The sequence below is a fragment of the Actinacidiphila acididurans genome (genome assembly GCF_016918855.1).
In the GTDB taxonomy this organism is placed as follows: Bacteria; Actinomycetota; Actinomycetes; order Streptomycetales; family Streptomycetaceae; genus Actinacidiphila; species Actinacidiphila acididurans.
The window spans coordinates 1-461373 of record NZ_JADKYB010000001.1; the positions used below are offsets into that span (position 1 = coordinate 1).

The following is a 461373-nucleotide window of genomic DNA, read 5'->3' on the forward strand; positions in this document are numbered from 1 at the left end:
AGGCCTCGACGGACCCGGAACCCACAGGGGTCAGCCCGGCGCCCACGGGACCACCACGAACCCAGCTCATCTCGACAGTCCAGCAGCCCACTCCGGGCCGAGCTGGAACCGCCTACTCACGAATTAGGAACCGAGCATGGCAGAGCAGCCTTCCTGGTCACACGCCATCCATGTGGACGGCGGGTTCCGGCCGCCCGCCGCCGGCGGCACGATCCCTGTCCACGACAAGTTCTCCGGTGAGCTGCTGGGCGCCGCCGGCCGCGCCGAGGCCGCCGACGTGGACGCGGCGGCCGCCTCCGCGCTGACGGCGCAGCGGGCGTGGGCCGCCCTCCCGTACACCGAGCGCGCCGAGGTGCTGCGCCGGGCCGCGGCGGCACTGCGGGACCGGGCCGGCCTGTCCGAGCTGATCATGCGGGAGACCGGTGGCATCGCGGGCAAGGCCGACTACGAGATCGCCGCCGCGACCGGCGAACTGACCGAGGCCGCGGCACTGGCGTCCCGGCCGGTGGGCGAGGTGCTGCGGACCGGCCACCCGGGCCGTTTCTCGGTGTGCGAGCGGGTGCCGGTCGGGCTGGTCGCGGCGATCACGCCGTGGAACTTCCCGCTGGTGCTGGCGATGCGGGTGATCGCGCCCGCCCTCGCGCTGGGCAACGCCGTGCTGCTCAAGCCCTCCCCGGAGACGCCGCTGTCCGGCGGACTGGTCCTCGGCGAGGTCTTCGCGGCGGCGGGGGCGCCCCCCGGCGTCCTCCAGGTGCTGCCCGGGGGCGAGGACGTCGGCCGGCGGCTGGTGGAGCACCCGGACGTGGCGATGGTCCACTTCACCGGTTCCACGGCGGTCGGCCGGGAGATCGCCCGCACGGCCGGAGCCCTGCTGAAGAAGACCTCCCTCGAACTCGGCGGCAACAACGCCCTCGTGATCCTGGACGACGCGGACGTGACCCAGGCGGGGATGATCGGTGCCTGGTCGAGCTTCCACTACCAGGGGCAGACGTGCATCAGCGCCGGACGGCACATCGTCGACCGCGCGGTCGCCGACGCCTACCTGAGCGACTTGACCGCACGGGCCGCCGCCGTCACCGTCGGCGACCCGCTGCGCGAGGGGGCCGGGCTGGGACCGATCATCAACGACACCCAACTGGCCCGCGCCCGGCGGCTGCTGGACGAGGCGGTGGCCGGCGGGGCCAAGGTGCTCACCGGGGGAACGAACGAGGGCAGGTACTTCCGCCCGACCGTCGTGGTGGACGTCCCCCCGGACAGCGAGCTGTGGACCGAGGAGATCTTCGCACCCATCGCGCCGGTCGCGGTCGTGGACGGCGACGAGCAGGCCGTCGCGGTCGCCAATGCCACCGACTACGGCCTGGTCTCGTCGGTCGTCGGCACCGACGTGCACCGCGCCACCGAGGTGGCCCGCCGGCTGGACTGCGCGATGGTGCACGTCAACGACGCGACACCGCAGGACGAACCCCTCGCCCCCTTCGGCGGCATCGGCCGCTCCGGCCTCGGCGGCCGGTCCGGCGGCGACGCGAACCTGGAGGAGTTCACCGAACGCCGCTGGCGCACCGTTGCCGGCGGCCCGGCCCACTACCCGTACTGAGGCCGCCCGTGCCGCTGGGCCGGTGACGGCCGGCCCGGACCGATGACCGGCCCGGTGCGACGGCTGGCCCGGTGCGACGGCTGGGCCGGTGCGACGGCCGGGCCCGGCAGCCACCGCGCAGGGCGGCCGCCGGGTCCCGCCGCGGACCGGACGACATCGGCACCCCGGCACCCCGGCACCCCCGTCAACTCCTGCGACTTTCCTCGTACGACCAGCAGGCGCCGCCCGAGTCCGCGGGGGCGCCCCGGCGGTCCGCACCGCGGACCGCCGGTCCGACCGAAGGCGGTACCCGCGCGTGAACGCGACCACTGACGCCCCCGCGATCCTCGCCGCGCATCTGGGCTACGGGCTCGGCGCGTCCAAGGCGGTGCTCGCCGTCCTGCCCGACGGCCTGCCGCCGCGGTCCTGCGAACTCGTCGGCCCGGAAGGCGGCCGCCGTCCACTGACCGCCGGCCCGGTGGAGGCCGTGCCGGGCTGGCACGCCGGACCGTTCGCCCGGATCGCCCTCCCGGCGGACCTGGCCGCCGGCTCGTACACGGTCCTGCTGGTCGACGGAACCGGCCGCGAGGCGGTGTCGGAGCCTTTCGGCGTCTCCGCGGACCGCCTCCAGCGGCAGACGATGTCCGACGTGCTGGCGTACTTCCGCGCGATGCGCTCCAGCGGCGAGATCGACCGCAAGGACCGGCACGCCCGGCTGTGGGGCGACGAGAGCGGGCGGGAGGTGGACGCCCGGGGCGGCTGGCTCGACGCGAGCGGCGACCCGAGCAAGTTCCTCAGCCACCTGACCTACACCCGTACCATGAGCCCGCAGCAGATCCCGCTGTGCGCCTGGGCGCTGGCCGCGGCGCGGGACGTGCTCGCCGAGCGTCACCCGGCGCTGGTCCGCTCGCTCGGTGCCCGGCTGCGCGACGAGGCGCTGTGGGGGGCCGACTTCCTGGTCCGCTTCCGCGCTCCCGAGGGCTACTTCTACACGGGCATCTTCGACGCGCTGACCAAACGGCTCGACGAGCGGGTGGTGACCGCCCCGCTCGCGGAGTGCGTCCGCACCGACCGGTACCAGGCGGCGTACCGGCAGGGCGGTGGCCTGGCGATCGCCGCGCTGGCCCGCGCCGCCACCCTGGGCGACCGGGGCGACTTCACGGGGCCGCAGTACCTGGAGGCGGCGCTGGCCGGCTTCCACCACCTCGAGGCGTACAACCTCGACTACCTGGACGACGGCACCGAGTCGGTGACCGACGACTACGCGGCGCTGCTGGCGGCCAGTGAACTGGTCGCGGCCGGCGCCCCGGTGACCGCGGCGGCCCGGCGCCGGGCCCGGCGGCTGACCGACCGGTACGTGCGCCCCGACGGCGGCGGCCCCGGCTGGTTCCTGGCCGACGTGGAGGGGCGGCCGTTCTTCCACGCGGTCGAGGCCGGGCTGCCCGTGCTCGCGCTGCTCCGCTTCGCGACGGTCCTCCCCGACGCACCCGAGGCCGGCCCGGCCCGGGACGTGGCCGTCGAGGCGATGCTGGACGTGCTGGACCGCACCGCGGCCGTGCCGAATCCGTTCGGCTGTCCCCGGCAGCGGGTACGGCCGGCCGGCGGCGAGGACCGCGACGCGTTCTTCTTCCCGCACGCCAACGAGACCGGCTACTGGTGGCAGGGGGAGAACGCCACCCTCGCCTCCCTGGCGGCCGCGGCCTGCTGGTGCGCGGAAGCGGCCGGCGTGACCGGCGCCGACCGGGAGCGGCTGCTGGCCTTCGCCGACGACCAGCTGGCCTGGATCACCGGTCGCAACCCGTTCCAGGTCTGCATGCTCCAGGGCCGCGGGCGCAACAACGTGGACTACGAGTCCGACTTCCCCAACCTGCCCGGCGGCATCGTCAACGGCATCACCTCCGGCTGGGCGGACGAGGAGGACATCGCCTTCCTGCCGGCCGACGCCCCGCAGGGCGAGTCGTGGCGATGGGCCGAGCAGTGGATCCCGCACACCGGCTGGTTCCTGCTGGCGGTGGCCTCGGCCCGCTGATCCTTTCCGCACCGCGGCGGCCTGTGCGTGGCCATCGCCCCCGACAGCGACGGTCCGGGCAGCTTCCGACATCATTCTGAACATGTTCAAAAAACGGGCTACGCTGACCCCGAGGGATGCTGAGGGATGCCGAGGGGGGTTCGATGAAGGTAGTGCTGCCCGGGGGAACCGGACAGGTGGGCACGATTCTCGAGCGCGCGCTGACGGCGGCCGGCCACGAGGTCACGGTCGTGACGCGACGTCCCGCAGGGGCGAATCAGGTCGGCTGGGACGGGGTCACCCTGGGCCCCTGGGCCGCGGCGGTCGACGGGTGCGATGTGGTGATCAATCTGGCCGGGCGCAGCGTCTCCTGCCGTTACACCGCCGAAAACCTGCGGGCCATGATGGACTCCCGGGTGCATTCGGCGCGGGTGGTCGGCGAGGCGATCGCCGTGGCCGCGCGGCCACCGCGTGTCTGGCTCCAGATGAGTACGGCGACGGTCTACGCCCACTCCTTCGACACGGCACAGGACGAGGCGACCGGGGTGATCGGCGGCTCGGAGGCCGGGGTGCCGGACTACTGGGCGTACAGCGTCGACATCGCGAAGAACTGGGAGCGGGCGCAGGCCGAGGCGCCGACGCCCGCGACTCGTAAGGTGGCGCTGCGCTCGGCGATGGTCATGAGTCCGGACCGCGGCGGGGTGTTCGACGTCTTGTCGTGGCTGGCGCGGCTCGGACTGGGCGGTCCCGTGGCCGGCGGCGCGCAGTACGTCTCCTGGATCCATGACGAGGACTTCGTGCGAGCGGTGGAGTTCCTGATCGCCCGGGACGACATCGAGGGGCCGGTGAACCTCGCCTCGCCCGGTCCCCTTCCGCAGCGCTCCTTCATGCGGGCGCTGCGCAAGGCCTGGGGCGTCCCCGTGGGGCTGCCGGCGACGCGCTGGATGGCCGAGGTGGGGGCGTTCGCGCTGCGCTCGGACACGGAGTTGCTGTTCAAAAGCCGCCGGGTGGTGCCGGGCCGGCTGCGCGCGGCCGGGTTCGCCTTCACGCATCCCGAGTGGCAGGAGGCCGCCGCGTCCCTCGTCCAGCGGACCAGGCTGGTACACGGGGCGAGGGGCCGGGCCCGTGAAGCGCACAGCCACGCCGCGTAGCCGCCACAAGGAGACCTTCCACCTCGGCCCGGTACCTCAAGGCCACGAGCTGTCCCCGGCACGAGGACGCAGCGCGCGACACCGCGTGCCGTCGGCATCGGGCGATGTCACCGTGTCGGCACCCCCCTTCACGCCTCATCGGTTGCAGGTACGACGGGCACCCCCTCGCCGGCCGGGTGGCGAGGAGGTGGCACCACCTGGCGCCGGCGCGGGGACCACCCGAGCCGGCGCGACGCGGAAGGGCTGTGCAGGGCGGACCTGCCCGGAACGATGACCGCCATCAGGCAGGCCGCCGCCATCCCGATGAGTCCGGTCACCACGCCCAGCTTGGCCGCCAGGGACACGTTCGGCAGCACGAACACCGCAATGTCCAGGCCGAAGGACGCGGCGCTGACCACGGCCAGGGCCGCCGCCAGCCGGTTGAGCCGGGTGTCCAGCGCCTCGGCCCGCATCGACGAGGCAGCCACCAGCGAGTTGCTGACATAGCCGAGCAGCTTGTCCGCCCGCTCCTGGGTGTCGTCCAGGCCGATCACCTGACGCGCGGCCAGATAATTGGCCCGGTGTGCCTGGATGGATTCGATGCGATAGCCGTCGAGGTGGTGGAAGTCGGCCCACAGGCCGTCCAGGAACCGCCTGAAGGCCGGCACATCGGTGGTTTCCGGGTGGCCGTGCGCCAGGTGTGTCAGTACCCAGCGCCCCGCGATCAGCGCGCCGACCAGCAGCGATTGCTGCGCCACCGCGATGTCGGTGGGTTCGGTCATGGTCAGCAGGTCTTGCAGCGGTGTCGCCGGGTCGCGGTCCCAGGCGTAGGTGTACGGCAGCAGGATCCGGCAGTCCGGGCCGGAGATCAGCGTGGGCACCCGGGCGTCCGCCTGCCAGGGCGGGTCCTGGGTGACGAAGTGGCAGTTGTAACGCGCCGACTGGCGGTCGATCGGTGAGCGGTCTCCGTCCAGTGCCAGGTCGGGCCGCAGCGCCACGTTCCCCAACAGGCCGCTGCTCAGCGAGGCGGACAGCACCGCCGTCAGGACCGGGGCGTCCGCCTCGCGCAGCACGCGGTTGACCGCGGCGTCGAGTGCGTCGAGCTCCGGCAGGGCCAGCCGCCGCACGTCGGTCTCGTGCCTCAGCGCGTAGATCACCAGGACGGTGCCCGCGATCAGGATTCGCGCATGGCAGGCGACGATCTCCGCTCCTGGCACGGTGATCGCCGGACGCACGATCGAGGTCAGGTCCACCTCGATCGTGCTGTCGGGGTTGTACGCCAGCGACCGCAGGCCGCCGGCGAACGGCCGCAGTTCGCCGTGGCCCGGCACGGCGATGGACTCGAAAGCGGTGCCGGGGGCGCGGTGGTGGAGCGGATACGCCCTGGTCTGCAGGTGCAGGACGTCGCTCATACGGTGGCCCCGGGCCGGGAGACCGCCACGTACTCGGGGATCAGCTCGGCCTCCGGGACGGCGACCCGGCCGAGGTAGCGGCGCTGCAGGTCTGCGGGGCCGAGATCCTCCACCGGTGTGCCGAGCAGCTCCGTCAGCTGCTGGTGGGTCAGGTGACTGGCCTCGGCCGGCACCTCGCGGCGGCGGAACCAGTGCCGCTGCCTGGCCAGCACCCGGCTGCCGGCCGCGGCGTCCGGCCAGTAGCTGACCGCGGTGAGGACGGTCGTACCGAACCGGGCGCCCAAGGTCACGACCGCCCCCGCGTCGTCCGGCGGCAGGTAGAAGAGCACGCCCTCGGCCACGTACGCCACCGGCCGCCCGGCGGCCGTCTCCCGCACCGCCACGGCCAGCCGTTCGCGGTCGGTGGCGCTGCAGAGGTCCGCCGCCAGGTGCCGCACCTCGCGGTCCTCGGCCACTCCGGCGGCCACCAGCTCCGCCGCCCGCCGCCGCTTCGCCGCCACCATGTCCGGCAGGTCCACTTCGAGGGCCGCCGCGAAGGGCAGCAGCCACGGATACGACGAGAAGCCCGCGCCGCACACCACGAGTACGGTGTCCGGCTCCTTCCGCAGCACTTCGGCCAGCGTGTCCGCGATGAACCGGCCGCGCAGCGACACGACCAGGTCGTCGTGCGGGTAGACGGCGCCGGCGTACTCGTCCCACAGGTTCCGCACCGCACGGCGCTCCGCCTCGGGGATCCACTCGGCGGCCAGCTGGTCCTCGGCGAGATCGGGTTTGCGTGCCCGTGACTCATTGACCAGATAAGCGGTCAGCTCGACTCCATCCCGCACCACGCCCAACCCCCGTAAGTCCATGACGCCCCGTCAGTCACCTTGGTATCACCGCCGCACGGGTCCTCCGCAAGTGCGCCCGGGTGCACGCGCGGCCACGGGGACGTCACGAGTCCGCCCGGCCGAGTCCTTCGAGGAGCGCGACGTCCGCCGCCGGGCGGATCGGTGTCCGACTGCGTGCCGCGGACGGGGCGTACGCACTCTTGGTCCGGGGTGCGCGACCCGCTAGGGTCCGGTCGGACAGCGTTGTCAGACCGGTACGGTCCCGCGCCCACACCGTGCCCCCCACGCCCTTGTGGAGGTACCCCGATGCCAGGTCCGTACGTGAAGAACCACATCCCTGCCCGGCGGGCAGCGCGTTTACTGTGTGCCGTCGCGGCGACGCTTGCCGCAGTTGTGACCGCGCCCGCGACCGCCTGGGCACAGACGCCGGCGCAGGCACAACTCGAGCCCCGCGCCGCGGCCGTGGCCGCCTCCGGCCTCGACTACGTCGCGATGGGCAGCTCCTTCGCGGCCGGGCCGGGCATTCCGCCCGCGCAAACGGGCAGCGGGGCCGAGGCGTGCGCCCGGTCGGCCGGCAACTACGCCAGCATCGTGGCCCGCGAGACCGGGGCGAATCTCACGGACGCCTCGTGCAGCGGCGCGACCACCGCGAACGTGCTGACGGTCAGCCAGTCCGGCCAGCCGCCGCAGGTGCAGGCCGTGACCGCGGCGACCCGCGTGGTCACGGTCACCATCGGCGGTAACGACGTCGACTACCTGGGCAGCATCAACACCTACTCCTGCCAGACCGGCGGCGGCACCAACTGCGGCAGCGTGGACCAGAACGCGATCAACCAGACCTTCCCCGCGCTGGCCGGGCGGATCGAGGACGTCGTCAACGCCGTCCACGGCACGGCACCGCAGGCTCACGTCTACCTGGTCAACTACTTCACCATCCTGCCGGACTCCGGGGCGTGCACGAACGTCCCGCTGACCGCCGACCAGGCGGCATTCGAGCGCAGCATCGCCTCGCGCCTGGCGGACGCCACTGCCGGCGCGGCAACCGCCACAGGGGCGACCCTGGTCGATCTGGCCGCCGCCAGCCACGGACACGACGCGTGCGCCGCGAACCCGTGGGTGGAGACGTACCGTCCGGCCGCCGGCCGCTCTGCGTACCACCCGAACGAGGCGGGAATGAGGGCGGCGGCCTCACTGGTGGAATCCGCCCTCGAGTCCGGCGGCCAGGCACGGACCGCGGTGTTCCGTTCGGGGATCACGGGCAAGTGCGTCGACGTGCGCAGCTCCGGCACCGCCGACGGCACGCCGGTGCAGCTGTACGGCTGCGACGGCACCGACGCGCAGCGGTGGGCGTACGTTCCCGGCGCGGGCGGCACGCTGCGAGCCCTGGGAGGCTGCCTCGACGTCAGCAACAGCGGGACCGTGAACGGGACCAAGGTCCAGCTCTGGCAGTGCAACGGCACCGGCGCACAGCGCTGGGTGACCGGCCCCGGCTCCTCCCTGATCAACCCGCAGTCGGGCCGCTGCCTGGACGACCCGGGAAGCTCCACCGCCGACTGGACCCAGCTGCAGATCTACGACTGCAACGGCACGTCCGCCCAGCAGTGGACCCCCTCTGCCTGACCCCTGACGCCCGACGGCCGCCCGGTTCTCCGGCCGGGCACGGCGCCCACGCCCACGGCCGGAGATCACGCCAACCGCCGGGCGGCCACCGGGCAACGGAGAATGGCGTGGCAGTGCCGCGCGGCAGCAGTGGAAAGCGGCAGACGGCAAGGGGAGGGCGACGTGGTCCTGGCGGCGTGGTGCGCGATTGCGGTCGGCGGCCTTGTGCAGACCACGGCGGGGTTCGGCTTCGCGCTGGTGTGCTCGCCGGTCCTGGTCGCCGCACTGGGTCCCACGGCCGCCGTTCGGTCGGTCATCACCTTGTCCTCGCTCATCAGCGTGCTGATCCTGGCCCGCACCTGGCGACACACCAGGCTGCGTGAGGCCCTGCTGCTGGCCGTGCCCGCCGTCGTGCTGGCGGCACCTGTTGCCGTGCTGGTGCACCACATGGACACCCGGGTGCTGACCGCCGCGGCCGGTGCCGTCACGGTGACGGCCGCGGCTTCGATGGCGCGCCGGAACCTGCGCCTGCCCGTGCGCGGACCGGGCGGCATGGCCGCGACTGGCCTCGCCAGTACCTTGATGAACGCGCTCGGGGGACTGTCGGGGCCGGCCGCGGCGATCTACGCCGCGAACGAGGAGTGGCCGCCGCAGGAGATAGCTCCCACGCTCCAGGTCTTCGGTCTGATCCTCAACGCGGCTTCCCTCGCGACGCTCGGCGGCCCCGCGCTGGACCTCCGGCTCGCCTCCGCCCTGCCGGTCGGATGGCTGTGCGGAATATGGGCCGCCCGCCGGCTCTCGGCCGCCCAGCTCCACCGCGTCATCCTGGCCCTGGCCGCCGCGGGCGGCGCGGCGGCCGTGATGCGTGCCGCGATCGGCTGATCCCGTCGGGCTCTTATGACGGAACCGGCGCCCGGAGGGATCACTTCCATCGGGCTGGCGCTGACCGGCGGGGCGTTGCGCTGGTCGGCACGGCGCAAGGGGACGACCGTGGTCGACACCTCGGAGCTGGGGCTGAAACTGGCCGACGGCACAGAGCTGGGGACCGCGGGCACGGTGCTCACCGGCTTCGAGCACGGGAGGGTGGACGCCACCTGGCAACCGGCGTACGGCCGTAACGCGCGTGTGTCCGACCAGTTCACACCGGTGGGCTCGCGCACCTTCGACTCCCAGACCAGCTACGTCCTGCCGGTCGGCGGACGGCACGGCACCACGTACGTCTAGGGTCGCCTTCCCCACCGCCGGCGGAACCGGCGCCGTCAACACCGCCGTCGCCCGCATCCACCTGATGCCCGGCCGCAACGGCAACCAACTGCGCTTCGCCAACCCGACGGCCCCGCCCCCGTCATCGACACCATCGCCGTCCCCCGACCCGCCCCCGTGATTCCGCCCCTCGCCACCCTCGGCCCCGGCGGAACCCCGCCGGGGCCGAGCGGGGCAGGATCACTCCGCTACGGCCGCTGCTGGGGCAGCGGTCGAAGCGCGGGCCAGCGGGTGAGCATGCGGTGCCGCATCGCCGCGGCGAGTTGTCCCAGCCCGGTGAGGTCGCTGCCGCCGTCGGCCGTTATCTCGCCGACGACTCCGAGCCGGTGGACGAGTCGCTGCCGGGCCGTTGCCGTACCCCATGTCCAGTCGCGGTCCGGGAGTTCGGCCAGGTGGTCGGCGGTGCCGCGGTCGGCTCGCTGGACCAGGGCGTCGCCTCGCAGCAGCCAGCCGGCGCACGCGTCGGTGAGATCGCCCTGGAGCTCGGTGCCGGTCGCGTCGCGCCATGTCGTGCGGTACGCGGTCTCCGCCGCGTGCAGCAGGGGTCGGGGCGGAGCGGTGACGCACCAGCAGGTCGGGAAGCCGATGCGCAGGTAGGCGAGTTCCATCAGGCCGTTGCCGAGTGCGGCCTGTTCGAAGTCGATGAAGCGTACGCCGTCGCCGGTGTGCATGTCGTTCCCGGGGCAGGGGTCGCCGTGCAGCAGGGCGTGGCCGGGTGCGCCGGCCAGGCGGTTCACGAGATCGTCCAGCTCGTTCCGTACCGCGGCGGACACCGCGACGCCGAGTGTCCGGGCGAGTCCGAGGAAGGAGCCGACGTCGTCATGGCCCGGGCCGGACCAGGCAGGCAGCGCACCCGCGTCGTCGGCGCCGGTGGCCGCGTGGAGCCGGGCCAGCGCGCAGGCGTAGCCGACCACCCAGTCCTCGCCGGGCCGCCGGTCGTCCAGGTGCTCCAGCACCAGCACCCGTTCGTCCGGATCGGTGCCCAGGAGCGCCGGCACCACAGGTGGATCGACCCGGGCCGCGAGCTTCAGCGCGGCCACCTCGCGGCCGTACCTCTCGTCGGCCTCCGGCCCCTCCACCAACTGCTTGACCACCACCGGCGTACCGGACACCTCGGCCCGCCACACCCGCGACCGCGGACTGCTGCCCAGCCGGCGACCGCGACGAGGTGTGCCGAGCTCGGCCCGCAGCTTCTCCCCGAACGGGGGCCTCGACCACATGACGTCATCCTCGCACCGGCCGTCGCTCCGAATGCCTGACTTTGTCCGATGCTAGCCAGCGCGTACCCTCGGCGGCATGGTGGATCTCCGCAAGAACCGTGATGCGTGGTCGATGGCCAACTGCTCGGTGGCCCGCACTCTTGACGTGGTCGGCACACGGTCGACTCTGCTCGTCATGCGCGAGGCGTTCCTCGGCACCCGCAGATTCCACGACTTCGCCGAGCGCATCGGCAGCGGCGAGGCCGTCACCGCCGCGCGCCTGAGGGACCTGACGGCCGCCGGGCTCATGGAGAAGGTCCCGTACCAGGAACCCGGCCAGCGGACCCGGTACGAGTACCAGCTGACCCAGAAGGGCCGTGACCTCCTCCACGCCATCATGGCACTGCGCGAATGGGGCGACAGTTGGGCCGCCGACGAGCAGGGGCCCCCGTGGATCTCCACGCACACGGGCTGCGGGGCGGAGGTCCGCACGGTGATGCGCTGCGCCCACGGGCACGACGTCCACTTCGGTGAGACCACGGTCACCCCGGGCCCGGGCCTCATCCTCACGGACCCGGCGGCGCACTCCTGACCACTCCTGACCACGGCCGCGCACTCGTGACCATGGCCGCGGACCCGGGCCCGTGACCCCCGCCTGAGCTCGACCCGCGCATGCTGACTTTTAATCTCCATAGCCAGAGTGCTAGCGTCCTGGCTATGGAGATTAAAAGTCAGCTGGGCGTGCCCGCTTCCGCCGCGCCAACCGCCGGCACACCGGCCGCGGCCACCGCCTCCGGGGCCGGCGCTCCGGGCGACCGCGGCCGGTGGTTCGGCCTCCTGGTGGTGTGCCTGGGCGTGATGATGGCCTTCGTCGACGTGTCCGCCACGATCACGGCCCTTCGCCACATCCAGGACGACCTGCACGTTGCGTCCAGCACGCTGGTCTGGATCACCAGCGCGTACAGCCTCGCGGTGGTGAGCCTGGTGATGTCGGCGGGCACGCTCGGCGACCTGGTGGGTCGCCGGCTGGTGTTCGTCGGCGGCGCCGCCGTCTTCGTGGCCGGCAGCGTGGTCGCGTTCCTTTCCGGCAGCTCGGGGACGCTGATCACCGGCCAGATCGTCATGGGCGTGGGCGGAGCCGCACTGCTGCCGTCGAGCCTGGCGATCGTCAGCGCCACCTTCGCCGACCCGCAGGAGCGCACCACGGCCATCAGCATCTGGGCGGCGTGCTCCGGACTGGGGCTCGCCATCGGCCCCGTGCTCGCCGGCCTCCTGCTGGAGCACTTCTCCTGGCACGCCGTGTTCCTGATCAACCTGGTCATCGGCGCCCTCGCGCTCGTCCTCGCCCCGATCCTGGTCTCCGAGTCCAAGCACCCCACCCGGAAGCTGGACCCGGTCGGCCTCGTGCTGGGCACGGTCGCGACCGCCTCGGCGACGTACGCCATCATCCAGGGCGGCGCCACCGGCTACACGAAGGCGCCGATCATCGTGATGTACGTGGTCTTCGCCGTCTCGCTGCTCCTGTTCGTACGTGTCGAGCTGCGCCACCACGACCCCATGCTCGATCTGCGGCTCTTCCGCAGCGCTTCCTTCTCGGCCGTCATGGGCGTGTCCGCCACGACCATGTTCGGCTTCGTCGGCATATCGCTGCTGAGCGTGCTGTACATGCAGCGGGTGGGGCAGGTCGCACCGCTCGGCGTCGGGGTGCGGATGCTGTCGATGTTCGGCACGTACATCCTGATCAGCGCGGCGGCCTCGAGGCTGGTGCGCAAGGTCGGCTTCACCGCGATGCTCACCGCGGGCCTGGTCCTGATGGGCGCCGGGGCCCTCGCCCTGCTGGCCACGGGACCGTCCGGCGACTACGCGAGCATGTGGCCCGGGCTGCTCGTGGCCGGCGTCGGCGCCGCCCTGCTGACCGCCCCCTCGACCGCGGCGGCGGTCAACAGCGTGCCCGCGCTCCAGGCCGGCATGGCGGCGTCCTCCGTCAACATGGCCCGCCAGCTCGGGGCCGTGCTCGGTCCCAGCGTGCTCGGCACCATCGTCACGAGCCGCTTCCCCCGCAACCTGCACCACCGGCTCACCGACGCGGGCGTGCCGGGTCCCCAGGCGGACAAGGTCGTGGCGGGCGCCTCGCACGGCGGCAGCACGGCGGGCCTGCCCGCCGGCCTGGCCCGAGCGGTGGGCGCCGCCGTGCCCCGCGCCTTCACCGACGCCGTCCACCTGGGCCTCCTCGTCGGCGGCATCGTCCTGCTCGTCATGGCCGTCCCCACGGCACGGTTCGTACGTCACCGGCCGCCGGGCCAGTAGGCGCCCGAGCGCCGCCCCCGCGTACGGCCCGGAGCGAAGACCTCGTGCGTGCGACACGGGATGCGGCCCCGGCGGCCGCGTCCCCTTCGCGCCGGAAGCTCGTGCTAGTTTAAAGCGACCGGTCATATTGGTGACTCTGTGGTGGCCGACCAACGCACGGAAGAGGGCAACGACATGTCTCGGATGACACCCCGGCACGCCGTCGTGGACGGACTGCGCGTCCGGTACGCGCAGGGCGGCGGAACAGGGCCCGACGCCCTGCTGCTCAGTCCTTGGCCGGAGAGCGTGTACGCGTTCGACGGCGTGTGGGACGCGCTGTCCGCGCACGCCCGCCTCGTCGCGCTCGACCTGCCGGGATACGGCGATTCGCAGGTGTCCCAGGAGCTGCAGTCCCCTGAGGCGATGGCCGGGTTCATCCTGCGCGCCGTCGGGGCCCTGGGCCTGGAGCGGCCGCACGTCGTCGGCCCCGACATCGGCACCTCCGCGGTGCTGTTCGCGGGTGCCCGGGATCCGCAGGCGTTCCGGAGCATCGTCGTGGGGTCCGGCGGCGTGGCCGTACCCGTGAACGTGACCGGCATTCTGAAGACCTGGGTGGAGGAGCCCGGGACCGACCAGTACCGGGACCTCGACCCCGCTGCCCTCGTGGACACCGTCCTCGGCACCATCAAGGACTTCACCCCGGCCGCGCACATCCGCCAGGACTACGTGGACTCCTACCGGGACGGACGCTTCGCGGAATCGGTGAAGTACGTCCAGCAGTATCCGGTCCAGCTTCCCCGGCTGGCGGAGCTTCTGCCGACGATCACCGCACCCGTGCGGGTCGTCGCCGGAGCCGAGGACCCCGTGGTCCCGGCCGCGAACGCGCGCTTCATCGCCGACCGCGTTCCCGGCAGCCGTGTCGACCTGATCGACGGCGCGGGCCACTTCTGCTGGGAGGAACAGCCCGCGGCCTACGCCTCGCTCGTGGCCGACTGGTGGAACACCCACTGACCATGCGCGGCCACCGCAGCGTACGGCCGGGTTTTCACTGGCAGCCCCCGTGGGCGTTGTCCGAGGCTGTCGTGTACGCGCCCGCGCCGTGGGACGTACCCGCGACCGAAGCGGCGGTCAACCGGCCCGGCGGAGTCCACGGACCGCACGGGGTCGCCGAAGCGGGCTTCTCCGGCACGGGCGATCCGCTGTTCACGGAGACCGCCCGCAGGCTGGGCCGGGACGGCCGTACGCCCGTCGAGCATCTGGACGTCCTGCTGACACTGGACGCCCTTTCTCCCTCCACCGCCCCGCGGATCGGCCTGCCCTCGGGCGAACTCTTGGCGGGCGCGGGGGCCTACGGGAAGACCCCGCTCCTGTACGGCTGCACTGCGCACAGCGGAGGCCTGGCGCTCGACGACGACGGCGAGCGCATCACCTGGGAACCGGGTACGACCGTGCTGGTGGAGGATCTGCCGCGCACCTCGGTGGACGCGCTGCCGCGGGCCTCGTACGCCATGGTCCGCTCCAGCGACGCCGATCCGGCCGACGCACTGCGCCGGGAGGCCTTCGTCCTGCTGGGCACCAGGTATCACAGCGACGTCCCGCCGGTGCCCGAGGACGCGAGGCCGGCCGAATCCACCTGGCAGGACAGCCGCAGCCACGCGCGCGTGCCGACCGAGTACCCGGGTCTGGCGGACAACGCCGAGGTGTTCCTGGACGAGGCGCGGGCGACCCTGCTCGTCCGGCGGTTCGGCTTCGACGGCGGCGGGACGGAGTACGCGCTGCCTCTCACGCGCGAACGCTCCGTTCTCGTCGACGCGATGCGCCGGGAGTATCTGCACTCGGCCGCCGCGTACGCCAGCGTGGGCGCGGATCGGGAAGCCGCCGACACTCTCCGGGACACCCCGTGGAGTCCGGAGGCGCTGCGCCGGCTGCTCGCCGTGATGAGCGTGGCGACCGCCGCCGACGCCGCGCGCCTGATCGCCCGGTCACCCGACGAATGGCGCCGGGTGGGCTGGCCCGTCGACGCCGCCGTGGACGACGCCGCCTCGACGCTCCGGAACGCGGAGCCGCGGCAGAGCTGGCGGGTCTCGCAGGCCGCGGCCCTCGCCTCGGCGGGCATCGCGGCCGAACGTGCCTACGAACTGCGGTCGGCGGGGTTCACCTCGGTCCAGGCCGCGATCTCGGCGGACGCGACCCGGCCGACCGCGGCGGCCGGAAAGGCGAAAGCACTGATCGAGGCCTCCGAGACACCGGTCCCGGCCTCGATCGCCGCGGCTCTCGGCACGGCCCGGGAACACAGCGCCGAGGATGCGCGGACCTGGGGGCAGGACCACCGCAAGAGCTGCGCCCTGGAGGGCTGGGGGCTGTGGGTCACTCTGACCCGCCACACCTTCACGCTGCGCAACGGCTCGGTGCGCACGCTGTGGGACGTCACGAACGGCTGGTGGGCGATCAACGACGAGAGCGAGGGCGAGGACGGGCAGTCGAGCTGCGTCTTCACCGACGAGGACGAGGCGCTGGCCGCCTGGCGGGCGACCCGATCCGAACTGAAGGCCTACGAAGCACAGCTCCTCGAGTGACGCCCCCGTTGTCGGGCCACCCACAGCCGAGCCGGGGCGGCCCGCCGACGGCCGCCGCCCGCCGGAAGCGGGCGGCGGCACGGCTCATCGGTTGGCGCTTGCGGTGATGGTGAACTGCGAGCCCGGTTCGACCAGGACATCGCCGTTCGCCGAATTGGTGATCGTCACGTTCGTGAGAGTCGCGCTGCCCCGGGCGCCGCCCTGGGCGCGGATGCCGGCGCCGTTGTTGGACTTGTCGATCGTCACGTTGCTGATCACGACGCCCGGCATGTTGCCGCCGCCGGTCTTGAACTGGATGCCGTCGTAGGTCGAGTCGTGGATCTCGGTGTCCCGGATCGTGACACCGGTGATGTCGCGGTTGGCCGGGAAGAGCGTGATGGCGCCGAACTTCTGCTGCTCGCCCCAGAAGGCGCCACCGGTGCGGTAGAGGGCGTTGTTGGCGATCAGGGTCTGCCCGGAGAAGGGCAGCGGGTCGTGGTCGGTCGCCAGCATGATGCCCGGGTAGTTCATGGTGTCGTAGACGAGGTTGTTCTCGATGGTGTTGCCGTAACCGCCGTAGATCGCGATGCCGTTGGCCCGCCAGGGCAGCTGGATGGTGTTGTTGACGAAGTGGTTGTCGTGCCCGATGTCGACCGAGGTGTCCTTCACGTAGTGGCTGGCCCACACCGCGAGGGAGTCGTCGCCGGTGGTGCGGAAGGAGGAGTTGAAGACTTGTGAATTGCGGGTGCCGTTGGTGAAGTTGATGCCGTCGGCGTAGGTGTCGCGGATGCGCATGCCGCTGAACTGCAGGCCGTCGGCCGGGCCCCACAGGTCGGGGATGTTGTCGTAGTCGCGGCCGACCCACACGCCGACGTTGGAGTGCTCGATCCAGACGTTGCTGATCCTGGTGTTCTTGCCGAAGCGGCCGTTGAGGCCGACACCGCCCTCGGCGTTGCCGTCACCGCCGCGGATCCGGCCCGAGCCGAAGACGGCGATGTCGGAGATCTGCGTGTTGCCGTCGATGTCGAAGCCGAAGTTGCCCTCGTGCGGGTGGTTGATGCCGCCCGCGTCCTGCGGCTGGGTGAGGGTGTAGAGCTGCGAATACCACATGCCCGCGCCGCGGATCGTGACGTTGCTGATGCCGACCTGGTTGTACTGGCCGCGGTGCAGTGGGTCGGGGGTGAGGATCTTCTGCTCCTGCCGCCACTGGCCCGCCGGGATCCAGACGCAGTTGATGACGCCCTTCTCGTCGTCCATCACGGCCTTCTGGATCGCCGCGGTGTCGTCGATCCCGTCGTCGGGCACCGCGCCGTAGTCGGTGATCGAGGTGCACTCGTCGGGTTTGGCGGTCGGCGGCGCGACCTGTTCCAGGTCGACCGAGTCGACGATGTAGAAGGACGCGTTGTCGCCCGCGTCGCGCTGCAGCCGGAAGGTGGTGCCGGCCGGGTAGCTCTGGTTGAGCAGCGCGCTGGTCTCGTCGAACAGCCGCCGGGCGTCGCCGCCGGGACGGTTGGTCAGGCCCTCGGGGTCGTCGGTGGTGCCGTAGAGCCAGCTGTGCACGGAGGAGAGGGTGAGCTTGCGGACGTAGGTGCCGTTGACGTACAGGCTGAGGGTCGCCTCGATGCCGCCGCCGGAGGGCGCGTCCGGGATGGAGTTGCGCACCACGATGGAGTTGGTCGGCACGGTCGAGGTGAACTGCACGTACTGGCCGGTGGAGTCCAGCCGTACCGACTTGCGGCCGGAGGACTCGGTGGCGAAGTCGGTGTGGCCGAAGGTACGGGTCGGGTCGGCGGTCAGCAGCGTGCCGGTGTACGTGCCGGCCTCGGCCTCGTAGGAGGTGAACGGGACGGCGGCGCCGCGCCCGACGACGATCGCCTGCGCGAAGGCGTTGTTGCCCTCGTTGGTCTCGGTGACGGTGTTCGTCGCGTCGGCCGTGGCGGTGATGTTCGCGCCGCCGCCGGTCGCGGTCCAGGTACCGGAGACGTTCACGTTCACGGTGGCGCCGGCGGCGACCGAGGGGGTGCTGGTGTCGAGCGTCGTACCGCCCGCTGTGAGCCGGGTGACGGTGGTCGCGCCGGAGGCGGTGGTGCCGCGGTTGTGCACCGCGACGGTGAAGGTGACGGCTTGGCCGGGCGACGGGTTCGCCGGGTCGGCGGTGATGCCGAGCACCTGGAGGTCGGGGCCGGGGCTCTGGGCGACCACCAACGGGCCGGGCGCGGTCAGGGTGTTGTTGGCGTTGTCCAGCTCGATGACGGCGTCGGTCGGGTCCACGGCCGCGGTGACGGTGTAACTGCCCGTCGCCCGCTTGCCGATGCCGACCGCGACCGTCTGCGAGGCGCCCGCGGCCAGCGCGCCGACCGAGGCGGTGCCGGCGACGACGCCGCCGATGCTGACGTTGACGGTGGTGGCAGGCGAGGCCGCTGTGCCGGCGTTGCGCACGGTCGCGCTGACGGTGGTGCTGTCGGTCTCGACCGGGGCGGACGGTGTCCACGTCACGGACGTGACGGTGAGATCCGGGTTGGGCGCCGGGGCGCCGAAGACCTGGAGCTCGCCGACCTGGCCGCCGGGCGCGCCCGAGTTGCCCGCGAAGGCCAGCCGCACGTCCGCGGCCCTGCCCTGCACCGGGATCCGCACCGAGTTCTGATTGCCGGACGGGCTGAAGCTGTACGTGGCCGGGGCGGCCAGCGAGGTGAAGTCGCCGCCGGACTGGCCGCGGCCCAGCACCTGGATGTTCTGCGTCCGCGCGCCCCAGACCGGGTCCGGGTTGAGCTTGACCACGACCGAGGTGAGATCGGCGTCGGCTCCCAGCTTCGCGGTCAGCGTCGCGGGGAAACCGGCGGACTCCCAGTAGGTGCCGATCTGCCCGTCGGTGGCGTTGGCGGCGATGAAGTTCTGCGTCGCCGAGGACGCCTCGGCCGGCTTGCCGTGCGCGAGGTCGGTGCCGCCGCCGTCACCGGGGTCGCCCGGGTCGCCGGGGTCGGTGCTCACGGTGCCGTGGACCTCCAGCTCCGAGAGCTGGGCCGCGGGCCAGCCGGTGTTGGCCGTGACGGTGACCCGTATGTAGCGGGCGGTCGTGGCGCTGACGTCGAGGGTCACCGTGTTGTTCGCCGAGCCGGGGGCGAACTGCCGGGCCTGTACGGCGGCGAGCGAGGTGAAGGTGGTGCCGTCGGCGCTGCCCTCGACGCCGAGCGTCTCCGAGCGCGCCTCCCACGAGGCGGGCAGCCGGAGCACCACCTGGTCGACGGTCGCGCTCTGCCCGAGGTCGACCCGGACCGACTGCGGGAAGGCGTTCGACGGACCTTCCCAGTACGTCCCCTGGTTCCCGTCCGTGACGTTGGCGGCGGGGTAGCCGCCGAGGGCGCCGGTCGCCGAAACGGCCTTGCCCAGCGCCAGGTCGGTCGGGTCCGCGGCGTGCGCGGTGGCGGCGAGCGGGGTGAGGCCGAAGGCGACGAGCCCGGCCGTGACCACGCCGGTGATCACGCGTCTGAGCTGCTTGCGTTTCATGGACTCCTCTGTTCTGCCGGGAACGGGAGAGCGGGTGGGGGGAGAACGCGAGCCGCGTCGGCGGCGCCTTGCACAGCTCCGTGACCTGGCAAGCGCGGCCATGCCGTGAAGTTGCAGATGCGAGCGAGTAATTGAGACTGTTGTCATCGATTTTTTGCGAAACTCAGGGTGCAAGCGGGGCGTTGCTTTGTCAACGCTTTACGCAGGGTTGGCGGATCAGTGACGGTCGCGCCACCGGTGCGCTCCGGCAGGGCGTGAGCTACGGCGGTGCTCACCGGCGTCGGAGCCGCACGCAGACGATCAGGTCAGCCCTGGCCTGTGCCGCTCCGGCCGGCCCACAGGTCGATACGGGCGGTCACGTCCGCGAAGTGCTCGGCGATCCGGGCCGCGGCGGCGTCCGGGTCGTGCGACTCCAGGGCCGCCAGCACCTGCCGGTGCTGGCGGACCACTTGGGCGTGGTCGGTGCGCGGCTTGGCCATGTCCGCCTCTGTCGTCCGGTAGACGTCCCAGAACAGGGCGATGAGCTGCAGGGCCAGGGCGTTGCCAAGCGGCTCGTAGAGCAGTTCGTGGAAGCGGCGGTCGTGGCCGGCCCGGCCGCTGTCGCCGTCGGCCTCCAGGGCGTCGAGTTCGGTGTGCAGCCGGGCGATGTCCTCGGGGCCGAGTTCGACCGCGGCCCGCCGGATCAGCCCGCTCTCCATCAGGGCGCGCATCTCCACGATGTCGCGCAGGGCCTGCGGGTTCGAGCGGCGCACGGCGAGGCGGGAGTGGAAGAGCAGCCCGGGGGCCATGGAGCGCAGCGCGGCGGTGCCGACGTAGGTGCCGTAGCCGTGGCGGATGTCCACGATGCCGAGTGCCTGCAGGCCCTTGAGCGCCTCACGTACCGAATTCCTGCTGACGCCGAGCGCGCGCATCAACTCCGGCTCGGCGGGCAGCGGGTCGCCCGGGCCGAGGTCCGTGCCTATGACCAGGTCCACGATCCGGTCCTGCACGGTCGGACGCGCGGCCCGCCCCGGAGTCGGCGACACCGGGGCGAGGGGTTTGCGCTGTGCTGGCACGGGGCCTACGTTACCCCCGCGGTAGGACGTCCTACGTCCTGTGTCCTGCATCGCCGTTCACCCGCTCCCGAGGAGGCGAGCCCGCATGGACAACTCTCAGGCCTTACCGCTTCGTTGGCGCGCCGAACTGTCCCGGCAGGACTGGAAGGCGTTCACCGCGGCCTGGCTCGGCTACGCCATGGACGGCTTCGACTTCGTCCTGATCACCCTGGTGCTCACCGAGATCGCCAAGGACTTCCACCTCTCCACCGTGCGGGCCGCCACCCTGGTCTCCGCGGCCTTCGTGTCGCGCTGGTTCGGCGGTCTGGCCCTCGGCGCCCTGGCCGACCGGGTGGGTCGCCGCCCCGCGATGGTGTTCAGCATCGCCCTGTACGCGGTCGGTTCCGCGCTCTGCGGCTTCGCCTGGGGCTACTGGTCGCTGTTCGCCTTCCGCATGGTGGTCGGCCTCGGGATGGCCGGCGAGTACAGCGCGAGCGCCACGTACATCATCGAGAGCTGGCCCGAACGGATACGCAACACCGCCAGCGGCATGCTGCTCAGCGGCTACCCCCTGGGCAGTGTGCTCGCGGCCAAGACGTACGCCTGGGTGGTGCCGCACACCAGTTGGCGGGTGCTGTTCTGGATCGGCGTCGTGCCGGTGGTCGTGGCCATTTATCTGCGGCGGCGCCTGCCGGAGGCCGTGGAGTGGACCGCAGCCCGCGAGGCCGGGAAGTCGCGGGTCAGCGCCACCGCGCGGCTGTTCTCCGGCACCCGCAAGGCGTGGAACCTGCCGCTGTGCCTGGTCGCCGCGATCGCTGTGCTGGTGGTGCTGCGCGGCCGGTCCACGACCACCACCCTGCTGCTGGTCGCACTGGTCACCGCCTGCTTCGTGGCGATGGCGGTGCAGTTCGCCCGGCAGCTGTGGCCGGTGGTCGTCGCGCTCATGACCACCGTGTTCTGCGCGTTCATGTACTCCTGGCCGCTGCAGTCGCTGCTGCCCACGTACCTGAAGACCAACCTGCACTACGACCCCGGGCAGGTCTCCGACGCCCTGCTGTACGCCGGCTTCGGCTACTGCGCCGGCTCCGTGCTCGTCGGCCGGCTCGGCGACCGCTTCGGCACCCGGCAGGCGTACGTCGGGATGCTGGTGGTCTCCCTCGCCTTCGCCTATCCCGTCTTCGCGCTCGGCCGGGGCCACACCGTGTGGCTGTGGGTGCTGCTCTTCCTGCTGGTCGGCACCGGATCGGGCGCCTCGGGCGTCCTGCCGAAGTACGTCAGCGACCACTATCCGATCGAGATGCGCGCCGCCGCACTCGGCTTCAGCTACAACGTCGGCGCCCTCGGCGGCGCCGCCGCGCCCGTGCTCGGCGCCAAGCTCGCCGGGCCGCTGAGCCTGGGCACCTCCATCATGGTGCTCTCGCTCGGCATCACCGTGATCGTCGTGCTGCTGGTCGGCTTCGACGTGCCCGCGCGCGTGCAGCGGCTGGCCGGCGCCCGGCAGTCGCACCGCGACTACCCGCCCGTTCCCTCCGCGAGTGAGAAGGCATGATGTTCCACGGAGTCGTTCCGCCCCTGTGCACCCCGCTGACCGACGACGGGGAGGTGGACACGGCGTCGCTGGAGCGTTTGACCGCCTTCCAGCTCGACGCCGGTGTCCACGGCCTGTTCGTCCTGGGCTCCACCGGGGAGGTCGCCCAACTGACCGACACGGCACGGGACACCGCGCTGCGTACGGTCGTCGCCACCGCCGCGGGACAGGTGCCCGTGCTCGCCGGCGTGATCGACACCGGGACGTCGCGGGTGATCGAGCACGCCCGTCATGCCCGGGCGCTGGGCGCCGACGCGGTGGTGGCCACCGCCCCGTTCTACGTCGGCGTCGGCGAGGCCGAGATCCGCGCCCACTTCGAACGGCTGCACGCCGCTCTCGACCTGCCCGTCGTCGCCTACGACATCCCCTCCAACGTCCACAGCAAGCTGCCGCCCGCACTCCTCGGCGACCTCGCCCATGCCAAGGTGATCGCGGCCGTCAAGGACTCCTCGGGCGACCTCGAATCCTTCCAGCGGCTGCTGGACGCCACCGCGGGCAGCGGTGCCGGCTGCCTCACCGGCTCCGAGACCCTCGCCGACCTCGCCCTCGCCCGCGGCGCCGACGGCATCGTCCCCGGCCTCGGCAACATCGACCCGCACGGCTACGTCCGGCTCCACCGGGCCGCGCACACCGGCGACTTCACCACCGCCCGCGCCGAACAGCGGCGGCTCACCGCGCTCTACGGCATCACCGAGATCCCCGACCGCTCCCGCATCGGCCGCGTCTCAGCCGCGCTGGGTGCCTTCAAGTCCGCCCTCGCCGGCCGCGGTCTCATCGCCTGCGCCCGAACGGCCCCGCCGCTCCTGCCCCTGACCCTCGCCGAATCCCGTGCGATCGCCGCACACCTGGAAACCGCGGGCCTGGGCCGCGTCTCCTGACGCTCTCGCTCCCCCACGACGGTCCTGGCGCGCGGTGGCCCGTACGACCGCGCGCCGGGGTGCCCGTCCCCGCCGGGGGCAGACGCCCGGCAGCATGGGCACGGGCCGGTGACACGAGAGGGCCCGCGACTTCTCCGGAGGGAACATGGCGTTCGACCCCAGCAGCCCCACCGACCCGCAGGACAGCCGGCCGGCCCCCGCGGCGAGCACGAACGGCGAGGCGGTCGAGCAGTCCGTGCCGTACACCTCCGGCACCGAGGGCTACGACACCTACCGCATCCCCGCCGTCGTCCGCACCAAGGCCGGCACCCTGATCGCCTTCGCCGAGGCGCGGGCCGGCACCTCCGACACCGGCGAGATCGTGGTGGTCGCCAAGCGCTCGGGGGACGGCGGCCGAACGTGGGGGCCTTTGCGGCTCGTCGCCGGGGACGGAACCGGCACACAGGGGAACCCCTGCCCGGTGGCGGACCTGCACAGTGGCCGCGTCATCCTGCTGACCTGCACGAACGGTGCCGACGCCACGGAGACGGCGATCATGGCCGGTGAGGTCGAGCCGGCGGACGGGCGCCGGGTGTGGGTGCAGCACAGCGATGACGACGGCGCGACCTTCAGCCGCCCGCGGGAAATCACCGCCGATGTCAAACATCCCGACTGGCGGTGGTACGCCACCGGCCCGGGCCACGCGATCGCCCTGACCACCGGCCCGTACCGGGGCCGCCTGGTCGTCCCCGCCAACCACTCCACGGCCCCGCCCGCCGGCTCTGCCGACACCGGCACGGAGCCCAAGTACTACGGCGGCCACTGCCTGTTCAGCGACGACGGCGGAACCACCTGGCACATCGGCTTCCTCGACGACGCCCCCGACGGCGTGGTCAACGCCAACGAGACCACTGCCGCCCAACTCCCGGACGGCCGCGTCTACTTCAACACCCGCAACCAGAACGGCACCGCTCCCGGGGTGCGCGCGGACGCCCTCAGCGCGGACGGCGGCCGCACCCTGCTGCACCCCTACGCACCCCAACCGGGCCTGGCCGGCACCGTCGTCCAGGGCTCGGTGCTCCAACCCGCCCACGGCCCGCTGCTGTTCTCCGGCCCGGCCGATCCTGCCCGCCGCGCCGAGATGCAACTGCGCGCCAGCCACGACGGCGGCCGCACCTGGTCCACCGTGCTCACCCTGTCCGCGCAGCCCGCCGCCTACAGCGACCTGGTCGAGATCACCGCCGACCACGTCGGCCTGCTCTACGAAACCGGCCCCCGCACCCCCACCGACACCATCACCTTCGCCCGCATCCCCCTGCGCCCGAGCCGCTAGTGCTGTGATCATGATGCAGCACCTGCGGGTACGCCGCCGGAGGGTGAGCGGCTGGTACCGGTCCCGCAGCGCGTGGCGCGGCCGTTCGATCCGCCTGGCCGGGCCACGCGCTGCCGCCACCGAACTCGCTCAGTTGTAGTGGTGCTCAGGCGGTGGCGTGCTCGTGCACGTCAGCGGCCCGACCGCCGGTACGATCCGCTCCACGGAGCCGGGGTTCATATGGACCGATGCCAGCTGCGCGGCGTTGAGGTAGCCGATGAACAGCTGCTTCCCGGCCGGCATCGCGGCGGGAACGAAGGTGAGCGTCACCCTGCCGTCGTGGTCCTTCCCGCCCTTCATCACGCTCGTGACCCCGGGCCCGGACCCGCTGGGACTCAGCTTTCCGTCGTCGTGCGGCCCCTTGCAGAACACACCCTCCCTGATCAGGACCGGGAACCCTGCCTTGCGCAGCGCCTTCTCCAGCCCCGCGTGGTCGCTGAAGTACGCGGCCTTGTCCCAGGTGACGACGAGGGTGCCGTCCTTCTTTGTGTCGACGGTGTACGCGGCCGTCTGGATGTGCACCGACCCCGCGCCGGTGCTGTCGCCGGCCGACGGTGGAGCTGTGGGAGGGTTGCTCAGCGCGGGCACCCCGATCGCGAGGGCCGCGGCGGCCGCCACCCCGGCCGTGCCCACGAGGCGGCGCCGATTGCGACGGGTGCTGCCGGCCGCCTCGATCCGCTCCACCGGTGTGGACATGGTGATGTCGTCGAGGGAATCCCTCAATGCGTTGAGCACCTCGTGCTCGCTCATGGTCAGACCTCCTGGTCGTTGGCGGTGCCGTCATCAACGGCGACGAGTCGGCCGCGCAACGCCGATACGGCTCGCGACAAATGAGCGGTGACGGTGCCCTCCGCGATCCCCAGCACCTTGGCCGTAGCCCTGGTGTCCAGATCAAGGAAGACGCGTAGCGCGATCACTTCCCGCTGCCGCTGCGGCAGTTGACGCAACATGGCGAGCAGACCGGGGTCCATGCCGGGCTCGGCTTCCCGCGGATCGGGCACATCGGGCACGGCGTCCTCCAGCCCGACCTCCTTCCGTTTCCGCCTCCACCAGGACACCCGGGTGTTCAGCGCCGTACGCACGATCCACGCGCGCGGCGCCGGATGCCGGCTGACTTTCGGCCAGGACGCCCAGGCCCGGGCGAACGCCTCGGCCACCAGATCCTCGGCGAGATGCCGATCGCCCACACTCACCAGGACCGCCCGCAGGCAGACGTCCCGGCTGGCTTGGTAGAACTCCCTGAACTCCGACTGCTTCACACCCCCTACACGCGGCAGGGCCCCCACACACTTACTTCGATCCGGCCGCCGCGCTCCAGCCCAACTAGGCGTGGTGGGGGCAGGTGAGCGCGGTCGGGGGAGTGCGGTGGACGAAGGCGGGGCGGAGGTCGGGGTCCGGGGGGTCGTAGTAGCGGTGGAAGACGGCGGTCGCCGAGCCCGACAGCGGTGGGACGATCCAGCTCCAGTCGGTCGGGACGGGGCGTCCGTGCTTGCCCTCGCGCTCCACGTGGGCGAGGAACCGGGTGGATTCCGTGTGGTGGTCGGCGATGGTCACTCCCGCTTGGTCGTAGGAGTGCAGGACGGCCGCGTTGAGTTCGACCAGCGCCCGGTCCCGCCACAGGGTGCGGTCACTGCCGGTGTCGAGGCCGAACAGGGCGGCGACGGCGGGCAGCATGTCGTAGCGGTCGGTGTCGCCCAGGTTGCGCGAGCCTATCTCGGTGCCCATGTACCAGCCGTTGAAGGGCGCCGCCGGGTAGGTGATCCCGCCGATCTCCAGGGACATGTCGCAGACCGCCGGCACCGCGTACCAGCGCAGGCCCAAGGCGGCGAATCCCGGGTGCCGCGGATGCGTCAACGGCACCTCCAGCACGGCGTCCTCGGGAATCTCGTAGAACTCCGGGGACCGGCCGCCGGAGCCGGGCTGCACCAGCAGCGGCAGGACCTCGAACGGGGTCTCGCCGCCCTTCCAGCCCAACTCCTTGGCCAGTTCCACCCGATGCGCGCTGCGCGGGTCGTCGGCGTAGCGCACCAGTTGCTCGCCCAGCAGTGTGGGCGCCGGGCGGCCGGGGCGATCCGGCGCGAAGACGGTGATGACGGGCCGGACGCGGCCCCCGTTGGTCGCGAAGCGCAGATGCTCGAAGCACTGCTCGGCGATGCCGTCCGGGTCCTGAACGTGCCGCATGTCGCGCACCGTCAGGTTGTTCCAGTACAGGCGACCGATGCAGCGTGCCGCGTTGCGCCAGGCCACCCGCGCGCCGAAGGCCAGTTCCTCCGGGGTGTGTTCGTACGTGCCGTACCGCTGCACCTGCGCGGCGACCTCCGCGATTCTCCGCCGCGGGTCGCCGGTCCCCGGGTTCTCCGCGGCGAAGTTGCGGATGAAGGCCGTGGCGGCGTCCAGGACGGCGCCGGGCCCGGGCGGGCGGCGGCCGGGAAGGTCGGTCGGACCGGAGGAGTGCACAGGCTGTTCTCTCCTGCTAGGGGGGATTGTGCTCACGACGCCGTGCCGGGCGGGGCCGGAACGCTCACTCCGCGGCCTGACCCCGCATCCGCCGGGGCAGCAGCGCCGCCTCCAGCGCGGGGACGTCGAAGGGATCGAAGTGGATCCGATCCTGGGGGATGCCCTGCCGGGCCAGAGTGGTGACGGCCTGGGTGACCATGTCGACCGGACCCGACAGGAAGGCCTCGTGCTGGTACCACGGCCCGAACTCGCCCAGGACCTGCGGCAGCGTGCCCTCCAGCCCGGCGATGCGCTCGTGCGAGACCGCGGCCCGTACCGAGAGCCAGTGATGGCGCTGGGACATGCGGAGCATGTCGTCGAGCCCGTAGAGTTCCGCGGCCGTGCGCGCGCCGACGAAGACATCCACGTCGCGCCGGATCCCGTTGCGGGCGGCCTGTTCGACCAGGGCACGGATCGGGGCCATGCCGGTCCCGCCGGCGACGCACACCAGGCTCCGGTCGCTGTGCGGATCCAGCGTCATGTCGCCCTGCGTGGGCCCCAGCCGCACCACGTCGCCGGGCCGGGCGTTGTACACCAGAGCCCTGCTGACCTGGCCCCTGCTGAGCGCGCGCACGTGGAAGGTGAGGGTGTTGTCGGGACGCGGGGCGTGCGCGGGCGAGTAGTAGCGCCAGGCCCTCGGCTTCCAGGGCGTCTCCATGCTCACGTACTGCCCCGCCGCGTACGGGTAGGGGGCGTCGGGCCGCACGGTGATCTCGGCGATGCCGTGGCCGTGCCGCACATGGTGGATGACCTCCGCCAGCCAGACCGCGGGCCGCCTTCGGGCGTCCTCCTCGGCGGCGTGCATCATGACCTGGGCCACGACGCCGTAGCCGTGGCTCCACGCGGCAGCCAGTTCCGGGCTCCATGCCTGGCCGGCGTAGCGGGCCAGGGCGGCGAGCAGGCACTCGCCCACCGCGGGGTAATGGGCATGCAGCGCCCCGAACTTGCGGTGGTCCTGACCCAGACGTGTGCAGAACCGCACCAGATTGTCCGGGTCGTCGACCAGGTCGACGATCCGCAGCAGCCCGCGCAGCAGCCGGTCGCGCTGCACATCCATATTGGCCGGGAACAGATCGCGCACCTGCGGGTATCGCGTGAAAAGGATGGCGTAGAAGTACACCGTCATGTCCGCCGCGAACGGTCCGACCACGGACACACTGGCGCGCATCAGCGCGATTTCGTCGTCCGTCAGCGGGACGAGTTCCGGCAGTGGCCTCGGCGGCGCCGGCGGCTCTGCCGGAGCGGGAACGTGGGGTGCCGGCCTGTTCACCGCTCCCGGCGTCAGCCGGGTCGGATCGTTGGCCGCACTGCCCCGGTGTCCATCGCCTTCCTGCGGAGAACGTCGGGAGAATTTCACTGGGCACCGCTGTTCAGGGCTCGATTACAGAACGGGCTCACCCTAATACAAAACCTTCACGCGTCAACCGCATGATGTGCGTTGGTGCCACAAAAGTGTCCCGAATCGACCGGGAAAGCGCCGCACCGCGAGGGTTCGGTGGGCGAAAACCGTTTTCGGCGGCGATCGGTGCCGTCCGCTGTTTTCAGCGGAACAAGGTTGACACGCGGAATCGGTGAACGGTCGTGAAGACCGTAATGCGGAATTAGTTGGCCAATTTGTGGAAGTCGCACCGATCTCTCATGGTAAATCATGACAACTGGGGCGTTTCGCCGTGGAGATGTGTGAGCGAGCGGTTTGAGTGAGTGGCTTGAGTGAGCGCCGAACGGCGGACGCCGGAGCCCGGGCGGGGAGAAGGCCCGCCCGGGCTCCGGCGCTGTGATCGGCCCGGGAATCGGTCCGGGGCCGATCGGCTCAGGGGTTGAGCAGCTTGGCCGCGAGGGTCGCCGCGTTGTACGAGCCCCAGCCGGTGGTGAAGTCCCAGCCGGCCGCGGCCGAGTAGGCGCCGTTGCTGCCACTGGTGATGTCGTGGAAGCCGGTGCCGGACGCCGCGTACAGCGCGGGGTTGGCGGAGCCGAGCCGGGGCTTGCCCGCCGCGGTGGCCTGCTGGTTGTAGACCGTGGCGAAGGCGGCCCACTCGGGCGCGGCCGCGCTGGTGCCGCCGACCTGGCCCCAACTGCCCTGCGAGTAGATGGAAACGCCCGGGGTCGGAGCGGCCAGCGCCGAGACGTCCGGTACCTGCCGCTTGCCGCCGCCCTGGCTCTTCTGCACCGGCGTCTGCCAGCTCGGGATGGCGAACACCGACGACTTGCCGCCGCCACCGCCGGACCAGGCGGTCTCGCTGCTCCAGGCGTTCGACGAGGTGACGGTCAGCTTGGTGCCGCCCACGCCGGTGACGTACGGGTCGCTGGCCGGGTAGTCCACCGAGGTGCCGCCGGTGCCGGCGTCGTCGGAACCGCTGTCCCCGGAGGCGGCGAAGAAGCCCAGGCCCTGCGCCGCGCCCTGCTTGAAGACCGTGTCGACCGCGGTGATGTTGGAGCTGGTGCGCTGCGTCTCGGCCAGCCCCCAGCTGATGGAGGTCACCGGTATGCCGCTGTCCACGATCGCCTGGTAGGTGTCCACCTCACCCGCGTCGGAGTTGGGGCCCTCGAACACGGTGACGTTCGCGGCCGGGGCGATCGCGTGCAGCACTTCGATGTCCAGCTCGACCTCGACCTGCCCGCCGCCCAGCGGACCCGAACCGCCGTCCACCTTCTGCACGGTGGGGGCCGGGGCGCTCAGGCCGTAGTGGCTGTCGTACGCGCTGATGTTGGACTGCTGGAAACCGTCGAACTCCAGCAGGGCGACCTTCTGGCCGCTGCCGGTGTAGCTGCCGGAGACGTTGTAGCCGCCCTTGATCTGGGCCGGGGTGTAGCCGCCGCCGGGGCCGTTGTGGGGCGTGACGGCGGCGGGCGCCTGGTGGTGCAGCTTCGCGCGGCTGTTGAGGCCGGAGACGTCGCTGACCAGGGAAGCGACGGCGGACGGCAGCGAGGGAGCGGCGTCGTTGGCGTAGAACGACTGCCCCGAAGCGCTGTCCCGCCAGGTCGAGATGCTGGTACCGAAGGCCTTCTCCACCTGGGCGGCGGTTCCGGAGGCGTCGATCAGCAGGTTGCCGGAGTGCACGGTGCCGACCGTCAGGCCCTGGGCGCGCAGGTAGTCGGTGATCTGCTTGATCTCGGCGGTGCTGCGGCCGTACGTCGCCGCGAACTGGGCCTTGGTCAAGTAGTGTCCGTACAGCGCCGAGTGCGGGTCGCTGACGCGGGCGACGAACGTGTCGAGTGCCTTCTCGTTCCTGGGGCGCAGGCTCACCGCGAGCGAGACGCGGTGGTCGGCCGCCACGTGGCCGGTGCGCACGGCCCCGGTGCCGAGGCCGGCGACCACGTCCGCGGACAGTGGCGTGCGGGCCTGCTGCGGGTGCGCGGACGCGGCGTACGCGGCGGGGACGGCCGCGGCCAGCATCGCCGGGGCGACGGCGACAGCCAGCATTTTCAGACGGAGCGTCACGAAGGTCCTCCATGGGGGGAAGCGGGTCCCGGAAGCGGGACGACGACCACGCTAGGCAGCGCGGCGCGGCCGCATAAGCGTGAGAACCCTTGCGGTGCGTGTGAACGATGTGTGTCCTGTGACGGGGGAGTGACGTGGTGGGTCCGCAGGGAGACCCGGTGCGCCCCGGTGAGCGGAGCCGTGGCGGGAAGTGGCGGGAGGGCGCCGCGGAGGACGAGGCGTCAAGGCGTGGCGAGGGACGGGCGGCAAGGTGCCGGGGAGGACAGGGCGGCAAGGTGCCGGGGAGGACGGGAGCGGCAGGGCGGCGGTGTTGCCCCGGTGAGCGGAGCCGTGGCGGGCAGCGGCGGGAGGGCGCCGCGGATGACGAGGCGTCAAGGTGTGGCGAAGGACGGGCGGCAAAGTGCCGGGGAGGACGGGGCGGCAAATGTGCCGCGGAGGACGGGAGCGGCAGGGCGGCGCCGACGCATCCCGGCCCGCGCGGCGTCCAGGTGCTGCCCGTCTGGCGCCCGTCTGGCGCCCGTCTGGCGCCCGTCTGGCGCCCGTCTGGCGCCCGTCCGGCGCCCGTCCGGCGCCCGTGCGGCCCGTGCCGCGCCCCGGTGAGGGACACCAGTGCCCGCGGCGCTGCCCGATAGCCCCCCGCCCCGCGCCCGTCCGGGTCAGCCGGCGGCGGCGACCGCCATCGCGTGCGCCAGCGCCGTACGCGAACGCACACCGACCTTGCGGTAGATGCGCGACAGCGCGCCCTCCACCGTCTTGACGCTGATGAACAGTGCGTCGGCGACCTCGCGATTGGTGGCGCCGCCGGTGACCAGCGCGGCGATCCTGGCCTCGGTCGCCGTCAGACCGGCGGTGCCGCCGCGTTCGGCGGTCACCACACGGGCGAGTTCGTCCCGGGCCCGGGCCGCGAACGGTGCCGCGCCCGCGCCCTCGGCCACGCGCAGCGCCTCGGTGAGGGCCGCGCGCGCTCCCGCGCGGTGCCGGGCCCGGCGTTCCACCGCGCCGAGCGCGGTCAGGGCGCGGGCCAGTTCCACCGGCAGGCCGAGCGGGCGCAGCCGCTCCACCGAGGTCCGCAGCAGCGCCGCGCCCTCCTTCGCCCGGCCCTCCGCGGCCGCCCGGAGCCCCTGCGCCCGCTCGAGCGCCGCCAGGACGCTGCCGGGAGTGCCGTCCCGGACCGAGCGGTACGCCGTCGCCAGCACTTCGGCCGCCGCGGCCGTCTCGCCGAGCGTCACCAGTGCCTCGGCCAGATCGGCGTGCCAGGCCAGCAGCGGTGGGTCGGCGGCGCCGATCGCCGCGCCCGTCTCCAGCGCCCGGCGCAGCCACTCCACCGCCGTGGCCGCGCCCGCGCGATCGCCCGCGAACAGCCCGGCCTGGCCGGACACCGCCAGCGCCCGCAGCAGGAACAGCCGGTCGCCGTCCGCCTCGGAGGCGCGTACCGCCTGCTCGCCCAGCGCCCGGGCGCTTTCCGCCGTACCGCCGAAGGTCTGGGCGAGCGCCGCCGCGTACAGCGCGGGCGCCGACGTCGTGCCGGCCGCCGCGACCACCTCCGCGCAGCGCCGCGCCGTGCCCAGCGCCGCGCGGCACTCGCCGGCCCGTACCTGCACCCGGGTCAGCGCCACCAGGGAGGCGACGGTCTGCTCCCACCCCGCGCCCTGTCCGGCGGCGGCCAGCAGCCCGGTCAACTGCGCGCGGGCCTGGCCGACCCGGTCGGAGTCGAGCGCGAGGACCGCCCGCATCCGGACCAGCCCCCAACTGCGCGGTCCGCCGTCCGCCGCGGCCAGCGCCCGGTCCAGCGCCGCCTCCGCGTCGGCCGGTGCGCCGGCCAGCGACCGTACCCGGGCCAGCGTGGCCAGCGCCGCGATCCGCGTACCGTCGTCGCCGGCGCGCTCGGCGCACCGGGCCGACCGGCGTGCGTACCCGGCCGCCGCGTCCAGCGCGCCGCACAGCAGTTCGCGCTGCGCCGCCCAGTGGTGGAGCGCCGCCTCCAGCGCCGGGTCCCCGGCCGCGTCCCGCAGCCCGTCCTCGATCAGCCCGCCGCGGTCCCGCAGCGCCTGCCCGGCATTGCCCAGCAGCGTGAGCCTGGCCAGCACGCGCAGCCGCGCCGATCGGGAGCCGGCGAGCACGGTCCGGGCGGCCAGTTCCGCCTCCTCGCGCCGCCCCGCGTCGCAGGCGAAGCGGGCCGCGGCCAGCAGCCGCCGGTCGCGGTCGCCGGGGCGGTCGGCCGGGGTCCGGCGGGCGGCCAGCGCGGCCAGTTCCGCGGCGGCGCCCGGATCACCCTGCGCCCGGGCGGTGTCCGAGGCGGCCATCAGCCGGGCGGCGACGGCCTCGTCCTCGTACGGGTGGGCCAGGGCCAAGTGGCGGGCGCGCTCAACCGGTTCGGTGACCACGGCGGCCAGCAGCGCGTGCGCCCGGCGGCGAGCGTCGCCGGAGGCGTCGGCGTGGACGGCGGCGCGCAGCACGGGGTGGGTGAATCGTACGATCCGCGACGGATCCACTGTCAGCACGCCCAGCCGCTCGGCGTGCCCGAGGGCGCTCTCGGCATCCGCGGCCGACCCGACCGTGGCCTGGAGCAGGGTCAGGTGCGGCTGCTCGGCGGTCGCGGCGACGAGCAGGACCTGTCGTACGGCGGCGGGCAGCGCGCGTACCGGCCCCAGCAGCAGGTCCCGCAGGCCCTGCGGTACCGGGAGGAAGCCGCCGGACTCGGCGGACCCACCGGCTGCCGCGGCCTCGCGGCCCAGCGCGAGCGCGTAGAGCGGGTTCCCGGCGGCCGTGCGCAGGACGGCGCGCAGGTCCGGCGGGGACAGGGCGGCGCCGGACGCGAGCAGCAGCAGGGCCACGTCGTCGTCGCCGAGCGGGGGTACGGCGATCTCGGCGGTGTCGGGTGGGCAGCAGCGCGGCCAGCGGGGCCGCTCGCCCTGTCCGCCTTCCGGCACGCGCTCCGCGGCGACGAACCGGATGCCGGTGCCGGCGACCCGGCGGGCGGCGAACGCCAAGACATCGGCGCTGGGTTCGTCCAGCCATTGCAGACCGTCGACGACCAGCAGCACCGGTCCCCGGCGGGCCAGCCGGCGCAGTGTCTCCAGCACGGCGACGCGTACGGCGAGCGCGTCGCGGCTCGCGGCGGGCGACGCGCCGTGCAGCAGTGCGGCCCGAAGTGCCGTACGCGGTCCGGGTGGGAGCGCGGCCAGGACGTGCGCCGGCACCGGCGCGAGCAGGTCGATCAGCCCGAGGTAGGGCAGCCCGGCGTCCTCGGGCGCCGGGGCGCAGCGCAGAACCGTCACGTCACCGTCCACCGCGCCTGGCCCCGGGGCGTCCGGGGCCACGGCGGCGAGCAGTGTGGACTTGCCGATGCCCGCGGGCCCGGTCAGCACGACGCCCTGACCCTTCGCCAGCGCCTCACGCGCGGCCGCCAGCAGCTCCTCGCGCCCGGCCGGTGCGGTGACCGGCCGCCGTCGGGACCACCCGGGCCCGGCGACGGCGGCAGGCTCGGCCGGGATCTCACCGGCAACCCGGTCTGGCACGGTACGGGCCGCCCTTCTGGTCCGGAACCCTCGCGTCGAGGGCGGGCAGCGCGGATCGCCACTCATAAATGTCCATGACAATCATGGGAAAGCGGCTTGTCAATGCCACGATTCCGGCCGGGCCGGGAGGCTTCACACGAACGTCGCGAGCCCTTCAAACCACGGACATACGCGCGCGGCGCCGAGGAGTTGCGGCCCCTCGCGGGAGGGGCCGCAACCGGGGGCTCAGCGCTGGGCCATGGCGGGCGGGGCGGCGTTGACGCCCCAGTTCGTCGGCTCGGCGGAGAGGCCGATCTTGATGGTGTGCGAGCCGAGCAGATCCTGGTGGGAGAGCCAGCTCCGGTTCAGCGCACCGTCCTTCGTCTCCACGGAGGACACGTACTGCAGCTTCGACGCGTCGGCGCCCGGGGCCTCGATCCTGATCTTGTGCCCGTCCGCAGGCCGGATCTCGACCTTGTCGAACATGGGCGCGGTGATCACGTAGTCCGCGGAGCCGGGCTGGGCCTCGAAGATGCCGGCCATGGCGAAGACCAGCAGCGACGAGGTGGCGCCGAGGTCGTCGTTACCGGGCATGCCGTAGACGTTGTCGGTGAAGAGCGTCCGCATCGCGCGCAGCACGGCCGAGGTCTTCCACGGCGAGCCCGTCCAGGTGTACATCCACGGCGCGTGGAAGTCGGGCTCGTTGTTGGGGTTGAAGGCGAAGTTGTTCTGGTAGTCGTACGCGCCGGTCACCCACGAGTCGGAAGCGGCCTTCGCCGGGTCGGTGAGCACGGTGGGCATGTCGAAGAACGTGTCGAGCCGCTGCTCGGCCTGCGCCTGGCCGCCCATGAGCCCGAAGAGGGTCTTCGGGTCCTGCTGGGCGAGCCATTGGTACTGCCAGGCCGTGCCCTCGTGGAACGGCGCGGTCTGGGTGGGGTCGGGGTTTCCGGCCACGGAGCCGTCGGCGTTCTTGGCGACCGGGAAGCCGGTGAAGCCCTGCGAGGTGACGCTCGGGTCCCACAGCTTGGTGAAGTTGTCGCACCGCGCGGCGAGCGTCGCGGCCTTGTCCTGGTAGCCCAGTCCGCCGGCCATCGTGGACAGCGCGCAGTCGGCGAGCGCGTACTCGAGCGTGGCGGAGCCCGCCTGGCGGCTGTCGCCGTACTTGTAACCGGGCAGGTTCTGGTAGGCGACCCAGCCGTTCTTGACGTACGACGGGTTGCCGTCGCGGCCGCGGAAGATCGACTGGTCCGCGGGGACCTCGTTGACGTTCTTCCACAGCGCGTCGAAGAGCTGGTGCGCGGTGTCGCTGTCGAGCAGGCCGCGGTTGTAGATGTCGACGATCCACGGCGTGATGGGGTCGCCGCTCATCACGTTGGTCTCGCTGTTGGCCAGCGCCCAGCGCGGCAGCCAGCCACCGTCCTGGTAGATGTGCAGGACGGACTTGGCCATGTCAGCGGCCCTGCCGGGCTCCAGCAGGTCCACCAGCTGGTTCTGCGAGCGGTAGGTGTCCCACAGGGAGAACATCTGGTAATAGGTGGATTCGGCCTGGTGCACCTGGTCGTCGAAGCCGCGGTAGCGGTTGTCCACGTCGGACCCGATCGCCGGGTCCAGCAGCGAGTGGTAGAGCGCGGTGTAGTAGGTGCGCTGGTCGGCGGCGCTGCCGCCGGCCACCCGCATCCGGTTCAGCTCGTCCTGCCAGGACTTGTGCGCGTCGGCGCGGGCCTTGTCGAAGGACTGCGGCTGCTCGGCCCTGCGGTTGAGGCGCGCACCGTCGATCGAGGTGTAGGAAAGGCCGACCGAGGCACCGACCTGCTCTCCCTTGGCGGGGTCGAACGTCACCCAGGCGCCGGCGCGCCGGCTGCCGCGCGTCGCGTCGCGCTGGTTCGCGGTCAGCGTGCCGTCGGTCCAGGTGCCGAAGCTCGAGAACTTCCGGTCGAAGCGGGCGCTGAAGAAGATCCGGTAGCGCTCCTTGCCGGTCTCGCCGCAGAAGTTGCCCCCCTGGAGCCAGCCTTCCACGGTGTCGTCGCCGACCACGTGGACGTCGCCGGCGTAGGTGCTGCCGTTGCTCTGGCCGACTTCGATGAGGACGTTCTCCGGGCCCGATCCCGCGGGGTAGGTGTAGCGCTGCTGGCCGGTCCGCTGGGTCGCGGTGAGCTCGGCGCCGATGCCGTTGTCGAACTTCACGCCGTAGGAGCCCGGAGCGCGCGTTTCGTTGTCGTGGCTGAACTTCGCGCCGTACTGCGCCGGGTCCGATGACGTGACGGCACCGGTGGTCGGCATGAAGCGGAAGTTGCCCATCGTCTGGCAGCCGACGCCCGACAGGTGCGTCATGCTGAAGCCGAGGATGGTGTTCTGGCTGTAGTCGTACGAGGCGTACTGATTCAGCTGCGTGTCAGGGCTCAACTGCACCATGCCGAACGGGACCGCGGCCCCTGGGAAGGTGGTCCCGTCGCCGTTGTTGCCGATCGAGGTGTCGACCAGCGTGGTGGGGTCGGCGGCGAACTTCGGCCCCTGGTCAGCGGCGCTGGCCACGCCACCGGTGGTGGCGGATGCCATGGTCACGGTGGTGGCGACTGCCAGGGCGGCGAACACGTGTTTGAGCGCTCTCATCGCGATCCTTTCGAGCGACAACGTTGTCAGTCTCGCGGTGCTCGATCTTCGCCGGTTTGGCGTTGTCCCGTCAATCCCCGTCCCATGGGCCCCACCTGTCGCGGACCGCGTAGGACGGCACGGGCCGCGGCACCGTCTTGGCGCGCGAGTACGACGCGATCGCGCAGGTCACGACCACCGTGCCGCGCAGGTCGCGACCTCCGCGTTCGGCGCGGTGGGCGCTCCGGCCGGGGGCGCGTCCACGAGATGTCCGCGGACCGGTACGGTCAGCCCGCGCCGGGCGCCGACAGTCGCCGGGTGATCCGGTCGAACAGCTCCGTCAGCGGCTCGCCGACGTCCTGGCCGAACTCGGTCAGCCCGTAGGTGACCTGGGGCGGTGTCGTCGGCTCGACCGTCCGCCAGACCAGGCCGTCCTGGACCAGCGCGCGCAGGGTCTGGGCGAGCATCTTCTCGCTGATGCCCTGGATGCTCTCGCGCAGTTCGTAGAACCGGAGGCTGTTGCTCCGCAAGGAGATCAGCACCCAGATGCCCCACCTGCTGGTCACGTGGTCGACCACATCGCGCGCAAGGCAGTCGGTGTGAAACACGTCATACCGCTTCCCTGCCTCGGCCTGTCTGTGCTGCGAGCCTCCCGTCATGTCGTGAGCTTACCTTCAGGTACGTCCTTACGAAGAGTTAGCCCGTGCTCCTAGCGTGCAGACCGCAGAGGACATCCGACAAGGAGCTGATCATGATCGTGGTGACCGGGGCTACCGGGAACATCGGCCGGCCGTTGACGCGGGCGCTGGCCGAGACGGGCCATCAGGTGACGGCGGTGTCACGGCACACGGCGCAGGTGCCGGACGGCGTCCGCCACGTGGCGGCCGACCTGGCCGAGCCGGCCGGCCTCAAGCCCGCGCTGGCCGGGGCGAAGGCGCTGTTCCTGCTGCTGTCCGGCGACCTGCACGCCATTGGAGCCCGCCCTGCCGACATCATCGGCGAAGCCGCGGCCGCCGGGGTCCGCCGGGTCGTCCTGCTCTCCACGCTGGGCGTGGCGACCAGGCCCTTCGGCCGAACGCGGATCGAGATGCGCGCGCTGGAGGACACGCTGCGGGAATCCGGCCTGGAGTGGGTCGTCCTGCGGCCGGGCGGCTTCGCCTCCAACGCCCTGTGGTGGGCCGAGTCCGTCCGCACGCAACGGGTCGTCGCCGCGCCCTTCGGTGACATCGGGGTGCCGGTCATCGACCCGGCGGACATCGCCGCGGTCGCCGCGGCCTGCCTGCTGGAGGACCGGCACACCGGCGGCGTGTACGAGTTGACCGGCCCGGAAGTGATCACTCCGCGCCGGCAGACGGAGGCCATCGCCACCGCACTGGGCTCGCCGGTGAGGTTTCACGAGCTCACCCGCGACGAGGCCAAGGCCGCCATGATCCAGAGCATGCCGGCCGAACTCGCCGACGACACCCTGGACATCCTCGGTTCCCCGACCCCGGCCGAACTGCGCGTCAGCCCGGACGTCCAGCAGGTCCTCGGCCGCGCCCCGCGCCCCTTCGCCGACTGGGCCGCCCGCAACGTCGCCGCGTTCCGCTGACGGTCACCCCCGTCGGAGCCGGCCCTCGCGCCGGGCGAACCACCCGGAGGCCGGTACGGGTGGGCGGCACCCGTGAACGGGTGCCGCCCATGCGGAGGATCCGCAGAACCGGACTCGATCAGCCGTCGGACTCCGAGGAGGGGATGTACGCGCCCGGGACGTCATTGGGGGCGTAGATCGTGGGGTCGCCGGGGTACGGCTTGCTCCAGGCGTGGGTTTCGTACCAGGTGAGGCGGTTCATCTGCTCCGGGTTGGCGTAGTCCGGGACGGCATGCGGGCCGGTGAGCCGCTGGTGCGACTTCCAGGTGTCCCACTGGGCCGCGACCGTGGCCTCGGCCGCCGGAACCGCACTCGACGGCACCGGGGCCGCGGCCGGGTCGGCCGGAGCCGGGGTGTCCACGCCACAAGAAGGCGCGGTCGTCAGACCGTCGGTCAGCGAGGTCCGGTTGGGCACCGCGGTGAACGGGGTGTAGTCGGGGTGTCCGGTGAACGCACCGTGCATCGGGCTGGCCGCGGTGTCCTTCTGGTTCATCGGCTGGATCCCGAGGATCTGCTCGATGGTGCGGATCATGGTGATCTGCGAGTAGTAGTGGCTGTCCACGGTCCCGTGCTGGGCCCAGGGGCTGATGATCTGGATCGGCGCGCGGTGACCGTCGACGTGATCCGAGCCCGCCTGCGAGTCGTCCTCGGCCACGAAGATCGCCGAGTCCTTCCAGTACTCGCTGTGCGAGATCTCGTCCACCATGCGGCCGACCGCGAGGTCGTTGTCGGCGACCTGAGCGGCGGGATCGGTCGCACCGCCGGTGTGGTCGTTGGACAGCCAGAACATGTTGAGGTCGGCGGGACCGTTCTTCTCGAAGTCCTGCTGCCAGACCTGCTCCTTGTAGATGTCCGGCACGCTGGTGTCGAACTTCGGGAAGCCCTGGACGGACACGCTGTTGAGCGACGGGATCGCCGAGCCCACCTTGATGGGGTACGCGGTCGGCGCGCCGGTCGCCCGCATGTTCTGGGTGTCGCAGTACAGGTTCTGCCAGGTGGCACCGGTGGGCTTCGTCTCGGACGACTGGAACTCGCCGAAGTCCTTGACCGACTTGCCGGCCGCCTGCGCCCCGGTCCAGATGAAGCCGGACTTCTGGTGACCCAGAACGTCGCTCTCGGTGTCGTAACTGCGCTCGTACTCGCCCGCGGAGGACTCGGTGTACTCCGGGTCGTCGGACTGCATCAGCCAGTTGTGGCCCTCGGCGGAGTTGGTGCCGACGTCGTACGTGTTGTCGTACAGGCCGAACTGCGACGCCAGCGCGTGCTGGTTCGGCGTCACGTTCGCGCCGAACTGGGTCAGCGACGGGTCGCCGTTGCCCTGCGCCATGTCGCCGAAGACCTGGTCGTAGGTCCGGTTCTCCTTGACGATCAGGAAGACGTGCTTGATCGTCGACGGGTCGCCCAGCTTCACCGGGACCGGCACGGGTGCCGCGTCGCCGGTGCCCCGGGTGACCGAGGTGCCGTGCCAGCCGTTCTGGGTGAAGACCTTGCCGGTCTCGGCCTTGATGACGTCGTCGGACGGCAGCGTGAACCGGGTCAGGCTGGAGGTCGTGTCGTGGGTGCCGTGCTTGGTGCTGTTGCGGCGGGCGTCGATACCACGGGTGTTGGAGACGATCACCTCGTTGCCGACGGTGGTCACCTCCGCCGGGAAGTAGTCCGTCGGGAGCAGACCCACGTAGGAGACCGGCTCCTGCGCGGTCGTGTACCGGTAGACGGCGACCGCGTTGGCCCGGCCCAGCGTCACCAGCAGCCGGCCGTCGTCGGTCAGCGTCACCGCGTTCGGCTCGTAACCGACCGACGCCTCCGGCCACGGCTGCGTGGCGATGGTCTGCACGACCTGGTCGCCGGCGGTGTCGATGACCGACACGCTGTTGTCGGCGGTGTTGGTGACGAAGACGGTCCCGTTCTTGGCGTACACCGCGGTCGGGTGCAGACCGACGTCGATGCTCCCCGGGGCGGCGGTCGGGTTCGACACGTCGATCACGCTGACCGTACCCGTGGTGGACGCGCCGGTGTCCGGGTCGGCCGGCACCTTGGCACCGTACGAGCCCATCGTGGTCTCGCCGGGCTTGGCCAGGCGCCCGCCCTCGTTGCTGACGTACAGCTTGTCGCCCACCAGGGCCATACCGCGCGGCGCGTTGCCGACGGCCCAGGTCTGCTCGACGGCACCGGTCACCGCGTTGAGGGCGACCACGCGGTTCTCGCCGTTGGCCGCGGCGTAGACCGTGCTGCCGTCGGGGGAGAAGACCGCCTGGGCCACCACCGCGTGCCTCGACCCGACGTCCGGGATCCCCACGAAGGTCGGCGCACCGAGGGTGCCGTCGGCGTTGACCGGGAAGCGGTCGTAGCCGCGCAGCTGCGGCATCCACAGCGTCTTGCCGTCCGGAGAGTAGTTCGGCCCCTCCTGCCCCACATTGTTGCTGTTGATTTTCAGGTCCGCCGAGGCGGAGGTGCCGACGAGCTGCTGCACCTTCCAGCTGTTCACGTCCACGATGGCCAGCGCCATGCCGCCGTCGGTGACCGTGGCCGCGAGGTGGGTGCCGTCGGGGCTGACCGTGGACGACATGATCTTGCCGTCATTGATGAGGAGGCGGTCGCCGTACGGGGCGATGTACTGGTCGCTGGAGACGACCTGGCCGTCATCGGTGACCTGGCCGACCTGCTGGAAGCCGAACTGGTGGGTCTGGCCGTAAGCGATACCGGCGGTGGTGGCGAGGACGACCGTGGTGGCGATCGCGGTGAGGGTGCCCCGGCGGCCGAAACGTCGGCCGAGGGTGCCGGAAGGGTCCTTCGCGGCACTGCTGCGACGGCGTGTTACCTGCACTGAGATGTGTCCCTTCGGGGTGGAGGGGCGCGACTCCCCGCACCAACGCCCCGGCCCTTTCACTGGAAAGTCACAGGGAGCGTAGGTGTGCCATACAACGTTCGACAGGGGCAGGGAGTTGAACGTTCACAAAACGAGCGACGACCGTTGCCCGCCCTGCGGGAACGTCACGTCAAACGTCTGACCTCAGCCGGCCGGGGACGGTTCAGGGTCGGCGAGGCCGCCGTCGGCGATGCCTCCCGGCTTCGTGAACAGCGCGAACCGCCACCGATCAGGTGTCCTGTACAGCACGATCGTCTTCGGGGTTCCGTAATGACGCCTGTTCGACCTTGACTTGCGTCCCATGCCGGCACGGTAGCCGCGACCACCCCAGTGCCTCAGCTCCGTTTTCGGTGGGTGACGGGCGCCCGCCACGCGGTTCCGCAGGATGGCACAGCACGCAAGCGCTTGCAATATAGTTCGAACTTGTTTCTTTGACGCGCGCCTTGACGCTCATTCCAACACCACCCCACACTGTCGCGCAGCCTCTCCGGATACTGCAGCCCCACAGCTCCCTGCGGAGAGCGCTTTTCGGTGCCTGTCCTGCCTCCCCCACTGGCAAAGGACCATGCGATGCAACGACTGGTGAGACCTCTCCTGCCCTTATGGCTCCTCGCGCTCGTCGCGGCCGTGCTGACGGTCGCCACGAGTCCGGCACACGCGGCGACCACTACGACCGTGACCGTGGACGGCTCGCAGGGTGGCCGTACGTTCGACGGCATCGGCGCCATCAGTGGCGGTGGGGGCAATTCCCGCCTGTTGCGGGACTATCCGGCCGCCCAGCAGGCGCAGATCCTGGACTACCTGTTCAAGCCCGGTTACGGCGCGAACCTGCAACTGCTGAAGCTGGAGATCGGTGGCGACGCCAACTCCACCGACGGCTCCGAACCCTCGATCGAGCACACCAGGGGCACGATCAACTGCGACGCCGGATACGAGTTCTGGCTCGGTGAGCAGGCGAAGGCGCGCAACCCGGACATCAAGCTCTACGGCCTGGCCTGGGCCGCGCCCGGCTGGATCAACGGCGGCTTCTGGTCCACCGACACGATCAACTACCTGATCTCCTGGCTGGGCTGCGCCAAGCAGCACGGCCTGACCATCAGTTACCTCGGCGGCTGGAACGAACGCGGCCACGACGTCGACTGGTACATCCAACTGCGCTCGGCGCTGAACAACGCCGGCTACGGCAGCGTCCAGATCGTCGGCGACGACTCCGGCTGGAGCGTGGCGGACGACATGGCGAGCAACTCGGCGTTCAACAACGCCGTGTCGATCATCGGCGCGCACTACCCCTGCGAGGGCGGTGACGGCGGCAACGCCGACACCTGCTCCTCGACCACCACCGCGAGGAACAACGGCAAGCCGCTGTGGGCCTCGGAGAACGGTTCCCTCGACATGGACGCCGGGGCCCCCGCGCTGATCCGCTCCATCGTGCGCGGCTATGTCGACGCCCGCATGACGGCCTACCTCAACTGGCCGCTGGTCGCCGCGATCTACCCCAACCTGCCGTACAGCACCGTGGGCCTGGCCACCGCGAACTCCCCCTGGTCCGGGCACTACTCGATCGGCGAGGACACCTGGGCCACCGCGCAGGTCACCCAGTTCGCCCAGCCTGGGTGGCAGTTCATCGACTCCGCCTCCGGCTACCTCGGCGGCTTGGAGTCCAACGGCACCTACGCGACACTGAAGTCGCCAAACGGCACCGACTACTCCACCGTCCTGGAGACCACCACCGCCACCGCGGCGCAGACCGTCGACGTCCACGTCCAGGGCGGCCTGTCCACCGGCGCGGTGCACGTGTGGGCGACCCGCGTCAACAGCCCCAGCGCGGCCGCCGACTTCGTCCACACCCAGGACATCACCCCGCAGGGCGGCTCGTACTCCCTGACTCTGCAACCGGGCTGGATCTACACGGTGAGCACCACCACCGGCCAGGGCAAGGGCACCGCCACCGCCCCCGCCGCGCACGGCCTCGCACTGCCGTACACCGACTCGTTCGACAACGACTCCTCCGGCACCGAGGCCACCTACCTGTCCGACATGCAGGGCTCCTTCGAGGCCCGCCCGTGCGCCGACGGCCGCTCGGGGCAGTGCGTGCAGCAGGTGACGCCGGTCAAGCCGATCGAGTGGCAGGACGACTCCGACGCCTTCTCCCTGGTCGGCGACCCGGTCTGGAGCGACTACACGGTCAAGGCCGACGTCGACCTGCAGCAGGCCGGCGCCGTCGAGCTCCTGGGCCGCGCGGGCACGCAGAACCGCCCGCAGAGTCACCAGGCCGCCTACGAGCTGCGGATCGCCGACTCCGGTGCCTGGTCCATCGTGCGGACGTCCGCCGCGGGCGGTTCCACCATCCTCGCCTCCGGCGCGCACGCCGCGCTCGGCACCCGTGCCTGGCACACCCTGGGACTGGGCTTCTCCGGCGACCTGATCACCGCGACCGTGGACGGCGCCACGCTGGGCACCGCCACCGACAGCACGTACAGCGCGGGCCAGGTCGGCATCGGCGTGGTGGGCTACCGGACCGACCTGTTCGACAACCTGTCCGTCACCGCCAATCCGCCCGGCGACCACGGCGGCATCCTCAAGGGCGGCGCGTCGGGCCTGTGCGCGGACGTGCCCGGGGCCTCGCAGACCAACGGCACGCAGCTCGCGCTGTGGGACTGCAACGGAGCCGCCAACCAGTCCTGGACCCTCACCTCCGCGGGCCGGCTGACCGTCTACGGCGGCGCGAAGTGCCTGGACGTCAACGGCGGTGCCACCGCGGACGGCACGGCCGTGCAGATCTGGGACTGCAACAGCACCGCGGCCCAGCAGTGGACCGTCGGCGCGGACGGCGCCGTGGTCAACACCGGCTCCGGCAAGTGCCTGGACGCCACCGGCAACGGCACCGCCCCCGGCACCCTGCTGGAGATCTGGACCTGCAGCGGCGGCGCCAACCAGACCTGGTTCCGGGGCGGCACGACCGGTCCGGTCAAGGGGCGGGAATCCGGTCGGTGCGTCGACGTGCCCGGCCTCAGCCAGACCGACGGCACCCGGCCGGCGCTGTGGGACTGCAACGGCGGCAGCAACCAGACGTGGACCTCCACCACCACCAACCAGCTGACCGTCTACGACACCAAGTGCCTCGACGTCACCGGCGGGGCCACCGCCGACGGCAGCCCGGTGGAGATCTACGGCTGCAACGGCACCGCGGCCCAGCAGTGGCGGGTCCGCTCCGACGGCGCCGTGGTCAACGTCGGCTCCGGCAAGTGCCTGGACGCCACCGCGCACGGCACCGCGAACAGCACCTTGCTGGAGATCTGGACCTGCAACGGCGGGGCCAACCAGATCTGGCAGCGTTCCTGACCCCCAGCTCTGAGAGCGCTCTCCAACCTGGTCGGCGTCGACCCGGCCGGAGCGGCATCCGGGCGGGTCCGCGTCCCGCGTCACTGCCCAGCACGGCTCTTCCCCACAAGGAGCAATGTCATGATCACGGCATTACGTCCGTTGTCGGTGCTCGCACTCGTGGCGGCCGCCGTCGCCCTCGTCGGCACCGCGTCACCCGCCCACGCCGCGCAGGCCGCGGTCCCGTCGGCGGTGCGCCAGGCGGCGCTGCGGGTGATGCCGCTCGGCGACTCGATCACCTGGGGCGTCGGCAGCAGCACCGGCAACGGCTACCGCGGCCCGCTGTTCACCGCGCTCACGGGCGAGGGGTACGTCCCGGACTTCGTCGGCTCCGGCCGCGGCGGCACCATGACCGACCCCGACAACGAGGGCCACTCCGGCTGGCGCATCGACCAGATCGCCGGCATCACCGACTCGGTGCTGGCCACGTACAAGCCCGACGTCGTCACGCTGATGATCGGCACCAACGACCTGAACCAGAACTACCAGGTGTCCACGGCGCCGGACCGGCTGCGCGCCCTGGTCGACCGGATCACCGCCGACGCACCGGGTGCCACCGTCCTGCTGGCGGACCTGACCGTCTCCACGTCCGATCCCGTCGTGCAGGCCGCGCCCGCCTACGACGCCGCGGTGGGCCGGATCGTCCAGGCCGAGCAGACGGCGGGCAAGCACGTGGCCTACGTGGACATGGGCGCCCTGACCAGCGCCGACCTGTCGGATTCGCTGCACCCGAACGACTCCGGCTACCAGAAGATGGCCGCGGCCTGGAACCAGGGCATCCAGGGCGCCGACTCCGCCGGCTGGATCCAGCAGCCGCAGGCCGTCACCGGGCGGGTCGCCTCCGCCATCGCCGGCAAGTGCCTGGACGTCAACGGCGGTTCGTCGACCGCAGGCACCGCCGTGCAGATCTGGGGCTGCAACGGCACCGCGGCGCAGACCTGGACCGCCGGCACCGACGGCACCCTGCGCGCGGTCGGCAAGTGCCTGGACGCCACCGCGAACGGCACGGCCAACGGCACGCCCGTCGAGATCTGGGACTGCAACGGCGGCGCCAACCAGCAGTGGCAGCCCTACAACGGGGGCTTCCGCAACCCGGTCTCGGGCCGCTGCCTGGACGACCCGGCCCTGTCCACGACCGACGGCACCCAGCTCGAACTGTGGGACTGCAACGGCGGCGCCAACCAGCAGTGGACCCTTGGCTGAGCCCGCTCGCCGGCATCCCCCCACCACAGGTGAAGGAATCCCCATGCCCGTGGCCCGGCACAGAGATCTGCCGCACCGCGGCCGGCCGGCACCCACGCCGGCCGCGTCCGCGACGACCGTACGGCGCGCGCCCGCACGCACCTGGAAGCCCAACCGGAAATGGGCCAGAACCTGACGTCACCGTTTCGCTCAGGCGGCAGCGCCATGCGTTCGCCCGAGGCCGCGGGGGATTTCCCCGGGCCTTCCCCCACGTGAGATGTGAGGAGTGTCCGTGACATCTTCGATACGGCAATGGCTGCTCGTGACAGGCGGATCGAGACAGCGAGGCTGGTGGGGTCTGCTCGCCGTGACCGCGCTTCTGGCCTCGTTCCTGTACGGGGCCGGGGTGGCCGGCGCGCCCGTCGCGCGCGCCGAGTCCAACGGCGCCGCCCTCACCCCGCAGGCGGGGTGGAGCAGTTGGAGCTTCGTGCGGCAGAATCCGACGGAGGCCACCATCGAGGCGCAGGCCGCCGCGATGGCCTCGACCGGCCTGGTCTCCCATGGCTTCACCTACGTCAACATCGACGACTTCTATTACTACAACCCCGCCACCACCGTGGACTCCTACGGTCGCTGGGTGGTGGACACCGGCAAGTTCCCGCACGGCATGAAAGCCGTCGCGGACTACGTGCACGGGCAGGGCGAAAAATTCGGCATGTACCTGACGCCGGGGATCCCGGTGGCCGCGTACAACCAGAACACCCCGATCCAGGGCACCTCTTACCACGCCCGCGACATCGTCTCCGACACCACGCACTACGAGAACAACTACAACTTCGGCAACGGCGCGATGTACTTCATCGACTGGGCCAAGAACCCGTCCGCGGCGCAGGCTTATCTCAACTCGTGGGCGAATCTGCTCGCCTCCTACGGCGTCGACTACCTCAAGATCGACGGCGTCGGCACCTCGGACATGGCCGACGTGCAGCACTGGTCGCAGGCGCTCAACCAGAGCGGCCGCACCATCCACTTCGAACTGTCCAACTCCCTGGACATCAACAACGGCGCCAACTGGCGGAATTGGGCCAACGGCTGGCGCATCGACGGCGACGTGGAGTGCTACTGCAGCACCCTGACCAACTGGAACAACGTCTCCCAGCGCTTCAACGACCTGCCGGCCTGGGTCCGCTACGACAGCCCCGGCGGATGGGGCGACCCGGACTCCGTCGAGGTCGGCAACGGCTCCAGCGACGGCCTGACCCCCGACGAACGGCGCACCCAGCTCACGTTGTGGTCCATCTCGGCGGCCCCGCTGATCCTGGGCACCGACCTGACCCACATGGACTCCGGTGACCTGGCACTGCTCACCAACGACGAGGTGCTCGGCGTGGATCGCGCCGGCCGCCCGGCCCACCCCGTGGTGCAGGGCGCGCAGCAGCAGACCTGGTGGGCCTACAACACCGACGGCACCTACACCGTCGGCCTGTTCAACCTCGGCGGCTCCACCGTGAACGTCACGGCGAACTGGTTCGACCTCGGCTTCACCGGCAGCGCCGCGGTCCGTGACCTGTGGAGCCACACCGACCTCGGCTCCTCCAGCGGCTCGTTCACGGCCTCCGTGCCCAGCCACGGCTCCCGGCTGCTGCGCGTCACCCCGGCCGCCGGCCACGGCACGATCGGCACCCCGCTGGTCAGCAAGCTCTCCGGCCGCTGCGTCGACTCCCCGCAGGGCACCACCTACAACACGGTCCAACTGGAGGTGTGGGACTGCAACGGCGGCGCCAACCAGCGGGTCGTCCACAATTCCTCGGCCAGGACGCTCACCCTGGAAGGCAAGTGCTTCGACGCCTACGACAACCGGACGGCGGCGGGCACACCCGTGGAGATGTACGACTGCAACGGCGGCACCAACCAGCAGTGGAACATGAACAGCGACGGGACCATCACCGGCGTCCAGTCCGGACTGTGCCTCGACGTCACCGGTACCACCAACCCCAACGGGGACGGCCTGGAGCTGTGGGACTGCAACGGCGGCGCCAACCAGCAGTGGACCCTCGGCTGACCGATCCGACGCCGGCGCTCACCGCATGACAGCGTCCGGTCCAACGGACGTACCGGTAAGGACGTCCCGTCGCACGGCAAGGGCGAAGCGCCCGGCCGTACGGCGGATCCTGCCGGGGGCCGTTGGACCGGACGTCGGCCGCCCGTGCGGTCGGACGGGGTACGGGACTTCGGGGTCCCGGGAGGACGGGGGTGAATGGCCGCAGGGGCATCGTCCGGCACTTCACGGCCGCCGAGGTGATTCGTTCGCGCGGGAGCGGGAAGCCGAGCCGGGGTCCCCAGGGGCCCGTACTGCATCATATTGACGGGGGGTGACGCGCGTGCTCCCCGTCCGACAGCGGTTGCTGTCCGTGCCCACTGTGAGACCGGGTCCTTGGGAGGCGTGCCGTTGTGAGTGAGACGGTTGACAGAGCTGCGGCGGCCGGCGAAGTGGGCGAGCCCGAATTGCGGCAGCTGCTGGCGGGGCTGACGGCGGTCCGGGACGGTGATTTCGGTACGCGCCTGCCGGACGACGCGGAGGGCCTGCTCGGCGAGATCGCCGGGGTCTTCAACGGCATGGCGGACCAGTTGTCGCTGTTCACCTCTGAAGTGACTCGCGTGGCCCGTGAGGTCGGCACCGAGGGACGGCTCGGCGGCCAGGCCGAGGTGCCGGGGGTCTCGGGTACCTGGAAGGACCTCACCGACTCCGTCAACGCCATGGCGGGCAACCTGACGCGGCAGGTCCGCGACATCGCGCAGGTGGCCACGGCTGTGGCCAAGGGCGACCTGTCGCAGAAGATCGACGTCGACGCCCAGGGCGAGATTCTGGAGCTCAAGAGCACGGTCAACACGATGGTGGACCAGCTTTCGTCGTTCGCCGACGAGGTCACCCGCGTGGCCCGTGAGGTCGGCAGCGAGGGGCGTCTGGGCGGCCAGGCGGAGGTCAAGGGGGTCGCGGGCGTCTGGCGCGACCTGACAGATTCGGTCAACTTCATGGCCGGGAACCTCACCAGCCAGGTCCGCTACATCGCGCAGGTCACCACGGCCGTGGCCAAGGGCGACCTGTCGCAGAAGATCACCGTGGATGCCCGCGGTGAGATTCTGGAGCTGAAGTCCACCATCAACACGATGGTGGATCAGCTTTCGTCTTTCGCCGACGAGGTCACCCGCGTGGCCCGTGAGGTCGGCACCGAGGGGCGTCTGGGCGGCCAGGCGGACGTCAAGGGCATCTCGGGCACGTGGAAGAGCCTGACGGAGTCCGTCAACGTGATGGCGGACAATCTCACCGATCAGGTGCGGTCCATCGCCGAGGTGACGACCGCGGTCGCCAAGGGCGACCTCTCCCAGAAAATCCGTGTCGACGCCCGCGGCGAGATCCTGGAGCTGAAGGAAACCATCAACACGATGGTGGACCAGCTTTCCTCGTTCGCCGACGAGGTCACCCGCGTGGCCCGTGAGGTCGGCACCGAGGGCAACCTGGGCGGGCAGGCGACCGTGCGCGGCGTCTCGGGGACCTGGAAGGACCTCACGGACAACGTCAACGTGATGGCCTCGAACCTGACCGGCCAGGTGCGTTCCATCGCGCAGGTCGCGACCGCGGTGGCCCGCGGCGACCTGTCCCGCAAGATCACCGTGGAGGCCAAGGGCGAGGTCGCGGCCCTGGCGGAGGTCATCAACACGATGGTCGACACCTTGTCGGCCTTCGCCGACGAGGTCACCCGCGTGGCCCGCGAGGTCGGCACCGAAGGCATGCTGGGCGGCCAGGCCCGCGTCCCCAACGTCGCCGGCACCTGGAAGGACCTGACCGACAACGTCAACTCCATGGCCAACAACCTGACCGGTCAGGTCCGCAACATCGCGCAGGTCACCACGGCCGTGGCCAACGGCGACCTCACCCGCAAGATCGACGTCGACGCCCGCGGCGAGATCCTGGAGCTGAAGACGACCATCAACACGATGGTGGACCAGCTCTCCTCGTTCGCCGCCGAGGTCACCCGCGTGGCCCGCGAAGTCGGCAGCGAGGGCCGGCTCGGCGGCCAGGCCGAGGTCGAGGGCGTATCCGGGACCTGGAAGCGGCTGACGGAGAACGTCAACGAGCTGGCCGGCAACCTCACCCGCCAGGTGCGGGCGATCGCCGAGGTCACCAGTGCCGTCGCCGAGGGCGACCTGACCCGTTCCATCACCGTCGAGGCGTCCGGCGAGGTCGCCGACCTCAAGAACAACATCAACGCGATGGTCGGCTCGTTGCGCGCGTCCACCCGGGCCAACCAGGAGCAGGACTGGCTCAAGTCCAATCTCGCGCGCATCGCCGGCATGATGCAGGGCCACCGCGACCTGCCGCTCGTCGCAGGGCTGATAATGCAGGAACTCGCCCCTCTGGTCGGTGCCCAGTTCGGCACCTTCTACCTCGCCGAAGAGGGCGGCAGCCACCCGGAGCTGGTCCAGATCGGCGCCTACGGGGCGGTCGGCGGCCCCGCGGACGGCATTCGCCGATTCGCCTTCGGCCAGTCCCTCGTGGGCCAGGCGGCGGTGAACCGGCAGACGATCGCCGTCGAGAACGTGCCGCCCGGCTACGCGAGCATTTCCTCCGGCTTCGGGCACAGCGATCCGACCCACCTGATCGTGCTGCCCATCGTGGCCGAGGACCAAGTGCTGGCCGCCATCGAGCTGGCCTCCCTGCACCGGTTCACCGCGGTGCAGCGCGACTTCCTTGAGCAGCTGAAGGAGGCCATCGGCGTCAACGTCAACACGATCCTCGCCAACGCCAGGACCGATGAGCTGCTCGAGGAGTCCCAGCGCCTGACCGCGGAACTCCAGGCGCGGTCCCAGGAGCTCCAGGTACGCCAGGAGGAACTGCAGCGGTCGAACGCGGAGCTGGAGGAGAAGGCCGAACTGCTGGTCAGCCAGAACCGCGACATCGAGACGAAGAACCTCGAGATCGAGCAGGCCCGGCAGGAACTGGAAACGCGCGCGCAGGAGCTGGCGCTGGCCTCGAAGTACAAGTCGGAGTTCCTGGCCAACATGAGCCATGAGCTGCGGACCCCGCTGAACAGCATGCTGATCCTCGCGCAGCTCCTCGGGCAGAACCCCGGGCGCAACCTCACCGCCAAGCAGGTGGAGTACTCGGAGATCATCCATTCCGCGGGCTCGGATCTCATGCAGCTGATCAACGACATCCTCGACCTGTCCAAGGTCGAGGCGGGAAAGATGGACATCGCCCCGGAGGAGGTGCCGCTGCGCCGCCTGCTGGACTACGTCGAGGCGACGTTCCGGCCCATGACCAGCCAGAAGGGTCTGGCCTTCGAGATCGTCACCGCGGAGGGGATGCCCACGGACCTGGTCACGGACGATTCCCGGCTGCGGCAGATCCTGCGCAATCTGCTGTCGAACGCCGTGAAGTTCACCGAGGCCGGCCGTGTGGAGCTGAGGATCGAGCCGGCCGAGGACAGGGACACGCCCGCCTCGGTCCGCCGGCACGGACCGGCCATCGCCATCCGCGTCGTCGACACCGGTATCGGCATCCCCCGTGCGCAGCTGGAGGTCATCTTCGGGGCTTTCCAGCAGGCCGACGGCACCACGAGCCGCAAGTACGGCGGGACGGGACTGGGCCTGTCCATCAGCCGGGAGATCGCTTACCTCCTCGGCGGCGCGATCACCGTCGACAGCACTCCGGGCAGGGGCAGCACCTTCAGCCTGTATCTGCCCGTCGCCCGCCCGGACTTCCTGGCGCTGGCGAATGCGGCCCTGGCAGGTGAGGAAACGGAAGCCACGGCCGAGGCCCCCGCTCCTCAGCTCGTGGCGGCAACCGAGCAGATGCCGGGGCACCAGCGCAGGCTGCTGGTGTTCGAGGAGCAGCCGCGGGGCCTGCTGTCCATGGTCGCGGAAAGCGCCAGGGCCGATCTGTTCGACAACCGGAACGAGAGCGGTTCCACTCCGAATGTGGAGATACTGTCCGCGGTCAACACTGAGGAGGCCGCCGCGGCGCTGGCCGCCGGAGCGTGCCACTGCGTCGTACTCGATCTGGGCATGCCCGACGCCGTCACCGTGCGCTTCCTCGCGGCCATGGACGCCGACCCGGCGCTGAGGGCCGTGCCCATCCTCGCCCACAACGGCCGCCGACTCGACACCGCCCAGGAGCAGGTGCTGCGGGCGCGCAGCGCCGACCGGCCCCTGGAATTGCTGTCCAGCCTGGACGAACTGCGCGAACGGATCACGCTGCACCTGTCCGTGCAGCGGCCCGGCGACGTACCTTCCCTGCTCCCGGCCGAGCGCACCGGCGAGCCGGCCGCGCAGCCTGCGGCGAGCGACCTCGCGCTGACGGGCCGTACCGCGCTGGTGGTGGACGACGACGCGCGCAACCTCTACGCGCTCACCGGCATCCTGGAACTGCACGGCATGACCGTCCTGCACGCCGACAACGGCCGGTCGGGCATCGAGACACTCACCCGGCACCCCGGCATCGACATCGTGCTCATGGACGTCATGATGCCGGAGATGGACGGTTACGCGGCCACAGCGGCGATCCGGCAGATGCCGGTGTATGCCGATCTGCCCATCATCGCGGTCACGGCCAAGGCCATGCTCGGCGACCAGGAGAAGAGCATGGCCTCGGGAGCGAGTGACTACATCACCAAACCGCTCGACGCCGACGCCCTGATCGCACGCATCCGGCATTGGCTGGCGATCTGATGACCCTCACACCCGCGCGTCCGCACCCCTCCCACGGCGACCGGGGGCGCGACGATGTCTGAACCCGCGACACCTGAACCCGCAACGCCCGCCACCGCAGGCCGTGACGAGCCCGGGGAGACGGTCCACGCCAGGAACCTGGGCAGACTGGCCGCGACCGTGGAAAGGCTCCAGGAAGAGGTGCGGCGGGCCCACGCCACCGCCGACGGCCGCGCATTGGTGGAGATGGCCAAGGGCGTGCTGATCGAGCGGCTGCAGTGCGGTCCCGCCGAGGCGGCGCAGCAGCTCACCGTCCTGGCCGGGGCGGCGAACGTGTCCGAACTCGAACTGGCGGCGGACATCATCGACCAGGCCGCCCGCGACCGGCTCAGCGAAGTGGCCCGGGACTTCCTGGCGCGGGTGCGGGCCTCGGACGGCACCGGGGACGGCGCCGGGGACGTGGCCGTCGCCCGTTCCGCGGCCGGTCCGGTCTCCGTACGGCTTCGCACCGCCGAAAGCGGGGCACTGGCCGCGCCGGACAGCCAAACGGTGATCTCGGCGGTGTTCGAGCACGCCCTGACGCCTCTGGGTGCCAAGGCGGCGGCGGTCTGGACACCGGGCCCCGGCTCGTCCTTGCTGCTGGCCGGGCAGGCGGGATTCGCCGCGGCGGAGGCGGAGCACTGGCACCACGTGCCGCCCGGGGTCACGACCCCGGCCCGTCAGGCCCTCGACAGGAGGGAAGTCGTCTGGATCACGTCGCTGTCCGAAGTCGGTATGCCGTCGATCGGCCACCGCCGGCTCAGCGAGGGCGGGCGGGCGGCAGTACCGGCGGAAGTGAACGGCCGTATGCTCGGCGTCCTGGAGATCTGCTGGGCCACCCCGCTCCCCCCTCAGCCCCCGCAGATCGAGCGGCAGGTCCGCGCGCTCGGCGAACTGGTCGCGCGCACCCTCGACTCCCGCCCCTCGCGCGGCCCGGACGCGGGCCCGGGCGGCTCCGGTGCGCCCGAGGCGGCCGAATTGATCGAGCTGGCGGACGGCCTCCACGATCCGGCCCTGGTGCTGCTGCCCCACCTCGGCCCGGACGGGCAGCTCATCGACTTCCGCATCCACCACGTCAACGCCCGTTTCACCGACCCCGCGGGACGCTCACGCGACGCGCTCACCGGCAGCCTGCTGCTGGAGACGTACCCGATGGCGGCGGAGGAGGGAGGGCTGCACGAGAAGGTCGAACACGTGCACGCCACAGGTGAGCCCTTCCGCGCCGCCGGCATGGCACTGCCCGCTGTCGTCGGCCAGGTGCGGGTGCCGGCCAAGGCCGATGTGAGCATCACCCGGTTCGGCGTCTGCGTCCTGCTGGTGTGGCGACAGGAGGACGACACGGCGAGGCTGACGAGCCTGCTCAAGCACGCCCAGCGGCTGGGCCGGATCGGCGGCTTCGAGGAGAACTACGTCACCGGCACCGTCGCCTGGAACAGCCAGCTCTACGACCTGTACGGGCTCGCACCCGCCGCGTCGCCCGTCCCGCTGGAGGAGCTGCCCTCCCGGGTACACAGCGACGACGTCCTCGACAGCGGCCGCTTCCTGCGCACCCTCTACCACCACCGCCGAGCCGCCTCCGGCGTCTTCCGCCTCCTGCGGCCCGATCGCAGCGTGCGGCACGTGCGGATCGTAGCCGAGCCCGAACTCGAACAGGACCGCCGACTCGTCGCCGTACGCGGCGCCTACCAGGACATATCCGCGCAGCACTGGGCCGAAGTGGCACTGTCCGCCACCCGCGACCAACTGGCCCACAGCCAGGAGCAGACCGCGGCGCACAACCGCCTGGCCCGCCAGTTGCAGCAGGTCATCATGCCCACCGCGTACAACCCCGTCGACTCCTCCGACCTGCGCATCGCCGTCCGCTACCGGCCGGCGGAGGACGAGCACCTGGTCGGCGGCGACTGGTACGACGCCATCGTCCTGCCCTCGGACCGCGTGCTGGTGGCGGTCGGGGACGTCGCCGGGCACGGCATCGACGCCGCCACCGGCATGGTCGCCCTGCGCAACGCGCTGCGCGGACTGGCGGCCACCGGAGCGGGACCCGGACAGATACTGTCCTGGCTCAACCTCGTCACCTACCACTTCACCGAGCAGGTCACCGCGACGGCGGTGTGCGGCCTGTTCGATCCCGCCGAGCGCACGTTCCGGTGGGCCCGCGCCGGGCACCTGCCCCCCGTGGTCGTGCGGCGTGACCACGCACACCACGCGGAGATCATCAAGGGCCCATTGCTGGGTGCCGTCCAGGACGCCGAGTACGCGGAGGGCCAGTTGCGGCTCGAAGCCGACGACGTGCTGATCCTTTACACCGACGGGCTCATCGAACGCCGGGACCGTTCCCTGCAGGAGACCCTGGATCACCTGCTGACCCTCGCCCGCAAACCCGCCGGAACGCTCGACCAACGCCTCGACCACCTGCTCACCCACAGTGGTGCCGACACCGACGACGACACCTGTATCGTCGGCATCCACGTCAAATAGGCCCCGCTGGAGCGGACTTACCTCATGCCACCACAACCGAAAGGCGTCCGCCGAGCGGATGCGACGGGCGGATGGGCCGCAGGCTTCTCCCGGCCGGAGAGGTCGGCCTGAATTGTCGTGCCCGGACCTTCGCGACCAGGCGGCCTACGACGGACAGCCCGCGTCCATCGGCGCCGCCCGCTCGTTCCTCGACGCGTTCCTCACTCATGTCTCCTTGTGCCAGGTCCTGCCGCAGCGCCAGTGGGAAGCAGCCAGGCTCGTGGTCAGCGAACTGGTGACGAACGCCGTACGCCACACGCCCGGGCCGTGCGTCGTCACCCTCACGGTGAGCGGGACCGAGCTGATGATCGAGGTCACCGACCTGTCCACCAGCCCGCTCCTGCCGGAGGCCCACGGTCCCTCCCGTATCGGCAGGCACGGCCTGGAGATCGTCGTTGCCCTCTGTCAGAGCCTGACCACCCACCCGGCGCCGAGCGGTAAAACGGTCGCAGCCCGGCTGTCCATAGGCTGACCCCCTCAGACCCGAGGCGTTAAGGAATCACATGCGACACGATGACAGCCCTCTTCCGGACGAAAGCCGGCGGGTGAGCGTCGTCATCGCGGGGGAGACACTGGACTTCGTCACCGCCCCCGCGCTGTTCGAAGCCATCACCACGCGGCTGAGCCCGGCCACCCCGAACGTCGTCGTCGACTTCTCCCGCACGTCCTTCATGGACTCCAGCGGCATCAACGCCCTGCTGCGCGCCCACCGCCTCGTCCAGGCGGCCGGCGGGTGGATGCGGCTGAGCGCGGTGGCGGAACCGGTCCTCAGTCCCCTGCAGATCGTCGGCCTCGACGAGATCCTCTCCATCTACCCCACCGTCGAGGCCGCCTGCGCCGACGCGGTGTGACCGGCTGAGTTCACCGCACTACGCATCCGTGGTGAGCCAGCCGATGTCCCCGGATTCCGGCAAGCGGCCGAGCCCCTCCATGGCGGACTCGACCCGTGACAGCGTCGCTGCCCTGCCGACGGCCCAAGCCTTGAACGGGTGGTCGGGGTCATCGGTCAGATCACCCGCCGCGGCGCCTGTGTCGAGCAGATCACCGACGATGCGCAGGGTCAGCCGCTTCTGCTCCTCGAAGGTGTGCCCCTTGCCGAGTAGCTTTCCGACGGCTCCGGTGATCACGGAGAAGCCGAGCCAGTCGTCACGAGCGTAGTCGACCAGGTAGGAGAGCTCCTCCCGGTAATCCTCTTCAGTCGGCATACTCGAATCCTCAGTGCTGTGGAATGTGGAGGCGCTTGGCGTCGAGGCCGTCCACGTCGTTCATGTCGATCGTAGGGCCCCCGGATTTGCTGAACGGCCGATAGGTCACGGTGGACGGGGGGTCGTCGGACAGCCGCCAGACCTCGATGTTCCCCTTGGGGGTCGGCTTGACCTCCGGGTCACCCAGGCGTTCGAACAGCTCTGTACGCGTCTGCTGGAGTTGCTCCTCCGTCACCATACGCACGCCCTTGCTGTCTTCCTCGCCGATCAGGTCGCCGTTGTCATCCGACATGATGTCGCGAACGGCCTTCGATCTCTCCTCGTAGGTCTTCGGCAGCCCCTCGTCGTCCGAATCGGCGGGGGGTTCGTCGTCACCCCCGGTCGGAGGCTCGTCGCCGCCTCCGCCGGCGCCGCCCCGGCCGCCGACTCCGGCCGGCTCACGGGCCTCGGTTTCGGCCAGTTCGCGTTCGAGGGCCTGGCTGACCTCGGTGGTCTCGGCGTCGACGGCTTCGAGTTCGGGTGCGCTGTCGGCGGCCGCCTGGAGGTATGCCTCCAGGTCGGCGACCATCTCCGTGCTGATGGTGGTGACGGCCTCGTCGACCGCGACCTCGACCTCGCCCAGAATGGCCGCGGCCTCGCCGGCGTCGAGGGCACCGGCGGCGGCATCGGACCCACCGAAGGTGAACACGGTGAGTGCGACGCCAAGCGCGGTGGTGAAGCCGATGGCGATGCCGGCCTCGCCGAGTTTCTGCTCGACTTTGCTGTGGGCCGTGTCGATGGCCTGGGCGAAGGCGTCGCAGGCTTTGGCGAGCCGGTCGCAGGCGTATTTGGCGGTGGACAGCGGGGCCTTGCCGCCGTCGGGGTCGTCCTTCCAGATCCTGGCCCAGAAGTCGGCCATCGCCGTGATCGAGTCACCGGAGTTGTTGTCGGTGATGGCCGACACGTGCCCGTGCAGGCCGGTGCCCAGGGTGTCGATGGCGCCGGAGGCGGTACGGAACGCGGTGGCGGCGGTACGCAGACTGTCCTGGTGGCCGTTCGGCCAGTACTTGGCGATGGCGTGGGGTACGGAGGAGTGGCCGGGGCCGACCGCGGTGGGCGGGTCGGGGTAGAAGATGTCGGCGAAGACCACGGGCAGCGGGAACTGCTCCGGTGGGCTTCCCCCTGCCTTGGGGTTGGAGTGGTGGTCGGCCTTGAGGTAGTTGTTGGCGGTGGTCACCAGGCCGGTGGCGGCCTGGCCGATGGCGCGGTCCGCGGCCGACAGGGCGCCGAACAGGGCCTTGGCCGCGGGGTCGTACGTGGCGGCGAACCCGTGCCCGTAGCTGTCGTCGCCGGCCATGCCGGAGATGTTCTGCAGTGCCGTGTTCAGCGTGTCCGCGATCTTGTCGAGTGCGTCCTGGCCGGCGGCGAACCTCAGGGCGACGGAATAGAGGTCTTCCGGGTGGAGGTCCAGCGGCGCGGCGACGCCGCCTCCGTCGTCGGCGGGCCGGCTCACCGGCCGCCCCACATACGCAGGTTGGCGGTGTGCGCCGCCGCGTAGTTGCCGTGGGCGGTCGTCAGGACCTTGTGCAGGTCGCGCAGAGCGCCGTGCAGGTCGGCGGAGGCGGTACGCCACTGGTTGTAGTACGCGCTGAACGCGTCCTGGGCCTCGCCCTCCCACCCCTCGGTCACCCGTCGCACCGCCCCGTCCAACTGCGTCAGGTGCTTCTGCAACTGCGTCACCAGCGTGTCCAGGTCCTCGGCGGCCTGGGCCAGCTTCTCCAACCGGACCGATATCCGTCCCGACATCCAACCCCCTCCCCACCGACCGACGCCAAGTCTTCCAAGTCCGTCCGCCACGCGCTATGCCACTGAGCCCGCGTCAGTTCGACAGGCCGGTCGCCGAGCCGCGCCGCGAAGGAGCTGATCGGGTTCGCGCCGGTCGGCCGTGGTCGCTGCCTTGGACGACGTGGTGCTTTTCGCCCGCCACGCCACGACGAGTTTTCGCTCCGGGCGCAGCGTCGATTTCGTGATCAACAGTGCCGCGATCATGGCCTGCCCGCAGACCCGGGTCGGGCCCGGCTGGGAGGCGCGGTTCGCCACCAACCATCTGGGGCACTTCGCCCTCGTCAACCGGCTCCGGCAGGCTGTCGCGCCCGGCGGCGCGCGGGTTGTGTCCGTCTCCTCCCGCGGCCACCACTTCTCCGGCATCCCCTGGGACGATGTCCAGTGGGAGCGCGGCTGGATCGACGAGGACGGCAATCCGCTGAACCCCCAGGGCTTCAAGACCCCGGCGCAGGGCGCGGCCACGCAGGTGTGGGCGGCCACTTCGCCGCGGCTGGACGGCATGGGCGGGGTGTACCTGGAGGACTGCGACATCGTCGAGCCCGCTGTCGAGGGTGACGAACGCTCCGGCGTCGGCGACTGGGCGACCGACCCCGCGCAGGCGGCCCGGCTGTGGGAGCTGTCGGCGCGGCTCACGGGCGTGGACGCCTTCTCCGCCTAGGACTCGCCTCAACCGCGGCGGCCTGTCAGAAGGTCCAGCGCTGGTTGCTGCCGCCGTTGCAGGTCCACAGTTCGACCGGCGCGCCGTTGGCGGTGCTTCCTCCCGTCACGTCCAGGCAGAGGCCCGACAGGGCACTGGTGACAGTGCCGTCGGAATTGAGGTTCCACTGCTGGTTGGCCTGGTTGTTGCACGGCCAGACGATGACCTTGGTGCCGGGACTGGTGCCCTGGCTGTTCGCGTCGAGGCACATCTGGCTGCTGCCGCCGTAGACGGTCAACTGGTTCGACGAGGTGCGTGTGAAGATCTGGTTGGAGCCGCCCGAGCAGTCCCAGATCTGCACCTGTGTGCCCGCCGTGGTGGACGCGTTCGGTACGTCCAGGCACTTGCCCGCGCCCACCGCGTGCAGTTCGCCGCTGGTCCCGCCGCTGGTCGATCCGGTCGGGGTCACGTAGACCGCGAAGGCGTCGTGTGCGGCCTGGAAGGTGATGGGTACCGTGAGGGAACCGGCCGACGTGCTCAGGTTCTGGTTGTAGACCACCTGCGGGGCGCCCAGGGGCGCCTGGTCGGGGATGCGCTCCACGGTGACGTTGACGCTGCCGTTGCCGGCCAGCCACGGCACGGAAGACAATCCGGCGAAGGTGACGGAGGCAGCGCCGGTGTAGCCGTTGCTGTCACCGATGACGGCGACGGCGCGCTTGGCCGCGCTGTCCTCCGAGGCGGAGATCGCCGTGCTGTCGACCTGGCCGGAGGTGCCGACCAGGGTGCCGGTCAGGTCGGCGTAGGTGCGCAGGGCCCACCAGTTGCCGTTCGGCTGCCAGGTGCCGCCGGACTGGGTCAGCACGCCGGTCAGGTTGGGGGTCATGCAGCAGACCCAGTTGCCGCGCATCGCGTTGGTGTATCCGGACTGTGCGAAGCGCGCCAGGTACCAGGCGGTGACGCCGGCGGTCTGCCGGTCGGCGGGCTGGTATTCGTTGGCGGACAGCGGCCGCGCCGGGATGCCCGCCGCCGACAGCGCGTTGTTGATCGACTGGGACACGGTGACCGGGTCGTCGACGTCGCCCTCGTCGTGGTTGGTGATCATGTCGGGGACGGTTCCGGCGGCTTTGACGTGGGCCAGCCACGTGCTCCATTCGCCGGGATTGGACTGGGGGGTGAAGGCGAGGGACGGGCCGACGATCTTCGCGTTCGGGGCGATGCGGCGGATCTCCCGGTAGGCGGTGTCCCACATCTGGAAGTACTGGGGGCTGTTCATGCCCCGGGTCCAGAACACGGAGATGTCCGGTTCGTTGTAGATGTCGTAGGCGAAGGGCAGGCCGGAGGCCTGGAGGGCGCCGACGGTGGAGTCGATGAAGCTGATCCAGTTGGAGCAGTTCCCGTTGTCGCAGGGGTACGTCTCGTTCGAGGGCTGGCCGCCGTTGTTGCCCCACAGGTCGCTGACCAGGACCTGGTACTCGGCGTGGTAGGGCGGCTGGGTCAGCCGTCGGGCCTGCGCGACGATCGAGTCGATGTCGGCCTTGGTCGCCGAGCCGTAGCTGTAGTTGTCCTTGATCCAGCCGCCGGAGAACCATCCGCCGCCGCGGAAGGCGTTGATGCCCAGGGGCTGCAGGTACTGGTCGGCGGGCTGGGTGCCGTCCTGGCTGACACCGTAGAGGAACCCTTCGCCGACGCCGGTGGCCGGGCCTCGCGTCTGCGCCAGGTCGACGCTCAGCGTTTTGGTCGCGGCCGATGCGCCGTGCGCCGGTGCCACGAGCATGAACGCGGCCGTGAGCAGGGTGGCCGCCGCGGCGGTGAGCCGGCCGCGCTTGGATGTCGTCCTCATCGAATCTCCTGATGCCGGCGCAATGCGGCGCTCGGTGGGTGGGGGGAAGCAGGTGAAGCGATGACGTGCTACCTCCGTGTCTGCTCGGCCTCTCGACGGGCACGGTCGTCGGCGAGCAGGAGGTAGGCGCTCGCGGTCCAGGTGTACGCGCGGTCACGCAGTCCTTCACCGGTGAGGGCGTCGAAGTTCTCGGCGAAGCCGGACTTCTCGCACAGCGACAGGAAGCGTCGGCTGATGTCGTCGGCGAGGTCGGTGTGGCCGGCGCGGCGCAGGCCGTCCTCGATGAGCACCGTGGAGGGTGCCCAGATCGGGCCGCGCCAATAGCCGTCGGCCCGGTAGTGCGGCGAGTCGGGGTGCTCGGTGGCCAGGCCGTAGGGCGTGAGGTGGGAGGCGATCCGCTCGGCGAGCCGTTCGCCGATCTCGCGCGGCAGGCGCTCGCCCAGCACGATCGGCATCAGGTCCAGGAGACTGCGGCTCGCGGACAGCCCACCGCCGTAGGGCGAACCGCTGCGGAAGCGGCCGCCCGACCACAGGAGCTCGACAAGGGCCTCCTGAAGTGAGTCCGCGGCGCGAAGCCACCGCTCGGCCTCCTCGCGCTTGCCCAGCGCCCGGGCCAGCTCGGACAGTTCGGCCGACTGGAGTACGAGGAAGGCGGTCAGGTCCGCGGTGACCGCCACGCGCCCGGTGCGGAATGTGGTGGCGTTGTCCCAGCCGCTGTCGTTGCCGTGCTGGTAGTGGGGGAGCCGCCGGCCGGGGGCGGTGCGGGCGGTGAGCCAGAAGTCCGTCCAGCGCGCCAGGCTCCCGTAGACCTCGGTGAGGTGCTGTGCCGTCGGCGGCCGGGGCAGCCGTTCGCGCAGCCGGCGCAGCGCCCAGCCGTGGACGGGCGGTTTCACGAAGTTGTAGAGGACCTCGGAGTGGGTGACCGAATCCGGCAGGGCGCCGCTGTCGTCCTGGTGGTCGAACGGCAGTCGGAACTGGTGCCAGGCCAGGTCCGGCAGGCCGGGGGCCAGGGCGAGGGCGTTGAAGCAGTGGTCCCAGCTCCACACCTTGTCCATCCAGTGCTTCGACATCAGGACGGCGGGGCGCCGTACGAAGCCGGCCGGGCGTACGGTGGCCGACCACAGGACGTACGCGGCCAGTTCGGCGGCCGGGGCCACGTCCGCCGGGCCCGCGGTGACCGCTTCGGCGAAGGTGCGGAACGCCTCCTCGCCGCGAGCCGCGACGGCGGCGAACGCACCGTCGGGCAGGTACGGCCGCCGGGCGCTCTCGATCTCCTCGACGGCGGCTTCCCACTCGTCGGCGCCGGACAGGACGACGCTGCGGACCGCCGTGCCCAGAGCCTCGGCGCCCTCGGCGGCGGCGACCCCCTTCAGGAGGGTGATCCGGTAGCGACGGCCGGTCTCGTAGGAGGTGAAGTGGAAGGAGCCGTCGACGGGGTCGCGGTAGAAGTAGGTGCCGCTGAACGGCGTCAGTTCCGCGGCGGCGGCGCGGATCAGCAGGCCCAGCCCGCGGCCGAGCAGCCGGACGGTGTCGCAGCTCTCGTACGCCAGTTGGACCTGCCCGGTCTCTCCCTGCCAGGTCAGGCGAGCGGGCGTGGCGTGCCAGGTGCTCCGGGCGACGCCGCCGGTCCCGGGGTGGACCGGCGTCAGGCGCAGCACCGCGTGCATGCCGCCTTGGTGCGAGACCAGATGCAGGTCTTCGGCCTGCCTGTGCGGGGCGACGACCGGTGAGATGCCGAACCACGACCCGTGGTGGCTGAACGGTATCTCCTGAACGGGGAAGGCGGGGCCGGCGGGGAAGGCGGGGCCGGCGGGGGAGTCGGGGCCGGCAGGGGTGTCGGGGCTGTCGGCCGTCAACGGGGACTCGGTCCTTTCCGCGACGACCGGTTCCCGACCGGGGCCGGACCGGCGCCCGCGGTCTTCAGGAGGTACGTCGGGGGTGTCGCCCCGCTGTCCGACCGGCAGGGCCTCGCCGTTCATGGCACCCTCCCTTTCGCCGCCACCCGCCGCACGGGCAGGGGTGCCGGCACGGCGGCCGCTCCCGCCGCGACGGCGTTTCGTATCCGGAGTGCGAATCGGTTCGACCGCGAACGTAGAACCCGCACCCAGACCCGTCAAGACTGCGGGTGCCCCTGTCTGCCTGCCATGTGACGATGGCGGGTCCACGGGCGGGGCCCGGAGCAGGGCGTTCCTGGAGCCTCGGGCGCCGAACCGATTCGCGCGCAGTACCATGGCCATGCGCAAGTAGCGCTGAGGAGTCGCATGAACATCGGGGAGATCGCGCGGCGGGCGGGTGTGTCGCGCAGCACGGTGTCGTACGCCCTCAGTGGCAAGCGGCCCGTGGCGCCCGGCACGCGCAAGCGCATCCAGGACGTGATCGACGAATCGGGCTACCGGCCCAACGCGACCGCCAGGGCGCTCAAGGAGGGCCGCACCCGGACCATCGGCCTGGTGATCCCGCCTGCGGGCAATCGGCTGACGCACATGCAACTGGACTTCGTGGCCAGTGTGGTCGACGCCGCCGCCCGCGCGGACCTGGACGTCCTGCTCTCACCGTCCGGCGGCGACCACGACCGGTCCTTCGAGCGGCTGGTCTCAGAAGGCCGGGTCGACGGGGTCATCCTGATGGAGATCCGGCTGGAGGACGCCCGCGTGGGCAGGCTCCAGGAGGCACGACTGCCCTTCGTCGGCATCGGCCGCACCGCCGGCGACGAGCAGATGTGCTGGATCGACATCGACTACGCCGGCCTGATCCAGCACACCGTCCGGCACCTCGCAGACCTCGGGCACCGCAGGGTGGCCCTGGTCAACCGCTCGCCGGAACTCCTCGCCGCGGGCTACGGTCCGGCCCACAGGGCCCGGGAGGGTTTCGCCGCCGCCACCGCGGAACGCGGCCTCGACGGCGTGGAGGTGCCGTGCGGCGACGACGCCCGCTCCGGCCAGGAGTGCCTGGAGGAGCTTCTGCGCGCCCACCCGGACCTGACCGCCGTCACCACGATCAACGAGGCCGCGCTGCCCGGCATTCAACGGGCGCTGGACGACGCCGGCCTGACCGTGCCGTACGACTTCTCGGTGACCGGTGTGGCGGCCCTGCCCTGGGCCGAGGACTTCCGCCCGCCGCTCACCGCAGCCGACGTCCCCGCTCTGGACATGGGCGACAAGGCCGTGTCCCTGCTGGTCGAACGCATCGCTGTGCCTCTCACGCCGCCCCGGCACATCCTCCTCGCGCCACCCATCTCGCTGCGCTCCAGCACGGGCGCCGTGCCCTCGCACCGTCTCCCGGATGTCGTCGGGCGACGTGGATGACGCCGTTCCCGGGCCCCTGCGGTCCTCGGCGGTGGGCTCCGCGCCCCACCATGACATGGGATGAATTCATAGGGCCGGACTCGATTTCCCGCCCGGCGAAACGGCGCTCGCGGCGCGAAAACAGCTGACTGTCCCCTCGAAGCTGCGGGGATCGCGAGGAGTTGCCCGTTGGGACGCTCAATGCATCTCTTCTCGGACATGGGATGACCCTGTTACGCTCGTCGGGCGCCGGCAGGGGAGTGTGGGTCGATCGATGTCGCTGACCGACAAAGCCATCGCACGCATCAGGGAGCTCATCCGGTCCGGGGAGCTCCCGCCAGGGGCGAAACTGCCGCCGGAACAGCAGCTTGCCTCCGATCTGGGGCTTTCCCGCAACTTGATGCGCGAGGCGGTCAAAGCGCTGGTGATGGCACGCGTCCTGGAGATCCGGCGGGGGGACGGCACCTATGTCACGAGTCTTGAGCCGGAACTGCTGCTGGAAGGCCTCGGCTGGGCGGTGGAACTGCTGCGCGGCGACAAGCTCCTCGAACTGACCGAAGTCCGGCGGCTCTTCGAGCCGATCGCCACAGGGCTCGCCGCCGGCCGGATCTCCGAGGAGGACCTCGCGGGGGTCAAACACCACCTGGACGCCATGAGGCGGGCCCGCGACGACGTCGAACTGCTCAACAAGCATGACGCCGCATTTCACCGCGCGGTGCTCGCCTCCGCGGGAAACAGCACGCTGGCCACCCTGCTGGACGGTATTTCCAGCCGGACAGTGCGCGCCCGGGTGTGGCGCGGTCTGGTCGACGAGAGGGCCGGCGACCGGACCATCGCCGAACACCAGGCGATCTACAACGCCCTGGTCGCCCGGGACCGCGCGCTGGCCGAAGCCGCGGCGCTGATCCACGTGAGTACGACGGAGCAGTGGCTGCGCGAGCACTTCGACCAGTGACGCCCATCCGCCCGGGCGATCCTCGAAGGGACCGAACGCGGCGTCCTGACCCCGCTGCTGAGCGCGAGCCTGACCACGCAGCGGGTGCGCGGGCTCAGCAGGCACTGGTCGCTGCCGACGTGGGACAAGCCGGCCACCCAGTCCGAAACCTGTGAGCCGGTGAGGCGGCAGTAAGCATGCTCTGAAGAGCCGGTCCGCCAAGCCCGGAGGGCAGCGCCGTGGCGCTCCGCCATGCCTCACGGCCCGGACGCGGGGCTGTTGGCGGCCCGTCAGGGCGGGGTCGGCCGCCGGAACAGTCCCCGCAGTCTTGACAGCGTGGGCCGGCTGGTGCAGTTTATGTGTCTGATACATGGCGCGACTGACTCGTTGATATATGGCATTCACGAGGAAGTGCGAGGAGCGGCAGGCCGACAACCGGATGCAGCACCACCATCGGATTCTTCTCCGAGGCACGTCAGTGCCTCGTCCCCCCACGCGAGGAGAATGATCTTCCATGTCCTGGCTCTACGAGGAGTCTCTTCTCCGTGCGGAATGTGGGAGCGCTCCCACTGTTGCTCGCCGCCATCCCGGGCATACCGCCCGGGCATTCCCGGGTGGCTGAGCAGCGCACCGGCTCCACCAGCGGCGCGGCGAGTCCGCCGCGAGCCCACACGTCCACGGACGGTGGCCCCTTCCCGAGAAGACAAGGAAGTCGATGAAAACCGGACCCATGCAATGGCCACGCCTGCGACGCAGACTTGCGGCGGGCTCGGCACTCGTCCTCAGCGCGGCAGCGCTGACCGCGGCGGTCGGCGTCCATTCGGCGGCCGCCGCGACCCGGGTGGCCAACCCGTATTCGGGTGCCACGCCCTACCTCAACACGGACTACGTCTCCGAGGTGCAGGCCCAGGCGTCCGCGGACGGCAGCAGCGCCGAGGCGAAGGTGGCGAGCTACCAGACCGCCATCTGGATGGACCACATCGGGGCCATCGCGGGCGACAGCACCCACCTCGGACTCCAGGCCCAGTTGGACCAGGCGGAGGCACAGGCTGCCGCCAGCGCCAACCCGGTGCTCTTCGAGGTCGTCGTCTACGATCTGCCGGGCCGTGACTGCGCGGCGCTCGCCTCCAACGGTGAGATCCCGGCGACCGATGCCGGACTGACCGAATACGAAAGCCAGTACATCGACCCGATCGCCGCGCTGCTGGGCAACTCCAAGTACAGCAACCTGCGCATCTCCGCGATCATCGAGCCCGACTCGCTGCCCAACGCGGTCACCAACCAGAGCAAGACCGCGTGCGCGACGGCGACGCCGTACTACGAGAAGGGCGTCGCGTACGCGCTGAACAAGCTGCACGCGATTCCCAACGTCTACAACTACCTGGACATCGGCCACTCCGGGTGGCTCGGCTGGTCCAGCAACATGAGCCCGGCGGCCGCGGAGTTCGCCAAGGTGGCCAGGGCGACCACGGCGGGCGTCGCGAGCGTGGACGGCTTCATCAGCGACACCGCGAACACCACGCCGACCGACGAGCCGTTCCTGCCCAACAGCACGCTCCAGGTGGGCGGTCAGCCGCTGGACTCGGCCAACTTCTACCAGTACAACCCGTACTTCGACGAGCACAGCTACGACGAGGCCATGCACGCCGCCATGGTCTCCGCGGGCTTCCCCAGCTCGGTCGGCATGCTGATCGACACCTCCCGCAACGGCTGGGGTGGTGCCGCCCGGCCGACCTCGCTCAACTCCAGCCCCACCAACGTCAACGACTACGTCACCGCGAACAAGATCGACAAGCGTCCGTTCCGCGGCGACTGGTGCAATGTCAACGGCGCCGGCATCGGCAATCGGCCGACCGCGTACCCGTACGGGACGAGCGACCCCGTCATCGGGTTCGTGTGGATCAAGCCTCCGGGTGAGTCCGACGGCGACTACCCGACCAGCTCGCACACGCACGGCGACCCGCACTGCGACCCCAACGGCACCCAGACGGACGGCAACGGCGGCACGTACCCGACCGATGCCATCCCCGGTTACGACGTCCCGGCCGGCCAGTGGTTCGCCTACCAGTTCCAGCAGCTGGTCGCCAACGCCTACCCGGCGCTGGGCTCCGGCAGCGTCGACACCACCCCGCCGTCCACGCCCGCCAACCTGGCGGTGTCGGGGACGACGAGCAGCAGTGTGTCGCTGACGTGGTCGGCGTCGACGGACAACGTGGGTGTGACCGGGTACAACGTGTATCGGGGTTCGACGCTGGTGGGTTCGGCGACGACCACGTCGTTCACGGATACCGGGCTGTCGGCGTCGACGGCGTATTCGTACACGGTGAAGGCGAAGGATGCGGCCGGTAATCTGTCGGCGGCTTCGAGCGCGGTCAGCGCGACCACGCAGGCCGGCACCGGCGGCGACACCACGCCTCCGTCGGCTCCGGCGAACCTGGCGGTGTCGGGGACGACGAGCAGCAGTGTGTCGCTGACGTGGTCGGCGTCGACGGACAACGTGGGTGTGACCGGGTACAACGTGTATCGGGGTTCGACGCTGGTGGGGTCGGCGACGACCACGTCGTTCACGGACACGGGGCTGTCGGCGTCGACGGCGTATTCGTACACGGTGAAGGCGAAGGATGCGGCCGGTAACCTGTCGGCGGCTTCGAGCGCGGTCAGCGCGACCACGCAGGCCGGCACCGGCGGCACCGGGACGCTGAAGGTGCAGTACAAGAACAACGACTCCTCGCCGGGCGACAACCAGATCAAGCCCGGTCTGCAACTGGTGAACACCGGCACCGGCTCGGTGTCCTTGTCGACGGTGACGATCCGGTACTGGTTCACCAGCGACGGCGGCGCGTCGACCTTCACCGCGAACTGCGACTACGCGGCCGTCGGCTGCGGCAACGTCTCGCAGAGCGTCACGGCGATGTCGAGCCCGAAGACGGGTGCCGACCACTACCTCCAGGTCTCGTTCACCGGGGGCAGCCTGGCGGCCGGGGCGTCGTCCGGTGACATCCAGAGCCGGCTGAACAAGACGGACTGGTCGAACTTCACCGAGACCAACGACTACAGCTACGGCACGAACACCTCGTACGCCGACGCGTCCAAGATCACGGTGTACGTCAACGGCACCCTGGTCTACGGCACCGAGCCGTAGAGCCGACCGTCCTCCGGCGGAACGACCGCTCGTGAACACCGTGGTGGACAGGCGCCAACCTCCTGTCCACCACGGGACGAGCGGCCGCCCGCGCGGGGGAGTGCAGCTGTCGTTCGGCGCGATCGTCAGGCGGGTCGGGAGCGTACATGGCGGTGGGTGGACCGGGCCGCGTCGGACCGACGCTGGACGATGTCGCCGAACGGGCCGGGGTCGGGCGGGGCACGGTCTCGCGGGTGCTCAACGGCTCGACACATGTCAGCGACCAGGCGAAGGCCGCGGTGAGGGCAGCGGTCAGGGAGCTGGGATACCTGCCCAACAGTGCCGCCCGGGCGCTCGTGGGGAGCCGCACGGACGCGATCGCCCTGGTCATCCCCGAACCGGAGAGCAAGATCTTCGCCGAGCCGTTCTTCATGGACACCGTCCGCGGAGCGAGCGATCAACTCGCCGACTCCGGTGTGCAGTTGCTGATGATGTTCCTGCGCACACCCAAGGAGCGGCGGCGCCTGGTCCATTATCTCAGGGCACACCGGGTCGACGGCGCGCTGCTGGTGTCCGTGCACAAGGACGACTCCCTCCCGGACCTGCTCAGCCGGATCGGGTTGCCCGTCGTCCTCAGCGGCCGCCGGACCGACGCGGAGTCGATGTCGTACGTCGACGCCGACAACACCGGCGGTGCGCGATCCGCGGCCACGCTTCTGTTCCGGCAGGGGCGGCGGGCGGTCGCCACCATCACCGGGCCGCCGGACATGTACGTCGCGCGGTGCCGACTGGACGGCTACCGCCAGGCCGTGGCCGTCGCGGGGGCCGGTGTCGACGAATCGCTGATCGAGGCCGCCGACTTCACCGATGAGGGCGGGCGCGCCGCCATGCGTGCCCTGCTGGAGCGCCGTCCTGACGTGGACGCCGTCTTCGCCGCCTCGGACCTCATGGCGTTCGGGGCGCTCCAGGCCCTGCGGGAGACGGGCCGCCGGGTGCCGGACGACGTCGCCCTGATCGGCTTCGACGACTCCGCGATCGCACGGCACACGGACCCGCCTCTCACGAGTGTCCGCCAGCCCACCGCGGACATGGGCCGGAACATGGCCCGCATACTCCTGGACGCGATCTCGGGCAGCTCCACGGCGCCACAGCACCTCGTCCTGCCGACAGAGGTGGTACGCCGCCGGTCCGCGTAGGCACGCGAGGCCGTGTCGCTGTGCCGGCGGTGGGGGCGGTGGGGGCAGTGTCGGCCTGCCCGCTGTATCGGCTGCCGGTGAAGGCCGCCCGGGCCCGGAGAAGGCTTGTGTGACGCACCTCTTGAGGTCCGGCCCGGGGATGTGTCAGTCTCATTTCTGCATCCGCCGGAGCACCTCCCCGGCGGCCAGCCGCGCACGCCTGCACCCCCCACGCTGGATGTGAGCGCTCACATTTCTTGAGGGCGACCGCATTCCTCACCCCAGGAGTGTCCTGTGACCCGAGGTATCGCTCTGACCTGGCCGAACAACCCGTGCCCAGCACCGGGAACGCCGGGGGTCGGGCGCCGACGACCGGTCCTCGGGTGAAGCAGGTGCCACTCCCGCGCCTCCTGTGAGAGGTCGAGGCCGCCGTCGAGGGTCGTCTGCCCTGCTTATGAGACTGACTCATCGTCGCGCGATGTTCGTGCGCGACGGGCGCGGCCGGGCGAGCGCAGCAGGCTCCGTCACCCGCTCGTCGGGCGGTCGTGGGCCACGCATGCGTTTCTCCCTCGCCCACCGCTCCGCGGGAGAGCGCCGTTCCAGCTTGTCTCTCCTCGAAGGAGGCTCCGATGTATCACCGCACATCCTCCGGGCCCACCGGCCTGCGCCGCGTCAGACCGCTCGCCGTGCTCCTGCTGGCCCTCGCGATGGCGGCGGCCGTCTTCGGCGGCAGGGCCGCCGCGAGCGGCACGGTCGTACAGGCGAAGGCCGTGGCCCGTCCCGCGGCCGCGGCGGCGTCCTCGCTGCCGTGCGACATCTACGCGGCCGGCGGCACCCCGTGCATCGCCGCCCATTCCACCACCAGGGCGCTGTTCGCGGCGTACAACGGGCCGCTCTACCAGGTGCAGCGGGCCTCCGACCACACGTACCACGACGTGGGCCTGCTGTCCGCGGGCGGCTACGCCGACGCGTCGGCCCAGACGTCCTTCTGCGCCGGCACCTCGTGCACCATCACGAAGATCTACGACCAGACCAGCCGGCACAACGACATGCCCATCTCGTGGGGCGGCTACTGGAAGGGACCGGGCGCGAACGGCGCGGACGCCGGTGCCGACGCCTCGGCCCTGCCCGTCACCGCGGGGGGAAACCAGGTCTTCGGCGTCAAGGTCACTCCGGGCGTGGGATACCGGATCGACCACGCCAGTGGGGCACCCACCGGCTCCCAGCCCGAGGGCATCTACATGGTGACCTCGTCCAACTACACCAACCAATGGTGCTGCTTCGACTACGGCAGCGGTGAGAACACCCACACCGACACCGGCAACGCCACCATGAACTCCATCTACTGGGGCAACGCCTGCTGGTTCGGCAACTGCGTCGGCACCGGCCCCTGGGTCGAGGCCGACCTGGAGAACGGCATGTACCACACCGGCAGCGGCTCCAACAAGGACCCCAACAACCAGGGCGTGCACTACCCCTTCGTCAGCGCCTGGGAGAAGAACAACGGGACCAGCAACTTCACCCTGAAATACGGCAACGCCGCCAGCGGCGGGCTCACCACCACCTACTCCGGCGCACTGCCGGGCGGCTACTCGCCGATGAAGACCGACAGCTCCCTCCTGCTCGGGACCGGCGGCGACAACAGCGTCTCCGGCCAGGGCGAGTTCTTCGAGGGCGCCATCACCGCGGGCTTCCCCTCCGACGCCACCGAGAACGCGGTGCAGGCGAGCATCACAGCCGCCGGCTACGGCGGCTCCGGCTCCGGCGGGGGCACGGCCACCGCGCTGCGCAACACCAACGCCGGCCGCTGCCTGGACGTCCCCAACCTCAGCCAGACCAACGGCACCCAGACGGAGCTGTGGGACTGCAACGGCGGCACCAACCAGCAGTGGACCCCGACCGGCGCCAAGGAACTGCGGGTCTACGGCAACAAGTGCCTGGACGACGAGGCCAGCGGCACGGCGAACGGGACCCGGGCGATCATCTGGGACTGCAACGGCGGCACCAACCAGCAGTGGAACCTCAACGCGGACGGCAGCATCACCAACGTCCAGTCCGGCCTGTGCCTGGACGCCAGCGCCTACGGCACCGTCAACGGCACCCTCGTCCAGCTCTGGCAGTGCACGGGCGCCACCAACCAGAAGTGGACGCGCGGCTGAGCGTGTCCCCGGAACACGGCTGATCGTGCCCGCGCGCCGCGGATGAACCTCCGCCCCGGCGTGGCCCGCCGCCGGCGGCCGCTCGCCGCGCGGGCCGTCCCCGGTCCCCACCGGCCGGGGACGGCCCGTCGGCACGACATGCCGGCAGCCACCCCGCCCGAACCCCTCCATCACCCGAAGAGAGAGCGACCCCATGATGTTCACTCCACGCCGCAGACGCCCGGAACGCAGCCGAACCCTGAGCGGTGCCTTCGTCGCGGCCCTCGCCGCCGGCGTCGTCGTCGCCGCGCCGGCCGTGACATCGCACGCGGCGACCATGACCACCCTGTATGTGTCGCCGACCGGCAGTGGAACCTCGTGCTCGGCCACGGCACCCTGCTCCCTGGCACAGGCGAAGACGTCCGTGGAAGCCATCGACGCGAACATGACCGGCGACGTCGTGGTGCAGCTCGCGGGCGGCACGTACCGTCCGGCCGCTCCCCTCGTGCTCGGCGGCGCGGACTCGGGCAGCAACGGCCACAGCGTGATCTGGCAGGCCGCCCCCGGCGAGAGTCCGGTGATCTCGGGCGGACAGCAGGTGACCGGGTGGACGGTGAAGGACGCCGCGAACAACATCTACGCCGCCTCCGTACCGGCCGGCGCAGACTCCCGGCAACTGTACGTGGACGGCGCCCTCGCGCCGCGGGCGGCGATCACGATCTCGCGCAGCGATGTGAACATCACCGCCGGCGGCATGACCGTCGTCAATCCCGCGCTGAACTACCTGGCCACGCTGCCGGAGCAGAGCCGGATCGAGGTGGAGAGCCAGGACTCCTTCACCGACCGTTACGCCCCGGTGCAGTCGATCAGCGGTACCACGGTCACGATGCAGCAGCCGGCCTGGAACAACAACAACTGGGGCTACGACACCCTGGCAAAGCCCTTCGCCGGCGGGTCGCTGCAACTGGAGAACTCGTACTCTTTCCTGAAGAGCGCCGGACAGTGGTATCTGGACCCGCAGGCGGGGCAGCTGTACTACAAGGCCCCCGCCGGATGGTCGCCCACCGCCCACGACATCGAACTGCCCCGGCTCACCTCGCTGCTCCAGATCGGCGGCACCTACGCCAACCCGGCCCGCAACATCACCTTCCAGGGCATCGCCTTCGAGCACACCACCTGGTTGCAGCCCAGCACCTCCGTCGGCTACGCCGACCAGCAGAGCGGGACGTTCCTGGGACGTGCCTTCAGCCAGCCCTCGGACTTCCTGACGTCCTGCCAGTCGGGGTGCCCGCTGTTCGAGGCCGCCCGTAACAGCTGGAGCCAGGTACCGGCGGCGGTGCAGGTCTCCGCGGCCGACTCCATCACCTTCTCGGGTGACACGTTCGCGCACCTGGGCCAGGTGGGCCTGGGGATCGGCAACGACGCCGACGCCCACGCCTCCGGTGTCGGGCTGGGTGCCTCGAACATCACGGTCTCGGGCAGCACGTTCACCGACGACTCCGGCGCGGGCATCGTGGCCGGCGGTGTGCAGCCCGACGCCCACCACCCGTCCAACTCCGCGATGACCGACCAGAACATCACCGTCCAGGGCAACCGGATCAGCGGAGTCGCCAAGGACTACAAGGACATGGCCGGGATCCTGTCCACGTATGTCACACACGCCGTCATCACCCACAACGAGGTCTCGGACCTCGCCTACGACGGCATCGACGTCGGCTGGGGCTGGGGCGCCAACGACCCCGGCGGCAGCCAGGACTACCGGAACCGCGGCCTCTACAACTACCAGCCCGTCTACACCACGCCCACGACGCTGAAGAACACCGTCGTCAGCTACAACCTGGTGCACGGGACGAAGAAGGTGTTCCACGACGGCGGCAGCATCTACAACCTGTCTGCCAACCCCGGCGCGAGCATCGATCACAACTACATCTACGACAACCAGCACACCGTCGGCCTCTACCTCGACGAGGGTTCCCGCTACGTGACCCTCGGCAGCAACGTCGTCCAGGACACCGGCGTGTGGGCGTTCACCAACGCGAGCGGCACCAACAACACCAACGACAACACCTTCTCCGGCAACTGGTACAACGGCGGCGCCACCCAGGTCGCCACCGGAGCCCCGCACAACAACGTACTCACCGGAAACATCCAGGTCAGCGGCACCAACTGGCCCTCGGGGGCGCAGCAGGTGATGGCCCAGGCGGGTGCGACGAGCGGCGGAGGCGGCGGCACCACCACCGGGGCACTGCACGCCGTAGGCGCCGGCCGGTGCCTGGACGTGCCGAACGCGTCGACCACGCCCGGCACCCAGACCGAGATCTGGGACTGCAACGGCGGGGCCAACCAGACGTTCACCCACACGTCGAGCGGCCAGTTGACCGTCTACAGCGGCGCGAGCCAGCTCTGCCTGGACGCCGACGGACAAGGCACCGGCCCCGGCACCAAGGTCGACGTCTGGACCTGCAACGGCCAGGGCAACCAGCAGTGGACCTTCAACTCCGACGGCACCGTCACCGGAGTCCAGTCCGGTCTGTGCCTGGACGTGACCGGCGCCTCCACGAGCAACGGCGCCCTCGTCGAGCTGTGGTCGTGCACCGGCGGGTCCAACCAGAAATGGAACCTTTCCTGAGGACTTTCTCCGTGACGGATCCGTAGAGCGCCGTACGCCGGCAGCGGTTCCTCGGCGTGCCGGGACCGGACCCGGCACGCCCACGGCGAGATGAGGCCGTCGTGGCAGGTGTAGGCTCCGCCTCGAAGGTCGTGCAGTCGCGTACCGTCCGGCCTGCGACAGGAGACGGAGGAGGCGTGCTGTTGGACGGGGATGCCGACACCCCCGCGTCGGAGCAGGTCCCCGAGCAGGACGCGGCGGCCTACCGTCCGAGGTACGAACTCCTCGCGGAGGAGATCCTGCGGCTCATCGTGGAGCTGAAGCTCCAGCCCGGTGACCGGATGCCCACCGAGAACCAGTTGGCCTCGCGGCTGGGCACCAGCCGGACGGTGGTACGGGAAGCCGTCAAGATCCTCTCGGCCATCGGCCGGATCCGGGCCCAGAAGGGGCGCGGCCTGTTCGTGGCCAACGACGAGGGCATGCTGGGCTCGTCGCGCTGGGGGAGTTTCTTCCTGCCCACCGATCTCGACCACGTCTTCCGGCTGTTCGAGTTCCGCAGCGTCCAGGAGGTCGCGGCCAGTCGGCTGGCGGCCACCCGGGCCACTCCGGCGGACCTGCGCGCGATCGAAGCGGCTGCCGAGACCTGCGAGGAAGGGCACCTGACCGGCCGGCACGAGCTGTTCGACCAGGGGGACGAGGACTTCCATCTCAGCGTGGCCAAAGCCTCACAGAACCCGTTCCTCGTCGACGCCGTCCGCGAGGCCCGCCGTCTTCAGCGCCAGTCGAGCATCATCGGGCTGCACGGCACGGTCGGCGGGCACGCCGAGGAGGCCGTCGTGGAGCACTCGGCGATCCACCGGGCGATCAGCGCCGGCGACCCGGACGCCGCGGCGCTCGCGGCCACGGTCCACCTGGACAAGACGCTCGAGGACTACCGGCGCGAGATCCGGCGCCGGGTGTTCGGCTGAGCCACGGGGGCAGGACCGGCCACCGCCGGGTACGGGGGGCCGACGGCAGGGCGGTCCGGGGCCGCGCCCGGAACGGTGCCCGGCCCCGAAGCCGCTCAGCTGCGCAGGCTCCACTGCTGGTTCGATCCTCCGGTGCAGCCCCAGAGCTGGATCTTTGTTCCGTTGGCGGTACTCGCGCCGTTGGCGTCCAGGCACAGACCCGACTGCACACCGGTGATCGTGCCGTCGGAATTGACGTTCCACTGCTGGTTGGCCTGTCCGTTGCAGTCCCAGATCACCACCGCGGTGCCGTTGGCGGTGCCCTGACCCGAGGCGTCCAGGCACTTGGTGCCGTAGACGACGAGTTGCCTGCTCGCGGCGTACGTCCACCGCTGGTTGGCGCCGCCGTTGCAGTCCCACAGCGCGGCCTGGGTGCCGTTGGCCGTCGTGGAGTTGTTGATGTCGACGCAGCGGCCCGACTGCCGGCCCACGATCTCCTGGTTGCCGGGCGGCGGGGAGGTGGGCGGTGTGCTGGTCGGCGGTGTGCTGGTGGGCGGGGTCGTCGAGCCGAACTGGGTGAAGAAGTTCCACACCACTCCCGACGTCCAGGTGTGCCAGCCGTCACACGTGCATCCGTCGATGGGGCCCGGGTCGTGGCCGGCTCCGTCGAACGCCGCCCACACCACCGGGTACCCGGGCGTGCAGCCGGAGTAGGCGGTGACGATGTGCGTCAGGCTGCCGTACGCCGGCTCCGGCGGGTTCTGCGGGGTGCAGCCGTTGTTCCTGACGAACGTGTCCCGCAGCGCCCGCCCGCCGGCGATGGGAAGGACGTTGTCCCGGATCCCGTGCAGCCCGATGTAGCCGACGGGCTGGGTACCGCCGCTGCACCCGCTCAGGTTCGCCCCGGAGTAGACCGCGACCGCCCGGAAGACCGCGGGCCGGGCGCAGGCCAGTGCGTACGTCATCGCGCCGCCGTAGCTGAAGCCGGAGGAGAAGACCTGCGTCGTGTCGACGCACAGGCCGTCCTCGAGCTGCCTGAGCATGTCGTCGACGAAGGTCACGTCCTGGCCGTTGGTGTTGGCCCAGCCGTTGTCGATGCCTTGCGGCGCGACGAAGACGGTGCTGTTGTTCGCCTGGTCGGCCAGCCGCCTGAGCCCGTAGTAGGACCAGTTGTAGCCGTCGGTGCCGCCGGAGTCGACGTCGTTGGCGGTGCCGCCCACCCAGTGGAATCCGAAGACCAGCCGGTAGGGATGGTTCTGGTCGTAGTTGGCCGGGACTCTCAGGATGTAGCTGCGGTTCTGGCCGCTGCTGGTGATGGTGTGGGTGCCGCTGGACAGCGCGGGCGCCTTGCCGCAACCGCCGGTCGCGGCGGCGGCCGTGGCGGGCGCTGACCAGGCGGTCGTGCTGAAACCGGTGCCCAGCGCCGCGCCGACGGCGGCCGCGACCAGGGCGAGCGCCGCCAGAACCGGCATGAGCAGGGATGTGTGTTTCATCGGCTCTTCTTTCGCCGTGGGGGGATGGGTGCGCGGACCGGTCGCCCGCGCGGTGTCCGGGTTCACCCGGGCCGCACGCGGATCCACGGCAGTCGCACACCCGCCTGCTGTGGACCCTGCGACCAGGAGGCGACGATGACGTTCGTGCCCGGCGCGGTGGCGGCGTCCAGGGCCGCGGTGCGGCTGTTCCACCAACTCCCCGAGGCGGCTGATGCGTTGAATCCCCTGCGGACCGTGTCGGCTCCGGGGCCCTGGCAGCCCGTAAGGGTCGCCGTGGACTTGGTGACGCCGCCCGCCACCAGCCCTGTCAGCGTCAGGGCGGCGGTTGCCGGACCTGTGGTCAGGCGACGAACTGTGCTGTTCACTGCGGTCTCCTGGCGGTGGGGGGACAGCCAAGGGTGTCGCTGCGCGTCCGCATATGACTGTGAGCGCTAACAGTTAGGCTCGGTAAGGGCCTGTCTTCCTGAGAGGTGAGATGGGATGTCTTGCAAGGCAACGGCCGCAGCGTGCATCAGACTGCATGCGCTGTCAACCCTTGTCGCAAACGGCACGGTGATCACGTCTGCCCCACTCGCGGCGACGCGAAGCCGGTGCCCGTACGTGGACAGGGCGGCGAGGCTGCCGAGCCGTGCGGGCCCCGGGTGCCGTGCTGTCGTGGATGTCCAGGTCAGCGGTGCGGTCGCCGCTGGTGCGGCGCGGCAGGGCCGGCGTGGTGGGGCGCCGCCTTGCCGGGAAAACCGTCGCTGGAGTCCGGGTCCCGCTCGCCGCCGTGAGTGTGCCGAGCGAATCGATTCGGGCCGGTGCGACAGCGGGATCACGGGCCTATGTCGCGCCGATTCCCGCCCGGGTGTCGGCCCGCCACCGGGGGCTGGGGTGCCGCCTCCAGCGCCGCGCCCGGCCCGGCAGGCCCGTCGATCGAGCCCAGTCGTATGCGAACCGATTCCCCACCCCGGGGCGCGGCCGCATCGGGCGGGTCCCGGGCGGGCCCGCGCGAGCCCCTCTGGCCTCGGCATGGCTTCCGCACCCTTGACAGACCGGCGGAGTGGAGAGCACCGTCTCACCCCGAAACCTCTCAGCAATCCCACTTCAGAGCGGCCCCATCCAGCGTCCCCGTGGTGTGAACGCTAACACCACGCCCCAGCTGGATCGCGCCGACAGGTAGGGAGATCAGATGGGAAGCACACATACGAGAAGCCCCGTGCTCCTCGGGCGCCGTGGCGTCCAACGGCTGCTCGCAGCGCTGAAGCGCCGGGGCGGCCCGGACACCGTGCCGGACCGGGTACGGGTCGGTCCGCCGCCCGTGCGCCCACGCCGCTCGAAAGTCACCGTGCTCGCCCGGGCGGGAGCGGCGGCCGCCCTCGTCGCGGGCGCGCTGATCGGCGCCACGGCGACCGCCGGTACGGCGCGGGCGGCCACCTCCGAGCCGTGCGACATCTACGCGGCCGGCGGCACGCCCTGTGTGGCCGCGCACAGCACGACCCGTGCGTTGTACTCCTCCTACAGCGGGCCGCTGTACCAGGTGCGCCGTTCCTCGGACAACACGACGAAGGACATCGGCCTGCTGAGCGCCGGCGGTTACGCGGACGCGAGCGCGCAGGACTCCTTCTGCGCGGGCACCACCTGCCTGATCACGATCATCTACGACCAGTCAGGACGCGGCAACAACCTCACCCAGGCGCCCGCGGGCGGCGCGGCCGGCGGCCCGGACAACCTCGCCGTCGCCACCGCCGCGCCCACCACGGTGGGCGGCCACAAGGCGTACGGCGTCTACATCCCGCCGGGGACCGGCTACCGCAACAACCACACCAACGGGATCGCGACCGGGGACAACCCCGAGGGCATGTACGCGATCTTCGACGGCACGCACTACAACGGCGGCTGCTGCTTCGACTACGGCAACGCCGAGACGAACAGCAACGACGACGGCAACGGCACCATGGAGGCCATCTACTTCGGCAACATCAGGGTCTGGGGCTACGGCTCGGGCAACGGCCCCTGGATCATGGCCGACATGGAGAACGGCCTGTACTCCGGGGTCAACGCCGGCTACAACGCCAACGACCCGACCGTCAACTACCGGTACACCACCGCCATCATCAAGGGCGGCCCGAACCACTGGGCCATCCGCGGCGGCAACGCCCAGTCCGGCGGCCTGTCCACGTTCTACGACGGCGCCCGCCCGAACGTGTCCGGCTACAACCCGATGCGCAAGCAGGGCGCCATCATCCTGGGCACCGGCGGCGACAACAGCAAGGGCGCGCAGGGCACCTTCTACGAGGGTGTGATGACCTCCGGCTACCCGTCGGACGCCACCGAGAACTCCGTCCAGGCCAACATCACCTCGGTCGGCTACGCCAATTCCGCGTCCAGTGGCGGCACGACGGGTCCGCTGCACGCGGTGGGTGCCGGCAAGTGCCTGGACGTGCCGAATTCGTCGACGACCGCCGGTACGCAGGTGCAGATCTGGGACTGCAACGGTCAGGCCAACCAGACGTGGACGCGTGACTCCTCCAACGAGCTGACGGCGTACAGCGGCAGCAGCCAGGTGTGCCTGGACGCGTACAACAACCAGACCAGTGCGGGGACCAAGGTGGAGATCTGGCCGTGCAACGGCGGGGTCAACCAGCAGTGGCAGCTGAATTCCAACGGCACGATCACCGGTGTGCAGTCGGGGTTGTGCCTGGACGTGACGGGTGCATCGACGGCCAACGGCGCGCTGGCCGAGCTGTGGACCTGCAACGGCGGATCCAACCAGCAATGGACCCTCGGCTGATCTGACCTCCGGCTGATCTGAACTCCGGCTGATCCGAGCGGAGTCACCCCGTGACCGGATCAGGGCCGGTCACGGGGTGACCCGCAGGGCGACCGATGCGCCGCGGCACCAGTGGCCAGAGCGGCTTCGACGTGCCGGAGCAGTGGCCCGCCCCGGCCGTTCGCCGGCGGGACCCTCAGGGGCCGTGCGGTCCGGCGGCTCGTTCAGCACACAGCACTGTCCCCCACCAGTGAGGAAAGCTGATGAAGAAGCACTCGGCGCTCTTGGTCGCGGCGCTGGCGGCCGCGCTCGGCGTGGGCGGTGCGCTGCCCGCCGCAGCGGCCACCGCCACGCAGACACGGATCTCCGGCGCCGGCGCCGCAACGCCGGCCGCCTTGCGGCTGATGCCGTTGGGCGACTCGATCACCTGGGGCTACGCCAGCCCGACCGGGAACGGCTACCGGGGCTACCTGTACAACGACCTGGCGGCGGAGGGACACTCGGTCGACTTCGTCGGTTCCGTGCGCAACGGCACCATGTCCGACCCGGACAACGAGGGCCACTCCGGCTGGCGCATCGACCAGATCGCGGGCATCGCCGACTCCGTCCTGGCCACCTACCAGCCCAATGTGGTCACGCTGGAGATCGGCACCAACGACCTGAACGGGAACTACCAGGTGTCGACCGCCACCGACCGGCTGAAGTCGCTCATCGACCAGATCGCCAGGGACGTCCCGAACGCAACCGTCCTCGTCGGCACTCTGATCGTCTCCACCAGCGGTACGGAGGAGGCCAGTCGGCCCGGGTTCAACGCCAAACTGCCCGCGATCGTGCAGGGCGAGCAGGCGGCGGGCAAGCACGTGAGCCTGGTCGACATGAGCGCCCTGACCACCGCGGATCTGGCCGACTCTCTGCATCCCAACGACAACGGCTACCGCAAGATGGCGGACGCCTTCAACGCCGCGGTCCAGACCGCGGACGCGGCGGGCTGGATCAAGCCGCCGGGATCAGGCGGCGGGCAGGTGCGCTCCGGGATCGCGGGCAAGTGCCTGGACATCGGCGGTGGCAACAGCGCGAACGGGACCGCGGCGGACATCTGGACCTGCAACGGCTCCGCCGGGCAGACGTGGTCCGCGCGGTCCGACGGCACCTTGCAGGCGCTCGGGAAGTGCCTTGACGCCACCGCCCGCGGTACCGCCAACGGCACGAAGATCGAGCTCTGGGACTGCAACGGCGGCGCCAACCAGCAGTGGCAGTCGTACAACGGCGGGTACCGCAACCCGGTCTCGGGCCGCTGCCTGGACGACCCCAACCTCTCGGCCACGGACGGCACGCAGCTGGTCCTGTGGGACTGCAACGGCGGCGCCAACCAGCAGTGGACTGCCCTTCCGATCTCTTGAGCCGCGTGACGCGATCCCCCCGCAAGAAGCGGGATGTGCGGCAGGCCACGCGACTTCTGTCACCTTCGTCCCCCCACATTTCGAGGAACACGACAATGCAGCCTTCATCCGTTTCGCCCCGGAGCGCCGCGGCCCGCAGCCGCCGCTATCCGGCGGCGGCCGCATGCGTGATGGCGTTGCTGGCCACGATGCTGGCCACCGCTCTGACATGGTCGGTGCCGGCGTCGGCGTCGGCGGCGCCCTTGGTCGGCGCGGCATCGGGGCGGTGCCTGGACGTCAAGGGCAACACCGACACGCCGGGAACAGCCCTCCAGATCTGGGACTGCAACGGCCAGCCCAACCAGGCGTTCGAGTTCTCCTCCGCCGCCGAGCTGAGGACGATGGGCGGCACCAGGTGCGTGGACGCCTACAACAACCAGACCAGCCCGGGCACCCCGGTGATCATCTGGTCCTGCAACGGCGGCGCCAACCAGCAGTGGCGGCAGAACTCCGACGGCTCGATCACCGGGGTCCAGTCCGGCCTGTGCCTGGACGTCAACGGAGCGGCCACGGCCAACGGCACGGCCGTCATCCTGTGGACGTGCAACGGCCAGAGCAACCAGAAATGGAGCACGTCGACGACGCCTCCGCCGGCCGGGTCGCGCGCCTGTGACATCTACGCCGCGGGCGGTACGCCGTGCGTGGCCGCGCACAGCACGGTGCGCGCGCTCTACAGCTCGTACAGCGGCAAGCTGTACCAGGTCAGGCGCTCGTCGGACAACGCGACCAGGGACATCGGCGTGCTCGCGCCCGGCGGCTTCGCCGACGCCGCGGCGCAGGACTCCTTCTGCGCCGGCACCTCCTGCGTGATCACCGCGGTCTACGACCAGTCCGGACACGGCAACGACCTGTGGTACCAGGGCTCGGCCCAGGTCCCCGGATCCAGCCAGAGCAGCCCTGCCAAGGCGACCTCCGAGTCGTTGACGGCCGGGGGCAGCAAGGCGTACTCGCTCTACATCAACCCCGGGAACAGCTACTGGCGCGACGGCCACCTCACCGGCGTGCCCACCGGCAGCGCGCCGGAGGGCGCGTACATGGTGACCAGCGGCACCCACGTCAACGGCGGCTGCTGCTTCGACTACGGCAACAGCGAGACGGACCGCAAGGCCGACGCGGCCGGCGCCATGGACGCGATCAACTTCGGCACCCAGTGCTGGTTCGGCGGCTGCTCGGGAAGCGGCCCCTGGGTCCAGGCCGACCTGGAATGGGGCCTGTACTCCGGCGGAAGCCAGTCCTGGAACACCAACCAGCGCGCGTTCACGGCCAAGTTCGTCACCGCGATGCTGAAGAACAACGGGACGTCGAGATTCGCCCTCAAGGGCGGCGACGCGCAGAGCGGCAGCCTGACCACCGTGTGGGACGGCGGGCTGCCGAGCGGATACAGCCCCATGAAGAAACAGGGGGCCATCGTCCTGGGCAGCGGCGGCGACTGCTGCAAGCCCGGCGGCGGAGCCAACCTGAGCGCCGGAACCTTCTACGAGGGGGCCGTCGTCGCCGGATACCCCTCCGACGCCACCGACAACGCGGTCCAGGCCGACATCGTCGCGGCCGGCTATCGCTGACACCCATGACCGCACACGGGGGGAAAGGCGGCGGTCCCACGGCACCTACGCGGGACCGCCACCGCACCGGAGCGTTTCCGCACACCATTGCGGCGGGCGGATCCTCCGCGGCGGCCCGAGCCGCCGCCTGTGCGCCGCGCGGGAGCGCCGCTCTCCCGCCGCTCGCGCGGCGCTGTTCTGCGGGCAGTACCCGTAGATGACGACATGGGAGGTTCTACGATGCACCCGGGCATACGCCTGCCCCGCTCGCACCACAACCGGTGGGGCGCGCTCAGCGCCGCGGTGGCCGTGGCCACGGCGACGATCCTCGCCCTGCTCTCGGCCACTCCCGCCCAGGCCGCCGGCACGCTGCGCTCACTGGCAGAGGCCAAGGGCAAGTACTTCGGCACCGCCCTGACCACCGGCGACCTGAACGTCAGCCAGGAAATGGCGATCGCCGGAGCGCAGTTCGACATGGTGACCCCCGGCAACGAGATGAAGTGGGACACCACCGAGCCGTCCAACGGGTCGTACAACTTCGGCCCCGGCGACCAGATCGCGTCCTGGGCCCAGTCGCACAGCGACCGTGTTCGGGGCCACAACCTGGTCTGGCACTCCCAGCTGCCGGGCTGGGTCAGCAGCTTGCCGCTCAACCAGGTCCAAGGGGCGATGGAGTCCCACATCACCACCGAGGTCAACCACTACAAGGGGAAGATCTACGCCTGGGACGTGGTCAACGAGCCCTTCAACGAGGACGGCAGCCTGCGCCAGGACGTGTTCTACAACGCGATGGGCTCCGGTTACCTCGCCGACGCGATCCGCACCGCCCACAACGCGGACCCGAACGCCAAGCTGTACATCAACGACTACAACATCGAGGGCGAGAACGCGAAGAGCAACGCCCTCTACAGCCTGGCGCAGTCGATGCTCGCCCAGGGCGTGCCCCTGGGCGGCATAGGCCTCGAGAGCCACTTCATCGTCGGCCAGGTCCCCTCGACGATGCTGGCGAACATGCAGCGCTTCGCCAACCTCGGCCTGGACGTCGCGGTCACCGAACTGGACGACCGTATCCAGCTGCCGACCTCCAGCGGAAGCCTCCAGCAGCAGGCCACCGACTACGGCACGGTGGTCAACGACTGCCTGGCGGTCCCGCACTGCGTGGGAGTGAGCCAGTGGGGAGTGGACGACGGTCACTCCTGGATCCCCGGCACGTTCCCCGGTTACGGCGCGGCCACGATGTACGACAGCAACTACCAGCCGAAGCCGGCGTACAACGCCGCGGTCACCGCCCTCGGCGGTTCCTCCTCCGGCGGTGGCGGCGGCACGACGGGTCCGCTGCACGCCGTGGGTGCGGGCAAGTGCCTGGACGTGCCGAATTCGTCGACGACCGCCGGTACGCAGGTGCAGATCTGGGACTGCAGCGGTCAGGCCAACCAGACGTGGACACGTACCTCGTCCAATCAGCTCGCGGTCTACAGCGGCAGCAGCCAGATGTGCCTGGACGCCTACAACAACCAGACGAGCCCGGGGACCAAGGTGGAGATCTGGACCTGCAACGGCGGGGTCAACCAGCAGTGGCAGCTGAATTCCAACGGCACGATCACCGGTGTGCAGTCGGGGTTGTGCCTGGACGTGACGGGTGCATCGACGGCCAACGGCGCGCTGGCCGAGCTGTGGACCTGCAACGGCGGATCCAACCAGCACTGGACCCTCGGCTGACCGGGTGACGAACGCCAACGACCGGTGAGTACCGGTGAGTACCGGTGAGTACCGGTAACAACCGGTAACGACCCGTGGCGACACGAGCGCCGGGACGGCACACACCGCCGTCCCGGCGGTCGCCGCGGCCTGTCGCGCGGTACCGGCCGCACGACAAACCCGCGCCCCCTGCGAAAGGAAACCACTGTGTCAGCATTCAGCCGGCTGTTGCGGCGGCTGCGGACCTGGACGGCCGTGCTCGCGGGCCTCGTCCTGGCCGCCGGCGCGATCGTGGCCACGGTCGCCGAACCGGCCCACGCCGCGACCTCGATCACGATCAACGGCTCCTCCACCGGCCGTACCTTCGACGGCGTCGGCGCGATCAGCGGCGGAGGCGGCAACAGCAGACTCCTGATCGACTATCCGGAACCCGAGCGCAGCCAGATCCTCGACTACCTCTTCCGGCCCGACTACGGCGCCTCCCTCCAGATCCTCAAGGCCGAGATCGGCGGCGACACCAACTCCACCTCAGGAGCCGAACCGAGCCACGAGCACACCAGGTCCGACCTGAACTGCAACCGCGGCTACGAATGGTGGCTGATGGAGCAGGCCAAGGCGCGCAATCCGAACATCAAGCTGTACGGGCTGGCCTGGGGCGCCCCCGGCTGGATCGGCAACGGCAACTTCTGGTCCACCGACATGATCAACTACCTGGTCTCCTGGCTGGGCTGCGCCAAGGGCCACGGGCTGGCCATCGACTACCTCGGCGGCTGGAACGAGCGCGGCTACAACGTCTCCTGGTACGAGCAACTGCGCAGCGCGCTCAACAGCAACGGCTACGGCAGCGTCAAGATCGTCGCGGCCGACTCCGACTGGACCGTGGCCAACGACGTGGACTCCAACCCGGCGTTCGCCTCCTCGGTCGACATCCTCGGCACCCACTACCCGTGCGGGTACCGGTCCGCCCAGTCCAGCTGCACTGTGCCGGCGGCCGCCACCTCGTCCGGCAAGCAACTGTGGGCCAGCGAGAACGGTTCCGACGACTACAACGCGGGAGCGAACGCGATGGCCCGCGGCATCAACCGGGGATACATCGACGGACGGATGACCGCGTACATCAACTGGCCCGTGGTCGCCGCCATCACGCCGAACCTTCCGTATCCCACCATGGGCCTGGCCCTGGCCTCGCAGCCGTGGTCCGGGGCCTACTCGATCGGCAAGAACGCCTGGGTGATGGCCCAGACCAGCCAGTTCACCGCTCCGGGCTGGCAGTACCTGGACTCCTCCAGCGGCTACATCGGCGGCAACCGCGGCAACGGCAGCTATGTCTCGCTGAAGTCCACGAACAAGACCGACTACTCCACGGTCATCGAGACGATGGACGCGAGCAGCGCCCAGACCCTGAACTTCAACGTCACCGGGGGACTGTCCACCGGAACCGTGCACGTGTGGTCGACCAACGTCAACTCCAGCAACCCGGCGGACTACTTCGTGCACGCCGCGGACATCACTCCCTCCGGCGGCGCCTTCAGCCTGACCGTGCAGCCCGGCCGCGTCTACACCGTCACCACCACGACCGGGCAGGGCAAGGGAACCGCCGCCGGCCCGAGCCAGGCCCCGATGAGCCTGCCGTACAGCGACTCCTTCGACGGCTACACCCCCGGCACCGAGGCGAAGTACCTCATGGACTGGCAGGGCGCATTCGAGGAGGTGGCCTGCGGTGGCGGACGCGGCGGCAACTGCGTGCGCCAGATGAGCCCGCAGGCCCCGATCACCTGGGACACCCTCTCCGATCCGCACGCGCTGCTCGGTGACGTGAACTGGAGCAACTACACCGTCTCCTCCGACGTGCTGCTCGAAGAATCCGGATACGCCGAGCTGCTCGGCCGGGCCAACACCCAGGGCTACACCGGGTCGGCCGGCCTGAACGCCTACCACCTGCGGGTGAGCGACACCGGCGCCTGGTCGATCCTGAGCTCGAACACCAACGGCAACGTCTCCACCCTGGCCCACGGCACTACCGCGGCGCTGGGCACCAACCGCTGGCACACCCTGGCCCTGACCTTCTCCGGCAACACCGTCACCGCCGTGGTCGACGGCGCCACGGTCGGTTCCGCGACCGACTACACCTTCGCCGGCGGGCAGGTCGGCTACGCCACGAGCCAGGGCGAGACGGCGCAGTTCGACAACCTGTCCATCACTCCCGGCAGCGGCGGAACGGGCGGCGGCACGACGTCCACGATCGTCGGCGCCGCGTCCGGCAGGTGCGTGGACGTACCGAACCAGTCGCAGACGGCCGGCACCCAGGTGGAGCTGTGGGACTGCAACGGCGGCACCAACCAGCAGTGGACCAGCACCTCGGCCGGCGAGCTGCGGGTCTACGGCGGCGACTGCCTCGACGCCGCCGGCCAGGGCACCACCGCCGGTACCAAGGTGGACATCTGGACCTGCGACGGCGGCGCCAACCAGAAGTGGACGCTCAACGCCGACGGCACCGTCACCGGTGTCCAGTCCGGCCTGTGCCTGGACGCCACCGGCGGCGGAACGGCCAACGGCACCCTGCTGGAGCTGTGGACCTGCAACGGCGGCAGCAACCAGAAGTGGACGCGGGGGTGAGCCCGCGACCGGCCCGGCGGCTCCCGCTTCCCGAACCACCTCGTCAACCGACGGAGAGGACGCTCCGCATGTCTTCCTCATCGCTCCCCATCAGCCGGCGCCGCCTGCTGGCGGCGGCCGGCGCGGCCACGGCGTTCGGCATCCTGCGGTTCGCCCCCGAGGCCGCCGCGACCGACGGCCCGGGCAGCTACACCGCGAGCTGGTCCTCGGTGGACCAGCACCCGCCGGCCCCGGCCTGGTTCCAGGACGCCAAGTTCGGCATCTACTACCACTGGGGCGTCTTCAGCGTTCCCGCGTTCGGAAACGAGTGGTACCCGCGCAACATGTACATCAGCGGGTCGAACGAGAACAACCACCACATCGCTACGTACGGCGACCCGTCGGTGTGGCCGTACAACAACTTCATCGACGGCGCCCGCGACAAGGCGGGCAACTTCGTGCAGTTCGCGCCCAAGCTGACCTCCGCGGGCGGCAACTTCGACCCCAACGCCTGGGCGTCGCTGTTCAAGGCCGCGGGCGCGAAATTCGCCGGACCGGTCGCCGAGCACCACGACGGGTTCTCCATGTGGAACAGCGGCTCCAACCCGTGGAACTCGGTCCAGCGCGGCCCCCGGCTCGACCTGGTGAACCTGCACGCGCAGGCCATCCGAGGGCAGGGGCTGAAGTTCATGGCCTCGCTGCACCACGCCTACCACTTCAACGGCTACTACGACCACGTGCCGTACCAGTCGGACCCGACACTGCGCATCCTGTTCGGGCAACAGGGCACGACCGCGGAGAACCAGCTCTGGTACAACAAACTCATCGAGGTCATCGACGGCTACCAGCCGGACCTCATCTGGCAGGACTTCGACCTGAACCTGGTGCAGGAGTCCGACCGGCTGCAGTTCCTCGCGTACTACTACAACAAGGCTGTCTCCTGGAACAAGGACGTCGTCGCGACCTACAAGGACGGCCTGGACAACAAGGGCGAGGTCTTCGACTTCGAGCGCGGCGGACCGTCGGGGCTGATGACGCCGTACTGGCTGACCGACGACAGCATCTCGTCGTCCAGCTGGTGCTACACCGTGGGCATCGGCTACTACACCACCCAGGCCCTGCTGCACGCGCTGATCGACCGGACCGCCAAGGGCGGCACCATGCTGTTGAACATCGCCCCCATGGCCGACGGCACCATCCCGTCGGGACAGCAGACCATCCTGCGCGGGATGGGCGACTGGCTGGGCCGCTTCGGTGAGGCGATCTACGGCACTCGCTCGTGGTCCAGCTACGGCGAGGGCCCCACCGCCATGGGCGGCGGCTCGTTCAGCGGCCCCAAGGCCGGCGTCGCGCAGGACGTCCGGTTCACCCGCAGCCAGGACAACACCGTCCTCTACGCCACCTCGCTGGGCTGGCAGGGCGGCACCATGACCATCTCGACGCTGAACTCGAACCAGTTCAACATCAGCAGCCTGACCGGCGCACAGCTGCTGAACAACACCGCGGGCTCCTACACCACCCTGCCCAAGCCGACCCAGGACGCCTCCGGCCTGCACCTGGCCATGCCGTCCTCCAGCGCGCCGTTCAGCGCTCTGGCGTACACCGTCAAGCTCACCTTCTCGGGGCAGATCCCGGCACTGGGCAGCGGCGGTCCCGGCACCGGCTACGTGAAGATCGCCAATGTGACCACCGGCCTGGTGCTCGACAGCGGCGGCAGCGTCGCCTCCGGCTCCAACCTCAAGCAGTGGAGCTACGACGGCAGCACCAACCTGCAGTGGCAACTGGTCGACCTGGGCAGCGGCTACTACCGCATCGTCAACCGCACCAACGGCATGGTCGCCGACAGCTGGGGCAACACCGCCAACGGCGCACCCGCCCGCCAGGCGGCGTGGAACGGCGGCAACAACCAGCAGTGGTCCCTGAACAACCTCGGAAACGGCCGCTACCAGATCGTCAACCGCGGCACCGGCACCGCCCTCGACGGCGCCGGCAGCACCACGGCCGGCTCGACCACGGTGCTGTGGACGCCGAACTCCAGCACCAACAACGAGTGGACGATCACCGGAGTCTGACGGTCCCGGGGGCAGTGCACCAGCACTGCCCCCGGTTCCCCTGAGGGGCGTCGCCGGTTGGGGTCAGCCGATGGCCGTGGCGAAGATGTGCATGGCCACCTGGCCGGAGGACGCGTTCGGGCCGACGTCCGGCAGGGTCAGGTACTGGACCGTCTTTCCGGCCTGAAGCGGGACGGTGGCGCCGTACACGCTGACCTTCTGCTGGACCTTGCCGCCGCCGTTGTTGAAGTAGTCGGTGGTGGCGAGTATGTCGCTCCCGGTGGCGGGAGCGTTGTTCCACCAGTCGGAGAAGGAGAGGGTGTACGACTGAGTGGTGCCGTCGGTGTAGGTGATCAGGCCGGTGCCGGAGGCGTTGCCGTAGTCGGCGGTGCCGAGGAAGCCGAGCTTGCTGCCGCTTCCGGTGAAGGGGACGGTCTGGCCGCCGGCCACGATGTTGTCGGGCTTGCCGGTGCCGGTGGTCGGCCAGGTGAAGGCCAGGCCGTCATGGGTCACGGTCCCGCCGGAGGCCACGCCCTGGGCGGCGAGGGCCTGCTGGGACAGGCTCTGCCCGCCGCCGTCGAGGTTGCCGGCGCCGGGGGTCGCGTCGTCGCTGATGCCGGTGTTGGTGATGATGTCGCTGAGGGAGGAATACGGGACAGCGAGGCGGGCGGCCGCGTCGTCACTGGCCCGGGCACCCCCGTAGGTGGCAGAAGCGGCGAGCGCGTAGGAGCCGGGGTCGACGCCGGCCGGCGCCGTCACGGTCCACGCGGTCGTCACCGAGCCGCCGGCGGGAATGCTGGAGAACGTGGTCGGGGAGGTCGGGGTCGCGGTCCAGCCGTCCGGAACGGTCAGGGTGACCGAGGCGTCCGGGAGCGCGGTGGGGCCGGTGTTGGTGTAGGTGGCGGTCGCCGTGACCGCGGCGCCGGGCCTGAGGACCGGGGCGGCGGACAGGGACAGGGTGTGGTGGACGCGGATCACCGCGGAGCCGGTCACGCCGTGCACGGTCGCGCTGATGGTGGCCACACCGTTGCCCACCGCGGTGACGAGGCCCTTGCCGCTGACGGTGGCGACGGACGGGTCGCTGCTGGTGTAGCGGACCTTGGCGCCGGACAGGTCCAGGAAGGAGCCGTCGTCGTTGACGGCCTCGACGACGTGGTCGGCGGTGACGCCCAGGTTGCGGCCGGGCTGGGCGGTGGGGTCGGTGTCGTCCTTGATCCAGTGGTTGCGGGCGGTGAGGTCGATGGTGTCGCCGGCGTCGTAGACCACGGCCTCGGGCTGGACGGTCACGTACTTCACGTGCGGGGTGAGGCTGCCGTGCACGGTGACCCGGGCCGAGCCGGCCGTGGTGGTGGCGTCCGGTCCGACCTCGAAGCGGTAATTGCCGTCGTAGACGACCTGCTTGGCCTGCTGCCCGTCGTGGAAGGCGAGGTCGGGTACGCGCACCCGCAGGGTGATGTGCTGGGTGGCGCCGGGCCGCAGGGTCCCGGTCTTCTGGAATCCGACGAGCCGCTTCTTCGGCAGTTCCTTGTTCTGGACCGCGAAGTCGGTGGCCGCGTAGAGCTGGGCCACGGTGCTGCCCGGCACCGTGCCGGTGTTGGTCACGTCGAAGCCGACCTTGACGGTCCCGTCGGCGCCGACCGAGGCGCGGTCGGCCCGGACGTGGGAGTAGGCGAAGGTGGTGTAGCTCAGGCCGTAGCCGAACGGATAGGTCGGGGTGCCGGTGAAGTACTGGTAGGTGCGGCCGAGACCGTCGGTGCCGCTCGGGGCCAGGTTGTAGTCGGAGATGGCCGGGAGCTGGGAGTCGTCCTTGTACCAGGTGAAGTTCAGGTGGCCGCCCGGGTTCTGCTTGCCGAACAGGACGTCGGCGAGGGCGTCGCCCTGGCTCTCGCCGTTGTAGCCGGCGAAGACGATCGCGGCGACCTTGGCGCGGTAGGCCTCGATGGTGACAGGGCCGTCGGACTGGATGTCCAGCACGGTCCTCGGGTTGCCCAGGGCGGTGACCTGGTCGATGAGGCTGCCGTAGTTGCCGGGCAGGGCCAGGCCGCTGCGGTCCTTGCCCTCGCCCGCCGTCGCCTCGTCGGTGCCGACCGCGATGACCACCAGGTCGGCGCTCTGGATGTCCGCCCGTGTCGCGGCGCTGAGTACCGCGTCACCGGTGGCGGTGGTGGAGGTGCCGGCCGCGTCGTAGACCACCTGCGCACCGGGGTTGGCGGCCTTCACCTGGGCGGTGATGCCCTGGACGGCGTCCACCTTCTTCGTGGGGTCGCCGGAGTAGCCGCCGAGGGTGACCTTGCCCGCCTGGTCGCCCACGATGACGACCTTGCCCAGCTCGGCGGGGTCGGCCGGCAGCAGGGGCGCGCCGGAGCCGGCGACCTTGTCGTTCTGCAACAGGACGAGCGCGTTGTCGGCGACGGTCCGCGCGAGGTCCTGGTGGGCCGGGGACTGGATCACGTCCTTGGTGATCCTGGTGTACGGCTGCTGGTCGACCGGGTCGAACTCCCCGGTCTCCATCCGGACCGTGAACAGGTGGACCAGGGCGTTGTCGATGACGCCCTCGCTGAGGATGCCGGCCCTGATCGCCTGCTCCAGGTTCAGCGAGGTCGCCTCGGTGCCGGTGCAGTTGACGTCGGTGCCCGCCCGGAGTGCGTAGGCCTGACCGCCGGCCGCTCCCGCGACCTGCTGGCCCGTCGCGGTGTTCGTCCAGGTCGCGTTGCTCCCCTTGCGGTCGGTGGTCCAGCCGGGCGGAGCCCAGTCGTGGCCGGCCGGGAAGGTGTCGTACGTGGTGCCGACCGCGCCGCAGTCGGAGGTGATGTAGCCGCCGAAGCCGTAGGTGCGCTGGGCGATCTGGTCGGTGGTGTACGTGTTGGCCACCGACGGGGTGCCGTTGATGGCGTTGTAGGACGTCATCAGGCCGGCGACGTGCGCGTTCTCGATCAGGCTCTTGAACTGGGCGGTGTAGTAGTCGTAGAGGTCGTCGTCCGAGACGTTCGAACTGATGCCGGTCCGGTTCTGCTCGACATCGTTGAGCGCGTAGTGCTTGGCGGTCGAGGCGACCTTCAGGTACTTGCCCTGCGCAGTGCCGTCGGGCTTCTGGCCCTGGTAGCCGTTCACGAAGGCGCCGGCCATCTGCCCCGCGAAGTACGGGTCCTCGCCGAACGCCTCGTCCGTGCGGCCCCACCGGGGATCCCGGTCGAGGTTGACCGTCGGCGCCCAGTACGTGAGCATGCCGTAGTCGTCCTTCGACGGGCCGAGGTTGTTCTGCCCGGTGCCCCACAGCGACTTGTCGAGCAGGCCCCGGGCCTCGTCGGAGACGGCCGTCGTCTCCTTGTAGATCAGGTTCTTGTCCCAGCTCATGGACGCGGCGAAGTTCGTGGGGAAACTGGTGGCGTGGACGCCGCCCGTCGCCGAGCCCGGATTGGTGTCGGCGAACAGCGAGTTGATGCCGTGCTGCCCTTCGCTCCAGTACGTGTACTGCTGCACGCCGAGCCGCGGAATGGCCGGCGCGCTGTTGGTGTGCAACTGCTGGATCTTCTCGTCCAGCGACATCCGCGAGACCAGGTCCGCGGCACGCTCCTGGAAGGAATAGCCGGTGTTCAGATAGATCGGCACGGACGCCTGTACTGGTGCCGGCGGACGGGCCTGCGCTGCCGCTGCGACCGTTCCGAGCAGGCCGAGGGCGCACGCGGTCGCTGTGGCCGCGCGTCTTACGGGGGTACTCCAGCGCATCGCGCCTCCTTGCGCGTTGTGGATGACGAGCCGGGGGGGAGGACTGTGCGGCGGGCCGGCCGTCGGTGTCGACGGACGGCCCGCAGCTTGGGGGGAACCGGTCAGCCGAGCGTCCACTGCTGGTTGCTGCCGCCGTTGCAGGTCCACAGCTCGGCCAGGGCGCCGTTTGCGGTGGACGCGCCGGTGACGTCCAGGCACAGGCCGGACTGGACTCCGGTGATGCTGCCGTCGGAGTTGACCGTCCACTGCTGGTTGGGCTGGCCGTTGCAGGGCCAGGTCTCCACCTTGGTGCCCGCGGAGGTCTGGTTGTTGTAGGCGTCCAGGCACAGCTGCGAACTGCCGGAATAGACGGAGAGCTGGTTGGCCGCGGTGTGGGTCCAGATCTGGTTCGAGCCGCCGCCGCAGCTCCAGATGTCCACCTGGGTCCCCGCGGTCGTCGACGAGTTGGGCACGTCGAGGCACTTGCCGGCACCGACCGCGTGGATCTCGCCGGTGGCGCTCGTGCCGCCGCCGCTGCTTCCGCCCGCGACCCGGTACATGGCGGTGCCGTGCGCGGGGACGGAGGCACTGATCGTGCCGGCGGTGCTGGAGACGGCGCCGGACCACAGGTCGGTCAGGGTGTAGCCGGACGAGCCGGTCTTGCCGATCGCCGCGGCGGTGGTGCTGATGGTCGCGGCCGATCCCGTCTCATTGAACAGCGCCACGGACACGTCGCCGTTGGCGAGCGGCTTGGCCAGCACGTCGAGTCCGTTCGACGTGGACACCATCGTGCCCTGCTTGCCCAGCGAGTCCTGGTCCACGGCGATGACGCGGGAGTTGGTCAGGACGGACAGCGTCGCGGCACTGGCCGAGGCCACGTTCGTACCGGCGATGAGCGGGGCGGCCATTTCCGCCCACAGGCTGAACTCGCTTTGGCTCTCGGCGGCGGTGAGGGAGCCGTTGCCGACTTCCAGCATGTCCGGGTCGTTCCAGTGGCCGGGCCCCGCGTAGGAGGCCAGGCCCACGTTGCTGTGGAAGATGGACAGCATGCTGGAGAAACTGGCGTTGATGTCCCCGGTCGTGCGCCAGCTGTTGCCGACCCCGGCGCCCCAGGTCCAGACGTTCTCCTGGCCCCAGTTGCACAGGCTGAACAGGATCGGCCGGCCGGTGGACGCCAGCGCGTCGCGCATGGCGGTGTACCGGGTCTGCGCCGGAACCCCGGTGTTGTTGCAGTTGTCGTACTTCAGGTAGTCCACGCCCCACGACGCGAACGTCTGGGCGTCGGTGGTCTCGTGGCCGAGGCTGCCCGGGTAGCCGGCGCAGGTGGCGGTGCCGGCGTCCTCGTAGATGCCCAGCTTCAGGCCGAGCGAGTGGACGTACGAGGCGGTGCCGGAGATCCCGTCGGGGAACTTGGCGGGGTCCGGGACGAGTCGGCCGGCCGCGTCCCGGGAGTGGGTCATCCAGCAGTCGTCGATGTTGACGTAGCTGTAGCCGGCGGTCTGCATGCCGTTGTTGTGCATGGCCAGGGCCGTGGACTTGATCAACGACTCGGAGACGTTGCAGCCGTAGGCGTTCCAGTCGTTGAAGCCCATCTGCGGGGTCGGCGCGAGACCGTTGCCCAGGGCGGCGGCACGGGGCGCGGTACCGGGAACGAGCAACGGTATGAAGAGAGCGAGAAGGAGCCCAGCGAGAGTGAGCGCTAACATTCGTGGGCGAACAGATGCCGACACGAGAGCGTGTCCGGTTCCCTGGCTGCTGCTCATGGTCCATCGACCTCCTGGGCCGAATCGTGTGGGGGGATCCTCCGGGGTCAAGCACATCGCGCGGTTCAGCGGGATCGCCGAACCGCACGAAAACAATCGCGAGCCAACGTGCCCGCACAAGAGAAGCCGTCCGGCCGTGTCCGCGTCAACCCTTGTGCACGGAGTTCGTCGGCGCTGTCGCCGCGGCTTTCGTCGCCTCCGGTCCGGCACCGGTGGACTCCGCGCAGGCGCGCCACCGCTGGATGCCGCGTCGGCCACGGCATATCACCGATCGGTGTTAGCGTTACCAATCGCTGCCCTGCCGCAGCCCTGCCGCCGATGGGGCTGCGGCAGGGCCTGCATCGTCACAGCGGTTCAGTCCTTGACGGCTCCGGCGGTGACGCCTGCGGCGACGTAGCGCTGTGCGAGCACGAGGAGGACGGCCGCCGGAATCGAGGCGACCACGGCCGTGGCCATGATGGCGTTCCACTCCTGGTTGTTGTTGCCGATGTACTTGTAGATGCCGAGCGTGATGGGCTTCATCCCGCCCCCGCCGTCGAGCGTGGTGGCGAAGACGAAATCCGACCAGGCCCACAGGAAGCCGAACAGGGAGACGGTGACAATCGCGTTGCGGCTGACCGGCAGCACGATCAGGAGGAACGTCCGCCAGGTCGTCGCACCGTCGATCTTCGCCGCGGCCATCAGTTCGTCGGGGATGCCGGACATGAAGGCGGTGAAGATCATGACGCCGAAGGGCACGGCGATGGTCGAGTCGGCGACCACCAGGCCCCACCAGGTGTTCATGATCCCCAGGTTGAGGAAGATGCCGTAGAAGCCCATCGCCATCACGATGCCGGGGATCATCTGGGCGATCAGCAGGAGCAGGCCCACGGCGCCGGCGCCGCGCGGACGCAGCTTGGCCAGCGCGTACCCCGCGGGGGCGGAGAGCACGAGCGTGAGGGCGACCGTGCCGAGCCCGATGAGCAGGCTGGTGCCGAGATACGGCAGCTGGTCGTTCAGGACCGACCGGTAGCCGCTGAAGGTCGGGTGCAGCGGGAACAGGTCGGGCGGGTCCTTGCGCATCCGGCTCTGCGGGGTGAGGGACACGTTGATCATCCAGTACACCGGGAACAGCATGGCCGCCGTGAGCACCAGGCCGATCACGGTGTTGCGGCGGGAGCGCGGGGTCCGGGACCGGCGAACGGGGGTGGTCATGCCGCCTGCCTCCTTTGCACACGGATGTACAGCAGGCCGAAGAGCAGGGCGATGAGGATGAGGATGTTGCCGACCGCGGCGCCGGGGCCGAACTCCGGCAGGAGGGAGCCGAAGCCGAGGCGGTAGGACCAGGTGGCCAGCGTGGAGGAGGAGTCGCCCGGGCCGCCTCTGGTCATGATCCAGATGAGGTCGAAGACCTTGAGGGTGTAGATCAGGCCGAGCAGGAGGGTGATCGCGGAGACCGGCCGCAGCAGCGGGAAGGTGATCCGCCGGAACTGCTGCCAGGTGCTCGCGCCGTCCAGGGCGGCGGCCTCGTACAGCTCGGCGGGGATGTTCTGGAGGCCGCTGTAGAGGATGACCAGGTTGAAGGGGATGCCGATCCAGATGTTCGCGACGATCACCGAGGTCAGTGCCCACGACGGCGAGGTCAGCCAGTCCACCTTCCCGACCCCGATCAGGTGGAGAACGTAGTTGACGACGCCCGACTCGCTGTTGAGCATCCACGACCAGGTCGAGGCCGACACGATCAGTGGCAGCAGCCAGGGGATGAGGAACAGCGCCCGCAGGGTCGGGGCCAGCCGGAAGCCGCGGTTGAAGAAGACCGCGAGGGCCAGCCCGATCGCGTACTGGAAGACGATGGACACCACGGTGAACACCATCGTGTTGCGCAATGCGGTGGCGAATGTGGGGTCGTGCACGACCTGGCGGAAGTTGTCCCAGCCGGAGAAGGGCGCTCCGCCCTGCACGAAGGACCGGACGGTGTAGTGCCGTACCGACAGGTCCACATTCCGGTAGAGCGGGTAGGCGTAGAAGACGCCGAGATAGATCACCACCGGGGCCAGGAAGGCCCAGGCGGCGAGCCGCGTCCGTCGGTCGCGGCCGCGTCGGCCGCGCGGCGGGTCGCCCGGCGCGGGGCGCGAGTCCTCGTGGGTCGTCCCCGGTACGGCCGGCGGCCGCTGCAAGCCGTCGGCGTGGGCAGTGGTCATGCGTGCTCCTCGATCAGTGGGCTGCGCGAACGGACGCCGGTGTGTGCCGGCGCCGTCGCGGTACCGGGGAGGGAGGACAGCGACGGCGCCGGAGCCGCTGTGCCACCGGGACGGGCGGCGGCACAGCGGAGTACCTGCGAGGTGCCTCATCGGACACCGGCATCCGGCCGGTCTCCGGTGAGGCGGACACCCGGGATCAGTTCTGGTGGTTCTCGGCGGCCTTCTGTGCGGCTTCCAGCGCGGACCGGGGGCTCGTGCCGCCGGACAGCGCGCCCTGGACGGCAGTCCACAACTGCTGGGAGATCACCGGGTAGCGGGTGCCCAGGCCGTCGCTGGTCCGCCCGCGGGCGGTGGCCACGGCCGCGACCCACGGCTTGAGCTCGGGCGTCGCGGTCACCTGCTGGCTCTGCGCCGTACCGGTGGGCGCGACGTACGACAAGGTGGTGTCGGTGGCCAGCAGGCTGGAGTCGCTGGTGAGGCAGGACACGATCTGCGCCGATGCCTTGTAGCGGGCGCTGTCCTTCTGCACGGGTACGGTCACGAACTCCCCGCCCGTGGGCGCGGGAGCCGCACCGCCGTCCTGCCCCGGGATGGAGATCACGCCGTACGGGAAGCCGGCCTTCTTGGCGTTGCCCAACTGCCAGGTGCCGTTCTCCCCGAAGGCGTACTGGCCGGTGGCGAACTCCTGCCAGCTCGTGGTCTGGGTGTTGTTCAGCACGTCGTTGGGCGCCAGGCCCTGGGAGACCCAGTCCTTCCACAAGGACAGCGCGGCCTCACCGTTCCCGTTGTCCAGGTGCGTCAGGTCGCCCTTGGCTCCCCAGAACCACGGCAGGAACTGGAAACTGCCCTCCTCCGTGCCGATCGCGGAGAAGGTGATGCCCTTCTTGCCGGCCGCCTTGACCTTCTTCAGCGCCGCGGTCAGGGAGTTCCAGTCCTTGACCGAGGCCGGATCGACGTGAGCGGCGGCCAGCACGTTCTTGTTGTAGAACAGGGCGAGCGTGTTGGCGCCGATGGGTACTCCGTACGGAGACCCGTCGACGACGCCGGCACCGATGATGTTGGTCTGGATCGACGTGGTCGAGATGCCCACGTCGCTCATCCTGTTCAGGATCCCGGCCTGGACGAGCGTGGAGACCACCGGATTGTCCACCAGCATGACGTCCGGCGCATCCCCCTGCTGGGCGGCCAGCAGCGCCTTGTTGCCCAGGTCGGTCGTGTCGTACGCGGTGCGCTTGACGGTCACCCCGGCCTTGGTGCCGCAGGACGCGACGAGCTTGCCCCATGCCGAGGTGCCGTCGAACTGGGGATAGGGGTCCCAGAAGGTGTACGTCCCCGAAGCCGCGGACGAGGAGGAGCCGCTGCCGGAGCCGCCGCAGGCGGTGATGCCGGTCAGCGCGGCGCAGGCCGCAACGGCGGCGATGGCGGTGCGCGTGTGTCTCATGACGGTCCTTGCTGGGTGCGGGATGGGTGCGGGTGAGGAGCAGCGAGCCGCCCGGGCGGGCGGGGCCGAGTCGACCGGTTCCGGAACACGGCCTAGCGGGTGGGAAGCCACACCCGCATGGATCCGTCCTGCCGGTTGGCCCAGGAGTAGTAGGGGACGGCGGTCAGGTTCAGGCCGGTGTCCGGAAGAGATGCGGGCCGGCCGGGGTCGGTGGCGCCTCGGTACGGCCACCAGCCGGCGGCCGGCAGGGTGCGCCGGCGGCCGGTGGCCGTCACGGTAACGACGCCGCCGAGAAGTCCGGGGCGATGCACTTCGGTGAGGGGCCGGCCGGTGTCGATCACGACGTCGTCGAGGCCGCCGCCCGGATGGTCGACCCCCTCCAGGCAGTACACGAGTGGACCGCGTTCGATCGCGACGCAGCCGCGTACCGCGTCCACCCGGGGATCCGCCTCGACCAGCCGCGGGGTCAGGACCAGGTCGAGCGTCACCCGGTCCTCCGGCGCCCAGACCCGCTCCAGCCGCAGCCAGCCGTCGTCCGAGACGGTGGCCGCGGGGGTGCCGCCGTTCACCGACAGCCGGTGGTCGGTGCACCACTGCGGGATGCGCAAGGACAGGGTCCACGGTGTGTCCGCGGGGCATTCCTCGACGGTGATCCGGATGGTCCCGGACCACGGATAATCGGTGTGAGCGCTCACAACAAGGGGCGCGCCGTTGATCTCGGCCGTGTAGCGGCCGGTGGCGTACTGGTGGAGCTGCAGCCCGGTGCTGTCGGTGGAGGCGACGTAGTGCTCCAGGCTGGCCAGCAGTCGCATCACGTTGGGCGGGCAGCAGGCACAGCGGAACCAGCGGGTACGGCGGGCGGACTGGTCGCCGCCGGTATCGGTGTGCCCGTCCCTGACCTGCAGCGGGTTGACGTACAGCCAGCGCTCGCCGTCCAGCGAGATGCCGGCCAGCAGGCCGTTGAACAAGGTGCGCTCGATCAGGTCGCTGTAACGGGCCTTCCCGGTCAGCAGCGCCATCCGCCAGCTGAACTGCACCGACCCGATCGCCGCGCAGGTCTCGCAGTACGCCCTTTCGTTGGGCAGCTCGTACGGGTCACCGAAGTCCTCCTCGTCATGGTGCGCGCCGAGGCCCCCGGTGATGTGGGTCTTGGTGGCCACCATCGCCGCCCACAACCGCTCGCAGGCGGTGAGCAGTTCGCCGTCGCCGGTCTCGGTGGCGAGGTCGGCCGCGGCGGCCAGCAGGTAGAGCTGCCGCACCGCGTGCCCTTCGACGGTCTCCTGCTCCCGCAGCGGCACCCGGTCCTGGCAGTACGCCTCGCCGCCGAGCAGCCCGTGTCCGTGCCGGTCCACGAAGTACCCGGCCAGAGACAGGTACCGCCGCTCACCGGTTTCCCGGTAGAGCTCGACCAGGGCCGTCTCCACTTCCGGGTGGCCGTCGAAGCCGTCGATCGGCTTGTCCCGGCCGAAGACCGTGTCCAGGTGGTCGGCGAAGCGCACCGCCACCTTCAGCAGCTCCTTCTCACCGGTGGTCCGGCGGTGGGCGACCGCCGCCTGGATCAGATGGCCGGCGCAGTACAGCTCGTGGCCCCAGCGCAGGTCCTCGTAGCGTCGGCCGCCTTTGGCGACCTGGAACCAGGTGTTGAGATAGCCGTCCGGCTGCTGGGCGGCGGCCACCAGGCCGGTGATCCGGCGCACTTCGGCGGCCAGGTCCTCGTTCCCGGGCGTGGCGGACGAGCCGAGCTGCCAGGCCGCCGCTTCGAGCCACTTGTAGACGTCGGAGTCCATGAAGGGGAAGTCGCCCCGGAACGTGCCCTCGGCGGCGCCCGCCGCGGCACGCAGGTTGTCCAGATTTCCGGCCGACTCCAGCAGCCGTGGTCCCTGCGGAACTGCGACCCGTCCGTTGACCTCGCGGCGGTCGTGCCAGAAGCCGCCCAGGATGTCCGCCCCGGCGACCGGGCGCAGGGCGGTCCGGGCCTCGGGGCTCAGCCGGACGGGACCGGCCGGAGCGGGCGGTGGCGGATTGCTGTCGGCCATGGATCTCCCTGGAAAGTCCACTCGGCGTGAGGTGGGCAGCGGCGGTTGCCGGGGGACCGAGGAAGCAGGCCGACGGCATCGCCGCTGGGTGCGATGAAACGCGGAAACTTTGAGCAATGGTTTTCTTGCCGGTAACCTAGAAGCGCTGCTCCAGGAGAGTCAAGACGCGTGCACACCCGGGAATCGGGTCCTCGGCAACGCTTGGGATGCGAGCCGCGTCCTGGCAGGATGGACGCAACCGTAGGGTGAGCAAAGGATTGTCCGTGACTGAAACCGACCGGCGCCCGCCGCCGGGGCGCGTGACACTGACCGACGTGGCGACCCTGGCCGGCGTCAGCGTGGGTACCGCGTCCAAGGCCCTGAGCGGCAACGGACGCATGCGGCCCGAGACGCGCGACCGGGTTCTGGAGGCGGCGCGGCGCCTGGACTTCCAGCCCAACGAACAGGCCCGGGCGCTGCTGGCCGGACGGACCTGGACGGTCGGGCTCGTCACCACCGACGGGATCGGCCGGTTCAGCACCCCGGTGCTGCTCGGCGCCGAGGACGCGCTGGGCGCCGGCAAGATCTCCGTTCTGCTGTGCGACACGCGCGGCGACGCGATCCGCGAGCGCCACTACGTGGAGACCCTCCTGGCGCGCAGGGTGGACGGCATCATCGTCACGGGACGGCGTACCGACCCGCGGCCGCCGCTGGCCGGCCTGCGCGACGTCCCGACGGTGTACGCCCTGTCCCCGTCGGAGGATCCCGCGGACATGTCCGTCGCCTCCGACGACGAGGGGGGAGCCCGGCTCGCCACGGAACACCTGATCACCTCGGGGCGGCGGCACATCGCCCACGTGTCCGGTCCGGCTCATCACGCCGCGGCCCAGCACCGCGCCCGCCTGACCCACGACCTGCTGGGGCAGGCGGGGCTGGAACTGTCCGGCGGCAAGGTCCACTTCGGCGACTGGAGCGAGGCGTGGGGGAGACGCGCGGCCCGTACCGTCCTGCGGGCGGCGCCGGACACCGACGCGTTCTTCTGCGCGAACGACCAGATCGCTCGCGGCGTCACCGACACGCTGCGGGAGGAGGGTCGCCGCGTACCCGATGACATCGCTGTCATCGGGTACGACAACTGGGACGTCATGGCACTGGCGGCCCGGCCTCCCCTGACGACCGTCGACATGAACCTCAACGAGATCGGCAGGATCGCCGCCCTGCGGCTGCTCGACGCCATCGACGGGAGGACTGTCGGCGGTGTGCGGACCGTTGCCTGCCGGCTGGTCGTCCGCGAATCGGCGTGACCACGGCCGCTTCCGGATCCGGGGCGCGGGGGAGGGGGGACGGGGTCCGTCGTGGTGCGGCGGCCGGCCGCCGCCCCCGCAGGAACGGGGGAGGCGACCGGACCGCGGAACGGCCGACGATTCAGCGGGCACTGAGCTTCCACAGGTGGTCGGCGGTGCCGTTGTCGTCCCACTGCAGGACCTGGGCGCCGCTGCCGGTGCTCATGTTCTGCACGCCCAGCACCAGGTTGCTGTTGTAGTTGACGATCTTGTCGTAGCCGGTGCCGTCGGGCACGATCCGCCACAGGTGGTCGGGGGTGCCGTTGTCGCCCCAGATGAGAGCGGTGCCGCCGTCCGAGGTGCTCTCGTTGGTGATGCCGAGCAGCAGTCCGCTCGCCTGGTTGCGGATCTTGTACAGGCCGGAGCCGGCGGACACCACGGCCCAGGTCTGCGTGGCCGAGCCAGTCGGGGTGGCCTGGTCGACCAGGGTGCCCTGGGCGGTGCCCCCGTTGGCGGTGTCGAGCGCGAGGCCGCTGTTCTTGTTCGTGACCTGGTAGGTGCCGTCGAGTGCGGAGCCGCCGCTCGCCGGCGTGATCACGATGTGGTAGCCGTAGGCGCTGTTGGCGGTCACCGGAACCGTGATCGAGCCGTTGCTCACCGGGTAGTCGGACTCGGACAGGGTGGTGGGGCCGGAGACGGCGGTGGTGCGTCCGGGGGAGGGGGTGTACTCGACCTTGACGTGCACGCTCGATCCGAGCGCGGGCAGCGCGTTGAGCCCGTTGACGGTCACGGCCGAGTCGCCCGAGCTGCCGCCGAAGATGACGTCGACCTCGTTGCCGGCGCTGTTGCGGGAAGCCGCTCCGTCGATGCCGGTCTGGGCCGGCGGCGTGGTGCCGACCATGGAACCGCTCATGTCGGCGTACCACTTGTAGAGCCAGTAGGCGCCGTTGGGGCTGCCGCCCTGGCCCGTGAGCAGGTCGCCCAGCGCCCCGGACTGGTTCCAGAAGGCGAGTTCGGCGTCGTGCACGCCGTAGCGCTCGAATTTGGCGATGTATCCGACCAGGGCGCCGGGGACGCCGACTTCGGAGGGCGCGGCGTATTCCTCGATGGCGATCGGACGCGGGCTGATGCCGTACTTCTGTTCCAGGGAGGTGACGGTGGCGATGTCGCCCTGGATCTTGGACGACCGGATGAGTTCGTGCCAGGCGATGATGTCCGGCACGGTGTTGGTGGCGACCGCGTTCTTGAGGAAGTTGTCCATGTCGCCGATGTTGTCCGAGAAGCTCGGGCCCTGGATCGGCGTCGTGGTGTCCTTCGACCGGATCTCGCGGTAGGTCCTGGTCCAGAAGTCCTCGAACGTGCCGTTGGCGGAGAGCCAGGTGTTGTCGGACTCGTTCCAGGGGGCGTAGGCGGCCAGGTCGGTGATGCCCGACGCCTTGGTCTGGGCGATCTGGTCGTCGACCACGCTCAGCCAGTTGCTCCAGCTGAACTGGTAGGGCCAGCCGGCGTAGTAGTCGGAGAGGCGGTTGACGACCTTGGCACCGGCCCGGGCGGCTTTGGGCGCGACGGTGAGGATGTCGCCGGTGGGCTGCTGGTGGCCGCCCTGGGGTTTTTGCACGAAGGTGTTGGGCTTGATGGCCTGGACGAGGTTGTCGGCCGGGGTCGTGGCGTTCGCCAGACCGTACAGACTGCCGGTCGCCACATGGGTGACCGGCCGCAGGGTCTGGTTGGCGTTGACCACCAGGGTCGTGGACGGGGTGGGAGCGGCTTGGGCGGACGTGCCGATGAGCGCGGCGGAGGCCGCGGTCAGCGCTGCGGCTCCCAGTCCGACGGCGCGCCCGAGGGGGCGCCGGGACCGGAGATGCGCGAAACCACGCATGGGGAACATGCCCTTCTGATGAGTCGGCAGGTGTGTGCGGCAGCCGTCACTCCGGTGACCGGGTCCGTCCGTCCTACGGACCCGGCACCGAGGGGGTACCTGCGGCTGCGCAATTGAGAAAAGGATTTTCCGACGACAACGTAGAAGTGTTGCCATGGCTGGTCAAGTAAGCGGACAGAATCCCGCAACACCCGCCCTCCGGACTTCAACGGGTCGCGGGGAACGCCCGGACCTTTCCGAGAATCCCTTTTCCCACCCGTTGTCCCGCGCGATCGGTGCGGTTCACCGGCGGCCGGCCGCCCGGGCGTTTCACCCAGTGGCGCAACTGCTGCCGTTGAGGGCGAAGGAGGTGGGGTTGGCGTCGTTGCCGGTCCAGGTGCCCTGGAAGCCGAAGGACACGTTTCCGCCGGCCGGGATCGTGCTGTTGTAGGACACGTTCGTTGCCGTGACGGTGGACCCGCTCTGCGTGACCGTGGCGTTCCACGCGCTGGTCACCTTGGTGTCTCCGGGGAAGGAGAAGGTGAGGGTCCAGCCGTTGACCGGCGCACTGCCGGTGTCGGCGACGGTGACGCTCGCCGTCAGGCCGCCCTGCCATTCGTTCTTGGTGTACGTCACCGTGCAGCTTCCCGCTCCGGTGCCGCCCGTGGTGCCACCAGTGGTGGTGCCCCCGGTGGTCGTGCCGCCCGTTGTCGTGCCGCCCGTCGTCGTGCCGCCGGTTGTCGCGCCCCCCGTGGTGCTGCCGCCGGTTGTCGTGCCCCCGCTGCCGGGGTGCAGTTGCACCACCGCGATCGAGTACGCGGGTACGGACTGGGCGGTCGCGCTGCCGGCCGTGGCCGAGGTGATGGAGGTGCCGTTCTTCAGGTACGAGTAGACCGTCGGGGTGGCCGAGGAGGGCGTGAAGCCGTTGTAGGACAAGGAGACGGTGGCGGCGTTGCTCGGGTCCTTGTTGATGAGCATGACGTCCAGGTCGCCGTTCGCCCGCTTGACCGCGTGCGCGGTCAGCAGGGAGGTGGACGTGCCCGCCTTGACCAGGGTGTCACCGGGGGCGCCCAGCTCGGTGATCATCCGGGTGCCGTAGTACGGGGCGAACGGCGTGTTCAGCGGCGGTTCGCAGGAGGAGCCGCTGGACAGCACGCCGTAGTCGTTGTAATCGGTGGAGCCGTCGACGGTGGTCACCTTGCTGCAATCGGTGCCGTTGTGCAGGTTCCACCAGTCGACGGTGAAGGCGCCGTTCTCCATCCACGTCAGGTATTCGTCCGGGGCGAACAGGCCGCTGGGCGCGGTGTCGTAGAAGGAGTTGCCGTTCGCCTCGGTCACCGCGATGCCGACATTCGCCGCGTTGGCGCCGGCGTACTGGCTGATCAGCGAGTGCAGCGTGCTCGCCATGCCCGGGATCTCGGCCTGCGGCTTGCCGAGCATGTCGGCTTCGCCGGTGCTGGTCGGGTAGTGGTGCACGATCCCGAAGTCGATCTTCGAACCGGCGATGGACAGCACGGTGTGGTTCCAGTCCTGTGTGTCGCCCGACCCGGTGAGGCCGTCGGGCCAGGACCCGGGCGTGGTCAGGACGGCGCCGATCTTGATGGTGGGGTCGACGGCCTTCATCGCGGAGATGTACTGGAGCAGGTTGTTCGCGTACGTGGTCGCGCTGTGGCTGGAGTGGTGGTCGGTCTCCCAGCTGGAGCCGTACTCGCCGTTGCCGTAGACCTCGTTGCCGATCTCCCAGTACTTCACGCCGTACTTCTTGGTGACGTTGGCGTACTTCACCCAGTCCGCGGCTTCCTGTGCGGTGCCCGTGCCGTAGTTGGCGATGATGATCGGCTGGGCGCCTGCGGACTTCACGGTGCTCATGTAGGTGTCGAAGTCGGTGCCGGGCGCGACGTAGCCGCCGTCGGTGGTGTTGGTCTGCCAGTGGTAGATGTCGCCGTAACTGCCGCCCGGGTAGCGCACGCTGTCGATGCCGGCGGCGCCCAGCAGCCCTGGTACGGCCGACTGGTTCATGTTCCCGTCGTAGACCGCGACGTTCGTGCCGACGCCGGTGGACGGGATGGTGGCCAGGGACTTGCCGGCGTCGACTGACACCGACGCGGTGACGGCGGCCGACGCGCTGGTGGTTGTCGCCAGGCCGGCTCCGAGGATCGGGACGAGCAGGGCGACGGCCCACGCGAGTGGGCGGTGCCCGGGGGCGGCGCGGTAAAGGGCGCCGAATCCCGTGCGCGGGCGCGAAGTTACCGTGGTCACGCGGTTCTCCTTGCGGTGTGGGGGGCGAGCAGGCAAGGGTTCGTGAGGGTGGGAACTGTTAGCGCTAACATGCAAGGGTGTTCGTGAACGCCGGTCCCCGGTGGAGGGGGCAGGTCCCGACGGCGGCACTTTGCCCCTGCCTGTGCGCGATGTCAACCCCTGTCACATCCGGCAGCGGAGCCACGGAGGTCACGGCCCTCTCACCGTGGCACGCCACGCGCTCTCGCGGGCAGCCCGCGTCGCAGGGGCCCCGGTGAGGTCGCCTGCCTTCGCCGTACCTGCCTTCGCCGCGTGTGGCGCCGTACCGCCGGCGGCGTGGCCGGGCGCTACCGTACGACGTCCTCCGCGCCGGTCAGCGCGGCCAGCTCGGTCCGGCGGGGCAGCCCCTCGCAGTCACCGGGCACGCTGACGGCATACGCGCCGGCGGCGATCGCCGTCCGCAGCCGCTGCTCCGCGCACTCGCCGGCCAGGAGCTCGGCGAGGTATCCGGCGACGAAGGCGTCGCCCGCGCCGACCGGGTCCACCGCCGTGACGGGCAGCGCCGCCAACCGGTAGCCGGTGCCGTCGATCCGTGCCGTGCACCCCCGCGCCCCGTCCTTGATCACCGCCTGCGCCGGGCCGAGTTCCGACAGCGGACCGACCAGCTCGGCGGCCGTCCCGGCCCCGTCCGGTCCCAGTACCAGCCGGGCCTCCTCGACGCCGGCGAACACCGCGTCCGCGAGTGCGACCAGCCGGCGCAGCACCGGTCGTGCCTCGTCGGGGCTCCACAGTTTGCGGCGGTAGTTGACGTCCACGCTCACCGGCACGCCCGCCGCCCGGGCGCGCTCCACCGCGTGGAACACGGCGTCGTGTGCCGACCGCGACAGAGCGGGAGTGATCCCGGTGACGTGCAGGACGCCCGCCGTCTCCACGCAGCCGGCCGGGAGGTCGTCGGGGCTCAGCCGGGATCCGGCGCTGCCCGCGCGGTGGTAGTCCACGGACAGCGTGGAGCCGAAGCGCCGGTGTTTGACCATCAGGCCGGTGAAGCCCGGATCGCGCACCACCACGGTACGCACGCCTTCCGCCCGCAGGCGGCGTTCGATCATGTCGCCCGTCGCGTCGCTGCCCACGCGGCCGATCCAGGTGACGGGCGCTCCCAGCCGCGCCGCTCCGATGGCGACGTTGCTCTCCGCGCCGCCGATCCCGTATCCGAAAGCGCGGGCGAACTCCAGCGGGCCGGTTTCGGCGGCGGCCACCAGCCCCATCGTCTCGCCGAGGGTGACCAGGCCCCCTGTCCCGTCCGGCGCCGTCACGCCGGCCGCCCTTCCCGCCGTGCGGCGGCGATCCGCGCGGCTGCGGCACACAGCTCGCGGATCTCCTGCCACCTCCCGCCGGCCAGCGCGTCGCGCGGGACCATCCAGCTGCCGCCGACGGCGAGGACGGAGGGCTCGCGCAGGTACTGCCCGGCCTCCTCGGGCCCGATGCCTCCGGTGGGCACGAACCGTACGCCGGGCAGGGCGGCGGACAGGGCCCTGAGCGCCGGAAGGCCGCCGATCTGCTGGGCGGGGAAGAACTTGACGGTCGCCAGGCCGTGTTCGCGGGCGCGCAGCACCTCGCCCGCGGTGGCGGCGCCGGGCAGGACGGTGACCCCCAGTTCCCGGCAGCGGGCGACGACCCGCGGCGACAGGCCCGGGGAGACGATGAACTGGGCTCCTGCCTCGACCGCCCGGTCGACCTGCTCGGGGTCCAGGACGGTGCCCGCCCCGACCAGCAGTCCGGACCTGGCCGAGAACTCGCCGAGCGCGGCCAGGCCGGCCGGCGTGCGCAGCGTCACCTCCACGCAGCGCAGGCCGCTTTCCTGCATCGCGTCGGCCAGCGGTGGAACCGTCCGGGGGTCGTCGACGACGAGCACCGGGACGATTCCGGCGGTGCTCAGCCCGGCGAGCGGGTCGTCGCCGGCACGGGGCGGGGCGTCCTGCATGGGCGCATCGTCTCCTTGGCAGCCAGGCGCGCTCCGGGCGCCTGTCGGGTGGTGGGTCACGGGCGAGCCGGGAGCGGACGGACCGGCGGCCCTGGGTGAAGGCCCGGCGGACCCGTGTGCTCGAGGGGGAGGTCCGGGCGGTCCCGCAGGCCCTGGCCGAGGGACCCGGCCCTCGCGCCCTTCAGTCGAAGACCTGGCGATCTCGCGGCCTCGGCCCAAAGAGCCGGGCCCCGCGGGCCTCAGCCGAAGACGCGGCGCTGGATCTCGCGCCGGTAGTCCTCGAGTGTCTTGTCCAGGTGGACCGCTGCCGCCTGCGCCGCGGCCTCCGGGTCGCCGTCCCGGACGGCACGGTAGATCGCGGCGTGTTCGGCGATGGCCTCCTGCGCGTGGCCGCCGACGGTGCCGTGCAGTCCGATCGTGCTCGACTGGCGCTGGAGCCGGCGGGCTTCGCGTACCGCGTCCACGAGGAAGGGGTTGTGCGAGGCGATGGCGATGCTGGTGTGGAAGTCGTCGTCGCCGCGGTCGAACAGTTCGCGCCGGCCGGTCAGATGGCCCTCCTCGCAGGTCTCGGCGGCGGTCTCGATGGCGCGCAACTCCGCCGGTGTCGCCCGGGTCGCGGCCAGGCGACTGGAGGCGACCTCTTGCACACGCCGGAATTCGAAGAGGGTGTAGACGTGTTCGAGGTCGGTCGGCAGGAAGAACCTCCCCCACCGTGACGACCCCAGCATCCCTTCGTCGTCCGCCACATACAGCCCACGGCCCTTCTGGGCGCGGACCCGGCCGAGCGCCGAAAGGATCTTGACCGCCTCGCGCACCACGGTCCTGCTGGTGCCGAGCCGCGAGGCCAACTCGTTCTCGGTGGGCAGACGATCGCCGGGCTGGAGCTGCAACTCGGCGATGAGCTGGAGGATCTGCTCGGCGATGAGCTCATAACCCGGCCGGTAGCCGCTCGCGGACCGTTCGGTGTTCCCGTTCGGTGTCTCGGTTGCGCCCGCCGCCAGCACGGGATTGCCGTCCAACGGCCTGCCTCCTCGATCGTGGGCCACGTCCCCGCGCAGCCGGTCTCACGGTAGCTGAAGCATACACCTGGCGCCAGGTGTCGGAATATGTGTCGTACTCATTCCCGCCTCTTCGGTGGGTAAATCGCCTCAAGTCAGACATAGGTGAGGCGGCAATGCGTCAGCTCGGGGAAAAGATCTCGAAAATAGGCACGCTCATCGTCTTGACGCCGACCGCTGGCGAAGCTTCTTATGTGTGACCAAAGCACGGCGGTCGCCCCGACTGGGAAGTCCGGGCAACGCGCCGCCGCCTCTCGTCGCAGTCGCCGGCCCCGGCCGGCGCGGGCGGGCGGCCCCATCTGCTGCCCGTATCCCCCGGGTTGACGGGCCCCACGACGTAGTGGAGTAGTTCATGACAGTCAAGTGGCGCGTGGTCGGCGCGAAGACGACGGGGAGGACCCGCAGACGCGCCGGGTTCCTGGCCGCGGGCGGCGCCCTGCTCCTGGCGGCCACCGCGGCGTGCGGCGGCGGCACGGGAGGGGGCAGCTCGCAGGGCGGGTTCCACCCGGTCAAGCAAACCGGCGGCAGCCTGACGGTCTGGGTGGACTCCACCCGCCTGGCGGCGGCGAAGCTGTACCAGAAGCAGAACCCCTCGGTGAAGATGGACATCGTCACCTACGACGGGGACGCGAACGGCTCCAACTACCTGCGGACCAAGGTCAGCCTGTTCAACCGCACCCGCAAGGGCTGGCCGGACGTCGTCTTCAGCTCGCAGAACAACGAGGCGACGTGGGCCGTGCAGGACGGCTTCACCGCCCCCTTGAACAAGGGCCTGATCCCGTCGTCGACACTGGCCGGGTGGGCGAAGGGGGCCAACGACCCCTGCACGGTGAACGGAACGCTCTACTGCCTGCGCAACGACCTGTCCCAGACCGTCCTGTGGTACGACGCGCCGCTGATGAAGCAGTGGGGCTACCAGGTCCCGAAGACCTGGGAGGAGTACCAGGCCATCGGGCGGAAGGTGGCGAGCGAGCACCCGGGCTACCTGGTCGGCTCCGCCGGTGACCCGTGGACGCCCGAGGTCTACATGTGGGCCGGCAAGTGCGGGGCCAACCAGATCACCGGGCCCAAGGCGGCCAAGGTGGACACCGCCGGCCCGAACTGCACGCGCATGGCGTCGCTGCTCGACGGGCTGATCAAGAACAAGACGATGTCGCTCAGCAGCGTGTTCAGTTCCGACTTCGACAAGAACGAGGCGGACAAGGTCCTCATGATGCCCGGTCCGTCCTGGTTCGGCGGCTCGGTCTTCCAGGGCACCTTCAAGACGCCCGCGCACCGGATCGCGGCCGCCCCCATGCCCCAGTGGTCCGGCGACACGGCCGCCTCCACCGGAAACGTCGGCGGCGGCACCTGGCTGCTGTCCGCGCACAGCACCAATCTCAAGGCCGCGGCCGCCTTCCTGACGTGGGCGACCACGGCGGACGACTACCAGGGCAAGCTGGCGCCCGGGTACCCGGCCTACGCCCCGGCCGCGAAGACGTGGCTGGCCCAGCAGGCGTCCTCCGGCTACTACTCCGGAGACATCACCGGCACACTCCAGGCCGCGGCCGACCAGATCTGGCCGGGCTGGGGCTACGGGCAGTTCAGCCAGGAGGCCGTCTGGGCGGCCACCGTGACCCCGAAGCTCACGGCCGGCAAGACCGTCACGTCGCTCCTGCCGGCCTGGAAGGACGCGATCGTGAACTACGCCCGCGCCGACGGCTACCAGGTGACGCAGTGAGCTCACAGGCAACCCATGCGCGCCGGTCGCAGGCACCGGCGCGCAGGGCACTGGGCCCGGCCCGGGCCGGGCACGGCTTCGTCGCCGCCTACACGGTGCTGCTGATCGCGTTCGGCATCGTCCCCACCGGATACGCCGTGTACTTCGCCTTCACCAATGCCGGCGGCAGGTTCACCGGGCTGTCGAACTTCAGCACCGCCCTCGACGACTTCCGGTTCGGTCCCGCGGTCGGCCACGTGGCCTTCTACCTGCTGTGCTGGCTGGTCTCCCTGGTCGTCTTCGTCGTCGGGCTCGCCCTGCTGCTGCACCGTATGGCGGCCGGGGGAGTGAGCAGGGTGCTGCGGTTCCTCTACTACGTGCCCGGCGCCCTGGCCGGGGCGGCGAGCGTCATGGTGTGGCTGTTCGTGCTGGACCCGACGGTCAGCCCCGCCGCCTTCCTGCTGCGGGGACTCGGCTATCACACCTTCGGCCAGGTGATCGCCCCCGGCCACTTGCCCATCCTTTTCACCCTCGTGGCCTTCTGGACCGGTGCGGGCGGCTGGATCGTCGTCATGTACGGGGCGCTGAACAACATCTCGCCCGACGTGCTCGAAGCGGCCCGTATCGACGGGGCGGGCGCCTGGCAGACCGCCTGGCGGATCCAGATCCCCCTGCTGCGCAAGTGGATCGTCTACATGGTGATCCTCGCCTTCGCCGGCGGCACCCAGCTGTTCGTCGAGCCGCAACTGCTGTCGCAGGCCAGCGTCGGCGTGGCCGGCCGCGACTACTCGCTCAACCAGCTCGCCTACGACTTCGCCTTCCAGAACAACGACGTCAACACCGCGGCGGCCATTTCGGTGGAACTGCTGCTGGTGGGCCTGGTCGTGGCGGGCGTCTTCGTCGCCAGATCGGGGTTCTTCGATGCAGACTGACGTCCTGCGGTCCGCCGCGGCCGCCGCACCCCGCCTCGGGTTGCGTCCGGGGGCCGGCGGCGCGGCCCGGCCGCGCCGAACCGGCCGGCTGCGCCGCAATCCGCTGCCGGCCCTGGTCCTCGCACTGTTCGCGGTCTTCTTCGTGCTGCCCGTGCTCTGGCTCCTGCTGGCCGCCACCAAGACCGACGACCAACTCGTCCACGCCAACCCGCTGTCCTTCGGCTCCTGGCACGCCCTGCGGGTCAACTGGGACGCGCTCACCGCCTACCAGGGCGACGCCATCTTCCAGTGGCTCGGCAATTCCGCGGTGTACGCGTCCATCGCCCTCGCGATCACGCTGTGCGTGGCTGTCCCCGCGGGCTACGCACTGGCGATGACGGAGTTCCGCGGCCGCCGCACACTGCTGGTGGCCACGCTCGTCGTCATGCTGATGCCGAACGCGACGCTGGTGGTGCCGCTGTTCCTGGAGATCAACGCGGTCCACCTGATCGGCTCGATGTGGTCGATCATCCTGCCGTACGCGTTCTACCCCTTCGGGGTCTACCTCACATACATCTACTTCAGCACCGCGCTGCCCAGGGAACTGCTGGACGCGGCCCGGCTCGACGGGTGCTCGGAGTTCGGCGTCTTCCGCCGCGTGGCCCTGCCGCTGGCGGCCCCGGTCGTCGCGCTCGTCGGCTTCTTCAGCTTCGTGGCCAACTGGACGAACTACTACCTGCCCTACGTCATGCTGCCGCAGAGCAACCAGTTCCCGGTCCAGGTGGGCCTGGGCACCTTGCTGGACTCCGTCCCGCAGTTCAATCCGACGGCCGGCTCCCTGGAGGTCCAGCGCCCCGAACTGGCCCTGGCCACACTGCTGGCGATCACTCCGGTGCTGATCGTCTTCCTGTTCGCACAACGCTTCCTGGTCAGCGGAATGCTCGCCGGCGCCACCAAGGACTGACCCGCACACCCCGCAGCACAGGCGCGCATTCGCGGCAACCCCTGCGCCGTCGCACGCCTGACGGTGCCGCCATGCCTGAAATGGAGATCCCCTCATGCATCCCGTCATCACGGCCTCGGTGCCGCTGCTGGAGCCGCCGGGCTGGGCGACAGCGCAACGCGAGCTGTTCGACCTGCTCGACCGCGCGTGGCGCCGGTTCGCCCGTGACTTCACCGGCCCGGACGGGCGCCTTCGGTACGACGCGGCGCTGACGTCCCGGGACGGCGTGGACGACTTCTACGAAGTCTTCTTCAACTGGCCCCAGCTCTACCTGCTCGGCGGCGCCGACGACCTGCTGGACCGGGCCGAACGGCACTGGGAGGGCGTCACCGGCCAGCTCACGGAGCTGGGGATGCTCAAGGACGAGTACGAGCGCGGCTACGACTGGTTCCACCAGGGCGAGAGCCTGCTGCTGCTGTACTTCCTGTGCATGGCGGCTCCCGAGCGGTGGCAGGAGCGGGCGCTGCGCTTCGCGGAGCTGTACGTCGACCCGGAGCACGGCAACTACGACCCGGAACACCGCATCATCCGCCGCCCGCACAACGGCAGCGACCCGGAACGCGAGGGCCTCTTCGACGGCGCCGCCTACCCGTGGCTGCCCAAGGAGGCCCGGATGTACGGCTTCCCCCTCGACTGGATCCGGCCGGCCGGCGCCGACGACCCGTCGCTCGACGAGGACCCCCGCCTGGGCGCGGAGATGCGCCGCCGGATGGGCGACGGCGACACGGCGGTCAACCTCGCCGCGTCCGGACTGGTCATGAACGCCTGGCTGCTGTCCGGCGACCGGCGTTACCAGGAGTGGATAGCCGAGTACGTCGGCGCGTGGCGCGAACGCGCCGCCGCCAACGGCGGCATCCTGCCGGACAACGTCGCGCCGGACGGCACCGTGGGCGGACTGCTGGAGGGCCGCTGGTACGGCGGACACTACGGCTGGTCCTGGCCGCACGGCTGGTACAGCGTCGGGCACGCCGCGATCGTCGCGGCCCTGGCCGGGGTGGCGGCCACGGGCGACGAGTCGTTCCTGGACATGGTGCGGCCCGCGCTGGACGAGATCATCTCCCACGGCCGGACGATGCCGTACACCGAGGCGGACTCCAGCCTGGAGTCCAAGTGGACGGTGCAGCTGGCGGAGGACGTCCGGACGCCGACCCTGCACGTCCCCTTCCGGTACAAGGACGGGGGCTGGTTCGACTACAACCCGCCGCTGATGGCCGTCCCGACCGCGCTGTGGCACCACAGCGCCTCGGCGGCCGACCGGGAGCGCCTGGAGCGGCTCCGCGCGGCCGCCGGATACGACTGGCGCACCGTGCGCTCGTTCCGCAGCAAGGAGGAGGCCGGACACGAGGAGCCCTGGCTCGCCTTCCTGGCCGGCGACCATCCCGAGTACCCGGAGAAGATCCTCGCGGCGGCCCAGGCCCAGGTGCGGCACCGCATGGCGCGCATGGAGCGCTACCGCGACATGGACGTCCCCGAGGCGGACATCCACGTGTGGCAGCAGTCCAACCCCGTGGTGACGGAGGCGCTGGTCCAGCTCACCTGGGGCGGACCGCAGGTGGTCTACAACGGCGGCCTCCAGCAGGCCCGGGTCCGCTACTACGACGCCGCCGCCCGCCGGCCGGGCCTTCCGCCCTCCGTGGCAGCCCTGGTGTCGGCCGTCGACCCGGAGGGCACCGTGGTCGACCTGGTGAACCTGGACCCCGAGGCGGACCGTTCGGTGATCGTGCAGGCCGGGGCCTTCGCCGAGCACACCATCCGTACCGTGGAGTACTCGGTGTGCTCCGATCCGTCCTGGATCGGCGACCTCTACGACTACGGCCACCGCGCACCCGTCGTGGAGTGCGCCTGCGCGGACGTCGGCGGCCCGTGGCTGCGCGTCGAGCTGCCCCGCTCCACCCGGGTCCGTCTGACCCTGCGCCTGGACCTGCGCACCCGGCCGCCGTCCTACCGCACTCCGTTCGACCAGCCGTCCGAGCGGAGCACGCCGTGAAGCGCCGCACGCTCGGCGGAACCGGCCTGGAGGTCTCCGAACTGGGATTCGGCGCGTCCCCGCTGGGCGCGGTCTACGGGGCGTTCGCCGAACGCGACGGCATCGACGCCGTGCACACTGCCCTGGACCTGGACATCTGCTTCTTCGACGTCTCGCCGTACTACGGGGCCACCCTCGCCGAGACGGTCCTGGGCAAGGCGCTGCGCGGTGTCGACCGGTCGGCCTACGTCCTGGCCACCAAGGTCGGCCGGTACGGCGACGACGACTTCGACTTCGGCGCCGAACGGGTCGAGCGCAGTGTGCACGAGAGCCTGAGGCGCCTGCGAACCGATCACCTCGACCTGGTCCAGTGCCACGACATCGAGTTCGGCGACCTCGACCTGATCGTCGAGGAGACGATCCCCGCCCTGCGCGCGATGCAGGCCGCCGGCCTGGTGCGCGCGGTGGGCGTCACCGGGTATCCGCTGGACGCCCTGGAGTACGTGACGACCCGGATCCCGGCGGACACGGTCATGTCCTACTGCCAGTACACCGTGCAGGACCGCCGCCTCGCGCAGTACGCCCGGCGGTTCGCCCGGGGCGGTACGGCGGTGATCAACGCCTCGCCCCTGGCGATGGGAGCGCTCACCGAGCGGGGACCGGCCGCCTGGCATCCGGCGCCCGCGGCCGTGCTCGAACGCTGCGCCGCGGCGGCGGCGCTGTGCCGGGCCCGCGGCACCGACATCGCGCGGATCGCCCTCCAGTTCGCCGTCACCACCGGCGGGTTCACGTCCACGGTCTTCGGCACCTCCAGCGCGCAGAAGGTGCGCGACACCGTCGCATGGCTCAACCGGCCCATGGACGAAGACCTCCTGCACGCCGTCGAGGAGTGCCTGGCTCCGGTACGCGACCAGGGCTGGACCAACGGCCGTCCCGAGAACCAGCACCCGGAGCGGCGACCATGACCACGTCTTCCGCAGCGTCTTCCGCAGCGTCCTCCGAGACGTCCCCCGCGGCGGCCGCCGGCGCCGCGCGGCCCGCGCCGCCGGTCGACGCCCACGTCCACTTCTGGAACCCGGGCCCGCTGTCCTACCCGTGGCTCGACGCGGTTCCCCCGCTCAACCGTGCCTTCACCGCGGACGACTTCGCCGACGCCGTCCCCGAACCGCTCGAAGCGGTGTTCGTGGAGGCGGGACGCGTCGGCGGCCAGGCGGGCGACGAACTGGAGTGGGTCCGCGGCATGGCCAGGACCCGGCCGTGGATCCGCGGAGCGGTGGCCCATGTCCCGCTCGACGACCCGACTGCGGCGCCGGCCGTGATCCGCGCGTACGCCGACGACCCCTTCGTCGTCGGTGTGCGGCACAACATCCAGGACGAGATCGCCGGATTCACCCGCGGCGCCGACTTCCGCGCCGGGCTCGACCTGCTGGGACGAGCGGGACTGCCCTTCGACGCGTGCGTACGCGAGCACCAGTTGACGGAGCTGGCCGAACTGGCCGAGGGCTACCCGCGGGTCCGCATCGTCCTGGACCACCTGGGCAAGCCGTCCCCGGCCGGGTCCCGTGCCGAATGGAGCCGCGCCCTGCGCAGACTGGCGCACGCCCCCAACACGGTGTGCAAGCTCTCGGGCCTGGCCACCGAGGCCGATCCCGGCACCCCGGCGGAGGACCTGCTCGCGCTGCTGGGCGAGGCCCTGGAGGTCTTCGGCCCCGGCCGCTGCCTCTACGGGGGCGACTGGCCGGTGATGACGCTCGCCACGTCGTACGGGCAGTGGCTCGATCTGGTGCGTACGGCGCTGGCCGGCCTGCCGGACAGCGACGCCGAGGCGGTCCTGCGCACCAACGCCGTACGCATCTACGGGCTCGACCGGGCCGGCGGAACCGGGACCGTCCCGTCCGCCACAGGAGAGGAACCGGCATGAAGCGTGTCGCCCAGACCATCCGGCTGCGGCCGGAACACCGCGAGGAGTACCTGTCCCTGCATCGGGAGGTGTGGCCCGGGGTCGAGGCGGCACTGCGCGCCGCGAACATCCGCAATTACACCATTTTTCTGCGCGAGGACGTTCTTTTCAGCTACTTCGAGTACCACGGCGAGGACTTCGCCGCCGACCTCGCGTCCATTGCCGCCGACCCGGACACCCAGCGCTGGTGGGAGCTGACCGACCCCTGCCAGCAGCCGTGGCCCGATTCCGGCGCCGGCGGGCAGTGGTCCGATCTCCAGGAAATCTGGCACCTGACCGAGGAGTTGCCCGCGTGAACGCACGACGCGTCTCGTATGTCGCAGCCGGAACGCTGACGGTGGAAGACGTGAAGACCGCGCCACCGCCCGCGGGCCACGTCCGCATCGACGTGGCGTACACCGGAATCTGCGGCACCGACCTGCACGTCTACCACGGCGCCATGGACGCGCGGGTGGATCCGCCGGGCGTGATAGGACATGAGATGTCCGGACGCGTCGCTCAGACCGGCCCGGGCGTGACCGGATGGCAGCCGGGCGACCACGTCACCGTCATGCCGCTCGCCGCCTGCGGGCAGTGCCCGGCGTGCCGGGCCGGCCACTCCCACATCTGCCACCGGCTGGTGTTCATCGGCATCGACGCCGACGGATCCCTGCAAAGCAGCTGGACGGTCCCGGCCGACACGCTGGTCCGCCTTCCCGACGACCTGCGACTGGACCACGCCGCCCTGGTCGAGCCCACCGCGGTCGCCGTCCACGACGTCCGCCGGGCGGCTCTGGAGCCGGGGGAGAAGGCCCTGGTCGTCGGCGGCGGACCGATCGGCCTGCTCATCGCCGTTGTCGCCCGGCGATCCGGGGCCGATGTGCTGCTCGTCGAGCCGGACCCCTACCGCCGGTCCGTCGCCGAGAGCCTCGGCCTGACCGCCCTCCCGCCCGGGACCGACGACTTCACGGACGCCCTCGCCCGCTGGAGCGACGGCGCGGGCGCCGCGGTGGCCTTCGAGGTCTCCGGCGCGGCGGCCGGAGTGACCACCGCGGTGGACTCCCTGGCCACCCGCGGACGCCTGGTGCAGGTCGCCATCCATCCCCAGCCGAGGGAGATCAGCCTGCACCGGTTCTTCTGGCGGGAGCTCACCCTGATCGGCGCGCGCCTGTACGAGCGCGGCGACTTCGAGACCGCGGTGGCGCTGATCGCCGGCGGCGACATCCCCGCCGAGACCCTGATCTCCCGGATCGAGCCGCTCGACCGCGTGGTGCGGGCCTTCGAGGCGCTGGAGTCGGGCGACGGCGTCATGAAGGTCCTGATCGACTGCCGGTCGGCCGAAGCCGGGGGCGCCCGATGACGTACATCGGCACGCCCTTCGATCTGTCCGGACAACTCGCCGTCGTCACCGGTGCCCGCCGCGGCATCGGCCTGGCGATCGCCGAGGCGCTGGCCGCGGCCGGCGCCGACATCGTCGCCGTCAGCGCCGCCATGGAAGCCTCCGGCAGCGAGGTGGAGAAGCGGGTCACCGCGCTGGGCCGCACCTGCACGCCACTGCGCGCCGACTTCGCCGACCGGGCCGAGGTCTCCGCTCTGGCCACCGCGCTGGGGGACTTGGACCGGCCGGTCGACATCCTGGTCAACAACGCCGGCACCATCCGCCGCGCCCCCGCCGCGGAGCACTCCGACAGCGACTGGGACCACGTACTGACCGTCAACCTCGGCAGCCAGTTCAGCCTCACCCGTGAGGTGGGGCGCCGGATGCTGGACCGGGGCCGCGGGAAGATCGTATTCACCGCTTCGCTGCTCAGTTTCCAGGGCGGGATCACCGTCCCGGGCTACACCGCGGCCAAGTCCGGGATCGCCGGCCTGACCCGTGCGCTGGCCAACGAGTGGGCCGGGCGCGGTGTCAACGTCAACGCGATCGTCCCCGGCTACGTGGCGACCGACAACACCCGGGCACTGCGCGACGACCCCGCCCGGCACGCGGCCATCCTCGACCGCATCCCCGCCGGCCGCTGGGGCACGCCGCAGGACATCGGGGGAGCGGCCGTCTTCCTCGCCTCCTCCGCCTCGGACTACGTCCACGGGGCGCTGCTGCCGGTGGACGGAGGCTGGCTCGGCCGGTAACCCCTCCCCGCCGGTGCCCCGCGCGCCCCGCCCGTGACGCATTGCCGTACCGGCACGGGCGCCCGGGCACCGGTGCCGGCCGCGGCCATGCCGCACCAACACGGCGCCTGCACAGCCGGTGCCGCTCCGTCGAAGAGGAAAGCGGACGACGATGTCTGGTTTCTGCCCGGGCCGGGAACGCGGCCCTCCCGCGACCCGAGGCCGGGCCGCCCGACGCCACTGCCGAGCGCATGCCGTCGCGGCCCGTTCCCCCAGGAACGGCCCGAGCCGCCGGCCGTCGACCGCACCGCCGTATCCCGGTGGTGACGGGGTCGGTTCCACCCCGGAGGTCCCCCGCGCGGTGACTTCCGTCCCCGCCACCGCGGCGAATCCCGTGGCGGTGCGGTAGAGGACGGCGCCCCGCAGGCGTGCCGTCATGTCACGGCTTGCTCCAGTTCCGGCCGGCGAGGACGACCGCCGGCCGTCACCGAGACCGGTACGCGCACCCCGCATGGGCCCGGCGGCCACGGCGCCGCCCGCTCCGGCGAGGACGGCGCGGTCTCCGTCATGTTCCCGTGCTCTCCCACCCTCGAATCCAGGATGTCTCATGCACCGTTATCCACGGGCGGCGACGGCTGCCCTTGCGGCGGCGCTCGCCGCCCTGGCCGGGACCGCGCTCACCGCGGCGCCCGCCCATGCCACCACCGGCCCGGTGGCCAGGATCATCGTCTCTCCCAACGGCGACCACGAGTCCAGAGCCGCCGGCCGTCACGTCACCACCATCGCGGAGGCCCAGCAGCTCGCCCGCACGCTGTCGGGCAAGGCCGACGTGATCGTCTCGCTGGCGGGCGGCACCTACCGCCTGACCGAGCCCTGGAAGCTCACTGCCGCGGACTCCGGATCGAACGGCCACAGCGTGACCTGGCAGGCGTTGCCCGGGCAGCACCCGGTGATCTCGGGCGGGCGGCAGGTGACCGGGTGGACGGTGAAGGACGCCGCGAACAACATCTACGCTGCCTCCGTACCGGCCGGCGCAGACTCCCGGCAGCTGTACGTGGACGGCGCACTGGCACCGCGGGCGGCGATCACGATCTCGCGCAGCGATGTGAAGATCACCCCCAGCGGGATGACCGTCGTCAACCCCGCGCTGGACTACCTGGCGACGCTGCCGGAGCAGAGCCGGATCGAGGTGGAGAGTCAGGATTCCTTCACCGATCGCTATGCCCCGGTGCAGTCGATCAGTGGCACCACGGTCACGATGCAGCAGCCGGCCTGGAACAACAACAACTGGGGCTACGACACCCTGGCCAGCCCCTTCGCCGGCGGGTCGCTGCAACTGGAGAACTCCTACGCGTTCCTGAAGACCGCAGGCCAGTGGTACCTGGACCCGCAAGCCGGACAGCTCTACTACAAGGCCCCCGCGGGGTGGACACCCACCGCCCACGACATCGAACTGCCGCAGCTGACCTCGCTGCTCCAGGTCAGTGGCACCTACGCCAACCCCGTCCGCAACATCACCTTCCAGGGCATCGCCTTCGAGCACAGCACCTGGCTGGTGCCCGGCACCTCGATCGGCTACGCCGACCAGCAGAACGGCGCGTTCATACCGTCCCCGTATCCGCAGCCGGCCGACTTCATCACGTCCTGCCGCAGCGGTTGCCAGCAGTTCGAGGCCACGCGCAGCGGCTGGGACCAGATCCCCGCGGCGGTGCAGGTCTCCGCGGCCAGCGGCATCACCTTCAGCGGTGACACCTTCGCGCACCTGGGCCAGGTGGGCCTGGGCATCGGCAACGACGCGAACGCCCACGCCTCCGGCACCGGCCTCGGCACCTCCGACATCACCGTGTACCACAACACGTTCACCGACGACTCCGGCGCGGGCATCGTCGCCGGCGGCATCCAGGCCGACGCCCACCACCCGTCCGATCCGGCCATGGTCAACAAGGACATCACGATCTCCGACAACCTCGTGACCAAGGTGGCCGAGGACTACAAGGAGATGTCGGGCATCCTGTCGACGTACGTCACGCATGCCGTCATCACCCACAACGAGGTCTCGGACCTGGCCTACGACGGCATCGACGTCGGCTGGGGCTGGGGCTTCAACGACCCCGGCGGCAGCCAGGACTACCGGAATCGCGGCCTCTACAACTACCAGCCCGTCTACACCACCCCGACCACACTCAAGGACACCGTGGTCAGCCACAACCTGATCCACGGCACCAAGAAGGTCTTCCACGACGGCGGCAGCCTGTACAACCTCTCCGCCAACCCCGGAGCGGTCTTCGACAGCAACTACATCTACGACAACCAGCACACCGTCGGCCTCTACCTCGACGAAGGCTCCCGCTACGTGACGATGAGCCACAACGTCGTCCAGGACAGCGGTGTGTTCGCCTTCACCAACGCCAGCAGCACCAACAACACCGACGACAACACCTTCGACACCAACTGGTACAACGGCGGCGCCACCCAGGTCGCCACCGGAGCCCCGCACAACAACGTCCTGACCGGCAACGTCCAGGTCGGCGGGACCAACTGGCCGCTGGCCGCACAGCAGGTCATCTATGAGGCGGGCATCGAGCCCGCCCTGCGCACCGCCGCCGACTCCCGGCCGGCGCCGGCCGGCGCGGAACTCACCGCCGCCAAGTCCTCGGTCGGCTCCGGCGGCACCACCACGCTGACCGGTACCGTCCAGAACTTCTCCACCCGGGACATCACCGGTCTGACGCTCGGCCTGGACCTGCCCGCGGGGTGGACCGCGAGCCCGGCGGCCCGGCCGAACCCGACCGTGCCGGCCGGCGGCACAGCGACCGTCTCGTGGCTGGTGACCGCTCCCGCCACCGTGCCGGACCCGCTCACCAGTGGGGCCTTCACCCTCAACGCCGCTTATCGCGGCGGCCGATCGGCGTACACCGCGACGTCGTCGGCCCGTGTCTCCGTCGCGGGAGCCGTCACGACACTGCGGTCCTTCGGTTCGGTGCCCTCCGTCTTCGGCCAGGCGGGCGACCGCTACGCCATTCTGACCGGCGGCAACGACATATGGGGGGCCGGCGGGCAGCACTTCGACGAGTACGGCGCCCTCTACAGCCCCAAGGCGGCCGCCGACACGGCCACGATCACCGTCGAGGTGACCGCCCAGCAGGCGGTGGACCCGTGGTCCAAGGCCGGCCTGGTGCTGCGCGACGACCTGACCGCGCCCGGCTCCGCACAGGGCTACGCGGTCCTGGTGGTGACCCCGGGCAACGGCGTCTCCTTCCAGTGGCAGGACGCCGCCACACCCGGCTACCTCGACCAGTTCAGTTCTTCCGTCGACAAGTCGGTCAAGGCACCGGTCTGGCTGCGTCTGAAGCGCAGCGGCAGCCAGGTCAGCGGCTACTACTCCACTGACGGGTCGACCTGGATGCAGGTGGGCTCCGCGATCACTCTCACCGGTGCCACGTCCGCGGAGGACGCCGGCATGATCGCCACCGCCCACAGCCCGAGTGCGCAAGGGGAGGCCGACTTCAGCGGTTTCAACGTGGCCTAGTTCTGTCCCTTCCGCCGGCGCCGCGCCCGGATGAGGACGGCGGCGAGGTGGAGTGCGGCCTGGTCGGCGATCACGAGTGTGTCGGTTCGCAGGCCAGGCCGCTGCCATCGGCCGGGTAAGCCGGGGCACGCCACCGTGCCCCGGCCCCTCGGACGGGCCGGCCGTACGCGGGGAACCGGGCTCGTCCCGGAACCTCGCGCGATCGAGCCGAGCCGCGCCGTGCCGCACAACCGTGCAGGACCCTTGAGACGGGCTGCCGGTATGTGTCAGTCTCGTGCTACTCGGCCGCCTGCGCGCAACAGGGGCTCGTGTGCCACTCATCTCCATGCAGTCCCCCCACGAGGATTGTTAGCGCTCACAATTCTTCCTCATGCAGGAGTTGTCTCATGATCACAGCAATGTGTCCTTCTTCCGCCGCCTACGTCCGCGGACCCGGAACGCGCGTCGCCTGACAACCCCGACAGGCACCGGCCGGGCCGGTGTTCATCACCACCGCCTCCGCCGGGCGTTCGGTTCGACGAGTTCCGCGGCAGCGGCGCCGCCACTTCACACCGCAGGGCGGTGACCCACCCGGTGCTGTCAGGGACAGCACCGGATCGAGCCCCGGGACGGCCGCTGGCCTTGGCCGCAAGTCCCGTTCCGCGTGGCCCCGATCGATTTTCCGTGGTCGTGGCGGGTGCCAACGGGCCGCTGCGACCCGCACCACATCCACCGTCCGGACGGCCTCGGACAGGGCCGACCGGAACCACCTGCTCAAGGATCAGGAGGACCCATGCACCAAGCAAGTTCCAGCCGCGGGCATCTGTTCGGGGTGCTCGCCGCCGCTGTCGCGGCCGTGGTCGCGTTGGCGGTGACGGTCGTCGCCAATCCGGCGCACGCCGACGCGAGCGGCGCCTTACGAGGTGTCGGTTCCGGCCGGTGTCTCGACGTGCCGAACGCCGGCCAGACCGACGGCACGTACCTGCAGATCTACGACTGCTCGGGCCAGGCGAACCAGCAGTGGACGTTGACGTCCGGCAACCAGCTGTCCGTGTACGGCGGCAAGTGCCTGGATGTCCCGGGCCATGCCACCGCGCCCGGTACCCGGGTGGAGATCTGGACCTGCAACGGCGGCGCGAACCAGCAGTGGCGGGTGAACTCCGACGGCACGGTCGTCGGAGTGGAGTCCGGGCTGTGCCTGGACGTCACGGGTGCCGGTACGGCCAACGGCACCGCGGTGGAGATATGGACGTGCAACAGCGGCAGCAATCAGCGGTGGACCGGCCTGACGTCGACCCCGGTGACCACTCCGCCGACAGGCGGCACGTGTGCTCTTCCCTCGGCGTACCACTGGACGTCGACGGGCCCGCTGGCGCAGCCGGCGAACGGGTGGGTGTCGCTGAAGGACTTCACCAACGTGGTGTACAACGGAAAGCACCTGGTCTACGCCTCGAACGTGTCGGGGTCGGGGTACGGCTCAATGGCCTTCGCTCCGTTCACGAACTGGTCGGACATGGCGTCGGCCGGCCAGACCGGGATGAGCCAGTCCGCGGTGGCGCCCACGCTGTTCTACTTCGCGCCCAAGAACATCTGGGTGCTGGCCTACCAGTGGGGTGCGTGGCCGTTCATCTACCGCACCTCCAGTGACCCCACCAACCCCAACGGCTGGTCCGCCCCGCAGCCGCTGTTCACCGGGAGCATCGCCAACTCCGGCACCGGCCCGATCGACCAGACCCTGATCGGTGACGGCCAGAACATGTACCTATTCTTCGCCGGTGACAACGGCAGCATCTACCGGGCGAGCATGCCGATCGGGAACTTCCCGGGCAACTTCGGCTCCTCGTACACGACGGTCATGAGCGACTCGCAGGCCAACCTGTTCGAGGCGGTGCAGGTCTACAAGGTCCAGGGCCAGAACCAATACCTGATGATCGTGGAGGCGATGGGCGCGAACGGGCGCTACTTCCGCTCCTTCACCGCCTCCAGCCTCAGCGGTTCGTGGACCCCGCAGGCCACCAGCGAGAGCAACCCCTTCGCCGGCAAGGCCAACAGCGGCGCCACCTGGACCAACGACATCAGCCACGGCGACCTGGTCCGCAACAACCCCGACCAGACCATGACCATCGACCCCTGCAACCTGCAGTTCCTCTACCAGGGCAAGTCCCCCTCCGCAGGCGGCCCCTACGACCAACTGCCGTGGCGACCGGGCGTCCTCACCCTGCAGCACTGACCCGCCCGACCCACGCCGAGCGCGCCACGCGTCGACCGGGGTTCCTCCGCGGTACGCCGCAAGGCGCCCGGCGCCGACCGGCAGGGGATTCCGCTCGCTTCGGGTGCTGCACGGTGCCCGGCCCGGCAGCCGCCGGGCCGGGCACCGCGGACCGTCTTCCAAGCACGGCCGGCCCCTGGAGCAGCCTACGGCGAGCCTCCTCCTGCTGCTTCAGGGCCGGCCGGAGACACGACGTGCCCGGTGAACGGACGCCGAAGCATGACATGCCTCAAAGGCGGCCATGAGGTCGGACACGGCACGTGCGGCGTCTCGCACTCGCGCCGCCAGCCGGACCCGTCCTGCTGAACCCTGGCCTGCCGTTCGACGGCCATCGCTGCTACTTCAAGCCGTCCCCCGAGGCGATCTTGGAGCTGACCGGCCTGCCAGCCCCCGGCGACGCGCGCCCCTGCCCCGGCTGTCACTGCTGTGCCCTGCCGTGGAACCACACCACGGCCGGACGCGTACCGCTGCCCGCGCCGCCGCCCCGGCGCCCACGCCGCCCGGGGCACAGCCGGTCCGCTATGATCAAGGCATGTGCTGCTGCGCTCCCATGACTACAACCGCCGCTTAGCGGCGGTATCGCGGTTTCTGTAACCGCGGCCATTGCCTGCCCCCGCATGGGGCAGTGCCAGGACGTACCGCCGGATCAGTGTCCTGCCGGCAGTCACTCATATTCCTGTGACGCCGGGTCGTCCTGCCTGATCAGGGAAGTCATGTCTCAGTCGCAGCGTTTCGATGCACAGCACCCGCGTACCGCCATCCTGCTCCTGATGGTCGGGCTCCCCGGGGCTGGGAAAACCACCCGCGCCAAAGAACTCGCCGCAACCCACCGGGCGCTGCGGCTGACCCCGGATCACTGGATGATCCCGCTGTTCGGCGATTCGATGGCCGACGGCAAGCGCTGGGTGCTCGAAGGGCGGCTCATCTCGGTCGCCCTGCAGGCGCTGCGGCTGGGGACCAGCGTCGTACTCGACTACGGGCTCTGGAGCCGCGACGAACGGTCGGCACTGCGCTGGCTTGCCCGGTCGGTCGAAGCATCATGCCAGGTGGTCTACATGCCCGTGGACAAGGACGTCCAGCTTGCCCGCATCGCGCACCGCCAGGAAACAACACCGCATCAGACGTTCCCGATGAGCGAGGCCGACCTGGATGCGTGGCGGGAGCAGTTCCAGGTGCCCGACGCCGCCGAACTCGACGGCGGCGAGATTCCCACCCCACCGGCGGGCTGGCCGAGCTGGTCGCAGTGGGCGGAAGACACATGGCCCTCGTGCACCGACAGCTGACCCGGCCGGCCCGCCAATCGGTCACCGACCTTCGGTGACAACCGGGTGTGAACAGTCGCGGTACAGAAAGTGCCGCTGCCAGCCCGACGCGGCCATCGCTGTCGAGTGCCCGCAGGACACCCGGTTGTCGCTGCTGTGGGCCGGGGAGCGCGGGGACTGGCGGCGGATGATGGCCGAGGAAGAGGAGCGCCTGGGCCAGCTGCTTGTTGATCGCCCGCGTTCCGGGAAGGTCTGACGCAGTGACGAACGCGGGCCGAGCTCACCGAGCTCATGGGCCCGGCGGCCCAGGAGGAGCTGACCGCCTTCTGCGAGGCCGCCTCGCCTGCCGGCGGCCGGGGCCGTGCGACGGCGTCAGCTCAACGCCTTCCGGGGGGAGTTGTCGCGAGCGCTCGCTCTGGACGGTTTCGGCGCGGCCCGCCGCAGCCTGCCGTCGTTGCTGGCCGCCGCGGCGCTGGAGCGGTACGTCCCGCTGGCCGAGAGCGGCCAGTTGCGCGACCGGCTCGTCCGGGGCGGCCGGCCCCGCCGACGTCCGCGGCGACCAACCAGGCCCGGAGGGACTTCCTCGACCTGCTGCGCACCCGCGGCCGGGCTCCGGCCCCTGCAGCCCGCAGCCCGTCACTGGGGCCGCCGTTCGGACACCGCCCGGTGGTCATGCTGCGGCCGACTCCGGTACCTGGTGAGCTGCTGAAGTTGCGTCGGCGCCTGGGCGACTGGCTGGGCGTACGGAAAACCTGGGCACCGTGCGCCTGGTGCGGCAGCCACAGCACGGCGCCCCCGCGGCGGCCCGGCAAGCTGGAGCGACTGCGCCCGGCCCGCGGCGGCCACCTACAGGTTCCCTGACCACAGGTCCCGGTGACAGACGATGTTGACTGTGCCCACGGTAGCGGCGGAGCGAGCATCGGGGACTACACCGGTTGAGGCGGGCTGCAATCATGACCGCCCTTTTTCGAGAGATTGGACTCCGAGGCTGGTTGTGCCCTTGTCGGCGAGGCGAAGTTGGAGCGGGCGCCTTCCATCCGTTCCTGCAGCAACGGGCAGCGCCGTTCATCGCCACGGCAATAGAGCGGCCGACCGCCGCGATGCCCGAGCTGAGCCGCCGCGCGTTCCCCGAGACCGAGACTGCGACCGTACCCGCCGGGGGAGCAGACCGCCGGAGGTGCATGTGGTAGTAATCCGTGACCAGTACGTCATCAAGCGTATCGACGCCGCCCAGGAACAGGCCGCGGTTCCTGCTGGGGCGGGCGAAGGGTTACGGCGGCTGTGGCGGCCCGTCTGGGCGTCTCCCGCGCACGGCAGCGCAACGCCGCAGGCAGGCTCAAGCGGCCGCAGAAGGCGCTCCGGGCGGCGCTGGAGGAAGAGTCGGCGCGGGACTGGCAGCCGGGTGTGCGGGCCCGAGGCCGGGAGCAGGCGGCCTCCACCGGGGACTTGAGGATCAGCGCCCGGGCCACGTGGACGCGTCGTTGTCCGGGGCCTGTCGAGGGGGGCTGGTCCGTGAGCGGGAGCGCGGGGCGGCGCGTCACTTCTTCGGTGCGTGACCGGGAGCGGTCGCGTCGCTGCGGTACGTGGCGTCCCAGCTCAGCAGCAGGCGCAGCTTGTCGTCCGCCGCGGAACCACGCGGTGCCGTGTAGATCGTGAGGGTCTGTCCCTCGATACCCGGCACGGCGAAGCTCTCGTACCGAAGCTCGAGTATCCCGACGGTCTCATGGAAGAATCGTTTCGACCCGTGACTGTGCTGGAAGAGGCGGTAGTCGGCCCAGCGGGCGGCGAACTCGGGCGAGGCCACGGACAGTTCGCCGACAAGCCGTTCCAGCTCCTGGTCGGGAAAGCGGGGGTCGCGTGCGCTGCGCAGCGCGGCGACCGTGTCGCCGGCGACATCGTCCCAGTCGGGATATCGGGTGCGGGCCTGTGGGTCGGTGAAGAGCCAGTGGACGATGTTGCGGTCCCTGGCCGGTATCCGATCGAAGTCGGTGAGCAGTACCTTCGCGGCATTGTTCAGTGCCAGGACGTCCATGCGCCTGCTTTGCACCATGGCCGGCAGCGGGTCGAGTGAGGCGACCAGTTCCCGCAGGCCGACGCGCGCCGCCTGGCGGCCTTCGTTTCGGGGGCGGACCGCCGTACGCGGTCCGTCGGCGATGCTTTCGACAAGGGCCCGCAGGTGCCGGCGCTCCAGCGCGTCGAGGCGCAGGGCTTCACTGATCGCTGTGAGCACCTGGTCGGACACCTTGCCGACACGCCCCTGCTCCAAGCGGGCGTAGTAGTCGACGCTCACCCCGGCCAGCGCGGCGACCTCCTCCCGCCGTAGTCCCGGGCGCCGCCGCGGTACCGGCGACGTGGGCAGCCCGACATCCTCCGGGCGCAGCCGCGCGCGGCGCGAGGTCAGGAATTCACGCAGGCTCCCATCGTTGTCCATGAACCCCATTCTCCGTCCTGCCCACGAAAAGCGGTGCGGTTCACCGCGTACTGCGAGTACCAGGTGCAGCAGGGCGTGCCGCGAGTGCGCATCACGGTGGATCCCGTGATCGCATGGGTGTGAGCGGTGATGGCGCGCGGCCGGACCTGTCCGGAGTACACACACGCCGCGTTGCGACTGATCCGCAACGAGTGACGAAAAGAGTGGATTATGAGCAAGATCTGGTTCATCACCGGGGCGAACCGAGGCTTCGGCTACGAGATCGCGCGGGCGGCACTGGAGAGCGGTGACACCGTTGTGGCGACCGCCCGCCGCCCCGCGCAGGCGCAGGCGGCCCTGAACGCGCACAGTGAGCGGGTGCTCGCCCTGCCCCTGGACGTGACCGACCCCGCGAGCATTGACGCGGCCGTGGCCGCCGCGACCGACCGCTTCGGTCGGATCGACGTCCTGGTCAACAACGCCGGGTACGGTCAGCTGGGCTACTTCGAAGAGCAGTCGCCGGAGTCCATCGAGCGGCAGTTCGCCACCAACGTCTTCGGGGTGTTCAACGTCAGCCGGGCCGTGCTGCCGGTCATGCGGGCCCAGAGGTCGGGGCATGTCATCAACATCTCCTCGCTGTCCGGCATCATCGGCATCGCGGGTTCCCCGATCTACGGCGCCACCAAGTTCGCCGTCACCGGCTGGTCGGAGGGGCTCGGGCGGGAAGTCGCACCCTTCGGGATCCACGTGACCTGCGTGCACCCGGGCATGTTCCGCACGGACTTCCTCGACCCGAGCTCCGTCAGCCACGGGGACGTCGAAATCGACGACTACGCGTCGTTCCGCACCCAGCAGCATGCCTACCTGGAGGCGAGCAACCACACTCAGCTCGGAGACCCGGCCAGGTTCGGCCCGGCCATCGTCCGGCTTGCCGCGCTGGAGACGCCGCCCGAGCGGTGGGCGTCCGGTAGTGACGCGCTCGCCTCGTTCGCCCAGCGTGCGGAGGAGCTGACCGGCAGCGCCGCCGAGTGGGAGAACCTCTCCCGCTCCACCGACATCCCCCAGGACTGACGCGCAACCGGGACGAGGAAGCGGTCATGGCGACCCTGAGACGGGCCTCCCACCCGCAGCAGTGTGTGCCGGCGGGCGCCTCGACCAATACGCCGTCGCGCAGCGCGGCGCACGGAAGGCGCCGGGTTCGGCTCGGTGCGGCGCGGTTGCACCGGTCGGGGAAGGACTGCGACCGGTTGATCGTGGCGACCGCCGCGGCCGCCGCCCGGGCTGGGGCTGTCGGAGTGGCTGGAGGACCGGCGGTCGATGCGGCTGCCGGAGGACCACAAGGTCGTCAAGCAGATACGGCCCGAGCTCGCGCGGGTGCTGACCTCGCGTGGCTCCACCGCGGTGGCGGGCCGGGAGCTGATGACCGCGCTTCGGCCGCCCACCCGCGCCGTGCGGGGCGGCGTCACCGGCAGTTGGGTGTCTGGCCCAGTCCCGGGCTCGCTCACGCCCGTTCACCCCGCACGGCGGCCGCCCGGAGGGTCCGGCCTGGTACGCCACCCCGACTGTCGCCTGCGCGCAGGAGCTGATCGACACGACCAGGCCCGGCTTCGCGCACTTCGTCCTGGCCATCAGCGCGGAGCAGATGCCGACCAGCTGTGGAGCAGATGCTCCATGAGGTGGCCGAAGCGGCCCGTCAGACGCACCTGATGAAGGTGCGCGGCCTGTACGTCGACTACGCCGACAACGGCACCCTGCTGGAGCCGACGGACATCGGCGAGGACGCCGCGCGCTTCATGGTCACCGCGGTGACGCGGCTGCTCGAACAGTCCGCCAGTCCGCGCCGGTCGAAGCATCGGTCACCGACGTCCCGGACAGCTGCTTGCACGTCGTCCACCAGTGGCAGGACGGGATCGACTACGAGTCCCTCCATGCCTGCGCCGAGGAGGATCCGACGGCGTTCCTTGCCGATCCGGGGCCGGAGCGGATGAGTTCGCCCGCTCTCCCTGGGTGACCTGGCCGCCGAGACCGCGCTGCCCGCACAGCCCCGCTGTGCCAGGGGCGGTCCCCGTGGCCTCCGGCGAGTTCGGCCAGGATGCGGCTGCTCTTGGCGGAGCGGACGTTGACAGGTCTTCAAAGTCGAGCGGTGGGGAGGTGTCCGCGGCTCGCCGGCGTGCCGTTGGGATCTGCGGGCCGGCCGTCCGGCTTTCAGCGGTCGCAGGTGACGTGGAGACGGGCCCAGGCGTTGTTGGCGTAGCCCTTGGGGTTCCAGACCGTCGCTGGGGACTCGGGCTGTACGGCTGCGGCGGAGTCCCAGGCGCGGGCGAGGAGTTCCGTCTCTCCTGACGGGAGGGTGAGCGTGGCACGCCAGTGCTGCCACGTCCACGGGGTGTCCGGTGCGTTGAGATCGGCCTGGACCCAGGTGGTACCGCCGTCGGCGGACACGTCCACGCGTGTCACCATGCGGTCGTCGCCGGCGAAGGCCACGCCGGTGACCTCGGTGGGTCCGGAGGGCAGCGGGGTGCCTTTGCCGGGCCGCAGGATGGCGATGTGAATGACGACCGGCCCGAGCGTGATGCCGTCGCCCGGTCCTGCCTTGCGGGGGTCGGCCTCGGGCGGCAGGAGGCTGTATTCCCACTGGAAGTAGTTGTCGGACGGTTCGGTCTGTGCGGTGATGCGCTGGAGCCATTTGACGCTGCGGGCGCCGATGTAGCCCGGGACGACGGCGCGCAGCGGGGCGCCGTGCGCGGCGGGAAGAGCCTGATCGTTCATCGCCCAGGCCAGGAGTACCTCGCTGGAGGTGGCCTTCGCCGCCGGTATTGAGGCGCCGAAGGGCTGTGGCGGGTCGGCGTCCTGTGACACGTCGGCACCGATGAAGGCGATGTGGGCCGTTTCTGCCTGCAGCCCTGCCTCGGTCAGTACATCCGCCAGGCTCGCACCGGTCCACCATGCCGTGGAGATGGCTCCGGGGCCCCAGGGGACCTGGCCGGGTATGTCGCGGAACTCCACGAGGTCGGCGCGGCGGTTGCCCGCGCACTGCAAAGTGGCGAGCACTTTCCGTTCGGGGAAGCGGCGCCGCAGTTCATCCAGCGACAATTCCAGCGGGCGGTCGACCGTGCCGTCCACCCGCAGCCGCCAGCTCGTCCCGTCGAGGCGGGGGATCGGGGCATGGTTGCGGCCGTAGAAGGTGTCCAAAGGGGTGACCGCGTCCACGAGCGCGCCAGGAGGTGGTTCAGCGTTGTAGGGCTCGCTCTGGTGCACGATCATATCGTCTCGTTTGTTCCATATGCCCATATCGCTACTATGCTCGCAGTCCTTCCGAGCGGCACCTTCGATCCCGCTCGGTTTCGGCGACGGCGACAGCGCGCGCATCGCCGCGGCCTCCAGTGGGAGAGCGAGCCGTGGGCAAGGCTGCCGCCTTCGGTGCATGCCTCCGCGACCTTGGGCAGGTCGGCCCGTCGGCCCGAGGGCGATGCGCCATCCAGGTCATTCGACGGCGGCCCGTGGAACGGCACGGGGGATCGGCGTCCTTCGTCCGGTTGCATCCATACGGCATGAAGCCCCGGTCGCCCGCCACGGGGGGAGCCGGCGACCGGGGCCGTCACATGCCGCATCGGGATGCGGCCCTGCCCCGGCCCGCGTATCCCCCACGGAAGTTCGGGCCGGGACAGGAATCATGGCGCCTTGAGGCAGATGCCGCCGTCAGAAGGTGGCGTTGCCGGAGACCCGCGCATTGGGGAGTGCGGACTCCAGGGGCTCCGCGAGCCCTTCGAGGCCCTCGATGTCGACACCGCCGGAGACACTGACGGGGCCTGCGCCACCGCCGCCGGAGATACCGATGCCGCCCGAAATGCCGTCCAGGTCGCTGTCGGTGATCTCGCGGGTCTCGACCTGTGTGGAGTTACGCATGAGCTGCGTTTCCCTTCTTGGCTCGGGGATGTCTCTACGGCCTCGGCCGGTTCGGTGGTGTGCCGATTCGACGGGACCGACAGCCGCTCCGCCGCTGAGCAGCGCGTCTGACTACCGCAGCGCGGCCGGTCCCAGAAGTGTTACCGAGGGTACGCGCGTTCGAGTCGTGATCCTTCCGCCGGGCAGTCGCGTCATCAGGCCGCGGTCCGTGCGCGGCCCTGGTTGCTGGGCCGGCCGTGTCGGCTGATCGAGGCCTGCGAGCTCATGCTCGTGAAACACGTGGGAAACCGGCGTTTCCTAGACTCCGGAAGATGCGCCTGACGGTCCTTGACAGCCCCACCGAGTGGAGCCGATTCGCCGAAGGTTCCATCGAACGCCGTATGCTCACCGCCCTGGGCGACCGCCTCGGTACGCCGCTGCGCCCGAAGCCGCTCATGTTGCCCGACGGCAGCCGGGTCGAGGTCGAGGGGATCGACCCCGAGGGCCGCCTGCTCGTCCAGCTCGTCAGCAATCAGGGCGCCTACAAACCCGCCTACCGCAACAAGGTCTTGGCCGACATGTTCAAGCTGCTGTGGCTGCGGGACTCGGTGCCGACCGCCGAACGCGCGGTGCTCGTCGTCACCGAACTGATCGTCCAAGCGCTCGCCGGCTGGGTCGCCCGCGCCGCGGCGGAACTCGGCATCGAGATCTACGTCTTCGACGGCAGCACGGTCGTAACACTACGACGCCCGGCGTAAAACGCGCGTAACCGGCCGTCGCGGTGGGCCGAAACAGAAGATGGCTACGGTCGGGGAACCTAGGCGGATTTCCGCGTGGCAGTCAGCCGAGCTCGCCACGCATGCTCTCCGGCTTCCAGGATCGGGCCTGTGCGCCCGCAACATGGACGGGAGCGTGAAGGTGCCAGGAACGCCTGCACTTGAATTGCGGTCCGTGCGCCGGGCCTACGGCTTCGGGCCATCCGCAACGGTTGCCCTCGACGACGTTTCCCTGACGGTGCGGCCCGGCAGCTTCGTCAGCCTCATCGGACCCAGCGGCTGCGGCAAATCGACACTGCTGCGCCTTGTGGCCGGCCTCGAACAGCCCGACCGCGGTGACGTCCGGGTGCACGGTGTCACACCGGCCGAGGCATGTGCCGCCAAGATGATCGGTCTCGTGCCGCAGACCCCGGCCCTCTTGCCCTGGATGTCCGTACTCCGGAACGTCACGCTGCCGCAGAAGATCAACCGTGGAGCCGCCAAACGACGCGGGCGCATCGCCGGTTTCACCGAGCGGGAGAGCGCACCGGCCGCCCCCGACATGCGCGAACTCCTTGTCAAGGCAGGTCTCGGCGAAGCCCTGCACAAGCTTCCGGCTCAGTTGTCCGGCGGTATGCGGCAGCGCGTCGCGATCGTGCGCGCCTTCGGCCTTCGGCCCGACATGCTCGTCATGGACGAGCCCTTCTCCGCGCTGGACGAATTCACCCGCGAGAGCCTCCAGGATCAACTGCTCGATCTGTGGGACGAGCTGAAGACTACGGTCCTGTTCGTCACCCACTCCGTGTCCGAGGCCGTCCGGCTCTCCGACACCGTGGTCGTCATGGCCCCGAAACCCGGCCGCATCGTCGAGTCCATCGAGGTCGACCTGCCCCGGCCGCGCGGCGAACGCCTTTTCGGGGAGCACCGCTTCCACGAGTACGAGGACCTGATCAGAGACCGTCTGCGCCGCGCCTGGCACAGCGACGCCGCGTGAATGGGGGGTTCAGGGAAATGACCGTAGCCGAGGAAAGCACCGCCACGGCGTCCGGAGCGGAGCGGCCCGCCGAACCGTCGCGCTTCAGCCTCAGCCATCCGAAGTCCCGGATGGCATGGATCCGCCCGTCCGTGTGGCTGCCCCTCGTGGTGATGCTGGCGATTATCGCCGCCCTGTGGGAGTACGGAGCCCGGAAGCTGCCGTACCTGCTGCCGTCACTGCCGAAGATCGGCAGCTCGCTCCGCACGAATCTCGGCTACTACGTCCACAATGCCCTCGTCACCCTGGGCGAGGCGACCGCCGGACTCGCGATGGGGTTCGCCGCCGCGTTCGTTCTCGCGGTGCTGACCAGCGAACTTCCGCTCGTGCGCCGGGCCGTCATGCCGATCGCGGTCGTACTCAACGTCACCCCGCTGGTGGCGATCGCTCCGGCCCTGGTCGTGGCCTTCGGCTTCGGACCGATGCCCAAGCTGATCATCACCGGTCTGATCTGCTTCTTCCCCATCCTCATCAACACAGCGACCGGTCTGCGGTCCGTGCCGCGGCAGGTGCTCCAGGTGTACCGGACGATGGACGCCTCCCGCATCGAACTGCTGTGGCACCTGCGCATCCCCCATGCCCTGCCCTTCCTCTTCGCCGCGCTGCGCATCGTCTTCCCGCTGTCGATCATCGGCGCCGTGGTGGCCGAGATGTCGGCGTCAGGGTCGACCCGCGGCCTCGGCACGGCGATCAGCGTGGCCTCGTCCATGAACCAGCTACCGGTCGTGTACGCGTCGATCTTCGTCCTCGCGCTCATGGGCGTGCTGCTCCTGCTCGCCGTCACGCTGGTCGAGCGGCGTGCGCTGCACTGGCACGACAGCACCCAGGACTGACTGACCCACCGCCGATCACACGGCCGCGCTGTCGCCGCGCAGGCCCACGAGGGCCGGGCGCCCGGTGATCCATGCCCTCATCACCCTCATCCACGCCACCCCCGGTGTATCACGAGTTTGGAGTCACCCATGCAGCACCGCTTCATCAGATCCGGGTTCGCGGGCCTCGCCGCCGCTGTGCTGACCGCCGGCGTCGCGGGGTGCGGCTCGGGCTCGAGCGACAGCTCCTCGGCCGGCTCGAACGGTTCCGCGATCTCGGCCGAGCGCTGCGCCGAGAACAAGGCCGCCGGCACGATCACCTATCTGTCCGGCTACCAGTTCCAGTCGTCGGTGTCCATCCTCGAATACATCGCTGCCGCCAAGCTCGGCTATTTCAAGGACCTCTGCCTCACCGTCACCCTCAAACCCGGCACCGGCGACACCGCACAGAACACCAAACTGCTGGCCAGCGGGCAGGCGACCGTGTCCGCCATCGCCGAACAGGACATCATCCAGGCCCAGGCCAACGGCATCGACATCGAGGGCATCTCCTCGTACTCGAACGCCGGCCTCGACATCCTGATGACGAACAAGGACATCACCGAGCTCACCCAGCTCGACGGCAAAGTGGTCGGCCACAAGGGCTATGTGCCCGCCGCCGTCGAGGCGATGCTCGTCAAGGCCGGGGTCACGTGGGACTCGCTCAGACTCGTCAAGGAGGGGTACGACCCTTCCGTACTGCCCCGCAGGCAGGGCGGCCTCGAAGCACTCACCGGATTCGTCTCCAACGAGCCCAACCAGCTCAAGGCGGCCGGCAAGGACGTCACCGTATGGAAGCCCGTCGACTACGGCGTCCCCAGCTCCATCGGTGCGATGGCCGTGAACCCGGCGTTCGCCACGGCGCATCCGCACGCCGTCGAGGACATCCTGCGCGCGGCGCTGCACGCCTACGACTACTGCTCGTCCAGTGAGGAACACATCACCGAGTGCGTCGGCTTCGCGGCGAAGCTGTCGGGCCCGACGTACGACAAGACGCTGAACGCGACCATCTGGAAGACCGAGACGCAGGTGGTCAAGGGCAACCCGACGCCCGGGCAGCCGCTGGGCGGCATCGACCCCGGCAACGTCGCGAAGCTCGTCGACATGCTGCACCAGTTCAAGATCGTGCCGGCCGGTGTGACCGCGGACAAGGCCAAGGGGTGGTTCGACACCTCGTTCGTCGGCGACATCTACGCCGGCGGCAAGCTCGTCTGGCCTGCCCCGTAGCAGCATTGGCGCGGGGCGGCCCTCCGGTCCCCGGCCTGCCGAAACGGTTTCAGGAATCTCATGGAAAGGCCCACGACGTGCCCGCGAAAGAGTACGGAATCTTCCTCCCCATCGGGAACGGGGGATGGATGCTGTCCACGACAGCGCCGCATCCCGAGGCGAGCTATGCCTGGAACAGACGCGCGGCCCTGCAAGCGGAGAGCATCGGCCTCGACTTCATCATGTCGATGGCGAAGTGGCGCGGCTTCGGCGGGACCACCGACCACTGGGGCCGCTCGCTCGAGTCGGTGACGATGATGACGGCGCTCGCCGAGGCCACCACCCGGGTCAAGGTCTGGGCCACCCTGCATGCGAACGTACACAACCCCGCCGTCGCGGCGAAGATGCTCACCACCCTCCAGGACGTCTCCGGCGGCCGGGCCGGCATGAACATCGTCAACGGGTCCTACGCGGGGGAGTTCGAGCAGTTCGGTGTCTGGGACCCGGAGCTCAGCCACGAGGACCGCTACCGGATGACTGAGCTGTGGACGGAGGCGGTCAGCCGGCTGTGGACCGAACCCTCGGTCACCATGCACACGCCGTACTTCGACCTCGTCGACTGCGAGTCCCGCCCGCATCCGGCCAGCCGCCCGACCCTCATCAACGCGGGTAAGTCCGAGGAAGCGCGCCGCTTCCAGGCCCGGTACGCGGACGGTGCCTTCCTCGCCGCCGAAAGTCTCGACGAGATGAGGGAGCTCTCGGCGGACGTCCACGCACGGGCGAAGGCCAACGGCCGGGTATGCAAGACCTACTCGATGCTCACCGTCGTCCAGGACGAGACCGACGAGCTGGCCGCGAAGAAGGTGAAGGAGTGGGGCGCCGGACTCGACCGCGAGGCGCTCGCCCGTATGCGCCGTACCTGGGGGGTGCCCGAGGACCAGGCCCGTGCGTGGGCCGAGGGCGCCGAAGGCGAGGCAGCCTTCCAGACCGCGTATGTCGCCGGCTCGGCGGGGACCGTCACCGAGCACATCGAGTACATCGTGCGCGAGGCCGATCTGGACGGGCTCATGCTGATCTTCCCGGAGTACGACGAGGACATGCTGCTGTTCGGCGAGACCGTACTGCCCGCCTTGCGTGCCCGCGACGAGGTGGCGGCCTGATGTCCGACCTGCGCGACAGACAACTCGCCCGCCTCACCCGGCCCGGCAGCAGACCCGCGCTCGTCGTCGTCGACGTCCAGCGTGACTTCGCCGATCCGGCGGCCCTGGACGACTACCGGCTGACGAATGCGGCCCTGACGGCGCTCGACCGGGCGGTCACCCGGGTCGGCGACCTCGTCGACGCCGCACGGCTCGCCGACGTGCAGGTGATCTGGGTCGAGTTGGGTACCGATCCGGCGCTGCCCTGGCGGGCGAGCAACTGGCTGCGCGGCGGTGACTACGACGCGCCTGTGAGCCCGGCCGAACCGTGCGTGATCGGTACGCCCGGCGCCCAGTGGTACCGCATGCGGCCGGCCGAAGGCGAGCCGCGCGTGGTCAAGCGCGGCTACAGCGGATTCCTCGGTACCGATCTCGACGCGCGGCTGCACGCCGCGGGCGTCGACTGGCTCACCGTCGCGGGCCTGACCAGCGAGTGCTGTGTCCACGCGACCGCCCAGGACGCCATGCAACTGGACTGGCCCGTTGTCGTCCCCCAGGACGCGACGGCTGCCTACGACCTTGACGTGAACGCCGCGGCCCTCGTCCAGCTGGGGCTCAACGCGGCCGTACTCAGCGACGCCGACGAGGTCGTCGAGCTCTGGAAGAAGGTGCCACGGTGACCGGCATGCACACAGCCTTCGACCTCTCCTTCACCCACACCGAGGGCGCGTGGGCCAGGCAGGGTTCCTGGGCCGGGCTGGACTTCCCGGACGTCCGCATGTTCATGGAGCTCGCGCGGACGGCCGAGCGCGCCGGCGTCGGCATGCTGTTCTTCGGCGACGGCAGCGGTGTGCCCAGCACCTGGCGGGGCAGCATCGCACCGGCGGTGGAATGGGGCATCCAATGGCCTCGCCACGACATGTCGCCGGTCATCGCGGCGATGTCCACGGTGACGGACAGGATCGGCTTCGGCCTGACGTACTCCTCGACGTTCATGCATCCGTTCTATGTGGCACGGCTGCTGAACTCCCTCGACCATGTCACGGACGGGCGCATCGCCTTCAACGTGGTCGCCTCGACACGCGGCGCGGACGCGGCGAACTACGGGTTCGCGGAGTTGATGGACCACGACCTGCGCTACGAGCGGATGGAGGAGTTCATCGCGGTCTGCCGCGCGCTGTGGGACTCGGTGGCACCCGGCGCGATCGTGCGCGACCGGGCCACGGGCCGGTTCGCCGACCCGTCCAAGGTGCACCCCATCGACCACGAAGGGCGCTTCTTCACCGTCAAGGGCCCGCTTGCCTCGGTGCCCAGCCCGCAGCACCACCCGCTCATCGTCCAGGCGGGCAACTCGCCCCGGGGCATCGCCGCTTCGGCCCGGTTCGCCGACCTCGTCTTCGGATTCGGCGGCAGTGTCACAAGCCAGCAGCGTCACCGCAAGCTCCTCGACGAAGCGCTCCTCGACGAAGGACGGGACCCGGCGCACGTGGGCATTCTGTGGGCCACGCAGGTGATCGTCGGCCGTACGACGGCCGAGGCACGAGCACAATCCGACTCCGTACAGGAGTTCTGGAACGAGGAAGCCGTCGCCACCTATCTGTCGCACAACGTCGGCTACGACCTCTCGACATTGCCGCAGTCGTTCCGCCTGGCCGAGCTGCACGACGAGATCGTCGCGCTCAACGCGAGTCCCGCGGGCCTCATCGGCTCGCTCATCGCGGAGTTCGGCGAGGACTGCACGATGAGCCGGCACGAGTTCTTCATGCACGGACGGAGAAGGGCGGCGGGCCTGGACCACAGCATCGTCGGCGACGCCGCCACCGTGGCCGACGCGCTGGAGGAGAACTTCGCCGCGACCGGATCACGCGGCGGCTACATGTTCTCCTGCCCGCTCGCCATGCCCTCGGGGTTCGCCGGCATCAGCGAGTTGCTGCTGCCCGAGCTGCGCCGGCGCGGTGTGCTCGCGCCCCGGTACCCGGGCGCCACGCTGCGCGAGAACCTGGCGGTGTGAGATGACCGCAGCAGACGATGCCGGCGAACGCCTCGCCGCAGCCCCCGGGCTCGAGTGCGAGGTCGTCGAAGTCCTCGAAGACCGGGACCCACTGATGACGTCGGCGCAGGACTTCACCACAGATCCCGAGGAGATGAAGCGGGCGTTCTCCCGATTCCCGTCAGGAGTCGCGGCGCTCTCGGCTCTCGTCGACGGGCAACCGACCCTCATGATCGTTTCGTCGCTCGCCGTCGGGGTCTCCTACGAGCCGCCCATGGTCTCCTTCGCCGCGCAACACGGCTCGACGACCTGGCCGGAGCTGTCCCGCACGCGGGCGATCGGGGTCTCCGTCCTCGGGGAGGAGCACACCGGCAAGGCCCGGCAGATGGCATCGCGCAGCAAGGACAGCCGGTTTGCCGGCCTCGCCACACTGGAAGCAGCATCCGGTGCGGTGTTCCTCGAAGGCGCGCCGGTCTGGCTGGAGTGCACCGTCGAGCGCAGCTATCCGGCCGGCGACCACGACATCATCCTGCTGCGCGTGCTCGCCATGATGACCGACGACGAGCGCAATCCCGTCGTTTGGCACCGGCAGACGTTCAAGATGCTGGGCGACTGAGGCGGTACCGACGCCTGCGAAGACGCCCACCGGCACCACCATCGACGAGGCCGTTATGGCATGGTGTCCCGGCCGCGTCGGCTTACGGAGTAGGCCGCCTTGCGAGCACGCATCAACTCTCCCAGGGGCCGGTGCTCCGGCACCGCATTCCAAGGATCGAAACCGCTCTTCTCGACGGCCTCGGACAGGGCTGCGTCCGGCGCCTGCGAGGGTACGCGCAGGCGTGCCACGGTGACCCACGGCGCCTCCCAGCGGACCGCCGAATTCTCGATGGGAGTGCGATCTTCGTCCTCGAAGAACTGGGCCTGGAAAAGAAACTCCAGATCGTCCTCGGCGAGCCGCTTGTAGACGTCAGCGGCCCAATCGTTGTCGGCATCGCCATTGATCAGCGTCGAGGCCGCGCACAGCCTCAGTCGAGCTGCGTAATCACCGAAAGCAATGGGCATGATGCTGAAGAAGTCGTGTGTGGCGAATCCGCTGAACGGCCTCTTCATGTCCCTGAAGTTGGAGACGGCGCTGAGAATGACTCCCGGACTCCTCGCGGCCTTACGGAGCCCGGCGCCGGGCCCGCTGGTTGCGACGTCCACGATTCCGACGAATTCGGCGCTGTCCTTGACCCTCAGGACCTCCTGATTGATCATAAGGAAGTCCTGCTCGGCTTCGGCGGTCGAGGCGCTGGCCGCCCTGAGCACCTTGATCGCGAACCCGCGGACGCTTGGGGCCCGGTCGCCAGAGATATCGAACCCTCCGTTGGAGAGCCTCACGCGCGCTTCGTACGATGAAGCACTGGCGAAGATCCCCTGAGCCGCATAATCGGGAAGGCCCTCTTCCACCGTAAGGATCGCCTTCAGGGCGGCCACCTGCTTACGATGCAGCGCCCGTCCGGTTCCGTATCTCATGGAACGCTGACGCTGCATCTCGATGAAAACGCGTGCTTGCTCTTCGTGTCGCGCATTCTCGTCGGGCGCGAACCTCTCGCGCCACTGAGTGCTGGGCATCTTTGAGAATCTCCTGAATCTGGCGGGGCGGACGGTAATCATCGCCCGGGCCGAGTGTGAGATGTTGGTTCATGGCCGCCTACAGGTGTCATCCGCAAACGAGGTCTCCGGTCTGGTGGCAGTCGTTTCAGTCGACGACTCACCTACCGGAGACCTCGCAGCTCACGATTTCAACCACCCAATGCCGGGCCGTGCGCAGCCAGTGCGGTCAGCGCACCGAGTCGGCAGCCGCGATGATGGCGCAGTCGACCGCTCCCGGCCGGGTCGCGGGCACATCGTGCCCTGAGTTCACGTAGGTGATGCGGGCGCCGACGCGCTGGGCTTCGAATTCCTGGGCCTTTGTCGGGACGGCGTGGTCGTCGGTGGCAATGACCGCCCATTTCGGCGTCGCCGTGGGCGGGTTCACCGTGGCCGCTTCGGAGAACGCCGAGTAGGCGATGGGCTCCTGGGTCACGGAGGAGTCGAGGATGTCCGCTCCCGGCAGTCCGTTCGCGTAGACGCTTCCGTACTGGCCCGCGGTGATGTAGACATCGGTGTCGCCCCCGGGCAGCGGGACGGTGCGCAGGTTCGCCGGGGTGAGCTGTGATCCGGGGAACTGTCCGATCAGGGAGTTGGCGGTGTCGCCCGCGTGGGGGATGAGCGCGGCCACGTACACGAGAGCCTTGACATTGGGCGTCTCGGCGGCCACCTGGCTGATCACCTCGCCGGCGTAGGAGTGGCCGACCAGCACCACGGGGCCGCTGATCGTCTTGAGCTGGGCCTCGACGTAGGCGCTGTCGAAGGCGAGACCCCTCAGCGGCGTGTCGATCGCGAAGACGGGGTACCCCTGGCCGCGCAGGTAGCTGATCTCGCTGTCCCAGCTGGAGGAGTCGGCGAACGCGCCGTGAAGCAGGACGACGGTCGGCTTGGCGGTGTAGCTCACCTGCGAGGGGGCGTGTGTGGTCGGGCTGGTCGTGGCCGCGTCGGCGTTGACTGCGACCAGCGAAGCCGCGGCCGCGCCGCAAGCCGCTGCGGTCGCCGCGAACACCTTGAATCGAGCGGTGGATTTCATGTGTGTTTTTCCCTTGAGTGGTTCTGCCGTACCGACATGAAGAAACGGCGCGATTTTCGGGGACGGGAGAGTCCCCGTGTCCCTCGCGGTCCGCGTTGCTTCGCGTTCGACTATTGCGTCCGCACGCCCGTTTTCGCCAATGCCGATTCCGTGCCTGTTCATGCCGACCCGGCATGAGCCGGGGGCGGACGCCGCAGGGTCTGTCCGGCAAGGTCTTTCGGCGGGTGGCGGCCGATGCCCTCGCCGTGTTTTCGGAATGCAGCAACCATGCAGACGGTCTGGGGCGGGATTCCCGCGGAGAATCTGCCGCGCGCGAAGCTTTTCTGCGGGACGGTCTTCCAGAACGATCCCCCGCAGATCGTGGCGGATCGCTGCCGTATGTCCATGTCGACGAGCCGTTGGCCGAGGCGCTCAAGCGGGTCACCTCGGCAGGCGGAGCCGTCGTCGACCCGGCCGAGGAGCGTCCCGGCTACGAGTACTCCGCACGCGTGCCCGAGTCCGAGGGGAAAAGGATCACCCTGCATTCGGCCGAAAGCCGACCGGCGGCTGCCACCGACGCCTGCCGCGGGTGCTCCGCATGGCGGCCGGGTCAGTTCGTGCCGGGGCCCAGCATGCGGCGGGAGATCTCGGCGAACCGGTGGAGTTCGGGCATGGTCCGGTGCTTGGGGTAGGCCAGGGCGACCATCCGCGGCGCCATGTCCTCCAGCGTCAGGCAGGAGACGTCGTCGCGGCGGTAGAAGTCGGCGATACCGGCCGGCATCACATAGCAGCCCGCCCCCGAGGCGACGGCTTCCAGGCGCTCCTCGATCGTCACCGGGAACCTGCCGGAGTCCCCCTGCGCGGCGGCCGAGCCGCGAAAGACCGGGCCCCGCCACTCCGGGACGTCTCCATGGTCCTGCAGAAGAGCAAGGTTCCGCAGGTCGTCGAGGCACACGGCCTTGTGCTGGGCCAGAGGGTGACTGCTGGGCAAGGCCGCCACCAGGGGCTCCGGAAACAGAGGTACGACCTCGAACATGCCCTCGGGCAGCGGCAGTCGCACGAAACACACATCGACCCGGCCATCCAGCAGGTAGTCGACCTGGTCGGTGATCGAGGTGTGGAGCACCTCGACCCGCACGCCGGGTGCCACACGGGAGAATTCCCGGACAATCGGGGTGACGATGACACCGGGCATGAAGCCGACGGTGAAATGGCTCTCCTCCCGGCCCGCGGCCCGCACACGCTGCTGCACGGCCAGCGACATGGCCAGCATCGGCTGTGCGTCCTCCAGCAACTGACGTCCCGCCCGCGTCAGCACGGTTCCCTGCCGGTTGCGGACGAACAGGACCACGCCCAGGTCTTCCTCCAGCGCCCGGACCTGACGGCTCAGAGCCGGCTGGGTCATGTACAGGCGGCTGGCGGCCCGGACGAAGCTGCACTCTTCGGCCACGGCCACGAAGTAGCGCACCCTGCGCATGTCCAGGTCCACCACGTCATCGTAGCGCCCCATGCCGATACGGCATGAGCATGCCCACCTCCCCACCGGCCGGCGAACGCGGCGAAGACCGTGCGGTAGGCGTCGGTCTGCTCGGCCACGGACGGCGCCTCGGCCCGGTCGAGGTAGAGGAATTCGGTACGGAAAAGGCCGACACCCTCGCCGTCGGCGGTGCGGCCGGGGCCGTGCGCCCGGCCGGCCCGCTCGCGGCGCAGCCGCTCGCGTTCGGCCGCGGCGGTGACGGCCTGCGGCGTCGGGTCGGTGGCCACGGTGCCGGCAGCGGCGTCCACCAGGACGGTCCGGCCGTCTGCCAGGGCGCCCGCGTCGGCGCAGCCGACCCCGGCGGGCAACCGGAGCGCCTTGGCCAGGATCGAGGTGTGGCTGGTCGGGCCGCCGCGCTCGGTGACCAGGGCCAGCACCTCGCCCGGGTCGAGCAACGCCGTGTCGGCGGGGGCGAGGTCCTCGGCGACCGGGACGTACGGGTGCCCGGGCACGGGCAGTCCCGGCATGGGCAGGCCCAGCAGCCGGGCCACCGACCGGTCCCGCAGGTCGTCCAGGTCGGCGACGCGCTCGGCGAAGTAGCCGCCCGCGGCCACCAGCGCGGCCCGGAACTCCCCGAACGCGCCCGTGAGCGCGTGTGCGCCGTCGGTGCCGTCAAGCACCAGGGCCGCGGCCCGGTCGGCGAGCGCCGGGTCGGCGGCCGTCATGGCGTTCGCGGACAGCACCTCGGCCGCCGCGCCCGTCACCGTGGCCGCGCGCTCCGCCAGGTCCGTGGCGACCTCCCGCAGCGCCGCCCGCACCGCCGCGGCCTCGCCGGGCACCTCCGCCGAGGCGAGGGTGCGCGGAGCGGACAGCACCGGCGCGGGCGCCAGGCGAGCCGCCGGGCCGGCGGCGTTGCCCGCGCCGATCCCGATACCCGTCAGCACTGCCGCCCTCACTACTCCTGTGCGTCGAGGTCGCGGGCCACCAGCGCGGCCAGTTCCTCGACCGCGGCCCGCGCGCCCTCGCCCTCCGCGGCCAGCACCAGCGACTCGCCGTGCTTGGCGCCCAGGGTGAGCACGGACGGCAGGCTGCGGGCGGGCGACCCCCGCAACTACCTGGCATTCCTCGGCCTCGCCGCAGCCCTCTGCTGCTACAAACGCCTCATCCGCCTCACCACATAGGACATGGTCTAAGTGATGTCGAACAGGGCCGGCTCCTCGATGGCGAAGCGCTTGTACGGCGCGGGGCCGCTCACTCCCGCCCGGCGGCTACGTTCGTGGCCGAGCGCGGTGGCTGCCGTGCCTGGTTACGGAACTGTGCGGGCGATGAGCCGACCACGCGGCGGAACGCGGTGCTGAATGCGCTCTCGGACAGGTAGCCGGTGGCCCGTGCGAGCTCGGAGATCGACAGAGTGTCGCGGGCGAGGGCGTCGCGCGCGAGGCTCATGCGCCATTGGATCAGGTACTCCAACGGCGGGACTCCGACGTGGCTCTTGAACGCCTGGGCGAACGCGGAACGCGACATGTGGCTGATCTCGGCGAGCTCCTTGAGGCTCCAGGAGTGGGCTACGTCCGCGTGCACGGCACGCAGGGCGGCACCGATGCCGTCCTCGTTCAGGGCGCCCAGCCAGCCGGTGGGCCGGTCTGTCCGACCGGCGTGAGCACGCAGCATGTGCACGAGCAGGATCTGTGCCAGGTGGTTCTGCACCAGCGGGCCGCCTGCGGCGGCGACCCCGACCTCGGTGGCCAGGAGATCGATCAGCAGCGCGAGCCGCCTGCCATGAGGATCGGCCACGCGAACGATCACGAGCGGCGGCAGAAGATCGGTCAGGAGGGCCGCGTTGCTGTCGTCGAAGGCGATGTGCCCGACGCAGAGGTAGAGGTCCTCCTCGGACTCCGGGCCGATCCGCACGAACCCGTCTTCGGCACGCGCCCACACAGACTCCGCCGGGCTCGGGCTTGCGTCAAGCGTGCTGGCCAGTACGTAAGGCGGCGGGTTGCCCAGCATGAAGGTGTCACCCTCCTGCAGGAGCACCGGCTCCTGCCCTTCGAGGATCAACCAGCAGGTGCCGCGCACGAGGCCCCCGATCCGCACGTGCAAGAACGTGTCGAAGCGCAAAGCCCAATCTCCCACGGCCCGGAGACTGGGCCCGATCACCGTGCGAGGCCTGAGCAGGCCGATTGCGTCAGCCACCGGATCCTGAAAGCCGAGCACGGACGACACCTCCTGGACGTTACGTAAAGGACTCCGGACTCTGCATTATTGATCGTACTCCGCTGTTCCCGCAGTATCGATGTTGAACGGATCGGCATCGAGAGAGCTAGGGAGACACCCACATGGGACAGCTGGAAGGCAAGACGGCGGTGGTCACCGGGGGCGGCACCGGTATCGGTCTGGCCACCGCCGTACGGCTGGCGGACGAGGGTGCGTACGTGTTCGTCACCGGACGACGTGAGGCCGTACTGGAGGCTGCCGTCAAGACCATCGGAGAAGACCGGACCACCGGGGTCGTCGGCGATATCTCGAAGCCGGAGGACCTGGACCGGCTCTACAAGGCGGTCCAGGCGCGAGGTCAGGGTTTGGACGTGCTCGTGGCGAACGCGGCGATCGGTGCGTTTGTGACGCTGGAACAGACCACCGAGGAGCACTTCGACCAGACCTTCGCGGTCAACGTCCGAGGCACGCTGTTCACCGTGCAGAAGGCGTTGCCATTGCTCAACGACGGAGCCTCGATCGTCCTGGTCGGTTCGACGGCCGGCGACCGTGGAGTAGAGGCGTTCGGCGCGTACGCGGCGTCGAAGGCAGCCGTCCGGTCCTTCGCGCGGACGTGGTCCAACGAGCTCAAGGGCCGTGGCATCCGGGTCAACGTAGTGTCGCCGGCATGGATCGAGACGCCTGGGGGCACCGCCGCTTTCGGTGACGAGGAGACCGCCCGGGCCGTGAAGGAGAATGTCGCCGCGACCGTGGCCAAGGGGCGCATGGGTCGGCCTGAGGAGGCCGCGGCAGTCGTGGCCTTCCTGGCCTCGGAACAAAGCAGCTACGTCGTCGGCGCGAACATCTACGTCGATGGTGGCACGAACCAGATCTGAGCAGGCACCACACGGTGGGTGGCATCTGAAGCGTTCCCGGTTCTATGCCGCACCCGGTCCAGGAGCGTGCGGTGAACCGCCCGTCGCCTCGCTTGCGCGGCCGGCCTTGGCCGGCGAGCTTGATCATCTTTGTGTGCACCGGTTCCAGCTTGCCGCGCACCGTCACCTGAAGGCCCAGTTCCCCGCCGACCGCGCTTACCTGGATGGGGTCGTCGGCGACCCGCACGATCGCCAGGAAGTTACCGTAGTCAGCGGGCAGCGTGGCCTCCTCGGGATTCTCGCTGCGGTGCGGGATCAGCAGGACAGGAGGCCCCGCCACCCGGGCGGGAGTCGAGGCGACAGTCGCAGCGGCCTCCACCGCGGCCCGGGTCGGCGGACGTGAGGCATGGGCAGGCGCGGCCCTGACACCGAAGGCGGTTGCCGCACTGTCGGTGATGACGTGTTCGCCTGCGGGTACCGCGCTGTCGGCTGGCCGGGCTCGATCCCACGCCCGAACCGGACTGCCAACGCCGCGGTTGGCTGTCTCGCTGGAGCAGCGACACGTGCCAGGACGCCACTGCAAGTCGCATGCCCTTGCGGTGGCGTCCTGGTGCCGGGCGGTGTGGGGAGCGGGTCGCCCGGCTGCTGCCCCGTAGGGCACGGGTCAGGTCGTGTGCCACCAGGCGGTGGTGTCCGGCGGCAGCATCACCTCGGTCTGTGTGTGGCTGACGGGGCCGCTGGCGACCAGCAGGGTGCCGCAGACGGGTAGCGTCACCGGCGCGTCGGTGAGGTTGACGGTGCGGTGGGAGCCGGGGTGGCGCTGGAAGACCAGGGTGCCGGGTGGGCTGCTGATCCAGTAGAGGTTGTCGGGGGCTCCCAGGGCGGCGTGGTCGCGGCGGTGGGCCAGGGCGGCGCGGTACAGGTCGAGCCAGTACCGCAGGATGGAGCGGAACTCGTCGTGGACGGCCGGGTGGTCCAGTTGAAGTCGGGCTGCTGCGGGGCGAACAGGTGCAGGTACCACTCGCCCGGCGTGCCGTCGGGGTTGGTGGTGCGGGTCCAGGCGGGGCCGCCGAACACCGATTCCCAGTCGTTGGGCGGCAGCTCGCCGCGGGGGCCCTTGCCGGGCCGGAAGTGGAAGCGGGCTCGGGCCGGCGAGCCGGGTCCGTCACGCAGCGCCTGGGCGAACCAGGGGTGCTGGTCGGAGCAGTGGTTGGGCACGATGTCGAAGATCACCCGCAGGTCCAGCCGGTGGGCGTCGTCGATCAGGTCGACGGCGTCGGACAGTTGCCCGAACATGGGGTCCACCGCGCGGTAGTCGGCCACGTCGTATCCGGCGTCGGCCTGCGGGGAGGCGTAGAACGGGGACAGCCACACCGCGTCCACGCCCATCAACGGCAGCTGGAGCGAGAACTACGGCGCCCACGCCGTCGCCGCGGCGACAACATCTCCCTGACCGTCCCGTCCGGCGGCAAGCAGGTCACCTTCGTCTACGACCCTGTCACCCACTGGATCACCGACGACATCAACAGCAAGATCGTCACCGCCCCCGGCGACTTCCAGTCCGAGACCGGCTGCTCGACGGACTGGGCACCGGACTGCCTCAACCCGTGGCTGGAGGACATCGACGGCGACGGCACCTACACCTACTCCACCACCGCCGTCCCCACGGGAAACTGGCAGGTCAAGGCCACCGTCGGCATGTCCTGGTACGAGAACTACGGCGACGGCGGCGCGAACATCCCCTTCACCGTCCCGGCCGCGGGTGCCACGACGACGTTCTTCTACAACGCCTCCAGCCACCTGCTGACCGTGACCTCCTCCGGCGGCACCACCCCAACCAGCACACCGCCCACCACACCCACCCCGACCGGACCCGCCAGCCCGCTGAACACCCTCGGCGCGATCTACACCCCGACCGCCACCACCTTCCGGATATGGTCCCCGGACAGCTCCAACGTCACCCTCGCCGTCGGCGGGAAGACCTACACCCTGGCCCATACCACCCTCAGCGGCTACACCGACGTCCACCAGACCGTCGTCAGCGGCGGCCTGAAGGACCAGACCTACCAGTTCTACGTCAACGGCAACGCCGTCCGCGACCCGTACGCCCAGATGGTCAACCCCGGCATTCCACAAGAATGGCATCCGCGTGATCATGGACGTGGTCTACAACCACACCTACAGCAAGGACGCCTTCGGGAACATCACCAGCAAGTGCTACACACAGAACGACCTCTCCGGCACCGGCAACTCCCTCGACGACGGCAACCCCATGGTCGCCCGTATGATCCAGGACTCCCTGGAACACTGGGTCCGCGACTACAACGTCGACGGCTTCCGCTTCGACCTGCTCGGCGTCCACTACGCCGCCAACGCCGCCGCCCCCACCGCCTACGACACCGTCGTCGTCTACAACCCCACCAGCAGCACCTACTACGCCACCCTGCCCACCGGCACCTGGACCAAAGTCCTCGACACCCCCGGCGCCGTCAACGTGCAACACCACCTGCGCAGGCCAGTCCGTCACGGTATTCGTTCCGCTTCCGCACCGAGTCCCTGCTGACGATCCTTTCGTTACTGGGGTGCAGCCCCGCGCGTGTTTGAATTCTGTTCGAGTAGGGGGTGGAGCGGGGAAGTGGTCTGCGGTGACGGCAACCGGGCGGGATGCGGCCGTGGGTGGCACGTGCTGCACGTACGGTGCCCTCCCGGCACGAGCGAGCCCGGCTACCTGGCGCTGCTCGCCTTGATCTGTGAGATCTCACCGACGCTGCAGGTCCTGCCGACCTCGGCCGCGCTGGTCGATGTCGCCGGCGCCCTGCGGTACTGGGACGCAAGCCCCTACGACCTCACGCAGCGCATCCGGGACCGCGCCTTGGTCCACCTCGGTGTCGACGTACGTATCGGCGCCGGTCCGAACTGGACGATTGCGGCGATGGCCTCCAAGGGGCTGCCGCCGGTGGCCCTCGTTTCCTGCGGCAGGTGCTCCCACTGGATCCCCGTGTACAGCACGAACAGGATCCCGCACAGCACCTCCCGGTCCGGAACCCGCCTGCGACCCGGATACCGGAACCGCCGCTCCCTCCTCGGCAGCAGCGGCTCTATCCGCCCCCACGACTCATCCGACACGATCCACGGCGGAGTCCCCACGACCCGCCCAATGTCCAACTCACCCCGCCGGGCACGGCCACCAGGACCGATCCACCTCATTGTGTTAGCCGCTGTAACTGCCCAGGCTGACGATGCGACGGATCGCCGACCTTTATCCATTGGGGCGAAGACTGACGCCCGCGGCGCCTTCGTGACCGCGGATGCGGCCCGTGTCATGCCACACCTGCTCCGCTTGGTCGAGCGAACCCCGGCGTCGGGTGGGGAAGTTCGTTTGCGGACTGCTGGCCGACCTGCCCCGCAAGAACTGCTGGACGATTGCGGAGTGGGCAGGTGAGGCCACGCCGGACGGCATGCAGCATCTGTTGGAGCGGGCCAAGTGAGACGCGGACGCGAGTACGTCGTCGACCACCTCGGCGCCGAGCAGGCCGTCCTCGTCGTCGACGAGACTGGCGACGTGAAGAAGGGGAACGCGACCGTCGGGGTGCAGCGCCAGTACACCGGCACCGCCGGGCGGATCGAGAACTTCCAGGTCGCAGTCCACCTTGTCCATGCCATGCCGCGCTGGACCACCGCGTCTACGTCACGGTCGACCGGATGAGCCCGATCGAGATCTGCCCGGCGGAGACCACGCCCGCGTAGCCGGTGGCTGTGCGGCACAGTCCACGAACCCGCTGAATCTGCGTGCGGCCATCCCCTGGGCAGGCGGGACGCCGGTGCCGGGAGGCGTCGCGGAGTCGGGGCCGACGGCTTGTCGGCTGCCCGTAGCGGCGATCGGCTGATCCAGGGGCTTGGCCCTGACCGTGTCACGCCCCGGACGATGATGGTGCGCTGGGCCGCGACGGCTGACCACTTCCCGGCCCGGCCGGGAAGTGGTCTGCCGTCAGTGGCACGGGATCCCTCGGCGGAAGCAGGCGGCCCTCGAACATGAGGAGGCGGTAGGAGCCGCCGTCAGCCGTCGTCCCGAACCACTCTTCGACTTCGCCGTCATGAGTTCCGACCGGGCGGCCACGTCATGCCGGCTTTCGTCCCATCACGTCGTGTCACGTCAATGTCATGTCATGGCAGGCTCCAGATCTGGTCGGTGGCGCCGGTGCAGGGCTCGATGTCCAGTCGGGTTGCGGAGGGACCGTAGCCGGGGTCGGTCAGGCACATTCCGGAGTTCGGATTGACCAGCTCGCCGCCGGCCTGGGGCTGCCACTGCTGTGCGGGCGTGCCGTTGCACCAGTAGAGGTCCACGGCCGTGCCGGCGGCGGTGCCGGCGTTGTTCACGTCCAGGCACATGCCGTACGCCCGCAGCGTGTAGTCCGACGCCAGAGTCCACTGCTGGGCGAAGGTGTCGTTGCAGGTGTAGACCTGGACTGGGTTGTAGTCGGCCGGGTCGGCGTCTCGAACGTCCAGGCACATGCCCTGGTAGCCGAGCGTTCGGCCGACGGGCGCGCGCAGGACCCAGGTCTGGCCGGCGGCGTGGTCGCAGTCCTCGATGTCCAACTGCGTCCCGGAGGGGCCGGACGCGGGGTCCGTCAGACACCTGCCGGACTGCGGGTTCACGATGCCGCCGTCGGACCGGATCTGCCACTGCTGTGCGGCGGTGTTGTTGCAGGTGTAGAGCTGGACCGGCGTGCCGTTGCCGGCGCCGCCGCCCTGCACGTCCAGGCACAGGCCCAGTGCACGGATGGACCCGTCGGGGTACGTCGTCCATCCTTGCGCCGAGGTGCCGTTGCAGAAGTAGGCCTGGACGGCGTCGCCCGACCGCCCGAGGCCGCCGCGGTCGTCGGTGCACAGGCCCTGGGCGCCCAGCCGAATCTGCTGGACCGCCGGCGGGACGGTGATCTCGGCGATCCGGGCGGTGGCCGAGGGGCCGGCCTGGTAGCGGATGTATCGGTGAACGACCGTGGGGAACCCGGCGGTGCTCCTCGAACTCGACACCGCTGCCTGGTCGGCGAGTGCGGTCCAAGTGGTGCCGTCGTCGGAGCCCTCGATGGTGTAAGCGGTCGTCGGGCCGTCGGACTGGACCTGCACTGCGTCGAGTCGGGTCGGTGCGCCGAGGTCGATCGTGAGGCTCGCCCCGGTGCCCGCGGCATACCACGCAGTGGCGGGGGCGCCGTCGATCGCGCCCTCCGCCGGGTGGCTGAGGTCGGCGTGGGAGGCGGTCACGGGTTTGCACGCGGCGGCATTCGACGATCCGGTGAACGTCCGCGTGGCGACGGTCAGCGGGGTCCCCGGGCTCACCGTCCGGGCGGCGGTGCCGCGGACGCTGACGGGCAGGGCGGGGCCGCCCGTGACGGTGATCGTGGTGCCTGTCGGGGTGATCGACAGGGAGTACGTGCTGCCGTGCCACCGCAGACCGCTCAGGTCCAGTTCGGGGATCTGCGGTGGCAGCGAGGGGTCGAGCAGGACCGCGTTCTGATCCCACCGCAGCCCGGTGAATCCGTACTCCAGTTCCTGGAGGAATCCGCCGGCGGCGGTCGTGAAGGTGAACGCTCCGCCGGTGCGCGTCTCGTGGAACTTGTCGAAGGGCGCCCCGACGAACGGGTCGACGCTGCGTTCGAGATAGGTGTACGCGTCGCAGCGGTCGCTTGGGAGAGCAGCCGCGTCGATCGCTGCGATGGAGTCGGTCATCGACGGGCCGTCGAGGTCGGTGACCGAGCTGTAGTAGTCGAGGTCGTTGCGCGCCAAGGTCCCCGGCATCGGCACACTCCACGGGTACTGCAGCATGGTGACGTCGGCCTGCTTGATCGTCTGGCCGGTGGGATATCCGTCGTACTCGAGGTGACGCTGGTCGGCGGAGTCGAAGGGGATCTGCAGTCCGCTCGCCACGGTGGTCCAGGCCAGGTCCGCGGTGTTGCCGGTGATCTGCGCCGCGCGGGCAGCGACGGTCAGGACTGCCTGCGCCGCGGCGTCGGTGTAGGCGCTGTCGTCGACGTGGTCGTGGTACTCGTCGGGGCCCATCACGTCCAGGATCCGGTAGGCGCCGGACACGTTCGGGTCCCGCACGGCGCGTGACACCCAGAAGTCCGCGATCCGCCTCAGCACCGGCCACGCCTTGCCGGCGAGCCAAGAGGTGTCTCCGGTGGCCAGGTAGTACTGCCACTGGGCGAGCGCGATGTCGGACGACACGTGCAGCTCGTCGCACTGAGCGCCGGGCCCGTGGTACGCGTCCCGGCCGGTGATGCCGCTCTCCCACGGGTACCGGGCGCCGGTGACGGATTGCCCGGCCGGAGCGCAGGTCGCGGCGTTCGCCTCGGCCTGCCCGAGGAGCGCCTGCCGGTAGGTGTCGGTCGCCTCGGCGACCTCTGGGTGCTGAGCGAGCAGCGCCGGATACATCCAGGTCTCCATGTCCCAGAACACGTGACCGTTGTAGCTGTCCGAGGACAGCCCGCCGGGCGGACTGGGCCATGGCACGTCGGCCCGGTTGCTCTCCAGCAGGTAGAACATGGCGGCGCGGATCTCACCGGTGAGGGTGTCGTCGCCGGGTACGGAGATGTCCGCGCTCCACAGGCTCGACCAGGCCTGCTCGTTGCGGGCGGTGACCGCGGCGGCTCCGAGGTTCGCGGCCGCGGTGGCCTGGCTCAGCGCGGCGCTCTGCGGGGCGGTGCTCGCGGTCCCGGGGCCGCCGTCGTCGCTGGAGGCGATGCCCACGAATTTGGTCGCCGTGTAGGTCGTGCCGGCGACCACGTTCAACTGCGTGCTCTGGCCTGCCGCGGCACCGTCCGCCGGGGCGGTGGCCGTCGGCGATGCGGCACCGCCGAGCCTGAGCACCGACGCGATCGCAGCGGTCACCCCGGTGCCGTCGGCGGTGACGTTCTCGGTGAGGACGCCGTTGCGGGTGTCGACGGAGGGGGAGGAGGCCGAAGAGCCGTTCAGCCCGCGCTCGTCGAGGGCGTCGACGACCGTCGCCTGCCCGGTCCAGTGGGGGGTGAAGGACATGCCGACCATGCCGACGTGGGCATCGCTCTGGTCGGCGTTGACGGTGTACGTGAAGTCCGTGGTGCGGCCGGACGGCGCGGTCCAGGTGAAGGAGGTCGTAAGCGTTGCTGTCAGCATGTCGAGCGTCTGCCGGTAGCCGGACCGCGTGCCGGCCTGGAGCGTGGAGACGGTGGTGGGTGCCGCGGCGCCCACCGGGTAGGCGGCGACCGTGTCGACGTTCACCTGACCGGAGTCGGCGGATCCCACCGTGATGACAACATCGTTGTCCCCCGCGTTCAGCGTGGCCGGGACCGTCACGGTCCCCCACGTGTCCCAGTTGGCCGTTGGCGGGAGCGTCACCTGCCGCGGCGCCCCGCCGTCGACGCCCACGGACACCGTCTCGCTTGCGCCGTTACCGTTGGCGTATCTGATGGTGATCACCGATGCGCCGGCGACCCCGTAGGCGATGGGCACGGTGACGGTGGCGCCGACGTTCGGGGATCCGTAACCGAGGCCGGCGGCGAACAGCCGGCCCATCGCGCCGCCGTGGTCGCTCGCGGGCGTGGCGCCGCCGGACAGTTCACCGGCCGCGGCCTGGCAGAGGGTGTTGTACCGGCAGACCGGCAGGTTGCCGTACGTGTCGGCGCCGTGGATCACGCCGAGAGTGGTCCATGTGGGGAGGTCGGCACGGATCTCGGACCAGTTGGTCTCGGCGGGCGGATCGGCGTAGAAGCCGGCCAGTTCGCTCTCGGTGGTGATCGGGTCCACCGAGAGGCCGGTGCCCTCGGCGGGCACCCGGGCCGCGAGGTAGCCGTTCCCGATGAACGTCGGGGTGTAGGCCGTGGAGGGATCCGTCGTCGAAAGCGTCCACGGCCCCGAGCCCGCGGCCTGACGCGCAGTCGGGCCCGTTGAAGTCGTCGAGGTCGAGCCCGTCGCGTTGGTCGACGCGGCCGCCGTCGAGGGAATCGACGCCATCGCGACGAGGAGTGCGGCGCAGGCCACCGCGGCCCTGAGCCGGCCCGGCCTGAGTCGGTACCGTCTGCCGCCTTGCCGATGTTCCATGCTTTCCGTCCTTTGTTGGCGGAGTCGACAGTGGGGGGAGGACCGACGCTTTTCCGGTGGAACTGCGGACGGAGTGGGCGGCGCGCGTGGACCCGTTCAACACTTTGCCCAGAGCGCGGTCATTCTCAACTCGTTCAGGGCAAAGGGCTGTCCTCGTGGTGCCACGCGCCCCGCGTGACGTGGCTCCACGGGTGTGCCGCGGGCGGGAGAGGACGTACGGCGTTCGCAGCGAACGGTGTACGTCCTCCCCGGTGCGGCAGGCGCGAGCGCGGCTCCAGCACCGGGCCGGCGAGTGGCCTTCTTCCCCCGGTCCGCTCCCCGGCAAGTCCCGCGAGGCCGTCTTCCCGCGCCCCGCGACCCCGTTGCCGCGTGGGTCGCTGAGGCAACGCCCTCCCGGTGAGCGGGACCTGGCCGCCGCCCGGGCCCCGTGCGGGGTCGGGGTTCCCCGCAGGGGCCTGACGCCCGTCGAGGGCCGGGGCGTTATGTCGTCCCGGGCAGTTGCCGATCTTCACGACCGCGCTGCTCCCCTGTCACGGGCGTGTCCTGACGTCCCTCCTCCTGCAACTGGGCTGCCGCCACCTCATGTCCCGGTGGTCAGTGAGCCGTTCACCCGCAGCAGGAGCCAACTCGGAGACGAAATCATGCACGTTCGGAAGATCTCGGTGCTCACCCTTGCCGCTGTCGCTCTCTGCCTGTCGCTCACGGCCTGCGGCAACAACGGCACCGACAGGACCGCCAGGGCCTCCTCCGCCGCGGCGAGCGCTTCGGTCGCCGGCACCGCCTCCCCCCGGACCACGCCGATGGCCAGTGACTCCCAGCAGCCCACGGGCGCTCCCGCCCGCACCGCGGCCTCGGGTACCCCCAATCAGGCCGGTGTGAGCTGCACCAACCAACTCGACTACGCGGGCGACCCGAGGTCCAACGCTGAAATCAACACCATCGGCGAGCAGACCGGCTACTGCCCGCCGGCCCAGCACCAGTGACGGGGCCGGCCCGCCGGCCGAAAGCCGACCGTGCCGACCGCCCGCCGGAACGCGCCGAGCGCGTCCGGTGTCTCGGTCGGCCTCGGATCGAGCGACTTGGAACGACCGCTTGGACCTTCCGAACCGGCAGTCCTCGATCGTCGTCCGGACGGGCACCTCGGCGTCGGTTGCGAGGCCGAGGGTGACGAACATCGGCGCGTGCAGTGCTCGACGGGGGGTGCGCGAAGCGCACCGCGAGCGCGAGGCTGCGGTAGTCGGCCGAGGTGTCGACGTCACCACGGGCGAGGGCGTCGGCCGGCGCCGACAGTCTGAGCGGCGCCGGTTCCCCGTGCGCGCTCACGACCAGGATCGCCGTCGGCTTGGGCAGCGCCTGGGACCAGCCGAACAGATTGCCCATCCACAACGCCTCCTCGCAAAGCGCCGGAGAGCCATGGCTGAGGCAGAGCGCGGGCATCGGGCCGTCGGCCGGCTCCAGCGACGCTGAGCGCGGGCGGGAGCGTTGAGCCGGGGGTCGTGCTGCTTCCACGCCTCGATCACGTCGGTGGTGACGAAGTGCTCCTCAAGGCCGTAGAGCCGCATCAGGGGTCAGCTTCGGACGGACTTGAGCGCGCAGGCCCAGGACTCGAGCTGGTCGAACAGCACGGAGGCGGCGTCGTGTATCGGGGTGGGCTTGAACACCGAGAAGTTCTCGAAGTCGGTGAACAACGAGAACGACAGCTGCTGGTGCACGTGGGCCAGTTGCAGTTCGCTCGAGATCGCCCGCAGGTGCTCGATCGCCCGTGCGCCGCCGAGCGAGCCGTACGACACGAAGGCGGCGGCCTTGTTGCGAACGCTGCACCGGATCTCCGACAAGGTGCTCGCCCGCATCGAGCGTGCACAGGGTGAGACGACGAGCGCTCGCCCGGCGGACCGGGCCGCGAGCCGTGCGGCTCGGCCCGGGGGACGGTGATCGCGAGGAGCCTCGTGCTCCGAGAGTCTGGTGAGACCGTGCCCCATGAGGTGAGGCGGACCGAGCGCTTGTAGTGGCAGGTGGCGGCGGCGAGGACTCAAGGAGCCACGACCGCCCTCTCGCGGCTGGGTTCACTTGCCGGAGCCGACGTGGTAGCCGACGGGGTCGACGTAGACGTCGGGAGCGTTGCCGCTGGAGGCGGCGACGGTGATGTCCTGGCCGTTGAGGTCCACGATTTCCGAGACCGTCTCGTTGGGCGGGGTGACGGAGAGCCGGGTGTATGTCTTGCCGGAGCCGCTGGTGTCCGGGATGTAGTTCAGCAGGAAGCGGGTCTCCTCGCCCGGCGCGATGGTGACGGTCGACGGTGAGTCCGGCGAGATGTCGGTGCGTGCGGCGTCGGGCCCGGTGTCGCCCAGGCCGTCGGGGCCCACCAGCTGGACACCGGGGAAGCCGTGAATGGTGCAGGTGCCGGAGCCGGTGTTCTTCAGGTTGACGACGATCTCGTTCCTGACTCCCGCGGAGGCGGCACTGAAGGCCAGGGTATCGGTCCTGCACATGGAGCCCGACGCCTTGGGCTGGGTCCGGGCTATGGGCTTGCCGCCCGTGCCGGACCGGGTGGCCGAGCCGGTGGAGGACCCGGTGCTGGACCCCGTGGCGGAGCCGGTGCTGGAGCCGGTGGAGGAGCCGGACGAAGAGGAAACCGGAGTCGAGTTCTGGGCGCCGGTGGAGTTGCTCGCGGCGGCGGTCGCAGTGCTGTCGGCGGCCGCGCTCGATCCGTCACCGCTGTCGCACGCGGTCAGCGAGAGGGCGGCAGCGGTCACGACAAGGGCGAGGGCGGAGATCTTCTTGATGCGCATCGTTACTCCGGAAAGTGGTGTCGTCCGGCTCACTCGGGCTGAGCGGACCGTGATCGTTTCCTGAGACACCCACGTCCGGCGGCCAGTTGCGGCCGGAATGTACTCAAGACATCCCTGTGACATGTGAGCCGACAATTCCCGGTGGGACCGCCCCCCGGCTCAGCCTCGTCGGGGATCCCGAGGCGCCGGTGCGGGGCGAGCGGCCGGCATCGGCGACGAGAAGTCGGACGTGATCGCCTGGGCGGCTCTGGACGGCCTTCAGGCCGGTGTCCTCGAAGTCCTGGCCGACCGGCGGACCGCCCACCGGAAGTCCCGGCTCGGAGCGGATCCGGCCCTGTCCGTGACCGCAGCCGGCGGATCACCGCACCGGCCGAACGGGACGTGTGGAGAACAGTCGGTCTTTTCAGCCGACGGTGGGGTGAGGGCGGTGCGGTCGAACGGGCCGCCGTGTGCGGCGGCATAGGCGATGGCGTCGTTGACGGCATCGAGTGGGAAGGTCCGGACCCGTTCGGGGGCGAGGTCGAGCGCGCCCGAGGCGAGGAGCCGGATGATCCCGACGTTCGCCGTGCGTGGGTACATCCACTGGCCGCGCACGGTGACCGAGTTGCGCATGATCCACGGATAGGGGAGGGCCAGGTCGGCGCCGCCGAGCATGCCGACGCCGCCCATGAGGACGACGCGGCCGTACTCGCGCACGGTCATGGCCGCCGCGCGCGCCACCGAGCTGGGGGCGCTCGGCGGGAGCAGGTCGATCACCATGTCGATCGGGCCGTCGGCCGCCGCGGACATCGCCGCTTGGTCGGCGGGCTCGTCCCCGGTCAGCCGGACCGGGCGCACCCGCGGGCCGAACCGGTCGGTGAGCAGGTCCAGTGCGGCCTGGTTCCGGCCCGGGGTGACCACCCGGCCCGCCCCCATCGCGAGCGCGACCGCGACCGCGCTGCTGCCCAGGTTTCCGGTGGCTCCGCTGACGAGCAGCGTCTCGCCGGCCTCGAGGCGGCCGGCCAGCAGCCCGCCGTAGGGGATGGCGTGCACCCCGAGCGCGGCCCAGCGGGCCGGGTCGTCCCCCGCCACGGCCGGCAGTGGGTGGACGTTCTCCGTCGGTACCCGCATGAGTTCGGCGAAGGACCCGTCGTGCAGGTGCCGGGCGAGCCGTGCGCCGCCGACACCGCGGGAGCTCCAGCCCTGGAGCGTGATGTCGGGCGTAAGGGCGTCGTCCCGGGCGCGTACCGTCGAGTCGCACCACACCAGATCGCCGGCGTGCAGCCGGGTGGCGTCCGGGCCGACGTGGATGATCCGTCCCACACCGCCGAGCCCCGGTACGACCGGAGGGACGAGGGGATAGTTCCGCTTGCCGCTGAAGACCTCAGCCGCGTAGGGCAGCACACACGTGGCGAGCACTTCGACCGCCACCTCACCGCCGCCGGCTTCGGGGTCGGGCACCTCCCGCACCGTGAGCGGGGCGCCGAACTGCGTCAGAACCGCTGCTCGCACGTGATGACCTCCATGTTCGTCCGTGTTCTCGGGGTCGACGTTAGGACCCTCGCAGGCATGCGGGAAGCGATGACCACGCATCCCTGGTATGCCTGTACCGCATGGACGTCTCCAGTGCGGGCCTGCGGGTCCTACGGCAGATCGCGGAGTCCGGAAGCTTCACCGCGGCTGCCGCCCGGCTGGGCTACACGCAGTCGGCGATCTCGCGCCAGGCCGCCTCCCTCGAACGAAGCGCGGGCGCCGTCCTCTTCGAACGCCGCTCGAACGGGGTGCAACTCACCCCCGCGGGCCAGGCCCTGCTTCGGCACGCCCGCACGATCCTGGACGCCGTCGCGGCGGCCGAGCACGACCTGGCCGGTACGGTCCCGCGGACCGAGCAGGTGCGGCTCGGGGTGTTCCTGAGCGCAGGCGCGGTGGTCCTGCTCGCCGCGCTCGGACGGCTCGCGCAGACCGACCCGCAGATCACGGTCACGACGCGGGACGGCACCACCCCCGCCCTGATCCGGGCGCTGCGGGCGGGCTCGGTGGACCTGGCCGTGCTGACGTCGCGCCCGCCCCACCGGCCCTTGGACAGTGAGTCGCCGCGCCTTCACCTCGAGACCGTTGAGGACACCGAACTGGTGGTGGCGGTTCCTTCGACCGGACAGTTCGCCGGCCGCACGGCGGTGCACATCGACGAACTGGTCGACGCCGCATGGATCTCCACCCCGTCGTCGAACTCCGAGCCGCTGCTCGGCGTCTGGCCCGGCCTGCCCGGACGGCCGCGCATCGTCCACTCCACGCGCGACTGGCTGACGAAACTCCAGCTGGTCGCGTGCGGTTACGGAGTGACGACGGTGCCGGCCCGGCTCGCCCCGGTGCTGCCCCCCGGAGTGAGCGTGCTGCACGTCGAAGGCGCGCCCCCCGAGATCCGACGGCTTCTCGTAGCGAGCCTCCCCGGCCGCCGCACCCCGGCAGTCAAGGCCGTTGCCCGGGCGATCACCTCGACCGACCTGAGAAAGTGACACCCTCCTCAGACCGCATGAATCCCGTCAGGGCGGACGGCGGAAACGCGTAACGGCAGGCAGTGCGTAGCGGGAGCGCCTGAGCCGGCGCGGGCCGCGTCCCCCTCACGGAGGCCGAGCTGCGGGTGTTTGGCCCGATTTTGCCCGCTTCCCGCTGTTCTCACCCCCTCCGGCGTCATCGGTCCGGGCGGGGAGGATGCTCCATGGTTGTCAAGCCGAAGGACTCAGGTTGGTTTGAGTGATTTGTTCGGTTGGCGCCCTGGTCAGGGCGCGGTAGACCTCGCGGGCTACGACGGCCCCGAGGTGACGTTCGGGGTGGTCCGTGACGACACCAAGGAGGTGAAGCACGAGGAGCAGCGCCAGGCCGCACTCGTCGCCGAGCGGCAGCGTGCCAAGGAGGTCGCCGACTTCTCCTCCGCGTTGATCACCGCGGCCACGGAGCAGGAGGTGCAGCAGGTCGTGCTGACCCGCCTCGCCGCCACCTTCGACGCCGCCGGTGCCCTGCTCGCCGTCGTCGAGGAAGGCCGTCTGCGCGTGGCCACCGATGCCGGGATAGGCATGCGGGAGGCCGGCTTCCTGAACGGCATGCCGCTGGACCGTCCGGGCCCGGTACCCGAGGCGATCCGCACCGGCACACCGCAGTTCGTCCCCGACCGGCGGGACTACGAACGCCGCTGGCCGCACGCGACCGCGTTCCCGAAGCTGCGCCGGCTCGGGGCCGACTACGCGTTCTCGGTCACCCCCTTCTGCGAAGCCGGCAATGATCCGCTCGGCGGGTTCCTGATGATCTACGACAGTGGAGGTCTGCCGTCCTCGGAGGAGCGGACTCTCATGGGCACTCTCGCCGATCTGGCGGGCCAGGCACTGCGGCGCGTCAGGCTGGAGCAGGCGCGGGTCGAGCTGGCCACGGTGCTGCAGCAGGCCGTGCTCCCCGTTCTCCCCGAGCACCTCGCGGGCCTGGACGTGGCCGCCCGCTACCGGCCGAGCCGACAGGGGCTGGACATAGGCGGGGACTGGTACGACGCCTTCGTGATGCCCGACGGCGCGATCGTCATGGAGATCGGCGATGCCCAGGGACACGATGTGGAGGCCGCCGCCTTCATGGGACAGGTGCGGTTGTCCATGCGTGCGATCGCCGACCACGAACCGGATCCGGCGACCGTACTGACCCGTACCAACCAGCTCCTGACCACACTGGATCATCCGCGGTTCGCCAGCTGCACGATGCTGCGCATCGATCCGCGCAGCGGTCGGGTGACCGGTGCCGGCGCCGGACACGTGCCGTTGCTGTACGCGAGCCGGGACGGTGACCACAGCGCTCGCGAACTTCCCGGGGGGCCGGTGCTGGGAGTGGTGCCCGACGCCGTGTACCACGAGGAGACGTTCACCCTCGGCAAGGACTGCGCGCTGATCATGGTCACCGACGGCGTGGTGGAAGGGCCGGGCCTCACGCTGGATGCCGGGCTGAGGCGGGCCGGGACACTGGCCGGCGCGGCCCTGCACGACGGACAGGCCGCGGAACAGACCGCCGACCGCGTCATCGAGGGCGCCGCCACGGCTGACCACGGCGACGACCTCACCGTACTGGTCATCCGCCGTATCTGAGCCGTCCCCACGTCGTCGCCCGTCCCGGCCTTGAGAAACTGCCCTTCGGTATGTGCGGGGGCCGGTCACGTCGGCCCGTTGCCGTGACCAGAAAGATTCGCCGCGCACGTGGCGATGACGTTGGCCGCGGCGGTGATGACCGTGAACGGGATGCCGCGTCCGTCGCAGATCAGGTGGTGCTTGCTGCCGGTTTTGCCCCGTTTGACCGGTGGCCGGCCAGTCCCCTTGCCCCTCTTTTCGTCTTCACATGGAGGGCGTCCACACAGGCGCGGGTCCAGTCCGTCTGCCCGGCCGCGTTCAACTCGGCCAGCAGCATACGGTGCAGAGTTTCGAAAACACCGGCCTCCTGCCACCGGCCGAGCCGTCGCCAGACGCCGGTCGTCCACCGGACGGGGGTCCCGGCGACTTCTCCGGCCAGGGCGGCAGCAGCGGCTCGACCACCGCCCACCACGCATCGTCCACGATCCAGGGCCTGTTGCTCACACGCTCACGAACGGCCGAATCGTCACACAGACACGCCCACCAGCGATGGATCACAAGATCGTATTACGAGCTCGTAGGGGCAGATCTGGCTCGTGGAGGCTGGGAGCGCAATCTCGCCCGGAGCCCTCCGCGCCCAGACCTGACACTTGCGTCACCTTCGGATGGCGCAGCACCGGCTGCAGCGCGTCGTCGCGGTGGATCCTGAGATTGCAGACGCCGCCCACGGGCGCGCACGAGTGGTGCTTGCGGGCTGGCCACCTCGACGAGGTCCGGGGCGGGCGGTCAGTCGGAGGGCGTAGGTACCGCCGCGGTGGCGCCGGGCGTTGGTGACGAGTTCGGAGGCGATCAGGACGACGCCGTCGGCCGTTTCCGAGCTGACGGCCGGCTACTCGAAGGTTTTGGGGAAGGCCCGGGTGGTCTCGTGACCATCGGCGACGCCTGCCGCGGAGCGGCAGGTCGTGCTATCGACGACCATCGTGTCCACCACGGTCCCCTGGCTCGTCCATGCCCGGTCCTGCCCGCCCGACCTCGTGCCCCGCCCTGCGTCCCTTGAAACCGGCAGCGCTGCCCGATTACCTCGTCACCGGGCCCAAGAAAATCTGTGATCGCCAGAGTAGACATTGGGCGGTGATGGGGTTATGGTTTCTCTCGTAGCCGAGATCAGCAGGGCCCGGCAGAGACGAACTGCCGGGCAGCAGTACCCGCAAGTGCACTACGCAGGACGGTGCGGTGGTGGAGTTCCGAAGCCAGAGTGGTTGCCTGACGGCGACGGGACTGACGACCGGACCGGGTGGCCCGGCAGTGATCAGGGGCCGCCGTGAGCAGTAACGCAGTCGCAGTTCAGTGACTGCAGTTCGCAGTACCAGCAGCGCGGTTTTCAGTGGTTCCTCGGTAAAGGCGTCGGCTGCGGGCGCGCGTACCGGGAAGTTCGGCAGTTGGGTTCCAAGCCAGAGCAGACGCAGGACGGGCGACGGGGCTGGCTGCCGAAGAGTGGCGCTTACTCAGGTCACCAGCAGTACAAGCAGTTCGCAGTGCCCGATTGCTAAGTGGTTCATCCAGAGGGAAGAACGGAGGAGCCGAGCGCCATCAGGATCGCCCGGGCGGACGTCGTGAGCCCGGGTACCGCAGGACATCGTTAGCGAGGTGGTCTCCGGTCAAGCAACCGCGATCCCCGCACGCGCCGCCACCCCCCCTGCGGCAGTGCGGACACAGTAGGCCGGTTCAGTACTAAGACCGGCAGATGGTGTTGTAGTTCCTTCGGGGCCCTGGTGCCGTACGGCGCCAGGGCCCCTCCACCGTGTTCCAGAGAGGCAAGATGACAGCAGACGACTCGTTCAACCGGCTCGATGACGACGACTACCCCGCTTACACCATGGGCCGGGCCGCCGAGATACTCGGCACCACCCAGGGCTTCCTGCGCGCCATCGGCGAAGCCCGCCTGATCACCCCGTTGCGCTCCGCGGGCGGACACCGCCGCTACTCCCGTTACCAGTTGCGCATCGCCGCCCGCGCCCGGGAACTCGTCGACCAAGGCACCCCGATCGAGGCCGCCTGCCGCATCATCATCCTCGAAGATCAACTGGAAGAAGCCCAGCGCATCAACGCCGAATACCGCCGCGCCGCATCCCAGCACACGGAAGACAACTGACCACAGTCCGCGGCAACGCGCCGGAATCCGCACCCCTCCACCCACTTCATAATATGAGTGCGTGATCGCTGAACATGCCCAGCCGCCGGCACACGAAAGGGAGCCGCGGCACCTCTCCGGCGTCACACCGGACACCTTCCGCGCACCGGCGGTCGATCCGGCCGCTGGCCCAACCGGCCGTCTGAGTGCCGGCCAAGGTCGCCGAGTTTGCGCAGGCGCCGCAGCGTGGCGTGCCGGTGGCCTGACCAGGGAGTCCGCCTTCGCCCGACCGTTCAGGTGCGCGCGTCCTCGTGGACGACGACGGTCGGCACCTCGTTGAACGCCTCGGTCGAGCTGGGGTGGGTGTAGACGGCGTCGCGCAGGTCGCTCGCGGGGATGCAGTGACGCATCGCGAGCGCCACGGTGTTGACGAGTTCCTGCGCGTCCACGCTGAGCAGCGCCGCTCCGAGGATCAGATCGGTGTCGGCGTCGATGACGAACTTCATCAGGCCGCGCGTCTCCTCCACCGCGTAGGCGCGGGGCATGGCCACGATGTCCGCGACGTTCTCCCGGGTGACCTTGACGCGGTGACCTGCGGCACGCGCCTCCTGCTCGGTCATCCCGACGGTCGCCAGCGGCGGGGTCAGGAAGACGGTGTTCGGCACCGCGACCCGGTCGGCAGTCGAACGCGTGCCGTCGCCGATGAGCTGGTCGAGCACGATCCTGCTGTCGTCCAGCGAGACGTAGGTGAACTTCGGGCCGCCGTTGACGTCGCCGAGGGCGAAGATGTGCGGCCGGCTGGTCCGCAGATACTCGTCCACCTCGATCGCGCCGTTGTCCGTCGTGCGCACCCCGGCGGCCTCCAGGCCGAGACCGCCGGTGTGGGGGGCTCGGCCGGTCGCCGGCAGCACCGCGTCGGCCGTCACGGAGTGCTCGGTGCCGTCGAGGTCGTAGACGACGGCCGCGCCCTCGTCACCGTCACGGACCTCACGCACGTGCGCCCCGAGGACGATCTCGACGCCCTCGCCGCTGAGGACCCGGCGCACCGCGTCGGCCACGTCGGCGTCGACCCGGGGCAGGAAGCGCCCGCCCCTGGCGAGCACGGTCACCTCCGAGCCGAACGCCCGGTAGATCGCGGCGAACTCCAGGCCCAGGTAACCGCCGCCGATCACCACGAGCCGCTTCGGCAGTCGGGTACGCTCCAGCAGGTCGGTGCTGGAGACCAGATGAGCGCTGGTCCGCAGGCCGGGGACGTCCGGAACGACCGGCCGGGAACCGGCGTTGATCAGGATCGTCTCGGCGGTCGCCGTCAGCCGCTCGCCGCCCTGCCGGGTGATGGCCACGGTGTGCGGGTCGGTGAATTCCGCCCGCCCGGTGATGATCGTGACCGTCTCCAGGGCGTTCAGGCTGTCGTAGTTGCCCTTGCGCATGAACTCCCGTACGGCCTGGACCTTCGTGACGGCCTGTTCGAAGAAGGCTTGCGGGTCGTCCTGCGGGCGGCGCAGACGGGAGTGGTGCACCATGCCCTTGGACGGCACGCAGCCCACGTTCGGGCAGGTGCCCCCGTACATGCGCTCCGACTCCTCGACGAGAACCACGGTCCTGCCCAGCTGGCCCAGGGCCCGGGCGGCGGTCTTGCCGCCCTTGCCGAACCCGACCACCAGAACGTCGGCCCGTAGGGTGTCCCGCTCTTCGGCTTGCGTGGTCATGCGCTCTCCCGCTCGGTGGTGCCATGAGTGTGCGGCGCTTGGAAAGACCGCATCGGCCACGCTAGGCCGGGCGGTCCGCTCCGGGCACCGCGCGCTTCCTACCTCCTGGTGGGAGCCGTCATAAGCCACTCCTATGGCCGACACGTGGTGAGATCGGGCCAGTCCCAGGGCGCGGGCGAACAATAGGGAGGCTCAGCGCTTTGCAGGTTCTGCCGGATGACCTGATTGCCGACGCGAACCGCTCCCATGAGCTCGGTGAGGAGCCCGCCTGGAAGGGCTCCGGCACCGAAGGAGCAGTCCCCCTGCTCTGTCTCGACCAGGATTCCGCGCTCGGTCAGCCGCTTGAGCTTCAGGCGGGTGTTGTTGATGTTGTTCGGCGCGATCTCGAGGTCCATCGCCTCGCAGACCTGACGCGCCCGCAGTGGCGCGTCGGCCGCGGTGAACACCGCCATGATCTGCTGATAGGCCGGATGGTCCGGCAGCTTCGGGGCCGGCGGCGCGGGCGGTGGCGGATCGGGCAGCCCCAGCAGTGTCTTGCGGGTGATCCGGACTTCCTCGGCGGCCCGGCCGAGCTCGTCCAGCCGTGCGGTCAGCTGCGCGATCTGCTCCCGCATCGTCTCGGCCTGCGCGGCGATCTCCCGTTCCCGCTCCTCCAGCCGCGCCAGTACCGCCCCGAGGGTCAGCTCCCCGTCGGTCACGTGCTGCGCCAGGCCGGCGGGCGGACACGTCCTGCGACGGGTCCTTCCGTACCCCGTGCGCGTTGTTGTGGTGGTGGACGCCGCGCCGCGACGAGCTCGACGCCGGTGAACGCCGAACGCAGCAGGCACCAGGCGAGCAGCGCACCGCCGAGCACCAGCGCCGGACCGGCCGCGGAACGCCCCTCGAACTGCTCCTGCAGTAGCCAGAACACCGCGACCGTCGCCGTGACCGCGGCGAGTTGGACCAGGAATCCCCCACTCCCATACATCGGTAGTCGACGACATACGGGGGCATGGCCACGACGACCGACGTATCCGGTCGTCGAACGCGTGGGTTAGCCGCATCGGCGCTGATGCCCGTGGCTAACGCTTCGGCCGGGCGAGCATGCAGTGGAAAACAAGCGTCTCCGGATGCGAGTCAGCCGGGGACAACTCCCGGAGCCGGTCCCTGAGCGTGGCCTCGAAGGCTGCCTTGCGGTCGCCGAGCACCACGGGATTGCAGAATGACGTCGAGTAGAGATATCCGACGATCTCGTCGGCCGTCCAGACCTTCTCGGCGGTGTACTGCCGGGACTCCAAAACGAAACCGGCCAGCTCCAGGTAGTCGTCGTGGCGGCCCGCCGCGACGAATGGCTGGTTCCCCGCGCGGCGCCGCTCGCCGACGTATTCGCGGATCGTCCGCACCGCGACGGCGTGCCAGGGCGCCTGCTTGTCCCATACGTCGCTGCCGCCGCCGAGCAGGCCGAAGACACCAGTGTCGGTCAGCCAGGTCCGGACCCGCCCGGCGAGCAGTTCGCGGTCCATCCAGTGGAAGGACGATCCCGCGACCACGAGATCGGCGGACCCGGCCGGCAGGTCGAGGGACTCGGCCGCCCCCACCGTCCACGCGACGTTGCGGATCTGCCGCTCGGTGGCCTTGCGCTCGGCGATGGCGGCCATGTCCGGATCGATGTCGATCGCCGTCACCGTATCGAACGACGCGCTCAGGGGCAGGGCGACCTCGCCGGTGCCGCAGCCGAGGTCCACAAGCCGCCGTCCGTGCGGGCCGACGCTGAGATCGACCAGGTCGGTCAGCATCCGGTCGGGATATACGGGGCGGTATCGTGCGTAGTAATCGGCGGTACCGGCAAAGATCGGCGACTTCATCGTCTTCCGTCGTTCCTCTACAGCGGCTGGCCGGACTTCGGGACCGTATCAGAGGGCGGAATAAGAGTGCATAGGAGTTTTGTCGTCACCTGAACGTGTGGCGGTGGGGCATCCCGGCCGTTCGGCGGCCATGGGCATGTTGGGCTGGTCGCCGTGAGCGAGCGCAAGCCCTACAAGACCGACGTGAGCGACGAGCAGCGGGCGCTGGTCGAGCCGGTGATCGCCGCGTGGAAGGCCGCGCATCCCTCGTTCAGCGGCCATCAGGGCCGGTACGCGATGCGGGAGATCGTCAACGCACTGCTCTACCAGGGCCGGACCGGTTGCCAGTGGGACCTGCTCCCGCACGACGTTCCGCCGCCCGGCGCGGTGAAGTACTACTTCTACATCTGGCGTGACGACGGCACCGACCAGACCATTCACGACCTGCTGCGCAGCCCGACCGCGACCCGCGCGGCCGGTACATCACCGTCGCGTACACGGTGGTCGTCCCCGCCGACATCCCGGTCACCGCCGGAGACGACGCCCGCGCCGCCCGCTGGTGGCCCCTGGACCACCTGCCGCCGCTGGCGTTCGACCACTCCGACATCATCGCCGCGGCCGTGACACCGACCCCCTGACACCTCACCATCCGACACCAGAGTGCCGCGCCCGGCCGATCCTGCCGGCCGCGGCGCTCTGGCGTTCCCACTCCCTCACCAGCGACCCCGAGGCACCCCCGTGCGCCCGACCCACACGATCCGCCTGCTCTCATTCGGCTACCTCCACCTGCCCACCGGCCCGGACGGCACCCCCGTCCCGCCTGCCGCCGACCGGACCGAGGACGTCCGCGACCGCCTCCGCGACCCGGCCGCCGCCCGCGACATCCTCGACCTGGACGGCCTACACCCCCGCGTCCAGGACGTCGTCCTGAGCACCCCCGGCGCCCGCGAACTGTTCGCCAACCTCACCTGGTCTGGCAGCAACTCCATCACGCCGAGGACGCCTGGGAATCCAACCGTGCTGCCAGCACAATTCCGTGGTTGTTCGCTGGGCTGAACCCAGCCCGCCCCATCCAGTCGCAGTACATCTACCTGAAGCTCAGGCGCCTCGGGCTGGGCGGCCTTGCCGGCCGCAACACTTCCCGCCTTGCGCTGGCAGCCGACGTTCCTGCCTCAATCCTTGCCGCTCTCACCGGGACCGGCATCGACAACGCAACGGACTGGACGCACTTCGTCAAACGCGACTGGACCGGCTACATCAGCAGCCGGTGAAGCGACAGCCAAGAAGTCGGTGTCTCTCGTTCGTGAGCACCGGCATCATGGTCGTCGGTAGGTTCATGCGCGAGAGGACGAGTGCGACGGGTGTCTGGAGACAGGCAGGCGGATCTGACGGAGCTGTGGCAGCAGCGTTGGCCCAGTTGCCCGCCGGTTGGGTACAAGCTCCGGGGCCCGTATCGGGATGTCTGGGTACGTTTTCACAGCCTGCCGGAATCGAAGCGGTACGCAGAGGACGAGAGCGAGTACACCGTCGTCCTGGAGCGTTACAACAGCGTCCTTGATGAGCTGTTCGCTGGTGCGGACGTCTATGTGATCACACCGCTCTGGACGACCGAAGCAGAGGTTCCACCATCGCAGGCCGTCACCGGGTATTGGCAGAGCCTGCTGGTGGAAGACGATCCTGACCCTGCGTTCCGCACGTACTGCCACCTCTTCGCTGCCCGCCGGCCCTGGCGGCGTGGCTGCATCGACGAACAGCTCCGAGACATCGCCGACGACAAGGTGGCGGGCGTCCTCATCACCGACACCCGGATGCAGCGCATCCACCACCCCTACGACGGTGGCGCCGACGTTTTCCTCGCCACGTCCGCGGAACGGGACCGGGTGCGCGATCGGCATGCCGACTGGCTTTCCCGTCACCCCTCGGGTCTGTGACCGGCTCGGATCTCCGCCCCGCTCAGAATCGTCTCCACTGCAAGTACTGGGTTGAGAGGCTCCACGAGCTCTTTGGTGGCGACGGCCACGAGGCGCGCGGGCGCATCACCATCCAGCAACGCGCCCACATATTCGATGGCCTCCGCAGGGGAGAGCATCGGCAGCCTCTGGCGCGGTGTCCGCACAGCGTGCACGCGTCCGCGCGCAGCGGCGACTTCGCACAGCGCATCGTGTAGATCGTCTACTGCGGTGCGCACCGGCAGCCCACGTATCCGGGCTCGATAGTCGGCCTCCCACTCCCTGGTTGCTGCGGAGACGACGCCGACCCGGTGCAGTCCACCGTCGACACGGTCGACCAGGTAAGGCCCGTTACCGGCCAGCATGAACTCCGGGTTCCGGGTGCGCACGAACTCCTCGGAGGTCCAGGAGACGATCCACACCAGCTCGTGCTCCTCGACGTCGACCACAGCCGTCGGCATCGCGTCCACACCCGCAGCCCGCCACCGCTGATAGTCGCGCTCCAGCTGGTCCTCGACAGCCTGAACGGCGGCCTCTCGCTCGATCACGCATGCAGCTTCCCGCGCCGCCCCCTCTCTCGACCAGCGAATTTGCACGGCCCAGGGGCACGTACGAGGCGTCTGACGGACCTTCTTGGCCAGGTATACGGCAGCAACGGAACAAGTGCTCTGAGCCAGTACCGCTCAAGACCTTGGGTTCGTGTCTGGAGTGCTTCGGCCCGCGGTCAGGACGAATGCCAGTGGGCGGCATTTGCGGTCGGCGGCGAGGTGGACCTTGCTGGTCTGTCCGCCCGTGGAGCGTCCCAGGAGAGCAGCCTTCAGCCGGGGTTTGCGCCGACGCCGGATGCGTCGTCGCTCTTCCCGCGTGGGATCGATTTCGGCGTCCCGCCCGCTTTGTTCTTCGAGGCCGCCCCCTTTGGCCCGGCCTTCTCTTCCTCAGCGGCAGCTTTCTCCAGGGCGGTGAGGACGTCCTGGCCCAGGTGCATCCCGGCAGCATCGTGGTGAGCCCGCGCTGTGGCGTAGTCGACGCTGACCAGGGACAGGTCCACCTCACCCCACTTCGCGGCCTTCGCGATCAGGCCCTCGAAGATCCCGGCGTCACGCCACTGCCGGAAACGGTACGGTTGTGGATGGTCGGCCAGGCACCGAACTCCTGCGGCATCTCCGGCCGCTGCCCACCGGTCCGGAACCGCCAGATCACGCCCTCGAACTGCTGCCGCAGCCGCTCGGGGTACGGGCCGTATCTGCCGATCGGCAGATACGGGTCGATGAACTCCCACTCCATGTCCGTGAGTTGCGCGCGCGTCACCCAAGATGTCCATCGGATCAATCCCTCCCCCAAGGCCGATCCCGCAGATTGATCAGGCCTCGATACACGCCCTAACGGGCGAGGAACGGGCCCAGTACCGCGCTGAGTTCGGTCGGCGCGTCCATTGCGATGAGGTGGGCGGCGGTGGCGAACTCGACCAGTGTGGCGCCGGGGATCTCAGCGGCGTAGCGGCGTGCGATACCGGCGTGCACGAACACGGCAGGCGGGCCGTCACCAGCTATATCGTAGAAAAGCTGTCCAAAGTCATCGTTGAGTATGCCCATGCACGGAGGATCGCAGGACGATAGCCCATGGGCCAACGGGGCGCGTATCGCGTCGTGATCAATCAGTGGGATCGGCCCTTGATCCCGGCCCGGGATGAAATGGAGGCGGTGCGGGAGTTGGGTGTGGCGACAGGGCGGTCGTCGTGTCGCCATCGGACTGCCGTCGAAAGGCAACCTCATGCCCTTGCTGCGCCTCGGTGTTTCCCTTCAGCCGCGCTGGCCGCTCGATGACGGAGCCAGTGTGCTCCGCGCCGCACGCCACGCTGAAGACCTCGGCTTCGATCATGTTGCGGTCGGCAACCGCCTCCTGGACAGCGGCTTCGGCCTCGACACGGACCCGCTTGTTCTGCTGTCGGCCGTCGCAGGGGCGACTACGCGCCTGCGGCTGCTGACCTCCGTGCTCGTCGCGCCGTACTACCCGGCGCTGGTGCTCGCCAACCAGGCGGCCACCTTGGACGTCGTGTCCGGTGGCCGCCTGATTCTGGGCGTCGGTACCGGCTGGAATCCTGACGAATTCCATGCCGTCGGTGTACCCGCCCGTGAACGCGGTGCACGCACCGACGACCACCTCGCCGCGGCGAAGGCTCTGTGGGCCCGGCGGCCCGCGGACTTCGATGGGCCGTTTACGACACTGCACGCCGCGCACTTGGGAGTGCCTCCGGTCACCGCCGGGGGTCCGCCCGTGTGGGTCGGCGGCCACAGCGACGCTGCCCTGCGCCGCGCGCTGCGTTTCGGCGACGGCTGGTACGGCACAGGCGCCGACGCCGCGGAGGTCACCGACGTCCGGCGCCGCATGTGTGACCTCGCCGGCGCAGAGAGCGCTGGTCGGCTGACACTCGCGTCGGCCGCATTCCTTACTCCGCCCGGTCTCCCCGCGGTGGTCCCGCCACCGGGACGGCCGCTCGGCGGCGCTGCGCCCACTGCAGCGAGCGTCGCCGACGACCTCGGGCGGCTCGCCGAGGCAGGGCTTGCCGCCTGCACCCTGTGGCTGCCTGTCGCGGCTGAACATGTCAAGAAGGCTATGGAATGGGTCGCAGCCGAGGTGGCACCACGACTCGCTTGACGCCGTGGCTGGGAAGACCGCCGGGTTGATCAAGCTGCCGCGGCCAGTGGGCGTCCGCCCCAGCGGATGCCCTTCTCGCTGCGGATGCGGGCGCGCTCCCTGCGTTGGGCGGCGAGGACGTCACGGTGGCGGGAATTCTGGTTGCGCCAGCGGAGGTAGGCGTGCAGGGCCCGGGCCTGGGCTGTGTGGTTGGGGTGGTGGGAGTTGGCGATGGTGAACTTGTGGGTGGAGAGGTTGTCCAGGATGACGTAGATCGGGGCTTCATCCGGGCGGCCCGCGCGGATCGACCTGAGTGCGGCCAGGGTGTTTGCGGCGCCCTTCTTCCCGCGGTTGATGCCCACAAGGTGTCGTCGCCGACCGAGTGGCAGCCGTGGAAATACCGGACGCCGTGGGTACGGTGGTACGTCGCCGGATGGCGCTCGGGGTAACCGGCGGGAGCCCAGCCGGATCCGGCGGTGGGGCGGATGCCCAGCGGCCCGAACTCGTCGAAAGCGAACGCCCGGTCAGGGAAGCGCTCCATGACCTCCTCTATCCGGTCCAGTTTGGCGTCGCGCTCGGGGTCGGGCGACTCCTTCCAGGTCTTGGTGCGCTGGAAGGTGATGCCGCGGCGGGCGAGCAGGCACCGTAACGCCTCGCGGCCGATCCGGATCACGCGGCCAGGAACCTTGCCCAGGTAGGCGGCGAGTTTGCGGATGGACCAGCGGGTGAAGGGCTGGCCCAGCTTGGTCGGGCGGGTGGTGGCCGTCGCCACGACAAACTCGGCCGCGGTTGGAGGTGTCGATGACGGCGGGCCGGTGGTAGATGTTGCTGAAGTCCCTGCGCTGGCGGACTGGTCGCGCCAGGCTTTGGTTCGAACCCTGGTTCCTCGGTCAGGTCGCCGGTCATGGTGGCGCCCGCCTCGGAGACCGCCAAGCCGCGGGGGCGCGAGCGCTGAGCACGGACTTTCCGTTCGGCTGACCGGTCAGGCTCCGCTGACCGGTCAGGCTCCGCGCTCTTCTCGCGCTCCGCGACGGGAGGGGTCAGCCGAGCCTGACGGGACCGGCGTTGATGGGCAGGCGGACCAGAAGGTAGGGCTTGCGGCGCAGGTCCTGGCCGTTGTGGAAGATGCCCTGCCGGTCGAACTGGTTGACGATGGCGTACAGGTGCCGGTCCGAGGCGACGGACAGGGTGTCGATCCAGTGGAGGCCGTCGCCCTGGGCGATGGTCTGGTAGGTGCCGTCGGGGTTCCGGCGCCAGATGGAGTTGTGCTCCTCGTCGCCGCCGTAGAGCCGTCCCTTGGTGTCGCTCTCCAGGCCGTCGGCCATCGGCTTGTAGCCGAGGTTCCGGACGGTGGCCGCGACCTGGGCGTCGGTGGCGTGGGGGTCGGCGAGGGCGTCGAGGGACACGCTGGCCAGCCGGCGGCTGGACAGGGGGGAGTAGTAGAGGCGCTTGCCGTCGTCGCTGATGGCGATGCCGTCGGAGCCGAACTCGTTGGGCAGCGGCTGCCCGTCGAGGATGGAGACGAAGTTCTGGTCGGGGACCGTTGAGGGGTCCCCGGCCAGGCGCCTCCAGGAGCGGCCGGTGGCGAGGTCGACCGCGATGATGCCGTTGGGGCCGCCCGCGTCGGTGATGAACGCCATGCCTGCGGCGCCGCGCCGCAGGTCGAAGCGCATGTCGTTGATGTAGCTGTTCGCCGGCACCACGGAGGTCGGGAAGAGGATCGTCCGCACGATGCGGTTGGTGTGCAGGTCGATCGCCACCAGCTTGGGACCGCCGTAGGAGGATCCGGCGAACTGCGGGCTGCCGGTGTCGAGCACCCACAGCCGGTCGTGGGGGTCGACGACGACGCTCTGCACGGACTGGAAGTGCCCGGCCAGATCGGCGGGGTCCTGGCGGTTCACCTCCGCGTCGGGGTAGGGGACGGGCTTGCCGTCGCGCAACTCGGCGACGGTGAAAGGGACGTTGTCGCCCAGGCGGGGGAAGCAGACGAAGGTGCGGCCGTCCTGGGAGACGGTGATGCCAGTCGGCATGGCGTCGGAGAACTGGGCGACGACCTTGTACTGGCCCATGGTCGGTCCGTCGGCGGGGGCCGCCGTGGCGGGCCCGGTGGTTGCTGCCGCGGCGGGCCGGGTGAGCGCGGCCGAGGCGGAGCCGGTGAGTTGGGTGGCGCCCAGCGATGCGGCGGTCACCACGAGGGCGGCTGCACCGAGGTATGCGCGTCGTTTCATGTGAGCGTCTCCTGCTGCGGGTGGAGTCGCCGGAGGGTACGGCGGATGGCCGTGTCCTGCCGGCGCGTTCGGTGGGTTCGGGGACTTCCCCCGGGTCGTTGGACTTGCTGGAATGGGTGACCCGGCGGGTCCGTGCGGGCGAGGCGGCTGAGATGGGTGGGGCGGGGCCGGGCGCCCGGCGCCTCACCGCTGAATGCGGAGGAGGACCTTGCCGCCTCGCTTGAGACGAGCGACGGCGGTGTCGAATTCCGCGAGGTCGTAGACGGCCTCGACGGGGACCCGGAGGTCGCCGGAGCGCAGCAGCGGCAGCGTCTCCGCGATCACCGGCGCGATCTTCGCGGCGTAGTCGAAGGCGGCGACGAAGAGGAAGGTGACCGTGACGTCCTTGGCGGCGCCGCGGCCGTCCTGGTCGATCGCGTCGGTCGCGGAGTAGCGCACCAGCGTGCCGCCCGGCGCGAGCAGATCGATCAACTCGTCGGCGACACGGCCTCCGACGCTCTCGATCGCGAGGTGTACCGGCGCGCCGCCGATGGCCGCGGCGATCCGCGTGGCAAGGTCCGGGCCGTCGAGCACCACGACGTCCGCTCCTGCCGCCATGAGTTCATTGATCAGCTCCGGCCTGCGCACCACGCTGGCGGTGCGCAGGCCTCGCTGCTTGGCCAGGGCGATGACATTGCGGCCGACTCCGCCGTTGCCGCTGGACTGCACGACCCAGTCCCCTTTCTCCAGCGACACGTACTCCGACAGCGCGAGCCCGGCGGTGGGCGTGTTGCTGCCCAGCATCGAGAACTGCCGGAGGTCGCCGACCGGCAGCGGCGCCATGCCCGCGGCCGGGGCGATGAGCCGCTCGCGCCACGTGCCGAGGAGGAGGGGGAGCACGACGAGGTCGCCGGGTCCGATGCCGTCGACTCCGTCACCGACCTCCACCACGCGCGCCACCCCCTCGTTGCCTGCCACCGCGGGCAGTTCGGGCTGGGCGACGTGGCCGCCGATGCGGAGCAGGTCGTGGAAGTTCAGCGGCGCGTACAGCATGTCCACCAGAACCTCGCCCGGTCCGGGGGCGCCCGGCTCCGGCAGTTCGACCAGCTTCACCACCTGCTCGGCCTCGCCGAACCGGTCGTACCGCAGTGCTCTCATGGCTTCGCTTCCTTCGTGTGCATGGGGTGGTGGGGCGCGACCGCCTCGCGCCGTGCAGGGACCGCCGGATGTGCGGGCGGATCTGCACGGCAGTCGCGGCGGATCCGGGGGACCGTCGAAGCGAGTCCGTCTACCGGGGCCGTCCGGGCGGCCGCCGGGGTCAGCGCAGGGTGATGCCGGTGACGTTCAGGCTGATCCGCACGAGCGAGCGGTCGGGCGTGCGGTCCGCGTTGCGACTGAAGATCTCGTGCTCGGTGGTGATCACCGCGCCGTCGACGGCGGCGCGCTCGGGCTGGTAATGCGCGGTCGGCAACGATGCGTTGATCACGGGTTCGTAGTCCAGCCGGACCATGAAGCCGGCGGCGTCGAAGTAGTACCGCTGGGTGGTGCTGTGAGTGTCGATGGTCGGGGGGAAAGTGACGTCCAGGACGCGCCAGGTCTCGCCGTTCTCGATCCATGGCTCGATCTCGGTGATCTCGACACCGGGGTAGGTGAAGACGAATGCCTCGATCAGATAGAGCCAGGTGGCGTACGCGCGGAAGTAGCCGGCCTGCGCGACGCTCCACTGGCTCGCCGCGGTGAAGCCGTCGAAGCTGGCCCGCGGATGCGCGAGGCAGGCCACGGAACCGTCCGGCTGTGTCACTGTCAGGAGGTCCTCGTGCTTGTCGAACGTGATGACGCGGCCCGACGGTTGGGTGAGCCGGATGTGCTGGCGATGGACGTCCGCCCCCGCGGGTTCGGCTGCCGCCGCCGCAGACCCGGCCGGCCCGCCGCCGGCGAGTGATGCGCCGGCCGCCACGGCGGCGGCACCGAGGAATCGTCGTCGGTTCATATGAAGTGTCTCTTCCTTGAGAAAGCCACCGCCGCGCGACGGATCTGCCTGGGCTGCGGTGAGGTGTTAGGGCGCGCCGCCCGCTCAGGGGGCGCAGCACACAGGTTCCGGTCGGTGGCCCGACGACCTTGAGCTGAAGTATGACCAGTCGTCTCGTTATCGTCAACGGCCGCCTGGACGCATCCTGCGGCGGTGGGCAGAATAGTGAGACGACCGGTCAGCCGAGCAGGGGATCACCTTGGCCCGCACGAAGAACGCCGCATCCCTGGACACCAGGCAGCGCATACTCGACGCCGCCCTGGACCAGTTCCATCTCAGGGGCTATAACGGCACCAGCGTGCAGGACCTGGTGGACGCGGCCGGCGCGCCCAAGGGCACGTTCTACAACCACTTCGCGAGCAAGCAGGACCTGGCGGTCGAGGCCCTGCGTGTCTACTCCGGCATCATCGGGCTCGACGCGCTCGCCGGCCCAACGGTTGGCAGCCCCCGCGAGCGGATCGAGGGACACCTCGCGCACATCGTCGGCCTCGGGCTCGCGGTGTTCGCGGAGCGCGGCTGCCTGCTGGCCAATCTCGCCGGCGAGGTCCCCGCCCACAGCGAGGTCGTCGCGTCCGCCGTCGGCGCCTACCTCGACGACTGGGTGACGAAGCTGGCGGGCCTGATCGACGAGGCGAAGGCGGCAGGTGAGCTGACCACCGGCATGGCGTCCACCGACCTGGCCGAACTGATCGTCGACGCCTTCGAGGGCGGCGCGGTGAAGGCCAAGGCCACCTGCTCGACCGAACCCATCCTGCGCTTTCAGCGCACGGTCGCCCAGCTGCTGCGCTGAGCGGGCACGCGCCCCGCGCTACCTCGTGACCTGAGCGAACTGAGCGAACTGACGACCTCACCGCCGACCGCGCCGCCCGGAAGCTTCCGGGCGGCGCGGTCGGCTTTTCCGCGCACCGCGCGAGCCGCCCGTGCGTGGGCCAGGCAGGCCCGGCAGAAGGAGAGAGACGTAGCCGTAAAAGTTTCGGCTACGTCAAATGGGCTTGGAATGACTCAAGCGAAGCTGCTACGGTTGCGTCATGATCGCATGGGTGCCGCGCTTCGGTGGCCCGGTTGCCGCAGCACCCGCCCCAGCAGAAGGAGGATCGTCATGCCCAGCACGGCCACGTACGACTTCACCGGCCAGGTCGTCCTGGTCACCGGGGGTAGCAGCGGCATCGGGCTGCAGGTGGCCCGGGACTTCGTCGACGCCGGCGCCCACGTCGTGATCGCCGGCCGGACCGCGTCGCGCCTGGAGGCGGCGCGAGAGCAACTCGGCGCCGGCGTCACGGCCGTGACGACCGACGTGGGCGACGCCGCGGGGGTCAACGCCCTGGTCGACGGCGTCATCCGCGACCGCGGGCACCTCGACGTGGTCATCAGCAACGCCGCCAGCTTCATCCCCGGCGACGTCACGGCCGTCGAACCCGCCGACTGGGACCAGTCGGTGCGCACCAACCTCAACGGGTTCTTCTACCTCGCCAAGGCGGTCCTGCCGCACCTGGCGGCCAGTGGCGGCAGCTTCATCGCCACCTCCAGCGTCTCCGGGATGCGCGCCGACTGGGGCATGCCGGTGTACAACGCGGCCAAGGGGGCCGTCTCGCTGTTCGTCCAGGCGCTCGCCCTCGACTGGGGCGCGAAGGGCGTACGGGTCAACGCCGTCGCCCCGTCACTGACCAGCACCGAACCGGTCGCCGCGATCACCGGCAACCCCGCGCTGCGCTCGCAGGCCGAGGCCCGCGTCGCGCTGGGCCGCATCGCCGAGACCGGCGACATCTCCCCGGTCGTGCTCTTTCTCGCCTCCGACGCCGCACGCTACGTCAACGGCGTGATCCTGCCGGTCGACGGAGGGACCTCGGCCTCCAACGGGCAAGCCCGGTGGGCGGCCGCCTGAGCCGCCCGCCCCGCACTCCGTCGCCTCGGGATGCGGTACCTCGGCGTACGGCAGCGCGGAGCGGGTCGGCGCGATGGCTTCCTGCCAGCGGGAACGGTGCCTCTGATGACGTAACTGTTGTCCGTACGGCTATGTCATATCAAGCAGGGATTGCTCTACGCTGGTGCCATGAGCCCGAACGCCAGTGAACGACTGGGTGTCGCGCCCGCGCCGGACGGCCTCAGCGCCGTGCAGGACTTCATCAACACCGGCGCCGCCGACCTGCCTGACCTGCTCGCCGACACCGCGACGGCGGAGCAGTGGTTCAGCTCGGTGCTGGCCGGACACGCCGGGGAGGAACACGACCTGCCCGTCGTCTTCACGGAACGCGACCTCCACAAGCTGGTCGACCTGCGGTCGCGGCTGCGGCAGACCCTGCGCGACCGCCATCAGGACGACGAGCCGGCCGGCTGGATCGTCCCGACCGGCGTCGCCGTCGGCCTGCGGCAAGCATCCGACGGCACGGTCGTCGCCGTTCCCCGGGGGACCGGCTGGCGGCTCGTCGCCTCGCTGCTGCTGACCGAATCGCTGCTCGCCCAGCAGAAGAACCTCTGGCCCCGGCTCAAGGTCTGCCGCAACCCCGTGTGCAGGACGGCCTTCTACGACCGCTCCCGCAACAACATAGGTGTCTGGCACGACGTTCTCATCTGCGGCAACGCCATCAACCTGCGCACCTCGCGAGCCCGCCGCCGGGCCGCCGCCACCGCGGCCGACGACCCGCCCGCACCCTCCGCACCCGGACAGGTGTGACCTCCCAGGGACGGGTGGTCGGCCCGGCGCAGCCTTGCTGAAGCGTTCGCCCGACCGGGCGTGGCTTCGGCTCACCGACACTCCGAACGGATGATCGGCTCCGTCGACGCGACGGGGCCTTGTGGTCAACGACTGGGGTTGACGGGCTTGAGGCTCACTGCAACGGGCAGTGCAGTGGCAAGCACAGCGAGCGCGGCCGCGGCAACCTGTTTGCCCACCCATGGTGCGGCCGCAACGACGATGACGACGGTGACCAGCCAGTGTCGGTGGTCGGGAAAGATGCCCTGCGAGTTGTTGGGCGTTGTGCGTGTCAGCAACTTGATGCCGATGGCATCCCGGGCGTCCTGTCCGATGGGCTGAGGAGGCCCGCATGAGGGGGGTACATGACCATGTCGTACGACTCCACGCCGGACACTCTTCGGCATAGCCTGCGCGTCGCGGAGCTGATGGGTGAGCTGATCAAGGAGTTGCTTGACCGGTCGGTCCGACACGACCTGAGCAAGACCCGCGAGCCGGAGCGGGCCGTCTACGACGAGGTCGTGCCGCACCTGCGCGCCACGCCCTACGGCAGCGCGGAGTATCGGGCTCTGGTGGACGCGATGGGCGAGGGGCTGCGACACCATTACGCGCACAACCGTCACCACCCAGAGCACTTTGCCGACGGGATCAACGGCATGACTCTGGTCGACCTGCTTGAGATGCTGGCGGACTGGAAGGCCGCCACCGAGCGCACCTCACATGGTGACCTCGCGGACAGCATGGCGATCAACCGCGAACGGTTTGGTATCGCGCCACAGCTGATGGACATCCTGGCGAACACCGCTCGCCACTTCGGGTGGCTGGCCGCGGAGCGAGACTGAGCGGGGTGTCGGCGGCGACCAGGTCCGACAGGTCCTCGCGTCGGCAGACCTGGTCGACCTGTCCCGGGTGGTGCAGCGTCCTTTCCGTGCAGGCTCAGGTCGGCCGGCAGGCCGACCTCGACGAACCGCCGGCCTGCGAAGGCCGTCACGGTTGCCTTCTCGGGGCTGCGGCGCACGATCCGCAAGCGGATTGCAGGTGCCGCCCAGAACCCACTCCTGCGAGAAGCAGTCCAGCAACTGACCGTCGACCCCGACAGCGACTTCGGTGCCGTACTCCAGCCCGACCCTGGCCTGGCCGACCGCATCGCAGAACTCGCCAGCGCCCTGCTGCCCGCCCAGGTGCAGCGCGAGACCCTGATGAATCCACCGGCTCCCAGGGAACCGGCGGCCCGTCCTGGCCCGGTGAGCCGCGGGCGTCAGATCCGGAGGGCCGTAACGCCGCCCGTGCGGAGAGCCTGCGGGCGGAGGCCTCCGGCTACGACCTGCACGTCCTGGAACTCGATGTGCAGTCCCAGGAATCCGCGAACGCTGCGGTGCGGGTCGTCATCAACGAGACGGGCGGCCTCGATGCGGTCGTGCACAACGCGGCCCACCTGCTCATCGGCTATACCGAGGCGTTTACCGCTGAGGACATCGCGCACCTTTTCGACGTCAACGTAATCGGTGCGCATCGCGTCAACCGTGCAGCGCTCCCGCACCTGCGCGAGTGCCGGGCCGGCACGTTGGTCTACGTCGGCAGCACGGCCAGCGTCATCGTGCCGCCGTTCCTGGGGCCTTACGTGGCCTCCAGGTCCGCATTCGACGCCCTCGCGCAGGTCATCTCCTACGAGGCGAACCACTTCGGTATCGAGACCGTGATTGTGATGCCCGGGCCCTTCACCCAGGGCACCGAGCACTTCCCGAACTCCGGCCGGGCAAGCGACGACGCGGTGACCGCGCAGTACGCCGAACTGGACAGCTACGTGGCCCGGAACGAGGAAGCCACCAACGGCCTGTTCGACCCGAACACCGACGCGGACCCGACCGCAGTCGCGGACGAGATCGCCCGCATCCTCGCCCCGCCGGCCGGCGCGAAGCCGGCGCGCAGCGTGGTCGACTTCTCCCACGGCGGGGTCGAGAAGGTCAACGACCTGGCTCTGGCCGCTCAGCGCGACTACGTGCGGCGCATGGGGTTCGGCGACCTCCTGGGCAGCGACGCCCGCTGACCGTACGCCCAGCCACGGCCGGGGCTGGGCGTATCAGGTATTGCGGCGCAGGACCACAGCGAGGGCGTTGCGCAGATCGTTCTGCGCGTCGACGGAGAGCCCGCCGAGGAGGTCGGCTTCCATCTGCCGGATGTCCCGGCGGGCGGCCAGAACCAGCTCACGACCCTCGTCGGTCAGTCGCACCGTGCGCCGGCGGCGATCCGACCCGTCGACCTCGCGGGCGATCAGATGACGGTCGCCGAGGGTGTCGAGGTGGCCGATCAGGCGGGTGGGGTCGCGGCGGCTACGACGAGCGAGCTCCTTCTGCGTCAGCCCGGACTCGCCCCACAGGCGGCTCAGGATCACGTACTCCCACATGGTGACGCCGTGGGCCGCCAGGATCGGCGCCTCGCGCTCGACGACGACACTCAGCAGCTGGCTGAGCAGCGCGCCGAGTTCCTCGCCGACCTCGTCATCTCTTGCAATCATTAATATACCCTCGTAGATTATCTACCATGACCAACGAATCGGCAGCCGAACCCACTTCCGACTTCATCGAACACCACACCACGCCCAGCCAGGCACGTTTCGGGATGGTCGTGCTCTACGTCCGCGATCTTCAGCGCTCGATCGAGTTCTATCGCCTCCTTGGGCTCGACGTGTCCGACCCCGATTCTGAGCGCCCGGTCGCGGCCTACAAAGAGGGCGACGCCACGAGGATGATCATCACCACCGATCCCATCGCGCAGCGCTTCGACTCCGGCTGGGCCCGCCCCGGGCGAGGCGGCTACCAGCAGGTCGTCGAGTTCTTCGTCGACGACGATGCCGCCGTCGACGCCGCGTGGGAGCGACTGACCTCCGCAGGCCACAAGGGCACCACGGCCCCCGGGCACCCCATCGGGCCCTACGCGACGATGGTCGAGGACCCGGACGGCAACGTGGTGCTGATCACCAACGAACCGACCGCGGACGCGGATACGACCGTGCCTGCCGTGTAGAGCATCCCGGCATCATGACCCTCTCGCTCTTCTGCGCGAGGGCCGCATGGTTCCGTCCGGGTGCGGAGGAAACCCCGCGGCGGGGCGGCTCTTCGCCGCGGCTAACGGCCGTCGTTGCGCCGGGCCTGGCGGAGGCTGTCTTCGAGGGCCTGCATCAGATCGATGACGGGCTCCGGCTCCGGTGGCTCCGTCCACTGCTGGCCCTCGATTTTCGCGGTGACGACCTGGTCGAGGGCTTGCCCGTACTGGTCGTGCAGGGCGGTGATGTCGACGCCGGCCAACTGCTCGATCAGGGTCTCGGCGAGGGCGAGTTCCTGTTCGGTGAGGGGTGCGGGGGAGGTGATGTCGCCGGGGTCGCGGATCTCCTGGGGCCAGTGGAGGGCGTGGACGGTCAGGATGCCGTTGTGGGGGCGCAGGGCGGCCAGTCGTTCGCGGGTGCGGACGGCGAATTTGGCGATGCCGAGGCGTCCGGTGCGGGCGAGAGCTTCGACGAGCAGGGCGTAGGGGCGTTGGGCGGCGGGTCCGTCGGGGGTGGCGTAGTAGGCGCGGTCGTACAGCAGGGGGTCGACGTCGTCCTGGCCGACGAAGCCCACGATGTCGATGGTCTTGCGGGTGGCCAGCGGCAGGTGGTCCAGGTCCTCATCCCTCAGCAGGATCATCCGTCCGTCCGGTGCCCGCCAGTCGCGTTCGATCTCGGCTTCGGGGACTTCGCGGGCTTCGGCCTCGCACACCCCGCGGCGCCGGATCCGGGCCCCGTCGGCGGCGTGGACCTGGTGCGGCTGCGGGCGCGGGTCGTGCGTCGCGGCGTGCAGGCGTACCCGCACGCTGACCAGGGAGCAGGTGACGTGACCTGACCACAGCGCGCGCAGGTTTCCCACCCTGCGCCCGGGGCGGCGCGCCCGCGCGGCGACCGCTCCACTAGGCGACGGCGCCCAGCGTCCGGGCGGCAGAGGTCGCAGGGAGTGGAGTCGTCGCGCTTGAGGACGGCGCGGGCCTGGTCGGTGGTGGCGGGGCGGGTCCGGTCGCGGGAGGCGCCGCATCCGCCGCGGTGGACGATGCGGGCGGGCCTGGTGTCGACGCCGTAGTACACGGGCTCCTCGACGACCCGGGCCGGGGTGGCGCCGTGCCGCTCGGTCGGAACGGTGTCGTACGGCTGGCCCTGGATCGGCTCGCACCGTCCGGCCGGCTCACCGACGAACCCGCATCCGCGGAAGTCCGCGGGTGCGGGTTCGTCGGTGAGGCGGCCGAAGGTTTCGGTGGCGGCTGGGAGGTGGATCCGCAGGTCGTACCGTCAGGTGCCGTCGGCTTCCTTCCGCCGGCGCTTGACCACGGCGAACAGGGCCTGGCCGTCGTGGAGCCGGACCCGCACCAGCGGGCTGTCGGCCAGCGGCAGCCCGTCGCCCTTCGCGCCCTCGCTCACCTCCCAAGCCCAATTCGCTTTTCTGTTCGATTCCACGGTGGAACGTGAGCGGGGAACGGGCCGCCATCTGCACTGCCTCGGGAAATGCCACCAGAAGCCGGCGTTGCTCCGGCCGGACCGGCGCCACTGCCGGCTCGTCGCCGTGCCGGCCCGTAGGGCGGGGATCTCGGTGGGCGATCGCGGTCGGGAGGGGTGAGGATGGGAAATGAACGGGTCCGACCACGTTGTGGGAAGGATGAGATGCGATGACATCTCCTTCCGATTCTGCTCCCGGCGCCGGCCCCCAGCGCCCGCACGGCACCGAGCCGCGGCAGGGCTCGGTCACCGACGGTCTGGCTGTCCTGGCAAACCGTGGTTGGCAGATACTTTTGACCGCGGGCCTGGCGGCGATCGCCCTGGGGATCGTGGCTCTTGCCTGGCCCGGTCCGACACTGCGGGTGGTCGGTGTGCTTTTCGGCGTCTACCTCCTGGTCGCCGGGGTTTTCCAGTTGGCTGCCGCGTTCGGCGCGCACGTCCCCGGCCATCTGCGGGCGCTGCATTTCCTCACCGGGGCACTGTCCGTCCTGCTCGGGCTGATCTGCTTCCGGGGCACCTTGGAGTCGACCTTGCTGCTGGCCTTGTGGATCGGCTTCGGGTGGCTGCTGGGCGGTGTCATGACGACAGCCACGGCGGCCTCCGCCCCGCAGACGCCTGCGCGCGGCTGGACGCTGTTCTACGGGATCATCGGCACTGTGGCGGGCATCGCGCTGATCGTCGCGCCTTTCGCCTCGATCACCGCGCTCACCTTGACGGTGGGCGTCATGGCGGTGGTCCTGGGAGTGATCGGGGTCTTCCACGCGGTCAGGATGCGGGCCGACATCGGCCGCCTCGCGCCGGGCACCGCAGGTGGGCGTCGCCCGCTGTTCCGTTCCCAGCCGCATCCCCAGCACTGACCCGGTGTACGCCTGCCCGCGTCCGGCGGGTGGGGCAGGAACGGTGGCCGCCGGCCGTGGGCGCTGCGAACACGGTTCCTGCGGCCCGGCCTCCCAAGCTCATGACCCGGCCGGTGACCGATCAGCGGCGAAAGGGGATACGGCGATGTCCGGCACGTCGGTGTGCGGTGGGGCGGTGATCGTGACGAACCCGCGCTCGGGCGGCGGCAAGTGCGCTCGTTACGGCGTGGTCCAGCGGGCCGAGGGCATGGGAGCGCAGGTCTGGATGACCAGTGCGGGGCAGGACGCGGCATCCCTGGCCAGGGACGCCGTCCGTGCGGGAGCACGGGTACTGGGGGTCGCGGGCGGCGACGGCACCGTGTCAGCCGTTGCCGCGGTGGCCGCCGGCACGGACCGCCCGCTGGTGGTGGTACCGGCGGGCACCAGAAACCACTTCGCCCGGGACCTGGGCCTGGATGTCCGCGATCCGGGCCTGGCGCTGGGCGCCCTTGCCGACGGCGAGCCGGTCCGGGTGGACCTGGGGACGGTCGGCCCACGGATCTTCGTGAACAACGTGTCCTTCGGCATGTACGCCGACGCCCTGCTGGAACCCGGCTACCGGGAGGACAAACAGCGCGCTTTCGCCGCGGTCGGCCCCGCCTACCTCAAGGGCGAGCAATGGGTGAAGGCCCGTGTGGACACGCCGCGGGGGACCGTCGAAAGTCCTCAGGTGGTGCTGGTCTCCAACAACCCCTACCATCTCGCCACACCCCGCCGGCTCGGGTACCGCCTCTCGCTGGCCACAGGAACGCTCGGCGGCATCGTCCTCAAGCGTCCCGCACACCCGCCTCCGGACCTCCTGCGTCACCTGCGCGACCAACTGTGGCGCCATGAGCACGGTCCCTTCCCGGCCGATCAAGGAGCCCTCGTCTGGTCCGCCGCCGACATCACGCTGCACGGCGACATGGAGCAGCTGGACGCAGGCATCGACGGCGAGGCCGTACGACTCCCTCTTCCCGTCGAATGCAGCATCCGACCCGGTGCTTTGCGTGTCCTGCTGCCGAAGGGCCGGCCAGGCCACTGCCAGCAGTAGAGGACTCGAGCACCGGCCACCAGGCCCACCATCGGATGCGGTGTCCCAGGGCAAGGCGGCCGGGGTGCATTTGTTTATGGTGGAGGTCGACCGGTACACCGAGTCCGCGCATGTCCTGGCGGACAAGGTCGGCGCGTACGCCGATTACTACGCGCGGTGTGTCCACGATCCGGCCCTGCCGAGCAGCTTGGTCCCGCGCAGGACGACCGCCGGCGGGCCGGGCACGGTGGCGCACTGGCAGACGCTCTACCCGCGTACCGGTCTGCCCGGGTGGCCGCCGCTGGCGATAGTGCTCACCGGGGCCGGCACGGCCGCGCTGGACAACCGGATCCGCACGGTGGCCGGGCTGTCCCGGGAGCACTGGGCACCCGAGCGCCGGGCCCACCTCCACTACCGCGCCGACCCGGACGGTCCCAGCGCGATGGCTGCCTGCACGTACGCGGACCTGCGCACCACATGGGTCTGGGCGCGCACCATCCGGGCGTAGCAGGGGATCGTCGCCACCCCGACCGCGACGAGCGCGTCCACCGTGCCGGCTCCCAGCAGCGCCACCACCAGGGCGAGCAGGGGTTCGGGATCGGGAAACGGCGGGGGAGGAGGAGACCCCCTGGTCAGTCCGCCGTAGCGGCCCGGCCAGTCTCCTCGGCGGCCGGGTGTGCCGCGAAGACGGGCGCGGAGGACTGGTAGGCGGCGGCGATCTCCACGAACACCTGGTGCAGGGCGCGGGTGGCCGGGGGCGCCGTTCCCGCCGACGGCCGCTGGATGACCAGCAGTACCGCGTCGTCGTCGGTCGCCAGTGGCCGGAAGGTGATCACTCCCGACCGCTCCAGCGGGTCCCCGCGCACGCTGTAGTCCGGCAGGACGGTCGGGCCGAGACCCTCGGCGACCATCAGTTTGCCCATCTCCGCGCCGTCGGTGGAGTAGGAAAAGAGCGGGCTGCGGCCGTGCAGCAGCCGGTGCACGTAGCGGTGCATCAGATAGCCCGAGCGCATCACGATCAGCGGTTGGGCCAGCAGGTCCTCCACCGTCACATGGGGGCGCGCCGCCAGCGGGCTGTCCGAGCGCAGGCAGACCACCGCGTGGCCGCGCAGCAGCTCGGTGCTGTGGAACCCGGGCGGGATGTCGTCCCCCTGCAGATAGTTCACCAGCCCGAGGTCCAGGTCACCCTCCAGCAAGGATTTCTGGAGCACGTCCGGCTGGACCCCGACGACCTCCAGCTGGGTCTCAGGGTGCGCCGCGCGGAACGCCCGGATGGCCGGCACCAGCAGCGGCACCGTGGCCGCGTGGACCGTGCCCAGCCGGATCATCCGGCTGGTGCGGTGTTGTTCGTCCGCCGCGCGCCGCAGCCCCTCGACCGCCTCCAGCACGGCCGCGATGTGCGGCAGCAGCTCGCGCCCCTCCGCGCTGATCTTCGCCCCCGAGCGCCTGCGGTCCAGGATGTTCACTCCCAGCTCGCGCTCCAGGTTGCGGACGGTCTCGCTCAGCGCCGGCTGCGACAGGTGCAGCGCCTCGGCCGCCCTGCGCAGCGACCCCAGCCTGGTCACCGCCTCGATGTACTCCAGCTGCTCGATCCGCACGGCACCTCTCCCGGACGCCTCCGATCGGCTCCGCACCTCGTGCAAGGGATTCCCTGTCACCACGTCGCGGATCCCTAATATACGGCGGCCCTCCACCGCGGTTACGCTGACCTCGATGAACTCGCACCCTCCAGGTGGGGGGACGAAGCACGAGAGGCGGTGACGACCGGTGCGGGATCTGTGGGAGCTGACCTGCCGCCGTCACGTGGACCTCGTCCGCGTCTCCAGCGCGCTGTGTCGCGCCAGTCGGTACCGGCCGCCCCGCATCTGATTGCCGGGTCGGCAACCACGAGACCCTGACGCTCGAACCGATCGGTCCGTGGCCGCCCCGGTCCTTCGGGACCTCGCCCCCGGCACCCGTCCCAGGGGCGTGGAGCCTTGCAGCCGCCCGGCCCGGACCCCCGAAAGCGGAGAGGCGGCCGCGCGATCACAACCAGCCGCTCCGCCACCTTCGTCATACAGGCCTGGTTCGCTCCCGATCGTCGCATCACCTCGCTCGACGGCGGCGCGCTCTGCCTCGACGCCGAGGCCGAAACGGGTGTCGACCGGGTGGTGCGTGCGTTCGTCCGGGCTCCGCACCGGGCACCGGACGCCGGCGCTGCTGACGGCGCCGACGTCCCCCGCGGCTTGACCAAAGCCGCCCGCCGAAACTCCGCAACGAAAGCCGCATCCACCGCATGAAGGAGCACCGTGACCGCGCCCGGCACCCCCCACGAACACTCGGCCCCGCACGACGGCCCGGCGCCGCAGGCCCACGTCATCGCCGACGACGCCGAGGCGCTGGCGGTGGCCGCCGAACTGGCCCGGGACTTCCGCACGGAGGCCGCACGCCGGGACGCGGAACGGCTGTTGCCGCGCGCCGAACTCGACCGGCTCTCGGTCTCCGGGCTGCTCGGCATCACGGTTCCGCGCACGCACGGCGGTGCCGAGGTCCGTGCGCGCACTCTCGCAGAGGTCTTCCGGCTGCTGGCCGCGGCGGACGCCAGCCTGGCGCAGATCCCGCAGAACCACTTCGTGTACGTCAACGTGCTGCGTCGCCAGGGCACCCCCGAACAGCAGAAGTTCTTCTTCGCGGAGGTGCTGGTCGGCCGCCGGTTCGGCAACGCGCAGTCCGAAGCGGGCACCAAGCACGTCCAGGACATCAGGACGGCGCTCACCTCGCGCGAGGGCGGCTACTTGCTCAACGGCGAGAAGCACTACTCCACGGGCGCCCTGTTCGCCCACTGGATCCCGGTACTGGCCCGTGGCGAGAACGACGCGCTGTACGTCGCCTACGTCGAGCGGAACGCGCCGGGCGTCAGCGTGGTCGACGACTGGAACGGCATGGGGCAGCGCACCACCGCCAGCGGTACCGTCCGCCTCGACCACGTGGCCGTCGCCGCCGACCGTGTCGTACCGCATCACCTCACCTTCCTCGGACCCCAACTGCACGGTGCCACAGCCCAGTTGCTGCACGCCGCGATCGACGCCGGGCTCGCGTCCGGCGCGCTGGAGGAAGCCGTCGCGTTCGTCCGCACCAAGAGCCGGCCGTGGTTCGAGAGCGGGTACGACACGGCAGCCGAGGACCCCCTGCTGATCCAGCGCTTCGGCGAGCTGGGCCTCCAGGTGCGGGCCTCGAACGCGTTGCTGGCGGCCGCGGCAGACGCCGTCGACGCGGCGGGCGCCGACCTGAACGACGACACCGCGGCCGAGGCGTCGATCGCGGTGTCCGCGGCGAAGGTCCACGCGGCGCAGACGGCCGTCGACATCGCCGGAGCGCTCTTCGAGGTGGCCGGCACCCGCTCGGCGTCCGATCGCCTCAACCTGCACCGGTACTGGCGCGACGCACGCACCCACACCCTGCACGATCCGAGTCGCTGGAAGGTCCAGCACATCGGCCGCTACGTGCTCAACGGAACCCGCCCGCCCCGGCACGGACTCATCTGACCCAGCGAGGAGTTTTCCCCGTGAGCCTCACCTTCCACTGGTTCCTGCCCACCTACGGCGACAGCCGTCACGTCGTCGGGGGCGGCCACGGCCTGCCCGCAGGAGCGGCCGGCGGGGAGCGCCCGGCCGACCTCGGCTACCTGAGCCAGATCGGCAGGGCCGCCGAACAACTCGGCTTCGTGGGGGCGCTGACCCCCACCGGGGCCTGGTGCGAAGACGCGTGGCTGACCACCGCGATGCTCTCCCGCGAAACCGAGCGACTGAAGTTCCTGGTCGCCTTCCGGCCGGGCTTCGTCGCACCCACCCTGGCCGCGCAGATGGCCGCGACCTTCCAGCGCCACGCGCCCGGGCGACTACTGCTCAACGTGGTCACCGGCGGCGAGAGCCACGAGCAGCGCGCCTACGGCGACTTCCTGGACAAGGAGAACCGCTACGCGCGCACGGGCGAGTTCCTGCAGATCGTCTCCCGGCTGTGGCGGGGCGAGTCCGTGACGTTCGGCGGCGAGCACCTGCGGGTGGAGAACGCCGAGCTGGCGCGGGTTCCCGACCCGGTACCGCCGGTCTACTTCGGTGGGTCGTCACCGGCGGCCGGGCCGGTCGCCGCCCGGCACAGCGACGTCTACCTCAGCTGGGGGGAGCCTCCGGCGCAAGTCGCCGAGAAGATCGCCTGGATCCGCGGGCTGGCTGCCGAGCAGGGGCGCACGCTCCGATTCGGCATCCGGCTGCACGTCATCACCCGCGACACCGCGGACGCCGCATGGGCCGAGGCGCGGCGCCTGCTCGACGGGTTCTCCGACGAGGCGGTTCAGGCCGTCCAAGCAGGCCTGGCGCGCAGCGAGTCCGAAGGCCAACGCCGGATGCTCGCCCTGCACGGCGGCAGTCGCGACGGTCTGGAGGTCTCGCCGAACCTGTGGGCCGGCATCGGCTTGGTGCGCGGCGGCGCGGGCACGGCGCTCGTGGGCAGCCACCGGGAGGTCGCGGACCGGATCACGGAGTACAGCGCCCTCGGCATCGAGGAGTTCGTGATGTCGGGGCACCCGCACCTGGAGGAGGCATACTGGTTCGGCGAGGGAGTCCTCCCGCTGCTCGCCTCCGACGGCCTGTGGGCCCACCCGGCGGCTCTATCCGTCCCCCAGCACGGCGGCGTGCCGTTCGCGACGGGCATCACACGCTGACCACTACCCTCGCAACCGGCAGTTGAGCTGCCGTGCGGTGGCCATGCTGTTCCCGGCGGGCCGGTTCGTCAGGTCCTGGTCGCCGATGTCCTGCCCGCCGGTGCGCGGCGTGATGTAGGGGACCGAGCCGGTGATCGGCGGGACCCCGGCCAGGCCGCCGTGACAGCGAAGTGGGCCGGCTTCGGTGGCGAGTGCGAGTTCCATGCGACACGCTCCCGCAGGTTGTCGGTCAGGGCCCGTGAGTGCCGGGACGGGCGGTCGGGTATTTCGATCCATTCGCCGAGCCGGGCCTGGTACGCCACTGCCATCTGGCCAAGCTTGAGTTCGCGGGTCTGTTCGCCCTGCGGGACGAGCAGCCACAGGCCGCGGCCGCCGTCCCGGGCCGGCGGTTGAGGCCGCCGCGCGTGTTGCAGCGGCGAACACCGCGGCTTCGGTGAGCAGGACCGGGCCGGCGTCGGAGCCAGCGGTCGCAGCTCGCGTACCTGCGGCTCCACCCGAGGTCCGCGAGCAGTCCCATGATCTCCGCGCGGGGGGACTGCACGGCGGGGTGCTTCTTCCAGCGCTTGCGTTCTTCCTTGAGCATCTGCGGGATGCGGCCGGCGGACAGGCCGAGCTTGTCGGCGATGTCCTTCTGCTTGGGCCCTACGTCGATGCCGGGCGGTTCGCCGCGGTCGTTGGGCAGCCGGAGCAGGAGACGGACCATCTCGACCTTGGCCGCGTTGGCCGTTGTTTTTCGGCTCCCGTACGAGAAAGTCGGTGCTGCAGGGCAGGACCGAGCCGTCGCCCCACCTGGGCAGCTCGCGGGATGCCATCTCGTGCAGGGTGACGGCGACCGCGTTCTGGCCGGGTAGCCGGCCAGCGAGAAGTCGATGAGGACGAGCTCGCGGGTGCGGTTCGGGCGGATCCGTACGGCGATGTTGTCCGGCTTGATGTCGGGAGTGCCAGACGCTCTCGCCCTCCAGGAAGTCCACGGCCTCGAAGAGGTAGTCGCCGTACGCCTCCAGTTGGTCCGTCTTGAGCCGGCCGACCTCGCGGAGCTGGCGGGCCACCGTCTCCTGGCGGTGACGCTCGCCGCGGTCGCTCCCGTGACCGGCCTGGGCGGCGCACACCAGGTGGTGCTGCCCGCTGTTGTGGCCGGTCCTCGCCTGCTTGGGATGGCACTGCGGATCGCACTTGCGTGCCTGAAGGCCACATGTACTTTGTTTTCCCTGGTCAGTGCCTGTTTCCACGGGCTGGTTCGTGTGTCACAACCCTCTTCCCCCTGTTGTGACAGATGGCCGGGCGATCACCGTTCAACGGATCGGCTGGCGGCCGCACCGCGGGCTGGAAGGTCGCGGCAAAGACAGGCCTGCGCGAGCACGGCCTGGCCTTTAGTCGACATCGTCCTCGCCTTCCACGCGCTGGCGGGGCTTCGCTTCCTCGTGGAACTGGGCGAGCTTGCGTTCGGATAAGTAGATCAATTCACGCATGGATCGAGCTTGACCACGTCCCGGTGATACGGGGGACGTGGCTCGACGGTGGACTGGTCGTCGGCGACGAGTGCTTCGTCTTCTTCAACGACCTCAAGAGCCCCGAAGAGGGCGCCACCAACGACTACATCTACCTGGACGAGAGCTCCCACTGCCGCAAGCCACTCATCTGCGCGTTTGGGGCTCGCCGCTACGGCGGCGAGTGGAAGTTCCGCGCTGTGGGCCAGGGGTACGCCTCCGGCCTGCGCGGTATCGCCCTTAACTTCGGCGTCAACGTTTCGCAAACCGATTCCTAGCCGCTGGCTGGGGAACGGACGACGTAGAGGGGGAGCCGATGGGGGCGGAAAGCAGGGGGAAGGGAGCACGCTGGCAGCCCTGGGCGGGCACCCCCATGACGCTGGGCGTCTCGGGGGTAGAGGCGTGGCACGGTCAGCCGGGGATTGCGCTCGCGGCCGTGCTGCTTCCTGGCCTGCCCTACGCCCTGGTGGTGTGTGTCGCCGGATGTGTTGCAATGCTCACGCGCAACCCCGCCCGGGGCCGGGCGGCGCTGAAGGTTCTGGATCGGATGCTAGGGCAGGGCGGTCGGGAGCGCGGACGGTCCGGCCCCGTACAGCCTCCTGCCGAGTGAATCTCCCCGCCGAGCTCCGTGCACCACAGGTGTTGCACGCGCTATGGTCATCCTGACCGCTTCTGAGCTACGTGAACTCGAACCGCACGCTCGCGGCGCCCCGGAGAAATCCGGGCGACGGCGACCCGAGCGGCGAGCACCTGTTCAGTGCCCTGGCTGGGGACGTGGTCGCGTTCACGGAAGCCGAGGGTACCGGGGTTGAGTTCGAGCGGGTCGCGCTCACTCCCGAGCAGATCGTGATTGACCGCCTGCCGACCGCACCGCCGAAGGCGACCGGCCGGCGCTCGTTCTCCGGTGCCGCCACCGCTCAGGCCGAAGCCCTGCCGCCCGGCGTCCTGGCCGCGGTGAGGAATTCGTCGTCAAGCTGACCAAGCCCGGGGACATCGAGCACGCCCGGGAACTCGTCAGCGGGGAGACCACCCATCTTCAAGAGAAGGAAGCGGGCATGACGAGCAACAGACGCGACTGGCTGCTCTTCACCGGGTGGCTCGTCACCGGATCCTGCTACCTGCTCGCCCTGCTCACCGTGCTGTCGATCGGGGTGTTCCTTCTGCCGGTCGCCGCGGCCGCCACCGTAGCGCTGGCCACCCGGACAGGCAGCCGGCGGGGCCTTCCGGGGCTCCTGTCGAGTGCCAGCCTGCCGCTCTTCGTCCTCACGTACATCAACCGGCAGGGTCCCGGTACGTCGTGCACGACCTCGGCCGGCGGTCGGACCTGCACCGACGGGCTGCTCAACCCGTGGCTTCTGCTTGCCGCCGGGCTGATCGTCCTCGTGGCCGGCATCGCGCTCTTCCTCGTCACGCAGCGGCGGGCGGGCGAAAGTCTGCGAGGCGGGCCGTGAGGTGCCGCCTTCGCGGGCCTCGCTGAGCGGACGTGCCGGCGCCAGCACGTCATCCCTGAGCCGAACCCGAGCTCCTGCGGCAGGTGCTCCCGCTGGATTCCCGTGTGCAGCACGAACAGGATCCCGCACAGCACCTCGCGGTCCGGAACCGGCCTGCGCCCCGGATACCGCAACCGCCGCTCCCTCCTCGGCAGCAGCGGCTCGATCGGCCCCCACAACTCATCCGACGCGATCCACGGCGAAGTCCCCACGACCCGCCCAACGTCCAACTCACCCCGCCGGACACGGCCACCAGGACCGCACCACCTCATGTGTTAGCCGCTGTTAGGGACTTCGGCTGGGTCGGCTGGGCTTTCGCCCGCAGCCATCAGCCTGCCCAGTGCCCGCGCCGCAGCGGCAAGTTGCGGATGGTCGCCCCAGGCATTCGCCCGGCCCCTGGCACGCTCGTCCGGCCCGGAAAGATGGGCAGCGTAGAACTCGCGACCTGCTGTGGTGGCCTCATAGAACTGGCACTCATCGTCTCGACGCGTGCCTGCCGGGATTGAGGCGATCAGGCCTGCTCGAAGCAGCAGAAAGGCATGCCGGTCCAGCGCCGGCAGCGAGCCGAAGTAACGGGTGTCCCGCCCCTCTACGGCCCCGCGCAACAGTCACAGCTCGTGAAGCGGCAGATCCTCCACGGCGTCCTCCTCGATCACTTGTCGGTGTCCCATGGGCAGACGGGATGCAGGATTACAAGACCGAAGACCATCACTGCGCTGGGGTTAAAGCACAAGCTGACCACAGGGCGCGCATGTTCCCACCCTGCGCCCGGGGCTGGGCGCCCGCGCAGTGGCTGCTCCACCAGAGGTGGTCTTGGCGCGCAGGAGTCGGCCTTGAAGAACCAGCTCGGGGTGACCAGTTGCCACACGTCGCCGGTTGACGCGTGGATCAGCCTCGCGGCGATGGGGGGATCGGCGGGGATGTCGCAGCTCGGCGCCCACAGTGTGGGAGAAGCCTCACAGCCGACCCTCTGCTGTCTGCTGACGACGGAGGCCGCGACTGAATAAGGGTCACGGTCTCGGCGTGAGCCTCTTCGTGGCAGCACGAAAAAGCCAGGTCAGACGAGGGGTGTAGCGAACGGCGTCATTTTATGACGCCGTTCGCTACACCCCGAGTCGGCGCGACCTGGACCTCCATGATGGCGGTCCAGGTCCGGGAATGACGAAACCCCCCGCCCGGTCCCGTGGGGACCAGAGCCGGGGGTCGGTCACGTCAGGTCGCGGCCGGACAGGGCGGTGGAGCCGCAGTTGGTGTCGGTGGCGAAGCCGTACAGGTTGATCACCGTGGTCGCCTTGCAGACCTTGGAGGCGCTGCCGACGAAGGTGTCCTTTGTGAAGGTTTCGTTGGTCCGGCTGTCCGGGATCACGTTGTAGACCTCGGTAGTGAGCGGGAACTGAGGGTTCGTGGTGATGGGATACGGGCCGGGGCAGGGGCATGGCGCCGGTATCGTCCCCGGAGGTTCCCAGTCGACGTTCAGCGGGGTAGCGCCGTTGCGGCGGTCCGTCACGCCCGTCGTGGCGTGGTTGGACTGCGCGATCCACTGCGCGACCGAGAAGGGCGTGATGTCCTCGGCGTGGTCCACCGCGGCGGTGCGCTGCAGCGCGTTGCCGTTGTTCTCCTGGACCTGATTGCCGTTCTTGGCGGTGTCGCTCACGCACCAGGGCAGGGTGGTGGCGTTGAAGCCCAGCATGGATGCCCAGTACTTCCGGGTGCCGGACCCGGCCTGCGGCACCAGTGGGTGCACGGTGATGCCGTTGATGGTCGGGTAGGTGCCGGCCGGCAGCAGGTTGCCGGCCGTGTCGAGGCAGTTGTAGATGCGGTTCAGGTCGGAGGCCGCCTTCTGGGCGTTCGTGGTGGCCGTGGCCGAGTAGGTGAGGTTGGAGGGCAGGGCGGTTCCGGTCTTCACTGTCGGCGCCACGGCGTCCAGGGCGAACGGGATGAAGGTGAACTGGCCCGTGGTGTTGGGGGCGGAGGAGGAGCGGGCGAAGTCGATGCAGTGGGTGCGGGCCGCGATGTCGGCACGCAGCGCGTTGACGCCGGCGCCGGCCCCGTCGGGGCGGGGGATCGTGCAGCCGCTGTCGCGGGTCTGGATCGGGGTGGTGCCGGTCGCGTCGTAGGACGCGATCAGGTTCCCGTCCGAGGTGCCGGTGGGGTTCGGGTCGGCGATCGTGTTGCCCAGGCCGTTCAGCACGTCCTGGGTGGTGTCGGAGCCCACGCCGACCAGGGTCCGGTGGACACCGGCCGGTGGGTCGGCCTGGGCTGTTACGGTGCCCATGACCAAGCCGAGGGCCGCGGAGCCCGTGGCAGCGCGGCACCAATGAGAACACCAACGGGCTGTTGCGGCAGTACCTCCCCAAGGGCGCAGACCTCCGCACGTTCAGCCAGGCCGAACTCGACGCCATCGCTCACGAGCTCAACCACCGTCCGCGCAAGACCCACGGCTACCGAACTCCGGCAGAGGTCTACGCTGACCTCCTGAACAGCGGCGATGCGCTGACCGCTTGAGCTCGCCCTCGTATGCCGACAAGGGTCTTCTTCTGGCGATGCCTGCGGGGGCTTGCAACAGCGTTTCTTCAGACCTCGGGCCTGGGGGCGAGGGTGGTGAGGGCGGTGGCGATCTGGTCGAGGCGGGCGGGGGCGAGGGAGTAGAGGACGTAGTAGCCCTCGCGTTGGGTGGTGGTGAGTCCGGCCTGGGTGAGCTGGTGGAGATGGCGGGAGGTCACGGAGGGGGACAGGCCGAGGAGAGAGGCGAGTTCTTGCGTGGTGCGGCTCTGGGCGGCGAGGTGGGTGACGATCCGCAGGCGTGGGGCGGCGGCCAGAGCCCGGAGCGCGGTGAGGGTGTCTTCCTGACTGGCGGGGCGGGCGGTCGAGGCGGGCGCGAGGGGCAGGGCGGGGTAGGTGATCCGCAAGGGCCAGGGGGCGTCGCAGGTGACGCGGACGTGGGGCCAGACGTAGTGGCTGGCGGTGAACGTCACGGGGTGGTCGCGTGTCACGGAGATGTCGTGGTCGTGCGGACGGTCGAGCCGCAGGGTCCGCCGGGAGGGGTCGACGCGGATCTGGGGAGCGAGGGTGCGGAGCATCGGGAACAGGCCGTGGTGGGCGATCCGGGCACCTGAGCGGGCGATCGACTCGTACAGGGAGGGTTCGATGCGCTCCCACTCCTGGGCGAAGGCGGCGTCCCAATAGTCCTCCAGCACGGTGAGCGCGTCGTCGAGGACGGGGAGGGGGTCGGTGAGGATGCCCTCCAGGCGTGCCGCCCGGCTTGGGTCGCTGTTGCGGTACTCGGTGAGTACCGCGTCGCGGGTGGCGCGGTCGTCGACGAGGTCGTCGCCGGTGTGGCGGGTGGTGTCGACGAGCGTTCGGGCGAGTTCGGCGGCCAGCAGAGCGGGCGGCAGGCCCCGTACGGCCGCCAGCTGGTCCGCGAAGTCGGCGTCGTGATCACCGATGCGGCTTTCGAAGAGGGCGGGGATGTAGTCGGCCACGACGAAGTCGTGCCCGCGCATACGCCGGCGCAGGGCGGCGGGCAGGCGGCGGCACCGCCTGACCCAGGGGACGTGCAGGGCGTGGTGGCCGGGGTCGGTGAGGACGTGCCAGGAGTGGACGGCTTCGAGTAGGGGGGAGACGGAGAAGGCGATGTCCTCCTCGGCCGTCTCGGCGAAGCGCAGGGTGATCACGATTGCAGGATTTCACAATCAGTTGATCGGAACCGGTCGTCTCGGTCAGGCTCAGGAGCGGATCGCGCGCCGTCCGGCCGCAGGCCGACTCCCCTCCGTTTCGAGCGAAGGCTGCAGGTGACCCTATGAGTACGCCCGAAGCGCCCTGGCAGGCCGTACTGGACTCTGAGGGCTGCCCGTACACCGTCCACCAGCATGCCGCCGCGCACAGTGTCGCCGAGCGCCAAGCCCTGCCTTTCCCCTGGTCGCAGGCGGTGAAGACGCTAGCCTTCGCTACGTCGGGCTTCCCGCTGTTGCTCGTGGTGCTGCGGGCGGAGGATCGAGTGGACTTCGCCCGTCTGGCGACTCTTTCGGGCACTAGTCGTTCCCGGCTGCGCGCGGCGGACGCCGGCCTGCTCGCCGCGGAGGGCCTGGTGCCCGGGGGCGTCCCGCCGGTCAGCCACCGGCCCGGGGTGCCGTGCCTGATCGATGCCGCGGTCGCCAACCTGGACCGGCCCGTCTACTGCGGTGCCGGATCGGCCGACCGCACCCTCCAGATCAACTCCGCCGACCTGGCCCGCCTCCCCCGCGCTCAGGTGGGCGCCCTCTCCCGGTAGCCGTCCCACCTGCGCGCCGGGCCCACCCCTCGTCACTGCTCACACCACCGCACCCCGCTGGGAAGCTACGTTCCCCGCCCGACCACGCACGCCACGGTCACAGGGCATGGCTCGCCCCTGGCGCCGGCGGATGTGGTCAACTGCGCCGCATTCGCCAACAAACCCAACTGCAGCGGTGGCTCCATCACAGGCACGGGTGGGATCTCCACCTGCATCCCCGCACCCCCCCGTGTAGAAGTGATGGGAGTACCCACCGCCAGGCCAGGCAGGAAGAGTTGAATGACTACTTTTGTCGCGTGTGACCAGGTTGCGGCCGACATCCTCGCGGGCCGCCTCACGGACGTCGATTTCCACGAGCGTATGACCAAGCGCAGCGCAACGTGGCAGATGGGCTTGCCCGATTTGATGCGGCACACACAGACGTTGACGGCCATTGCTTTACTCTCCGCCTACCCCACAGCGGAGCTGCCAACGGCCGGCGAAGCCGCCCGTACAGCGCTGGCAGTGCTCCGGGAGCGGAACCCGACTGAACTCTTCGCCTCCATCCCTGCAGCCGTAGTGGAAACCGAACCAGAGATCAGGCGTCTGAGGACGATCTCGATAGGACTGACTGCCCGGTCGTCCCTGCTGCGGGAACGTATTGCTGAAACCGCGCGCAACTTCCTCGATCCTGACGCCCAGTACGGCTGAGCTTTCCCGGCCCTATCACCTGTTGGGCCCGGGTACCGGGCCCAGCAGGTGCCTAACAAGGCGTGCCGGGCGTCGGCCGCGTGGTTGCAGGACGCCGCTGAGGGCGCGGCGGTCGCCGGTGATGGCGCATCGGCGGTCGGCGAGGAGTTCGTGCGGGTCGGTTCCGATGTCGTCGGCGAAGCGGTCCGGGCCGTGCTGGAGGGCCTGGGTGTCGGACAGGTAGCCCGGGGGCGATCTGGAGGGCGAAATGCCCGAGCTGCTCGCTCGAAGTCGTTCGCCAGCCGGCGCTTTTTGGGCGGGGGCGATCCGGAAAGTACCTCCAGACCGGCTGGCACCGGCCGCGTCACGGATCGCTTGAGCGGCTGTGTCGCTGTTCACGGGATGAGGAGCAGTTTGCCGGTGGTGCGCCGGTTCTGCAGGTCGTCGTGGGCGCGGGCGACCTGCTCCAGCGGGTATCGGGCCCCGATGCTCACCTCGAGTTCGCCGGTGCTGATCCATGTGAACAGGTCCTTGACGCGGCCGGCGAATTCGTCGGGGGTCTGCAGGTAGCTGGGCGGGTTGGGGTTGGTGACGAACAGCGACCCGTTTGTGTTCAGCTCCATGAGGTTGAAGGGGGGCACGGGCCCGCTGGACGTGCCGTACTGGATGAGCATGCCGCGCGGGCGCAGTACCTGGAGTCCGCCGGCGAAGGTGTCCTTGCCGACGCCGTCGTAGACGACGTCGACACCGCGGCCGCCGAGGAGTTCGAGAGTGGCGGCGGCGAAGTCCGCGGTGCTGTAGTTGATGACGTGGTCCGAGCCGTTGGCGCGGGCGATGGCGGCTTTCTCCTCGGTGGACACGGTGGCGATGACGCGCCCGCCACGCAGCTTGATGATCTGGGTGAGCAGCTGTCCGACGCCGCCGGCGGCGGCGTGGACGAGCGCGGTCTGTCCGGGCCGCACAGGCCAGGTCGAGCAGGCGAGGTAGTGGGCGGTGACGCCTTGCAGCATCGCCGCGGCGGCGGTCTCGTCGGTGATGTCGTCGGGCACCGCGACGGCGGAGGCGGCTGGGACGATCGCCTCGTCGGCGTAGCTGCCGCTCAGCCCGAACCAGGCGATGCGGTCGCCGGGGGCGTACTGGCGGACGCCATCGCCGACCGCGGTGACGGTTCCCGCTGCTTCCCCGCCCAGGGCGTAGGGCAGCTCGACCGGGAATGACCCTCGGCGGTGGTCGACGTCAAGGTAATTGACACCGGCGGCGGCGATCCGCACGAGCAGTTCGCCGGGGCCGGGCACCGGGGTTTCCCGCTCGACGAGAGTCAGCACGTCCGGTCCTCCGGTGTGGTCGAGCTCGATGCGACGCATTTGGTATCTCCTTGGTGAGGCGGCCTTGGCCGGGCCGCAGAGTGTGGATCTTTGTGGTGGGGGAGGGCCGGCTACCGGTGGTGCGCCCCACCGTCGACGGCCCGGGTGCCGTGGTGGGCGGCGATGACGGCCACCCGGGTCACGGGGAGGCGATCGGCCGACGAGGGCGCGCGCTTTCCAGGGCCTGGGCCAGGACGCGCCCGGCGCGCGCGGGCGCCAGAAGGGGATGGTCGTCGAAGCAGGCGAGGAGAGCCTGTTTTCCCGGCTCACGATCACTTCGCGTCCCCGGCCGGCCTGCCGCCGGGAGGGTCATGGCTTGGCGGGGACCTGCCCTGCCGCCGTGGCCGGGGCCGGGGCGGACTCGGATCGGGCCGCATCGCTGCGTCGCAGCAGCGGGAGGCAGGTGAACGCGCCCGCGAGCGACAGCGCCGCCGACCACCACCAGGCCTGGGTGAAGCGGTCGAGGGCGGCACGGTCGATCCGCGAGGAGCCGATGACGACGACCAGGACCGCGACGCCGAGCGTCAGGCCGATCTGCCGGTTCATCTGGACGACGGCGCTGCCGGTGGAGGTCTGGTGGCGGGCCAGGCCGCTGGTCGCCGCACCGACGAGGGTCGGTGTCCACAGGCCGACGCCGGCGCCGCAGAGAATCCAGCCGGGCAGGACCTCGGCGTAGTCCGGGCGTGCGCCCAGCGACGTTCCGATCAGTACGGCGCCGGTGCCGAGCGCGATCCCGCCGATCGCGGCGACCAGGCCGGCCGGGAGCTTGGAGGTGTAGCGGCGCAGGCCGAGCGAGGTCACCGAGACCATGACCGGTCCGGGCGAGATGGCCAGGCCGGTGCGGATCGCCGACCAGCCCCAGCCTTCCTGCATCCAGAACACCAGGCCGAGCAGTTGCAGGCCGAAGGCCAGGGAGAGCATGAACGCGCCGATGTTGGCCCAGGTGAAGGTACGGTCCCTGAACAGCGTGAGGTCGATGACCGGAGAGCTCGCAAGGGCCGAGCGCAGCACGGCCGCGGCGAGTGCGAGGGCCGCGACCATGAACGCGCCGACGATCGAGCCGCTGCCCCATCCCCAGGCCGGTCCCTGGACCAGCGCGAGGGTCAGCGCGCCGATCCCGGTCATCAGGAACGCGCCGCCCAGTAGGTCCGGTATGCGGGTCTCGGTGCTGTGCCGGGGGTCGGGCGCCGTCCTCATTGCCATGCCGAGCGCGGCCAGCGCGATGGGCACGTTGACGATGAAGATCCACCGCCACGACGCTTCGACCAGCAGGCCGCCCAGTGTCGGGCCGGCTGACGCGCCGAGCGAGCCGCTGATCGCCCAGACCTGGATCGACCGGGCGATGCGCTCCCTCGGCATGCCGTTGAGGATCAGGGCGAGGCTGGTCGGCATGATGGCGGCCGCGCCGACCGCCTGGACGCAGCGCAGCAGCACCAGCAGCCACACATTGCCGCACAGGGCCGCGCCCAGGCTGCCGGCGCCGAAGACCGCCAGGCCGAACAGGAAGGTCCCCTTCACGCCGTAGCGGTCGGCGAGCCGGCCCGCGGGGACCAGCAGCGCTGCGAAAACGATCGCGTACGCGTTGAGGATCCAGCTCAGGTCCGCGAGTGAACTGTGGTGCAGGGCCGCACCGATGGGCCGCAGCCCGACGTTGACGATGAACACGTCCAGCGTGGTCATGAAGGTGGCCGTGGACAGGACGGCGAGCAGGACAGCGGGGTGGCGGTGACGGGACCGCCGATCAGGGGGTTCAGTCATGAGCATGCTTTCGTGAGCGGTTGCACGCGCTTTCGCGGACCGGGCCCGGCGCGCAAGGGCGGCCGATTGCGGGCGCCGGATCATGGCCCGGAGCCGGCCGCCTTGCTCCCGGGCTCGCAGCCCGGCCGCGTGGTCAGGGGGCGGCTGAGTCGCCTTCCTCCCCTACTATGTAGGTCAACATACATATTTCAAGGAGGTGCGCCAACACACCCCCTGCCGTGGCCGCGCTCAGCCGTGCCTGCGGGCGGCGCCCTTCGGGGACACGCTCGCCGCGTGAGTGAGGAGCGCGTCGCGCACGGAGTCGAAGGGGGTGGGGCTGTGCAGGGCGCGTGCTGTGATCATCGCGCCCTCGACGCCCGCGATGACGGCGCCGGCCAGCGAGCGGGCCGCGGCCCGCTCGACACCGAAGACGACGAAGTGGAAGGCGAGGCGGTCGGTCATCTCGGAGAACGCGCGCCGGCCCGTCTCGCCGATCTCCTCCGCCTCCTGCCCGGCGCCCTCGGTGACCAGCGGCGCCACACCGCAACCGCGCCCGTAGCCGCTGGCCACCATGCCGTCGCGGCCCATATCGACGTAGCGCTCGATCAGTCCTGCCGTGCAGCCCGTCTCCTGTGCGGCGCGGTCGATGATCTCGACCTGCTCGTGCGCATGGGCTTCGGCCGCCTCTATCACCAGCTGCGTCTTGCCGCCGGGGAAGTGGAAGTACACCGAGCCGCGCGGTGCGTCGCTGAGCTTGAGCACGTCGGAGAAGGCCGTTGCGTGGTAGCCGCGCTCCCGGATGAGCTGCTTCGCCGCCTGCACCATCTTCCGCCTGGTGTCCGATCGCTGCCCCACGTTGCAACTCCCTCTTCGATATGTATGCTGGCTTGCATAATATCGGATCGCGACGACCGAGCCAACAGGCCGAGCGCCGACCCCGGACCGGTTCCGGACAGGAGTCCCCTCATGCCTTTCGTCGACATCTCACTCGCCCGCGGTAAGTCGCCTGAGTACCTGCGCGCCGTCTCGCGCGCGGTGCACGACGCGCTGGTCGCTGAGCTGAGGATGAAGCCTGACGACGACTTCCAGCTCATCCACCAGCACAACCAGGACGAGATGGTCTTCCACCGCACGTTCCGCGGCGGCCCGCGCAGCGACGACTGGCTCGTCGTGCGTGTCACCGACGGGCTTGATCGCGGCAAACGGGCCAAGCGCCGCTTTTACCGGACACTGGTCCGCCTGCTCCAGGAGGGCCCCGGGGTCCGGCCCGAGGACGTGTTCGTGATGATGACGCGGTCGGGCCCGGAGGACTTCTCCTTCGCCGGCGGCGTCATCGCAACCGACGTCGGCGCAGCCGAGACGCTGGACGCCGCCGCCGAAAACCCCGGCGCCCGCGCGGCCTACACCACCGCCGAGATGACCTACGCCCTCACCGACCTGTTCGAGCGCCGCGACCTCAGCCGCATCCGGCCGATGCTCCGTGGCGACATCGTCCTCAGCCTGCCTTCCTCACTGCCCTACGGCGGCGAGTTCACCGGCCTCGAATGGTTCGAGAAGCTGCTCACCGGCACGCCCGGCGGCGATGAGGTGTTCGAGTCCTTCACCATCCACGTCGATCAGGTCATCGAAGCTGACGGGCACCTCGTCGTCCAGCTCACCAACACTGTCGTCCCCAAGGCGACCGGCAAGCCCGGGGTCATCCGCAACCTGTGGCTGTTCGAGGTCACCGCCGGGCGCTTCACCAGCGCCCGGCTCTACGCGGACACCGCCGCCGTTGCCGGCCTCGCCGGCTGACGCAAGCCGCTGCGCCGCCGTGACCGGCCTTGCCAGCCGGACGGGATACGGGCGTGTATCAAGGCCATCGACCTGTGCCACACCTGCATGCCCAGCGCGGCGAACGCCCGCTCGGCATGCAGCCGATGATCCCGGGGGCTGCGGGCCGGAATCCTGCCGCTCCAGCAGCGCCTCGTACGACGCCGCCCGGTCTTCAGGCCCTGCGTCAGCGCCGACCGGCCGGGTCACGAGGCGGCGCGCCGCACACGGGCTGCCTGCCGTGCCCGGCTCTCTGTCAACCCCACATGCTTCCCCGGAGGGTGAGACTGTGACCGCATACGTGATCAGCGAGGCATACGTGCGCGATCCCGAGCTGACGGCGCACTACGCCGCCCTGGCCTCAGCCGCGATAGCCCAGTACGGCGGCACCTACCTCGTCCAAGGCGACCGCCCCACCGCGGCTGAGGGACGCTGGCCGGAAGACGAACGGCTGATCATCCTGCGGTTCCCGACGATGCAAGCCGCCCGCGCCTGGTACGACTCACCGGAATACGCGCACGCGCGCGCCATCAAACCAGACGCCCTCGAACGCCGGCTCCTGTTCACCGAGGGGCCCTAGGCACGATTCGTCGCTGTTCCGCCGGCCTCCCGTGGACCGGGCCGGGCGACAGGCGTACCTGACACCGCTGTCGCCCGGCCCCCGGGGCTCTTCCCGTCCGTCAGATGGCGGGGCGCTGGTCGCGGACCGGGCTCAGGGTTTCCAGCAGCGAGGCGACGTGGAGGATCGTCGACTCCGCGTACAGGTTGGCGGCCAGTTGCACGCCGATGGGCATGCCGTCGCTGCTCGTGCCGAACCGCATCGCCAGGGCCGGCAGTCCCGTGAGGTTGAACGGGACGGTCGTCGAACTCACATGGAAGGCGCTGACCACCTGGCCGTTCAGAGTGAACTCCCCGAGCCCGTGCTCGTGTGCGGGGATCGTGGTCACCGGGAGCAGCAGGACGTCGTACTGGTGGAAGAACTCCGCGAAACCGTCCCGGAGCCGTTCGACGCCCTGTTCGGCGCGGATGAAGTCCTCCATCGACGTGTCAGGCATGCCGGCCAGGAACGTGGAGTAGCTGAACATCTGATCTTCGTGTCCCTCGGTGACCTGCCGGAAGGCCGGCTTGACCTCCATGACGTTCAGCTTGGTCCAGATGTCGAGGGGGTTGTCCCGCTCAAGAGCCGGGATGTGCACGGCGTCGACCTGGGCTCCCGCTGCCCGTAGGGCTTCGGCGGCTGCCTGTACGGTGGCCGCGACCTCTGTGTCGGTCGGGCCGAGTCCCGAGTCGACCAGCCAGCCCACGCGCACAGGCCGGTCGGGAGAGGCACCCAGGCCGGTGTCGAATTCCCGCGTGGTGGTGGAGAAGCCGTCGGCGCCGTCCGGGCCGGTCAGCAGGGAGTACGCCAGGGCCAGGTCGCGGATGCTGCGGGCCATGGGGCCGACGTGCCAGTTGCGGCGGGGCACACGCGGCCAGACGCCTGTCATCGGGATGCGTCCGTGCGTCGGCTTGAGGGACACGACACCGGTGTCGGCCGCCGGTCCGCGCACCGAGATGGACAGGTCGGTCGCGAGTCCGAGGGGCGACATCCCCGCTGCGATCGCCGCGGACTCCCCGCCACTCGAACCGCCGGGTGAACGGTCGGGGTTCCAGGGGTTGTTCGTCCTGCCGGTCAGGAGGTTGTCGGACTCGATCCAGTACGAGAACTCCGGCAGGTTGGTCTTCGCCAGGAGGATCCCTCCGGCACCCTTCACACGCGCCACAGCGGTGGCGTCGGTATCCGGGACGCGGCCGGCGAAGATCGGCGAACCGCGCTGGGTGAGCACTCCGGCCGTGTCGAACGAGTCCTTGGCCGTGAAGGGCACACCGTGCAGCGGCCCCACCTCGACACCCGCCGCGAGCTGCTCGTCCGCCGCCCTGGCCGCGTCGAGCGCACCGTCGGCGAGCGTGACGATGGCGTTGACGGGCGCGTTGGTGGCCTGGATGCGGTCGAGGTGCGCCTGCACCACCTCCACCGAGGAAGCCTTCCCGGTACGGATCAGCTCGGCGAGCTCGGTCGCATCGGAATGGATGAAATCAGTACTCATGATGTGCCTCCTAGACCGGTCTACTCCATTAGACCAGTCGACTAGAAATGTGCACGCTGCTGCCCGCAGTGCGGGCGGCCGCTCCTTGTCAGACGTGCAGGATCCGGCGCGTGAGGGTCATGGCACGGTCCAATGGAGCGGGGCTGGCCTGTACTTTTGCCATGATGCTCGCCCCGAGCCACAGGTCGTATAGGGCCTCGGCCGTCACCCTGGGGGTGTCGTCGACGGACACGGACCCGTCGGCGACGCCGTCGGTGATCATTCGTTCCAGCCGGTCGGCGATGGCTGCGGTCCCGGCTTTCGTCGTCACGCGCATTGCTGCCGACAGATCGGCGATCTCCGCGCCCAACTTGACGACCAGGCAGCCGCCCTGGCAGTTGTCCGCCGCCTGTGTGTCGTAGAAGTACTGCCAGTACCGCATCAGGCGCTCCGCGGAGTTCAGCTCCGTGCTGGCGATGATGCCGTCCATGGTGGTGAAGTAGTCGTCGAAGTAACTCTTCATCATCGCCTCACCGAACGCGTCCTTGGAATCGAAGTAGTGGTAGAACGATCCCTTCGGAACGCCGGCCTCGGCGAGCACCTCGTTTATGCCGACCGCGGCATACCCCTTGGCCACGATGATGCGCCGCGCGACATCAAGGAGACTCTGGCGTGTTTCCGCTCTGCTGACCGGCATGGCTTCACCGTAACAGAAAAGTGGACCGGTCGTCTAGAATCGGCGCCCGGCCGGTGACGTGCCGGTTCGCCGGGCCGCTCAGGCAGGGGAGGCGTCGCGGGTGCGACCGCTGTCCTGGTCGTCGGGGAGCAGGTGTGTGAGCAGGTCGGTTCGTCCGGTGGCGGTTCGTCCGGTGGCGGTGCGTCCTCGCCGCGTGATCAGCCCGGACGGTGATGGCCGCCATTGTTGTGGCGAGCTGGTTTTCGTCGACCGCTGCGAAGGCGGACATCATCGCAGCCAGTGTGTCGCCGCCACCGCCGGCCACCCGGGTGAGCATGGGGTCTGCGTTGGCGATCCGCCAGTTGCGCGTTCCGTCAGTGACGAAGTCCAGGGGCCCGGAGACGGCGATCACGCCGCCGGTCCTGCGGACACCCGCAGCACAGGACGACTACCGCGCGCGGCGGCTCAGGCCCGCGCCGGCGTGGCTGGAGCGGCGCGCGGGCTGCCAGAACACGAGAAACGGTAACCGACAAGTCACTGGATGTAACTGAGGTGGGCCCAGCCGTCCTCAGCGTCGGGGGAGGCGGTAAGGACGGATCATCCCCGCGGCGGGCAGACCGGCCACGGACCCTCGCACGCGCATCGCATGGCTGGGAGCAGGACTCTCCGGGACCCGCGCCTACGCGTTCTTGAGCACGGGGGTAGCGGTGCGAGGCCGGCTCGGGCCGGTCGCCGGGGGCCAGGATCCAGGTGTCGGGGTTGGCTAAACGCTACGTCTGCTCCCGGCCAGTTCAGCCGGTGCCGTCCGCCGTGTCGCGCCGGAGGGCCACCAGTGCCACGTCGTCGCGCAGCCGCCCGGATACGTGGGCGAGCAGGTCCGCCGTCATCGCCTTGAGAAGGGGTTCCGGGTGGTGGTCGGCGGCCCGCACGCGGGCCCGCTCCAGCAGGGGGTAGAACGAGCCGTGCCGGTCGCGGGCCTCGGTGACGCCGTCGGTGTAGAGCAGCAGCCGGTCGCCGGGGGCGAAGTCGAAGGAGCTGACCACGTACGTGCTGTCGGCCAGCCCGCCCAGGCCGAGCGGCGGCGCGGACTCCTGCGCCTGGAGGTAGTGCGCCTGGCCGCCGCGCAGTCGCAGCGGCGGGGGGTGACCGCAGTTGATCAGGTGGACGTACGGTGCGCCGTCCGGGATCTCGATGATCGCGGCGGTGGCGAAGCGCTCCCCGGCGTCACCGCCGCTCCCGGCGTGCTCGGCAAGGCCCCAGCGGACGCTGTCCTCCAGCCATGCCACGAGTTCGGGCAGCGGATCCTGCCGGTGGGCGGCGGCCCGGAACGCCCCCAGTACCGTCTCGGTGTCCCCCACGGATTCGAGTCCGTGGCCGCGCACGTCGCCGATCAGCAGGCGGGTGGCATCCGAGGTACGGGCCACGGCGTACAGGTCGCCGCCCACCCGCGTGGCGCTTTCCGCCGCCAGGTACTCGGCGGCAATGGACAGGTGGCCGGCCCGCCGGGGCAGGGGGCGCAGGACGACGCCCTGCGTGACGTCCGACACCCGCCGCGTCCGCGCGAGCAGCCGGGCGAAGATCACCAGCAGCACCGACAGCAGCACCAGCGATCCCACCTCCACGAGCACGCTCTCGCTGCCCAGCGTGTGGCGTTCGAGTCCGGCCGAGGTCAGCGCGAGCACCGCCAGCAGGGCCGTCACCGCTCCGGCGCGCGGACCGGCGAACGCCGCGGCCAGCGCGACCGGCACCACGAGCACGTGGGCGAGATGGATGTCGCCCGGCAGGAAGGCGTCCGCCACGGGCACGCCGACGATCAGCGCGGCCGACAGCAGGAAAACGGCCAGCCGGGCACGCCCCGGCGGCTCCGGCCACGCCGCTGGGGGGAGGGCCCGGCGGCCCGTGCGCCACCCTTCCCGTCGCGTATGCCGGTTCGTCTCCTCACCAGATTCGGCCATGGGGTCGGAACAGGTGAATCATCCCCATTGTTCCCCCCTCCTTCGGGGGGGTGCCGTCGAGGCGCTTGAGCAGGAGGGCACGCAGCCCGCGCGTGCCCTCCTGGCCGACGAAGCCGAGGATGTCGATGGTCTTGCGGGTGGCCAGGGGCAGGTGGTCCAGGTCCTCGTCGCGCAGCACGATCACCCGTCCGTCCGGCGCCTGCCAGCTGCGTGCAAACACGGCCGATCGTGAGTCCCCGGACGGGTCGCGGTGAACGGCACGGTGCTCTACGACCCGGCGGGCCTGATCGAGGCCGGCCTGCCCTTCGATCGCGCCCCGTACGAGGCGCTCGTGGCCGCCGTGCTGGCCTGGCAGGCCCCCGGACTTCCCCCGTGCGACTACGCGCAGATCGCCGTGCAACTGACCGGTCACGTTCGTGCGGTGGCCGCCGACGTCCAGCGCCGCGTTGCCCGGCTGCCGCCCGACAGCGGCCGCCGGTTTCTCGCCGAAGCCGTCCTGGGGGAGACCGAACGGCGCCTGGCCGCCCGCCTGGAGGCGACCGCGGCGTGCGCGATGGACCGTGCACGGCTGGTGCGGGTGCTGTACGAACGGCTGGACCGCCTCACATAACAGCGTCGGTCCGTGGCTGCCCGGCTACGCGGCGGTTCATAACCGTCGTGCGGCAGTCGACGGGAGGCGGCGGGCAGGCCATGCGGGGCGTCGGAGGTGATCTCGCCGCGCGCAGCGACGACAGCCGTTCGTCGTCCCGTTGCTCGTCGTGATGGTGATCATGATGACCACCTTGCGGGGAGTCAGCCCAAGGCCCGGCAGTCGTGGAACGTCCGTTCGCCGGTTCAGGTGGCTCGGCGTGAGGCGTGGCGGGCGACTGCGAGGTTGATGTGGGTGGGCAGTACGTCCTGGCGTATGGCTTGGCCGGCGCGCTGTGTGGCCATTGCCACGCTGTCCAGGACGGGCGCGGGATCACCGTCCGGGTCGAGTGTGAGATCGATCCGTGCTTCTGCGTGACTGCGTGGCCCGCTCAGAGTTGCTCGCGCGTGCAGGACGCCGCTCAGGTTGCGGAGGTCGTCGGTGAGAGCGTCGCTGACCACGGTGTCGTCGATCCGCGCCGCAGACGGCGGGCTGCCGGGAAGCGGCAGGGCGCGATGGCGTCGGCCGCGGGCGGTTTGGGCCAGCAGCCATGCCAGGGCGAGGAGCAGCAGGGTGGCGAGGGCGGCGATGGTGGCCGGCCACCACCAGTTCTGGCCGGCCCACCGGGTCTGGTCGCCGTGGGGGACCAGGGCATCGTGCTCGCTGGTCAGTGGCCAGCCGCCGGGCGGGGTGAGGTTCCAGTGGCGGTAGATGGCGGTACCGCCCGCCAGCACGAGGAGTCCGCCGCCCAGCACGATGATGCCGGTCAGCGCCAGGAGCACGCGGTTGATCGTGGTGCGCATCATCGCCTTCCTTTCTGTCCACTCTTTGTGATCCGCTTCTGCTCGTGACAGATCCGGTCGGGGTCACGTTGGGCTGCGCCGTACGTGGATCGTCTGCTTCGGTGGGTGGGCCAGGCGCAGTTGCCCGGAGGCGGCGTCCCCAACCGTCTTGGTGAGTTCTGCCTTCACGTCGGCGGGATCGCGGAAGCGCACCTCGGCGCGGACGTGGATCCGGTGCCGGCCCACACGCACACGGGCGGCTGAGGTTCCGGGGACGCTCATGGTGGCGTCGCGCAGGATCAGTGCTGCACTCCTGCGGTCCACCACGGCCCGCATTCCTGCGGGGCCGCCGGCGGGGACCTTCATGGGAAGCTTGCCACGGTTGCCGCGGGTCAGGGCGAGGATGAGCAGCACCAGGCCGAGGGCGGCTGCGACGGCCGCGCCGGTGAGGATCCAGACGTCGTCGACCGGCCGGGTGGCGAGTTCGTTGCTCAGGGTGGTCCACCACGTGTTCGCGCGGTTTCCTGCGCGCGTCCAGACCGCTTCGAAGAGCAGCGCCCCGCAGGCGAGCGCCGTCAGCGAGGCGGTCACCGCGGAAGCGACGCGGCGGGCGCTCCGGGGCCGGCGTGAACTCGGTGCGGGCGATTGCCGTTTCGCGGATGCGGACCGGGAGGGTCGCGGGGACGGGTCTTGCGGGGTGCCGGGCGGCGGTCCGCCGACCCCAGGCGCCGGGCCTTCCCTCTGCTGATGCGCGGGCTCCCCCTGGAGAATGCGGCGGGTGCTCATGCTCGTCCCCTCATGCGTTCAGCGAACGCGGCGCTGTCGCAGGCTCTCTTTCAGCACGAGGCGGCGTACGGACACCGTCGTGTCGTCGATGTGCAGGCCGGTCAGGTGGCAGACCCGCTGGGTGATGTCGTGGGCGAGAGTGCTGCAGGCTCCCGCGATGTCGAGGGGGTAGGTCAGGTCCACCCGGACCGTGATGCGAGCCCTGCCGTGGTGCACGGTGGCCGAGCAGCGCGGAGGGTGCAGCCCGGCGCGGGCAGGCGGCATGCCTTCCCAGCGGGTCAGGGCTTCGCGAGCCGCTCGGCTGGTGAGCCGGGCCACGACCCGGCCCGGGATCACCGCCGCGCCGCGCACGGCAGCCTCGGGAAGCGGCTCGCCGCCGCCGTCGACGGCCTTCAGGTCAGGTGGTTGGTCGCTCACCGCACACGCACCTTGTGGCCGTTATGCGTGCCGGTCGTGTAACCGCCGCTGCCGGATGCGCTGCGGTTCGCGGAGGCGCCGCGCCGACGTTCGGAGCCCTGGCGCAGATCTTCCGCACGATTGTGAAGGTAGTCGGCGGCTGCTCCACCGTGGTGGAACAGATAGCCCGCTGCCAGGCCGGCCAGGCCCACCACGGCGACGACGACGAATGCGCCGAATCCGCCGAAGTAGCCTGCGAAACCCAGGGCCAGGCCGGTCAGGAGCCCTGTTGTGGTGGCTTTCATCGCTCTCCTCCGCTCTGCTCGCAGGGTGCCGACACCGCGGTCATGCGACGCGCCGCCCGCTGTCCTGCTCCTCGTCTCCGCTGCTGCTGCCGTCATCGGGGATGTCGATGTCGTCGACGGCGACGTTCACCTCGACGACTTCGAGGCCGGTCATGCGTTCCAGGGCGGAGATGACATTGACGCGTACGTCGGCGACGACATCGGCGATGGAGTAGCCGTAGTCGATGACGACGTCGAGGTCGACGGCAGCCTGCTCTTTCCCCACCTCGACGTGGACACCGCGGGTGATGCTGGGCTGGGTTCCCGGCATCCGCTCCCGGACGCCGCCGATGGTCCGGGCCATGCCGGCGCCCAGGTTGTGGATGCCGGGGACCTCACGGGCGGCTATGCCCGCCATCTTCTCCACGACGCTGTCCGCGATGGTGGTGCTTCCCCGGTCCTCCGGGGGGCGCAGTTCGTTCTTGCGCTTGTCGGTGTCGGGGCGGGTTGCCGTATCGGTCATGAGCTGGCTCCTCCCGGGTGCTGCGGGCGCCTGTCGAAGCCCGTCACTGAATTGGACGCATATGGGTGGAAAACGTCACACTTTTCTGTGAAGCAGTTCAGCTGGCAGGCCAGGATGCGGATGATCCCGCCGGCCAGCGGATCCCCGCTGGACAGGCCGCCAGAAGTCCGGGGAAGTGATCCGTGGATGTGCCGGAAAGCGGAACGTTCTCCTCGCCCCGGTGGGCCGGGGAAGACCTGGCCGGTGCGGAGGACGGGCGATCTCCTGTGCCGGAGGACGCCGGCGACGGTGATCTGGACGACGCCGTGCTGTCGGCGCGTGCCGCCGAGGGCGACGACGACGCCTTCGCGGTCCTGGTCCACCGTTGGAGCCCGCCGTTGCTGGCGGTTGCCTACCACATGCTGGGCAACCTCCCCGATGCCGAGGACGCCGTGCAGGACACCTTCATCCGGGCGTGGCGGCGCCTGCCGCAGTTCCGCGGGGACGCGGCGTTCGGCACCTGGATGTACCGCATTGCCACCAACCGGTGCCTCACCGTCCTGCGAGCACGCGCCTCCTCGGTGCCGCTCGACGCTGTTCCCGAAGCGATGGCTCACGACGCGGCCGGTGAGCCGGAACGTGCCGCCGAGAGCGAGGCCGCCACGCAGGCGCTGTCGAAGGCTCTGGCCGCTCTGCCGCCGGAGCAGCGGGCGTGCTGGGTCCTGCGGGAACTGCACGGCCTGTCCTACGCGGAGATCGCGCAGGTGACCGGAATGAGTGAGCCGACAGTACGCGGCCGGCTCTTCAGGGCCCGCCGCACCTTGATGAGGGAGATGGCCGCATGGCGATGACCGATACCGGTGCCGCCTTTCCCGGCCCCGCCCGGCGGGCGCGTGCCGCCGATCCGGCCGGCCTGGTGGGCGATGAGCGGCTGCCGTGCGGCCGCCTGGTCGGTGACGCCTGGAAGCAGGCCCGCGCCCACCCCTATGACCCCGATCCGCACACCGCGAACTGTCCCCACTGCCAGCAGGCGACAGAAGGGCTCGCATCGCTCGATCGGGCCACGCGTGTCCTGCGGACACGGCGCCCCGGCGCCCGGGCGGTCGCAGACCGGGTCATCGCCGCCGTGCGCGCCGAGACCCGCCTCGGCGCGCTGATTCCGCTCGACGACTCCGCCCGAGACCTGCGGATCGCCGAGATCCCGGCGGCCAAGGTCCTGCGCAGCGCCGCCGACCGGATCCACGGCGTGCGGGCGGCCAGCTGCCGGCTGACGCCCCGCGGCGACGGCACCACGGTGGACATCGCCATGACCCTCGCCGCCACTCTCGACCGGCCGCTGCCGGAACGTGGCGCCGAAGTCCGCGAGGCGGTAGCCTACGCGGCCCGACGGCAACTCGGCCTCGCCGCCGGGCGCATCGATGTGAAGTTCACCGCCGTCATTGAGACCGCGGCGCCCGCCACCGCTGGGCTCTCCTCACGCAATGCGAGCCGGCCATGACGAACCTCGACACCCTCAGCATCCAACAGGTCGCTGCGCGCGCTGCCTTGACGGTTTCCGGAGTCGCCGAGCTCCAGCCCGGCCTTGGCCAGTGCCTGGCCGGAGCCGCAGCCTGGGTCCGCCGCGGCACGGGCGCACCGCCCGCGCCGGCCGCAGGCGGTGTTCATGCCCACCACATGCCCGGACGCGGCGGCTGGACCATCGAAGTCCGCTGCGTACTGCACGGTGACCGCCGAGTGCTGGACGTCGCACGCGACGTCCACGACCAGGTGCGGACGGCGATCACTTCACACATGGCCGGGCACACTTCGCCGGAACCAGTGCAGGTCGCGGTGACCGTCACCCGCATCGCCGACTTCCGCGCAGGGACCCCTGACATCGAGCTGCCGGGGCGCTGCACAAGCAGCAGGGGCAGCAGCACCGAGGGGTTTGGGCCGACCCCCTGGAGGCACCGTGGCCAGTGACAACTACCCGGTCGGCTGGTTCCGCATTGAGCTTGGTTTTCAACCTCGCCGCTTGCCGGCAGGCGTCATGCCCGTCGACCGTGTCCACCTCCTGGCCGAAGTGCCTGTGGCGGCTCGCCTCCGCGCCTCACCGTCGGGGGTTCCGGAACGCCTGTACGCCGTAGGTCCTTCGCGTGAGAGTCCCGAAAGTGCGTTGGCGTCCGGGGCGGCTTACAAGTCATCTCATTTGGTGAGTCGGCGGTAGCAGATGAGAGTGCAGGCGATGCTGGCGAAGGCGAGGAAGTGGTCGGCTTTGCGTTCGTAGCGGCGGTGGAGTCCTCGGCAGCCGGCGAGCCAGGCCGTTGGGTCGGCCGCGCGGTGAGGTGCCTGCCGTGCAAGCGGGTCCTGTTCCGCGCGGCCTCCCGCCGAACCGGACATGACGGTTTCCCGGTCATCCGGCTCTCCCGTGACTACTGCGTGAGTGGTCTGGCCGGCCGTTCTGAGTGGATGCGGTCGTGGCAGGTGTCGCAGGCCACGACGGTTTTGCGGCGTCGGTGGAGCATGACGCGCGCCCAGTCGGAAGGCTGCCGTCCGGCATGTGCGAGGTCGGCGAGGGCTCGGACATGGTGCACTTGCACATTGCCTTTGCTTCCGCAGATTTCGCAGGTATCCGCCAGGAGTCTTGCGATGAGTTCCTTTTGCGGATAGTCCACCCTTGCCGGCTCGCGGTCGGCGATCCGTGCCGTCCGCTGCCGTTGGAGAGGAATTCCACCGAACCGTGCCACCAGTGGTTTCCTGTTCTTCCGTTCGATGCGGGCCTCGAAACAGACTCGGGGCCCGTTGGGGGTGTCGATTCGGGCCTTGTGTTTGGCGGCCATCTTCGGCACCGACGAACGGTGCTTGGCCGCAAGAGTCAGGGTGAGGAGCCAGGTGACGGACGAGGTCGAACCCCGGGCTCAGAAGGTCCCGGCGCGGCGCATCGCGCGGGGTCGGCCGTCAGGGTCGGCCAGGATGCGGGCGCCGACGCCCATGACAGCGGCGACGACGGGGGACATCTCAGGGGGCGCGCAGGGCCGCAGCCTGCCCGGCGGGCGGGGACCGCGACGGCCGCCGCGGTGCCAGGCATCCAGGGCCGCGGCGGACCGGGCGAAGGCGTCGAAGGCGGTCCGGGGCGCGCACAGGTCGTCGTCGCCTGCCTCGCCGGAACGGTCCAGGTGCTCGCGGGCCAGGCGCAGTCTCAGCTCGCGGGCGTAGGCGCGGGCGCCGTCGCCCAGGCCGCCGGGGTCACGCGGCTCGCGCGGGTCGAGGGTGTCGTCGACGACCGCGCAGGCCAGTTCGGAGTCATGGGTCCAGGAGCGCAGGTTGAAGTTGTCGGAACCGACGGCGGCCCACACGTCGTCGATGACACACACCTTCGCGTGCACGTAGACCGGTGTGCCGGCGTGATTCTCCGCGCTGTAGAGCGCGAACCGGTCGCCGCCCGCGCGTCGGAGCATTTCCACCGCGCGGATCCGGCCGATCTCGTTGAGCGGCTGTGAGAGCCTGCCGTCCTGGTCGGGAACGGGCGGGACCACCGCGATCATCCTGAGGTCCTGGTGGTCGGCCAGTGCTCGTGCGAAGCCGGCGCAGACCTCCTCGTTCCACAGGTACTGGTCTTCCAGGTAGATCAACGACCGTGCCCTGGCCAGGGCTTTGCCGTAGGCGCGGGCGATGCTGCGTTCGCCCTCCGGCGCGAAGGGGTAGCCGTGACGCAGCCGCGGGTATGTGCGCAGCACCTGCACTGCCGACCTGCCGCGCGGTTGCGGGTCGGGGAGTTGTCCGGGCAGGGGGTCGGCGCGGGTGTCCTGGCGCCGGGCGACCTGGCGCAGCCGCCCGGGCAGGCTCCGGCTGAGCGGGGAGGGGTCCTGCCACCGCTCGCGGAAGGTCGCCTCCACGTCGCCTACGGCTGGTCCGCGCACCGCGATCTGCAGGTCGTGCCAGGGTGGGGTGGGCCCGTAGGCGGCCGCGAAGGGCTGCGCCTTGGGATCGCCGCCGTGACGGGCGTCGTCGTGGCGGCTGTGGCACAGGTCGATCCCGCCGACGAAGGCGACGTCCCGCTCCGGCCGGCCCGGGTGACGCAGAACAACGAACTTCTGATGGTGCGAACCGCCCGCGCGCACCCGCATGTCCAGCAGGCACTCCCCGCCGGCGTCCTCGATCTCCTCACCGAGGTGCGCGTTCTCCCGCTCGCTGAACGACAGCCGGTCCCAGTGGGAGCGCCACACCAGCCCCTTGACCACCACACCGCGCCGGGCCGCGTCGCACAGCACCGTCCCGATCTCCGTCCCGGGGCCGCCGAGCGGTTCGTCGGGGTCACCGCGCCAGTCGGTGAACAGCAGCAGGTCGCCGGCCCGCTGCCCCCGGATCGCCGCGAGCAGTTCGCCGAAGTACTCCGCCCCGTGCACCAGCGGACGCACCTCGTTGCCGGTGGACCAGGCCAGCCCGTCACCACGACGCTCGTCAAGCCGGGTCGCCGGATTACCGCGCTCACCGGGGGTCAGCAGCCACTTGCCAAGATCCATGCGCCTGCTCTCTCTTCGCTCCGGCGGCCCTCAGTACCCGCCCTGACCACGCCTACCCGCGCCCGGGATGTCCAATGACGACGCATCGACCCGGCCGGGTGGCGCCGGGTCGCGCCGGAGCGGGTGGGGCCGTGGCCGACACCGCCGATATGGACGCTCGGTGAACGACGTCGACTCAGGACGTGATGGAGGCCCGGAAGTGGTAGCGGTCGCCGCGGTAGGCGGCCAGGGTCAGTTCGAGGGGGCGGCCGTGCTGGTTGTAGGCGAGCTGATAGGCGACGAGTACCGGTGTGGCGTCGGTGATCTCCAAGAGCTCGCGTTCGGTGTCGTCCGGCTGCCTGGCCTCCACCGAGTAGTCCGCGACCTGGGGATTCTGCGGCGGTTCGGCGCTGCGCAGCGTCGCGAAGAGTGACGCCTCGGTGAAGTCGGTCTCCGCCAGGACGGGGCACAGCGCAAGCGGCAGCCGGTTGTGCTCGAGGACGACCACTTGGCCATCGAGGAACCGTAGCCGCCGCATCTCGAATATGGCGGCGCCGGGCCCGACGCGCAGTGTCTCGGCCTCGGCGACGGTCGCGGGCCGGACCGCGGAGTACAGCACCCGGGCACGGGTGGCGAGCCCGTGCTTGGCAGCGTAGTCGGCGAAGCCCTCGACGGTGTGCGCGCCGGTGCCGGTGCCGGGAACGTCCGGGGCGCCGCTCTTCTGCTTCTCCGGGAAGGTGGCGGACTGCGCCACGAACCAGCCGCGGGCCGCGGCCGACTCGACCATGCCCCGGGCGGCCAGATCGGTGAGCGCCGCGCGCATGGTGACGCGCGACACCTTGTACCGCGTGGCCAGCGCCCGCTCCGAGGGCAGCCGGTCTCCGCCCCGGGCGCCGTCGGCCGAGACATCGGCCCACAGACGGGCCGCCACCTGGGCATACAGCGGCAACGCGTCGTCGGTCAGCAGGCTCTGGGGGAGGCGGGAAGGCGTGGTTTCCGAAGCAGGCATACCAGAAGCATACCAGAAGGCGACTATTGACGGCCACCAATAAGACCAGTTAGCGTTCCAAGCGAGCTCCGGGCCAATACGGCAATTGGGCTCAAAATGCACGACAGCAAGGGGTTGACAATGCAGAGCCCGTTGGACGAGGTGGTCCGGCGCCAGAAAGCCGGACGCCCGCAGGGCATCACCTCCGTTTGTTCGGCCCATCCGCTGGTCATCGAGGCGGCAGTACAGCAGGCACGCGAGACCGGCAGTCACGTACTGGTGGAGGCGACCTCCAACCAGGTCGACCAGTACGGCGGTTACACGGGCATGCGGCCCGCGGACTTCCGTGACCTCGTGTACCGCATCGCGGCCGCATGTGGTCTGCCACTGGACCGGGTGATCCTCGGTGGCGACCATCTCGGCCCGAACCGGTGGCAGTCCTTCTCGCCCGAGGAGGCGATGGAGCAGGCAACCGACCTTGTCACCGCCTATGCGGAGGCGGGCTTCACCAAGATCCACATGGACTGCAGCTTCCCCTGCGCCGGCGACCCCGTACCGCTGACCGACGACATAGTCGCCGCCCGCGCAGCGCGGCTGATCCGGGCGGTCGAGGACACGGTGGGCCCCGAGCGCGCCGAGCGGATCCGGTACGTGATCGGCACCGAGGTCCCCACGCCCGGTGGCGCGCACGAGACGCTCGGCGCTCTCCTCCCGACCGGGCACGAGGCGGCCCGCACGACCCTGGAGAAGCACCGGAAGGCATTCGCCGAACACGGCGTCGACGGGGTCTGGCCGCGCGTCATGGCACTGGTGGTCCAGCCGGCCGTGGAGTTCGACCACCTGCAGGTCGTCGACTACCGGCGGGAGTTGACCGAAGACCTGCGCAAGGTTCTGGACGACGAGCCCACCATGGTCTACGAGGCACACTCGACCGATTACCAGACCGCCGAGGCGCTCACCGCGCTGGTCGAGGACCACTGGGCGGTCCTCAAGGTCGGCCCGGGGCTGACCTTCGCCCTGCGCGAGGCGTTGTTCGCCCTCGCCGCGATCGAGGACGAGCTGGTGCCGGCCGCCGAGCGGTCGCGACTCCCCGAGGTCGTCGAGTGGCGGATGCTCGCCGAGCCGGCCAAGTGGGAGGGTTACTACCCGGGCAGTGCCGACGAACAGCGCCTGGCCCGCCGCTACAGCTACAGCGACCGGCTGCGTTACTACTGGCCCGACCCCGAGATCGAAGCGGCCCAGGACCGCCTGCTGCGGAACCTGTCGGCCGTGGACATCCCGCTGCCGCTGCTCAGCGCCCACCTTCCGCTCCAGTACGCCCGCGTCCGCCGCGGCGAACTCGCCGCCCGGCCGCGCGACCTGGCCATGGACCACGTCCGCGACATTCTGCGCGACTACGACCGCGCCTCCGACCCGAATCAGAAGGAGTACGTGTGACCACGCCCTCCGGCACGCTGCCCGTCGACGACGGCGCTGCCGACACCGTCCGCGAGATCGCCCAGCAGCCCGCTCTGTGGCGGGAGGTCGACCGGATCGTCGCGGCCTCCCGGGAATCGCTGGACGCCTTTCTGCGTCCGCTCCTGGCCCGCGGTGACCTGCGCGTGGTGCTCACAGGCGCCGGCACCTCCGCATTCGCCGGCCAGGTGCTCCAGCCGGCGCTGGCCCGGCGCCTGGGACGGCGCGTCGACGCGATCGCCACCACGGACCTGGTGGCCGACCCCCGCGGTCACCTCGCCCAGGACGTGCCCACGCTGCTGGTCTCCTTCGCGAGGTCGGGTGACAGCCCGGAGTCCGTGGCGGCCACCACCCTGGCCGAGCAGCTACTTTCCGAGGTGCACCACCTCGTGATCACCTGCAACGAGCAGGGCAGGCTGGCGCGCGATCACGCCGAGCGGCCGCATTCCCACGTGCTGCTGATGCCGGCCGGGTCCAACGACCGCGGCTTCGCCATGACATCGAGCTTCACGTGCATGACGCTGGCGGCGCTGCTCGCGCTGGGCGGCGACGCGTACGCCGGGGTCGCCGAACGCCTGGCGCGGGCGGTCGAGTCGATCATCGAGGACGGCGCCGTCGACCGCACCGTGGGCACCCTCGTGGACCGCGCCCCCGAGCGCATCGTCTTCCTGGGCAGCGGGCCGCTGAAGGGACTCGCCGAGGAGTCGGCGCTGAAGGTGCTCGAGCTCACGGGCGGGACACTCATGGCCGTCGCGGAGTCCTCGCTGGGCTTCCGGCACGGTCCCAAGGCGGTGCTCAACGAACGTACCGTCGCAGTCGTGTACATATCCAACGATCCGTACACCTGCCAGTACGACCAGGACATCGCCGCGGAACTGCGCGCGACTCTTTCCCCCGGCAGCGTCGTGACAGTCTCCGCCGACTCTGGCGAGGGCACGGAGGGCAGCGGCGACGGCGCCTGGCTGCTTCCCGGCCTCGACGGCGTCGAGGACGTCGCTCTGGCACTGTCCGCCGTGGTGTACGCCCAGCTCATCGCCCTGCGTGCCTCCCTGGCCCGGGGCATGCGGCCCGACAACCCGTTCCCCTCCGGTGAGGTGAATCGCGTGGTGCAGGGCGTGATCCTGCACTCCCTGCAGAACTGACCAGACAGATCAACGGCGCGGATCGAAGGCGCCGGACGGAGGTACAACGATGTTCCTAGGCGTCGACGGCGGGGGGACGAAGACCGCGTTCTGCCTGGTCGACCGGTCCGGGCGCGTGGTGGCGCGAGCGCAGGCGGCAAGCTCGTACTACTTCTCGCAAGGTATCGACCTTGTCGAGCGTGTGCTGAAGGAGGGCGTGACCGCGGTCTGCGCGGCGGCCGGGCTGGCACCGGCCGATATCGAGTACGCCTTCTTCGGTCTGCCCGGTTACGGAGAGGCGGCCGGCGACCTGCCGGTCCTGAACGCGGCACCGCGAGCGGTGCTCGGGCACGACCGCTACGCGTGCGACAACGACATGGTCTGCGGCTGGGCGGGTTCGCTGGGTGCGGTCGACGGCATCAACGTCATCAGTGGCACCGGCTCGATGACGTACGGCGAGCGGCAGGGCAGGGGCGTGCGCATCGGCGGCTGGGGCGAGATATTCGGCGACGAGGGATCGGCGTACTGGATCGCGATCCGCGGCCTCAACGCCTTCTCCCGGATGAGCGACGGCCGGCTGCCCGAGGGCCCCTTGAGCGGGGTGTTCCGGCGCCACCTGGAGCTCGCGTCCGACCTCGACGTGATCGACGTCGTCCACAACCGGTGGCAGGCGGACCGAGGCCGGATCGCCGCGCTCAGCCGTTCGGTGGCCGAGGCGGCCGGCCTCGGCGACGAGGTCGCCGCAGCGATCCTCACCGAGGCCGGTCACGAACTCGCCCGGCTCGTCGAAGTCACACGTGAGCGGCTGGAGTTCGGCCCGGGCGAGACGGTGCCGGTCTCGTACTCCGGCGGCACGTTCGGAGCCGGCGAGGTCCTGGAGGCGTTCACCGCCGGGCTGAAGAATCGTTTCACCAGCTATGAACTGCGTCACCCCCTGTACGAGCCGGTCGTAGGTGCCGCTCTGTACGCGGCGAAACTCGCCGGAACCCCGCTCCTCCGACCCGCGCTCGACGCGCTGCGCCAGGTCTCGGGTCCCCCTGCCTCTGGAGAGGACGGCCGATGAACTACGGCAAAAGAAGCTGGATCCTGTACGCGTCGCTGCTGGTCCTGTTCTGGGGTGTGTGGGGCGCCTTCTCCAACGAGCCGAACAGCAAGTACGGCTACCCCAACGAGATGATCTACATCATCTGGGCCTTCACGATGCTCATTCCCGCGTACTTCGCCATGCGCGGCAACACGTTCGACCGGCGGCCGGTCGCCGCCGTCTACGGGCTGATCGCGGGACTGACCGGCGCCGGCGGGCAGTTGCTGCTGTTCCGGGCGCTCGCCGACGGCCCGGCGTACCTGGTCTTCCCGCTGGTGTCGCTCTCCCCGGTGATCACCGTCCTCATGGCGATGGTGCTGCTGCGTGAGCGGATCACCCGGCTCGCGGTCGTGGGCGTGGTCCTGGCGCTGGTGGCGATCGTGCTGCTCAGCATTCCCGGTGGCGGGGGCGGCTCGCACGCGCACGGCCCCTGGCTGCTGATGGCGATCGGGATCTGCATCGCCTGGGGTGTGCAGGCGTTCTGCATGCGCAAGGCGGCACTCGTCGGCGTCAACGACGCGACGACCTTCGGCTGGATGACCATCAGCGGCCTGCTGCTGGTTCCGGTGGCCTTCGCGATGATGGGCGCGTTCCCGACCCACTATCCCTGGCAGGCACCGACGCTCACCGCCGTGACCCAGGTCCTCAACGCGATCGGCGCGCTGTTCCTGGTCATGGCCTTCAGCCGGGGCAAGGCCTCGGTGGTGGCGCCGATCACCAACGCCCTGGCTCCGGTGCTGACCATTGTCCTGTCCCTGGCGGTCTATCAGACGCTGCCCAGCGTGTGGGGCTCCATCGGCATCGTGCTCGCTCTCGGCGGCTCGACCTTGATGGTCTACAGCGACGAGAAGGGCGGCGAGGATTCCGTGGCCCCGGGCGTGCTGGACGGCTCCGAGGACCTGGCTCCGGTCACGCAGAAGAGCTGATCGCCGCTCGGGTGTTCCGGCCGGTACGGATGGGACACGCCATCCGTACCGGCAGCCCCGGGCAGCCGCGCCGGGCGTCCTGCGCACCGGAGGGACCTGACCGGCCGGGTCGACCGGACGGACCGGAGCGACCGGAGCGACCGTCAAAGCGATATGAAAGCGAGGGATTGTCCCCATGCCCCTGGTTCCGACGCGTGAACTCGTCTCGAAAGCCGCCGCTGCCGGCCGGGCCGTCGCCGCCTTCAACGTGATCACGCTGGAGCACGCAGAGGCGATCACCGCCGGTGCGTCGGCAGCGGGCAGCCCGGTGATCCTGCAGATCAGCGAGAACGCCGTGCGGTTCCACGGCGGGCGGGTCGCGCCGATCGCGCGGGCCGCGGCCGAGGTAGCCCGGGCCTGCGATATCGACGTCGCGTTGCACCTGGACCATGTGACGGACATGCGGCTGCTGCGTACGGCGGCGGACGCCGGCTTCTCGTCCGCCATGTTCGACGCCGGTGCCCAGCCGTACGCGGACAACCTTGCGGCCACCCGTGCCGCGGTGGAGTGGGCCCATGGCGCCGGGGTGTGGCTGGAGGCCGAACTCGGCTATGTGGGCGGCAAACCCGACGCCCCAGCGAGCGCTCACGCGGCCGGAGTGCGCACCGATCCGCGGGAGGCGGCGAGCTATGTCGCGGATACCGGCGTGGACGCCTTGGCCGTCGCCGTCGGCAGCAGCCACGCGATGACCGATCGCTCGGCCTCCCTGGACCACGAGCTGATCGAACGACTTCGAGAGGCCGTCCCGGTTCCACTGGTCCTGCACGGTTCGTCGGGCGTCGGCGACGAAGAACTGCGCCGAGCCGTCCGGGCGGGCATAGTCAAGATCAACATCGGGACCGCCCTCAACATCGCCTTCACCCGCGCGGTCCGCGAGACCCTGGCGGCGAACCCCGATCTCACCGACCCCCGCCCCTACCTCGCCCGCGGCCGGGAGGCGATGGCGGAGACCGTACGTCTGCTGCTCGGCGTGGTGAGCGGCTGAGCCGTGCGGTGTCGGCCTGAGCATCGTCGGCGCTTGCTGGATCCGTGCTGGATCACCCGCCGGTTTCGTGCCGACGCCGCAGGCCGCGGCTTTGCGGTCAGCGTGCCCCTTCAACCGTCTCCGGTGTCGCCGCGGCGGTGGCCTGGCGTGACCGGATCACTGTGCGGTGCAGCTCGAGCGGCTCGAACAAGGGCCGGGCTCTCGCCACGATGAGCTCCTCCGAGCTTGTTCTGCTTTGACGGACACGATCGGTGTGGTGGTCGGTCCGGCTCGGATGGTGCAACGGCATTGCTGACGCGAACCAGGACGTCCGGGTCCACCGCCTCGGCCAAGGTGATCGGCTGCGCGCGTTCTTCACCGGAAAAGCCCAGCTCGTCATCTCTACCCGCTTGTCAAGGGACAGTTCGATCTCCCCGCTGGCGGACATCTGGCCTCCCCGCTGGTGGACGTCAAAGATCCTCGGGTGGACAGCGTTTCTCCCCAGTGGGTGGGGTCAGTTCAGGGGGACGACACCGCGACCGGTGGTGGCCTCGTTGAGGCGGTGGCTGTCACCTTGGGTGACGGCGACGTGGGCGTGGTGAAGGAGCCGGTCGACGGTCGCGGTCGCGAGGGTCTTGGGCATGATCTCGTCGAAGCCGGCTGGGTGAAGGTTGCTGCTGACGGCCGGACTGCGGCGTTCGGAGGCGGCATCGACCAGGCGGTAGAAGCCTTCTGCGGCATCCGGGGAGATCGGCAGGAGGCCGATATCATCCACGATGATCAAGTCGGTGCGGGTGATTCGGGCGACGGCTTTGGACACGGAGTCGTCGACGCGGTGACGCCGGACCAGGGCCCCAAGGTCCTCGATGGTGAACCAGGTGACGCTCATCCCGGCATCGACGGCGGCCTGTCCCAGAGCTTCGCAGAAGTGCGATTTTCCGGTCCCGGACGGGCCGACGACGCAGAGGTTCTCCCGGCGGCCGACCCACTCCAGGGTCCGCAGCGCCGACTGGGTGGGGACCGGAATGGAGGAGGCGTCCTCGTTCCAGATGTGGAAGGTCTTGCCGGTGGGGAACGCCGCGTGTTGGCGGCGGGTGCGCAGGTTGGAGGCATTGCGCCCGGCGGCTTCCTTGGCGAGCAGGGCCCGGACGACCTCGGCGGGGTCCCAGCGCTGTGCTTTGGCGACCGGGACGATCTCGGTCAGGGCGCGTCGGATGTGCGGGAGTTTCAGGTTGCGTGTCAGCGCGATCGCCTCGTCGAGGGCAGCGCCGGAGGTCGCGGCGACCGCGGAGGCCGGGGCTTGGGCCCGGGGACGCGGGACGGACAGGGTGCTGGTGGTGTCGCTCATGGGCAGGGGGTCTTCCTGATCGGTGCGGACAGCCCTCGGCTAGGGTGCCGGGATGCTGGAGAAGGTGGGTGCTGAGGTTCTGGCCGAGCGCGAGCGCATTGCGGCCCGGGTGCGGGACGAACTGGTGGCCGCCGGCTTGCCGGTCGTGGCGCCGGGGCTGAATCCGGTGCTGTCACAAGGCGTTGAGGTCACCGTCGACCCGTTCGACGACGCCGCCGGCGGGGTGTCGGTGGGCTGGAGGTCCAGCCCGCGGCTGCAGAGCTGTGTGCTCCGGGCGGTGAAACACAACCTCCTGGACGATCCGGCGCTCGCCCATCAACAGGTCGTGCTGGAGGCGATGCTTGCGGCGATCACCGCGATCCTCGGGTCGGCCGGGTTCACGGTGCGCGACAGCCTCAACGACTACGCACCTTTCACTTTGGAGGTGCCGGCCGGGCCCGGTGGCATCCCGTCGTGGGGGCTGCGCGAGGAAGAGGTGGCCGTGTCGGGCTGGTCGGGGTCCTCAGCCGGAGGATCCGAATCCTGACCAGGCCGAGGTGCCCGGTTGAAGGCTGTGCTGTTCGCCGGGCCTGGTCGGCTCGGCATCGTCGTGCTCGACCTGGTGGGCCAATCGCCATCAGGTCGCCGTCGGCGAACCGCTCGACGGTCGCGGCGGTGCCCAACGACCGGTCGACCGCGTCGATGCCGTGCAGCTTCGCCAGCGCGACCGCGTCGGTCATCTTCGCCGACACCCGCCGCACTCCTGCCTCGTCGGCTTCCTGCAGCCACAACGCCGCGCCTGGCCCAAGCGCCAGGAACTCCGCCTCGGCCGCAGTGGTCGGCGTCGGCACCCGCTCGCCGCGGGCGCCCTCGGGGTAGTGGGCGTCGTCGATCCGCGGGTTGCCCGGGGTGGAGCGGGTGTGTCGGGCGGCCTCGACCGGCAGGCCCTCGATCATCGCGGTGACGATCAGGTCATCGCCGTGGAAGCGAACCCAGACACTCTGCTCGATCAAGGCGTGTGGCACCGAGTAGCGGACCGCGTCGACCTGGATCGTGGCGTCCTTGCCGACCAGGCGGCTCTGCCCGAAGGCTGCGGTGAACGCGTGCTGGGGCACGGGATGCAGCCGCTGGCGTTCCTCGGCGAGCATCTCGGCGGGGACCCGCCGGGTCTCCCGGTGGACCCGGCCGTTGACCTCGGCCATGAACGCGTCGCAGGCCGCCAGCAATGCCGGGAAGTCGCGGTATTCCTCGCGCAGGTTCACCGCGGTCGGCACCAGGTCCCGCTTGGCGATGCGGACGGTGGCCTCGGAGCCGCCCTTGGACTCGGGGTCGGCGGGCAGGCATGTGCGCACGACCGTGTCGTAGTAGCGGCCGATCGGCACGATCTCGGGGTTGCGGATCGCGATCCGTGCGATGTGCTTGACCGTGACGGTCTTCTCGTTGTCGGTCAGGCAGTAGGTCGCCACCCCGCCGACCAGCCGGAACGTCTGGTCCAGGCAGGCTGCGATCGTCGGCAGGGTCTTGTCCAGCACCGGGATCACCACCCGGAAGCGGGACCAGGCCAGCCAGGCGCACCACAACTGGGTCTGGCGGCCCTCGACCGTCGGTCCCCATCCCCAGTCCCACTGCAGCCACATCCCGGGCTCCGGGATCCACGGGCGGTAGACCCGCCGGTGCCCGGATCGGTAGGACTCCTTGGCGGCGGCCACTGCCCGCCGGGTGGTGCGGTCAGTCCCGCCGAAGCCCATGGCCTCGATCTTCTTGTGAACAGCGTCCGCGCCGATCTTTCCGTGCGACCGCTCGACGAGCTCCTCGACCTTCGGCAGGAACTCGTCGATCAGTTTGGTCCGGGCCACCGGCTCGGTCGGGTCGACCACGTGTCCGCGGAGCTGGACATACCGGCGCACCGTGTGATGGTCGCAGCCGGCCAGCTCGGCGGCCTTGCGGTAACTCCCCGTGAGGTCATACGCCTCGAGTATTTCCATGATCTCCTCATCGCTCTTCACCAGACCCACTCTGCGTTACGGATCCAGAACATCCGCGCGGAGATCCCCTGTCCGTGAGTGGGGAGCGATCTTGTCCGCCAGCGGGGAGGCGGAAGGACCGCCAGTGAGGAGTTTGCTATGTCCGCTGACACCCGCTCAATCCGTCTCGGCTCGCCACGCCCGCGACCGCGGACCGCTGCCCAGTCGGCGACCGCGACGAAGGTGGGCCGCGCGTGACGCGGCCGGTGCGCCGGCTCCGCAGGCCCGGGCATTTCGGGTCGTCTCGTTCCTGGACCTTGCCATGGCGGTGTCCGGCCGTCGGGTGACAGCCGGGGAGAGCGGTGAGCCGGCTCTCGGACCGCTGCACGAAGCGTTCGTAGCCGCGGGCGGGTCGCCGTGCGTGCATCATCCGTGCGGGTGATCTGTCGATGACGATGTGCCCCTCACCGGCCAGCCGACTAGACGACTGGTCTAATCCGAGCTATCGTGCTGGTCAAGGAGATGGACACGCGACAGGTGATACTCGATACCGCCCAGGAGCTGGTGGCCCGGAAGGGGTACTCGGCTGTGGGGCTCACAGAGGTGCTCACCGCAGCCGGCGTCCCGAAGGGCTCGTTCTACCCCTACTTCGATTCGAAGGATGCCTTCGGTGAGGCGATGATGCTGGGCTACTTCGACGATTACCTGGCCAACATGGACCGGATCGTCGCCGCGCCTGGCCGGACCTATGCGGAACGGCTCATGACCTATTGGCAGGAGTTCTACGACAAGCAGCTCATCAGCGACTGCCAGGGTCGCTGTCTGGTCGTCAAGCCCGCCGCCGAGGTCTGTGACCTGTCGGAATCGATGCGGGCCGTACTGAAGGACGGCACCGCGGGCATCATCGACCGCGTCGAGACGATGGTCAACGGCGGCCTCGAAGGCGGCTCCGTGTCCATCGAGGGGGCGCCACGGCTCACCGCCGACTCTCGGTACGAAGCGTGGCTGGGGGTGAGCGTACTCGCCAAGGTGAACCGTAACCCCGGCCACCTGGACCGCGCGATGGCGCTGACTCGCCAGATGCTTCACCTCTAGTCCGACCAGGGCCGTCCCGGAAGGATCGGCGCAGGCGGCTATAGGAGTAGACCGGTCTAATAGCTCAATAGGAGGAATCTGATGGCTGACAAACTCTTCTACCGCGACGCGACCGAGCTGGCGGAGTTGATCCGTACGAAGCAGGTGTCGTCGGTCGAGGTGGTGCAGGCGCACCTGGACCGCCTCGCGGCGATCAACCCGAAGATCAACGCGATCGTCACGATCGCCGACGGCGCCGTGGACGCGGCGAAGGCGGCGGACGAGGCGCTGGCTGCCGGTGTGGCGGTCGGGCCGCTGCACGGTGTGCCGTTCACGGTCAAGGACTCGTTCGACACGGCAGGCGTGCTGACACAGTGCGGCTCGCCCATCTTCAAAGGCCGCATCCCGGAAACCGACGCCACCAGCGTCGCCCGAATCAAGAAGGCCGGCGGCATCCTGCTGGCGAAGTCGAACCTGCCGGAGTTTTCGTACTCGACCGAGTCGGACAACCTGGTGACCGGGCGCAGCAACAACCCCTGGAACCTCGACCGTACCCCGGGCGGCTCCAGCGGCGGTGAGTCGGCCGCCATCGCGGCGGGCATCGCTCCGTTCGGTCTCGGCAGCGACCTGGCGATCTCGGTGCGCGGTCCGGCCGCGCACACCGGCATCGTCGCGCTCAAGCCGACCCACGGGCGTATCCCGATGACGGGAGTCTGGCCGCGGGTCCCGCGCCGCGATTGGCATGTCGGCCCGATGGCGCGCTCCGTTCGCGACGTCGCGCTGGCGTACTCGCAGCTCACCGGCCCGGACGGGCTCGACGGTTTCGCCACCGTTCCGCAGGAGTTCGACACCGGCGTGGGTTCTGCTCCCGGCCGTGCGCTCCGCGTCGGATGGCTGGTCGATTCCGGTCTCGGCCCGATCGACCCCCAGATCGCCGAGACTGTCGAGAAGGCCGCCGAGGCGCTGCGTGCCATCGGTGTGCAGATCGAGCAGGTGACCATCCCTGCACTCGAGCGGGACAACCCGCTTGCGCTGTTCAACCTGCAGCACATCATGGAGCTCAAGCCCGCGATGGCCGAGGCGACGGCCGGCCGCGAGGAGCAGATGTTCCGCATGTCCAAGTCGATGCTCGCCACCCCGAACACCTCGATGGAGGACTACGTGGCCGCCGAGCAGGGCATCGAGCGGCTGCGCGACGGGTTCTCCGCGTACTTCTCGCAGTTCGACGCGCTGCTGCTTCCCGTACTGCCGATCCCCGCGCACGAGCACGGGGCCGAGGAGTTCGTGATCAACGGCCAGACGGTGCCGTTCACGCACATCCAGACCGCGACGGTGCCGTTCAACGTGACCGGCCTGCCGGCCTTGTCGATGCGGTTCGGGACCAGTACGGATGGGCTGCCGATCGGTGTGCAGCTCGCCGCGAGCTGGCATGCCGAGTCGACCGTGCTGCACCTGGCATCACTGCTGGAGTCGGTCAGCCCGGTCCGCGACCTTCGACCGAACCTTTAGTCGCTGTCACCCGCGAGATCGTGCGCGCGCAGGAACCGGCGGATCCACGCCGTGACCGGGGCATGATCATTTGTTTCGCCAAGTGCAGACGACCGGTCTGCCAAGGAGTGATAGTCGTGAAGGTTCTCACCGTTCCCACCTCACACGAGGAGCTCGGGAACACCGGCAAGAAGACCGGCTTCTGGCTGGAGGAGCTGGCGGCGCCGTACTACCGCTTCAAGGACGCCGGTGCCGAGAGCCGCCGGCGGCGAGACTCGCCCTTCATCCCACGGCGGAGCGCACTTCGGACAGGGCCGGCATTGCAGTTCACCTGGGTACGGGCGGTCGGCTTCCGTCCGCACCACTCGCCGCCGGCATCGGCGGGACTGTGGTCACAGCGGCGGTGATGTTCGCGCTCGCCGCCGGCAAGGCCCACACCGCGCCGCACCGGCGCCGCCGAACGGGCCGTGTGCCCAGTCGTCCCGCGACTGGGCACACGGCCCACCTGTCATTGCCGCTGGGCTGTCGGCCCCACTCCCGGCCACTTCCGGGGAGCAGCGTCGTTCCGGTCTTCGGCGGACGCCTCGGTGTCCGGGCCCCTGGGGCACAGCAACGGCATCACCCCTTGCCCGTGGTCGCCTTGCCGGTGGCGGTGACGCCGTCCGCGAAGTTGACGATCTGCTGCTTCGTCAGCCCGAGCTTGTCCGGGACCTGCACCTGGAGCCGGTGCCCGGCGGCGTCGGACCACATCAGCCACATGGCCCGCTTGTCCTGCGTGGCGCCCAGCTCTCCGGTCCGCCCGTCGACGTTCACCTTCTCGGGCTGCTCGTTCGCGGGGAACTGCGCATCTCCCGTCAGCGTCACGGCGATCCCGCGGTCGAAACCCCCCTGCGCGGCTGCTCCGCGGGCGACGATGGTGCTCGTGTCCGTCCCGGGCGGGACGGCCAGGAAGGCGTACGGCGTGGACGAGACCACCTTCCAGCCCTGCGGAACGGTACGGACCTCGAAGCCCGCCGGCTGGGCGCCGTGGTACGAAGCCAGCTCCACCCTCACCGACGACTGCCGCCCCGCCGCCGTGGACCGGGCCTCGGACTGCGTCCCGGAGCCCGACTGGCCTCCCATCGAAACCGTCACCGCCATGACGGCAGTGGCGGCCACTGCCACCACACCGGAGCCCACGAGCCTGCGCCGCCGGCCGACCAGCGCCCGTCGCCCGCGAGCGACGTCCGCCTCGACGACCGCCGGGTCGATCGGCTCCGCCCCCGAAGCGTCGGCAACCCGCAGTTCGCTCAGCATCTCTGCCATGTCACGCATGACTTCTCTCCTCAATACTTCGGTCTTTCTCGGTCACACGAAGTCGTGGGCGTGCTTCGGGTACATCTCGCGCAGACGTTCCAGGCCGCGGGCGGTCTGGCTCTTGACGTTGCCCTCACTGCAGCCCATCGCCGCGGCGGCCTCGGCCGTGCTGAGCCCTTCGACGCAGCGCAGCACGACCGCGGCCCGCATTCGCTTGGGCAGCTTGGCCAGCAGCGCCATCAGCGGCGCCCCGTCGCGGTACTGGGCGTCGACCGCCGCGACCTCCGGCAGCTGGTCGGACACCCGTTCCCGACGGCGGAACAGACTCCGCCGGTCGTCTGTCACCGCGTTCACCACGCAGCGCCGGGCGTAAGCCTCCACACTGTCGGAACGCAGCCTCGGCCATCGCAGGTACAGGCGCGTCAACGCCGTCTGCACCACGTCCTCCGCCTGGGCCCGATCATTACCCAGCAGCAACGTCGCGACACGCACGAGCGAGGCACGCTGCCTTACGACGAACTCGGTGAACTCACGATCCCGCTCGACAGCACCCTTCACAGACATACACACCTTTCGCTTCGGTTCCGGCCGGCCGGACTCCCCTTATACGAAGGCGCATGGTCTCGGCGTTGCATGCCGACCAAGGTTTCTCGACTTGGCGTCAAGCGGGCCGGGCGACGGCCCGTAGGGCGGCCGGGGTCGACGCCCTCGCCTTCCGACCGACGGACCGTAAGCAACGCGCGGGAGCTGCGTCGACTGCGCCACGTCCAGCACCACCTGGACAAACGCTGGAGCCCGGAGCAGATGGCCACTGGAAGGGGGCCTGATCATCGGCAAGGACGGCGCCTCCGCCACCGAGAAACAGGTCAGCGCCGTACGCGAAGTGCGGGCCGCACGTACCCGACGCTTGAGGAAAGACCTTGAGGCCTCCCGGCGTAGCGCTACGCCGCCGCCACCGGCCCCGGACCGCCCCAGCGCCTGGGTGCTCTCAGCGCTGCCGAGGCCTACCGTGCCTGCACCTTCACCGTCGACGAGGCCCAGTGGGGCTGGGCGGCGAGGCCGGTCCTGCCGGATTCGAGGTGTGCGCAGCCTGCGCCCGGCGGGCCCGGGCGGGGCCCCGGGGACGCCAATCGTCGGGAACGGCGCCATCGAGACACACCGGGTGAGCGGCCCCGGGATCACCCGGTGATGCGGCCTTGGCTCCGGTCGGCGTCCTGCGTCGGGTCGAGGTCGGTGAGCAGCAGGTCGACGCCGGCGACCGCGTGGTGGCGGAAGATCCGTTCGACCGTGTCGGGGTCGCGGCTGCGCAGTGCCGCGAGGATGTCGCGGTGTCCCTGGATGCGGTGGGCCGCGACGTCGGGGTGGAAGCGCATGTTCTCGATGGACCGCATGCGGCGCTCCTGGCCCATGAACGTGACGGACTGGATCAGCCCGCGCAGCGTGGGATTGCCCGCGGCCTGCTCGATCTCGCGGTCGAACTCCCGGGCGAGGCGCAGGTATTCCGCGATGGTGCGCACGGGGTCGGCGCCGAGTTCGTCGACGATCGCCGCCATCCGGTCGAGAGCGGCCTCGTCGAGTTTCGAGGTGGCGAACCGCGCTTCGAGCGCGCGCAACGCGGCGCCGGTGAGCAGCAGTTCGTGCAGTGACTCCGGCGAGTGCTCGACGACGCGCAGCTCGCGGGCGGAGACCCGCTCGATCAGACCGTCCTGTTCGAGCCGGCGCAGCGCCTCGCGCACCGGAGTGGGACTCACGTGCAGGCGCGCGGCCAGGCCGCGTTCGGTCACCCGCTCGCCGGCCGCGAAGGTGCCGGTCGCGATGCCCTCGCGGATGGCCTGGTAGGCCTGATCTGCAAGGGACTGGGCGCGCTGGAGCGCGGGCAGGTCCGGCGCGGCGCCACTCATGGGCAGTCCTTCCCGTGGGTTGTCCAGAAACGCTGGCCACCCTAGCACTTGCTATGGCGAACTGCACGAAGCGCCAATCAGCCCTCTGGCCTGCTGTTATCGGAGGAGGCGGGAAACCTTGACAAGTTTTGCCATAGCACATACGTTGCCGCGACAGATGCTATAGCAGCGTTGCTATAGCGACTTGGAGGCCTCATGCGCATGCCCCGCAAAGCCGCGCTCGTCGGCGGCACCGCACTCGCCCTCAGCGCCGTCCTCGGAGCCTGCTCGACCGGCTCCTCGTCGATCACGACGACCGCCTCGTCCGCGTCCCCGCCCGCCCCGACGGCGACGCTGGCGCGACAGGCCGCGTCCGAGAAGGGGCTGGTCGTCTACGCCAACGTGCCGAATCAGTACTTCCAGCCGGTCATCGCGGCGTTCAACAAGCAGTACCCGGCGATAAAAGTCCAGGTCACCACGCTGGACGACAAGACGGTCTTCGCCAAGTACGAGGCGGAGGCCGCCCAGGGCGCCCGCACCGCCGACCTGCTGGTGGCCAGCGCCCCGGCGCAGTGGGTGGAGGCGGAGCGGAACGGGGTGCCCGCCCCGGTCACACCCGCGGGCCTTGACGCGTTCCCCTCATGGGTGAACCAGGGGCACGGCGTCTACGTGATGTCCGCCGAGCCGATGCTGCTGGGCTACAACGCCAAGCTGCTCCGCCCCTCCGAGGTCCCGCACACCTGGGCGCAGCTCGCCGCGGACGCCAAGGCGGATCCGGCGAAGTACCGAATGGTGTCGTACCCGATCAGCAACACCCTTGACTACGCGGGGTTCTACGGCCTCCACCACATCCTCGGCAGCGCGAGGACGCAGAGCTACACGGCGGCGCTGGCCCCGGTCACCAAGACCTACAGCGAGGGCCTGGACCAGCTCAACCAGGTCCTCCAGGGCTCGGCCTCGATCGCGTACATGGCGACCGGACTCACGCAGGCCGCCCTGCGGCAGTACAAGGGCATCGCCGGATACGTCTTCATGCAGGACGCCACTCCGCTGGTGCCGCGCGCCGCGGCCGTCACCGCCAAGGCCGCCAGCCCCGCCTCGGCGCAGCTGTTCCTCGACTTCCTCTACTCCGAGGCGGGCCAGCAGGCCCTGTGCCGAGGGGGCTTCGAGGCGACGATGAACGGCTTCCGGCCCCAGGCCGGCTGCACCGCCTCCCTGACCTCGCTCGCCACGCAGGTGCCGGCGAAGTCGACGTATCTGGTGCCGATCGACCAGGCCGTGCTCGACCGGCAGCCCTCGATCACCGCCCAGTGGAACAAGGCGTTCCACCGGTGACCGCGGTGGACACCCCGGTGGCGGCGGGACGGCCGCGCGCCCCCGCCTCCGTCGGCCAGGCGGTCGTGAGCGTGCTGGTCATCGGGCTCGTCGTGGGCCCGTTCGTCCCGTTGGTCTACTCCTCCTTCCGCAGCAAGCCGGTGTACCTGCCGGGCGGGGTTTTCAGCCTCGGCGGCTACCGGACGCTGTTCGCCGACCCGGCGTACCGGACGGCCGTGAAGAACACGCTGCTGTTCGCGGTGGGCACCACCGCGCTCGCAGTGGCCGGCGGCACCCTGCTCGCGATCCTGTGCACCCGTACGAACCTGCCCGGCCGCCGGGCGTACGGCCTGCTGCTCATGGCGCCGAGTGTCATCCCTCCGCTCGGCCTGATCGTGGGATGGACGGCCATCTACGGCCAGGGCGGCTACGTCACGCAGCTGCTGAGCCGGAACCTGCACCTGCCCGTCTGGAACCTCTCCTCGATCCCCGGCATGACGGTGTTCGGCGCGGTCGTCACCCTGCCGGTCGCCTACCTGACCGTACGGTCCACACTGGCCGGCACCGATTCGTCGCTGGAGGACGCCGCCCGCAGCGCCGGGGCCGGACCGCTGCGGGTGATCGGCCGGATCACCCTGCCCATGCTCCGCCCGGCGATCCTCAACTGCACGGTGCTGATCTTCGCGCTCTGCCTGGAGATCCTCGGCATACCGCTGTTCCTGGGCGGCCCGTCGAACATCGACTTCTACGCCAGCTTCCTCTACCGGTCCTGGAGCAACAGCGGCACCCCGGACCCGCCGTTCGTCAGCGCCGGCGCGGTGCTGCTGCTCGTCGTCGTCTCCCTGCTGCTGGTCGTCCGGGCCCGCCTGTCGGGCGCCGAGCAGCGCTTCGTCACCGTCGGGGCACGCAGCGGCGGCGTCCACCGGCCGCTCGACCTGGGCCGCTGGCGCCGGCCGGCCTCGGCCGCGATCGGCGTCTTCATCGCCGTCACCAGCGTCGTTCCGCTGCTCGGGCTCGTCCTCATGTCCTTCGTCCGGGTCCTGACCACGCTGGTGGCGCCCTGGCACCTGATGACCTCCGACAACTGGCACGCGGTGGCGACCGATCCGGCCCTGCGCCGCTCGATCACCGACAGCCTGCTGATCGCGGTGGGCGGCGGCGCGGCGAGCGTGGCGCTGGTCGCGGTCGCCGCGCTGATCGCGCACCGGTCGCGGTTCCCGCTGCGCCGGCTGATCGCCCCGGCGCTGATGTACCCGCGCGCGGTTCCCGGCGTCATCCTCGGCATGGGGTTCTTCTGGACCTACCTGATGTTCACCCCCGGCTCGCTGGTCCGGAACAACCTGTGGGGCGAGGCGATCGCCCTGTGCGTCAGGAATCTGACCCTGGCGTACGTGGTGATCCAGCCGAGCCTGGCGCGGATCGGCGTGGAACTCGACCGGGCCGGACACGCGGCCGGCGCCGGATGGTGGACCGTCGCCCGGCGGATCCTGCTGCCGATGCTGCGTCCGGCACTGCTGGCGGCCTTCGTGTTCATGTTCGTCACGCTGCTCGGAGACTACGACCCGGTGGTGTTCCTCCAGAAGCCGGGCACCGAGATCCTCGGCGTCACCATGCTCCAGCACTGGAGCACCGGCGTGCAGGGGCCGGTCGCCGCCCTCGCCGTCCTCCAGGTCGTCATCGTCGCCGCCGTGCTGCTGGTCGCCGGGCGCGCCCTTCGGAGAGTGGACCATGCCTGAGATCAGGATTCGGAACCTGCGCAAGTCCTTCGGCGCGGCCACGGTGCTCGACGGCATCGGATTCACGGTGCGCGACAAGGAGTTCGTGACGCTCCTCGGCCCCTCCGGCTGCGGCAAGACCACGACGCTGATGGCCATCGCCGGGTTCCAGAGCCCGGACGAGGGCGTGATCGCGGTCGGCGACGAGGTGTTCGTCGACCGCTCCGCGGGCGTCGACCTGCCCGCCGAGCGCCGCGACCTCGGGATCGTGTTCCAGTCGTACGCGCTGTGGCCGCACATGACGGTCGCGCAGAACGTCGGGTTCCCGCTGTCGCTGCGCAAGGCGGACAAGCGCGCCGCCCGCGAACGCGTCGCCGAGGTGCTGGACCTGGTGGAGCTCGGCGGGCACGGCGACCGCTACCCGCACCAGCTCTCCGGCGGCCAGCAGCAGCGCGTGGCACTCGCCCGGGCGATCGCCCACCCGCCCAGGGTGCTGCTGCTCGACGAGCCCTTCTCCAACCTCGACGCCAAGCTGCGCGAGCGCGCCCGGGACTGGCTCAAACAGCTCCAGACCTCGCTCGGGCTCACCACCGTGTTCGTCACGCACGACCAGGACGAGGCGCTGGCGATGAGCGACCGGATCCTGGTGATGCACGGCGGCCGGATCCTGCGCGACGGCACGCCCGAGGAGGTCTACCGCGAGCCCGGCGCCCGGTTCGTGGCCGAATTCCTCGGCCAGTGCAACTTCCTCACCGGTTCCGTCGCGGCCGGCCCCGCGGGCAGCAGTGTGCTGCGGATGCCCGCCTTCCCCGACGGCATCACCGTCGGCGCCGCCCCCCGCGGCCCGGAGGCCACCGTCGCCGTACGGCCCCAGGACATCGAACTCGACGGCCCGGACGCGCCCGGCGTGGACGCGAGCGTGATCGAGGCCGTGTTCCTCGGCGACCACTACCGCTACCAGGTGCGGGTCGCCGGACTACGCATCGAGGTCCACGCCCCGCACACCGTCGCCTGCGGGCCCGCCCGGATCCGGATCCCGCCCGGCGCGGCCGTGTTCGTCGACTGACCGGAACCTTCAGCGATCACCAGGAGTGACATCGTGTCAAATTCGTGGTCCGCGCCGAAAAGCGTGGGCGTGCTCGTCCCGGCCGGCATGCTCGGCGCGGGCTTCGACCCGGCCACCGTCGAGCGCGGCCTCGCCCTCGGCGCCGACGTGATCGCCGTGGACGGAGGCTCGACCGACTCCGGCCCGCACTACCTCGGCGCCGGCGAGCCGAAGACCGCCGACGGCGCCGTCCGCCGGGATCTGCGCATCCTGCTCGGCGCGGCGCACGAGGCCGGCATCCCGCTCGTCGTCGGCTCGTGCGGCACCAGCGGTACGGACGCGGGGGTGCGCTGGGTCTCCGGCATCGTCCGCGAGATCTGCGCCGCCGACGGGCGGGACCTGCCGATCGCCGAGATCTACAGCGAACAGCGCGCCGCGGACCTCGTCACCCGCCTGGAGGCCGGGCGCATCCAGCCGCTGCCCCCGCTCGGTCCGCTCGACGCGTCGACCCTCCTCACGTGCTCCCACATCGTGGGCATGATGGGCCACGAGCCGATCGCCCGGGCCATCGAGGCCGGCGCGCAGGTCGTACTCGCCGGACGCGCCACCGACACCGCGCTCGCCGCCGCGCTTCCGCTGCTGCGCGGCATGCCGCCCGGCCCGACCTGGCACGCCGCGAAGATCGTCGAGTGCGGCGGCCAGTGCACCACCGACCCGCGCTCCGGCGGCGTGCTCGCCCGCATCGACGAAAGCGGCTTCACCGTCGAGCCGCTCGACCCGAACGCCGCCTGCACCCCCGCCTCCGTCGCCGCGCACATGCTCTACGAGACCGCGAACCCCTTCACGATGCGCGAGCCGGCCGGCACCCTCCAGGTCGCCGACGCCCGCTACACCGCAGTCGACGACCGGACGGTCCGGGTGGAGGGCTCGCGCTTCGAACCCGCCGACCGGCACACCATCAAGCTGGAGGGCGCCGCGATCACCGGGTACGAGACAATGTCCTTCGTCGGCATCCGCGACCCGCACATCCTCGCCTCGATCGAGGAGTGGGCCGTTCTCCTGCGCAAACTCCTCGCGGACCGCGTCCAGAGCGTGCTCGGGCTGCGCGACGACGACTGGGGCGCCGACGTGCGCCTCTACGGGCACAACGCGATCCTCGACCGGCTGGAGACCGCTGGCGCGCCACCGCGCGAAGTCGGCGTCATGCTGCTGGTCTCGGCGCCGACGCAGGAGCTGGCCACGGCGATCTCCAAGGTCGCCAACCCGCTGCTGCTGCACCTGCCGCTGCCCGACATGCCCTACCTGCCGAGCTTCGCCTTCGCGTTCTCGCCTGCGCACATCGACCGCGGACCCGCCTACGCGTTCGTCCTCAACCACGTCGTCCAGGTCGACGACCCCGTCGAACTGTTCCGTATCGACACCGCCGCACCGGCCGGAGGCCCCCGATGACCGACACCACGCTGGCCGACCTCGCGCTGGAGGTCCGCGCCAAGAACGCCGGCCCGTTCTGGCTGACGCTGGAGGCGTTCATGTCCGACGACGCCGGATACCGCGTCGCCGACGCGCTCATCACCCCCGAGACCGTCGCCGCGCTCTACCACGTCGAGGCCGGAACGCTCCAGATCTTCCGGATCCCGCAGCTGCGCGTAGTGAAGGTCTCCATGCCCCGGCCGACTCCGCAGGGCAGCCTGCACGACCGCGACATGCACGCCGGCCAGCACCACATCCCGCTCGCCGAGCTGCCGGTGCCCCGGGGGAGGGCGTGATGCCGGACCGTACGCTCCAGGGCGAACCGGCCGCGCACGAGCGGCCGTTGGACGCGGTGCACCTGGAGGTGCGCTGGAGCCGCCTGGCGGCCGTCGTGGACGAGGCCGCGACCACTTTGCTGCGCGCCGCGTTCTCCACCATCATCCGCGAATCCAACGACTACACCGTGGTGCTGATGGACCCGGCCGGGCGCACCGTCGCCGAGTCCCGGGCCGGCATCCCGGCCTTCGCCGCGCTCATCGGGACGCTCACCCGGCACCTGCTGGAGATCTTCCCGGCCGGGACCTGGCACGAGGGGGACGTCGTGATCACCAACGACCCGTGGATCGCCACCGGGCACCTGCCCGACATCGCCATGGTCAGCCCGGTCTTCCACCACGGCGCGCTGGTCGGCTTCGCGGGCAGCGCCGCGCACGTCCCGGACATCGGTGGCAACCCCACCCTCGGCGTCACGGACCTGATGGCCGAGGGCCTGTTCATCCCCCCGGTCCACCTCTACCGCGACGGGACGCGCAACGAGTCCGTCGCGGCCCTGCTGCGGGCCAACGTACGCCTGCCCGTCCAGGTGTGGGGCGACCTCGAGGCCCAGGCGGCCGCGCACGAGGTCTGCCGCCGGCGGGCGGCCGAACTGCTCGAGGACATCGGCGAACCGGACTTCGGCGAACTGTCCCGGCTCGTGCACACCATGTCCGACCGCAGCACCCGGGCGGCGATCGCGGCCGTCCCCGACGGCGTCTACCGCTCCTCGCTGGACGCGGACGGCGTCGAGGGCCGGCCCACCCACATCGAATGCACCCTCACCGTCGACGGCGAGCACATCGCGATCGACTACACCGGCAGCTCACCGCAGGTCGGGTACGCGGTCAACAGCACGCTGAACTACACCACCGCCTACTCCGTACATCCGCTCAAGCTCCTGCTGGATCCCGGGACCCGGACCAACCACGGCTCCTACCGGGCGATCACGGTCAGCGCGCCGGAAGGCAGCATCCTCAACCCGGTCTTCCCGGCGCCCGTGCTCGCCCGGCACCTGACCGGCCATCTGCTGTCCTGCGCGGTCCACCAGGCCCTGGCGGACGTGCTGCCGGACCGCGTCCTGGCCGACAGCGGCGGCGCCCCGGCGCTGCGCGTCCAGTTCGCCGGCCGGGACGAGGCCGGCGACCCCTTCGCGGCGATCCTGTTCGCCAGCGCCGGTATGGGCGCCTGCGCCCGGCAGGACGGACTGTCGACCACCGCCTTCCCGACCAACTCCGGCAGCGGCAGCATCGAGGCGCTCGAAGCCACGGCGCCCCTGCTGTTCCGGCGCAAGGAGTTCCGCACCGACTCCGGCGGCGCCGGCACCCGCCGCGGCGGCCTCGGCCAGGACATCGAGGTGGCCAACCCCGGCAAGGCGCCGATCCGCGTGGCACTGCTCGGCGACCGTTCGCAGCATCCCGCGCTCGGCATCGCCGGCGGCCTGCCCGGCGCCCCCGCGCACGCCGCGTACGACGACGGCCGCACTCCGCCGCTCACCTCCCTGTCCACCCTCGAACCGGGCACGGCGATCACCATCTCCTTCGCCGGCGGCGGGGGATACGGTCCCCCGTCCGGCCGCGACCCCGCCGCGGTCGCCGCGGACCTGCGCGCCGGGCTGATCACGCCCGCCGCGGCCCGCCGCGACTACGGCACCGGCGCGGTCCCCGCGGCCGACGGCACGAACGACGGGAAACCGAACCCATGACCGAGCACATCGCCGCCCGCCTCTCCTGCACGATCGGCGTGGACGTCGGCGGCACCTTCACCGACCTCGTCCTGCACGACGCCGGCCGCGCGACCACCCGTACCGCCAAACTGCTCACCACGCCCGGGGACCCCAGCCACGCCGTCATCGAGGGCGTACGCCGCCTGCTCGCCACCGCGGGCGTAGGGATCGAGCAGGTCACCACCCTCGTGCACGGCACGACCCTGATCACCAACACCCTCCTGGAACGCACCGGGGCGAAGGTCGGCCTGATCGCCACCGAGGGCTTCCGCGACGTCCTGGAGATGGGCCGCGAGATCCGCTACGACACCGACGACCTCTACGCCCGGCCCGCACCCGTGATCGTGCCGCGGCACCTGCGGATCGGCGTGCCGGGCCGGATCACCGCGGACGCGGCCGAACTCGTGCCGCTCGACGAGGCCGCCGTGCTCGAAGCGGCCCGGGAACTGGTCGACGGCCACGGCGTGGAAGCGCTCGCGATCGCCTTCCTGCACTCCTATGCCAACCCTTCGCACGAACGCATCGCCCGCGAACTCGTCCGCTCCCGCCACCCCGGCCTGCCGATCAGCCTCTCGGCCGACGTGGCGCCGGAGATCGGCGAGTACGAGCGCACCAGCACCGCGTGCGTCAACGCCTACGTCCAGCCGGTCGTCGGCGCCTACCTCGACCGGCTCGAAGCGGACCTGGCCCGGCTCGGCTTCACCGGAACGATTGCCCTCATGCTCTCCAGCGGCGGACTGACCACCCTCGCGCGGGCCAAGGCCCTCCCGGTCGGCCTGCTCGAATCCGGTCCGGCCGCCGGGGCCATCGCCGCCGCGCACCTGGCCGGACTGGCCGGCGAGGACCGGGTGATCGCGTTCGACATGGGCGGCACCACCGCCAAGATGAGCCTCGTCGAGCACGGACTCCCGCACGTCACCCACGAGTTCGAGGCCGGCCGGCTGGACCGGTTCAAGCCCGGCTCCGGACTGCCGCTGAAGACGGCCGTCATCGACATGATCGAGATCGGCGCGGGCGGTGGCTCGATCGCCTCGGCCGACGGCTTCGGACTGCTCAAGGTCGGCCCCCGCAGCGCCGGTTCGGTCCCCGGCCCGGTGGCCTACGGACGCGGCGGCACCCGGCCGACCGTCACCGACGCGGACCTGCTCACCGGGCATCTCGACCCGGACCACTTCCTCGGTGGGGAGCTGACCCCGACGCTGCCGCGGGTGCGGGGAGCCTTCGAGGAACTCGCCGGGCGCCTCGGCGTCGACGCCGCGCGCACCGCCGACGGCACCCTGGAGATCGTCACGGAGAACATGGCCGCCGCGACCCGGATGCACCTGTCGGAGAAGGGCCGGGACCCGCGTGCGTACGCCCTGATGGCATTCGGCGGCGCCGGCCCGGTGCACGCCTACGCGCTGGCCAAGAGCCTCAAGGTACGGCGCGTGATCGTGCCGATGGGCGCTGGTGTCCTGTCGGCGTTCGGGTTCCTCGTCGCCGACCCGGCCGTCGAGGACGTACGCGGCTACGCCACACCGGTCGCCGCCGCGGACTGGACGAAGGTCGGCGAGCTGTACGAGGAGATGGAGGAGCACGCGGCCGCACTGCTGAGCCGCATGGAGCCGGGCACGGCGCGGATCGTGCGTACCCGGTCCGCCGACATGCGCTATCTCGGGCAGGGCCACGAGATCACCGTTCCACTGCCGGACGGCCCGCTGTCCGGTTCCCGCGCCGGGGAGCTGCGCCGCCGGTTCACCGAGCGGTACACCGCGGTCTTCGGCCGCGAACTGCCCGAGGGCACGCCCGAGGTCACCAACTGGCGGCTCACCGCCACCCTGCCCACCGCCCGCCCGTCACTGGTCCACGCCTCGCCGGGACAGAGGGCCGGCGCCGCGCCGCTGCGCGGCCGAAGGAGCGTGCGGATTCCCGGGTTCGGCGTGTGCGAGGCCGCGGTCTACGACCGCGACGCGCTGGCCCCCGGCGCCACCGTGGCCGGGCCCGCGGTGTTCGAGGAGCACGAGACCTCGTGCGCCGTCGGCCCCGACTGCACCGCCGTTGTCGACGCCCACCACAACCTGATCATCGACATCGACTACCCGCACCCCAGGAGCGAAGGAGCCACCGGATGACCACCACCGCGGACCCCGAACACGTCGCGGCACTCGCCGACTGGGACACCCCCGCGCTCAGCAACGCCCTCGACGCGCTCCGGCTGCGCCCGTTCAACGGCGGATATACCGACGGCTCGATCCACCGCGTCACCGCCGGCCCGGGCAGCGTCATGGTCGGCCGCGCCGTGACCGCCCGCATGGTCGCCCGCGAGCCCGACGACGACGCCGTGCCGGTCTCCCGGTTGCACCGGGCGGTCAGCGAGCTTCCCGGCCCCGTCGTCGTCGTGATCGAGGACCGCGACCGCCCCGCCGGCGCCGGAGCGTTCCTCGGCGAGGTCAACGGCAGCCTCCTGGCGGCACTCGGCATCCAGGGCGTGATCACCAACGGCCGGGTGCGCGACGCCGACACCCTGCGCGACCTGCCCTTCGCGGTCCACGCCGCCGGCCTGTGCGTCGCGCGCTCCTACATGCGGCTGACCGACGTCGGCACCCCGGTCACCGTGGCCGGCCTGCGGGTCCACCCCGGCGACATCCTGCACGGCGACGAACACGGCGTCCTGCGGATCCCCGAGGAGGCCCTTCCGGCCGTCCTCGCCAAGGCCGAACTGATCCGCACGGACGAGCAGAACGTCGTCAACTGGTCGAAGTCCCCGGACTTCAGCGTCCCGGAGCTGCTCGAACTGCGCCGGGTACGACATTAGGTCCGGTGCGGAAATACCGTCGCGCAGCCGAGCCGAGGGACATGACCTGGCCAGAGCCGGAGGAGAACGTCCCGCAGCTTCCTACGCGGTGCGGAACACATCGATGCCGGGCCGCCCGTCGCACTGGCCGCCGGCACGTTCCCTCCTGCTCCGGCGGGGCGTTGCTGGTACTACGGGACCCCGGAAGGGCGGGTGGTCCAGGGCGGATAGGGCCTGCCGGCCTACGGCGTGGCGCGCGGCAGTGTGATCCGTACGCTCGCGCCGCCGCCGGGGGAGTCGGCGATCGCGATCCGCCCGCCGTGGGCGGTGGCGATTTCCTTGGCGATCGCCAGGCCCAGGCCGCTCGATCCGCTGGTGAGTTCGCGGCTGGCGTCCAGGCGGACGAAGCGGTCGAAGACGCGGTCGCGCTCCTGTGCCGGGATCCCGGGGCCGTCGTCGGTGATTTCGACGCCGACCTGTCCGGGCGGCAGGTCCATCACGGAGACCAGGACCCGGTGCCGGGCGTGGCGGGTGGCGTTGTCGAGGACGTTGCGGACCATACGGCCGAGCGAATCGTGGTCGCCCAGGACCATGCAGTCGTCGCGGCGGTCGAGTTCGACGCTCACGCGCGCCGTCGCGCTCGTCGCCCGTACGTCCTCGACCAGTTCGCCGAGGTCGACCGGGGCGCGGCGCGCGAGGAGTTGCCGGTCGTCGCTCCTTGCCAGCAGCAGAAGCTGCTGGACGAGGGTCTCCAGGCGGCCGGACTGGCGTGCGGCTCGCCGGGCGATCTGCGGCCAGGGCGCGGTGTCCGGGTGGGCGAGCCCGACTTCGAGTGTGGTGCGGATCGCGGCGAGAGGGCTGCGCAGCTCGTGCGAGGCGTCGGCGACGAAGCGGCGCTGCCGGCCGGCTGACTCGTCAAGGCGAGCGAGCATGTCGTTCATGGTGCGGGCGAGGTCGCCGATCTCGTCGTCGGTCCCCGGCTCCGGGACGCGCCGCGTCAGGTCGGCCGCGGTGATCTCGGTGACCGTGCGGCGGATGCGTTCCACGGGCCTCAGCGCCCGGCCCACGACCAGCCACACCGTGCCGCAGGCGAGCAGCAGGATTCCCGGCACGCCGATCAGCAGCAGGCGGGCGAAGGTCTCGTTGACCTCCTTGAGCAGGTTGGTGGGGGTGAACATGACGATCACCACCGGTCTGCCGTCGACAGTGGCGCGTGTGCCGAGGACGCGCTCCGCGTCCGGCAGCCCCGGACCGGCCTTCTGCCGTACCGGCGCGGCGGCCCCCGCAGGCAGGGCGTAGACGGCGGTCATGCCCTCCAGTGACCGGGTCGAGGCGAGCACCGCGCCGTCCGGGGCGAGCACCTGCGCCTGGGCCTGCGCGTCCAGGGCGGAGGCGGGCAGTGGCCGCGGCCACGCGCCGCCCTGCGCCGACTGCTCGATCTGCACGGCGTAGGTGCGCAGCTCGTCGTCGGCCGTCCGGTGGGCGGAGCCGACCTGGAGCAGGTACAGCAGCACGAGTCCGAGCGTCACCGCCAGGGTCAGCGCCAGCCCCGCCACCCCGGTGACCCGGGTGCGCACGGTGGCTGCGGCCCGCCGACGGCCCGGACGCCGGCGGTACGTCGGGCCGGCCGTGTTCACCGCGGGTCCTCCCGGATCAGATACCCCTCGCCCCGCACGGTCGCGATCAGCTGTGCCTCGCCCGCGGCTTCGAGCTTCCGGCGCAGCCGGTGGACTTGGACCTCGACCGCCGAGGGGCCGCCCTCGAAGTTCACGTCCCAGCAGTGTTCGAGCAGTTCGGTCTTGGACACCACGCGGCCCTTTCGCCGCAGCAGGTGTTCCAGGACCGACACCTCACGGGCGGTCAGGTCCAGGGCCCGGCCGCCGCGCGTGACCGTACGGGCGGCCGGGTCCAGGCTCAGGTCGGCGGCGGTGAGCACCGTCGGCCTGGTGCCGAGGCCGCGGCGGGTCAGCGACCGCAGGTGGGCGAGCAGCACCGGGTACGAGAAGGGCTTGGCCAGGTAGTCGTCGGCGCCGCTGTCGAGCCCTTCGGCGTGGTCGAGGTCCTCGTCCATCGCGGTGAGCATCAGGATCGGCGTCCACCGGTCCCGCTCGCGCAGGGCCCGGCAGACCTGGTAGCCGTCCATGCCCGGCAGCATCACGTCCAGGACGATCACGTCGGGCGACGTCTCCACGGCTTTCCACAGCCCGTCCACGCCGGTGGACGCGACGTCCACCGTGTAGCCCTCGGCTCGCAGACCCCACGCGAGGGACTCGGCCATGTCCGGCTCGTCCTCGACCACCAGTACTCTCATCGATTCCGCACCCTCGCCTTCGCGGGCTGGCGCCCTCCGGTCGCCGGGCATGATGGCAGGCCCCGCCTTTCCGGACGCTTACCGGAGTGCGCGGCGGGCGAGACCGATGTCCCCCGCCCGTCCCGCGCGGCGTGGCCCACCGTGGGGGGCCACGCCCAGGACGGCGATTGCGTGCCGGTCAACGCCCCGGCGATGTCCTCTTCGGCGATGCTACTGGCATCGCCACGGCCCTCCGGATCGAGGCGTGGCAGCACCCGGTCCAGTACGCCCTTCGTCCTGCGCAGTGCGTACACGACAACCCGAGCCATGCGACCGCCTGCTCGCCCAGGGCCCAAAAGACTGTGTGTGGCGCTGTGTGCGAAGCGGATGACGGCTGTGTGCATGCGCTCGGCCATGTGCCGGGGAGCGTCTGGTCCCAGTAGCTCGGGGGCCTAAGGTGCTGTGTGGTCGTGCCGATCAGCAGGGCCTCCACCGCGCCGGATCCAGAGAGTGCTTCCTCGGGCGTGGTGGTGACGTCACGGCGAGCACCAGGCCCAGGCGTCGCTTTTTCCGTGACAACCGCTCGCTGACGGTGGTCCTTGCCCTACCGGGACGATATGCCGCGGGCCGGGTCGGCTTCGGCGAGCTCTTCTACGAGGCGGTCGGGCAGTCGCCGCGGCCGTGTGCTGGTGCTGTCCAGCGGGCGGCTATCCGGATGCCTCCCACGGTGGTGGCGGCACCAAGCTGTGTCGGGTCACCCACCACGGATTGTCCGGCGTGCTGGCCGACGGACGCCTGCGGGACTTCGACGAGTAGCGGCAGCTGCGGTTCGCGACCTGGTGCTGGGGCGAGGCCACCCACTGGGGCGGCGACATCGCCATGCCCTGCGCCGCCTACGTCCCCGTCGAGGTCGCCGGTGTCTGCGTCACCCCTGGCGACTACGTCTTCGCCGACGCGTCGCGCGCCGTCGTCATCCCGCACGCCAGTCTGGACCGCGTCCTGGAGGAGGCCCGCGCCGTCGCCGCCGAGGACACCGAAGCCGCCGCCCGCATCCGCGAGGAGCCTCTCCCCCTGCCGGGTGCGCTAGGAGGCCAGGACCCGCTGATGCAGTTCGGTGACGACCTTGCGGGCGGAGGAGATCGCGCCGGCCTGCCAGGCGTCCAGGTAGCTGAGGTAGTCGCCCGCGAAGTAGACGTTGCCTTGAGCCTGGTTGAGCGGGGCGAAGGCCGGGGCGTCGGGGCCACCGGGCACGGAGTGCCAGGCGGCCTCGATGTGCGGAGCGAGCTTCCACTGGTGCGAGTACCAGGCCGCGAGTTCGGACCGGTACTTCTCGCCATGGATCTTTACGCCCTGGGCGATGGCGCGCTCCAGGCGTTGGGCCGGGGCGAGCGCCGAGTAGGTTTCGGAGTGGGAGCCGGTGTTGTAGTAGCCGATGATGGTGCCTCGCTCGCCGAGGTGGCCGTAGGACGGGTACCAGATGTGGTCCAGGTCCAGGTCGGTCTCGGTGATGCCGCCCATGATCTTGAAGTCGGTCTCCCACCAGCGGCTCTTGTACTCCAGGCCGATCTTGGATGCCTGGGAGGGCCGCACGGCCTGCAGGGCGGCCTGCACCGTGGAACCGAGGTTGTGGGAGGTCCGGGCGAGGATCCAGGGCGCCAGCGTGGCGATGCAGTAGTCCGCGTGGACGACCTTGGTTCTGCCGTTACGGGTGTAGGCGACCTCGACGCCGTCGGAGGTGTTACTGACGTCGGTGACCGCTGCGCCGGTGAGGATCCTGTCGGGGCCGATGGCCTCGGCGAACGCCATGGGTATCGCGTCCATGCCGCCGATCGGCTGGAACATCAGCATGGCCTGGTCGTAGCCGAACTCGAAGGAGAAAGTACGGCCGACGTTGGAGGCGAAGACCTCGGACAGGGAGGGTATGTCGCCGAGTTCCATGCCGGGGGTGCCTGCGGCGCCGGGATCGACGCTGTAGCCTCGGTGTTCGGTGCCGGTGTACTGGTAGCCGGGCCCGAGGGAGCCGTAGCTGTTCAGGAACGTGAGCAGCCGCTCCTTGTCGTCGGCGGTCAGCTCTGCGTCGAGGGCGCCGGCGTTGGTGGCCTTGGCGAGCAACTCGGAGACGTAGCCGTACACATCGGCCTTGGCGGTGCGGTAGGCGACCGGGGCCTTCATGCCGGTGGACTCGTTGTAGATGAGCGCGCTGGCGTTGGTGTTGGTGAACACCTCGACTGGTACCCCGAGCTCTCGGCAGTAGTCCAGAGTGCTCATCCACTGGGCGAGACGGGCCGGGCCGCAGTTCATGTACTGATCCCGGCTGAAAGTCGCCTTCTGGGTTGCACCGTTCAGGTCGGTGACGACGTCACCGCCGCGCACAGTGAAGTTGCGGCCGCCAACGCGGTCGCGGGCCTCGAGAACAGTGCAGTCGTACCCGGCCTTGCCGAGCTCGTAGGCCGAGGTGAGGCCCGCTATGCCGCCGCCGATGACCACTACCTTGGCGGGCTTGCCGCCCCGGCCCTGGAGTGTGAAGTCACCGCGTCGAGGAGCGGTGAAGGGCGCCTCCTTCTCCGCGGCGTAGGCGGCGGTGGGGGCGAGCCCGAGCGCTCCCATAGTGGCGAACATGGCCCCGGCACCACCGGTGACGCCGACAGCCCGCAGGAAACCACGTCGGCTGGTACCCGTTCCCGTCTGAGTCTCTGCCATTTGGCGGATCCCCTCTCCGTAGGACACACCACCGGAATCGGGGGACCGGTGGTGATCTTGAAGGACGAAGAGATCTTCACAACGGCATGTTACGAGCCACCCCATTCAAGCGTGTCCAGCGCGTTTCTCCGTGTTACATGCCATGCACATGTTCCGCGGGTAGCCGACGGGAACGCAGGGCCTCGCCTGGTCGACTGGTGCGCCACCGTCCCGCACCGCGCCGGGGCCGGCCCGATATCCGCCTGAACAGCCGAAAGCGGTGGCCCGGTTCGAGCCCGCACTGGCCTGCCCAGCTCTTACAGCCGTCTTCCCGGACACCGGAACGGCTCAGCACGCGGTGACACGCGGGGCCGACACCGCGATCGCGCTGCTGTTCTTCCTCTGCGGGGCTCGCCTCTCGGCTCAGGAGACGATCGCGGGCCTGGGGCCACTGGCGCCTGTAGGCGGACGCCGACCGCAGCCACATCTCCCCGTGCCGCCTCGCCCGGATGCTGCTGACCAGGCCCGACAACATCAAGGCCGAGCAGCACGATCTTCTGGCCAAGCTCACCGCCGCCTGCCTGGAGACGACCCGTCTGGCCGTCGACACCGGCATTACTTTCTCGACCGAGGACGTCATGGACGCCGTGGAACGCGGACTGCCTGCCGGCTACCCGGCGCCGGCCCTGGGCGTTGCCGCCCGTCGCGCGATGATCGCGCGGGGGGCATTGTGAGCGGAGAGCTGTACGAGGGGACGGGCACTGCCGAGGAGTGAGCGGGCGGCGCTCTGGCCGTCCTGGCTGGCGGCGCGGGCGAGCGGCCGCTGCTGGCCGTGTAAGGGCAGCACACGCTCCACCGCATCATCGTCTCCGCGTTCGGCATCACCGCCACCATGGACCACGACGAAACCGGGCGCCTCGTAGGTCGGCTTGGCCGGCGGTTGCGGCCGCGCATCGTCGACGGTGGGGGAGCGGTGCGCCGTGGCGGGACGCCGGAGACGGGCACGGAGCCGGCCAGCCACGCGTACTGGCGGCTGTTGCACTGCTCGTCACAGTCGCAATGTCGGAGCCGCCGAGGAGGCACGTCAACGCCTGACAACGACGGCGGGCTCGTGGGGGTGCCGCGACCAGGACGTACGGTGCGGCGTCAGCCGGTCCCGCTGCCGGTCTCCGCTGCCAGCTCGGCAGGGTGCGGGGCGGAGACTTCAGCAGCGGGCTCTCCGACGCCGCACCCGGCCGAGGTGCCTCCCCCGCTGCACCAGCACTGGCACTTGGAGTCCGCCTCGACTGCGAGCTGTCCGTACGAGGTGCCGACGCGCAGCACGAGAAAAGGGCTGTCGAGAGGGATGTGGACGCGCTCGGGCAGCAGTTTCTGCAGTTCGAGGAGGATCACCCGCTCGAAGTCGGAAGGCGGAGTCCCGTCCGCGCGCAGGCTCTGCGTGAACTCCGGAATTCCCCGTTCCTGCACGATCCGCTCGGCAGCGGTCACATATGCACCGTCAGGGTCGCGCGTGAGCAGGAAGTACTCGCTGTCGGCAGTCTCCGCGTGCGTGGTCATGCCTTGCTCCTTTTCCCTTGGCGCGCCGGGGGCGCTCCGCATGCGGAGACCGGCGGCGCATCCGCGTCAGGCGCCGCCGCCACCGCCGCCACCGCACGTCCAGCCATTGCCCCCGCATTTGCACTGGCAACGCGACATGAGCCGGGAGTCGGCCGGGGACGCGCTTACCCGCAAGGTGAGGAACGGGCTGCCCGACTCGATGTTCACCCGTGCCGGGAGCAGGTTCTGCAGTTCCAGTAGCATGACTTGTTCCGCTGCGAGAGGAGCGGTGACGTCCGCGCGCAGGCTCTGCGTGAACTCGGGGATGCCTCTTTCCTGAACGATACGCTCGGCGGTGGCGATGAATTGGCCCTCGGGGTCCCGGGGGATGAGGAAGTACTCGCTGTTGTCGGTTTCGGGCTGGGTGGTCATGGGGGCCTCCGGCATCTAGGCACTGGTGGTCAACCGCGCGGCGCCCGGTCCGGCGCCGCCTTTCGGGACGGACGGAATGCCGAGGAACGCCTTCCCTCCGTCGGCCTGCACGGCAGCGGCGGCCGCCGGCACCTTCTCGACCGCCACTCCGCACGAGTGGAAGAGTTCATCGGTGATGGTCGTTCTCAGGTAGCTGCAGTACCGGTCGACCCCTCGATAGTCGCCCATCGAGTGCAGCGTGTTGGCCTTGCAACCGCCACCGCACAAGAAACGCACCTCGCACGACCTGCACACATCGTTGTTGGCCTCGACATCCATGCTGTCGACGTACGCACGGTTGCGCTCACCGAAGAAAATCTCATCGAACGACTGCTCGAAGATGTTGCCGAGTCGGAACCGGTCCTTGTGGAAGAGGTGACACGGATACACGTCGCCCGTATCGGCGATGCTCACATTGAACGCCCCGGCATGACACCGGCGCGTCCTGAATCCCGGTGTGTAACTGCTGGACAGCCGTCCTTCGGTGACGCGTGCCAGCCCTCGCCGCAGACCGACGAAGGTTTCGTCGTCGAGGAAGTCGTGATGTGTCTCCTGACTCCTGCCCATGGGCATCATGGGCGTGAACTGCACGGGAACGGAGTCCGGGAGGACTTCGGAAACCTGGTCGCAGTGCTGCAGATTGTCCGGTGAGACCGTGACCTTGACCCGTACGTTGGCGCCCGCGTCGGCGAGTCGGCGAATGCCGGCCAGTACGCGTCCGTAGTTGCCCCGGCCTCTCGTCGCCGCGTGCACCGCCTCGGTGGGGCCATCGAGACTGATGGTGATCTCGGAGAAATGCCGGGCAATGAACGCCGCCCGGTCCGCGGTGATCAGTGTGCCGTTGGTGAGCAGGATGTTGTCGTACCCCATGCCGGTCGACGCCTCGACGACCGTTTCGAAGCCGGGAAACAGTGTCGGTTCACCACCGGTGAACGTGACTTTCAGGCTTTCGGCCGCGAACGGCGCCATCCTGCGCAGGGCTTCGGCGAAGTGGTCGGCCGTCAGGTGGACCGGAAGCCGCGGCGTCGACTCCCTGAAGCAATAGGTGCACTCCAGATTGCAGCGGTTGGTGAGGTGCAGGTGCACGGCGGTGAGTCTTCGGGCGCCCCAGTCGTCCGCGCCCTCCCTGTCCGCTCCCTGTTCGAAGATCAGGGACTGCCGTGCGGCCGCGAAGAGTTCCATGACAGGTCCGAGCGGCATTGCCACCCCGGAAGCCACGAGCAGCCGGTGAATGTCGGAGACCGTCCGCACACCGTCGGCGAGCCGGACCACCAGGGCGCCGGCACGGTTCGTCACAAACCACGCGGGCACGACAGGGTTCAGGCAGAGCCAGTGCTCCCCGCGCTGCCGCACCACCAGATGCGGCAGCGCGGGCGGTACCCAGCGGTCCACGTCGTCCTGCACCTCGGACGTACGCACTGACGCCTCCTCAGCGCTCGATTCACTTTCTGGCGCCAAGGAAGCACAGACGAGCGGCCTTGCCCAGCCCGCATTACCCGCGTTGGCCCGAACTGGTCACCGAACCACTCTTCCGGCCGCGAGCGCCGGCACCACGCCGGCGGCACCGGGGCCTGCCCGGCGGGAGCGCTTCCGCGCTCATGGCGTCGTCGGCCCTCCCCGTCGGAGGGCGGCCGGGGGGCCTCGGCCCATCCGGGGGGTGCGGGGTGAGCACGGGCCGCGACGGCCAGCGCGGCGGTGCCGGTTTCCAGGGCGAGGCGAACGCACGGGGCGAACTGCGTGGAGCGTTGCCCAGGGGCGCGGCGAGCCGTTCCGCGGCGGTCAGGGCGGGCGGGCCTCGGGCGTACGGCCGTCCGCGCCCGCTGCCGCGACGCCACCCGCCTGCCCGCCCGCACCGGTCGCCGTACAGGAGCGCCGTGCGGCTGGCTCGCAGGGGGGCGACCGCACGGCGCGCGGCTGGCCTTCTGCTGGCGAACCGCCCCGTCATGGAGTCCCACCCGCAGCGGCACGTCGCCCTGCGGCCGGCCCGCGTCCTCGCTCACGGCTCCACATTGGTTCGACTCCCGTTCGAGTCCATGGTGGGACAGCTTCCGCCGCTGCACCCGGCGAGCGTTCCACGAACATCACTACCGCAGGTCACAGCCGTGGAACGGTGGAAACCGGCGCCCCCACGACCACCGACCACTAGGCCCCGCCACCCGCTCGGCGCATGCCCGAAAAGGGACGCAAAGGTGTGGAACGCCATGGGAGGGCGAGGAATTGGGCAGTCTGTGCGGGCAAGGGGGGTGGACAAGGCGATATCGGGCGCCTTGGAACAGACGTGGGGTGGCGTCGGCGAGCGGCACGGGGAGTGCACTGCTGCGGCACGGCAAAGCACATGCGCACGGCGAGAGGCGGTGTTCGGGCAGGTCAGGTCGGCGGGCAAAGTGCATGTCGCTCGGAGCGAGTGACATCGCAGGGTCCGGCGGGCGGCTGTCGGCGTCGTCCGCGTGAGGTGTCGCCCGGCCTTGGGCCTGGCCGTGGGAGGCCGGTTACCGCTGCTTCCCCATGGGTGCCCCCGAGCCTGCACCCGTGAGTGCACCCGACCCTCTCGCGGGCCGTGCCCGTGTTCGCCTTGGTCAGGCCCCTTGTCTGCAGGTCGCTGGCGCTGCCGAAGACCCCTCTGCCCTCCACCCTCCTTGGCCGCACCTGGGGGAAGGGGACGGTGCGGCGTAGGCGGGTGGCAGGGTGCGAGGGGTCGGGCGCCGATTGCGTGAGGGCGGCGCCCGCGGTGGCGTGTGGGGGAGCGGGTTCCAGCCTTTAGCCGATTTCTACAACGATGTAACCACCAGATTTCGCAACGGACGCCCACGTCACGTCAAGACCCGAGCGAGATTTTCTCTAACGTTGTAAAGGCCCCGTCAGAGCCGGGTCGCGCACAGAGCGCAGTCTCCCTCACGTTTCGTACGCCCTGACCCGCGTCGTCGGCCGTCACGTCAGAGCGCTGCGTGACACTCTCGACGGCCCGCACCGTCGGATTCAACGGACACGGGTGAGACGGCCGCGACCGTGCACGTGCGGACACATCGAAGTGCCCGTTCGCGCAGTGAAGTGAGCAGGCAAGCCAATGTCTCGGCGGGATGGGAAAGGTGGCCGCCGGCCTGCAGCGGGTCACGGTGCCGCTGACGTCGTTGCGGCCCGGGCCCAGCCGCCTGCCGAGGCCGGCCTGGCTGAGCGCCCCCGGCATCAAGCGACCTGGAAGGATCGCTTGGACAGGCCGAACCGGTAGCCCTCGATCGTCGTCCGCACGGGTGCTTCGGCGTCGGTCGCGGCTCCGAGGGTGACGAACATCGGCGTGTAGTGCTCGACGGTCGGGTGCGCGAAGTGCACTGCGGGGGCGAGGCTGCGGTAGTCGGCCAAGGTGTCGACGTCGCCACGGGTGAGGGCGTCGGCCGCCCAGGCGTCGAAGTCGGCGGACCAGGACGGCACGACGTTGTGCACGAACTGGTCCCGGGTGAGAAAGGGAACCCCGTGCGTCATGTAGCCCGACCCGACCACGAGCACGCCTTCCTCCCGCAGGCCCCGCAGCCGACGGCCGATGTCCATCAGCCGGGCGGGGTCGTGGGTGGGCAGGGACATCTGCAGGACCGGTACGTCGGCGTAGGGGTACATGGTCTTCAACGGGACCCACGCGCCGTGGTCCAGGCCGCGGCGGGCGTGTTGGTGGACCGGTTCGCTGTCCGGCATCGAGGCCGCGACCCTGGCGGCCAGTGCGCCGGCGTCCGGTGTCTCATAGGTCATCTGGAAGTAGCGCTGGGCGAAGCCCCCGAAGTCGTAGACCAACGGCGTGCCCGGGCCCGTCGCCGACAGGCTGAGTGGCGCCGATTCCCAGTGCGCGCTGACGATCAGGATCGCCGTCGGCTTGGGCAGTGCCTGGGACCAGCCGAACAGTTCGCTCATCCACAACGCGTCCTCGAACAGCGCCGGAGAGCCATGGCTGAGGTACAGCGCGGGCATCGGACCATCGGCCGGCGTCCAGCGACGCTGACCGCGACTGGCGGGAGCCTGCTCGATCATGAACCGGTCGTAGACGGCCGCGGTATCTTCAGCAGCATTCATTACGTGCCCTCGCTGGGTATTCCGGGGAAACGGACTGGTGTTTCGAGCCGGCGGGGTCGGCGCGGGCGCTCGCCGCGTCCGCTGCGTGTGTCGGCTCCGCGTCGTTCACTGAGGAGTGACGGCGGCGGCTTTGGCCGTGGGGCGCAGGACGAAGTCGTAGGTGAGGGTGCGGTAAGGCCGGTCGAGGCCGCGAGCGTGGTGGTCGTCGTGGCGGGTGGTCGTCTTGACCGCGTCGGCGGGGACGTTGCCTTCGATGGTGCCGGCGACCAGCGGGTCGCCGTCGAAGTAGATCTGGGTGGTCAGCGGCAGGCACCCGTCGGCGGAGACGATGGCGTGGATGTGCAGCGGGCGCAGCCCTTGAAGCTGCAACGCGCGGGTCAGCGTGGCGAGCGGGCTGTCCGTGGCCAGGCCGAAGGTTTCGGTGCCGGGCATCACCGTGCGGAACTCGTAGCGGCCCTCGGTGTCGGCGATGATTCGGGCGCGGAGGTTGTCGACGGGGATGCCGGTGGAGTCGTTGGGGATGTTCAGCGGCTCGAAGTCGCTGGTGTCCATGCCGGAATAGACGTTGTTGGCGTCGATCTGCCAGATCTCGAGGGCCGCTCCGGGCAGCGGGTCGCCTGTGGTGGTCCGCACGGTCCCGGAAACGATGAGCGGTTCGCCGGGTTCGTCGGGGCGCATGGGCAGTACGGCGGGGCTGTGCAGGACGGGAGCGCCGGGGCGATGGGCGGGGCCTTCCATCTCCCAGTGGCTCGCGCCGTCCTTCTCCGGGTGGGCGTAGGTCGCGCCCGCGGTTCCTTTGAGGACGGTCTTGTAGAAGAGGATGCTCGCGGACGGCAGCTCTCCGGCGTCGGCGACCTGCTGCAGCCACTCGATGGTGGTGAGTAACTCCTCAAGGGTGACCTGGTGTTTGAGGATGACGTCGTCGACGGCGCGGCGCAGATCGGCGAAAACGACCTGCAGCCGGCTCCGGGACTCGTTCACGTGCGTTGGCTCCTTTTCGATGCGGGGACAGTGCGGTTCGGACGGACGCGGTGACGCGTCAGCACATCGAGTACGGCGGCGTTCCACTCCGGCGGGGCTTCCCGGAACGCCGCGTGGCCGACGTCGTCGAGGACACCGAATTCCGTGCCGGGCAGGTGCCGGGCGAGCTGCCGCACGATGGCCGGCCCGTCACCTGCGTCGGCGACCAGGCGTGCCGCGTCCACGCGGAGAGCCGGCACGCGAATCACCTTTCGGCACGATCGGTCAGCGCCGGATACCGGCGATGAGCCCTTCCCAGTTCCGGAAGGCGATGCGCTCGCGGGCGGCCTCGACGATCGGCGCCGTTTCCAGGAAGTGCCGGGCGGATCCGGCACGCTCCCGGTTGAACGGGTAGTCGGAGGCGTACATGATCCGTTCGATCCCCACCGTCTCCAGGCTCCACCGCAGGTACTTGTGGCTGGAGATGCCGCCCGGGGTGATGTAGATGTTCGAGCGGAAGTACTCGGCGATCGGGCGCCGCAGCTCGGTGAGCTTGTCCATGGCCGCGATGCGGTCGAGGTAGAACAGCACGACCTCGCCCCAGTGCCCCAGGACGAGCTGCAGCCCGGGGAACCGGTCGAAGACGCCGGCGATGATCATCCGGAGCACGGTCAGCCCGGCGTCGTAGTGCCAGCCGAACGCGCCGGTGGCCAGCATGTCGTCCACCGGCGCGCCGAAACCGCGGTAGTAGGCCTTGGTGACAGCCGGGAACGGAACGCTGGGGTGCAGGTAGACGGGTACGCGCAGATCCTCGGCAGCCTCGTAGATGTCCCAGAATTCGGGCGCGTCCAGAGACCGGCCATCGGAGTTCGCGTTGACCAGCGTGCCGTTGAGTCCCAGCTCGGTGACCGCCCGCCGCAGTTCGGCGGCCGCGGCCGACGGAGCGGAGGTGGCGAGCGCGGCGAACCCCTGGAAGCGCCCGGGGTGGCGGCGCACGGCGGCGGCGATCGCGTCGTTCGTGGGCGCCTGCAGGGCGACCGCCTCCGCCGTGTCGAGGTTCTGCAGCCCTGGCGTCGTGAGGGACAGCACCGACACGTCGATCCCGGCGTCGTCCATTGCGGCGATGCGTTCGCTGTCGAGGTCCAGCAACGCCGGCGTGATGTCACTGGCGACTGCCCACTTCATCATCGGTTCGGCGAGCCGGGGGTCGTGCCGCTTCCACGCCTCGATCACGTCGGCGGTGACGAAGTGCTCCTCAAGGCCGTAGAGCCGCATCAGGGGTCAGCTTCGGACGGACTTGAGCGCGCCGGCCCAGGACTCGAGCTGGTCGAACAGCACGGAAGCGGCGTCGTCGTGTATCGGGGAGGGCTTGAACACCGAGAAGTTCTCGAAGTCGGTGAACAACGAGAACGACAGCTGCTGGCGCACGTGGGCCAGTTGCAGTTCGCTCGAGATCGCCCGCAGGTGCTCGATCGCCCGTGCGCCGCCGAGCGAGCCGTACGACACGAAGGCGGCGGCCTTGTTGTTCCATTCGGCGTAGAGGTAGTCGATGGCGTTCTTCAGTACTCCCGAGGTCGAGTGGTTGTACTCCGGGGTGACGAAGATGTATCCGTCGAACTCCTTGATCCTGGTGGACCAGGCCTTCGTGTGCTCGCCCGCGTATACGCCGCGGCTCGCCGGCACGGCCTCGTCCAGGTGCGGCAGCGGGTAGTCGAGCAGGTCGACCAGCTCGTAGTCGGCATCGGTGCGCTCCTTGGCCTTGGTCAGCACCCAGTTCGCCACCGCTTCGCCGTTACGGCCGGGGCGGGTGCTGCCGAGGATGACGGCGAGCTTCAGGTTGCTCATGGACGGTCCTTCCGATCCAGTCATGTTTGAATTTTCAAGTGACACCGTAGCCCGATTCACGTGAAGATTCAAGTCAGGGCTTCGGTGATGTCAGTAGACTGCGCACATGTCTGTCCCAGGGGAGTCCGAGGTGTCTGAGCCGCGCTGGCTCACCGGTGACCAGCTGGCGGCGTGGCGCGGGTTCATGAAGCTCCTCCAGCGATTGCCGGCGGCGCTGGAGTCGCAGCTCCAGCAGGACTCGAAGCTCAGCTTCATCGAGTACCACGTACTGGCGCACCTGTCCGACCAGCCCGAGCGCCGCATGAGAATGAGCGAGCTTGCGGTCATGGCCAACACGGAACTGTCCCGCCTGTCCCACATGGTCGGTCGGCTCGAGAGACGCGGGTTCGTGCGCCGCGAGCCCGACCCGCACAACGGGCGTTACACGCAAGCGATCCTGACCGAAGCCGGCTACGCCTACTTGGCAGAGGCGGCACCCGGACATGTGGCCCGGGTACTGGACCTGTTCATCGACGTCCTGGACCCGGACGAACTGCGAACGCTGCACCGGATCTCCGACAAGGTGCTCGCCCGCATCGAGAGCGCAGGCTGAAGCGACGAGCGACGCCCGCTGGATTGGAGTCGCCCCGGCGGTTCGATCTTGAGGTGGGGGTGTCGATGCGGGCGAACTCGGGTCGGGCTGAGGGGCGTGGACGAAAGGGCCCGCTCCCACCCAGGTGAAATCCGCAACCCGGACTCCGCCAGGGGCATCAGGCTTCGGCTCCGTAGCCCTGCTCGTCACGAAGCCACTCGGTCAGCCGGTCCCACGCGAGCAGCACACCCCCCAAGGAGAACGGCCATCATCGCCGCGGCGGTCGCGTGCAGACAGGCGGCCATCGCGCTCTGCTCTCCGTAAGGCCGCACCGGCGACCGGTCCGGATCGCCGGCGGGATCGAGCAGGCCGCCCGCCGCCAACAGCGTCAGGCCGTAAGGGCTGATGGAGACGTTGACGAGGTGGGGCCAGGCGTCGAGTACGTGCTCCGGATGCAGGCCACGCTCACGCAGCCACTGTCATCCGTCGCTGGTGAGCAGAACGTCGACGTCCGCGAGCAGCGACTGCCGGTCGGCATCAGTGAAGACCTTGGGGACCGAGGTGAATCGTTTGTCGTGGTCGAGAAGGAGGCGTCTGGCCATCACCCGCGGATGTGGCGATGACGGCGCGATGGGTGCCGCGCGGATGACGGTGGCACTCATCGAGACCTTTCCTTTCCCGTTCTGGATCGCGTCGTCGTCCGTTCTCATCGGCGCCCCGGTACCAGGCGGCGCAGAGCGCTACGGTGAAAGCGCCACATCGACAGCACGAGCGAGGGTGGTACCCGCAGGAGCGGTCGACCTCAACATGGGCACCCTGGTCGGTTCCTACGAGAACATCGCGGCGATGCTGGACGAGGCCGCACAGGTCAAGGGCGTCCAGGGCATCAAGGGCCATGCTCGTCTTCGACGATTTCCTGGCGGGCATCGAGAACTTCGGCACCCGGATCCAGCCGCTGATGAAAACCCGGCGGGACCGGGTGCCGATTGGCTGACAGGGTCGGCCGCTCGGCTGCGGCCGCCCGGATCACCCCAGGACTGCGACCGCCCTGCGATCACGCACGGTGGGCGTCCAGTCCGGTTCGCGTGGCGGCCACGTGCGGCAACAGCACCATGTGATCGTCGTAGTCGCCGCCGTTCTGTGGTCGGTACGGAATCGGCAGCGTGCTCTGCGCCCGGTGCAGTCGCGTACGCAACTCAGCAGCAGCGGCCCGGTATCCCGCATCGGACAGACGGTTGGCCCCATGGATGACAAATGAGGGGAGAACGTCGATGCCGCAGTAGAAGAGCGTGCCGTGCAGCAGCGGGAACAGCAGGTCCTCCAGCGAGCCGTCGATACCGCGCGGTTGGTAACTCTCGGCTGGGCCGCCCGCGGTCACCACGGCAAGGGCACGCTTGCCGGCCAGCTTTCCGGTGCCGTAGCGCAGACTGCGACCGGGCCGATCGGGATCCGGGAGTCCGTACGCATAACCTCGCACGAATATCCTGTCGAACCAGCCCTTGAGGATCGCGGGCAGTCCGTACCACCACAGCGGGAACTGCAGGACGAGAAGATCGGCCCGGTCGAGCTTGGCCTGTTCCAGCCGAATGTCCAGACTCAGGGCCTGTCCATCAAGCGCGCTTTTGGACGCAGGGCCGATATGCAGTCGTTCGTCGCCGACCGCGTAGTCGTCCCGGTCGACCACCGGGTTCCATTTCATCGCGTACAGGTCGGAGACCTCGACATCGTGACCGGCCTCGGCCAACGCGGCCAGGCCCGCTTGGTGCAGCGATCCGTTCAGCGATCGGGCTTCTGGGTGAGCCAGGACCCACAAAACGTTCATGGCGTCCACAGTGCCGCTCGCAGCGCGACAGCACCATTGGCCCGATGCCAATATGTGCGAAAATCGGGCCATGACTCATCGTGTTGTGGTGCTGGCCCGCCCAGGAGTGCTGCCCATGGAACTCAGCCTCGTGCACGAGCTGTTCGGCGCGGCGGGCGACCGTTATGAGGTGACCACCTGCGGGCTCGCTCCCGGGCCGGTCCGGGTCAGCGCAGACTTCTCCCTATTCGTCGAACTTGGGCCCGATGCCCTGGCTGAGGCGGACACCGTCGTCGTTCCGGGAGCCCGCGACCCGCACGACAACCTGCTCACCGCGCCGCTGGCGGGCCCATTGGCGGCCGCGATGGCAATGATCCGGCCTGGCGCGCGCATCGCCTCCGTGTGCACCGGCGCGTTCGTGCTCGCTGCGGCGGGCCTGCTGGACGGCCGCCGCGCGACAACCCACTGGCGGTCGGTGCCCGCGTTCCGCCGTGCGTTCCCCGACGTCCGGCTCGACCCCGACGTGCTCTACACCGACGAGGGTGACGTGCTCACTTCCGCAGGAGGCGCGGCGGGCATCGACCTGTGCCTGCACCTGATCCGGCGCGACCACGGTACGGCAGTCGCCGTCGAGGTCGCCCGCACTCATGTCGTGCCGCCCCACCGGGACGGCGGCCAAGCGCAATTCATTGAGCTCCCGGTAGCCATCAGCGACGAATCCTCTACTTCAGCGCTCCGGTCCTGGCTGCTCGGTCATCTCGATCACCCGGTCGACCTGGACGAACTCGCCCGGCGATCCACCATGAGCAAACGCACGTTGACCAGGCGGTTCCGCGAGGAAACCGGATTGTCCCCGATCGAGTGGCTCAACCACCAGCGGCTCAGCCAGGCACGTTGGCTGCTGGAAAGCACCGACCTGCCGGTCGATCAAGTCGCCGAGCGGGCCGGCTTCGGTACCGGCGGGTCGCTGCGGCTACGGCTGCGGGACACGCTGGGTGTTTCCCCCACCACCTACCGCGCGACGTTCCGCGGCCCTCGGCCGACGCAAGGCCCGGAGTCCAAGCTGATGGCCCGGCAACCGCAGGCCCGGTGAGTCGGCCGACGTCCGCCGGCCGATCCGTCCTATCCGTCCTATGCGTCCTGGAGCGTTTTCGAGATCCTGTCGGCGGCGTTGACCGCGTGCTCGCCGTAGAAAGCTTCGTTCTGCCGATAGAATCGGCTCGACGGCACCGACACGTACACGGCAGGGCGCCGATTCGTGGGCGCTCTGCTCTGCGTCGGCCTTGTTCGCGTTGATCATGCCCTTCTTTGCCGGGAAACCGCCTTGATGAGGTCCTCGGCCGGCAACTCGATCATCTCTGCGTATCCGCGCGACCAGGCCTGCCATGCCTTGTCGCCGACGGTCGTCGCCTTGAGGCGGTCGAGCACCCGCCAATACGGCCCGCTCGTCACCGCCTCCCACAAGAAGGGCTCGTCGAGCACGACGACTTCGTCACCGGCACGCAGGAGTGGGGTGCTCTGCAGCAGAAGCTCGCCGCTCAGCCGACTTCACTCAGTAGGCGAAGGCCGGCGCGACGATCTCGGCACGGGCGAGGCCCGTCGTGTCCGTGAGTAGATCCACCGGGGCCTTGCCGAGTTTCTGCTCGTGCTGCAGGTTCGCCGCGTGACGGCTCCACAGGCACCGGGTCCGCTGATCGCGCTACGAACTTCGCTTCGTGGTCCGGCCGAGTCCTCCGCAGCGCGGCTGCCACAAGGTGAACCAGCAGTACCGACGCGGGCCGACCGCACCCGTCGCCCGAATTCAGGAGAACACACCCGCGTGGTCGGTGGCGAACTGCTCGAAGGTTCGAGCCGGCCGACCGAGGACCGTCGGCACGTCGTCGGACAGCCAAGCCGCGTCGCCCTCGGCGATCAGGCTGACCGCGTGGGCATTCATCGCGGCGATCGGCTCCGGCACGCCTGCGCTCACCATGGCTTGCGTGTCCTCCGCGCGCGTGCGCGGGCTGAAAGCGATCTGCCGTCCCAGCACCTTGGAGAGCACCTCCGCCACGTCGGCATAGGAGAGCAGTTCCGGCCCGGTCAGTAGGTAGGACCTCCCGCTGTGCGCACTGGGCGAACCAGCGACCTCAGCGGCCACCGCGGCGACATCTCGGGTATCTATGAAGCCGGCCTTGCCCGCACCGGCGGCGGAGCCGAATCCGCTCGTCCTGGCGATCGCGGGTCCCAGCACGAGGAAGTTCTGCATGTAGAAATTGTTGCGCAGAAGGGTGTAGTTCAGGCCCGAGGCGAGCAGTCCCGCCTCGATCTCGGCCTGTCCGCGCTGTCGGGCGATCGGCGAGTCCGCGGAGGCCTTGCTGGTGACCTTCACGACATGGTCCACGCCCGCACGCACGGCGCTGCCCACCACGTGCAGTTCGTGGGACGGAACGGCGGGGCTGACGAGTACCACACTCGTGACGCCCTTCATCGCCGCGTCAATGGTTGCGGGGATGTCGAGGTCGCCTTCGACGACATCCACTCCGGCCTGCTTCAGCGCCATCACCTTCTCCGGATGACGGGCGAGTATCCGTACCGCTTCGCCTCGCCCTGCGAGCAGGCGTGCCGCCTCGGCGCCAACCTTCCCGGGCGTCGTTACGAGGATCATTGCCCTCCTCCTTCACGTTGGGGTGTCCAACATTGGAAGGCCCAACGTAACCCCCATCCGTTGGGATGTCCAACAATTGGGATGGGTGCATGGCGGACATGGAGAACACGTTGCAGCCCCGGCCCGACTGCGGGGCCTCACCAGTTGGTAGGACCTGACCCGGGGGTTTGTCCCGGCGTCCGGGCAAAACAAGATCGCCGAGTGGCCGTCGATACACCGTTCCCGCGGACGTGACCCGCGGAAGACCGCATCCGCACCGCCGAACGGCCGCGGGAGCAGGTGTCGCTCGGCACGATCGTCGAGCCGCTCGCACCAGGGGCGGGCCGGTGGGCTTGCCCTGCCGCGCCAGCCCACCCCGAGCCCGCCGTCCGAATCGGGGTGGACTGTTCCAGCAGGCAGCGGGGCCGGAGGACCAGCCGGGGGCGCCGGTGAGTCTCCCCGGGAGCTTCGGGTGGAGCCTGATCTCAGTCGCGCAGGGAAGCGATGTCGATGACGAAGCGGTAGCGGACGTCGCTGGCGACGACGCGGTCGTACGCCTCGTTGATCCGGTCGGCGCGAATAACCTCGATGTCGGCACCGAAGCCGTGCTCCGCGCAGAAGTCCAGCATCTCCTGGGTCTCCTTGATGCCGCCGATCAGCGATCCGGCCAGCGTCTTGCGGCCCATGACGAGCGAGAACAGGTGGAGGGTGCTGGAGTCCTCGGGCGCCCCGACGTTCGCCAGGACGCCGTCCGGCTTCAGCAACGAGAGGTAGGCGTCCAGGTCGACGACGGCCGACACTGTGCTGACGATCAGGTCGAAGGTCCCGGCGAGCTTGGTGAACGTCTCGGGGTCGCCGGTCGCGTAGTAGTGGTCGGCGCCGAGCCGCAGCGAGTCCTCCTTCTTGCGCATCGACTGGCTCAGCGCGGTGACTTCGGCGCCCTTGGCGTGAGCGATCTTGATGCCCAGGTGGCCGAGGCCGCCGACGCCGACGATGGCGACCTTCTTGCCGGGGCCGGCGTTCCAGTGGGTGAGCGGGGAGTAGATGGTGATGCCGGCGCAGAGCAACGGGGCCGCGACATCGAGGGACAGGCCGTCAGGAATGCGCAGCACGTAGTTCTCGTCGACGACGATGTGGGTGCTGTAGCCGCCTTGCGTGACCTCACCGTCACGGTACTTGTCGTTGTACGTACTGGTCATGCCGCCGTCGGTGCAGAACTGCTCCAGGCCGGCCAGGCACTGCTCGCACTTGCGGCAGGAGTCGATGAAGCAGCCGACGCCGACCCGGTCACCGACGGCGTACTTGGTCACATCCGGACCGACTTCGGTGACCACGCCGGCTATCTCGTGTCCCGGCACGAGGGGGAAGGCGGCCTGGCCCCACTCCTCGCGGACGGTGTGGATGTCGGAGTGACAGATGCCGGCGTAGGCGATCTCGATCAGTACGTCTCGCTCACGCAGGGCGCGGCGCTCGATCGTCGTGTGCTCCAGCGGAGCTTTCGCCGAGGGGGCCGCGTAGGCGATGGCGATGGTCATGAAGGGTCTCTCCTCGGGTGGCTGATGGATGATCGGGACGTGCCGGATCCGCGCCTTCGCGGGTCGGCCCGCCAGGTTCTGTGCTGCGATTCGCGGACGGCCGGTCACACGGCGCTGCGCCGGCCGTCGGGCACAGTCGTGCGGGCCGGCAGAGCTTGCGGTGAGGGCGGCGCACACGTCGTCGTCACCGTGACCGAGTGCGATGACCTCGTCCCAGCGCGGCGGCACCGCCTCAGTGACCGGCAGTGTCATGCCTTGATTCGCGGCGGCTTCGATCGCGAGTCCGGCGTCTTTTGCGGCGTGGCGAAGCGGGAAGACGGCGCGCCCCTTGGCCACCGCGTGCGGGGACCCAGTGGCGTCTCGGCGAGAGCGTCGAGGAACACGCCCGGATCCAGGTTCAGCGCCGTGCTGAGGGCGACGGCCTCGGCAATTCCTTCCGCGGTGACCGCGAGCGAGTTGTTCATCACGAGCTTCAGCCGGCTGCCGTCGCCGAGCCGGCCCAGCCACGGTGTCCGACGGCCGACGACGTTGAGCAGCGGCTGCACCCGCTCGCGCAGTTCCGGCGCCCGGAGGCAAGGATGCCATCCGAATCCATACCGCGCCCCGTGGATAGGGTCCGCAGCGCGCCCTCGGGACCGGTCATCGCGGCTTCCACGGCGGCGCCGTCGGCGAGCGTGGTCACCAGGATCTCCGCGCCCTCGCCGCCGTCTCCGGCCCGGATCCCCAGGATCTGCCGGCAGCCGTCGGTGTCCACGGCGATCACCACGTACACCGCGCGGTCGGCCACCTGCCCATCACGGATCCTTACGTGCACCGCGTCGATCACGAGCACGGGGTAGGCCAGGCGGTTTCCAGTGATCGTTGCGAATCAGTCGTAGGCGAGTGCTGTTGTCCAGCGTGGCATTGCTTCGGCGGGTCGCGGTCGCCGAGGACACGACGGGGTCGCAGACCGTCGGCGATGGCGATACCGTCATCCTGGCTCAGGTAGCGTGGATCCTTCGGCACCGACAGCGGGAGCCTGTGTCGTGGATACCTGGACATCGGCCGGACTCCTTCGGGATGTCGCGACCACGGATGGAAAGCCGACTGCAGCAACCCGTCCGAACCGAGCAGCTCGGCCAGCTCCAGGGGCCCATCCGCGCCTCCGTCTCGGTAGTGATCGCCTCGGCGCTCTACCCCAACCGGACCTCCGCCTTCAAGAGGTGCGATAGTCACTTGAAGCATCGTTTGGTGAGGGACCCTTTCTTTTCGAGACACTCCCGACAGTGGCTAGAAAGCCGAGCAATTCCTTGTTGAGCCGGTCCGGGGTGTCGAGCGGAATCATGTGCGCGGCATCGGCGATCACGCTGAGCTCGGCATGCGGGATGGCCTTCGCCAGCAGGGTGACGTCGGCTGCTGGTGTGTTGGTGTCCTGCCCTCCGGCCACTACCAGGGTCGGGCGGGTCAGTGCCGCCAGTTGGCCCGCGGCTTCGAAATTTGCGATCTGGTCCCATGCGGATGCGTATACGGCAGCGTCCATCGCGCGGATCGACTTCTCGAGTCTGTCGAGTACATCCGGTCGGCGCTCTACCGTGGCCGGAGCGAGCCAGTTGGCCACGAGCGGCACGACGGCGCCCATGCCGTCCTGGCGCACGGACGCTGCGTGGCTGCGCATGAACGCGCGCGTCTCGTCGGTGAATGTCGCCGCCGTCGCGATCAGCGTGAGGCTCTTCACGAGGCCGGGACAGGACACCGCAAGCTGCTGGGCGATCATTCCGCCGAGGGAATGTCCGACGATGTGGGCGCTGGAACCCGCATCGGCCTCGACGATGTCGGCGACGTCCTGTGCCAGGCGGCCGATGCCCGTGTTTCGAGGCGGAGGGTCGGACATCCCGTGACCAGGCAAGTCGACGGCTACAACCCGATAGCGATCGGCAAGGGCTTCGATCTGGCGGTCCCAGTACGTCAAGTCCAGGCCGACGGCGTGCAGCAGCACAACCGTCTCCCGATCGGTAGGGCCGGCTTCGACTCGGTTGAACCGCCTGGGCCGCAGACACCCACTGCTCGGCATCATCGGCACCTTTCTCTAGGGATCGCTACAGAAATAGACGCTAGCAGACATGTGAAACGATCGCTGAAGGGTGTTGCGGAAGGGTGTGGTCTGGGCATTTGCGGTGTATGGGTGGGGTGTTGTGGGCTGAGCGGGTGTGGGTGGAGACGTTCACCGGGCTGCGGGCTGAGGCATTCGGCCGGCTGGTGAGGGTGGTGCGGGAGCGGGGTGGAGAGGGTCTGCCGCTGGGGCGTCCGTGGAGCCTGCCGCTGGCCGAGCGGGTCCTGCTGGTCGCGGTGTACTACCGGGCGGACCTCACGATGCGGCAGCTCGCGCCGTTGTTCGGGTCTCGCCGGCCACCGTGTGGCGGGGGATCCAGCGCCTGGGCCCGTTCCTCGCGCTGGAGCCGGCCCGTCGGCCCGAGGATGCTGCCGAGCGGCTGTGGATCGTGGACGGCACGCTGATCCCGGTCCGCGACCGGAAGGTGGGCGCCTCCTCGCGTAACTACCGGTTCTCGGCGAACGTGCAGGTCATCATCGATGCCGACCCCCGCCTGGTGGTGGCCGCGGCCCGCCCCGCGCCGGGCAACCGGGCCGACGCGCAGGTCTGGCGCTCAAGCGGCCTGCCCGAGCAGTGCCGCGGTGTCACCGTGCCCGGGGACGGCGCCTGCATCAACACCGGTCTCATCGTCCCGCACCGCAAACGCCCCGGACGGCCGCTGCTCCCGGGTGAGGAGGCCGACAACGCCGAGCACCGGCGGGTCCGCGCCCGCGTCGAGCACACCTTCGCCCGCATGAAGACCTACAAGGTCCTCCGCGACTGCCGGCAGCACGGCGACGGCCTCCACCACACCGTCCAGGCCGTCGCCCACACGCACAACCTCACCCTGAGCGCATGACCACACCGACCCCCAACCAGGCCCCGACCGCCCGCCCACACCTTTCTGGAACACGCCTTATATAATTGTGCTATGCCGACACCGAGGCGCCCCAGAGGGCGACCACGCTCCTTCGACCGGGACGCCGCACTGGACGCTGCGATCAGGCTGTTTTGGACGAATGGCTATGAGGCGACCTCGATCAGCGACTTGACCGTCGCGCTCGGCATCGGTTCGCCCAGCCTCTACGCTGCGTTCGGCGACAAGCGGGCTCTGTTCAACGAAGCCGTCGAGGTGTATGCGGATCGGTACGGTGGATATATCACCCACGCCCTCGGTCAGGAGCCGACCGCCAAGCAAGCGATCACGCGGGTGCTGCGGGAGGCCGCCTACGAGCACACGCTCCCCGGCAGACCGCGCGGCTGCATGCTGCTGTGCGCCGCCGAGACCGCCGGCAGCGCCGAGGTCGCCGGCCTGCTGCGTCAGCACCGCGAGCGTCACATCGTCGCTTTTCAGCAGCGCATCCAGGCCGACGTCGACGCGCATGTCCTGCCGCCGGAGACCGACGCCGCGGCCCTGGCCCACTACACCGAAGCGACACTGCAAGGCATGTCGCAGTCTGCCCGCGACGGTACCAGCCGGCAGCTGCTTGAGCAGGTGGCTGTTCTGGCCGTCCAGGGCTGGCCGCGTGAAGTTTCCTAGTGCCGTGACCGCATAGGTTCACCGGGTGGCGCGAATCGCTCCTGGGCGCCTCGATGTGCCTGGCATGATCGCCGGCGTGTTCGACGAGAAGCTGGATGCGCTCTCGCGGATGGCGGCCGAGCACATGGCCTTGCCGTTCCCGCACCCCTACCTGCGCGACCTCTAAGCTGGGCCGACTGGTGCGGCGGATCAAGGCCGCCGGCGCCGCCGGGCGCACCCCTTTCCGTGACCGCAGCCGGTCAGTAGAGCGCCGCCTGAAGCAGATCTCCCGCACACTGCGCCGCCGCACCGGCCAGGCCCCTGGGCGAGATCGACCGGCTCACCGGCGAGAATCGCCACCGTGGCCCGCGCGACACTGCGGGAGGTGGCCGCGATGGAGCGCAACGCCCGTCGCGCGCTGGGCAAACGGCCCTCTGGGCGGCTGAAGCGCCTACTCGCAGAGCTGGCCGAGACGGTGGAAGGCAGCCACCGGCTGCTGGAACAGACCGCTCTGCGGCTGGCGGGCATCCACACGATCCCCGACCGGCTGGTCTCTTTGGCCGATCCCGATGCCCGGCCGATCCGCAAGGGCAAGCCCCAGCATCCCACCCAGTTCGGCTACACCGCCCTGGTCACCGAGGACGAACAGGGCTTCGTTGTCGACCACCAGGTCAGCCGCGGGAACCCGCCCGACGCGCCGCAACTGGTGCCCTCCGTCCGGCGGGTGGCCGCACTGACCGGCTGACCGCCAGGCACGGTCGTCGCCGACCGCGGCTTCGGCACCGCGGCCAACGATCAGGCACTGGCCGAACTCGGCGTCCAGCGGATCGGCCTACGGCGCACCTTCGGCTTCCGCCGCACCCCCCCTGCGCCGCCTGACCGGAGCCCAGACGTGGGCCGGCCTCGGGATCTTCGCCGACAACCTCCAGCGGATGGCACTCCTCAGTCGCTGAACAAGACTCACCTACAGGCGGCAGCCCTTGCCCGCGATGGAGTGCCGCCGCGTGCTACCGCACCTGCCCCTGCGCCGTACCGAACGGCGAGGCCTGTGCTTGTGGTCAGTCTGCATCGTCCTTGCCCTGACCTTCACTACCGCCATAACCGTCGCGGCCGCAGTGTTCCTCACCGGCTGGAACCCCATGGACGCCCACGGCTTCCTGCCCGAACACAAGCTGACCTCCAGCACCCTCTTCGACCTGGTGAAGCGTCGCCGGGGCGGAAGGTCTCGTGGCCCTCGTCATCGCCTACCGGCGCCGGCGCAGCGACGAGGACGACGCCCGGCGCGACGCCACCCGCCTGGCGTCGGAGTGCTGGCGCAGCAACGACGCTGCCGTCCACCCCGTACCGCGACAGCTCCGCCAGACGCCGCGGCGGTGTCCCCGACACACCCAGGGCGCCCATCCCGAGCGCCCAGGGGTCCTGGAAAAGGAACAGCGGTTCCCGCACGGCCTACTCGACAACTTGGTCGAGAACCCCGTCGACCTCACCGCGATGAGCGTGCGCCCGCACGCCGCGACCGAGATAGTGCTGAACGACCTTGACCTGGGACTTGTCCTCGCGGAAGACGAGCCCAGACGGTGATCGCCGGGGCGCCGGGGCGCCGGGCGGCGGGGAGGCGTTGTCGGCCCGCTGAGTAAAAGGACTCACAGAAGCACCTCGGTTCGCAGCGACAGCCTCCGGGGCGGCACCGCCCGGGCTCAGGAGCAACCGACCGTCAGGAAGCGACGTCGGGATAGGCGGCGGTCGCGCGGATTTCGACGAGGAGCCCAGGGCTTGCGAGGCCGCTCACTCCGATGATCGACCACGTGGGGAAGGGGGCTTTGACGAGGCGTTGTTTGGCCTCGCTGAAGCCGGACAGGTGCTGGCGGATGTCGACGTGGTAGCTGGTGACGTCGACAAGGGCGGACAGGTCGAGTCCTTCCAGCCGGAGGATCTCTTCGATCTTCCGGATGGCGAGCTCGGTCTGCTCTTCGATGGTGTCGGGGATGGTTCCGTCGGCGCGGCGGCCGATCGTTCCGGCGATGAACAGCAGCCCGTGCGTGCGGACCGCGGGGGAATAGCCGAAGTTCGCGAAGGCGCTGGTCGTCTGTCCGAAGACTGCGTTGTCCTCGGAGACCTCGATGGTGTGGATGGTCATTGCAGCGTTTCCTTTTCGTTGTTGACGGGCTTTTCCTTGCCGGCGGGGTTGCGGAGTCCGCGGAGTCGGTTCCGTTGAGTCAGTTGCCCCAGCGGGAGGACCGGCAGGTGTGTTCCATCCGGGTTTGGCCGAAGGCCTGCCGTTCACGGAGGAATTCGCCGGGGATCGCGTAACGGGGAGCGTTCTTCGGGTTTTTCGCGGCCTGCGCGACGATCGCGTCGGTGAGTGAGCGGATCATGTCGAGCCGTGGATAGGCGGCGTGCACGGCGTCCGCCTGCTCGTCGGTGACGGCGTCGATGTGGTCGGTGCCCAGTGGGCCGCCGAAGTCGAGGGCGACGCCTTCGCGGACGAGCACGCACAGGGTGCCGCGGCGCTCCGCGATGCCGGGGGAGGTGTGCAGGGCGATGGCCTGCCAGACCTGGTCGGCGTCGGCCGCGGACACTCCGCGGTCGACCAGGAACGAGGCGGCCCGGTCGGCGCCTTCGACCTCGAACCGCTGGCGGTGCGGGCCGTCCGGCGCCACGCCGAGGTCGTGCATCGCGCACGCGGCGAACAACAGGTCGTCGTGGTAGTCGTGGCCGACGGCCAGACCGAGGCGGCCGGCCACCAGCCGGGCGAACAGGTAGCTGCGGATGCTGTGGTTGAACACGGACGGCGTTTCCACCGGCCGGATGAGCCGCACTACGGCGTCGGCAAGTGCCGTGCCGGGCAGCGTGATCAGGTCGGCGGTCGTCCCGCGGGCAGGTCCGGTCATGGCTTCAGCCTGGCCGCGACCACTGCGACCTGGCGAGAGGCAAAATTTCCTTGCTTCGATAGAATCTTGTCATGGCAGTGCATCACATCGCGGTTCTGGCGCTGGACGGGGTCACCCCGCTCGACCTGGCGATCCCGGCGCAGATCTTCACCGCCCGGCGGGAAACCCCCTACGAGATGACCCTGTGCGGGCTGAACGCGAAGGTGGCCACCAACGCGGGCTTCACTCTGGAGGTCAGTGGGGGCCTGGAGCGGGTACGCGAAGCCGACACCGTGATCGTGCCGGGATTCGAACCGATCCTCGACCTGCCCGACCCCGTGCTCGGCACGCTGGCCGAGGCCCGCGACCGAGGCAGGCGGGTGGTCTCGATCTGCACCGGCGCCTTCGCGCTGGCAGCGGCCGGCGTGCTGGACGGGCTGCACGCCACCACCCACTGGCAGCACCTCGACGAGTTCGAGCGGGACTTCCCGGCCGTCACGGTCGACCGCGACGTGCTCTACGTGGACGAGGGCGACGTGCTCACCTCGGCCGGGGTGTGCTGCGGCATCGACCTGTGCCTGCACATCGTCCGCCGCGACCTGGGCGCGGAGGTGGCCAATCAGATCGCCCGCGGCCTGGTCGCCGCCCCGCACCGGGACGGTGGACAGGCCCAGTACGTGCCGGCTCCCGTCGCGGCGGCCGGTGACGCGTCACTTTCCCAGACCCGCGAATGGGCCCTGCACCGGCTCGGCGAGCCGCTCACCCTTCCTGTCCTCGCCCGGCACGCGAGTCTCTCGCAACGCACCTTCATGCGCCGCTTCGCCGAGGAAACGGGCACGACCCCCTTGCAGTGGCTGCTCAACGCGCGGCTCGGCAGGGCGCGGGAACTGCTGGAAACCACCGACCACTCGGTGGACCAGGTGGCGCGGGACTGCGGGCTGGGTACGGCAGCCAACCTACGACTGCACTTCCGGCGCGTGCTGGACACCACTCCCACTGCCTACCGCCGCGCTTTCTCCCAAAGCTGACGCGGCGCCCACGCGAGACGCTCGGCTGGGATGCTCCAGCCGAGCGTCTCGCCACAGCGAGCGGTCAGTGGTGATCGGGGCGCTGAGCCGGCGGTGGCCGGCGTGGCTGACGCGGTGCCAGGACCTCGCCGCCGTCAACTCGTCGCGGGTGCGCGGATAGCGCGTTTGAGGATTTTTCCGCTCGGTCCCGTCGGCAGCTCATCGACCAGCCAGATGTGGCGCGGGTACTTGTACGCGGCCAGCCGCTGCTTTGCGAACTCCACGAGTTCGTCCGGCTGCACCTGCTTCCCAGGACGTGGGACCACCGCGGCTGCTACTTCCTCGCCAAGGCGCTGGTCCGGCAGGCCGAGGACCGCGGCGAGCGCGACGGCAGGATGCTCGTGGGGCACCTCCTCCACCTCGCGCGGGTAGACGTTGTAGCCGCCGCGGATGATGAGATCCTTCTTCCGGTCGACAATGTAGAGGTAGCCATCCTCGTCCTGGCGGTCGCCTCCGGCTGGTTCCAGTAGCCCTTCATCAGGCCGGGCCCGCGCACGGCGATTTCTCCGATGTCACCGGAGGGCACGTCATTCCCGTCCTCGTCCAGCAGCCGCACCTCGAAGTCTCTGACAGGTGTGCCGATCGAGCCGGCCTTGCGCGGCCTGTCCAGGTGGTTGAACGTGACCACCGGACTGGTCTCGGACATGCCGTAGCCCTCGAGCACCGGGCAGCCGAAGCGCTGCTCGAAGCCGTGCAGCACCTCGACGGGCAGCGAGGCCCCGCCGGAGATGCACATCCGAAGTGAGGAGATGTCCGCGGCGCCCGGATGCTGGAGCAGTGCCGTGTACATCGTCGGGACTCCCTCGAAAACGGTGGCGCGGTCGCGTTCGATCGTGTCAAGCACCTCATGCGCATCGAAGCGTGAAATCAGGACGAGCGAGGCTCCGCTGAGTATCGCGGCGTTCATCGTGCAGGTCTGGCCGAAGATGTGGAACAGCGGCAGGCAGCCCACGACGACGTCGTCGGAGGTACTCCGCTGGACGTGGACGGCGTTGGTCTCGGCGTTGTGCCGCAGGCCCGCGTGGGTGAGCGCGGCGCCCTTCGGCCTTCCGGTGGTTCCCGAGGTGTAGAGCAGTACCGCGATGTCGTCCGGCGCGGCAGCGGCCATGTCGGGCAGCGGCTCGTGTCCGGCCAGCAGGGCGGCGAACGCGGTCGGTTCCACGGCGTGGTGGCGGACTCCGGCGGCGGCCGCGCCCTGCGCGCCCCCGCCGGGAGCCCGGTGCCACTCGTAGAGGGCCGCCGCTGCCGAGTCACGGAGGTGGAAGTGCGTCTCCCGATCCCTGAGCAGCGGGTTCATCGGGACCGCGATGCCGCCGGCCCGAAGGATTCCGTAGTAGAGGATGACGAACTCGGGGACATTGGGCAGCATCAGCGCGACCCGGTCGCCGGCGCACAACCCGTCGGCGAGGAGCATCGCGGCGGCGCGTGCGCTCAGTTCGTCCAACTCGCCATAGGCGATCGCTTTCGAGCCCAGGCGCAGCGCGGGACGCCGAGGCTGCCGACCTGCCGTGTCGACGAGGAACTCTGCCAGATTCACCATGGCTGACTCCTTGAGTCAAGTACGCCGATCTACGTCGGTCATTCGGGGATGACCGGGAGGATCAAGTGAGAGGAGTACCCCGGTCCGCTGTGCAGGGTGACGGTGCCGGCGTAGATCTCGTCCGGCCTGTCGGCGGGGTCGTTGTGCAGGAAGGGACCGGAGCCGGTGAATGCCGCCCGCAAGCTGGGGTGAGCCCGGGCCTGCGCGAGGGCGGAAGGGCAGACGTAGTCATGCGCCTGCACGTCGAGAGTGAGCCGGTAGCCGGCCGGCAGGTTCAGGCTGGTCGGCAGGATCTCGACGTCCACTTCGTACACCCTGCCGGGTGCGAGCGGTTCGACACGGTCGTGCGGGTGCACAGGCAGGAACGGTCGCGACTGCTCGGGATCGATCGCGCGGTGCGAGGCACGCAGCCACCCCTGGCTGATCGGCACATGGGGGTCGTTGGCGCCCAGGAACGTGACCTCGGCGCCGTCCGGCGCGAACGCGCGCAGTACGAGGAACAGGTCCGTATCGGGCGTCGAGGACTCGATGTACAGCTTCGCCGCGACCGGACCGGCAAGCTCGAGGTTCTCGGGGCAGACGTAGTCGAACCCGATGCGGCCCTGCTTGCCTGCGTAGGACGCCGAGGCGCGAACCGCGGTCGGGACCGTGCCCATCGAGCCGTCGGCGGCGTCCAGGTACAGCTTCGTCCACTGGGTCTCGGGCAGCGGCCAGTCGGTCGAGGTGCGTTCACCGACGCGGCCGTCGGCGTGACGGGTCCTCAGGTGCACACGCGGCTGCTTGTCCCAGCCGGTGTTCTCGCCCTTGAGGAAGTGGCCGAGGAAGCGCTTCTGCAGGTCCACCCCGTACTCGGCGTAGAAGAGCGAGAAATGGGTCTCGTCGTGCATTGCGAGCCACTTCTCCGCGGAGCCGGCGAGCTCGAAGCCGCGCGTGTTGCCACGTAGGTGCAGCCCCAGCCCACCCCAGTTGCCCGCCGACAGCAGCGGCACCTTGATCCGCGACCAGTCGGGCGTACGGCCGCGGTGGTAGTCGTCGAGCAACGGGTGCGCCCTGTCGTCGCCCACGAGATCGACCCGGTTCGCGGCGAGCTCCTCCGGGCTGAGCGTCTCGTCTCCGCACACGGGCTGACCGGTGATCGGGTTGCGCGCCGCCGGCGTGCCCAGACCGTACTGGGTGCCGCCGACGATCGACCCGTACCAGACGGTCTCGAACGTCGTGTGGATGCCCCCGTGGTAGATGACGTCGCGGTACCAGTCGGCCGCTCCCTCCCACACGCACACCGCGGCCAGGTGCGGTGGGTTGAGCGCGGCGACCTGCCAGGCGTTTATCGAGAAGTGGAGATGCCGTTCAGCCCGACCCGGCCGTTGCTCCACGGCCGGGTTCCGGCCCACTTACGTCGGCGCGCAGCACGTTGCCGTCGTCGGCCTCGATCGCCACATCCCACTCGATGGTCATCCCGCCGACGACGTCGACGCGGAACGCGCTGTCGGAAAGCGTGGTGTCGTTCATGGATGGGTTTCCTATCCTGGCCAGGAGCCGGCTGCCGGGCGCGCGCCACAGGCCACCATGGACCCGTGAACGCACTCACGGCTCCACTGTGATGACGTTCGGTGTCATCACCATACCTACGATGACACTGGATGTCATGCCTAGGTGTGAACTGGCCGGCGTTCGATCCTGCGGGTTCGGCTCACCCAAGGGCGCCGTACGCATTCAGCGGTTGCTACAATGACGGCATCTGGTGCCGTGACGCAGGAGATGCGTGCGGTCGGGCGGCGGCCGCGATGAGCGGAGCGAGGATCTGCAGGTGGGACGATGGAAGCCGGACACCAGCGGCCGTTTGGAGCGGGCGGCCATCGAGTTGTACCTGGAGAATGGCTTCGCCCGGACCACGGTGCCGCAGATCACTGAACGCGCGGGTGTGACCACACGCACCTTCTTCCGCCACTTCGCCGACAAGCGCGACGTGCTGTTCGTGGGCCACGACGAGCTCAGGGAGCGGGTGGCGAAGACCATCGCCGCGGCGCCGCCCGCATGGTCCGCCACCAAGGCGGCCGCCTCGGGTCTGAACATCGCGGCCGCGGCACTGCAGAGCTCGCAGGACGAGGCGCGAGACCGCCGAAGCCTGATAACTGCCACCCCGGAGTTGCGTGAACGCGAGCTGATCATGTTCGCGGCGGTTGCCGGCACCATCTCCGAAGCGCTGATCGCACGCGGTGTCGAGGATCGTGCGGCGCGCGCGGTCGCCGAGGCGATGGTCGCGGCGTTCCGGGTCGCGTTCGAGTACTGGGGTGAACACACGGAGCGGGAACTGCCCCAGCTGGTCGACGAAGCCCTCGATTCACTCAAGGAAGCCTTCGCGGCCGTTGGTGACTGAAGAGGTCGCTGGGCACCCGTCCGGCGTTCCTTCACCCTGCCCTGCCGCCCGTCGCTCCCCATGAACCGGTTGGCGGGGGAGGCGGCCGTCTCCGCACGACGACCCCAGCGGTTTACGACATTCGATGTCGTCATCTACAACGGTCATTCAGTGCCGAGGTAGGCGCACCCCGCCCATCGCCACGCCGCACATGGCGCACGACTGAGGAGCTTCGGGCTCTCACCTGCAACAATTCGGTGAGTCTGTCCATGTGAGCCATGATCGCGGCTCCCCGACCGCCCCCGGCCCTCATGACCTCCAGTGTCATCAGTGGTAGCGTGATGACATCGGATGTCATCGGGAGGTCATCGGCAGCCGCCTCCGGCAGCTCAAGCCGATCGACTCCCTTTCCTGGAGGCTTCTCATGCGTGTTTTCGTGACCGGGCCGTCCGGACACCTCGGATCCGCCCTGGTGCCCGAACTCCTCACCGCGGGCCATGAGGTCGTCGGCCTCGCCCGCTCCGATGCGTCAGCCGAGGCCGTCGCCCGGCTCGGAGCCGAGGTCGTACGCGGCGAGCTCGACGACCTCGACGGCCTGCGGAAGACCGCCGCGGCCGCCGACGCGGTGGCGCACCTCGCTTTCAAGCCGTTGGCCGGTGGCGGTTTCGCCGAAGCGATCGCCTCCGACCTGGCGGCGATCACCGCCATCGGCGAGGCGCTCACCGGCTCCGGCAAACCGTTCGTCGGCACCACGGCCACCATGCTGTGCGCGCTCAACGGCGTCAGCGGGCGTCCGGCCACCGAGGAGGACGCCTTCCCCGGCGGCCCTCGGATCGACGCGGAGAACGCGGTGATCGCGCTCGCCGATCGCGATGTGCGCTCCGCGATCGTCCGCCTGGCGCCGCTGGTGCACAGCACACTCGACCGCCGGGGCTTCACCCGGGCTCTGATCGGCATAGCGCGTGACAAGGGCCTGTCCGCGTACATCGGCGACGGCTCGAACCGCTGGCCCGCAGTGCACACGCGTGACGCCGCCCGCCTTTACCGGCTCGCCCTGGAGAAGGCCCCGGCCGGCACTCGCCTTCACGCGGCCGGGGACGACGGCATCGCCTTCCGCGATATCGCCGAAGCGATCGGCCGACACCTGGACGTCCCGGTCAAGTCCATCTCCGCCGAGGAGGCCCCCGCTCACTTCACCTACCTCGCGCCTTTCGTGGGCGTCGACAACCCTGTTTTGACCGTCCTCACCCGACGTGCGCTCGACTGGGAACCGACCCACCCCACCTGGACCGAAGACCTCGACGAGGGCCACTACTTCGCTCCGCGGACCGCGTGACCGAAGCTCCCGCGCTGCTCGGCACCACGGCCGACGCGACGCGCCGACAACGTTCGACAACCGACGGAAAGGACGTGCCCTGGTGGGCGAGAACAGGACTGCGGACGGTGCGTTCCGCGTCGACGTGGACGGAGCGACAACCGTCGAATGGGACGTGCCGATCGAGGTGGGCGACGGGCTGGAGCTGCGCGCCGACGTCTTCCGCCCAACCCGGCCCGGCACGTATCCGGTGATCCTCAGCATGGGCCCGTACGGCAAGGGCCTGCCGTTCCAGCGAACGTACGCGCAAGCATGGGAGCTGATGGTCACCAAGTATCCGGAAGTCGCCGAGGGATCGAGTTGCGCGTACGCGAACTTCGAAACGGTCGACCCGGAGAAGTGGGTTCCTGACGGCCATGTCTGCGTCCGCGTCGACGCACGGGGCTCGGGCCGCTCACCCGGCCACCTCGAATTCTTCTCCGAGCGCGAGATCCAGGACCTGTACGAGTGCATCGAGTGGGCCGCGGCTCAGCCATGGAGCAATGGCAGAGTCGGCATGAACGGCATCTCCTACCTGGCCATCAATCAGTGGTACGTGGCCGCGCTCCGCCCGCCGCACCTCAAGGCCATCTGCGTGTGGGAGGCGCTGGCGGACCGATACCGCGACGCCACTTATCACGGCGGGATCTGGACCGACTTCACAAACATCTTCTTCGAGGCAGTCACCGCCTCCACCCAGTACGGACTCGGTGAGAAGGGGGGCCGGAACCCGATCACCGGGCAACTGATCTGCGGCGACGAAACCCTGTCCGACGAGGAACGGGCCGAACGGCGTGCCGACTACGCCGGAATCGCCAGGCAGCACCCGTTCTTCGACGAGTTCCACCGTGCACGGAATCCGGACTGGTCGCGAATCGAGGTGCCGGTGCTCTCCGCCGGCAACTGGGGCGGCCAGGGCCTGCACCTGCGCGGGAACACGCTCGGGTTCGAGCAGGTCGCCTCGAGCGAGAAGTGGCTTGAGATGCACGACGACACCCACTGGTGTCACTTCTACACCAACTACGGCCTGGAGCTGCAGAAGCGGTTCTTCGGCCACTTCCTCAAAGGCGAGGACACCGGCTGGGACAAGCAACCGCGCGTACAGCTCAGGACCCGTCACGCCGAAGGCGGTCGCATCGTCATGCGCACCGCCGGCGACTGGCCGCTGCCCGAGACGCAGTGGACGCGGCTCCATCTCGACGCGGCCGACGGATCGCTCAGGCCGAGCGGTGTCGCCGAAGCGTCCGCGAGCTACGACGGCATGCAAGGCCGGCTCAGCTTCAGTTACACCACTCCGCGAGCGATCGAGCTCGCCGGTCCGGTCGCCGCCAAGCTTCACGTCGAGAGCTCCACGAGCGATGCCGATTTGTTCCTCGTAGTGCGCGCGTTCGAACCAGGCGGGACCGAGATCGTGTTCCAAGGCGCCATCGATCCGAACACCCCGATCGCGTAGGGCTGGCTGCGCGTATCGCAACGGGCTCTGGACCCCGAGTTGTCGCGGCCATTCCAGCCCGTCCACACGCATGAGCGCGCCCAGCCGATGACGCCCGGCACGGTGTACGAGGTCGATGTGGAGATCCTCCCGACGAGTCTGGCGCTCCCGGCCGGCTATACCTTGCAACTGGATGTCCAAGGACATGACTACGTCTATCCGCCGGCGATGGACGCCGCGGGCAGCGACGTGAGCATGGGGGCCGCGCTCACCGGGTGCGGGCCCTTCATCCACAAGGACGCCGCGTCCCGTCCCGCGCAGACCTACGGAGGCACCGTCACCATCCACACGGGAGGGCGTTACGACTCCCACCTCCTACTGCCTATGATGCTCGACTGACAGAACGTGACCGTGGCCGCGCCGATCAGAGGGCGAACAGCCCCGGGCCCAGCCCGTACGGCTTTCCCCACGACGTGCTTACTTCCGTGTCAGGGCCGCTGTGATCATCTGCAGAGCCAGGCGGAGCCGGTCGCGAACACGGCGTCCTGGCACCAGGTCTGCTGGGGAAGTTCGGCGTGGGGGATCTCCAGGTCCGTCTCCAGGTCCAGGGCTGCGAGTTCGGCTTTCCGGGCTCGGGGGGCCGTCCGGGTCGGGGTGCTGCCGTCCCCAACGAGGCCTCGTCGGCGCTGCCCGTTGCTCCTCCGATGCGCCCATGCCACGCCAGCGAGCCGGACAGCGGCGGCCAGGTGGATCCTGAAGGTCGGGCCGCCGCGTGATCGCCGGGGCAGGGCGGCGTTCAGCCGGGCCCGCCGTCGTCAGTGGAGTGGCTGGCCGGTCTGCGGGCGGTGCCGGTCTGGCGTCAGGGCCGGTTGGCGGCTCGCCGACGCCGTGCCGGCGGTCGCGGTCGCCACTGACACGCTGGTAGGCCATTCGGCCGGTGAGCAGGCGCTGGATGAGGAATCCGACGGCCAGGGTCAGCGCGCCGCCGACGGCGTCCGCGACGAAATGGTTGGCCGTCGCCAGAATCACGGTGAAGGTCGCCAGTGGATAGCAGACGCCCAGGACCCGTACCCAGGTGCGGTGGGCCAGGGCCGCCAGGGTCAGGCCGCTCCAGGTGGACCACACGATGTGGACCGACGGCATGGCTGCGTACTGGTTCGACACCGACGAGACGTGGCCCGAGCCCCACGAACCCCACGTGTGGTGAACCACCACCGTGTCGACGAAGCCGTCGCCGGTCAGGAACCGCGGTGGTGCCAGCGCGAAGAAGGTGAAGCCGATCAGGGCAAGCAGCGTCGCCGTGTACAGGGCGGTACGGGCGCTGCGGTACGACGCCGCATGCCGGGCGTACAGCCACACCAGCACACCGAGCGTCACGACGAAGTGCAGCGTGGCGTAGTAGTAGTTCATACCGACGATCAGCCACCTCACATGGTTGACCGCGTGGTTGACCGCCAGTTCCGGGTCGAGGTGCAACACCCGCTCGGCGTGCCATATCCACGACGCCCGGTGCATGGCCGCAATCCGGTGGTCCGGCACGAGGGAGCGGGTGCAGTCGTAGGCGACGTACAGGGCGGCGGAGAAGGCGAGCTCGACCCACACTCGCGGCCGGCTCAGCGGGCGCAGCCGGGCGGGCAGCAGGCCGCCGCGGCGAGCGCCGGAGGAAGCAGCCGAGGTGTCGTTCGTCACCGGCCTGCGGTGGGCGGACGTGGTCACCGCGGGCTCCCCGAAATGGCCAGTTCGGCGAGCCCGTCTTCGCAAGCGGTCAGGCAACGGTGAGCGGTGATGAAGGGGATCCCGGGGCTTGCCCGGATGTCGAAGGAAGCGCTGTCGGGCAAAAGTACGACGAATTCAGCCGGGACAGCCACGTACTCCGGTGTCGTTCCTTCGGCTCGGCGCTCGGCGGCCGGCCGGATCCGGACCCGCTGCCAGTCCGTCGGGTTCACACCAGCGCGGGCACGACCACCTCCCCGGCACGTGGCTGCGGCCGGGCCCGCCAGGCGCAGCACGCCAGGGCCGCCCGTGCGGGCGCAGGTCGCGGCACTCATCATCGTTCGCCCTTCGTGCGCAGTTCCCACGGCTGCATGCCGAGAACATGCGCGATCTTCACCTGCATCTCGACAGCGGACGGCAACGGGGGCCACAGCACGGACGGTTCGATGATCTTGCCGTCCGTGTCGAACCGGGCGTAGTCCATCCCATTGACCAGGGAGGGACTCGAAGGCGGTGCGGTCCTGGGCGAATGCGGTCATGGCTACTCCTTCCGGGCAGCCCGTGCGGGCCGTCCGGTTCAATGCCGCCGGCAGATCGAACTGGAACATGGGCTGTGCCACGGAGAAGGTGGACTTCGAAGCCACCGGTACGTCCACGACGCCGGCGTTCCACAGCACGGATGGGTCCAGCGGCTTCGGCCCGGTCATCGACAACGTCACGGTCCATCTGTTCATAGGTCATGCCCGCATCGGTGGACGATGTCGTGTCCGGAGCGGGATGGTCCGCGGCTGGGTTCGGGTGCTGGGCTGCGGGTCAGGGCTGGTCGTCCACCAGGGCGATTGCGCGCGTCTCGGGAACTCCCAGCAGCAGCAGGCTCGTGATCGTCGCTGCTCGGGCGCCGCGGGTCCCGTTCGACAGGTCGCTGTCCGCGATGGCGAACACGACGCCGTAGGCGAGCTGGCTCAGAATGCCCGCCGGCAGGTGCTGTGCGAACACATCGCTGTCCTGGCCCCGTTGCACGAGGCCGGCGAGGAGTTCGTCGAGCGGCCCGAGCAGGCTGTGGATCGCCTCGCCGTACTCACCGCGGCGCAGCGCCAGCAGGACTCGGTACCGGTGCGCCACCGGCCAGAGGCGGGCGACGAATGCGACCCACGTCGCGCCCGCTTCCGCATCGGGGGTGTCGGCTTCGGTGAGTACGGCTGTCATCTCGGTGACGGCCCGTTCCGTGAGGGTGCGGATCAGGTCCAGGCGCGAGGGGAAATGGCCGTAGACCGTGCGGCGGACGACGCCGGCAGCGGAGGCGATGTCGCCCATACCGGCGTCGGGGTTGTCTCCCAGCACGTCGAGGGCGACGTCGAGGATGCGATCGCGTGTCTCGTTCGTCGAGCGCGCGCGGGGGGACTGGGTGGGCACGACACCATTGTTGCACACCGGTGTGCAGTGAAGTAGATTGCACACCGGTGTGCAACGAAGGGTTGCGCCGTGCCTCCAAGCTCAGGAGAAGAGAGCAATGACCACACCGACACCACCGGCCTCGACCCGCATCCGCCCGTTCACCGTCTCGATCCCGGACTCGCAGATCGAGGACCTGAAGCGGCGACTGGCCGCAACCCGGTGGCCGGATCCGGAAACGGTGGGCGACTGGTCGCAAGGGGTCCGCGTGGAGAACGCCAGGTCCCTGGTCGAGTACTGGGAGCGCGGCTACGACTGGCGGCGCCTGGAGTCCGGGCTCAATGGCTTCCCCCAGTTCCTCACCCGGATCGACGGGCTGGACATCCACTTCATCCACGTCCGGTCCAGGAATCCGAATGCGATGCCGCTGCTGCTCACCCACGGATGGCCGGGTTCGGTCGTGGAGTTCCTGAAGCTGATCGGCCCGCTGACCGATCCGGTGGCGTTCGGAGGAGACGCCGCCGACTCGTTCGACGTCGTCGTCCCGTCGCTGCCCGGGTTCGGGTTCTCCCAGAAGCCCACGCAGACCGGGTGGACCGTATCGCGCATCGCCAGCGCGTGGGTGGAACTGATGAAACGCCTGGGCTACACCAGATGGGCCGCGCAAGGCGGCGACTGGGGTGCCGTCGTCACCACCGCCCTCGGAGCCATGCAACCCCAGGGGCTTGCCGGAATCCATCTCAACACCCAGTACGCCTTCCCCGCACAGATACCCGACACCTTGTCCCCCGAACAGCGCCACGCCGTGGAGAGCCTCGCCCTCTACACCGGCGAACTCGGCGGGTCGAACCACCTACAGGGCACCAAGCCGGAGACCATCGGATTCGCCCTGGCGGACTCCCCCGCCGGCCAGGCAGCCTGGATCTACGAGAAGTTCCAGTCCAAGACCGACAACCACGGACTCGCCGAGGACACCCTCGCCATGGACGACATGCTCGACGCGATATCCCTGTACTGGTTCACCAACAGCGCAGCGTCATCCGCCCGCATCTACTGGGAGAACCGATCCGCCACTTTCGCCGGCCCGAAACTGACACTCCCGGTCGCGGCGACCGTCTTCCCCAAGGACATCCCACGCCTGCCACGAAGCTGGATCGAAGACACCTACAGCAACCTGATCCACTACACCGAGGCCGACAACGGCGGACACTTCGCGGCCCTCGAACAACCCGAAATCCTCGTCGACGAAATCCGCACCGGCCTGCGCACCCTCCGCACCTGACCCCAACACGCGAGCCCGGGAGCGCATGCGTATCACTCGGGCCTCACTGAATCGACCGAAGCGCAGACCGAGGGTTCGTACCTGTACGAGCCCGGCTCCCCGGTGCACAAGCTGTATCGATCAGCTGTCTGCCGGGCGGCGCCGCCGAGAAGGCGTGAGCCGGCCGACTGCAACGCCGGGCCGGACGAGCGAGTTGTCCGGCCCGGTGTCGTCATGCGTACGGTCTGACGTACGTCGCACGGTAGCGGGTGCGCCAAAAGAGTCCATCACCGCCTCCGCGGCCATGGACCGGGAGGGCTGGTTCAACCAGCTTTTCACCGACCACGCCTTCCCGGGCGTGCCCGCGGACTTCGCGTACGCCTCGCCGCACTACAGCCTCACGCCGACGATCCTCCACCCGCTCATGACCGCCCGTGTGATGCTGGTACCGCCAACCACAGCACCCGTCAGAAGACCGCAAGTGGATTGACCGGGAGCCCGGTGGCGCCGCGCACGGCAATCGTGCCGAGCGCGAACAGGAAGCTGTATCGCTCGATTTCGGCGCACACCCGCGCCAGCTCAGCCACGTTGACGCAGTCGATCAACGGCATCCCCAGCTGGGCGAGGGCAACATCGTGGAGCACCGGCGTTCCGGCTGACGGTTCAGGGAGCTTGTCCCCGATGTCGCCGGCGTACAGGCACACTTCGCGCTCCGCCATCCACTCGACGGCGCTCAGCGAGGTGGTCGGCAGGGGGCCGAAAGGATCGTCGGCGGCAACCCATCCTCCGCGCACGACCAGCGCATCGCCGGACTCGACTCGCACTCCCTGGCGCCTCTCGGCCGCCGCCAGGTCGTCCGCGGTCACGACATGGTTCTCGGCGAGCCGTTCTCCCGGCGCCAGGTCGAGGAGTACACCCCGCGTCACGATCCCGTCGACGAACGCTGACGACGAACTCCGGCTGACCGTCGCCCCGGCGGTTGCTTCGGCGAGTGAGACACCGGGGTAGACGGTGTTGTCGACCGGTATGTGCGCCAAGGCGTCGATGTGCGTCGAACGCGCGTGGTGGACGTTGATCAGCAGTACATCAGTCAACGCCGGGGTGGGCGAACCGGTGAACGTCATCGTTTGCAGTACCGCGGACGGCATGCCGTGTTCGGCGAAAGCGACCGGCGCGGCTATGGGCACCGGTGTGATCGGGTGAGCCAGGGAGACCACACGGCCCGTCATGGCTTCGGCCACGCCGCGGGCGCGCGCCGCGGCCGTGATGAAGTTCAGGGTGCCTCGGTCGTCGTCAGCGCCCCAGCGGCCCCGATTGGTCAGCGGCCTCTCTCCTCGTGGCCTGGCGACTTCTTCCGAGTTCATCTTTCCTCGCAGGTCGTTCGTGGTCGGTCTGATAAAGGTGTTGGCTCAGCGCGGCCGCGGATTGGGCCTTGCGAGCTCACACGCGTGCGGATCACGTCCGCTCCGCTGCTGGACGTCAGCCCGCGGTCAGGAGTCGCCGGACCCAGGCGGCCCGGGTCGCCGATGCGGTCCGTGACAGCGCAGCTTGTGGTGCCATGCCGTCGAATCCGTGGAAACCCCCCGGCCAGACGTGCAGCTCGGTCGGTACGCCGGCCTGCAGCAGCCGAGCGGCGTAATCGATGTCCTCGTCGCGGAAGGTCTCGACAGAGCCGACGTCGACGAAGGAGGCGGGCAAGCCGCTCAGGTCGGTCGCCCTCGCAGGCGCCGTGTAGATGCTGACGTCGCCTCCGCCTCTGCGCTCGCCGAGCAACGCGTTCCATCCGGTCATGTTGCTGGTGGCGTCCCAGATGCCCTCGCCGTCGAGTTCCTGGCTGCTCGGCGTGGCCAGTCGGTCGTCGAGCATCGGGCACATGAGCACCTGCCCCAGTAGCCGGGGGCCGCCGCGGTCGCGCGTGAGAAGCGCCACGCCGGCCGCGAGGCCGCCGCCGGCGCTCGTCCCGGTGAGGACGATGCGGTTCGGGTCGCCACCGATCTCCGTGGCGAGTTTGTGGGTCCACAACAGACCCTCGTAGCAGTCCTGGATCGGCGCCGGGTCGGGGTGCTCCGGCGCCAGGCGGTACTCCACCGACACCACGATGGCGCCGATGTCGACAGCCCAGTCCAGCACGCTGCCGACTCCGCGGCTGTTGCCGATGATCATGCCGCCGCCGTGCATGTGGTAAAAGATGGGGGCTCCTGCCGCCAAGCCCACCGGCCTGAGAACGAGCAACGAAATCTCCGGAGCACCCGACGGACCGGGTACGGACAGGTTCTGCAGCTGGACGGTCCCGTTGCGCGTCAGGGCCTCGTCCGGGACCGCGAACATGGGGTTCGCCCGCAGCCCCTGGATGTCCCCGGCGGTGATGGTCGGGGAAAGATGTTCGTGTACGGCCTTCAGCACCGGGGCGAGCTCCGGGTCGATCGGTGGGTGTGTCCTGGTCATCGGTGATTCCTCGGTTCAGGGGGCGGTGATCGTGTCGGAGAGGGGGACGATGACGGAGTCGGCGACCCAGCGTGCGACTCCGGTCGGGTAGGGCGCGCCCAGCCCCAGCACGATGTGGCTGAACCCGCCGTCGAGCGCCGCGCGGATGGTGTGACGGGTGTGCCGGGGCCGGTCGTAGGAGACGGGCAGGACGATGGATCGAGTGATCTCAGCCGGGTTTCGGCCGATCTCGTCACAAAGCCGGTCCAGCATGGCGCTGCGCTCGATCGCTTTGTCGATGCTGCCGCCGGGCATGTTCCACCGGTCCGCATGCTTGGCGACCACGCGCAGAGTCGGGGTGGCCTGGCCGCCGATCAGGATCGGCGGGTGGGGGCGCTGGACCGGTTTGGGACCGCAGAAGGCGCCCGACAGCCGGTGATAGTGGCCCTGGAAGTCGAACGGTACGGGTTCGGTCCAGAGTCTGCGGATGATCGTGCACGCCTCGGCGAGGCTTCCGACCGCATGGGCGGCGTCGTGGAAGGGGAAGCCGTGAGCTGCATACTCACGCCGGGCCACTGGCACGCCGGGGCGAGAGCCCGCGCCGATACCGAACTCGAGCCGGCCACCGGAGACGGCATCGACAGTAGTCGCGATCTTGGCCAGCATGGCCGGTGGGCGGAACCTGTTGCTCGTGACCATCACCCCGAGCCGCAACCGCTCGGTTTGGGCTGCGAGAGCGCACAGCAGTGTCCAGCCCTCGAAGGTGGGCCCGTTCGGGTCGCCGCCGAGCGGCATGAGGTGGTCGAAGAGCCAGGCGTGCTCGATCTGCGGGATGCCGTCCGCCTCGCGCCAGACCCGCAGGACGTCGTCGTAGGCGACCTGTGCCGGGGCGGTCATGATTCCGAAACTGGGTCTGCTGGCCGGTGTGCGGGGGTTGATCACTTCGAGTCGATGCTTCCCAGCGGGTCGGCGGCCGTGGCCAGAGTCCGGCGGGCGGTAGGCCACGCGTCGTTGTCGAGGCCGAGCGCGGTGCGCAGGTACGCCAGGGTGGCGCGCTGGACGGCCGCCACTCGCGCGGGGCTTTCGTCGGTGGTGCGCGTGTCGTTGGCTCCTTGGATGCCGCCGAGTCCGTGTTCCGCGCCGAAGAGGGTGAGCAGGTCGGTGGTGCCCGGGCTGAGGCGGTAGCCGTCGGTGAACCAGTCCGGACCGCGCACCGTCAGCGGGGACTGGTCCGCGTCGCCGGCGACGATCAGGCTGGGTGTCTTGAGTTCGGCGAAGTCAGGGCTCATGAAGGGGAAGTACTGGGCGCCGAGGGGGCTCAGGTCGGCCCCGCCGGTTCCGGGCAGGCACAGCAGCACGGCCGCGCTGACTCGCTGGTCGGCCATGCTCTGACCGGGGGTGCCGTCGGCGTCGACGACCCTTGCGCCCGCGAGGGTGCTGGCGGTCTGCGCGCCCCACGAGTGTCCCGCGACCGCGATGCGGGCACGGTCGATGCGGCCGGCCAGCCCGGGCACGGCGGCTTCGACGGCGTCGAGGCGGTCCAGGACGTGAGTGAGGTCGTCGGTCCGGATGCGCCAGATGAGCGGGTTGCGCGGGTCGTCGGGGGCCAGGCCGAGGGAGTCGAGATGGGTGGGCTGGATGACGACGAACCCGTGGGAGGCCCAAAAGCCGGCCAGCGGCACGTAGTCGTCCATGGTCAAGGTCATGCCGTGGGAGAAGACGACGACCGGCAGGTCACCGCCGGTGGTCGGCGCCGAGACCCGCACCTGGAGGTCCTGGCCGCGCTCGGGTGCCGCAAGCGTGACGGGCGCGACCGAGACGACCGGTGCAGCCGGTTCGTCGCCCACAGTGATGGATGCGGTGTCACTCATGAGGTGAACGCCTTTCTTGGATGAGGCCAGGGGGTCACGCCGGGCGGCGTCTGGCATCATTGAATGCGGAGCGCCGCTCCGAATTACGATACGGAGCATCGCTCCGTTTTGCAAGTGGGAGGGTGCTCACGATGTCCACGGCCAACACGCCGCCAGCACCTGCGGGTCGCAAGCGATCCGACGTCCGCCGAAACGAGCAGATACTGTTGGATGCTGCGGCGGCCGTCTTCGTCCGTGCCGGAGTCGATGCCCCAGTCCGGGAGATCGCCGCCGAATCGGGCCTCGGCATGGGCACCATCTACCGCCACTTCCCCACCCGGGCGGACCTGGTGGTGGCGGTCTTCAGACACCAGGTCGACGCGCTCGCCGCTCACGCGGCGCCGGCTGCCGATACGCCGTACGAGGTCCTGCGGCAGTGGGTTCACCAGTTCGCCGACTTCCTGGTCACCAAGCACGGCCTCGCCGAGGCAATGCACTCGGACCAGGCCGGATTCGAGAGCCTGCACAACGAGTTCGTCGAACGCCTGCTGCCCGTCCTCGACCGGCTGTTGAAGGCCTCCGCCTCTGCCGGCTGCACACGCGCCGACGTACGGGCCTACGACTTCATGCTCGCCATCGGCAACCTGTGCATCGGAGTCGAAACCTTCCCCGACTACCGCGCCCGCCACATGATCGACCTGCTGCTCGCCGGCCTTGCCCGGACCGCCCCGGGCGCCGAAAGGCAATGAGCCGAAAGAGCGCCGACGTGCCTGGGAAAGGCGACGACCGGAGCGAAAGCGCGCACCACCAGCAACAGGTCCGTGTCGGCGGTCGAGGACTCGACGCAGAGCTTCGCGGCCACCGGTCCGGCGAACCTCCACGAAGGTGGAGAGGACCGCCCATTCGATGCATTCGTACAGATCCTGGGTTTCACGCCGGGACAGGGGGTCGAGCAAGCCGGGCGAACGGCCCGTTCCCCGGGCATCGACCCGCACACACACGTAGTCGTCCAGCACCCACTTCTCGGGATCAGGGAACTCGTACACCTGGAACTTCTGGCTCGTACCCTGACCGACGTCCGGATGCTGGGCCACCAACTGCTGGTACGCCTCCGGCATCATCTGCTTCGGCGCTGAGCGCGTTGCCGGTCCGGCCGCCCGGCCGCCCGGCAGCACGTGCAGATCAGCCGTGCGGATCTTCGGTTGTGTCGATCTCGAACCAGGTCGTCTTCCCGCGTCCTGCGGGGGAACTGCCCCAGACGGAGGCCAGGGCTTCGACGATCAGCAGTCCTCGTCCCGATTCGGCTTCGCCGTTGTGGGTGTCGTCGTCGAGCAGCGTGGTCGGCACCGGCGGGTAGGGGTCGCTGTCACGCACCTCGACCCTGATGTGGTCCGGATAGGTGCGCAGCCGGAAATCCACCTCGCTGTGGGCGTGGATCAGCGCGTTCGTCGCCACCTCGGAGACCAGGATCTCCAGGTCGTCGAGGACCGGCAGCAGATCCCACCCCCGCAGTACGTCCTCGAGGAAGCGGCGGGCATCGGCGACCCCGTGCAGGTCATGTCGCTGCACCGACATGCGGGCGACCCGCACCTGGTCGCATGGGGGCACGCCCTCGTACCGCATCAGCACCAAGGTCGCGTCGTCGCCGCGGGCCTCCTGGGATCGGTCACCGCCGGCCATGGCGTCGGCCAGCCTTTCCAGATCCTCGCCGCTCTTGTCGCTCAGCAGGCCGGCCAGTTGCCGCACCGCGGCGTCGTAACCCACCTGCCGCGTGTCCAACAGGCCGTCGGTGAAGAGCGCGGTGACCGATCCCGGAAGCAGCTCAACCGCCGTATCCCGGTACGTGGCCCATACGTCGACACCCAGTGGGGGCCCGACCACCAGCTCCGGCCGCAGTACCTCGTGGTGGTACCCGACAAGCGGTCCGGGATGGCCCGCGCTTGCGATCGTGGCAGCGCCGGTCGCCACGTCGACCCACACACAACAGCACGTCGTGAACAGGCCGATGTCCAGGCCCAGGAGCAGTCGGTTGCTGCGCTCCAGCACGATCGCGGGGTCGTGTCCTTCGGCAGCGTAGGCCCGTACGGCACTGCGCAGCTGGCCCATCAGCGCGGCGGCGTCCAGGTTGTGGCCCTCCACGTCGCCGACCACCAGGCCCATGCGTCCATCCGGCAGGCTCAGCACGTCGTACCAGTCACCGCCCACCGCCACACCCTCGGTCGCTGGGAAGTAACGGGCAGTGGTGACGGCCTCGGGTATGTGCGGCGGACTGCCGGGCAGCAAAGTGCGTTGGATCCTGCGCATGAGGACATGCTCGATCTCGTGGGACCGGGCGCGGCCCAAGGACTGCGCCACCTGTTCCACCATCAGGGCCAGCAGCGTGGTCTCCGCGGCCGACAGGGGCCGCTGTGCCGCGGCGAACTCGATGGTGCAGCAGCCGACCACACTGCCGCCGTACAGCAAAGGGAAGTACCCCCTCGCCTGCTGATCGAACTCTGCTTTGATCCCTGGGTACGCCTGCTCCACCTCCGCGGCCGACGCGAGTATCCGCACCCTGCCGGTCCTGATGGTGTCGGTCTCCGGAGTCAGACGTGACAGTGGCGTCCCCTCGATGGCCTGGACGGCCTCACGAGGCAGGCCGGCCGCCCCCACCACGTGCAACCGTTCCTTTTCCACCAGTGAGAACGCTGCGGCACGGCCGCCGAAGGCCCGCACGACCCTGGCCTGCGCTATCGAGAGGATGTCGGAGGCCCGCACCGCGCCGGTCAGCTCCGTGGCCAGCCGCTGCAGCTGATACAGGTGGCTACCGCGGGTCGTCGCGCACGCGACGGCCTCCTGCAGCCGCTTGCGCAGCTGCGAGTCACCGGGGGCGGCGACGGACACCGGTTCTGCCGGGATGAACACCGGAACCACCGGCGCCGTGACCGCCTCCGCGCTCCCGGCCAGCCCCTCGAGTTCTGCCGCCAGCCGGTCCGCGACCGCCTGCAAGTACTCACGGCTCTCCGGAGCAACCGGCCGAGGGGGGACCCAGCGGATGCCTATGGTGCCGAAGCGGTTCCTCGGAGTACGGATCGGCACGGAAGCAACCGACATGGGGAAGGGAATATTGATCGGCGCCGGCAGCGGGGTCCGGCGAGCGCCCTCCCACATGCCGGCTTCGTCGAACACCGTGATTTTGCCTGACTGGTAGGACCGGGATGTCGGCCACAGCAGGTCATCCACGTCGAAGCAGTTCGCGATGCCGAAGCTCAGCGGCGAATCCACGACCATCGACGCGGCGAGCTCGCGTCGGTCCTCGGTCAGCAGATAAGCGGTGCACGTGTTCGCGCCCACACGGTGGTAGACGTCCAGCAGCGCACCTGCGATCGCGCCACCTACGCGTGTACGGGGCTCAATGACGGTGGCAAGCGGCTGACCGAAGCGGGTCCTGTCCTCCATGAAAACTACCGTTACATCGAGTGAACACAGTCCACACACATGGTTTCTCCATTGTAGGCGAGCATCATCGCTGTAGCTCGGCGGCACAGGGGCGAGAATGCCCTCGGCGGCCGCGGCGACCAGGTTCGTCCTGTCCTTGACGTTCGGCCGTCGAGCTTGACCGCGCGGTGTACGTCACCGGCGTAGGCCTCGGGCTGTTCCCACGCCGCGAAATGGCCGCCGGCCGCCGTCCGGCCGAGGTAGGCCGCCGCGTCGGGGGTGAGCTCGGCCGGGTCCGCCGTGAGCGCATGCTGCGGGGCAATGTTCGTGAGGTGCAGGGCGGCCACCCGGTCCGGGTGTTCGGCCGCGAGGATTTCCGCGACGGTGCCACCCACGTCGCCGCCGGACACGGTGTACCGCGAGTAACCGAGCTCGTCCAGTGCGTCCGCGACGATCCCGGCGATCCGGTTGGCCGACATACCGGGAGTGGTGAGCGGGGCCGCGAACGGGAAGCCCGGCAGTGCGGGAACCACCACGTGCGTGTCCGCGAGCAACGGCAGGACGCGCTCGAACCGCAGCACCGAGTCCGGCCAACCGTGCAGCAGCACGACAACCGGGGCGCCGGGATCCGCTGACCGCTGGTGGATCACGCGCAGGTCGGCGGTGCCTGCCCGCACCGTCGTCCAGGGGAACGCGCCGATGCGGCGCTCGTGCACGGCCCAGTCGTACCCGGTGGCCCAGTGTTCGAGCAGTTCGTCGAGGCGGGTCGCGCTGATGCCGCGCGTCCCGTCCTGACTCTACCGTTACCTGCGCGACAGCGGCATGGACGATGCTGACGCCCGCAGTCGAGCCGCGGCGATCGACGCCTTCGTGCTCGGCGTCTCGACCCGCCGCCGGGTCCTGCCTTCCGAACTCGGCGACCCGGCTGATCTCCAGGCCTGGCTGAGCGCCACCATCCAACGCCTCACCGACGGCTGACGCACGACAGAACGCGCACCGGGCTGCCCGGACGTCGCGAGGCCATCGCGAACGACGGACACCGGTCCCTCATCGCAGGATGTCGCTCAGAGACGACGGTGCCGCCGTCGACATCCCCTGAGGGACAGGGTGCCCAACGTGGTCGCGGCCTCGGAGGTCTGCCGGCGAATCGCGGCGTGTCGGTGGTGGCGGCATCCACGACGACAGCCGCGGCGTCCCAGGGCGAGTGGCGTCCGGCGGGGTTCAGTGCGCCGCGCCGGACGCCGCGGTGTGGCGACCGGGGGCCCGGTTCCCCGGGCGGATGTGCGCCTCGGGGCTCAGCGGTCACCGATGGGGAGCGGTACGGGCTCGAGCGATTGGGCGGAACGGGGCGGCGGGGGAAGGCGCAGCAGCCGGGCCACGCCCTCGGGCATCCACCAGTTCGCCTTGCCGAACAGGGAGACCAAGGCCGGCAGCAGCAGCATCCGGACGACGACCGCGTCGAGCAGGACGCCGGAGGCGAGGCCGGCCGCGATCTGCCGGACCGTGATGTCGTTGGCGGTCGACAGCGAGGCGAGTGCGAAGAACAGAATCAACGCGGCACTGGTGACCAGTCGGCCGGTACGCGATACCCCCTCCACGATGCCGTCCCGGGTGGAACCGGTCCGCTCGTAGCCCTCCTGGACCCGGGAGAGGATGAACACTTCGTAGTCCATCGACACACCGAACAGGAACCCGAAGATCAGCACGGGTGCGAAACTGTCCACCACCCCGTAGGACTTCGTCCCCCACAGCGCCTGCATGCCCAGGCCGTGCTGGAAGACCAGCACCAGCAGCCCGTAGGAGGCGGCCACCGACAGCGCGTTGAGCACCACCGCCTTGGCCGGCAGCAGGATCGACTTCAACCCCCGCGCCAGCAGCAGGAACGTCACCAGCGCCACCAGGACGAACAGTAGCGGGAAGGCGCTGTAGGTCGTGTCGACCATCTCGATGCCCACCGCTCCCTCTCCGCCCACCTGGGCGTCATGCGGCACGGTGTGCTTGATGTCGCTGAGCGAGGAACCTCCGTGGGCACTGCCCACTTCGTGCCGGGGCAGCGCGATCACCAGCGCACTGCCGTCCGTGCGCCAGGCCGCGTCGGCCGGTGCGATCGCCCCGTGCAGACTGGACACCTTGTCCAGCGAGGTGACGATCGAGGGCGCATCGACCGCGTGGGGTACCCAGATCGGAACGGTGGTCAGGGTGCCGCTGGGGAACCCGTCGTGTTCCAGCGCGTTCAGCCCGTCGGTGTAGGGGCCGGCGCTGGCCAGGGAACTGCTGCTGGGCTGGGCGATGCTGATGGTGGCCGCCGTCCCGGCCAGACCGCACAGGATGCCCAGGCCCACCACCGTCGCGGCGACCCGGCGGCGGATGACCAGGTTCGACCATGCGGTCCAGAAGCGGCTCGGCCCACGGCGCGCGCTCCGGCGCGGCCAGTCGACCTTCGGTCCGGCCTTGGACAGCACCACCGGCAGCAGGGTCAGGGCGACCAGGGTCGCCGTCGAGGGGATGAACAGCCCGGAGATGCCGATGCCGCGCACCAGTGAGTTGGGCACGACGATCAGCGCGAACAGTCCCAGCGAGGCGACCAGGCCGCTGAACCACACCGAGTGGCCGGCCCGTTTCACCGCCTCGCGGACCGCCTCGTCGTTCGGCCGGCCCGCCGCTCGTTCCTCTCGCCAGCGCGTCACGATCAACAGGGAGTAGTCGATGGACAGTCCCAGCCCGAGCAGAGCGACGATGTACTGGACCGAGGGCCCGATCGGTGACGACGACGGCATCAGATACGTCAGCGCGTAGATGAACAGCTGCATCGTCAGCACCGAGATCAACGCCATGATCAGCGGCAGGAAGGCCAGGAACGACCCGAACACCCAGGCGAGGACCAGCAGCGCCCCCAGCGCGCCGATCAGCAACTCCGACAGCACACTGGAGTTGCCCTTCACGGTGTTCCCTGCCTCCAGCGACTTCAGGCTGGTGCCGTGGACGGTCAGGTGCGGCGCGGCTTTCTTCGCCGCGCCGGTGAGCGCGTCGATGGCAGCGGCGTCCACGTCGTCACCGTCATGCGGGGGATAGGCCAGCACGATCGTGCTGGTCCCGCCGGCCCCGACCAGCGTGCTGCCGGCCGTCGTGGCGTACGACACCACGCGCACGCCTGGGACCGCCTTGGCGACCCCGGCGTCGACCGCCATGAGTTCTGCCTTTACTCCTGCGGACCGCACCGTCTGGCCGGACGGCAGATCCAGTACCAGTACACCCGGATCGGACGTCGCGCCGCCGTACCGCTGAGCGATCTGCTGATCAGCGCGATAGGCGGCGGTATTCATGTGGTTGCCGCTCTTGAGCCGACCCGATACCGACGGAGCCATCACCAGGCCCACCACTGTCACGGCCAGCCAGAGCAACCCGACCAGCAATCGATGCCGGGCCACCCATCCACTCAGCACATCCATGGTCTCCCGTAGCTCCTTCCGATCGAGGACGGCGGGGATTGCCCACCGTCCGCGCACGCTACGAGCAGACACCTTTCGTCATGCTTTCAGTGCGCCCACCTGCACAAAGAAGAACCCGTCGGCGCGGTGACGGTCTTCGCCCGCTTCTCCCGCGGACCGGTGCCGGTCACGTCAAGGGCCCGTCCGGCGCCCGGCGTTGTAAGCGTCCTGAAAGGACCCGTCGAGGATCCTCACGGTGATCCTGCTTCGCCGGGTCACTCCACGGATCTCGAGGAGGCCGAGATGAGGAGCGTCGCCGAACCGGCGCTGCATCACAGATGGAGCGTGGTGGCGGTCTGGCCGGCCGTGTCTCACACGGCGGCGGGTCAGTCCGCCGCAGCACGCACCCTCAGCGCCGCAGGACGCCGCCACGGCCGCCGTGTCGGACTGACCCCGCAGCGACTCACGGTCGGGCGGTACCTGTTCGACCGGCGTGGCGGCAAGGTCGTCTTCTACTGCCGGTTCATCTCCGGCCTGCGCACCTTCGTGGCGTTCCTCGCCGGCACCGTCGAAATGCGCCGGTCGAGGTTCGTCCTGGCGAACACCGCCGGGGCGCTGGCGCGGGCCCCGCTGTTCGCGTTCGGGGCTCACGGCCTCGGCTTCCTGGTCAGGCGTTCCCGGCACAGCCTCAAGAAGCGCGCCGACGCGGCGTACCCCTACGAGTCCGGTCCGGCCGGTGCCCTGCTGGTGACACGATGAACGTTCCCTTGCCGACCACACCCGCTCCCGGCGCACCGGCACACCACCGCGGTCAGGACGGGCATGTCACCGAGGCGACCGCGGGCAACGCCCGGCTCACCGCCGTCACCGGCGTGCTCCTGCTGGTGCTGTTCGCCGCCGAACTCGTCACCGAGATCCTCGGCGTGCGCAATGTGCTGACCGCGCACGTCGTCATCGGCTACCTGCTCACCCCGCCGGTGCTCGTGAAGCTCGGCAGCACGGGCTGGCGGATGGGCAAGTACTATCTCGGCGACCCGGCGTACAGGGGCCGCGGCGCGCCACGACCCCTCCTGCGCATCCTCGGCCCGGTCGTCGTCCTGCTGACGGTCACGCTCGTCGGCAGCGGCATCCTCACCTACAACGGCCCGCACTCCGTGCACACCCTCGCTCTCGACGTCCACAAGGTGACCTTCTACCTGTGGCTCGTGGCCGTCGTGTGCCATGTCGTACCGCACTTCCTGGAGGCCGTGAGCCTGGCCGCCGCCGACCTGCTGGGCCGCGTCGGCATGCGCGTGCCCGGAGCGGCGGCGCGTCGGGCACTCGTCGTGGGCGCACTGGTGATCGGCGCGGTCCTCGCGGTTGCCTTCCCCGGAAACGCCGCGCACTACATCGCGCTCTTCCCGAAACACCACTGATCACCGCTCAGGCCGCTGAGCACCACCGGCGCGGCGCCGACCGCCGTCCGCGATCCCCATCCACAACCGAAAGGCCGGCACACGTGACGACGATCACGCGCTACTGCCTGCAACACAAACGCCTCGTGGTTCTCGCCTGGGTGCTCATGGCAGTCCTCGGGGCCGCACTCGCCACCACGACGCTCAACCGTCTGACGCACAACCTGGCGACCCCCGGCACCGCCGGATACGACGCGAACGCGCACATGATGCGGACCTTCGGCGTCGACGGGAACGAGCAGCCCACGATCGCCGTGCTGACCCTCCCGGCGAACGAGGACATGCACACCGCCACGGGCCAGGCCATCGCGGCACATGTCTTCGGCGCCGCGAACCAGGCCGGGCACCTCGCCGTGGCCGACTACGCCGGCACGCACAACCCCAAGCTGATCTCCGCGGACGGGCGCACCACCTGGGCCGTTTTCGACATGCCGAACCCGGACATCCCGGCCGGGGCAGGCGTCATGGACGCCATTCCACACGCCCTCCACTCCGCGGCGCCGCCGGGCGTGTCCGTCTCGGTGACCGGCTTCGAGCAACTGCAGACCGTCGGCGGCGCGAGTTCCTCCGGCGGGCCCGGCATCCTGGTGGAGACGATCATCGGCGGCGTCGGCGCGCTCATTGTGCTGCTGTTCGTCTTCGGCTCCGGCATCGCCATCGTGCCACTGCTGATCGCGATCCCGTCCATCCTCGTCAGCCTGCTGCTGATCTTCGGGCTGACCCAGGCGATGAGCGTCAACTTCCTGGTGCAGTACCTGGCCGCGGTGATGGGACTGGGCATCGCGGTGGACTACTCGCTGCTGCTTGTGACCCGATGGCGCGAGGAACGCGAGGCCGGGCGCGAGAACGAGGAGGCGATCATCGCCGCCGGGCCGACTGCCGGGCGCGCCGTACTCCTCAGCGGCCTGACCGTCGCCGTCGGACTGCTCTCCCTGGTCGTGATGCCGGCGCAGTTCCTGCGCAGCATCGGAATCGGCGGCATGCTCATCCCGCTCTCGGCGATCGCCGCGGCCGTCACCCTGCTCCCGATCATCCTGGCCACCATCGGCCCGGCCCTGGACAAGCGCAGGTTCGTGCGCAGCGGCTCGACCACATACAGCCGCGCCTGGGCGTGGTGGGGCCGCAACATCGTGCGGCGCCGGTGGATCGCCGGTATCGGCGGTCTCGCCGCGGTGCTGGTCCTGGCGGCGCCCGCGCTGTCGATCAACACCGGTCCGGCGCGCGCGAACTCCCTCGGCGGCACCGGCGCTCCCGCGCAGACACTGCACGCCCTCGAGGCGACCGGTGTGCCGAGCGCGGTTGTCTTCCCGATCCAGGTACTCACCCACGGCGGACCCGCGGCGGCGGACCAGGTCGCGACGATCGCCGCGCGGACGAAGGGCATCTACACGGTGCTCGCCCCATCGACCCGGTCGTTCCGGCATGGCGGCGATTCGATGCTGACGCTCATCCCGACGGCGGAGGGCAACACATCGGCGGGCACCGACACGGTCGGCCGCCTGCGCGACGCCGTGGCCGGTGTGCCCGGTGGCGTGGAGGTCGGCGGGAACACGGCACAGAACGTCGACTTCAACCACGCCGTCTACGGCAACTTCCCGCTGCTGCTCGCCGTACTGTCGCTGGTCACGTTCCTGCTGCTGCTGCGCACCTTCCGCTCGGTCGTGCTCGCGGCGAAGGCAGTGATCGTCAACGTGATCTCACTCGGCGCGTCCTTCGGCTTCCTGGTGCTGTTCTGGCAGAACGGCCACGGGTCGAACCAGTTCTACAACGTGCCCGCGACCGGATCGATCCAGAACTGGATCCCCATCGTCTCGTTCGCGTTCCTGTTCGGCATCTCGATGGACTACGAGGTCTTCATCCTCTCCCGCATGCGCGAGGAGTACGACCGGACCGGCGAGACCAACACCGCGGTGGTCGAGGCGCTCGCCCGCACCGGCCGTCTGGTCACCTGCGCGGCGGTCATCCTCGCGATCTCCTTCACCTCCCTGAGTTCGGCCCCGGACATCACGGTGGAGATGATCGCGACGGGAATCGGCGCCGGCATCCTCGTCGACGCCCTGATCGTGCGCACCCTGCTGGTGCCCGCCTTCGTCGCCGTCATGGGCCGCTGGAACTGGTGGATGCCCGCCGCTCTCGCCCGCCTCCTGCGCGTCCCCCCGTCCCCCGCGCTCCCCCCGCCCGCGACCGCGGCGGAGGAGCAGGTGGCGTCCCTGTAAGGGCCGCAGTACAACAGGTGTCGGCGCAGCGAGGTGGCGCGGCAGCCACGTCCCGTCCCCGGGTCCGTCGCTGCCGCGCCACCTCTGGTCGACGGTCAGGCCGTGGGGGTTTTCGACAGCTGCTGACGGGTCGGCCGGGGCGTCGTGCTTGCACGGCCGTGCCGGGGCCTTGGCGAATCCTGTGCCGTACGCGGAGCACATGCTCGGTGGTGAGGCCGTCTGCCGGGTGGTCATGGATCGGCCCTCGGCGTGTCGCTGAAGCTGGTCAGACGGCCCTGCCCGGCGGGGCCGGCGCAACTCACCGTGGCCGTCGAGCGGCTCGCAAACCCCTCAAAGCGAAGCAAGCCCGATCACACGAACCTGCTGGCTACAGACCTGAACCAGTGACCCGCGAAGTACGGGTCTGCTTGAGCCGCGGCGCGTACAGCAGGCCCTCGTCGGCGAAGGCGATCAGCCAATCGGAGCTCTCGTCGATGTCGGCGCTCCACTGGAAGCCGCCTCCCGACTGCAGGGTGGCGAAGCCGTGGCAGAGGCCGCGGAGCATGCGCGGGGCGTGGTCCACGTCGGACCGCTCGATCTCGTAGCCGCGCAGGACCGCCGTGAAGGAGCCGAACCGCTGCCCCCCGGTGGCCACCGGATCGTCCGGGCCCGAAGTTTCCACTCCGATCCTCCGGCGTACCAGCCCTCGACGGGCTCGTGCCGCCGTCGACTCCATCCCATGGGTACGCGGCGCCCTCGCTGACGCAGGACCGTGGACCGCGTGCGGCCACGCGAGCATCACCCGAGGTGTCCCGAAGGTGTGTCATCGGTGTACGGGTGAGCTTGCGCGGCCTGCCACCCGCTACAAAGGCACGCTGTCCCGAAGGACGATGCAGACCGGAGACTGGACGGACACCACATCTCCCGACCGACGCAGCCGCCCGGTGTCCTGAATCACGCTGAAGGGCACGATGGTGTTGGTCACCTGGTTGGCGGCGAACAGTCGGCCGCCGGAGGAGTCGAGCGTGAAGAACCGCGGGACGTAACCCTCGGTCGAGGCCCAGTCCACTGGGGAGAGCAGCCCGGTGGCCGCATCAACCCTCCATATGCCGATGGTGTCTTGTGGACTCTGCGGGTCGATGACCCCCGATCCGCTGCGGTTCGAGGCATAGACGTAGCGGCCCGACGGGTCGACGGTGATTTCGGCCGGCCGGACGTCGCCGGTCATCGTCGGGGGCTGAGACGGGAGCACTTGCAGCGGCTGAAGTACTCCGTGACCGACGTCCCATTGATAGGTGGTGACCGTCGCGCGCAGCTCGTCGATCGAGTAGGCGTACGGCAGCGCGGGGTTGAAGGCGATATGGCGCGGGCCCGTGATTTCCCGCACCTGGACCCAGCCGGGGTCGTTGAAGGCGAGCGCGCCGGTCGAGGAATCCATGGTCAGCACGAACACGCGGTCCAGGCCGCGGTTGGCCACCACCAGCCACCGGCCTGTCGGGTCGAACGTCGCCTGGTGCGGCTGGGACCCCAACTGCTGGGTCCTGTGAGGGCCGGGCGTTCCGGGGAACCCGATGTCGCCGGCGATTGAGCCGAGCGACCCGTCGGAACGGATCGGCAGGGTGACGACGGTGCCCGGAACGTCGAGGTTGGCCACGACCAGGAAGCGGCCGCTCGGGTCGACGGTCACCGTGACCGGGTTCTGGCGGCCCGTGTCCACGATGTTCAGCAGCGTCAGCTCACCGGTGGACTGATCGATCGCGAAGGAGCTGACGTAGTGGCTGTCGCCGTGCACGGCATAGAGGAAGTGCCCCTGGTGGTCCAATGTGAGGAACGACGGGTTCACCGGCAGCGGGTTGCCGCTGCCCACCGGAGCCGAAGGATCGCTGGTTGCGTGGACTACTTGAATGAGCCGCCAGCTTTGTGAATAGGCGTCGATGCGGAAGACGCTGATCCCCTCGCCGGTCCCGGAGACGTGATCGGTGTAGCTGCCGACGTAGGCGACCGACGGAGCCTGTCCGGTCGTGCCCGGTGCAGCGCCCGTGGCCTGCGCCGGGCCCGTGGTGAGAAGCTGGACGCCCGCGGTGGCGGTGGCGGCGACGGCGCCCTGGAGAAATCGGCGACGGTTGAGCTGGGATGTCATAAAGCTCACAGTCCTTTTCCGAGGTGGGAATGCCACGGCAATCGCGGCGGCCCTCTACCTTGTTCGGTTGTGGCCGTGTCCTCCGTCATGCTGACCAGGCCAGCGGAGAGCTCACGGCTTCAGCACCGCCGCGGCGGCATCGGTGCGTTCGGTCCTCGCGCGACGGACGATTGGTCGTACGCCGGCACCGGTATCCCCACTTGTTGCCGAGCCCCCGCGGTGGACGCGGTTGCGCCTTCGGGCCCAAGCCCGGATCATGGCAGGCGGTTCCTTACCAGAGCCTTTCGGCGATCACTCATGTCCTGTCGCATTGAGTGAGTTTGCTCCGCTTTGACGGACACCGTTGGTGCGGTGGTCGGGCGCGAGAGCGGTCTCGTACTCGGCGGGACTTCAGTAGCCAAGGCTGCTGTGCACCCTGCGTATGTTGTCCCGGCCCCGTATTCCGGCCCACGCCAGGTTGGACTCGTGCAAGCACGCGCGAGCAACATCAGGAACAGGCTGCCGGAACGCGCTGGAGGCCGGCGGCGTGCGCTGCCCCAGGCCGTCATCCCGGGTTGATCATGCCTCAGCGGATCAGGGATCGCAGCAGCGGAATGCTTGCCCCGAAGTCGGTGAGCCCGGCGAGGATCGCGCTGGCGACGGGTTCGCCGCTGAGGAAGGTCAGGCCCCCGGCCACCGAGCCGATGAAGGCCGCGGCGAGGATGATGAGGGCGGTATGCACCGTCAGGAACGGCGTCGGATCGGGCTGATTCGGCGGGGTGTGGCTGGGCGTCGTCATGGTCTTCTCCTTCGAGCGGCCGGGGTTCCCCGGGCCGGGCCGGCGGCCGGTGTCGGCTCGGGCACCACACTGCGGCTCGGGAGAAGATCAACTCCCAGTTGCGACAAGGAACTCTGATCGATTCGGCAGGGGCCCGGAACGGGCCCCGCTGTGGTCGCCCGTCGGGCAGGATGATGCGATGAGTCGCGACAAGGGGGGCCGCCCGGTCCGGCGGCCGCGGATGCTGGAACGGGCGTTGCCGGCGCCGGGTCCGTTGCGGGACCTGAAGGATCTGCTGTATGAGCTGTACGCGGCGGCGGGTGCGCCCAGCCTCGACGAGATGGCCGCGGACGTCGCCGAGGACGACGACCTGCCGGGTGCGCCGAGCCGGGACACCATCGGACGCTGCATCAGTTCGCCCACGCTGCCGCCCGGACAGGCGGACGCGGTCGCCGTCGCGGTCGTGCTGGCGCGCCGGGCCAGGTGGGACGAGGACGACGCGGCCGCACGGGTGCGCGCGCTGTGGGTTGAGGCGCTGATGCGCGTCCCCGTGGGCCGGCCGATCGGCGAGTACGACGACCGGCTCGTGCTCGACGACCTGGAGGTGCACCCGGCGCTGTCCCCGGCGGCCCCCGGCACCGGGCTCGGCGCGTTGCCCGCCTACGTCGCCCGGCGGTTCGACGAGGAGCTGGCCGAGGTGGTCGCCGCCGTGGTGGCGGGCGGGCGAAGCGACATCGCGGTGCTGGTCGGCGGTTCATCGACCGGCAAGACCCGGGCCTGCTGGGAGGCGGTCCGGAGGCTGCCGGACGGCTGGCGACTGTGGCACCCAGTCGAACCCGACCCCGCTTCGGCCCTGATCGGACAGCTGGACCGGGTGGCGCCGCAGACAGTGGTGTGGCTGAACGAGGCCCAGCACTACCTGCTCGACCCGGAACACGGCAAGCAGCTCGCCAGTAAACTTCGTACCCTGCTCAATGCGCCCGACAGGGGGCCGGTCCTGATCCTGGGCACCATCTGGCCCGAGCACTGGGCCACCCTCACTTCCGAGTCGAGTCGGGGACTGGACCCTCACGCGCAGGCCCGCCAGCTGGTCAAGAACCGCAGCATCGTCGTCCCTGGCGTGTTCACCAGTGAGGAACTGGCGGCGGCCCGCTCCTCGGCCGCCACCGATTCGCGCATGGCGGAAGCCCTTCAGCGCGCCGAACAAGGGCAGATCACGCAGTACCTCGCGGGCGCACCTGCCCTGATCGAACGCTATCGTGCGGCGCCGCCGGCCGCGCGGGCGCTCATCGAGGCCGCCATGGACGCTCGGCGGCTGGGCCACGGTCTCGCGCTTCCGCGGCCCCTGCTGGAGACCGGCGCCGAGGGCTATCTCACCGATATCGAGTGGGACCTGCTGGACGACGACTGGCTGGAGGGCGCCCTCGCCTACACGTCCATGCCGCTGCGCGGTACGCGGGGCCCGCTCATCCGGATCCGCCCCCGGGCCGGTCATCGGCCGGAATCCGCCCAGCCGGCGTACCGCCTGGCCGACTTCCTCGAACAGCACGGCCGACAGCGCCGGTACGGCGACCGCGTACCCGTCGCGGCGTGGGATGCACTCGTCCGGCACGCCGCCCCGGGCGACCGTGTCCACCTTGCGACCGCTGCCCGGAACCGGGGCCTGCTGCGCATCGCGATGCGCTTCTACGCCGCCGCCGACGGCGATGGCACCGGCAGGCACGAGGAATGGCGTCTGGCGTCCGCCCTGCTCAAAGACGCGGGGCGGACGGAGGAGTGGCGCACCTGGCACCGTCGTGCTGTTGCGGCCGATGACGACGAAGCTGTCCACACCGAGGCGCGGATCCTGCGGGAGACGCGGGGGGTTGACGCGGCGCTCGCCTGGTTGCAGGGTGCCGTCGACGCCGGAAGCCTCGCCGCGGTGCGTGCCATGGCCAGGATGCTGAAAGAGGAAGGACGGTTGCAGGAGGCGCTCGCCTGGTTCCTGCGTGATGCCCAGGCCGGTGCTCCGTCGGCGCTGTACATCGCCCAGATTCTGGAGAAGCTGGGCCGGATGGACGAAGCGCTGCCCTGGTACCACAAGTCCGTCGAGCAGGGCGACTCCGCCTCCTTGCAGTGGGTTGCCCGCAGGCTGGACGCGGCGGGCCGGCGGGAGGAGGCGCTCGACTGGTACCTGCGGGCCGTCGACGTGACCGGCGGTTTCCTCTTCATCGGCCGCGCGGCGGAGCTGATGGAGAAATCGCACGGCACGCAAGCGGCGCTCGCATGGCTCGGTGAGCGCGCCGATCAGGGCGACACCAACGCGCTTGGGGCGGCGGCCTCGCTGCTGACGGAGGCGGGGAGGGACGAGGCGGCGTTCGCCTGGCTACAGGAGCGGGCCGAGGCCGGCAATGCGGGGGCCCTGCGGGAGGTCGCGGCGATCCTGAAGCGAGCAGGGCAGCAGGCGCAGGCCCTCACCTACTATGACCTGGCGGCCAGGGCGGGCGACGAGCTCGCCCACATGTGGGGCGCGGAGATGCTGAAGCTGGCGGGACAGGACGCCGAGGCGCTCACCTGGTAGGAGCGCGCCGCCGATGCGGGAGCCACCTACGCCCCGCTGCACGCGGCAAGGATCCTGCAGGAAGCGGGCCGGGTGGATGAGGCCCTCACCTGGTATATGCGGGCAGCGCCGAACGACCCTGGCGAGCTGGGCAACGCGGCGTCGATGCTGCGGGACGCCGGGCGCCGGGCGGAGGCACTGGTCTGGTATCGGCGCGCCGCTGACGCCGGGGACCGCGATGCACTGCGGGCGACGGCGGAGATGCTGGAAGAGATGGGCCGGGCCGAAGAGGCCGCCAGACTGACGCGGTACGGCTGGGAGCCCGACGGCACGATCGCCGAGCCGTGGGAGGTGATGGAAGGGACGGCATCGGACGGCGGCGGGCGCTGAGCTCGGGCCCCGTGGTCGGAGGGGGGCTCGGTGCGGCTACGTATAGGAGCGCGACCATGGCAGAGGCATTGGGGTCGGAAGACCAAGAGGTGGCCGCTCTGTCCGGCTGGGTGATCAGGACCGAGGCCGATGCCGTGGCCGACACGTGGGCGCCGGCTCTGCGGGGTCTTCAGGAGCGGATGTCGGCCGCGGCGGATGCGCTGCGGCAGTGCGCGACCAGTCATGAGTGGAATGAGACGCTCATAGGCCGGGACTTCGAGGAGCTCGGGTAGATGACCGAGACCTTCGCGCTGTGGTGGAAGCCGGACGTGGAGTGCATCGCCGGGGCCGCTCGCAAGTGACAGAGTCTTTCCGTTTGGGGAGCGCGCACACCCGGCACCAGTTGCATGTGACGGCTCCCCTGAGGAGGGCCGGCTGGTCGGGTGAGGCCGCTACCGAGGCGTTCGGGTTCCTGGGCGTGGTGGAGGAGCGGTTGGCGATCGGCCGGATCGAGGCGGAGACCATCGGTGCGGTCCTGACCGTGGTGCACCAGCGCATGGAGCAGACCCAGAGCAACCTGCGCGCTGTGGTGCGGGAGGCGGAGGCCGGCGGGTACGCGGTGGACGACGCCGGCACGGTGACGGCCCCGAGGAGCACCAACCGCTACGAGGCGCAAGACAGCGGCGCGGAGTCGGCCGGCTACCGGCAACGTATCGACGCCTTGCCCTCACCATCCCTCGCAGGCGTCGGAGGACGGGCGGAACGTCGACGCGCAGACAGCCATGGAGGTTCTGGGCGTCGACGCGCCGAAACCGCCGCGGGACCCGAAAGCCGCGGCGACGTGGTGGAAGGGCCTGAGCCCGGACGAGCGGCGCGCGTACGTGCTGCTGTATCCGCAGCTGGCCGGTGGCCTGGACGGGCTGCCGGCGACGGTGCGGGACGACGCCAACCGCCTCACCCTGGACGAGCAGTTGGACAGCCCGGACTTCGCGACCGGCCACGACTACGGCGTGGCGTCGAACGCCGTGCTGGACCCGCGGGATCGGCGACTGATGAAGGTCAAGGACACCTGGACGCGTACGAGGGCGCCCGCCGGGCCACTCCTCCATCACCGACACCATCGCGGCCGAACTCGGCAAGCCAAGTGATGACCTCGTGGACGTGCCCGCTCATCTACGCCACGGGGCCGCCGACGCGCCCACGCAGGACGGCGGTCGCCTTCCGGTCCAGGTGCGCCCGCGTAGCAAGGGGCGGTGCGCAGGCTCGGAAACGTCCAAAGGGATGCGCTGGTCGCCCTCAAAGCACCGCAACCGGGAAAGCCTGAAAGCTGTCGGGCCTTCATGTGAGTAACATCCCGGAGCAACATGGAACAAGAGAAAGTGAGCTGACATGGAAGTCGAGTCGCATGCGGTCCCTCTCCGCAGCCAGTACACACGGCAGATCGCTGCTGACATCGAGACCAACCGCGCCGAACAGGAGCGGCTCAAGGCACGCCTGGTCCAGCTCCAGGATGACGAGACCTACTTGGTGGGCCTGAAGGCCGCATCCGAAACGGCGCCGCCGGCCACCGACGACACGCAGGAAGCAGGCGCAGCGGCGGATCCGGCCTCGCAGGACACGCCTCTGCCACGGCAACGGGACGTCGCCCCGGTCCCTGAGACCGTTGGTGCTCCCGAGGGCGGCGCCGAAGGTGCAGGAAAGCGGAGCGGACGTAAAAAGGCCGCTGCTGCCCCTCGTAAACGAGCCACTTCGGCTGCCGGGAGGGGGCCTGCGCCCACCAAGGCCGCGGCAAAGACTGCGCAGGCCGACGCGAAGAACATCGAGCCGTCGCTGCGGGAGCGCGCGGGGAACGTCCTGCTCCAAAGGCCCGGACAGCCCCGTTCGGCGAGAGAAGTCCTCGCGGAGCTGACCGAGGGCGACCCGGCGTACGCGGCCACGGCGCAGGCCGTGCGCCAGGCGCTGGAATCTCTGGTAGCCGCTGGCGCGGCAGCGCGCGAGCGGCAGGGCAGGTCCGTCTACTACATCTCCATGTCGGCGCCAGCCGCATCCGAGATCGCAGACACAGAACAGCAGGACGAGGCCACGGACAAGGCATGACCTGCAAAGCTCGACAGTGCTCGGTGCCTTGCGCATCTGCCGCCAGCGGGCTGTGAAGCCGCCTGTCCGCCAGTTCTCGCTCCGGTCGCGCAGGTAGGTGGGCGATGGTCTTCGGACCGGTACTGGCGGGCACCGGCGGGAGCGGGAAGTGCTGTGGGGCCGCCCGGGTCGCCGCCTCGGCAAGGACCCGGTTCACCCGTTCGGTGTCGCGGTCGTTCACGTGTGCGGAGCCGATGTGGTGGGTGTACGAGCCCAGGCGCAGGCCGAGCTGCACGGCCGCGTACTCCTGGATCATGGTGAAGGAGAACACGTAGCCGCGCTTGCTGTCCCTCTCGGGCCGCAGCAGTTCCAGGACTCGGTCGAACGGTGAGCGGTCGTCGCCTGGTGCCGGGGTGAAGAGGGTGTGGCCGTAGGCGGAGCCGTCGATGGTCACGCCGTCGCGCGAACTCGCCCTCATCGACGGCGCGTAGTAGCCGATCATCTCCAGGTCGCGGCGGTCGGCCAGGTACCAAAGGGCCTCGGCGAAGTGGAAGACCGGGTTGGCCTTGCGGGCGGCGAAGTACGGAAGGCGCTGGCGCGGGTCGGGCAGACGGAAGGCGACGCCGATGACCTCGCGCGCGGCGTTTCCGCGGGGAGCGATGCGGTGCTCGAAGCCGGCGGTGACGTGTGATTCACCGTTACTCACCTGCTGTAGTGCGTTAAAGCGGGTGACCCTGTTGCGGGCGGCTGCCTCAGACAGGCGCAAGCGAAGGAGCCGTCGAAGCGGGGGCGAGGATGTCCCGCTCGAAGGTGGGACAGGTGATGCTCTTTGAGTCGGCTGGAGTGTGCTCCGCTTTGACGGGCACCAGCTGTGCGGTGGTCAGTCCGGCTCAGATGGTGCAACGGCGTCGGTGACGCGAGCAAGGAGGTCCGGGTCCACCGCCTCGGCCAGGGCGATCAGCTCCGTGCGTTCTTCACCGGAAAGGCCCAGCTCTGGGTGATCGCCGAACCAGTCGCCGAGCCAGGTGACGGCCAGAGCGCCCTCGCGTTGCCCCACGTCTGGGCGTCGAGACGATTCCCCAGCAGGTCCATCAGCGCTCTGGGCCGCTTCTCCCAGCTCCTCACCTCGGCCCGCTCGATCCGTCTCGGCTCGCCACGGCGCCTGGTCCACATGGCTTCATCCTCGCATCGGCCCCGGTCCGGGCGTTCCCCGGTGGGCGGCCCTCGTATGGCGCCCGACGGCCCGAGGGGTGAGGCTTGACGTCACGGGCCGGGTGCTTACGGGAGCGCGTCTGCGCCGTGCGAGCCGGCGCCGGACCGTACGGGAGCGGTCGCCCGGAAGGTGCGCCCGGCTCGGCGACCGTTCGCCGTGAGGGAAGGAGGAAGCGCCGTGGACGACAGCCCCGAGGGCCGGGGCACGCCGCCCGGCATCGGCGTCCTCGCCCGCCGGATCGCCGAACGGTGTGCCGAGCTCGGCCTGGAGCATGAGGAGTTGGCCCGTGAGGCGGGCATGTCGCCGCGTTATCTGCAGCACCTGCTGGAGGCTGGACCGGAGTTCGATCCCGGGGGCTTCCTGCGGATCGCCGGCGCGCTGGGCGTGCCGTATCAGACGCTGCTGCACGGTCCCGGTCAGCCGCCGCCGGGCCGGGCCGGTGCGGCGGGGCGCCCGGTGCTGATGCGGCTGTCGGAGACCGAGTGCTGGGACCGGATCGACGGTCACGGGGTCGGGCGCGTCGCGCTGCCGGTCCGGCCGGGCCCCGCCGTCTTCCCGGTCAACTACGCCGTGGACGCCCACACGATCGTCTACCGCACCGAGCCCGGCGGCCCGGCCGCCCCCACGGCCGGCTCCGCCGTCTCCTTCCAGGCCGACTCGATCGACGAGGAGCACAGCCGCGGCTGGAGCGTCCTCGTCACCGGTGTCGCCGAGACCGTCGAGGACCCCGCCACGATCGAGCGCCTTTCCGCCCAGGACACCGTCCACCCCTGGGCCGGCGGCGACCGCCCGCTGTGGATCCGCATCCGCCCGGACTCCGTGAGCGGACGCACGATCACCACGATGTGAGGACGCCGATCGGGTGATGGGGCCCGATCGGGCGATGGGCGGGGCGGTGCCCGGTGCGGGAATGTGGGGGAGGGGCAGCGTGGAGAGCGAGGGATGATGACGCGGTACGTGGTGGCCGGCGTGGACGGCTCGGGGGACAGCAGGGTGGCGGCGCAATGGGCGGCGGCGGAGGCCGTACGGCGAGGACTCGCCCTGCGCCTGGTCACGGTCGTGCCGCCGATGCCGAAGGACCGGCCGGGCGCACTGGTGCGCGGTGACGGCCCGGCGCGGGAGATCGCCGACGGGATCGTACGGGCTCACCCCGGTCTTGACGTCGTGGCCCGCTCGATCGAGGGCGAGCCGGTCCGCGTGCTGACCGAGATCGCGCAGGGCACCCGGCTGCTCGTACTCGGCCGCCGGGGGACCGGCGGCTTCAACGGGCTGCGGCTGGGCTCGGTGGCGCTCGCCGTGGCCGGAGCGGCGACCTGCTCGGTGGTCCTGGTGCCCGTGCCCGACGAGCGGGAGCCGCACGAGCCGGAGGTGGTCGTGGGCGTGGACGCCCGGCACCCGGACGACCGGGCCCTGGACGCGGCCTTCGAGACCGCGGCGCTACGTGGGGTGCGGCTGCGCGTCCTGCACGCCTGGGACCTGCCGCCCGTCCTTCCCCGTGACCCGTTCGGCGTACTGGAGGAGGAGCGCGCCGAGCGGGAGGACCAGGAGGTGCAGCTTGTCCTGGACGTCCTGCACTCCCGGCAGCTGCGGTACCCCGAGGTCGGCGTGCTCCCCGACGTCCGCCTCCTGGGCGCGGCCGACGCCCTGGTACGGGCCTCCGCCACCGCCGACCTGCTGGTGGTCGGCCGCGGCCCCCGTATCGGCAGCCACCTCGGCGGCGTGGCCCACGCCGCCGCCCACCACACCCACTGCCCCGTCCTGCTGGCCCCCCGCCACTGACCGCCGTCACCGCCGCCCGCACCCATGGTGTCGGCACCGCGACCCGTCACCACTGCGGCGGATTCAGCCCGCCCCTGCTCCGACGCGTACCGTCCACTCGACGAAGCGCTGCCCCGTCGGGTCCTCGTGGAACCCGGGCAGGTAGTACAAGAAAGGAGTACCGGCCTCCAGGGCGTCGGCGAGGCGGTCGAACAGCTCGCCGAGACCGGTGGCCCACTCGGTGCCCTCGATCTCGCCCGAGCCGATGCCCATCTCGTAGACGTGGCCGTACGTCGGTCCGGGCCGGTGGTCGACGAAGGCGACGCCGCCGTCGTTGGGGTGCGCGAACGTCACCCACTGGTGGGCGTGGCCGTTGAGCTCGTCCTCCTCCCACAGCTCCGAATCGAGGTTGTCCTCGCCGAATTCCACCAGCATGGCGTGTTCCTCGGCGATGCGTTCCGTGCTGTTCAGCCGGTGCCCGAGCGGGAGGAAGGCCCCCGCCTGGAACTGGAAGGGGCCGTGCGTCGGCCTCAGTTCCGCGACACCGTTGTGGCGCTCCAGAAGCGCCCTCAGCTCCGGGTGCAACGGGAAACCGAGCCGTGCTTCGAGAGCCGCTATCTCCTGCGCGGTGGCCGGCGGCCGCAGGGCCGCGTGATCGGCGGGCGAGTTCTTCGCCAGCCAGCCGGAGAAGCGGTCCCAGGCCCGGTCGAACGCGGCGAGGTCGGTACGAGTCATGCGGCGAGCGTAGGGCCGGGCACCGACAACGCCCCGGGTGTCAGCCTGCGTGGGCGAGCAGGTCCTGGGACAGGGGCCACAGGCGTCGCGCGTTGTCCGGGTCCACGGCGTAGCGGGCGACGCCGTGGAGGGTGCCGGTGCGGCGGTCGACGACCTCGGCCTCGTTGCAGTCGTCGAAGTAGCGGCCGCCGATGCCGTCGAGGAGGGGGGAGGCGGCGAGCAGGACGGAGGTCGCCGCGCCCTGTTCGACGGTCTTGATCAGGTCGGCGGGGACCCGGCCGCTGCCCCGGCCGCCGGTGTGGCGTTGCAGATTGGTGTAAATGGCGCCGGGCATGCAGGCGTTGGCGGTGATCCCGGCGCCGGCCCAGCGGCGGGTCGCCTCCACCGCGAAGAGGACGCCTGCGGTCTTGGACTGGCCGTAGGCGAGCCACGGGTCGTAGCGGCGGAAGGCGAAGTTGACGTCGTCCCACACGACCGGGGACTGCTGGTGACCGGTGGAACTCACCACGACGACGCGGGCGTTGCCGTCGGCGGCCAGTGCGTCGTACAGGCCGGTGGTGAGGGCGAAGTGGCCCAGGTGATTGATGGCGAACTGCCACTCCCAGCCCTGCGCGGTGTACTGCTCGGGGCAGGCCATGACGCCGGCGTTGTTCACCAGGATGTGCAGTGGGCCCTGCCAGGCCGCGGTGAAGGCGTTGACGGACGCGGGGTCGGCCAGGTCCAGTTGTGCGACGCGTACGTCCTGGTTGCCGGTCGACGCGGTGATGTCCTTGGCGACGCGTTCGCCGGCCGCCGGGTCGCGGACGGCGAGGGTGACCGACGCTCCGGTGGCGGCCAGGGAGCGGGCCGTCTCGGCGCCGAGGCCGGAGGAAGCGCCCGTGACCACCGCCCGGCGGCCGGTGAGGTCGATGCCTTCTACGACCTCGGCGGCCGTACTGGAGAAGCCGAACGGGGTGGTGACGGCACTCATGGGCGAACTCCTTGGTGCGGGTGCGGGTGCGGGCACATGGCGCGGGGCCGGTACGGGCGGGCCGGCGGTCAGGGCGTGAGGATCCGGTCCTGCTCCACCGGGGGCGTGCCGTCGTGCCAGGGCAGGGCCTTGCCGAAGCGGACCAGTTCGCCGTAGAGGGCGGGGTCGACGTGGTCGGCGAAGACCAGGTCGAGGACGGCGCGGGCGGCGTCGGTGGGGGATTGGGCGTGGCTGTACTCGCTGAACCAGGGGCGCGAGGTGGCGGTGTCGACCATGCCGGGGCACACGGACGCGATCAGCGTGCCGGTGGCCAGGTCCTGCCCGCGGCGTTCGGCGGCGACCGCGCGGACGGCCGCGACCTGGGCCACCTTCGAGGGCACGTTCAGCCAGACCGGCCAGCCCGCCTCCTGCGCGGTCCTGTTGTGGACCGCGCTGCGCCAGGACTCGACGGCGTACTCGACCTGGTCCAGGCTCGCGCCGTCGAAGAGGTGGTGCAGCCGCGGGTCGAGGTGGCCGAGGGTGCCCAGGCTGCTGGCCACGACGAGCAGCCGTCCGCCGGGGCGCAGCACGGGACCGAAGGAGCGCAGTACCGCGTGGGTGGCCGTGTTGGAGACGTCGATGAACTCGTCGGCCCGCGCCGCCTGCGAGTCCTCGGGCAGCACGCGGGCGACCGCGTTGGAGATGACGACGTCGACCCCGCCGTACCGGGCTCGCAGCTCCTCGGCGAGCCGGGCGATGGCGTCGGTGTCCGTGACGTCCAGGACCCGGCCCTCGACGCGGGCGCGGGCGCCGGGCAGCCGGCCGACCTCGGCGGCGGCGTCCGTCACGCGCCGCTGGTCGCGGCCGGTGAGCAGAACCAGGTCCTCCGGGTTCATGCGGGCCGCCAGACCTTCGGCGAAGGCACGGCCGAGTCCTTGGTTGGCGCCCGTGACGAGGGCGATGCGCGATGCGTTCATGCCTGCCACGCTAGGAAGGCGGAACCCATGAGTCCAACGAAAGATCAGCACAGCTAGTATGCGTAAACGTCATGGACTTCACGGATGTGTCGCTGACCGCGCTGCGGGTCTTCCGCGCGGTGGCCGAGCAGGGAACCTTCACCGCGGCCGCCGCGTCGCTGGGCTACACCCAGTCGGCGGTGTCCCGGCAGATCGCCGCGATCGAACGGGCCGCGGGCGCGGAGCTGCTGGAACGGCGGCGCGACGGAGTACGGCTCACCGCGGCCGGCCGGGTCGTCATGCGCCGCGCGACCGTCGTGCTCGACGAGATCGACGCGACCGCCAGGGAGCTGTCCGGCCTGCCCGGGCAGGCCGGGACGGTCCGCCTGGGGTGGTTCCCCAGCGCCGGCGTCGTCCTGGTGCCCCGGGCCCTGGCCGTGCTGCGCCGCACCGATCCGGCGCTGCACGTGATCGGCCGGGAGGGCAGCACTCCCGCGCTGGTACGCGCGCTGCGGGCCGGCAGCATCGACCTGGCCCTGCTCGTCTCCGCGCCGCCCTTCCGGCCGCCGGACGCCGAGTCGCCCCCGCTCGCGGTCCAGGCCCTTACCGAGCGCGCGCTGTGCCTGGCCGTGCCCGCGAACCACCCGCTGGCCCGCGGTGACTACGTCGACGTGGCCGACCTGCGCGGGCAGCGCTGGATCGCCGGCTCCTCCTCGGGCGAGGACCGGCTGATGGGTGTGTGGCCGGGCCTGGACGAGCGGCCCGAGATCGCCCTCACCGCCCGCGACTGGCTCGCCAAGCTCCACCTCGTCGCGGCCGGCTGCGGGCTCACCACTGTGCCCGCCACCCTCGCCTCCGCCGCGCCACCGGGCGTCCGGGTCCTTCCCGTGCGCGGCGGCCCCCAGGAACAACGGCGCCTGCTGCTGGCCCGCCTTCCCCACCCGCCGGCCGATCCGGTCATCCGCGTGGCCGCCGCCCTGCGCGCCGCGGCCCTCGACGTCGACCCACCGGCTCCGCCGACGCAGCCAATGTGACGGCTGCTGCTGCCGTTCCCATTGTTCCCGGAACCCGCGCCACGCCTTTGTCCGGGCGGCAAACACCACGCGAGTGCGGAAAGTGCTGCCGCGTGTGCGGAGTGTGCGGGGGAAAGGCCACGGGACCGGACGTTTTGCTGCCGACGGCCCGTCACGCGGAATGCCGACGTTCCCAATGCCCGCTGTTTCAGGATTTTGTGAGAGTTGGTGAGAAGGCCGGGAACCACCGGTATTTGCCGGTGCACCCTTGCGCTTCCCTCGGGCGTTCGGGGGACCTCGGGAGGTCGCTTGTGTCATGGTATTTCCGATGACCGCCGGATTCGCGCTCCGGGCTCGCCGGGACGGCCGTAGCGGCCCTCCGCGGGCGACGAGTTGTGCGTGCATCCGCCGAAGAAGCGCCGCGCAAGGCGAAGACCACATCGGGCGCGGCGCGGGCAGCACCTCGTCCAACCGGGCACAACAGGCCGCGGCGACCACACGATCCCGCACGGCGGCGAACCCCGGCTCCCGGGCGCGGAAGGCGGACACCTCGGCGCACTGAGCGGGGTCGCACTGCGCGTCCGCCGGCCCTGACGATTTCGTGGTGAGCCGCCGGATCCGTCCCCTGGGAAAAGGCGAAGGCGTGCGGTAATCCACTGATGCCTTGCCCTGTGATCGACTGCTTACCGGCGACTTCGAGACCGGGCGGCCGTCCGCTCCTGGCCGAAATACGGTAGGGCCGAGCGGGCGGGTGCGCCGCCGCCGGAGCGTTCCCATGGAGCTTTTCCCTGACGTGTTCCGTGGCTCGGCCCGTGGTGCGCCCGGAGCCGTTCCGGTCATTCGGAGCCATTCGGGTGGGCCGGGCCTGCCCGGCGCTCGCGTCGCGCCTCGCGACCAATTCCCGCGGAACGAGCGGTACTTCGACATTCCGTAGAAGAAGTGCCGCGGCCGCGGCCGGCCGCCTTCGACGGCACTCCACGAAGATCCGTACCGGCCGTCGCCGCCCCCGGCCCCGGACACCCGCGCTCGCCTGGGCGCCATGCCCGCCGAGCCCGCGGCGAGTTGTCGGATCGTACAACGGGTTACTTTGTTTGCCGTGACACTTGACAAGTCCTCGGAGTTGTGACGGTAAGGTGCCATACCGTCGATCTTGATGCCCGGTGTTCTCGGAGGAAGTCAATCCGCTTGGTACTGCCGCGTACCGCCCCCGTGTTGTTCTGGCCAGTGGCCGGTATTGGACGTGGCGCCGGGCCCGGGATGGTTAACCGAATGTCTTGTGTGACAGTTGTGACTCGGAACCGGAGTGGCGGAGGCGAAACACAGTGCCTTTGGAATTCTTATGGCAATCCGTAAGAATCGTGGTTCGGCCACCTATGCGATGGTCGATACAACACAAGCTCTTCCTTCGGAGGATTGGTGAAACCCGCTCCACTTTCCTTTCCCTGTCATCGTATTCAGGAGCACAGATGACGATCAATGAGGCGCCACCGCAGGCTGATCTCGTCAGCCGGGCCACGGACTTGGTCGACGTGATCCGGAAGCACGTCGCGTGGCAAGAAGAGCACCGGGTCATGCACGAGGAGGTACTGCAGGAAATCATCGACGCCGGCATCCTGAAGATGCGGGTGCCGATGCGCTACGGCGGCTCCGAGGTCGACGTGCGGACCGTGTCCGCCGTGATCTCCGAGCTCGCGCGGGGCGACGGTGCCGTCGGCTGGACCATCAGCACGTTCACGATGGGCTCCTGGCTGGCCGGCCTGTTCCCGGACGAGGTGCAGGACGAGATCTTCGCCGACCCGAGCGTCCGGATCTGCGGCGGCGTCAACCCGTCGGGCGTCGCCACGCCGACCGACGGCGGCGTGATCCTCAACGGCCGGTGGCACTTCGTCTCCGGCGCGCCGCACAGCCAGTGGGACATGCACTCCGTGCAGCTGGTCACCGAGGACGGCGGGTGGGTCCCGGCCACGGTCGCGGTGCCGATGTCGGACCTGGAGATCGTCGACGACTGGCACACCGCGGGCCTTCGGGCCACGGGCAGCGTGTCGACCATCGCGAAGGACCTCTTCGTCCCGCAGGCGCGGGTCCTGCCGATGGAGCCCGTGATGATGCGCGGTGAGCACGCGTCGAAGCTGAACGCGGACTCCATCACCTGGAAGCTCCCCTTCGTGCAGCACGCCACCACGGTGACCAGCTCGTCGGCGGTGGGTATGGCCAAGGCGGCCCGTGAGGCGTTCTTCGAGAAGCTGCCGAGCCGGAAGATCTCCTACACCGCCTACGAGAGCCAGGCCGAGGCGCCGTTGACCCACCTTCAGGTGGCCGAAGCGGCCATGAAGATCGACGAGGCCGAGTTCCACGTGCGCCGCGCGGCCGAGCGCCTGGACACCAAGGTGCTGGCCGGCGAGCAGTGGACGATCGAGGAGCGCGCCCTTTCCAAGCTCGACGCGGCCACGGCCTGCCTGCGGGCCAAGGAAGCGGTGGACGTGCTCAACACCGCCAGCGGCGGCTCGTCCATCTACTGGAGCCAGCCGATGCAGCGCATCGAGCGGGACATCCGGGCGCTCAACCTCAACGGTGTCCTGCACCCGAACTCGAACGCCGAGACCTACGGCCGCGTGCTGTGCGGCCTCGAACCGAACACGACTCTTCTCTAGACCGGGGCCCAGCATTCTGATCATGTGGCTGGGCCCGGAATCTCAGCCACATGGTCGCTTTACAGCCCCAACAGGGTCTCCGGTGCAGCTCGATGGTCGTCAGGACCGCCGAGCGGCACCGGAGGCCCTGTCTTTTGCACACCCCGTCACAACAACGGGTCCGGCGGCGATTTACCGTCGATTCGAACAATCCGACAATGGACAAGCGGTAGAGTCGAACCATGGACAAGCCGAAACCGGAGATCGTGACGCTCGAAGAGTGGCAGCAGGCCCGCGACGAGCTGCGCGCGGCCGAAAAGGAAGCGACCCGCGCGGCGGACGCACTTTCCGCGCGCCGCCGCCGGCTGCCGATGGTGAAGTTCGGTAATCGCTACACATTTGACACCCCGGACGGTACGAAGTCGCTCCTCGACCTGTTCGACGGTCGCGATCAACTGGTCGTCTACCAGTTCATGGACGACGGCCCGGACCACTACTGCCCCGGCTGCACGTGGTTCACCGACAACATCCCCGCGAACGCGCCGCGCTTGCTGGCCGACCAAGGCGTCACCTGGGTGACGGTGTCGAATATGCCGCTCGCGCAGATCGAGCAGTACAAGGAGAAGATGGGCTGGACGATGCCATTCGTCTCGTCCCGCGGCACTTCGTTCTCCGCGGACTGCGACGCCGGCAACGGATTCATGCTCACCGTGTTCCTGCGCGACGGCGATGATGTCTACCGAACCTACAGCACCACCGCCCGCGGAATCGAGAAACTCGTCTTCTCCACCGGCGTATTCGACCTGACCGTCTACGGCCGGCGCGAGGACTGGGAGGACTCGCCCGCCGGCTGGCCGCAGAAACCGACCTACGCCAATCCGGTCCCGATGCAATGGGGGCAGGCGTCCACCGGCTTCGGGACGCACCGGTAGGTCGGTTCCCAATGCATCCCAATACGGCAGAAACGCCGCCGGAGGGTATCCGGCGGCGTTTCCGTTCGCGCAGATGAAGGTCGGTTGCCCGGTGGCGGCGCAAAGTGGCCGCCGCGGCCGGGCCTACAGGCCGCCCAGGAACTTCAGCAGCTCCGCGTTGACCTCTTCCGGCCGCTCCTGCTGCGTCCAGTGCCCGACTCCGGGCAGTACCACCGTGCGCGTCAGGTTGGGCACGAGATACTGCAGGTTGGCGATCAGCTGGTCCATACCCGGGAGTTGGACGCTGCCGTCCCGTTCGCCGTACAGGTAGATTGCCGGGGTGGTCATCGGCGCGCCCTGCCACGGCGCCGTCAGCTCCCAGCTCAGGTCCATCGTCCGCCACCAATTCAGGCCGCCGGAGAAACCGGTCTGCTCGAAGTCGTGTCCGTAGACGTCGAGATCGGCCTCGGTCAGCCACTCGGGCAGTGCGCCCGGCTCCGGCAGGAGATCGGTGAGGGTGCCGCCTTCGGGGACTATCGGCAGGGCGGCCGCTTCGGCCTGCGGCGAGTCGCCGAAGCCCCACTGGAAGAAGCGGAGGACGCTGGTACGCGGGTCCCGCGCCAGTTCGGCATCGGCGACGCCGGGCTGCTGCAGGTAGTTCATGTAGAAGCCGGGGCCGAGCGCCTGCGTCATCCCGGTCACGGCGCTCACCGGGCCGCGGGGGATATAGGGCAGGGCCAGCGCGGCGATGCCGCGGATGCGGTCGGGCCGCAGCTGCGCGGTGTTCCAGGCGACCGGCGACCCCCAGTCGTGGCCGACCAGGACGGCCTGCTCCTCCCCGAGCGCGTCGAGCAGGCCGATGATGTCGCCGACCAGGTGGAGCTGCGAGTACTTCTCGATCGCTTCCGGGCGGTCGGTCCGGCCGTAGCCGCGCTGGTCGGGAGCGACGACGTGGTAGCCGGCCGCCGCGAGAGCGGCGAACTGGTGGCGCCAGGAGTACCACGTCTCGGGGAAGCCGTGCAGCAGTACGACCAGCGGCCCTTCGCCCTGCTCGGCAATGTGCATCCGGATTCCGTTGGTCTCCACGAACCGGTGATTGATCTCGCCGGTCACACCCTGGTCCGATGCCGACTGCGGGTCATTCATGGCATTACCTTTCCCGTGTGTGCGAAGTGGATTTCATCCAAACTTTCTCACTGCGGTAAGGTCTGCTACCACTTCTTCCTTGCTCACATTGGCCGGCTGTTCGTCAGTTGTGGTCGCGCGGCGCTAATTCGGCGAAGTCCGTCGTACGAGCCGGCGCGGAATACCATTCGATTCGGAAGCACGGTGGTGACGGCATTCAGCGCCGCCACTACCGTGCCGTCCGATCGGTACCGGAAATGATCCGGGCGGGTTGTGCTAGGCGGGTTCGGGCACGGATTCGGCGGTTGCCGACGACTCCTCGACGACCGGCGGCTTGAGGTAGCTGGTCCCCCAGGCGACCGCGATGGTGACCACGGCGAAGATCAGACCGGTGATCACCGGGGCGGAATCGCTGTGGTCGTTGATCTCTATGCCACCGGCGAACGAGCCGAAGGCGATACCGACGTTGGCCGCGGAGACGGGCAGCGACTGCGCGAGCTGGCCACCGGGGCCGGCCAGGCTGATCACCCGGACCTGGAGCGAGGGCACCATGCTGTAGAAGGACAGGCCCAGGCCGATCAGGACGATCGCCACGAGCCAGGCGATCTGGCCGACGTAGTAGAGCAGCAGCAGGGAGGCAGCGATGCCGAAGGACCCGATGATCAGGGTGCGCCCGGCCCGGTGGTCGGCGAACTTGCCGCCGACCACGGAGGAGCCGACCGCGGTGGCCGCACCGTAGGCCAGGAGGAACACGCTCAGCAGGGCGCCGGAGATGCCGGTGACGTGCTGGAGGAAGGGCACGAGGTAGGTCAGCGCCGCGAAAATCGCCGAGAACACGATGAAGTTGAGGAACAGCACGGCGAGCACCTTGGGGGCGAACGCGTACTTGGCCTGGTGGGCGGCGCCGGCGCCGGCGGGCGGCACGGTCGGGATCAGTGCCAGCGTGCCGAACAGGGTCAGCACGGCGCCCCCCGTGATCGCCATGAACGAGCCGCGCCAGCCGAGGGTCTGACCGACCAGGGTGCCCAGCGGCAGGCCGAGCGCGCCGGACAGCGCGACACCGGAGATGACGACGCCGATCGCCTGGCCCATGCGCTCCGGCGGGACGACCGCCATGGCGGCGATGAACGCACCCGCGATGAACAGGCCCTGCGACGCGCCGATGAGGAAGCGCAGCACGAGGAACAGGCCGTAGACGTGGGTCAGCACCGCGATCAGATTGCACGCGATGAACAGCACGAGCGAGCCGATGAGGACGGTCTTCTTTTCCATTTTGATCGTCAGCGCGGTCAGGATCGGACCACCGATGGCCAGGCCCAGCGCGTACACGGTCACCAGGTGGCCGGCCGAGGAGATGGACACGTGGAAGTCGGAGGATATCCGGTTCAGTACGCCGACCACGCCCAGTTCGCCACTGCCCAGTACGAACATTCCCAAGAACAGCGTGGCCAGGGCCAGGTTGGCCTTCCGTGGGCTCATCGCCGTTTGCGGGGTACTCATGTGCACTCTTCCTTCCTGTCGTATTGCGTGGAGTCGTCTCGACGAACGGGTCGACGGACTTGCGTGCTAGCCCCGTGACGGGGCCGTGGCCGACCACGGCCCCGTCACGGGGCTAGCGGAATTCCGGGCTCGGGCGTCCTACTTCCACTTGATGATCTGGAGGTAGTTGCCGTCGAGGTCGGCGAAGGTGCCGAACTTGCCCTTCTCGCGGTCCTCGATCGAGATCCACTCCACGCCGGCCGCGTTCAGTTGGGCTTCCATGGCGTCGAAGTCGTCGACGTCGAAGTTGATGATCATGCGACCCGGCTGGTCGTTCTTCGCCTCGACGTCGTCGCGCCCGTCGATGACCAGCAGGAAGCCGCCCAGGTCGATCGCGCCCTCGCCGGTGAACTCCGGCGCCAGCGCCTTGATGTACCAGGCCCGCAGCTCGGCGGGACGGGTCGTGCCGAGGAGCATGCTCGTGGGCTTCAGCGTCGTCATGTCGAATCTCCTTGTCATGTGAGGTATGTGAGTCATATGAGTTATGCGATTCATGTGATCGCATTCCGGGCATGCGTCATCACCGCACCGCGCGTCCCGGGGTCAGCTGAAATCGCGTTCCGCTGCTTCAGCGGCATGCTTGATGGCCGCCAGCCGGCGGTCCCAATCGGCCGCGAGCGAGGACATCCATCGGGTGGTGGCGTCCAGGCCGGCAGGCCGCAGTGAATACCTCACCTCGCGTCCGACCCGGTTGCCGACGACGAGTCCGGCGGAGTCCAGGACGGCGAGGTGCTTGACGATCGCCTGCCGGGAGACGGGGAGTTGTCCGGCGAGGGTCGTCGCGGTGGCCGCGCCGTGCGCGGCGAGAAGATCCAGCAGTTGGCGACGGGTGGGGTCGGCGAGCGCGACGAGAACGCTGCCGACCTCCTCGACCGCGCCGTCGGGTTCTGCCGTCACACAGTCGACTCGACGCGCTTCTTCGCCGCGTCGAGGACCTCGGGCCAGCCGGCGGAGAGGTTGGCGATCGTCTGGGCGCGCACCTCCTCGGACACGGCCAGCGCCGCGAAGCCGCTCTCGACCACGGTGAGGCGGGTCTTGTCACCCTCGGCGGACAGCGTGAACTCCACGAGGGTGCTGTTGCCCTCGGTCAGCTCCTGGCCGGGGTTGGCGGGGGCCCAGCGGTACGAGACGTACGACTGCGGCTCGACCTTCACCACGCGCACCGGGAACTCGCCGAACTCCGGGTGCTTGGCCACCATCGACTCGCCCTCGACGGCGGTGGTGCCCTTGATGCTCTCCGGGTCGGCCACCCAGAAGCCGGGCGCGGACACCAGCGACCAGACACGCTCGACCGAGGCGTCGATCAGGGTGTCGCGCTCGATCATGTCTTCGCTCATGAGGAAACTCCTTCAAGTGCAAGCATTGAGTGCAACCCGATTGTTGCACGTCCGCCGATCCTCGTGCAACCAACTCGTTGCACGAGGAGTACGAGGCGTCCGAAAACTCTCCCTTCCTTGACAAAAATATTTGTCGGAGGGAGGCTGAAGCAGCAGACACCCGTCCCAGACATCGAGGAACGTCCCATGCGCACTCTGATCAGCAGCGCCTTCATCTCGCTCGACGGCGTCGTGGAGGCCCCGGGCGGCGAACCGGGCTACCGGAACGCCGGCTGGACCTTCAAGGAGGTCGAGTTCGTCCCCGAGGCATTCGAGATCAAGGAACGGGAACAGCAGGAGTCCACCGCGATCCTGATGGGCCGGCTCAGCTACGAGGCGTTCAGCCCGGTGTGGCCGGACATGGCGGAGTTCGCGCGCTACAAGGTGATGCCGAAGTACGTCGTCTCCACCACCCTCACCGAGGACAAGCTGGTCGCCGACTGGGGCGAGACCACCGTCCTGCGCTCGCTCGACGAGGTCGCCGCCCTGAAGCGGACCGAGGGCGGCCCGGTCATCGTGCACGGCAGCGCCTCCCTCAACCAGGCGCTGTCCGACGCCGGCCTGATCGACCGTTACCACCTGCTCGTCTACCCGCTGCTGCTCGGCGCCGGCAAGCGCCTGTTCAGCACCGCGGACAAGGACACCCAGAAGCTGGCGCTGGTCGAGCACGAGGTCTACCGCAACGGCGTCCAGAAGCAGGTCTTCGACGTCGTGCGCTGACCGCGCTCCGGCAGTTCGCCGCGCCCCACCGGCACTCCCGAAGTGCCGCCGCACACCGCTGATCCGCCTGATTCGCCGGTTCCGGCGCGGGGCATGACCGTGAATGCTGCCTGCCGGAAGCGGTCCGGCGCGGGGCCGGAGCCCAGGGGGGCCTGTGGACCGTGTGACGACGCCGGCCCCGCCGGAGGCCGACCGGGGCAGTACGCCCGCGGTGCGCCGCGACTTCGCGCTGCTGTGGGCCGGCCAGTCCACCAGCCTGCTGGGCAGCGGCTTCGTGGTGCTGGTGCTGCCGCTGCTGGCGGTCTCCATCCCGGGCGTGTCCGCCGCGAAGGCCGCGCTCCTGCCGTTCGTGATGTTCGGCCCCTGGCTGTTCCTGGGCCTGCCGGCCGGCGCCGTCGTGGAGCGATTACCCCGGCGTACGGTCATGCTGGCCGGCGACACCGTACAGGCCGCGTGCTACCTGGTGATCGCCGTGCTCGCCGGCCTGCGGGTGCTGTCCCTGGCCGAGTTGCTGGCCCTGGTCGCAGTCGCCGGCTGCGCCGCGGTGTTCTTCCAGATCGCCTACACCTCCTTCCTGCCGGTGCTGTACTCCGACCCGGCGCTGCTGCACCGGGGCAACGCCCGGCTGTTCGTCTCGGAGTCGGTGGGACGTTCGGCCGGCCCGGCGATCGCGGGGGCCCTGGTCCGGCTGGCGGGCCTGGCCTGGACGGTGGCGAGCGTCGTCGCCACGTACTCGGTCTCGGTGCTCACCCTGCTGTCCGTCAGGACCCGTCAGCCTGCGCCGGCCGAAGCCCCCCGCCGCGAGAAGGGCTGGATCCTGCGCAGCGTACGGGCCGGACTGCGGTTCGTCCTCGACCACGGCCAGCTCGAACCGATGATCCTGTGCGGCGCCGTCTACGCGCTGTTCCTGAGCGTGGTCGAGAGCAGCCTGGTGCTCTACTGCCGTCAGGTGCTCGGCCTCGGGGTCACCGCGGTCGGCGTCGTGGTGGGGGCCGCCGCGGCCGGCTACCCGCTGGGGAACCTGCTGTCCGGCGCGGTCGTACGCCGGCTCGGCCCGCCCCGTACCCTGCTGGCCGGTGCGGTCGTCTCCGTCCTGGGACTGGCGAGCATGCCGGTGGCCGGCTCCCTCGGCTCGGTGCCCGCCCTGGTCGCGGGCAGCGTCGTGCACGCGGCCGGCGAAGGGGTCTTCGGCCCGACCGGCCTCACCCTGCGGCAGACCGCCTCGCCACCGGACTTCCTGGTCCGGGTCAACTCCGTGGCCCGCTTCCTGACCTGGGGCGTCGTCCCGCTCGGCAGCCTGCTCGCCGCGGCCGTCATCGCCCTGGCCGGACTTCCCGCCGCGCTGTGGGTCGGGGGACTGGGCACCGCCCTGTGCCTGCCGGTGCTCTTCCGCCGCGGGATACGCACCGCCGTCCTGACCGGCACCGGCTGACCCCCGGCCCAGCCGGACCGACCGCGGCCCTCGCCACTCGGCCACCGGACCGGTCCACGAGAGCGGCCGGTCCACGCCGCCGCCCGATCCACGAACCGCCTGATCACAGCTCACCGCCGTACCCCGACCCGCAGGAGAACCAATGGACTGGGCACCAGGAATGCGGACCTTCATCGACAGGTTCACCGCCGCGCTCCCGCCCGACTTCTACACCCGCCCGCTCGCGCAGGCCCGGGCGCTCTACGAGAACCTCGGCACGGTGTTCCCCTACGAGGTCCCCGCGGGCGTCCGCGTCACCGACGAGGAGGTGACGGGCAACGGCCGGCGCCTGCGAATCCGCGTCTACCGGCCCGAGCACATCGCCGGCCGGGGTCTGCTGGTCTACATCCGCGGCGGCGGATTCGTCATCGGCTCCCTGGCGACCCTGCACCCCCTCGTCGCCGAACTCGCCGCCAACACCGGCCTGGTGACGGTGGCGCTGGACTTCCGTATGGCCCCGGAGCATCCGTTCCCCGCCGGTCTGGAGGACTGCTACGACGCGCTGTGCGGCATCGCGGCGGACACCGGCCGCTTCGGCGCCGACCCGGACCGGATCGTGCTGGCCGGGGACAGCTCCGGGGCGAACATGGCGGTGGCGCTGTGCATGATGACCCGGGACCGGGGCGCGCCCAGGCCGCGCGGCCAGGCCCTGATCTGCCCGGTGCTCGACTTCCGGCGCTGGCGCGAGGGCGGCGCGGACGCACCGCTGCTCACCGGCGGGGAGATGGAGTTCTTCACCGCCTGCTACTGCCCGGACCCCGAGCAGACCCGCCACCCCTACGTCTCGCCGCTGATCAGCGGCACCTTCCACGACCTGCCGCCGGCGTACATCGTCGGCACCGAACTGGACTCGCTGGTCGTGGACGCCCGGCTGTACGCGGCGAAGCTGCGGGACAGCGGCGTCGAGGCGCGGCTGACGGTGGCGCCCGGCCTGCCCCACGCGCCGCTGCGCGCCCGCGCGCTGAGCCCCGCTTCGGCCGCCCTGTGGCAGACCTTCTGCGCCGAGACCGCCCGGTTGACCGGTTGACCGGCCGGCCGGGCGGCGTACGACGGGACCGCCGGGACCGCTCAGGCGGTGAGCCGGAACCGGAAGGTGCGGAACAGCTCGGTCTCCGGTCTCCGGGCGCCCCGCTGCCGCAGGGCGTAGCCGATCAGGGCGTGGTTGAGCATGGTGAGCCGGGTGCCCTCGGCCCGGCCGCCGTCGGAGAGGCGGTCGACGACCCACGCGATCGCCGAGCCGCCGCCGTAGCGGGCGCGGGGCTCGAAGAGGCGGTCGGCGGCGCCGATTTCGCCGAGGACGTTGAGCACGTAGCTGACCGGGTAGGGGCGGTTGGCCCGGTCCTGGGCGGTGCGGTCCAGGTCCGGGAAGGAGTCGACCAGGCGCTCGATCGTCTCGTCGGTGATGAGGTCGGTCCAGCCGGTGAGCATGGCGGTCTGGATGATGTAGGGGTACGAGATCCCGTACAGGAAGAAATCCGCGCCCGGGTCGATCCCGCGCCACTCGTTCACCACACCGGCCGCGAAGGCGTCCGGGTCGGGGAGTTGGTCGTGCAGCCGGCCGAGGTTGTGCAGGGCCATGAGGTAGTACAGGCCCATGTGGGTGCGCTCGGCCGGGGCGATGGCGGCCATCAGTTCCTTCAGCTGCGCCAGCCGGTCGGTGCCGTGGGTCAGGTACTCCGCCCGGCCGGAGACCGCGATCGCGTTGAGCATGGTGACCAGGGGGTACGTCTTCCCGAACGCGTCGGTCATGGGGCTGGGGAAGGCCGGGGGCAGGTTCACCTCGTCCGCCCGGTCCAGGTGGTCGAGGGTCTCGGCCATGTAGTCCCGCTCGCCGTCGAAGATCAGCGCGTCGTATCCCAGCAGCGAGACGACCGACAGCAGCATGGAGCCGCCGCGGCCGCGGAAGAAGGGCGCGGGGACGCGCTCCAGCAGGTCCAGGGCCTCCCGGACCCGGTTGCGCGGGCCGGACACCAGCCGCTTCTCCAGCCCGAGTTGGCCGAGGGCCAGGAAGACCGCGGTGCAGGCGGAGAGCCTCTCGTAGTCGCCGTGACGGCCGGTGTTCTCGTCCTTGATCCGGTCCGGCTCGATGAGATCCAGCACATCCAGGATCTCGCCCGGCACGTCCAGTCGGTCGTTGACCAGGAGCGTGCGGTCCAGGCCCAGTTTGGCGAAGGCGTCCATCAGGATGCAGCCCGCCGTCAGCCGGTAGTACGGGTTCTCCTCGGCGCGCATGGCCGCCAGGATCGGGCCGAGGGCGCGCTCCGCCGCGTCCCGGGACAGCCCGCCGGCCGGGTCGGCGGCGGTCAGGACCAGGTCGGCCAGCAGCCGGGAGAACAGGGTGTAGGAGTGGGCGTCGGTCAGCTTCGCCGCGAGCAGGCCGAAGGTGTGGCGGATGCGCGCGGCCGCCTCGCGGTCGTAGTCCACCGGGTACTGCCCGAGGCCGATGCCCCGCACCATGCGGCTCCAGGGCGTCGCCATCACGCGGGTCTCGTTGGACAGCTCGTGCAGCCCCGCCACGGGCAGAGCGGTGGGGTCGATGGCCATGAGCGGTGCCCTCCTGTGCTCGATCCTGTGCGGTCGGTCGTGGGACGGTCGTGGCTCCGGTCCGCCCGGCTCGTCGCTGCCGGGGCGTTCCCGTTCGGCTCGTTCCTGCGCGGCTCTTCCTCGAAGGTCACGGCGCGGGCAGTGGCGGCACCGCCAGGCCCAGGAACTCCCGGCGCCGGCCCTCCAGCATCTCCAGGGCCCAGTTGAGCCACTTGATGCCCTGGCAGTAGATGGCCACCGGCCGGCGCTGGGTCTGGTAGGTGTCCGTCAGCGTCCCGTCCAGCTCGGCCTGGAAGTGGAACGGCGGCATGGCCGTGAAGTGGGTGCCCATCATGAACACGAAGCGGATCAGCCAGTACGGGTCGTCCCGCAGGTACGGGGAGTCGGGGTCGTCGAGCCCGTACACCGCCGTCATCACCGGCGCGAAGTGGTCCTCCACCCCGTGCGGCGCCGTCCCGGGCCCGATCCGGCCGCGCCGGGCCGCCACGTCCCGGACCCGGTACGAGCGCTGGTAGGCGTTGTCCTTGGTGAAGTCGACGTCGACCCGGGGCACGCGGCCGGCGCCGACGTCGACCCGCAGCGCGAACTGCTCGTAGTGGATCTCGTCGTAGTGGCCGATGCTGTTGTGCCAGGGCTTGTTGTCGTACATCGGGTCGTCGCGGGTCTCGGCGCCGTCGCTGCGGAAGCCGATGGCCCGCGGGTCCAGGAACCTGATCCCCAGCGACTCGGCGGTGATCGCGGCAAGCGCCGCGTCGATACGTGCCCGCGGCGCGCCGCTTTCGATCAGCCGCTGCGCGCGCAGCAGCGGCTCGGGGTCGGAGAGCTTGATGTTCTCGGTGTTGGTGTCGCCCATCACCAGGCTGTGGAACCGCGGTTCGAGGATCTCCAGGTACCGCGGGTGCTCGCGGAAGCGCCGCAGGAGCGCCGCCTGGTTGAGGTACGTCCGCCCGTCGATGACGATCCGCTCGGTGTCCAGCAGGCCGGGGCCGAACGTGTGCGGCGCTGTCCGCCGGCACAGCGCGAGCCGGTCCTCGATCTTGCGGAAGTACGACGCCTCCAGGGTGTCGCCGGGCGCCGGCACCCGGTTGACGCTGTGCACGCGGCGGTCCAGCAGCCGCATGATCTCCTCGTACAGCCGGGCCACCACGGCCGGCGGCGGCGAGTGCTTCTCGACGAACCGGCTGACCTCCTCGCCGCGTACGTAGCTCATCTCGTAGACGACCTCGCGGTACGTGGTCCGGCCGCCGCGGCGCAGGTGCGCGGGGACCGGGATGTCGCGTTCGAGGACGTCGTGGACCTCAGGGAAGTAGCGCCGCACCGGCTCGGGCAGCGCGCGCAGGAACTCGGCCTGCTTCTTGGCCTTCGCGAAGGGCGGCAGCATCACCCCGGTGCCGTCCGGGCTCCAGCGGGCGGTGGTCAGCGCCTCGCTGAGCACCTTGCGGACGGTCACGCCGTCCCCGCTGCGGTCGTACGGCCGGTCCGCCGGATCGCCGCCCTTGGTCAGGAAGATGGTCATCGACTCGCTGCCGCCCTTGCCGAAGCCGACGATCGGCTCGCCGATGCCGACGTAGGCGTTGACCGAACTGCTGAGCAGCCGGCGGCCCTGCGCGTGCCGCAGCACCCGCTCGTTCTCCTCGGTCAGGCCCATGGCGCAGCGGTCCTCGAAGGCGTCCAGGGCGGGATTGACGCCCCGGGTCCACAACTCGGCCGGGGACAGCACCGAGACCACCGAGGCCCGGTGCGGTCCGGCGTCCACCCGGGCCGGGCAGAGCTCCGAACCGAGCGAGACGATCTGGCAGTTGCCGTTGAGGTGGACGCGGTGCACGTCGCCGTGGCCGACGGTCCCGGCGCCGATCGTTCCCGTGCCGACCTTTCCTGTGCCGTTCGGCCCGGCACCGTTCGGCCCGGCACCGACCTTCCCGGCACCGTTCGTCCCCGCACTGCTCGTCACCGTGCCGAGGACGGCGCGGGTGGCCGCCTCCAGGTCCTTGCGGGACTGCAACGGCACGCCGTCCGGCGAGATCACCGGGATCTCGGAGCCGCGCAGCGCCGACAGCAGCCGGTCCAGTACCGGCCGCAGCCGGTCGGTACGGGCGCCGGCGCGCAGCCAGTCGGCGTACAGTTCGGCGAACGTCGCCAGCGGCACCGCGCCGGAGGCGGCCAGCGCCACCAGCCAGCCCAGTGGGTCGCCGGCCGCGATGTAGTGGTCGCTCTGCGCGAAGATCGCCGGGCGGTGCAGGCGCAGCACCTCGAACAGGGTGTACTGGTAGACGAATCGGCTCATCGCGAGGACGGCGTCCGGAGGCGCGGCGACCCCGGCCAGCGGCAGGTAGCCGTCCTCGTCGATCCACAGGCTCTCCGAGATCTGGTCGTGGATGCGGTGCGCCACCGGCTGGGTGTCCAGCAACAGCCGTGTCCTGCGGGCGAGTTCGGCCGCGTCCAGGTCGGAGAGCCGGCTGAGGTGCACGACCACCACTTCGGGGTGCTCGGCGGCCAGCGTGCTGCGGTCCGCGACGCCGCCCGCGGCGTCGAGCACCTTCAGCTCGGCGTAGACCTGCCCCACCTTCTCGGCCGGCCCGGTGATGCGCTTCTTCAGCCGGGCCCGCAGCACCAGTTCGCCGCCGGCGGCGTCCACGCTGTCGTGGTACGACCGGGTGTACTGGTACACCTCCAGGAACCGGCGGAAGGCCGGGGCGCCGTCGCCCTGCGGGCGGAGCATCTCGTCGGCGACGACCCGGCTCATCGACCGGTGCAGGTACCGGCTGTGGAACGGCCCGGCCTGGGCCCGCCGGAACACCCGGCGCAGCAGGTCGTGATGACGGCCCGTCATGTGGGTGCCGGACCTGCGCAGCGCGGCGAGTTCGGTGGTGACGGTGCCGGCCAGGTGCACGGTGTCCAGCAGTGCCTCGGTCTCCAGTGGGTCGCCGGTGCAGGCGGTCACCGGTGTCTCGATGTTGTTGTCGGTCAGCAGCCGTACCGACTTCTCCCCGAGGCCGAGTTCCACCACGGCGTCCGGGCGCAGCGCGTCCAGGGTCTCCGCGGTGATCCGGGAGGCCATCACCTCGTCGGTCACGGCCAGGACGGCGCCGCGCACCTCGGCCGCGGTGGTCAGCAGGCCGGCACCGCTGTTGGAGACCAGGGGGACCCGCGGGCGGCGGAAGACGATGTTGTTCTCCTCGATGAACCGCTCCAGGCCGCGGCGCACCGCCCGCATGCGGGCCGAGTGCGCCAGGAAGGTCGTCGGCTCCTTCAGTTCCTCGGTCGCCACCGCGGGGAAGCGCTGCATGAACAGGTCGAAGCCGGACTTCACCCCGAGCCGCACGTAGATGTTGGTCTGCTGCCGGGAGTAGAGCTTGTGCACCTCCACGTCGGCCCTGGGGTAGAAGTCCTCGATCTCCTTCAGCGCCTCGGTCAGGTCATCGGGTTCGCCGCGCAGTGCCACCACGTGGTACGGCTCCGGGGCCAGCGGCCGTCCGCGTACCGGGTCGGGGAGATACGCGGCCAGGTCCCGGGACAGGGCGTCCTGCGGTGCCCCGCCCTCGGCCGCGAGCAGCATCAGCGGGGTGAAGGCCCGCGCGATCCGCACGCCGTCGCCGACCGACACCGAACCGCTGGCCACCGCCGAGGCGATGACCCCGAAGCTCTCGCCGGTGTAGGCGGTGAAGTCGAGCGCGACGCCTTTCTTGTGCGCCGCGGCCCGTAAGTACGCCTCCAGGGCCAGGCTGTGCACCAGGAACGCGGCACCGATGAAGCCCTGCCGCTCCATCCGGGTCGCGGGCATGTTCTCCGGCACCATCAGCAGGGTCTCCGGTCGCCCGGGGCGGCCCAGCGCCCGGGCGCCGAGCTGGTAGACGCGTTCCACCTCCGGCATCCCGCAGTCCAGCAGGGACCGGTCGAGGTTCTGGTACGCGGCCCGGCTGCCCAGGCCCGGGAAGAAGCCGGCGATGCGGCTGCGGCCGGCCGGGCCCGGTGCGCCCTGCCCCGGCCGGTCCCGGGCAGCCTGCCCCGCGACGGTCGGCTCCACGACTGGGTCCGCGAGGTCGGGTTGCGTCGGGGCGAGGGAAGCCGAACGCTGCCAGCGGGAAAGGGAAGGAGACAGCTCCATCATCTTCTCCGGGTCTCTTCTGAATCCTTGGGTCTGTTGCGTCCTGTGCGTCGTGCGGGTCTTTCGGGATTCGCGGGTCGTGCGCGCGTACGGGATACCCGTGTGTCCCGCGTGGCGTTTTCCGGCGCTGTAGCACGACGGGAACCGGCCCTTCCGTGAATGCGCGGCGCGGTGGCCGGAGGTGCGCCGGGCGCGCGGAATTCACGGCGTCAGGGCCGGGAGTGAAGGGTGAGGTTTTCCGTGGGAAATCGGGATCCGGCTCCGGTGGCGCACTCCGGGTTCAGCGGTGAACTCTCCTGGTGCGCGCGGCGGGTGTGGTGCACGCAGCGGATTCGACGGACGCGACTTCCGCGGGTCCGCGCAGCCTGTGCATGTCTTCCCCTCAAACCGATGTGGAAGCTCGCCTGGCCAGCGCGTCGTCGCGCTGCTGGTGCGGATCGCCCCCGTCGGACCGTCACCGACGGGCACGCGTCGGGGAACGCCGTTCGGTGCCTCATTCAATACCTGTGAGGCGGTCCGGGTCAAGAATTCCTGGTGGGCGTCCGGATAATTAAAGCCACCGTAACATCGGTCGATCAATTCGCGTCACGTCGCGCGGTGCGGCCTGGGTGAAAAGAATCCGGACATGCGGACGTCATGATTCCGGGTGGGAATGCAGGTGCGGCGGCGAAAGCGGACCGCACGTATTTGGCCACTGTCCCGGCCGGGGGAAAGCAGGAAAACGGGAAAGCGGGAAAGCGTCGCACGGCCGGAAAATACGGGTGCCGGCACGTCCCGGGGCCTCACCTGGGCCTCGCCGGGACGTGCCGGGGGCCGGCCGCTGCGGCGCGGCCGGCGGCCGGTTCAGCTCGCGGCGCCGGCCGGCTCCGCGGCGTCGACGACGGAGCCGGCCGGATCGCCCGGCGTCCGCTCTCCGCGCACGAAGGAGGCCGCCAGCAGCACGATCAGGCCGAGGCCGGTGAGCCCGGCGCCGACGCGCAGCGGCGACACGTATCCGAAGCCCGCGTCGAGCGCGAGGCCGCCGAGCCACGCGCCCAGCGCGTTGCCGACGTTGAAGGCGGCGATGTTGGCGCCGGAGGCCATGGTGGGCGCGTCCGGGGCGTACTTCATGATCCGCACCTGGAGGCCGGGGGCGGTGGACAGCCCGACGCTGCCCATGAGCACCAGGGAGACGATCGTCATGACCTTGCTGTCCGCGGTCAGGGCGAAGAGCGTGAGCACCGCGGTGAGCAGCGCCATGATCGTGATCATTGAGGTCCGCAGGGACCGGTCGGCGGCCTTGCCGCCCACGAAGTTGCCGACGAAGGTGCCGGCTCCGAACAGCACCAGCAGCCAGGGCACGGTGTGGTCGGCGAAACCGCTCACCTTGGTGAGCGTGAACGCGATGTAGGTGAACCCGCCGATCACGCCGCCGAAGGCGAGGATGCTGACGGTGAGTGAGATCCACACCTGCGGCCGGCGGAAGGCGCCGAGTTCGCTGCGCAGGCTTGTATCGGCCGGCGCGGCGGTCTGCGGGACCAGCAGCTGGATGCCGGCCAGGGCGACGACACCGACGATGGTGATCGCCCAGAAGGTGGAGCGCCAGCCGAGCTGCTGGCCGAGGAATGTGCCGAGCGGGACACCGAGCACGTTGGCCACCGTCAGGCCGCCGAACATGAGCGCGATGGCGCCGGCCCGCTTGTTCGGCGCGACCATGTCCGCGGCGACCACCGCGCCCACGCCGAAGAACGCGCCATGGCAGAGGGCCGCGACGATGCGGCCGATCATCAGTACCGCGTAGTCCGGTGCCAGCGCGGAGATCAGGTTGCCCGCGATGAACAGCACCATCAGTCCGAGCAGGACCTTCTTGCGGTCGTAGCGGGCGATCGCGGCGGTCAGCGCGACGGCGCCGACGGCCACGCTGAGTGCGTAGCCCGAGACCAGGTAGCCGGCCACGGACTCGCTGACGCCGAAATCGTCCGATATCTCCGGTAACAGCCCGACGATCCCGAACTCCGTGAGCCCGATGCCGAAGCCCCCCAGGGCCAAGGCGATAAGCCCGATAGGCATGGAGTAAACCCTTCCGTCACTAAGCGCGCACGCCATTAAGCGGCGCACACAATTGTTGCAAGCACAGGTTATTGCCTGCAACGACGTGATCCGGCCGGGCCCGTACGGGAGGAGGCGGGGGAGCGCGCCGGGGGACCCGCCGAGGCGGGGGTGCCTGCCGGACGGCTGCCGGGCTCCCCGGCAGGCGCCGGGCATCCGCGTGGTGTGGCCGGAATCGTGGGGTCCTCCGGGGGTGCGGGGCGGCCGCGTCCGGGCCACCCCGCGGTGGTGACATCCGGTCAGCCGGCCGCCGCCCAGGGCCCCACGCCGCCGATCCGGTGGGCGGTGATCCGCACCACGTACCCGTCGCCGTCGGGGGCCTTCGGCGGATACGCGGTGTCCGGACCGATGTACGCGCGGGCCAGCCGCCGTACCAGGTCCAGCCCGCCGCCCTCGTCGACCGCGGCCTCGCCGTTGACGATCAGGTACTGCCGCAGGCCGGCCGGATCGACGCGGTCCGATTCGACCGTCACCGCCACCCGGGGGTCACGGCGCAGGTTCTTGATCTTCTGCCATTCGTACAGTGACCCGAAGACCAGATCGCCGTTGTCCAGCCCCAGCCAGACGCAGGTGGCCTGCGGACTTCCGTCCGGGTTGAGGGTGACGAGGTGGCCGAGCGCGGGAGAGGCGACCAGCGCCTGCGCGGACTCGGGAATGCTGACCATGGTGCTTCTCCTGAACGACCCGGCGTCGCACGCGAGGCTGCCGGGTACGGGGGCATGGTCCGGCGCGGACCCACTGGGCTCCGCCGGACTCACCGGGAAGGTCGGGCCGGCCGCGGCACGCAGACGTCATCGGCTGCGCCACCCGGCGACGGACCCCTTCGGCCCTGCCACCCGCTGCGGCGGCCCCACCCCCTCAACGAGCGACCGCCGACCACGTCACCGCCCGGCGCGTCCACAGGCGGTACGACGCCGGTCCCGGCGGCCTTTTAGGGTGTGCGTATGACCCCGTACCGCAAGGGCCTCGTCCTCGACTTCGGTGGTGTGCTGACCACACCGCTGCTGCCCGCCGTACTCGCCTTCGAACGACGTGAGGGACTGGCCGAGGGGACGTTGCTCACCCGCCTCTACCTCAATCCCGAGGGGATCCGGCTCATCGAGGAACTGGAGCGCGGCACACTCACCCAGACCCAGTGGAACGAAGCGGCCGGAGCGCTTGCCGGCATCCCGTCGGCCAATCTGATGGGCCGGGTCTTCGCCGACCTGCGCCCCGAGCCCCTGGTGGTCGCCGCGGCCGCCGCCGCCCGCCGGGCCGGCGTCAAGGTCGGCATCCTCTCGAACTCCGTCGGCATGGCGCCCTGGAACCTGTACGACGGCCACGAGGTGGAGGAGCGCTACGACGCCCTGGTGCTGTCGGAGGTCCACGGCACGCGCAAGCCCGAACCGGAGATCTTCCGGATCATGCTGAGCGAACTCGGCCTGACGGCGCGGGAGTGCGTGTTCGTGGACGACACCGAGCAGTACCTGACGCCCGCGGCGGAACTCGGATTCGCCACCGTCCACGCCGTGGAGCCCGCCCGGACGGTTGCCGAACTGGAGAGCCTGCTCGGCATCCCGCTGACCGGGGCCGACCGAAGTGTCAGGACGCCCTGAGACCGTTCAGCAGGGTGTCGACCACGACGTCCGCCGCCTGCGCGGGGCTCAGTTCGGGCAACTGCCGGGACACGAGGTGCATGAGCTGCGGCAGCAGCGCGCTCGCCCATCCCGCAGGGAGGCCGGGGCGCAGCAGGCCCTCGTCGGTGGCCCGCCGCAGGAAGTCGTCGACCTCGGTGACACAGGCGTCCCGCCGCCGGCGGATGGCGTCGTCGCTGAGCATACGGGCGAGGTCGACGGGCCAGGTGCGGTTGACGGCGATGATGTTCTCGACGTAGCGGTGCAGGGCGACGGCGACGGGGGCCTCGCGCAGCCGCGCGTCCTCGATGGCGCGCTCGATGGCCGTGACGCGGGATTCGTAGATGGCCGTCAGGAGTTCCTCGCGGGAGGCGAAGCGGCGGTAGACGGTGCGCCGGTCCACGCCCGCCTCGGTGGCGATGCTCGCGATGCTCGCGCCGGGGTCGGCGGCGAGCATGCGTGCTCCGGTGGTCAGGACGGCTTCCAGGTTGCGCACTGCGTCGGCTCTCACCGCACCGAGTGTAGTGGCGGAATGTGCAGCCTGAGACATCTAGCGCCTCTTAGGAGTAGAAGCACTCCCCATAAATGCCACAGCAATGTGACAGAATAGTCCGCCGCCCAGGATGCGGTTCCGGCGGCCCGGCGACCTACTGGTTCTCAGAGGTGATCGGCGTCGACGACGGCCTGGGCGAAGGCGGTGGGCGCCTCCTGCGGCAGGTTGTGGCCGATGTTCGCGACGGTGCGGTGCAGGTACGGGCCGGTGAAGTGGTCGCGGTAGGCGGAGCCGTCGCCGGCCGGGGTGAAGGGGTCGAGGGCCGGGTCGAGGGTGACCGTGGGGACGTGGACGGGAGGCTGGGCCGCGAGCAGCTTCTCGTAGTGGTCGTAGCGGTGTTCACCCTCGATCAGGCCGATGCGCCAGCGGTAGTTGTAGAGCACGACGGCGGCGTAGTCGGGGTTCGTGAAGGCCTGGGCGGTGCGCTCGAAGGTGGCGTCGTCGAAGTTCCAGTTGGGGGAGACGAGGGTCCACACGTACCGGCACAGGGTGATGCGCTCGTCGACGTTCTCCATGGTCTTCTTGCCGCGCTCGGTGGCGAAGTACCACTGGTACCACCAGTTGTGCTCGACGCCCGGAAGGGCCGGCTCCAGCTGCGCCTTGACGTTGGTGATGAGGTAACCACCGGTGGAGACAAGGGCCTTGACGCGCTCGGGCCACAGCGCGGAGATGATGTCGGCGGTGCGTGAGCCCCAGTCGAAGCCGGCGAGGACGGCCTTGTCGATCTTGAGGGCGTCCATCAGGGCGATGATGTCCAGCGCCACGGCGGACTGCTCGGCGGTGCGGGGGGTGTTCCGGGACAGGAAACTCGTACTGCCGTGGCCGCGCAGGTACGGAACGATGACGCGGTAGCCCAGGTCGGCGAGGAGCGGGGCGACGCCGACGAAGCTGTGGATGTCGTACGGCCAGCCGTGCAGGCAGATGACGACCGGGCCGTGGGCGGGGCCGACCTCGGCGTAACCGACGTCCAGGAGGCCGGCCTCGACCTGTTTGATCGGGCCGAACCCGTTGTGGGTGCCCGGGGCGATGGCGGGGACGGCGGCGCCGCCCGGCTGGTGCGAGGTGGTCGCGGCGGATGCGTTGGTCCGCGGGCCGGACAGCGAGACCGCCGCCACGCCCGTGCCCAGGCCGACCGCCCTGCTGAAGGTACGCCTGTTGATCATGAGAAACCCTCCGCTCGTATCACCGCTACGAGATCACCGCGGCTCTTGGCGCGACGACCTTCGCATGCCGCCCGTCACCTGTCAAACGGGTGACGCATACTGCGCACGGGTCGCACGTGCATGTGCAGCTAAAGAAGCGAAGTGCTACATTGAAGTGGCAGTTGAATGATGGCATCGGAACGAGCTGAACCGAAAGCACCGGGAGAGAAAGCACATGATCACCTACGACCGGCTCTTCGTCGGAGGTTCCTGGGTCGAGCCGAGCAACCCGGAGCTGCTCGACATCGCCTCGCCGCACGACCGGTCGGTCGTCGGCCGCGCCGCGCAGGCCCAGCCCGCGGACATCGACCGCGCCGTCGCCGCGGCACGGGCGTCCTTCGGGGCCGGCGAGTGGCGTCTGGCCGCACCGGCGGAGCGGATCGCGGTCCTGCGGCGGTTCAACGCACTGCGCGAGGAGAACGCGGAGAAGATCGCCCACCTGATCTCGCTGGAGAACGGTTCCGCCGGATGGTTCACCCGTGCCGGACAGCCCGGCCTGACCCGGCAGGCGAACGCCTACCTGAAGGCGGCGGAGGAGTTCGGCTGGGAGGAGACGCTTCGGCCCTCCGACCCCGCGTCCCCGGTGCGCAGCGTGGTGCGCCGCGAGGCGATCGGCGTCGTGGCCGCGGTCATCCCGTGGAACTCACCCTTCTCCTCGGCCACTTCGAAGATCATCCCCGCCCTGGTCACCGGCAACTCCGTGGTCCTCAAGGTGTCCCCGGAGAACTCGCTGAGCATGGGCTTCCTGGCCGAGTTGCTGGAGCGGGTGGGCCTGCCCGAGGGCGTGATCAGCGTCCTGCCCGCGGACCGGGAGACCAGCGAGTACCTGGTGTCGCACCCCGACGTCGACAAGATCGCCTTCACCGGCTCGACACGGGCCGGCCGCCGTATCGCCTCGATCGCGGGGGAGGCGCTCAAGCGGGTCAGCCTGGAGCTGGGCGGCAAGTCCGCCGCCATCATCCTCCCCGACGCCGACATCGAGAAGGCCGTCGCGGGTGTGAAGTTCGGCTCCCTGCTCAACAACGGTGAGTCGTGCATCGCCCAGACCAGGATCCTGGCGCCGCGCAGCCGGTACGAGGAGGTCGTGGCCGCGCTGAAGGAACTGGTGGAGTCACTGAAGGTCGGCGACCCGGGTGACGCCGACACCTTCATCGGCCCGATGATCCGTCCCGACCAGCAGGAGCGGGTGCGCGACTACATCCGGATCGGCATCGACGAGGGCGCCCGCCTGGTCACCGGCGGCCCGCAGATCCCCGAAGGCCTCGAGAAGGGCAACTACGTCACCCCCACGCTCTTCGCCGACGTCGACAATTCCATGCGCATCGCGCAGGAGGAGATCTTCGGCCCCGTCCTGGTGGTCATCGCCTACGACAACGAGGACGACGCCGTCCGTATCGCCAACGACTCCGAGTACGGCCTCTCCGGCGGCGTCTGGTCCACCCACGAGGAGCACGCCCTGGCGGTCGCCCGCCGGGTCCGTACCGGCACCGTCACCGTCAACGGCGCCTCCATCGCCTTCGACGGCCCCTTCGGCGGGTTCAAGGCGAGCGGCATCGGCCGCGAGTACGGCTCGGTCGGCATCGGGACGTACACCGAGTACAAGACCATCACCGTCTGATCCGGCCGGACGTACCCCGGCTGCCCGTACGACCGGGTGATGTACCCGGACCCCTGCCCGTACTCAGGGGGTCAGTGCGCGGCCGCGGCCGGCGCGGACTTCTTGCGTGCGCGGTACGCGGCGGCCTTGATCTTGTTGCCGCAGGACTCCATACCGCACCACTGGCGCCGCATTCCCCGGGAGCGGTCGATGTAGACCCGGGTGCACTCGGGGTTGCCGCACTCCTTCATCAGGGGGACGTCCGGGCCGCTGAGCAGTTCCACGGCCTGCCGGGCGACGGTCGCCAGAGCCTGTTCGGGCGTCGCCTCGGTGTGCCGGCCCGACAGGGTGAGCTGGGGCGTCGCGGGGGTCCGGCGCGCGGCGCCGTTGAGCACGGCGAGCGCCTCCCGGTCGGGCTCCTCGCCGAGGTGGCGGTTGGTGACGAGCCGGTAGACGGCCTCGCGCACCGTGGTCGCCTCCCGGACATCGTCCTCCGTGCCCGGAGTGATCGCGTCCACCAGCCCGCACTCCAGATACCAGGCGTTCAGCCGCTCCGGCGTCACGAACATCTCGAACCGGGTCGAGCGCCGGGCGCGGAGCGTGGCCGCGAAGTCCAGGGCCGGGTGCCCGCACACGAATACATGCTCAAGGTTCACATCACCATCTTGACGGGTGATTCCTCTCGGAAGCAAGTGCGTCACCGTCTTAACCGGTGATAAGGTCCGGTCAGTCTTCGGCGACCCCTGGCTGCCCGGGGTGCATGCCGAGGCCGCGGCGGCATGCCCGCGGACGGACGTGTCCGCGCTGCCGGCCGACCGACGGTCCTTCGCACGCGATGCGCACATGTGTCGCCGCGCGGGCACACCTACTTCTCAGACGGGAAAGCCATGAAACGACTTCTCACTGTCCTCGCAGCCGGTGTGCCGCTGGCCGCGGCGGTGTGGATCCCGAGCGCGTCGGCGCAGCCCCGGAGCACATCCGCCGCCGCGCCGGTCACCTGCTCGACTCCGTCCGTGCAGGCCCCGTCCGGCGCCCGGGTCGAGTCCGTGACGGCGGTCCGCCGGGCGGGCGGGACCATCAACGGCACCGGAATCCTGCAAGGCACGGTCACCGATGTTCCGGCCTTCTGCGAGGTGACGGTCACCCTCACCCACCCGGGCGTCGGCGACCACGCCAAGGTGCAGACCTGGTTGCCCCTGACCGGCTGGAACGGCCGTTTCCAAGGGCTCGGCGGCAGCGCCTACCTGGCCGGCGACAACGGCGTCGGCATGAGCGCCGCCGTCAAGAACGGCTACGCCGCGACCACCACCGACGCCGGCGTCGGCGACGCCCTCGACACCAGCTGGGCGCTGGACAGCGCGGGCCAGGTCGACACCGGACTGCTGACGAACTTCGCCTCCCGCTCCCAGCACGAGGCGGCCGTCGTCGGCAAGGAGGTGGTCGACGGGATCTACGGCCGGCACGCCGCCTACTCCTACTTCACCGGCTGCTCCACAGGCGGCCGCCAAGGTTATATGGAGGCCCAGCGCTATCCCGACGACTACGACGGCATCCTCGCGGACGCGCCTGCCATCAACTGGGACGAGTTCGAAGTCGCCACCCTGTGGCCGCAGGTGGTCATGAACAACGAGAAGACGTATCCGACTCCCTGTGAGTTCAATGCCTTCACCGCCGCCGCGGTCAAGGCCTGCGACCCGCGCGACGGCGTCACGGACGGCCTGGTCAACGACCCGGCCCGCTGCGACTTCGACCCCCGCAGGCTGATCGGCACCAAGGTGGTGTGCGACGGCAAGGAACTGACCATCACGGCGGCCGACGCGGCCGTGGTCCGCAAGATCTGGGACGGCCCGCGCACCACGTCGGGCACGAAGCTGTGGCCCGGAGTTCCGGTCGGAGCCGACCTGACGGCTCTGGCGGGCCTCACCCCGCCGGACGCGAACGGCAACGTCGCCGGAGCGCCCTTCCCGGTGCCCGCCGACTGGGTCAGGCTCTGGGTGGCCAAGGACCCGTCCCTGGACCTGCCGAAGATCACCTACAGCCGGTTCACGCAGCTCTTCCAGCAGTCCGAGGCCGAGTACGACAAGGCCATCGGCACGGACGACCCTGACCTGTCGGCCTTCGCCAAGTCCGGCGGCAAGCTGCTGACCTGGCACGGCCAGGCCGACCAGTACATCCCCACCCAGGGCACCGTGGACTACCGCAAGCAGGTCGAGCGCGAGATGGGCGGCTCCAAGCAGGTCGACGACTTCTACCGTCTCTTCCTCGCCCCGGGCACCAACCACTGCGGCCTCAACGGGACTGACGGCTCGTCCGACGGTCTCACCGCGCTGACCGCCTGGGTCGAGCACGGCAAGGCACCCCGTATTCTGCCCGCCACCCTGATCAACTCATCCGGACAGCAGGTCACCCGCGACCTGTGCAGCTACCCGCAGGTCTCCCGCTACCAGGGCCACGGCGACCCGTCCCTCGCCTCCAGCTTCCGCTGCGTCTCCCCGCACCGGAACTGACCCGCCCCCTCCTCCGGTCAGCGGGCTCATGGTGCGTCGCCGCCGTCCTGGCGCTTCAGCAGAGCTTCGTAACCAGGTGACGGGTGGATCAGTTCGGGGTGTTCCACCACGTAATCCTGGCCGTGAATTGCCAGCATCGCCCAGTGCCACGACGTGTCATGGAAGATGAGCCCGCGGTTCGAGGCGTCTTCCGGATCGTACGGGTACCGCTCCATGGCGGCTTCCTCGGCTTCCGCCGCCGTCAGCCCACCGTGATGCTGCATCACCCAGGCGTAGGCGCCACGCTCGGACTCCAGGTACTCGACGCACTCAGCCTCGGTCCACGTCACGTTTCCACCCTGGACGATCGGTTCCACAGGCTCAATGGTCACTGCGGCTCAAGGACGGCCTCCGCTGCCTCCCGGAGGTCCGGGTGGGGGTCGTCCGCGAGAGCGTCCAGACCGGCCGCGGAGTGCCACGTCAACTTGACGCTTCCGCCGGTCGCCGGTCGTCGCCGGCGGGGATGGCGCTGTCGATGAGGACGGCGGCGATGGCGGCGGCGGTGGGGAAGGCGTCGGCGTTGAGGACCCGGGTGCGGGCCGCGGCGCCGTCGAGGAGGAGCGCGAGCTGCTCGCCGAGCTGCTCGGGGTCGGCGGCGCCGGCTTCGCGGGCGGCGTCGGCAAGCCGCGCGGCGACGGCCTTCTTGTAGTCGCGTGCGTACTGGGATGCGGGGTGCAGGGGGTCGTGGAGTTCGACGGCGGCGCCGATGTACGGGCACAGGGGGGTGGTGGCGGGGATGTCGAAGGCGGCGAGGAGCCGTTCGCGGGGCGTGAGGTCGGTGCGGTCGAACACGCCGGACAGAACGGAGGGGTCGAACCGGCGCAGGTACTCGGCGACGAGTTCGTCCTTGCCGGTGAAGTGCTGGTAGGCCGTGCGCTTGGACACCTCGGCCGCCGCGCAAAGCTGGTCCATGCCGGTGCGGTTGATGCCCTGCTCGCGGAACAGCTGCTGGGCCGCGCCGAGGATGCGCTCGCGGGCGCCCCGGCCGCGGCGGCGGCCCGTGGGGCCCTTCTCCAACTCCGTCATGGGTCCAGGGTACCCGAGCTGGGTAACGACCGGTGTACATAGTTTGCGTCCCGGCCGCCCGCCCCGTACCGTAAGCACACAGGGCGGTGTACATAACACCGTCACCCCAGGTGCGCGCGGCACCACCGACCCGAGGGAGCGACGATGGGAAAGCTTGACGGCAAGGTTGCGGTCATCACCGGCGGCAGCACCGGCATGGCGCTGGCCGGCGCGAAACTGTTCGTCGACGAGGGAGCGCACGTCTTCATCACCGGCCGCCGCCAGGACGCCCTGGACGAGGCCGTGAAGCAGATCGGCCGCAACGTCACCGGCGTCCAGGGCGACGCCGCCGACCTGGACGACCTGGACCGCCTGTACGACACCGTCAAGCGGGAGAAGGGCAGCATCGACGTGCTGTGGGCCAGCGCAGGCGGGGGTGAGCCCGCCCCGCTCGGCGAGATCACCGAGGCCCAGTTCGACACGTGGTTCGGGCTCAACGCGCGCGGCACCCTGTTCACCGTCCAGAAGGCCCTCCCGCTCTTCAACGACGGCGGCTCCATCCTCATGACCGGCTCCAACGCCTCCCTCGGCGCGTTCCCCGGCTGGAGCGTCTACGCCGGCAGCAAGGCCGTCCAGCAGGCCTGGGCCCGCGTCTGGCTCAACGAACTCAAGGACCGCCGCATCCGCGTCAACGTCCTGACCCCCGGCCAGGTCGCCACCGCCAAGCAGGCAGAACTCTTCGACGAGGCCACCAAGCGCCAGTTCGAGTCCCTCATCCCCCGCGGCCGGATGGGCAGCCCCGACGAAATCGCCACCGCCGCCCTCTTCCTCGCCTCCGACGACTCCAGCTACGTCAACGGCATGGAACTCGTCGCCGACGGCGGCACCACCGCCATCTGAACCGGACAACGCACAACCACGGCAGGACACCTCATGAGCAGCATCAGCATCATCGGCACCGGGAACATGGCCCGCACCATCGGCGCGCGGGCGGTAGCGGGCGGCAACACCGTCGAGATCATGGGCCGCGATCAGTCCAAGGCCGCTGACCTGGCCAAGGCTCTCGGCGGCGGCGCCACGACGGGAGAATGGGGCACCGCCCCGGCCGGGGACATCGTCATCGTGGCCCTGTTGTACGACGGTGTCGTGCCGGTCGTCGCCCAGTACGGAGACGCTCTCGCGGGCAAGATCATCGTCGACATCAGCAATCCCTTCAATTCCACGTTCGACGGGCTGGCCCACCGCGAGGAGACCTCGATCGCGCAGGAAGTCGCCAAGGCGGCCCCGGCCGGCGCCGGCGTGGTGAAGGCGTTCAACACCGTCTTCCGTCATGTCCTGGAGAAGGGTCGGCCCGACGTCTTCATTGCTGGCGACAATGCGCAGGCCAAGGCAAGTGTGGAGGCGTTCATCGAGAGCCTCGGGCTGCGCCCGCTGGACGTCGGCGGCCTGAAAATGGCGCACTGGCTGGAAGGAGCGGGCGTGATCACGGTGGGCCTCGCCAACCACGGGGTGGGGAACCTGGACTTCGCCCTCAGCATCACCGAACTCCCCGTCCGGGCAAACGGTTGACGGAGCCTTTTCGGAGTGGCCGCGGATCGGGGGACGGAGCCGGCGTGAGGGCGGGGCGCTACGGACAAGGCTCCCGTGCCGTTGAGGGAGGTGTTCGAAGTCTCAACTCAGCTGCACAGCGCTCACCTCCGCATACGGGCTGAGGACGTCCCTGGCCGGCAGTACAGCGCCAGCTGAGACAGCCAAACCAGCCCGTCCGATGTCACCTCGTGTGCTGGGCGTCGAGGCCGGCCAGGTGGGGCACGCCGAGGGCGGTGAGCAGTGTGAAGAACAGGTCCTCGCAGAAGATGTCCCTGCCGTCGAGGACGGTTGCTACGGCAGTGGGGTTCGGCTTGCGGCCGGCGACGGCTGCCCAGGCGACGGCCGCGGGCGCGGCGGCCGGGCCGGGCGGTCCGGCGGCTGTGGACAGGCGGTTCACGACTGCCTGATGGCGGGGCAGGTATGTCTCGTCGTCCTCGGTGTAGGGCTCGTCGTTGTCGTCCCAGTAGGTGTACCGCCAGCCCTCGGGGTCGATGTGCCCGATGATGCTGTCCACCATGAACCAGCCTCCCCAGCGGCCCTCCTCGGGGCTGTATCCGATGAGCTGGGCACCGTCGCTGTCGAGTACAACGGCGGCGAGGACAGGGCTGCCGGCCTGCCCCATGAGCGCCCGCAACGTCGCTTCCCACGCTGCGGGCAGATCCGGGGACGCCCAGCCGTCAGGTCCGCGGTGCACCCGGACCGCCTGCCACCCGTCGGCTCCTCGGCCATGCCATGAGATATCGCCGATCGACGGCCGAAGCGCGGCCAACTCGGTCAGCGGATTGGCCGCCCGCGCCACGATGTACGTGCCCCAGAAGCCCATTTCGTCCTCCTGCCGTGCCGTTTCGGCGGCACCCTAGCGGCGGGTACTGACATTTGGACGTTTCCGCAGCCACCTGGATGGAGCGCACAGGCTGTGTTCACGGTCGGCGGTTCGGGCGTCCTGCGACCGTGGCGCCGCCGGGGGCCTTTCGCCTCCGCCCCGAACTCAATGCCTTCGCCATTGTTGTGACCGCTTGCCCCCGGTTGGGGCTGCTGTGGTCAGTCGGACTGCTCAACCGTGCTTTGAAACGGGGCCTCCAAGCTGCCACATTTCATAGTTCCCACATTCTGCCGTGATCTCGGCCGTCGCCTGAGCCGCGGTGAAGAAGTCATCGACCACCGGCGACGTGCGCGATGCCGCCACCGCGAGGCACACCTGGTCGGGCGCCAGATCCGGGACGGGCACGTAGATGACGTCCGGATGCGAGTAGAACACGGACGCCGAACGGGCCAGGAACGAGATGCCCCGGCCGGCCGCGACATGCTCGAGCGTCTCGTCCACCCCGCGTACCAGGTACCCGGCGTTGGGGTGCGGGCGCCTGGTGGGCTGCGTGCTCGGGTCGGCATGCCAGACCAGCGGTTCGCCGGCCAGGTCGGCCTCGGTGACCTCTTCCTTGCCGGCCAACGGGTGGCCGGCGGGCAGCACCGCCACCCGCGGCTCGGTGTACAGCGGGGTGACGTGCAGACCGGTCTCGTCGATGGGCAGCCGCACATACCCGACGTCGATGCGGCCGTCGAGCAGCATCGGGGCCTGGTCGTCCCATTCGATCCGCTGCACGTCCACGACCACGTCCGGGTGCCGGGCCTCGAACGCCTGCGCCGCCGGGATGACCGGGATGCCGGCCCGGAAACCGACCACCAGCCGCCGGTTGCCGCGGGCGGCCACGGACACCCGGCGGCGGACCGCGTGCGCGGAGGCGAGCAGCGGACCGGCGTCGGCCAGCAGTTGTCGGCCCGCGTCGGTCAGCGCTACGCCGTGGCGATCCCTGGTGAACAGCGAGGCGCCGAGATCCTGCTCGAGCGCGCGGATCTGCCGGCTGAGCACCGGCTGCGCGATATGCAGCTCATCGGCGGCGCGGCCGAAGTGCAACTGGTCGGCCACGGCGACGAAGTAACGCAGTTTGCGCAGGTCCAGATCCATGGCGCCTCCCGGCCCGGTGATGTCTCCAGGGTATCACCACGGCTGAAAGAAGTCTTGGACACCCACACGGGCCAATGGCAACCTGAATAAGTACCTGATGGGGCCGCAGTGAATTCGGCACAAGAATTCGACATCGGAACTTGATGGCAGAGTCCAGGCCCGGATGAGGAACATCAGGAATTGAGCGCCACCTATCGCGTCTTTCGACGGCGTCGACGACACAACCGTTGACAACGACGGGGTGGGCACGGCGTCCTGTCCAGCTCCAGAAAGCAGGCACACCAATGAGCGGCATCAGCATTATCGGCCTGGGGAACATGGCCCGCGCCCTGGCCGACCGGGCGCTCGCCGGCGGCAACGCCGTCGAGATCATCGGCCGCGACCCGGCCAAGGCCAAGGAATTGGCCGCCGCGCTCGGCGGCGCCACTGCCGGGACGGCCGGCGCCGCCCCGGCCGGGGACCTCGTCGTCCTCGCCGTGCCGTACGCCGGCGCGGCGGCGGCGGTGAGCGAGTACGGGGACGCACTGCACGGCAAGGTCATCATCGACATCACCAACCCCGTCACCCCCGATTTCAAGGGCTTCGTCACCCCCGACGGCAGTTCCGGCGCGCAGGAGATCGCCAAGGCAGCCCCCGCCGGCGCGCATGTCGTCAAGGCGTTCAACACCCTGTTCTCCCACGTTCTGGCGGCCGGACCGGCCGAGGGTCACCCATTGGACGTGTTCATCGCCGGCGACGACGCGCAGGCGAAGACACGCGTGTCGGCGTTCATCGAGAGCATGGGGCTGCGCCCGATGGACACCGGGGAGCTGCCAATGGCGCGGGCGCTGGAGAACGTCGGCCTGCTGGAGTTGGGCCTCATCACCCACTCCGTCAAGCACACCAACTTCTCCCTCGGCGTCACGATTCTCGGCTGAGCGCCCCTCCACTACCTCACAAGGACAGTTACGATGCGCGTTTTCGTCGCTGGCGGGACCGGCCATTCCGGTTCGTACATCATCCCCGAGCTCATCGCCGCCGGGCACGAGGTCACCGGCCTGGCCCGGTCGGACACAGCCGCGGCGGCGTTGTCCGCGCTCGGCGCGAAGGTGCGTCGCGGCGACCTCCAGGATCTCGACGGGCTCAAGGAGGCGGCCGCGGACTCCGACGGCGTCATCCACGTCGCGCACAGGCAGGACCTGCTTCCCTCCGGCGGGATCGACGCCGTGGCCGCCGCGGAACTCCCGATCATGCTCGCGTACGGCGAGGCACTGGCGGGAACCGGAAAGCCGCTGGTCGCGGCGGGGAGCATTGGCTCACCCGGGCAGCACCTGGGCCGGCCGGTCACCGAGGAGGACCCGGCGCTTCCCCGCGGCGACGATGACAAGGGCACCCTGCGGGTTCGTAACGTCGTGGAAACCGCCGTAGTCGGCCTCGCCGAGCGGGGAGTGCGGTCTTCGGTCGTGCGGATTGCCAACATCGCGCACAGTACGACCGATCGTGCCGGCTTCCTCCCCACGCTGATCGCGCTCGCGAAGCAGAAGGGTTTCGTCGGCTACCCCGGAGACGGCGCGAACCTGTGGAACGCCGTGCACATCCGCGATGTCGCCTCCTTGTTCCGCTTGGCGCTGGAGAAGGGGCCGGCCGGCAAATACTGGCATGCGGTCGGGGACGGTTCCATCCCGTTCCGCGAGATCGCCGAGGCCATCGGCAGCCGTCTGGGCCTGCCCGTCGTGAGCGTTCCCGCGGACGTCCTGATGGTGCCGGGATACTTCGGGTTCCTCGCGAACATCGTCACGCAGAGCTACCCGGCGTCCAACCTCATCACCCGCCGGACCCTCGGCTGGGACCCCGCCCAGCCCAGCCTCCTCGCCGATTTGGACAACGGCCATTATTTCTCGGCCAGTTGACGGCCGGGACCGAATCGCAACGTCCGGCAAATGATCTGCCCGGCGGGGGCGGGCGACCGCGGCCACCGTAACGCGGTAACTACCCTGGTTTTTCAGAGACCTGACAGATGGTTGGAGAGCCAGTCGGTGTGCCGATCGCGTGTACGGTCCCGTTCCTGCGGTGTGGTGAGGAAGACGTCGGCGCCACCGTCGTAGGGGTGGTAAATACGCCGCATCCGGGTGTCGGTGATGAGGAGACCCGCCACCTTGTAGTCGGCGATTTCACGGAACAACTCGTCGATGCAGCCTCGTTGCCAGGGCCGGCGGTCGGCGAAGAGGTGGCAATAGGTGCGGAACTGCGGATCCGGATCGTCCTCCACCAGCAGGCTCTGCCAGTAGCCGGCGTCGGGCTGGATCGGCGGGACCTCGGCTTCGGTCGCCCAGTGGGGAGTGATCACGTATACGTCCGTGCCCGCGAACAACTCGTCGAGGACGGTGTTGTGACGATCCAGGACGATGGCGTACTCGCCCTCGTCCTCTGCGTACCGCTTTGATTCCGGCAGGCTGTGTGGGCTTGCTTCGCTTTGACGGACATCCGCGATCAGGGGTTACGGCCCCGGAAGGATGTCCACCATGGAGAGCATGGGGAAGAAGAAGCCGCGTCCCAGGCGCTCGTTCACGCCGGAGTTCAAGGCCGAGATCGTCGGGCTGTGTCGCCGCGGTGATCGCTCAGTCGGCCAGGTGGCCAAGGACTTCGACTTGACGGAGACCGCAGTGCGGCTGTGGGTCAGCCAGGCCAGGGTCGATGCCGGCGAGGAACCGGGCTTGACCAGCGACGAGCGGGCCGAACTGGCCCGACTGCGGGCCGAGAATCGCCGGCTGCGGCAGGACGTGGACGTGCTCAAGCGGGCCACGGCTTTCTTCGCGAACGAGACCCGATGACGGTGGATCCGTTCATCAAGGCGGGGATGCGGGCAGGTCACAGCGTCAAGCGGGCGTGTGAACTGCTGCAGGTCTCGCGTGCCGCCTTCTACGCCCGCCGCGCGGGCACCCTCTCGCCACGCCGGGAACAGGACGCTGAGCTGACCGAGCGGATCACCGCGGTGCATGCCCGCTCGCGCGGCGCCTACGGTGCCCCGCGCGTCCACGCCGTGCTGCAGCGCGAGGGCAGGCAGTGCGGGCGGCGCCGCATCGCGCGGCTGATGCGCCAGGCCCAGCTGGCCGGCCGGTGCCGCAGACGCCGGATGCGCACCACCATCGCGGACCCGCAGGCGCCCGGGCGCCCAGACCTCGTGCGTCGGGACTTCGCACCGGATCCCACCGTGCTCAACACCCGCTGGTGCGGCGACATCACCGACATCGCGACCGAGGAGGGCTGGCTCTATCCGGCCACGGTGATCGATATCGCCTCGCGCAAGGTCGTCGGCTGGGCCACCGCCGACCACCTGCGGACCTCGTTGGTCGCCGACGCGCTTACGGCCGCCTGCCGCAACCGCCGCCCCGGTCCCGGCTTGATTTTCCACGCGGACCGCGGCTGCCAGTACACCAGCCGCGAATTCGCGCAGGTGGCGGCCTCATTCGGGATTCAGTTGCCGGTCGGGCGGACCGGGGTGTGCTGGGACAACGCCCTGGCGGAGTCGTTCTTCGCCACCCTCAAGCGCGAGTTGGGCGTGGGCCAGCACCAGGTGTGGACCAGCCGGGCCGCCGCCCACTCGGCGATCTTCGAGTTCATCGAGGGCTGGTTCAACGTCCACCGCCTGCACAGCAGCCTGGGCTACCGCAGCCCCACCGAGTACGAGGCCGCCCACGTGGCCTGACCGACACAACCACCGTGTCCGTCAAACCGGAGCAAGCTCAGTGAAAGCGCACCCAGACATCCCGATACGGGCCACGGAGCTTGTAGCCCACGGGAGGACAGTGGGGCCATCGCTGCTGCCACAGTTCCGTCAAAGCGGTCTGCCCGTCACCTGACACCTGCTGCACTCGCCCTCTCGTGGATGACCCGTATGACGACCATCATGCCCGGTGCCCACTGCCACCCTCACGGGCTGGCGACTCCTGGGCAAACTCCGTTGCGATACCACACACAGCACCGACATCGTCAATGCTGTCCTGGGCCGCAACGAGGTACCGGACTTCAACGACACGAAGGGGGCCGACTCACTGTGGCGGATGTCAGGGTCACGTACGACAAGGTTGCGAACGCGGCGTACGTGTACTTCACCGAACCGCAGCTCCGCGTGAAGTCAGCGCGTACGTACCCCTGCGATCCGGTGGACGTCGACGGCATGATCAACCTCGACTTCGACGAACAGGGCCGGCTCATCGGAGTCGAGGTGCTGGCGGCCAGTTCGAAACTGCCCGCGTACCTGCTGCAGTCCGCGGAACGCCTGGACGACGAAGATGCGTGAAGGAGCGGAACATGGCAGCCGCGGCCACCCCGCCCCGGACCACTGAGCGGCGCGGCCCCGGACGCCCTCTCGCAAGGGCGTCCGGGACCGGTTCCTGCCCAGGAGAAGATCAGTCGTAGACGAGGTCGAAGGACTGGGCGGGGCCGATGGTGGTGCTGTCGGCGATCAGGGGGTCCGCTCCGGAGTTCTCAGCGGAGACGTACTGGTTGTTGGCGTGGGCCCGGAGGCTGATGCTGCCGTCGGGGTTGTAGGACAGGTCGAAGGACTCCCACGGTCCGATGGCCGTGCGGTTGGCGATCAGCGGTGCCTTGCCGCCGTTCTCCGCGGTGACGTACTCGGTGTTGGCATGGGCCAGCAGGCTGACGCTGCCGTCGTTGTTGTTGACCAGGTCGTAGGACTGGGCGGCGCCGATCGTGGTGCTGTCGGCGATCAGCGACTTGGTGCCGGCGGTGTCGGCCGTGACGTACTCGTTGTCGGCGTGCGCCCGCAGGCTCACCACGGTCTTGGCGCTGGGTGTTCCCACGCCGAGGGAGAAGATGTGCATGGCCACGACGCCCGAGGTGACGCCGGTGCTGACGTAGGGCAGCACCACGGCCTTGACGGTCTTGCTCGGGTCGATGGGCACCGCCGCGTAGTAGACGTGGACCTTCTGGTTGTTCCTGCCGCCCTGGTTGTTGATGTACGGCAGGGTCGCGGCGATGTCTGTACCGGCCAGCGCGGAGCTCGACCACCAGTCGGCGAAACCGACGCTGTAGGGCTGCGTGGTGCCGTCGGTGTAGATGACCGTGCCGGAGCCCGAGGCGTTGCCCGTGGACGACGACCCGAGGAAGGCCAGGGTGCTGCCGGAACCGGTCACCGGGACGGTCTGCCCGCCGGCGGCGATGTTGTCCGGCGTGCCGACGGCGGAGTCGGGCCACTGCAGGTTCATGCCGTCGTGGTGGAAGGCGGCACCCGGGCGGATTCCCGTCGCGTTCAGCGCCTGCGCGGAGTAGCTGTTGCCGCCGCCGTCGAAGCTGCCCGCCTTGGTGTTGGAGTCGTCGCTGACACCGGTGTTGTCGTAGGCGGCGGCCACCGACGGGTAGGGGATGTTGACCGACGCGGTGTCGGTGTACGGTGCGCCGCCGGACACCGTCGCCTGGGCGGTCAGCCCGTAGCTGCCCTGCGTGGCATCGGCCGGCGCGGTCAGCTTCCAGGTGGTCGTGGCCTTCTGCCCGGCCGCGACGCTGGCGAAGGTGCTCGGGCTGGTGGCCTCCGCGGTCCAGCCGTCGGGCGCGGTGAGGGAGAGCGAGACGTTGCTCACCGGCGCGGTGCCGCCGTTGGTGTACGAGGCGGTGGCGGTGATCGTGCCGCCCGCGGCGGTCAGCGCCGGAGCCGACAGGGAGACCGAGTGGTGCACGACGATCGGGGTGGTGCCGGAGACGCCGCCCACGGTGACCTTGATGGTGGCCACGCCGTCGGCGACCGCGTGCACGGTGCCGTCGGCGTCCACCGTGGCCACGGCCGGATTGCTGCTGCTGTAGGTGACGTCGGCCTTGCTCAGGTCCACGAAGGACTGGTCGTCGTTCACGGCCTCGACGACGTTGTCGGCGGTGAGGGACGTGTCGCGCTGCTCATTGGCGGGATCGGTGTCGTCCTTGATCCACCGGTTCTTGCCCAGCAGGCTGACGGTGTCGCCCGCGTTGAGCTCGACGTTCTCCGGCTGCACGGTCACGTACTGGACCTTGGGCTTCAGCGTCCCCTGGATCTGCACCGCGGCCGTACCGGCGATGTGCGCGGAGTCCGGGCCGACCTGGAAGGCGTAGGTGCCGTTGTACACCGTCTGCCGGGCCTGCGCGGTGTCCCACATCGACAGGTCCGCGGCCTTGACCTTCATGGTCAGGTGCTGGGTCTGCCCGGGCCGCAGCACCTTGGTCTTGGCGAAGCCCTCCAGCCGCTGCTTGGGCAGTTCCACACCCGGCACGCCGAACTGGGTCGCCGCGTAGAGCTGGGCGACGGTGGCGCCGGCGACCTTGCCGGTGTTGGCGACGTCCACGCCCACGGTCACCATGCCGTTCGGGGTGATGTGCGCCGCGTGCGCCGTGACGTTCTGGAAGGAGAAGCTGCTGTAGCTCAGGCCGTAGCCGAAGGGGTACGTGGGGGTGCCGGTGAAGTACTGGTAGGTCCGGCCCAGCCCGTCGGTCTGGGACGGGGTGAGGCCGTAGTTCTGCTTGTCCGGGAGCTGCGAGTCGTCCTTGTACCAGGTGAAGTTCAGGTGTCCGGACGGATTCTGCTTGCCGAACAGCACATCGGCGAGCGCGGTGCCCTGCGCCTGCCCGTTGAAGCCGCTGAACACGATCGAGGAGACCTTGTCCTGCACATCGTCGATCTTCATGGGGCCGTCGGACTGGATGACCAGCGCCGTCTTCTGGTTGCCCAGCGCCGACACCTGGTCGATCAGGGAGTGGTAGTTGCCCGGCATCGCCAGGTTCGTCCGGTCCTTGCCCTCGTCCGCGTTGGCCTGGGTGGTGCCGACGAATTCGACGACCAGGTCCGCGGCCTTGATGTCGGCCTTGGTCTGGTCGGACAGCACCGCGTCGCCCGTCGCGGTCGGGGAGGTGCCGGCCGCGTCGTAGACCACCGAGGCGGACGGGTCGGCCGCGGCCACCGCGTCCTTGATGCCCTGCAGCGGGCTGGTGGTGTGGTCGGGCTGGCCGCTGTACAGGCCCAGGGTCGTATTGGCAGCCTGGTCGCCCAGCACCACGATGTGCTTGGCTGTCGCCGCGTCGGCGGGCAGCAGGGGCGCGCTCGTACCCGCGGGGGTGCTGTTCTGCAGCAGCACCAGCGAGTTGTCGGCGACCTTGGTCGCCAGCGCCTGGTGCGCCGGGCTCTCGATCTGGTCCTTGGTGATCGAGGTGTACGGCACCGAACCCGGCGGGTCGAACTCGCCGGTCTCCATGCGGATGGTGAACACCTTCACCAGCGCGGTGTCGATGACGCCCTCGCTCAGGATGCCCGCGTCGATCGCCGCCTGGATGTTGGCCGTGGTGGCCTCGTCCCCGGTGCAGTTCAGGTCGGTGCCGGCCCGCAGGGCGTACGCCTGCCCGCCCGCGGCACCCGGCACCTTCGTACCCGTGGACGTGTTGGTCCACGTCGAGGTGTCGCCCTGCTTGTCCGTCGACCACCCCGGCGGCGCCCACGCGTGCCCGCTCGGCGGATTCTTGTACGTGGTCCCGACCGCGCCGCAGTCGGAGGTGATGTAGCCGTTGAACCCGTAGGTGCGCTGGGCCAGTTCGTTGGTGGTGTACGTGTCCGCCACCGACGGCGTGCCGTTGATCGCGTTGTACGACGTCATCAGGCCGGCCACGTGCGCCTGCTCGATGAGGCTGCGGAACTGCGCGGTGTAGTAGTCCCGCAGATTCGTGTCGGTGGTGTCCGAGCTGATGCCGGTGCGGTTGTCCTCGACGTTGTTCAGCGCGTAGTGCTTGGCCGTGGCCGCGACCTTCAGGTAGCCCGTGGTCGACTGGCCGGTCTGCGTCTGGCCCTGGTAACCGTCGATGAACTGGCCGGCCATCTGGCCCACGAAGTACGGGTCCTCGCCGAACGCCTCGTCGGTACGGCCCCAGCGCGGGTCGCGGTCGAGGTTCACCGTGGGGGCCCAGAAGGTCAGCGAGCCGTAGTCGCTGGCGGACTTGCCGAGGTTGTTCTGGCCCTTGCCGAACAGCGACTTGTCCAGGAAACCGCGCACCTCGTCGGAGATCGCGCTGGTCTCCTGGTAGATCAGGCCGCGGTCCCAGGACATGGAGGAGGCGAAGTTGGTGGGGAAGCTGGTGGCGTGGACGCCGCCCTGGACGCCGCCGTTGTTCTGGTCGGCGCCCAGGGAGTTCACGCCGTGCTGGCCCTCGCTCCAGTACGTGTACTGCTGCACGCCCAGCCGCGGGATGGCCGGGCCGCTGTTGGTGCTGAGCTGCTGGACCTTCTCCGCCAGCGTCATCCGCGACACCAGGTCCGCGGCTCGCTCCTCGAAGGAGTAGTGCGTGTCCAGGTAGATCGGGGTGGTCGTCGCCGTCGCCCGCGGCGCCTCGGCCAGTGCCGTACCGCCGCCGTACGTCGCGCTCAGCGTCATCGCGCACGCCATAGCGCACAGCGCGGCGAGTCCGGCTCGTCGGCGCTTTCGCTGATCCATCCTGCCTCCGTCGTCATCGCATGAGGTCCTCCTGCTCCGGCGACGGGGTTACGCCTAAAGCCGAAGAAACCTCGGTGTGACTTCGTTGTCAATGTGGCAGCTTCACGCCCGCCTTACACTGCGTCAAGACGTGTGACAGGACTCAGCATTGAGTGTTTTGATCGCTGCTGTACAAAGGTGCTGAGGCTCGGCCCTGGCCGTGCCCTGGCCCGGGGGAGCCGCCGATCGGTAGGATCGGCTGGCTGGAGGGGATGTGGTGTTGCAAGCTCTGTACAGCGGGGAAACCAGAGAGCTCGAGCTCTCTGGGACGCGTCGGGGGCTCCTGGCACTCGGACAGCTGCTGCGGGGGGAAGCTGGAAGCTGCGCTCTCTCGGAGAACCGGCGTTCGTTCCCGTACGAGAGGTCGCTGTCCGAGATCGCGTTCTGGGAGGACCCGGAGCGCGACACGGCTTCGATCGTCACGGAGGGCCGGATCCTGAGGATCCAGGGAGGGCGGGAAGCCCTCGACCTCCTCGCCGGCAACATCGAGGACTTCGCTTCCGAGGCGGGTGCCGGCGATCATTGCCATGTCGACTCCCCAACATGCGACTACATCGCGCCGGAGTCGGACCCGCTCGTGATTGCGTTCATGGCGTGAGCGGAGAGCTCTCGGCCACACGGTGGTTGAGCCCGCAGGCCCCAGCGTGAGAGAGCGATCGTGGGCCTGGCCGGGTGCCGGTCGGCCTCCGCTGAGGCCAAAGCCACTCACAGCGAACTCAACGAACACCTCAGCAGAGGGACATGGCAGATCCCAAACGCGGTCTGATGCCTGCTGGAGGCTGCGGAGGGCAAGGCGGAATACGTCGGACCGCTACCGCTTGACCTACCCCCGTGAACTGATCGACGACCTTGTCGGCTTGCAGCCCGCGACGGTTCTCGATGTCGGATGCGGCACCGGAAAGGCCGCCGTGGCTCTCCTCGGACGTGGTCTGTCCGTCCTCGGCGTCGAGTTGGACGAGCGGATGGCCCAGGTCGCTCGCGGCCATGGTGTTGACGTGCAGGTTTCCGCTTTCGAGTCATGGGACTCGGCTGGGCGCACGTTCGACCTCGTCACCTGCGGTGATGCATGGCACTGGATCGACCCCGTACGTGGGGTCGCAAAGGCCGCGGAGGTGCTGGACACGGGTGGGACCATCGCGCGGTTCTGGACCTCAACGGTATTGGACGAGGAATTCAGCGTTGCGTTCGATCCGATCTACCGCAGTTATGCGCCGGAAGTCGTACAGGTATGGCGTTCGGCACAGGGCAAGCCGCGGGTTCACGCCTCCCGTGCCGATCTCTTCGAACGAAGCGCCGCATTCTCGCCGGTAGGGATGAGGAGTTACCGGTGGGAGCGTAGCTTCGGCGGCGATGAATGGGTCGGTCTTGCGGGAACCGTCAGCGATCACCAGCGTCTTGGGACCGAGCGCCTCACGGCCTTGCTCCGGGCGCTCCGTTTGAGGATCGATGAGCTCGGCGGCACTGTCCACTCTCGCCAGGAGACATACGTTCTGCTCGCCCAGCGGGTCCAGCAGGAAGGTTTCGAGCAATGCTCAAGACCTCGTCGAGTCCGCCCGGGCTCGCCGGCGTGCTGTGAACGCACCCCGTTCGTCGCCCCCGCCCGCGCCGGAGCCCGTCTTGAACGCGGCGACCTCGTCGAACGCCCCGAGAACCTCGCGGCATGAACAGCCGCAACCGGTCCATGGAATCTGACCATCGCCGGGCAACGGTGCTGCCGCCCCTGCCCGGGGGGCTCGAATGTTCGGTCGCTTACCGGTCACGCAGTCGTCGCCACCGCCATGACCGACCAGGCCGTACACGCCCGGGGCCCGGACGGTTTCGCCTTCACGAGTCCGGTACGCCCGGTGACTGCGGACAAACGTCCAGGTCCACGGTGACGAACGCGGCCTGATCACCCTGGCCGACGGCCTTGCCGGGCGGCGAGAGCTGAGCATCGAACTCCACCGCGCTCAGGACAGCAGCAGAGGGCGTGGGCGGTCCCTCCTCGCCGATGCCCTTTCTCTGGTCCCGGAAGGCGAACCGGTCTTCGCTGCCGTTTCCCCGGGCAACGCCCGCTCCCTGCGCGCCTTCCGTGGAGGAACGGATAGCGGTCGCCTCCGCGCCCCCGCCGGCCGCAGCGGCCGACCCCGTGCCACCGCGCAGTGCCGCGTACCCGCCCGCCGCGGCCAGTGCCGTACCTCGCAACACATGCCGCCGGGTGACATCCCCCATGATTTCCGCCCCCGTTCCTGACCCTCTACCACGCCACCGCGGTCGCGGCGCCGACGCCCCGACTCTCCCGCGCCCCATCTTCGCCGCGCACTGCGGCCACCACGCCCTTCCCCTCCGGGGCCAGCCCCCCGACCGAAGTGGCCCGTTGTTTCTAACGATGAAAAGAATGTCGCTTCCTGTGGGCCGGTTCGGGTGGCAGCCCGGTGGCCGGGCTCGGCGAGAGCAGGACGCTGCGTCGACCGGCGGCCGGCGAGTGCTGGTCCGGACGGGTGCCCGGCGGCGCGCCGCGCGGGGCGCGCCCGTCGGAGCAGAACCTTCGGGCACATCACCGCAGTTGAGAGGGCGTGCCCGGCCCCCGGGCCCCGCACCGGCGTGCAGCGGTTCGCCGCGCCGGATTTTTCGCAAACTTTGCGCGGGGGGTGGACGCCGCCGGACCGTGCTGGTTTCATTCTCGGCGGTCCAGGTTTGCAACGTTGGAAACATGGCGGAGGCACGCAGCTTCGCCCTGCCTGGACGCCGAGTTCTCCCACGGAGAGGTGTATCCGCAGTGAGATCAGGCAAAATCCGCATACCGAACCGACGCCGACTGGCCGCCCTGGTGCCGTTGTTGCTGGGCGCGGCACTGCTGACCCCGGCCGCGGCGGGCGCCGCCTCGGCGCAGTCCGACGGATCCGCGCCCGCGGCGGCCGGCGACGCCACCGCCCAGGGCCTGCGAGGGGACTACTACCTAAGTTCCAACGCCACCTCCCTGGACTTCGCCCAGTACAGCAGCACCGGCATCGAGCCCTCCCTGAACGTCCCGGACCTGCTGCCGACCCTGCGCAGCTACGCGGGCTCGACCGAGAACGTCGCCGTCCACTGGACCGGCCAGCTCGACGTTCCGGCCGGCGGGACGTACACGTTCTACATCAAGGGCGACAACGGCTTCCGGATGTCGCTCGACGGGTCGAGCGTGATCGACCACTGGACGACCGACTGGGACGTGCAGACCACCTCCCAGCCGATCACGCTGACCGCCGGCCTGCACGCGCTGGCGTTCGACTACAACCAGGGCAACGGCGGGGCCTACATCACCACGGAGTGGTCGGGCCCCGGCATCGCCCGGCAGCCGATCCCCGACTCCGCCCTGCACCTGCCCGCCGGCTTCACGCCGTCCAACGTGAACGCCGTGGTCGACTCGTCGGGCAAGACGGCCACCGTGCAACTGCCCGGTCCCGTCACGACGCTGCCGGCCGACATCACCAAGCACCTGGCGGTCATCGCCGGCAGCAGCCGGTGGACGCCCGGGGTGGCCGTGAACCCCGCGGACAGCTCCCAGTTGCTGCTCACCGCGGGCGCCTCCGACACGCCGGCGTCCCTGCACTCCAGCGTGCGGATCAGCTACGACGGCGTCGGCGGCCTCGCCACGGCCGGCGGGCCCGTACCGCTGTTCTCCGGCCTGGCGACCAACAACTCCACCTGGTACTTCGCCACCAAGTGGGCCAAGGACGTCAGTCCCTCCAACGCGCTTCCGGACTACCCCCGGCCGCAGTTGACCCGTGACAAGTGGCAGAACCTCAACGGCACCTGGCAGTTCCAGGCCACCGACGAGAACGCCCCGCTGCCCAACGGCAAGTTGAGCGGCTCGATCCTGGTGCCCTACCCCATGGAGGCGCCGCTGTCCGGAGTCGCGGCCCACCACGACTGGTCGCTGTACCAGCGCACCTTCACCGTCCCGGCGAACTGGCAGGTCGGCGCGGGCAACCGCCTGCACCTGAACTTCGGCGCGGTGGACTACGAGACGTGGGTCTACGTCAACGGCAAGCAGGTCGCCCACCACGTCGGCGGATACGAGGCGTTCAGCGCCGACGTCACCGACGCCATCACCGGCACCGGGCCGCAGACCGTCCTGCTGAAGGTGAAGGACACCACCGACGACCAAACGCCGACCGGCAAGCAGTCGCGCAGCCCCAGCGGCATCTGGTACACCCCCACCTCCGGTATCTGGCAGACCGTCTGGCTGGAGCCGGTGCCCGAGGCGAGCATCGACTCGCTGGTGCTGACGCCGAACCTGAACGACGACTCGCTGTCCGTCACCGTCCGCCCGGCGGCCGGCACCCCGGCTTCCGCCCGGGTGACCGCCACCGCGTTCGCAGGCGACGAGCGCGTGGGTTCCGTCTCCGGCACCGCGGGCACCGCGCTGCACCTGAGCGTGCCGCACCCGAAGCTGTGGAGCCCGGACAACCCCTACCTGTACGACCTGAAGGTCACCCTGGCCGACGGCCGCTCGCACGACCGCGTGGGATCGTACTTCGGCATGCGGTCGATCTCGGTCGGCAAGGTCGGCGGCGTGAACAAGATCGAGCTCAACGGGAAGCCCACGTATGTGCTGGCCACGCTCGACCAGGGCTTCTGGCCGGACGGCATCTACACCGCGCCGACCGACGCGGCGCTGAAGTCCGACCTGGAGCTGCACAAGCAGCTCGGCTTCAACGCGGTGCGCAAGCACATCAAGGTCGAGCCCGCGCGCTGGTACTACTGGGCCGACAAGCTCGGCCTGATGGTCTGGCAGGACATGCCGAGCCGCAACGCCGGCCCCACGGCGAGCGCGGAGAGCGACAAGGCGTTCAGCGACCAGGTCCACCAGATCGTCGACCAGCACATCAGCAGCCCCTCCATCGTCATCTGGACCATGACGAACGAGGGCTGGGGCGAGAAGAGCAAGGAGGCCACCGGGGCCCTGGCCGACGCGGTCAAGCAGCAGGACCCGAGCCGCCTGGTCGATCCCGCCTCCGGCGTCAACTGCTGCGCGTCCAAGGGCGACTCCGGGCGCGGCGACCTGATCGACTACCACCTCTACCACGGCCCCGCCTCGCCGTCCCCGGACGCGACCCGCGCCGCCGTGGACGGCGAGCACGGTGGCTACTCCCTGTTGATCCCCGGCCACATCCTGGGTGTCTCGGGCGGCCAGAACTACGGTGGTGACGCCTCGACCATCGCGGAGCTGACCCAGGACTACGTCGCCAACACCAGCCAGCTCCTGCCCGGCGCGGCCGGCAGCCTCTCCGGCTCGGTCTACACCCAGATCAGCGACGTCGAGGGCGAGCTGAACGGCCTGGTGACCTACGACCGCGCGGTCCTGAAGGTCGACCCCGGCCCGGTCCGCGACATCAACCGCCGGCTCATCGCCGCAGGCGCGGCGGCGGGTCAGGCCGGATAGCCCGGCTGACACCGACCCTGTCAACACCATCCGGGTCCGGCGGCAGCCGATGCCGCCGGACCCGGGCCACGACTCACTTCCCGACGCCCGCGGTCCTCGGCCACACCGCTCCGGACGGCGGTCTCAGCGCCTCGTGGCGCCGTTGAACAGCGAGCGCGACCAGGCGTAGCCGACCAGGGCGATGCCGACGCACCAGGCGAGGGAGATCCAGCCGTCGTTGCCGATGCGCGAGCCGGAGAGCAGGCCGCGCAGGGTCTCGGTCATGGGCGTGAACGGCTGGTTCTCGGCGAACCAGCGCAGGCCCGGCGACATGGAGTCGGCCGGCACGAACGCGGAGCCGAGGAACGGCAGGAACTGGATCAGCAGGGGCTTGTTGCTCGCGGACTCGACGGTCTTGGAGATCAGGCCGAGCGCCGCCGACAGCCAGGTGACCCCGAAGGCGATGGCCGTGAGGAAGCCCGCCGCGGCAAGCCATTCGAGCGGGGTCGCCCCGGACCGGAAGCCGACGGCGAGTGCCACCGCCACGACCAGGACGGCACTCGCCATCGTCTGGATGACGCTGCCGACGACATGGCCGGTCATGAACGACGACCGGGTGATGTTCATGGTGCGGAAGCGGTTGATGATGCCCTCGGTCATGTCGGAGCAGATCGCGATGGAGGTCGACATCGAGCCGGCGGCCACCCCCATCACGATGATCCCGGGCGTCAGGTAGTCGAGGTACGCGCCCCGGCCGCCGCCCATCCCGGCGCCGATCGCGTCACCGAAGGCGTACACGAACAGCAGCAGCATCAGGATCGGGGTCATGGCGCTGCCGAATCCCACGGCCGGATAGCGGATCGCGTGCTTGAGGTTGCGCCGCAGCATCGTCATGGAGTCGTGCACGGCGTAGGCGAGGGTGCTCATCGCGGGGTCTCCTCGGGGTGCGGCGGGGCGGCGGTGCCGGTCGTGCCGCGGTCGGTCGTGCCGTGGCCGGTCAGGGCGAGGAACACGTCGTCGAGGTCGGGGGTGTGCACCGAGAAGTCGGCGGCCCGTATGCCGGCGGTGTCGAGCCGGTCGAGCAGGGTGCGCAGTGTGCCGAGGCCGCCGTCGCCCGCCACGCGCAGGGCGAGGTTCTCGTCGTCCTGGCCGGCGCCGGGGAAGGCGGCGGCCGCGCGTCCGTACGCGGCGGGGTCGGGGAACCGCAGCCGTACGTGGCTGCCGGGGATCCGCGCCTTGAGCTCGTCGGCCGTGCCCTCGGCGACGATCCGGCCGTCGTCGAGGACGGCGATACGGTCGGCCAGTTGGTCGGCCTCCTCCAGGTACTGGGTGGTGAGGAAGACGGTGGTGCCGCCGGCGACCAGCGAGCGGACCGTGTCCCACATGGTGCGGCGGCTGCGCGGGTCGAGGCCGGTCGTCGGCTCGTCCAGGAAGAGCACCTGGGGGGCGCCGACCAGCGTCATGGCGAGGTCGAGCCGGCGCCGCATGCCGCCGGAGAAGGTCGCGGCCCGCTTGTGCGCGACGTCCGCGATGTCGAACCGCTCCAGCAACTCCCCGGTGCGCGACCGCCCTTCACGCTTGCCGAGGCGCAGCAGGTCGGCCATGAGGAGCAGGTTCTCCTCGGCGGTGAGCAGGTCGTCGAGCGCCGCGAACTGCCCGGTGACACCGATCGCGGCGCGCACCCCGTCCGGGGACGTGGCGACGTTGTGGCCCGCGACCTGGGCCTGCCCGCCGTCGGCGGTGATCAGCGTGGACAGGATCTGCACGGTGGTGGTCTTGCCGGCCCCGTTGGGCCCGAGCAGCGCGAACACCGACCCGGCGGGGATCCGCAGGTCGATGCCGTCGAGCACGGTCTTGTCGCCGTACGCCTTGCGCAGGCCGACGGCGGAGACGGCGGCGGGTGACCCCGGGACACCACTTCTGGATGTGGGCATGACAGATGAAGGCACGGAGCCCTCCCGTTCGAAGGCTGTGAAATGCGAAGGCTGTGAAATGACGGGGGAGTGGGCGAGCCGGTGGGGCCGGTGCTCAGGCCCGGGCGCGGCGGATGTCGATGTTGCCGTGGCGGGTGCGGGCCCGGACCTTGACGGTGTCCTCGGACTCCCGCGGCGTCTCGGACGCGGTGAGCGCGTTGCGCACCTGGCCGGAGCCCGAGCTCACGTCGAGCCAGGCGGCGGTGCCCTCGCGGATGCCGATCTCGATGGCGCCGTAGGAGGTCTCCAACTGGACGGTGCCGTGGGCGACTTCGGCCACGCGCAGGGTGCCGTGGGCGGTGGTGGCGGTGACCGAGTCCTCGGCCCGCGCGATGTCGATGTCGCCGTTGGCGCCGCTCACCCGCAGCTCGCCGGTCGCGGCGCCGACGGTCGTGGTGCCGTGCGAGTTCTTCAGGACGGCGGGACCGTCGACGAGGCCGACCCGCAGGCTGCCGGAACTGGTGGTGATCTCGGCCATGCCCTCGACCCGGTCCACGGTGATCGAGCCGTGCGACGCCTTGAGCTGCAGCGGGCCGGTCGTGTCGAGGCGGACGTCGCCGGAGGAGGTCTTCACCTTGACCTCGCCGAGCCGGCCCTCGCCGAGCACCTGGGTCCAGTCGCCGGTCACGTCGACGTGCGAGCCCGCGGGCAGGTCGACCGTCACGTCGACGGAGCCGGTGGGTCCGACCAGGTAGTGCTGCTTCGTCCTGACCGTCAGGACGCCGCTCGCGTACCCGACCTCGGTCTGCTCGGCGGCCCGCACGTCCTTGTCCTTCTTGGGGTTGCGGGGCCGGACCTCGACGACGGTGTCGAGGCGGTCGCCGGCGATGAAGCGGATGGAACCGGCGCCGACGCGAGCGGTGGCCGAGATCGGTTCGGGAGTGTCGAAAGAAGGCATGGCTGTACCGTCCTCTTGGGTGTCGGGGGCGTCCCCGCTGGTGGGACGTGGTGTGGGTGAAGTGGTACGGGCGGGGGGCGCGGCTAGCGCACCCAGCCCGTGTAGCTCTGTCCGACGGTCTGGGGCTTCTGCGCGGCAGCCGGTCGCGTGCCGCCGTCGACCGCGGCCGACACGGTCCGTACCAGCCAGGCGTTGACCGACAGGCCCTCGCGGCCCGCGGCCTCCTCGGCGCGGGTCTTGAGGTGGGCCGGCAGACGCAGATTGACCCGGGCGGTGCCGCCCTCGTCGCCGTCGGCGGGCACCGGCGCTTTGAGCGGTTCCACGGGCGCGGCCGGCTCCACGAGGGTGCCGCCGTCGGTGGGCGGCGGTGTCACCACGAAGTCGGGGTCCAGGCCGCGCAACCGTACGTCGACCGAACCGGGGGCGAGCTCGCGGGTGATCTCGTCCATCGCGGCGGAGAGCACGTTGAGCATGATCAGACGGGTCGCCGACTCCAGCGGAGCGGTGAGCCGTTCGGCCAGCTCGCGGGCGTCCTCCCCGCCGGCTTCGGCGGCCACCGCAAGCTCGCGGCGTAGAGCGTCGACATACGGAGTGAGGTCCATGGCTCCACTATGGCATCACTTTGGCACCATGGGCAAGCTCGGGTGGTGTCGCGTGTGGAGCGGACCTGTGGATGGTGGCTCCGAGCTGGGGAGATGGGAGGAGCTTGACCTGTGCCATGGTGGTGCCAGGCGTGCCCACGCGCGAATTGTCGGAGCGGAATGGCGCCGGGTGGCGCCATCAGGTGCCACACGGCGCCAAGTGGTGCCATGGCGGTGTCGAGGTCGACAGCCTCGGTGCCGCGGCCGAAGTCGCACCTGACGGCACCCGGGCTCATCCGACGGCCTTGAGCCCGATCACGCTTCCCACGATCAGAGCCAGGAACACGACCTTCAGCGCGCTCAGCGGTTCGCCCCCGGTGAGCGCGGCGTACAGGACGGTGAGCACCGCGCCGACTCCCACCCACACCGCGTACGACGTACCGATGGGCAGGTCCCGCGTCGCATAGGCCAGCCCTCCCATGCTCCCGGCCAGAGCCACGGCGAAAACCAGGGACGGTACGAGCCGGCTGAAGCCCTCCGACCTGCCGAGGGCGGTGGCCCACACGGATTCGAGAACGCCCGAAATCCCGAGAACGAACCACGACACGACAGCCTCCCGTGGGCCGTCTTGTCGCACACCGGGTACGGCACCCCTCGTCCGGAAGCTCCGGTTTCCGGGCCTCGTTCAAACCTGTCACACCGGACACCGGCCGGCAAACACGCACCGTTCGACAGCGGCGGATGCGGGACTCGGGCTCGGCGGCTACCCGCTACCCGTGGCTGCCGTAGGGGCGCGTAATGATCTCCATACCGTGCCCGGCCGGGTCCAGGAAGTACAGGCCACGCCCGCCGTGGTGGTGGTTGATCTCGCCGGGCTGCTTCAGGCGCGGATCCGCGTAGTACGTGATCCCGGCCTGCTGGATACGCGCGAAGGCCGCGTCGAATTCCTCGTCGGAAACGAGGAACGCGTAGTGCTGCATGACGATCGACTCCGCCGGGACGGTGGCGAAGTCAAGGGTGACCCCGTTTGCGGTGGCCACGGGAACGAACGGGCCCCACTCGGTCCCGACCTCGAGCCCCAGGACGTGCGCCAGGAACTCGGCCGACTCCCGGTTGTCCGGGGCATGGACGATGGTGTGATTCAACTCGACTGACATGTGTGGAATGCCTCCGCAAGGCAATCTCACGGGCACCTCCATGCCTCACCCGGTCGGTGACCGACACGCGATGCCGTTACCCATGATCCTAAGCAGCACCGCGCACGGCGTCGAGGCCCGCAACCGGTGGGCGGGGCGGGTACCGGCGGCGCCGCCCTGAGATCCGGGACCACCGCCGGGACGCGTCAATGCGGGGCCGTCGAGGACAACACCTGGTGGTGAATCAGGCGTTGTGCGCTGCTCCGTTCGCCTGACAGGTCGGCGGTGCGCGTTTGTCGAGGGCGTGGAGTGCCGGGAGCCTTTGCTGGTGCTGACCACTGACGCGATGGGGACTTCGGCAAGTGACGACAAGTGATACCGCGGCTCCGGCCGACGACTCCTACGAGGACGAAATCCCGGCCCGGCGCAAGAAGCCCGGTTCCGTGGTCGTGTCGTGGCTGAGCACCACCGACCACAAGACCATCGGCACCCTGTACTTGATCACCTCGTTCGGCTTCTTCCTCATCGGCGGCATCATGGCGTTGCTGATGCGCGCCGAACTCGCGCGGCCGGGAACGCAGTTCTTCTCGAACGAGCAGTACAACCAGGCGTTCACGATGCACGGCACCGTGATGCTGCTGATGTTCGCGACCCCGCTGTTCGCCGGATTCACCAACTGGATCATGCCGCTGCAGATCGGCGCGCCCGATGTGGCGTTCCCGCGGCTGAACATGTTCGCCTACTGGCTGTACCTGTTCGGCTCGCTGATCGCGGTCGGGGGATTCGTCACCCCACAGGGCGCCGCGGACTTCGGCTGGTTCGCCTACTCGCCGCTGACGGACGCGGTCCGCTCGCCGGGCGTCGGCGGCGACATGTGGATCATGGGTCTGGCGATGTCCGGCTTCGGCACGATTCTCGGCGCGGTCAACTTCATCACCACGATCATCTGCATGCGTGCCCCCGGGCTGACCATGTTCCGCATGCCGATCTTCTGCTGGAACGTGCTGCTGACCGCGGTGCTGGTGCTGTTCGCCTTCCCCGTGCTGGCCGCCGCGCTGCTCTGCCTGGAGGCAGACCGAAAATTCGGGGCACACGTCTTCAGTGCCAGCAATGGGGGCGCTTTGTTGTGGCAACACCTCTTCTGGTTCTTCGGCCATCCAGAGGTGTACATCATCGCGCTGCCGTTCTTCGGCATCATTTCCGAGGTCATCCCGGTCTTCGCCCGCAAGCCGATGTTCGGCTACATCGGCCTGATCGCGGCGACCATCTCCATCGCCGGCCTGTCCGTGACGGTGTGGGCGCACCACATGTACGTCACCGGTGGTGTACTGCTGCCGTTCTTCTCCTTCATGACCTTCCTGATCGCGGTCCCGACCGGTGTGAAGTTCTTCAACTGGATCGGCACCATGTGGAGGGGATCACTCAGTTTCGAGACGCCGATGCTGTGGGCCATCGGCTTCCTGATCACCTTTGTCTTCGGTGGTCTGACCGGTGTGATCCTGGCGGCGCCGCCGCTGGACTTCCACGTCTCGGACTCCTACTTCGTGGTGGCGCACTTCCACTACGTGGTGTTCGGCACCGTGGTGTTCGCGATGTTCGCCGGCTTCCACTTCTGGTGGCCGAAGATGACCGGCAAGATGCTGGACGAGCGGCTCGGGAAGATCACCTTCTGGACGCTGTTCTTCGGCTTCCACGGCACCTTCCTGGTGCAGCACTGGCTGGGCGCCGAGGGGATGCCGCGCCGGTACGCCGACTACCTGGCGGCTGACGGTTTCACCACCCTGAACACGGTCTCCAGTATTGGTTCCTTCCTGCTGGGCCTGTCGATCCTGCCGTTCCTCTACAACGTCTGGAAGACCGCCAAGTACGGCAAGAAGGTCGAGGTGGACGACCCGTGGGGCTACGGCCGCTCGCTGGAGTGGGCGACCTCCTGCCCGCCGCCGCGGCACAACTTCCTCACGCTGCCCCGTATCCGCTCCGAATCCCCGGCGTTCGACCTGCACCACCCGGATCTTGCGGAGAGCGAATACGCGCTGACCCGGCCCGACCGGTCGGCCACGATCTCCCCGGGTGACAAGAACACCTAGATCCTCAGCGGCAGAGCGGCAGGAGGGACCACTGATGGGGGAAAAGGACAGCGACGAGCACGGGCTCAACCAGATCGCCGGTTATCTGCTGTGGAACGCCGAGATCGAGCAGGCTCGCCGGCAGGCGGCCGCCTTCACGTCCTGCCTGCCGTGGCTGACCACCGCGCAGCGCGAGGACGTCGAACGCGTCTACATCGCCGACCGGCTGGCCGTGTCCCAGGCCATGCTCGAGCGGATCCGTGCCCGTGTCATCGAACTCCGCGAGGAATACAGCCGGCGGTACGTGTACCTGCAAAGGCGCTGCGTGGCGGCGGCGGTGGGCTGCTCCGCAGTGGTCGTCGGCATCGCGGCGGCCGTCGTGCTCGGCCACGGATGACCCAGGTGGGGGTCACCACGTCAGGGTGATGTCCGGCCTTTCCGCGCTCATGCCGTGACGCCGCCGCCATCGCAACCTGCCGGGCGTGCTGGTCCGCACCGGTTTCCCCGGCCCGCAGCCGGAGGACCGGGCGGCCGGTCTCGCCGGACGGCCGGGCTCCGCATGCGGCGCGGGCAGGGTTGGGGTAGTTCTCGGATGAGGGCCGATGTGCGGGGCCCGCGGTCCGCGTGGGTGGAGCCCTTCCCGCCATCGAGCGGGCGTGTCACGGGACGGAGGCGGTCGCCATGGACGGTGGTCACCGTGGGGCTCGACGGCTCACCGGAGAGCCTTGCCGCCGGCCGCCGGGCCGCGCAGGAAGCCGAGCGGCGACATCCGTCCCCGCGGCCGGGCCCGGTGGCGCGGGCCGCCGTCCATCACGCGTGCTGCCCCGTCGCGGTGGTGCCCCATGACTGAGCCGGGCGACTCCGCGAAGCCGGTGACCTCCGCGCACCGGACCGACGCCTCCGCGCTCCGGCCGGGGCCCGGTGCCGGGTCGCCGCAGCCGCCGCGAGCGGAGGTGCGCGAGACGCACACCGCCGTGCTCGTTTTCGTCGACGACCGCGCCTACAAGGCCAAGAAGCCGCTCGACATGACGTTCCTGGACTTCAGCACCGTGGCGGCCCGACGGTCGGCGTGCGAGCGGGAAGTCGCGCTCAACCGCCGTTTCGCCCCCGACGTCTACCTCGGTCTCGGGGAATTCCGCGGTCCGGACGCGCACGAGCCGGAACCCGTCGTGGTGATGCGCCGCATGCCGGCCGAGCGCCGCCTTTCCCGGCTCGTACGGGAAGGGGCGCCGGTGGACGACGTCCTGCGGGCGGTCGCCCGGCTGCTCGCCGCCCGCCACGCCGACGCGCCCCGCGGCCCGGACATCGACGCGCAGGGCACACGCGACGCCCTCTCGCGACGGTGGGAGGACAGTTTCGACCAGGTACGGGCGCTGGCCGTCGACAGGCCACCGCCCGACGGCGTACCGGAGATCGAGCGCCTCGTGCGCCGGTACCTTGCCGGGCGCGAGCGCCTGTTCGACGCGCGTGTCGCCAGGGGGCGGATCGTCGACGGTCACGGCGACCTGCTCGCCGAGGACATCTTCTGTCTCGACGACGGGCCCCGGCTCCTGGACTGCCTGGAGTTCGACGACCACCTTCGCTACGTCGACGGCCTCGACGACGCCGCCTTTCTCGCCATGGATCTGGAGCAGCTGGACGCCTTCGACGCCGCGGCGTTCTTCCTGGCCCGCTACAGCGAGTACTCCGGCGACCCGGCGCCGCCTTCCCTGTGGCACCACTACGTCGCCTATCGAGCGTTCGTCCGTGCCAAGGTGTCCTTGATCCAGGCCGGCCAAGGCGCACCCGGCGCGGAAGCGGCCGCCCGCACACTGGTGACCACGACGCTGCGCCACCTGCGTACCTCGGCCGTCGGCCTGACCCTTGTCGGAGGGCTGCCGGGCAGCGGGAAGTCCACGCTCTCGGGAGCACTGGCCGACCGTCTGGGCGTCACCCTGCTCAGCAGCGACCGCCTGCGCAAGGAGATGGCGGGCATCCCGGTGGAGCAGTCCGCGGCCGCCGGCTACGGCGAGGGCCTGTACGCGCCCGAGCGCACGGCCGAGACCTACGCGCTTCTGCTCGAGCGTGCGACCGCGCTGCTCTCCGCGGGCGAGTCCGTCGTCCTGGACGCCACCTGGTCCGACGCGGGACAGCGCGAAGCCGCCGAGCGCGTGGCCGAGCACACCAGCGCCGACCTGGTGGCCCTGCACTGCCGGGTTCCCGACGACGTGACGGCGGCTCGCCTGAAGAACCGGCCCCCCGGGGCGTCCGACGCCGATCTCGAGGTGGCCACCGCCATGGCCGCCAAGGAACCCCTTTGGGCGCAGGCCGTCACGATCGACACCAGCGGCTCGCTGGAGTCCGCGGTCGCACTGGCACTCGCGGCCGTACGCCCGTATGGCGCCGGCCAGGCCCCGGTCTTCCGCCGCCCCTACATGGAACCCGACTGATTCGGCGCCGCTCGGCGAGCGGTCGGACGGCGATCGGGCGGTCGACCACCTCGGCATCGTGGCCGCGCACCCGCGCACCCGCGCACCCGCGCACCCGCGCACCCGCACATCCGGGCCTGGCTCGGCCCGGGCGCCGACGCCTGCCCGGCCGCGGTCGTTCTCGGCCTGCCAGTCCTGCCCCGCATCCCCCCGCACACCGCCACCTGGCGCGCGGGGCCGGCACCGGCCACCCGCGCGTCCCTTCCGAGACCGACCGCACTTGATCCGCGTCCGCCCGGGCCTGCGGCTCGCTTCAGCGGCGCCTGCCGCGGAGTGTCACAGCGGCGCAGCAGGCCCAGCCGACCGGCTGGACCGCCCAGAAGCTGACGGCCCGGTACAGCAGCGTGGCGGCCAGCGCCTGGTGGGCCGGCACTCCGTAGGCGGCCAGCAGGGCGGCCAGCCCCGCTTCGACGACGCCGAGGTTCCCCGGCGTCAGCCGCAGGCTCGCCGGAATCTGGGTGAGGACGTAGGCGGCGAGCACGCCGGGCCAGGGGATCGCGATGTTCAGCGCACGCATGCACAGGACGAGGCAGGCCAGGTCGAAGGCCCAGTTGAAAAGGGCCTGCGCGGCCGGTGAGAGCCAGGGGCGCAGCCCCGGCCGCAGGTTCCACGCCTGTTCGACGACCCTGCCCACCGCGGTCTCGAGGTCCCGGGCCCACTCGTGGCGGCGAGCCGCCGCCCCCCAGAGCCGGCGCACGGCCCGCCTGACCGTTGCCGACCGCCGGACGAGGACGACGGCCGTCGCCGCCGGCACCAGGACAACCAGCAGAGCCACCACCGATCGCACCGCCACTGTCCGGGCCGGCGGCCCCGCGGCCAGCAAGGCGATGGCCCCGAGCACGCCGAGCCCCAGCGCGGACAGGGCCCCGGCCACCGCCAGGACCGCGGCGGCCAGCGTGGGGTCCACCGCGCGGCGGCGCAACTGCCGGTAGGCCCACGCGGTGGCCAGGACCGCCCCGCCGGGGAAGGCGCCGGCTACGGCGTTCGCTCCCAGCGTCAGGGCCGCCGCCCGGCGAAGCGGCCACCGCGCGCCGCCGGCGTCGAGCAGCCAGCGCCACACCCCCGCGAAGCACAGCAGCGACGCGGCCACGCACCCGGCACCGGCGACCAGTGGAAGCGGGTCGACGTGGGCGATCAGCCGCACCGCTTCGGCCACTTCGCCGCGCCGCACCACGGCCGCCGCGGCCACGGCTGCCAGGACCGCCACGGCGACGAGCCACCAGACACGCCGCGGCCACCGCGACGGGCCGCCCCGACGCGCAGGGGCGGCTCCGCTCCTGTGGCTGCCTCTCACGTTGTCGGGCACGATGCCGGAACCACTTCCTCACACCTGTCGGCCGGAGCACCCCGTGACCTGCGCGCTGCCGGGCCCGCGGCGCTCCTCGACAGCCGCACCCCGAGCGGTGGGTCGCGTACTGGTCGCGGGTTGCCGCCCGGATCCGGTGGACGATCCCACGGCGCCCGGACCGGGGGCGCGCCGACCCGAGACCGATGCCGAGGACCACGATCCTTGGCGGCGCGCTCCGGTGCCACTGCAACGGCGCGCCGGCGATGCGACCGGACGAATGCCCTCGCCCCGTTCCGCGGGCGCGGCGGTTCCCGACCACCTCACCTGCGGGTCGCACACGCCGACCGGATCGACGTCGGTGAGCAATGGCCGCCAGGGCGACGTACCGCCGTGCCTGCGGTCCGGCCGGGACGATCGTCGGGGCGTGCCCGCCGACCGGGTCGATCCGGTTGCCGGAGGGCGATGATGGCGGTATGGACGTCGAACTTCTCTACTTCGAGGACTGCGCGAACCGGCGGGAGGCCGAGCGGCGGCTGGAGCAGGCGCTGGCCGCCACGGGACGGGCCGGCACGAAGGTCGTCCTGCGGCTGGTGGCGAGCGACGAGCAGGCCCGTGCGCTGCGCTTCCCGGGCTCGCCCACGATCCGGGTCGACGGCCGCGACCTGTTCCCGCCCGAGGGCCCGGCCCCCGCTGAAAACCTCGCTCGCGCCGGAAGCCCGGCCACTGCCCGCGGCCCGCTGCCGTACCGCGATCTGCTCGCCCCGGCCGAGCCCTTCGGGCTGACCTGCCGCGTGTACGCCACCCCGGACGGCCCGGCCGGCGCGCCCACCGTCGATCAGCTCGTACGGGCGCTGGGCGGCGGCGAGCGGTGAGCGCTGGCGCGGAAGGGGCCCGCGGGGAGGCGCGCGCGGCCGGAAAGCGCCGTATCCGTGTCCGGCCTTCGACGGTACCGATTTCAGCCCTGTCCGCTCTCTTCCGTAGCGGGTGATTCGGTGTCAATGCTGGAGACAGGGGCTTTTGCCCGGCGGAAGCCCTTCGCGTGACGCACGTCGGCCCGACTCGCCCCAGTGGCAGGGCCGTTCGCCCCCTGGCGGGTCAAGTGGGGGCGGGCGGAGGGTGAGGAAGGGCCGTCCAGCGGGCATGCGACACAACGAGGGGCAAGGAGGGTACGGCCATGAAACGGAGCGTGTGGCTGTGGCGGTGGCGGCCCAATCCGTTGCGGCGCCGCTCGTACGTGGTCGAGGCCTGGGCCCTGGTAACCGTCGTCCTGGTCACGCTCGCCGTCGCGGGCCTGACCGCCGTGGCCGTCACCCGCGCGGTGGACCACACCATGGCCAGGCAGCGCACGGCACGGCACATGGTCACCGCCGTCCTCACCGAGAAAGCCTCCGCGAACTCCCTCTACGCCCCCGCGCCGCAGGCCCACGTGCGCTGGACCGCGCCCGACGGCACCGTCCACACCGGCCTGGCCACGGTCCGCTACGGACTCCAGCGCGGGGCGGCCGTGGCCGTGTGGACCGACCCGAGCGGCACCGCACTGGTCCCCGCGCCCCCGGACAACGGCACCGCGCGGGCCGAGGCGGTCGGCTTCGGCGTGGCGGCCGGGGCCGGCATCTGCATGCTGTCCTTCACCGGCTGGGTCCTGGTCGCCCAGCTCACCGAGCGCTGCCGCGCCGAGTGCTGGGCGCACGAATGGGCGGACATCGGCCCCCGCGGCAACCACCGCGCCGCCTGAGTCCGCCGTCCCGCCGCCCCGCTGCCCGATCCCGCGCCCTGAGCCCACGCCTTTACGTGCCACCCGTACGGCCCCTCTGCCGCCGTACGGGTCCGCCGCCGCGCCCCGGCACGGACCCGCCCGTACGCCCCGGCGGGCGTCGTGCCGCCCGCGCCCCGGCTTGTGCCCGGCAGGGGACGTGCTGCCATGGAAGTGCCGCACACGATGTGCAGGCACCGCTGCCCCTCGGGGGCCGGCGGCGACGGACGACAGGGACCGGGCATGGGCGAGGAGTGGACCTGGCGGTACGAGGGCTGGGACCCGGCCGCGGAACGGCTGCGGGAAGCGCTGTGCACCCTCGGCAACGGGTACGTCGCCACGCGCGGCGCCGCCGCAGAGGCGTCCGCCGGGCCGGTCCACTACCCGGGGACGTACGCCGCCGGCTGCTACAACCGGCTCACCTCCTCGGTGGCCGGGCGCGAGGTCGACAACGAGGACATGGTCAACCTGCCGAACTGGCTGCCGCTGCGGGCCCGGGCGCCCGGCGGGCCCTGGCTCGGCCCCGACGACGCGGAGGTGCTGGGTCACGAGCAGGAGCTCGACCTGCGCGCGGGCACCCTGCGGCGGCGGACCCGGCTGCGGGACGCCGCCGGGCGCGAGGTGGAGCTGGACGAGACGCGGCTGGTGCACATGGGCGACCCCCATCTGGCCGCGCAGCGCTTGCGGATCACGCCCTACGGCTGGTCGGGGGAGCTGGAGGTGGAGTCGGCCCTCGACGGCGACGTGCGCAACGCCGGGGTCGAGCGGTACCGCGACCTGAACGGCCGCCACCTGACGGACCTGCGCACGGCCGTTCACGACGCCGGGACCGGCGGTACCGGGCCCGGCGGTACCGGGTCCGACAGCAGCGGGTCCGGCGGCGCCGCCCACGGCTCCGACACCGTGAGCCTGACCTGCCGCACCACCAGCTCCCGCATCCGCGTCGCCATGGCGGCCCGTACCCGGGTCGTCCCCCCGGCCACCGTCCCGGCCACCGCGGCGACCACCGCCCCGGCCGCCGAGGCCACCGCCGGCCGAACCGCGGTCGTCCAGCGCTTCGTCCTCCCGGTCGCCGCCGGCCGCCCGGTCACCGTCGAGAAGACCGTCGCCCTGCACACCTCGCGCGACGCGGCGATCGGCGACCCGCTGGACGCCGCGCTGGAACGGGTGGCGGCCGCTCCGGACTTCGCCGGGCTGCTGGCCGGGCACACCGCGGCGTGGGACCGGCTGTGGCGGCGGGCGGAGGTGCGGGTGCCGGGCGGCGCCGGGCACGTGCTGCGGCTGCACCTGTTCCACGTGCTGCAGACCCTCTCGCCGCACACCGCGTACCTGGACGTCGGCGTGCCCGCGCGGGGGCTGCACGGGGAGGCGTACCGCGGACACGTCTTCTGGGACGAGCTGTTCGTGCTGCCCTTCCTCAACCTGCACCTGCCGGAGGTCTCGCGGGCGCTGCTGATGTACCGCCACCGCCGCCTGGGCGCCGCCCGCCGGGCCGCGGCCGCGGCCGGCCGCAAAGGCGCGATGTACCCGTGGCAGAGCGGCGGCGACGGCCGTGAGGAGACCCAGCGGCTCCACCTCAACCCGCGCTCGGGCCGCTGGCTGCCGGACCGCAGCCCCCTCCAGCACCACGTCGGCTCGGCGATCGCGTACAACATCTGGCAGTACTGGCTGGCCAGCGGCGACACCGCGTTCCTGCACACCGAGGGCGCCGAGATGCTGCTGCAGATCGCCCGGTTCTGGGCGTCCAGCGCGGACTGGGACCCGGACTGCGCGCGGTACCGCATCCGCGGGGTGATGGGGCCCGACGAGTACCACGACGCCTACCCGGGCGCCGAGCGGCCCGGGCTCGACGACAACGCGTACACGAATGTCACCGCCGCCTGGGTGCTCGCCCGCGCGCTGGAACTGGCAGCCGCCCTGCCCGCGCCGCGCCGGGCCGAGCTGTTCGAGCGGATGGCCCTGGACCGGGCCGAGCTCGACCGCTGGGCGGACGTGTCGCGGCGGCTGCGGGTGCCCTTCCACGCGGGCGTGATCAGCCAGTTCGACGGCTACGGCGAGCTCGCCGAGCTGGACTGGGCCGGCTACCGGGCCCGGTACGGGGACATCCGCCGGCTGGACCGGATCCTGGAGGCCGAGGGCGACAGCGTCAACCGCTACCAGGCGTCCAAGCAGGCCGATGTCCTCATGCTCGGCTGGCTCTTCCCGCCCGCCGAACTGGCGGCGCTCTTCCGGCAGTTGGGCCACCGGCTGGACGACGCGACCTGGACCGCGACCGTGGACCACTACCTGGCCCGCACCAGCCACGGCTCCACTCTCAGCGGCCTGGTGCACGGCTGGCTGCTGGCCCGGTCCCGGCGTGCCGACGCCTGGGACCACGTCCGCCAGGCGCTGCTCGGCGACGTCGCCGACCTGCAGGGCGGCACGACCGGCGAGGGCATCCACCTCGGCGCCATGGCCGGCACCCTCGACCTCGTCCAGCGCGGCCTGACCGGTCTCCAGCCGCGGGAGGACGCCCTGCTGCTGGACCCGGTGCCGCTGCCGGGCCTGTCGGACTTCCGCCTGTCGGTGCGCTACGGCGCCCACTGGGGCGTCGGCCTGACCCTGTTCTGCGGCCGGCTGCGCGTCGGCGTCCCCGAGTCCGACCAGCCGCCGCTGCGGGTCGTCCTGGACGGCCGGACCCGCACCGTGGCGCCCGGCACGGATCTCAGCATGCGGCTCCGGCCCCACTGACCGCCCCACTGACCGCCGCACTGATCGACCCAGTGACAGCCCCGCTGACCGCGGCCCGAGCGCGGCCGACGCGCCGTCTCACCGATCGTCTCCGACCCGCTGACCTGCGGCCCACCGGCGTATACGCGATTTCGCAGCGAAAAGCTCGCCGGTCGCAGTGCGATTCGCCCATAAGAGTCATGTAATGGGATGTGAGAGACCCATTCATCCACTAGTGACACGAGTGAGCGGAAGTGAGTGATATGTCGGAGTACACGCGCCAGGGAACCGACCTGCGCGGTCATCCGGACATAGCGGAGCTGCAGGAACGCTACGCCAGGGTGGCCGCCCGCCCCCAGGTCATCGCGGTGGACGGGGCGATCCTGCTGGTCGGGCTCTACGCGGCCATCTCGCCGTGGGTGCTCCACTTCGGCGCCGCGGACAATGACCTCAAGTTCAACAACCTGATCGTCGGTATCGCGCTGGCCGTCATCGGTATCGGCCTCGCGTCTGTCCCCGAGCGCATGCACCGTCTGGCCTGGATCGCGGCGCCACTGGGCGTCTGGCTGCTCATCTCGCCGTGGGCGGTGCCGCCGACCCACCACAGCCGAGCCGCCCTCATCTGGAGCAACTGCTGGGTCGGTGGTGTTGCCGTTGCCCTCGGCCTCATCGCGGCGGCCATGACCTTCATGGCCGGTCGGCGTCTCGTCCGCAGGTGACCGGATCAGGTGAGAGATGTGCCCCTTTCCGTCCCCGAACGCCGGGTGCTGGCGGACATCGAGCGCCGGCTCACCGAGGACGACCCGACGCTGGCCGCGGCCCTGCGGGAGTTCTCCGCGATGACGGAGCCCTGGGCCGGGCCGGCCGGCCGCCCCGCCCGTGAACCGCCGCGGGGGCCCGAGGCCGGGGCCGGCGCCCCGCCCGACTGGCGGCAACCGCCCGCCAGGAACCGGGTGGCGCTGCGCACGGTGACCCTCGGTGCCGTCCTGCTGGTCATGGGTCTGGTACTGCGCAGTGCGGGACTGCTGGTGCTGGCCGCGCTGCTGGTGGTGGTCTCGGGGGTCGGCGCGGTGCGGCATCTGCGCCGCAGGAGGAGGGCCGCCGCCGAGGAGAACGGGCCGCCGGACGGGCCCGGCGCCAGGTCGCCCTGACGGATCCGCCGTCACCCCGCCCGCCGCGGCGCCCGCCACGGGCGCCGCCCGACAACCGGCACGACCCGAAGGTCCCTGCCCGGGACGCCGCGTGGCCGGTACGACCGAACGGCCGTACCACCGCGGGCGCTCAGGCGGGGACCTGCTCGTCGGCGCCGGGCCGCAACAGAGCCTGGCGGTGGACGTCCTCGAGGGCGGCGCGTACGACCGTCTCGTGATGCCACTCCAGCCAGGCGGCGGCCTCGGCGGCGAGCCGGTCCAGCGCGCCGAGTTCGGCGGTGGTGTGCACCCGGCGCGGCTGCGGGTAGTGGGTGGAGACCATGCCGACCCGGCGGCCCGAGGGCGCGGTCAGCGGGGTGCTCTGCACCGAGCGGACGCCGTCGGTGAGCATCACGCGGCGCGCGTCCTCGTCGTACACCGGGTGGGTGGCCACCTCGGGGACGATGACCCGCATGCCGTCCAGCAGGGCGCGGCCGCAGGCGGAGGTGTCGTCCCGGACCAGCCGGAAGTGGTCGGTGAACTGCGCGGAGAAGCCGCGCGCCTCCTCCAGCAGGAGCACGCCGCCGGGCGTGGCGACCTGCACGTTGCCCAGTTCGCTGTCCATCAGGGCGCAGGCGGCGTCCCGTATGGCGGCCACCGCCTCGGCGCGGGTGAGGGTCTCGCCCGGGCCCGGGGACGGGGCGCAGGGCAGTGCGGGGGCCGGCACCCGGGTCGGTGCCGGTGCGAACCAGTGCGCCGCTCCCGGCGCCGGCGGCGGGGTGCCGACGACAGCCGCGGCCAGCGGGCCGAGCGTCACCGTGTACCGCCGCGCCGCCGAACGCAGCAGTTCCAGGGCGCTCAGCGGGCCGTCGAGTCCGTACCGCGCCACCAGCGTCCGCTGCGCCCGGCGGATCAGCGACACGTCGCACGGCGGATACGGCCGCGGGCCGCTCGCCGCCCCGTTTTTCGGCGCCCCGGCCGGTACGGGGGAGGGGCCGGACCAGGTCGCCCCGGCCGCGACGGGGCCGAGCAGCGCGGTCACCCGCGGCGAGGCGCCGGTCATGTGCACGCGGCGGCCCTCGGCGGCCCGCAGCCGGGCGAAGCGGTCGAGAATGCGTACGGCCGGTTCGCTCAGATACGTCACTCCGGCCAGGTCCACCACGATCTCCGCGGTGTACGCGCCGGCCGCCGCGCCGAGGTAGGAGTCGAGGACCGCGCTGTCGCCGTCGCCGACCTCCCCGACCAGTCCGACCAGCGCGGCGGGTCCGGCATCCGGCCGGCGCAGCACTTCCAAGCGGGCCTGCATCGTTTCGGGGCGGTACGTCATTGCCGAGCCCCCTTCCCGGTTGCGTACGGAAGGGTTCTGCGCGAACCTCCCCGCCGACGCTACGCCCTGCGGGCGCAACCGGCGACTCGCGCACGCCTCGGTGCCGGTGCCGGTGTCCGCCCGCGGATTACGCGCTGGTCAGGCGGGGCTCACTCCTTCGCCGACCGTTCCCCAAGCAGGTCCAGGTCGACCAGGCTGCGGCCGGTGGCGGCCACGGTGTCCTCGGTCGACCGCGGGGTCCACGCCAGTTCGGTACGCGCCCGCTCGGCGGTCAGGTGGCGGACGACGCCGACATTGCGGGTCACCGCGCGCAGATCGGGGACGAACCGGGCGCCGATCCGTACCGCCCAGTCGGGCATCGTCCGGGTGGGCGCCTTCGCCGCCGCGTCGCCCAGCCGCTCGCGCAGGATCATTGCGATCCGGTGGTACGACACCGCGTCCCCGGCCGCGGCGATGAAGCGGCGGCCGGCCGCCTCGGGCCGGGTCATCGCGCGCAGGTGCAGGTCGGCGGCGTCGCGGACGTCCACCACCGCGAACCACAGGTTGGGCACTGCCCGTATCGAGCCGTCCAGCAGCCTGCCGACCATGGCGATCGAGGAGGAGTGGTCCGGGCCCAGCACCGGCCCGAAGATCCCCACCGGGTTGACCACCGCCAGCTCCGGCGCGCCGGGCTCGCTCCCGGCGAAGTCCCAGGCGGCCAGCTCGGCCAGCGCCTTGGACTTGATGTACGGATTGACGCCCGGCCCCCGCACATCCGTCCAGTCGTCCTCCGTGAACGGCCGCGGGGTGGGCGGGTGTCCGTACCCGATCGCGGCGAAGGACGAGGTCACCACGATCCGCTGCACCCCGGCGTCGCGGGCCGCGCGCAGCACCCGCAGCGTGCCCTCGCGGGCCGGGACGATCAGCTCGTCCTCGCTGCGGGGCGCGGCCGGCGGGAAGGGGGACGCGGTGTGCAGGACGTAGTCGCAGCCGGCGACCGCCTGCGCCCAGCCCTCGTCCGCGGTGAGATCCGCGAGGGTGAAGCCGATGGACGCGACGGCCTCGGCCGGGGCCCCGGCCGCCCGCAGTTCGGCGCGGACCCGTTCCTCCCGCCCCGGGGCGCGCACGGTGGTACGCACCCGGAAGCCGGCCTCCAGGGCCTGGGCCATGCAGCGGGTCGCCAGGAATCCCGTGCCGCCCGTCACCAGTACCGTCTCGCCGCTCATCACTGCCTCGCTCGTGCTCACGGCCCCCTTCACCGGGCCTCCTCCCCACCACCGTACAACGAAAACAGGTTGTCGAAAATGCGGTGTCGAAAACTTGTGGTCGCTGGCGGCTCGGCTTACGGTGACGGCGGGGCCGTGCCGCGGGGCCGGGTGCGGGGATGCGAGGAGAGCCGATGGTGAGCAGGCAGGAGGCCGGGCGGCCCGAGGAGTCCGGCGGGCGCGAGCGGACTTCCGGCGAGCCCGCGGCGCCCGGGGCGCCCGCGCAGGGAGTACGGGTCGGGGCCGCGCGATCGCGGCGCAGCCGACTGTCCCCGCAGCGGGAGCGCGAACTGCTGGACACGGCCCTGGTCCTGGTGCGCGAACGCGGCTACGACCAGGTGACGATGGACGACATCGCCCGGGCCACCCGCTCCTCGACCGCCACGCTGTACCGGCGCTGGGACAGCAAGGCGCGGCTGGTGATCACCGCGCTCAGGACCGGCAAGCCGCGACTGCTCGCCGGGCTGGACACCGGGAGCCTGCGCGGCGACCTGATGGCCTTGTCCGAACGGGCCCGCCGCTCCGTGCCCGGCCCCGGACCCGCCATGGGCTCCCTCTTCCAGGCGGTCCTGCTCGACCCCGAACTCATGCGGGCACTGCGCGAGCTGATGCTCGAACCCGACATCGAGGCACTGGGTGCCGTCCTCCAACGGCACGTGGACAGCGGCGAGATCGCCCCGGACAACCCGGTCCTGGACCTGGTGGACCGGCTCCTGTTCGGCCCGATGTTCGTCGAACAGCTCTACCTCGGCGGCAGCCGGGCCGCCGAACTCGCCCACCGCATCGTGGACGACGTCCTGCTGCCCCTCCTGACCCGGCCGGACAGGGGTTAGCGCCGCATCGAGCGACGTTCGACGGCTACGGTGGCGGCCATGGGCAACGATGCCGATGCTGTGGTGCGGGAGCAGATCGCCTACTACCGGGCCCGAGCGGCCGAGTACGACCGGGTCTACGCCGAGCGCGAGGACCTGCGGGTGCTGCTGCCGCTGATCGACACGCTCCCGGTCGCGGGGGACGTGCTGGAGCTGGCGTGCGGAACCGGCCAGTGGACGGGCCTGCTCGCTGCCCGGGCTCGCTCGGTGACGGCTGTCGATGCCGCGCCCGAGGCGCTGGCCATCGCGCGGGAGCGCGTGGGGGCCACGACGGTCCGGTTCGAGTGTGCCGACGTGTTCGCATGGCGCCCGACCCGCCGCTATGACACCGTCTTCTTCGCCTTCTGGCTCTCCCATGTGCCGCCTGAGCGTCTGCCCGCCTTCTGGAACACCGTAGCGGACGCCCTCGCTCCCGCCGGTAAGGTCGTCTTCGTCGACAACAGCCGGGAAGAGGCCGCGAGCGAGGACGTCCTCGCCGGGCAGCCCGTTCCTTCGGTGCGTCGCCGACTCGACGACGGCAGTGAATACCGCATCGTCAAGGTCTTCCACGATCCTGACCGGCTCGTCCGGGACCTGAGTGCCTGGGGGTGGTCGGCCCGTGTCCGGCCGGTCGGCACCCGCTTCATCGCGGGAACAGCCGCCCGCTGAGCGTGATCGGCCGACGCTCCGTCCCCTGATCCGGAAGGAGCGCTAGGTGTACTGACCCGAGAGGTTGGGGACGCGGCTGGCGGGAGGCAGCCCCTTCAGGACTGCCCTGGTGCGTGAGCGGTAGCAGGAGCCGTTGTCGGTCAGGACGCGGTGGACGGTGATGCCGGCCTGGCTGAAGAAGTTCTGTGCCCGGGTCCAGAATGCGGAGGCGGCCTCCTTCTTTTCATCGGCGAGGATTTCGCTGTAGGCCAGGCGGGAGTGATCGTCTACGGCGTTGTGGAGATAGCTGTAGCCCCCGCCGGTGCGGTTCTTTCGGCCGGCCTGACGCCCAAGCACCTGGTGGCCGCCACCGTTGGGGATGGTGCCGAGCTTCTTCCGGATTGGTGTGCGGCGCGGGCTGAAGTGTGGGCGGCTGGAGCGATCCGCCATCCCGCCCGGGCCGCTCTCCCGGTATCGGTCCGCCCACCGTTTCGCTGTGGTGGGCGAGACGTGGAAGCGTTCAGCGGCGCGACGGAGTGGCCATTGATCGTCGACCACACACTGGTCCGCAACGCACCCCTGACCGAGACCGGCCTGCTAGGGCCGCTTGGGGCCCAGGGGGCTGTCCGGGCGCAGGTTGCCTTGGTCGTCGAAGTCGTTCAGCACCGCGGGCAGGCCCTTGGTGAGCATCTTGGTGCGGACGGCGCCAAGGATCTTGGCCATGAAGTAGCCTCCGGCCCCGGTGAAACCGGTGTGGTCGTAGGTGAAGCGAGTTCCGCCGCGGTGCGGTGCGAGCCGATAAGCGACCTCGGTCACCTCGCCACCGCTTTCGTCCTGCCACGAGTACCGCAGCAGCGAAGGCTCGCGGACCTCCAGCACCTCGCACACCACGACGCCGCTCCAGCCGGGCTTGGGCTTCGCGACGAACGTGAACGTGGTGCCGACCGTGGTGGCGAAGCCCTCCGGCCGGGCGCCGGCGCCGGTGGCCGTCCACAACGGAATCAGCTCCGGATCCGTGACCGCTCGCCAGACCTTCTCCGGGGGGTGCGGGTAGTCGCGGACGATGTGGATGGCGCTCATTGAGGGCTCCCGTCGCATGCAGGCGTCAAAGCCAACACAAATCTTCATGCACTGTAAACTTACAGTAGCAGGAAATATTCGGGGACTGGACTATGCTTCGGCGATGACCATGCGCACCGTGGATTGGACGGCCCTGCGGCCGCGCGACGAGGAACCCGCCGTCGAAGGGCTGCGGGAGCGCAAGAAGCGGATCCTTCGACGCCAGCTGTCCGACACAGCCACCGAGATGTTCATGGAACGCGGCTTCGACGCCGTACGGGTCGCCGAGATCGCAGAAGCGTGCGGAGTGTCGGAGAAGACGGTGTTCAACTACTTCCCGACCAAGGAATCCCTCGTCCTCGACATGGGCGAGGCGACGTTGAACTCCCTGCGAACCACCCTGGCCGACCCGGACCTGTCGCCGGTCGACGCGGCGTTGAAGATCCTCTCCACCGAGCTGGACGACATCACGTCATGGCTGAACTCTCAGAACGACCCCGCCGAGGCTAAGGCCATGCTTCTGCGCTTCGGCATGCTGATCAGATCCACCCCGTCCTTGCGGGCCTATCAGCGCGACACGGCCGACAGGCAAGTCGCCGTAGCCGCCGAAGTCTTGGCCCAGCGCACCGGGATGAGCCCGGACGACCCCGAACCGCAGATCGCCGCAACCTCCCTGCTCGCACTATGGCCCATCCAGTTCCGGGCGCTGAGCAAGCACCTGAACCTCACCCAGACCTTCGAGGAACTGCGCAACGCCGTCAGCGCCGACGTCCAACGCGCAGCCCAACTCATCGACATCGGACTTAACTCACTGGCAACCCGGCCAGAGCAGCCGGAGAAACAGCCGCCCGGCCGTGGGGCTCGATAAGCGACAGCGCTGCGACCGCAGTTCGCCGGGCCGGCCGACCCCGCCCCGTCACCAACCTCTGTGGGTAGAACAGCTAGGCGGCGGCGCGCAGGGTGTAGTGGACCGAGCGGCCGTCCTTGGAGCGCTCGGCGATGCCGCGTGCGACCAGGGCCTCCAGGGTGTTGCGGACGACGACCGTGCTGACCGTGCGGTCGCGGTCGTCCTCGTTGTTGAGCATCCGGGTCACCTCGAGGACGGACGTCGGTTCGGTCCGGCCCTCCAGGTAGCGCACGACGCGTTCGACCAGGGTCGGGCCGCCGGTGCCGCGGCGCCTGCGGGGTGCGGACGACGACGCCGGCCCGGAGGACGACGCCGCCGGCTCGGCGGCGGCCCGCGCGGCCGGGACCTCGGGGGAGGCGGCCGTGGCGGCGGGCGGCCCGGCGGCGGACGGGACGGCCGGAGACGGGGACGGGACCGGCAGGCGGTCCAGCAGTTCGGTCAGCCAGGCGCGGTCCGCCGCGAGCCGGTCCAGTTTTGACCGCACCTCGGCGATTTCGGCGTCCACCCGGTCCAGATCGGCGCGGATCCGGTCGGCGTAGACGTCGCCGAGGTTGTTCGTCGCGGGGTCCTTCGGCATGTCGCCTCCCTGCCATGATTGCTGACTCTGTATGTATAGCCGGTCAAGTACGTCAGGGCAGCAGGCAAAACGTGAGGGCGACGTACATTCGCCACGCCTCTTGGCGCCGGCCGGTCCCGCGTGGGCCGGAATCCTGCGGATTTCCGCGCACACATGTGTGGGCGCCGGCCGGGCGGCGGTGTGCACGGTGCGGCGTCGTGTGTCCCGTGCGTGTGCGGCGCCTGTGCGGTGTGCGTGCCGTACGACATGTCCGTGTGTCGCGCGGGCCCGGGCCGGTGCCCGTGGGCGTCCGGTACGCCACCCGGTCAGGCCCCCGCCGTGTCCGTGCCCGCCGGCGCCGGCTCGTACGTGTACCAGTCGAAGGCCGCGCTGCCCTCGGTGACGTACATGCCGACGACCCGGCCTGTGAAGCCGCCGGTGACCTCGGTGGACAGGTACCGGCCGTCGAGGGTGGCCAGGGCGACGGGCGCGGACCCGTCGGCGGTGACGGAGAAGGCGAGGGCGTCCGGGCCGTGCGCTCCGGTGCCGGTCGGTTCGTCGGGCGTGGGCCCCGGGCCGGTCACGGTGGGCGGCCGCAGGCCGTCGTTGCGGATGTCGACGGTCAGCGTGAGCGGGCCCGGAGGTACGAGGTGGCTCGCGACGGTCTGCCGCAGCGGGCCGATCCGGGCGACGACGCTCGCCTCGCCGCCGGCGACTTCGAGGTCGTAGTGGTGCGCCTCGTCCATCCGGACCGAGAGTCCGGCGCGGACGGCACCCGGGTCGAGCCGGGCGGAGATCCGGCAGGCCGGGTGCTGCTGGCGCCGGCCGACGAAAGTGTGGCCGGGGCGGTCGAGGGTCGGGCCCGTGGCGGTCAGGGTGAGCCGGCCCGGCCGGTCGGTCAGCGACCAGGAACCGTCCGGGCGGGCGCGCGGGGAGATCCAGCCCGGGGCGAGCACGGGTGCGTCGAAGTCGTCGCGGGCGGGGGCGGGCTCCTGCGGGTGCCAGGCGGCCGGGGCCGGGTGCCGCTCCTCCACCGGTCCGGCCTGCGGCCACCCGTCGACCCAGGTCACCGGGGTCAGGAAGGTCTCCCGGCCAAGGACGTGGAAGTACGGGTGGTAGCCGCGCGGCCGGGTGCCCAGCAGCATCGCCCACCAGGTGCCGTCGGCGGCCTCGACCAGGTCGGCGTGGCCGGTGCTCTGGATCGGCCGGTCGGTGCTGCGGTGCGACAGGAACGGGTTGACCGGCGCGGGCTCGTACGGGCCGCGCGGCGAGCGGGCGCGGGCGATCGAGACGCCGTGGCCGTGCGCGGTGCCGCCCTCGGCGATCATCAGATACCACCAGCCGCCGATCCGGTACAGGTGCGGCGCCTCCGGGTACTGCAGGCCCGTGCCCGACCACACCGGCCACGGCCCCTCCAGCACCCGCCCGGCCAGCGGGTCGATCCGGGCCACCTGCACCCCGGCGACCGCGCACCAGCACGAGCCGTCCTCGTCCCAGGCCAGATCCGGGTCGATGCCCGGCAGGTCCAGCCACACCGGGTCGGACCACGGTCCCTCGGGGCGTTCTGCGGTGACGACGAAGTTCCCGCCGCCGCTGACATTGGTGGTGATCACGTAGAACCGGCCGTCGTGGTGGCGGATCGTCGGGGCGTAGACGCCGCCGGAGGCCGGTACGTCGTCGGGCAGCGTCAATTGCGCCGGGCGGTCCAGTACGTTGCCGATCTGCCGCCAGTGCACCAGATCCCGGCTGTGGAAGAGCGGGACCCCGGGGAAGTACTCGAAGCTGGAGCAGACCAGGTAGTAGTCCTCGCCGACCCGGCACACGCTGGGGTCCGGGTGGAACCCTCCGAGAACCGGGTTGTCGTACATCCGCATCCGGCGGTCCTTTCCTGGCGGCGACGTGTGTCGTGTGAGCGCTCACACGGCCGGTCACATGATCGACGCGCATCCAGGCGCAGGTCAAGACGTGAGCGATCGCAGCGCCGTACGGACCACGGTCGAAAAACGCGCGCCCTTCGACGCGCCCGGTCAGCCGTGGCGCGCGATGATCGGAGGATGAGGAGGACCGGCGACCAGGTGGGCGTTCCCGAGCTCGAACCCGAGGTGTTCGACAGCGCCATCGTGGCCGTCGCGCTCACTGCGGGCTCCGACCACCGCCTGGTGTACTTCAACGAGGCGTTCCAGGAGCTGTTCGGCACGCGGCCGGAGGGCGTGCCGGCCCGGGAGGGCTTTCCCGAGCCGACCGCGGCGCGCTGGATCGTGATGATGGACGAGGTGTTCCGGGACCACCGGGCCCGGCAGGTCACCTCGCCGCGGACCACCGTGGGCACCTGGCCGGGCGCGCCGGGCGGCCGGCACTTCGTCTACAGCTGCTCGCCCGTGGTCTCGCGGCAGCACGGGCCGGGCGTGCTGACCGTCGCCGTGGACACCACCCGCCAGGTGGAGGCGGCCCGCCGCGTCGAGCACCTGTCCGAGGAGCGGCACGAGGCGCTCCAGCGCTACGAGGCGCTGCTGTCGGCCGTGCCGCAGATCGTGTGGCTGATGAAGCCCGACGGCGCCATCACCGAACTGGTCCGCGGATTCGAGGAGTTCACCGGCAGCCCGTGGCGCCCGGTGATCGACGAGCACTGGCTGTCCGCGGTCCACCCCTACGACCGCCGCAAGCTGGCGAAGGCCTGGAACGAGGCGTCCGGGGGAGACCCGTCCTTCTTCGTGTGCACCTTCCGGCTGCGCACCGCCTCCGGCGAGTACCGGCACGTGCAGTCCCGGGCGGTGCCCATCGTGCGCGACGGGGTGACCGTGGAGTGGATCGGCGCGACCGCCGACATCGAGGACCAGTGGCGCAACCGGCTGCGGGAGCGCCTGCTGGCCCGGGTCACCACCGTGACCGCGGCCGCCGACGTGCCGCAGGCGTTCGCCGCGGTCACCGCCGCCGTGGTGCCGGAGCTGACCGACGCCTGCGTGATCTGCCTGCTGCCCTCGCCCGACGTCGCCGCGGTCGGCGAGGGGCTGACCGCGACCCGGGTCGCCTCCACCGCCCGCGAGGGGCTGCCGCCGGTGCCGCCGATCAGCGACCTGCCGTACGGGATCGGGTCCGTCGTCCAGCGCGTCGTCGACAGTCGCCGGCCCGAGATGCTGACCTTCCCCGCCGGCCGCGCGCCGGCCGGGGTGCTGCCCGAGCTGTCCATGGAGTGGCTGCGCACGGCCCGGGCCACCAGCCTGACCATCGTGCCGCTGGTGATCGACGCGGCCGTGGTGGCGTACGCCGTGGCGGTCGGCTGCGCCGACAGCCCGCCGCCGGGGCCGGCCGACCTGGCCCTGTTCGGCGAGGTCCTGCACGAGGTGCGCGAGCCGCTGCGGCAGGCGCTGGAACTCCAGCGCACCCGGCACACCGCGCTCACCCTCCAGCGCGCCCTGCTCACGCCCACCCCGAGGGTGCCCGGCGCGGAACTCGCCGCCCACTACCAGCCGGCCAGCCGGACCGAGGAGATCGGCGGCGACTGGTACGACGCGCTGGTGCTGCCGGACGGCACCGTGACGCTGACCATCGGCGACATCGCCGGGCACGACCTGGAGGCGGCCACCGCGATGAGCCAGCTGCGCAGCATGCTGCGGGTGATCGTCTACGACCGGCGCGGCACGCACTCCCCGGCGCGGGCGCTGTCCCGGCTGGACCGGGTCACCGAAGGACTGGGGATCGCGCCGCTGGTCACGGCCGTGCACGCGGGCCTGACCCCGCGGCCGGGCGGCGGCTGGCACGCGGCCTGGTCCAACGCCGGGCACCCGCCCCCGCTGCTGCTCCCGGCCGGCGCGGCCCCGCGCTACCTCCAGTCGGCGCACGCCGACCTGCCGCTGTGCGTGGCCCCGCAGCTGCCCCGCACCACCTGCCACCACGACCTGAGCAGCGGCGACATCCTGCTCCTGTACACCGACGGGCTGATCGAGGTGCCCGGCCGGGACCTGTCCGACGGCATGGCCGAACTCGCCGCCCACGCCGAGGCGGCCCGGGCCGACGGCGCCACCCTCACCGAACTGTGCGCCCGGCTGCTGGCGGCCGTCGACGACCGGCGCGACGACGCCGCCGTCATCGGCTTCCGGCCGCTGCCGCAGGTGCTCACCGCCGGGTAGTGAGGACGCCTCCGGCCCGCCGCAATGGCCGCGTGCCGGTAGCCGCCGCCATTGCGGCGGATCAGGAAGGCGACGCAACAGGCGCGGGCCGGGAATGCGCCGCCATGGCCGCGGGCTCAGCCGCGCGCGGCCATGGCGACGCCCAGCGTGATCATGGTGGCGGCGATCACACCGTCCATCACCCGCCAGGAGCCCGGCCGGGCGAAGGGCCGGCTCAGCAGCCGGGCGCCGAAACCGAGGCCGGTGAACCACAGGACGCTGCCGGTCACCGCGCCCGCGCCGAAGGGCCAGCGGCCGGCGCCGTAGCTGTTGGCGACCGAGCCGAGCAGCAGCACCGTGTCGAGGTAGACGTGCGGGTTGAGCCAGGTCATGGCCAGGCAGGTCAGGACGGCCGCCCGCAGTGAGCCGCCGGCCGTCCCCTCGGCCCGCATCCCCTGCGGCCGCAGCGCGCGCCGGGCGGCCAGCACCCCGTACGAGATCAGGAAGGCGCCGCCGATCCAGGCCGTCGCGGTCACCGCGGCCGGCCAGCGGCGCACCACCGAGCCGACCCCGCTGATGCCCACCGAGATCAGCACCGCGTCGGAGGCCGCGCAGATCGCCACCACCGGCAGCACGTGCTCGCGGCGGATGCCCTGGCGCAGCACGAAGGCGTTCTGGGCACCGATGGCGACGATCAGCGACAAGCCGGTGCCAAGACCTGCGAGGGCCGCGACAAGAACGGGAGGCATGGCCCGAGACTAGAAGCCGCTGAGCTCATCAATCCAGCTAATGATGCTTAGGTAAGATGAGCGATCGTAATGATTCCGTATGTCGGCCGGACCGGTGTGAGGCCAGTGCGGGGAGGAGGCGGGATGTCCGCGGTGACCGACCTTCCGCTGGACCAGGTGCGCACCCTGCTCGCCGCCGTGGACGAGGGCACTTTCGAGGCCGCCGCCGCGGCGCTGCACGTGACGCCCTCGGCGGTCAGCCAGCGGATCAAGGCGCTGGAGCAGCGCACCGGCCGGGTCCTGCTGCTGCGTACCAAGCCGGTAAAGCTCACCGAGTCCGGTGAGATCGTCGTACGGTTCGGGCGGCAACTCGCCCGGCTGGAGCGCGACGCGGCCGCCGAACTCGGGCTCGGTGACGCCACCGGCCCCGCCACCGTGCCGATCGCGGTGAACGCCGACTCCCTGGCCACCTGGTTCCTGCCCGCCCTCGCGGACGTCGCCGCCCGGCTGGGCATCTGCTTCGACCTGCACCGCGACGACGAGGCCCACACCGCCCTGCTGCTGCGCCAGGGCCTGGTGATGGCCGCGGTGACCTCCTCGCCCGAGCCGGTGCAGGGCTGTTCGGTACGGACCCTGGGCCGGATGGGCTACCACGCGATGGCCGCGCCCGGCTTCGTGACCCGCCACCTCGACGGCGGACCGCTGCGGCTGACGCTGCCGCGGGCCCCCGTGGTGGTCTTCGACCGCAAGGACGACCTGCAGGACCGGTTCGTACGGCAGTTGGCGCCCGGCCACGCCGCCGGCCGGGCCCGTTCCTACGTCCCGTCCTCCGAGTCCTTCGCCGCGGCGGTCGCGGCCGGGCTCGGCTGGGGCCTGATCCCCGGCGCCCAGGCCGCGCGCTACCGCGACGCCGGCACCCTGATCGACCTCGCGCCCGGCCATCCGGTGGACGTCACCCTGTACTGGCAGCAATGGCGGCTGGACTCCCCGGCACTGGCCGCCGTCGCCGAGGCGGTGGCGGTGACCGCCGCCCGGGCGCTGTCCCGCGCCTGACCTCGCTTGACCTCGCCTGACCGGCGCCGCGGGACCGGCGGGGTCGCGGGCCCGCGCCGGGCGGTGCTGTACGGAGGCGGGCGCCCGCCTCCGCGTCCGCGCGGGTCAGGCCGCGGTCCGGCCCCCGTCCACCGGGAGCGTGGCCCCGGTGATGTAGCTGGCCCGGTCCGAGGCGAGGAAGACCACCGCGGCGGCGATCTCCCCGGGCGATGCGTGCCGGCCGAGCAGGGTGGTCTTGCCGATCGGCCCGACCATCTCGATCGGCGCGCCCTCGGTGAGGGTGGGCCCGGGGGACACGGTGTTGACGCGCACCCCGGAGGTGCCGTACTCCGCCGCCCAGGTGCGGGTCAGCGACTCCACCGCGGCCTTGGTGGCGCTGTAGACCGCGAGGCCCGGCATGCCGATCTCCGTGGCAATGGTGCTGATGTTGACGACGCTCCCGGCGCCGCGCGCGGCCATGCGCGGGGCTATCGCCGCGGTCAGGAAGAACGCCGCCCGCACGTTGACCTGGAACGTCTCGTCGTACACGGGGACGGTCTGCTCGTGGGTCGGGGTGAACGGGAAGATGCCCGCGTTGTTCACCAGGATGTCGACGTCCCCGGCCTCCTCGGCCAGGCGGCCGACCGAGTCGAGGTCGGCCATGTCGGCGGCGACGAACCGCGCCTTGGCGCCGGCTTCCTCCAGGGCGGCGACGGTCCGCGCCCCGCGTTCTGCATCGCGCCCGGCCACGATCACCTCCGCGCCCGCCCTGCCGAGCTGAAGGGCGATCTCCCGGCCGATGCCCGAAGTGGCGCCGGTGACCAGTGCTGTACGTCCTGTGAGCTCCATGGTGGCGTGCCTGATTTCTCTCGTGTCCGGTGAGTGGTGGGTGACTCCTCGGCGACGCTTCGGCGAGAGGTCCCCGCCCGCCGCGCACGGCGGGCAGCGCGCTCCGCCCCGCGCCCGGGCGCACCGGGTCGCTCGGATTGGAGCAAGCGCTCCATTTTTGGCACGCGAGAATTGGAGTGTCAACTCCAGAAAGAGGTAGCCTGAGGACATGAACATCGACGAGTCCCCCGCCGCGCCGGCGGGTACCGGCGCTGGGCCGCGCCTGACCCGCAAGGGCCGGGCGACCCGGGACCGGATCGTGGCCGCCGCCGCGAACCTGATGTTCGAGCGCGGGGTGGCGGGCACCAGCACCGACGACGTACGCATCGCCGCCGGGGTGAGCACCTCGCAGATCTACCACTACTTCGCGGACAAGTGCGCCCTGGTCAGGGCGGTGATCGCGCACCAGACGCAGGCCGTGCTCGAGGCCCAGGAGCCGCTGCTGGGCAACCTCGACAGCCTGGAGGCGCTGCGGGCCTGGCGCGATCTGGTGGTCGGCATCCAGCGGGAACGCGAGTGCCAGGGCGGTTGCCCGATCGGCTCGATGGCCAGCGAGCTGTCCGAGGTCGACAATCTGGCCAGGGCCGACCTGGTGGTCGGCTTCGCCCGCTGGGAGACACCGATCCGGCAGGGGCTGCAGGCGATGCGCGACCGCGGCGAACTGACCGCGGACGCCGACCCCGAACACCTTGCGCTCGCCACCTTGTCCGCGCTCCAGGGCGGGCTGCTGCTCACCCAGCTGCGCCGCGAGACGGCCCCGCTGGAGGCGGCCCTGGACGCGATGCTCGGCCACATCGCCTCCTACGCGACGACGCCGTCCCCGGCCGCCCCGGCCTGAGGAATGCGCGGGCACCCCTCGTTGTTGACGCGATCGCAACAAGAAAGGCAGGTGCCCCGATGAAGGTCCGCAACTCGCTCCGCTCGCTGAAGCAGCGCCCCGGCGCCCAGATCGTCCGCCGCCGCGGCCGCGTCTACGTGATCAACCGCAAGGACCCCAGGTCCAAGGCCCGCCAGGGCTGACCCCGGGACCGGGCGCAGTAACGCCCGCCGGGGAGGTACGGACCCGCGCGCGTGGGGAGAGCGCCGCGGCCGGGCGCGGGAAGGCGAACGGGCCGGTGGTGACCACCGGCCCGTAGCCGTACCGCGGTGAAACGAACAAGACGAACAAGACGAACAGGGACGAGGGCTCAGGCGCAGGACGCCGGGCCCTCGTCCTGCGTCTGCGCCTGGCCCGGCCCCTGGGCGCCGTCGGCCTGATCGGAGGTGATCCGCCGGAGCTGGTCCCGGGTCACCGCGGGGTGCGGGCTGGGTGTCGTGCCCGCCGCGCGCAGGCCGGCCAGCAGGATGTCCAGGTGCCGCCGCCAGGCGTCGGGCGCCACGCTGCCGCTGGTCTCCACGATTCCGCGCAGCGACCAGAACACCGCCATCACATCGCCCAACTCGACGCCCGGCGCCGCCCGGCCGGCCTGCTGCGCCTGGACCAGCAGTTCGGCCACCAGATCCCGCAGCTTCTCCACGCAGGCGGTCTTGGTGCGGCCCACCAGCTTGTCCGCGTACCCGCGGTGGTCGCTCAGCGACTGCCCCGCGACCCGCAGGAAGCTCTCCAGGCCGGTGCCATCGGCCAGCGCCAGCGCCCGCCGGGCCTCCTCGGTCAGCAGGGCCAGCATCTGCCCGGCTATCTCGTCGACCAGGGCCTCCTTGTTGGGGAAGCGGCGGTAGACCGTGCCGATCCCCACTCCGGCCCGTGACGCGATCAGTTCCATGCTGGCGTCGGTGCCGAACTCGGCGAGCACGTCACGGGCCGCCTCGAGGACGAGCTGGTGGTTGCGGATCGCGTCCCGCCGCAGCGGCCGGCTCCTCGTGGCTTCCGAAGTCATCGTCGCTCCAGGGCGGTTGGCGGCGGGGCTGGCGTCGCCCCTGAGGATCATTGTGCGCGACGTCCCGGGCGGGCGGCGCGCTCGCGCGGGCACGATGCGCGCCGGCGGCCGCCCGGGAAGCGCTCGTCACTCGGCGGCGGTCACGGCGGCGGGCTCGGCCTGCGGCTCGCCGGCGGAGGAGTACTCCACCCGCGAGGTGCGGCGGGACACCGGGATCAGGATCGCGGCGACGGCGCCGATCAGCAGGGCGCCGGCCAGCATCGCGAAGCCGTTGGTGTAGCCGGACTCGCGCGGCAGGCCGTCGGCGGCCGGGCTCGCGGTGACCACACTGGCCATCAGCGCGGCGCCGATCGAGCCGCCGATGGTACGGATGTTGGCGTTCATGCCGCTGGCCACACCGGTCTGCTCGGCCGGGACGGCGCTCACGATCAGCGTCGACATGGCGGCGAAGGCCAGGCCGAAGCCCACGCCCATGATGGCCATGGACACGTACAGCTCCCAGGTGTGGGTGTGCGCGAAGGCCAGCATCGCCATGGCGGCGGTGCCCACCAGCGAGCCCACCACGACCACGGCCTTGCCGCCGATCCGCGCGGTCAGGGCGGTGGCCCGCAGGCCGGCCAGGAACATCGTGACGGTCAGCGGCAGCAGGATCAGGCCGGACTGGGTGACGGAGGCGCCGAAGCCGTATCCGGTGGACTTGGGGGTCTGCACGAACTCCGGCAGGAAGGCGAACATCGCGTACATCCCGACGCCGAACAGCAGCGCCACCAGGTTGGTGGTCCACACGGCCGGCAGCCGCATCATCGACATGTCGATCAGCGGAGTGGCGGCGCGGCGCTCGACCTCGACCCAGCCGGCGGCCAGCACCACGGCGGCGGCGAACAGGCCGATCACCCGGCCCGAGCCCCAGCCCCAGACCGGCGCCTGGCTCAGCGCGACGAGCAGCGCGACCAGCCATGCCGACAGCAGTACGGCCGGCGCCCAGCTGATCCGGCCGGGGGTGCGCACCGGCGACTCGGGCACGAGGATGAAGGCGGCGATCGCGGTGATCACCGTGATGATCATCGGCAGCCAGAACAGCCAGTGGTAGTTCAGCGCGTTGACGATCGGGCCGGCCAGCACGATGCCGAGGCCGCTGCCGACCGCCAGCAACGAGGCGATCGCCCCCACCGCGGCGCCGACCTTCTCGCGTGGGAATTCGTCGCGGATGATGCCGAACGCCAAGGGCAGCACACCGCCGCCGATGCCCTGGATGACCCGGGCGATGATCATCACCTGCACGTTGGTGGCCAGCGCCGCCAGCAGCGAACCCGCCGCCAGAGCGGCGAGGGTGACCACGAACACGCGCTCCTTGCCGATCATGTCGCCGATCCGGCCCATGATCGGGGTGAATATCGACGCCGACAGCAGATAGGCCGTCAGCACCCACGTCACGGTGTTCTGAGTGGTGTGGAGATCGGCCTGAATGGTCGGCAGGACGGGGGTGACCAGGGACTGGAGCAACGCGTACGCAGACGTGCTCGCCGCAAGAACGGCGAACGTGACCTGGTGCGGCGTGCGCCGGGTCTCGGAGGCCATGGAACTCCTCATCAAAGGGCAACAGGGAAACGGAACGATCATTCCGTTCAACCGGGCCGCCGCATCAGGAATTCCCCTTCCGTTTAGCGCGGAGATGAGGGAAAGAACACAGGGCCACCGGGAATACGCGCCGGGTCGGACTTCCGGGCGCCGTGGAGTACGCCGTTCCGGACGGGAAGATCCCGAATCGCCACCGCAGGTTTACACCGGGTTCAGGACGCGCTACTTTCTGCGGTGGGAGCGCTCCCATGAAGAGCGGTCGCCACCAGGCCGTGTACCGGACCACCCGGCCCGCACCACCCGTAGATCGACCGGCCCGCCGCTTCCCATCCTTCCCCGCCACTGGCGGCGGGCCGGTTATGTCCCTCGGTTCCCGGGCTGTCCGCGGGCCCGCCGGGTAGACGCCCCGTAATCGCCGCGGCCGGGTCAGCCGCGCGCGCCCTTCACCCTTGCGCTGGGCGACCGGGCGGTCACGGTGTGACACCCTGGTGCACGACGGAGAAGGGACATCCGATGCGGATCGCCGATCCCCTTTACGCCCTGTATGCCCGGCGGCTGCGCCGGGAGATCCACGACGGGCCGCTGCCCCGGCACATCGGGCTGATCATGGACGGCAACCGGCGCTGGGCGAAGCAGATGGGCATGGCCAACCCCAGCCTGGGCCACAAGTACGGCGCCGAGCACGTCGACGACGTACTCCTGTGGTGTGAATCGCTGAGCATCCAGCACGTCACCGTGTTCGTCTGCTCGACCGAGAACCTCCAGCGGCGCGACGACGCCGAAGTGACCTTCCTGATGCGGCTGATCGAGGAAGTGGTCACCGACAAGCTGACCCGCCCCGACGCCAAGTGGCAGGTGCACATCGCCGGGACGCTCGACATCCTGCCCGACAGCACCGCGCACGTCCTCAAACGCGCGGTGGACGCCACCCGCGACAGCGCCACCGGCTACCACGTCACGCTCGCCATCGGTTACGGCGGCCGGCAGGAGGTCATCGACGCGCTGCGCGAGCTGATGACCGAACGCTCCGAACAGGGCTGGAGCCTGGCCGACCTGGCCGCGTCCATCGAGGTGGCCGACATCGGCCGGCACCTGTACACCGCCGGGCGGCCCGATCCGGACCTGGTCATCCGCACCAGCGGCGAACAGCGCCTGTCCAACTTCCTGCTGTGGCAGAGCGCCTACTCCGAGCTCTACTTCTGCGACGCCTACTGGCCGGCCTTCCGCGAGATCGACTTCCTGCGGGCCCTGCGCAGCTTCTCGGCCCGGGAGCGGCGGTACGGCAGCTGATCGCGCCCCGCACCGCCCGGCCTATCCTGACCGAGTGTTCTCCCCCCAGGGCCCCAGCCTGCGCGATCTGGCCGTACAGGCGCTGTCTTCCGTCGAGCGCGGATACGACCTGCTGGCCCCCACCTTCGACCACACGCCGTTCCGTACTCCCGACCGTGTCCTGGACGCGGTGACCACCGCGCTGCGCCCGTTCGGCCCCTTCGAGACGGGCCTTGACGTGTGCTGCGGCACCGGCGCGGGGCTGCGGGTGCTGCGCCCGCTGTGCCGTACCCGGGTGACCGGCGTCGACTTCAGCGCCGGGATGCTGGAGCGGGCCCGCGCCGCCGCCGCGGCCGGCCACGGCGCCCCGCCCCGCCAGGAATGGGTACGCGCCGACGTGCGCGCGCTGCCCTTCACCGGCGCATTCGACCTCGCCGTCAGCTTCGGCGCGTTCGGCCACTTCCTGCCCGCCGAACGGCCGGAACTGTTCACGCAGATCCGGCGCGCCCTGCGGCCCGGCGGCGTGCTCGCCTTCCCGATCGGCGCCCCGCCGCCGGTCACCTCGCCCTGGTACTGGCTGCTGGCCGGATTCGACGCCGGCATGCGGGTGCGCAACGCGGTGCGGCGCCCGCCGTTCGTCATGTACTACCGCACCTTCCCGCTCGGCCCGGTCCGCGACGACCTCACCCGGGCCGGCTTCACGGTGACCCTGCTGCCGCTGACCGAACTCGGCCGCCGCCCCGACGGCAGCCCCCGCGCCCGCCTGGTGCTGGCCCACGCCTGACCTCCTCGGCGCACGGGGCGCGGGCCGGCCCCTACGAGTAGGCCAACCGGTGGCAGAACGTTCTGTCTTGACGCTGCGGGGCGACGTTGTATCGTCATGAGGCAGAACGTTCTTTCCGTCAGGAGGAGATGCACTCATGACACCACCGAAGGACCAGCGCCTCAGCCGGCTCGTCGACGCCTTGGAGCGGTCCATCGGCGCCGGCCGTGCGGTCACCGCCGGGCCGGATTACGACGCCGGGCGGCACGTGTGGAACGGCGCTGTGTCCTTCCGCCCCGGCGTGATCGTGCGGTGCGACGATCCCTCCGAGGCCCGGACCGCGGTGCTGGCCGCGCGGGAATTCGGGGTGCCCCTGTCGGTGCGTGGCGGTGGCCATGACTGGGCCGGGAGGGCGCTGAACGACGGCGGTCTCACCCTCGACCTCGCCGGGTTGCGCCGGGTGACGGTGGATCCCGTGGCCAGGGTCGCCGAGGTCTCCGGAGGGGCTTTCGCCGGTGACGTCGTCCGTGCCGCCCAGCCCTTCGGCCTGACCGCCGCTACCGGCACCGCCGGCTCCGTCGGCATGGCGGGCCTCACACTCGGTGGCGGATACGGACCGCTCAGCGGTCGACTCGGACTCGCGTCGGACAATCTCGTGTCCGCGGACGTGGTGCTCGCCGACGGCACGGCGGTGACCGTGGACGAAGAGCGGACACCGGACCTGTTCTGGGCGCTGCGCGGTGGTGGCGGCAACTTCGGACTGGTCACCTCGATGCGCGTACGTCTGCACGCCGTGCCGACCCTGCTGTCCGGCATCGTGATGTTCCCGTGGGCACAGACGGCGTCGGTGCTCGCCGGACTTGCGGAGCTGTTGCCCGAGAGCCCGGATGACCTGACGGTGCAGTTCGGTGTCCTCCTCGGCCCCATGGGTGAACCCGTGGTGTTCCTCGCCCCCACCTGGAGTGGCCACGACGCCGCGGCGGGCGAACGCGCGCTGGCGCGGCTCGACACCCTCGGCAAACCCCTGGTCTCCCGACTCGGCCCGACGACCATGCCCGAGATGCTCGCCGGCGTCGACGCGCAGTTCCCCTTCGGCCGCCACGTGGAGATCCGCACCCGTTCGGTGTCCGAGATCACCCTTGGAGTGTCCGACATCCTGCATCTCGCGGGCTCCACGCTGACTTCGTCCTTCTCCGCGGTATCCGTGCACAGCCTGCATGGAGCCGCCACCCGGATACCCGTGACACAGACGGCATTCGGCAACCGCGACCCGCACCTCATGATCGAGATCATCGCCGTCTGGGAACCTGATGACGACCGGTCATCGGAGCACCGCGCCTGGGCGGGCAACCTGTCCTCCGCCCTGGAGGGTGAGGCACTGCCGGGCGGCTATCCCAACCTCCTCGGGCCCGACGAGGCCGTACAGATCGCACATGCCTACGGTCCGAACGCCGACCGGCTGCTGGCAGTGAAGCGCCGGTTCGATCCCGACAACGTCTTCCGCGCGACCCCCCTGCCCATGACTCAGCTCCAGCACGTCGAGGGGCACTAGGGTGTTGGCCACATTCGTCCATGCATTCAAGACGCCTGACCTGCGCAGGAAACTGCTCTTCACGCTCGGCGTCATCGTGGTGTACCGGCTGGGCACCCACGTGCCGATCCCGGGCGTCAACTACAAGGCGGTTCAGCAGTGCCTGGACCAGACCTCGGGCAGTCAGGGGCTGTTCGGGCTGGTCAACCTCTTCAGCGGAGGCGCCCTGCTGCAGATCACCATCTTCGCGCTCGGCGTCCTCCCCTACATCACCGCCAGCATCATCCTGCAACTGCTGACCGTGGTCATCCCGCGCCTGGAAGCCCTGAAGAAGGAGGGCCAGGCCGGCACGGCGAAGATCACGCAGTACACCCGATACCTGACCGTGGGACTCGCCCTCCTTCAGGGTGCCGGCCTGGTGTCCACCGCCCGCAGCGGCACCCTCTTCTCCAACTGCACCGCTGCCTCCGACATCGTCCCGGACCGGGCGATCTTCACCACCGTGACGATGATCATCACCATGACCGCCGGCACCTGCGTGGTCATGTGGCTCGGCGAGCTGATCACCGACCGCGGCATCGGAAACGGCATGTCGATCCTGATGTTCGTCTCGATCGCCGCCACGACCCCGTCCGCCCTGTGGGCGATCAAGAAGCAGGGAACGCTGGCCGGCGGCTGGATCGAGTTCGGCGGTGTCGTTCTTGTCGCGCTGGCCGTGGTCGGCCTCGTGGTCTTCGTGGAACAGGCTCAGCGCCGCATCCCGGTGCAGTACGCCAAGCGCATGATCGGCCGCCGTTCCTACGGTGGCACCTCCACCTACATACCGCTGAAGGTGAATCAGGCGGGTGTCATCCCGGTCATCTTCGCCTCGTCCCTTCTCTACATCCCGGCGCTGGTCCTGCAGTTCTCCCACGGCGACTCGAAGTGGCAGACCTGGATCGCCCAGAATCTGACCAAGAGCGACCACCCGATCTACCTCACCGCATACTCCGTACTCATCGTGTTCTTCGCGTTCTTCTACGTCGCGATCACCTTCGACCCGGACGAGATCGCGGGCGACATGAAGCAGTACGGAGGCTTCATCCCGGGCATCAGGGCCGGGCGGCCGACCGCCGAGTACCTCGGCTACGTACTCAACCGGATCACCTGGCCGGGCGCGCTGTATCTGGGGCTGATCGCCCTCATCCCCGCCGTCGCACTGGCCACGACCGGGGCGAGCCAGAACTTCCCGTTCGGCGGGACCAGCATCCTGATCATCGTCGGTGTGGGCCTGGAGACCGTGAAGCAGATCGAAAGCCAGCTCCAGCAGCGCCACTACGAAGGCTTCCTGCGCTGAGTCGCGTCATGGGCGGCTTGCCGACCACCGACGCCTGAAGCGCGCCTTACCTCGTCATCAGTCGCGCGGGGAGCGAACGATCGCTCGGCAGCTGCGCAGGAACGAGCCACCCGCACCTGTGGGCTCACCGAGATAGCCGGCGACCATGGCGCCGTCGCGCAGAACCATCAGATCGTCGGCGACGGCGGCCTGCTCCGGCAGCTCGAGCGGCGTGATGAGCTGCTCGAAGGTCTTCGTGTACCAGGCCCTGTGCGCCTCGACGACCTGACGCACGGGGCTGGCGGGATCGGGGTACTCGGCGGCTGCGTTGATGAAGGCGCAGCCGCGGAAGCCCGGGCTGCACGCCATGGTGTCGATCATCTCCGAGATCAGGCGCAGCGCCGTGTCGATGTCGCCGTCGGCTTGAGCGATCGCGCTGTTCATCCCATGACGCTCAACGGCGGCGCACCCTTCCAGGTATGCCACGACCAGGTCGTCCTTGGTTTTGAAGTGCCGGTAGAAGGTCACCTTTGTGGTGCCCACCCGCTCGATGATCTTGTCGGCGCTCACGGCGCGCAACCCGTGCGCGTAGAAGAGTTCTGTGGCCGCGTCGATCAGACGCTCTCGCACCGGCACGTTCACGTTGGTCATAGTACGGGTCCTCACATCCTCTTGCGCCGGGCCGCCTCGTCTGGCAGCGTAACCCGCATGGGTAGGGTAACTAGTTAGTCTACCGGCAAGGGACTGGGCAGGGACATGAACGACAGGGGCGGCCTTGTGATGAGCACGCCGATGGCTTCGGAGCTGTCCGGCAAGCGCGCCGTGGTGACCGGAGCCGCGAGTGGCATCGGTGCGGCCGTGGCGGAGCGGCTCGCCGGTCTGGGCGCCCACGTGGTGGTGTGCGACGTCGACGAGTCCGGTGCACGGCGCACGGCCGAGCGGATCGGCGGCGAAGCGCTGGTCATGGATCTGAGCCGGACCGCTGATCTGGCCGACCTGCGGCTGGACGCGGACATCCTCGTCAACAACGCCGGGGTGCAACACGTCTCGCCGATCGAGGAGTTCAGCCCGGAGCGGTTCGCCTTCATGCTCAGGTTGATGCTCGAGGCCCCGTTCCTGCTCACTCGCGCGGTCCTGCCAGGCATGTACGAGCGCGGCTGGGGCCGCGTCGTCCACATGTCCAGCGCGCACGGTATCCGGGCCAGCGCATACAAGTCCGCCTACGTCAGCGCGAAACACGGCCTCGAAGGGCTCTCGAAAGTCATCGCGCTCGAGGGCGCGGCCCACGGCGTCACAAGCAACTGCGTGTGCCCCGGCTACGTCCGCACCCCTTTGGTGGAAAAGCAACTCGCCGATCAAGCGGCGGTCCACGGCCTTGCCGTGGAGGAGGTGGTCTCGGACGTGCTGTTGTCGCGGTCGGCGGTGAAGCGGCTCATCGAGCCCGACGAAGTCGCCGGAGCGGTCGCGTACCTGTGCTCACCGCAGGCTGTCTCCGTCACCGGTACCCGGCTCGTACTCGACGGTGGATGGTCCGCCTCCTGACCATCGGTGGTCACTGACCGGACCGACACATCCGGACAACAGACCATCCAGTCGAAGGGACACCCCCGGGCCCTATCATTGACTGGTGGTGAAGGAAACCGGATCTGCAACGACCGTTGCCAACCCGAGCAGCCGTGACGTCATTCTGGACGCCGCTCGGGCCCTCATCACGAGCAGAGGGTATGACGGCATGGCCATCTCGGACCTGACCGCCAGGTCCGGGCTGCCGGCCAGTTCGATCTACTACCACTTCGGGAACAAGCTCGGTGTCCTGGCGGCGCTGCTCGAACGCACCTTCGAGGAACTGCATGCGTCGTTCCCGAACCCGTCGTCGTTCGACGATCACGAGCCGCTCGAGCGCTTCGAGACATGGGTCACCACGGCGTGCCAGTCCCTGGACCAGCGGCCGGAATACCTCCGCATCCTGCTGGCCATCAGCGTCGGCCCGCACAAGGACACGGAACCGGTGAGCAACACCGTGCGCCGCATCCGCGACTACGCGCACGCCTCGTGGGTGGAAGCCCTCACTCCCATCTTCGCGCCGAACGGCGGCGCGGCGGACGAGATGTTCGTCGACCGGATTGCCGTGCTCGGGCGGGCCATGACCGATGGACTGTCGGTGGCCAACAGTTTCGACGGCGTGACGTACAGCTCGAACGTCCCCGGCGTCGTCTCCCTGATCCGCGGTCTCGCGGAACAGCGTGATCGCGACAAGGGACACGACGCCTGACCGGCCTGCGCGGTGCGCGACCTGTGCATGTCAGACGTTTGTGGCGGCGGCGAGGTCGAGGGCGATGTCGGTGATCATGTCCTCCTGCCCGCCGACCATCTTGCGCCGCCCGACTTCGACGAGGACGGTCCGGGCGTCGACGCCGTATCGGCGGGCCGCGGCCTCGGCGTGCCGCAGGAAGCTGGAGTACACACCGGCGTAGCCGAGAGTGAGCGTCTCACGGTCCACGCGTACCTCCCGGTCCTGGAGAGGGCGCACGACATCGTCAGCCGCGTCCATCAGCGGAAACAGGTCGCAGCCGTGATCGAGGCCCATCAGGTCGGCGACGGCCACGAACGCTTCCAGGGGGCAGTTGCCGGCCCCCGCGCCCTGTCCCGCGAGAGACGCGTCGACGCGTACGGCGCCGTTCTCGACCGCGACGACCGAGTTGGCCACGCCCAGCCCGAGGTTGTGGTGGGCGTGGATGCCGAGTTCGGTGGCCGGGTCGAGGATGTCGCGGTAGGCGCGGAAGCGGTCGCGTACGCCGTCCATCGTGAGGCGGCCGCCGGAGTCGGTGACGTAGACGCAGGTGGCGCCGTAGGACTCCATCAGCTTGGCCTGGCGGGCGAGTTCGGCCGGTTCGGCCATGTGGGACATCATCAGGAAGCCGGCGACATCCAGCCCCAACTCGCGGGCAGCGGAAATGTGTTGGGCGGAGATGTCGGCCTCGGTGCAGTGGGTTGCCACCCGGACCGACCGGATGCCGAGGGCGTGCGCCTGCTTCAGGTCGTGCAGGGTGCCGATGCCGGGCAGCAACAGCGTGGTGGGCACGGCATGGGTGATGGAGTCGCAGACGGCCTCGATCCATTCCCAGTCGGTGTGGGCGCCGACGCCGTAGGTGATGCTGGAGCCGGACAGGCCGTCGCCGTGGGCGATCTCGATCGCGCAGACGCCGGCGGCGTCGAGGGCGGTGGCGATGGCGCGGGCCTGATCGACGGTGTAGCGGTGCCGAACGGCGTGCATACCGTCCCGCAGCGTCACGTCCTGGACGTAGAGGGAGGTCATCGGACTGTCACCTTTCCGGAACGGTGCGCGGCCATGCGCTCGGCGGTGCGCAGCGCGGCCGAGGTCATGATGTCGAGGTTGCCGGCGTAGGCGGGCAGGTAGTGGGCGGCGCCCTCCACTTCGAGGAACACCGACACTTTCGTGGCCGCACCGGAGCGGGAGGCGGCCGGGAGGAGCGCGTGCAGGGGATCGTCGGTGGGGACGCGGTCGAACTGCACTTTCTGCTTGAGGCGGTAGCCCGGCACGTACATCTGGACGCGCGCGACCATTTCCTCCACCGAAGTGGCGATCGCGGCGTCGTCGCAGTCGCCGACGAGGCAGTACACGGTGTCCCGCATGATCAGCGGGGGCTCGGCCGGATTGAGGACGATGATCGCCTTGCCTCGGGCGGCGCCGCCGACCTTCTCGATGGCCGAGGAGGTCGTCTCGGTGAACTCGTCGATGTTGGCCCGTGTGCCGGGGCCGGCCGAGCGCGAGGAGATCGAGGCGACGATCTCCCCGTAGTGCACCGGCGTGACGGCGGCGACCGCGGCGACGATCGGGATGGTGGCCTGGCCTCCGCAGGTGACCATGTTGACGTTGCCGGCGTCCAGGTGCGCCTGTCCGTTGACCGGCGGTACGACGTACGGACCGACCGCGGCGGGGGTGAGGTCGACGACCGTACGTCCCAGCGGGCGCAGGATCTCGTCGTGGTGCCGATGGGCGCCGGCGGAGGTGGCGTCGAAGACGATCGACACGTCCGCGAACTCGTCCATTGTCACCAGGCGGTCCACGCCCTCGTGGGTGGTGGCGACCTTCAGCCTGCGCGCGCGGGCCAGGCCGTCCGACTCCGGGTCGATGCCGACCATGGCGGCGATCTCCAGCGACTCGGACAGGCGCAGTATCTTGATCATCAGGTCGGTTCCGATGTTGCCGGATCCGATGACGGCGACCTTCGTGGTCATGCTCCGGTTCCTTCCGTGGCGGAGGGCGTGAACGCGGTGGTGACCATGCCGAGGCCATCGATGCGGGCGGTGAACTCGTCGCCCTCGACGGCGACCGCCATGGGGCCGAGCGCACCGGTCAGGACGATGTCCCCGGCCCGCAACGGGTCGCCCAGAGCGCTGAGGGTGGAGGCGAGCCAGAGGGCGGCGGTCAGGGGGCTGCCCAGGCAATCGGCGCCGGTTCCCCGCGAGACCGTCCGGCCGTTCTTCGTCAGGGTCATCCGCACGGCGCGCAGGTCGACCCGGTCCAGCGGTACCGGCGTGCCGCCCAGGACGAACAGGCCGCAGGAGGCGTTGTCGGCCACGGTGTCGACGATGGTGATGTCCCAGCCGGCGATGCGGCTGTCGACGATCTCCAGCGCGGGCAGGGCGAACGCCGTGGCCCGCAGCAGATCGGCCACGGTCGGTTCCCGGTGCGGAAGATCGGCGCCCAGCACCAGGGCGACCTCGGCCTCCACCTTGGGCTGCAGCAGCCGTCCGGGAGCGATCGGCCGGCCCTCGGGCACCGCCATGTCGGCGAACAGGACGCCGAAGTCGGGCTGGCCGACCCCGAGTTGACGCTGTACGGCAGGCGAGGTCAGACCGATCTTGCGGCCCACCGGCCGTCGGCCCTCGGCCAGGGCGTGCTCGACGCGCAGGCGCTGCACGGCGTAGGCGGCTTCGATGTCCGACGCGGGCAGGAGGGAGCGGACCGGGGGGCACGGCGTTCCGGTGCGAGCGGCTTCCGCCAGTACGGCCGCCGCTTCGGCCACGGCGTCGGCGGCCCCGGGGGCGCTCATGACCGTCCGCCGTCCGCGGCGGCGCGGTGATGTGGAACCCACATGAGAGTTACCTCCTGGAACTGGAGTCGCGGGCCGCGTCAGAGGCAGGTGACCGCTGAAGGCTTCGGGACAGGTATAGGAGTACGGTTCCAAGCGCGGCAAAATATGTTCCATGACACGGAACAACAGCCAAGGGAACATGCTCGACAAGGCGATGACCGTGCTCGACTGTTATCAGCCGGACGGCGGTGCGTTCCGTCTCACGGAAATCGCTTCCCGCGCGGGCCTGGCCAAGACAACCGCGTTCCGGCTCTGCTCCGACCTGGTGCGTCTGGGCCTGCTCGACCGCGACGGCGACACGTACCGGCTCGGTGGCAAGCTGTTCGAGCTGGGGTCACTGGTGCCGCGTCGGTTCCAACTGCGAGAGGCGGCGCTGCCCTTCCTCCAGGACCTGTTCGAGGCCACGCACGAGACCGTGCACCTCGGGATCCGGGAAGGGCGAGAGGTGGCCTACGTCGAGCGGATCCACGGTCATCAGGCCCTGTCGCTGCCCTCCCGGATCGGCGGCCGACTGCCTCTGACGTGCACCGGGGTGGGCAAGGCCCTGCTGGCCTTCTCCGGCGAGGAGCTGATCGAAGAGGTGCTGGCCCAGCCGCTGCCTCGGCTCACCCCCCATTCGGTCACCGATCCGGTACGGCTGCGTACCGCCATCGAGCAGATCCAGGTGTTCGGCCTCGCCTACGAAGAACAGGAGGCCGTCCTGGGCGTGTGCTGCATCGCCTCACCTGTCTTCGACGGATCGACAGCGGTGGCTGCTTTGTCGGTGGCCGTCCCTCGCGCCCGCTTCCGGTCGGCCCAACTGGCCCCGGCGGTACGGACCGCGGCGCTGGGCCTGTCACGCGCATTGCGCTCGGGCGGCTGACCTGCCCGGGCCCGCCCGGCTCAGGCGGTGCGGGCCTGAAGGATGCCTTCGACGCCGTCCAGGAAGGTCTCGGAGATCAGTTTCGGGTCGAAGAGACAGCCGGCTGCCATCGCGCCGTCGCGGAGCATGACGAGGTGCCGGCCTGCGGCGTCGGCCGGTGCGTCGCCCGTCTGGGCCAGCAGATCTGTGACGGTGTTCAGGAACCATGCCCGGTGGGCCAGGACGGCCTGGTGGACCGGGTGGGAGGCGTCGGGGTACTCGGCGACCGCGTTGAGGAAGGCGCATCCGCGGAATCCGGGGGATTGGATGTCCTCCGCGATGGACCTGGCGACGGCCCGGACCTGGTCGGCTGCCGGCTCGCCGCTCGCCAGGACGGCGGCGGCCCGCTCCCGGAGCGCCCGGTCGGCCACGCCGATGTAGGCGACGATGAGTTCTTCCTTGCCCGGGAAGTGCCGGTACAGCGTGGCCCGGGTCACCTTCGCCTCCGCGACGATCCGGTCGATGCCGACGGAGTGGATCCCCTCCGTGTAGAAGATCCGGGTTGCTGTGCTGAGCAGCCGCGCTCTCGCTTCAGAGACGCTGCCGCCTTCTGTACTCCGACTCATGTTCCCTAGGCTAACAAACAGCAGAACGTTCGGTCTCTATGGCGAACGCACCAGTTCTGTTCGTCGTCCCGGCCTTGCCCCGGCCCGTGGGGTCGAGCTAACCCTGTCCCGCACTGGCATCACAGGGCGTACCGCACCAGCCATTCGTCGGCGCTGTAGGTGTTGCGGGCCGGGTCGAGCACGGTGGCGGCCCGCTCCTCGATCGTGTCCTCCAGGCGGATCCGCCCGGGCAGGGCGCCGAACCGGGCCCGCCGGGCGGCCGCGGCCTGTGCGGCGTCCGCGATCTCCGCGGTTTCCGCCATGGCGGCCGCGGCATTCGGAACGTTCTGCGCAGATGTCATTTCGCTGCTCCTTCGCCGCGTCTCTGCTCGGGGTCGGGATCTGTGGCCGGGAGCGCGGTCCCACTGCCGCCCATGCGCCGATTCGATCACGCGGTGGACCTGCGGGCCAGGGGCGGCGGGCGGACGTCAGGGAATCGTCATATTTGCTGGCGGCCAATGAGTACCGAACGTTCTGTCTCTTCACTTTGGTACGGTGACGCCGTGAGTCCGGCGTGACTGCGGACTCACGGGAAGTGGGACCAGCTCAGCCGCTCACGCCTGGCTGTGGTCAACGCTTGCCCCACGTCGTAGAGTGAACGTTACATACATGACGTGCGGGTGATGTCCCTGACCTCGTCGCAGTTGATCGCCCCCGACGAGTTCCTCGCTCGGCTGCCGTGAACAGGCGCCCGACGTACGATCCACTTAGGAGGCTGTAGGTGTCGGCCACACCAGAGGATGCCGTCCGTAAAGGCGTGAGTCCCCCTCTCGTCCTGCTCCACGGCGGCGGGCCGGGCGTCGACGCCGACAGCAATTGGGCGGGTGTACGCCCGCGGCTCTCCAGCGAGTTCCGCTGCCTGGCCCCGGATCTTCTCGGGTTCGGCACGCGGATCGCCGGATCCGCCGGGATCAAGGGGCCGCGGGCCTGGGCGACGGCCCGGGCACGGCAGGTCCTGGACATCCTCGATCGGCACGGCCTGGAACGTGTGCACCTGGTGGGCAACTCGGCCGCGGGCGGAGCCGCCGCGTTGGCCCTTCTGTCCCTGGCGCCCGACCGGATCGGGCGCGCGGTCGTCATGGGGGGAGCAGGGACGGGGCCGCTGCCGGCAACGGTTCCCTTCTATGACGACCCGACAAAGAGGTCCATGCGGGCCACCCTTGGCAGGTTGGTCGCCGACGAGAGCGTCCACGATGCCCTCCTCGACGAACTCGCTGAGATCCGGCTGCGGCAAGCACTGCGTCCTGGAGCGGAGGCGGCCTTCCGGTCGATGTTCGCCGACGTCGTCGACGGCCCCCCTCCCGTCGATCCCACGAAGATCACCAAACCGGTCCTCGCCCTGCACGGGGAGCGCGACCGGGTCTCCCCGCCCGAGGTTTCCCAGCGCCTCGTCGACGCCTTGCCCAGCGCCCGCCTCGAGGTGGTGGCGGGGGCCGGGCACTGGATCCACGTCGACCGGCCGGATGAATTCTGCAGCCTGGTAGGGGAGTTCCTGAGCGCATGACACAGCCGATCAGCAACAGTGAGGACCGGGTCGAGGTCCTGGTCGTCGGTGCCGGCCCGGCTGGCCTGACCCTCGCCATCGACCTGGCCCGGCGCGGCGTGGCGTGTCACGTCGTGGAGGCGACCGAAGAACGGGGCGTCAATCCCCGGTGCAACACCACATCCGCGCGGTCGATGGAAATCTTCCGGCGACTGGGACTCGCGGACGACATCCGGCGGGCCGGACTGCCCGAGGACTACCCCACCTCGATCCAGTACCGGACGACCCTGAGCGGTGAGGAGATCTTCCGCCTCGACCTGCCGGCGGCCCGCGACGTGCTGGACGGTGTCGGCAAGGACCAATGGCCCACCCCGGAGCCGCAGCACCGGATCTCACAACTGTTCCTCGAGCCGATCCTGGAGCAGTACGCGAGCGGGCTTCCCGGACTGACCCTCGAGCGTGGGACCCGGCTGGTCGAGTTCCGGCAGGACGACGACCACGTCGAGGCGGTCGTGGAGGCCGCCGGGGTGCGCCGGACCCTGCACTGTGCCTACGTCGTGGGCTGCGACGGCGCCCACAGCACCGTCCGACGCCAGCTGGGCATCCGCTACGAGGGTGTCGACGCGATCCAGCAGTTCGTATCGACCTTCCTCCGCTCACCCGAGCTCGGGCGGCTGGCCGCACGGGACCGGGCCTGGACGTACTGGACCTACGGCCGCCGGATCGCTTCGCTGATCGCCATCGACGGTGACTCGCTGTGGCTCAACCACGTTGCCTTCGCCCCCGATCACGACACCGAGGGCGAGGATCCCGAGGAGCTCCTGCGGGAGGCGGTGGGGAAGCCCGTCGAGCACGAGGTGCTCGGCGTGGTGCGCTGGACCGGACGCCGGCTCGTCGCCGAGCGGTACCGCACGGGGCGGGTGTTCCTGGCCGGCGACGCCGCCCACATCTGGATCCCCGTCGGGGGGTTCGGCATGAACGCGGGGATCCAGGACGCGGCCACGCTGGGCTGGATGCTGGCGGCGGTCCACCACGGGTGGGCGCCGCCGTCTCTGCTCGACGCGTACGAACCGGAGCGCAAGCCGGTGGGTGAGCAGTTCGCCCGTGCGGTGGGGACGGCGGCGCACAAATCGTTCGCGGAGTTCTCGCCGGACATCCACCTGCCGGGCCCGGACGGCGAGCGGGCTCGCGCGGCGTTCGCCGACCGGCTCGCGGTCACGGAGCCGCACCGGTATTCACCCGACGGCTTCAGCTTCGGCTACCACTACGCGCAATCCCCGCTGGTGGTCGGCGGCGAAAAGCAGGTCGCGATCACCATGGGTGGTCACCTCGAACGAGCGCGGCCCGGCTTCCGGCTGCCGCACGTCTGGCTCGACGACGACCGGTCGGTGCTCGACGTGCTCGGCCCCGGCTTCACCCTGCTGCGGACGGACACAGCCGTCGGTGTGGCGTCCTGGACCCTGGCGGCTCGTGAACTCGGCATCCCCTTGGCCGTGGTCGACCTGCCCGCCCGGTGGCCTGACCGCTATCCCACCGAGCTGCTGCTCGTGCGTCCTGACCAGCACGTCGCCTGGATGGGCGGGGCGGACGCCCGTCCCGACGAGCTCCTGAACACAGTCACCGGGCGCGCTGTCGCCCACCAGCGGTAAAGATCACCAGGAGAAGGCACATGTCATACGCATTGGGCATCGACGTGGGCGGCACGTTCACCGACGCGGTCGCCTCGGACGGTGCGGGCCGGATCGTGTCGGCCAAGACGCCGACCACGCCGCCGCACCGCGAGGTCGGTGTCATGCGCGCGATCGAGGACATTGCGGGCGAGCTGGGTATCGGCGTCGCTGAACTGCTCACACAGACCGACTACATCGCCCACGGCACGACCGCGTCGATCAACGCTCTCGTCCAGGGCCACGTGGCCGACGTCGGGCTCATCGCCACGAAGGGCCACCGGGACGCGATCTACATCATGAATGCCGAGGGCCGCACTCTGGGCCGGTCGGCTCATGAGGTCCAGGACACGCTCCGGCAGCGCAAGCCCGCACCGCTGATCCCGAAGTACCGGGCGCTCGAAGTCACCGAGCGGATCGACCACTCCGGGAAGGTGCTGGTCCCGCTGGACGAGGACGAGGTCCGCCATGTCGCGCGGTCCCTCGTGGACCAGGGCGTCGAGGCGATCGCGGTCTGTCTGCTGTGGTCGTTCAAGAACGGTGCCCACGAACAGCGCGTCCGCGAACTGATCCACGAGATCGCCCCGGACATGTACGTCACGCTCTCCTGCGAGGTCAGTCCGCGCATCCGCGAGTTCGCGCGAACCTCCACGACGATCATGAATGCCCAGGTGGGCCCGCGGTTGCGCACGTATCTCCTGCCCCTGCAAAAGCACTTGGAGGAGGGCGGACTCAAAGGGCCCCTGCTGGTCATGCAGAGCGAGGGCGGCACCATCACCGCCGACCGGGCACCCGAACACGCCATCACCACCGTCGGGTCCGTACTGTCCGGCGGTGTCATCGGCGGGATGCGCCTGGCCGAGCAACTGGGGCACCGCAACGTCATCACCACCGATGTCGGCGGCACGACGTTCCTGGCGGGACTCATCGTCGACGGGGAGCCGGTCATGGCGCCGGGCTCCATCGTCAACCAGTTCCCGATCAACGCGGCGACCATCCGCGTGCACACCATCGGCTCGGGTGGCGGGGCACTCGCGTCCGTGGACGCCGGCGGCAACCTGCGACTGGGCCCGCAAAGCGCCGAGGCCGTCCCCGGTCCCGCCTGCTACGGCAACGGCGGCACACGCCCCACGAACACCGACGCGAACCTGGTCCTCGGCATCCTCAGCCCGCATGGGCTGCTCGGCGGCCGGAAGCCGCTCCGGATGGACCTGGCGCGGCAAGCGATCCGCGAGCATGTGGCCGAGCCGCTCGGCCTGTCCGTCGAGGAAGCCGCCATCGCCATCCACGAGGTGCAGAACGCACAGGCGGGAGACCTCCTGCGCCGGGCCGTCGTGCAGGCCGGCTACGACCCCCGCGACTTCGTCGCCTACGCCTTCGGCGGTGCCGGACCCGCCCACTGCGCCGGCTACTGCCAGGACCTGGGAGTGAGCGAAGTCGTCGTTCCGCTGGGGCCCGTTGCCTCCGCCTTCTCGGCCTACGGTCTTGCGGCCTCGGACATCGTCATGAGCGCCGAACTGTCCGATCCGTCCTCCTTCCCGGTCGATCACACCGTGCTCGAATCCCACTACGCCCGCCTGGAAGCCGACCTGCAACGCGCCCTGGACCGGCAGAAGGTGAAGTTCCACGACGTGACAGTGCAGCGTGAGATCGACCTGCGCTACTCGATGCAGGTCACCGAACTGGCGACGGCCGTCCCGGACACGGAGTTCACCGAGCGCACCGGTGACGAGATCCTCGAGCGTTTCGAGGAACAGTACGAACGCATCAACGGGAGCGGCGCCGGCTACCGCGAGGCCGGTGTGCAGGCGATCACCTATCGCGTACGGGCCAAGGCCGGCCTCGGCTTTCCCATCAGGCTTCCCGCCGTCCCCGAGGCCGACGGCCCCGACCCGGCGGAAGCCCTGCTCGCAGAGCGCGACGTCTGCCTCGACTCACAGATCGGCTTCGTGCCCACACCCGTTTACGACTATGCCCGGCTGCGCGCGGGCCACGAACTCGTCGGGCCGGCGATCGTCGACGTCCCGACCACGGTGGTCGTGGTCCCCGCCGGGGTCACCGGCCGGGTCGACCACTTGGGCAACCTCGTTCTGCGCTACCAGTGAGGACAGCTTCCATGACATCCAGGATCCCCGGGGCGGACGAGTTCACCAGCCGGCCCCTGCCACGCGAGGAACTGCTGCGGCAGATCTCGCCCACCCTGCCGCTGCACCGGATCGACGACGAGCGGGCCGACCAGGTCGATGCCCTGACCTACGAGGTCGTCCGTCACCGGCTGTGGGCCATCACCCAGGAAATGGGCGAGACGCTGCGGCGGATGTCGGGCTCGCACGTGGTCACCGAGTCCAACGACTTCAACTTCTCCATCTGCGACGAGCTCGGCGAGCAGGTCCAGGTCGGTGCCTACAACATCGGACTGATCGGCTCGATGGACCTGGCCATCGTCTGGACGCTGCGCAATCGCAGTGACAACCCGGGCATCGCCGAGGGCGACATGTTCTTGTGCAACGACCCGTGGATCGGTGGCGGGCTGCACCAGAACGACGCCGCGGTCCTGGCCCCGATTTTCCACGACGGCAAGCTGTTCGGCTGGACAACGGCCATCGCCCACCAGGTCGACCTGGGCGGGCCGCGGCCGGGCTCGTTCAGCCCGTCGGCCCAGGACGTGTTCGGCGAGGCGGTGCCCACTCCGCCGCTCAAGGTGGTGCGTGACGGCGTGCTGCAGCGTGACGTCGCGGATGCCTGGGTGCGCCGGTCGCGCCTGCCGCACCTGGTGGGTCTCGACCTGCGAGCCAAGATCGCGGCCAACAAGAACGCCATCGAGCAGATCCTCCGGCTCATCACCAAGTACGGCGCCGACACCGTCAAGGGCGTGATGCGCCGGATGATGGACGACGCCGAGCGGCGGCTGCGGGCCAAACTCGAGACCCTGCCCGACGGGACGTGGACCGCGGTCGGCTATCAGGAGCAGTCGCAGACCGGTGACCGTGGTCTGCACGCCATCAAGGTCGCAATGACGAAGGAAGCGGACCGGCTCGTCTTCGACTTCCGCGGAACGGCCGAGCAGACCGGCATCATCAACTGCCCCTACCCGGGGCTGCGGGCCGGGATCGTCTTCACGATGCTGCCTTTGCTGGCCGGGGACATCCCCTGGGCCGCGGGCGGACTGATGCGCTGCTTCGAGATCGTCACCGACGAGGACACCATCACCAACGCCTCGTTCCCGGCCGCCGTGGGCAAGGGACCCTTCGGCCCGGCGTGGGGAGCGGGCAACCTGGTGGCCGAGGTGCTCGCCAAGATGCTGGACGCCGAACCGGCACATCGCAGCGACGTGCAGTCGATCTGCAACGGCACCACCGACCTGTGCGTCGTGTCCGGCGTCGACGTCCGCGGCGGCGGCAGCAAGCGCTTCGTGTCTCCCGTCTTCGACGTCATGGCCGGCGGCTACGGGGCCCAAGTGCACCACGACGGTGTCGACACCGGCGGCCGGCTCATCATCCCCTCCGCACGGGCACCCGACGTAGAGATGACCGAGTACCTCTACCCCCTCGTGGCCCTGTGGCGGCGGGAGCAGACCGACTCCGGCGGACCGGGGCGGCAGCGCGGAGGCATGAGCGGCTCGGTCTGCTACGTGCAGCACCCGGACCAGACCGGGACGATGTCCCTGGTCGTCTCGGGAACCGGCAAGGTCGCGAACCAGAACGTCGGACTGGCCGGGGGATACCCCGGAAACTCCCAACTCGACCTGGTGGTACGCGGCATCGATGTTCCCCAACTCGCCCGGGCGGCCGCCATTCCCACGGACCTGGGCGAGCTCGGCGGCGAGGTCGAAGTGCTGCCCTGCGAAGGGGAATCCGACCTCGGTCCCGGCGACGCCCTTTACCTGCACTGGCAGGCCGGTGGCGGGTACGGCGACCCGCTTCTGCGAGCGGCGGAAAGTGTGCGCGACGACGTGCTGCAGGTACGTGTGTCGGCGGATGCCGCGCGGGATGTCTACGGCGTCGTGCTCCGCGAGGACGGTGCGGTGGACGCGACCGCGACCGAGGAGTTCCGGGAGCAACTGCGGCACCGTCGTGCCTCCGGCGCCGGGCTGTCCGACACCGCGCTCGCGCCGATCGGCACGCCGGATCCGAGCGGGGCACGCCGACTCGACGACAACCTCGCCGTCCGGGAATCGCCGGACGGGGGCACGGTGGTGTGCGTCCACTGCGGCACCGAGATCGGACCACTGGCCGGGAGCGCGTTCGTCGCGGCACTGGCCCGCCGCGACTCGGCACCGACCGAAGCGGGCCCTCACATCTGGCACGACCCCCTGGTGTACGTCGATGCGGAGGTCGTCTTCCGGCAGCTGTTCTGCCCGGGCTGCCTGACCGCGGTCAACTCCCGCGTCGTGCCCGTCGACCACCCCCTCCCCGCCGACCACTACAGGGGCTGGGCCTGAGACCGGCTCGGGTCCGCCGCGCTCCATGGTCGTGAAAGAGAGAACGTTCTGCTTTGACAGGACGCGGCGGACTGGTCATGCTGGAGCGAGATAGAACGTTCCGTCCAGTGGCTCGTCCTACTCACCTCCATGCGGAGGAAGCGATCGCGGCGCCTGCTGAATCGCGCATTCCCCCTTCGTCACAGCCCGAAAGGAACATCGTGACCACCGTTGACTCGCCTGCCGCCGACTCGCCTGCGACCACCGGCCGATTCGCCCCCGCTCTGCGCCGGCTGTACTTCGTGCGGTTCGGGTTCGCCATCGTCTGGGCGGCCTTGCTGTTCGCCAACAGGTCCCACCTCGGGGCCCTCGGCATCACCCTGCTCGTCGTTTACCCCTTGTTCGACGTCGCCGCGGCCGTCGTCGACATGCGCTCGTCCGGGGCGACCGGACCGATCCGCGGCCTGCAGGCGAACATCGCGATCAGTGCGATCGCCACCGTCGGCCTGGCGATCGCCGGCGCCTCCGGAGTCCCGGCAGTCCTGCGCGTGTGGGGTGCCTGGGCGATCGTTTCCGGTGCTGTCCAGCTGATCGTGGGTCTCAGCCGTTTCAAGGGCACGATGGGTGGCCAGTGGCCGATGATGCTCAGCGGTGGCATTTCCGTGCTGGCCGGGGCGTCGTTCATCCTGGGGGCCTCCGCCTCGAACCCCAAGCTGACCAACGTGGGCGGCTACGCCATTCTCGGCGGCGTCTTCTTCCTCGTCTCGGCGCTGCGTCTCGGTCGCGCCCGCACAGCGGACTGACGTGGACAACTCGTATGACTGGTGTCCCGTCCCGACCGATCGCCAGGGGACGGGACACCAGCATGCTTTTCCCCGTAAGGGGTTCATGTGCTGGCCTCCGGCATGGAAGACGATCTCGATGATGTGTACACTTATGTAGTGAGCGCTACATACATGATTGGGGGACCGGAGTGACGAGCACATTGGATGTCGGGGACGCGCGGCTGGCCTATACCGAGGCCGGTTCGGGCGACCCGGTCGTGTGGCTGCACGGCTCGGGGCCGGGAGCCACGGGCATGAGCAACTTCGGCGGCAACCTGGCGGCCTTCGAGGACTACCGGAACATCGTGGTGGATCTCCCCGGCTGGGGAAGCTCCCCGCGGCCCGCCACGGATGAGCCACTGATCTTCCACGCGGCCGAACGTGTGTGCCGCGCCATGACAGCCCTGGGGATCGAGCGGGCCCACCTGGTGGGCAACTCCTACGGCGGCGCCGTCGCGATGCGCATCGCGATGCGCCGGCCCGACCGCGTGAACCGGCTCGTTCTCATGGCACCGGGCGGAGTGCTCCCGACGGACGCACCACCGTGGCCGGTCGGACTGGAGCGCCTCTTCGGCTACATGGCGGCCCAGAAGCCTTCGCGCGAAGCCATGGCCGAGTTCGTACGGCTGATGGTGTTCGACGAGACACTGGCGACCGAGTCCCTCATCGACGAGCGGTACGAGTCGAGCCTGAGGGCCCACCCCGAGCTGCCGATCCCCCCGAACTTCGGCGACTTGACTCCCGACCTGGCTCTCGTCGCCGCCCCCACGCTGCTCGTCTGGGGGAGGGAGGACCAAACCGTTCCGCTGGCCTGGGCACCCAGGATCCTTGAGGGCATACCCGATGCGGAACTCCGCGTGCTGCCGCACTGCCGGCACTGGGTGCAGTACGAGCGCGCACCCGAGTTCAACCACATCGTTCGCGAGTTCCTCCAGGGTGGAGCAACCGCCGTAGCGGAGGGATGAAACCGTGGGTATCCGCAAACTGGGTTACGTAGGGCTCAACGTCACAGATGTCGACGCCTGGACGGACCTGCTCGGACGCACGCTGGGAATCGGTGTCACCACAGCGAAGTTCGGCACTGACGAGGTCGCGCTTGCCGAACTCGACGAGTTCAAGTATCGCGTGGCTCTTCACCCGTCCACCGAGGACACCCCACGAGAGCTGGGCTGGATCGTCGATACCCCGCGAGAGCTGGACAGGCTCACCCAGAGGCTCACCGACGCAGGCTTCACTGTCGAGGAGGGCTCGGCGGAGGAGAGGGAACTGCGCGGCGCCACCCGTCTGCGCTGGTTCACCGACCCGGTCGGATACCGAGTGGAGCTGGCGATCGGTGAAGCCAGGGCGCGCACCGGCGTCGCGCGGCCGGACGGGACGAACCCCGGTGCCACCGGCCTCGGACACTTCGTGCTGGCCAGCCCCAAGCTCGACGAGCTGCGCGAGCTCTACGAGTCCGTGCTCGAGTTCAAGCTGACCGACTACCGCGCCCCCGGCCTCTTCTTCTTCCGCTGCAACTCGACCCACCACAGCATCGCGCTCGCGAACGCGCAGACGGCCTCGATCCACCACCTCGAGTTCGAGCACGGCTCGATCGACGACGTCGGGCGGGCTTACGACCGGGCCAGGGCCAACGGTGCGCCGATTTCGATCAGCCTCGGCCGGCACATGAACGACAAGGCGATCTCGTTCTACGTCCGGAACCCCAGTGGATTCCACCTCGAGATCGGCTGCGGCGGAATCGACGTCGGCGATGACTGGGTGCCGCATGACTTCGGTGTCCCGGACGTCTGGGGACACCACCACACCAACGCCAATCCGTTCGCTTCGCCGACGTCATGACGAGCGCTCCTCGAGGTCCTGACCTCTCCGGTCACCGCGCACTCGTCACCGGCGCGCCGAGCGGTCTGGCGCGCGTTTACCTCCGAGGGAATTGGTTCGGCGTCGTGGCTGCCGCAGACTCCGGGGCATGACCAGTTACCAGATCCACACTGCCGATACCGCCTCCGAAGCCGCGAAGGAGCCGCTGGCAGTCCTGCGAGGGGCGTTCGGGTTCGTTCCGGCCGCGGCCGGGCTCATGGCGAACTCGCCGGCGCTGTTGAACACCTTCTTCTCCGCGTTCGGGCACTTCCGGGGTGGCGGCACGTTCGGCCCGGACGAACGGCAGGTCCTGCTGCTGTCCAACGCGATCGCCAACGGAAGCGAATGGGCGGTCGCGTTCCACACGCTGGAGGCGCTCGCGGACGGGGTCGAACCGAGCGTGGTCGAGGCCCTGCGCCGCGGCGATCTGCCCACCGACCCGCGGATGGCGGCGCTGTCGGCGCTCACCCGCGCGTTCATCGACAAGCGGGGCCGGCTCGACGACGCGGACGTGGCGGCGTTCACGGCGGCCGGCTTCACCGAGGAGCAGCTGTTCGAGGTGATCACCGGGGTGGCGATCTCCGCGATGACGAACTACACCGCGAACGTCGCCCGCCCACCGCTGGAACCGGCGGTGCGGCCCCACGCGTGGACCGCGGGACACTCCAGTGGTGTCTGAGGTCGGTCCACTGCTGAAACACTGGAGGAGCGCACGGCGGTTGAGCCAGCTGGCTCTGGCCGCCGAGGCCGCGGTGTCGATCCGCCATCTGTGTTTCCTCGAGACCGGCCGCGCGAACCCCAGCCGAGCCATGGTCCTGAAGCTCGCCGAGGTGCTCGACGTACCCCTGCGCGAACGCAACACCCTGCTGCTCAAGGCTGGTTTCGCGCCCGAATACCCCGAGTCCGAACTGGACGCGCCGTCGCTCGCCGCCGTCCGCGACGCGCTCGAGACCATCCTGACGCAGCAGGAGCCCTTCCCGGCCCTGGTGATGGACCGGAGCTGGGACATCCGGCACACCAACGCCGCCGCTCGCCGCTTCTTCGCCTTGCTCCAGGACGGGCAGGCGAAGACGGCTCCCGGGCCGGCGAACGTGCTGCGCCGGATGTTCCACCCCGACGGCGTCCGCCGGCACGTGACGAACTGGCCGGAGGTTGCCGAGGCGCTGGTGCGGCGCGTGCGCCGGGAGGCGATCGGGGGTGTCACCGACGAGCGCGCCCAGCGGATCCTCGACGAGGTGCTGAACTACCCCGGGGTGCCGGCCCCGCTGCGGTCGCTCGACGCGGCCACGCCGGTGCTGCCGATCGTGCCGATCCGGTACGTGCACGGCGACCGGCGGTTCGACTTCTTCTCCACCGTGACGACGCTCGGGACACCGCAGGACGTGACCCTGCAGGAGTTGCGCATCGAGTGCTTCTTCCCGATGAACGACGAAACCCGACTGCACGCACGTCAACTCGCCGAGTCGGCGCAGCTCTGACCCGGCGACCCGCGGTGTCGCCCGGCGCCCGTCGGTAGACTTACTAGTAAGTCTACCGTGTTACGCTCATCAGCGGCCGGATCGCCGCTCTCGACAAGCGGCCGGGGTGCCCTGACGGGCCGGGCGGCTGTTCCTGGTCAGCCACTGGCGACAAGTCCGCATCACTCACGCCCGGTTCTCCCGGGCCGGGTGACAACCTTTACGGAGGACGCATGAGCGAGGAGCAGCGCGGCGGCGCGCGGGGGAGGGCCGCGGAGAAGCCGGCGGCGGATCCCGGGGGAGAGGACGCAGAGCAAGAGCCGGGCTCCGGCACGGCCAGGACGCGCTGGGTCGCCCTCGGCGGCCGGATCGCGCGCGGGGCGCTGGTCGGGCTGGTGGCCGGCGGCGTGGGGCTGGCGGTGGGTGAGCTGGTTTCGGTGGTCACCGGGAAGGCGTCTTCGCCGGCGGTGGCGGCCGGGCAGTGGGCGATCAGCATCACGCCCACGTGGCTCGAGCAGTTCGCGATTCGCAACTTCGGCAGCAACGACAAGACGGCGCTGCTGACCGGCGTCTACGCGACGCTGGCGGTGGTGGCGGCCGCCGGCGGCGTGCTCGCCCGCGTCCGGCTGACCATCGCGACCCTGCTGGCCGTGGCGTTCGGTGTGATCGGTGCGATCGTCGCGGTCACGCGGCCGGCGGCGAACACGAGCTGGCTGTTCCCCTCGCTGCTCGCCGGACTCGCCGCGACGTTGGTGCTGCGCCGGCTGACGGCCCTGTCCCGGAAGGAATCGGAGGCTTCCGCCGGGTCCGGCGAACGGCGCCGCTTCCTGCTCGGCACGCTGGGTACAGCCGCGGGCGCGCTGGTGGCCGGCTACGGGGGCGACAAGTGGGTCAACTCGCGCTCCAGCGTCTCGGCCGCGCGCGCGAAGGAGGTGCTGCCGACCCCGAAGACCGTGCTGCCCGAACCGCCCGCCTCGGTGCACCCGAACGTGCGCGGGCTCGGGCCGTTCTTCACTCCGAACTCCGATTTCTACCGGGTGGACACGGCGCTCACGGTCCCTCAGGTGGACCCGAAGTCCTGGAAGCTGAAGATCCACGGCATGGTGGACCGCCCGTTCGAGATCACCTTCGACGAGCTGCTCTCCTACGCGTTCGAGGAACACGACATGACCTTGACCTGCGTGTCGAACCCGGTGGGCGGCCCGTACGTCGGAAACGCGCGGTGGCTCGGCACGCCGTTGGCGCCGCTGCTGCGCCGCGCCGGCGTCCACTCCGGGGCGGACATGATCTTGTCCACCTCGACCGACAGGATGACGATCGGCTCGCCGGTCGAGGCGGTGCTCGACGGCCGGCAGGCGATGCTGGCGATCGCGATGAACGGCGAGGCGCTGCCGGTCCAGCACGGCTTCCCGTGCCGGATGCTGATTCCCGGCCTGTACGGATACGTGTCGGCCACCAAGTGGGTGACCGATCTGAACATCACCACGTTCGCCTCCTCCGACGCGTACTGGACGCCGCGCGGCTATTCGCCGCAGGCCCCGGTCAAGACCGCGTCCCGGATCGACGTGCCGGCGAGCGGGGCGAAGGTACCGGCGGGGACGGTGGTGCTCGCCGGCACGGCCTGGGCCACCCACCGCGGCGTCAACGCGGTGGAAGTGCAGATCGACAACGGGGCCTGGCGGGAGGCGACGCTGGCGGCGTCGGACACCCCGGACACCTGGCGGCAATGGTCGTATCAGTGGGCGAACGCGCCCAAGGGCTCGCACAAGGTCAGGGTGCGCGCGACCGACGGCACCGGCACGGTGCAGACCTCGGTCGTCCAGGGCGTGGTGCCGAACGGCTCCACCGGGTACCACACGATCACCGTCCAGGTTTCCTGACCGGCGGCGCGGGCGGCCTGACGCCGCCGTGGCGCAATTCAGTAGAGAGAATGTTCTGTCTTGCTCTCGTGGTGGAGTCGCGCTAGATTCACGGGTGTATCGAACGCTACATACATGGACCGCGTGTCGGTCTGCAATCGCAAATAAGGATGGTCATGCTCCGTAGGACTACAGCGCGAACGCTTGGCTTCGGCCTCTCCCTCGCCGCCATGGCGACGCTCGCGGCAGCATGCAGCAGCTCGTCCAGTCACCCGTCGGCCGCTGATTCGACGACGGCCTCGGCGACGACGGCCTCGGCGGCGCCGAGCTCGGCCGGCTCCTCGGCCGGCTCAGGTTCGTCGATGGTCTTGAAGACCGCGAAGGGCAGCGCAGGCATCTGGCTCACCGACTCGGCCGGCCGCACGCTGTACCTGTACACCAAGGACAAGGGAACGACGTCCGACTGCTACGACGCGTGCGCCAAGCAGTGGCCTCCGCTCACGACGACTCAGCCGGTGACCGTGACCGGCCAGTACACCGTGCCGAGCGATCTGGGCAGCATCACCCGGACCGACGGCACGAAGCAGGTCACCTACGGAGGCCACCCGCTCTACTACTACAAGGGCGACACCGCGGCCAACCAGATCAAGGGCCAGGGCGTCGGCGGCACATGGTTCCTCATCGGGCCGATCGCCAACATCATGAACGGCAGCAAGCCGTAACAACCGCCGGGCGAGTGCTGCCGCGGCGCCTCGAGCCTGCCGGCGCCGCGGCCGTCAGGCGAGGGGCGCGCGGGCCGCGGCGAAGCCGGCGCTGTGCCAGGTCGCGCCGTCCGGCAGGACGACGAACGCCTCGGTGGCGGTCTCGGCCGCCAGCCAGAACAGGGCCCGGCGGCCCATCGCGCAGGCGGCGGTGGCGGACACGTCCGCGTCCGTGAGCGAGGGGCCCACCACCGTGACGGAGGCCAGTTCGGGCGGGGCGGGGCGGCCGGTGGCCGGGTCGACGATGTGGGCGCCGCGTTCGGCCGGTCCCGAGGTGGCCACCGCCATGCGCCCCTCGGCGGGCACCACCGCGGCCAGCTCGCCCCGGCGCAGCGGGTCGCTCACCCCGATGTGCCAAGGGCCGCCCTGCACCTGGACGTCACCGCCGCCGTTGACGCACACCGCCTCCGCGCCGGCCTCGGCCAGCAGGTCCGCGGCCCGCTCGATCGCCCAGCCCTTCACCAGGCCGGTGGGGTCGAAACCGCCCGCGTACCCGGCACTGAACCAGCCGTCGGTGCGTTCGTACGCCCGCGCGCACAGCAGGTGCACCTCGCGCACCTCCGGCAGGCAGTCGGCCAGGGCCAGCGTGCCCGCGGCCAGCCGGCTGACCTGGCTGTCCGGGCGGTAGGTGGAGAACACCTCGTCCACATGGCGCAGCCAGGCCACCGCGGCTTCCAGGGCCGGTTCCGTCCGGCGCGGGTCGCCGCCGCGCACGTCGAAGGAGAACACCGTGCCCATGGTGTGCTCCACCCGCCGCAGCCGGCCGCCCGGCTCCCGTACCGTCTCGCCCGATCGATCGGACACGGCTCAGATACCCGCCTTGTCCAGGGCGCTCTGCAGCGACTGCACATAGCCCTCGCTGGTGTACGTGGCGCCGGAGACCGAGTCGATCTTCGCGCTCTGCGCGGACAGTGCTTCCTGGGTGAGCTGCGGCACCGCGAAGGAGGCGATTTCCTGGTCCCGCGGGTTCTGATCGGGCACCTGGAGCGTCTTCACCGCCGTCAGCCGCCCACCGGAGACGGTGACTTCGAGCTGGACCGGGCCGTACTGGGTCTGCACGGTGTCCCCGTCCACAGTCCGGGGGGCCGTCGTCTTTTTCGAACCCGAGCCCGAGCCCTTGGATGTACCGGAGCCGCCCGAACTCCCCGACGTGCCGGAAGCGCCTGAGCTACCCGAGGACCCGGACGTGCCCGACGAACCGGACGAGCTTCCGCCGGAGGACGTGCTTCCGGAGCCGGACCCGCCGGTGGCCGTGCCACCACCGGCCGCCGCCGTCCCCCCGGAGGACTGGCCCGTCCCGGAGCTCGCGGGGGGCGGCGCCGGCGCGGCGGCGGCGATCCCGGCCGTGGTGTGCGGCTTGAGGGACAGCAGGAGCGGCACCCCGGCCACGGTGGCCGCGGTGGACAGCAGGATGCGGCGCAGGGGCCGGCCGGGCAGAGCGGTCATGTCGGCCTCACAGTTCGAAGGACTCGTGGTGGATACGACGGGCCGGCACGCCCGCCGCGCGCAGTGCCTCGTAGGAGGCGCGGGTCATGCCGGGCGGCCCGCACAGGTAGACGTCGTGCTGGGCGATGTCCGGCAGGGTGGCGCGCAGGCCCGCCGCCGTCAGCACCGGGCGGCGGCCGTCGGGCGCGTTCAGGGCGAAGATCAGCCGGGCGCCGCGGGCCGCCGCGATCGACTCCAGCTCGCCGCGCAGCGCCAGGTCCTCGGCGGTGCGCGCGCGGTAGACCAGGGTCAGGTCGCCGCGCCGGGCCGACAGCGACTCGAACAGCGCCCGCAGCGGCGTCACCCCGACCCCGCCGGCCAGCAGCAGCACCTTCTCGCGGCTGCGGCGGGCCGCGGTCAGCGCCCCGTACGGGCCCTCCGCCCAGATCCGGGTGCCCGGCCGCAGCCGGGCCAGCGCGGCGCTGTGGCCGCCGACCGCCTTCACGGTGATCCGCAGCAGGTCCGGGCGGGGCGCGGCCGACAGCGAGTACGGGCTGGCCGTCCAGCGCAGCCCCGGCGCCAGGAACCGCCAGCGGAAGAAGTGCCCCGCCCGTGCCCCCAGGTCCGGCAGCCGCTCGCCGCGTACCAGCACCGACACCACCCCGGGCGCCTCGGGCACCACCGAGTGCACCCGCAGCCGGTGCCGCAGGTTGAGCCGTACCGGCGCCAGCACCCGGAACCACAGCACCGCCGCGGCGGCCGCGCCGTACAGCCCGTACCAGAACGCCCGCGCGCCGGTGCTGCCGACGAAGTCCGCGCCCAGCGCCAGCTGGTGCCAGAAGGCGAGGAAGATCGCCAGGTAGGTGAGCAGGTGCAGGTAGTACCAGGTCTCGTAGCGCAGCCTGCGGCGGGCCGCGCGCACCGAGACCGCGCCGACCACGAGCAGCAGCAGGCCGCCGAGGGCGCCCTTGCGCATGTCGGGGTAGGTCCAGATCACCGTCCAGGACTCGTGCAGCACCGCGGCGTGCGCCTGGGCGGCGTACCCCCACAGGATCAGCACGATGTGCGCGATCAGCAGGCACACCGTGTAGCGGCCGGCCATCGCGTGCCAGCGGGCCACCCGGTCGCTGCCCACGCCCCGCTCCAGCGCGGGGATCCGCGCCATGAGCAGGACCAGCAGCGCGCAGCAGTAGCCGGTGAGCAGCCCGGCGATGCGGCCGGCGCCCAGCAGCCAGTCCGCGTGCCCGACCACCGCCCTGGTGTCGTGCCACCAGAGGGCGACCGCCGCCGCCGCGCCGGCCCACGCCAGGACCAGCACCACCGCCGCGGGCGACCTGCTGCCGCCCGCGGCCACGGCGTGGCGCGCCTGTCGAGGGGGATACGTGGTGCTCATGCGGTGGTTTCCTTTCGCGGGCCTGTCCCAGCCACTGTGCGGCGGCTTCCTCTGAGCGAGCTCTGAAAGGGGCCCGGAGTGCCCTGATTCACAGGGATTCCAGAGACGGTCGTGTCCCGCAGGCGACCGCGGCCGTGGATCCTGGAACCACCATGAACAGCACCGCACAGCACCCGCTGACCCACCCGGACGGCTCCCCGGTCCGGATCCTGGTCGTCGACGACGAACCGGACCTCGCCGAGGTCCTCTCCGGCGTCCTGGAGTACGAGGGATGGCAGGTGCGCACCGCCGGGGACGTCGCCGGAGCCGTGGCCGAGGCCCGCGCCTTCCGCCCCGACGCGGTCGTGCTCGACGTGATGCTGCCGGACGGCGACGGGCTGTCCGTGCTCAAGCAGCTCCGCGCCGAGCAGCCGGAGGTGTGCGTGCTCTTCCTCACCGCCCGGGACTCCGTGGAGGACCGCATAGCCGGGATCACCGCGGGCGGTGACGACTACGTCACCAAGCCGTTCAGCCTGGAGGAGGTGCTGGCCCGGCTGCGCGGGCTGCTGCGCCGGGCCGGCATGACCCGGGCCCGCGAGCACGGCGCGGCCGTCCTCGCCGTGGGCGATCTGGTGATGGACGAGGACGCGCGCGAGGTCACCCGGGGCGGTGAGCTGGTGGACCTGTCGCCGACCGAGTTCGAGCTGCTGCGCTACCTGATGCGCAACCCCCGCCGCGTCCTCAGCAAGGCGCAGATCCTGGACCGGGTGTGGTCGTACGACTTCGGCGGCCAGGCCCACATCGTGGAGCTGTACATCTCCTACCTGCGGCGCAAGATAGACGCCGGGCGGGAGCCGATGATCCACACCGTGCGCGGGGCCGGCTACCTGCTCAAGGCGGCCGCATGGTGAGGCGGGCACGCACGGCGAGCCCCGGGACCGGGCGGCCGCGCCCCGCGCGCCTGGCCGCCGGCCGGCTGCGTCCGGCGCGTCTGGAGGCGGGGCGCCCGAGTCCCCCGCCGACCGCGGCCGGTCAGCCGCGTCCCGGGTCCACCGCCGCCGGTCAGTCGCGTCCCGGGTCCACCCCGGCCGGTCAGCCGCGTCCGGTACGGCTTGGTGCGGGGCGGCTGCGTCCGGCGCGCCTGGCTGCCGGGCGGTCGCGCCCCCCGCGTCTCGCGGCCGGCCGGGCGCGTTCCGGGCGCTTCCCGGCGGGCCGGCTGGTGCCGCGTACCCTGCGGGCCCGGCTCACCTGCGGGCTGGTGGTGCTGCTGGCGCTGAGCTGCGCGGCCGTCGGGATCGCCGCGGTCGTCGCGCTGCGGTCCTTCCTCACCGAGCGCGTCGACCAGCAGATCGCCGCGGCCGGCAGCCGTTTCCCGGCCAGCCTGGAACACTCCGCCGGCGTGCCCGGGGAGCCGGACAAGGACAACCAGTACGCCGACACCCGGCGCCAGGCCCCCGGCACGTTCGGGGCGCGGCTGCTGCACGGCGGGGTCACCGCCGCGGCCGTGGTCCGCTCCCGCGGCGACACCGACGTGGCGCTCACCGCCCACGACCGGGCCACGCTGGCCGCGGTCCCGGTGGACGGCCGCTGCCACGTCCTGGACCTGTCCTCGCTCGGCGACTACCGGGTGGTGGCGACGCCCGGTGACGACGGGGACGTGCTGATCACCGGGATGTCGATGCGCGGTGTCCACGAGGCCGAGGAACGGCTGGTGGAGGTGGAGGCCGCGGTCTTCGGCGGCGCGCTGATCGTCGCGGGCGCGGCGGGCGCCGTGTGGGTGCGTCTGTCGCTGCGGCCGCTGCGCCGGGTGGCGGCCACCGCGACCTCGGTGACCTCGCTGCCGCTGGACAGCGGCGAGGTGACGCTGCCCGACCGGGTGCCGGACACCGACCCGCGCACGGAGGTCGGACAGGTCGGCGCGGCGCTGAACCGGATGCTCGGCCACGTCGAGAACGCGCTGTCCAAGCGGCATGCGAGCGAGGAGCGGCTGCGCAGGTTCGCCGCCGACGCCTCCCACGAGCTGCGCACCCCGGTCGCGGCCATCCGCGGCCACGCCGAACTCGCGATGCGCCACCCCGGCCCGGTCCCGCCGGGCGTGGGCCGGGCGCTGGAGCGGATCTCCGCCGAATCGGTACGGATGGGCGGCATGGTCGACGACCTGCTGCTGCTCGCCCGGCTGGACGCCGGCCGCCCGCTGGCCCGGGACAGCGTGGACCTGACCCGGCTGGTGCTGGACGCGGTGGACGACGCCCGCGCCGCCGGACCGGACCACCGCTGGGCGCTCGATCTGCCGGAGGAGCCGGTGACGGTCATGGGCGACGCGGCCCGGCTGCACCAGATCGCGGCGAACCTGCTGTCCAACGCCCGCACCCACACCCCGGCCGGCACCAAGGTGACGGTCCGCCTGCGCCAGACCCCGCACGCCACCACGCTCGCCGTCACCGACGACGGGCCCGGCATCCCGGAGGGCCTGCGGGAGAGCGTCTTCGACCGCTTCACCCGCGCCCCCCACTCCCGTACCGGCCACGGCGCGGGACTGGGCCTGTCGATCGTGACCGCGGTGGCCGCCGCCCACTCCGGCTCGGCCACCGCGACCAGCACCCCGGGCGAGACGACCTTCACGGTCACGCTGCCCGGGCGGGACTGACGGGGAGGCCAGCTGTCAGCGGCGCCGCAGCGCCGGGTCGAGCAGCGCGGGCGGGGTGTCGAACTTCTCCTCCGGCGCCAGGTCGAGCCCCGGGGCCACGATCGCGTCGATCGCGTCGAGGACGTCGGCGGAGAGCACCGTGTCGGCGGCGGCGAGTTGCGAGTGCAGATGGTCCAGAGTGCGCGGGCCGATGATCGCGGCGGTCACGCCGGGGTGGGCGGTCACGAAGCCGAGCGCGAGCTGGATCATGGTTCAGGCCGGCCCGGTCGGCGACCTCCGCCAGCCGCTCGACGGCGTCGAGCCTGGCCCGGTTGGCGGGAAGGGCGAGGTCGAAGCGTTCCGGGCGGATCGCCGAGCGGCTGGTGGTGATCTCCCGGCCCGCCCGGATCGCGCCGGACAGCCAGCCCGAGGCCAGCCGGCTCCACGCCAGCACACCGAGCTCGTACTCCTGCGTCACCGGCAGGACGTGGGCCTCGATCCCGCGCTGCAGGATCGAGTAGCTGGGCTGCTCGGTGACGTAACGGCTCAGGTGGTGCTCGCGGGCGGCCCACTGGGCCTGCACGATGCGGTAGGCGGGGAAGGTCGAGGAGCCGAAGCAACGGATCTTCCCGGCGCGCTGCAGGTCGGTCAGCGCCGACAGCGTCTCCTCGTCGCTCGTGGTCGGGTCCCAGCGGTGGATCTGGTAGAGATCGACGTGGTCGACGCCGAGCCGGCGCAGGCTGTTGTCCAGTTCGGTGACCAGCCAGCGGCGGGAGCTGCCCCGGTGGTTGCGCTCCTCGCCCATCGGCATAGTCGCCTTCGTGGCCAGCACGATGTCGTCGCGGCGCCCGGCGATCGCCTTGCCGACCATCTCCTCCGACTCGCCGACGCTGTACATGTCGGCGGTGTCGATGATGTTGATCCCTGCTTCCAGGGCAGCGTCGACGACGGCGGTGGCCTCGTCCTGGGTGGTGCGCCCGATCGCGCCGAAGTTCATCGCGCCCAGCGCGAGAGTGCTGACCTGCACGCCGGTGCGGCCCAAGGTGCGGTACTGCATACCTGTATTCCTCCATGACGAGCACGTGCACGGGAAAATGTGGTGTGAAAATGTGCTGCTGGAGCGCGGTTCCGATTGGCAAACCCGACGGTGAAGGGAGCGGCACGGTGAACGAGGGCGCGGGGGGCGTGACCCGGTCCAAGCGGGCGGACGCCCGGCGCAACGAGGAGACCCTGCTCGACGCCGCCGCCGCAGTCTTCGTCGCCTCGGGCGTGGAGGCGCCGGTGCGCGACATCGCGGCCAGGGCCGGCGTCGGCATGGGCACGATCTACCGCCACTTCCCGACCCGGGCGGACCTCATCATCGCCGTCTTCCGGCACCAGGTGGAGGCCTGCGCCGAGGCCGGTCCCGCGCTGCTGGCGGACAACGAGTCCCCGCACGCCGCGCTGGCGCAGTGGATCGACCTCTTCGCCGACTTCCTGGTCACCAAGCACGGCCTCGCCGCCGTGCTGCAGCCCGGCAACGCCGAGTTCGACACGCTGCACGCCTATTTCCTCGACCGCCTCGCGCCCGTGTGCGCCCAGCTGCTCGACGCCGCGGTCGCCGCCGGCGAGATCCGCCCCGGCATGAAAGCCGTCGAGCTCATGCGGGGGGTCGGGAACCTGTGCATCGGCGCGGACCGGGATCCGAACTACGACGCTCGCCCGCTGATCGAACTCCTTGTCGCGGGGCTCCGCGTGCCGCAGTGACCTGCGCGGGCCTGCCCCCTGCCGTACGGCGGGCCCCTCATCGCTCCAGCAGGCTCACTCCAGCAGGCGGCGGGCGATCCCCGGTGGCTCGGCGCCGCCGGCGAGCCAGCCGGCCGCGGAGGCGAGCAGCGGCAGGCCCGGGAAGGCGAGGAGCAGCGGGAGCCAGGGGATGTGGTGCAGCGGGGCGAGGCCGTCGGCGTACGCGCACAGCAGGACCAGCCAGGCGCCCGCCGCTCCCAGCAGGGTGCCGGCCAGGGCCAGTGCGCCGGACGTGGCGGCAGTCAGGCCGCGCCTGGTGCGGGCGGTCGCGCCGGTGGCGGTCAGGGTGCGCAGGTCGGCGGCGGACTCGGCGCGGATGGTGCCGACCGTCATGGCCAGTACGCCGAGCGCGAGCCCGGCGCCCGCCACCACCGACGCCCAGCGCACCGTGTTCAGCCCGTCCTGCCGGTCGCGGACCTGCGTGACCAGGCCGTTCTGGGCCGCCATGGCGTAGCAGGCGGCCCGCTGGGCGGAAGTCAGGTCGTGCGGGGCGGTGACCAGCCAGCCCGCGGTGACCGTGCGCCAGCCCGCCGCCTCCACCGCGGCCGGGGTGACGAAGACCCGGGGCCGCGCGAACCAGGCGGGCCCGGCCACCCGTACGGTGCGGACGTGCAGGTCGCGGCGGCCGGCCGCGCCGAGCAGCGTCAGGTCGCCGTTTCCCGGCTGCGAGGTCAGCACCTGCGCCCCCGGGTGGGCGGCGAGATCCAGGCCGAACCGGCGTTCCGCGTCGGGCGTGGCCACGTACAGCCGCTCACCGGCCCAGCTGTGCGGGCCGGTGCTGCGGCCCGCCTCGATCACCTCGCGCCCCGGGCCGCCGCCGGACGTACCGGTGGGCGCGAGCACCGGGTCGTACGCCATCACCAGCGGGGTCACGCTCGCGCCGAGGGTCGCGGCGTAGTGCCGTACCGCGTCCTGGCGGCGGGCGAGGTCGGCGGGGGAGAGCAGCGGCACCCGCGGGTCGGTGCGGGCGGAGGTGCGGATCAGCAGGTCGCCGGCGGACAGGTTCCCGGTGGCCGCGGAGGTCTGGCTGACCGCGGCGAGCACGCTGATCACCACCGGCAGCCCGATCGCCAGGGTGACCGCGGCCAGCGCCGCGCCCGAGCGGGCCTGGTGCCGGCCGAGGTCGCGCAGCACCAGGCGGGTGGTGAGCGGGGCGCGGGCCGCGCCGGCGGCGAGCGCGCGGATCACCACCGGGCTGACCAGGAGCAGTCCGGCGACCACGGCCACGATTCCGGTCACCACCAGCAGCGCGTCGCTGCGGTGGGAGGCGGCCAGCGCCGCGCAGCCCCCGGCGAGCAGCACCGCCGCGGCCCACATCGACTGACGGGCCCGCACTGGTCCCGGCGGGCGGGCCGACAGCGCCCGCACCACGGGGACCCGGGCCAGCGTGCGGGCCGGCCACCAGGCCGCGGCCGCCGGGGCGGCGACCGTGACCGCGACGACCAGCGCGAGCAGCGGCCAGGGCAGCGCGTACCGGTCGATGCGGTGGCCCGCGCCGGCCGCCAGGCGCGGGGCCAGCGGCAGCCACGAGGCCAGGCCGAGCCCGGCCCCGGCCGCGGCGCCGAGCAGGCCGACCAGCAGCCCGTGGCCGAGCAGCACCAGCCGGACCTGCCGGTCGGTGGCGCCCATCGCGCCGAGCATGCCGATCTGCCGCAGCCGGCGCTGCGCGGCCACCGCGAAGCCGGCCGCGGCGACCAGGGCGACCAGCAGCAGGACGACCGTGGCCAGGGCCAGCACGAGGATCTCGGGCCCGGCGTCGCTGCCGGCCGAGCCGCGGTCCTGCACGGTGACCGGGAAGCCCCCCAGCCGGAAGGCGGTCATCGCCTCGGGCGAGGCGTCGGCCAGGAGGTCGGCGGAGGTCGCGGGCCGCCCGGCGACCTGGGTGCCGTCCGGCCCGGGACCCGCGGCCAGCGCGAAGGTGTCGGCCAGCCGCCCCGGGTTCTCCACCAGGCCCACCACGGCCAGCCGCTGTCCGGCGGCCGCGACCGTACGGCCGAGGCCGGTGCGCAACTCCTGGGCGGCGGACCGGGTGAGCGCGATCTCGCCGGGTGAGCCCGGCCAGCGCCCGTCCAGCAGCCGCAGCCGGCCCCCGCCGTACGGCCCCTGCGGGTCCTGTGCCCGCAGGTCCAGCGCGGTCGCCGAGCCGGGGACCGGCACCTGGCGGTGGGCGATCACCTGCACGGTGCCGAGCGCGGACCGGGCGCCGGCGATCTCCCGCCGCAGCGTGTCCACTCCACCCCCGGCCGCCTCCAGGTGCACCGACTGCCGCGCCGACCCGAACGTCCCCGCCGGATCGTCCCCGTAGGCCGCCGCCGCGGGCAGCGCGCACACCGCCGCGCCCGCCACCACCGCGATCAGCCCCACCAGCAGCACCTGCCGCCGCCACTCCCGCCGCAGCATCCGCCACGACCACCGCACCACCGCCACTCGCCCGGGCACCCCACCGTGCACGCTTCGCCCCTCGCGCACGACACCCGGCCGGGGCCTGTCCTGCTGCACGGTCACGGTCCCTCCGGCCTGTCGAGGTCCGTGCGGCCAGGGGCCGCCAGGCGTGTGGTGTCGTGGTCGCGGGCCGGGGCCGTGCGGTTGGTCGCCGGTGTGTGCTCTGTCTGTTGTACGGTCACGGTGTTTTGTCGGCCTCGGGCCGGTTGCGGTTCCTGGCCGGTTCCGAGGGTGTGCGCGATGGGGCGGTCGTGAGCCAGGGTCCGGACGGTCTCCTGTCGTACGGTCACGGTGCCTCCGGCCTGTTGAGGTGCGTGCGGCCAGGGGCCGCCAGGCGTGTGGTGTCGTGGTCGCGGGCGGGGGCCGTGTGGTTGGTCGCGGGTGTGTGCTCTGTCTGTTGTACGGTCACGGTGTTTTGTCGGCCTCGGGCCGGTCGCGGTTCCTGGCCGGTTCCGAGGGTGTGCGCGATGTGGCGGTCGTGAGTCAGGGTCCGGACGGTCTCCTGTCGTACGGTCACGGTCCCTCCGGCTCGTCGAGGTCCGTGCCGCGCGGGGTCAGCAGGGATTCCGGGCCCGGCAGGGGGGCAGTCGTGTCCACGATCGCGCCGTCGCGGACGAAGACGACGCGGTCGGCCCAGGCGGCCAGTTGGGCGTCGTGGGTGACCAGGACGGCCGCCGCGCCGGAGCGGCAGGCGGCGCGGATCAGGCGCATCACTTCCTCGCCGGTGCGGGAGTCCAGGGCGCCGGTCGGTTCGTCGGCGAGCAGGAGGCGGCGGTCGCCGACCAGCGCGCGGGCCAGGGCGACCCGTTGCCGCTGGCCGCCGGAGAGTTCGTCGGGGAAGCTGTCGGCGCGGTCGGCGAGGCCGAGGTCCGCCAGCGCGAGCCCGGCCGCGCGGCGGGCCGCCCGGGACTTCACGCCGTCCAGTTCCAGCGGCATGGCGATGTTCTCCACCGCGGTCAGCCCGGCCAGCAGGTTGAAGTCCTGGAAGACGTAGCCGATGTGACGGCGGCGCAGCCGCGCCCGCTCGTTGCGGCCGAGCCCGGACAGCGCGGTGCCCTCGATGAACACCTCGCCGGTGCTGGGCTCCTCCAGGCTGCCCGCGATCGACAGCAGCGTGGACTTGCCGGAGCCGCTGGGACCCATCACGGCCACCAACTCGCCGGCGGTCACGGTGAGGTCCACGTCCACCAGCGCGCGCACGGCGGCGGCGCCCTCGCCGTACGTCCTGGACACCCCCCGCAGTTCCAGGGGCGGCGGCGCGGTCATCGCGCCGCTCCGTGGCGGTGCGGCTGCTCCTGCCGGCCGGGTGCGGGGGAGGACGGCTCGGGGGAGTGGTCGCGCAGCCGGGACTGGGCCGCGTCCAGCCAGCGCACCACCGACTCCAGCCGGTAGAGCTGCGCGTCGGCGATCAGCAGCAGCGCCAGGTCGTCGGCCGCGTCCTCCTTGAGCCGGGTGTACTGCCGCATCTGCCCGATGGTGTGGGTGCGGTGCGCCTGGAGCATCGCGGGCAGGTCCACGCCCGGCAGCCGCAGCGCGACCAGCACCTTGATCAGCAGTTCGTCGCGCGGCGGGGCGTCGCCCTGCGGCGGGGTGCGCAGCCAGGCGCTCAGCTCCGCGTCGCCCGCCTCGGTGATCCGGTACGTGCGCTGCGGACCGGGCTGCGCCGGCTCGTCCGGATCGGCCTCCACCAGGCCGTCCCGCTCCAGCCGCTGCATCGTCGAGTACACCTGCCCGACGTTGAGCGGCCAGACCTCCCCGGTCCTGGCCTCGAACTCCTGCCGCAACTGGAGCCCGTACTTGGGTCCTTCGCTGAGCAGGGCCAGCAAGGCGTGACGCACGCTCACCCGCACCCCTCCCTCGGTCGCCGCTATACCCAGTACAATACTCGGTATACACACGACCGAAAAGCGGGCGGCGGAAGCCTGGACAAAAGGTCCCCGCCGCCCGCCCTGAGAGTGTCCCGCGTCAGTGGCGCGCGTCGGACCGCGTGCGGTGCAGCGTGAAGCTCTCGAACACCGACAGCTCGCCCTTCGGCATGTTGACGTTGTAGTACGTCACGTGCAGCCGGGTCACGTCACCGGGGAAGCGGCCCGGGTCCACGGTGAAGGCGGCGAAGCCGTACGGGTGCTCGGTGTCGCGCACGCCGGTCCAGACCGCCTCCTCCTTCACGTAGGTGGAGGTGCGCTTGCCGTTGGAGCCCGCGGTGGCGGACACCGCGGTAATGACCTTGGCCGTGCCGTCCTTGAAGAAGGACTGGTTGGTGGTGCCGGAGACACCGCCGCCGCCGAGCACCATGTGCACCGTGCCGAGGCCGGTGTCGATGTCGTCGGTGCGCGTGGAGGCCGGGTTGGGGGTCAGCGTCTCGCTGCCGGAGACCACGCCGCGCACCGCGAGCGACCGCTCGTAGTTGTGCTCGTGGCCGCAGACCACCAGGTCCACGCCGTAACGGTCGAACAGCGGGCCGTACTTGGCGCGCAGCCCCAGGTCCGCGCCGTTGGCGTCGGAGGAGGAGATCATCACCTGGTGCATGGCGACGACGACCCAGTCGACGTTCTTGTCCGAGCGGGCCGCCTTGAGCTCGCGCTCCAGGAAGGCGAGCTGGCGGCCGCCGGAGTAGCCGCTGATGTAGACGTCGCCGCCGTCCTGCAGGGCGTTGTCGTCGTTCTGCAGCACGATCACCCGCACCGAGCCCGCGGTGAAGGCGTACCACAGGTTCGACAGCTCCGGGTCCGTCTCGTCGGAGGGCAGCTGGAAGTACGTCTGGTACGCGCCAAGGCCGATCGCGCCGTTGCCGCTCTCGATCTCGTGGTTGCCGGCGGCCGGCATCCACGGCCGGAACCGGGCCGAACGGGTGTTGTTGTGGAAGAAGTTGTTCCAGGTGCGCACCCGGTCCACGTCCAGGTTGGCGTAGCACAGGTCACCGTTGAGCAGGTGGAACAGCGGCGCGACCTGCTCGATGCCGGTGACGATGTCCTTGCTCGCCGGGGTGACGTTGGCGTCCAGGCCGACGCCGCCGGTGGCGGTCCAGGTGACCTCGGGGGTGGCCTGGTCGCCGAAGCTGGTGAAGGTGAACGGCATCCGGCCGCGCGGGGCGGTGGTGAAGGAGCCGCTGTCCGGCGTGGCGCCGTCGTGCGAGACCACGTAGAAGTACGTGGTGTTCGGGGACAGCCGGTTGATCGCCGCGTGGTGCACGTACACGGTGCGGCCGGACTTGCCGTCGCTGTAGCTGCGGGTGACGGCCGAGGCGCCCGAGCCGAGACCGTGCTCCAGCGTGCCGTACAGCACCCGCGGCCGCTTCACCGGAGCGTCGGTGATCCAGGACACCACCATCTGGCTGCTCGGGTCCTGGCCGAAGGTCAGGTGCAGGCCCTGCACCGGCGTGGCGCCGGAGGCGTCGGGCGTCGGGTGGAAGGCGGGGGCACCGGCCGGCGCCGCGGCCGCAGCGGTGCCCGCGGTCAGCAGCGGGGCCGCGACCGCGCCCACCCCGGCGGTGCCGAGCAGGCCCACCGCCGTGCGCCGGCTCAGGCCGTCGCCGGCCGGCCGGCTGCCCGACGGCTGGTCCGCGGCCGGCGCCGCGGCGGACTCGGGCTCCGGCGTGTCCATCTGTGCGACCATCGTTGCTCCTTGGTGCAGGGGCGGTGAAGTGACACGTGCAGGGTCGTCAAGCCGCGGTGAAGACTCCCGCCTCTCGGCGACGCCCAGTTGAACGGGGGCTGTCCGGTTGCCGTCGGTACGCGATGTGACCGGAAGACGGCACAACCGGTCAAGTGCCGCTCACCCACCCTCTTGTGCCCCATCCGTAACGTCCTTCGCGACGCGCCGTGAGCGGTCGGGCTGTTCCAGATGCGTACGTTCCGCTTTCACCTGCCCGACACCGTCGCGTCGCCCGTTGTCGCTGCTCTTGGGATCATCCTCGTCACACCGCAGCCGCACCTCCCGAACCCCACTCGTAAAGGTCCAGGTCAGTCATGTCCGAGCTCAACCGGAGGCGCTTCCTCCAAATCGCCGGCGCCACCGCGGGCTTCACCGCCCTGTCGAGCAGCATCACGCGCGCCGCAGCGATCCCGGCCAGCCGCCGTACCGGCACGATGCGCGACATCGAGCACATCGTGGTCCTGATGCAGGAGAACCGGTCCTTCGACCACTACTTCGGGTCCCTGCGCGGAGTGCGCGGCTTCGGCGACCCGCGTCCGGTGCAGCTCCCCTCCGGCAAGTCGGTGTGGCACCAGAGCGACGGCACCAAGGACGTGCTGCCGTACCACCCGCAGGTCGACGACCTGGGCCTGCAGTTCATCGAGGGCCTCAACCACGAGTGGACCGGCAGCCACAAGGCGGTCAACGACGGCAAGTACGACCAGTGGATCCCCGCCAAGGGCACCGGCACCATGGCGTACCTGACCCGGAACGACATCCCGTTCCACTACGCCCTGGCCGACGCGTTCACCATCTGCGACGCCTACCACTGCTCGTTCATCGGCGGCACCGACCCCAACCGGTACTACATGTGGACCGGTTACACGGGCAACGACGGCAAGGGCAGCGGCCCGGTGCTGGACAACAGCGAGGCCGGCTACGACTGGACCACCTACCCCGAGCGCCTGGAGCAGGCCGGGATCTCCTGGAAGATCTACCAGGACATCGGCGACGGCCTGGACGGCCCGCACTCCTGGGGCTGGATCGACGACGCCTACCGCGGCAACTACGGCGACAACTCGCTGCTGTACTTCCACAACTACCAGAACGCCAAGCCCGGCGACGCCCTCTACGAGAAGGCCCGCACCGGCACCGACGCGGCGGCCGGCGACGGCTTCTTCGACGTGCTGCGCGCCGACGTCCAGGCCGGCAAGCTGCCGCAGATCTCCTGGATCGCCGCCCCCGAGGCGTTCTCCGAGCACCCCAACTGGCCGGCGAACTACGGTGCCTGGTACGTCTCCCAGGTGCTGGACGCGCTCACCTCCAACCCCGAGGTGTGGAGCAAGACCGCGCTGTTCATCACCTACGACGAGAACGACGGCTACTTCGACCACGTCGTCCCGCCGTTCGCCCCGCCGGCCGCCGGCCGCGGCGCCTCCACGGTCAGCACCGAGGACGAGACCTTCGCCGGCAACAGCACCTACAAGGCCGGCCCCTACGGCCTGGGCCAGCGGGTGCCGATGATCGTGGTCTCGCCGTGGAGCACCGGCGGCTGGGTCAACTCCGAGGTGTTCGACCACACCTCGATCATCCGGTTCATGGAGCGCCGGTTCGGCGTGCACGAGCCCAACATCTCGCCCTGGCGCCGCGCCGTGTGCGGCGACCTGACCTCGGCCTTCGACTTCGGCCTGACCCGTACCGCGCCGCCGCGGCTGCCCGGCACCGACGGCTACCGGCCGACCGACAACAAGCGGCACGACTCCTACGTGCCGGTCCCGCCGGCCAACCCGGTGCTGCCCAAGCAGGAGAGCGGCCTGCGCCCGGCCCGCCCGCTGCCGTACGCGCCGCTGGTGGACGCCGCGGTCAGCGCCTCGGCCGGCAGCATCGCCCTCACCTTCGGCGGCGGCACCGGCGCCGGTGCCTGCTTCCACGTGACCTCCGGCAACCGCACCGACGGCCCCTGGACGTTCACCACCGAGGCCGGCAAGAAGATCTCCGGCAGCTTCGAGACCGCCGGCACCGGCGGCACGTACGACTTCACCGCCCACGGCCCCAACGGCTTCCTGCGCGCCTTCAAGGGCACCGCCGCCTCCGCCGGCGCCGAGGTGACGGCCCGTCACGACGCGGGCACCGGACGGCTGGAGCTGACCCTGGCCAACACCGGGCGCACCGATGTGCGGCTGACCGTCACCAACGCCTACACCGGTCACCACGACACCTACACGGTCAAGGCCGGCCGCCGCGAGACCCACTGGGTGGAAGCGGGCAGCAGTCACCGCTGGTACGACCTGACGGTGGTCTCCGACCACGACGCGGCGTTCCTGCGCCGGCTGGCCGGCCACGTGGAGAACGGCCGCCCGGGCGTCAGCGACCCGGCGACCGCCTGACCATCGGCTTAGGCACCCCGCGCAACCGGGGGCGGCACCGCGAAACCGATCGCGGTGCCGCCCCCGTACGCATTCCCGCCCGGACGCCCGTGCTCCCGGCCCGGCCGTCCCGGGCTCGCCCCGCGCCGGTCAGTCCCGGTCGTCGAACTCCTTGCGGGCGGCCGCCACGCCCGCCATGTTGTCCTGCACCCAGCTCGCCATCGAGGCGAACAGCGGCCCCAGCGTCCGGCCCAGTTCGCTGATCTCGTACTCCACCCGCGGCGGGACCTCCGGGTGGTACGTGCGCACCACCAGGCCGTCGCGTTCGAGCTGCCGCAGCCGCTGGGTGAGCACCTTCGGGGTGATCGGGCCGAGCAGGCGCTGCAACTCCACGAACCGCTGCCGGCCGAACTGGTTCAGCGTCCACAGGATCGGGGTGGTCCAGCGGCTGAACGCGACGTCGAGCAGCGGCGCGACCGCGCACTCCACGGGTACGGCAGTCGGGCCGGGCGGGACGGTGGCAGCCATGGGCATCTCCTGACCGGTAGTCACTATCCTTTAGGTACCTACTATATTCACGCTGTTAGCGTCGCCGTATGACAGCCGTCGCATCCACCGGGCGCGGCAGCGCCCGACGTTCCCCGGCCGCGGTCAGGCCCGGCCTGATCCTCGCCTTCCTGTGCGTCGTCCAGTCGACGGTCTACCTCGACGTGACGATCGTGAACGTGGCCCTGCCGTCCATCCAGCACTCCCTGCACATGCGGGCAGGCGACCTGCAGTTCGTCGTCACCGCCTACGGCACCGTCCTCGGCGGCTTCCTGCTGCTCGGCGGCCGGCTCGCCGACACCCTCGGGCGGCGCAGACTGCTGCGCGCCGGCCTGCTGCTGTTCGGCGCCGCGTCCCTGACCGCCGGCCTCACGCACACCGCGGGGCTGCTGATCGCCGCCCGCGGCGTCCAGGGCCTGGGCGCGGCCCTGACCGCCCCCGCCGCACTGTCCACCCTCACCAGCACCTTCACCACCGAGCCGGCCCGCACCAAGGCGCTGGGCGTCTGGGGCGCGCTGGCCGGCGTCGCCTCGGTCCTCGGCGTGCTGTTCGGCGGGCTGCTCACCCAAGGGCCCGGCTGGCGCTGGGTGTTCTTCATCAACGTGCCGATCGCCGCCTTCGCCGTCCTCGCCGCGCCCTTCGTGCTCCCGGAGCACCTGGACGAGCGGCGCCGCCGCGGCACCTTCGACACCACCGGCGCGGTCACGCTCACCGCGGGCCTGCTCCTGCTCATCTACTCTCTCGACGAGACGGTCACCGCCGGCTGGCAGAACGCCCGTACCGTGGCGGGCCTGGCCGGGGCGGTCGTGCTCCTCGTGCTGTTCACCGTCACCGAAGCGCGTACCCGCGAGCCGCTGCTGCCCCTGCGGATCTTCCGGCGGCCGACCCTGCGCACCGCCAACGTCACCACGGTGCTCGCCTTCGGCGCCCTGGTCACGCTGTTCTTCTTCGCCAGCCTGTTCATGCAGCAGGTGCTCGGCTACGACGCGCTGAAGACCGGGCTGGCCTACGTGCCACTGGCCCTCGCGGTCGCCGTCGGGGCCGGCACCGCCTCCGGCCTGATCACCAAGGTGCCCGGCAAGCCCGTACTGATCGCCGGCCTGGCGCTGGCCGCCGGCGGGTTGCTGCTGCTCGCCGGGCTGCCGCAGGACGCCGGGTACCCGGCCGAGGTGCTGCCCCCCTTCCTGCTGGTCGGGGTGGGGCTGGGGATGTCCTTCGTGCCGCTGCAGGTCGCGGCCGCTTTCGGGGTGCCGGCCGGTGAGAGCGGGCTGGCCGCCGGGCTGATCAACACCAGCCAGGAAGCGGGTGGCGCCCTCGGGGTGGCGGTGATCTCCACCGTCGCCTTCACCCGGGTCGACCACCGGATGGCGGGCGCGGCCGGAGATCCCGCCGAGGCCCTGCGGGCCGCTCAGGCATCGGGCTTCCACCAGGCCTTCTTCCTGGCCGCCTGCTTCACTCTCGCGGCCGCGGTCCTCGCGGTGGCGCTGCTGCCCGCGCTGCGGATGTCGCCCCCTCAGCCGGTGGACCCGAAGCCGGTGGACCCGCAGCCGGTGGACCCGCGGCCGACGGACCCGCGGCCGGCGGACGCAGGCCCTGCGCGGTGACCGCCCGCCGGGCCGCGCTCTGCAGCACATCCTGGAGCACCCGCGCGGCCCGGGGCGGCGCCACGTCGCTGCGGTGGGCCAGCGCCACCGTGCGCCGCAGGCCCGGCCGGGCCAGCGGGGTCACCCGCAGCCCGAGCGTGCTTCGGGCGGCGACGGTGGTGGGCACCACCCCGATCCCCAGCCCCGCCCGGACGAAGCCGAGGACCGCGTCCATCTCGCCGCCCTCGACGGTGAAGTACGGTTCGAACCCCGCCGCCCGGCATGCGGCCAGGGTGAGTTCCCGCAGGTCGTAGCCGTGCCGGAACATCACCATCGGCTGGCCTTCCAGGTCTGCCACCCGCAGTGGGGAGCGGGGCTCGGGCGATTCGGCGGAGGAGACCACCACCAGGTCCTCCTGGAACAGCTCCACCGTGGTCAGCGCGGGGGAGGGGCTGGGCAGCGGCAGCACCACCAGGGCCAGGTCCAGCGCCCCGCGGGCCAGCTCCCGTACCAGGTCGTGCGAGCCGCCCTCCTCGATCAGGAGCTGGATTCCCGGGTGCCGGTCGTGGAAGGCGCGCAGCACATCGGGGAGCAGGCCGGTGCACAGGCTCGGGGTCGCGCCGAGCCGGACCCGGCCGCGGCGCAGCTGGGCCAGCTCCTGCACCTCGTGCCGGGCGGTGTCGGCGTCGGCCAGGATCCGCCGGGCCAGCGGCAGCAGCGCCTCGCCGGCGTCGGTGAGCGCGATGTTGCCGCGGGCCCGGCTGAACAGCTCCGCGCCCAGCTCCTTCTCCAGCGCGCGGATCTGCTGGGACAGCGAGGGCTGCGAGACGTGCACCTCGTCCGCGGCCCTGGTGAAGTGCCTGGCGTCGGCCACCGCCACGAAATAGGCGAGCTGTTGGAGCTGCATGGACCCAGCTTAGGTCGCTTTCATAGGTACTGCCTATGGATATGAGCCGGAGCATGTCTTGGACCACTGGTCATGTCCACCCCTACCGTCTGTGCCATGGCACTGGCAACGCGGACGGACCGACGGCCGTCGACCGCGCGGACGCTGTGGGACTCCACCGTCGGCAAGAAGACGATCATGGCGGTGAGCGGCCTGTTCATGCTGCTCTACCTGCTTGTCCACATGTTCGGCAACCTCAAGATCTTCTTCGGCCCCGGCCAGTTCAACGGCTACGCACACTGGCTGCGCACCGTTGGTGAACCGTTTCTGCACTACGAGTGGGCGCTGTGGATCATCCGCGTGGTGCTGGTCGCCTCCGTGGTGGCGCACGGCGTGTGCGCGTACCAGCTCAGCCGCCGCGATCTGCGGGCCCGCCCGGTCGGCTACGCGCACCGCCCGGCCCGGTCCGGCTACGCCACCCGCACCATGCGCTGGGGCGGGGTGATCCTCGGCCTGTTCGTGGTGTGGCACCTGCTGGACCTGACCACCGGCACCGTGCACTCCGGCGGTTTCCAGCCCGGCCATCCGTACCAGAACGTCGTGGACACCTTCTCCACCTGGTACGGCGACGTGATCTACATCGTGGCCGTGCTCGCGCTCGGCATGCACGTGCGGCACGGCCTGTGGAGCGCCGCCCAGACCCTGGGCGCCGGCAGCGTCACCCGGGACCGGTTCCTGAAGATCACCGCCAATGCCCTCGCCCTGGTGCTGGCGGCCGGCTTCATCGCCGTGCCCGTCGGTGTCATGTCCGGAATCGTGAGCTGAACGCATGAGCGACTACACCGCATACGAGACGGGCGACCCGGTCGCCGACACCAAGGCGCCGGACGGTCCGATCGCCGAACGCTGGGACGCCCGGCGCTTCTCCGCCAAGCTGGTCAACCCCGCCAACCGCCGCAAGCACACGGTGATCGTGGTCGGCACCGGCCTGGCCGGCGGCTCGGCCGGCGCGACCCTGGCCGAACAGGGCTACCACGTCATCCAGTTCTGCTACCAGGACTCCCCGCGCCGGGCCCACTCCATCGCCGCGCAGGGCGGCATCAACGCCGCCAAGAACTACCGCAACGACGGCGACTCCATCCAGCGGCTGTTCTACGACACCGTCAAGGGCGGCGACTTCCGGGCCCGCGAGTCCAACGTCCACCGCCTGGCGCAGATCTCGGTGGAGATCATCGACCAGTGCGTCGCCCAGGGCGTCCCCTTCGCCCGCGAGTACGGCGGGCTGCTCGACACCCGCTCCTTCGGCGGCGTCCAGGTCTCCCGTACCTTCTACGCCCGCGGCCAGACCGGGCAGCAACTCCTGCTCGGCGCCTACCAGGCGCTGTCCCGGCAGATCGCGGCCGGAAACGTGGAACTGCACGCCCGCACCGAGATGCTGGACCTGATCGTGGCCGACGGCCGGGCCCGCGGCATCGTGGCCCGCGACCTGATCACCGGCGAGATCAGCACGTACACCGCCGACGCGGTGGTGCTGGCCTCCGGCGGCTACGGCAACGTCTTCTACCTGTCCACCAACGCGATGAACTCCAACGCGACCGCGATCTGGCGGGCCCACCGGCGCGGCGCGTACTTCGCCAACCCCTGCTTCACCCAGATCCACCCCACCTGCATCCCGCGCACCGGCGACCACCAGTCCAAGCTCACCCTGATGAGCGAGTCGCTGCGCAACGACGGCCGTATCTGGGTGCCCGAAGCCAAGGGCGACACCCGCCCGCCGGCCGAGATCCCCGAAGCCGAGCGGGACTACTACCTGGAGCGGATCTACCCCTCCTTCGGCAACCTGGTGCCGCGCGACATCGCCTCGCGCGCCGCCAAGAACGTCTGCGACGAGGGCCGCGGCGTCGGCCCCGGCGGCCAGGGCGTCTACCTGGACTTCGCCGACGCCATCGCGCGGATGGGCCGCAAGGCGGTGGAGGAGAAGTACGGGAACCTGTTCGAGATGTACGAGCGGATCACCGCGGAGAATCCGTACGAGACGCCGATGCGGATCTACCCGGCCGTGCACTACACCATGGGCGGCCTGTGGGTGGACTACGACCTCCAGACCACCCTGCCCGGCCTGTTCGCCATCGGCGAGGCCAACTTCTCCGACCACGGCGCCAACCGGCTGGGCGCCTCGGCCCTGATGCAGGGCCTGGCCGACGGCTACTTCGTGCTGCCGGCCACCATCAACGACTACCTGGCCCGGCACCCCGGCGCCGAGCCGGTGGCCGCCGACCACCCCGCGGTGACCGAGGCGGTGCACGCCACCCGGGAGCGGCTGCACCGGTTGGTGAGCGTCAACGGCGACCGCACCGCCGACTCCTTCCACCGCGAGATCGGCGAGCTGATGTGGGAGCTGTGCGGCATGGCCAGGACCGAGGCGGGGCTGCGCAAGGCGCTGGAGCGCATCCCGCAGATCCGGGAGGAGTTCTGGCGGCGGATCAAGGTGCCCGGCACCGAGGCCGAGTTCAACCAGTCGCTGGAGCGGGCCAACCGGGTGGTGGACTACCTGGAACTGGCCGAGCTGATGTGCCTGGACGCCCTGCACCGCGCCGAGTCCTGCGGCGGCCACTTCCGGGAGGAGTCCCAGACTCCCGACGGCGAGGCCGCACGCAAGGACGGGGAGTTCTCCTACGCCGCCGCCTGGGAGTTCACCGGCACCGGCCGGGCCCCCGTCCTGCACAAGGAAGACCTGGTCTTCGATTACGTCCATCCCACCCAGCGGAGCTACGCATGAGGATCGTCCTGCGCGTCTGGCGCCAGAAGAACGCCGAGGCGCCCGGCGCGATGACCACGTACGAGGTGGACGGCGTGTCCCCGGACATGTCGTTCCTGGAGATGCTCGACACGCTCAACGAACGCCTCACCCTGGAGGGGGAGGAGCCCGTCGCCTTCGACCACGACTGCCGCGAGGGCATCTGCGGCGCGTGCAGCCTGGTCATCAACGGCGAGGCGCACGGCCCGGAACGCACCACCAGTTGCCAGCTCCACATGCGCTCCTTCCGGGACGGCGACGTCATCGACGTCGAGCCCTGGCGGGCCGCCGCCTTCCCCGTCGTGCGCGACCTGGTGGTGGACCGCTCGGCCTTCGACCGGATCATCCAGGCCGGCGGCTACATCAGCGTGCCGACCGGCGCCGCGCCCGAGGCGCACGCCACCCCGGTGCCCAAGGCCGCCGCGGACCTGGCCTTCGAGCACGCCGAGTGCATCGGCTGCGGCGCCTGCGTGGCCGCCTGCCCCAACGGCTCGGCGATGCTCTTCACGTCCGCCAAGGTCAACCACCTGGGCGTACTGCCCCAGGGCGCCCCGGAACGCGAGACCCGGGTCCTCGACATGGTCGCCCAGATGGACGCCGAGGGCTTCGGCGGCTGCACCCTGACCGGGGCCTGCGCCACCGCCTGCCCCAAGAGCATCCCCCTGATGTCGATCACCGCCATGAACAAGGAATGGCTCCGCGCCACCCGCAAGGTCCCCCGCGGCTAGCGGGAGAAGGCGAGCAGAGGCGGGCAGTGCGGCGGGGCCGGAGGACCGCGCGGCGGGAGGATGAGCCAGCCAGCATGCGCGCGGCGAAGCGTCGGGTTTTTCGTGCTTCCCGTCAGTCGCCGGGGCGTTGCCAGCGGCCCGGCACCCCCTCGATGGAGACGAAGTAGAAGGGCGGCAACAGGATGAATCCGGCCAGCGCGATCAGCGGCGTGATGAAGTAGCCCAGCACGCCGGCGAGGGCGTAGATCACCACACCGCAGAAGGAGCGGACGACTCCGTCGCGGGTGAATTCCGGTTCCACATCACTGTGCAGGAGCTCGGAATGCCGGCCGAGATAGTGGAAGAGCAACGCCCAGCTCATGCACATCGCTGTGGCGATGCCCGCATAAAGGAGAACGGCGACCCGGGAGTCGGTGCCCGACACGTCTTCCCTGAGCGCGTCGGCGAGCACTCCGGTGGGAAAGGGGATGGCCGCGGTGGTGAACAACAGGGCCAGGTTGGTGGCCTGCAGGCCCCGGTCCATGCTGCGGATCCGGACGAAGGTCTGGTGGTGGTTGAGCCAGATCACCGCGACGTACCCGAACGAGGCCACGTAACCGATGTAGGCCGGCCACTGGCGTGCGAGGGCGTGCCCGAGGGCGCCGGAGCGGTGCGGCGGGGTGGCCAGGCCGAGCACCAGGATGGTGACGGCGATCGCGAAGACCCCGTCGCTGAAAGCCTCCGCGCGGGAGGTGTCCGACCGGGTGAAGCGTGCCGCGGCACGGCGGGAAGGGCCGGGCGGCCTGGACCCGTCGGTCACCGAGCGGTCCCGGTGAGGTCGGCCGCGGGCCGCGGTTGGGGCAGCTCACCCACCTGGAGGACGTCGGCGGCCGGGCCGCGGTGGTCGTACCACGCAGCGCGCATCGCTCACGCCTCGCTGATCTCGGGTTCGGTCCCTTCCTCGGCGCTGACCAGCTCGGCGATCGCCGCGAAGAAGGCGGCGATGCCGGGACGGTTGGCGCCCTTCGCCCGGGAGGCGGCGAAGTCCTCCGCCGTCCGCCAGGTCACGATGTCGAGCCACTGGTCGTCCGGGAGCCGGACCAGGCGCGCGTCGAGGAAGCCGGTGCGGTCGGCACGAAAGTCGGCGAGCATGGCGGGCCGGGCCCGCAGCAGTTCAGCCACGCGCCCGGGTTCCACGCGGAATCGAGTGAGCTCGATGGTGGGCACGACGTCCTCCAATGGGGTCACTCAGGAACACGGGCACGTATTCGCCATGGCCGAACGTTTCAGCGCGGCCCGATTCTCCTGCGGCGTTCCGCTGCTCTGTCGGCTCGACCGCTTCGCCGGCTCCATTCTAGACACGACGTGTCACCGCGCCGGTGGAGCCGGCGCGGTGCGGACGGAGCCTACGACCGAGCCGACCTGCGAAATTCGGTTTCGAGCAAAGCGTATCGGCGTACGCATGGCGCGCAGGGGCATCGAGTCCCGCCGGCGATCAGGCCCCCTCGAAGCAGTTGTCGACCTCGACGAACAGCGGCTGCGGCGCCCTGATCACCGGTGCAGTTGACGAAGTCCCGGTCAGGCAACGGCAGTTCGACGTCGAGCTCATTCGCGTGCGGTCTTCGCTTCATGGTGGGGCAGCGCGGCGAAGTCCACCGCGCCCAGGCCGGCGGCGAGGTCGGCGGCCGCCTCCCGGATACGGGCCGCCAGGTCGGCGTCCTCGGGCTGGTCGGTCCAGCGCTGGAACGCGGTGCGGAAGACGGCGACACCGACTTCCGCGAGAAGCGCCGCCTGCGATGCGGCGGTGCCTCGCTCCCGCAACGCGTTCGCCACCGCGTCGGTCGCGGCGGCAAGTTTGGTCCGCCCTCGTTCCTGCAGCTCCGGGCTGGCCTGTACGACCGCGCGCCGTTTCGCGGCGAGCGGGGCCTGGTCGGCCAGCGGACCGGCGGCATCCACGAGAGCGGTCAGGACGGCCTCGAAGGGCGAGAGGGTGTCGTCGGCGTGGCGGACGGAGTGGGCGAGGGCGAGGGGAAGTTGTTCGGATCCGGCAAACAGTACGTCCCGCTTGTCCGTGAAATAGCGGGAGAACGAGCGCCGGGTCAACCCGGCCCGGTCGGTGATCTCCGCGACGGTGACGTTCTCGTACCCACGATCGAGGAACAGCTCCACCGCTGCCTCGCGGAGCCGGTCTTCGGCGTTCGGGTCCCATCGCGGCATGTCCGTCACGATAGCACCCATGACTCAGTGCGTCATCATCAGTGCTACGCTGACGACTCAATGAGTCATCACCTTCGAGGCACAGGAGTAGCACCATGGCTCTTTCAGGTCAGCGCATCGTCATCATCGGCGGCAGCTCAGGGATGGGACTGGCCTCGGCCCGCGCCGTGTCGGCAGCCGGGGCGGCAGTCACGATCGCGTCGAGCGACCAGGCGCGTCTGAAGGCAGCGCTCGCGGGGTTGCCTGACAGCTGCGACGGGGCGGTGGTCAACACCCGCAACGAGGCTGACGTCGCTGCCCTGTTCGACCGCGTCGGCGAACTCGACCACGTGGTCTACACAGCCGGTGACACGGTGCGTCCGCAGCCGCTGGCAGACCTCCCCCTCGACACCGCCCGGGATCTGTTCGAGGTCCGCTTCTGGGGAGCGGTAGCCGCGGTCAAGCACGCGGCGCGGCGCGTCCGGCCAGGAGGCTCGATCGTGCTGACGTCAGGAACGGTCGCTGTTCGCCCCGCGCCTGGTACAGCGCTCGCGGCCGCCGGCGCCGCCGCCGTAGAGGGATTGACGCGAGGGCTGGCCGCCGAACTCGCCCCCGTCCGCGTCAATGCGGTCCGGCCGGGAGCAATTCGCACGCCGCTGTGGGACCCGGTACCGGAGCCCCGGCGTGCCGAGCTGTTCGCGACTCTAGCCGATCGGACACTCACCAAGTCGATCGGCGAAGCGGACCAGATCGCCGCGGCGCACCTCTACCTGATGGAGAACCGCTTCGTCACCGGAACCGTACTCACCGTTGACGGAGGCTCCATCCTCGCCGGGGGTTAGGGTCTGTGTGATGTTGTGATCAATCTTTGGGTTCCGTTCGCCGTGGGGAGCGGGACGCGGTAGGACGCTGGCCGTTTCCGGGTCTGGAGGGATGCCGGTGTCTTCACTGCGCTGCTGCAGGGCCTGATCGCTGAGGCCGCCGACCAGGGGAAGACGGACCTGTCCCTGGTCAGCGTGGACTCCAGGGCAGCGGGACCGGCCACGAGCGGGAGGAGCGGTGACGCGTCCGGCGGCGGCAGGGCATCCGTTTGGAACAGGCCCTGCTCGGCAGGTCGCGGGGCGGGCTGACCAGCAAGGTATCTCGCCGCGGACCGCAAGTGCCGTCCGCTGTCGCTGGTCCTCACCGCAGGACAGGCCGCCGACAGCCCGCAGTTCGCCGCCGTGCTGAACAAGGTACGTATCCGCTTGCCCCTCGGCCGTCCCCGCTCACGGCCGGGGGCAGTCGCCGCGGACAAGGCTTACTCGTCCCGCGGTAACCGTTCCTACCTGAGCAAACGCAACATCAAGGCGGTCATCCCGGAGAAGAAGGACCAGGCCGCCAACCGGAAGAAGAAGGGCAGCCGGGACGGCCGGCCCATCAGCGGAGACCCACAGCGGGGTGCCGTCCGAAGCAGACAGGAACTGCAAGGCGTGACACTGTTGCCTTCACAGGACACACGCATTTGACGGTGTGTCAACTATCTGGGGGGATAGCGCGTGAGAAAGTATTCCCGTTTCCGGCGGGTCGCGTCCGTACTGGTTTCGCTGGCTCTGGGCGGCGGCTTGCTGTCCGTCGCGCTGTCGCCGGCCGCGCAGGCCGCCGAGCCGTCGGACGTCTCGATCCAACTGCCCACGATCTCGTACTCGCACATGCTGGTGGACCAGGCGCGGCACCGCGTGCTGATCACCACCGGCCAGTACTCCTCGCCGCGCACCGACGCGCTGCTGGTGTACGACTTCGACGGCAACCTGCTGCAGACCGTGACCTACAGCCCCTATCTGGCCCGCCCGAGCGGCGTGGCGCTGTCGGAGGACGGCAAGACGCTCTACGTGGCGTCCACCGAGTACATCCTCTCGATGAACGCCGACACCTATGACCACCCCGGGGCGTTCCAGACCGATGCCAGTCTCGGTCTGTGCGGGCGGGAGATCGCCGCAACCGGCGGCAAGGTGTATTTCACCGAGCTGCCGGCGAACAGCGGCGTCCCGGACTGCACCAACCCGTGGGTCTACATGGACTACGAGACACCGGGACGCAACGGGGTGAGCACCCAGACGTGGGGAGGGAACTTCCGGTTCGCCACCACCCAGCCCGGCGCACCGGGACTGCTCCTCTACACGTCGACGTACGGCTCGGCCTATCCCATCACGTCGTACGCGACGCTGTACGACGCGGCCAACGGGAAGTTCGTCTCCGGCCGTTCCTGGCCCGGCACCTCCGGCTCGCCCGCCCCGACCGCGCAGGACGCCGCCATCAGCGCCGACGGCTCACTGGTCGGACTCGCGGACGGCACCGCCGGGTTCCGGTTGCTGAAGGGCTCGGACATGTCCGACGCCAGCCCGGGCTGGAGCGCGCCGGCCGGCGCTGCGGCGACCGCGGTGGCGTTCAGTCCGGACGGCTCGCTCGTGGCCCGCGGTCTCGCGGCGCCCGGCGGCGACGCCGACCTGCTGGTGCAAGATGCCGACCCGGCGCATGGCGACACCCCGCGCAGCTTCGTCTTCCAGAACGACGCCGACGGCGGCGACCGGATCGCGTCGCGCGGTCTCGCCTGGTCCGCGGACGCCTCGAAGCTCTTCGCGGTCATCAGTGACGCGGCAGGTGACGCGTACTGGCTGCACATCATCAGCAACGCCGGCTCCCGCTACCACGCGGCATTTCAGGGCCCGTTGACCGTTCAGCCGGGGTCCTCGTACGCCGGGCAGGCGGTCGAGCTGAGCGGCACGATCTTGCTGAACGGTCCGGCGTCCGGGGATCCCGCGCGCCTGACGGCGGTCCGCACGGACGCCTCCGGCAGCCACCAGCTCGACCCGGTCACAGCCGCGGCCGACGGTTCGTTCACCATCGAGGACACACCGCCGGACGCCGGGACCGCCACGTACACCGTGTCGTACGCGGGCGACGCCGAACACGACCCGGCGGCCGACGTCACGACGCCGGTCACCGTGGCCAAGGCGCCGACCACGCTGACGCTGGCCGCGCCGGCCGCCCCGGGTGCCAGCGGCAGCGTGCACATCGCGGGCACGCTCACCACGACCGGTACCCCGCTGTCCAGCGGCACGGTCGTCCGAGTGGCTCGCCGTACGAAGGACGGCGGCGTGGCCTCGCTCCCGACGCTCAGGGTGGCCGAGGACGGCACCTTCTCCTTCGACGACGTACCCGGCCCCGGCGAGACTCTCTACACGGTGGATTACAAGGGCGAGGACGGCAACCACGCCACGTCCGCGGACTGGCTGGTGATCCCCGCGTCGGGGTGACGGCCCGGTCGGCCCGACGGCCCGGTCGGCCGGCGGGTTCCCCCTGCCAGGCCGACCGCGCCGTCCCGCAGTGTCATCCGCGTCCGTGGGTGAAGAAGGCCGAGGGCGCCGGTGGCGACGAACCGCTTGCGGTCCTCGGTCCACAGGCTCACCGATGACGGCCAGGTCCACGGCGACGTCCCTCCACGGTTCGGCGAGGCCGGAGTTCGACGGCGAGGACGACCCGGGCCGGAACCCGGTCTGCGACTGCCCGCGGGCACCGCTCTCCTTGTGCCGGCGGTGCGGGGGCTGTGGGGAGTGTGTTCACCGCCCGGGGCGGGTGTGGCGGCGGCTGCACGGCAGGTGAGGGTGCGAGCGGCCCCGGCCCTCGGTTGGGGAGCCGGGGTCGTGGTGCCCGGGAGGCCTGTACGACAACCGTAGCGAGCGCGCCGCCTCCTGCCACCCCTGCGGGACGGCGGCGGTCATCAGCCGGCGGCGCGGGCCGGCGCCGGGTGTTTCGTCACGCAGGCGTTCCAGGGTGGCGGCGACGTCGCCGCGGTCGTCCTGGTCGGCCAAGAGGTGCGTGACGAAGCGGAGGAGGCCGCGGTGTTCTGTCCGGGGAGGTTGTGGACAGTGGTGATGATCACCATCGGGGGATCTTGAACGAGTGAAGGCCTTCTGGGTTCGGTGTGGATTGCGACATCTCCACCGAACGTCAGAAGGCCTTCATGCCACACCGGAATGCACCCCTGCCCGAGACCGGTCGTCTGCGTCTTGCCCGCTGCGTCGTTGACGACGGCTGGCCGCTGCGTCGCAGCTCGTGCGCGTGGCTCAGGCCGCGAACTCTATGAAGGTTGCTGGTCGGTTCGGGCTCAAGGTCGCATTGCTTCGCCGGCCGGGTGATGGCCGGCACGATGGTGGGTGCGAAGGCATCCGGCATCGCGTTGTCGGTGATTCCGTGCACGAACTTGTCCTCGCTCGATGTTCGTACCTCATGCGCAGAGGCAGTTTGTCTTGGTTGTCCACCGGCTGCACGGCCCGCCGGACCGGCCGCCGGCGCCCGGGGCACGTTCACCGACGCCGTGACGAGCTTCGGTGTGGCTCGGCCAGGGGCGATAGTGGCGCGGCCGGAGGTTCGGGGAAGCCCGCCCGGCGCTGCGGGGTCGTTGTCCGGCGGTGGTCGGTCTCCGGGTGTGCGGGAAGGTCGGTGAGGCGGCGAAGTCGCCAGACGAGGACGTCTTCGATGTTCTGGGCGGTGTCGAGTTCGCGCATCGCGATGGCCTCCTTCAGGAGGCCCCGGGGGTCGTGGCCGATTTGTTCGGCTTGGGCGAGGGTGGCGATCAGGGCGCCGAGGTCCGCCGCGCGGCCCGGAGAAAAGGCGGTGTCGGGGAGGGCGGAGCGGATCGTGGACTCAAGGGTTCGGCGCTTCTGCTCGGGCAGGGTACGGCTCTGTTGTTGCAAGGCGTGAAGGGGCGCCGCGGCGGCCAAGGGGTGCAGCGGAACCTGAGGCCACTGCCGGTAGTGGGGGGGGTGTGAAGGCCGCGAAGTGGTCCGGCGACGCGGGGGTCCCGCCGAAAGGCCATGTGGCCCGGCCGTTGGACGGCCGGGCCACGTGGTCCGTGCGGTGGTGCGGTGCGGGAGTCGTCAGAGCGAGACGGCGGGGCTGGCGACCGGGCCGATCTGGGAGTACGAGGTGCTGGTGGTCCAGTAGACGTCCGTGACCGCGGCCGTCTGGTACGAGCCGGCGGACACCGGGTACTCGACGTCCACGCCGCCCAGCGAGGTGGCGTACGAGGTGCGGACGTTGGACGCCACGTCGACGCCGTTCCGGAACAGGTCCGCCTCGACGACGATGGCGTACACCGCCGCCGTGCACTGGACCTGGGCCAGACCTTCCTCGCCGCCGCCGTACGGACCGCCGTAGTAGCGGAACGGGTTGTTGGCGGTGATGGTGCAGCTGATGTCCTGGGGCAGCTGAGCGGCGGTCTTGGTGACCGTGAAGCGCATGCCGTGCGACGCCGAGGACAGGCCGGCGACCCCGGCCGGGATGGTGAAGGTCCTGCTGGCGGGGGCGGTCAGTGCACTTGCGGTCAGGTGACCGATGTGCGGGGCGCTGCTCGCGGCACCCGCGCTGGGTGCGGCCAGCACGGTGGCGGCGGTGGCGAGTCCTGCGGTGGCCAAGGCGGCAAAGCCCCGGCGGCTCTGTAACGAACGTGCCTTCTTCAGCATCACACACTCTCCCCTGGTGGTTGCGATGTGATCGGATCCGTTCCCGCGTCGCGCGTCCCGTCGGTCGGTCGGAGCCCGGAACCCCCCTGGCGACCGTTCGAGTGTCCGAGCGCACGTGCTATATGTCAATCAAATGTGCTAATGAAATACAAATCGTGAATTAGAGGCCAAGGATTTCCCGGGTGGCCCGAAATCCCCGCCCCTGCCCCGGCCCATATCCCATCACCGCGACCCCTCGGTTCCCGCTTGCTACCGGGTGACCACCGCCCCCGCTTGTTCCCCGGGGACCGGACGGGGGCCTCTCGAATGTCCGGGGCCGCAATCGGGCAGGGCGACCGGCTCGCCCACTGTCCGGGTGTGGAGCCTTGACGGCCGCGCCCTCCGGGCGGCGGGACGCGAGCCTGGGGGACGGGGCCCGCGTCCAGGGCTTCTACGGTCTGGCCCTCTGCTGGGGAAGTTCCGTGAACACACCGGCCGGGAATGATCCGAGCGTCCACAGTGGTGCCTTGGAGACCGTGGCCCTTGGAGGGTTTGAGACCGACAGTGAGCGAGAGAGCGCACACCAGTGATGATCCCGCCGTCGAAGACCGGGCCGTGGCCTGGCACGACATGACGTCCCGGTCGATGATGTCCATGGCCTTCGCCATGGAAGATCCGACTCGGTTTGTGGGCAGCCTGCGCGGAGCCGATCTCGGTTCGGCGCACCTGACTACGATGCGGCACACACCTTTGGCCGCATCCCGGACGCCTGTGCTCATCAAGCGCTGCGATCCAGAGATTTTCGTACTGCTGTTCACTCCGAGCGGCGGGATGACCTTCGAGCACGGAGGTCGTGCTGCCACGCTCAGAGCCGGGGACCTGATGGTCTTCGACAGTTCAGTACCCTTCAGCGCCGTCACGGGTGGCGATGCCGGCGTCGCCGAAACGGTGAATCTCCAGGTCCCGAAGGCGCTGCTGCCCGTGGCCGCCGCGGACGTGCGGCTGTTGCTGGGCAGGCGGTTACCGGGGCAGGACGGCATCGGGGCCGTGACGGCGGCCATGCTGACCGCGCTGGATGCTCAGACCGCCAGGTGTACCTCAGCTGATGCCCTGCACCTCGGCACAGTTGCCACCCATCTGTTCACCGCGTTCCTGGCGCACCACCTCGACGCCGAGCGCTCGCTCGCGCCGCGCTCACGGAATATGGGCCTGCACCTGAGGGTCGAGGCATTCATCCGCGCGCACCTGGCCGAGCCCGACCTGAGCGCTGAATCGATCGCCGCCGCCCATCACATGTCCGTCCGCCAGCTGTACCGGCTCCTGCAGTACCGGGACATTACAGTCGCCGCTTACATCCGCCGTCAGCGACTCGAACACTGTCGGCGGGACCTCAGCGATCCCGCTCTCAGCCGTCTTCCTGTCCATTCCGTCGCTGCCCGGTGGGGATTTCCCCACCATGCCCATTTCAGCCGAGCCTTCCGCAGTGCCTACGGGCAATCGCCCCGCGAATACCGCCGCGCTGCTCTCACAGCCGCACCGACCAGTACCGTGAGCGAGGCTCCTACAGCCGACGCCTCATCGTGCTGAGAGCCCGGCCCGGCAGTTCCCGCCTGGCAGTTCGCCGCCGAACGCGCCGCCCGGGAGCAGCAGACCCGTGCCGAATGCGCTCGCCGTCACCAGCCGCCGGCCTCGGACCGGCGCGGCCCCGACTTCGGTTCACCGGACGGCCCCACCCCTCCTGGGGCCGTACCACCACCACGGCGAAGAGCTACGGCACGGGACTGCCGACCCGCGCACTTATGGTCGCCCGCCGGCGCTGAGGAGTCTTTGATGACCAGCGCCAGGTAAGTGACATTTCGTGCACGGTATAACGGTTGAACAGGGTGCAAATGGTGTCTTTGTGGGAGCGGTCAATGATCGGCGGATCCAAATGATCAAGGAGACGCCGGATGAGCGGCACGACTGTGGACCTCGGAGGGCCGGCAGTTGACCGGGGAGGGCTGGTTGCCTCAGCGGCGGAGAAGGGCGCCGACCGGCAGCGCGGCCGCGGCCCACGTGGCGAGCACGCCCAGGCCGACCCATGGGCCGATGGGTTCCGCGCCCTGGCCCGCCGTCGCCCCGCCACCCGGTTCCGCACCCTGAGTGCGGCGGGCATCGAACTCGACCCGAGCAGCCGCCAGGGGCCGCGACTTCCGCAACCTCGCCGACCAACGCCTACGCACACGCTGCGTCCCCCGGGGGATGCCCCCGGCCGGTTTTTTTCGCCCGGAAAGAAATCGGGCGCGACCGTGCCAAGTCGGGGTGGAAAGGTCGGATCTCCTTCGGAAATGGGTGCGGATTTGCCTGCACGCCTCTAGGAGGCAGGGGTCAACTCCCGTACATTCATGGGACGTCTCCCCCCTGAACTGTCCCCGTACTGTCGCCCGCCTTCTGGAGAAACCACATGCGCAGGGCTGTTCTCGCATGCCTTGTGGCCGTCGCCGCCGCCACCCTCGGGGTGTCGGGCGGCGGTTCGGCCCAGGCCGCTTCGCACGCCACCGATGATGTGCTGCACGTCGCGCCCGACGGCCGCGGGTCGGCCTGTACGACGACCAGTCCCTGCACCCTGGACACCGCCCGGGACCAGGCCCGGGCACTGGTCCCCGGGGCCACGGGCGACGTCGTCGTCGAACTGCAGGGCGGCACCTACCGGCTCACCGGCCCGTTCCGACTCGGCGTCCAGGACTCCGGCCGACCCGGCCACCCGGTGGTCTACCGGGCCGCCGCCGGACAGAAACCGGTGCTCACCGGCGCAATGAAGGTCACCGGCTTCACCCGGGTCGACGCGGCCAGGAACATCTACCGCGCCGACGTGCCGGCCGGCACCGCCTCGCGCGAACTGTTCGTCAACGGGGTACGGGCCGACCGGGACCGCGGCCCGCGGGACCCGTCCGGATTCTCCGTCACCCCCACCGGCTTCCACACCGCCGACTCCTCCTACACCACCTGGACCGACCCCGCCCGGGTCGAGGTCGTGCGCAACAGCGGCTGGAAGCAGATGCGCTGCCCGCTGGCGTCCATCAAGCCCGGCGCGTCCGGCGGTTCGGACCTCACCGTCGACCCCGCCTGCTGGAACAACAACCACACCTCGGTGCCCAACCCCAGCTTCCCGTTCAACGGCGCCGGACTGCCCACCCTCGACGGCATCACCTGGCTGGAGAACGCCTACCAACTCCTGGGCACCCCGGGCCAGTTCTACCTCGACCAGGACGGCGGGCACCTCTACTACGTGCCGCGCCCCGGCGAGGACCTGGCCACCGCCGACGTCGAACTGCCGGTGGCCTCCGAACTGGTCGACGCCGCCGGCACCCCCGGCCACCTCGCGCCGCTCAACGACACCGACTGGCGGGCGGTCTACACCGGATCCTGGGGCTACTCCAGCGGCCGCCACCTCGGTGACCTGAACGCCGACGTGCACTACACGTCCACCGACGGCGACTCGGTCAGCTACACCTTCGACGGCACCGGCATCCAGATGCTCTCGGAGACCAACGACGACGAGGGCAGCGCGGACGTCTACGTCGACGGCAAGAAGGTGTCCACGGTCTCCGCCAACGGACCGGTGCGGCTCGCCCAGCAGGCCCTGGTCTCGGTCACCGGACTGACCAAGGGCACCCACACCCTGCGCGTGGTCAAGACCGGCGGTACGTACCTGCTGGTGGACGGCTTCACGGTGATCCCGGACGCCATCGCGTCGGTGCACGACATCACCTTCTCCGGGATCACGTTCACCGGCACCACCTGGACCGCGCCGACGGCCGAGGGCTACGTCGACAACCAGGCCGGCGTGATCTGGGACCCGACGACCCGCACCCCGGCCCGTATCCCCGCCGCCGTCCAGGTGCACCGCGGACAGCGCGTCACCTTCACCGGCGACACGGTCACCCACACCGGCACCAGCGGCATCGACCTGGCCGACCAGACCCAGGACTCCACCGTGACCGGCAGCACGATCACCGACACCTCCGGCATCGGGGTCGCCGTCGGCGAGGTCGACGACTACTACCAGACCGAGCCGGCCCTGATGACCAGTGGCAACACGGTGTCCGGCAGCGTGGTGCAGTTCCCCGGCCAGGAGTACGCAGACGCGGTCGGCATCTGGGTCGGGTACAGCCGCGGCACGACGCTGTCGCACAACGACGTCGGCTACACCCCGTACTCCGGCATCTCCATCGGCTGGGGCTGGGGCTGGGCCTCGGACTGCACGCTCCAGGCCAAGCAGGGCCTGCCGAACCCGTGCCTGCACGGCACCACCTACGCCGGTGACGAGCACGTCGTCGGCAACCACGTGCACAGCGTCATGGGCGCGCTGTACGACGGCGGGCCGGTCTACACCCTCGGCGGCGAGGCGCTGCCCTCGGAGTTCACCGGCAACGTGCTCTCGGAGTGCATCGACGGGTGCAACATGATCTACCACGACGAGGGCAGCTCGCTGTGGAACACCCACGACAACGTGGTGCGGTTCGCCAACGGCTCGCTGTGGCTGAACCTGTGGACGCCGAGCATCCACGACGACTCGATCCACGACAACTGGTCCGACACCCCCTCGTACAACAACAACGGCACGAACATCTCCCTCCAGCCGGCCACGGTGGTGACCGACGGCAACTGGCCGGCCGCGGCCCAGGCGATCGTCGCCACCGCCGGACCGGGCACCCTGCCGGGCGCGGCGGCGGACGACGACGACCTGCGCGTCGCGTACCACGGCAGCTGGTCGTCCAGCGGGTCGCGGGGTCTGGGTGACCTCGACAACGGCGTGCACTACACCCAGCAGAACGGCGCCTCGGCGACCATCACCTTCACCGGCACCGGAATCGGCTTCCTCACCGAGACCAACTCCGACGAGGGCGACATCGGCATCACGCTGGACGGCGCCTCGAAGGGGACGATCAGCGCCGACACCCCGCAGCGGCAAACCCAGCAGAGCCTCTACTCCGTGTCCGGCCTGACCGACGGCCCGCACACGCTGACGGTGACCAAACTCAGCGGCACCTATCTCCTGGTCGACGGCTTCACCCTGAGCTGACCGGCCGTCACCGACCGAGAGAAAGGCGGACAATGTTCCACGTCAAAGCACGAACGATGCCGGTGCTGGCGGCCGTGACCGCGGCCGTGGCCGCCCTGCTGGCCGCGGCACCCGCCGCACCGGCGGCGACCGCCGCGACCACTTCGACCACCGCGACCACTTCGGGCGACCAGTTGCCCAACAACGAGCGGCTGGCGGCATGGTCGCCGAGCATGACCATCGGCGGCCCGAACTTCGACGACCGGACCATACGGATGGTCGTCCACTCCAGCATCAACGGGCACGCCCTGCGCATCCACCTGTCCAACCTGCGCGGTACCACCCCGCTCACGATCGGCTCCACGAGCGTCGCCGCACAGGCGGACCGGGCCACCGCGGTCGCCGGCACCCAGCACACGGTCACCTTCGCGCACCACACATCGGTGACCATCGCCGCCGGAGCGGAGGTGGTCAGCGACCCGATTCCGATGACCGTCACCGCCGACCACAACCTCCTGGTCAGCGTCTACCTGCCGGACGCCACCGGGTCGGCAACCTGGCACTCCGACGCCTTCGACACCACGTACCTGTCGGCGGCGGGCGACCACACGGCCGAGGCGGGCGACGGCAGTTACATCGCGTCGACCACTTCCTGGTACTTCCTGTCCGGGCTGGACGTCATCTCGCCCGACGCCCGCGGTGTCGTGGTCGCCTTCGGCGACTCCATCACCGACGGGTACAACACCCCGACCAGCACGTATCAGCGCTGGCCCGACGACCTGGCCCGGCGGCTGGCCGGCACCCGGCCGATGGGCGTGGTGGACGCCGGCCTCGGCGGCAACCGCGTGCTGACCGACGTGCCCAACATCTGGCAGGGCATCAGCGCCACCAAGCGGTTCGCCCACGACGCGCTGGGCCAGCCGGGGGTGCGGGACGTGATCCTGATGGAGGGCATCAACGACATCGGCAACAACGTCGCCGCCGACGGCGGCCCGCTCACCGCGCAGGACCTGATCGACGGCTACCGGAACCTGATCGGCCAGGCCCACGCCGCCGGCGTACGGATCATCGGCGCCACCATGCTGCCGGACAAGGGCAACGGCTACTACAGCGACTCAGCCGAGGCCCTGCGCCAGACGGTCAACACCTGGATCCGCACCAGCGGGGCCTTCGACGGGGTGGTCGACTTCGAGAAGGCGGTCGTCGACCCGGCCGACCCCTCGGCTCTCGACCCCCGCTTCGACTCCGGTGACCACCTGCACCCGAACGCGGCCGGCATGCAGGCGCTGGCCGACGCAATCGACCTGAGCCTGCTGCACTGACCCCTTCCCACGGGACGACCCCTGAGGTGGCCGGATCACTGCCGATCCGGCCACCTCGTCGCGTGTACGGACTCGGCCTTACGCGCCGGCCGTCAGGGAGTCCTTCAGGAAGTCGGCCACTCCTTGGTGGTGGCGACGTCGCCGCGGCGGCTCAGGACCGTGATGAGCAGGGTGTGGTGCAGGTCCGGATCGGGGTCGGCGCAGGCGTCGGACAGGACGGTGACCCGGTAGTCCAGGTCAGCTGCCTGAAGGGCGGTGGACAGGCCGATGCCCGGCAGGTCGATCTGTGCGGCCAGGCCGCCCGGGGTCGCCGTGCCGGGGCCCGGTTGTTTCGGCAGCAGCTGCGCGCCGAGGGCGACCGTCGGTCCTGGGCGGATCAGTCATGGACGATCCGTTCCAGTACGGCCATGGCCGCGATCACGGTCTGCCGTTCCTCCTCGGTGCACTTCTTCTGCAACTCGGCGGCGAGCCATTCGCCGCGGGCCTGCCGACCCTCCTCGGCACGCCGGCGCCCTTCGGCAGTGAGCGCGATCAGCAGGCGGCGGCCGTCGCCGGGGTCGCGGCGCCGTTCGACCAGTCCGAGGCCGGCCAGAGCGGCGACCGTGGTCGCCATCGACTGGTGCCGCATGCCCTCGGCTGCGGCGAGGTCGCTGGTCGTGAGCCCGTCGTTGTCGATCAGGCGGGCCAGCACCGACGCCTGGGTGAGGTTGATGTCCTCGGTGCCAGAGGCGGCGCGGATACGGCGCCGCAGACGTCCGATGACGGCCCGCACCGCCTGCGAGGCACGAACGGCTGACGGCGACGGCCCACGATCTTCACTCATGCGGCTCACCCTAAAATCATCAGCCCAGGTTGTCCAGTTTACCTGTGCAGTTTGCCTGGGCAATGGGCAGCCAGATCCCTGGGCTCCGAAAATGCGTTGCCGCCCCCGGCCGGGCTCTGCTGTAGTCGTCGCGCCCGAAGCCACCGACCGAGGAGTTGATCATGCGGGGAGCGTTCATGTCCCACCAGCCGCAACCGGCCGCCCGATCAAAGGACATGACACTTCGTGCACCCGCTCACCACGCTCGACCTCGGGATCCTGGCGCATGTCGACGCCGGTAAGACCAGCCTGACCGAACGGCTGCTGTACGCCGCCGGAGTACTCGACGAGATCGGCAGCGTCGACGACGGAAGCACCCGCACCGATTCGCTGGCGCTCGAGCGGCAGCGCGGGATCACCATCAAGGCCGCGGTGGTCTCCTTCGCGGTCGCCGGCGCCACCGTCAACCTCATCGACACCCCCGGCCACCCGGACTTCATCGCCGAGGTGGAACGCGTCCTCGGGGTCCTCGACGGCGCGGTCCTGGTGGTCTCCGCCGTGGAGGGCGTGCAGCCGCAGACGCGGGTGCTGATGCGCACCCTGCGCCGGCTGCGCATCCCCACTCTGATCTTCGTCAACAAGATCGACCGGCGCGGCGCCGACCCCGCCCGCACCCTGCGCGACATCGAGCAGCGCCTGGCCCGGGACGTGGTGCCGATGACCGCCACCCTGCGGCCGGGCACCCGGGCCGCCGACGCCGTCCCGTACACCGCCGCGGACCCGGACTTCCGCGCCCGCCTGGCCGAAGTGCTCGCCGAGCACGACGACGACCTGCTCGCCGCCTACGTGACGGACGAGTCCGCGCTGCCCTACAGCACGCTGCGCGCGCACCTGGCCGCGCAGACCCGGCAGGCGCTGGCGCATCCGGTGTTCACCGGCTCGGCCGTCACCGGCGCCGGGGTGGACACCCTGCTGGCCGGGGTGCGGGAACTGCTGCCGGCCACCGCCCGCCCGGCCGGGGAACCGCTGTCGGCCACCGTGTTCAAGATCGAGCGCGGCCCGGCGGGGGAGAAGATCGCCTACGCCCGGATCGCCGCCGGTACGGTCCGCGTCCGCGACCGGCTGCCGGTGCACCGCGACGGCGAGCCGGCCGGCGAGGGCCGGGTGACCGCGATCGGCGTCTTCGAGGACGGCACCGACGTCCGGCGGGAGGAGGCGGGCGCCGGGCGGATCGCCCGGCTGTGGGGCCTGACCGGGGTGCGGATCGGCGACGTCCTCGGGCAGGCGCCGGACAAGCCCGCCGCCGGGCAGCACTTCGCCCCGCCCACCCTGGAGACCGTCGTCACCGCCGCCGACCCCACCCGCCGCGGCGCCCTGCACGCCGCGCTCACCCAGCTCGCCGAACAGGACCCGCTGATCGGCCTGCGCCGCGACGAACTGCGCCAGGAGATCGCCGTCTCGCTCTACGGCGAGGTCCAGAAGGAGGTCATCCAGGCCACCCTGGCCGCCGACTTCGGGGTGGCCGCGGACTTCCGGAAGACCACCACCCTGCACATCGAGCGGCCGCTCGGCACCGGCGCCGCACTGGAGATCAAGGAGAAGGCGCCCAACCCGTTCCTCGCCACCGTCGGCCTGCGGGTCGAGCCCGCGCCGGTCGGCAGCGGCGTCGAGTTCCGGCGCGCGGTCGAGCTGGGCGCGATGCCGTACGCCTTCTTCGCCGCCGTCGAGGAGACCGTCCGGCAGGCCCTCGGGCAGGGCCTGCACGGCTGGCAGGTCACCGACTGCACGGTCACGATGACGCACAGTGGCTACAACCCGCGGCAGAGCCACGCCCACGCCGTGTTCGACAAGTCCATGTCCAGCACGGCCGGCGACTTCCGTGGCCTGACCCCGCTGGTGCTGATGGCCGCGCTGCGGCGGGCCGGGACCGCCGTGTACGAGCCGATGCACCGCTTCCGGCTGGACCTGCCGGCGGACGCGGTGAGCGCGGTGCTGCCGGCGCTGGCCGGGCTGCGGGCGGTGCCGCGCACCCAGCGGGCGCTGGTGAGCACGTACGTCGTCGAGGGCGACGTGCCCGCCGCCCGGGTGCACGACCTGGAACTGCGGCTGCCCACCCTCACCCGCGGCGAGGGCGTACTGGAGAGCGCCTTCGACCACTACGAGCGGGTGACCGGGCCGGTGCCGGAGCGCCCGCGCACCGACCACAACCCGCTCGACCGCAAGGAATACCTGCTGCGGGTGCAGAGGTTGCGCAATTGACCGGGGCGGAGCACATGCCTACGGTCGGACAAAAGGAACCGATCCATCGGTCCACTCATGGGAGAGTGCCGTGACACGACCCGTCAAGACGCCCGGACCCGACCACCCGATCACCGTGCAGCCGACGGCTGCCCGGGTCGTGGTGAAGGCCGGCGGCAAGGTGATCGCCGACTCCACCCGCGCGCTGACGCTGCAGGAGTCGGACTACCCCGCTGTGCAGTACATCCCCCTGGAGGACGTCGCGCCCGAGGCGCTGCGGCCCACCGACAGCGAGACGTACTGCCCGTACAAGGGCGAGGCTTCGTACTACTCGCTGGTGACCGCCGACGGCGAGGTGACGGACGCGGTGTGGACGTACGTGAAGCCGTACGACGCCGTCTCCGAGATCGCCGGGCACGTGGCGTTCTACCCGCAGCACGTGGAGATGGCGCTGGAGAACGCTTGACCGTTGCCGGATGAGGTACGACCGGTCGCCGGGGGCCCGCACACTGGTCCGCATGGGTGAGAACAAAGAGCGGATGCTGGCCGGCGACTGGTACCTCCCGCAGGACGCGGAGTTGGCCGCCGCAAGCCGTCAACGGGCCTTGCTGACGCAGCAGTTCAACGCGGCTGACGCGCTCGACCAGGACAAGCGGGACGCCGTGCTGCGGCAGCTGCTCGGCTCGATGGGCGAGCGGGTACGGATCCGCCCGCCGTTCCAGTGCGACTTCGGGTGGCACATCTCCATTGGGGCGGCCACTTTCGTGAATTTCGGCGCCGTGTTCCTGGACGCGGCGCCGATCACCATAGGCGAGGACGTGCAGATCGGGCCCAACGTCCAGCTGCTGACGCCCACTCACGAGCTGGACACCGAACGGCGCCGGGCCGGCTGGGAGAAGGCGCTGCCCGTCACCATCGGCGACAACGTCTGGCTCGGCGGCGGGGTGATCGTCTGTCCCGGGGTGACCATCGGGGCGAACACGGTGGTCGGCGCCGGGTCGGTGGTCGTCAAGGACCTGCCGGCCGGGGTGCTGGCGGTCGGCAATCCGGCGCGGGTGGTCAGGGCGCTGGACTGAGCCCGGTCCCGTTGGGCCCGGTGGCGGTGGCGGTGGCGGTGCCTGCTCCGGGCCCGAGGTCAGCGGTGCGGCGCCGGGCCGGTCGAGCCGCGCAGCACGAGCTCGGTGGCCAGCTCCACGTGGAGGGTGTCCACGGTGTGCCGGTCCAGCAGCCGCATCAGCAGGGACACCGCCATCCGGCCCATCTCCTCCAGGGGCTGCCGCACCGTGGTCAGCCGCGGCACGGTGCTGCGGCTGAGGTCGATGTCGTCGAAGCCGGTGATCGACAGGTCCTCCGGCACCCGCAGCCCCCGCTCGTAGGCCGCCCGCAGCGCGCCGACCGCCGCCTTGTCGTTGAAGGCGACCAGGGCCGTCGGCCGCTCCGGCAGGTCGAGCAGCTCGCACGCGGCGTCGTACCCCCAGTCGGCGGTCGGCTCGATGCTGCGCAGCAGTTCCGGGTCGGGGAGCACCCCGGCGTCGGCGAGCGCGGAGGTGTGGCCGGCCAGCCGGGACCGGCTGGCCAGCCAGTCGCTCGGGCCGCCGACGACCGCGATCCTGCGGTGGCCGAGTGCCACCAGGTGGGCGCTGACGCTGCGCGCGGCCGTCAGGTTGGCCGCCGAGACCGAGGCGATGTCGCGGGGGAGCGGGGTGCGGGGGTCGACCACCACGAACGGGAAATCCGCCGCCCGCAGCGCCTCGAGCTCCCGGCCCGGCTCCGGCGGCACGATCAGCACGGCGCCGGCGATCCCCGGGTCCGACGGCAGCCCCGGCAGCACCTGGACCTGGCGGGCCGCGTCGCCGGCGCTCAGCACCAGGCGCCTGCCGTGCAGGTCCAGCGTCTCGGCGATCGAGGAGACGATCACTCCGAAGTAGTCGGTGAGCACGTAGGGGCAGCGCACGTAGATCGCGCCGGTCGCGCTGCCGCGCCGCGGCGGGGCGGGGGCACCGAGCCGTGCCACCGCCTTGCGCACCAAGTCCTGCGTGTCCGGGGCGACATGGGCGTGCCCGTTCAGCACCCGAGAGACCGTGGCGATGGACACCCCAGCCTCGGCGGCGATGGCCCGGACGGTCGCCCGGGAGCCCTGCGGCCTAGCCACCTGTTACAGAGTTTCGTTTCATACGCGCAGCATAGCGGCCCGTCAGGATCGCCGCACCGGGGTCGGTCCGACGTATTGACAGGGTCCGCGGCGGAACGCTTACCTGACGTGCGCGGGGGATTTCCTGAAAATGTTTCAGGGCGTTACAGCTCGGAGTTACAGCACAGAGGAGAGCTCATCCCATGAGGAGACGCGCATTGGGTGCCGCGGCCGTCACGGCCGCCGCACTCTGCCTGACCGGCCTGCCCGCCGCTCCGACGCTGGCCGCACCGGGCGCGGGTTCGGCACCGGCGCCGCAGGTCTCGGTGTGGGTCACCACGGCCGACGGCACCGAACACCTCCAGCCGCAGGCGCCGGTGGCCTTCCACCCCGGCGGGTCCGACCTGACCACCATCACCGTCGACCCCAACCGCACCTACCAGAGCATGGACGGCTTCGGCGGCGCCCTCACCGACTCCTCCGCCGCGGTCCTGTCCACGCTGCCGCCCGCGCAGCGCGACGCCGCCATGCGGCAGCTCTTCGACCCGGCACAGGGCATCGGCGTCAGCTTCCTGCGCCAGCCGATCGGCTCCTCCGACTTCACCGCCGCGGCGCAGCACTGGACCTACGACGACATGCCCGCCGGTCAGAGCGACTTCGGCCTGAAGCACTTCAGCGTCGCCCACGACCGGGCACAGATCCTCCCGCTGCTGCGGCAGGCGGAACGGATCAACCCGCACCTGACCGTGCTCGCCACCCCGTGGAGCCCGCCGGCCTGGATGAAGGACTCCGACTCCCTGATCGGCGGCCACCTCAAGGACGACCCGGCGGTCTACCGCGCCTACGCCCGCTACCTTGTGAAGTTCGTCCAGGCCTACGCGGCGGCCGGCGTGCCGGTGGACTACCTGACCGTGCAGAACGAGCCGCAGAACCGCAAGCCCAACGCCTACCCGGGCACCGACCTGCCGGTCCAGCAGGAGGTCAAGGTCATCGAGCAGCTCGGCCCGATGCTGCGCGACGCCGGCCTGCACACCAAGATCCTCGCCTACGACCACAACTGGACCACCCACCCCGGCGACATCGCCACCGCCCAGCAGCTCGGCGAGGACCCGCAGACCGACTACCCCTACGAGGTGCTGGACAGCGACGCCGCCCGCTGGATCGCCGGCACGGCCTACCACTGCTACTCCGGCGACCCCAGCGCCCAGAGCGCGCTGCACAACGCCCACCCGGACAAGGGCATCTGGTTCACCGAGTGCTCCGGCTCGCACGGCGCCACCGACACCCCGCCACAGATCTTCCGCGGCACCCTGACCTGGCACGCCCGCACCATCACCATCGGCACCACGCGCAACTGGGCCAAGTCCGTGGCCGACTGGAACCTCGCCCTCGACCCCAGCGGCGGCCCGCACAACGGCGGCTGCGACACCTGCACCGCCCTGCTGACCGTCAACCCCGACCACACCGTGACCACCAACGCCGAGTACTACACCATCGGCCACCTGTCGAAGTTCGTGACGCCCGGCGCGGTCCGCATCGCCAGCACCAACTACGGCACCACCGGCTGGAACGGCCAGATCACCGACGTGGCCTTCCGCAACCCCGACGGCTCCACCGCCCTGGTGGTGCACAACGAGAACGACAACCCCCGCTCCTTCGCCGTCGCCGTCGGCGACCAGGACTTCGCATACACCCTGCCCGGCGGGGCCCTGGCCACCTTCACCTGGCCGCGTTCGGCGCAGCCGCACACCTCCCTTCACCAGGTGGACCTGACCGGCGCCACCGCCACCGCCGTACCGGCCGGCCAGGGCGCCGCCGCCCTGGCCCTCGACGACGACGGCACCACCCGCTGGACCAGCGGCGCCGCCCAGACCCCCGGCCAGTACGTCCAGCTCGACCTGGGCGCCGCCACCCGCTTCCGGCAGGTCGCCATCGACAGCGGTGACAACCTCGGGGACTACGCCCGCGGCTGGCAGCTCTCCGTCAGTGACGACGCCACCACCTGGCGGACCGTGGCCTCCGGCACCGGCACCGGCACCGGGCAGCTCACCACCGTCGACCTGCCCCCGACCAGCGCCCGCTACCTGCGGATCACCCAGACCGCGAGCGCGGGCAACTGGTGGAGCCTGGCCGACGTCCGCCTCTACCGCTGACCGACTGCCCGCGCCGGCACTGCCCACCGGCCGGCCGCCGGGTGAGCCTCCCCGCCCGGCGGCGGCCCGATCACAACCGCCGAGCGGCATCGAGCGCCGTGGGCCCGGCCTCCATTCCCCGCTGCCGGGCCCACGGACGGCGCCGCACAATTGCCTGCCGGAGTGTCAGTCGACAGGGACGGGAAGCGTCAAGGGCACAGGTCCTCCGGGGCCCGGCAGTGGTTGGCGGAGGCGACCTATCTGGTGAATCGGCCGAAAGGACCATGCTTTCGGTCGCGAGGGCCGCCGCCACGGCCGACCTTTCCGCGGCCGAAATGCCCCGTCTGCAGATGGACCTCGCGGATGCGGCCCGTGACTGCAGAGCCGCGGTTGAGCGCATGCTCGACCTGCATGGTACGAGCGGATTCGGTACGTCCAACGTCCTCCAGCGACACTGGCGGGATCTCTCCGTCGCCAGCCGTCATCCCCACCTCAACCCCTACCTTGCGGTCGAGCCCTTCGGCACAAGGCTGGTCGAGCACCTTTAGTCCCGGGCGGAGCCTCTTTGAACCGGTGGGCCGGCGCGAGCGCCTTCGCCGCTTCGGGCCGGACTCGTTTCAAGGGCCTGCATCCTGCATCGTCAGGCCGGTGGCCAGTTCTGCAAAGCCGCGTCGGCCACCTGTTGCAGGTCCTCGCATGTCGCGCCGCCGGCCGCCTGGACGGCTACACCGTTCGCGATCGTCATGACGTAGCGGGCGATCTTTTCCGGATCGGCGCCGGCGGGCAGGTCGCCCGCCTCGACGGCCTGCCGGAACCGGTCGCGGAGCAGCTCCTGGCCGTGGGCACGCCACTCGGCCAGGACGTCGCGGGCGACTCGTCCGGTCTCGCCGGCGGCCAGTGCGCCCTGGACACCGAGGCAGCCGGCGGGGAGTCCGGGCAGTGTGTTGGCACGGGCCGAGCCGGCCAGGAAGGCCATGGCGACCTCGCGGGCGGTGGGTGCCTGCAGCGCCTCGGTGACGTAGGCACCGGGCCCTTCCGCGTAGCGCTGCAATGCCTTGCGGAACAGGTCCTCCTTGTTGCCGTAGGCCGCGTACAGGCTCTTGCGGGATATACCCATGGCCTCGGTCAGGTCGGTGAGGCTGGCACCTTCGTAACCCTGCGCCCAGAAGACCATCATCGCCTTCTCGAGCGCCGCCTCGGCGTCGAACCCCCGCGGGCGGCCGATCTGTGACGTGTGCATCGTCACATGGTACACCTTCGGCACCGGTCGGTGCCGAACTGGTACCGTCGCATTCAACACCGATCGGTGAAGAAATTTGCACAGCTCAGAGCGCCCTTTGGGGCGCGCGGGAAAGAGGAACACCATGACCGGGAGTGATCTGCGTGACTGGTACATGCGCTACGCCGAGGCGCTCAACGCCCACGAGTTCGACCGCATGGACGAGTTCATCAGCGACCAGGTGCTGCTCGGCGGCCAGCCCGGCACGCGCGACGACGTCGTCACGGTCCTGAAGGGGATCGTCGACGCCGTTCCGGACATTCACTGGGAGGTCAACGAACTACTGTTCGACCATGACGGCATCGCCGTCCGCGCCATCAACACCGGCACCCCCGTGAAGGAGTGGCTCGGTGTCCCGGCCTCCGGCGCCTCGTTCGAGATCGTCGAGTACGCCATCTACAAGGTCCGTGACGGCCGATTCGTCCAGATGACGAACCTGCACGACTCGGCCGAGATGCTCCGGCAGCTGACCGCCTGACCGCCTGACCGCCCGACCGCCGAGAGGCTCTGGCTGATCCGCCGACCAGGCAGAGCCTCCCGTGGCGACCTCGGGAGAACAGGGCCGATCAGTGCAGCAGGTCGGAATACTTCGGGCACAGGTACGTGATCGCGTCCTTGGCGTCGGGTATCTCGCCGTCCCTGATGGCTTCCCGGGCGAGCTGCGGGCTCGCGTCCGCCGCGGTGGCGACGCGCTCACAGGACTCCTGCCCGGTCTGCAGCACCGCCGAGGGGTCCATCCCCTTGGGCACCTTGCCGACCAGGTAGTCCTTCTCCCGGTCGGTGAAGGTGCCGGTGGCCGGGGTGAGCTTGGACCTGGGCACGGTGGCCGCCCCGGAGGCCGCACCGGCGGCCGGAGTGTCCGTCTCCGTGGTGCCGTCCGGGCCGATGCCCGGCGCCGAGGCGGCCGGCGGCTCGACGGTCGCGCTCGGCGTGACCGTCGTTGCCGGCGTTCCCGTCGTGGCCGTGGCGACGGGTGCCGCCGCGGCCGGCCGCCGGTGATCACCGCCCGACCCGGAACCGCATCCCGCCAGCAGTCCCGCAGCCGCCAGCACGGCGCACGCCGCCAGCGACACCCGGGCGGCCGCGCTCCTCCCCGCCCCGATCACGGCCGGCCGAAGGTGAGGGTGAGCTGCGGGTGCCCCGACGTGCCCGGCGCGTTGCGCGACCAGAACCAGGCCGAGTCCGTGCCCGTCGACGTCAGCGCCAGGTCCAGGGTGCTCCCCAGGCGCGCGGAGACCGCCGAGGTGGTCAGCGTCGCCGAGTAGTCGGTCTGGACCGCCGAGGGCGAGGTGATCGAGCCCAGCGCGGCCGAGGCCAGGGCTGGTTTGTTCGCCCAGGTCACCCCGGTCTCGGTCCATGTCCCGGTGACCTGTTGCACGCCGATGGTGTCGGTGGAGCCGGCTATGGAGTCCGAGCTGGTCCGCACCGTCAGGCGCGCGCCCTTGAGCACCATCCCGCTGGGCGCGGCCGGCAGCGCGAACCGCAGGTAGCCGTTGTACGCCGAGCTGCCGCGCACCGCGAGCTGCTGATCGGACCCGTAATTGGCGGAAGCCGCGGAGGCGTTGACGTAACTGTCCGCCGAGTCGTTCACCGTCACCGTGGCCGAGGTGGGCGTGCCCGGGGTGGTCACGCTCGCCGCGGCCGACTTCGCACTGGTGTTGCCGGGCGCGTCCCCTGCCGTCACCTGGTAGCTGTAGGTGGTGCCGGGAGACGCCTTGGTGTCGGTGAAGGACAGCGTGGGCCGCTGCCAGAACAGGGAGGCGGCGTACACCGCGCCGATCTGGGTGCCGTCGCGGTAGATCCGGTAGACCAGCGTCGAGTCGTCCAGGTCCAGGCTCGCCTGCCAGCTCAGCTTGACCGCGCCGCCGGTGGCGTTGGCCGCCGTCACCTGCTGCGGCACCGAGGGCGCCCGGGTGTCCGGGGTGCTCGCGAAACGCACCAGGCTCTGCTGCGGCTTGTTGCCGTCGCTGGCGATACGGGTGAACTCGCCGCCCACCCACAGGTATTCGACTCCGCCACTGGCGGCGAAGCTCAGCGCCCGCGGCCCGATCTGCTCGGTGCCGGTGGGCCCGTCGTCGGTGTCGGGGAACCAGCCCAGCAGCTTCGGGCTGCTCACCGGCTCGGCCAGCAGGTGCTGACGGTCGTTCATCTGCGGGAACTCGCCCATGGTGGAGCAGTCGTGGGCGTGCGAGGCGCTGTACAGCACGCCCTGGTACACCTCGACCGACTGGGTGGCGCCCAGGCAGGTGTCCCGCCAGCGCTGGTTGAGGTCCTTGAAGTCCACCGCGATCCGGCCGTCGAACACCATGTGGCCGTTGCCCTCGTTGCCGGTGTAGAACGAGGTCGAGTCCGCCGCCAGGTGCTGCACCGTCGAGGCCGCGGGGATGAAGCCCGGGTAGGTCTTCACATTGGCTCCGGAGGTCGCGTTCACCACGGCCAGGGCGTGCGAGCTCACGCCGTTGACCGTGTCGAAGTCGCCGCCGATCACCACCTTGCCGCCGTCCGGGCTGACCAGCACCGCTTTTCCGGCCTTGTCGGTGTTGGCGGTGAAGGGCTTCAGGGCGCCGGTGGTGGTCACCGCCGCGAAGTGCTGGCGGGTCTTCCCGGCCACCGTGCTGAAGTTGCCCGCGAGGTAGACCGTGTCGGCGGTCACCGCGAGCCCGCGCACCTGGGAGGACACCGAGACCTTGAAGGTGGGCTTGACGGTGCATCCGGGCAGGCTGATCGCCGCGAGGTTGCTCACCGCGGTGCCGTTGACCGCGCCGAACGTCCCGCCCGCGTACAGCGTCGACTTGTCCGGGGAGACCGCCAGCGCCCGCACGGTGGCGGTGCCGGTGCCCACGGTGAAGGACAGCTTGCAGGAGGTGGGCGCGCCGGTCGCGGCGTTGAACGCCTGGAAGTTCAGCGCCTTCTGCTCGCTGGTGCCCGCCGCGGCCCCGGGCGGCCGCACCGAGGAGAAGGTGCCGCCGGCGTAGACCACACCGCCGGACTGGGCCAGTGCCCACACCACGCCGTTGGTCTGCCACGTCGGCAGGTCGTCCGCCGTGATCGCCACCGGCGGTGTCAGCGCCGCCGCCGGCCGTGCCGTACTGAATCCGATGAGCGAGGCCGCCGCGAGCGAGAACGCCGCGCCGACCGTAGCTGCCCTGCGCATGAACCCCCCTGCCTCCGCCCGTCCCCCCGCGGTCACGTCCGACCCGGGTGACACCACCGTTGCACTCCGCAACACTAGCGTTTCCCCGGGCAACCGGGGTGGGCAAGCCTGTGGACAACTCCCCTCTGCGAGTGCGTACCTGACAACCCGGCAGTGGCCCGGACCCGGCGCTACCCGCCCAGCACCTCCCGCACCAGCTCGCCCACCTGCCCGGTCTCGAGGAGGAAGCCGTCGTGGCCGTGCGGCGAGCGCACCGTGCGCAGCCGGTCCGCCCCGGAGATGCCGGCCGCGAGTTCTGCCTGCTGAGCGGGCCGGTAGAGCCGGTCGGAATCGACGGCGGCGACCAGGGCAGTCGCGGTGATCCGGCGCAGCGCGGCCCGGACCCCGCCGCGTCCCCGCCCCACGTCGTGGGCGTTCATCGCACGGGTCAACGTCACGTACGCGCCCGCGTCGAAGCGCCGGACGAGCTTGTCGGCGTGGTGGTCCAGATACGACTCGACCTGGTAGCGCCCGCCCAGCGCCGGGTCCTCGTGGTCCTGCGCCGCGCGCCCGAACCGGGCCTGGAGCTCCGGCTCGCTGCGGTAGGTGACGTGGGCCAGCCGCCGGGCCAGGCCCAGCCCGGCGTGCGGGCCGTGCCCGGGAGAGGCGTCATGGTAGTCGCCGCCGCGCCAGTTGGGGTCGTCGACGATCGCCCGCACCTGCACCCCGGCCCAGGCGATCTGCTCGGCCGTGGCCGCCGCCGTACATGCCAGGAGCAGCAGCGACCGCACCCGCTCCGGCCGGGAGACCGCCCACTCCAGCGCGCGCATCCCGCCCATCGAGCCGCCCACCACCAGCGCCCACCGGTCGATGCCGAGCGCGTCCGCCAGCCCCGCCTCGGCCGCGACCTGGTCCCGCTGCGTCAGGTACGGGAAACCGCCGCCCCAGCGCCGCCCGTCCGGCCGGAGCGAGGCCGGGCCGGTGCTGCCCTGGCAGCCGCCCAGCACATTGGGGACGACGACGAACCAGCGGTCGGTGTCCAGCGGCCGGCCCGGCCCGATCAGCCCGTCCCACCACCCGGCGGTGGGGTGGCCGGGCCCGGCCGGTCCCGCGGCGTGGCTGTCCCCGGTGAGGGCGTGCAGCACCAGCACCGCGTTGCCCCGGTCGGCGGCGAGCCGGCCCCAGGTCTCGTACGCCAGCCGCACCCCGGGCAGTTCCCGCTCCGACTCCAGTGCCAGGGGTGTCGCTCGCGCCCACCACTGCCGGCGGCCGGGCGGGTCCCCCTCCCGCCACGCCCCGGAGGCGGGCGGCAGGGGGACGGCGGTGTCGGGCGCGGCGCTCAGGACGCGCCCTTGGCCGCGCGGAATCCGGCCGCCAGGTCCGCCTTGAGGTCGGCCAGGTTCTCCAGGCCGACCGAGAGCCGGACCAGGCCCGGCGTGGTGCCGGTGGCCGCGAGCTGGTCCTCGTCGAGCTGGCTGTGCGTGGTCGACGCCGGATGGATGATCAGGCTGCGGACGTCGCCGATGTTGGCGAGGTGGCTGAACAGCTCGACGGCGTCCACGAACCGCTTGCCGGCCGCGACCCCGTCGCGCAGCTCGAACGCGAGCACCGCGCCCGCGCCCCGCGGCAGATAGCGGCGGCCCGCGTCGTACCACCGGCTGGACGGCAGCCCCGGGTAGTGCACCGCGGCCACCTCGTCGCGTGCCTGGAGCCACTCGGCGAGCGCCTGGGCGTTGGCCGAGTGCCGCTCGATACGCAGGCTCAGCGTCTCCACGCCCTGGAGCAGCAGGAACGCCGAGTGCGGCGCGATGGCCGGGCCGAGGTCGCGCAGCAGTTGCACCCGCAGCTTGATCGCGAAGGCGCCCGGTCCGAGCGCCGGCCAGTACCGCAGCCCGTGGTAACTCGGGTCGGGTGCGCTGAACTCGGGGAAGCGGTCGGCGTGCGCCCCGAAGTCGAAGGTGCCGCCGTCCACCACCACGCCCCCGATGGTGGTGCCGTGGCCGCCGAGGAACTTGGTCGCCGAGTGCACCACCACGTCCGCGCCGTGCTCGACCGGCCGCAGCAGGTACGGGGTGGGCACCGTGTTGTCCACGATCAGCGGCACCCCCGCGGCGTGCGCCACATCGGCGACCGCCCGTACGTCCAGTACATTGCCGCGCGGATTGCCCAGCGTCTCGGCGAACAGCGCCTTGGTCTCCGGCCGGATCGCCGCCCGCCACGCGTCCGGGTCGTCCGGGTCGTCCACGAAGGACACCTCGATGCCGAACTTCGGCAGGGTGTGCCGGAACAGGTTGTACGTGCCGCCGTACAGCGACGTGCTGGAGACGATGTGGTCGCCGGAGCGGGCCAGCGTCAGGATCGCCAGCGTCTCGGCGGCCTGCCCGGACGCCACCGCCACGGCCGCCACCCCGCCCTCCAGCGCGGCGATCCGCTGCTCGAACACGTCCTGTGTCGGGTTGTGGATCCGGGTGTAGATGTTGCCGGGCTCGGCCAGGGAGAACAGGTCCGCGGCGTGCTGGGTGTCGCGGAAGACGAACGAGGTGGTCTGGTAGATCGGCACCGCCCGTGCCCCGGTGGCGGGGTCCGGGGCGGCACCGGCGTGGATCTGCTTGGTCTCGAACGACCAGGCCGAGGTGTCGGGCCCCGAGGGGGCCTCCTGCGGGGCGTGTCCACCGGTGACGGAGTCTTCGGGCCGGCTCATGGCTCTCCCTGGTGACGTCGGGATACGCGGGTACGGGCGCGCGGCGGCGGGTGGTGCGGCGGTGACGGTTGGGATGGAAAGCCACGGCAATTGCGGCGCGGCGCCCGGCGGCGGCACCCCGGCAACCGGGAACCCCGGCCCGCCCGCGGGTCACCGGGAGCGGTGCCGTAGGGGCGTCAGCGGGAAGCGGTGCGGAAGGCGATCACGGACGGCCGGTGACGGCCCGGTCCGAATCGTGGCCGGCGGGACGCCGCGCCCATGGGCGCGGCCTCAACGCACGCCGGAACAGCTCGTGCTGGTGACGCGCACGTAGTCCACGTGACGACGGATCACAAGCACGGTCATGGGCCAAGAAAACCACACCCTTGCGCCGCGCGGAAG

380 protein-coding genes, 28 pseudogenes and 1 riboswitch are annotated in these 461373 nt (G+C 70.5%); of the genes and pseudogenes, 210 read left to right on the forward strand and 198 right to left on the reverse strand.

Features of this window, described 5'->3' with window-relative positions; translation table 11 throughout:
* The first annotated feature begins 136 nt into the window (after window positions 1–136).
* The 3 genes from ITX44_RS00005 (at window position 137) to ITX44_RS00015 (ending at window position 4732) form a co-directional block, all read left to right on the forward strand.
* Window positions 137–1594: an aldehyde dehydrogenase family protein gene (locus ITX44_RS00005; protein ID WP_205354846.1), complete on the forward strand. Its 1458-nt coding sequence runs from the start codon at window positions 137–139 to the stop codon at window positions 1592–1594.
* A 295-nt stretch (window positions 1595–1889) separates the two neighbouring features.
* Complete coding sequence (locus ITX44_RS00010; RefSeq protein ID WP_307795010.1) at window positions 1890–3602, forward strand: glycoside hydrolase family 9 protein; 1713 nt, start codon at window positions 1890–1892, stop codon at window positions 3600–3602.
* A 143-nt stretch (window positions 3603–3745) separates the two neighbouring features.
* Window positions 3746–4732 (forward strand): epimerase, encoded by a 987-nt coding sequence (locus ITX44_RS00015; RefSeq protein ID WP_205354847.1) that lies wholly within the window; start codon window positions 3746–3748, stop codon window positions 4730–4732.
* A gap of 128 nt (window positions 4733–4860) precedes the next feature.
* Here the strand turns inward: ITX44_RS00015 and ITX44_RS00020 are convergent, their stop codons facing one another.
* Together ITX44_RS00020 and ITX44_RS00025 are read right to left on the reverse strand one after the other, a co-directional pair.
* Entirely contained in the window at window positions 4861–6123 is a 1263-nt protein-coding gene (locus ITX44_RS00020; protein WP_205354848.1) for a hypothetical protein, read from the reverse strand.
* Entirely contained in the window at window positions 6120–6974 is an 855-nt protein-coding gene (locus ITX44_RS00025; RefSeq protein ID WP_236059629.1) for a class I SAM-dependent methyltransferase, read from the reverse strand. The genes ITX44_RS00020 and ITX44_RS00025 overlap by 4 nt, the downstream gene beginning before the upstream one ends.
* A gap of 372 nt (window positions 6975–7346) precedes the next feature.
* On the opposite strand from ITX44_RS00025, the gene ITX44_RS00030 reads away from it, so the two are divergent.
* The 3 genes from ITX44_RS00030 (at window position 7347) to ITX44_RS00040 (ending at window position 9776) form a co-directional block, all read left to right on the forward strand.
* A complete protein-coding gene (locus ITX44_RS00030; RefSeq protein ID WP_307795011.1) occupies window positions 7347–8573 on the forward strand; it encodes a ricin-type beta-trefoil lectin domain protein in 1227 nt (408 codons plus the stop codon).
* 162 nt (window positions 8574–8735) lie between these two features.
* On the forward strand, window positions 8736–9434 hold the full coding sequence (locus ITX44_RS00035) for a TSUP family transporter (protein WP_205354850.1): 699 nt from the start codon (window positions 8736–8738) through the stop codon (window positions 9432–9434).
* 15 nt (window positions 9435–9449) lie between these two features.
* Window positions 9450–9776, forward strand: a complete 327-nt coding sequence (locus ITX44_RS00040; RefSeq protein WP_205354851.1) for a glycoside hydrolase family 97 N-terminal domain-containing protein — start codon at window positions 9450–9452, stop codon at window positions 9774–9776.
* Window positions 9777–10003: 227 nt separating this feature from the next.
* Here ITX44_RS00040 and ITX44_RS00045 read toward each other — a convergent pair whose 3' ends face one another.
* Window positions 10004–11035 carry a phosphotransferase gene (locus tag ITX44_RS00045; protein ID WP_205354852.1) on the reverse strand — a complete coding sequence of 344 codons (1032 nt, stop codon included), beginning with the start codon at window positions 11033–11035 and terminating at the stop codon, window positions 10004–10006.
* A gap of 76 nt (window positions 11036–11111) precedes the next feature.
* Here ITX44_RS00045 and ITX44_RS00050 point away from each other — a divergent pair, with 76 nt between their 5' ends.
* The 4 genes from ITX44_RS00050 (at window position 11112) to ITX44_RS00065 (ending at window position 15876) form a co-directional block, all read left to right on the forward strand.
* A complete protein-coding gene (locus ITX44_RS00050; protein WP_205354853.1) occupies window positions 11112–11606 on the forward strand; it encodes a winged helix-turn-helix transcriptional regulator in 495 nt (164 codons plus the stop codon).
* A gap of 125 nt (window positions 11607–11731) precedes the next feature.
* A complete protein-coding gene (locus tag ITX44_RS00055; RefSeq protein WP_205354854.1) occupies window positions 11732–13321 on the forward strand; it encodes an MFS transporter in 1590 nt (529 codons plus the stop codon).
* Between the two features lie 174 nt (window positions 13322–13495).
* Entirely contained in the window at window positions 13496–14311 is an 816-nt protein-coding gene (locus tag ITX44_RS00060) for an alpha/beta fold hydrolase (RefSeq protein WP_205354855.1), read from the forward strand.
* A 2-nt stretch (window positions 14312–14313) separates the two neighbouring features.
* On the forward strand, window positions 14314–15876 hold the full coding sequence (locus tag ITX44_RS00065; RefSeq protein ID WP_205354856.1) for a hypothetical protein: 1563 nt from the start codon (window positions 14314–14316) through the stop codon (window positions 15874–15876).
* An 84-nt stretch (window positions 15877–15960) separates the two neighbouring features.
* Here ITX44_RS00065 and ITX44_RS00070 read toward each other — a convergent pair whose 3' ends face one another.
* Window positions 15961–19359 (reverse strand): CARDB domain-containing protein, encoded by a 3399-nt coding sequence (locus ITX44_RS00070; RefSeq protein WP_205354857.1) that lies wholly within the window; start codon window positions 19357–19359, stop codon window positions 15961–15963.
* 305 nt (window positions 19360–19664) lie between these two features.
* Window positions 19665–20414: a FadR/GntR family transcriptional regulator gene (locus ITX44_RS00075; RefSeq protein WP_307795012.1), complete on the reverse strand. Its 750-nt coding sequence runs from the start codon at window positions 20412–20414 to the stop codon at window positions 19665–19667.
* Window positions 20415–20499: 85 nt separating this feature from the next.
* Between ITX44_RS00075 and ITX44_RS00080 the strand changes: the two genes are divergently transcribed.
* The 3 genes from ITX44_RS00080 (at window position 20500) to ITX44_RS00090 (ending at window position 24171) form a co-directional block, all read left to right on the forward strand.
* Window positions 20500–21942, forward strand: a complete 1443-nt coding sequence (locus ITX44_RS00080) for a sialate:H+ symport family MFS transporter (protein WP_205354859.1) — start codon at window positions 20500–20502, stop codon at window positions 21940–21942.
* Window positions 21939–22859, forward strand: coding sequence for a dihydrodipicolinate synthase family protein (locus tag ITX44_RS00085; RefSeq protein WP_205354860.1), 921 nt, complete (start codon window positions 21939–21941; stop codon window positions 22857–22859). The genes ITX44_RS00080 and ITX44_RS00085 overlap by 4 nt, the downstream gene beginning before the upstream one ends.
* A 145-nt stretch (window positions 22860–23004) precedes the next feature.
* Entirely contained in the window at window positions 23005–24171 is a 1167-nt protein-coding gene (locus ITX44_RS00090) for a sialidase family protein (RefSeq protein ID WP_205354861.1), read from the forward strand.
* A gap of 129 nt (window positions 24172–24300) precedes the next feature.
* Here ITX44_RS00090 and ITX44_RS00095 read toward each other — a convergent pair whose 3' ends face one another.
* The 8 genes from ITX44_RS00095 to ITX44_RS00130 form a co-directional block, all read right to left on the reverse strand.
* Window positions 24301–24960, reverse strand: a complete 660-nt coding sequence (locus ITX44_RS00095) for a hypothetical protein (RefSeq protein WP_205354862.1) — start codon at window positions 24958–24960, stop codon at window positions 24301–24303.
* A gap of 2 nt (window positions 24961–24962) precedes the next feature.
* On the reverse strand, window positions 24963–25469 hold the full coding sequence (locus ITX44_RS00100; protein ID WP_205354863.1) for a SigE family RNA polymerase sigma factor: 507 nt from the start codon (window positions 25467–25469) through the stop codon (window positions 24963–24965).
* A gap of 64 nt (window positions 25470–25533) precedes the next feature.
* Window positions 25534–26667, reverse strand: a complete 1134-nt coding sequence (locus tag ITX44_RS00105) for a nitric oxide synthase oxygenase (protein ID WP_205354864.1) — start codon at window positions 26665–26667, stop codon at window positions 25534–25536.
* 64 nt (window positions 26668–26731) lie between these two features.
* Window positions 26732–27874, reverse strand: coding sequence for a globin domain-containing protein (locus ITX44_RS00110; RefSeq protein WP_205354865.1), 1143 nt, complete (start codon window positions 27872–27874; stop codon window positions 26732–26734).
* Window positions 27875–28516: 642 nt separating this feature from the next.
* Window positions 28517–30145: a S53 family peptidase gene (locus tag ITX44_RS00115; protein WP_205354866.1), complete on the reverse strand. Its 1629-nt coding sequence runs from the start codon at window positions 30143–30145 to the stop codon at window positions 28517–28519.
* 656 nt (window positions 30146–30801) lie between these two features.
* The gene (locus ITX44_RS00120) at window positions 30802–33663 is read right to left on the reverse strand and encodes an AAA family ATPase (RefSeq protein ID WP_307795013.1); all 2862 of its coding nucleotides are present in this window, start codon (window positions 33661–33663) and stop codon (window positions 30802–30804) included.
* A gap of 225 nt (window positions 33664–33888) precedes the next feature.
* Window positions 33889–36252 (reverse strand): GH92 family glycosyl hydrolase, encoded by a 2364-nt coding sequence (locus tag ITX44_RS00125; protein ID WP_205354868.1) that lies wholly within the window; start codon window positions 36250–36252, stop codon window positions 33889–33891.
* Window positions 36253–36518: 266 nt separating this feature from the next.
* Entirely contained in the window at window positions 36519–36890 is a 372-nt protein-coding gene (locus tag ITX44_RS00130) for a winged helix-turn-helix transcriptional regulator (RefSeq protein ID WP_205354869.1), read from the reverse strand.
* A 92-nt stretch (window positions 36891–36982) separates the two neighbouring features.
* On the opposite strand from ITX44_RS00130, the gene ITX44_RS00135 reads away from it, so the two are divergent.
* Window positions 36983–37822, forward strand: a complete 840-nt coding sequence (locus ITX44_RS00135) for an SDR family oxidoreductase (protein ID WP_205354870.1) — start codon at window positions 36983–36985, stop codon at window positions 37820–37822.
* A 118-nt stretch (window positions 37823–37940) separates the two neighbouring features.
* Here ITX44_RS00135 and ITX44_RS00140 read toward each other — a convergent pair whose 3' ends face one another.
* Window positions 37941–40685: a bifunctional YncE family protein/alkaline phosphatase family protein gene (locus ITX44_RS00140; protein ID WP_205354871.1), complete on the reverse strand. Its 2745-nt coding sequence runs from the start codon at window positions 40683–40685 to the stop codon at window positions 37941–37943.
* Between the two features lie 612 nt (window positions 40686–41297).
* Between ITX44_RS00140 and ITX44_RS00145 the strand changes: the two genes are divergently transcribed.
* The 7 genes from ITX44_RS00145 to ITX44_RS00175 all read left to right on the forward strand — a co-directional run bounded on the left by ITX44_RS00145 (window position 41298) and on the right by ITX44_RS00175 (window position 55405).
* A complete protein-coding gene (locus ITX44_RS00145) occupies window positions 41298–44069 on the forward strand; it encodes a ricin-type beta-trefoil lectin domain protein (protein ID WP_205354872.1) in 2772 nt (923 codons plus the stop codon).
* A 120-nt stretch (window positions 44070–44189) separates the two neighbouring features.
* On the forward strand, window positions 44190–45311 hold the full coding sequence (locus ITX44_RS00150; protein ID WP_205354873.1) for an SGNH/GDSL hydrolase family protein: 1122 nt from the start codon (window positions 44190–44192) through the stop codon (window positions 45309–45311).
* Between the two features lie 271 nt (window positions 45312–45582).
* The gene (locus tag ITX44_RS00155) at window positions 45583–47352 is read left to right on the forward strand and encodes a glycoside hydrolase family 27 protein (protein ID WP_205354874.1); all 1770 of its coding nucleotides are present in this window, start codon (window positions 45583–45585) and stop codon (window positions 47350–47352) included.
* A 389-nt stretch (window positions 47353–47741) separates the two neighbouring features.
* Complete coding sequence (locus ITX44_RS00160) at window positions 47742–52019, forward strand: HAMP domain-containing hybrid sensor histidine kinase/response regulator (RefSeq protein ID WP_205354875.1); 4278 nt, start codon at window positions 47742–47744, stop codon at window positions 52017–52019.
* 54 nt (window positions 52020–52073) lie between these two features.
* Complete coding sequence (locus tag ITX44_RS00165; protein ID WP_205354876.1) at window positions 52074–54515, forward strand: SpoIIE family protein phosphatase; 2442 nt, start codon at window positions 52074–52076, stop codon at window positions 54513–54515.
* A 112-nt stretch (window positions 54516–54627) separates the two neighbouring features.
* A complete protein-coding gene (locus ITX44_RS00170; protein WP_205354877.1) occupies window positions 54628–55026 on the forward strand; it encodes an ATP-binding protein in 399 nt (132 codons plus the stop codon).
* 31 nt (window positions 55027–55057) lie between these two features.
* Window positions 55058–55405 (forward strand): STAS domain-containing protein, encoded by a 348-nt coding sequence (locus ITX44_RS00175; RefSeq protein ID WP_205354878.1) that lies wholly within the window; start codon window positions 55058–55060, stop codon window positions 55403–55405.
* 18 nt (window positions 55406–55423) lie between these two features.
* On the opposite strand, the gene ITX44_RS00180 is transcribed toward ITX44_RS00175, so the two are convergent.
* The 3 genes from ITX44_RS00180 to ITX44_RS00190 are packed head-to-tail and all read right to left on the reverse strand — an operon-like array spanning window position 55424 to window position 57544.
* Window positions 55424–55759, reverse strand: coding sequence for a hypothetical protein (locus ITX44_RS00180; protein WP_205354879.1), 336 nt, complete (start codon window positions 55757–55759; stop codon window positions 55424–55426).
* 10 nt (window positions 55760–55769) lie between these two features.
* A complete protein-coding gene (locus ITX44_RS00185; protein ID WP_205354880.1) occupies window positions 55770–57263 on the reverse strand; it encodes a hypothetical protein in 1494 nt (497 codons plus the stop codon).
* Window positions 57248–57544 carry a WXG100 family type VII secretion target gene (locus ITX44_RS00190; protein WP_205354881.1) on the reverse strand — a complete coding sequence of 99 codons (297 nt, stop codon included), beginning with the start codon at window positions 57542–57544 and terminating at the stop codon, window positions 57248–57250. The genes ITX44_RS00185 and ITX44_RS00190 overlap by 16 nt, the downstream gene beginning before the upstream one ends.
* Before the next feature lie 199 nt (window positions 57545–57743).
* Between ITX44_RS00190 and ITX44_RS00200 the strand changes: the two are divergent.
* Window positions 57744–58241: pseudogene (locus ITX44_RS00200) on the forward strand (SDR family NAD(P)-dependent oxidoreductase); the annotation flags it as partial.
* 25 nt (window positions 58242–58266) lie between these two features.
* Here ITX44_RS00200 and ITX44_RS00205 read toward each other — a convergent pair.
* Together ITX44_RS00205 and ITX44_RS00210 are read right to left on the reverse strand one after the other, a co-directional pair.
* Window positions 58267–60060: a lectin gene (locus ITX44_RS00205; RefSeq protein WP_372440814.1), complete on the reverse strand. Its 1794-nt coding sequence runs from the start codon at window positions 60058–60060 to the stop codon at window positions 58267–58269.
* Window positions 60061–60128: 68 nt separating this feature from the next.
* The gene (locus tag ITX44_RS00210) at window positions 60129–61826 is read right to left on the reverse strand and encodes an amylo-alpha-1,6-glucosidase (protein WP_307795063.1); all 1698 of its coding nucleotides are present in this window, start codon (window positions 61824–61826) and stop codon (window positions 60129–60131) included.
* 495 nt (window positions 61827–62321) lie between these two features.
* Between ITX44_RS00210 and ITX44_RS00215 the strand changes: the two genes are divergently transcribed.
* From ITX44_RS00215 to ITX44_RS00245, 7 genes are all read left to right on the forward strand, one after another.
* Window positions 62322–63365, forward strand: a complete 1044-nt coding sequence (locus tag ITX44_RS00215; RefSeq protein WP_205354883.1) for a LacI family DNA-binding transcriptional regulator — start codon at window positions 62322–62324, stop codon at window positions 63363–63365.
* A 253-nt stretch (window positions 63366–63618) separates the two neighbouring features.
* Window positions 63619–64299 carry a FadR/GntR family transcriptional regulator gene (locus tag ITX44_RS00220; protein WP_205354884.1) on the forward strand — a complete coding sequence of 227 codons (681 nt, stop codon included), beginning with the start codon at window positions 63619–63621 and terminating at the stop codon, window positions 64297–64299.
* A 694-nt stretch (window positions 64300–64993) separates the two neighbouring features.
* On the forward strand, window positions 64994–67420 hold the full coding sequence (locus tag ITX44_RS42485; RefSeq protein WP_205354885.1) for a glycoside hydrolase family 6 protein: 2427 nt from the start codon (window positions 64994–64996) through the stop codon (window positions 67418–67420).
* Between the two features lie 146 nt (window positions 67421–67566).
* Complete coding sequence (locus tag ITX44_RS00230) at window positions 67567–68595, forward strand: LacI family DNA-binding transcriptional regulator (RefSeq protein WP_205354886.1); 1029 nt, start codon at window positions 67567–67569, stop codon at window positions 68593–68595.
* 608 nt (window positions 68596–69203) lie between these two features.
* Window positions 69204–70733 (forward strand): arabinofuranosidase catalytic domain-containing protein, encoded by a 1530-nt coding sequence (locus ITX44_RS00235; protein WP_205354887.1) that lies wholly within the window; start codon window positions 69204–69206, stop codon window positions 70731–70733.
* Window positions 70734–70926: 193 nt separating this feature from the next.
* Complete coding sequence (locus ITX44_RS00240) at window positions 70927–73341, forward strand: ricin-type beta-trefoil lectin domain protein (RefSeq protein WP_236059631.1); 2415 nt, start codon at window positions 70927–70929, stop codon at window positions 73339–73341.
* Between the two features lie 182 nt (window positions 73342–73523).
* Complete coding sequence (locus ITX44_RS00245) at window positions 73524–74288, forward strand: FadR/GntR family transcriptional regulator (protein WP_236059802.1); 765 nt, start codon at window positions 73524–73526, stop codon at window positions 74286–74288.
* A 95-nt stretch (window positions 74289–74383) separates the two neighbouring features.
* Here the strand turns inward: ITX44_RS00245 and ITX44_RS00250 are convergent, their stop codons facing one another.
* On the reverse strand, window positions 74384–75760 hold the full coding sequence (locus ITX44_RS00250; protein WP_236059632.1) for an RICIN domain-containing protein: 1377 nt from the start codon (window positions 75758–75760) through the stop codon (window positions 74384–74386).
* Window positions 75761–75822: 62 nt separating this feature from the next.
* Complete coding sequence (locus ITX44_RS00255) at window positions 75823–76125, reverse strand: hypothetical protein (RefSeq protein ID WP_205354888.1); 303 nt, start codon at window positions 76123–76125, stop codon at window positions 75823–75825.
* Between the two features lie 806 nt (window positions 76126–76931).
* Between ITX44_RS00255 and ITX44_RS00260 the strand changes: the two genes are divergently transcribed.
* From ITX44_RS00260 to ITX44_RS00285, 6 genes are all read left to right on the forward strand, one after another.
* Window positions 76932–78533 (forward strand): arabinofuranosidase catalytic domain-containing protein, encoded by a 1602-nt coding sequence (locus ITX44_RS00260; RefSeq protein ID WP_205354889.1) that lies wholly within the window; start codon window positions 76932–76934, stop codon window positions 78531–78533.
* 242 nt (window positions 78534–78775) lie between these two features.
* On the forward strand, window positions 78776–79912 hold the full coding sequence (locus ITX44_RS00265; RefSeq protein ID WP_205354890.1) for an SGNH/GDSL hydrolase family protein: 1137 nt from the start codon (window positions 78776–78778) through the stop codon (window positions 79910–79912).
* 170 nt (window positions 79913–80082) lie between these two features.
* Window positions 80083–81513, forward strand: a complete 1431-nt coding sequence (locus ITX44_RS00270; protein WP_205355372.1) for a lectin — start codon at window positions 80083–80085, stop codon at window positions 81511–81513.
* A 219-nt stretch (window positions 81514–81732) separates the two neighbouring features.
* Window positions 81733–83211: an endo-1,4-beta-xylanase gene (locus ITX44_RS00275; protein WP_205354891.1), complete on the forward strand. Its 1479-nt coding sequence runs from the start codon at window positions 81733–81735 to the stop codon at window positions 83209–83211.
* A 186-nt stretch (window positions 83212–83397) separates the two neighbouring features.
* Window positions 83398–85806: a ricin-type beta-trefoil lectin domain protein gene (locus tag ITX44_RS00280; protein ID WP_205354892.1), complete on the forward strand. Its 2409-nt coding sequence runs from the start codon at window positions 83398–83400 to the stop codon at window positions 85804–85806.
* Window positions 85807–85874: 68 nt separating this feature from the next.
* Window positions 85875–87857 carry an alpha-L-fucosidase gene (locus ITX44_RS00285; protein ID WP_205354893.1) on the forward strand — a complete coding sequence of 661 codons (1983 nt, stop codon included), beginning with the start codon at window positions 85875–85877 and terminating at the stop codon, window positions 87855–87857.
* A gap of 63 nt (window positions 87858–87920) precedes the next feature.
* Here ITX44_RS00285 and ITX44_RS00290 read toward each other — a convergent pair whose 3' ends face one another.
* The 6 genes from ITX44_RS00290 to ITX44_RS00315 all read right to left on the reverse strand — a co-directional run bounded on the left by ITX44_RS00290 (window position 87921) and on the right by ITX44_RS00315 (window position 98961).
* A complete protein-coding gene (locus ITX44_RS00290; protein WP_205354894.1) occupies window positions 87921–91445 on the reverse strand; it encodes a glycoside hydrolase family 3 C-terminal domain-containing protein in 3525 nt (1174 codons plus the stop codon).
* Window positions 91446–91663: 218 nt separating this feature from the next.
* Window positions 91664–93247 carry a glycoside hydrolase family 27 protein gene (locus tag ITX44_RS00295; protein ID WP_205354895.1) on the reverse strand — a complete coding sequence of 528 codons (1584 nt, stop codon included), beginning with the start codon at window positions 93245–93247 and terminating at the stop codon, window positions 91664–91666.
* 411 nt (window positions 93248–93658) lie between these two features.
* Window positions 93659–94498 (reverse strand): carbohydrate ABC transporter permease, encoded by an 840-nt coding sequence (locus ITX44_RS00300; protein WP_205354896.1) that lies wholly within the window; start codon window positions 94496–94498, stop codon window positions 93659–93661.
* On the reverse strand, window positions 94495–95484 hold the full coding sequence (locus ITX44_RS00305; RefSeq protein ID WP_205354897.1) for a carbohydrate ABC transporter permease: 990 nt from the start codon (window positions 95482–95484) through the stop codon (window positions 94495–94497). The genes ITX44_RS00300 and ITX44_RS00305 overlap by 4 nt, the downstream gene beginning before the upstream one ends.
* A gap of 196 nt (window positions 95485–95680) precedes the next feature.
* Window positions 95681–96925, reverse strand: a complete 1245-nt coding sequence (locus ITX44_RS00310; protein WP_205354898.1) for a sugar ABC transporter substrate-binding protein — start codon at window positions 96923–96925, stop codon at window positions 95681–95683.
* Between the two features lie 92 nt (window positions 96926–97017).
* A complete protein-coding gene (locus ITX44_RS00315; protein WP_205354899.1) occupies window positions 97018–98961 on the reverse strand; it encodes a glycoside hydrolase family 127 protein in 1944 nt (647 codons plus the stop codon).
* A gap of 263 nt (window positions 98962–99224) precedes the next feature.
* Between ITX44_RS00315 and ITX44_RS00320 the strand changes: the two genes are divergently transcribed.
* Complete coding sequence (locus ITX44_RS00320; protein ID WP_307795015.1) at window positions 99225–100244, forward strand: LacI family DNA-binding transcriptional regulator; 1020 nt, start codon at window positions 99225–99227, stop codon at window positions 100242–100244.
* Window positions 100245–100365: 121 nt separating this feature from the next.
* Here ITX44_RS00320 and ITX44_RS00325 read toward each other — a convergent pair whose 3' ends face one another.
* The 5 genes from ITX44_RS00325 to ITX44_RS00345 all read right to left on the reverse strand — a co-directional run bounded on the left by ITX44_RS00325 (window position 100366) and on the right by ITX44_RS00345 (window position 107301).
* A complete protein-coding gene (locus ITX44_RS00325; RefSeq protein ID WP_236059633.1) occupies window positions 100366–102111 on the reverse strand; it encodes an RICIN domain-containing protein in 1746 nt (581 codons plus the stop codon).
* Between the two features lie 300 nt (window positions 102112–102411).
* Entirely contained in the window at window positions 102412–104340 is a 1929-nt protein-coding gene (locus tag ITX44_RS00330) for a cellulose binding domain-containing protein (RefSeq protein ID WP_205354901.1), read from the reverse strand.
* Window positions 104341–104666: 326 nt separating this feature from the next.
* Window positions 104667–105632, reverse strand: a complete 966-nt coding sequence (locus tag ITX44_RS00335) for a sugar kinase (RefSeq protein ID WP_307795016.1) — start codon at window positions 105630–105632, stop codon at window positions 104667–104669.
* Complete coding sequence (locus tag ITX44_RS00340; RefSeq protein WP_205354902.1) at window positions 105629–106300, reverse strand: bifunctional 4-hydroxy-2-oxoglutarate aldolase/2-dehydro-3-deoxy-phosphogluconate aldolase; 672 nt, start codon at window positions 106298–106300, stop codon at window positions 105629–105631. Before ITX44_RS00340 ends, ITX44_RS00335 begins: the two co-directional genes overlap by 4 nt.
* A gap of 239 nt (window positions 106301–106539) precedes the next feature.
* Window positions 106540–107301, reverse strand: coding sequence for a FadR/GntR family transcriptional regulator (locus ITX44_RS00345; protein ID WP_205355375.1), 762 nt, complete (start codon window positions 107299–107301; stop codon window positions 106540–106542).
* 409 nt (window positions 107302–107710) lie between these two features.
* Here ITX44_RS00345 and ITX44_RS00350 point away from each other — a divergent pair, with 409 nt between their 5' ends.
* The 12 genes from ITX44_RS00350 to ITX44_RS00405 all read left to right on the forward strand — a co-directional run bounded on the left by ITX44_RS00350 (window position 107711) and on the right by ITX44_RS00405 (window position 124045).
* Window positions 107711–109078: an ABC transporter substrate-binding protein gene (locus ITX44_RS00350; protein WP_205354903.1), complete on the forward strand. Its 1368-nt coding sequence runs from the start codon at window positions 107711–107713 to the stop codon at window positions 109076–109078.
* 50 nt (window positions 109079–109128) lie between these two features.
* Window positions 109129–109989 (forward strand): carbohydrate ABC transporter permease, encoded by an 861-nt coding sequence (locus ITX44_RS00355; RefSeq protein WP_236059812.1) that lies wholly within the window; start codon window positions 109129–109131, stop codon window positions 109987–109989.
* Window positions 109979–110932 carry a carbohydrate ABC transporter permease gene (locus ITX44_RS00360; protein ID WP_205354905.1) on the forward strand — a complete coding sequence of 318 codons (954 nt, stop codon included), beginning with the start codon at window positions 109979–109981 and terminating at the stop codon, window positions 110930–110932. The genes ITX44_RS00355 and ITX44_RS00360 overlap by 11 nt, the downstream gene beginning before the upstream one ends.
* A gap of 94 nt (window positions 110933–111026) precedes the next feature.
* Window positions 111027–112958, forward strand: a complete 1932-nt coding sequence (locus ITX44_RS00365; RefSeq protein WP_205354906.1) for a DUF8034 domain-containing protein — start codon at window positions 111027–111029, stop codon at window positions 112956–112958.
* The gene (locus ITX44_RS00370) at window positions 112955–113902 is read left to right on the forward strand and encodes an aldo/keto reductase (RefSeq protein WP_205354907.1); all 948 of its coding nucleotides are present in this window, start codon (window positions 112955–112957) and stop codon (window positions 113900–113902) included. Before ITX44_RS00365 ends, ITX44_RS00370 begins: the two co-directional genes overlap by 4 nt.
* On the forward strand, window positions 113899–114858 hold the full coding sequence (locus ITX44_RS00375; protein WP_205354908.1) for an amidohydrolase family protein: 960 nt from the start codon (window positions 113899–113901) through the stop codon (window positions 114856–114858). Before ITX44_RS00370 ends, ITX44_RS00375 begins: the two co-directional genes overlap by 4 nt.
* The gene (locus ITX44_RS00380) at window positions 114855–115193 is read left to right on the forward strand and encodes an L-rhamnose mutarotase (RefSeq protein ID WP_205354909.1); all 339 of its coding nucleotides are present in this window, start codon (window positions 114855–114857) and stop codon (window positions 115191–115193) included. The genes ITX44_RS00375 and ITX44_RS00380 overlap by 4 nt, the downstream gene beginning before the upstream one ends.
* Window positions 115190–116236 carry a zinc-dependent alcohol dehydrogenase gene (locus ITX44_RS00385; protein WP_205354910.1) on the forward strand — a complete coding sequence of 349 codons (1047 nt, stop codon included), beginning with the start codon at window positions 115190–115192 and terminating at the stop codon, window positions 116234–116236. The genes ITX44_RS00380 and ITX44_RS00385 overlap by 4 nt, the downstream gene beginning before the upstream one ends.
* Window positions 116233–117006 (forward strand): SDR family oxidoreductase, encoded by a 774-nt coding sequence (locus tag ITX44_RS00390; protein ID WP_205354911.1) that lies wholly within the window; start codon window positions 116233–116235, stop codon window positions 117004–117006. Before ITX44_RS00385 ends, ITX44_RS00390 begins: the two co-directional genes overlap by 4 nt.
* Window positions 117007–117592: 586 nt before the next feature.
* Entirely contained in the window at window positions 117593–120514 is a 2922-nt protein-coding gene (locus tag ITX44_RS00395; protein WP_205354912.1) for an NEW3 domain-containing protein, read from the forward strand.
* 772 nt (window positions 120515–121286) lie between these two features.
* Window positions 121287–122723 carry a non-reducing end alpha-L-arabinofuranosidase family hydrolase gene (locus ITX44_RS00400; protein ID WP_205354913.1) on the forward strand — a complete coding sequence of 479 codons (1437 nt, stop codon included), beginning with the start codon at window positions 121287–121289 and terminating at the stop codon, window positions 122721–122723.
* 752 nt (window positions 122724–123475) lie between these two features.
* Window positions 123476–124045, forward strand: coding sequence for a P-loop nucleotide/nucleoside kinase family protein (locus tag ITX44_RS00405; RefSeq protein ID WP_205354914.1), 570 nt, complete (start codon window positions 123476–123478; stop codon window positions 124043–124045).
* A gap of 1516 nt (window positions 124046–125561) precedes the next feature.
* Here the strand turns inward: ITX44_RS00405 and ITX44_RS00410 are convergent.
* Window positions 125562–126455 (reverse strand): helix-turn-helix transcriptional regulator, encoded by an 894-nt coding sequence (locus ITX44_RS00410; protein WP_205354915.1) that lies wholly within the window; start codon window positions 126453–126455, stop codon window positions 125562–125564.
* Window positions 126456–126665: 210 nt separating this feature from the next.
* Here ITX44_RS00410 and ITX44_RS00415 point away from each other — a divergent pair, with 210 nt between their 5' ends.
* Entirely contained in the window at window positions 126666–127505 is an 840-nt protein-coding gene (locus tag ITX44_RS00415) for an oxidoreductase (RefSeq protein WP_205354916.1), read from the forward strand.
* 131 nt (window positions 127506–127636) lie between these two features.
* Window positions 127637–127967: pseudogene (locus ITX44_RS43180) on the forward strand (DUF8841 domain-containing protein); the annotation flags it as partial.
* A 199-nt stretch (window positions 127968–128166) separates the two neighbouring features.
* On the opposite strand, the gene ITX44_RS00420 reads toward ITX44_RS43180, so the two are convergent.
* The 3 genes from ITX44_RS00420 to ITX44_RS00430 all read right to left on the reverse strand — a co-directional run bounded on the left by ITX44_RS00420 (window position 128167) and on the right by ITX44_RS00430 (window position 130340).
* Window positions 128167–128364 (reverse strand): hypothetical protein, encoded by a 198-nt coding sequence (locus ITX44_RS00420; RefSeq protein WP_205354917.1) that lies wholly within the window; start codon window positions 128362–128364, stop codon window positions 128167–128169.
* A 275-nt stretch (window positions 128365–128639) separates the two neighbouring features.
* On the reverse strand, window positions 128640–129698 hold the full coding sequence (locus ITX44_RS00425; protein ID WP_236059634.1) for a sulfite oxidase: 1059 nt from the start codon (window positions 129696–129698) through the stop codon (window positions 128640–128642).
* 435 nt (window positions 129699–130133) lie between these two features.
* On the reverse strand, window positions 130134–130340 hold the full coding sequence (locus ITX44_RS00430) for a hypothetical protein (protein ID WP_205354919.1): 207 nt from the start codon (window positions 130338–130340) through the stop codon (window positions 130134–130136).
* A gap of 311 nt (window positions 130341–130651) precedes the next feature.
* Between ITX44_RS00430 and ITX44_RS00435 the strand changes: the two genes are divergently transcribed.
* The 8 genes from ITX44_RS00435 to ITX44_RS00470 all read left to right on the forward strand — a co-directional run bounded on the left by ITX44_RS00435 (window position 130652) and on the right by ITX44_RS00470 (window position 137909).
* Window positions 130652–131077, forward strand: a complete 426-nt coding sequence (locus ITX44_RS00435) for a hypothetical protein (RefSeq protein ID WP_205354920.1) — start codon at window positions 130652–130654, stop codon at window positions 131075–131077.
* A gap of 154 nt (window positions 131078–131231) precedes the next feature.
* Window positions 131232–132068: an ABC transporter ATP-binding protein gene (locus tag ITX44_RS00440; protein ID WP_205354921.1), complete on the forward strand. Its 837-nt coding sequence runs from the start codon at window positions 131232–131234 to the stop codon at window positions 132066–132068.
* 17 nt (window positions 132069–132085) lie between these two features.
* Window positions 132086–132940, forward strand: a complete 855-nt coding sequence (locus ITX44_RS00445; protein ID WP_236059637.1) for an ABC transporter permease — start codon at window positions 132086–132088, stop codon at window positions 132938–132940.
* A gap of 129 nt (window positions 132941–133069) precedes the next feature.
* Complete coding sequence (locus ITX44_RS00450; protein ID WP_205354922.1) at window positions 133070–134185, forward strand: ABC transporter substrate-binding protein; 1116 nt, start codon at window positions 133070–133072, stop codon at window positions 134183–134185.
* A 77-nt stretch (window positions 134186–134262) separates the two neighbouring features.
* The gene (locus ITX44_RS00455; RefSeq protein ID WP_205354923.1) at window positions 134263–135324 is read left to right on the forward strand and encodes an LLM class flavin-dependent oxidoreductase; all 1062 of its coding nucleotides are present in this window, start codon (window positions 134263–134265) and stop codon (window positions 135322–135324) included.
* Window positions 135324–135983 (forward strand): cysteine hydrolase family protein, encoded by a 660-nt coding sequence (locus ITX44_RS00460; protein WP_205354924.1) that lies wholly within the window; start codon window positions 135324–135326, stop codon window positions 135981–135983. The genes ITX44_RS00455 and ITX44_RS00460 overlap by 1 nt, the downstream gene beginning before the upstream one ends.
* A gap of 5 nt (window positions 135984–135988) precedes the next feature.
* Window positions 135989–137314, forward strand: a complete 1326-nt coding sequence (locus tag ITX44_RS00465) for an NtaA/DmoA family FMN-dependent monooxygenase (protein ID WP_236059818.1) — start codon at window positions 135989–135991, stop codon at window positions 137312–137314.
* A 1-nt stretch (window position 137315) separates the two neighbouring features.
* Complete coding sequence (locus ITX44_RS00470; RefSeq protein WP_236059642.1) at window positions 137316–137909, forward strand: flavin reductase family protein; 594 nt, start codon at window positions 137316–137318, stop codon at window positions 137907–137909.
* 53 nt (window positions 137910–137962) lie between these two features.
* Here ITX44_RS00470 and ITX44_RS00475 read toward each other — a convergent pair whose 3' ends face one another.
* From ITX44_RS00475 to ITX44_RS42490, 6 genes are all read right to left on the reverse strand, one after another.
* Window positions 137963–138907, reverse strand: coding sequence for a catalase family protein (locus ITX44_RS00475; protein WP_205354926.1), 945 nt, complete (start codon window positions 138905–138907; stop codon window positions 137963–137965).
* 208 nt (window positions 138908–139115) lie between these two features.
* Window positions 139116–139958 (reverse strand): alpha/beta fold hydrolase, encoded by an 843-nt coding sequence (locus tag ITX44_RS00480; protein WP_205354927.1) that lies wholly within the window; start codon window positions 139956–139958, stop codon window positions 139116–139118.
* A 589-nt stretch (window positions 139959–140547) separates the two neighbouring features.
* Window positions 140548–141447, reverse strand: coding sequence for a LysR family transcriptional regulator (locus ITX44_RS00485; protein WP_236059644.1), 900 nt, complete (start codon window positions 141445–141447; stop codon window positions 140548–140550).
* Window positions 141339–142358: a PEP-utilizing enzyme gene (locus ITX44_RS00490; RefSeq protein ID WP_307795017.1), complete on the reverse strand. Its 1020-nt coding sequence runs from the start codon at window positions 142356–142358 to the stop codon at window positions 141339–141341. The genes ITX44_RS00485 and ITX44_RS00490 overlap by 109 nt, the downstream gene beginning before the upstream one ends.
* Window positions 142359–142369: 11 nt before the next feature.
* Window positions 142370–142525 carry an HPr family phosphocarrier protein gene (locus ITX44_RS00495; protein WP_205354929.1) on the reverse strand — a complete coding sequence of 52 codons (156 nt, stop codon included), beginning with the start codon at window positions 142523–142525 and terminating at the stop codon, window positions 142370–142372.
* Between the two features lie 140 nt (window positions 142526–142665).
* Window positions 142666–143637 (reverse strand): AraC family transcriptional regulator, encoded by a 972-nt coding sequence (locus ITX44_RS42490; protein ID WP_307795018.1) that lies wholly within the window; start codon window positions 143635–143637, stop codon window positions 142666–142668.
* Window positions 143638–143750: 113 nt separating this feature from the next.
* Between ITX44_RS42490 and ITX44_RS00505 the strand changes: the two genes are divergently transcribed.
* Window positions 143751–144503, forward strand: coding sequence for an SDR family NAD(P)-dependent oxidoreductase (locus ITX44_RS00505; RefSeq protein ID WP_205354930.1), 753 nt, complete (start codon window positions 143751–143753; stop codon window positions 144501–144503).
* Between the two features lie 844 nt (window positions 144504–145347).
* Here the strand turns inward: ITX44_RS00505 and ITX44_RS00510 are convergent.
* A pseudogene (locus ITX44_RS00510) lies at window positions 145348–145871 on the reverse strand (alpha-amylase family glycosyl hydrolase); the annotation flags it as partial.
* Here ITX44_RS00510 and ITX44_RS42915 point away from each other — a divergent pair.
* Both ITX44_RS42915 and ITX44_RS00515 read left to right on the forward strand, forming a co-directional pair.
* Window positions 145767–146270, forward strand: a pseudogene (locus tag ITX44_RS42915) (pullulanase X25 domain-containing protein); the annotation flags it as partial. The pseudogenes ITX44_RS00510 and ITX44_RS42915 sit on opposite strands and share 105 nt — an antisense overlap.
* 361 nt (window positions 146271–146631) lie before the next feature.
* Window positions 146632–147045: a hypothetical protein gene (locus ITX44_RS00515; RefSeq protein WP_205354932.1), complete on the forward strand. Its 414-nt coding sequence runs from the start codon at window positions 146632–146634 to the stop codon at window positions 147043–147045.
* Between the two features lie 404 nt (window positions 147046–147449).
* Here ITX44_RS00515 and ITX44_RS00520 read toward each other — a convergent pair.
* A pseudogene (locus ITX44_RS00520) lies at window positions 147450–147689 on the reverse strand (transposase); the annotation flags it as partial.
* A gap of 101 nt (window positions 147690–147790) precedes the next feature.
* On the opposite strand from ITX44_RS00520, the pseudogene ITX44_RS00525 reads away from it, so the two are divergent.
* Window positions 147791–148143: pseudogene (locus ITX44_RS00525) on the forward strand (transposase); the annotation flags it as partial.
* A gap of 503 nt (window positions 148144–148646) precedes the next feature.
* On the opposite strand, the gene ITX44_RS00530 reads toward ITX44_RS00525, so the two are convergent.
* Complete coding sequence (locus ITX44_RS00530) at window positions 148647–152558, reverse strand: ricin-type beta-trefoil lectin domain protein (protein WP_205354933.1); 3912 nt, start codon at window positions 152556–152558, stop codon at window positions 148647–148649.
* Window positions 152559–153199: 641 nt separating this feature from the next.
* On the opposite strand from ITX44_RS00530, the gene ITX44_RS00535 reads away from it, so the two are divergent.
* Window positions 153200–153541: a hypothetical protein gene (locus tag ITX44_RS00535; protein ID WP_205354934.1), complete on the forward strand. Its 342-nt coding sequence runs from the start codon at window positions 153200–153202 to the stop codon at window positions 153539–153541.
* A 585-nt stretch (window positions 153542–154126) separates the two neighbouring features.
* Here the strand turns inward: ITX44_RS00535 and ITX44_RS00540 are convergent.
* The 3 genes from ITX44_RS00540 to ITX44_RS00550 form a co-directional block, all read right to left on the reverse strand.
* Entirely contained in the window at window positions 154127–154408 is a 282-nt protein-coding gene (locus tag ITX44_RS00540) for an NADPH-dependent FMN reductase (RefSeq protein ID WP_205354935.1), read from the reverse strand.
* 213 nt (window positions 154409–154621) lie between these two features.
* Complete coding sequence (locus ITX44_RS00545) at window positions 154622–155347, reverse strand: DUF4232 domain-containing protein (protein ID WP_205354936.1); 726 nt, start codon at window positions 155345–155347, stop codon at window positions 154622–154624.
* Between the two features lie 258 nt (window positions 155348–155605).
* Window positions 155606–156838, reverse strand: a complete 1233-nt coding sequence (locus ITX44_RS00550) for an alcohol dehydrogenase catalytic domain-containing protein (RefSeq protein ID WP_205354937.1) — start codon at window positions 156836–156838, stop codon at window positions 155606–155608.
* Window positions 156839–156939: 101 nt separating this feature from the next.
* Between ITX44_RS00550 and ITX44_RS00555 the strand changes: the two genes are divergently transcribed.
* From ITX44_RS00555 to ITX44_RS00565, 3 genes are all read left to right on the forward strand, one after another.
* On the forward strand, window positions 156940–157842 hold the full coding sequence (locus ITX44_RS00555; RefSeq protein ID WP_205354938.1) for a LysR family transcriptional regulator: 903 nt from the start codon (window positions 156940–156942) through the stop codon (window positions 157840–157842).
* A 234-nt stretch (window positions 157843–158076) separates the two neighbouring features.
* Window positions 158077–159447, forward strand: a complete 1371-nt coding sequence (locus tag ITX44_RS00560) for a PP2C family protein-serine/threonine phosphatase (RefSeq protein ID WP_205354939.1) — start codon at window positions 158077–158079, stop codon at window positions 159445–159447.
* A gap of 1798 nt (window positions 159448–161245) precedes the next feature.
* Window positions 161246–161578 carry a MerR family transcriptional regulator gene (locus ITX44_RS00565; protein WP_205354940.1) on the forward strand — a complete coding sequence of 111 codons (333 nt, stop codon included), beginning with the start codon at window positions 161246–161248 and terminating at the stop codon, window positions 161576–161578.
* 272 nt (window positions 161579–161850) lie between these two features.
* On the opposite strand, the gene ITX44_RS00570 is transcribed toward ITX44_RS00565, so the two are convergent.
* The 4 genes from ITX44_RS00570 to ITX44_RS00585 form a co-directional block, all read right to left on the reverse strand.
* Window positions 161851–163266: a dihydrolipoyl dehydrogenase family protein gene (locus ITX44_RS00570; RefSeq protein ID WP_205354941.1), complete on the reverse strand. Its 1416-nt coding sequence runs from the start codon at window positions 163264–163266 to the stop codon at window positions 161851–161853.
* Window positions 163267–163397: 131 nt separating this feature from the next.
* A complete protein-coding gene (locus tag ITX44_RS00575) occupies window positions 163398–163964 on the reverse strand; it encodes a prefoldin domain-containing protein (protein WP_307795019.1) in 567 nt (188 codons plus the stop codon).
* Window positions 163961–164233 carry a hypothetical protein gene (locus ITX44_RS00580; protein WP_205354942.1) on the reverse strand — a complete coding sequence of 91 codons (273 nt, stop codon included), beginning with the start codon at window positions 164231–164233 and terminating at the stop codon, window positions 163961–163963. The genes ITX44_RS00575 and ITX44_RS00580 overlap by 4 nt, the downstream gene beginning before the upstream one ends.
* A gap of 94 nt (window positions 164234–164327) precedes the next feature.
* A complete protein-coding gene (locus tag ITX44_RS00585) occupies window positions 164328–165110 on the reverse strand; it encodes a class I SAM-dependent methyltransferase (protein ID WP_265934131.1) in 783 nt (260 codons plus the stop codon).
* Between the two features lie 153 nt (window positions 165111–165263).
* Here ITX44_RS00585 and ITX44_RS00590 point away from each other — a divergent pair.
* The 4 genes and pseudogenes from ITX44_RS00590 to ITX44_RS00605 form a co-directional block, all read left to right on the forward strand.
* Window positions 165264–165560, forward strand: a pseudogene (locus ITX44_RS00590) (transposase); the annotation flags it as partial.
* Window positions 165561–165827: 267 nt separating this feature from the next.
* Window positions 165828–166145 (forward strand): RapZ C-terminal domain-containing protein, encoded by a 318-nt coding sequence (locus ITX44_RS00595; RefSeq protein WP_236059645.1) that lies wholly within the window; start codon window positions 165828–165830, stop codon window positions 166143–166145.
* Window positions 166130–166360, forward strand: coding sequence for a hypothetical protein (locus ITX44_RS00600; protein WP_205354944.1), 231 nt, complete (start codon window positions 166130–166132; stop codon window positions 166358–166360). The genes ITX44_RS00595 and ITX44_RS00600 overlap by 16 nt, the downstream gene beginning before the upstream one ends.
* A 90-nt stretch (window positions 166361–166450) precedes the next feature.
* On the forward strand, window positions 166451–167020 hold the full coding sequence (locus ITX44_RS00605) for a DUF3885 domain-containing protein (RefSeq protein ID WP_205354945.1): 570 nt from the start codon (window positions 166451–166453) through the stop codon (window positions 167018–167020).
* Here ITX44_RS00605 and ITX44_RS00610 read toward each other — a convergent pair.
* The 3 genes and pseudogenes from ITX44_RS00610 to ITX44_RS40640 all read right to left on the reverse strand — a co-directional run bounded on the left by ITX44_RS00610 (window position 167002) and on the right by ITX44_RS40640 (window position 168630).
* Window positions 167002–167586, reverse strand: a complete 585-nt coding sequence (locus tag ITX44_RS00610) for a YrhB domain-containing protein (RefSeq protein ID WP_205354946.1) — start codon at window positions 167584–167586, stop codon at window positions 167002–167004. The two genes, ITX44_RS00605 and ITX44_RS00610, sit on opposite strands and share 19 nt — an antisense overlap.
* A 162-nt stretch (window positions 167587–167748) precedes the next feature.
* Window positions 167749–168346: pseudogene (locus tag ITX44_RS40635) on the reverse strand (transposase); the annotation flags it as partial.
* A 71-nt stretch (window positions 168347–168417) separates the two neighbouring features.
* Complete coding sequence (locus ITX44_RS40640) at window positions 168418–168630, reverse strand: alpha/beta fold hydrolase (protein WP_236059647.1); 213 nt, start codon at window positions 168628–168630, stop codon at window positions 168418–168420.
* 178 nt (window positions 168631–168808) lie between these two features.
* On the opposite strand from ITX44_RS40640, the gene ITX44_RS00635 reads away from it, so the two are divergent.
* Window positions 168809–169693, forward strand: a complete 885-nt coding sequence (locus ITX44_RS00635; protein ID WP_236059664.1) for a TIGR03619 family F420-dependent LLM class oxidoreductase — start codon at window positions 168809–168811, stop codon at window positions 169691–169693.
* 29 nt (window positions 169694–169722) lie between these two features.
* Here the strand turns inward: ITX44_RS00635 and ITX44_RS00640 are convergent.
* From ITX44_RS00640 to ITX44_RS00655, 4 genes and pseudogenes are all read right to left on the reverse strand, one after another.
* Window positions 169723–170486, reverse strand: a pseudogene (locus ITX44_RS00640) (transposase); the annotation flags it as partial.
* A gap of 226 nt (window positions 170487–170712) precedes the next feature.
* Window positions 170713–171900, reverse strand: coding sequence for an L-dopachrome tautomerase-related protein (locus ITX44_RS00645; protein ID WP_205354949.1), 1188 nt, complete (start codon window positions 171898–171900; stop codon window positions 170713–170715).
* Window positions 171901–172083: 183 nt separating this feature from the next.
* Window positions 172084–173037, reverse strand: a complete 954-nt coding sequence (locus ITX44_RS00650) for a zinc-dependent alcohol dehydrogenase family protein (RefSeq protein ID WP_205354950.1) — start codon at window positions 173035–173037, stop codon at window positions 172084–172086.
* Window positions 173038–173197: 160 nt separating this feature from the next.
* Entirely contained in the window at window positions 173198–173869 is a 672-nt protein-coding gene (locus tag ITX44_RS00655; protein WP_205354951.1) for a hypothetical protein, read from the reverse strand.
* A gap of 238 nt (window positions 173870–174107) precedes the next feature.
* Here ITX44_RS00655 and ITX44_RS00660 point away from each other — a divergent pair, with 238 nt between their 5' ends.
* The 5 genes from ITX44_RS00660 (at window position 174108) to ITX44_RS42005 (ending at window position 178644) form a co-directional block, all read left to right on the forward strand.
* Window positions 174108–174698, forward strand: a complete 591-nt coding sequence (locus tag ITX44_RS00660) for a TetR/AcrR family transcriptional regulator (RefSeq protein WP_205354952.1) — start codon at window positions 174108–174110, stop codon at window positions 174696–174698.
* 309 nt (window positions 174699–175007) lie between these two features.
* Window positions 175008–175790, forward strand: coding sequence for a meso-2,3-butanediol dehydrogenase (gene budC, locus ITX44_RS00665; RefSeq protein ID WP_205354953.1), 783 nt, complete (start codon window positions 175008–175010; stop codon window positions 175788–175790).
* Window positions 175791–175958: 168 nt separating this feature from the next.
* Window positions 175959–176579: a CGNR zinc finger domain-containing protein gene (locus ITX44_RS00670; protein WP_205354954.1), complete on the forward strand. Its 621-nt coding sequence runs from the start codon at window positions 175959–175961 to the stop codon at window positions 176577–176579.
* 383 nt (window positions 176580–176962) lie between these two features.
* A complete protein-coding gene (locus tag ITX44_RS00675; RefSeq protein ID WP_205354955.1) occupies window positions 176963–177439 on the forward strand; it encodes a DUF5662 family protein in 477 nt (158 codons plus the stop codon).
* 86 nt (window positions 177440–177525) lie between these two features.
* Window positions 177526–178644, forward strand: a complete 1119-nt coding sequence (locus tag ITX44_RS42005; RefSeq protein WP_307795020.1) for an SDR family NAD(P)-dependent oxidoreductase — start codon at window positions 177526–177528, stop codon at window positions 178642–178644.
* Window positions 178645–178677: 33 nt separating this feature from the next.
* On the opposite strand, the gene ITX44_RS00685 is transcribed toward ITX44_RS42005, so the two are convergent.
* Window positions 178678–179112 (reverse strand): MarR family winged helix-turn-helix transcriptional regulator, encoded by a 435-nt coding sequence (locus ITX44_RS00685; protein WP_205354956.1) that lies wholly within the window; start codon window positions 179110–179112, stop codon window positions 178678–178680.
* Window positions 179113–179138: 26 nt separating this feature from the next.
* Here ITX44_RS00685 and ITX44_RS00690 point away from each other — a divergent pair, with 26 nt between their 5' ends.
* A complete protein-coding gene (locus tag ITX44_RS00690; protein WP_205354957.1) occupies window positions 179139–179621 on the forward strand; it encodes a VOC family protein in 483 nt (160 codons plus the stop codon).
* Window positions 179622–179722: 101 nt separating this feature from the next.
* Here ITX44_RS00690 and ku read toward each other — a convergent pair whose 3' ends face one another.
* The 3 genes and pseudogenes from ku to ITX44_RS42010 all read right to left on the reverse strand — a co-directional run bounded on the left by ku (window position 179723) and on the right by ITX44_RS42010 (window position 181041).
* A complete protein-coding gene (gene ku, locus ITX44_RS00695; protein ID WP_205354958.1) occupies window positions 179723–180499 on the reverse strand; it encodes a non-homologous end joining protein Ku in 777 nt (258 codons plus the stop codon).
* A gap of 68 nt (window positions 180500–180567) precedes the next feature.
* Window positions 180568–180711 (reverse strand): annotated as a pseudogene (locus ITX44_RS42920) (DUF6233 domain-containing protein); the annotation flags it as partial.
* 201 nt (window positions 180712–180912) lie between these two features.
* Window positions 180913–181041 (reverse strand): hypothetical protein, encoded by a 129-nt coding sequence (locus ITX44_RS42010; protein WP_265934132.1) that lies wholly within the window; start codon window positions 181039–181041, stop codon window positions 180913–180915.
* A gap of 245 nt (window positions 181042–181286) precedes the next feature.
* On the opposite strand from ITX44_RS42010, the gene ITX44_RS00700 reads away from it, so the two are divergent.
* The 3 genes from ITX44_RS00700 (at window position 181287) to ITX44_RS00710 (ending at window position 183532) form a co-directional block, all read left to right on the forward strand.
* Complete coding sequence (locus ITX44_RS00700) at window positions 181287–181973, forward strand: HdeD family acid-resistance protein (protein WP_205354959.1); 687 nt, start codon at window positions 181287–181289, stop codon at window positions 181971–181973.
* A 145-nt stretch (window positions 181974–182118) separates the two neighbouring features.
* Window positions 182119–183045 carry a diacylglycerol/lipid kinase family protein gene (locus ITX44_RS00705; protein WP_205354960.1) on the forward strand — a complete coding sequence of 309 codons (927 nt, stop codon included), beginning with the start codon at window positions 182119–182121 and terminating at the stop codon, window positions 183043–183045.
* Window positions 183046–183085: 40 nt separating this feature from the next.
* Window positions 183086–183532, forward strand: a complete 447-nt coding sequence (locus ITX44_RS00710) for a hypothetical protein (protein ID WP_205354961.1) — start codon at window positions 183086–183088, stop codon at window positions 183530–183532.
* Between the two features lie 124 nt (window positions 183533–183656).
* Here the strand turns inward: ITX44_RS00710 and ITX44_RS00715 are convergent, their stop codons facing one another.
* On the reverse strand, window positions 183657–184622 hold the full coding sequence (locus tag ITX44_RS00715; RefSeq protein ID WP_205354962.1) for a LysR family transcriptional regulator: 966 nt from the start codon (window positions 184620–184622) through the stop codon (window positions 183657–183659).
* A 169-nt stretch (window positions 184623–184791) separates the two neighbouring features.
* Here ITX44_RS00715 and ITX44_RS42925 point away from each other — a divergent pair, with 169 nt between their 5' ends.
* The 3 genes from ITX44_RS42925 to ITX44_RS00725 all read left to right on the forward strand — a co-directional run bounded on the left by ITX44_RS42925 (window position 184792) and on the right by ITX44_RS00725 (window position 187723).
* Window positions 184792–184893: a putative leader peptide gene (locus tag ITX44_RS42925; protein WP_372440817.1), complete on the forward strand. Its 102-nt coding sequence runs from the start codon at window positions 184792–184794 to the stop codon at window positions 184891–184893.
* A gap of 419 nt (window positions 184894–185312) precedes the next feature.
* Complete coding sequence (locus tag ITX44_RS00720; protein WP_205354963.1) at window positions 185313–186548, forward strand: SfnB family sulfur acquisition oxidoreductase; 1236 nt, start codon at window positions 185313–185315, stop codon at window positions 186546–186548.
* Window positions 186549–186568: 20 nt separating this feature from the next.
* Complete coding sequence (locus tag ITX44_RS00725; RefSeq protein WP_205354964.1) at window positions 186569–187723, forward strand: LLM class flavin-dependent oxidoreductase; 1155 nt, start codon at window positions 186569–186571, stop codon at window positions 187721–187723.
* A 3-nt stretch (window positions 187724–187726) separates the two neighbouring features.
* Here the strand turns inward: ITX44_RS00725 and ITX44_RS00730 are convergent, their stop codons facing one another.
* Both ITX44_RS00730 and ITX44_RS43185 read right to left on the reverse strand, forming a co-directional pair.
* Window positions 187727–187927, reverse strand: coding sequence for a hypothetical protein (locus ITX44_RS00730; RefSeq protein ID WP_205354965.1), 201 nt, complete (start codon window positions 187925–187927; stop codon window positions 187727–187729).
* Window positions 187928–188475: 548 nt separating this feature from the next.
* Window positions 188476–188808, reverse strand: a pseudogene (locus ITX44_RS43185) (hypothetical protein); the annotation flags it as partial.
* 560 nt (window positions 188809–189368) lie between these two features.
* Here ITX44_RS43185 and ITX44_RS00735 point away from each other — a divergent pair.
* The 3 genes and pseudogenes from ITX44_RS00735 to ITX44_RS00745 all read left to right on the forward strand — a co-directional run.
* Window positions 189369–189488: pseudogene (locus tag ITX44_RS00735) on the forward strand (TerD family protein); the annotation flags it as partial.
* Window positions 189489–189891: 403 nt separating this feature from the next.
* A complete protein-coding gene (locus tag ITX44_RS00740) occupies window positions 189892–190188 on the forward strand; it encodes a hypothetical protein (protein ID WP_205354966.1) in 297 nt (98 codons plus the stop codon).
* A 77-nt stretch (window positions 190189–190265) separates the two neighbouring features.
* Entirely contained in the window at window positions 190266–190661 is a 396-nt protein-coding gene (locus ITX44_RS00745; RefSeq protein WP_205355436.1) for a hypothetical protein, read from the forward strand.
* A 35-nt stretch (window positions 190662–190696) separates the two neighbouring features.
* Here ITX44_RS00745 and ITX44_RS00750 read toward each other — a convergent pair.
* Both ITX44_RS00750 and ITX44_RS00755 read right to left on the reverse strand, forming a co-directional pair.
* Window positions 190697–190964, reverse strand: a pseudogene (locus ITX44_RS00750) (transposase); the annotation flags it as partial.
* A gap of 943 nt (window positions 190965–191907) precedes the next feature.
* Window positions 191908–192975, reverse strand: coding sequence for a hypothetical protein (locus ITX44_RS00755; protein WP_205354967.1), 1068 nt, complete (start codon window positions 192973–192975; stop codon window positions 191908–191910).
* Window positions 192976–192989: 14 nt separating this feature from the next.
* Here ITX44_RS00755 and ITX44_RS00760 point away from each other — a divergent pair.
* Window positions 192990–193205, forward strand: a pseudogene (locus tag ITX44_RS00760) (transposase); the annotation flags it as partial.
* A 68-nt stretch (window positions 193206–193273) separates the two neighbouring features.
* Here ITX44_RS00760 and ITX44_RS00765 read toward each other — a convergent pair.
* Entirely contained in the window at window positions 193274–194374 is a 1101-nt protein-coding gene (locus ITX44_RS00765; protein ID WP_205354968.1) for an ArsR/SmtB family transcription factor, read from the reverse strand.
* Window positions 194375–194499: 125 nt separating this feature from the next.
* On the opposite strand from ITX44_RS00765, the gene ITX44_RS00770 reads away from it, so the two are divergent.
* Both ITX44_RS00770 and ITX44_RS00775 read left to right on the forward strand, forming a co-directional pair.
* Window positions 194500–194970 (forward strand): aminoacyl-tRNA deacylase, encoded by a 471-nt coding sequence (locus ITX44_RS00770; protein WP_205354969.1) that lies wholly within the window; start codon window positions 194500–194502, stop codon window positions 194968–194970.
* Between the two features lie 279 nt (window positions 194971–195249).
* Window positions 195250–195660, forward strand: coding sequence for a hypothetical protein (locus ITX44_RS00775; protein ID WP_205354970.1), 411 nt, complete (start codon window positions 195250–195252; stop codon window positions 195658–195660).
* Window positions 195661–196034: 374 nt separating this feature from the next.
* On the opposite strand, the gene ITX44_RS00780 is transcribed toward ITX44_RS00775, so the two are convergent.
* The 3 genes from ITX44_RS00780 to ITX44_RS00790 all read right to left on the reverse strand — a co-directional run bounded on the left by ITX44_RS00780 (window position 196035) and on the right by ITX44_RS00790 (window position 199595).
* Window positions 196035–197003, reverse strand: a complete 969-nt coding sequence (locus ITX44_RS00780) for a quinone oxidoreductase family protein (protein WP_205354971.1) — start codon at window positions 197001–197003, stop codon at window positions 196035–196037.
* Between the two features lie 309 nt (window positions 197004–197312).
* Window positions 197313–198761: an MFS transporter gene (locus ITX44_RS00785; protein WP_205354972.1), complete on the reverse strand. Its 1449-nt coding sequence runs from the start codon at window positions 198759–198761 to the stop codon at window positions 197313–197315.
* A 228-nt stretch (window positions 198762–198989) separates the two neighbouring features.
* Complete coding sequence (locus ITX44_RS00790) at window positions 198990–199595, reverse strand: TetR/AcrR family transcriptional regulator (RefSeq protein WP_307795021.1); 606 nt, start codon at window positions 199593–199595, stop codon at window positions 198990–198992.
* Between the two features lie 111 nt (window positions 199596–199706).
* Between ITX44_RS00790 and ITX44_RS00795 the strand changes: the two genes are divergently transcribed.
* Window positions 199707–200534 carry a tautomerase family protein gene (locus ITX44_RS00795; RefSeq protein WP_205354973.1) on the forward strand — a complete coding sequence of 276 codons (828 nt, stop codon included), beginning with the start codon at window positions 199707–199709 and terminating at the stop codon, window positions 200532–200534.
* Between the two features lie 307 nt (window positions 200535–200841).
* Window positions 200842–201132, forward strand: coding sequence for a DUF1330 domain-containing protein (locus tag ITX44_RS00800; protein ID WP_205354974.1), 291 nt, complete (start codon window positions 200842–200844; stop codon window positions 201130–201132).
* 100 nt (window positions 201133–201232) lie between these two features.
* On the opposite strand, the gene ITX44_RS00805 is transcribed toward ITX44_RS00800, so the two are convergent.
* The 5 genes and pseudogenes from ITX44_RS00805 to ITX44_RS00825 all read right to left on the reverse strand — a co-directional run bounded on the left by ITX44_RS00805 (window position 201233) and on the right by ITX44_RS00825 (window position 205469).
* Window positions 201233–202639: an amidase gene (locus tag ITX44_RS00805; protein WP_205354975.1), complete on the reverse strand. Its 1407-nt coding sequence runs from the start codon at window positions 202637–202639 to the stop codon at window positions 201233–201235.
* A gap of 88 nt (window positions 202640–202727) precedes the next feature.
* Window positions 202728–203315 (reverse strand): TetR/AcrR family transcriptional regulator, encoded by a 588-nt coding sequence (locus tag ITX44_RS00810; RefSeq protein ID WP_205354976.1) that lies wholly within the window; start codon window positions 203313–203315, stop codon window positions 202728–202730.
* A gap of 4 nt (window positions 203316–203319) precedes the next feature.
* A pseudogene (locus ITX44_RS42935) lies at window positions 203320–203709 on the reverse strand (hydroxyethylthiazole kinase); the annotation flags it as partial.
* A 376-nt stretch (window positions 203710–204085) separates the two neighbouring features.
* The gene (locus ITX44_RS00820) at window positions 204086–205249 is read right to left on the reverse strand and encodes a PP2C family protein-serine/threonine phosphatase (protein WP_205354978.1); all 1164 of its coding nucleotides are present in this window, start codon (window positions 205247–205249) and stop codon (window positions 204086–204088) included.
* Window positions 205233–205469 (reverse strand): hypothetical protein, encoded by a 237-nt coding sequence (locus ITX44_RS00825; protein WP_205354979.1) that lies wholly within the window; start codon window positions 205467–205469, stop codon window positions 205233–205235. The genes ITX44_RS00820 and ITX44_RS00825 overlap by 17 nt, the downstream gene beginning before the upstream one ends.
* A 30-nt stretch (window positions 205470–205499) precedes the next feature.
* On the opposite strand from ITX44_RS00825, the gene ITX44_RS00830 reads away from it, so the two are divergent.
* Window positions 205500–205859 (forward strand): DUF6415 family natural product biosynthesis protein, encoded by a 360-nt coding sequence (locus ITX44_RS00830; RefSeq protein WP_205354980.1) that lies wholly within the window; start codon window positions 205500–205502, stop codon window positions 205857–205859.
* Window positions 205860–206083: 224 nt separating this feature from the next.
* Here the strand turns inward: ITX44_RS00830 and ITX44_RS00835 are convergent, their stop codons facing one another.
* The 5 genes from ITX44_RS00835 to ITX44_RS00855 form a co-directional block, all read right to left on the reverse strand.
* Window positions 206084–206683 (reverse strand): alkaline shock response membrane anchor protein AmaP, encoded by a 600-nt coding sequence (locus ITX44_RS00835; protein WP_205354981.1) that lies wholly within the window; start codon window positions 206681–206683, stop codon window positions 206084–206086.
* Between the two features lie 60 nt (window positions 206684–206743).
* Complete coding sequence (locus ITX44_RS00840; protein ID WP_307795022.1) at window positions 206744–207250, reverse strand: DUF6286 domain-containing protein; 507 nt, start codon at window positions 207248–207250, stop codon at window positions 206744–206746.
* 213 nt (window positions 207251–207463) lie between these two features.
* Entirely contained in the window at window positions 207464–207862 is a 399-nt protein-coding gene (locus ITX44_RS00845; protein WP_205354982.1) for an Asp23/Gls24 family envelope stress response protein, read from the reverse strand.
* A complete protein-coding gene (locus ITX44_RS00850; protein WP_205355437.1) occupies window positions 207859–208146 on the reverse strand; it encodes a hypothetical protein in 288 nt (95 codons plus the stop codon). Before ITX44_RS00850 ends, ITX44_RS00845 begins: the two co-directional genes overlap by 4 nt.
* A 40-nt stretch (window positions 208147–208186) precedes the next feature.
* Window positions 208187–208648 carry an Asp23/Gls24 family envelope stress response protein gene (locus ITX44_RS00855; RefSeq protein WP_205354983.1) on the reverse strand — a complete coding sequence of 154 codons (462 nt, stop codon included), beginning with the start codon at window positions 208646–208648 and terminating at the stop codon, window positions 208187–208189.
* Between the two features lie 236 nt (window positions 208649–208884).
* On the opposite strand from ITX44_RS00855, the gene ITX44_RS00860 reads away from it, so the two are divergent.
* The 3 genes from ITX44_RS00860 to ITX44_RS00870 are packed head-to-tail and all read left to right on the forward strand — an operon-like array spanning window position 208885 to window position 210589.
* Window positions 208885–209478: an RNA polymerase sigma factor gene (locus tag ITX44_RS00860; protein WP_372440819.1), complete on the forward strand. Its 594-nt coding sequence runs from the start codon at window positions 208885–208887 to the stop codon at window positions 209476–209478.
* Complete coding sequence (locus ITX44_RS00865; protein WP_205354984.1) at window positions 209469–210125, forward strand: hypothetical protein; 657 nt, start codon at window positions 209469–209471, stop codon at window positions 210123–210125. Before ITX44_RS00860 ends, ITX44_RS00865 begins: the two co-directional genes overlap by 10 nt.
* On the forward strand, window positions 210122–210589 hold the full coding sequence (locus ITX44_RS00870; protein WP_205354985.1) for a hypothetical protein: 468 nt from the start codon (window positions 210122–210124) through the stop codon (window positions 210587–210589). Before ITX44_RS00865 ends, ITX44_RS00870 begins: the two co-directional genes overlap by 4 nt.
* A gap of 222 nt (window positions 210590–210811) precedes the next feature.
* Here ITX44_RS00870 and ITX44_RS00875 read toward each other — a convergent pair.
* The 4 genes and pseudogenes from ITX44_RS00875 to ITX44_RS00890 all read right to left on the reverse strand — a co-directional run.
* Window positions 210812–210928, reverse strand: a pseudogene (locus ITX44_RS00875) (IS5/IS1182 family transposase); the annotation flags it as partial.
* Window positions 210929–211038: 110 nt separating this feature from the next.
* Window positions 211039–211446 (reverse strand): HNH endonuclease, encoded by a 408-nt coding sequence (locus ITX44_RS00880; protein WP_372440820.1) that lies wholly within the window; start codon window positions 211444–211446, stop codon window positions 211039–211041.
* Between the two features lie 78 nt (window positions 211447–211524).
* A complete protein-coding gene (locus ITX44_RS00885; protein ID WP_205354987.1) occupies window positions 211525–213129 on the reverse strand; it encodes a phospholipase D family protein in 1605 nt (534 codons plus the stop codon).
* Between the two features lie 175 nt (window positions 213130–213304).
* Complete coding sequence (locus ITX44_RS00890) at window positions 213305–214117, reverse strand: GntR family transcriptional regulator (RefSeq protein WP_205354988.1); 813 nt, start codon at window positions 214115–214117, stop codon at window positions 213305–213307.
* Window positions 214118–214237: 120 nt separating this feature from the next.
* On the opposite strand from ITX44_RS00890, the gene ITX44_RS00895 reads away from it, so the two are divergent.
* The 5 genes from ITX44_RS00895 (at window position 214238) to ITX44_RS00915 (ending at window position 219706) form a co-directional block, all read left to right on the forward strand.
* The gene (locus tag ITX44_RS00895; RefSeq protein WP_205354989.1) at window positions 214238–215533 is read left to right on the forward strand and encodes a D-tagatose-bisphosphate aldolase, class II, non-catalytic subunit; all 1296 of its coding nucleotides are present in this window, start codon (window positions 214238–214240) and stop codon (window positions 215531–215533) included.
* Complete coding sequence (locus ITX44_RS00900) at window positions 215530–216693, forward strand: SIS domain-containing protein (RefSeq protein WP_205354990.1); 1164 nt, start codon at window positions 215530–215532, stop codon at window positions 216691–216693. The genes ITX44_RS00895 and ITX44_RS00900 overlap by 4 nt, the downstream gene beginning before the upstream one ends.
* Window positions 216694–216742: 49 nt before the next feature.
* A complete protein-coding gene (locus tag ITX44_RS00905; RefSeq protein WP_205354991.1) occupies window positions 216743–217735 on the forward strand; it encodes an N-acetylglucosamine kinase in 993 nt (330 codons plus the stop codon).
* The gene (locus ITX44_RS00910; protein ID WP_205354992.1) at window positions 217732–218682 is read left to right on the forward strand and encodes a DMT family transporter; all 951 of its coding nucleotides are present in this window, start codon (window positions 217732–217734) and stop codon (window positions 218680–218682) included. Before ITX44_RS00905 ends, ITX44_RS00910 begins: the two co-directional genes overlap by 4 nt.
* Before the next feature lie 175 nt (window positions 218683–218857).
* The gene (locus tag ITX44_RS00915) at window positions 218858–219706 is read left to right on the forward strand and encodes a class II fructose-bisphosphate aldolase (RefSeq protein WP_205354993.1); all 849 of its coding nucleotides are present in this window, start codon (window positions 218858–218860) and stop codon (window positions 219704–219706) included.
* 493 nt (window positions 219707–220199) lie between these two features.
* On the opposite strand, the gene istB is transcribed toward ITX44_RS00915, so the two are convergent.
* Complete coding sequence (istB, locus tag ITX44_RS00920; RefSeq protein ID WP_205354994.1) at window positions 220200–221033, reverse strand: IS21-like element helper ATPase IstB; 834 nt, start codon at window positions 221031–221033, stop codon at window positions 220200–220202.
* Window positions 221034–221085: 52 nt separating this feature from the next.
* On the opposite strand from istB, the gene ITX44_RS00925 reads away from it, so the two are divergent.
* Window positions 221086–221559: a hypothetical protein gene (locus ITX44_RS00925; RefSeq protein ID WP_205354995.1), complete on the forward strand. Its 474-nt coding sequence runs from the start codon at window positions 221086–221088 to the stop codon at window positions 221557–221559.
* On the opposite strand, the pseudogene ITX44_RS00930 reads toward ITX44_RS00925, so the two are convergent.
* Window positions 221536–223018: pseudogene (locus ITX44_RS00930) on the reverse strand (IS21/IS408/IS1162 family transposase). The gene ITX44_RS00925 and the pseudogene ITX44_RS00930 sit on opposite strands and share 24 nt — an antisense overlap.
* Window positions 223019–223483: 465 nt before the next feature.
* Here ITX44_RS00930 and ITX44_RS00935 point away from each other — a divergent pair.
* From ITX44_RS00935 to ITX44_RS43190, 3 genes are all read left to right on the forward strand, one after another.
* On the forward strand, window positions 223484–224071 hold the full coding sequence (locus ITX44_RS00935; protein ID WP_205354996.1) for a TetR/AcrR family transcriptional regulator: 588 nt from the start codon (window positions 223484–223486) through the stop codon (window positions 224069–224071).
* 81 nt (window positions 224072–224152) lie between these two features.
* Window positions 224153–225559 carry an amidase gene (locus tag ITX44_RS00940; protein ID WP_205354997.1) on the forward strand — a complete coding sequence of 469 codons (1407 nt, stop codon included), beginning with the start codon at window positions 224153–224155 and terminating at the stop codon, window positions 225557–225559.
* Window positions 225560–225675: 116 nt separating this feature from the next.
* A complete protein-coding gene (locus ITX44_RS43190) occupies window positions 225676–225945 on the forward strand; it encodes a hypothetical protein (RefSeq protein ID WP_236059667.1) in 270 nt (89 codons plus the stop codon).
* A gap of 211 nt (window positions 225946–226156) precedes the next feature.
* Here the strand turns inward: ITX44_RS43190 and ITX44_RS00950 are convergent, their stop codons facing one another.
* From ITX44_RS00950 to ITX44_RS00960, 3 genes are all read right to left on the reverse strand, one after another.
* On the reverse strand, window positions 226157–226852 hold the full coding sequence (locus tag ITX44_RS00950; RefSeq protein WP_205354998.1) for a hypothetical protein: 696 nt from the start codon (window positions 226850–226852) through the stop codon (window positions 226157–226159).
* A 33-nt stretch (window positions 226853–226885) separates the two neighbouring features.
* Window positions 226886–227392 (reverse strand): sigma-70 family RNA polymerase sigma factor, encoded by a 507-nt coding sequence (locus tag ITX44_RS00955; RefSeq protein WP_205354999.1) that lies wholly within the window; start codon window positions 227390–227392, stop codon window positions 226886–226888.
* 620 nt (window positions 227393–228012) lie between these two features.
* Window positions 228013–228735 carry a GntR family transcriptional regulator gene (locus tag ITX44_RS00960; protein WP_205355000.1) on the reverse strand — a complete coding sequence of 241 codons (723 nt, stop codon included), beginning with the start codon at window positions 228733–228735 and terminating at the stop codon, window positions 228013–228015.
* Between the two features lie 195 nt (window positions 228736–228930).
* Between ITX44_RS00960 and ITX44_RS00965 the strand changes: the two genes are divergently transcribed.
* The 8 genes from ITX44_RS00965 to ITX44_RS01000 are packed head-to-tail and all read left to right on the forward strand — an operon-like array spanning window position 228931 to window position 239090.
* Entirely contained in the window at window positions 228931–230049 is a 1119-nt protein-coding gene (locus tag ITX44_RS00965; RefSeq protein ID WP_205355001.1) for an ABC transporter substrate-binding protein, read from the forward strand.
* Window positions 230046–231764 carry an ABC transporter permease gene (locus ITX44_RS00970; protein ID WP_205355002.1) on the forward strand — a complete coding sequence of 573 codons (1719 nt, stop codon included), beginning with the start codon at window positions 230046–230048 and terminating at the stop codon, window positions 231762–231764. Before ITX44_RS00965 ends, ITX44_RS00970 begins: the two co-directional genes overlap by 4 nt.
* Window positions 231757–232809: an ABC transporter ATP-binding protein gene (locus tag ITX44_RS00975; RefSeq protein ID WP_205355003.1), complete on the forward strand. Its 1053-nt coding sequence runs from the start codon at window positions 231757–231759 to the stop codon at window positions 232807–232809. Before ITX44_RS00970 ends, ITX44_RS00975 begins: the two co-directional genes overlap by 8 nt.
* Window positions 232810–232842: 33 nt before the next feature.
* Window positions 232843–234237: an acyclic terpene utilization AtuA family protein gene (locus tag ITX44_RS00980; RefSeq protein WP_307795023.1), complete on the forward strand. Its 1395-nt coding sequence runs from the start codon at window positions 232843–232845 to the stop codon at window positions 234235–234237.
* On the forward strand, window positions 234234–234554 hold the full coding sequence (locus ITX44_RS00985) for a DUF4387 domain-containing protein (RefSeq protein ID WP_205355004.1): 321 nt from the start codon (window positions 234234–234236) through the stop codon (window positions 234552–234554). Before ITX44_RS00980 ends, ITX44_RS00985 begins: the two co-directional genes overlap by 4 nt.
* Entirely contained in the window at window positions 234554–236275 is a 1722-nt protein-coding gene (locus tag ITX44_RS00990) for a hydantoinase B/oxoprolinase family protein (RefSeq protein WP_205355005.1), read from the forward strand. Before ITX44_RS00985 ends, ITX44_RS00990 begins: the two co-directional genes overlap by 1 nt.
* Entirely contained in the window at window positions 236272–238407 is a 2136-nt protein-coding gene (locus ITX44_RS00995; RefSeq protein ID WP_205355006.1) for a hydantoinase/oxoprolinase family protein, read from the forward strand. Before ITX44_RS00990 ends, ITX44_RS00995 begins: the two co-directional genes overlap by 4 nt.
* Window positions 238404–239090 (forward strand): RraA family protein, encoded by a 687-nt coding sequence (locus ITX44_RS01000; RefSeq protein WP_205355007.1) that lies wholly within the window; start codon window positions 238404–238406, stop codon window positions 239088–239090. The genes ITX44_RS00995 and ITX44_RS01000 overlap by 4 nt, the downstream gene beginning before the upstream one ends.
* A gap of 221 nt (window positions 239091–239311) precedes the next feature.
* On the opposite strand, the gene ITX44_RS01005 is transcribed toward ITX44_RS01000, so the two are convergent.
* The 3 genes from ITX44_RS01005 to ITX44_RS01015 all read right to left on the reverse strand — a co-directional run bounded on the left by ITX44_RS01005 (window position 239312) and on the right by ITX44_RS01015 (window position 244059).
* Window positions 239312–240706, reverse strand: coding sequence for a sensor histidine kinase (locus tag ITX44_RS01005; RefSeq protein ID WP_205355008.1), 1395 nt, complete (start codon window positions 240704–240706; stop codon window positions 239312–239314).
* On the reverse strand, window positions 240703–241380 hold the full coding sequence (locus ITX44_RS01010; RefSeq protein WP_205355009.1) for a response regulator transcription factor: 678 nt from the start codon (window positions 241378–241380) through the stop codon (window positions 240703–240705). The genes ITX44_RS01005 and ITX44_RS01010 overlap by 4 nt, the downstream gene beginning before the upstream one ends.
* 1062 nt (window positions 241381–242442) lie before the next feature.
* Window positions 242443–244059: a flavin monoamine oxidase family protein gene (locus tag ITX44_RS01015; protein ID WP_205355010.1), complete on the reverse strand. Its 1617-nt coding sequence runs from the start codon at window positions 244057–244059 to the stop codon at window positions 242443–242445.
* A gap of 488 nt (window positions 244060–244547) precedes the next feature.
* Here ITX44_RS01015 and ITX44_RS01020 point away from each other — a divergent pair, with 488 nt between their 5' ends.
* Entirely contained in the window at window positions 244548–244772 is a 225-nt protein-coding gene (locus ITX44_RS01020) for a hypothetical protein (RefSeq protein ID WP_205355011.1), read from the forward strand.
* Between the two features lie 412 nt (window positions 244773–245184).
* On the opposite strand, the gene ITX44_RS01025 is transcribed toward ITX44_RS01020, so the two are convergent.
* The 8 genes from ITX44_RS01025 to ITX44_RS01060 all read right to left on the reverse strand — a co-directional run bounded on the left by ITX44_RS01025 (window position 245185) and on the right by ITX44_RS01060 (window position 252906).
* Window positions 245185–245595 (reverse strand): hypothetical protein, encoded by a 411-nt coding sequence (locus tag ITX44_RS01025; protein WP_205355012.1) that lies wholly within the window; start codon window positions 245593–245595, stop codon window positions 245185–245187.
* A gap of 66 nt (window positions 245596–245661) precedes the next feature.
* The gene (locus ITX44_RS01030) at window positions 245662–246006 is read right to left on the reverse strand and encodes a hypothetical protein (RefSeq protein WP_205355013.1); all 345 of its coding nucleotides are present in this window, start codon (window positions 246004–246006) and stop codon (window positions 245662–245664) included.
* Between the two features lie 15 nt (window positions 246007–246021).
* Entirely contained in the window at window positions 246022–247464 is a 1443-nt protein-coding gene (locus ITX44_RS01035) for a radical SAM/SPASM domain-containing protein (RefSeq protein WP_205355014.1), read from the reverse strand.
* 1764 nt (window positions 247465–249228) lie between these two features.
* Entirely contained in the window at window positions 249229–250059 is an 831-nt protein-coding gene (locus ITX44_RS01040; protein WP_236059672.1) for a dioxygenase family protein, read from the reverse strand.
* A 147-nt stretch (window positions 250060–250206) separates the two neighbouring features.
* Entirely contained in the window at window positions 250207–251082 is an 876-nt protein-coding gene (locus ITX44_RS01045) for a dioxygenase family protein (protein ID WP_205355015.1), read from the reverse strand.
* Window positions 251079–251321, reverse strand: coding sequence for an alpha/beta fold hydrolase (locus tag ITX44_RS01050; protein ID WP_205355016.1), 243 nt, complete (start codon window positions 251319–251321; stop codon window positions 251079–251081). Before ITX44_RS01050 ends, ITX44_RS01045 begins: the two co-directional genes overlap by 4 nt.
* Window positions 251322–251346: 25 nt before the next feature.
* Window positions 251347–252336 carry an amidohydrolase family protein gene (locus tag ITX44_RS01055; protein ID WP_205355017.1) on the reverse strand — a complete coding sequence of 330 codons (990 nt, stop codon included), beginning with the start codon at window positions 252334–252336 and terminating at the stop codon, window positions 251347–251349.
* A 6-nt stretch (window positions 252337–252342) separates the two neighbouring features.
* Window positions 252343–252906, reverse strand: a complete 564-nt coding sequence (locus ITX44_RS01060; RefSeq protein WP_205355018.1) for an NADPH-dependent FMN reductase — start codon at window positions 252904–252906, stop codon at window positions 252343–252345.
* 130 nt (window positions 252907–253036) lie between these two features.
* Between ITX44_RS01060 and ITX44_RS01065 the strand changes: the two genes are divergently transcribed.
* Entirely contained in the window at window positions 253037–253498 is a 462-nt protein-coding gene (locus tag ITX44_RS01065; RefSeq protein ID WP_307795024.1) for a MarR family winged helix-turn-helix transcriptional regulator, read from the forward strand.
* 458 nt (window positions 253499–253956) lie between these two features.
* Here ITX44_RS01065 and ITX44_RS01070 read toward each other — a convergent pair whose 3' ends face one another.
* Both ITX44_RS01070 and ITX44_RS01080 read right to left on the reverse strand, forming a co-directional pair.
* Window positions 253957–254187: a hypothetical protein gene (locus tag ITX44_RS01070; protein WP_205355438.1), complete on the reverse strand. Its 231-nt coding sequence runs from the start codon at window positions 254185–254187 to the stop codon at window positions 253957–253959.
* A 344-nt stretch (window positions 254188–254531) separates the two neighbouring features.
* Window positions 254532–255299, reverse strand: coding sequence for an NAD(P)H-dependent oxidoreductase (locus ITX44_RS01080; RefSeq protein ID WP_205355020.1), 768 nt, complete (start codon window positions 255297–255299; stop codon window positions 254532–254534).
* A gap of 52 nt (window positions 255300–255351) precedes the next feature.
* On the opposite strand from ITX44_RS01080, the gene ITX44_RS01085 reads away from it, so the two are divergent.
* Window positions 255352–256371, forward strand: a complete 1020-nt coding sequence (locus ITX44_RS01085) for a GlxA family transcriptional regulator (RefSeq protein ID WP_205355387.1) — start codon at window positions 255352–255354, stop codon at window positions 256369–256371.
* Window positions 256372–256574: 203 nt separating this feature from the next.
* Here the strand turns inward: ITX44_RS01085 and ITX44_RS01090 are convergent, their stop codons facing one another.
* From ITX44_RS01090 to ITX44_RS01115, 6 genes and pseudogenes are all read right to left on the reverse strand, one after another.
* On the reverse strand, window positions 256575–256760 hold the full coding sequence (locus ITX44_RS01090; RefSeq protein WP_205355021.1) for a hypothetical protein: 186 nt from the start codon (window positions 256758–256760) through the stop codon (window positions 256575–256577).
* A gap of 319 nt (window positions 256761–257079) precedes the next feature.
* Entirely contained in the window at window positions 257080–257922 is an 843-nt protein-coding gene (locus ITX44_RS01095) for an NmrA family NAD(P)-binding protein (RefSeq protein ID WP_205355022.1), read from the reverse strand.
* Window positions 257923–258386: 464 nt separating this feature from the next.
* Complete coding sequence (locus ITX44_RS01100; protein ID WP_205355023.1) at window positions 258387–259436, reverse strand: NAD(P)-dependent alcohol dehydrogenase; 1050 nt, start codon at window positions 259434–259436, stop codon at window positions 258387–258389.
* Between the two features lie 248 nt (window positions 259437–259684).
* Window positions 259685–259981 carry an NAD(P)-binding domain-containing protein gene (locus ITX44_RS01105; protein ID WP_205355439.1) on the reverse strand — a complete coding sequence of 99 codons (297 nt, stop codon included), beginning with the start codon at window positions 259979–259981 and terminating at the stop codon, window positions 259685–259687.
* Between the two features lie 143 nt (window positions 259982–260124).
* A pseudogene (locus ITX44_RS43195) lies at window positions 260125–260274 on the reverse strand (transposase); the annotation flags it as partial.
* Between the two features lie 357 nt (window positions 260275–260631).
* The gene (locus ITX44_RS01115) at window positions 260632–261411 is read right to left on the reverse strand and encodes an alpha/beta fold hydrolase (protein WP_205355025.1); all 780 of its coding nucleotides are present in this window, start codon (window positions 261409–261411) and stop codon (window positions 260632–260634) included.
* A 182-nt stretch (window positions 261412–261593) separates the two neighbouring features.
* Here ITX44_RS01115 and ITX44_RS01120 point away from each other — a divergent pair.
* The 4 genes and pseudogenes from ITX44_RS01120 to ITX44_RS01135 all read left to right on the forward strand — a co-directional run bounded on the left by ITX44_RS01120 (window position 261594) and on the right by ITX44_RS01135 (window position 264604).
* Window positions 261594–262363 (forward strand): annotated as a pseudogene (locus ITX44_RS01120) (transposase family protein).
* 72 nt (window positions 262364–262435) lie between these two features.
* Window positions 262436–263044: a TetR/AcrR family transcriptional regulator gene (locus ITX44_RS01125; RefSeq protein ID WP_205355026.1), complete on the forward strand. Its 609-nt coding sequence runs from the start codon at window positions 262436–262438 to the stop codon at window positions 263042–263044.
* 164 nt (window positions 263045–263208) lie between these two features.
* Window positions 263209–263976, forward strand: a pseudogene (locus ITX44_RS01130) (ISNCY family transposase); the annotation flags it as partial.
* A gap of 274 nt (window positions 263977–264250) precedes the next feature.
* Window positions 264251–264604 carry a hypothetical protein gene (locus tag ITX44_RS01135; RefSeq protein WP_205355027.1) on the forward strand — a complete coding sequence of 118 codons (354 nt, stop codon included), beginning with the start codon at window positions 264251–264253 and terminating at the stop codon, window positions 264602–264604.
* Window positions 264605–264737: 133 nt separating this feature from the next.
* Here the strand turns inward: ITX44_RS01135 and ITX44_RS01140 are convergent, their stop codons facing one another.
* Window positions 264738–265160 carry a RidA family protein gene (locus ITX44_RS01140; protein ID WP_205355028.1) on the reverse strand — a complete coding sequence of 141 codons (423 nt, stop codon included), beginning with the start codon at window positions 265158–265160 and terminating at the stop codon, window positions 264738–264740.
* Between the two features lie 79 nt (window positions 265161–265239).
* Window positions 265240–265914 carry an HD domain-containing protein gene (locus ITX44_RS01145; protein WP_205355029.1) on the reverse strand — a complete coding sequence of 225 codons (675 nt, stop codon included), beginning with the start codon at window positions 265912–265914 and terminating at the stop codon, window positions 265240–265242.
* A gap of 71 nt (window positions 265915–265985) precedes the next feature.
* On the opposite strand from ITX44_RS01145, the gene ITX44_RS01150 reads away from it, so the two are divergent.
* Entirely contained in the window at window positions 265986–266921 is a 936-nt protein-coding gene (locus ITX44_RS01150) for a GlxA family transcriptional regulator (protein WP_205355030.1), read from the forward strand.
* Window positions 266922–267055: 134 nt separating this feature from the next.
* Here the strand turns inward: ITX44_RS01150 and ITX44_RS01155 are convergent.
* From ITX44_RS01155 to ITX44_RS01165, 3 genes and pseudogenes are all read right to left on the reverse strand, one after another.
* Window positions 267056–268500: pseudogene (locus ITX44_RS01155) on the reverse strand (long-chain-fatty-acid--CoA ligase).
* 38 nt (window positions 268501–268538) lie between these two features.
* On the reverse strand, window positions 268539–269873 hold the full coding sequence (locus tag ITX44_RS01160; protein ID WP_205355031.1) for a CocE/NonD family hydrolase: 1335 nt from the start codon (window positions 269871–269873) through the stop codon (window positions 268539–268541).
* On the reverse strand, window positions 269848–270009 hold the full coding sequence (locus ITX44_RS01165) for a hypothetical protein (RefSeq protein WP_205355032.1): 162 nt from the start codon (window positions 270007–270009) through the stop codon (window positions 269848–269850). The genes ITX44_RS01160 and ITX44_RS01165 overlap by 26 nt, the downstream gene beginning before the upstream one ends.
* Before the next feature lie 298 nt (window positions 270010–270307).
* Here ITX44_RS01165 and ITX44_RS01170 point away from each other — a divergent pair, with 298 nt between their 5' ends.
* From ITX44_RS01170 to ITX44_RS01180, 3 genes and pseudogenes are all read left to right on the forward strand, one after another.
* Window positions 270308–270877 carry a TetR/AcrR family transcriptional regulator gene (locus ITX44_RS01170; RefSeq protein ID WP_205355033.1) on the forward strand — a complete coding sequence of 190 codons (570 nt, stop codon included), beginning with the start codon at window positions 270308–270310 and terminating at the stop codon, window positions 270875–270877.
* Between the two features lie 403 nt (window positions 270878–271280).
* Window positions 271281–272192 (forward strand): SDR family oxidoreductase, encoded by a 912-nt coding sequence (locus ITX44_RS01175; protein WP_205355034.1) that lies wholly within the window; start codon window positions 271281–271283, stop codon window positions 272190–272192.
* Window positions 272193–272358: 166 nt separating this feature from the next.
* A pseudogene (locus ITX44_RS01180) lies at window positions 272359–274041 on the forward strand (CocE/NonD family hydrolase).
* Between the two features lie 78 nt (window positions 274042–274119).
* Here the strand turns inward: ITX44_RS01180 and ITX44_RS01190 are convergent.
* The 3 genes from ITX44_RS01190 to ITX44_RS01200 form a co-directional block, all read right to left on the reverse strand.
* Entirely contained in the window at window positions 274120–275358 is a 1239-nt protein-coding gene (locus tag ITX44_RS01190; protein WP_307795026.1) for a phosphatase PAP2 family protein, read from the reverse strand.
* Window positions 275359–275689: 331 nt separating this feature from the next.
* Window positions 275690–275839, reverse strand: a complete 150-nt coding sequence (locus tag ITX44_RS01195; protein WP_205355037.1) for a hypothetical protein — start codon at window positions 275837–275839, stop codon at window positions 275690–275692.
* Between the two features lie 329 nt (window positions 275840–276168).
* Window positions 276169–276768 (reverse strand): TetR/AcrR family transcriptional regulator, encoded by a 600-nt coding sequence (locus tag ITX44_RS01200; protein WP_205355038.1) that lies wholly within the window; start codon window positions 276766–276768, stop codon window positions 276169–276171.
* Between the two features lie 97 nt (window positions 276769–276865).
* Between ITX44_RS01200 and ITX44_RS01205 the strand changes: the two genes are divergently transcribed.
* Window positions 276866–278029: an epoxide hydrolase family protein gene (locus tag ITX44_RS01205; protein WP_205355039.1), complete on the forward strand. Its 1164-nt coding sequence runs from the start codon at window positions 276866–276868 to the stop codon at window positions 278027–278029.
* Between the two features lie 446 nt (window positions 278030–278475).
* On the opposite strand, the gene ITX44_RS01210 is transcribed toward ITX44_RS01205, so the two are convergent.
* The 4 genes from ITX44_RS01210 to ITX44_RS01225 form a co-directional block, all read right to left on the reverse strand.
* Entirely contained in the window at window positions 278476–279372 is an 897-nt protein-coding gene (locus ITX44_RS01210) for a cyclase family protein (RefSeq protein ID WP_205355040.1), read from the reverse strand.
* A gap of 115 nt (window positions 279373–279487) precedes the next feature.
* Window positions 279488–280453, reverse strand: coding sequence for an alpha/beta hydrolase (locus tag ITX44_RS01215; RefSeq protein WP_205355041.1), 966 nt, complete (start codon window positions 280451–280453; stop codon window positions 279488–279490).
* A gap of 15 nt (window positions 280454–280468) precedes the next feature.
* Window positions 280469–281329 (reverse strand): LLM class flavin-dependent oxidoreductase, encoded by an 861-nt coding sequence (locus ITX44_RS01220; protein WP_205355042.1) that lies wholly within the window; start codon window positions 281327–281329, stop codon window positions 280469–280471.
* A 41-nt stretch (window positions 281330–281370) separates the two neighbouring features.
* On the reverse strand, window positions 281371–282303 hold the full coding sequence (locus ITX44_RS01225) for an alpha/beta hydrolase family protein (protein ID WP_205355043.1): 933 nt from the start codon (window positions 282301–282303) through the stop codon (window positions 281371–281373).
* 131 nt (window positions 282304–282434) lie between these two features.
* Here ITX44_RS01225 and ITX44_RS01230 point away from each other — a divergent pair, with 131 nt between their 5' ends.
* Window positions 282435–283031: a TetR/AcrR family transcriptional regulator gene (locus tag ITX44_RS01230; RefSeq protein WP_205355044.1), complete on the forward strand. Its 597-nt coding sequence runs from the start codon at window positions 282435–282437 to the stop codon at window positions 283029–283031.
* A 156-nt stretch (window positions 283032–283187) separates the two neighbouring features.
* On the opposite strand, the pseudogene ITX44_RS42945 reads toward ITX44_RS01230, so the two are convergent.
* The 3 genes and pseudogenes from ITX44_RS42945 to ITX44_RS40660 form a co-directional block, all read right to left on the reverse strand.
* Window positions 283188–283403, reverse strand: a pseudogene (locus tag ITX44_RS42945) (CocE/NonD family hydrolase); the annotation flags it as partial.
* A 61-nt stretch (window positions 283404–283464) separates the two neighbouring features.
* The gene (locus ITX44_RS01240) at window positions 283465–285720 is read right to left on the reverse strand and encodes an ATP-binding SpoIIE family protein phosphatase (RefSeq protein WP_205355045.1); all 2256 of its coding nucleotides are present in this window, start codon (window positions 285718–285720) and stop codon (window positions 283465–283467) included.
* Window positions 285721–285731: 11 nt separating this feature from the next.
* Window positions 285732–286475 (reverse strand): epoxide hydrolase family protein, encoded by a 744-nt coding sequence (locus ITX44_RS40660; RefSeq protein WP_307795064.1) that lies wholly within the window; start codon window positions 286473–286475, stop codon window positions 285732–285734.
* Window positions 286476–286521: 46 nt separating this feature from the next.
* Here ITX44_RS40660 and ITX44_RS01250 point away from each other — a divergent pair, with 46 nt between their 5' ends.
* The gene (locus ITX44_RS01250) at window positions 286522–286677 is read left to right on the forward strand and encodes a hypothetical protein (protein WP_205355046.1); all 156 of its coding nucleotides are present in this window, start codon (window positions 286522–286524) and stop codon (window positions 286675–286677) included.
* 317 nt (window positions 286678–286994) lie between these two features.
* On the opposite strand, the gene ITX44_RS01255 is transcribed toward ITX44_RS01250, so the two are convergent.
* The gene (locus ITX44_RS01255; protein WP_205355047.1) at window positions 286995–289148 is read right to left on the reverse strand and encodes an MMPL family transporter; all 2154 of its coding nucleotides are present in this window, start codon (window positions 289146–289148) and stop codon (window positions 286995–286997) included.
* Window positions 289149–289430: 282 nt separating this feature from the next.
* Here ITX44_RS01255 and ITX44_RS01260 point away from each other — a divergent pair, with 282 nt between their 5' ends.
* From ITX44_RS01260 to ITX44_RS01270, 3 genes are all read left to right on the forward strand, one after another.
* Window positions 289431–289886: a DedA family protein gene (locus tag ITX44_RS01260; RefSeq protein WP_205355048.1), complete on the forward strand. Its 456-nt coding sequence runs from the start codon at window positions 289431–289433 to the stop codon at window positions 289884–289886.
* Window positions 289883–290542, forward strand: coding sequence for a hypothetical protein (locus tag ITX44_RS01265; RefSeq protein WP_205355049.1), 660 nt, complete (start codon window positions 289883–289885; stop codon window positions 290540–290542). The genes ITX44_RS01260 and ITX44_RS01265 overlap by 4 nt, the downstream gene beginning before the upstream one ends.
* An 83-nt stretch (window positions 290543–290625) precedes the next feature.
* Window positions 290626–292797, forward strand: a complete 2172-nt coding sequence (locus tag ITX44_RS01270; RefSeq protein ID WP_205355050.1) for an MMPL family transporter — start codon at window positions 290626–290628, stop codon at window positions 292795–292797.
* A 367-nt stretch (window positions 292798–293164) separates the two neighbouring features.
* Here the strand turns inward: ITX44_RS01270 and ITX44_RS01275 are convergent.
* The 3 genes and pseudogenes from ITX44_RS01275 to ITX44_RS01285 all read right to left on the reverse strand — a co-directional run.
* Window positions 293165–293506: pseudogene (locus ITX44_RS01275) on the reverse strand (TetR-like C-terminal domain-containing protein); the annotation flags it as partial.
* Between the two features lie 132 nt (window positions 293507–293638).
* Complete coding sequence (locus ITX44_RS01280; protein ID WP_205355051.1) at window positions 293639–294916, reverse strand: lactonase family protein; 1278 nt, start codon at window positions 294914–294916, stop codon at window positions 293639–293641.
* A 565-nt stretch (window positions 294917–295481) separates the two neighbouring features.
* The gene (locus tag ITX44_RS01285) at window positions 295482–295694 is read right to left on the reverse strand and encodes a hypothetical protein (RefSeq protein WP_205355052.1); all 213 of its coding nucleotides are present in this window, start codon (window positions 295692–295694) and stop codon (window positions 295482–295484) included.
* A 220-nt stretch (window positions 295695–295914) separates the two neighbouring features.
* Between ITX44_RS01285 and ITX44_RS01290 the strand changes: the two genes are divergently transcribed.
* From ITX44_RS01290 to ITX44_RS01315, 6 genes are all read left to right on the forward strand, one after another.
* Window positions 295915–298233 (forward strand): tetratricopeptide repeat protein, encoded by a 2319-nt coding sequence (locus ITX44_RS01290; RefSeq protein WP_205355053.1) that lies wholly within the window; start codon window positions 295915–295917, stop codon window positions 298231–298233.
* Window positions 298234–298305: 72 nt separating this feature from the next.
* Complete coding sequence (locus tag ITX44_RS01295; protein ID WP_205355054.1) at window positions 298306–298602, forward strand: hypothetical protein; 297 nt, start codon at window positions 298306–298308, stop codon at window positions 298600–298602.
* Between the two features lie 56 nt (window positions 298603–298658).
* Complete coding sequence (locus ITX44_RS01300) at window positions 298659–298874, forward strand: hypothetical protein (RefSeq protein ID WP_205355055.1); 216 nt, start codon at window positions 298659–298661, stop codon at window positions 298872–298874.
* 489 nt (window positions 298875–299363) lie between these two features.
* Window positions 299364–299729, forward strand: coding sequence for a hypothetical protein (locus ITX44_RS01305; protein ID WP_205355056.1), 366 nt, complete (start codon window positions 299364–299366; stop codon window positions 299727–299729).
* A gap of 241 nt (window positions 299730–299970) precedes the next feature.
* On the forward strand, window positions 299971–300678 hold the full coding sequence (locus tag ITX44_RS01310; RefSeq protein WP_205355057.1) for a hypothetical protein: 708 nt from the start codon (window positions 299971–299973) through the stop codon (window positions 300676–300678).
* Between the two features lie 403 nt (window positions 300679–301081).
* Complete coding sequence (locus ITX44_RS01315; RefSeq protein WP_205355058.1) at window positions 301082–301348, forward strand: hypothetical protein; 267 nt, start codon at window positions 301082–301084, stop codon at window positions 301346–301348.
* A gap of 189 nt (window positions 301349–301537) precedes the next feature.
* Here the strand turns inward: ITX44_RS01315 and ITX44_RS01320 are convergent, their stop codons facing one another.
* The gene (locus ITX44_RS01320; protein WP_205355059.1) at window positions 301538–301714 is read right to left on the reverse strand and encodes a hypothetical protein; all 177 of its coding nucleotides are present in this window, start codon (window positions 301712–301714) and stop codon (window positions 301538–301540) included.
* A gap of 333 nt (window positions 301715–302047) precedes the next feature.
* Here ITX44_RS01320 and ITX44_RS42500 point away from each other — a divergent pair, with 333 nt between their 5' ends.
* Together ITX44_RS42500 and ITX44_RS01330 are read left to right on the forward strand one after the other, a co-directional pair.
* Window positions 302048–302719, forward strand: coding sequence for a helix-turn-helix domain-containing protein (locus tag ITX44_RS42500; RefSeq protein ID WP_307795027.1), 672 nt, complete (start codon window positions 302048–302050; stop codon window positions 302717–302719).
* Between the two features lie 93 nt (window positions 302720–302812).
* Window positions 302813–303649: a universal stress protein gene (locus tag ITX44_RS01330; RefSeq protein ID WP_236059674.1), complete on the forward strand. Its 837-nt coding sequence runs from the start codon at window positions 302813–302815 to the stop codon at window positions 303647–303649.
* A 63-nt stretch (window positions 303650–303712) separates the two neighbouring features.
* Here the strand turns inward: ITX44_RS01330 and ITX44_RS01335 are convergent, their stop codons facing one another.
* The 3 genes from ITX44_RS01335 to ITX44_RS01345 all read right to left on the reverse strand — a co-directional run bounded on the left by ITX44_RS01335 (window position 303713) and on the right by ITX44_RS01345 (window position 306289).
* Window positions 303713–304363, reverse strand: a complete 651-nt coding sequence (locus tag ITX44_RS01335) for an SMI1/KNR4 family protein (protein WP_205355060.1) — start codon at window positions 304361–304363, stop codon at window positions 303713–303715.
* A gap of 40 nt (window positions 304364–304403) precedes the next feature.
* The gene (locus tag ITX44_RS01340; RefSeq protein WP_205355061.1) at window positions 304404–305333 is read right to left on the reverse strand and encodes an SDR family NAD(P)-dependent oxidoreductase; all 930 of its coding nucleotides are present in this window, start codon (window positions 305331–305333) and stop codon (window positions 304404–304406) included.
* Window positions 305334–305401: 68 nt separating this feature from the next.
* Window positions 305402–306289, reverse strand: a complete 888-nt coding sequence (locus ITX44_RS01345; protein WP_205355062.1) for an SDR family NAD(P)-dependent oxidoreductase — start codon at window positions 306287–306289, stop codon at window positions 305402–305404.
* A gap of 71 nt (window positions 306290–306360) precedes the next feature.
* Here ITX44_RS01345 and ITX44_RS01350 point away from each other — a divergent pair, with 71 nt between their 5' ends.
* The 3 genes from ITX44_RS01350 to ITX44_RS01360 all read left to right on the forward strand — a co-directional run bounded on the left by ITX44_RS01350 (window position 306361) and on the right by ITX44_RS01360 (window position 310843).
* Window positions 306361–307302: a LysR family transcriptional regulator gene (locus tag ITX44_RS01350; RefSeq protein ID WP_205355063.1), complete on the forward strand. Its 942-nt coding sequence runs from the start codon at window positions 306361–306363 to the stop codon at window positions 307300–307302.
* 1445 nt (window positions 307303–308747) lie between these two features.
* The gene (locus tag ITX44_RS01355; protein ID WP_205355064.1) at window positions 308748–309932 is read left to right on the forward strand and encodes an acyl-CoA dehydrogenase family protein; all 1185 of its coding nucleotides are present in this window, start codon (window positions 308748–308750) and stop codon (window positions 309930–309932) included.
* A gap of 221 nt (window positions 309933–310153) precedes the next feature.
* A complete protein-coding gene (locus ITX44_RS01360; protein ID WP_205355065.1) occupies window positions 310154–310843 on the forward strand; it encodes a DUF899 domain-containing protein in 690 nt (229 codons plus the stop codon).
* Window positions 310844–310966: 123 nt separating this feature from the next.
* On the opposite strand, the gene ITX44_RS01365 is transcribed toward ITX44_RS01360, so the two are convergent.
* The 5 genes from ITX44_RS01365 to ITX44_RS01385 form a co-directional block, all read right to left on the reverse strand.
* The gene (locus tag ITX44_RS01365; protein ID WP_205355066.1) at window positions 310967–311968 is read right to left on the reverse strand and encodes an alpha/beta fold hydrolase; all 1002 of its coding nucleotides are present in this window, start codon (window positions 311966–311968) and stop codon (window positions 310967–310969) included.
* Between the two features lie 255 nt (window positions 311969–312223).
* Complete coding sequence (locus ITX44_RS01370; protein WP_205355067.1) at window positions 312224–313447, reverse strand: MFS transporter; 1224 nt, start codon at window positions 313445–313447, stop codon at window positions 312224–312226.
* Window positions 313448–313585: 138 nt separating this feature from the next.
* Complete coding sequence (locus tag ITX44_RS01375) at window positions 313586–313927, reverse strand: VOC family protein (protein WP_205355068.1); 342 nt, start codon at window positions 313925–313927, stop codon at window positions 313586–313588.
* 102 nt (window positions 313928–314029) lie between these two features.
* The gene (locus tag ITX44_RS01380; protein WP_205355069.1) at window positions 314030–314383 is read right to left on the reverse strand and encodes an ArsR/SmtB family transcription factor; all 354 of its coding nucleotides are present in this window, start codon (window positions 314381–314383) and stop codon (window positions 314030–314032) included.
* The gene (locus tag ITX44_RS01385; protein WP_205355070.1) at window positions 314380–314823 is read right to left on the reverse strand and encodes an SRPBCC domain-containing protein; all 444 of its coding nucleotides are present in this window, start codon (window positions 314821–314823) and stop codon (window positions 314380–314382) included. The genes ITX44_RS01380 and ITX44_RS01385 overlap by 4 nt, the downstream gene beginning before the upstream one ends.
* A 186-nt stretch (window positions 314824–315009) precedes the next feature.
* Here ITX44_RS01385 and ITX44_RS01390 point away from each other — a divergent pair, with 186 nt between their 5' ends.
* From ITX44_RS01390 to ITX44_RS01400, 3 genes are all read left to right on the forward strand, one after another.
* Entirely contained in the window at window positions 315010–315582 is a 573-nt protein-coding gene (locus tag ITX44_RS01390) for a dihydrofolate reductase family protein (RefSeq protein WP_205355071.1), read from the forward strand.
* 154 nt (window positions 315583–315736) lie between these two features.
* Window positions 315737–317014 carry an MFS transporter gene (locus ITX44_RS01395; RefSeq protein WP_205355072.1) on the forward strand — a complete coding sequence of 426 codons (1278 nt, stop codon included), beginning with the start codon at window positions 315737–315739 and terminating at the stop codon, window positions 317012–317014.
* A 142-nt stretch (window positions 317015–317156) separates the two neighbouring features.
* Window positions 317157–318080, forward strand: a complete 924-nt coding sequence (locus tag ITX44_RS01400) for an alpha/beta hydrolase (protein ID WP_205355073.1) — start codon at window positions 317157–317159, stop codon at window positions 318078–318080.
* A gap of 41 nt (window positions 318081–318121) precedes the next feature.
* Here the strand turns inward: ITX44_RS01400 and ITX44_RS01405 are convergent, their stop codons facing one another.
* The 4 genes from ITX44_RS01405 to ITX44_RS01420 all read right to left on the reverse strand — a co-directional run bounded on the left by ITX44_RS01405 (window position 318122) and on the right by ITX44_RS01420 (window position 326455).
* Entirely contained in the window at window positions 318122–319597 is a 1476-nt protein-coding gene (locus tag ITX44_RS01405; RefSeq protein ID WP_205355074.1) for a hypothetical protein, read from the reverse strand.
* Between the two features lie 127 nt (window positions 319598–319724).
* A complete protein-coding gene (locus ITX44_RS01410; RefSeq protein WP_205355075.1) occupies window positions 319725–323621 on the reverse strand; it encodes an ACP S-malonyltransferase in 3897 nt (1298 codons plus the stop codon).
* Between the two features lie 924 nt (window positions 323622–324545).
* Window positions 324546–325751: an MFS transporter gene (locus ITX44_RS01415; RefSeq protein WP_205355076.1), complete on the reverse strand. Its 1206-nt coding sequence runs from the start codon at window positions 325749–325751 to the stop codon at window positions 324546–324548.
* Between the two features lie 278 nt (window positions 325752–326029).
* Window positions 326030–326455, reverse strand: coding sequence for a PPOX class F420-dependent oxidoreductase (locus ITX44_RS01420; RefSeq protein WP_205355077.1), 426 nt, complete (start codon window positions 326453–326455; stop codon window positions 326030–326032).
* A 279-nt stretch (window positions 326456–326734) separates the two neighbouring features.
* On the opposite strand from ITX44_RS01420, the gene ITX44_RS01425 reads away from it, so the two are divergent.
* Complete coding sequence (locus ITX44_RS01425; RefSeq protein ID WP_205355078.1) at window positions 326735–327385, forward strand: HAD-IA family hydrolase; 651 nt, start codon at window positions 326735–326737, stop codon at window positions 327383–327385.
* Here the strand turns inward: ITX44_RS01425 and ITX44_RS01430 are convergent.
* Both ITX44_RS01430 and ITX44_RS01435 read right to left on the reverse strand, forming a co-directional pair.
* Window positions 327372–327860 carry a TetR/AcrR family transcriptional regulator gene (locus ITX44_RS01430; protein ID WP_205355392.1) on the reverse strand — a complete coding sequence of 163 codons (489 nt, stop codon included), beginning with the start codon at window positions 327858–327860 and terminating at the stop codon, window positions 327372–327374. The genes ITX44_RS01425 and ITX44_RS01430 overlap by 14 nt on opposite strands.
* 200 nt (window positions 327861–328060) lie before the next feature.
* Window positions 328061–329119, reverse strand: coding sequence for an alpha/beta fold hydrolase (locus tag ITX44_RS01435; RefSeq protein ID WP_205355079.1), 1059 nt, complete (start codon window positions 329117–329119; stop codon window positions 328061–328063).
* Between the two features lie 214 nt (window positions 329120–329333).
* Here ITX44_RS01435 and ITX44_RS01440 point away from each other — a divergent pair, with 214 nt between their 5' ends.
* Entirely contained in the window at window positions 329334–330776 is a 1443-nt protein-coding gene (locus tag ITX44_RS01440) for an aldehyde dehydrogenase (protein WP_205355080.1), read from the forward strand.
* A 71-nt stretch (window positions 330777–330847) separates the two neighbouring features.
* Here ITX44_RS01440 and ITX44_RS01445 read toward each other — a convergent pair whose 3' ends face one another.
* A complete protein-coding gene (locus ITX44_RS01445) occupies window positions 330848–331411 on the reverse strand; it encodes a CGNR zinc finger domain-containing protein (RefSeq protein WP_205355081.1) in 564 nt (187 codons plus the stop codon).
* Window positions 331412–331642: 231 nt separating this feature from the next.
* Here ITX44_RS01445 and ITX44_RS01450 point away from each other — a divergent pair, with 231 nt between their 5' ends.
* Window positions 331643–333262, forward strand: a complete 1620-nt coding sequence (locus tag ITX44_RS01450; RefSeq protein ID WP_205355082.1) for a tannase/feruloyl esterase family alpha/beta hydrolase — start codon at window positions 331643–331645, stop codon at window positions 333260–333262.
* Window positions 333263–333288: 26 nt separating this feature from the next.
* On the opposite strand, the gene ITX44_RS01455 is transcribed toward ITX44_RS01450, so the two are convergent.
* Window positions 333289–333618 carry a hypothetical protein gene (locus ITX44_RS01455; RefSeq protein WP_307795028.1) on the reverse strand — a complete coding sequence of 110 codons (330 nt, stop codon included), beginning with the start codon at window positions 333616–333618 and terminating at the stop codon, window positions 333289–333291.
* A 103-nt stretch (window positions 333619–333721) separates the two neighbouring features.
* Window positions 333722–334327 (reverse strand): TetR/AcrR family transcriptional regulator, encoded by a 606-nt coding sequence (locus ITX44_RS01460; protein ID WP_205355083.1) that lies wholly within the window; start codon window positions 334325–334327, stop codon window positions 333722–333724.
* A gap of 144 nt (window positions 334328–334471) precedes the next feature.
* Here ITX44_RS01460 and ITX44_RS01465 point away from each other — a divergent pair, with 144 nt between their 5' ends.
* Both ITX44_RS01465 and ITX44_RS01470 read left to right on the forward strand, forming a co-directional pair.
* Entirely contained in the window at window positions 334472–335206 is a 735-nt protein-coding gene (locus tag ITX44_RS01465) for an SDR family NAD(P)-dependent oxidoreductase (protein ID WP_205355084.1), read from the forward strand.
* Window positions 335207–335239: 33 nt separating this feature from the next.
* Entirely contained in the window at window positions 335240–335875 is a 636-nt protein-coding gene (locus ITX44_RS01470; protein WP_205355085.1) for an NADPH-dependent F420 reductase, read from the forward strand.
* 202 nt (window positions 335876–336077) lie between these two features.
* Here the strand turns inward: ITX44_RS01470 and ITX44_RS01475 are convergent, their stop codons facing one another.
* Window positions 336078–336719 (reverse strand): hypothetical protein, encoded by a 642-nt coding sequence (locus tag ITX44_RS01475; RefSeq protein WP_205355086.1) that lies wholly within the window; start codon window positions 336717–336719, stop codon window positions 336078–336080.
* Window positions 336720–336950: 231 nt separating this feature from the next.
* Window positions 336951–337859: a LysR family transcriptional regulator gene (locus tag ITX44_RS01480; protein WP_205355087.1), complete on the reverse strand. Its 909-nt coding sequence runs from the start codon at window positions 337857–337859 to the stop codon at window positions 336951–336953.
* A 284-nt stretch (window positions 337860–338143) separates the two neighbouring features.
* Between ITX44_RS01480 and ITX44_RS01485 the strand changes: the two genes are divergently transcribed.
* Window positions 338144–338776, forward strand: coding sequence for an NADPH-dependent F420 reductase (locus ITX44_RS01485; RefSeq protein ID WP_205355088.1), 633 nt, complete (start codon window positions 338144–338146; stop codon window positions 338774–338776).
* Between the two features lie 33 nt (window positions 338777–338809).
* Complete coding sequence (locus ITX44_RS01490; RefSeq protein WP_205355089.1) at window positions 338810–339748, forward strand: SDR family oxidoreductase; 939 nt, start codon at window positions 338810–338812, stop codon at window positions 339746–339748.
* A 92-nt stretch (window positions 339749–339840) separates the two neighbouring features.
* On the opposite strand, the gene ITX44_RS01495 is transcribed toward ITX44_RS01490, so the two are convergent.
* Window positions 339841–340332, reverse strand: coding sequence for a DUF3885 domain-containing protein (locus ITX44_RS01495; protein ID WP_443609165.1), 492 nt, complete (start codon window positions 340330–340332; stop codon window positions 339841–339843).
* A gap of 37 nt (window positions 340333–340369) precedes the next feature.
* On the opposite strand from ITX44_RS01495, the gene ITX44_RS01500 reads away from it, so the two are divergent.
* From ITX44_RS01500 to ITX44_RS01515, 3 genes are all read left to right on the forward strand, one after another.
* Window positions 340370–340669, forward strand: coding sequence for a transposase (locus ITX44_RS01500; protein WP_205355090.1), 300 nt, complete (start codon window positions 340370–340372; stop codon window positions 340667–340669).
* A complete protein-coding gene (locus ITX44_RS01505; protein WP_205355091.1) occupies window positions 340666–341544 on the forward strand; it encodes an IS3 family transposase in 879 nt (292 codons plus the stop codon). The genes ITX44_RS01500 and ITX44_RS01505 overlap by 4 nt, the downstream gene beginning before the upstream one ends.
* Before the next feature lie 348 nt (window positions 341545–341892).
* On the forward strand, window positions 341893–342138 hold the full coding sequence (locus tag ITX44_RS01515) for a DUF2283 domain-containing protein (RefSeq protein ID WP_205355092.1): 246 nt from the start codon (window positions 341893–341895) through the stop codon (window positions 342136–342138).
* 109 nt (window positions 342139–342247) lie between these two features.
* On the opposite strand, the gene ITX44_RS01520 is transcribed toward ITX44_RS01515, so the two are convergent.
* Window positions 342248–346300: a glycoside hydrolase family 3 C-terminal domain-containing protein gene (locus ITX44_RS01520; protein ID WP_205355093.1), complete on the reverse strand. Its 4053-nt coding sequence runs from the start codon at window positions 346298–346300 to the stop codon at window positions 342248–342250.
* A gap of 253 nt (window positions 346301–346553) precedes the next feature.
* Here ITX44_RS01520 and ITX44_RS01525 point away from each other — a divergent pair, with 253 nt between their 5' ends.
* The 3 genes from ITX44_RS01525 to ITX44_RS01535 all read left to right on the forward strand — a co-directional run bounded on the left by ITX44_RS01525 (window position 346554) and on the right by ITX44_RS01535 (window position 351749).
* A complete protein-coding gene (locus tag ITX44_RS01525) occupies window positions 346554–346937 on the forward strand; it encodes an Imm32 family immunity protein (protein WP_205355094.1) in 384 nt (127 codons plus the stop codon).
* A gap of 220 nt (window positions 346938–347157) precedes the next feature.
* Window positions 347158–348003 carry a class I SAM-dependent methyltransferase gene (locus ITX44_RS01530; protein WP_205355095.1) on the forward strand — a complete coding sequence of 282 codons (846 nt, stop codon included), beginning with the start codon at window positions 347158–347160 and terminating at the stop codon, window positions 348001–348003.
* Window positions 348004–349097: 1094 nt separating this feature from the next.
* On the forward strand, window positions 349098–351749 hold the full coding sequence (locus ITX44_RS01535) for a PA14 domain-containing protein (protein WP_205355096.1): 2652 nt from the start codon (window positions 349098–349100) through the stop codon (window positions 351747–351749).
* Window positions 351750–351872: 123 nt separating this feature from the next.
* Here ITX44_RS01535 and ITX44_RS01540 read toward each other — a convergent pair whose 3' ends face one another.
* The 6 genes from ITX44_RS01540 to ITX44_RS01565 form a co-directional block, all read right to left on the reverse strand.
* Complete coding sequence (locus ITX44_RS01540; protein WP_205355097.1) at window positions 351873–352655, reverse strand: ABC transporter permease; 783 nt, start codon at window positions 352653–352655, stop codon at window positions 351873–351875.
* Window positions 352652–353662 carry an ATP-binding cassette domain-containing protein gene (locus ITX44_RS01545; RefSeq protein WP_205355098.1) on the reverse strand — a complete coding sequence of 337 codons (1011 nt, stop codon included), beginning with the start codon at window positions 353660–353662 and terminating at the stop codon, window positions 352652–352654. The genes ITX44_RS01540 and ITX44_RS01545 overlap by 4 nt, the downstream gene beginning before the upstream one ends.
* A 94-nt stretch (window positions 353663–353756) precedes the next feature.
* A complete protein-coding gene (locus tag ITX44_RS01550; RefSeq protein WP_205355099.1) occupies window positions 353757–354599 on the reverse strand; it encodes a DUF4097 family beta strand repeat-containing protein in 843 nt (280 codons plus the stop codon).
* Between the two features lie 83 nt (window positions 354600–354682).
* A complete protein-coding gene (locus ITX44_RS01555; protein ID WP_205355100.1) occupies window positions 354683–355201 on the reverse strand; it encodes a hypothetical protein in 519 nt (172 codons plus the stop codon).
* A 271-nt stretch (window positions 355202–355472) separates the two neighbouring features.
* Window positions 355473–355787 carry a DMT family transporter gene (locus ITX44_RS01560; protein WP_205355101.1) on the reverse strand — a complete coding sequence of 105 codons (315 nt, stop codon included), beginning with the start codon at window positions 355785–355787 and terminating at the stop codon, window positions 355473–355475.
* A gap of 10 nt (window positions 355788–355797) precedes the next feature.
* Window positions 355798–355865: riboswitch (guanidine-III (ykkC-III) riboswitch) on the reverse strand.
* An 85-nt stretch (window positions 355866–355950) separates the two neighbouring features.
* A complete protein-coding gene (locus ITX44_RS01565) occupies window positions 355951–356337 on the reverse strand; it encodes a VOC family protein (RefSeq protein ID WP_205355102.1) in 387 nt (128 codons plus the stop codon).
* A 341-nt stretch (window positions 356338–356678) separates the two neighbouring features.
* On the opposite strand from ITX44_RS01565, the gene ctaD reads away from it, so the two are divergent.
* From ctaD to ITX44_RS01580, 3 genes are all read left to right on the forward strand, one after another.
* On the forward strand, window positions 356679–358403 hold the full coding sequence (gene ctaD, locus ITX44_RS01570) for an aa3-type cytochrome oxidase subunit I (RefSeq protein WP_205355103.1): 1725 nt from the start codon (window positions 356679–356681) through the stop codon (window positions 358401–358403).
* Window positions 358404–358434: 31 nt separating this feature from the next.
* On the forward strand, window positions 358435–358779 hold the full coding sequence (locus ITX44_RS01575; RefSeq protein ID WP_372440821.1) for a hypothetical protein: 345 nt from the start codon (window positions 358435–358437) through the stop codon (window positions 358777–358779).
* Window positions 358780–359335: 556 nt separating this feature from the next.
* Window positions 359336–360811 (forward strand): bifunctional aminoglycoside phosphotransferase/ATP-binding protein, encoded by a 1476-nt coding sequence (locus ITX44_RS01580; protein WP_205355395.1) that lies wholly within the window; start codon window positions 359336–359338, stop codon window positions 360809–360811.
* Between the two features lie 292 nt (window positions 360812–361103).
* Here ITX44_RS01580 and ITX44_RS01585 read toward each other — a convergent pair whose 3' ends face one another.
* The gene (locus ITX44_RS01585; protein WP_307795029.1) at window positions 361104–362057 is read right to left on the reverse strand and encodes a lysylphosphatidylglycerol synthase transmembrane domain-containing protein; all 954 of its coding nucleotides are present in this window, start codon (window positions 362055–362057) and stop codon (window positions 361104–361106) included.
* A gap of 554 nt (window positions 362058–362611) precedes the next feature.
* Between ITX44_RS01585 and ITX44_RS01590 the strand changes: the two genes are divergently transcribed.
* The 5 genes from ITX44_RS01590 (at window position 362612) to ITX44_RS01610 (ending at window position 367751) form a co-directional block, all read left to right on the forward strand.
* Complete coding sequence (locus tag ITX44_RS01590; protein ID WP_205355105.1) at window positions 362612–363010, forward strand: hypothetical protein; 399 nt, start codon at window positions 362612–362614, stop codon at window positions 363008–363010.
* Between the two features lie 302 nt (window positions 363011–363312).
* The gene (locus ITX44_RS01595) at window positions 363313–363873 is read left to right on the forward strand and encodes an Rv1733c family protein (RefSeq protein WP_205355106.1); all 561 of its coding nucleotides are present in this window, start codon (window positions 363313–363315) and stop codon (window positions 363871–363873) included.
* 261 nt (window positions 363874–364134) lie between these two features.
* Window positions 364135–366621, forward strand: a complete 2487-nt coding sequence (locus ITX44_RS01600; protein WP_205355107.1) for a glycoside hydrolase family 65 protein — start codon at window positions 364135–364137, stop codon at window positions 366619–366621.
* A gap of 242 nt (window positions 366622–366863) precedes the next feature.
* The gene (locus tag ITX44_RS01605; RefSeq protein ID WP_205355397.1) at window positions 366864–367319 is read left to right on the forward strand and encodes an SPW repeat protein; all 456 of its coding nucleotides are present in this window, start codon (window positions 366864–366866) and stop codon (window positions 367317–367319) included.
* Window positions 367320–367337: 18 nt separating this feature from the next.
* Window positions 367338–367751 carry a DUF3040 domain-containing protein gene (locus tag ITX44_RS01610; protein ID WP_205355108.1) on the forward strand — a complete coding sequence of 138 codons (414 nt, stop codon included), beginning with the start codon at window positions 367338–367340 and terminating at the stop codon, window positions 367749–367751.
* 130 nt (window positions 367752–367881) lie between these two features.
* Here ITX44_RS01610 and ITX44_RS01615 read toward each other — a convergent pair whose 3' ends face one another.
* Both ITX44_RS01615 and ITX44_RS01620 read right to left on the reverse strand, forming a co-directional pair.
* Window positions 367882–369057, reverse strand: coding sequence for a GAF domain-containing protein (locus tag ITX44_RS01615; protein WP_205355109.1), 1176 nt, complete (start codon window positions 369055–369057; stop codon window positions 367882–367884).
* 149 nt (window positions 369058–369206) lie between these two features.
* Entirely contained in the window at window positions 369207–370283 is a 1077-nt protein-coding gene (locus ITX44_RS01620) for an SDR family oxidoreductase (protein ID WP_307795030.1), read from the reverse strand.
* Between the two features lie 152 nt (window positions 370284–370435).
* Here ITX44_RS01620 and ITX44_RS01625 point away from each other — a divergent pair, with 152 nt between their 5' ends.
* The gene (locus ITX44_RS01625; protein ID WP_205355110.1) at window positions 370436–371134 is read left to right on the forward strand and encodes a TetR/AcrR family transcriptional regulator; all 699 of its coding nucleotides are present in this window, start codon (window positions 370436–370438) and stop codon (window positions 371132–371134) included.
* Between the two features lie 39 nt (window positions 371135–371173).
* Window positions 371174–371821 carry a class I SAM-dependent methyltransferase gene (locus tag ITX44_RS01630; protein ID WP_205355111.1) on the forward strand — a complete coding sequence of 216 codons (648 nt, stop codon included), beginning with the start codon at window positions 371174–371176 and terminating at the stop codon, window positions 371819–371821.
* Between the two features lie 111 nt (window positions 371822–371932).
* Here the strand turns inward: ITX44_RS01630 and ITX44_RS01635 are convergent.
* A pseudogene (locus ITX44_RS01635) lies at window positions 371933–372358 on the reverse strand (DDE-type integrase/transposase/recombinase); the annotation flags it as partial.
* Between the two features lie 39 nt (window positions 372359–372397).
* Entirely contained in the window at window positions 372398–372880 is a 483-nt protein-coding gene (locus ITX44_RS01640; protein WP_205355113.1) for an SRPBCC family protein, read from the reverse strand.
* 103 nt (window positions 372881–372983) lie between these two features.
* Between ITX44_RS01640 and ITX44_RS01645 the strand changes: the two genes are divergently transcribed.
* Window positions 372984–373727 carry a TetR family transcriptional regulator gene (locus ITX44_RS01645; RefSeq protein WP_236059695.1) on the forward strand — a complete coding sequence of 248 codons (744 nt, stop codon included), beginning with the start codon at window positions 372984–372986 and terminating at the stop codon, window positions 373725–373727.
* Window positions 373728–373800: 73 nt separating this feature from the next.
* Here the strand turns inward: ITX44_RS01645 and ITX44_RS01650 are convergent, their stop codons facing one another.
* A complete protein-coding gene (locus ITX44_RS01650; protein ID WP_205355114.1) occupies window positions 373801–374343 on the reverse strand; it encodes a hypothetical protein in 543 nt (180 codons plus the stop codon).
* Between the two features lie 305 nt (window positions 374344–374648).
* On the reverse strand, window positions 374649–376196 hold the full coding sequence (locus tag ITX44_RS01655) for a glycoside hydrolase family 43 protein (protein ID WP_205355115.1): 1548 nt from the start codon (window positions 376194–376196) through the stop codon (window positions 374649–374651).
* A gap of 180 nt (window positions 376197–376376) precedes the next feature.
* Here ITX44_RS01655 and ITX44_RS01660 point away from each other — a divergent pair, with 180 nt between their 5' ends.
* The gene (locus ITX44_RS01660) at window positions 376377–378449 is read left to right on the forward strand and encodes a SpoIIE family protein phosphatase (protein WP_205355116.1); all 2073 of its coding nucleotides are present in this window, start codon (window positions 376377–376379) and stop codon (window positions 378447–378449) included.
* A 116-nt stretch (window positions 378450–378565) separates the two neighbouring features.
* On the opposite strand, the gene ITX44_RS01665 is transcribed toward ITX44_RS01660, so the two are convergent.
* Window positions 378566–379177, reverse strand: a complete 612-nt coding sequence (locus ITX44_RS01665; protein ID WP_205355117.1) for a LysE/ArgO family amino acid transporter — start codon at window positions 379175–379177, stop codon at window positions 378566–378568.
* A 123-nt stretch (window positions 379178–379300) separates the two neighbouring features.
* Between ITX44_RS01665 and ITX44_RS01670 the strand changes: the two genes are divergently transcribed.
* On the forward strand, window positions 379301–380209 hold the full coding sequence (locus ITX44_RS01670) for a LysR family transcriptional regulator ArgP (RefSeq protein ID WP_205355118.1): 909 nt from the start codon (window positions 379301–379303) through the stop codon (window positions 380207–380209).
* Between the two features lie 105 nt (window positions 380210–380314).
* Here ITX44_RS01670 and ITX44_RS01675 read toward each other — a convergent pair whose 3' ends face one another.
* Window positions 380315–381037 carry an SDR family NAD(P)-dependent oxidoreductase gene (locus ITX44_RS01675; RefSeq protein WP_205355119.1) on the reverse strand — a complete coding sequence of 241 codons (723 nt, stop codon included), beginning with the start codon at window positions 381035–381037 and terminating at the stop codon, window positions 380315–380317.
* Window positions 381038–381245: 208 nt separating this feature from the next.
* On the opposite strand from ITX44_RS01675, the gene ITX44_RS01680 reads away from it, so the two are divergent.
* Window positions 381246–381914, forward strand: coding sequence for a TetR/AcrR family transcriptional regulator (locus ITX44_RS01680; RefSeq protein ID WP_205355120.1), 669 nt, complete (start codon window positions 381246–381248; stop codon window positions 381912–381914).
* Window positions 381915–381973: 59 nt separating this feature from the next.
* Window positions 381974–382096 carry a type B 50S ribosomal protein L36 gene (gene ykgO, locus ITX44_RS01685; protein ID WP_205355121.1) on the forward strand — a complete coding sequence of 41 codons (123 nt, stop codon included), beginning with the start codon at window positions 381974–381976 and terminating at the stop codon, window positions 382094–382096.
* A 167-nt stretch (window positions 382097–382263) separates the two neighbouring features.
* On the opposite strand, the gene ITX44_RS01690 is transcribed toward ykgO, so the two are convergent.
* Window positions 382264–382953 (reverse strand): TetR/AcrR family transcriptional regulator, encoded by a 690-nt coding sequence (locus tag ITX44_RS01690; protein ID WP_205355122.1) that lies wholly within the window; start codon window positions 382951–382953, stop codon window positions 382264–382266.
* Between the two features lie 126 nt (window positions 382954–383079).
* The gene (locus ITX44_RS01695) at window positions 383080–384531 is read right to left on the reverse strand and encodes an MFS transporter (protein WP_205355123.1); all 1452 of its coding nucleotides are present in this window, start codon (window positions 384529–384531) and stop codon (window positions 383080–383082) included.
* Window positions 384532–385044: 513 nt separating this feature from the next.
* Here ITX44_RS01695 and uppS point away from each other — a divergent pair.
* The 4 genes from uppS to secY all read left to right on the forward strand — a co-directional run bounded on the left by uppS (window position 385045) and on the right by secY (window position 389430).
* The gene (gene uppS / locus ITX44_RS01700) at window positions 385045–385821 is read left to right on the forward strand and encodes a polyprenyl diphosphate synthase (protein WP_205355124.1); all 777 of its coding nucleotides are present in this window, start codon (window positions 385045–385047) and stop codon (window positions 385819–385821) included.
* A gap of 34 nt (window positions 385822–385855) precedes the next feature.
* Window positions 385856–386584: a class I SAM-dependent methyltransferase gene (locus ITX44_RS01705; RefSeq protein ID WP_205355125.1), complete on the forward strand. Its 729-nt coding sequence runs from the start codon at window positions 385856–385858 to the stop codon at window positions 386582–386584.
* A gap of 136 nt (window positions 386585–386720) precedes the next feature.
* Entirely contained in the window at window positions 386721–388115 is a 1395-nt protein-coding gene (locus tag ITX44_RS01710) for an FAD-binding oxidoreductase (RefSeq protein ID WP_205355126.1), read from the forward strand.
* Window position 388116: 1 nt separating this feature from the next.
* A complete protein-coding gene (gene secY / locus ITX44_RS01715) occupies window positions 388117–389430 on the forward strand; it encodes a preprotein translocase subunit SecY (protein ID WP_205355127.1) in 1314 nt (437 codons plus the stop codon).
* Between the two features lie 57 nt (window positions 389431–389487).
* Here the strand turns inward: secY and ITX44_RS01720 are convergent, their stop codons facing one another.
* Window positions 389488–390060, reverse strand: a complete 573-nt coding sequence (locus tag ITX44_RS01720) for a TetR/AcrR family transcriptional regulator (RefSeq protein ID WP_205355128.1) — start codon at window positions 390058–390060, stop codon at window positions 389488–389490.
* A gap of 105 nt (window positions 390061–390165) precedes the next feature.
* Between ITX44_RS01720 and ITX44_RS01725 the strand changes: the two genes are divergently transcribed.
* Both ITX44_RS01725 and ITX44_RS01730 read left to right on the forward strand, forming a co-directional pair.
* The gene (locus tag ITX44_RS01725) at window positions 390166–390951 is read left to right on the forward strand and encodes a 3-hydroxybutyrate dehydrogenase (RefSeq protein WP_205355129.1); all 786 of its coding nucleotides are present in this window, start codon (window positions 390166–390168) and stop codon (window positions 390949–390951) included.
* A gap of 85 nt (window positions 390952–391036) precedes the next feature.
* On the forward strand, window positions 391037–391681 hold the full coding sequence (locus ITX44_RS01730) for a TetR/AcrR family transcriptional regulator (protein ID WP_205355130.1): 645 nt from the start codon (window positions 391037–391039) through the stop codon (window positions 391679–391681).
* Between the two features lie 30 nt (window positions 391682–391711).
* Here ITX44_RS01730 and dmpG read toward each other — a convergent pair whose 3' ends face one another.
* From dmpG to ITX44_RS01745, 3 genes are read right to left on the reverse strand one after another with little or no spacing between them, the layout of a single operon-like run.
* Window positions 391712–392725, reverse strand: coding sequence for a 4-hydroxy-2-oxovalerate aldolase (gene dmpG, locus ITX44_RS01735; protein WP_205355131.1), 1014 nt, complete (start codon window positions 392723–392725; stop codon window positions 391712–391714).
* Complete coding sequence (locus tag ITX44_RS01740; protein ID WP_205355132.1) at window positions 392722–393669, reverse strand: acetaldehyde dehydrogenase (acetylating); 948 nt, start codon at window positions 393667–393669, stop codon at window positions 392722–392724. Before ITX44_RS01740 ends, dmpG begins: the two co-directional genes overlap by 4 nt.
* Window positions 393666–394487, reverse strand: a complete 822-nt coding sequence (locus ITX44_RS01745; protein WP_205355133.1) for a 2-keto-4-pentenoate hydratase — start codon at window positions 394485–394487, stop codon at window positions 393666–393668. The genes ITX44_RS01740 and ITX44_RS01745 overlap by 4 nt, the downstream gene beginning before the upstream one ends.
* 181 nt (window positions 394488–394668) lie before the next feature.
* Here ITX44_RS01745 and ITX44_RS01750 point away from each other — a divergent pair, with 181 nt between their 5' ends.
* Window positions 394669–395391: an IclR family transcriptional regulator gene (locus ITX44_RS01750; protein ID WP_205355400.1), complete on the forward strand. Its 723-nt coding sequence runs from the start codon at window positions 394669–394671 to the stop codon at window positions 395389–395391.
* Window positions 395392–395411: 20 nt separating this feature from the next.
* Here ITX44_RS01750 and ITX44_RS01755 read toward each other — a convergent pair whose 3' ends face one another.
* Window positions 395412–395996: a TetR/AcrR family transcriptional regulator gene (locus ITX44_RS01755; RefSeq protein ID WP_205355134.1), complete on the reverse strand. Its 585-nt coding sequence runs from the start codon at window positions 395994–395996 to the stop codon at window positions 395412–395414.
* A gap of 119 nt (window positions 395997–396115) precedes the next feature.
* Window positions 396116–396298 (reverse strand): hypothetical protein, encoded by a 183-nt coding sequence (locus ITX44_RS01760; protein ID WP_205355401.1) that lies wholly within the window; start codon window positions 396296–396298, stop codon window positions 396116–396118.
* A 494-nt stretch (window positions 396299–396792) separates the two neighbouring features.
* On the opposite strand from ITX44_RS01760, the gene ITX44_RS01765 reads away from it, so the two are divergent.
* The 10 genes from ITX44_RS01765 (at window position 396793) to ITX44_RS01810 (ending at window position 409623) form a co-directional block, all read left to right on the forward strand.
* Entirely contained in the window at window positions 396793–397539 is a 747-nt protein-coding gene (locus ITX44_RS01765) for an alpha/beta fold hydrolase (protein ID WP_307795032.1), read from the forward strand.
* Entirely contained in the window at window positions 397536–399167 is a 1632-nt protein-coding gene (locus ITX44_RS01770) for an FAD-dependent monooxygenase (protein ID WP_205355136.1), read from the forward strand. The genes ITX44_RS01765 and ITX44_RS01770 overlap by 4 nt, the downstream gene beginning before the upstream one ends.
* Before the next feature lie 20 nt (window positions 399168–399187).
* Entirely contained in the window at window positions 399188–401290 is a 2103-nt protein-coding gene (locus ITX44_RS01775) for a hydantoinase/oxoprolinase family protein (RefSeq protein ID WP_205355137.1), read from the forward strand.
* A gap of 11 nt (window positions 401291–401301) precedes the next feature.
* Window positions 401302–403626, forward strand: coding sequence for a hydantoinase B/oxoprolinase family protein (locus ITX44_RS01780; protein ID WP_205355138.1), 2325 nt, complete (start codon window positions 401302–401304; stop codon window positions 403624–403626).
* Window positions 403627–403826: 200 nt separating this feature from the next.
* A complete protein-coding gene (locus ITX44_RS01785) occupies window positions 403827–404408 on the forward strand; it encodes a hypothetical protein (protein ID WP_205355139.1) in 582 nt (193 codons plus the stop codon).
* A 170-nt stretch (window positions 404409–404578) separates the two neighbouring features.
* Entirely contained in the window at window positions 404579–405394 is an 816-nt protein-coding gene (locus tag ITX44_RS01790) for an alpha/beta fold hydrolase (protein WP_205355140.1), read from the forward strand.
* 4 nt (window positions 405395–405398) lie between these two features.
* Window positions 405399–406268, forward strand: coding sequence for a VOC family protein (locus tag ITX44_RS01795; RefSeq protein ID WP_205355141.1), 870 nt, complete (start codon window positions 405399–405401; stop codon window positions 406266–406268).
* Between the two features lie 127 nt (window positions 406269–406395).
* Window positions 406396–406965: a carboxymuconolactone decarboxylase family protein gene (locus ITX44_RS01800; protein WP_205355142.1), complete on the forward strand. Its 570-nt coding sequence runs from the start codon at window positions 406396–406398 to the stop codon at window positions 406963–406965.
* The gene (locus tag ITX44_RS01805) at window positions 406958–407764 is read left to right on the forward strand and encodes a helix-turn-helix domain-containing protein (RefSeq protein WP_307795033.1); all 807 of its coding nucleotides are present in this window, start codon (window positions 406958–406960) and stop codon (window positions 407762–407764) included. Before ITX44_RS01800 ends, ITX44_RS01805 begins: the two co-directional genes overlap by 8 nt.
* Before the next feature lie 212 nt (window positions 407765–407976).
* On the forward strand, window positions 407977–409623 hold the full coding sequence (locus tag ITX44_RS01810; protein WP_205355144.1) for a molybdopterin-dependent oxidoreductase: 1647 nt from the start codon (window positions 407977–407979) through the stop codon (window positions 409621–409623).
* Window positions 409624–409870: 247 nt separating this feature from the next.
* Here ITX44_RS01810 and ITX44_RS42015 read toward each other — a convergent pair whose 3' ends face one another.
* On the reverse strand, window positions 409871–409999 hold the full coding sequence (locus ITX44_RS42015; RefSeq protein WP_265934133.1) for a hypothetical protein: 129 nt from the start codon (window positions 409997–409999) through the stop codon (window positions 409871–409873).
* Here ITX44_RS42015 and ITX44_RS01815 point away from each other — a divergent pair.
* Window positions 409971–410324, forward strand: coding sequence for a COG4315 family predicted lipoprotein (locus ITX44_RS01815; RefSeq protein ID WP_205355145.1), 354 nt, complete (start codon window positions 409971–409973; stop codon window positions 410322–410324). The genes ITX44_RS42015 and ITX44_RS01815 overlap by 29 nt on opposite strands.
* 54 nt (window positions 410325–410378) lie before the next feature.
* On the opposite strand, the gene ITX44_RS01820 is transcribed toward ITX44_RS01815, so the two are convergent.
* The 3 genes from ITX44_RS01820 to ITX44_RS01830 form a co-directional block, all read right to left on the reverse strand.
* Complete coding sequence (locus ITX44_RS01820; protein WP_205355402.1) at window positions 410379–411101, reverse strand: FAD:protein FMN transferase; 723 nt, start codon at window positions 411099–411101, stop codon at window positions 410379–410381.
* A 69-nt stretch (window positions 411102–411170) separates the two neighbouring features.
* Entirely contained in the window at window positions 411171–411809 is a 639-nt protein-coding gene (locus ITX44_RS01825) for an FMN-binding protein (protein ID WP_205355146.1), read from the reverse strand.
* A 7-nt stretch (window positions 411810–411816) separates the two neighbouring features.
* Window positions 411817–413181: a ferredoxin reductase family protein gene (locus ITX44_RS01830; protein ID WP_205355147.1), complete on the reverse strand. Its 1365-nt coding sequence runs from the start codon at window positions 413179–413181 to the stop codon at window positions 411817–411819.
* A 152-nt stretch (window positions 413182–413333) separates the two neighbouring features.
* On the opposite strand from ITX44_RS01830, the gene ITX44_RS01835 reads away from it, so the two are divergent.
* Both ITX44_RS01835 and ITX44_RS01840 read left to right on the forward strand, forming a co-directional pair.
* Window positions 413334–414071, forward strand: a complete 738-nt coding sequence (locus tag ITX44_RS01835; RefSeq protein WP_307795034.1) for a response regulator transcription factor — start codon at window positions 413334–413336, stop codon at window positions 414069–414071.
* Window positions 414072–414379: 308 nt separating this feature from the next.
* On the forward strand, window positions 414380–415807 hold the full coding sequence (locus ITX44_RS01840) for a sensor histidine kinase (RefSeq protein ID WP_307795035.1): 1428 nt from the start codon (window positions 414380–414382) through the stop codon (window positions 415805–415807).
* Between the two features lie 15 nt (window positions 415808–415822).
* Here ITX44_RS01840 and ITX44_RS01845 read toward each other — a convergent pair.
* Window positions 415823–416843 (reverse strand): annotated as a pseudogene (locus tag ITX44_RS01845) (aldo/keto reductase).
* Window positions 416844–416893: 50 nt separating this feature from the next.
* Between ITX44_RS01845 and ITX44_RS01850 the strand changes: the two are divergent.
* Window positions 416894–417532, forward strand: coding sequence for a TetR/AcrR family transcriptional regulator (locus tag ITX44_RS01850; protein ID WP_205355149.1), 639 nt, complete (start codon window positions 416894–416896; stop codon window positions 417530–417532).
* 54 nt (window positions 417533–417586) lie between these two features.
* On the opposite strand, the gene ITX44_RS40665 is transcribed toward ITX44_RS01850, so the two are convergent.
* From ITX44_RS40665 to ITX44_RS01870, 4 genes are all read right to left on the reverse strand, one after another.
* Window positions 417587–420076, reverse strand: a complete 2490-nt coding sequence (locus tag ITX44_RS40665; RefSeq protein ID WP_205355150.1) for an FtsX-like permease family protein — start codon at window positions 420074–420076, stop codon at window positions 417587–417589.
* A gap of 450 nt (window positions 420077–420526) precedes the next feature.
* The gene (locus tag ITX44_RS01860; RefSeq protein WP_205355151.1) at window positions 420527–421279 is read right to left on the reverse strand and encodes an ABC transporter ATP-binding protein; all 753 of its coding nucleotides are present in this window, start codon (window positions 421277–421279) and stop codon (window positions 420527–420529) included.
* Entirely contained in the window at window positions 421276–421857 is a 582-nt protein-coding gene (locus tag ITX44_RS01865; RefSeq protein WP_205355152.1) for a PadR family transcriptional regulator, read from the reverse strand. Before ITX44_RS01865 ends, ITX44_RS01860 begins: the two co-directional genes overlap by 4 nt.
* Window positions 421858–421978: 121 nt before the next feature.
* On the reverse strand, window positions 421979–423628 hold the full coding sequence (locus tag ITX44_RS01870) for a purple acid phosphatase family protein (protein ID WP_236059697.1): 1650 nt from the start codon (window positions 423626–423628) through the stop codon (window positions 421979–421981).
* A gap of 353 nt (window positions 423629–423981) precedes the next feature.
* On the opposite strand from ITX44_RS01870, the gene ITX44_RS01875 reads away from it, so the two are divergent.
* Window positions 423982–426033 carry a phosphocholine-specific phospholipase C gene (locus tag ITX44_RS01875; protein WP_205355153.1) on the forward strand — a complete coding sequence of 684 codons (2052 nt, stop codon included), beginning with the start codon at window positions 423982–423984 and terminating at the stop codon, window positions 426031–426033.
* Between the two features lie 129 nt (window positions 426034–426162).
* Here ITX44_RS01875 and ITX44_RS01880 read toward each other — a convergent pair whose 3' ends face one another.
* Window positions 426163–426540, reverse strand: a complete 378-nt coding sequence (locus ITX44_RS01880; RefSeq protein ID WP_236059705.1) for a winged helix-turn-helix transcriptional regulator — start codon at window positions 426538–426540, stop codon at window positions 426163–426165.
* A gap of 68 nt (window positions 426541–426608) precedes the next feature.
* On the opposite strand from ITX44_RS01880, the pseudogene ITX44_RS01885 reads away from it, so the two are divergent.
* Window positions 426609–427865: pseudogene (locus tag ITX44_RS01885) on the forward strand (MFS transporter); the annotation flags it as partial.
* 145 nt (window positions 427866–428010) lie between these two features.
* On the opposite strand, the gene ITX44_RS01890 reads toward ITX44_RS01885, so the two are convergent.
* Window positions 428011–429048 (reverse strand): LysR family transcriptional regulator, encoded by a 1038-nt coding sequence (locus tag ITX44_RS01890; protein WP_236059712.1) that lies wholly within the window; start codon window positions 429046–429048, stop codon window positions 428011–428013.
* 96 nt (window positions 429049–429144) lie between these two features.
* Between ITX44_RS01890 and ITX44_RS01895 the strand changes: the two genes are divergently transcribed.
* The 3 genes from ITX44_RS01895 to ITX44_RS01905 are packed head-to-tail and all read left to right on the forward strand — an operon-like array spanning window position 429145 to window position 432552.
* Window positions 429145–429852: a succinate dehydrogenase gene (locus tag ITX44_RS01895; protein ID WP_205355156.1), complete on the forward strand. Its 708-nt coding sequence runs from the start codon at window positions 429145–429147 to the stop codon at window positions 429850–429852.
* A 4-nt stretch (window positions 429853–429856) separates the two neighbouring features.
* On the forward strand, window positions 429857–431806 hold the full coding sequence (locus ITX44_RS01900; protein WP_205355157.1) for a fumarate reductase/succinate dehydrogenase flavoprotein subunit: 1950 nt from the start codon (window positions 429857–429859) through the stop codon (window positions 431804–431806).
* A complete protein-coding gene (locus tag ITX44_RS01905) occupies window positions 431803–432552 on the forward strand; it encodes a succinate dehydrogenase/fumarate reductase iron-sulfur subunit (RefSeq protein WP_205355158.1) in 750 nt (249 codons plus the stop codon). Before ITX44_RS01900 ends, ITX44_RS01905 begins: the two co-directional genes overlap by 4 nt.
* A 112-nt stretch (window positions 432553–432664) precedes the next feature.
* Here ITX44_RS01905 and ITX44_RS01910 read toward each other — a convergent pair whose 3' ends face one another.
* The 3 genes from ITX44_RS01910 to ITX44_RS01920 all read right to left on the reverse strand — a co-directional run bounded on the left by ITX44_RS01910 (window position 432665) and on the right by ITX44_RS01920 (window position 434748).
* Window positions 432665–433351 (reverse strand): TMEM175 family protein, encoded by a 687-nt coding sequence (locus ITX44_RS01910; RefSeq protein WP_205355159.1) that lies wholly within the window; start codon window positions 433349–433351, stop codon window positions 432665–432667.
* 107 nt (window positions 433352–433458) lie between these two features.
* Entirely contained in the window at window positions 433459–433758 is a 300-nt protein-coding gene (locus ITX44_RS01915; RefSeq protein WP_205355160.1) for an antibiotic biosynthesis monooxygenase, read from the reverse strand.
* Window positions 433759–434136: 378 nt separating this feature from the next.
* Window positions 434137–434748 (reverse strand): TetR/AcrR family transcriptional regulator, encoded by a 612-nt coding sequence (locus tag ITX44_RS01920; protein WP_205355161.1) that lies wholly within the window; start codon window positions 434746–434748, stop codon window positions 434137–434139.
* A gap of 95 nt (window positions 434749–434843) precedes the next feature.
* On the opposite strand from ITX44_RS01920, the gene ITX44_RS01925 reads away from it, so the two are divergent.
* The 3 genes and pseudogenes from ITX44_RS01925 to ITX44_RS01935 all read left to right on the forward strand — a co-directional run bounded on the left by ITX44_RS01925 (window position 434844) and on the right by ITX44_RS01935 (window position 438023).
* Complete coding sequence (locus tag ITX44_RS01925; RefSeq protein ID WP_205355162.1) at window positions 434844–435569, forward strand: SDR family oxidoreductase; 726 nt, start codon at window positions 434844–434846, stop codon at window positions 435567–435569.
* Between the two features lie 69 nt (window positions 435570–435638).
* A pseudogene (locus ITX44_RS01930) lies at window positions 435639–436235 on the forward strand (transposase); the annotation flags it as partial.
* Window positions 436236–436265: 30 nt separating this feature from the next.
* Complete coding sequence (locus ITX44_RS01935; RefSeq protein WP_205355163.1) at window positions 436266–438023, forward strand: Ig-like domain-containing protein; 1758 nt, start codon at window positions 436266–436268, stop codon at window positions 438021–438023.
* 1050 nt (window positions 438024–439073) lie between these two features.
* Here ITX44_RS01935 and ITX44_RS01940 read toward each other — a convergent pair.
* Both ITX44_RS01940 and ITX44_RS01945 read right to left on the reverse strand, forming a co-directional pair.
* On the reverse strand, window positions 439074–439463 hold the full coding sequence (locus tag ITX44_RS01940) for a hypothetical protein (RefSeq protein ID WP_205355164.1): 390 nt from the start codon (window positions 439461–439463) through the stop codon (window positions 439074–439076).
* Window positions 439464–439646: 183 nt separating this feature from the next.
* Window positions 439647–440183, reverse strand: coding sequence for a hypothetical protein (locus ITX44_RS01945; RefSeq protein ID WP_205355165.1), 537 nt, complete (start codon window positions 440181–440183; stop codon window positions 439647–439649).
* A 591-nt stretch (window positions 440184–440774) separates the two neighbouring features.
* On the opposite strand from ITX44_RS01945, the gene ITX44_RS01950 reads away from it, so the two are divergent.
* The 3 genes from ITX44_RS01950 to ITX44_RS01960 all read left to right on the forward strand — a co-directional run bounded on the left by ITX44_RS01950 (window position 440775) and on the right by ITX44_RS01960 (window position 446576).
* Window positions 440775–441797: a helix-turn-helix domain-containing protein gene (locus ITX44_RS01950; protein WP_205355166.1), complete on the forward strand. Its 1023-nt coding sequence runs from the start codon at window positions 440775–440777 to the stop codon at window positions 441795–441797.
* 856 nt (window positions 441798–442653) lie between these two features.
* Window positions 442654–445275: a right-handed parallel beta-helix repeat-containing protein gene (locus ITX44_RS01955; protein ID WP_205355167.1), complete on the forward strand. Its 2622-nt coding sequence runs from the start codon at window positions 442654–442656 to the stop codon at window positions 445273–445275.
* Window positions 445276–445307: 32 nt separating this feature from the next.
* The gene (locus tag ITX44_RS01960; RefSeq protein ID WP_205355168.1) at window positions 445308–446576 is read left to right on the forward strand and encodes an SGNH/GDSL hydrolase family protein; all 1269 of its coding nucleotides are present in this window, start codon (window positions 445308–445310) and stop codon (window positions 446574–446576) included.
* A 104-nt stretch (window positions 446577–446680) separates the two neighbouring features.
* Here ITX44_RS01960 and ITX44_RS01965 read toward each other — a convergent pair whose 3' ends face one another.
* Window positions 446681–446956 (reverse strand): isochorismatase family protein, encoded by a 276-nt coding sequence (locus tag ITX44_RS01965; protein ID WP_372440822.1) that lies wholly within the window; start codon window positions 446954–446956, stop codon window positions 446681–446683.
* Window positions 446953–447399 (reverse strand): MarR family winged helix-turn-helix transcriptional regulator, encoded by a 447-nt coding sequence (locus ITX44_RS01970; protein WP_205355169.1) that lies wholly within the window; start codon window positions 447397–447399, stop codon window positions 446953–446955. The genes ITX44_RS01965 and ITX44_RS01970 overlap by 4 nt, the downstream gene beginning before the upstream one ends.
* Before the next feature lie 225 nt (window positions 447400–447624).
* On the opposite strand from ITX44_RS01970, the gene ITX44_RS01975 reads away from it, so the two are divergent.
* The 3 genes from ITX44_RS01975 to ITX44_RS01985 all read left to right on the forward strand — a co-directional run bounded on the left by ITX44_RS01975 (window position 447625) and on the right by ITX44_RS01985 (window position 450692).
* Entirely contained in the window at window positions 447625–449637 is a 2013-nt protein-coding gene (locus tag ITX44_RS01975; RefSeq protein WP_205355170.1) for an elongation factor G, read from the forward strand.
* Between the two features lie 70 nt (window positions 449638–449707).
* Window positions 449708–450082 carry a DUF427 domain-containing protein gene (locus ITX44_RS01980; RefSeq protein WP_205355171.1) on the forward strand — a complete coding sequence of 125 codons (375 nt, stop codon included), beginning with the start codon at window positions 449708–449710 and terminating at the stop codon, window positions 450080–450082.
* Between the two features lie 52 nt (window positions 450083–450134).
* Window positions 450135–450692, forward strand: coding sequence for a sugar O-acetyltransferase (locus tag ITX44_RS01985; protein ID WP_205355172.1), 558 nt, complete (start codon window positions 450135–450137; stop codon window positions 450690–450692).
* Window positions 450693–450751: 59 nt separating this feature from the next.
* Here ITX44_RS01985 and ITX44_RS01990 read toward each other — a convergent pair whose 3' ends face one another.
* Window positions 450752–451768 (reverse strand): LacI family DNA-binding transcriptional regulator, encoded by a 1017-nt coding sequence (locus ITX44_RS01990; protein WP_205355173.1) that lies wholly within the window; start codon window positions 451766–451768, stop codon window positions 450752–450754.
* Between the two features lie 182 nt (window positions 451769–451950).
* On the opposite strand from ITX44_RS01990, the gene ITX44_RS42025 reads away from it, so the two are divergent.
* Window positions 451951–453900 carry a discoidin domain-containing protein gene (locus ITX44_RS42025; RefSeq protein ID WP_205355174.1) on the forward strand — a complete coding sequence of 650 codons (1950 nt, stop codon included), beginning with the start codon at window positions 451951–451953 and terminating at the stop codon, window positions 453898–453900.
* A gap of 263 nt (window positions 453901–454163) precedes the next feature.
* Window positions 454164–454427 (forward strand): acyl-CoA dehydrogenase family protein, encoded by a 264-nt coding sequence (locus ITX44_RS02000; RefSeq protein WP_236059714.1) that lies wholly within the window; start codon window positions 454164–454166, stop codon window positions 454425–454427.
* 92 nt (window positions 454428–454519) lie between these two features.
* Here the strand turns inward: ITX44_RS02000 and ITX44_RS02005 are convergent, their stop codons facing one another.
* Complete coding sequence (locus tag ITX44_RS02005) at window positions 454520–455119, reverse strand: TetR/AcrR family transcriptional regulator (protein WP_205355175.1); 600 nt, start codon at window positions 455117–455119, stop codon at window positions 454520–454522.
* A gap of 124 nt (window positions 455120–455243) precedes the next feature.
* Between ITX44_RS02005 and ITX44_RS02010 the strand changes: the two genes are divergently transcribed.
* Window positions 455244–455636, forward strand: a complete 393-nt coding sequence (locus ITX44_RS02010) for an ester cyclase (protein ID WP_205355176.1) — start codon at window positions 455244–455246, stop codon at window positions 455634–455636.
* 88 nt (window positions 455637–455724) lie between these two features.
* Here the strand turns inward: ITX44_RS02010 and ITX44_RS02015 are convergent, their stop codons facing one another.
* On the reverse strand, window positions 455725–455979 hold the full coding sequence (locus ITX44_RS02015; RefSeq protein WP_205355177.1) for a hypothetical protein: 255 nt from the start codon (window positions 455977–455979) through the stop codon (window positions 455725–455727).
* Here ITX44_RS02015 and ITX44_RS02020 point away from each other — a divergent pair.
* Complete coding sequence (locus ITX44_RS02020; protein WP_205355178.1) at window positions 455960–456157, forward strand: hypothetical protein; 198 nt, start codon at window positions 455960–455962, stop codon at window positions 456155–456157. The genes ITX44_RS02015 and ITX44_RS02020 overlap by 20 nt on opposite strands.
* Window positions 456158–456260: 103 nt before the next feature.
* Here the strand turns inward: ITX44_RS02020 and ITX44_RS02025 are convergent, their stop codons facing one another.
* The 3 genes from ITX44_RS02025 to ITX44_RS02035 form a co-directional block, all read right to left on the reverse strand.
* Window positions 456261–458312, reverse strand: a complete 2052-nt coding sequence (locus tag ITX44_RS02025) for a CBM96 family carbohydrate-binding protein (protein ID WP_205355179.1) — start codon at window positions 458310–458312, stop codon at window positions 456261–456263.
* A gap of 170 nt (window positions 458313–458482) precedes the next feature.
* Window positions 458483–459634 (reverse strand): homoserine O-acetyltransferase MetX, encoded by a 1152-nt coding sequence (metX, locus tag ITX44_RS02030; RefSeq protein ID WP_205355405.1) that lies wholly within the window; start codon window positions 459632–459634, stop codon window positions 458483–458485.
* Window positions 459631–460992, reverse strand: coding sequence for a bifunctional o-acetylhomoserine/o-acetylserine sulfhydrylase (locus ITX44_RS02035; RefSeq protein WP_205355180.1), 1362 nt, complete (start codon window positions 460990–460992; stop codon window positions 459631–459633). The genes metX and ITX44_RS02035 overlap by 4 nt, the downstream gene beginning before the upstream one ends.
* Window positions 460993–461373: the final 381 nt, after the last annotated feature.

Excerpts from the sequence above, each read along its gene's own strand:
- ITX44_RS00820 (WP_205354978.1), bottom strand. The coding sequence starts at position 205,249 with ATGGCCGAATCTGGTGAGGAGACGAACCGGCATACGCGACGGGAAGGG.
- ITX44_RS42015 (WP_265934133.1), bottom strand. The coding sequence starts at position 409,999 with ATGCCTGCGCTGCCCTTCGCGGTCTTCAAGACCATCGACGAACCTGAG.
- ITX44_RS01565 (WP_205355102.1), bottom strand. The coding sequence starts at position 356,337 with ATGTCAGTCGAGTTGAATCACACCATCGTCCATGCCCCGGACAACCGG.
- ITX44_RS00775 (WP_205354970.1), top strand. The coding sequence starts at position 195,250 with ATGACTACTTTTGTCGCGTGTGACCAGGTTGCGGCCGACATCCTCGCG.
- ITX44_RS00180 (WP_205354879.1), bottom strand. The coding sequence starts at position 55,759 with ATGCCGACTGAAGAGGATTACCGGGAGGAGCTCTCCTACCTGGTCGAC.
- ITX44_RS00580 (WP_205354942.1), bottom strand. The coding sequence starts at position 164,233 with ATGTATGGGAGTGGGGGATTCCTGGTCCAACTCGCCGCGGTCACGGCG.
- ITX44_RS01760 (WP_205355401.1), bottom strand. The coding sequence starts at position 396,298 with ATGGCGGAAACCGCGGAGATCGCGGACGCCGCACAGGCCGCGGCCGCC.
- ITX44_RS00430 (WP_205354919.1), bottom strand. The coding sequence starts at position 130,340 with ATGCGTAACTCCACACAGGTCGAGACCCGCGAGATCACCGACAGCGAC.
- ITX44_RS01540 (WP_205355097.1), bottom strand. The coding sequence starts at position 352,655 with ATGAGCACCCTCGCCTACGCCGTGCACGACTCCATGACGATGCTGCGG.
- ITX44_RS01375 (WP_205355068.1), bottom strand. The coding sequence starts at position 313,927 with ATGACGACGCTGAAGCCCACGAGCATGCTCCTCGGCACGACCCGTCCC.
- ITX44_RS01215 (WP_205355041.1), bottom strand. The coding sequence starts at position 280,453 with ATGACCAGGACACACCCACCGATCGACCCGGAGCTCGCCCCGGTGCTG.
- ITX44_RS00450 (WP_205354922.1), top strand. The coding sequence starts at position 133,070 with ATGCAGCACCGCTTCATCAGATCCGGGTTCGCGGGCCTCGCCGCCGCT.
- ITX44_RS00250 (WP_236059632.1), bottom strand. The coding sequence starts at position 75,760 with ATGAAACACACATCCCTGCTCATGCCGGTTCTGGCGGCGCTCGCCCTG.
- ITX44_RS01085 (WP_205355387.1), top strand. The coding sequence starts at position 255,352 with ATGTGCGAAAATCGGGCCATGACTCATCGTGTTGTGGTGCTGGCCCGC.
- ITX44_RS01290 (WP_205355053.1), top strand. The coding sequence starts at position 295,915 with ATGCTGGAACGGGCGTTGCCGGCGCCGGGTCCGTTGCGGGACCTGAAG.
- ITX44_RS01450 (WP_205355082.1), top strand. The coding sequence starts at position 331,643 with ATGAAACGACTTCTCACTGTCCTCGCAGCCGGTGTGCCGCTGGCCGCG.
- ITX44_RS00110 (WP_205354865.1), bottom strand. The coding sequence starts at position 27,874 with ATGCGCGCCAGTGTGTCCGTGGTCGGACCGTTCGCGGCGGACATGACG.
- ITX44_RS00780 (WP_205354971.1), bottom strand. The coding sequence starts at position 197,003 with ATGCGTCGCATCGAGCTCGACCACACCGGAGGACCGGACGTGCTGACT.
- ITX44_RS01900 (WP_205355157.1), top strand. The coding sequence starts at position 429,857 with ATGAGCGACTACACCGCATACGAGACGGGCGACCCGGTCGCCGACACC.
- ITX44_RS01205 (WP_205355039.1), top strand. The coding sequence starts at position 276,866 with ATGACCACACCGACACCACCGGCCTCGACCCGCATCCGCCCGTTCACC.
- ITX44_RS00855 (WP_205354983.1), bottom strand. The coding sequence starts at position 208,648 with ATGACCGATACGGCAACCCGCCCCGACACCGACAAGCGCAAGAACGAA.
- ITX44_RS00975 (WP_205355003.1), top strand. The coding sequence starts at position 231,757 with ATGCCTGAGATCAGGATTCGGAACCTGCGCAAGTCCTTCGGCGCGGCC.
- ITX44_RS01070 (WP_205355438.1), bottom strand. The coding sequence starts at position 254,187 with ATGAGAACGGACGACGACGCGATCCAGAACGGGAAAGGAAAGGTCTCG.
- ITX44_RS01600 (WP_205355107.1), top strand. The coding sequence starts at position 364,135 with ATGGGCGAGGAGTGGACCTGGCGGTACGAGGGCTGGGACCCGGCCGCG.
- ITX44_RS01830 (WP_205355147.1), bottom strand. The coding sequence starts at position 413,181 with ATGAGCACCACGTATCCCCCTCGACAGGCGCGCCACGCCGTGGCCGCG.
- ITX44_RS01490 (WP_205355089.1), top strand. The coding sequence starts at position 338,810 with ATGCGCGTTTTCGTCGCTGGCGGGACCGGCCATTCCGGTTCGTACATC.
- ITX44_RS01370 (WP_205355067.1), bottom strand. The coding sequence starts at position 313,447 with ATGAGTACCCCGCAAACGGCGATGAGCCCACGGAAGGCCAACCTGGCC.
- ITX44_RS01425 (WP_205355078.1), top strand. The coding sequence starts at position 326,735 with ATGACCCCGTACCGCAAGGGCCTCGTCCTCGACTTCGGTGGTGTGCTG.
- ITX44_RS00275 (WP_205354891.1), top strand. The coding sequence starts at position 81,733 with ATGCACCCGGGCATACGCCTGCCCCGCTCGCACCACAACCGGTGGGGC.
- ITX44_RS00745 (WP_205355436.1), top strand. The coding sequence starts at position 190,266 with ATGACGAGCAACAGACGCGACTGGCTGCTCTTCACCGGGTGGCTCGTC.
- ITX44_RS01355 (WP_205355064.1), top strand. The coding sequence starts at position 308,748 with ATGACGATCAATGAGGCGCCACCGCAGGCTGATCTCGTCAGCCGGGCC.
- ITX44_RS01240 (WP_205355045.1), bottom strand. The coding sequence starts at position 285,720 with ATGGAGGACAGGACCCGCTTCGGTCAGCCGCTTGCCACCGTCATTGAG.
- ITX44_RS01690 (WP_205355122.1), bottom strand. The coding sequence starts at position 382,953 with ATGACTTCGGAAGCCACGAGGAGCCGGCCGCTGCGGCGGGACGCGATC.
- ITX44_RS00795 (WP_205354973.1), top strand. The coding sequence starts at position 199,707 with ATGCCTTTCGTCGACATCTCACTCGCCCGCGGTAAGTCGCCTGAGTAC.
- ITX44_RS01030 (WP_205355013.1), bottom strand. The coding sequence starts at position 246,006 with ATGACCACCCAGCCCGAAACCGACAACAGCGAGTACTTCCTCATCCCC.
- ITX44_RS01625 (WP_205355110.1), top strand. The coding sequence starts at position 370,436 with ATGGTGAGCAGGCAGGAGGCCGGGCGGCCCGAGGAGTCCGGCGGGCGC.
- ITX44_RS00480 (WP_205354927.1), bottom strand. The coding sequence starts at position 139,958 with ATGAAATCCACCGCTCGATTCAAGGTGTTCGCGGCGACCGCAGCGGCT.
- ITX44_RS01775 (WP_205355137.1), top strand. The coding sequence starts at position 399,188 with ATGTCATACGCATTGGGCATCGACGTGGGCGGCACGTTCACCGACGCG.
- ITX44_RS00690 (WP_205354957.1), top strand. The coding sequence starts at position 179,139 with ATGACCAACGAATCGGCAGCCGAACCCACTTCCGACTTCATCGAACAC.
- ITX44_RS00650 (WP_205354950.1), bottom strand. The coding sequence starts at position 173,037 with ATGAGAGCACTGCGGTACGACCGGTTCGGCGAGGCCGAGCAGGTGGTG.
- ITX44_RS01780 (WP_205355138.1), top strand. The coding sequence starts at position 401,302 with ATGACATCCAGGATCCCCGGGGCGGACGAGTTCACCAGCCGGCCCCTG.
- ITX44_RS01250 (WP_205355046.1), top strand. The coding sequence starts at position 286,522 with ATGGACGATGCTGACGCCCGCAGTCGAGCCGCGGCGATCGACGCCTTC.
- ITX44_RS00870 (WP_205354985.1), top strand. The coding sequence starts at position 210,122 with ATGACGAACCTCGACACCCTCAGCATCCAACAGGTCGCTGCGCGCGCT.
- ITX44_RS00150 (WP_205354873.1), top strand. The coding sequence starts at position 44,190 with ATGATCACGGCATTACGTCCGTTGTCGGTGCTCGCACTCGTGGCGGCC.
- ITX44_RS01010 (WP_205355009.1), bottom strand. The coding sequence starts at position 241,380 with ATGAGAGTACTGGTGGTCGAGGACGAGCCGGACATGGCCGAGTCCCTC.
- ITX44_RS01025 (WP_205355012.1), bottom strand. The coding sequence starts at position 245,595 with ATGACCACGCACGCGGAGACTGCCGACAGCGAGTACTTCCTGCTCACG.
- ITX44_RS00350 (WP_205354903.1), top strand. The coding sequence starts at position 107,711 with ATGACAGTCAAGTGGCGCGTGGTCGGCGCGAAGACGACGGGGAGGACC.
- ITX44_RS01095 (WP_205355022.1), bottom strand. The coding sequence starts at position 257,922 with ATGATCCTCGTAACGACGCCCGGGAAGGTTGGCGCCGAGGCGGCACGC.
- ITX44_RS01645 (WP_236059695.1), top strand. The coding sequence starts at position 372,984 with ATGACCATGCGCACCGTGGATTGGACGGCCCTGCGGCCGCGCGACGAG.
- ITX44_RS01755 (WP_205355134.1), bottom strand. The coding sequence starts at position 395,996 with ATGAGTCGGAGTACAGAAGGCGGCAGCGTCTCTGAAGCGAGAGCGCGG.
- ITX44_RS00785 (WP_205354972.1), bottom strand. The coding sequence starts at position 198,761 with ATGACTGAACCCCCTGATCGGCGGTCCCGTCACCGCCACCCCGCTGTC.
- ITX44_RS00080 (WP_205354859.1), top strand. The coding sequence starts at position 20,500 with ATGGACAACTCTCAGGCCTTACCGCTTCGTTGGCGCGCCGAACTGTCC.
- ITX44_RS01810 (WP_205355144.1), top strand. The coding sequence starts at position 407,977 with ATGAGCGAGGAGCAGCGCGGCGGCGCGCGGGGGAGGGCCGCGGAGAAG.
- ITX44_RS00700 (WP_205354959.1), top strand. The coding sequence starts at position 181,287 with ATGACATCTCCTTCCGATTCTGCTCCCGGCGCCGGCCCCCAGCGCCCG.
- ykgO (WP_205355121.1), top strand. The coding sequence starts at position 381,974 with ATGAAGGTCCGCAACTCGCTCCGCTCGCTGAAGCAGCGCCCCGGCGCC.
- ITX44_RS01470 (WP_205355085.1), top strand. The coding sequence starts at position 335,240 with ATGAGCAGCATCAGCATCATCGGCACCGGGAACATGGCCCGCACCATC.
- ITX44_RS00230 (WP_205354886.1), top strand. The coding sequence starts at position 67,567 with ATGGCGGTGGGTGGACCGGGCCGCGTCGGACCGACGCTGGACGATGTC.
- ITX44_RS00395 (WP_205354912.1), top strand. The coding sequence starts at position 117,593 with ATGCACCGTTATCCACGGGCGGCGACGGCTGCCCTTGCGGCGGCGCTC.
- ITX44_RS00570 (WP_205354941.1), bottom strand. The coding sequence starts at position 163,266 with ATGACCACGCAAGCCGAAGAGCGGGACACCCTACGGGCCGACGTTCTG.
- ITX44_RS01260 (WP_205355048.1), top strand. The coding sequence starts at position 289,431 with ATGAGGAGCGTCGCCGAACCGGCGCTGCATCACAGATGGAGCGTGGTG.
- ITX44_RS00850 (WP_205355437.1), bottom strand. The coding sequence starts at position 208,146 with ATGAAAGCCACCACAACAGGGCTCCTGACCGGCCTGGCCCTGGGTTTC.
- ITX44_RS00050 (WP_205354853.1), top strand. The coding sequence starts at position 11,112 with ATGGTGGATCTCCGCAAGAACCGTGATGCGTGGTCGATGGCCAACTGC.
- ITX44_RS01905 (WP_205355158.1), top strand. The coding sequence starts at position 431,803 with ATGAGGATCGTCCTGCGCGTCTGGCGCCAGAAGAACGCCGAGGCGCCC.
- ITX44_RS00645 (WP_205354949.1), bottom strand. The coding sequence starts at position 171,900 with ATGAAACGACGCGCATACCTCGGTGCAGCCGCCCTCGTGGTGACCGCC.
- ITX44_RS00055 (WP_205354854.1), top strand. The coding sequence starts at position 11,732 with ATGGAGATTAAAAGTCAGCTGGGCGTGCCCGCTTCCGCCGCGCCAACC.
- ITX44_RS00965 (WP_205355001.1), top strand. The coding sequence starts at position 228,931 with ATGCGCATGCCCCGCAAAGCCGCGCTCGTCGGCGGCACCGCACTCGCC.
- ITX44_RS01340 (WP_205355061.1), bottom strand. The coding sequence starts at position 305,333 with ATGAGTGCCGTCACCACCCCGTTCGGCTTCTCCAGTACGGCCGCCGAG.
- ITX44_RS01350 (WP_205355063.1), top strand. The coding sequence starts at position 306,361 with ATGGACTTCACGGATGTGTCGCTGACCGCGCTGCGGGTCTTCCGCGCG.
- ITX44_RS01440 (WP_205355080.1), top strand. The coding sequence starts at position 329,334 with ATGATCACCTACGACCGGCTCTTCGTCGGAGGTTCCTGGGTCGAGCCG.
- ITX44_RS00565 (WP_205354940.1), top strand. The coding sequence starts at position 161,246 with ATGACAGCAGACGACTCGTTCAACCGGCTCGATGACGACGACTACCCC.
- ITX44_RS00375 (WP_205354908.1), top strand. The coding sequence starts at position 113,899 with ATGACCACGTCTTCCGCAGCGTCTTCCGCAGCGTCCTCCGAGACGTCC.
- ITX44_RS00995 (WP_205355006.1), top strand. The coding sequence starts at position 236,272 with ATGACCGAGCACATCGCCGCCCGCCTCTCCTGCACGATCGGCGTGGAC.
- ITX44_RS01590 (WP_205355105.1), top strand. The coding sequence starts at position 362,612 with ATGGACGTCGAACTTCTCTACTTCGAGGACTGCGCGAACCGGCGGGAG.
- ITX44_RS00235 (WP_205354887.1), top strand. The coding sequence starts at position 69,204 with ATGTATCACCGCACATCCTCCGGGCCCACCGGCCTGCGCCGCGTCAGA.
- ITX44_RS01015 (WP_205355010.1), bottom strand. The coding sequence starts at position 244,059 with ATGGCAGAGACTCAGACGGGAACGGGTACCAGCCGACGTGGTTTCCTG.
- ITX44_RS01150 (WP_205355030.1), top strand. The coding sequence starts at position 265,986 with ATGGCAGTGCATCACATCGCGGTTCTGGCGCTGGACGGGGTCACCCCG.
- ITX44_RS01665 (WP_205355117.1), bottom strand. The coding sequence starts at position 379,177 with ATGCCTCCCGTTCTTGTCGCGGCCCTCGCAGGTCTTGGCACCGGCTTG.
- ITX44_RS00305 (WP_205354897.1), bottom strand. The coding sequence starts at position 95,484 with ATGACCACTGCCCACGCCGACGGCTTGCAGCGGCCGCCGGCCGTACCG.
- ITX44_RS00950 (WP_205354998.1), bottom strand. The coding sequence starts at position 226,852 with ATGCGTGACATGGCAGAGATGCTGAGCGAACTGCGGGTTGCCGACGCT.
- ITX44_RS02025 (WP_205355179.1), bottom strand. The coding sequence starts at position 458,312 with ATGCGCAGGGCAGCTACGGTCGGCGCGGCGTTCTCGCTCGCGGCGGCC.
- ITX44_RS00910 (WP_205354992.1), top strand. The coding sequence starts at position 217,732 with ATGAACTACGGCAAAAGAAGCTGGATCCTGTACGCGTCGCTGCTGGTC.
- ITX44_RS01420 (WP_205355077.1), bottom strand. The coding sequence starts at position 326,455 with ATGGTCAGCATTCCCGAGTCCGCGCAGGCGCTGGTCGCCTCTCCCGCG.
- ITX44_RS01505 (WP_205355091.1), top strand. The coding sequence starts at position 340,666 with ATGACGGTGGATCCGTTCATCAAGGCGGGGATGCGGGCAGGTCACAGC.
- ITX44_RS01460 (WP_205355083.1), bottom strand. The coding sequence starts at position 334,327 with ATGACGGAGTTGGAGAAGGGCCCCACGGGCCGCCGCCGCGGCCGGGGC.
- ITX44_RS00410 (WP_205354915.1), bottom strand. The coding sequence starts at position 126,455 with ATGGACAACGATGGGAGCCTGCGTGAATTCCTGACCTCGCGCCGCGCG.
- ITX44_RS01655 (WP_205355115.1), bottom strand. The coding sequence starts at position 376,196 with ATGCGGATGTACGACAACCCGGTTCTCGGAGGGTTCCACCCGGACCCC.
- ITX44_RS00475 (WP_205354926.1), bottom strand. The coding sequence starts at position 138,907 with ATGCCCAGCACTCAGTGGCGCGAGAGGTTCGCGCCCGACGAGAATGCG.
- ITX44_RS01595 (WP_205355106.1), top strand. The coding sequence starts at position 363,313 with ATGAAACGGAGCGTGTGGCTGTGGCGGTGGCGGCCCAATCCGTTGCGG.
- ITX44_RS01800 (WP_205355142.1), top strand. The coding sequence starts at position 406,396 with ATGACCAGTTACCAGATCCACACTGCCGATACCGCCTCCGAAGCCGCG.
- ITX44_RS00905 (WP_205354991.1), top strand. The coding sequence starts at position 216,743 with ATGTTCCTAGGCGTCGACGGCGGGGGGACGAAGACCGCGTTCTGCCTG.
- ITX44_RS00215 (WP_205354883.1), top strand. The coding sequence starts at position 62,322 with ATGAACATCGGGGAGATCGCGCGGCGGGCGGGTGTGTCGCGCAGCACG.
- ITX44_RS01500 (WP_205355090.1), top strand. The coding sequence starts at position 340,370 with ATGGGGAAGAAGAAGCCGCGTCCCAGGCGCTCGTTCACGCCGGAGTTC.
- ITX44_RS00260 (WP_205354889.1), top strand. The coding sequence starts at position 76,932 with ATGGGAAGCACACATACGAGAAGCCCCGTGCTCCTCGGGCGCCGTGGC.
- ITX44_RS01890 (WP_236059712.1), bottom strand. The coding sequence starts at position 429,048 with ATGCAGCTCCAACAGCTCGCCTATTTCGTGGCGGTGGCCGACGCCAGG.
- ITX44_RS01545 (WP_205355098.1), bottom strand. The coding sequence starts at position 353,662 with ATGCCCACATCCAGAAGTGGTGTCCCGGGGTCACCCGCCGCCGTCTCC.
- ITX44_RS00485 (WP_236059644.1), bottom strand. The coding sequence starts at position 141,447 with ATGGGGCGCTACGATGACGTGGTGGACCTGGACATGCGCAGGGTGCGC.
- ITX44_RS01670 (WP_205355118.1), top strand. The coding sequence starts at position 379,301 with ATGTCCGCGGTGACCGACCTTCCGCTGGACCAGGTGCGCACCCTGCTC.
- ITX44_RS00505 (WP_205354930.1), top strand. The coding sequence starts at position 143,751 with ATGGGACAGCTGGAAGGCAAGACGGCGGTGGTCACCGGGGGCGGCACC.
- ITX44_RS00755 (WP_205354967.1), bottom strand. The coding sequence starts at position 192,975 with ATGGGCACCGTAACAGCCCAGGCCGACCCACCGGCCGGTGTCCACCGG.
- ITX44_RS00060 (WP_205354855.1), top strand. The coding sequence starts at position 13,496 with ATGTCTCGGATGACACCCCGGCACGCCGTCGTGGACGGACTGCGCGTC.
- ITX44_RS01875 (WP_205355153.1), top strand. The coding sequence starts at position 423,982 with ATGTCCGAGCTCAACCGGAGGCGCTTCCTCCAAATCGCCGGCGCCACC.
- ITX44_RS01870 (WP_236059697.1), bottom strand. The coding sequence starts at position 423,628 with ATGGTCGCACAGATGGACACGCCGGAGCCCGAGTCCGCCGCGGCGCCG.
- ITX44_RS00295 (WP_205354895.1), bottom strand. The coding sequence starts at position 93,247 with ATGTTAGCGCTCACTCTCGCTGGGCTCCTTCTCGCTCTCTTCATACCG.
- ITX44_RS00990 (WP_205355005.1), top strand. The coding sequence starts at position 234,554 with ATGCCGGACCGTACGCTCCAGGGCGAACCGGCCGCGCACGAGCGGCCG.
- ITX44_RS01225 (WP_205355043.1), bottom strand. The coding sequence starts at position 282,303 with ATGAGTGACACCGCATCCATCACTGTGGGCGACGAACCGGCTGCACCG.
- ITX44_RS01475 (WP_205355086.1), bottom strand. The coding sequence starts at position 336,719 with ATGGGCTTCTGGGGCACGTACATCGTGGCGCGGGCGGCCAATCCGCTG.
- ITX44_RS01615 (WP_205355109.1), bottom strand. The coding sequence starts at position 369,057 with ATGACGTACCGCCCCGAAACGATGCAGGCCCGCTTGGAAGTGCTGCGC.
- ITX44_RS00405 (WP_205354914.1), top strand. The coding sequence starts at position 123,476 with ATGTCTCAGTCGCAGCGTTTCGATGCACAGCACCCGCGTACCGCCATC.
- ITX44_RS00315 (WP_205354899.1), bottom strand. The coding sequence starts at position 98,961 with ATGGCCGACAGCAATCCGCCACCGCCCGCTCCGGCCGGTCCCGTCCGG.
- dmpG (WP_205355131.1), bottom strand. The coding sequence starts at position 392,725 with ATGACCTCCCTCTACGTCCAGGACGTGACGCTGCGGGACGGTATGCAC.
- ITX44_RS01400 (WP_205355073.1), top strand. The coding sequence starts at position 317,157 with ATGGACTGGGCACCAGGAATGCGGACCTTCATCGACAGGTTCACCGCC.
- ITX44_RS00310 (WP_205354898.1), bottom strand. The coding sequence starts at position 96,925 with ATGAGACACACGCGCACCGCCATCGCCGCCGTTGCGGCCTGCGCCGCG.
- ITX44_RS01725 (WP_205355129.1), top strand. The coding sequence starts at position 390,166 with ATGAACGACAGGGGCGGCCTTGTGATGAGCACGCCGATGGCTTCGGAG.
- ITX44_RS00445 (WP_236059637.1), top strand. The coding sequence starts at position 132,086 with ATGACCGTAGCCGAGGAAAGCACCGCCACGGCGTCCGGAGCGGAGCGG.
- ITX44_RS00175 (WP_205354878.1), top strand. The coding sequence starts at position 55,058 with ATGCGACACGATGACAGCCCTCTTCCGGACGAAAGCCGGCGGGTGAGC.
- ITX44_RS01230 (WP_205355044.1), top strand. The coding sequence starts at position 282,435 with ATGTCCACGGCCAACACGCCGCCAGCACCTGCGGGTCGCAAGCGATCC.
- ITX44_RS00635 (WP_236059664.1), top strand. The coding sequence starts at position 168,809 with ATGCCCTTGCTGCGCCTCGGTGTTTCCCTTCAGCCGCGCTGGCCGCTC.
- ITX44_RS01405 (WP_205355074.1), bottom strand. The coding sequence starts at position 319,597 with ATGGCCATCGACCCCACCGCTCTGCCCGTGGCGGGGCTGCACGAGCTG.
- ITX44_RS01750 (WP_205355400.1), top strand. The coding sequence starts at position 394,669 with ATGCTCGACAAGGCGATGACCGTGCTCGACTGTTATCAGCCGGACGGC.
- ITX44_RS00090 (WP_205354861.1), top strand. The coding sequence starts at position 23,005 with ATGGCGTTCGACCCCAGCAGCCCCACCGACCCGCAGGACAGCCGGCCG.
- ITX44_RS01970 (WP_205355169.1), bottom strand. The coding sequence starts at position 447,399 with ATGAGTGAAGATCGTGGGCCGTCGCCGTCAGCCGTTCGTGCCTCGCAG.
- ITX44_RS01820 (WP_205355402.1), bottom strand. The coding sequence starts at position 411,101 with ATGGGCACGGTGTTCTCCTTCGACGTGCGCGGCGGCGACCCGCGCCGG.
- ITX44_RS00940 (WP_205354997.1), top strand. The coding sequence starts at position 224,153 with ATGGCTGACAAACTCTTCTACCGCGACGCGACCGAGCTGGCGGAGTTG.
- ITX44_RS01465 (WP_205355084.1), top strand. The coding sequence starts at position 334,472 with ATGGGAAAGCTTGACGGCAAGGTTGCGGTCATCACCGGCGGCAGCACC.
- ITX44_RS01175 (WP_205355034.1), top strand. The coding sequence starts at position 271,281 with ATGCGTGTTTTCGTGACCGGGCCGTCCGGACACCTCGGATCCGCCCTG.
- ITX44_RS01825 (WP_205355146.1), bottom strand. The coding sequence starts at position 411,809 with ATGACCGCTCTGCCCGGCCGGCCCCTGCGCCGCATCCTGCTGTCCACC.
- ITX44_RS00380 (WP_205354909.1), top strand. The coding sequence starts at position 114,855 with ATGAAGCGTGTCGCCCAGACCATCCGGCTGCGGCCGGAACACCGCGAG.
- ITX44_RS00655 (WP_205354951.1), bottom strand. The coding sequence starts at position 173,869 with ATGAACCGACGACGATTCCTCGGTGCCGCCGCCGTGGCGGCCGGCGCA.
- ITX44_RS01285 (WP_205355052.1), bottom strand. The coding sequence starts at position 295,694 with ATGACGACGCCCAGCCACACCCCGCCGAATCAGCCCGATCCGACGCCG.
- ITX44_RS01520 (WP_205355093.1), bottom strand. The coding sequence starts at position 346,300 with ATGGATCAGCGAAAGCGCCGACGAGCCGGACTCGCCGCGCTGTGCGCT.
- ITX44_RS00300 (WP_205354896.1), bottom strand. The coding sequence starts at position 94,498 with ATGACCACCCCCGTTCGCCGGTCCCGGACCCCGCGCTCCCGCCGCAAC.
- ITX44_RS01060 (WP_205355018.1), bottom strand. The coding sequence starts at position 252,906 with ATGAGCAACCTGAAGCTCGCCGTCATCCTCGGCAGCACCCGCCCCGGC.
- ITX44_RS01435 (WP_205355079.1), bottom strand. The coding sequence starts at position 329,119 with ATGATCAACAGGCGTACCTTCAGCAGGGCGGTCGGCCTGGGCACGGGC.
- ITX44_RS00675 (WP_205354955.1), top strand. The coding sequence starts at position 176,963 with ATGACCATGTCGTACGACTCCACGCCGGACACTCTTCGGCATAGCCTG.
- ITX44_RS00020 (WP_205354848.1), bottom strand. The coding sequence starts at position 6,123 with ATGAGCGACGTCCTGCACCTGCAGACCAGGGCGTATCCGCTCCACCAC.
- ITX44_RS01255 (WP_205355047.1), bottom strand. The coding sequence starts at position 289,148 with ATGGATGTGCTGAGTGGATGGGTGGCCCGGCATCGATTGCTGGTCGGG.
- ITX44_RS00435 (WP_205354920.1), top strand. The coding sequence starts at position 130,652 with ATGCGCCTGACGGTCCTTGACAGCCCCACCGAGTGGAGCCGATTCGCC.
- ITX44_RS01860 (WP_205355151.1), bottom strand. The coding sequence starts at position 421,279 with ATGACCGCGCCGCCGCCCCTGGAACTGCGGGGGGTGTCCAGGACGTAC.
- ITX44_RS01740 (WP_205355132.1), bottom strand. The coding sequence starts at position 393,669 with ATGACCACGAAGGTCGCCGTCATCGGATCCGGCAACATCGGAACCGAC.
- ITX44_RS00915 (WP_205354993.1), top strand. The coding sequence starts at position 218,858 with ATGCCCCTGGTTCCGACGCGTGAACTCGTCTCGAAAGCCGCCGCTGCC.
- ITX44_RS00025 (WP_236059629.1), bottom strand. The coding sequence starts at position 6,974 with ATGGACTTACGGGGGTTGGGCGTGGTGCGGGATGGAGTCGAGCTGACC.
- ITX44_RS00205 (WP_372440814.1), bottom strand. The coding sequence starts at position 60,060 with ATGAGGACGACATCCAAGCGCGGCCGGCTCACCGCCGCGGCGGCCACC.
- ITX44_RS01920 (WP_205355161.1), bottom strand. The coding sequence starts at position 434,748 with ATGCCGCGATGGGACCCGAACGCCGAAGACCGGCTCCGCGAGGCAGCG.
- ITX44_RS00555 (WP_205354938.1), top strand. The coding sequence starts at position 156,940 with ATGGACGTCTCCAGTGCGGGCCTGCGGGTCCTACGGCAGATCGCGGAG.
- istB (WP_205354994.1), bottom strand. The coding sequence starts at position 221,033 with ATGAGCGACACCACCAGCACCCTGTCCGTCCCGCGTCCCCGGGCCCAA.
- ITX44_RS01745 (WP_205355133.1), bottom strand. The coding sequence starts at position 394,487 with ATGAGCGCCCCCGGGGCCGCCGACGCCGTGGCCGAAGCGGCGGCCGTA.
- ITX44_RS01305 (WP_205355056.1), top strand. The coding sequence starts at position 299,364 with ATGGAGGTTCTGGGCGTCGACGCGCCGAAACCGCCGCGGGACCCGAAA.
- ITX44_RS01360 (WP_205355065.1), top strand. The coding sequence starts at position 310,154 with ATGGACAAGCCGAAACCGGAGATCGTGACGCTCGAAGAGTGGCAGCAG.
- ITX44_RS01985 (WP_205355172.1), top strand. The coding sequence starts at position 450,135 with ATGGGTGAGAACAAAGAGCGGATGCTGGCCGGCGACTGGTACCTCCCG.
- ITX44_RS01430 (WP_205355392.1), bottom strand. The coding sequence starts at position 327,860 with ATGCTCGCCGCCGACCCCGGCGCGAGCATCGCGAGCATCGCCACCGAG.
- ITX44_RS00960 (WP_205355000.1), bottom strand. The coding sequence starts at position 228,735 with ATGAGTGGCGCCGCGCCGGACCTGCCCGCGCTCCAGCGCGCCCAGTCC.
- ITX44_RS00465 (WP_236059818.1), top strand. The coding sequence starts at position 135,989 with ATGCACACAGCCTTCGACCTCTCCTTCACCCACACCGAGGGCGCGTGG.
- ITX44_RS00880 (WP_372440820.1), bottom strand. The coding sequence starts at position 211,446 with ATGGCCGCCAAACACAAGGCCCGAATCGACACCCCCAACGGGCCCCGA.
- ITX44_RS01280 (WP_205355051.1), bottom strand. The coding sequence starts at position 294,916 with ATGACATCCCAGCTCAACCGTCGCCGATTTCTCCAGGGCGCCGTCGCC.
- ITX44_RS00545 (WP_205354936.1), bottom strand. The coding sequence starts at position 155,347 with ATGCGCATCAAGAAGATCTCCGCCCTCGCCCTTGTCGTGACCGCTGCC.
- ITX44_RS02000 (WP_236059714.1), top strand. The coding sequence starts at position 454,164 with ATGCTTTCGGTCGCGAGGGCCGCCGCCACGGCCGACCTTTCCGCGGCC.
- ITX44_RS00390 (WP_205354911.1), top strand. The coding sequence starts at position 116,233 with ATGACGTACATCGGCACGCCCTTCGATCTGTCCGGACAACTCGCCGTC.
- ITX44_RS01955 (WP_205355167.1), top strand. The coding sequence starts at position 442,654 with ATGCGCAGGGCTGTTCTCGCATGCCTTGTGGCCGTCGCCGCCGCCACC.
- ITX44_RS01660 (WP_205355116.1), top strand. The coding sequence starts at position 376,377 with ATGAGGAGGACCGGCGACCAGGTGGGCGTTCCCGAGCTCGAACCCGAG.
- ITX44_RS01895 (WP_205355156.1), top strand. The coding sequence starts at position 429,145 with ATGGCACTGGCAACGCGGACGGACCGACGGCCGTCGACCGCGCGGACG.
- ITX44_RS01300 (WP_205355055.1), top strand. The coding sequence starts at position 298,659 with ATGGCAGAGGCATTGGGGTCGGAAGACCAAGAGGTGGCCGCTCTGTCC.
- ITX44_RS00165 (WP_205354876.1), top strand. The coding sequence starts at position 52,074 with ATGTCTGAACCCGCGACACCTGAACCCGCAACGCCCGCCACCGCAGGC.
- ITX44_RS01710 (WP_205355126.1), top strand. The coding sequence starts at position 386,721 with ATGACACCACCGAAGGACCAGCGCCTCAGCCGGCTCGTCGACGCCTTG.
- ITX44_RS02010 (WP_205355176.1), top strand. The coding sequence starts at position 455,244 with ATGACCGGGAGTGATCTGCGTGACTGGTACATGCGCTACGCCGAGGCG.
- ITX44_RS00865 (WP_205354984.1), top strand. The coding sequence starts at position 209,469 with ATGGCGATGACCGATACCGGTGCCGCCTTTCCCGGCCCCGCCCGGCGG.
- ITX44_RS00340 (WP_205354902.1), bottom strand. The coding sequence starts at position 106,300 with ATGCAGGACGCCCCGCCCCGTGCCGGCGACGACCCGCTCGCCGGGCTG.
- ITX44_RS42485 (WP_205354885.1), top strand. The coding sequence starts at position 64,994 with ATGAAAACCGGACCCATGCAATGGCCACGCCTGCGACGCAGACTTGCG.
- ITX44_RS01605 (WP_205355397.1), top strand. The coding sequence starts at position 366,864 with ATGTCGGAGTACACGCGCCAGGGAACCGACCTGCGCGGTCATCCGGAC.
- ITX44_RS01385 (WP_205355070.1), bottom strand. The coding sequence starts at position 314,823 with ATGAGCGAAGACATGATCGAGCGCGACACCCTGATCGACGCCTCGGTC.
- ITX44_RS01365 (WP_205355066.1), bottom strand. The coding sequence starts at position 311,968 with ATGAATGACCCGCAGTCGGCATCGGACCAGGGTGTGACCGGCGAGATC.
- ITX44_RS00730 (WP_205354965.1), bottom strand. The coding sequence starts at position 187,927 with ATGGAACTCGCACTCGCCACCGAAGCCGGCCCACTTCGCTGTCACGGC.
- ITX44_RS00005 (WP_205354846.1), top strand. The coding sequence starts at position 137 with ATGGCAGAGCAGCCTTCCTGGTCACACGCCATCCATGTGGACGGCGGG.
- ITX44_RS01195 (WP_205355037.1), bottom strand. The coding sequence starts at position 275,839 with ATGGACTACGCCCGGTTCGACACGGACGGCAAGATCATCGAACCGTCC.
- ITX44_RS01055 (WP_205355017.1), bottom strand. The coding sequence starts at position 252,336 with ATGCGGCTCTACGGCCTTGAGGAGCACTTCGTCACCGCCGACGTGATC.
- ITX44_RS01960 (WP_205355168.1), top strand. The coding sequence starts at position 445,308 with ATGTTCCACGTCAAAGCACGAACGATGCCGGTGCTGGCGGCCGTGACC.
- ITX44_RS00070 (WP_205354857.1), bottom strand. The coding sequence starts at position 19,359 with ATGAAACGCAAGCAGCTCAGACGCGTGATCACCGGCGTGGTCACGGCC.
- ITX44_RS00135 (WP_205354870.1), top strand. The coding sequence starts at position 36,983 with ATGATCGTGGTGACCGGGGCTACCGGGAACATCGGCCGGCCGTTGACG.
- ITX44_RS00470 (WP_236059642.1), top strand. The coding sequence starts at position 137,316 with ATGACCGCAGCAGACGATGCCGGCGAACGCCTCGCCGCAGCCCCCGGG.
- ITX44_RS01415 (WP_205355076.1), bottom strand. The coding sequence starts at position 325,751 with ATGCCTATCGGGCTTATCGCCTTGGCCCTGGGGGGCTTCGGCATCGGG.
- ITX44_RS00670 (WP_205354954.1), top strand. The coding sequence starts at position 175,959 with ATGAGCCCGAACGCCAGTGAACGACTGGGTGTCGCGCCCGCGCCGGAC.
- budC (WP_205354953.1), top strand. The coding sequence starts at position 175,008 with ATGCCCAGCACGGCCACGTACGACTTCACCGGCCAGGTCGTCCTGGTC.
- ITX44_RS00285 (WP_205354893.1), top strand. The coding sequence starts at position 85,875 with ATGTCTTCCTCATCGCTCCCCATCAGCCGGCGCCGCCTGCTGGCGGCG.
- ITX44_RS01770 (WP_205355136.1), top strand. The coding sequence starts at position 397,536 with ATGACACAGCCGATCAGCAACAGTGAGGACCGGGTCGAGGTCCTGGTC.
- ITX44_RS00925 (WP_205354995.1), top strand. The coding sequence starts at position 221,086 with ATGCTGGAGAAGGTGGGTGCTGAGGTTCTGGCCGAGCGCGAGCGCATT.
- ITX44_RS01125 (WP_205355026.1), top strand. The coding sequence starts at position 262,436 with ATGCCGACACCGAGGCGCCCCAGAGGGCGACCACGCTCCTTCGACCGG.
- ITX44_RS01165 (WP_205355032.1), bottom strand. The coding sequence starts at position 270,009 with ATGAACGACACCACGCTTTCCGACAGCGCGTTCCGCGTCGACGTCGTC.
- ITX44_RS00125 (WP_205354868.1), bottom strand. The coding sequence starts at position 36,252 with ATGAGAGCGCTCAAACACGTGTTCGCCGCCCTGGCAGTCGCCACCACC.
- ITX44_RS01390 (WP_205355071.1), top strand. The coding sequence starts at position 315,010 with ATGCGCACTCTGATCAGCAGCGCCTTCATCTCGCTCGACGGCGTCGTG.
- ITX44_RS01720 (WP_205355128.1), bottom strand. The coding sequence starts at position 390,060 with ATGACCAACGTGAACGTGCCGGTGCGAGAGCGTCTGATCGACGCGGCC.
- ITX44_RS01695 (WP_205355123.1), bottom strand. The coding sequence starts at position 384,531 with ATGGCCTCCGAGACCCGGCGCACGCCGCACCAGGTCACGTTCGCCGTT.
- ITX44_RS00360 (WP_205354905.1), top strand. The coding sequence starts at position 109,979 with ATGCAGACTGACGTCCTGCGGTCCGCCGCGGCCGCCGCACCCCGCCTC.
- ITX44_RS00530 (WP_205354933.1), bottom strand. The coding sequence starts at position 152,558 with ATGGAACATCGGCAAGGCGGCAGACGGTACCGACTCAGGCCGGGCCGG.
- ITX44_RS01345 (WP_205355062.1), bottom strand. The coding sequence starts at position 306,289 with ATGAACGCATCGCGCATCGCCCTCGTCACGGGCGCCAACCAAGGACTC.
- ITX44_RS02005 (WP_205355175.1), bottom strand. The coding sequence starts at position 455,119 with ATGCACACGTCACAGATCGGCCGCCCGCGGGGGTTCGACGCCGAGGCG.
- ITX44_RS00770 (WP_205354969.1), top strand. The coding sequence starts at position 194,500 with ATGAGTACGCCCGAAGCGCCCTGGCAGGCCGTACTGGACTCTGAGGGC.
- uppS (WP_205355124.1), top strand. The coding sequence starts at position 385,045 with ATGCGGATCGCCGATCCCCTTTACGCCCTGTATGCCCGGCGGCTGCGC.
- ITX44_RS00190 (WP_205354881.1), bottom strand. The coding sequence starts at position 57,544 with ATGTCGGGACGGATATCGGTCCGGTTGGAGAAGCTGGCCCAGGCCGCC.
- ITX44_RS00705 (WP_205354960.1), top strand. The coding sequence starts at position 182,119 with ATGTCCGGCACGTCGGTGTGCGGTGGGGCGGTGATCGTGACGAACCCG.
- ITX44_RS00400 (WP_205354913.1), top strand. The coding sequence starts at position 121,287 with ATGCACCAAGCAAGTTCCAGCCGCGGGCATCTGTTCGGGGTGCTCGCC.
- ITX44_RS00015 (WP_205354847.1), top strand. The coding sequence starts at position 3,746 with ATGAAGGTAGTGCTGCCCGGGGGAACCGGACAGGTGGGCACGATTCTC.
- ITX44_RS00535 (WP_205354934.1), top strand. The coding sequence starts at position 153,200 with ATGCACGTTCGGAAGATCTCGGTGCTCACCCTTGCCGCTGTCGCTCTC.
- ITX44_RS00835 (WP_205354981.1), bottom strand. The coding sequence starts at position 206,683 with ATGATGCGCACCACGATCAACCGCGTGCTCCTGGCGCTGACCGGCATC.
- ITX44_RS01100 (WP_205355023.1), bottom strand. The coding sequence starts at position 259,436 with ATGACCATCGCCATCGCCTACGCGGCCCCCTCGGCGAAAGCTCCGCTG.
- ITX44_RS00325 (WP_236059633.1), bottom strand. The coding sequence starts at position 102,111 with ATGTTCCCCATGCGTGGTTTCGCGCATCTCCGGTCCCGGCGCCCCCTC.
- ITX44_RS01675 (WP_205355119.1), bottom strand. The coding sequence starts at position 381,037 with ATGGAGCTCACAGGACGTACAGCACTGGTCACCGGCGCCACTTCGGGC.
- ITX44_RS02035 (WP_205355180.1), bottom strand. The coding sequence starts at position 460,992 with ATGAGCCGGCCCGAAGACTCCGTCACCGGTGGACACGCCCCGCAGGAG.
- ITX44_RS01550 (WP_205355099.1), bottom strand. The coding sequence starts at position 354,599 with ATGCCTTCTTTCGACACTCCCGAACCGATCTCGGCCACCGCTCGCGTC.
- ITX44_RS01850 (WP_205355149.1), top strand. The coding sequence starts at position 416,894 with ATGTGCTGCTGGAGCGCGGTTCCGATTGGCAAACCCGACGGTGAAGGG.
- ITX44_RS01140 (WP_205355028.1), bottom strand. The coding sequence starts at position 265,160 with ATGACCATCCACACCATCGAGGTCTCCGAGGACAACGCAGTCTTCGGA.
- ITX44_RS00540 (WP_205354935.1), bottom strand. The coding sequence starts at position 154,408 with ATGCGGGCGAGCACCTTGTCGGAGATCCGGTGCAGCGTTCGCAACAAG.
- ITX44_RS00065 (WP_205354856.1), top strand. The coding sequence starts at position 14,314 with ATGCGCGGCCACCGCAGCGTACGGCCGGGTTTTCACTGGCAGCCCCCG.
- ITX44_RS01680 (WP_205355120.1), top strand. The coding sequence starts at position 381,246 with ATGAACATCGACGAGTCCCCCGCCGCGCCGGCGGGTACCGGCGCTGGG.
- ITX44_RS00040 (WP_205354851.1), top strand. The coding sequence starts at position 9,450 with ATGACGGAACCGGCGCCCGGAGGGATCACTTCCATCGGGCTGGCGCTG.
- ITX44_RS01080 (WP_205355020.1), bottom strand. The coding sequence starts at position 255,299 with ATGAACGTTTTGTGGGTCCTGGCTCACCCAGAAGCCCGATCGCTGAAC.
- ITX44_RS00145 (WP_205354872.1), top strand. The coding sequence starts at position 41,298 with ATGCAACGACTGGTGAGACCTCTCCTGCCCTTATGGCTCCTCGCGCTC.
- ITX44_RS00130 (WP_205354869.1), bottom strand. The coding sequence starts at position 36,890 with ATGACGGGAGGCTCGCAGCACAGACAGGCCGAGGCAGGGAAGCGGTAT.
- ITX44_RS00045 (WP_205354852.1), bottom strand. The coding sequence starts at position 11,035 with ATGTGGTCGAGGCCCCCGTTCGGGGAGAAGCTGCGGGCCGAGCTCGGC.
- ITX44_RS00425 (WP_236059634.1), bottom strand. The coding sequence starts at position 129,698 with ATGATCGTGCACCAGAGCGAGCCCTACAACGCTGAACCACCTCCTGGC.
- ITX44_RS01020 (WP_205355011.1), top strand. The coding sequence starts at position 244,548 with ATGCTGCTGACCAGGCCCGACAACATCAAGGCCGAGCAGCACGATCTT.
- ITX44_RS00420 (WP_205354917.1), bottom strand. The coding sequence starts at position 128,364 with ATGGAGGGACTCGTAGTCGATCCCGTCCTGCCACTGGTGGACGACGTG.
- ITX44_RS01330 (WP_236059674.1), top strand. The coding sequence starts at position 302,813 with ATGATGACGCGGTACGTGGTGGCCGGCGTGGACGGCTCGGGGGACAGC.
- ITX44_RS00095 (WP_205354862.1), bottom strand. The coding sequence starts at position 24,960 with ATGAGCGAGCACGAGGTGCTCAACGCATTGAGGGATTCCCTCGACGAC.
- ITX44_RS42025 (WP_205355174.1), top strand. The coding sequence starts at position 451,951 with ATGAGGAGACGCGCATTGGGTGCCGCGGCCGTCACGGCCGCCGCACTC.
- ITX44_RS00265 (WP_205354890.1), top strand. The coding sequence starts at position 78,776 with ATGAAGAAGCACTCGGCGCTCTTGGTCGCGGCGCTGGCGGCCGCGCTC.
- ITX44_RS00810 (WP_205354976.1), bottom strand. The coding sequence starts at position 203,315 with ATGCCGGTCAGCAGAGCGGAAACACGCCAGAGTCTCCTTGATGTCGCG.
- ITX44_RS00460 (WP_205354924.1), top strand. The coding sequence starts at position 135,324 with ATGTCCGACCTGCGCGACAGACAACTCGCCCGCCTCACCCGGCCCGGC.
- ITX44_RS00365 (WP_205354906.1), top strand. The coding sequence starts at position 111,027 with ATGCATCCCGTCATCACGGCCTCGGTGCCGCTGCTGGAGCCGCCGGGC.
- ITX44_RS01630 (WP_205355111.1), top strand. The coding sequence starts at position 371,174 with ATGGGCAACGATGCCGATGCTGTGGTGCGGGAGCAGATCGCCTACTAC.
- ITX44_RS00685 (WP_205354956.1), bottom strand. The coding sequence starts at position 179,112 with ATGATTGCAAGAGATGACGAGGTCGGCGAGGAACTCGGCGCGCTGCTC.
- ITX44_RS01210 (WP_205355040.1), bottom strand. The coding sequence starts at position 279,372 with ATGAACTCGGAAGAAGTCGCCAGGCCACGAGGAGAGAGGCCGCTGACC.
- ITX44_RS01925 (WP_205355162.1), top strand. The coding sequence starts at position 434,844 with ATGGCTCTTTCAGGTCAGCGCATCGTCATCATCGGCGGCAGCTCAGGG.
- ITX44_RS01040 (WP_236059672.1), bottom strand. The coding sequence starts at position 250,059 with ATGATCGAGCAGGCTCCCGCCAGTCGCGGTCAGCGTCGCTGGACGCCG.
- ITX44_RS01480 (WP_205355087.1), bottom strand. The coding sequence starts at position 337,859 with ATGGATCTGGACCTGCGCAAACTGCGTTACTTCGTCGCCGTGGCCGAC.
- ITX44_RS00805 (WP_205354975.1), bottom strand. The coding sequence starts at position 202,639 with ATGAGTACTGATTTCATCCATTCCGATGCGACCGAGCTCGCCGAGCTG.
- ITX44_RS01835 (WP_307795034.1), top strand. The coding sequence starts at position 413,334 with ATGAACAGCACCGCACAGCACCCGCTGACCCACCCGGACGGCTCCCCG.
- ITX44_RS01650 (WP_205355114.1), bottom strand. The coding sequence starts at position 374,343 with ATGCCGAAGGACCCCGCGACGAACAACCTCGGCGACGTCTACGCCGAC.
- ITX44_RS00220 (WP_205354884.1), top strand. The coding sequence starts at position 63,619 with ATGTCGCTGACCGACAAAGCCATCGCACGCATCAGGGAGCTCATCCGG.
- ITX44_RS00885 (WP_205354987.1), bottom strand. The coding sequence starts at position 213,129 with ATGGATCTTGGCAAGTGGCTGCTGACCCCCGGTGAGCGCGGTAATCCG.
- ITX44_RS00985 (WP_205355004.1), top strand. The coding sequence starts at position 234,234 with ATGACCGACACCACGCTGGCCGACCTCGCGCTGGAGGTCCGCGCCAAG.
- ITX44_RS01485 (WP_205355088.1), top strand. The coding sequence starts at position 338,144 with ATGAGCGGCATCAGCATTATCGGCCTGGGGAACATGGCCCGCGCCCTG.
- ITX44_RS40640 (WP_236059647.1), bottom strand. The coding sequence starts at position 168,630 with ATGGGCATACTCAACGATGACTTTGGACAGCTTTTCTACGATATAGCT.
- ITX44_RS01265 (WP_205355049.1), top strand. The coding sequence starts at position 289,883 with ATGAACGTTCCCTTGCCGACCACACCCGCTCCCGGCGCACCGGCACAC.
- ITX44_RS01310 (WP_205355057.1), top strand. The coding sequence starts at position 299,971 with ATGGAAGTCGAGTCGCATGCGGTCCCTCTCCGCAGCCAGTACACACGG.
- ITX44_RS00415 (WP_205354916.1), top strand. The coding sequence starts at position 126,666 with ATGAGCAAGATCTGGTTCATCACCGGGGCGAACCGAGGCTTCGGCTAC.
- ITX44_RS01640 (WP_205355113.1), bottom strand. The coding sequence starts at position 372,880 with ATGAGCGCCATCCACATCGTCCGCGACTACCCGCACCCCCCGGAGAAG.
- ITX44_RS01000 (WP_205355007.1), top strand. The coding sequence starts at position 238,404 with ATGACCACCACCGCGGACCCCGAACACGTCGCGGCACTCGCCGACTGG.
- ITX44_RS01145 (WP_205355029.1), bottom strand. The coding sequence starts at position 265,914 with ATGACCGGACCTGCCCGCGGGACGACCGCCGACCTGATCACGCTGCCC.
- ITX44_RS00895 (WP_205354989.1), top strand. The coding sequence starts at position 214,238 with ATGCAGAGCCCGTTGGACGAGGTGGTCCGGCGCCAGAAAGCCGGACGC.
- ITX44_RS01880 (WP_236059705.1), bottom strand. The coding sequence starts at position 426,540 with ATGGCTGCCACCGTCCCGCCCGGCCCGACTGCCGTACCCGTGGAGTGC.
- ITX44_RS00240 (WP_236059631.1), top strand. The coding sequence starts at position 70,927 with ATGATGTTCACTCCACGCCGCAGACGCCCGGAACGCAGCCGAACCCTG.
- ITX44_RS00085 (WP_205354860.1), top strand. The coding sequence starts at position 21,939 with ATGATGTTCCACGGAGTCGTTCCGCCCCTGTGCACCCCGCTGACCGAC.
- ITX44_RS00890 (WP_205354988.1), bottom strand. The coding sequence starts at position 214,117 with ATGCCTGCTTCGGAAACCACGCCTTCCCGCCTCCCCCAGAGCCTGCTG.
- ITX44_RS01555 (WP_205355100.1), bottom strand. The coding sequence starts at position 355,201 with ATGGACCTCACTCCGTATGTCGACGCTCTACGCCGCGAGCTTGCGGTG.
- ITX44_RS01220 (WP_205355042.1), bottom strand. The coding sequence starts at position 281,329 with ATGACCGCCCCGGCACAGGTCGCCTACGACGACGTCCTGCGGGTCTGG.
- ITX44_RS01335 (WP_205355060.1), bottom strand. The coding sequence starts at position 304,363 with ATGACTCGTACCGACCTCGCCGCGTTCGACCGGGCCTGGGACCGCTTC.
- ITX44_RS00585 (WP_265934131.1), bottom strand. The coding sequence starts at position 165,110 with ATGAAGTCGCCGATCTTTGCCGGTACCGCCGATTACTACGCACGATAC.
- ITX44_RS00270 (WP_205355372.1), top strand. The coding sequence starts at position 80,083 with ATGGCGTTGCTGGCCACGATGCTGGCCACCGCTCTGACATGGTCGGTG.